Here is a 325220-nt window from a genome sequence, read left to right on the forward strand (position 1 = left end):
CTGGCCAGTGCCTCGGCGAATGTCAGTATCGAGATCGTCGACGACGTCCCAAGTGCTAATCCCGACAGCCGTGGCCTGACCGAGAACGGCAGCCCGTCCAGCGTCGGCGGCAATGTGCTGGACAACGACGTCGGTGGTGCCGACCAACCGAAGGCCTTCACCAGCTGGAATGGCGTGGTTGGCGCAACGCCGGGGGATAACGGCAGCCTGCTGGTCAATACGCCCTACGGCCTGGTGACTCTCAATGCTGACGGTAGTTACAGCTTCGCGCTGGCCAATGGTTCGGCGGCGGTGGAAGGTCTCGACCAGGGCGAGCAGGTCACCCTGCAGTACGCCTATTCCATGCGCGATGCCGACAACGATCCGAGCAGTTCGACGCTGACCATCACCATCACCGGCAGCAACGATATCCCCACGGTCGATGTCAGCACGCCCAACGCTGGCGGCGACCTGGCCAAGGTCTATGAGAAAGGCCTGCCGGATGGCTCCAGCGCCGGGGACGGCAGCACGGTCACCACGGGCAGCTTCTCCGTCGCCGACTCCGACGGGCTGGCCAACCTGAGGACCCTCAGCGTTGGCAGCCTGACGGTGGACCTCACCACCAGCAGCTTCGCCAGCCTGGTCGGGCAGAGCTTCACCACGGCTCACGGCACGGTGCAGATCGCGGGTTACAGCAATGGCGTCTACAGCTTCAGCTACACGCTGACTGAAGCGACCACCGATGCCGCCGGTCCGGAGACGGACGGCTTCCTTGTTAATGTGGGCGATGGCCTGGCCAGTGCCTCAGCGAATGTCAGCATCGAGATCGTCGACGACCTACCCGCCGCCAACCCCGACAGCCGTGGCGTGACCGAGAACGGCAGCCCGTCCAGTGTCAGCGGCAATGTGCTGGATAACGACGTCGGTGGTGCCGACCAGCCGAAGACCTTCACCAGTTGGAATGGTGTGGCCGGTGCCACGCCGGGGGATAACGGCAGTTTGCTGGTGAACACGCCCTACGGCGTCGTCACCCTGCATGCAGACGGTAGCTACAGCTTCGCGCTGGCCAATGGCTCGGCGGCGGTGGAAGGCCTGGACCAGGGCGAGCAGGTCACCCTGCAATACGCCTATTCCATGCGCGATGCCGACAACGACCCCAGCAATTCGACGCTGACCATCACCATCACCGGCAGCAACGATATCCCTACGGTCAATGTCAGCACGCCCAATGCTGGCGGCGATCTGGCCAAGGTCTACGAGAAGGGCCTACCGGAAGGTTCCAGTGCCGGCGATGGCAGCACGGTCACTACCGGCAGCTTCACCGTCGCCGACTCCGATGGGCTGTCCAATCTGAAGACCTTGAGTGTCGGTAGCCTCAGCGTCGACCTCACCACCAGCAGCTTTGCCAGCCTGGTTGGGCAGAGCTTCAGCACCGCTCATGGCACGGTGCAGATCACTGGCTACAGCAACGGCACTTATAACTTCAGCTACACGCTCACTGAAGCGACCACCGATGCTGCCGGTCCGGAAACGGACGGCTTCCTCATTAACGTGGGCGACGGGCTGGCCAACGCTTCGGCCAGCGTGGCCATCGAAATTGTCGACGATGTGCCGAAGGCCAAGGCTGACAGTGCCTCGCTCAGCGAGGGCGGCAGCGTCAACGGCAATGTGGTCAGTGGCGCCGGATCGGGTTCGGTGGCCGATGTGTTCGGTGCAGATGGACGTCCGTCGCCGACCACCGGTGTAGTGGGTGTGCGCGCAGGTGGTGACACCACGACTGCTGCTTCCGGCAGTGTCGGCGATCCCATCAACACTGGCCTGGGCACCTTGGTGCTGCATGCCGACGGAAGTTACACGTACACCAGCCACGCCAACTCGGTGGGCCAGGCGGGTGCAGTGGATACTTTCACCTACACCATCGTCGATGCCGACGGCGACCTCAGCACCACGACGCTGACCATCAATGTGTCCAACTACACAGTGACGGGGAGTGTGCAGGCCGGTTCGGATCAGGACGTGCGCGAAGCAGCCCTGAGCTTCGGTAGTGCACCGTCGAGTAACGACGAGTTCGCCAGCGGCACCCTGGTGGGTAGCGGTGGCAACGGGCCGTACAGCTTCAGCCTGGGTGTCGGGGCGGGCAATGGCCAATATGGCCAACTGGTGGTCAGCAGCACAGGCGCCTACACCTACACACTGGTTTCCGCACCCAAGGTCAATCCGGGTGATAACGGCAACAACCTGCAGTTCACCGAGACCTTCACGTTCACGGTGACCGACGCCAACGGCAACACCGGCACCGGCATCCTGACCGTCAACATCATCGATGATGTGCCGGACATCAGCGTGAAGGGGCTGGGTGCCCTGGGCGTGCAGGTGGACGAGACCAACCTGAGCCTCGATGCCAGCACCAGTTTCGCCGGCGCTTTCGCGACGGTGTTCGGTGCCGACGGTGCGGCCGTCAGTAACGCCATCACCTACAGCCTGAACGTGAAGTCTGCCGGAGTGGACAGCGGCCTGCGGGACACCGCGACCGGCAATAGCATCCTGCTGTCCAAGGTCGGTTCGGACATCGTCGGGCTGGTCAGCGGCGGGGGACAGGTCGCCTTCCGCCTGAGCGTCGCTGCCGATGGCACGGTGACCCTCGACCAGCAGCGGGCAATTGTGCATTCGCCTGACAGCGGCCCAGACCAGGTGGCGGGCCTGTCCAGTGCCGACCTGATCACCTTGAGCGCCACCATTACCGATGGCGATGGAGACAAGGACAGCGCGACCCTCGATCTGGGCAGCGCGATCAGCTTCCGTGACGACGCACCGACGGTGACCAGCAATGCCGTGGTGCAACTGGACGACGACGCCCTTCCCGGCGGCATTGCCAATGGCACTGGCGACGACCCGGACTCGGCGAATACCACGGGCAGCGTCGGGTTTGTCTTCGGTGCCGACGGTGCCGGTGATGTCCAGTGGCAGGGCACGGGCGCTCCCGTTGGCTTCAGCTACGTGATATCCGGCACCACGTTGCTGATCAAGCAGGGCACCACCACCGTCATCGAGGTGACCCTGAACAGCACCACCGGTGCCTACGGCGTGACCCAGCTCGCGCCGATCCAGCATGCGCTGGGCGGTGAGGAGAATGACCAGCTGTTCAGCCTGACCTACAAGGTCACCGACAAGGATGGCGACTCCACCAACGGCACCCTGGATATCAAGGTCGACGACGATACGCCGAGCGGGAAGAACGATAGCGCCGACGTAGCCGAAGGCAGCGGCCAGGACTTCAACGTGGTGTTCGTGCTGGACTTCAGCGGCAGTATCGATGACACCGAGCTGGACACCATGCTGGATGCGGTGCGCAATGCCGGACAGACGCTGTTCAGCACCACCGATGGCGATGTGCGCATCCAACTGGTGGCGTTCTCCGGGACCGCCGCGTCCTACCCGGTGGTGACTGATGTCACTGCGTTCATCAATCTGGTCAACAGCCTGAATCCGGCGGAAGGCGGCGAGCGCCCGTTCTCCGGCAACACCGACTTCACCGCGGCCATCCAGCAGACCATGGCGGTCTTCACGCCTTTGTCGAGCTGGAGCAACCAGGTCTTCTTCATCAGTGATGGCAATCCGAACGAGCAGACCGGACCGGGCGACACATCCCTGACGTCGGCCGTGGCGACCCAGTGGAACAACTTCGTCGATAACAACGGCATCAACGTCACCACCATCGGCGTAGGCAACGGCATCAATACGCCGCGACTGCAGGATGTGGACGTCGATGGTTCCGGCTCGCCCATCATGGTGGCCGCCTTCGAGGACCTGGTCGAAACCCTGGCCAGCCAGATCGTGGGTGGCGTGGTATCCGGCAACGTCCTGCTGGGCAGCGACAACGCCGTGGGTGGCGGTGACGATGATGCCTTCGGTGCTGACGGTGCGGGCCGCGTCCAATCCATCCAGATCGGCACCACCACCTATACGTGGAATGGCGCCAGCACGATCACTCTGAGCACCGGTGGCAGTCTTTCCGGCAGCCAGTTGAGTGCGATCACCACACTTGGTGGCGGCAAGTTGAGTTTTGATTTCACCACGGGTGCGTGGACCTATGTCGCGCCGAAGAATGTGGCCGCCGACACCAGCGAGAGCTTTACCTACAGCATCATCGACAAGGACGGCGACCCGTCTAGCGCCTCGTTGACGGTGCGGATCGAAGACACCTCGCCAGTGATCGGACGGGTGGACGAGGATGAGCTGCCTGGCGGAATCACCGACGGTGACGCCCAGACCACTGTGGTGACCGGCAATCTCGGTGAGCTGCTGGTCGGTACACCGGTCGGAGCGCAATTCAGTGTGGCCGCCACGCCGCAGGCGATGCCCGTGCTGACTTCGGATGGCGTAACCATCACCTATGCACGCGTGGGCGACACCCTGGTGGCCAAGGCTGGCACCGAAACGGTGTTCACCCTGCAGGTAGCCAGCAATGGCGTTTACACCTTCACCCTGCTGGGCGCGCTCGACCATCCCAATGGTGCAGGAGGTGACGATCAGATCCTCACCCTCAACCTGACGGGGGCGCTGCAGGCCAGCAATGCCAGCGGCAGCCTGCCTTTGGCGGGCGACCTCCTGATCCAGGTGGAAGACGACATCCCGGCCATCCTGCAGACCTCGAACCTGGTGTTCTCCAATGGCGACAGTGTTGCCGGCGCGTCGGGTGTATTCGTCTACAGCACCGGCGGCGACACCCGTGGCAGCGGACCCTTCTCGGCATCCGACTCGGACTTCACCGCCATCGGCCTGACCGGCACCGTGGGCGGCGTGGCGATTTCCTCGACGGCGGTGACCTGGGTGTCCGAATCGGCCACCAGCGCAATCTTCGACATCACCTTCAACTACGCGCCCAACTCGGCGAGTCCCGGGACGCTGGAACCGGCCAACGGCACCCTGACTTTTGACAAGGTCAACGGCACCTACAGTGTCGCGCTGGATGAGCCGATCCAGGGCTTCACCATCTTCAAGACCAGCACCTCGATCAGCATCTCGGGCTACGAGGTCAACAGCACGCTTCCGGATTCGACCCAGCCGATGGTCGCGGTGGTGGAGCTGGATAACGACTTCTTCGTGCAGTACACCAGTTATGCCGAGCCTGGCGGCGGCACGAATGAAAACAACCTGCGTGCCGGGATATCCACCACCTCCACCTTCACCGATGGCGAACTCTTCAATCAGGCCACCTCGTGGGTCAGTGTGAGTAACGCGGCCAATGGTGTGGGCGGGGACACAATGGGCAAGGGTGAAGTCCTGGACCTCAACTTCTACACCAGCAATCCGAAAGGCAATCTGGGTGTAGAACCCAGCGCCCGTGCCGAAGGCATGTTCCTCAAGTTCGATGGGGTGAACGGAGAAGACCTGGTCGTGGTGCTGAAGCTGGTCGGTGCCGGTGGCGCGAAGACCACCCGCGCGCTGGTGGTGAGCAGCACTGACATCATGACCGCCAACAGCGTGGCGCTGGCGGCCTATGGCATCACGCTGGACAACAACGACGGTGCCATCGTCATCGAGAAGAACGACTTCAACGCCCCGGGCGAGAACTGGCAGATCTACGGTGCGCAGATTCTAACCAGCGTCGAAAGCATCGCTTCCTCCTCGGCCATCAACTTCAACTCCACCATTGGCAGCGGTGGCGCCTCGGATGTGAGCGACCGGGTGTCGTTCACCTCGTCAGCCACCGACAACGACGTGCTCAAAGTTTCCGACGTGGGCTTCATCACGGGAGAGACCAGTACGCTGGACGCAAGCCTGAACTTCCAGGTCGGCGTACGCGACGCCGATGGCGACACCTCGTCGACCCAGGTACTGCAGGTGAACCTCGAATCCAGCACCACCTTCGTCGGCACCGCCAGCGATGACGTGATCCAGGGCACGAGCGGCAATGACCACCTGACAGGGCTGGCGGGGAACGACGTGCTGGTGGGAGGGGCTGGCAATGACATCCTCGATGGCGGCCTGGGCAGCGACACGGCGTCGTACTCCAACGCGGCTTCCAGTGTCGCGGTGAACCTCGCGCTGGTTGGCCAGCAGAACACCGGCGGCGGCGGGCTGGACACGCTGATCGATGTCGAAAACCTGCTTGGTTCGCACTTCAACGACGTGCTTGCCGGGAACAGCGGCAACAACGTGTTGGCGGGGAACGGCGGCAATGACCAACTGACCGGCGGCGACGGGGCGGACACCTTCAAGTGGCTGCCTGGTGAAAGCGGCATCACCACCATCACCGATTTCACTCCGGGTGTGGACAAGCTGGACCTGTCGCAACTGCTGACCGGCGAGCACAGCAATGTGGGCAGCCTGGACGATTACCTGACCATGGCCTTCGGCGCCAACACCACCATTACGGTGGACAGCAACGCCGCTGCCACGGGTGGGGACGGCCAGACCGTCGTGCTGCAAGGCGTGAACCTGATGGCGGCGTACGGGGCGCCGGACACCGCGTCGGTGATCACGCACATGCTCGATGATGGCTCGCTGAAAGTGGACGCCTGATTGCAAGCGAGGGCCCGCCTTCGGGCGGGCCCGAATCTGGATTGAAGCGGGGGAGGGACCTATGGTTTTCGTCCAGCGCGATGAAAAGGGCAGGGTGCTGCGGGTGGAGCACGAACCCTTCGACAATATGACCCAGAGCATGCCGGCCAACGATCCGGAAGTGCAGAGCTGGTTCGCAAGCCGCAGCCTGCATGATCACCTCTTGTCCTTGCAGCACTCCGACCTGGAACTGGTGCGGGTGGTCGAGGACCTGGTGCAGGTGCTGGTGAAGCGCGGCGTGATGAACTACACCGACCTGCCCGAAGCAGCGCGTCGCAAGCTCCAGCAGCGTGCATACGCGCGTTCTCAGGTGGTGGATCTGGGCGGATTGGTGCCGGACGATTCGCAATTGCCGTATTGAGGGACGGCTCCACATACCCGGGTCGATCTATTCGCATCGTCGGGCGTGTCATTCCCTCGTATTTGATCAACTCAACATGAGCGAATTGGTTGAAGTTTGCCTTGATAAAATTAAGTATTTCTTCAATTTGGACTTTAGTTCCATAAACGATTCCTGAGTATTCGAACAGGAATTGATGGTCTTGCCGAAAGTCATTTTCGACTGATAATAATTCTCTTTTTCTTTGGCGGATATATTTATTATTTGCGACCCGCTTCTACTAGCAGAAAGCCATTTATCGCTATATTTTCTGCGGTCATCCAATCCTGCTCATTCAGCTGATGGCGCACTGCTATATGTGCTCATGAGTTACTGGTTGGACGCCTGATTTTCCAGCTGTGGGGTCCCGAGGCCGCTTGTTTGGGCCAGGGACCCCTGGAACCGCGAGGTGAGAAGTGTCGCGACCGATACAAAAAGGCTTCACGCTCATAGAAGTGATGATAACGGTCGTTATTGTCGCGATTCTTGCAAGTATTGCGCTGCCTAGTTACACGCAGTATGTCATTCGAGGTAAACGGTCGGCGGCACAGTCGCAGATGATGGATATTGCCAACAGGCAACAGCAATTCCTCGTTGCCAACCGGGCATACGCCAGCAAGGCCGTTCTCGAAGCAAGCGGGTATGCACTCCCTTCTGATGTTTCCCCAAACTACAGCTACACCATTGATCTCGGTACCGGGACTGTTCCGTCGTTCACCATTCAGTTCACCGCGATCGGTTCGCAAACCAGCGATGGCAACCTCTCACTGACTAGCGAGGGCGTCAAAAGCCCTTCCGGGAAGTGGTAATCATGGCTTCGGGAAACGCGTTCAAGCGAAGTGCAGGCTTCAGCCTCATCGAAGTCCTGGTGACCCTCGTCATTCTCGCCATTGGGCTACTGGGCATCGCCGCCCTCCAGTCGCGGTTGCATCTTTCCGAGGCTGAGGCATATCAGCGGGCCCAGGCACTCATCCTGCTTCAGGACATGGAAAGCCGGCTTGCAGCCAACCGCAACGCCGCGGGGGGCTATGTCACCGGCGCGTCCAGTCCACTCGGTGTGGGCATGACCTGTCCGACATCCACGTCCACACGCCAGCAGATCGATTCCTCGGAGTGGTGCCAGGCACTGCAGGGCGCGGCGGAAGTCAGCGGTACTTCGAAGGTCGGTGGCCTGATCGGTGGTCGCGGTTGCGTCGAGAGCATCGGTAGCGGGCAGTATCTGATCACGGTCGCCTGGCAGGGGTTGTCCCCGCTGTCGACCCCTCCCTCGTCCGTGGGTTGTGGCAGGAACAGCTACAACGGTGCGTCCGGCTCCAACTGTACCAGCGACCTGTGCCGCCGCACGGTAACTGCTGTAGTCAGGGTGGCTAACCTATGACCTGCCTGAATTCCCGCAAGGCCGCGCGTGGTTTCGGCCTGATCGAGTTGATGATCGCAATGTTGCTGGGCCTGCTGGTCACTGGCTCGGTGTTGACGCTGTATCTGAACATCTCCCGTTCCAATGACGAAATGGCCAAGGCAAACGAGCAGATCGAGAACGGCCGTTTTGCCATGCAGGTCCTCCAGGAGGACATCAGTCATGCCGGTTTCTGGGATGGCTTCGTGCCCGGGTTCGACGATCTGACCTATGCCGATTCGCCGTCGGACGTTCCAGCCAGCTTCCCGGACCCCTGCACGGCATTCGATAGCTGGACCGCCTCCGACAAGGAAGCCGTCCTGGGAATGCCGGTACAACTCCTCAGCAGCGTCCCCAGTGGCTGCACCACGATTATTCAGAATCGGCTCGCTGGTACTGACATCCTGGTAGTACGGCACGCCGACACCTGTGTCGCCGGGGCGACGGGGTGTGATGTTTTCCAAGAGGGGCGCGTATATGTCCAGGCGTCTGCTTGCAACACCGAAGGTGGCTTGGCGATGGGCGACTCAGCCGCCGAGCTGTCTCTGCATAAACGCAACTGCACGACCATTGCAGACCGTCGCCGTCTGATTTCCCACATCTATTACATTCGCGATTTTGCAGTGACAGCAGGGGACGGCATTCCCACGCTTGTGCGGTCGGAGCTTGACCTTGCAGGCGGTGCAGTCAGTCAGCAGCCGCCCCTTCCTCTAGTAGAGGGGGTGGAAGGCATGAAGGTCGTGTTCAAGGTGGACAGTCGGAGCGACACCGGCGCCGCAGTGAACTTCGCCCAGGCCATTGACTGGCAGGACGACGACCGCAAGGACTCGCCTACCAATCGTGGCGATGGTTCGCCTGATGAAACCTGCCCTGGGGTATCGGCGTGCACCCTCGCGCAAACCATAAATACGGTTGCGGTAGAGCTTTCGCTGCTGGTGCGTAGCATCCAGCCGTCCCCCGGCTACAGCTCCGACAAGTCATTCGCGTTGGCGGGAAGCACCTTGGGTCCATACACGGACAGCTACAAGCGCCATGTCTATGGCACCACCGTCCGCCTGGTGAACGTATCCGGAAGGAGGGAAACGCCGTGAATAGGAGCCTGCAAATGATGCGGCAGCGCGGTGCGACCCTCATCGTGGGTCTGGTCATGTTGCTTCTGCTTACGCTGATGGTCTCCGGGGCTTTCGTCCAGAGCATTTCCAGCCACAAGGCCGTTGGCAACATGCAGGTCCGTGACGAGGCGGTGATGGCTGCCAACGTAGCCATCGAGCAGGTGATCGGTTCCGCCTTCACCACAGCCCCGACCGCAGAGGAGATCAATGTCGATCTCAACAATGACGGTAATCGCGATTACGTCGTGTCGATGCTCGCACCGGTCTGCCAAAGGGCCACTCTTGCCACGGCGGCCGCCCCGAGCAGCCTGAGTCTGGGAGCCATGTCCAACTCGACCTGGAACACGGTCTGGGGGCTGGACGCCACCGTCAATGATCCTGCCAGCGGCGCCAGGGCCCGTGTGCGTAGCGGCGTTCGGGTCCTGCTGACCGATGCCCAGAAGAATGCCGTTTGTCCCTGATGCCCCCTTTCGAGGCTGAATCGACATGAAGAAGTACTTCAATCTGGCCCTGATGGGGCTGCTGTTGGCACAGGGAGTGGCCAAGGCGGATGACGTGGATTTGTTCGTGGGCACGCCGGCAAGCGCGACGGAAGCGCCCAATGTCCTGATCGTTCTCGACAACAGGGCGGAGTGGAACACTGCCTTTAACAATGAGATGGCGGCCTTGTCGTCTGTAATTTCTGCCTTGCCGGCGAACAAGTTCCGGGTCGGCCTGATGATGTACACAGAGACCGGGAATGGAAACTCCAATGTCGATGGAGGCTATGTCAGGGCAGCAATTCGGTTGCTAACGGATAGCACCAAGCCAACATATCAGGCCTTGGTGAACTCTCTGGATGTTGGAAACGACAAGTCCAACGGAGGGAAGATTTCTCTCGCATTTGAAGAAGCTTATCTGTATTTCTCGGCCGGCAGACCTTATGCCGGCAATTTCAAGAATAAGTCCGACTACACCGGCAGTACTTTTGGCAGTACTCAGTCCAAGGACGTTTATGCCTTGGCGGGTAATGCCCTGGCAACGCGGGACGCGGCCACTTATACATCACCGATCGTGACGGGATGTGCCAAGAACTACGTCATCTACATCAGCAATGGTGCTGCTCAGGATGATCACAATTCTATTGATCAGTCCACCGAGGCGCTGGCGGCTTTGGGGGGGCGCACCACTGAGATCCCTATTACCCCCAGCGGTTCTCAGAACAATATGGCTGACGAATGGGCGCGCTTCATGAAGAAGAGCAGCCTGGGGATCACCACCTACACGGTGGATATCAACAAGAAGACCACCGGCCAGGGGCCTGGTTGGACGGCGCTGCTCAAGAGTGCAGCCAACGTCAGCAGCGGCAAGTACTTCGACGTCACATCCACCGGCTCTCAAATTGCCGACGCACTCAATGCGATCTTCTCGGAGATCCAGGCGGTGAACAGCGTATTCGCCTCGGTAAGCCTGCCGGTGAGCGTGAACACCCAGGGCACCTATCTGAACCAGGTGTATGTGGGTATGTTCAGGCCCGACCAGGACGGATTCCCCCGCTGGGCCGGCAACCTCAAGCAATACAAGCTTGGCGTGATCGCCAATGAATTGAAGTTGCAGGACGCCGACAGCAAGAGCGCCATCAACGCCTCCACGGGCTTCATCACCGAGTGCGCGCGCAGTTTCTGGACGCCCAATACGACCGTAGGCGAAACCTACTGGACGTTCCGGCCCCAGGGTGCATGCCTGCTGGTGCCGGGCTCCGACGTGTCCGACTATCCGGATGGCAACATCGTCGAGAAGGGTGCGCAGGCCTACATGCTGCGCAATACCACGAGCCGCACGATCAAGACCTGCGATCCGACCTTCTCTTCCTGCACCGCGCTGACGGATTTTGCGACGGCCAACACCGCCATCAGTAACTCGCTGCTTGGCGCGGCGGATGCAACCGAACGCACCAACCTGATCAATTGGGCGACAGGCACCGACAACATGGACGAGGATGGCGATACCGTCTTCACCGAGAAACGTCCGTCCATGCATGGAGACGTCGTGCATTCGCGGCCGGTTGCGATCAACTACGGCACTGACGTTGCCCCCCAGGTCGTGGTCTTCTATGGCGGCAACGATGGGCTGCTGCGAGCCATCAACGGTAACCGTACTACCAGCATCGGGTTGAGCGCGGCTGGCCAAGAGATCTGGTCCTTCATGGCGCCGGAGTTCTACGCCAACATCAAGCGCATCCGCGACAACACGGTCACTCTCAAGTTTCCCGGTCACACCACCGGAAGCCCGACTCCCCAACCCAAGCCTTATGGTTTTGACGGCACTGTCGCTGCCTACGTGGGAACTTCCAGCAAGTGGCTGTACGCAACCATGCGGCGCGGCGGACGGGCGCTCTACGCCTTTGACGTGAGCAACGCTTCCAGTCCTGTACTGAAGTGGAAGAAGGGCTGCCCGAACAATCTGGTGGCGGGGACAACTGCCAATGACACGGGTTGCACGTCAGATTTCTCAGGTATCGGCCAGACCTGGTCAGCGCCGAAGATCTTCAAGGCTGCCGGCTATGGTTCCGGTAACTCGCCTTTGCTGATCATGGGTGGAGGTTATGACCCCTGCGAGGATTCGGACCCCCACAGCTGCACCTCGTCCACCAAGGGCAATCACGTCTACGTGCTCGATGCGGACTCTGGCACGCTGCTGCGCAAGCTGGATACCGACCGCGCTGTAGTCGGTGATGTGACGGTGATTCCAGACCAGGTCACGGGGCTGGCCAAATATGCTTACCTGGCCGACCTGGGGGGCAGCGTCTATCGCATCGACATCGGCACCGAGAACACCTCCAACTGGGATATCACCAAGATCGCCTCGCTGGGCTGCAACACCGCTAACGCCAGTTGTACGAGCAATCGCAAGTTCGTGTTTGGCCCGGATGTGGTCCTTCACAATGACGAGTACATCCTGCTGCTCGGCTCCGGCGACCGGGAGAAGCCGCTAACCACTTTCACCTCGGCCAGTGCGGTGTCAAACCACTTCTTCATGCTGAAGGACCGCCCCGAGGATGAGGACTGGCTGGATGCTGAGAGCGACACGTGCGGCGACGATGTGATCTGCAGGGATTCGCTGTTCGCCATCACCACCAGCAGCACACCGACGGACACCCAATTGGCCGGCAAGAAAGGCTGGTACCTCGCGCTCGGCTCCACCGAGCAGGTAGTAACGTCGGCAATTACCGTGTTCGGCATCGTGACGTTCAGTACCCACATGCCCGCTGTGCCGGTTTCCGGGCAGTGCTCCAACCTCGGCGTCGCGCGGGTCTACAACATCAGCTACCTCAATGCGGAAGGGTTGGATGGCGATCGCTATGAGGTCATTTCGGGTGGCGGCCTGCCGCCATCTCCCGTGGCGGGGATGGTGACCCTCGATGACGGTTCCACGGTTCCCTTTGTGATTGGCGCCAACCCGGACTCGCCCCTGGAAGGCAGTCCACCGATTCCGCCCACCTCCACCATCCAACCGAAGGCACGGGTCTATTGGAATATCGAACAATGATCCTGTCTTTGTATAAGCGCCGACCTGGTCCTGCCTCGGGCAGCCAAGTCGGCTTCACCCTGATCGAGTTGCTGGTGACCCTGACAATCCTGGCCATTCTTGCCGCTGCTTCGGCACCGTCTTTCTCGGATTTCATAGAGCGGAGCAGAATCCGGTCGTATGCTGACGACCTTGCGAGCGCATTCCGAATCGCCCGTGGCGAGGCCATCAAACGCAACGATGTGGTCAAGGTGTGTGCGTCGAGCAATGGAACCAGCTGTGGCTCGACCGACGGTTGGGAGCAGGGGTGGATCGTTCTGGCGGGAAGTACCGTAATTCAACGCCGATCGGCCATTTCCAGCGGCTACCGGATCGCCGCGTCAGCCGCTAGCCTGGATTTCAAACCCAGCGCAGTGGGAGCCACCGTAACGGCACTTACCGTTTGCAGGGGCAATCCTGATGGCGCTCAGGAGCGGGTGGTAAGCATCAATGCGACAGGACGTGTGCGGGTCACCAAGACCTACACCGGCGCATGCCCTGATTGACCCCGCCCACCAATTAACTTCTCGACACATGGGCCGCTCGTGGCCCTTTGCTTTTGTAGGAGCGAGCTTGCTCGCGAACAGCCCGAGCGGGAGCGTTCGCGAGCAGAGCTCGCTCCTACAGATGCACCGAGTTCAGCCTGCTGCAGCGATCAGCCGGCGCCAGCTCACTCATGCCACGGCGCCGGTGCTCCGATCAGTCGGCCCATGGCGCCCAGGATTCCCAGTTCCCGCAACACGTCCAGTTCGCCCTGGGTTTCCACCATCTCTGCGATCAGGGGCAAGTCGATACTGTTGGTGGCGCGGAACAGCGCTTCGATGAACAGGCGCTTGTCGTTTTCCAAGTCGATGGCGCGGATGTAGGTGCCGTCGATCTTCAGGTAGGCGAGGCCCAGGTGGGCGAGGTTGCCGATCAGGCTGAAGCGTCCACCGAAATGCTGCAGGCCGACGCTGTAGCCGGTTTCGCGGATCGCATGGCAGACCTGGCCGAGTTCGCTGGCCGGTGGCAGGTGGCGTTCGTCCAGTTCCAGGGTGAGCAGCGACGCCTGTTGCGGATGCGCCTTGAGCTGGGCGAGCAGGCGTTCGCGGTGTTCTCCTAGTTGCAGGCTGGCGGCGGACAGGCTCAGGGCGATGGGCGACGGCGTTTGCTGCAGGTGCGCCAGGCAGTGCTCCAGCATCGCCAGGTCGAAGCGGGCGGCCCAGCCGAGGCGTTCTATCCACGGCAGGAAGCGACCTGCGGGCACTGCTTCGCCCTGAGGGTCGAGCAGGCGCGCCAGTACCTTGTGGTGCAGGGTTTCCGCGGTGTTGGCGCAGAGGCCTACCGGCTGGAAGTACAGGCGCAGCTTGCCCTTGTTCAGCGCCTCGTCGATCCATGCCCGCCAGTCGTGAAGGCTTTGCCCCGGAGCCGCGTCGAAATCATCCAGGCGCACCCAGGGGCGTTCCGTGCTCTGCGCTGCCTGGGCCAGGGCCTGATCGGCGCGGCCCATGACCCGCTGGATGTCTTCCCCTGGCCGGTACGCGGCGATGCCGAGCAGGGCGACTGGGCTGCGGTCGCTGGCGCCGATGGCGTGCAGGTTTTCCAGCTGCGAGGCAAGGGTCGCGGCCAATTGCTCGGTGTCTTCCCCGTTGAGGCCGGGTGAAAGCAGTGAGAACTCGCCGCCCCGGCTGCGTGAGGCCAGCCAGTCGGGATTGCCGCGTTGTTGCACGAGTTTGTCGAGAATTTCACCAACATCGCGGATCAAGGCGTCGGTGCGCTGGCCTCCAAGGCGCTGGTTGAGCCCGCCCAGGTCGTTGACCCGCAACAGCAACAGATAACCGGCAGCATTCTGGTCGTTGGGGACCAGTTGGTTGGCCAGGCGGATATCGAACTGGCGACGGTTGGCCAGCCCCGTGAGGCTGTCCTGATAGGCTTCCTCGCGCAGACGTTCGCTGCGCGCGGCTTCTTCCGCGAAGAGGTTGCGCAGCTTGTCCACCATCTGGTTCATCGCCAGCACCACGCGACGCAGTTCGGGCGTACGCGGCACCTTGGGCAGGGCGAGGAACTCGCGTCGGCTGATGGCTTCGGCCTGCTGCACCATATTGTCCAACGGTCGCAGCTGAGTGCGCAGCAGCCAGGCGCCGGCCAGAGCGCTGACCACGCCACAGAGCAGCAGCCAGGCCAGGCTGCCGATGGCGCTGTCCCAGAGTTTGGCCAGGGCGAACTGCGGGTGGCTCAGGACTTCAACCCGCGCCGCCTGTTGCCAGCCACGCATGATCAGCGCGTCACCGCCCTGCGGTCGGAGGTTGACCAGATGGGCGAACCATCCGGGCACCTGGTCGCTGGTGGTGGTGGTGCGACGCTCGGCAATCACGCCGCCATCGGGGATGCGCACCACGCGAATGCTGGCGAAGTAGCCACTGTCGAAAATCGAACTGACCATCAGCTCGATCATTGCCGGATCGTCCACATGGGGCGTCATCGACAGGCCGAGTGCAGTGGCGGCGTCCTGGGCATGGGAGCGCAACTGGCTGAGCAGCTGTTCGCGGGAGCTTTCCACGCCCGCGAGGAAACTGCCGGCGAAGGCCAGCGCCAGCAGCAGGCAGATGGCCAGGAACAGTTGCTTGAGTAACGACATGGGCTAACCCTCTCCTATGGCGAAGCCTTCGGCTCTCATTTTTTTCAGCAGGTCCTGCCAGCGCGACAGTTTCTTGGTATCGCCGGCACGCTTGGCACCGGTGTAGAGGCCTTCGGCATTGAAGGCATAGACCGGCAGCAGGTCGGTGCGCTGGGAGGCCGGGCGTATCTCGCCGATCAGGTTGTCCAGTACCAGGGGATCGGCGGTGGGGGTCTTGTAGTAGGTGAGCACCATATGCGCCTGGTTCTGGCGCAGTGCCTTGACGTAGGTGATGCGCAGCTTTTCGGCCGGAATGCCGAGGCGACGCAAGGTGAAGTACTTGGCGATGGAGTAGTCCTCGCAATCGCCAGCGCCCTTGACCAGCGCTTCGACGGGGGTGGCCCAGTAGTCGTTCTCGCGCCAGGTGCGGATGTCATCGGTGAAACGGAACTGGCGGTTGAAGAAGCGGTTCACGGCTGTGAGCTTATCGGCTTCGGGCAAATCGACGCTGGCCTGGATCAGCTCGCTCCAGGCGACGATGCGTGCCTTCGCCGGGCCCAGGTCGCCATAGCGTTTGGTGGCGTTCTGCAGGATCAGCTCGAAGTCCCAGTTGGCCAGCACGCTGGTCAGGCAGAGCAGCAGGCCGGCGAGCAGGCAGCCGCCTTGCCATGCCAGCCACGAGGGTTGCCGCAGTCCGATTGCCGCCCAGCGTTGCCGCATCAGCCGTCTCTCCGCCCAGGATGCTCAGAGCATAGGCGGGAATCGATGATTTGCCGGGGGTGGTGTCAGTGGCTGCGCAGGGTTTTCTGGCGAAGGATGTAGACGCTCACCAGAACGGCGCTGGTGAGCATGAAGCCGCGAGCCCAGGGCATCGGCACAAGGAAGCAGGAGAGGGTGATGCTGGCCCACATCAGGACCAGCGCGTAGACCTTGCCCTTGAGGGGAATGCCGTGGCCTTCCAGGTAGTCGCGTATCCAGGGGCCGAGTTTCGGGTGTTCCACCAGCCAGAGGTAGAACCGCCGCGAACTGCGCACGAAGCAGGCCGCGGCGAGCAGCAGGAAAGGCGTGGTGGGCAGTACCGGCAGGAAGATGCCGATCACGCCCAGGACGACGCTGAGCCAGCCGATGATCAGGAGGATCATGCGCAGCGCCGGGTGGCGCTGCTGCTGGATATCGCTGTGCGCCATCCGCGCCGCCTTAGTGGTGACGGGGCTTGAGCAGGGCAGGTTTTTCTTCCGGGGCGTTGCAGAGCAGGAAGAGAGCGGTCAGCAGTTCGGGGATCTGCTCGATCATCTCGTCCACCAGGTCGCGGTCCTTGGCGATGTCGGCGAACTCGGGCTGTTCGTCGAACAGGCCGGAACCCACCATGATCGGCAGCAGCAATTCGCTGACTTCTTCCTCGGCGCTTTCGAACCAGGTTTCCTCGCGCAGGAACACGCCTTCCATGAAGCCGATGCACCAGCCACGCAGGTCGGAATCGTCCGGGTCCTCGCCCAGGTCCAGGTCGCAGGGCATCTCGGGGTCTTCATCGCTGGCCAACTGGCGGGCGATGTGGGCCTGGAGGGCCAGCAGGGTGGATTCGATCTCTTCGCGCTCGGCTTCGCTGCGGTAGTGCGGCGGCTCGGCGAACAGGGCGTCGATCCACTCGCGCTCGGGCACCTGGTCCGGGCAGATCGACAGGGCGGTCAGGTAGCCATGGGTGGCCACATAGTCCAGAGCCTCCTCGTGCAGGTCATCGGCGTCGAGAAAGGCTTGCAGGCGGGACAGTTGCTCAGCGAAGGACATCGTGGGACTACCTTGAGGAATAAACGACGCTGAATTCTAGTCTAGTGAGCGGTTGGCGGCAAAAGGCGAGGGCGATGGGCGTGGCCATCTTGCCGGCGCGGCTGACGTATAATGCGCGGCTTGCTCCGGAGACCCCCATGCTCGATCAGGCACTGCGCATCCTCAAAGACGTATTCGGCTACGACGCTTTTCGCGGCAATCAGGCTGCGATCATCGAACGTGTGGCCTCCGGGGGCGATGCCCTGGTGCTGATGCCGACCGGTGGCGGCAAGTCGCTCTGCTTCCAGGTGCCGGCGCTGCTGCGCGACGGATTGACCGTGGTGGTGTCGCCGCTGATCGCGTTGATGGAGGACCAGGTCGCCACCCTGGACGAGTTGGGCGTGCCGGCCGTGGCGCTGAACTCCATGCTGTCGGCCGAGGCCCAGCGGGATATCGCCGAGCGCATCCGCCGTGGCGAGATCAAGCTGCTCTACCTCGCCCCCGAACGCCTGGTGCAACCGCGCATGCTGGCGTTCCTGCAGCGCCTGGAGATCGGCCTGTTCGCCATCGACGAAGCGCACTGCGTATCCCAGTGGGGGCATGATTTCCGTCCGGAATACCTGCAACTGGGCCAGTTGGCCGAACTCTTCCCCAATGTTCCGCGCATGGCGCTGACCGCCACGGCCGACATGCGTACCCGCGAGGAAATGGTCCAGCGTCTGCACCTGCAGAATGCCGAGCGTTTCCTCTCCAGCTTCGACCGGCCGAACATCTTCTACCGCATCGTCGCCAAGGATCAGCCACGCAAGCAATTGCTGGGATTCCTCGCTGAACGTCGTGGCGATGCCGGGATCGTCTACTGCATGTCGCGCAAGAAGGTGGAGGAAGTGGCGTCCTTCCTTTCCGAGCAGGGCTTCCCGGCGCTGCCTTATCACGCGGGGCTGTCCAACGATCTGCGCGCCCACCACCAGAAGCGCTTCCTTAATGAGGAAGGGCTGATCATGGTGGCGACCATCGCTTTCGGTATGGGCATCGACAAACCCAACGTGCGGTTCGTCGCCCATCTGGACCTGCCCAAGTCCCTCGAAGCCTATTACCAGGAAACCGGCCGCGCCGGCCGCGATGGCCTGCCTGCGGATGCCTGGATGGCCTACGGCCTGCAGGACGTGCTGCTGCTCAAGCAGATGCTGAGCAACTCCGAGGGGGACGAACGTCACAAGCGCATCGAGCAGCACAAGCTGGATGCCATGTTGTCCCTGTGCGAGGAAACCCGCTGCCGCCGCCAGGCGCTGCTGACCTACTTCGACGAGGTGCTGCCGCAACCTTGCGGCCACTGCGACATCTGCACCGACGGCGTACAGACCTGGGACGCTACTGAACCGGCACGCATGGCCCTTTCGGCCATTCACCGCAGTGGCCAGCGCTATGGCGTCGGCCACCTGGTGGACCTGTTGCTGGGGCGTGACAACGAGAAGGTGCGTTCCTCCGGCCATCAGCACCTGTCCGTATTCGGCATGGGGAAGAACCTCTCCGAAAATGAATGGCGCACCCTTTACCGCCAGCTGGTCGCCCGCGGCCTGGCGGACGTGGACCTCGAAGGCTTCGGTGGCTTGCGCCTGACCGAGGCGTGCCGCCCGCTGCTGCGGGGTGAGGTGCAGCTGGAACTGCGTCGCGACCTGTCGACCAAGGCGCCGAAGCCGGCTGCCAGTGCCGCCAGTCAGTTGGTGCGCGGCGAAGAACGCGAGCAGTGGGAAGCCCTGCGCGCGCTGCGCCGCAAGCTGGCGGAAGAACACAGCGTGCCGCCCTATGTCATCTTCCCCGACGCGACCCTGCTGGAAATGCTCCGCAGCAAGCCGCGCAGCCTGTCCGACATGGCGCAGGTCAGCGGCGTAGGCGCACGCAAGCTGGAGCGATATGGCGACGCCTTCCTCGAGGTGCTGAATGGCGCTGCCGAAGCCCCGCGTGCGGTCACCGATCTGCGTCACGAACTGGTGAGCCTGGCGCGTGCGGGGATGACCCCGGCGCAAATCGCTCGTCAACTCAATTGCAGCGAAAAGAACGTCTACAGCCTGCTGGCAGAGACCATCGGCAACCAGCAGTTGAGCCTGGAGCAGGCACTGGACCTGCCGGAAGACCTGCTGGGCGAGATCCAGGACGCCTTCCTGGACGGCGAGGGGGAGCTGCCGCCGGTTTCCGACGTGGCCCAGGTGTTTGCCGGCCGAGTGCCCGACGGCGTGCTGCATTGCGTACGGGCTGCCCTGCAGGCTGAATTCGAGAGCTGAGACGCGCGAACGCGGCGAACTGTGGGGTAGTGGCGGGCGCCGAAAAACTGGCGGTGCAAAACGACGAACTTGTGACGCAATGCACGACCGGCTAATGTGCGTCAGAGGCCTCCGACAGAAGAGGTAGTTGTGTCCTACAGCAACACTGCCTGGCTAAACGACGTTCGCCCCAATCCCTATGCCGATCAGCTCGAGCTGGGGTTTCGGCATCTGCGATTCACGCGCTCGTTGGAGCGCGAGTACCGCGATTACTTCCTCGAAGAGAATTTCGATCTCAAACGCATCGCCCTCAGCGTCGGCCTGCTGATCTGGCTGGCGTTCGCCGTGCTCGATTTCTATCTGATCAGCAGCGAGGAACGTTGGTGGATGTTGGCGGTGCGGCTGGGCGTGCTGGGATTGCTGCTGGTGTGCGGCGTCCTCATGCTCCAGCGGCGGCAGCGCCACCTCTTGGCCCCCCTCAGCCTGGTCTGCATCGGCGCCCTCGGCATAGGTGCGGCGGCAGTGGTGGCCATCGCCCATCGCAGCGATCCGTCGTTCCCTTATGAAGGCTTGTTGCTGGTGTGCATGGCAGCCTATTTCCTTGTGGGGCTGCGGCTCGTGGAGGCGCTGGGCGTTTCCCTGGTGATGGTGCTGGCCTATGTCGGGCTGGAGCTCTGGGCCGGGCTGCCCTGGCCGCGACTGGTGAACAACCTGCTGTTCCTGCTGTTCGGCAATCTGGCGGGTGCGGTCGGTTGTTACCTGCTGGAGTTCAAGTCGCGCGAGCATTTCCTAATCAGCCGCCTGATGCGCGTGCTGGCCGACCACGACAGCCTCACCGGCCTGTACAACCGCCGCAGCTTCAATCGCCAGTTGGAGCGGTTGTGGCGGCAGGCTCAGCGGGAGCAGCACGGTTTGGCCCTGTTGCTCTGCGACGTCGATCATTTCAAGGCCTACAACGACCGCTACGGCCACCAGGCCGGTGACCAGGTGCTGCAACAGGTGGCGCGCGTCCTCGAAGACACCGCGCGTCGCCCGCTCGACATGGCGGTGCGCTTGGGGGGCGAGGAGTTCGCAGTGTTGCTCTATGACATTGGCGAGCAGGAAGCGCGTCGCTGCGCCGAGAAGCTGCGCGCAGCCCTGGAAGGCCAGTCCATCCGTCATGAGGCCTCACCTACCGCGCCGGTGCTGACCATGTCCATCGGCGTCGCCTGCATCCATCCGTTACCGGGCATGCCATTGGGCAAGCTCTACGAACTCTACGAGCATGCGGATCGCGCCCTATACGAGGGCAAGGCTTTTGGCCGCAATCGGGTGGTGGCCTGAGTTCTGACGAGACTTTTCGTGCAGAACTCAATTCGTCGCTTCGGATGGCGCGCGCCGTGACTGTCCGGCGCGGCGGCCGGTGCTAGCATCGCCGCTCCTCCCGCTTCGAGCGATCCGCATGGACAAGCTGATCCAGGCCGACGGCCAGCCACGCTACGGCATCTTTCCCGCTGCACCGGACCTCATCAACTACCGCGATTTCGACTTCCGCTCGCCCATGGGGCGTCGTCTGGGGGCTCTGACGAAGTGGCGGCGCTTTCACCAATTCCAGTACTTCGGCTTGCTCAGTGACGAACTGATCGGTGGCTGCGCCTTGGCCAACCTGAGCCTGGTTGGGGTCGGCTTCGTTTATCTCTTCCATCCGGCCAGCGGCCGCATGATCGAGCGCCAGTTCAAGCTGCCGCTGGGCTTCGGGACCACGTTTTCCCAAACGCCGGATGAAGGTGTTTGCGAACTGCGTCAGGGCCGCAACCTGCTGCGCCTGGAGAATCGCGCGGATCTGGCACAGAAGCGCCTGCTGGTGGAGCTGGACGACGGCACCCGCATCGACGCCTGGTTCACTGAACGAGAGCCGGCCTTCCAGCCCATGTGCATCTGCACGCCGACGGCCGTGAATGGTTGGGTCTACGCGCAGAAGGTGGCGGGGGTCGCCTGCCAGGGCCAGGTGAGCAGCGCTCTGGGCAACTTCGATCTGGCGCAGATCGGCGCCTTCGCTCATCACGACTGGTCGGCGGGCTACATGCGCCCGGAAACCAACTGGAATTGGGCCTGCCTGTCCGGGCTGGCTGATGGGCTGCGGGTCGGCCTGAACCTGTCCTGCGGGGTGAACGAGACGAGCTTCACCGAGAACTGCTTCTGGCTGGACGGGGAATTGCTCAAGGTTGATACCATGCGCTTCACCTTCGATCGCGACCAGCCGCTGAGGACCTGGGCCATCGCGTCTCACGATGGTCAGGTCGAGCTCACTTTCGAGGGCGAAGGGCTGCACGAGGAGCGGCTGAACCTTGGTTTCATTGCAAGCAATTTCAAGCAAGTATTCGGGCGCTTTAGCGGCACGCTGCGTCCGGCGGGGCGTGCGCCAGTCCGGATCGAAAAAATGTGGGGATTCGTCGAGGACCAGTATGTGAAGTGGTAGGGGGAGGGGGCTTGCTCGCGGCTTTCGGCTATGGTTAGCTGGCTAATTATTAGTATAAGAAGTCCGAGTCAATTCGATGTCCTACCCCGATCAACACCGTTTCGCCATGCAACTCGCGCAGATGTCCCGCGCATGGCGCGCTGAACTCGACCGCCGCCTGGCCGGCATGGGCCTGTCCCAGGCGCGCTGGCTGGTGCTGCTGCACCTCTCCCGTTTCGATGAATCCCCGACCCAGCGCGAGCTGGCCAAGAGCGTCGGCGTCGAAGGCCCGACCCTGGCTCGCCTGCTGGACAGCCTGGAAGCGCAGGGCCTGATCCAGCGCATGGCCGTCGTCGAAGACCGGCGCGCGAAGAAGATCGCCCTGTGCCCTCCGGCCCGCCCCCTGATCGAGAAGATCGAAGCCATCTCCAGTCAATTGCGCCAGGAACTCTTCGACGGCATCGAAGATGAAGAGTTGCGCCATTGCCAACAGGTTCACGCAAGGATTCTGGCGAACCTGGACCGCCTCTGATGGGGCAGGACCTGGAAGCGCTGCACGAGCGCTTCGGCGCTCGCTATCCGCAATGGCTGCTGGGCCTGCTGATGCTCGGCAGCATGGCGATGATCCTCGCTTCCACCAGCATCAATGTCGCACTGCCGGCGATCATGTCCGACTTCGACATCGGCCGGCCGCTGGCGCAATGGCTCTCAACCGGGTTCCTTGCCGCGATGACGGCGGGCTTGCTGCTGGCCGCCTGGTGCCAGTCCAGGCTGGGGGCGCGGCGCACTGTGCAGCTCGGGCTTGGTCTGTTCAGCCTGGCTTCCTTGCTGGCGCTGGTAGCGGACGCGGCCTGGCAGCTGATTGCCCTGCGCATCGTCATGGGCGCTTGCGCCGGCATCATCCAGCCGTTGGCGATGGTGCTGATCTTCCGTGTCTATTCCGAAGGCGGCCGTGGCCTGGCGCTGGGTATCTATGGGCTGGGCATCATGGTGGCGCCGACCCTCGGGCCCACCATCGGCGGCTATCTGATCGATCACTTCGGCTGGGAGGCGGTGTTCTGGCTTCCCTTGCCGCTCTGCCTGCTGGCACTGCTGGGGGCCCAGTGGTTGATGCCCAGCGTACGCGACCGCAATACACCCGGCGTGGACCTCCGCGCCTTCGCCCTGCTGAGTGTTGCGCTCTTCGCCCTGCTGGGTGCCTTGGCCGAGGCACAGCGCTTCGGTTGGATGGCGCCCAGCGCCTGGATACCCGGGCTGCTGGGCATGGGCTGCGCCGTGCTCTTCCTGCGGCGTAGCCGCGCCTGCGAGCGGCCATTGCTGCCGTTGCAGCTGTGGCGTCATCCCGCGTTTCGTAAGGCAAGCTGGGTCGCTCTGGTGCTTGGGCTGGGGCTGTACGGCTCCACGTACCTGATTCCACTTTTCCTGCAGACGGTGGAAGGGTACAGCGCCGGCCAGGCAGGTCTTCTGCTGTTGCCAACCGGCGTGGTGCTGGGGCTGGCCTCTTTTCTCGGCGGCTGGGCCAGCGACCGCCTCTCGGCTGCTTCCATGCTGGTGTTCGGCCTGCTGGTATTCGCAGTCTCGTCAGCAGCGCTGGGGTTGGCTGGCCAGGGAGCTTCTTTCCTGGCGCTGTGCGGATGGGCCTGCGTGGGGCGGTTGGGGCTCGGGTTGCTCCTGCCCGCCATGAGCACGGGAGCCTTGGATGTCCTGAGTGCCGAGGAACTGGCCCTGGGGGCCGGGGCGATCACCTTCGTGCGCCAGTTGGGTGGCGCCTTTGGGGTCAACCTGCTGACCTTCTTCCTGGAGTGGCGCCATGCGGCAGAAGGGGGGAACGCAGCGGCTGAAGCACTCGCGTTCGAACAGAGCTTCTGGCTGGTTGCGCTGCTCTTCCTGATGGCGGTGGCACCCGCCTGGGGCGTGCGCTCTGCAAGGTCTTGAACGTGCAAATCGCACGACGAAAATTTTGTCAAGACCCTGGTTAATTTTTTCCTATAGTGGAGTAAGCTACAGAACAGCTTTGTGGCCAGCTGCCATTATGCTGGATGAAGGTGCAGGACGCCCGTCAGATCAGGTGTTGCGTGGGATGGATAAGGAGCGGCATCCCGCTATCATTGTGGTTTTGAGGTCAACGAATTTTCGCGTCACTTCGAGGATGCCCGGGCGGGACATCAGAGGTGCGACTCGCGAATACGCGTGACCGGGGAGGACGTATGGCGAGGGTTCACAAGCTCCTGCTGACACTTGCTTCAGGCTCTGCACTTTATTCAGGCCTGGTGCCAGCTCTGGGGCTAGGCGAAATCACCTTGCACTCCGCCCTGAACCAGCCACTGGATGCCGAAATCGAGCTACTCGAAGTCGGCGACCTCAACGACAGTGAGATCAAGGTCAGGCTGGCTTCGTCCGATGACTTCGACCGTGCCGGTGTCGACCGCTTTATCTTTCTCAACGACCTTCGCTTCAGCCCCGTGATCCGTGGCTCGGGCAGCCGCATTCGCGTGCTTTCCAACCAGCCCGTCCGTGAGCCTTATCTGAATTTCATCGTCGAAGTGGCTCGCCCCAATGGCAAGCTGCTGCGCGAATATACCCTGCTGCTGGATCCGCCCGGTTCGGCTTACACCGCAAGCACCGCACCGGTCGAACCGCTGCGTGAGGCGATTGTCGCAACCACCCCCGCCGCACCGGTACAACCCAGGCCGGCACCTGCCGCTACCCAGGGCAAGCACTACCAGGTCGCACGGGGTGACAGCCTCTGGGCAATCGCCAAGCGCTTGAGCGCAGGCAGTGGCATGACCCAGCAGCAGATGCTGGATGGTATCTATGCCCTTAATCCACAAGCGTTCCCAGATGGCGACCTGAATCGTCTGCATGCCGGACAAACCCTGCTGCTGCCCGATAGCGCCGTGCAGAACAGCGCTCCCGTCGCTGTGGCGCCTGTCGCTGCACCGACTGAGAGCCAGGTGGCAGCACCCGTGATCACCGCGCCGTCGGGGCCGACTCTCGACGAACTGACCCAGGCACAGCAGCGAGTGGATTCCAGCCTCGCGCAGGGTGAGGCCGAACGTGCAGAACTGCGCCAGCACATCGCCGAGCTCCAGGCGAAGCTGGACGCCATGCAAGAGCAATTGAGCGGCAGCGACCAGCAGATGACCTCGCTGCAGCAGCAAGTCCAGCAGATCGCCACTCCTCCAGTGGCAAGCGAGGCACCGAAAGCCCAGCCAGCGCCCGCACCAGCAATCATTCCTGCCGCCCAGGCAGCCGAGCAGAGTTCGCTCGCTCCCGTCCAGGCGGGCAGCTCCGGTATCAGCCCGGTCTGGTGGGCGATCATGGTTTCCGGTCTGGTGCTGTTGTTCCTCCTGGATTGGGTGCTGCTGCGTCGTTCCCGTCGCGAGGCTCAGGAGCAGGAACTGGAAGAAGCCCAAACGACCGGCAAGGCCAAGGTGGCCTTCCAGCATCGTCGCGAGGAAGTGCAGCCGGTTGCCCCGGCAATGCCGAAGCCCGCGCCGGTCGCGCCCGTCGCTGTGTCGCCGGTCGTTGTTGCACTACCCGTCGCCAAGCTCAATTCCGATGCATTGGAAGGCGCCAATATCTACATCGCTTACGGCCGCTGGCGCGAAGCCCTGGCTGTTTTGCGTCCGGCTGTTGCGCAGGAGCCGCAGCGTCTGGAGCTGCGTTATCGCCTGCTGGAAGTGCTGGGCGAGCTGCGTGACACGGTGGCCTTCACCCTTGAAGAAGCCGCGCTGCGCGACCTGCATGCCGACGAAGGCCGTCTGGCCGCCATCTGTGCCCGTTATACGGATCTGGGTTCGGTGGCTCCGAGCGAGCCGGTGTTCGTACTGGACGACGCGGCTTCGGCTCTCGCCAAGGCCAGCAATGAGCCTGTCGAAGGCGTGCAATCCGACTTCGATGGCTACCCGCTGGATGCCGACTGGGAACAGGTCAGCCCGTTCAAGACCGCCGAGCCCAAGCGCAAGGCCACTGTGGTCCAGGCCTTCGCGACTGTGGAAGACGACCTGGGCTTCCCGACCAATCTCCAGGAGCTTCCGGAAGTCTTCGAGATGACCCTCGACGCCGACACCCTGAGCCCCTTCGGCGAGTTGCCGGAACTGGCCCAGGCCGAAAGCCTGGACGAACTCACCGCCGAGTTCGTCGATCCCATGGTCACCCTGGAAGAACTGGACATGCTGGATGCCCGCCAGGAAAACCTCACCAAGCTGAACATGGCGCTCGCCTACATCAAGCAAGGCAATATCGAGGCGGCCTGCAGCATCCTCAACGAGGTCATCAGCGAAGGCGACGATCAGCAGAAACAGGAAGCGCGTGACCTCCTGGCGAAGATCGCCTGAAGCGTCTCAAACCCAATGAAAAAGCCCGGACCTGGTCCGGGCTTTTTCATTTGAGGTCGCACCGCAAAAGCGTGTAGGAGCGAGCTTGCTCGCGAACAGCCCCGTGCAAAGCCTTCGCGAGCAAGCTCGTTCCTACAATGTCCGTGACGGCGCAGGTTGTGCCAGCCCCATCATTCGCTTGGCCACCAGCACCAGCCAGCAAGCGAGGATAAAGGGTGCGGTCATGGCTGGCAGGCCGAGGGCGGCGAAACCGGGCTGCAGTGCAACACCCAGCAGGATGCCGGCCAGCGCACACCAGGGGCGACGCAGATCCTTGCCCAGTGCCAGGGCGATCAGGGCGCCGTTGAGGCTGAACAGTCCGGCCAGCACCGCTTGCATCGGCATTCCCTGGAGGAGTGCCAGGGCCAGGGCGGTGCCAGAGCCGAGCAGGGCCCAGACGCCCACGCGCCATCCGGCGAGGAACAGGGCAACGAGTACCAGGGCACCGGCGATTGGCTGATCGAGGAAAATCACCTGGCCGATGCCCCGCACGATCGTCAGCGGCGTATCGACCCAGCCGAATTGCAGGGTGGTGGCAGCAACTGGGGTAGGCGTCAGTTCCAGCGGACCTCCCAGGGCCAGCAACAGCCAGCCGAGGCCAACGAAGGGCGAGGTATAGGCGGGCAGCCAGTTGTGCTGGCGAACTGCCTTGAGCAGGGGATTGAGCACCAGGCTGGATAACCCGCTGGCGCAGAGAATCAGCAGCGCCAGGTAGAGCGAAGGTTCGAAGCGCGCACTCAGCAGAAGGCCGAGCAACACCCCGTTGTAGCCGTAGAGTCCGGCTTCGATGTCTGCCGGGGCATAGCGGCGGCGTACGGCGGTGAGCCAGGAGGCGGCTCCGCCGAGCAGGGCTCCGCCCAGCAGGTTGGGAGCGCCCACCGCGATGGCGAGCAGGATCAGCGCGCCGCACGCGGGATGGCGCTGGAGGAATATCTGGCTGAAACCGTTCAACTGGGCAGAAGCCCAGCTACGGACTTCGGGTCGTAGGGGCAGTCGGTACATGGCAGCTTGCAAAAAAAGTAGGCGCCCGGGTAAGCGGGCGCCGATTAACTGGCATTAGCCAGATGGGATTTCTGTTATCGCCCCGGCATCAAGGCCGGGGCGGGGCGCGCGGGTTCTCTTCGGAAATCGTCGCACCGGGTGTTTCACATTAATTCAGGGTCTCGATCCGCAGGCTGTTGGTGCTGCCCGGCTGGCCGAATGGTACGCCGGCAGTGATTACCACGGTATCGCCACGCGTGGCCATGCCCTGGGCCTGGGCGATCTCCAGAGCGGTACTGGTGACTTCCTCGACCTTGTGCAGGCGTTCGTTGACGACCGAGTAGATACCCCAGGCCACGGTCAGGCGACGTGCGGTATGCAGATTCGGCGTCAGGCTGAGGATCGGCGCCTTCGGCCGCTCGCGGGACGCGCGCAGGCTGGAGCTGCCGGACTCGGTGTAGTTCACCAGTGCGACTACCGGCAGGATGCTGCTGATGCGGCGGATTGCGCAGCTGATGGCGTCTGACGCGGTGGCCTCGGCCTGCGGACGACTGACGTCGAGCTGGCTCTGGAAGTCCGGGCCGTTTTCCACCTGGCGAATGATCTTGCTCATCATCTGCACGGTTTCCAGCGGGTAGTCGCCGGAAGCGGTTTCAGCGGACAGCATCACGGCGTCGGTACCCTCGGCCACGGCGTTAGCAACGTCGGTCACCTCGGCGCGGGTCGGGGCAGGGGAGAAGCGCATGGATTCCAGCATCTGCGTGGCCACCACGACCGGACGGCCCAGTTGGCGGCAAGTGCGGATGATGTCCTTCTGGATGCGCGGCACATTCTCCGCCGGCACTTCGACGCCCAGGTCGCCACGGGCAACCATGATGGCGTCGCAGAGACGGGCGATTTCTTCCAGGTGCACCACGGCCGAGGGCTTCTCGATCTTGGCCATGAGGAAGGCGCGGCCCTTGATCAGCTCGCGGGCTTCGACGATATCTTCCGGACGCTGCACGAAGGACAGCGCGACCCAATCCACACCCAGATCCAGGCCGAAGTCCAGATCGCGGCGGTCCTTGGCGGTCAGCGGCGACAGCTGAAGGACGGCTTCCGGCACGTTGACGCCTTTGCGGTCGGACAGCTCGCCACCGGCAATCACCTTGGTTTCCACAGCGTCTGCGTGCTTGGCGGTTACCTGCAGACGCAGGCGACCGTCGTCCAGCAGCAGGTTCATACCGGGTTCCAGGGCCTCAATGATTTCCGGGTGGGGCAGGTTGACCCGACGCGCGTCGCCAGGGGTGCTATCCAGGTCCAGGCGGAAGGCCTGGCCGCGCTCGAGGTTGACCTTGCCGTCAGCGAAGCGACCGACGCGTAGTTTCGGGCCTTGCAGGTCCATCAGGATGCCGATGGGATAGTTCAGCTGGCGCTCGACTTCACGTACCCACTGATAGCGCTGGGCGTGGTCGGCGTGCTCGCCGTGGCTGAAGTTCAGGCGGAACAGGTTGACGCCGGCTTCCACCAGTTGGCGGATGTCGTCGATGCCTTTGATCGCCGGACCGAGGGTGGCGAGGATTTTTACTTTCTTGTCAGGCGTCATTTTCAGGGCTCTCGAGAATCAGGATGGCGCGGAAGTCGTTCACGTTGGTACGGGTCGGCTCGGTGACGATGAGATCTCCGAGGGCGGCGAAATACCCGTATCCGTTGTTGTTGTCCAGTTCGTCGTTCGCGGACAGGCCTTGCTTGGTTGCACGGATGTAGCTGCATGGGGTCATGAGGGCGCCGGCGTTGTCTTCGGATCCGTCGATGCCATCGGTGTCGCCAGCCAGTGCGTAGACGCCCGGAAGTCCTTTCAGGGCAGCGGTCAGGCTCAGCAGGAACTCGGCATTGCGCCCGCCACGGCCATTGCCGCGCACGGTCACGGTGGTCTCGCCGCCGGAGAGGATCACGCATGGCGGCTTGATCGGCTGGCCATGCAGCACGACCTGGCGGGCGATGCCGGCATGGACCTTGGCGACCTCGCGGGATTCACCTTCCAGGTCGCCGAGGATCAGCGGAGTGAGGCCGGCGGCGCGGACTTTCTCGGCGGCGGCGTCAAGGGATTGCTGGGGTGTGGCGATCAACTGGAAGTGGCTGCGGGACAGGCAAGGATCACCCGGTTTGACGGTTTCCGAACGTGGGTCCTGCAGCCAGGCGCGCACGTGGGCCGGTACCTCGATTTCGTAGCGGGCGAGGATCGCGAGGGCTTCTGCCGACGTCGTCGGGTCGGCAACGGTGGGGCCGGAGGCGATCACGGTGGCCTCGTCACCCGGTACGTCGGAGATCGCGTAGGTGTAGACGGTCGCCGGCCAGCAGGCCTTGGCCAGGCGGCCGCCCTTGATCGCCGAGAGGTGCTTGCGCACGCAATTCATTTCGGCGATGGAGGCGCCGGACTTCAGCAGCGCCTTGTTGATCGCCTGCTTGTCCTTGAGGGTCAGGCCCTCGGCGGGCAGGGCGAGTAGCGAGGAACCACCGCCGGAAAGCAGGAAGATCACCCGATCGGATTCATTGAGGTTACTCACCAGCTTGAGCACGCGCTGGGCAGTTTCCAGGCCTGCAGCGTCAGGTACCGGGTGGGCCGCCTCGACCACTTCGATCTTGTTGCAGTTGGCACCATGGCCGTAGCGGGTCACCACGAGGCCTGAGATTTCGCCATGCCATTCGCGCTCGATCACTTCGGCCATGGCGGCGGCTGCCTTGCCGGCGCCGATGACGATGACGCGGCCGGAGCGATCAGCGGGCAGGTGGTCGGCCAGGACCTGGCGCGGGTGGGCGGCGGCGATGGCGGTGGCGAACAGGTCGCGCAGGAAGGCTTTGGGATCGAGGGACATGGCAGGCTCCAGATGAGCGGATTCTTGTTGTAAGGCGGTGTGCCGGCGAAGTGGGTCGCTGGGCGTGTCTGGCCGATTTCAGTCCCGAACTGCCGCACGCAGAAGCTCGGGACTGGAATCGACCTTCCTGGTCGTTGGCGCCGTGTCACCGCGGACCAGGAGGGTCGAAAGGGATCGTAGGACGGGTAGAGCGGGCGCTGGCCATCGCGGGAGCTGCCGGATCGATGGGCAGCGCTGGCGCTCAACCCGTCCTACGAAACATCACTCCTCGCGAATCGAGAAGTTGGCCATGTGCTCCAGGCCCTTGATCAGGGCGGAGTGGTCCCAATTGCTGCCGCCGATGGCCGCGCAGGTGCTGAACACTTGCTGGGCATTGGCGGTGTTCGGCAGGTTCAGGCCCAGTTCGCGGGCGCCGGACAGTGCCAGGTTCAGGTCCTTCTGGTGCAGGCTGATACGGAAGCCCGGATCGAAGGTGCCCTTGATCATGCGATCGCCGTGGACTTCCAGGATCTTGGAGCCTGCGAAGCCGCCCATCAGCGCTTCACGTACCTTGGCCGGATCGGCGCCGTTCTTGGCAGCGAACAGCAGCGCTTCGGCGACGGCCTGGATGTTCAGGGCAACGATGATCTGGTTGGCTACCTTGGCGGTCTGGCCGTCACCGTTTGCACCCACGCGGGTGATGTTCTTGCCCATGGCCTGGAACAGCGGCAGGGCACGTTCGAAGGCGTTCGGGCAGCCACCGACCATGATGCTCAGGGTCGCAGCCTTGGCACCTACTTCACCACCGGATACCGGGGCGTCCAGGTAGGCAGCGCCGGTCGCCTTGATCTTCTCGGCGAAGACCTTGGTGGCGGTGGGGGAGATGGAGCTCATGTCGATCACGACTTTGCCGGCACCAACGCCTTCGGCAATGCCGTCCTTGCGGAACAGGACGTCGTCGACCTGGGGGGTGTCCGGAACCATGACGATGATGAACTCGGCTTCCTGGGCAACCTCTTTCGGGTTGGCCAGAGCGACGCCGTTCTCGCCCAGCAGGTCGGCCGGAGCCTTGTCGAAGTGTTCGGAGAAGAACAGGGTGTGGCCGGCTTTCTGCAGGTTCTGAGCCATGGGCTTGCCCATGATGCCGGTGCCGATGAATCCGATCTTGGCCATGTTGAATACCTCGTTCTTAGATGGCGTTATGGGTTTTCAGCCAGCCCAGGCCGGCAGCGGTGGTGGTTGCCGGCTTGTATTCACAGCCGATCCAGCCCTGGTAGCCGATACGGTCCAGGTGCGCGAAGAGGAAGCGGTAGTTGATCTCGCCAGTGCCCGGCTCGTTGCGGCCCGGGTTGTCGGCAAGCTGCACATGGTTGATCGCGGCGAGGTTGGACTCGACGGTGCGCGCCAGGTCTCCTTCCATGATTTGCATGTGGTAGATGTCGTACTGCAGGAACAGGTTGGCGCTGCCCACTTTTTCGCGGATGGCCAGGGCCTGCTTGGTGTTGTTCAGGTAGAAGCCGGGGATGTCGCGGGTGTTGATGGCTTCCATCACCAGCTTGATGCCGGCGGCCTGGAGCTTCTCGGCGGCGAACTTGAGGTTCTCCACGAAGGTGCTCTCGATGGTCGCGCAGTCGTAGCCTTGCGGGCGGATGCCAGCCAGGCAGTTGATCTGGGTATTGCCCAGCACCTTGGCGTAGGCGATGGCCTTGTCCACACCCGCACGGAACTCTTCCACGCGGTCGGGGTGGCAGGCGATGCCACGCTCGCCCTTGCCCCAATCACCGGCCGGCAGGTTGAACAGCACCTGTTCCAGTTTGTTGGCGTCCAGGCGTGCGCGGATTTCCTCTACGGGGAAGTCGTAGGGGAAGAGGTATTCGACTCCGCTGAAGCCGGCTTCGGCGGCAGCGGCGAAACGATCCAGGAAGTCCACTTCGGTGAACAGCATGGACAGGTTGGCGGCAAAACGGGGCATGAATGTCTCCTTCTGATTCCCTTCTCCCGCGAGCGGGAGAAGGGAGGTGAAAGCCCCTCTCCCACCACGAATAGGAGAGGGGAAGACGGCAATCAATCCAGCAGCGAGATGGCGGTCGGAGCGTCGGCGCCAGACTGGGCCAGTTCCTCGAACTCGTTGATGGCGTTGATCTCGGTACCCATGGAGATGTTGGTGACACGCTCCAGGATGACCTCGACCACAACCGGTACGCGGAACTCTTCCATCAGCTGCTTGGCTTTGGCGAAGGCGGCCTGCAGGTCGTTGGCGTCATGCACGCGGATCGCCTTGCAGCCCAGGCCCTCGACCACCGCGACGTGGTCCACGCCGTAGCCGTTGAGTTCCGGTGCGTTGACGTTCTCGAAGGACAGCTGCACGCAGAAGTCGATTTCGAAGCCGCGCTGTGCCTGACGGATCAGACCCAGGTAGGAGTTGTTCACCAGTACGTGGATGTAGGGCAGGTTGAACTGCGCGCCCACGGCCAGCTCTTCGATCATGAACTGGAAGTCATAGTCGCCGGACAGTGCCACGACCGGACGGGTCGGGTCGGCCTTGACCACGCCGAGCGCTGCCGGAACGGTCCAGCCCAGCGGGCCCGCCTGGCCACAGTTGATCCAGTGGCGCGGCTTGTAGACGTGCAGGAACTGCGCGCCGGCGATCTGCGACAGACCGATGGTGCTGACGTAGCAGGTGTCCTTGCCGAAGAACTCGTTCATCTCTTCGTATACGCGCTGCGGCTTGACCGGCACGTTGTCGAAGTGGGTCTTGCGCTGCATGGTGCGCTTGCGCTCGCGGCAGGATTCGACCCAGGCGCTGCGGTCCTTCAGCTTGCCAGCGGCTTTCCACTCGCGGGCGACTTCCAGGAATGCGTCCAGCGCGGAACCGGCGTCGGAAACGATGCCCAGGTCCGGGGTGAAAACGCGGCCGATCTGGGTGGGTTCAATGTCCACGTGGATGAAGCGGCGGCCTTGGGTGTAGACGTCGACGGAACCCGTGTGCCGGTTGGCCCAGCGGTTACCGATACCGAACACCAGGTCGGACTCCAGCACGGTGGCGTTGCCGTAGCGGTGCGAGGTCTGCAGACCGCACATGCCAGCCATCAGCGGATGGTCATCGGGGATGGTGCCCCAGCCCATCAGGGTCGGGATGACCGGTACGCCGGTCAGTTCAGCGAACTCCACCAGTTTGGCGGAGGCGTCGGCGTTGATGATGCCGCCACCAGCGACGAGCAGCGGGCGCTCGGCGTCGTTCAGCATGGCCAGGGCCTTCTCGGCCTGGATGCGGCTGGCGGACGGCTTCACTACCTGCAGCGGCTGGTAGGCGTCGATGTCGAACTCGATCTCGGCCATCTGCACGTCGAACGGCAGGTCGATCAGCACGGGGCCCGGACGGCCGCTGCGCATTTCATAGAAGGCCTTCTGGAAGGCGTAGGGCACCTGGCCCGGCTCCAGAACGGTGGTTGCCCACTTGGTGACGGGCTTGACGATGCTGGTGATATCGACGGCCTGGAAGTCTTCCTTGTGCAGGCGGGCACGCGGAGCCTGGCCGGTGATGCAAAGGATCGGGATGGAGTCGGCGGATGCCGAGTACAGACCGGTGACCATGTCGGTGCCGGCGGGGCCGGAGGTGCCGATGCAGACGCCGATGTTGCCTGCGTTGGTGCGGGTGTAACCCTCAGCCATGTGCGAGGCGCCTTCGACGTGACGGGCCAGTACATGGTCAATGCCGCCGATCTTGTTCAGGGCTGCGTACAGCGGGTTGATGGCGGCGCCGGGGATGCCGAACGCGGTGTCGATGCCTTCGCGACGCATCACCAGGACGGCAGCCTCGATTGCTCTCATTTTGGCCATGTTTTGTGCCTCTTTCTTGTGAAAATTGTATACAAGCTACGTGGCTGGATTCTATTCATCGTCTGACTGAAGGGTCAAGGCCATTTGTGAGGCTAAAGGTCGCAGGGCGTCGACTCTTTTAAAACGCCTGTTTCATGGGGCTCTCCAGCGGTAGTCAGAACGCTGACGGAAATACTGTATACAAAAAATAATGTGATTGTATCTATCTGTTGATTTTTTTGTGTTCGGTGGGATAGTGAGCTACAGCTTTCGGATGCGTCGCAGGACGGGCTGGAAAATGCCCGCGTGGATACAGGAGTGCGCCAACCCTGGCCCGGACGACGCCGCACAAGGTTCAACCACTCACGAGGAACGCTTGAAAATGACCACCCTGACCCTGGAAACCGCTGTGAGCATTTCCAATCACGCCCTGACCGTTGGTCGGGAGCTGCGCACTGCGCCGCTGACGATCGCCGTGCTGGACGCCGGCGGCCACCTGATCACCCTGCAGCGCCAGGACGGCGCCAGCATGCTTCGTCCGCAGATCGCCATCGGCAAAGCTTGGGGCGCGGTGGCGCTGGGCAAGGGTTCGCGCCTGATCGCCGCGGACGCGCAACAGCGTCCGGCGTTCATCGGTGCGGTGAACAATCTGGCTGACGGCAACCTGGTCCCGGCACCGGGCGGTGTGCTGATTCGTGATGGTGAGGGCGTCGTGATCGGCGCCATTGGCATCAGCGGCGATACGTCCGATATCGACGAGCAGTGCGCGGTCAGTGCGGTGGAAGCGGCCGGTCTGAAGGCGGACGCTGGCGCGGCCTGATCGTTGATGGGGGCTGCTGCGCAGCCCTCAGCGAATGAATTCGCCCCCACAGGGAGTGCATCTCTGTGGGGGCGAAGTCTTTAGGGGGGGCAAAAAAACGCGACTATGGCTAGAAGGGGCTGCTCTTCTGTAGGGGCGAATTCATTGGCAATGTCTGCGTTAGCTGTTGCCAGCATTCAGCAGTCGGTCCAGGCGCCTTGTAGGAGCTAGCTTGCTAGCGAAAAGGAGCCATTCGCTGGCAAGCCAGCTCCTACGGGCAATGCAGCTACTTGCAATCGCCAGGCAGCCCGAAGGGGTGCCTAGGAGTGTCGGCAGGCGGTTATGGTGGGAGCGAATTCATTCGCGAAAGCAACCCGCAGGGTTGCCATCGTCGGTGCGAAGTCTCAGGCGCTCTTCGCCGAAACCTTTTCTTCCACTTCGCAGCCCTTGATCACCAGGCGGATGATGGTTTCCGCGGCGGCGTCGTAGTCGGCCTCGCTGAGGCTGGACTTGCCGGTGACGGTGGAAATCTGCCAGTCGAAATCAGCGTAGGTCTGGGTTGCGGCCCAGATGCTGAAGAGTAGGTGGTGGGGGTCGACCTTGGCCATCAGTCCCTGATCGATCCAGCCCTGGATGCAGTCGATGTTGTGCTTTGCCTGCAGGTTGAGGTGCTCGGTCTGTTCCTGGGAGAGGTGCGGGGCGCCGTGCATGATTTCGCTGGCGAACACCTTGGAGGCGTAGGGCAGGTCGCGGGAGATGCGTATCTTCGAGCGGATATAGGCCGTGAGCACTTCGTGGGGGTGGCCGGCCTGGTTGAAGGGCGCGGATGCCTGCAGGAGCGGCTCGACAATGCTCTCGAGAACTTCGCGGTAGAGGTTCTCTTTCGACTTGAAGTAGTAGTAGACGTTGGGCTTGGGCAGGCCGGCCTTGGCCGCGATGTCGCTCGTCTTGGTGGCGGCGAACCCTTTGTCGGCGAATTCCTCGCTGGCCGCGCGCAGGATGAGGTCTCTGTTGCGCTCGCGAATGCTACTCACATCGGCTCCTTTATTGGCTCGCCGAAGCGCCTGGAAGGCCGGCCGGCGAGAGGTCGGGCATGGTATCACCGGCATCAAATGACCCTCAAGCGAGCCACTGGATGAATTTCCTGTATACAAAATGTGTTGATTCTGTTTCCATTCGGCATCCGTCCATGTCATCGGTGCCCTGTCCGGTGCGTGTTGCGGCAGACGTCACCCATGCAAGACAACCACTTGCTCGACCCCTTCGGGCGTCGAATTTCCTATCTGCGCCTCTCGGTCACTGACCGTTGCGACTTCCGGTGCACCTACTGCATGAGCGAGGACATGGTCTTCGCTCCCCGGGCGCAGATCCTCAGCCTCGAAGAGCTCTATGCCGTTGCCGATGCCTTTATCGACCTCGGTGTGAAGCGTATCCGTATCACCGGCGGTGAGCCGCTGGTACGCAAGGGGTTGACCTCCCTGCTGGCACGACTCGGCGCCCGTGAGGAACTGGAAGACCTGGCCATCACCAGCAATGGTTCGCAGCTCGCGCACATGGCCACCGATCTTCGTCGCAGTGGCGTCACCCGCCTGAACATCAGTCTCGATTCCCTACAGCGCGAGCGCTTTGCCGCATTCACTCGTCGCGATCGCCTCGACCAGGTGCTGGCCGGAATCGACGCGGCGCGTGCTGCGGGCTTTCGTCGGATCAAGCTGAACACCGTGGTGCAGAAAGGCCGCAACGATGACGAGGTACAGGACCTCGTTGCCTTTGCGGTCGAGCGCGGACTGGATATCAGCTTCATCGAGGAGATGCCCCTTGGCAGCATCTCCAGCCACGAGCGCAAGGTCACTCTGTGCACCTCGGAAGAAGTGCGCGAGCGTGTTGGCCAGCGCTTCCAGCTGCTGCCCAGCAGCTATCGAACCGGTGGCCCATCGCGTTATTACCAGGTGATCGGCACTGAAACCCAGGTCGGTTTCATCTCTCCCCATAGCCGCAACTTCTGCGGCGACTGCAATCGTGTGCGCGTCACCGCCGAAGGCAAGCTGGTGCTTTGCCTCGGCCATGAAGGCGCACTGGACCTCAAGGCGCTGATCCGTCGACATCCCGGAGACAGGGAGAGGCTGCGCGCCGCGCTGATCGATGCACTCAGGCTCAAGCCCGAGAAACACCATTTCGAAGCGGATTCCCAGGTCCAGGTAGTTCGCTTCATGAGCATGACCGGCGGCTGATCGAGCTCCTTGGGTTAGCCCTGGCTGCGTTACGTCATCTCGCCGTAGGAGACCTACTGTCTTCGATGACGCGCCTTGCCATGGCGTCCCCAAGGACCCCGACGCCATTTTGATACTCAAAACAAGAGCGCCCTCGAGGCGAAGGAGAAGACACGTGGCCAAGACGCTATTGGTGAAGAACGCCGACCTGCTGGTGACCATGGATGGCCAGCGCCGGGAGATCCGGCAGGGAGGGATGTTCATCGAGGACAACCGCATCGTGCAGGTCGGGCCGAGCAGCGAACTGCCGCAGACCGCCGACGAAGTGCTGGATATGAAGGGCAAGATCGTCATTCCCGGCCTGGTCAACACCCATCACCACATGTATCAGAGCCTGACCCGCGTGGTGCCGGCCGCCCAGGACGGCGAGCTGTTCAACTGGCTGACCAACCTCTATCCGATCTGGGCGCGTTTGACCCCTGAAATGATCGGCGTTTCGACCCAGACCGCCATGGCCGAGCTGATTCTCTCCGGCTGCACCACCTCCAGCGACCACCTCTACATCTATCCCAACGGCTGCAAGCTGGATGACAGCATCCACGCCGCCGGTGAGATCGGCATGCGCTTCCACGCCGCTCGCGGCAGCATGAGCGTCGGCCGCAGCCAGGGCGGTCTGCCGCCGGACTCCGTGGTGGAGAAGGAAGCGGACATCCTCAAGGAGTCGCAGCGCCTGATCGAGGACTACCACGATGCGTCCCATGGCTCGATGCTGCGGGTCGTCGTGGCACCGTGCTCGCCGTTCTCCGTCAGTCGCGATCTGATGCGTGAAGCCGCCGTGCTTGCGCGCAACTACGGCGTCTCGCTGCACACCCACCTGGCCGAGAACGTCAACGACATCGCCTACAGCCGCGAGAAGTTCGGCATGACGCCGGCGGAGTACGCCGAGGACCTGGGCTGGGTCGGTCACGACGTCTGGCATGCCCACTGTGTGCAACTGGACGAGCACGGCATCGAGCTGTTCGCCCGCACCGGTACCGGTGTTGCCCACTGCCCCTGCTCGAACATGCGCCTCGCCTCCGGCATCGCCCCGGTGCGCCGCATGCGCGACGCCGGTGTGCCGGTGGGCCTGGGCGTGGACGGCTCCGCCTCCAACGACGGCGCCAGCATGATCGGTGAAGTGCGCCAGGCGCTGCTGCTGCAGCGAGTCGGTTTCGGGCCGGATGCCATGACCGCTCGCGAAGCCCTGGAGATCGCCACCCTGGGCGGCGCGAAGGTGCTCAACCGGAATGACATCGGTGCCCTGGCGCCGGGCATGGCGGCCGACTTCGTCTCCTTCGACCTCAATCACATCGCCTATGCCGGCGCGCTCCACGACCCGCTGGCGGCGTTGGTGTTCTGCACCCCGACCCACGTGTCCACCAGTGTGATCAACGGCAAGGTGGTCGTACGCGATGGCCAGGTGGTGACCGTGGACCTCCCGCGCGTGCTGGAGCGCCACAACGAGCTGGCACGTCAACTGGTGCTCGGCGAGTAACTCGTAACCGGGAGCGGGTCGTCCCGCTCCTGTCTTTCCCGTGCAATGGAAAACAAGGAGGAGGTCATGAAACCTCGGGTTTTCGGCTGGCTGGCTGCTGGCCTTTTGTCCGCGAATGGCGCCCTGGCGCAGACCTATGTGATTGGGGTTGAGCAGCAATCCTTCCAGCCCCATTACTGGATGAGCGATCAGGGTGAGTACCGGGGCTTTGCCCGCGACCTGCTGGATCTGTTCGCGCGCGATGCCGGGCTGGATATCCAGTACCAGGCGCTGCCGGTCCACCAACTCACCAAGCATCTGCTCAACGGCAGCATCGATTTCAAGTATCCCGACAACGCCAACTGGGCGGGCGACCTGAAAGGTGGCAAGAACATCCGCTACAGCCTGCCGGTGGTGGAGTACGTGGACGGTGTGCTGGTAGCGCCCAAGCGTCAGGGGCAGGGCGTGGACCAATTGGCCAGGCTGGCGGTGGTGGACGGCTGGACGCCCTGGACCTACCAGGACCGCATCGATGCGGGTCATACCCAGGTTGTGCGCAGTGACGACCTTGGGCAGATGATCAAGCAGGCCATGAAGCAGGAGGCTGACGGCGCCTATTACAACGTGGTGGTTGCCTCTTACTACCTGGACAACATCCGTGCGCGACCAGGGGCCCTGGTGTTCGACCCGAAGCTGCCCCACACCCGCGGCACCTTCAACCTTTCCAGCCTCAAGTACCCCGAACTGATCGCTCGCTTCGATCGCTTTCTCGCCGAGCACCGCCAGGAAGTGGATGCACTCAAGGCCCGCTATCAGGTGGAAGCCAATCTGGATTCCGAATACCTCGGGATGGAGCAGTGGAAAGTCGATTTCCTGAAGCGCCAGAAGGAAAAGACCAATCCCTGAACCGTTCCGGTACGCAAGCGCCGTTCCAGAGGCGTTCCATGGACCTGGAGCGAATCAGGCTCGAAATGTTGTACACAATTCTGAAAGAAACTGTTGTTTGAGATGTTCACAGAGTGTATATAATTCGGAAAACCTGACCGCCAGATCAGCTTTTCTGATGAAGCAACTGCATGAGGGGGCTCACGCCACCCTGTAAGCCCACGACCGACAAAAACAATAGGCAGGCTTTACCCATGAGTTCATTCGATATCTCCGAGGTTCGTGACGACCTCAGGCACGGCGCCCACCGCCGGCCGCAGGCGAGGCGATACCGCTTCGCAGGTCCCCATCCGTTGCTTGCTCATCTGTCCGCCACCAGCGCCCTGGCACCTGTGTTCGGCTGCCTGCACTGCCGCCCGGACCAGCCGGACAGAAATGCCGACGTAGAAGAATGCTTCCTCCTGTCCTCGACCACCGAGGCCAGGCAGTACTCCCTGGACGTAGCCGAACAGCGCAACGCTGAAGACAGCCCGTCCGGCATCGCCCGCCAACACCGCCTCGGCCTGACCGGCTGACGCACGGCGCGCGCAACTCCCTCCAATCCCGAACCTGCCTGCAGCCTGCCCGGAAACCGGGGCGGGCTCCGGGTGGGTGCGGGGCGGAAAAACTGAAAACCCACTACAACAAGGGAAAAAACCATGAATGCCAAGTATCTGCCGCACTGCCTTGCCCTCTCGACCGGCCTGCTCGGGGGCGGCCAGGCCATCGCCGGTGACCTGCTGTTCTGGCAGAACAACAGCCTGACCTACCTCTATGGCCAGAACTTCAAGGTCAATCCGGAAATCCAGCAAACCGTCACCTTCGAGCATGCGGATGGCTGGAAGTACGGCGATAACTTCTTCTTCGTGGACAAGATTTTCTACAACGGCGAGAAGGACGCGCAGGTGGGCGACAACACCTACTACGGTGAATTCCAACCGCGCCTTTCCCTCGGCAAGATCTTCGACCAGAAGATCCAGTTCGGCCCTGTGACCGACGTGCTGCTCGCCATGACCTACGAGTTTGGCGAAGGCGACGTCGAGTCCTACCTGATCGGCCCGGGCTTCGACCTCGCCATTCCTGGCTTCGATTTCTTCCAGGTCAACTTCTACAACCGCACCACCGATGGCAGCCGTCCCGGCGACAATGTCTGGCAGATCACTCCGGTGTGGAGCTACACCATTCCGGTGGGCAACTCCGACATCCTGATCGACGGTTTCATGGACTGGGTCGTGGACAACGACGAGAACAGCCGTGGCACCTACCACGCCAACCTGCACTTCAACCCGCAGGTGAAGTACGACCTGGGCAAGGCCATGGGATGGGGCGAGAAGCAGCTGTATGTCGGTGTCGAGTACGACTACTGGAAGGACAAGTACGGTATCGACAGCGAGAGCTTCCTGGGTGACGTGATCCTCGATGGCACCGACCAGAACACCGCCAGCCTGCTGGTCAAAGTGCATTTCTGATCCATCGGGAAAAAAGACCGGGGGAGGCGCGATGCGCCATCCCCACGGTTGAAAGGGGAGGAGAGCCAATCCATGGCACAAGCCTTTCGCTGCAATGTGGGAGCGAATTCATTCGCGATGCGGGCTTGCGGATTTCCCGGTGTACCAGACCGGGCGCCGCTGCACGGCCACTCGCGAATCAATTCGCCCTCACGGCGACTGGCCTCCCTCCGGGTCGCAAAGGGGATTGAACGCCTTACGGCAAGACTCGGTTCAGAAGGTGAATTCCAGGTTCACCGTCGGTGTCGAGGTGCGGCTGCCACGCCCGCCATCGACGCCGAACTTGTTGTGCCAATACTCGTAGCCGACGCCCAGCCACAGGTTCGGCTTGCGCTTGGCGCCCGGCATCGCGGCGACCATCAGCGAAGTGCGCATCAGGGTTTCCGGGGCGGTGTCCTTGTCGAAGTAGTCTTCGCCCTTCTCGCCGACGTAGTTGACGAACCCCTGGAACTTGGCGTCGTGGGCACCGAGCTGGAATGGCTTGAGCCAGGTCAGGTTGACCATGTAGGTGGCGTCGAACGTGTGGTCAGGATGCTTGGCGCTGGGGATGCCCGAGTGGTTCTTCTCGCGGTAGTACATCAGGCTCAGGTCGAGTACGGCGGCGCCGTTGAACTTGAGCGTGGGGCCGAACACGATCGCGCGCTTCTTGGCCGAGGCCAGGTTGTTGTTGCGATTGGCATCGAAGCCGAAGGTGAAGGCGTAGTCCTTGATCAGGCCGGTGCCCAGTGGCTGGTCGAACACCCGCGAGGCGAACAGCTGGTGACGGTAGACCGCATAGACCTCGCTGCCGCCGTGGTCGGTGCCCTTGCGCGGGTCGCGGCTGTCGGAGAGGAACACGTCCAGGTTGAAGAAGTTGCTGCCGTACTTGTAGCCATCCGCATGGGTGAAGCTGTAGGTGCGTTTGGCGAACTTGTTCGGGTTGTTGGGGTTGGTGTACTGCTGGCCGTAGCGGAAGCCAACACTGTTGTTCACCCATTCGAAGATCTTGCCGTCCTCGGCGGCGAATCCGGTCTGGCCAGTGGCCAACAAGGCGGCGCCAAGCGCCAGGCTGGTGTAACGACGCATTCGGGTACTCCTTCTTTTTGTTGTTGAGCAGAAAGCGGAAATGACCTGTCCTTGACGGCCGTGCGCGAAGGCAGCCGTCTCCGGGGTTGGGGTTAAAAGAGCCCGCCGGGTAGGCAGGCTTTGGAATTCCGGCCGGACCTCATGGGTACCGGCCGGATGGGAGCAAATTCAGTGCGCGGCGCAGTGCCGGCTGCGTTCCTTTTCACCCAGGATGTTGAACAGCAGGTTCAGGGTGAGGGCGCTGACAGTGGCCATGGCAATGCCGCTGTGGGTGATGGGTTCCATCCAGTGAGGAAGCTGGGCGAAGAGTTCGGGGCGAACCACCGGTGCCATGCCCATCCCCATGCTCACGGCGACGAGCAACTGGTTGCGCCGGTCGCTGATGTCGGCCTCGTGGAGAATCTTGATGCCGGTGGCGGCCACCATGCCGAACATCGCCAGGCCTGCGCCACCCAGTACCGCAGGCGGGATCGAGGCCACCAGGAAGGCGGCTTTCGGCAACAGGCTGAGGCCGATCAGGAAGGCCCCGGCGGCGACCGTCACGTAACGGCTGCGGACGCCCGTCATCTGCACCAAGCCAATGTTCTGGGCGAAGGATGAGTGGGTGAAGGTGTTGAAGAAGCCCGCCAGGAAGGACGCGCCGGCGTCACACATCAGGCCACGGCGCAGGGCGTTGGGGCAGACCTCGCGTCCGGTGATCTTGCCCAGGGCCAGGAACATGCCGGTGGACTCGACGAAGATGATCACCACCACCAGGCACATCGACAGCACCGAAGCCAGCTCGAACTTCGGCATGCCGAAATGCATCGGCTCCACCAGCTGGAACCAGGGCGTCTCTTCGAGGCCATTCAGGTCGACCATCCCGCTGGCACCGGCCAGGGCGTAGCCCAGGGCCATGCCGATCAGCACCGAGACGTTGACCCAGAAGCCTTTGAGGAAACGGTTCACCAACAGAATCGTGCCCAGTACCAACCCGGCGATGGAAAGGTACTCCAGGGCGCCGAAATGGGTTGCCGCGTTACCGCCGCCGGCCCAGTTGACCGCTACCGGAAAGAGCGTGAGGCCGATGGAGGTGATCACGGTGCCCGTTACCAGCGGCGGGAAGAAGCGCACGATGCGCGACATGAAGGGGGCGAGCAGCAGGCCGAAGAAGCCAGCGGCGATGGTCGCGCCGAAAATCCCCTGGATACCGACGCCAGGCATTCCGGCCATTACCGCCATGCTGCCGACGGCAGCGAAGCTGGCACCCATCATCACCGGCATGCGGATACCGACCGGACCGATGCCGATGGACTGAACGATGGTGGCGATACCGGCGACCAGCAGGTCGGCGTTGATCAGGAAGGCGATTTCTTCACGGGAGAGACCGGCGGCCTGGCCGACGATCAGGGGTACGGCAACGGCGCCACCGTACATAAGCAGGACATGCTGGAAACCGACAAGCAGCAATTGCATCAGGGGCAGGCGCTGGTCAGCGGGCGAAAGGGCGATTTCTCGCTCTGTCGGAGTGGTCATGCAACACCTCGGGCGCTTTTGTTCTTGTAAGTCGCTTGGCAATGCCGCACCTCGTGGGAGCGGCTTGCCGGGTATTCATGTTGCTGGCCGGGAGGGTGACTCCTGGCCGGGGTCGTGCTGGTACTGCGAGGAATAAAAAAAGCCTGCCTGGGGGCAGGCTTGAAAGCGGGTGATGCTTGGTGTCACCACCCGCCGTGGTCGTGCACGAGGTCCCGGGTTTTCAGGAGCCTCGCCGATGCTCAGTTGGTCTTGGCGCCCTGGGCGATCCAGCTGCCGATCAGGTCACGCTCTTCCTGGGTCATCTGGGTGATGTTGCCCAGCGGCATGATCTGGCTGGCGACAGCCTGGGCCTGGATCTTCGGTGCGAGCATCTGGATCTGTTGCGGGGTGTCGAGCATCACGCCGCCCGGCGCCGAGGTGAACATCGGGCTGGTGGGCTTGGCGGAATGGCAGACAGCGCAGCGTTCCTTGATCACGCTGTGGACCTTGTCGAAGTTACCGCCTGCGGCACTGGCCTGGGCCGGCGCTGCAGCAGGTTGCGCCGGAGCGGCAGCCTGCGGCTTGCTTTCGCTGGAGCCGGTTGCCGGGGCAGCGGCGCTGCTGGTGGCGGGGGTGGCCTGCTCCTGGTGGGCGGGCTCCACGGCCAGGCTGGGTTCGGCGGCCTTGTAGTTCGGCGCGGTGACGAAGGCCAGGCAGATCATGCCCAGGGCGCCGGCCGGCAGGGTCCAGGCGAACTTGTTGCTGTCGTGGCGGGTGTTGAAGTAGTGACGCACCAGTACTGCGATCACCGCGATCCCGGCCAGGATCAGCCAGTTGTACTGGCTGCCGTAGGTGCTCGGGAAGTGGTTGCTGATCATGATGAACAGCACCGGCAGGGTGAAGTAGTTGTTGTGGCGCGAACGCAGCAGGCCCTTGGCCGGCAGGACCGGGTCCGGGGTGCGGTTTTCTTCGATGGCCTTAACCAGGGCACGCTGGGCCGGCATGATGATGCGGAACACGTTGCCCACCATGATGGTGCCGATCAGGGCGCCGACATGGATGTAGGAACCACGGCCGCTGAACACATGGGTGAAGCCCCAGGAAGCGCCGATCACCAGCAGGAACAGGACCAGGCCGAGCAGGGCAGGGGTCTTGCCCAGCGGCGAGTCGCAGAGGAAGTCATAGATGAACCAGCCTGCGATCAGCGAGCCGATGCCGATGGCGACGGCGGCAGCCGGAGCGATGTCCACGCCGGGTGCGATCAGGTACAGGGTCGGGTTCATGTAGAACACCACGGTCAGCAGGGCGACGCCCGACAACCAGGTGAAATAGGCTTCCCATTTGAACCAGTGCAGGTTGTCCGGCATTTTCGGCGGAGCGAGCTTGTATTTCTCCAGGTGGTAGATGCCACCACCGTGGATGGCCCAGAGGTCACCCGACAGACCGTCGCGCGGGTTGGCGCGGTTCAGGTTGTTCTCCAGCCAGACGAAATAGAAGGATGCGCCGATCCAGGCGATACCGGTGATCATGTGAACCCAGCGAATGCTCAGGTTCAGCCATTCGGTCAGATGTGCTTCCACAGTGTTTACCTCTTTTCCCGCTGACCAGCACGCCGATCGTTGGGCTTCTCTTATTAGTGGTGGGGGTCGAGGAGGAGCTGCTCGTCCTCAGTGAAGAAATGCTCATCGCAGTTGTTGCCAGAACCGCTGCGATCAACCACCAGGAAGTCATCCCGCTTTTCGATCGTCAGCACCGGGTGGTGCCAAACGCCGCGATGGTAATTAACGCCCTGCCTGCCATTGGAGAGGAAGGCACGGACCAAACCCGGTACAGGTACATCGCCAAGTGGCGCGACCACGACCAGAAAGGAGTTGCCGAGCAGCGGGATGAAGGCCTGGCTGCCCTGCGGATGTCGTTCCAGCATGCGGATGCGCAGCGGCATCTCAAGGGATTCGGCGCTGAAGATGCTGATGATCGCCTTGTCGTCCGGCTGGGCGGTTTCGACCGTCGCCAGCTTGTGATAACGGCGGGTGGAGCCGTTGTTGATCATGAAGTACTCACTACCGTCGGTTTCGATCACATCTCCGAACGGGGCGAAGGCTTCTTTGGTCAGGGGCTCGATCTTCAGGGTTCGCATGGCTGTTCTACTTGTTCGTTGCTGGTTCCCATCCCCCGAGAGGGCGGGGCCGGTAGGGGAGGTGGAATTTCCATCCTCCCCCCTGGCTCTCCTCTGTGGCGGAGAGCCGATGGGCGGGCCGTGGCCCACCCGGTCCTGAATAGGGGCGGTGCGACTGCGGCTTACATTTGCTGCAGGCGGAACAGCGCGATCTTGTTGATCTCGGCCAGCGCCCTGGAAAACTCGGCTTCGGGAGAGTTGTGAATCCGCTCTTCGAAGGCCGCCAGGATCTGGTGCCGGTTGCTGCCTTTCACCGCCATGATGAAAGGAAACCCGAACTTGGCCTTGTAGGCGTCGTTCAGCTCGGTGAAGCGCGCGAACTCTTCAGCCGTGCATTCGTGGATACCGGCACCGGCCTGTTCGCTGGTGCTGGCTTCGGTCAGCTCGCCACGGACGGCTGCCTTGCCGGCCAGGTCCGGGTGAGCATTGATCAGTGCCAGCTGGGCTTCATGGCTGGCGCTGAGCAACAGGTCGGCCATGCGCTGGTGCAGGCCATCGATCTCGTCGACGCGGTCGTCCTGGCCCAGGTCGAACGCCTTCTCGGCAACCCAGGGCGAGTGCTCGTAAATGTCGGCGAACGCCGTGACGAAGGCTTCGCGGGACAGGGTGGACGGAGTCAGGGTCTGGAAGCGGCTCATTTGGCTTGCTCTTTGAAAGGGTGGGTGGCGTGCCAGTGGCGGGCGATGTCGGCGCGGCGGGCGAACCAGACCTTCTCGTGGCCATTCACGTAGTCGATGAAGCGCGCCAGGGAAGCGAGACGCGCAGGGCGGCCCAGCAGGCGGCAGTGCATGCCGATGGACAGCATCTTCGGCGCGCCGGCGGCGCCTTCGGCGTAGAGCACGTCGAAGGCGTCCTTGAGGTATTCGAAGAAGTCATCGCCCTTGTTGAAACCCTGCACCTGGGTGAAGCGCATGTCGTTGGTGTCGAGGGTGTAGGGAATGACCAGGTGCGGTTTTTCCGCGGTGCTCGCGGCGTCCCAGTAGGGCAGGTCGTCGTCGTAGGTGTCGGAGTCATAGAGGAAACCGCCTTCCTCCATCACCAGGCGACGGGTGTTCGGGCCGGTGCGGCCGGTGTACCAGCCTACCGGGCGCTCGCCGGTCAGTTCGGTGAGGATGCGGATGGCCTCGAGCAGGTGTTCGCGCTCCTGGGCCTCGTCCATGTACTGGTAATCGATCCAGCGGTAGCCGTGGCTGCAGATTTCGTGGCCGGCGTCGACCATGGCGCGGATCACATCCGGGTGACGCTGGGCGGCCATGGCGACGGCGAAGATGGTCAGCGGGATGTCGTGCTTCTTGAACAGGTTCAGCAGGCGCCAGACGCCGACGCGGCTACCGTATTCGTAGAGGGATTCCATGCTCATGTTGCGCACGCCCTGCAGCGGCTGGGCGGCCACCATCTCGGACAGGAAGGCCTCGGACTCCTTGTCGCCGTGCAGCACATTGCGCTCGCCGCCTTCCTCGTAGTTGAGGACGAAGGACAGGGCGATGCGGGCTTCGCCTGGCCAGTGCGGATGGGGTGGGTTATTGCCGTAACCGATCAGGTCGCGTGGGTACTCAGCGCTCACTGCAGTCTTCCTTCTCGTCTGTTGGATCGATCAGCGACAGCCCGGGAAAGTGGTGCGCGACCGTGGATGGGGTGATTGTATACAAACTGTCATGCGTTTTGTAAATCAAAAATTCGCTAAATTCGTCGGCTAGGGTGGCGGTTATAAACCTGCCCATTTGGTCAGGTATAAACGGGACAAGGCCCGGTGCACGCCGGGTACGTTGAAATTCGCTGTTGGCGCGGATTGGGCAGGGTTGATCCGTATTGATGTGGTGATTGTGTACAATTTTTTGTGTTTATGTCTTACATTCGACTGGTCGCGTGTTATTCTGCGCTCCGTACCTGGGGCCTTGGCCCCTGACCACGCACCTATATGAACAAGCAGAGGAGGTGTGGCGTTCCGATCGCGGCCAGTGCAACGGCCCGGTGGACGCCCAGCGAGCAATGGGACGTTTGACCACGCATGTACTGGATGCCGCCCACGGCTGCCCTGGCCGTGACATCAAGATCGAGCTCTACCGCGTCGAGAGCGCAGGCCTGGAGCTGGTTGCCACTACCGTTACCAACGATGACGGCCGCTGCGATGCGCCCGTGCTGCAGGGTGCCGATTACCAGAGCGGCGTCTACCAGATCCATTTCCACGCCGGCGACTATTACCGCGCCCGTGGCGTAAAACTGGCCGAGCCGGCCTTCCTTGATGTGGTGGTGCTGCGCTTCGGCATTTCAGCCGAACAGGACCACTACCACGTGCCGCTGCTGATCTCCCCTTACAGCTACTCCACCTACCGCGGTAGCTAGTCCACGATTCTCGTTACCCTCGACTCACTGGAGTCTTTATGGCCCGTTCACACTGCGGGCCTTTTTTATGCCTGCAAGAAAGTGCGGCGTAAAAAAAAAGCCCGGCGCAAGGTCGGGCTTAAGCGCATCACGGGGAGATGCGCAAGGGAGCATGGGGAACCGATAGGACCAGAGCTGTATGTCAGCCTCGAAAGGCTGTGCAGGTGCATGGGTGAATGTCGGATCAGGGAAGAGTCTAGGCGGCAATTTTCTGGGCGGCGGTCGGTGGTCGGAAATCCTTTCGGGCTGTCGCTGCCAGGCATCTGGCGGATTGGCGTCGCGCACTGAAAGCCGCACTCCAGCCCTGTTTCCGGACTCTCGATTGCCTTCCAGCGGCGCACTCGGCTTGCGCAGATCGCGCTAGGACGGTTCGCGAGCAGAGCTCGCTCCTACGGGAGGTATCGGGGGTGTAGTGAGCAGGGCGGTTGGTTCGTGGTCACGCTTTCTTCACATAAATGAAAAGGCCCTGGCGCAGCGCGACAGGGCCTGGTGAAGAGGGTGCTTGTGATTACAGGAAGATGAACTTGGCCACGAAGATGGCGCACAGTGCGTACAGGCTTACCGACACATCCTTGTACTTGCCGGTGAAGGCCTTCATTACCACGTAGGTCACGAAGCCCAGGGCGATGCCGTCGGCGACCGAGAAGGTCAGCGGCATCATGATCACGGTAACGATGGCCGGGATGGTTTCGGTGTGTTCCTTCCAGTCGATGTGGGCCATGCCGCCCATCATCAGCATCGCAACATAGATCAGGGCGCCAGCGGTGGCGTAGGCGGGGATCATGCCGGCCAGGGGAGCGAAGAACATGGCGGCGATGAACAGGATGCCCACAGTCACGGCGGTCAGACCGGTGCGGCCGCCAGCGGCTACACCCGCGGCACTTTCAACATAGCTGGTGACCGGCGGTACGCCGAGCACGCCACCGAACACGCTGGAGGCGCTGTCAGCCTTCATGGCGCGGGACAGGTTCTCGATGCGACCGTCTTCCTGCACCAGGTTGGCACGCTGGGCAACGCCCATCAGGGTGCCGGCGGTGTCGAACATGTGCACGAAGAGGAAGGCGAGGATCACGCTCACCATGGTCACGTTGAACGCGCCTGTGATGTCCATGGCCATGAAGGTCGGGGCCAGGCTCGGGGGCATGGAGAACACGCCGCCGAACTTGACGATGCCCAGGCCAACACCGATCAGGGTCACGGTGAGGATGCTGATCAGGATGCCGCCGAAGATGCGGCGGTATTCCAGTACCGCGATCATCAGGAAGCAGATGGCGGCCAGCAGCGGACCGGGGGAGGTTAGGTCACCGATGTGCACCAGGGTGGCCGGATGGGCGACGACGATTCCAGCGGTCTTCAGGCCGATCAGCCCGAGGAACAGGCCGACACCTGCGCCCATGGCGAACCGCAGGCTGCTCGGAATGCTGTTCAGCAACCACTCACGAATGCGCGAGAAGGTCAGGATCATGAACAGCACGCCGGAGAGGAACACCGCGCCAAGCGCGATCTGCCAGCTGTAGCCCATGGTGTTGACCACGGTGTAGGTGAAGAAGGCGTTCAGGCCCATGCCCGGGGCGAGACCCACCGGCCAGTTGGCGTAGAGGCCCATGAGGAGGCAGCCGAAGGCTGCGGCAAGGCAGGTGGCAACGAAGGCTGCGCCATGATCGATCCCGGCATCGGCCATGATGTTCGGGTTGACGAAAATGATGTAGGCCATGGTGATGAAGGTGGTCAGGCCTGCAGCCAGTTCAGTCTTCACGGTGGTGCCGTGCAGGCTGAGCTTGAAGAGACGTTCAAGCAGGCCCTTGGCGGGCGGTGTAGCGACGTACGTTCCTTGTTCTTGTTGTTTGATGCTTTCCACAGCGTGGTACTCCTCATCTCTTTTGTTTTGTTCACCCAGAGCCTGGAGTTGGCTCCGGACTGACTGAGGCGGATGGCGTGAGTGGTGCACTTCCTCCAATACTTGACCGCAGGGTCAGGAAGTCACGGCGCGATTATGCCTTTGTATACAAAAAAAACAAATAATGTTTTCAATGTTCGAAAAAACGCACCAATCTCTAAAAGCTGACTGATGGGTTAGGTTTTGCTGCGACAATTTGCAACCTAACGAACTATGAAATTCGTTTAAAAACAATTAGTTAGTGAAATTTGTGCTTTGGAGGGGAAATGGAGGGGAGGCAGTCGAAAGCACGGAATGGCACTCGGACAGGCGCGCTTATGACAAAAAAATGTAGGGAAATACGCTGATTTGTCGCTTCAGTCGTTGCTCGATGAGCCATTCGAGAACGGCTGTAAAAACCTGTGCAACCGGTCAGGAATGGGCTTCGAGCTGCGGCGAAACTGTTCAAGGTCGGATGATTGTGTACAATATCCTTCGCTTTTTCCCTGATTTCCCTCGCTGATCCACCCGTTCAGCCCGGCGGAAAGGGGCAAAAAGGGCCCTGGAAGACCGCCGACCCCCTTTGACGCGAGCCCCCATGAACGAACAGTTGCAGCCACTCAAGAAGCAGCCGCGCACAGCCAAAAGCACCCGCAGCGGCACTCAGGACGACGTCGTCTACGCACATATTTTCGATGCCATTCTCGAGCAGCGCCTCGCACCCGGTACCAAGCTGAGCGAAGAAGCCCTGGGCGAGATCTTCGGTGTCAGCCGCACGATCATTCGCCGTGCCCTGTCGCGACTTGCCCACGAAGGTGTGGTGCTGTTGCGGCCGAATCGTGGCGCCGTGGTGGCCAGCCCCAGCGTCGAGGAAGCCCGCCAGATCTTCTATGCCCGCCGTCTGGTGGAACGTGCCATCACCGAGCTCGCGGTCGAGCACGCCACCGCTGAGCAATTGCAGGAACTGCGGCAGATGGTCCTCGAGGAGCAAGCTTGCTTCTCCCGTGGTGATCGTGGCGCCGGCATTCGTCTTTCCGGCGAGTTTCACCTGAAGCTGGCCGAGGCGGCGAAGAACGCTCCGCTGGTGAGCTTCCAGCGCAGCCTCGTGTCGCAGACCTCGCTCATCATTGCCCAGTACGAGAGCGGTAGCCGCTCCCACTGTTCCTTCGATGAACACAATCGCCTGATCGACGCTATCGAGTCCCGCGATGCAGAACGCGCCGTGATGTTGATGATGCATCACATGGACCACATCGACGACAAGCTGAACCTGGACGAAAGCGGTGCCTCGGACGACCTGCACGCGGTGTTCTCGCACCTGCTGCAGACCAAGAAGAAGCCTGGCCGCGGTACGCCTCGCAGCGCCTGATACGAGCCGGCAAACAAAGCCCCGCGAATGCGGGGCTTTTGTTTTCCGTGGGGGCGAATTCATTCGCTAAACAGGCCGAAGGCCTGCCCATTGGCACAACCTATCCAGGGGACCGCTGCGCGGTCCTTAGCGAATGAATTCGCCCCCACATTGCGTAGGATGGGGCGGGCGGCGTTCCGCGAGCTTGCGATACCCATCAAATGGCTTCCGCATGGGTATCGCTCCGCTCAACCCATCCTACGGGCTGCATTGCCCGTAGGAGCTGGCTTGCTAGCGAATGGCCCTTTTTCGCTAGCAAGCTAGCTCCTACAAGGTTCCTGGACCCACAGGAAGAAAAGCCCCGCCGAAGCGGGGCTTTTTGTTTCCGCGTTCGATCAACCGCGCATATGCACGCTGCGACCGGCGGCAAAGGTCTCTTTCACGGTGCGGTCGTCGCCGAGGATGGTCAGGGCGAACAGGCGTTCCGGTAGGCTCGTGGCCTGCTGCATGCGGTAGTCCAGCAGCGGGGTGGCCTTGTAGTCCAGGACCACGAAGTCCGCGTCCTTGCCGGCCTGGAAGTTGCCGATCTTGTCGTCCAGGTAGAGCGAGCGGGCGCCGCCCAGGGTGGCCAGGTACAGGGACTTGAACGGATCGAGCTTCTTGCCCTGCAATTGCATCACCTTGTACGCCTCGTTCAGCGATTGCAGCTGGGAGAAGCTGGTGCCTGCGCCCACGTCGGTGCCCAGCCCCACGCGCACGCCGTGCTCTTCCAGCTTCTGCAGGTCGAACAGACCGCTGCCGAGGAACAGGTTGGAGGTGGGGCAGAAGGCTACGGCCGAACCGGTTTCCGCCAGGCGCTTGCACTCGTCGTCGCACAGGTGAACGCCGTGGGCGAATACCGAGCGCTCGCCGATCAGCTTGTAGTGGTCATAGACGTCCAGGTAGCCCTTGCGCTCGGGGAACAGCTCCTTGACCCATTCGATTTCCTTGCGGTTTTCGGACAGGTGGGTGTGCATGTACAGGCCCGGGTACTCGGCATACAGCTTGCCGGCCAGCTCCAGTTGCTCGGGGGTGCTGGTGGGGGCGAAGCGCGGGGTCACCGCATAGTGCAGGCGACCTTTGCCGTGCCAGCGCTCGATCAGCTCCTTGCTGTCTGCATAGCCGGACTCGGCCGTGTCGGTCAGGTAGTCCGGGGCATTGCGGTCCATCAGCACCTTGCCGGCGATCATCCGCAGGTCGAGTGACTGGGCAGCTTCGAAGAAGGCGTCCACTGACTCCTTGTGCACGGTGCCGAACACCAGGGCGGTGGTGGTGCCGTTGCGCAGCAGTTCCTTGATGAAGATGCCCGCGACGTCAGCAGCGTGGGCCTTGTCGGCGAACTGCTTCTCGGTGGGGAAGGTGTAAGTGTTGAGCCAGTCCAGCAATTGCTCGCCGTAGGAGGCGATCATGCCGGTCTGGGGGAAGTGGATATGGGTGTCGATGAAACCGGGCGTGATCAGGGCATCGCGGTACTCGTGCACCTCGACGCCGGCGTCCAGGCCCGGTAGTAGGGCTTTGGCGTCGCCCAGGGCCTTGATGCGGCCGTCTTCCACCACCAGCAGGCCGTCCTCGAAATACTGATAGGACTGCTCGACGCCCACCAGGGCGGGGTCGGCGATGCTGTGCAGGATGGCGGAGCGGTAGGCGGTTACGTGGCTGGTCATGTCAGTCTCGTTCGTTAGCGTTGCGATTCTTGCGTCCCGCGAGGGGAGAGGCCGGAGTGGGGAGCTCCCTGTCACGCGGCTCTCCCCACCCGGCACTACACGTCACCTTCCCCCTGGGGGAAGGAATAATTCAGGCCTGTTCCCGGCGCGAGGCGGGGACCAGCTTGGCGACGGTTTCGCCTTTCTTCACTTCGGCGCCGAAGTTGGCGTTATAGGTGGCGACGACTTCACCGGCGATCGATATGGCGATCTCCACCGGCAGCTTGCCTTTGACCTCCTGGATGCCCATCGGGCAGCGCATGCGTTGCATGGTTTCGGCAGCGAAACCGCGATCACGCAGGCGATGCTCGAACTTGACGCGCTTGGTCTTCGAACCGATCAGGCCGAAGTAGGCGAAGTCGTTACGCTTGAGGATTTCGGCGGTCAGTTCCAGGTCCAGCTGGTGGTTATGGGTCATGACGATGAAGTAGCTGCCCTTGGGCATCTCGGCGATCTCGTCGACCACCTCTTCGTTGACCACTTTCTCCACGCCAGCCGGAATGTGTTCGGGGAACTCGTTTTCCCGCGAGTCGATCCAGCGCACCTTGCAGGGCAGGCTGGCGAGCAGCGGGACCAGCGCACGGCCGACGTGGCCGGCGCCGAATACGGCGATATGTGCCTGGGGCTGGCCCATGGGTTCGAACAGCAGGACGGTGGCACCGCCGCAGCACTGGCCGAGGCTGGCGCCCAGGCTGAAACGCTCCAGGCGCGTGTCCTGGTTGCGATTCTCGAGCATCTCGCGGGCGATCTCCATGGCCTTGAACTCGAGATGACCGCCACCGATGGTCTCGAAGATCCGCTCGGCGGTGACGACCATCTTCGAACCGGCGTTGCGCGGGGTCGAGCCACGCTCTTCGATGATGGTCACCAGCACGCAGGGTTCACCACGGTGCTGAAGGTCGGCGAGGGCGCTGATCCAGCTCATTTGCTCAGTCTCCAGCTACGCAGTGGCCTGGTGGTCCGCGACAGTCTCCAGTCGTCCATTGCAGCCTGCTGAAAAGCTACCTGCGTTGCCGATGCATCGTTAGGGTCAGACTCAAAATGCTCATTTACAGCTCGTAAACTCCGCTTTTTCGTCTGCCCCTGCCTCGCCTCGGCTTCCTCGCCAACGCTTTTCAACAAGCTGCAGGTACGGATGGGGGCCGGCAGTGTTTCCAGCAGTACGGCATCGCCGTCCTGCTGCTTGGTCTTCGTTTGATCGGTGGATGTTGTCATTGTTCTGCACCGTTTTTTTTCTATGTAGGAGCCAGCTTGCTGGCGAATCGCCTTCGCCAGCAAGCTGGCTCCTACGGGTTACGCAGGCTCGGTCTCCGCCTGGGCGGGGGCCTGGGCCAGCTGTTGCAGTTTGCGCATCTGTTCGACGCCCCAGAGCACGCGCTCAGGGGTGGCCGGCGCGTCGATGTTCGGCTGTACCTTGTAGTCCCCCAGGCTCGCCACGGCGTCCTTGATGGCGCACCAGACGGCAATGCCGAGCATGAAGGGCGGCTCGCCCACGGCCTTGGAATGGAATACCGTTTGCTCGGGGTTCTTGCGGTTCTCTACCAGCTTCACCCGCAGGTCGATCGGCATGTCGGCGATGGCCGGGATCTTGTAGCTCGCCGGGCCGCTGGTCATCAGCTTGCCTTTGGCGTTCCACACCAGCTCTTCCATGGTCAACCAGCCCATGCCCTGGACGAAGGCGCCTTCCACCTGGCCGATGTCGATGGCCGGGTTCAGCGAGGCACCCACGTCATGCAGGATGTCGGTGCGCAGCATCTTGTACTCGCCGGTCAGGGTGTCGACGATGACTTCGGCACAGGCCATGCCATAGGCGAAGTAATAGAAGGGACGGCCGGAGGCCTTATCGCGGTCGTAGAAGATCTTCGGCGTGCGATAGAAGCCGGTGCTGGAGAGCGAGATCTGGTTGAAGTAGGCGAGCTGGATCATTTCCTCGAAGGAGAGGAAGTGGTCGCGCACGCGTACCTGGTTGTTCTTGAACTCCACGTCCTCGGTGGTCACCTTGAAGTAATTGGCGAGGAACTCCACCAGGCGGCCCTTGATGGTTTCGGCTGCGTTCTGCGCGGCCTTGCCATTCAGGTCGGTACCGCTGGAAGCGGCGGTCGGCGAGGTGTTGGGCACCTTGTCGGTATTGGTCGCGGTGATCTGGATGCGCGAAATATCCACCTGGAAGACTTCGGCCACCACCTGGGCGACCTTGGTATTCAGGCCCTGGCCCATCTCGGTGCCACCGTGGTTCAGGTGGATGCTGCCGTCGGTGTAGATGTGCACCAGCGCGCCGGCCTGGTTGAGGAAGGTGGCGGTGAAGCTGATGCCGAATTTCACCGGCGTCATTGCCAGGCCTTTCTTCAACACGGGGCTCTTGGCGTTGAACTCGCGAATTTCCTCGCGGCGCTTGGCGTACTCGCTGCTGGCCTCCAACTCCTCGGTCATCTCGACGAGCATGTTGTGCTCGACGGTCTGGTAGTAGTGGGTGACGTTGCGCTCGTCCTTGCCGTAGTAGTTCAGCTTGCGGACTTCCAGCGGGTCCTTGCCCAGATGGCGGGAGATCGCGTCCATGATCTCTTCGATCGCGACCATCCCCTGCGGGCCGCCGAAACCGCGGTAGGCAGTGTTCGAGGCGGTGTTGGTCTTGCAGCGGTGACCGTTGATGGTGGCATTTTCGAGGAAGTAGGCGTTGTCCGAGTGGAACATCGCGCGGTCGACGATGGAGCCGGAGAGGTCAGGCGAATAGCCGCAGTTGCCCGCCAGTTCCAGCTGGATGCCGCTGAGCAGGCCATTGTCATCGAAGCCCACGTCGTACTCAACGTAGAAGGGGTGACGCTTGCCGGTGATGCTCATGTCTTCCATGCGCGGCAGGCGCATCTTGGTCGGGCGACCGGTCAGGTGCGCGATGACCGCGCACAGGCAGGCCGGGCCGGCAGCCTGGGTTTCCTTGCCGCCGAAGCCGCCACCCATGCGACGCATGTCGATGACGATCTTGTTCATCGGCACGCCCAGCACCTCGGCCACCAGTTTCTGCACTTCGGTGGCGTTCTGGGTGGAGGTGTAGACGATCATGCCGCCGTCTTCGGTGGGCATGACGGAGGAAATCTGGGTTTCCAGGTAGAAGTGCTCCTGGCCACCGATGTGCAGGGTGCCCTGGATGCGGTTCTTCGCGCTGGCCAGCGCGGTAGTGGAATCACCGCGCTTGTGCTGGTGGCTGTCCAGTACGAAATGCTTCTTGCGCAGGGCGTCGACCACATCCAGTACCGGCTCGAGATCCTCGTATTCGACGATCGCGGCCATGGCGGCCTTGCGGGCGGTTTCCAGGCTGTCGGCGCCTACGGCCAGGACCACCTGACCGACGTACTCGACCTTGCCGTCCGCCAGCAGCGGGTCACCGGCAACCACCGGGCCGATGTCCAGCTGGCCGGGAACGTCCTCGGCAGTGATGGCGATCGTCACGCCCGGGAACTGGTAGCAGGGGCTGGTATCGATGCGGGTGATGCGCGCATGGGCGCGATCGCTCATGCGGGCATAGACATGCAGCTGGTTCGGGAACTCCAGGCGGTCGTCCACGTACACCGCTTCACCCGAGACGTGCTTGGGCGCGCTCTCGTGCTTGACGCTGCGGCCCACGCCGGTGGTGATATCGGCTCGGAACAGTTCCGCCAGTTCTTCCTGGGTCTTGTGGTGGAAGTGATTAGACATACGCGGTCACCCGGGTTTCGACTTCTGGGGATTGCAGCTCGAGGAAGAACTTGCGCAGCAGGTTCTGGGCGGTCAGCAGGCGGTATTCTTTGCTGGCGCGGAAGTCCGAGAGCGGGGTGAAGTCCTTGGCCAGTGCTTCGCAGGCGCGTTCGACGGTGCCCGGGTACCAGGCCGCGCCGATCAGGGCCTGCTCACAGGCGCTGGCGCGCTTGGGAATGCCGGCCATGCCGCCGAAGGCGACGCGGGCCTTGCGCACGACACCGTTCTCGATGACCAGGTTGAAGGCTGCGCAGACCGCGGAAATGTCATCGTCCAGGCGCTTGGAAACCTTGTAGGCACGGAACGCCTGGTTGTTGCGGGCACGGGGCACGCGCACTTTCTCGATGAACTCGGATTCCTGGCGGGCAGTGACCTTGTAATCGAGGAAGTACTCGTCCAGCGGCAGGATGCGGGTCTGGTTGCCCTTGCGCAGGACGATCTCAGCACCCAGGGCGATCAGCAGCGGCGGGGCGTCACCGATGGGCGAGGCGTTGCCGATGTTGCCGCCCAGGGTGCCCTGGTTGCGAATCTGCAAGGAGGCGAAGCGGTGCAGCAGCTCGCCGAAGTCCGGGTACTCGCGGGAGAGGGTTTCGTAGCAGTCGGACAGCGGGGTAGCGGCGCCGATCTCGATGAAGTTGCCGTTTTCCTCGATGCGCTTCATGGATTCGATGTGGCCGACATAGATCATCACCGGCAGTTCACGGTGGAACTGGGTGACTTCCAGGGCCAGGTCGGTGCCGCCGGCCAGCAGGCGGGCCTGCGGGTTGGAAACATAGAAGTCGGCCAGGTCGGCGACAGTCAGCGGAACCAGGCAACGCTTGTCGCCGCTGTTCAGTTCAGCGGTATCGCGCGGGGCGATGGACTTCAGCTGGGCGACGGTCTGGGCCTCGGCGGCATCGAACTGATCGGGCTGCTTCTGGCAGCAGGCCTGTTCGGCGGCGTCGATGATCGGGCGATAGCCGGTGCAGCGGCACAGGTTGCCGGCGAGGGCTTCCATGGTCTGGGCCTTGTCGAAGCCATCGCTGTTCTTCTGCAGGGCGAACAGCGACATCACGAAGCCAGGCGTGCAGAAGCCGCACTGGGAGCCGTGGCAATCCACCATCGCCTGCTGCACGGAGTGCAGTTGGCCGCGGTGCTTGAGGTCTTCGACGGTAATGAGTTGCTTGCCGTGCAGCGAGGACACGAAGGTCAGGCAGGAGTTGAGCGTGCGGTAACGGACGCGATCACCGTCAAGCTCGCCGACAACCACGGTGCAGGCGCCACAGTCGCCCGAGGCGCAGCCTTCTTTGGTACCGGGTTTGCCGACATGCTCACGCAGGTAATTGAGCACCGTGACATTGGGATCCAGGGCATGCTCGGTGCGCAGCTCCCGGTTGAGTAAAAACTGGATCAAGGACGACCTCCAGGCACTTTATTGTTTTTACGAGGGCTCGTATGACGGCAAATTTAGAGAGGTCTGACTTTTGGGTCAATAAATATTTGACTCGTAAGTCAGGAAATCTTCATCTGTTTCGGTTATTAGCACGTTGCGTCCGCTCTGCCTCAAGGCTCACGCGCATTTCGTACCACCTGTCCTAAGTGTAGGTAAGGGAGGGAGGGGTGCCGGGGCAAGTCGTTCAGGGGCGTTCGATGCCTTGTGGTAGACTGCGCGCCTGCCCGCGTCCTGCGGCAGAGTCGGAAATTTCCCCCTTTCGCTCTTGCACCCACTGCCCGTACCCGTAGTACTGTCAGCGCCGGAGCTTTGGCGCGGGAAAGCTCCGGCGCAGCGCACCATGCCCCCAGTTCAAAGGAAAACCATGACGTTCAAGGCACCGGACAGCCTCTCCGAGCAGATTGCCCAGCACCTGGCCGAGCGCATCATTCGCGGCGAGCTGAAAGAGCGTGAGCGCATCCAGGAACAGAAAGTCACCCTGGCCATGAATGTCAGCCGGGGGTCGGTACGCGAAGCGCTGTTGATCCTGGAGCGTCGTCATCTGATCACCATCCTGCCGCGCCGTGGCGCCCAGGTGTCCGAGTTGACCCAGCAACACGTGCGCAGCCTCTATACGCTGGTGATGGAGCTGTACATCCTCCTGGGCTACGCGGTTGCCGAACATTGGCGCCGCGAGGAAGACCTGGCGCCCTTCCGCGTGATCCAGCAACGCCTTGTCGAAGCGCGCGAGCGGGAAGACATCCTCGCGTTCGTCGATTCCAGCTTCGCCATCATGCAGGCGGCTTATCCCTTCGCCGACAACCCGTACCTGCAACAGACCCTGGACAACCTTCAACCGGCCATCGCCCGCACCTATTACATGGCGCTGGAGCGCCGTCGCGGCCAGATGGAGAACCTCGGTGCGGTGTTCGACGACCTGCTGCTGGCGGTGATCGCCCGCGACCAGGCAAAGATCCGCGAAGTGCTGCTGGACTACGGCAAGCAGAACTGCGAGCTGGTGCTCGCGGCCCTGGCCGAACGTTGAGCGGAGCACGTCGATGCGGCTGAAGTGCATCAAGCTGGCCGGGTTCAAGTCCTTCGTGGACCCGACTACCGTCAGCTTCCCCAGCAACATGGCCGCTGTGGTGGGGCCTAACGGTTGCGGCAAGTCGAACATTATCGACGCCGTTCGCTGGGTAATGGGTGAGAGTTCGGCGAAGAACCTGCGTGGCGAGTCGATGACCGACGTCATCTTCAATGGCTCCAATACCCGCAAACCGGTCGCCCAGGCCAGCATCGAGCTGATCTTCGACAACTCCGACAACACCCTGGTAGGCGAATACGCCGCATTTGCCGAGATCTCCATTCGCCGCCGCGTGAGCCGCGACGGTCAGAACACCTACTTCCTCAACGGCACCAAGTGCCGTCGCCGGGACATCACCGATATTTTCCTCGGCACCGGCCTGGGCCCGCGCAGCTACTCGATCATCGAGCAGGGGATGATTTCCAAGCTGATCGAGGCCAAGCCCGAGGACCTGCGCAACTTCATCGAAGAAGCCGCCGGCATCTCCAAGTACAAGGAGCGCCGTCGCGAGACCGAAAGCCGAATCCGCCGTACGCAGGAAAACCTCGCGCGCCTGACTGACCTGCGCGAGGAACTGGAGCGTCAGCTGGAACGCTTGCACCGGCAGGCCCAGTCCGCCGAGAAATACCAGGAATACAAGGCCGAAGAGCGCCAGCTCAAGGCACAGCTCGCCGCCCTGAAATGGCGGGCGCTGAATGAGCAGGTCGGTCAGCGCGAAGCGGTGATCGGCAACCAGGAGGTCAGCTTCGAAGCCCTGGTGGCCGAGCAGCGCAATGCCGACGCCAGCATCGAGCGCCTGCGTGACGGGCACCATGAGCTGTCCGAACGCTTCAACCTGGTGCAGGGGCGCTTCTATTCAGTAGGGGGCGATATTGCCCGTGTGGAGCAGAGCATCCAGCACGGCCAGCAGCGTCTGCGCCAATTGCAGGACGACCTGCGTGAGGCCGAGCGCGCTCGCCAGGAGACCGAATCCCATCTGGGCCACGACCGCACGCTGCTCGCCACCTTGGGCGAAGAGCTGGACATGCTGGGGCCCGAGCAGGAAATGAGTGCTGCGGCTGCCGAAGAGGCTGCCGCCCAGCTTGAAGAGTCCGAAACCGGCATGCATGCCTGGCAGGAGCAGTGGGATGGCTTCAACCAGCGCAGTGCGGAGCCGCGACGCCAGGCGGAGGTCCAGCAGTCGCGTATCCAGCAGCTGGATCAGAGTCTGGAGCGTCTGCTGGAGCGCGAACGTCGCCTGAAGGACGAAGCGACGCAACTGGCTGCCGACCCGGAAGATGCTGCAATCCAGGAAATGCTCGAAGAGCTGGCGGTCGGCGAAATGCGCCTCGAAGAGCTCCAGGCTGCCGAACAGGGCCTGGCGGAGCGCCTGGACGAACTGCGCGAAGAATTGCAGCGGGCCACCCAGGCCCAACAGCAGGCCCAGGGGGAACTGCAGCGCCTGAATGGCCGCATCGCCTCGCTGGAAGCCCTTCAGCAAGCCGCGCTCAACCCGGGCAAGGGTGCCGCTGAATGGCTGCGTGAGCAGAACCTGGCAGAACGCCCGCGACTGGCTGAAGGTCTGCGGGTGGAGCAGGGCTGGGAGCTGGCGGTGGAAACCGTCCTCGGCGCCGATCTCCAGGCTGTGCTGCTGGATGATTTCAATGGCCTCGACCTTTCCGGTTTCAGCCAGGGCGAGCTGCGCCTGGCCAGCGCCGGCAGGGGCGGTGGGCGAGCGCCGGGCAGCCTGCTGGACAAAGTCGAAGCGCCGATGGACCTGGCGCCCTGGCTGGGCAAGGTCCTGCCGGTGGAAACCCTTGAACAGGCATTGACCCGCCGCAGCAGCCTGGCAGAGGGCGAAAGCCTGATCAGCCGGGATGGCTACTGGGTCGGTCGCAACTTCCTTCGGGTACGACGGGCCAGCGAGGCGGAGAGCGGATTGCTGGCACGTGGCCAGGAGCTGGAACGCCTGCATGCCGAGCGCGAGGAGCGCGAAGCTGCCCTGGAACATCTGGAAGAACGCCTGCAGCAGCTTCGCGACGGCCAGCGCCAGCAGGAAGAGTCCCGCGAGCAGCAGCGCCGCTTGTTGCAGGATGAGTCCCGCAGCCTGGGCGAGCTCAAGGCAAGACTGTCCGCCCAGCAGGCGAAGGTGGAGCAACTGGCACTGCGTCGTCGCCGGCTGGAGGAGGAGCTTCGCGAGCTGGGCGAGCAGCGCGCCCTGGAGCACGAGCAGTTGGGCGCGGCCCGCTTGACCTTGCAGGACGCGCTGGACGCCATGGCCAGCGACACCGAACAACGGGAAAAATTGCTGGCCGAGCGCGATGGCCTGCGCGAACGCCTGGACCGAATCCGCCAGGAAGCTCGCCAGCACAAGGATCACGCGCACCAGTTGGCCGTGCGTGTCGGCTCGCTCACGGCGCAGCACGATTCCACGCGTCAGGCCCTCGAACGCCTGAGCCTGCAGTTCGAGCGCCTCAATGAGCGTCGTGAGCAACTCAGCCTCAACCTGGAGGAGGGCGCCGCACCGCTGGAGGAGTTGCGCCTGAAGTTGGAAGAGCTGCTGGAGAAGCGGCTGGGTGTCGAAGAAGAGCTGAAACTGGCCCGGCTCGCCCTGGAAGATGCCGATCGTGAACTCCGTGACGCCGAGAAGCGGCGCACCCAGGCCGAGCAGCAATCGCAGCTGCTGCGTGGCCAGCTGGAACAGCAGCGTCTGGAGTGGCAGGCACTGACGGTCCGTCGCAAGACCTTGCAGGACCAGCTCCATGAGGACGGCTACGATCTGCACGGCGTACTTGCGACGCTGACCGCCGAAGCCAGCGAATCCGCTTGGGAAGAGGAGCTTGAACGCCTTGCCGCGCGAATCCAGCGCCTCGGCCCGATCAACCTCGCCGCCATCGACGAATATCAGCAGCAATCAGAGCGCAAGCGCTACTTGGACGCCCAGAACGACGACCTGGTGGAAGCCCTGGAAACGCTGGAAAACGTCATTCGCAAGATCGACAAGGAAACCCGCAACCGCTTCAAGGAAACCTTCGACCAGATCAACGCCGGCCTCCAGGCGCTGTTCCCGAAGGTGTTCGGCGGCGGTCATGCCTACCTGGAACTGACGGGCGAGGACCTGCTGGATACCGGTGTGGCGATCATGGCGCGCCCGCCGGGCAAAAAGAACAGCACCATCCACCTGCTTTCCGGTGGCGAAAAGGCACTGACCGCGCTGGCGCTGGTATTTGCCATCTTCCAGCTCAACCCCGCGCCGTTCTGCATGTTGGACGAGGTGGATGCGCCGCTCGACGACGCCAACGTCGGCCGATATGCGCGTCTAGTGAAGGAAATGTCCGAGAAAGTGCAATTCATCTATATCACTCACAACAAGATCGCCATGGAAATGGCCGATCAGTTGATGGGTGTGACCATGCACGAGCCCGGCTGCTCGCGCCTGGTGGCGGTGGATGTGGAAGAGGCGATGTCGATGGTCGAGGCCTGATCGTCGGCCGAATTCGAACCCTTGACGGGGCGGAGGATCAAATTCGCGTTGGCAGGGTTGTAAGCCGCTATCAGAGGTTTCTCTGCTGGGCTTGTCGTGCTAGCTTTATGCCCAATTTTGTCGCACGTGGAAAACGCCATTCAGAACATGGAGTTGGGCGCCACGTTTCAGGGGACGGGATGTCCTTTCTTCACCATTGTCTGTTTGCATTTTCACTAGGGGACACAGGACTACATGGATATCGGTCTGCGCGAGTGGCTGATTGTCATTGGCATCATCGTAATCGCCGGCATTCTGTTCGATGGCTGGCGCCGCATGAGTGGCGGCAAGGGGAAACTCAAGTTCAAGCTGGATCGCAGCTTCTCCAACGCCCCGGATGATGATGAGGATCCGAACCTGCTTGGCCCGTCGCGGGTCAAGGACCGCTCGCACCAGGAGCCGTCACTGGACGAGGAAGACCTGCCATCGCTCAGCGCTCGCGAAGCCGGCAAACGCCGCGGCGAGCCGCAGCAGGGCGACCTGAACCTCGACGAGCCGGTGCCGACCCTGCTCAACCCCGTCGACGAAGGCAAGAAGAACGGCAAGGTCCACCCGCAGGTACAGGCGCAGGAAGTTCCGGTCGAGGAAGTCCTGGTCATCAACGTCGTCGCCCGCGACGAAGCCGGCTTCAAGGGCCCGGCCCTGCTGCAGAACATTCTGGAAAGCGGCCTGCGCTTCGGCTCCATGGACATCTTCCATCGCCACGAAAGCATGGCTGGCAACGGCGAGGTGCTGTTCTCCATGGCCAACGGCGTCAAGCCCGGCACCTTTGACCTGGATGACATCGACCACTTCAGCACCCGCGCCGTGAGCTTCTTCCTCGGCCTGCCGGGGCCGCGCCATCCGAAGCAGGCCTTCGACGTGATGGTTGCTGCCGCACGCAAACTGTCCCAGGAGCTGAATGGCGAGCTGAAAGATGACCAGCGCAGTGTGATGACTGCGCAAACCATCGAGCATTACCGCCAGCGCATCGTCGAATTCGAGCGCAAGCACCTGACCCATAAGCGCTGATCCGGCGCGCAGTCAACGAAAGAGCAGCCCCGGCTGCTCTTTTTGTTTCAAGAGAAAGAGCCTGAACCATGACCGATGCCCAAACCGCCGCCGAACGCATCCTCGCGCTGCGCGCCGAGCTGGATGCGCACAACTATCGCTATTACGTGCTGGACGAGCCTAGCGTGCCCGATGCCGAGTACGACCGTCTGTTCCGCGAACTGCAGGCCCTGGAGGCTGAGCACCCCGAGCTGGTGACACCGGATTCCCCGACCCAGCGGGTCAGCGGCGCGGCCCTGTCGGCCTTCGGCGCTGTGCGCCACGAGGTGCCCATGCTCAGCCTGGGCAACGCCTTCGAAGAACAGGACTTGAAGGACTTCGATCGCCGCGTGCGTGAAGGGCTGGGGGAACTCCTGCCGGGAGGCGACCTGTTCGGTGATGGCCCGCAAGTGGAATACACCTGCGAGCCCAAGCTGGATGGCCTGGCGGTGAGCCTGTTGTACGAGAACGGCGTGCTGGTGCGTGGCGCGACCCGCGGTGATGGCACCACGGGCGAAGACATCAGCAGCAATGTGCGCACGATCCGCAACGTGCCGCTGAAACTGCAAGGCGAAGGCTGGCCGGCCGTGCTGGAAGTGCGTGGCGAGGTGTTCATGTCCAAGGCCGGATTCGATGCGCTCAACGCGCGCAACCTCGAACTGGGCGCCAAGACCTTCGCCAACCCGCGCAATGCTGCGGCGGGCAGCTTGCGCCAGTTGGACTCGAAGATCACCGCGAGTCGCCCGCTAGAGTTCTGCTCCTATGGTTTCGGTCGCGTCGAAGGCGAGCTGCCGGACAATCAGTACGCCATTCTCCAGGCGCTCAAGAGCTGGGGCCTGCCCATCAGTCGCGAGCTGAAGCTGGTGAAAGGCGCCCAGGGTTGCCTGGATTACTACCGCGACATCGGCGAGCGCCGTGACGGCCTCGCCTATGAGATCGACGGTGTGGTCTACAAGCTCAACAACCTGGCCTGGCAACGCGAATTGGGTTTCCGCGCGCGTGAGCCGCGCTGGGCACTGGCCCACAAGTTCCCGGCGCGGGAAGAGCTCACCGAGCTGCTGGGTGTGGAGTTCCAGGTGGGCCGTACCGGCGCGGTCACGCCGGTCGCACGCCTGAAGCCGGTGCAGGTGGCCGGCGTCACCGTTTCCAACGCCACCCTGCACAACATGGATGAGGTCGAGCGGCTGGGCCTGATGATCGGCGACACCGTTGTCATCCGTCGCGCGGGCGACGTGATCCCGCAAGTGATGCAGGTCGTGTTGGAGCGCCGCCCGGCCGATGCGCGCCCGGTACACATCCCTGAGCAATGCCCGGTGTGTGGTTCGGCTGTGGAACGTACCCAACTGGTCAAGCGCGGCAAGGGCAAGGAAACCACCAGTGAAGGCTCCGTGTATCGCTGCGTCGGTCGTCTGGCCTGTGGCGCCCAGTTGAAGCAGGCGATCATCCACTTCGCCTCGCGCCGGGCCCTGGACATCGAAGGGCTTGGCGACAAGATCGTCGAGCAACTGGTGGACGTCGGCCTGGTCGCTTCGCCGGCTGATCTCTACACCCTCAAGTACGAACAGGTGGTGGAGCTGGAAGGCTTTGCCGACCTGTCCACCCGAAACCTGTTAGGAGCCATTGCCGACAGCCGCAAGCCGGCGCTGGCGCGCTTCATCTATGCACTGGGCATCCCGGATGTGGGTGAGGAAACCGCCAAGTTGCTGGCCCGCGCCCTGGGCTCCCTGGCGCGCATCCAGCAGGCTCTGCCGGACGTGCTGACCTACCTGCCAGACGTGGGGCTGGAAGTTGCCCACGAAATCCACGCGTTCTTCTCTGATGAGCACAACCAGAAGGTGATCAGCAGCTTGCTGGAGCGTGGCGTCGAACTGCAGGAAGAGAGCGGCCTCAGCCCGGAGTTCGCCGCTTGTGCCACTTTTGCCGGCTTCATCGACAAGCTGAACGTGTCCGGCATTGCCAGCACGGGTGCGAAGAACCTGGCGGAGAAGGCCGGCAATCTGGAGGGCCTGATCGCCCTCAGCCGCGACTGGTTGGACCTGAGTGTGATGAAGGGCCTGAACGAAAAGGCCAAGCAGGCCCTGCGTGAGTTCTTTGCCGTGGACGACAACGTCCTTCGTGCCCAGGCAATCGAAGCCCAGTTGCGTGATTTCGGCATGCATTGGGAGAGCGAGAGGAAGGCGGTTGAAGGTCTGCCGCTTGCCGGGCAAACCTGGGTGCTCACTGGCACCCTGGAAGTCATGAGCCGGGATGTGGCCAAGGAAAAGCTCGAGGCGCTGGGCGCCAAGGTCGCGGGCTCCGTGTCGGCACGTACCCATTGCGTGGTGGCCGGTCCCGGTGCCGGCTCCAAGTTGGCCAAGGCCAACGAGCTGGGAGTCCGGGTACTGGATGAACAGCAGTTCCTGGCCGAGTTGGCCCAGTTGGGCTGACGGTCAGGCGCTGAACCCCAGCGTTGCGCCATCGAGTTCTGCAGGTGTGGCGGCGTGAGCCGTCGCCATCGCCGCGTGGCAGCTCTGGCGATATTCGCTGGGGCTGCAGCCAGCCAGCTGCTTGAAGGCCCGGGCGAAGTAGGACGGGTCCTTGAAGCCCGCTTCGTAGCCGATGCTGGTTACCGGCATCTGGCTGTTCTCCAGCAAGTGTTTGGCGAAGTCCATGCGCTTGCCGAGGATGTACTCCATGAAACCCACGCCGTTGACCTCCTTGAACAGACGGCTGAACCGGAAGGGCGTCATGCCGCATTGCTGGGCCAGTTCCTTCTGGTCGACGCTGTCGCGGAAGTGTTGCTCGATGTAGGGCATCACCTTGCTCAGTGCCTTGTGCTTCTGGTGGCTGCTGGTCAGGCGAATGCTGTCGGGAAGCGGGGGGTTGCGTTCCAGCAGCGGTTTGCGACCCAGGCTGGTGACCGAACGACGAAGTTCGCAGAGTTGTTGCAGGCTGTCGAGGTAGCGAATCTGCTCCTCTGCCGTCAGTGGCAACACTACGAACTCCCAGACCCGCGCCCGCATCGCCCAGATCGCCAGCTCTTCCGAGTGCTGGACAGTGAACATGCTAATGGGGATGGACGGATAGGCGCGCTTGGTTTCCAGGAGCAGGTTGAGCCCATTCACATCGGGGCGGTCGAAGTGCACGCAGATCATGTCGATCTGGCGCACCTGCTCCTTGCCCGGTGCGTTTCGGCCGCTGGCCAACCGGCACTGGCACCCTCCGCTGAATTGTTCCATGAGCTTGCCCGTCGACCTGTCGCGAGTCAGGTCGAGCCAGAGCAGAACTGGTTCTACGCCGGAGTTTGACTGCATCTTCTAACCCTGCGCCCATTTATTGTGCTTCCCCGAGGTGCAGTATTGTCAGTGTGCCATCACGCCCAAAGAACCAATCCCTATAAGTCCGCGCAAACTCCAACAACACCGTTCTACCCAAAAGTGGGTGCCCCAATTTTCGCGGCTTCCACGCCCTCCTTACCGTTCGTCACCCGACCAGTCACCCGGCTGCAAGCCGCGCCCTTGCTGGGCTTGAGCGCTTTTAACCTCGCTCTGAAGAAACCTGCAAGAAAGTCCTAGCTATCCGCAAAAAACTCCTAACTCCCCACTTTTGGGGGTGACTAGGGTGGACTCAGGCGGGGCGAAGTGCCGCCTGAAACTGCGGATAGAACCTGAATGAGGTGGGCGATATGACGTTTGAAGCGATCAGAACTTCAGTGATGAAGTTCGTGGAGGACGAGGACGGCCTGACCATCGTGGAGTATGCGGTGGCCGGTGGGCTGATCACCCTGGGTGTAGTTGGGGCGTTCATCACCCTGGGCGGTCACGTGAAAACCATCATCGACGCGCTGGCGGCCGAATTGGGAACCGCAGCTGCGAATGCTCCGCCCGCTGGTGGTGGTGGTGGTGGTGGTGGTGGCGGCGGTACTACCCCATAACCGGCCTGATGGATGCGCACCCATGCTGGCAGAGAAACTGTTCGTCGTGGTCCTGCTGCTAGGGCTGATGGGATATGCGGTGGTGAGCGACCTTCGTCACCATCGCATCCCTAACCGCCTGGTGCTCCTGGGGCTGCTGCTGGGGTTGGCCGACCAGGCCTATTTCAGCGGATTGGCAGGGTTCGGCAGTGGAATGGCGGGAGCCCTGTGCAGCTTCGCCATCTTCATTCCGATCTATGCGCTGGGTGGCATGGCGGCGGGCGACGTGAAGCTGATGGCCATGGTCGGTGCTTTCTGCAGTCCTGGCGGCGCTGTCTGGGCTGCGCTTCTCAGCCTGATCGCAGGAGGTTTTTGCGGAATCCTGCTGGTGGTTTTACGCGGGCAACTGAAGCAAACGCTGGTGCGCTACTGGCTGATGCTGAAGGTGAGGACCTACCTGGTCCCCGGTGCGGACGATGTTGCGGGACGACCCTTTCCCTACGCCATCGCGATCTTTCTAGGAACCTTGACCAGCCTGTTCTGGCTGCCGGTCAGCCAATAGCCCGGGAGATGAGCCATGTATGCGGTCAGCGACAGCGATGCCTATCCCTGTGAGCGCGAAGCGGTACAGCGCCTGGCGCCGCAACCGCGCAATATTCGGGAGACCGGCCTCGCGGACAGTTTCCTCGGCGATCTCGTCTGCAAACACCTGCATGATGCCGGCGTGCTGGACCTGCCCCGGCTGGTGGAACGCCTGGCACTGACCGGTGCGGTGCTGGAAGAAGTCCTCGCCTTCCTGCGCAAGGACGGACGTATAGAGGTACTGGGCCAGGCCGGCGGCCAGGCCCTGCGCTATGGCCTGACCGAACGCGGCCGCAATGCCGCCCGCGACGCCCTGGCGCGCAGCGGCTATATAGGCGCTGCGCCCTTTCCGGTAAGCACTTACCGCTCGCTGCTGAAAGTGCAGACCATCCACCACGGCCGCATCACCGCTCGCGATATGCGCAGCGCCTTCCACGGCGTAGTGCTTGCCGACAGCATGTTGGACCAGCTCGGCGTGGCGATGAATTCCGGCCGGGCCATCATGATCTACGGACCAGCGGGCACCGGTAAGACCTATATCAGCAGCCGCCTGATCCGCCTTTTCGCCGAGGCCATCTGGGTGCCTTACGCCATCGCCATCAATGAGGCGGTGGTGGAAATCTACGACCCCCAGGTGCACCAGTCCCTAGAGGACAGTGCACAACCCAACAAGCTGCTGCTGGATGAAGGCATCGACCGCCGATTGCTCTGCTGCAAACGGCCGATTCTGATCACCGGGGGCGAGCTGAGCATGGAACAGCTGGATATCCGCTACGACGCCTTCAGCCGGCTCTACCATGCCCCCCTGCAGTTGAAGGCCAGCAATGGCCTGTTCATCATCGACGACATGGGCCGCCAGCGCATGGCGCCGGCAGATCTGCTGAACCGCTGGATCGTACCCATGGAAGAGAAGCGCGACTTCCTCAACCTGGGCGGCGGGCGCCACTGCGAGCTGCCCTTCGACCTGATCCTGGTGTTCTCCACAAACCTCAATCCCTTGGAATTGGCGGACGAAGCCTTCCTCCGGCGGATTGGCTACAAGCTGCATTTCAACTACCTGGAGCCGGAGGAGTACGGGCGCATCTGGCGGCAGGAAACCGAAAAATTGGGTATTCCCTTCGATCCCATCCTGTTGCGCTACGTGCTCCAGGGGCTCTATGAGGCCCAGGGCATGCCGCTGGTGCCCTGCCACCCGCGCGACCTGCTGGGTATGGCGCTGGACCGCCAGCGTTACCTCGACGGCTCCGGCCCGCTGTCGCCGCAGGATCTGGAATGGGCCTGGCACAACTATTTCGTCCAGCTCGATTTCCTTGGCTGAGGAGAGACCGACATGAGCGTACGTACCCTTACCCTGGTTGCCCTGTCCCTGATCCTGGGCCTTTGCGCTGCCTGGATGGCCAACAACTGGCTGAGCGCCAAGCTCAATGCCAGTCCGGACGACAATCTTCAATCGGTGGTCGTGGCGACAGTGGAGATCCCCTTCGGGCAGATGGTCGAGGCCCGGCAGGTCACGGTAGTGCGCATGCCCAAGGGCACGGTGCCGGACGATGCCTTCGATACCCCCGACAAGGTGATCGGCAAGATCGCCACCTTTTCCATGCTCCGCGGCGACATCCTGCGCAGCGCGCGGGTGGCTGAACACCTGGGTGGCAGCACCCTGGCCTCGCTGATCGAATCCGACAAGCGCGCGATCTCGGTGCGGGTCGACGATGTGGTGGGCGTGGGCGGCTTCCTGCTGCCGGGCAATCGCGTCGACGTGCTGGCGACCCGGAAGAACGGCGGCAATGGTGGTGCCGAGTCCAGGACCATCCTCCAGGACCTGCGAGTGCTGGCCGTCGACCAGACCGCCAGCACCGACAAGACCCAGCCGGTGGTGGTGCGGGCGGTCACCCTGGAGATGACCCCGAAGGAAGCGGAGGTCCTGGTCAAGGCCATGAGCGAAGGGCGCCTGCAACTGGCCTTGCGCAACCCGCTGGACGACCAGAAGAAGCAACCGGTCGTGGCGAGTGCAGCGAAGGCGGACAAGCCTGCGCCGGCGCCAGCCCCCGTGGTGCCAAGACCCATAGTGCGTCGCAGCGATGGTGGCTACGGCGTGATCATCATTCGTGGCACTGAAGTGAAAGTCGCGAAGGCTCAGCTCTAGGTCGGACCTTTCGCCCGACGGCGCGATGATGGCCAGGTCAGTGACCAGTCACACGAGGAGAGGGTTATGCAAAGCATTCGGAAAGTTGGAACCCTGGCGCTGCTCCTGCTGGCCTGGACGATGCAGCCGGCTCCCCTGGATGCCGCGCAACCCCCGGTGATGGCTGCGCCCATGCCGACTGCCAGTACCGGCCGGATACAGGTACCGATCTACAAGGCCCGCATTCTCACGACCCGGGCCCCCGTCAAGCGCATTTCGGTGGGCAATCCGGAGGTGGCCGACTTGCTGATGACCAGCCCGACCCAGCTCTACCTGCTCGGGCGGTCTCTCGGCAGCACCAACGTAATGCTGTGGGACAACAGCAACCGCCTGATCGACAGTCTCGATCTGGATGTGGTGCATGACCTTGGCGGCCTCAAGGAAAAGCTGCACCAGCTGATGCCGAACGAACGCATCGAGGTGTTCAGTTCCCAGGGATCCCTGGTGCTACGTGGCCAGGTCAGCAGCGCTGCGGTCATGGACACTGCGGTGAAGGTTGCCAAAAGCTATACCGCGCAGTCCGCCAGTGTGGTCCAGGGGGAGGGTGATCGGGTGACTGCAGCACCGACCCAGTCGCTGGAAGTGATCAATCTGCTCAGCGTTGGCGGCACCCAGCAGGTGATGCTGGAGGTCAAGGTGGCGGAGATGCAGCGCAACCTGTTCAAGAGCATCGATGTGCGCTTCAACGCCCTGGACTTCGGCTCCTCCAGCCGCTGGTCCACCGGTGGCTTCAACAATGGCCAGGGGCTGGGGTTCGACGCGGATGGCAACATCGACCCGACCACCCTGATCGGTTCCGGCAAGGGCTTCCTCGCCCAGTTCCTCTCGGACGAATTCCTCTTTAACGTGGTGCTGGAAGCGGCCAAGGACAATGGCTCGGCCAAGGTGCTGGCCGAGCCCACCCTGACCACTCTGAGCGGCCAGCAGGCCGAGTTCATTTCCGGCGGCGAGTTCCCGGTACCCATCACCGAGGACGATGGCATCACGATCGAGTTCAAGGAGTTCGGGGTCGGGGTGAAGTTCCTACCGGTGGTACTGGATGAAGGGCGTATCAACCTGAATCTCAATGTCTCGGTGAGCGAACTGTCCAACGCCAATGCCCTGACCCTGGACACCGGGCTGGAGAGCATCCTCGGCGAGGGCGTGACCCAGGTGATTCCCTCGCTGACCAAACGCAGCGCCCAGTCCACAGTCGAGTTGGGCAACGGCCAGACCATCGCCATCGCCGGCCTGATCAGCGAGAACACCCGCGATTTCGTCAGTCGCTTCCCGGGCCTGGGAGACATTCCCGTGCTGGGGCACCTGTTCCGAAGCCAGCAGTTCCTCAATGGTGAAACCGAACTGGTGATCCTGGTCACGCCGCACCTCGCCAAGCCTATCGATGCCAAGACTGTGCGCCTGCCCACCGAGAAGTTCGTCGAGCCCAGCGACCTGGATTTCTATCTGCTGGGCAAGACCAAGGGGCGCGAGCCGGGACGCGTGGTTCCCGTCAGCCTTGGCGTCAGCGAAGGCCGGTTTGGCCACGATCTCAAGTAACCGGAGGCACGACCATGAAACTGATCATCCCTTTTTGCCTGATGGCAGCGTCCTGCGGTTGCGTCATGTCCTATGAGGAGGGGCGGGTGGGGTCCGTGGGCTACACCGTGTACCAGACCCACTACCAGCAGATCGCCGACAAGGAGCGGGCGGCCAATCCGGGCACCGAGGTGTCGTCGGTTGGACGCGATGGCCCGCTGACCGAGAAGGCCATCGAGACCTATCGCGGAGCTACCGGCAACGCCAAGCAGGTGGGCCAGCCCATCCAGATCAATATTGGCGATTGAGGGCGTGACCATGAACCGCCAGGCAATCAAATCCTTCACGGCAATGCCGAAACACCAGCGAGGCTCGGTCCTGGTGATGGTGGCGGCGGCGTTGCTGGCCATGCTGATCATGGCTGCGCTCGCGCTCGATGGCGGCCATATGCTGGTGAACAAGGCGCGGCTGCAGAATGCCGTGGATGCGGCTGCCTTGAGCGCAGCGAAACAGCTCAGCGAGGTGCCGGCTAACACTGGCCTGGCTCAGGAGGCCGCGTACAGGACCTTTGACCTCAACGCCGCTGCCGAGGGCAACGAAGAGTTGCTGGATGCGATGGGGGAGGGGGGTGCCGAGGGATTCATAACTGTCGCTTTCTCGCACGAGGTCGATTTCCCTTCGACAGGCGCGGGGGAGCCGCGCTTTGTCCGGGTGACAGTGGAGAACTTCACCTTGACCCGCTTCTTCTGGGGAGTTCCGGGAATCTTCGATGACAACCCCGACAACCCCGACAAGTCAGTCGCGGCCGTCGCCACGGCCGGCCCCTCGGCTACCCAGCCCTGCAAGATCGAGCCTTTGCTGGTGTGCGGCAATCCGGACGATTCCGCCTACGATCCCGACAACGGCCTGTTCTGGGGTTATCGGAGGGGTGATGTCACGGTGCTGAAGTCGGCCGCCCAGAACGACTCCGCCATCGGCCCCGGTAACTTCCAGTTGCTGGACTTCGGCAGTGGCGGGAAAACCGTTGAAGAGGGGCTGGCGGGAGGCATCGAGGACTGCAACGTAGTAGGCGAAACCGCCACGACCGAGACGGGCAACAAGGTCGGCCCGGTGTCCAAGGGCCTGAACACCCGCTTCGGGGATGGCTCCACCGACCAGTATCCTGCGGACTATGTGACTCAGCATAGCGAGTGGCTTTCCCTCGAAAACGAGGTGGTCATGTTCAATGGCAGTCCGGTCCAGTCCAGCAACGGTGTGCTGACGGCAGGTGGCACCGCGCTGTTCGACTACAGCGATTACCAGCAGGCATACCGCGAGGCCAACTGCCCCGGGGAGAATTGCAGCCTTTCGGATGGTCAGCCAGATCGCCGGATCCTCAATATCGTCATTGGGGACTGCACCGGTAAGGAAGCCGGGGAACTCAACGGCAAGAGTGATATTCCGGTGCTGGGGTTCGCCTGCTACTTCACCCTGCAGCCGGTACGTCAGGGCGGGCAGGGCGGCCAGACCCAGACGGTGCAAACAAAGGCGGCTAGTAGCAGCGACACTGGCAAAGGCGGCGGCGGCGGCGGCGGCGGCGGCGGTGGTGGTGGTGGTGGTGGTGGTGGCGGCAGTGGCGGTGGTGGTGGCAATGGATCGGGCCAGACCGCGCAGATCTTTGGTCAGTTCGTGGATGAGTGCAATGGTGACAGCGTGCCAAGTTCCTCGCCCTGGGATGACAGCGGGCCGCAGATCATCCAGCTCTACAAGACCTACATCAATGAAGGCGATCCGAGCAGCGATTCGTAAGGAGCTCCGTCATGGGACGTCGTCAGTTCAAAGGCTCCGGAGTGCAACGTGGTGTGGCCATGGTCGAGTTCGCCATTACCTTGCCATTGCTGTTGTTGCTCTTGCTGGTCATCGGCGAGTTCGGTCGCATGCTGTACCAGTACAACAGCCTGCTGCAGGCGGGCCGGGATGCAGGGCGCTACATAGCGAGCAAGGCCTGGAACCGGACCCTTGGCACCATCGACCTGACCAGCGATCCGCAACTGCTTATCCGAACGAAGAACATTGCGCGCTATGGCGTGCCGGTGGCGCAGTACGGGAAGGCGGTCGTGCCTGGCGCGGCTGATATGACGGTGGATGTGACCGTAGTGCCGGGTACCACCGACCACGTGCAGGTGAGCATCAGCTACACCTTCCAGCCGGTGATCGGCGAGGCCATTCCGGCACTCTTCGGGAGTGCCATCCCCCTGGGCATTGGGCTCAGGTCCACCGTCGTCATGAGGGCGCTCTGATGAACATGAAGCGCATGCGGGGCGTTTACGTGGTGGAGTTCGCGATCATTGGCCTGTGCATGTTCGTGCTGCTGTTCGGCGTACTGGAACTGGGCCGTCTGTATTTCACTGTAAATGCATTGAACGAGGTAGTTCGACGTGGCGCGCGACTGGCTGCTGTCTGCACCGTTTCCAACGCGGATATCCGCCAGCGGGCCATCTTCACTGCGGCGGGATCGGCAGAGAGCAGTGAAAGCCCGATCATCCGAGGACTGGAAAGCACGGACCTGATCGTGACCTACCTAGATGAGGACGGCGATACGGTCAGCGCGCCGGAAACCACGGATTTTTCCGATGTTCGTTATGTGCAGGTCAGCATCACCGGTTTCAGCTTCAGGCTGTTGATTCCCGGATTTGGCGAGGGCTTCACGCTGCCGGAGTTCAGGGCCACCTTGCCCCGCGAGAGCCTTGGCTACGATGGCGCTACGGAGGAACCCACGGAATGTTGAAGGCAAATGAATCACCCAGAGCCTCCGGAGTGCCCGACAAGCATGGGCAGCGTCTTCTGATCAGCAGTCGTGACGCCGAAGCGTTGCGCCAACTACAGGGCTCCTGCCAGCGGGTGCCGGGTCTGCTGGTCAATACCCGCCTGGTCACCAATGGGCACACTGATCCCCTGTACGGGTTGGAACAACCGCCGGATTTTTTACTCCTGCGGGTCAGCCACCTCTGGCGCGAAGAGCTTGCTGCGCTGTTGCAGCGCCCGGCCCAGGAACGTCCGCCGCTGCTGGTCTGCGGGCCCCTGAACCACCAGGAAGGCATGCGCCTGGCCATGCAGGCGGGCGCCCGGGATTTCCTGCCGGAACCGGTTTCCGATGATGAACTACGTATCGCGCTGACGCGCATGCTGACGGAGTCGCATGCGGGCGCCTCCGGCAGCGGCAAGCTGGTTGCCGTGATGAATGCCAAGGGCGGGTCGGGCGCGACCCTGCTTGCCTGCAACCTGGCACAGCAACTCAGCAGCCAGGGTGGCAGCACGCTGCTCCTGGATCTCGACCTGCAGTTCGGCAGCGTCGCGCACTATCTGGATGTGCACCCCTCCCACAGTCATCTCGAAGTCATGCAGGAGATCGACGGGCTCGACAGCGTGGCGCTGCGAGGCTACTGCAGCCACTTCAGCACCGACCTGCATGTTCTTGGAGGACGCTCCAGCGAACTGTGCCTGGCCCAGGACGTGCGTCTGGAACAACTCGAGGCCCTGCTGCGGTTGGCGCGCAGCACCTATGACTGGGTGGTGGTGGACCTGCCCCGGCAGATCGACCACCTCACCGGGATCACGCTGGAGCAGGCCGACCGGGTGTATGTCGTCGTCCAGCAAAGCCTGAGCCATCTCAAGGATGCCACGCGGCTGGTGCGCATCCTGCGCGACGACCTCGGCGTGCAGGGCAATCGCCTGCACGTGGTGGTCAATCGCTACAACAAGGCTTCGCCGGTGACCCTCAAGGACATCGCCGAGGCCCTGCGTTGCGTGGATCTGCAGAAACTGCCCAACGACTACGCCGTCGTCACTGAAAGCCAGAACACCGGTATACCCCTGGCTCTCCATGCGCCGCGAGCCCAGTTGACCCAGGCAATGCGTGAACTGAGTCAGGACCTGCTCGGCACGGAATGTGCCCGGCAAAGCCTGCTGAAACGTACCTTCGGCCGATTCTTCAGGGGGTAGATCATGCTTAGCGAATTCCGCAACCGGCTGCGCCAGCCGGCCGCCAAGAAGGCTAGCGCCAATTACCCGGAGGCGGGAGACGACGCGGTCGATTCCGGTCTGATGGCCTGGGAAGTCTGTGTGCCGGATACCCCCTACGAGACCCGGACCCATCTCAATCCGGTGGAGGCCGAGTGTCGGGAGCGAACCTACCAGCAATTGCTCAAGGTAATGGATCTGTCACTGCTGGACACCCTCGAAGCGGCTGAAGCGTCCAGGCAGATCCGTGATATCTGCCTGCGCCTGCTGGATGAGCACTCGGCACCCGTCAGTACGGGCGTCCGCCAACTGATCATCAAGCAGATCACCGACGAAGTACTGGGGTTGGGGCCACTGGAGCCGCTGCTCGCCGACCACAGCGTGTCCGACATCCTGGTCAATGGCCATGCCTCGGTCTACGTCGAGCGTCACGGCAAGCTGCAACGTACCGATGTGCGCTTTCGCGACGACCAGCATCTGCTGAACATCATCGATCGCATCGTCTCCAGCCTCGGCCGGCGCATCGATGAATCTTCGCCGCTGGTGGACGCGCGGCTGAAAGACGGCTCGCGGGTCAATGCGATCATCCCGCCGCTGGCCATCGATGGCCCCAGCCTGTCCATTCGCCGTTTCGCCGTAGATCTGCTCAGTTCAGAAAGCCTGGTCCAGATGGGCACCTTGACCCCGGCCATTGCGCTGGTGCTCAAGGCGATCGTGCGCGGACGCCTGAACGTACTGGTCTCCGGTGGCACTGGCACCGGTAAGACAACCATGCTCAATGTGTTGTCCAGCTTCATTCCGCACAACGAGCGCATCGTCACCATCGAAGACTCGGCCGAACTGCAATTGCAGCAACCCCATGTGGTGCGCCTGGAAACCCGACCGGCGAATATCGAAGGGCGCGGTGAGGTGAACCAGCGCGAACTGGTGCGCAACAGCCTGCGCATGCGCCCGGACCGCATTGTCATTGGCGAGGTGCGTGGCACCGAGGCCCTAGACATGCTGACGGCGATGAACACTGGCCACGACGGCTCGCTCACCACCATTCACGCCAACACCCCGCGCGATGCCCTCGGCAGGATCGAGAACATGGTGTCCATGACCGGTGCCACCTTCCCGATCAAGGCGCTGCGCCAGCAGATCGCCTCGGCCATCGACGTGGTGATCCAGCTGGAGCGTCAGGAAGACGGCAAACGGCGTTTGGTGAGCGTTCAGGAAATCAATGGCATGGAGGGCGACATCATCACCATGACCGAGATATTCGGTTTCGACCGGCGCGGTATCGGCGAACACGGTGAAGTCATGGGCGAGTTCCGCCCCAGCGGAATGGTGCCGTCCTTCAGGGATGTACTGGCCAAGCGCGGTATCGAGCTGCCGCTGAGCCTGTTCCGCCCCGAATGGATGGAGGGCTAGCGATCATGGGTCAGATTCCCTCCGAGTTTTTCCTGGCGTTCCTCGGCATGGTGTTCGTCGCCGTGTTCCTCCTCAGCCAGGGGCTGGTGGTTCCTGCGTTTGGCGAAGCGAGCAAGGTACGCAAGCGCATCCGTGCGCGACTCGACGTGCTGGAGCATGCCAGCAACCTGCCGAACATGCAGACGGTGCTGCGACAGAAATACCTCAAGCGCCTTTCGCCCCTGGAGGCCAGCCTGGAACAGCTCCCGCTGATGGAGCGACTGGCGCAGATGATCGAGCAGGCTGGACATGAATATCGTGCCTACCGGGTGCTCTGGCTCTGCCTGATCCTTGCAGTGGCCGTCGGTTTCGGAGTCTGGGTGCTGTTCCAGCTGTGGTGGCTGGTGTTGATCCTGGCTGCCCTGGTGTTCTGGTTGCCGATCCTGAAGATCGCCCGCGACCGGAATGCGCGTTTCGCAGCCTTCGAGGAAGGGCTTCCGGATGCGCTGGACGCCATGTGTCGTGCTTTGCGCGCAGGTCATCCGTTCGCCGAGACCCTCCGCCTTGTGGCGGAGGAGCACAAGGGACCGGTGGCCTTCGAATTCGGCATGACGTTCGCTGATATCAACTTCGGCAACGATGTGCGCCGAGCCATGCTCGGCCTGTTGGAGCGTATGCCGAGCATGACGGTGATGATGCTGGTGACTTCCGTGCTGATCCAGCGAGAGTCAGGGGGCAACCTGACCGAAGTGCTGGAACGCCTCAGCAGCCTGATACGTGGGCGTTTCAAGTTCCAGCGCAAGGTCAGGACGCTGTCGGCCGAGGGGCGCATGTCGGCCTGGGTGCTGGTCGCCATACCCTTCGTGCTGTGCGCCGCGATGATGCTGACCAGCCCGCAGTACATGCCGATGCTGATCAAGGAACCAATTGGGCAGAGGCTCGCCATGGCAGCTTTCGTGGCCATGATCCTGGGAATTTTCTGGATTCGCCGGATCATCCGCATCCAGGTCTGAGTCGCGCCAGCGTGGAGGAGTGAGTCATGGACTATCTGCTTGGACTGATCAACGGCGCAGTGGGTGACGAGCAGATCGCGCGTCTGATCTTTCTTTCCGCCGTCGCCTTGAGTGCGATTCTTGCTGTGATCACCCTCGGCCTCGTGGCATTCGGCCTGCAGAGCCCGGTGCAGCGGCGCCTGGCGCTGATCAAACGTGGCTACGGCGCTTCCGCTCCGGGGGAGCGCCCGGTGGGAAATCTCCAGTTGCTGCTGGAGCGGGTGGGGCAGCGCCTTACTCCCGACGAGGAGCGCAAGGCGTCCGAAACCCGGATGCTGCTGATGCATGCGGGCTATCGCTCGGCATCGACAGTACAAGTCTACTGGGCCGTTCGCCTGCTGCTGCCGTTGCTGCTGCTGGCCATGGTCGTGCTCGCACTGCCTCTCATGCCGAAGTTGACGATGACCTTGGGCCTGTTGTTGGCAGGCACGGCTGCGGGATTGGGGTGGGTGGCGCCGGCGATCTACGTCGATAAGCGCAAGGAGGCGCGCATGGGGCGCCTGCGCGCGGCATTCCCCGACGCATTGGACCTGATGGTCGTCTGCGTCGAGTCCGGCTTGGCGCTGCCCCAGGCCATCGAGCGAGTGGCCGAGGAAATGGCTGTGAGCCAGTCCGAACTGGCGGAAGAGTTGGCACTGGTGAACGCCGAGGTGCGTGCCGGCATCCCCGTCGGCCAGGCCCTGAAGAATCTGGCCGATCGTACCGGGCTGGAGGATCTGCGCGGCCTGGTGAGCCTGTTGTCACAAAGCATCCGCTTCGGTACCAGCGTCGCCGACACCCTGCGCATCTACGCCGAAGAGTTTCGCGACCGGCGTACCCAGGCAGCCGAGGAGCGGGCCGCCAAAATCGGGACCAAACTGGTCTTCCCGCTAATCTTCTGCCTATGGCCAAGCTTCTTCCTGGTGGCCATCGGCCCCGCAATCATTGGGGTTCTCAAAGCGTTCGGGAAGCTATGACATGAACAGAGCCAGTCTGCTGATGGCCATGATGGCCGTGTTGTCGGGATGTCAGAACATGGGACCTGAGAGGGCCGGCGGGATCCAGTCCGTCTATCGGGGCGACAACTCCGTGCTTTACCAGGTGCAGAGCCAGGTGGACTCACCGGACCAGGCCATGTTGATGGCGGCCCGCTCCTACCAGGCCGGCGACCTGGATCAGGCACTGTTCCAGTACCTTCGCGCCATCGAACTGGACCCGAAGCGCTATGAGGCTTTGGTCTGGGTTGGCCGTATCCACCGAGAACGAGGCAATACCCAACTGGCCGAGATGGCCTTCACGGATGTCTTGAACAGCGACCCGAACAACCGGGATGCATTGGGCGAAATGGGGCTGTTGAGCCTTGGCCTCCGCGATCATCAGAAGGCCGAGGAATTCCTGCTTCGGGCGGTAGGGGAAGACCAGCGCCGGTTGGGTAGCTCGCCCACGGTAAGCTTCACCGATGCCGCCAAGCTCAAGGTCGACAGCAAGTCCCCGGTGCGTGTGTACAACGGCCTGGGGGTGCTGGCCGATCTGCGCGAGGATTTCGCCGTGGCGGAAGGTTTCTACCGCCTGGCCATGCGCATCGAGCCGCGCTCACCCATGGTGCAGAACAGTCTTGGCTACTCCTATTACCTGGCCGGGCATTGGGATCAGGCCGAGCGGGCTTACAAGCAAGGCATCAGTTACGAGCCGGCCTACCATCCGTTATGGCGCAACTATGGCCTGTTGCTGGCGCGGGCGGGGCGTTACGAGGAAGCGATATCGGCCTTCGAGCAAGTGGAGAAGCGTGCCGAGGCGAGCAACGACGTTGGCTATATCTGTCTGGTCGAGGGCAAGCTGGATGAAGCGGAGCAGTTCTTCCGCAGTGCGATCGATCAATCGCCGGCGCACTACGAAACGGCTTGGGACAATCTCAACAGGGTCCAGCAGGTTCGACGCCTGCGCGGGATGAGTGGCGGCACATCGGTAGGGGAGCCGGTGGCAGTGATTCCGGGAGCGGAGGTGCGTCCGGTCGCGTTGCCATAGACCGGAAAAAGATGGAAAGGGGCAGGCCTTGGGCCTGCCCCTTTTGCATTACTTGTTGACCGCGTCGGTCAGGGCCTTGGCCGGAACGAACTTGACCACTTTCTTCGCGGCGATCTCGATGGTCTTGCCGGTCTGCGGGTTGCGGCCGGTACGGGCAGGACGGTCGCCTACCTTCAGCTTGCCGATCCCCGGCAGGGTGATCTCATCGCTGTTCTCCAGGGAATCGCTGACGATCTCGCTGAGCTGGTCCAGCATGGCGCGTACGGCGGCCTTGGTGGTGTCGGTGGCTTCTGCGATGTCAGAGATCAGCTGGTCTTTGGTGAGTGCCATGGTGTTGCTCCATTCAATAAGTGTCTGGCTTGTGGCCTTGCCGGTCGCGCCGGCCCTGATGAGACCAGCGGAGCGACTGGAAGTGCGGCATGGGGTGTAGATGCGAACCGCGACCGCTGGGGAAGCTAGCACAAAAGAATTGCCGAGCCTGTGCGTAAACCCCGTCTTTGCGTCGATTTGACGCAACCTGTCGTCGGTCATGGCAGCCGACGACAGGACGTCACCGGATGTCCAGAGCCGGCGTCTACGCATCTCGAAGTCCGCAGCATCGCGTGTGGGCCCTGAATTCCCTTGAACGACTACGCTTGGCCTAGAGATGCCAAGCGCTAAGGAGAGCCGCCATGCTACGTGCCTTCGCCGATCTGGGTTTCCGTTGGAAAGTCGCTTTGCCGATCCTGGTGCTGGCGCTGCTCATGGTGCTGGTGGGCGGCCTCGGTATGCAGGGGATCGGCCAGGCTGCCGACTCCAGCAAGCAACTGACCAACCGTTACCTGCCTGCCATCAGCCTGCTGCTCAACGCCGACCGTGACCTCTACCAGGCTTTCATCGCCGAGCGCAGCCTGCTGGATGAAGCCGCCGGCGAGCACGTACAGGCACTCAAGGCAGCCCATGCAGAAAATCTGCAACAGGCTTACGACCGGGTGCACAAGTACGCAGCGATGGACGGGGACGCCGAGGCCCAGCAACTGGTGGCCCAGTTCGACCGGGGTTTTGTCCAGTGGAAAGCGACCTCGCTGCAGGTGGTGAACCTGTCGACCCAGGACCCGGCTGCGGCCAGCGCCCTCAGTTTCGGTGACAGCGAGCGCCAGTTCGAGGCCATGCGCGATGCCATCGACAAGCTTGGCGAACTGGAAGACAACGCCGCCAATGCCGAAGGGCAGGCGGCCATCGCGCTGGGGGATGCCCGTACCTGGCAGCAGGGGCTGGCTATCGCCATCGGCCTGGCCCTGTGCGTGGTGCTGGTCATCGGCTTCCCGCTATTGGTGACCCGGCCGTTGCACAACCTGTTGGAGCGCATTGAGCAGATCGCCGACGGCGACGGCGACCTGCGGGTGCGCCTGGATGTGTCGTCGAGGGACGAACTTGGCAAGCTCAGTCATGCCTTCAATCGCTTCCTCGACAAGCTTCAACCGCTGATCCGTGAGGTGAGCCGGGTAACCGGGGAAGTCGCCGATTCCGCGCGCAGCCTTGCCGGGCTCGCGGCGGCCAACGACCGCCTGATCAGCAGCGAGCATGCTGCCGTGGATCAGGTCAGCACCGCCGCCACCGAAATGAGCGCGGCTGTCCACGAAGTGGCACGCAATGCCCAGAACGCAGCGGACGCGGCGCGATTCGCCGAGGAGCAGTCCCGGGAAGGGGCGCAAGTGGTTGGGGCGACTGTCGCCGTCATTCGTCAGTTGGCCGTGGAGGTGGAAAACGCCTCTACCACCATCGGCACCCTGGAGCAGGAAACCGCCAACATCGGTGCCGTACTCGCGGTGATCAAGGGCATCGCCGACCAGACCAATCTGCTCGCACTGAACGCCGCCATCGAAGCCGCGCGGGCCGGCGAGCAGGGCAGGGGATTTGCCGTGGTCGCGGACGAGGTACGCGCCCTGGCGGCCCGGACCCAGGATTCCACCAAGGACATCCAGCTGATGATCGAGCGACTGCAGGCTGGCGTGCAGGAAGCGGTCAAGGCCATGCGCACGGGCAGCCTGAAAGCGCGGGACAGCGTGGAGCGCGCGGCGGGTGTCGACCAGGCCCTGACCGACACGGGCGACTCGGTGCAGCGAATCAACGACATGGCGGCGCAGATCGCCACTGCCTGCGAAGAACAGAGCAGCGTCACCGAGGAAATCGCGCGCAATATCAGCGATATCCGCGATCTCTCCAACGAGGCGGCGCAGACGTCGGAACAGAGCACCCAGGCCAGTCAGCACCTTTCCCAGCTTTCCAGCGGCTTGGCCCAACTGGTGGGGCGCTTCCGGGTCTGATTCGCAAGTGCTTGTAAGGAAACCGGTTTTACCGGTTGTAAGTTGGCGAAGAGCCGGTACAATGGCGCGGCTCGCCGATCTGGCGAGCTGCGTGATGGTGGCCCTGCCGGTCCCCCCGCAACGATCAGCCGTGAACCCGGTCAGGCCCGGAAGGGAGCAGCCGCAGCGGTGAAATCGTGTGCCGGGGTGTGGCTGGTGGGGTCACCTCCAATTCCTAAGTCTTTAATTCTAAAAGACTTTCCTCGTCGAAAAATCCAAGAGTGGAACAGTGTAGTGGTACACCTGATTGGTGCGCCGCGCGAAGCATCGTGCCCGTTCGCCCTACATTCGGTTTAATCACCCGGCTTTTATCCCCCTCCGGCGGACATCTGACGTAGTGCCGTTCCTCATGACAGCATCGGCGTCTGTCGAATACCCGGCTGACCTAAACTCATGTATGGCCTGCTCGAATGGGGGCGGTCGATATGAGCATTTCAAGAACGTTCGTGGCGCTACTTGCGGTTTTGCTTTACTCGGGAGCGACATACGGCTTGGGCTGCAACCACACATTCGATCTTGAAATGAGGACTCGCATGTGTGCCTTGGAGCTTGAGAACGAGTGGAGGGCAAAACTGAAGCCCGACGATTCGTGTGCGAGGCTGATGGCTGAAGCCAGAAAGTTTGTCTCCAACTTTGAAAGAGGGGAAATACAGGTCAATGAGGGTTGTACGGCAGAGGCGTTGATAAAGGCCGCGGATGACGCGACTGCGACGATCGCCAAGGCCCGAGAAAAGGGCTGGACAACGCTTGAGGACTATTTGAATTACTAGGGGCGGGAATCATTTTTCAGTGGCGCATCCTCACTGGTAGCGCGCCAGAATCTCATCGATCTCCCCTGATTCTTTCATCTGCACCAGCGTGCGCAGGATGCGTTGCGCCGGAACTGCGGGGTCGTTTCGGATCAGGCAGCCCACGGGTTCTTCTTCCAGGATGCCGACGCTCACCAACTGGTCCGTGTCTGGAAGGTCTCGATTGAACCAGCCCAGGGCCAACTCGTTGCTTACTGCGTACTTGTAGCGGCCGGCCAGCAGCTTCTGCAGGACCAGTTCCTGGTTGCGTGCTTCGTCGCGCAGCAGTGAGCCGCGATCGAACAGGGGTTGCAGGCGTGGATAGGTGTAGCCCAGCACGGTGCCGACACTTTCGCCCGAGATGGCGTCGGGGCTGGTTACGCGTTCACTTCCCTGGCGCGAGACGATCAAGTCGCGCTGATAAAGGAGGGGCACGCTCCAGAGGAAATCGGTGCTGTTGGTGATCCACTTCGGGCTGACGTAGCAGCGTACGTCGATCTCTCCCTGTTTCACGGCCAGCTCCACGCGGTTGCGCGGGAGGACCTGGATCTGTGCGGGGATGTCGAGGTGTTGCGCCAGGCGATTGATCAGGTCGTGAAGGATGCCGCCGATCAGTTGGTTGTTCTTGAATTCGGCCAGCGGCATGGCCCAGCTATCCACCGCCGAGAAGCGCAGGGCGGCTGGCGCAGCGTTGCCGAGGGAGCTCCAGCAGAGCAGGAGGGCGAGGACAAATGAGCGCATCAGGCTCCCTCGTCTGGGTGGGCGGTGGCCAACAATGCCTGTTGTCGGGCGGATTGAACAGGCTGCCGTTCGCATCGGATGCAATTTGCGCATCGCTCCGCTAGCATTAGCTCCTTCTGCTCTCCAGACGCGATGGTTTTCAATGAGTTATCAGGTCCTTGCACGCAAATGGCGTCCGCGCTCGTTCCGCGAAATGGTCGGCCAGACCCATGTGCTGAAGGCTTTGATCAACGCCCTGGACAACCAGCGCCTGCACCACGCGTACCTGTTTACCGGTACTCGCGGCGTTGGCAAGACCACCATCGCGCGCATCCTGGCCAAATGCCTGAACTGCGAGACCGGTATCAGTTCCACCCCCTGCGGCCAGTGCTCGGTGTGCCGGGAGATCGATGAGGGGCGTTTCGTCGACCTGATCGAAGTGGACGCCGCCAGCCGCACGAAGGTGGAAGACACCCGCGAACTGCTCGATAACGTGCAGTACGCGCCGAGCCGCGGTCGTTACAAGGTCTACCTGATCGACGAAGTGCACATGCTCTCCACGCACTCGTTCAACGCGCTGCTGAAGACCCTTGAAGAGCCGCCACCCCACGTCAAGTTCCTGCTGGCCACCACGGATCCGCAGAAGCTGCCCGTCACCATTCTTTCGCGCTGCCTGCAGTTCTCCCTGAAGAACATGCCGCCGGAGCGTGTGGTCGAGCACCTGACCCACGTACTCGGGGCTGAAAACGTGCCCTTCGAGGCCGATGCGCTCTGGTTGCTGGGCCGTGCCGCCGATGGCTCGATGCGTGATGCCATGAGCCTCACCGACCAGGCCATCGCCTTCGGGGAAGGCAAGGTGCTGGCCGCCGATGTACGCGCCATGCTTGGCACCCTCGATCATGGCCAGGTCTATGGCGTGCTCCACGCGCTGCTGCAGGGCGACGCCCGCGCGCTGCTGGAGGCCGTACGCCACTTGGCCGAGCAGGGGCCGGACTGGAACGGCGTGCTCTCCGAAATGCTCAATGTGTTGCACCGCGTGGCGATTGCCCAGGTGCTGCCGGACGCCGTCGACAACGGCCAGGGTGACCGCGATCGCGTATTGGCGCTGGCACAGGCCCTGCCGGGCGAAGATGTCCAGTTCTACTATCAGATGGGTCTGATCGGTCGACGCGATCTGCCGTTGGCCCCGGACCCCCGCAGCGGCTTCGAGATGGTGCTGCTGCGCATGTTGGCGTTCCGCCCGGCAGATGCCGATGGTGCACCGCGGGTCCAGCTAAAGGACCCGGGGATCAGCCAGGCCACGGTTGATCCCCAGAAGAACCCAGTGGCCGGAGCCGCCTCGTCGGCTTCGGTTGCCATTGCTGCGCCGCAACCTGCTCCGGTACAGGTGCCCACCCCGGTGGTTGCGCCTGCTCCCGTAGTCAGCCAGCCTGTCGCGGCTCCGGCTCCGGTCGTTGAAGCGCCTGCGCCCATTCCGGTGGCCGAAGTGCCAGCAGTGGTCGCAGCCGAGGAAGTCGCCGCTCCCGTACCTGTGGTCGAGCCCACTCCCGAGGCGGTTGCAGAGCCGGTGGTGGAAGTACCTGTTGCCGTGGTCGAAACCCCCGCCGAGGTCGTCGACCTGCCTTGGGATGAGCCTTCGGTCCCGGTTGCCGCTGCCCCCGTAGTTGAACTCCCGGCTGCGTCCGAACCGGAGTCTGTGGTTGCGTCCGCGCCGGTTGTTGAGACGCCCGTGGTCCAGTCAGCGGCCGAGCCGCAGGTTGCCGAATCCACTGACGAATCCGACGACGAGCCGCCGCCCGGCGATTACGACGACTATTGCGAAGCCGATGCCGACAGCATCGCCTATATGGATGACATCGGACCGGCCGAAGAGCCCGCCGCTGTGGCCGAGGTCCTGCCTGCCGCGCAGCCTGCCACGGGGCTGGCTGCCGAGTGGCTGGACCTGTTCCCGCGCCTTGGGCTCTCGGGCATGACCGGCAACATCGGCGCCAACTGCACGCTGGTGGCGGTGGAGGACGATGTCTGGCGCCTGCACCTGGACCCGGCACAGAGCGCGCTGTTCAACGCGAACCAGCAGCGCCGTCTGAACGATGCGCTGAACCAGTACCACGGCCGATCTCTGAAACTCGAAGTTGAAGTGCGTCGTCCTGAGCAGGAAACCCCGGCGCAGGCTGCCGCACGTAAGCGCGCCGCTCGTCAGCGGCAGGCCGAAGAGGCCATTGCCAGCGATCCGCTGGTGCTGAAAATGATCGAACTGTTCGGCGCCCAGGTGCGCGCCGACACCATTGAACCCCTTGACCGCTGAGGACAATCATCATGATGAAGGGTGGCATGGCAGGCCTGATGAAACAGGCCCAACAGATGCAGGAAAAGATGCAGAAGATGCAGGAAGAGCTGGCCAATGCCGAGGTGACCGGCCAGTCCGGCGCCGGCCTGGTGAGCGTGGTGATGACCGGTCGTCATGACGTCAAACGCGTCTCCCTGGATGACAGTCTGATGCAGGAAGACAAGGAAATCCTGGAAGACCTGATCGCGGCTGCGGTGAACGACGCCGTGCGCAAGATCGAGCAGAACAACCAGGAGAAAATGGCCGGCATGACGGCCGGGATGCAGCTGCCCCCCGGCTTCAAAATGCCCTTCTGAGTGAGTGACGCCCAGCCGGCACGCATTACTGTGTTGCGCGCGGCCCCGGGCATCCTCATTTACAGACGTAAACTCCGGTGCCCGTGGCCGCTCGCGCCTTGTACTGCATACCGTCTGGTCGCCCCAGTCGATGCTGTCGAGAGGCACTGGAGTCAATCCAATCCATCCGCACTTTGAGACGCCCATGAGCTTCAGCCCGCTGATCCGCCAATTGATCGATGCTCTGCGCATTCTGCCCGGTGTGGGCCAGAAGACTGCGCAACGCATGGCGCTGCAGATGCTGGAGCGTGATCGCAGTGGCGGCCTGCGCCTGGCGCAGGCGCTGACGGCGGCCATGGAGGGCGTTGGACATTGCACGCAATGTCGCACCTTGAGCGAGGAAGCGCTCTGCCCGCAGTGTGCTGATCCGCGTCGCGACGATTCCCTGCTTTGCGTGGTGGAAGGTCCGCTGGATGTATTCGCTGTGGAGCAGACTGGCTATCGCGGTCGCTTTTTCGTGCTCAAGGGGCATTTGTCACCCCTGGATGGCCTGGGGCCGGAGGCCATTGGCATCCCGGAACTGCTGGCGCGAATCGAAGCTGGCCAGTTCGCCGAGGTGATCCTTGCCACCAACCCCACGGTGGAGGGCGAAGCCACCGCCCATTACATCGCCCAGCTGCTGGCGCCCAAATCCATCACGGTTTCCCGTATCGCCCATGGCGTGCCGCTGGGTGGCGAGCTGGAGCTGGTAGATGGCGGCACCCTGGCTCACGCGCTCGCAGGGCGCCGTCCTATCGGGCTTTGAGGAAAGGGTGCGCGGCTGATACGGCCGCGTCGATGGCACAAGTCTCGCCTTGAAAACCAAGCAAGCGCTCGGTAAGTTCGTTCGATCTTACCGGGGAGTCTTGCCATGTCTGCCTACCAGGAATACTTCGACGAATCCCATCAGTTGATCCGGGATTCGATACGCCGCTTCGTCGAGCGGGAAATCCTGCCCCATATCGCCGAGTGGGAAGAGGCCGAGGAGTTTCCCCGTGAGCTCTACCTCAAGGCGGGCGCTGCCGGCATCCTCGGCATCGGTTATCCGGAATCGTTTGGCGGCAGCCACGAAGGCGACGTGTTCGCCAAGGTGGCGGCCAGCGAAGAGTTGATGCGTTGTGGCTCCGGCGGACTGGTGGCTGGGCTGGGCTCCCTGGATATCGGCCTGCCGCCGGTCATCAAATGGGGGCGTGCCGAGCTGCGCGAGCGCGTCGTGCCGCAGGTCCTGGCCGGCGAGAAGATCATGGCGCTGGCAGTCACCGAGCCGTCCGGCGGCTCCGATGTGGCCAATCTCAAGACCCGAGCCGTGCGCGATGGCGATTTCTATCGCGTCTCCGGGAGCAAGACCTTCATCACCAGCGGTGTGCGAGCCGACTACTACACGGTGGCGGTTCGCACCGGCGGAGAAGGTTTCGGCGGTGTGAGCCTGTTGCTGGTGGAAAAGGACACGCCGGGTTTCACCGTCGGCCGCAAGCTGAAAAAGATGGGCTGGTGGGCATCCGATACGGCCGAGCTGTTCTTCGATGATTGCCGGGTGCCGGTGGCGAATCTGATCGGCATGGAAAACATGGGCTTCGCCTGCATCATGGCCAACTTCCAGAGCGAGCGCCTGGCGCTGGCCATCATGGCCAACATGACCGCGCAGCTGGCCCTGGAGGAGTCGCTGAACTGGTCCCGCGAGCGTGAAGCCTTCGGCAAGCCCATCGGACGTTTCCAGGTGCTTCGTCACCGGATGGCGGAAATGGCTACGCAGCTGGAGGTGTCCCGTGAATTCACGTATCGCCAAGCGGCGAAGATGGCGGCGGGCAAGAGCGTGATCAAGGAGATCTCCATGGCGAAGAACTTCGCCACCGACATCGCCGACCGCCTCACCTATGACGCCGTGCAGATCCTCGGTGGCATGGGCTACATGCGCGAGAGTCTGGTGGAGCGGCTGTATCGTGACAACCGCATCCTCTCCATAGGTGGCGGTACGCGGGAGATCATGAACGAGATCATCGCCAAGCAAATGGGTCTCTGAATCGGGCCGGAACTTCCGAACGGGAGTTCCGGTTTTCTTTGACTGATATATATTGCGGTCGACATTCAATCTATTCATGTGATCCAGGAGACCCGAGATGAGCGATCTGTCCCGCGAAGAGAAACTTCAAGTCTGGCTGGCCGCAGAGGCCGAAATCCGTGCCCGTCTGAAGCCCGGCACCATGAGCATTGCGGAGGTGGCGACGCTCAGCCCTCTGGAGTTCTTTGATGGCATCGGCCGTGGCGACCTGCCGGCACCGCCCATTGGCGAGTTGATGGGCTTTGTCCCTATCGAATGGTCGAAGGAGCGTTTCGTCTTCCAGGGTGTGCCGCAGATGCAGCACTACAACCCGATCGGGTCGGTCCATGGGGGATATGCAGCCACGCTGCTGGATTCGTGCATGGGTTGCGCCATCCACGCCAATCTGGAGAAAGGGCAGGGCTATACCACCACCGACCTGCGCATCAGCTACATTCGCGCCCTGACCACCAAGACTGGCCCAGTGCGGGCTGAGGGACGGATCATCCATGTCGGCCGCTCCACCGCGCTGGCGGAAGGGCGCATCTACGATGTGGATGGCAAGCTCTACGCGACCGGCTCCACCACCTGCCTGATCCTGGGTGGCAAATGAAATAGCTGTGGGGGCGATTTCAATCGCCAAGGGCAGCGCAGCTGCCCCGCTGTAGGTTGCGGGGCCGGTCTGCGACCCATTTGGCGAATGAATTCGCCCCTACAGACAATCTTTCTGGGCACTGATCTCCGGGCAAAAAGAAGGGGGCACGCTTGTGGCGTGCCCCCTTTTGCCATCAGTGAATGACAGCCAACCGTTGAAGAGAGATGGGCGAAGTCGCCCGGTAAGGCGGTCCGCCTGGAGGCCAGGCCTCCGGTGTAGCGACCGTCGCTCGCCTTGTGGGCGAACGACGGGTGAAGCGATGTCGCGTGTCAGCCGATGGTCATCAGGCTGGCGTTGCCGCCAGCGGCGGCGGTGTTGACGCTGATGGCGCGCTCGATCAGCAGGCGCTCCAGCGGGACCGAAGTCTCGCCGCGGGACAGGCCCTGGACGCCGATGATCGGCCCCTTGCGCGAAGCAACCTGCTTGCAAACTGCGCCCAACTGGTCGGAGTCGCCGTGGTGCAGAACCGCATCGAACTCCACTTCGGCCTGGTTCCAGTCGGCTACCAGTTGGATACGAGCCTGCACAGCCTTCGGCAGAGCGCCGCGCAGCTTGCTGGTCAGATCGCTGGTGGCCCAGAGCGCGCTGCTGCCAACGGCCAGTGTGGCGGCCAGCTGGGTCAGCAGGTCGGCTTCATCGTCAGCCAGGCAAAGCACGGCCTCGCGCGGCAGCAGCACATAGGTGTTGCGCTCGCCGGTCGGGCCGGGGAGCACGCGGCTCAGGCCGCTCTGGGACTGCTCGGCGAAGCTGTCGCAGGCATTGGCGAGGCCATCCTTGCCGTTCTTGGCGGCCCAGGCCTTCAGGGCTTCCAGGGGCTTGCCCTGGCTTTCCTGCAGAGACTTGCGCTGCTGCGAATCGGCGACGTTCTGGCCATCCAGGCGCTGGAAGGTGCGGCTCACGCCATCGGCCGGGCGGGTGGCGAGCAGGCGGTACATGTACAGCGGACCGCCGGCTTTCGGGCCGGTGCCGGACAGGCCTTCACCACCGAACGGCTGCACACCGACTACGGCGCCAACCATGTTGCGGTTGACGTAGAGGTTGCCGGCGTGGGCCTTGTCCACCACCTTGGCGATGGTTTCGTCGATGCGGGTGTGGACGCCGAGGGTCAGGCCGTAGCCGGTGGCGTTGATCTGATCGAGCAGCGCGTCCATGTCCTCGCGCTTGTAGCGCAGCAGGTGCAGGACCGGGCCGAAGATTTCGCGTTCCAGGTCGGCGAGGCTGTCCAGTTCGATCAGGGTCGGCATCACGAAGGTGCCGCGCTGCATTACATCACCCTCGGTGCGGGCGATCTGGAATACGCTGCGACCTTTGCTGCGCATGGCCTGGATGTGCTTGTCGATATTGGCCTTGGCTTCGGCGTCGATGACCGGGCCGATATCCACATTCAGGTGCTCGGGGTTGCCGATGCGGCACTCGGCCATGGCGCCCTTGAGCATTTCCACCACGCGGTCAGCCACGTCTTCCTGTACGCAGAGTACGCGCAGGGCGGAGCAGCGCTGGCCGGCGCTGTCGAAGGCGGAGGCGATCACGTCGGTCACCACCTGCTCGGCGAGGGCGGAGGAGTCCACGATCATCGCGTTCTGGCCGCCGGTTTCGGCGATCAGCGGAATCGGGCGACCCTGAGCGTCCAGGCGACCGGCAACGTTGCGGGCGAGGATGCCGGCGACTTCAGTGGAGCCGGTGAACATCACGCCTTTCACGCGCTCGTCACCCACCAGGGCGGCGCCCACGGTGTGGCCGAGGCCCGGCAGTAGCTGTACCACGCCTTCCGGAATACCGGCCTGGAGCATGATGCGTACGGCCTGGGCGGCGATCAGCGGGGTCTGTTCGGCGGGCTTGGCCAGCACGGTATTGCCCGCGGCGAGCGCGGCGGCTACCTGGCCGGCGAAGATCGCCAGGGGGAAGTTCCACGGGCTGATGCACACCACCGGGCCCAGTGGGCGGTGGGTGTCATTGGCGAAGTCGTGACGGGCCTGGGCGGCGTAGTAGCGCAGGAAGTCGACGGCTTCGCGCACCTCGGCGATGGCGTTGGCGAAGGTCTTGCCAGCTTCACGGGCGAGGAGGCCCATCAGCGGCTGCATCTCGGCTTCCATCAGGTCGGCGGCACGATCCAGGGCGGCAGCGCGCTCGACCGGCGGAGTGGACTGCCAGATCGGTGCGGCGGTGATGGAGGCCAGCACGGCACTGCCGACGTCAGCGGTCGTGGCGTTCTGCACGTGGCCCACCACATCGCGGTGATCCGCCGGGTTCAGCACGGGCTCGGCGGCGCCTTCGCTGGTCGGGCAGCCGAGCATGGGCTGGGCGCGCCAGTTGGCGTGGCCGGAGCTCAGCAGGGCGCTGGACAGCGAGGCCAGGCGGTGTTCGTTGGCCATGTCGATGCCGCTGGAGTTGACGCGGGCTTCGCCGTACAGGGCCTTGGGTTGCGGAATGCGCGGATGTGGCAGGCCCAGGGCGCCTTCGACGCTGGCCATGGATTCGGCGCTGGTCACCGGGTCTTCCACCAGGTCCTTGATGGAGATGCTGTGGTCGGCGATGCGGTTGACGAAGCTGGTGTTGGCGCCGTTTTCCAGCAGGCGGCGGACCAGGTAGGCCAGCAGCGTTTCATGGGTGCCGACCGGTGCGTAGATACGGCACGGGCGGTTCAGCTTGCCGTCGGCGACCTTGCCCACCACTTGCTCGTACAGGGGTTCGCCCATGCCGTGCAGGCACTGGAACTCGTACTGGCCCGGGTAATAGTTCTGGCCGGCGATCTGGTAGATGGCCGACAGCGTGTGGGCGTTGTGGGTGGCGAACTGCGGGTAGATCGCGTCCGGAACGCCCAGCAGCTTGCGAGCGCAAGCGATGTAGGAAATGTCGGTGTAGACCTTGCGGCTGTAGACCGGGAAGCCTTCCAGGCCGTCGACCTGGGCGCGCTTGATCTCGCTGTCCCAGTAGGCGCCTTTCACCAGGCGGATCATCAGGCGGTGCTGGCTGCGGCGCGCGAGGTCGATCACGTAGTCGATCACGTACGGGCAGCGCTTCTGGTAGGCCTGGATGACGAAGCCAACGCCGTTCCAGCCCTTCAGGGACGGCTCGAAGCAGAGGCGCTCGAGCATGTCGAGGGAGATTTCCAGACGGTCGGCTTCTTCGGCGTCGATGTTCAGGCCGATGTCGTACTGCTTGGCCAGCAGGGTCAGGGACAGCAGGCGCGGGTAAAGCTCGCCCATCATGCGCTCGTACTGGGCGCGGCTGTAGCGCGGGTGCAGGGCCGACAGCTTGATGGAGATGCCTGGGCCTTCATAGATGCCGCGTCCGTGGGAGGCCTTGCCGATGGCATGGATGGCCTGCTCGTAGGACGCGTAGTAGCGCTGGGCGTCTTCTTCGGTCAGCGCGGCTTCGCCGAGCATGTCGTAGGAGTAGCGGAAGCCCTTGGCTTCGAAGTTGGTGGCGTTGGCCAGCGCTTCGGCGATGGTTTCGCCGGTGACGAATTGCTCGCCCATCAGGCGCATCGCCATGTCCACGCCTTTGCGGATCACGGGCTCGCCGCTCTTGCCGATGATGCGGTTCAGCGAGGACGACAGGCCGGCTTCATTGTGGGTGGACACCAGCTTGCCGGTGATCAGCAGGCCCCAGGAGGCGGCGTTGACGAACATCGACGGGCTCTGGCCCAGGTGCTGCTGCCAGTTGCCGGTGCTGATCTTGTCGCGGATCAGGGCGTCACGGGTGCCCTTGTCCGGGATACGCAGCAGGGCTTCGGCCAGGCACATCAGTGCCACGCCTTCCTGGGAGGACAGGGAGAACTCCTGCAGCAGGCCCTGGACGATGCCGGCGCGGCCACCAGCGCTCTTCTGGTTACGCAGCTTCTCGGCGATGCCGTAGGCCAGCTTGTAGGCGGCGTCGGACATCTCGGCGGGCAGGCGCGCCTGCTCCAGAAGCATCGGCACGGCTTCCTGTTCGGGGCGGCGGTAGGCGGCAGTAATGGCCGCACGCAGCACGGATTGCGGCAGGATGCTTTCGGCGAATTCGAGGAATGGCTGGTGAGCGGCCTCGGGGAGGGCTTCGAGCGCGTCGTGGTCACCTTCGGCCAGGCGCTGGGCGATGCCCTGGAGTTCCGGCAGGGTCATGCCGCTTTCCAGTGCCTCGAGGTAGCTGAAGATCGCTTGCTTGATCAGCCAATGCGGGGTGCGCTCGATCCTGCGCGCAGCTTCCTTGAGACGGTCGCGGGTCGCTTCGTCCAGTTTCACGCCAAGGGTGGTGCTCGTAGCCATTTCTTGTCCTCTTCTCAGCCGTGGTCGACGGCATTAGCGGCGCAAAGAGTAGCGATGTCCTACAAGGGGTGCAACCGGGTGCAACCAAAGGTCGTGAGGCTGGCAGCATTCTCCGGATGAAAGGTCGCATCCAGGCTCGAAAAAGTTGCACCTGAAAAGTGGAGAGGCACAGCAATCCCGGGATTCAGCGGCCCATGAGCGACGGAGAAGAGGGAGGTGCAACCCAGGTGCAGCCGGTTTCGACCCCACCTGGAAAGCATAGGCCGCCCTCGGTGGATGCCGAGGGCGGCGACGGATGGCGGGGGCGTCAGGGCTTGGCCGCTTGTGCAGCCTCTACCTGGGCGAGGAGGGTGGTGCGGGCGCTTTCGAGGATGCGGTCTGATAGTTCCTCGCTGGCTACGCTGCGGGCCAGGGTCAGTGCACCCACCAGGGTGGAAAGCATGGTCAGGGCCTGCTCGGAGCTGCCGACTTCCTTCTCCACCAGTACCAGCAGATTGTTCAGCACGCTGTCGGTGATGGGACTCGCATTACCGCGCTGGCCCAGTTCCGCCGCCATGGTGGGCAGCGGGCAACCTTGTTCGGGATGGGCACGGTGCTGCGGGGAAAGGTAGCGCTCGAAGAAGGTCCTCAGCGGCTGGTCCTTGGCGAAGGCCTTGACCCACTGGGCGTTGGCGTCGTTCGCCGCTGCCTGCAGGGCTTCTTCCACCAGGGCGTCCTTGGACTTGAAGTGTGCATAAAAGCCGCCATGGGTCAGGCCGAGGGCCTTCATCAGCGGTTGCAGCCCAGTGGCGTCGATGCCTTCGGCACGGAAACGGCGGGACGCTTCGGTGACGATGCGCTTGTGGGTTTCGGCTTTGTGATCTTCGGGGTAGCGCATGTCGGTCGCCTCGTTCGCAAAGTTGATATGGCGATTGTAATTCATATCCCCTTTTGTGCGAGGCGCAATCGACCGGCGCGCACGAGGGCGCCGTGGGATGTCCAGTTCGCGGGTACAGGTGGTGATTGGTCAGCCCGAAACCAGGGCTTGCTCGGTTTTCACCGCATTGATGAAGGCCTGCATGGCGGAGGACTTGATGCGGTGCCGTCGGGTGATCAGGCCGAACGGCGGCAGACGCGGCTCGAAAGCGATGGGGAGGACCGCCAGCAGGTGACGGCCGGGGTAATCCTCCACCACCGAGCGCGGGGTGACACCGATCATGTCGGTCTGCTGCAGCAGTGAAAGGAGCGTCATGATGGAGGTGGTTTCCACAATGCTGCTAGGAATGTCCACCCGTGCATTGTGGAAAGCCTGATTGACGATGGCGCGCATCGGGCTGGGGTGCTGCTGCAGCACCCAGGTCATGCCTTGCAGCTCGGTCCAGGTCAGGTTCCCGGCGGTGGCAACGGGGTTCTGTGCGCCGGCGATCACGCAGAGTTCTTCCTCGCCCAGGCTGTCGAACAGCAGGTCGTCGGCGCGGGCACCGGTGGGAATACGGCCGAGTACCACGTCCAGTTGATCCTGCTGCAGCGCCTGTACCAGCACGTCGCTGGTGTCCACCTGGATACTCATGGAGAGTCGCGGGTGGCTCTTCTTCAGGGTCGCAATGGTGCGGGTCAGCAAGCCCGAGGCCAGCGCGGGAATGGCGCCCACCGTGACCCGGCCGAGATTGCCTGACTCCAGCGCTGCCAGCTCTTCGCGCATGCCGGAGAGTTCGGCGAACACCATGCGCGCGTAATAGATCACCGTCTCGCCAAAGGGCGTGGCGCGCATGCCGCGGGGCAGGCGCTCGAACAGTTCCACCCCGAGCAGGCCTTCGGCCTCATGCAGCATCTTGGTGGCGGCCGGCTGGGTCATGCCGATCTCCTCGGCGGCGCGGCGCAACGAGCCGAATTCCTGCAGGGCCAGCATCAGGCGCAATTGCCGCAGGCGCAGGCGGCTGTGGATAAGAGCGGCTTCGGGGATGCGTGACATGGACGGGGCTCGGCAGTCAGGGAGCGGCAAGCCTGACAAGAATTGCCAGGCATTGCCAAGGGGCGGAAGGAAGTGGGGCACAGGACAGAAGCCTTGTAGGAGCTAGCTTGCTAGCGAAAAGGGGCTATTCGCTGGCAAGCCAGCTCCTACGGATTGCAAGGCTCCATTCAGATTGCGTTTTCCTTCCGCGCTTTCGCGTTGCGGAGACTGCATAGCGCCTTGGCGCCTCGCGCCAGCAGCGGCCAGAACAGCATCAGCAGCGCGGCCGTGGTCAGGCTGCCCACCAGCGGGTTGGACCAGAAGATCGACAGCTCGCCGTTGGAGAACAGCATCGACTGGCGGAACGCATCTTCGGCCTTGTCCCCCAATACGGCGGCCAGGACCAGCGGGGCGATCGGGTAGCCGAGTTTCTTGAACAGGTAGCCCAGCGCGCCAAAGAACAGCATCAGTCCCACGTCGAACATCGAGTTGTGTACCGAGTAGGCGCCGATGGCGCAGACCATCACGATGATCGGGGCGATGATCGAGAAGGGGATGCGCAGGATCGACGCGAACAGCGGCACGGTGGCCAGCACCACGATCAGGCTGACGACGTTGCCCAGGTACATGCTGGCGATCAGCCCCCAGACGAAGTCGTGCTGCTCGACGAACAGCGTCGGCCCCGGATGCAGGCCCCAGATCATCAGGCCGCCGAGCATCACCGCCGCCGTGGCCGAGCCGGGGATGCCCAGGGTCAGCATCGGCAGCAGGGCGCTGGTGCCGGCGGAATGGTCGGCGGTCTCCGGGGCGATGACCCCTTCAATCTCGCCCTTGCCGAAGTTCTCGCGATTCTTCGAGAAGCGCCGCGCCAGGCTGTAGCTCATGAAGGATGCCGCGGTGGGGCCGCCGGGGGTGATGCCCATCCAGCAACCCACCAGCGCGCTGCGCAGCCAGCTCAGCCAGTAGCGTGGCAGCTTCGCCCAGGTGCGGAAGATCACCATCGGCGTGATGCGCGCACGCTCGCCGCGGAACACCAGCCCTTCTTCGACCGTGCAGAGGATCTCGCCGATGCCGAACAGGCCTATCACCGCGACTTCGAAGCTGATGCCCGAGAGCAGCCAGTTTTGGTCGAAGGTCAGGCGCAGGTCACCGGACACCGTGTCCATGCCGACGGCGGCCATGGCGAAACCGATCATCATCGCCACCACCGTCTTCAAGGGCGGGTTCTTGCTCATGCCGATGAAGGTGCAGAACGCCAGCAGGTAGACCGCGAAGAATTCCGGCGAGCTGAAGCGCATGGCGAAATCGGCGATGCGGGTGGAGAGGAAGGTCAACAGCAGCACGCCGACCAGCGCGCCCAGCAGGGCCGAGGTGAAGGCGGCGGTCAGGGCTTCGGCGGCCTTGCCCTGGCGGGCCATCGGGTAGCCGTCGAAGGTGGTTGCCACCGATGACGGCTCGCCAGGGATGTTGAACAGGATCGAGGTGATCGAGCCACCGAACAGCGCGCCCCAATACATGCAGGAGAGCAGGATGATGGCCGACACCGGCTCCATGGTGAAGGTCAGTGGCAGCAGCAGCGCGACGCCATTGGGTGCGCCCAGGCCCGGCAGGACGCCGACGAGGATTCCCAGCAGCACCCCGATCACCATCAGGCCGATATGGCCGGGGGTGAGGATCAGGTTCATGCCGTGCATGAGTGATTCGAGTTCGCTCATTTCAACAGCCCTCCCAACATGGCCAGGGGACCGGCTTGCAGCGGCACCTTGAACCAGAGCGCGAAGATCAGGTAGCTGGCCAGTGCCGCGCCGCAGGAAACGGCGCAAATGCTGAGCCAGCCATAGGGCTTGCCGCGCTGGCGGTCACGCCACATGAACCAGGCGATGAACAGGGCCGAAGCCAGGTACATACCGGTGAAGGGCATGGCGGCCACGTACAGCGCGATGGGCACGAACACCGCCAGTACCTGGCGGAATGCCCCTCGGCTGACGAAGGCCTCGCCCAATGCGCGCCAATGCAGCGCTGTCAGCAGTAGGTTGGCGAGGCTGGCGACGGTCAGCAGCAGACCTATATAGAAGGGGAAGTAGCCCGGTTCCGGGCCGGCATCGCCCCAACCGATACCGCTTGCGTAGCTTCCGTGCATCACCACGCCGCCCAGGGCGGCCGTGAACAGCGCGAGACCGGATTCCACCCAGCGGGTGCCGATCAGCGTGGTCGAGTCATGCTTCGAGGACATCTTTTTACCCCACTGACGGGCGCCGCGCGGGGCGGCGCCCGTGCTGGATCACTTGCGCAGCCAGCCGGCCTGCTGGAAGACCGGGGTTACCCGGGCGGTGTCCTTTTCGATGTAGGCGGTCAGTTCGTCGCCAGCGAGGAAGGTCGGCACTAGCGCGTTGCGCTCCACGTACGCCTTGAACTCCGGGGTCTGGCTGACCTTGCGCAGCAGCTCGACATAGAACGCGCGCTGCTCGGGGGTGACGTCGCCGGCCATGAACACCGTGCGCGGGAAGCGGTACTGGTCGACGCCCAGGCCCTGTTCTTTGCAGGTCGGTACATCGGCCCAGCTCTGCTCACCCGCGACCTTCTCGGTGTAGGCCATGCGTTGCTGACTGAACACGCAGAGCGGCTGGATCTGGTTGCCGCGCCACTGGCTCAGGCTTTCGGCCGGATTGTTGACGTTGGAGGAGATGTGCTTGCCGGCGAGTTGCGTGGCCGCCTCGCTGCCGCTCTTGAAGGGGATATAGGTGAGTTTGCTGCCTGTGGTCTGGTTGAGCAGCAGGGTCAGGGTCTGGTCCACATCCTTGGACTGGCTGCCGCCCATGCGCAGCTTTGCCGGGTCGGCCTTGACCTGCTCGTAGTAGCCCTTGGCGTCTTTCCAGGGAGCGCCCTGATAGGTCCAGAGGATGAAATCGTCCTCGGCCAGGGCGGCAACTGGAGTAAGGTCGGTCCATTGGTAACCGAGCTTGGCGACCAGTGGCAGCAGGTAGACGTTGTTGGTCCCGATCACCAGGCGCTCGGCATCCCCCTTGGACAGCTTCATGTCCAGGAACGCCTCGGCACCGTTGCCGCCGCCTTTGTTCAGCACCACGGTGTTCACGTCCATCAGCTTGTGCTGGCTGATGATCGACTGGATCAGCCGACCGAGTTGGTCGGTACCGCCACCGGGGCCGCCAGCGACGATGATCTCGACATTTTTCTCGGGTTGCCAGGCATCGGCGAGGGCGGGGAGGGCGCTGGCGCAGAGCAGGGTGCATCCGGCGAGCAGGCGAGCGATTTGACGAACGGGAGCGGTTCGCATGGTGGACCTCTTCTTGTGCTTGTTATGGGTGGGCCGAGTGTGTGAAGCGGGTGCTATTCCGTCTACTCAATAAATCGCATACAGCGATAGCCTGGAGTTATCGCTGCTGACGCGACTGCTCCAGGCTGGCATATCAGGCTTTCGCCAACCCTTCGCCCGTACAGAATCGGAGACCGATATCCCCAGGGAATACGTCTATGAGGAAGTTTGATTAGACGGTTATTGCTCGCGGTTGGAATAGTTCACCCAAGCCGGCAGCGCCCAGGGCGAGTCGGGAAACCTGACAAGAACGATAAATACGAGGTCAGAGCCATGGCTCATTCGAGCGCCGTACACCGCCTGCACCCTTCACCTGCCTCCACGGATGATGCCGCCCGCCCCACCCGCGTTCGCTGGCGCATATTCGCGATCATCTTCGCCCTCACCGTGATCAACCTGATCGATCGGGTTTCCCTGTCCATCGCCATGCCCACCATCGGCAAGGAATTCGGCCTATCGCCCAGCATGCAGGGGCTGATCCTCAGTAGCTTCTTCTGGGCCTACGCGCTGCTGCAGATTCCCGGCGGCTGGTTGATCGACCGATATGGTCCGCGCCGGGTGATCGGCTGGTCGACCGGGCTCTGGGGTCTGTTCCAGACCCTGGCCGCGTTTGCCAGTGGCGGGCTGTCGCTGCTCTTCGCGCGCGTCGCCCTGGGGGCCGCCGAAGCGCCTTTGTTCCCCTCCGGCGGCAAGCTCAATTCCCTCTGGCTGGCGCCCAGCGAACGCAGTCGGGGCGCGGTCCTGATGGATTGCGGCGGCCCGCTGGGCGTTGCCCTCGGCGGCCTGATCATCGCCTACCTGATTGCCGTGCTCGGCTCCTGGCGCATCGCCTTCTTCGTTGCCGGCATCGCCACCCTGGGCATGGCCTGGCTGGCCTGGCGCTACCTGCGCGACGATCCCGAGTTGCATCCCGACGTCAACGCCGAAGAACTCGCCCGTATTAATGCCGGCCGCTCCACTTCCGCAGCCCAGGCCGCCCGTGAACAGGTGAAGGGCCTTGGCATCGCCGCCCGCTCCCTCACCGGCATGCTCCTGGGGCGTGCCAGTTGGGCCATGGTGTTCTTCGGCCTGCTGACCTGGGGACCCAGCTATCTGGCCCAGGCGCGTGGTTTCGATATCAAGGGCATCGGCGCTGCCACCTTCATCATCTTCCTCTGCGGCGCGGCCGGTTCGCTGTGCGGCGGTTTCCTCTGCGACACCCTGATCCGCAAGGGCGTGCGCCGGGGGCTGGCGGCGAAGGGGCTGCTGACGGTTTCCGGACTTGTCGCGCTGGGTGCCTTCATGCTCCTGCCCACCCTGCACGATGCGTACGCGGCTGTGGCGCTGCTCTGCCTCACCGCCTTCTTCCTGATGTGGGGCAGCCTCTACTGGAGCTTCCCCGCATTGCTGGCGGCCCCCGCGCGGGTCGGTCTGATCGGCGGCGTGATGAACCTCGCCGGCAGCCTCGGCGGCATTTTCGTACCGATTGTGGTGGGCGTGATCCTTCAGTACTTCGGCGGCTATGCCGGCGTGCTCGGATTCTTCGCTGCCTGCTCGGCGCTGTTCGTCGCCGGCACGCTGCTGATCGGCCTGGACAACAACGAGGTGAACCATGGCTGAGGCGCAGCTTTACGACGGGCCCATCACCGATGCCCATCATCACTTCTGGGACCCGCAGCTGAACGACCACCCCTGGCTGGCGGCAGATGCGAATATCCCGTTCCGATACGGCGACTACAGCGCCATCAAGCGTCGCTATTTCCCGGAGGACTACCTGGCCGACGCCGGTGAGCACCGGGTGGTGGCCACCGTCTACGTCGAAACCGAGTGGGACCCGACGGACCCTGTCGGCGAAACGCGCTTCATCCACCAGGTCGCCGCGCGTTACGGAGCGCCCAATGCGGTCGTCGCCCAGGCCTGGCTGGATGCGCCTGATGTTGCCGAAGTGCTGGCCGCCCAGGCCACCTTTGAGCGCGTGCGCAGCGTCCGCCATAAACCGGGCGGGCCGGCGCACCCGGATGAGGTGGGACAGTCGCGCAGCCTGATGAGCGACGAACGCTGGCGCCGTGGGTTTGCCGAGCTTTCCCGTCTTGGCCTGCATTTCGACCTGCAGACACCCTGGTGGAACCTTCATGAGGCTGAAGCACTTGCGCGGGACTTTCCCGAGACGCTGCTGATCCTCAACCACACCGGCTTGCCGTCCGATCGCAGCGAACAGGGCCTTGCCGCCTGGCATCACGCCATGTCGCGGTTCGCTGAGCTGCCCAACGTGGTGGTGAAGATTTCCGGCATCGGCCAGGCCGACAAACGCTGGTGCGTCGAGGACAACACCTGGATCGTGCGGGAAACCATCGCCATGTTCGGCGCCGAGCGGGCGATGTTCGCCAGCAACTTCCCGGTGGATGGACTCTGCGGGTCCTTCGACGACATCTACGGCGGTTTCAAACGCATCGTCGCCGACCTGCCCCTCGCCGTGCAGGAGCAACTCTTCTGCGGCAACGCGCAATGCATCTACCGAACCCATCCCTCGGCGTTCCGCCTGCCGCAGGGCACTTCTGATATGAGGACAACCGCATGAGCAACGCCCGCCTTCCCCGCATCGCCATGGTCCTGGGCGACCCCGCCGGCATCGGGCCGGAGCTGATCGCCCGGCTGCTGGCCGAGCCCGAGGTACGCCGGCAGGCCCATGTGCTGCTGATCGCCGATGAGACGGAAATGGGCAAGGGGATGCAGATCGCCGGGCGCGAATTTCCCTATCGCTCGGTCGCCTCTCTGGATCAACTGGATTTTACCGACGACGTACCGCTGTTCTACGACTATCGCGGTCAGGCCGAGGGGCCGTTTCCGCGTAGCGAAGCCAGCGTCGTGGGTGGCCGTTACAGCCTCGATACCCTGGAAGTGGCCTTGCGCCTGACTGCCGACAAGGTCACCGACGCCATACTCTTCGGTCCGCTGAACAAGACGTCCCTGCACATGGCCGGCATGGCCCACAGCGACGAGCTGCACTGGTTCGCCGAGTACCTCGACTTCCAGGGGCCGTTCTGCGAGTTCAACGTGCTGGACAACCTCTGGACTTCGCGGGTGACTTCCCACGTCGCCCTGGCCGATGTGCCCGGACTGATCAGGCACGACCGGGTAGTGGAGGCCATTCGCCTGATCGACACCGCCCTCAAGCGCAGCGGGCTGGAAAAGCCGCGCATCGGCGTCTGCGGCCTCAACCCGCACAACGGCGACAACGGCAGCTTCGGCCGCGAAGAGCTGGACATCATCGGCCCGGCGGTGCGCACGGCGCGGGAGCAGGGGATCGATGCGGACGGGCCTTACCCGGCAGACACCATCTTCCTCAAGGTACAGGGCGATACGCGGGCGTTCGACGCGGTGGTGACCATGTACCACGACCAGGGACAGATCGCGATCAAGCTCATGGGCTTCTCTCGCGGCGTGACGGTCCAGGGCGGCCTGCCCATCCCCATCACCACACCGGCCCACGGCACCGCCTTCGACATTGCGGGGCAGGGCAGGGCCAACGTCGGTGCCACGCGCCAGGCCTTCGAGATCGCCTGCCGCATGGGTCGCAACCGGGGCTGATAGCCTTCATCGCCACAGACCTACGTCAATCGCTCTCCCACCAAAGACCGTGCTGCCCCCAGGGCGGCGCGGCGTTCTCGTTTACCGCGCGAATCTCGCGGCGGCCTGATCGATAACCCCGCGAATCTCGCGGCGGCCTGATCGATAACCCCGAAATAGCTCAGCCATGAAGATGTATTGCCTGTGGTTATCACTGAATGAACACAAGTGATTATTCGCGGCCCTTCGCGCTGGCTAGAGTCGGCCTCAACGAAAGCACCTCGCGACTCGTTGCAATGCCTACAAGAAGCCCGCCCTGTCTCCTCGCAAGGCGATTACCGGCAAAAGAAGGACCTCACAATGACAATCACGACCTCCCTGCCCGGGGCACTTGCCTCCGCCATTTCCAGAAGCCGCCTGCGGCTGCTGCCATTCCTCATCCTGATGTACGTACTGGCCTTCATCGACCGGGCCAACGTGGGTTATGCGCGCACCTTCCTGCAGGCCGATACCGGCCTCAGCGATGCCGCCTTCGCCTTCGGCGCGAGCATCTTCTTCATCGGTTACGCCTGCTTCGAAGTGCCGAGCAACCTGATGCTTCACCGCCTCGGCGCGCGCGTCTGGCTGTGCCGGATCATGGTCACCTGGGGCCTCGTCTCGGCCGCCATGATGTTCGCTGACAGCGCCACTGCCTTCTACGTGCTGCGCTTCATGCTGGGCGTGGCGGAAGCCGGCTTCTTCCCCGGCATCATCCTGTACCTCACCTACTGGTTCCCGGCGCAGAGCCGTGGCCAGGCGTTGGGAATGTTCTACTTCGGCCTGCCGCTGGCGCTGGTGCTGGGTGGGCCGCTGTCGGGCTGGCTGCTGGAGTTCCACGGCATCTTCGGCATGACCAACTGGCAATGGTTGTTCGTGGTCGAGGGCCTGATGGCGTCGGTGGTGGGGATAGCCGCCTACTTCTACCTGGTGGACCGCCCCCGTGATGCCCGCTGGCTGAGTGCGGAGGAGAAGTCCGCGCTGGAGGACAAGCTGGCCGAGGAGGATGCCCAGAAGCGCGGCCACAGCCCCCATGGCTTCCTCAGCGCGCTGCGCAATGGCCAGGTGCTGAAGTTCTGCCTGGTCTACTTCACCGTACAGATGAGCGTGTACGGCGTGGTCTTCTACCTCCCCACCCGCATCGCCGGCTTCCTCGACGGCCAGGTAGGCCTCAGTGTCGGGCTGCTGACCGCCATTCCCTGGGCCTGCGCGCTGGTGGTGACCCGCCTGGTCACCCGCCATGCCGACCGCACCGGGCAACACCGCAACCTTGCCGCCCTGATGCTGGCGATGGCGGCCGCAGGTATCGCCGCATCGGCGCTCAGCCCGAACCTGACCTTCGCGGTGATCGCCTTCTGCTTCGCCGCCTCCGGATTCGTTTCGGTTCAGCCGTTGTTCTGGACGATTCCCACCAGCTACCTGAGCGGTGCGGCGGCGGCCAGCGGCATCGCCCTGATCAACTCCCTGGGCAACCTCGGCGGCTTCGTCGCGCCGAATCTCAAGACCCTGATGGAAACCCTCTTTGGTGACCCCCGCGCGGGCATGTTCGCCCTCGCGGTGGTCGCTGTGATCGGCGCCCTGCTGATCCTCCGCCTGAACACCCGGAAAACCGCTACCGAGCAGGCCCTGGAGCCTGCCCGCGCGAACTGACTGCAGCCATAGGAGCCATGCACATGAAGATCAAATCCGTCCGTACCCGTGTTTTCGAATGGAAGGGCAAGGTGGTGCCGCCGCAGGCGCACTTCTGCACCAACGCCACCGACATCCTCTATGAGCGTGGCGATGCCATGGGCTCGTTCCGCTTCCATGGCTGGCTGGTGGTGGAGATCGAAACCGACACCGGCATCGTGGGGATCGGCAACTGCGCCCTGGCACCGCGGGTGGCGAAGGAAATCATCGACCTCTACCTGGCGCCCATCGCCATCGGCGAAGACCCCTTCGACTACGAATACATCTGGCAGAAGATGTACCGCCGCAGTCACGCCTGGGGCCGCAAGGGCATCGGCATGGCCGCTATCTCGGCGGTGGACCTGGCGATCTGGGACATCATGGGCAAGGCGGTGAACAAGCCGGTATTCAAGCTGCTGGGCGGGCGCACCAAGGAAAAGATCTGGACCTACGCCTCCAAGCTCTACGCCAACGACAACCTCGACCTGTTCCTGGAAGAGGCCCAGGGCTACCTGAACCAGGGTTTCACCGCGCTGAAGATGCGCTTCGGCTACGGCCCCAAGGACGGCCCTGCGGGCATGCGCAAGAACATCGAGCAGGTGCGTGCGCTGCGTGAACTGGCGGGCCCGGATGTGGACATCATGCTCGAGTGCTACATGGGCTGGACCCTGGAATACGCCCGCCGCATGCTGCCGAAACTGGCCGAGTTCGAACCGCGCTGGCTGGAAGAGCCGGTGATTGCCGACGACATCGAAGGCTACGTGGAGCTGAAGAAGATGGGGATCATGCCCATCTCCGGTGGCGAGCACGAGTTCACTTCCTACGGCTTCAAGGACCTGCTGGAGCGCCGCGCAGTGGACGTGATCCAGTACGACACCAACCGTGTCGGTGGCATCACTGCGGCCCGCAAGATCAACGCCATGGCCGAAGCCTGGTCGGTACCGGTGATCCCCCACGCCGGGCAGATGCACAACTACCACCTGACCATGGCCAGCACCGCCTCGCCCATGGCCGAGTTCTTCCCGGTATTCGACGTCGAGGTGGGTAACGAACTCTTCTACTACGTGTTCAAGGGCGAGCCGCAGCCCGTGAACGGCTACATCCAGCTGGACGACAACCTGCCGGGACTGGGTCTGGAGATTTCCGAGGAGTACCTGAAGGACTTCAACATCATCGAGTAACGGGCACTCCAGCCCACAGGGCAGCCCGGGCCAGGTGTGTCGGCGGCCCGAGCACCCGATTGGCCCCGGCGTATGCCGGGGCTTCTTTTTTCAGGCCGACGCCAGCGAGGAATGAGGCGCTGGGGCTGTGGGGGCGAATTCATTCGCTATGGGCAGCGCAGCTGCCCCAACGCCCCAAAGGCAGGCCTGCGGCCCGCATTGCGAATGAATTCGCTCCCACAGAGAGCTGGCCGAAGTTGGCTCTTACCGCACGCCGGCCGGCTCTTGAGTCATGCAGGCTTAGCCGATATCTTGAGTCGCCTAATCATTAGTCTGCTACCAAGCCCTTCCCCGGCAGACGATCCGGACCCCTGATGAGCTCCCAAAGTCCCCTGTCGCAACGCATCGACCAGCCGCTGAAAGGTATCGTGCTGGTCTGCCTGGCAACTTTCCTGTTTTCCAGCCACGACGCGATTTCCAAGTACCTGTCGGCCTTCTACCCCATCGTGATGGTGGTCTGGGTGCGCTACCTGGTGCACACGCTGCTGATGGCGGGCTTCCTGCTGCCGCGTGAAGGGACCCGCATACTCCGCACCAAGCGGCCGATGCTGCAGATCGCACGCGCGCTCTGCCTGATCGGGGTGAGCCTGCTGTTCACGACCGGCCTGCGCTATATCCCGCTGGCCGAGGCGACCTCGGTAATCTTCCTCGCGCCGCTATTGGTCACCATGCTTTCGGTCCCTTTGCTGCGCGAGCGCGTCTCCCGCGCGCAATGGGGGGCGGTGTTGGTGGGCTTCGCCGGGGTGCTTCTGATCGTGCGCCCGGGCGGTTCGCTGTTCACCCCGGCCGTTCTGTTTCCGTTGGCTGCGGCCGTGTGCTTTGCCTTCTACCAATTGCTGACGCGCATCCTCACGCGCACCGACAGTTCGGCCACCAGCAACTTCATCACCGGCCTGACCAACACCCTGATCATGAGTGCCCTGGTGCCGTTCTTCTGGCATCTGCCGGACAACCTCGGCCACAGTCTGCTGATGCTGGCGCTGGGGACCTGCGGCATGGGCGGGCACATGCTGCTGACCCAGGCGTTCCGCCACGCGTCGCCGCCGCTGCTGGCGCCCTTCGGTTATGGGCAGATCGTCTTCGCCGGCCTGCTCGGGTTGCTGCTGTTCAACCACGCGCCGGATCAGGTCGGCCTGCTCGGCATCGCCATCATCGTGGGCAGCGGCCTGTTCACGGCGTATGCGCAGAAGCGTTAGGCACTTTCTGCCTGACGCGAGTCAACGTAGTCCTTCAGCCACCGCAGTACCTGCACCGGCTCCCAGCGGGCGGGGTCGAACAGGGCATAGGCCTGGCCCTGGTACCCCACTACATCCAGTTGCCGGTGATAGCCGGCACGCTGGAACAGGGCCTCGATCTCGGCCAGGCAGGTATTGAAGTGCAGGCGGCCGAAGGGCGTCTTGCCATCGGTCACCAGGCCTTCCAGACGTAGTTCTTCCACCGCTTCGCGGATTTCTTCCGGGGCCATGCGGCTCACGGTGTACTTCAACTGGCGCACATCCAGCATCGGGTCTTCCTCGGATTCAGTGCAGCCGCCGGCTGGCGGACAAAGGCTGCACCCGGCCACGGGGCGGGAAGGGCAGCGGCAGCTGATAGGGCAGCGGAACATTTTGTGGAACAGGTTGCTCGGGTATCGGCAAGCGGATCGGGGCTGATACAGGCATAGGACTTTTCCTGAATTACTGTATATTTATACAGATATCAGTTGCCGCCGTCTGATGGCAACCAAACCAAAGGAAAAATCTGTTGTCAGTCATTTCCCCTGACGCAGTACCCCGAGAACAAGAAAACTGATGATTCGCTCTATCCTGCTGTTTTGCCTGCTGTTTTCCGCCACCACCGAAGCCGCCGCACCGCGCACCTTCAACGAAGCGAAGAAGGTCGCCTGGAAGCTCTACGCCACCCACCCGGTGGAGTTCTATTGCGGCTGCCGTTACCAGGGCAATCGCGTGGACCTGAAAAGCTGTGGCTACGTGCCGAGGAAGACACCGCAGCGAGCCCAGCGCATTGAATGGGAGCACATCGTGCCGGCCTGGGTGATCGGCCATCAGCGGCAGTGCTGGCAGCAGGGCGGGCGCAAGAACTGCGCGGAGAACGATCCGACCTACCAGCGCGCCGAGGCCGACCTGCATAACCTGGTGCCGAGCATCGGCGAGGTGAACGGCGATCGCAGCAACTACAGCTTCGCCTGGCTGCCGCAGAAGCCGAGCCAATACGGCGCTTGCCCGATGGTGGTGGACTTCAAGGCACGCAAGGCGATGCCGCGCCAGCAGATCCGCGGGATGATCGCGCGTACCTATTTCTACATGAGCGACCGCTACGGCCTGCGCATCTCCAGCCAGGACCGCAAGCTCTACAACGCCTGGAACCGCCAGTACCCGGTGGAGGCCTGGGAGCGCAACCGCAACCAGCGCGTGGCCTGTGTGATGGGTTACGGCAATCCGTTCGTGGGGAAGGTGGATATGGGTGTTTGCCGGCGGTAGTGGCATTCAGTGTTGCGAGTGGCTGCATTGCCCGTAGGAACTGGCTTGGCAGCGAATGGCTCCTTTTCGCTAGCAAGCTAGCTCCTACAAGGCTCTGGGAATGAATTCGCCCCCTACAAGGAATCGATGGCCCACCAGTTGGGTAATAGGCGCTGTACCTCCGGCCGCGCAAAGCGGTCGTCGATCAGGTGCACCACGCCCCGGTCGTCGGTCGTGCGGATGACCCGGCCGGCCGCCTGCACCACTTTCTGCAAGCCGGGATAGAGGTAGGCGTAGTCGTAGCCGGCGCCGAACTGCGCGGCCATGCGCTGCTTCAACTGCTCGTTGATGGGGTTCAGTTGTGGCAGGCCAAGGGTGGCGACGAAGGCGCCGATCAGTCGCTCGCCGGGTAGGTCGATGCCTTCACCGAATGCGCCGCCGAGCACGGCGAAGCCGATGCCCTGACCACCTGCTTCGAAGCGCTGGATGAATGCCTGGCGCTCGGCTTCATCCATCTGCCGTGCCTGCAGCCAGACGGGCACGTGCGGATGCTCGCGGGCGAACAAGCTGGCGACCTGCTGCAGGTAGTCATAGCTGCTGAAGAAGGCCAGGTAGTTGCCGGGACGTTCCGCAAACTGTCGGGCCATCAACCGTGCGATGGGAGTGAGCGATGCGTTGCGGTGCTGGTAACGCGTGGAGACGTCGGTGGCTATCCGGACCTGGAGTTGTTCGGCGCTGAAAGGGGAGTCCACTTCCAGCCAGGGTGTATTGGCGGCCAGTCCCAGCAGGTCGCTGTAGTAGCGGCGCGGGTTGAGGGTGGCCGAGAACAGCACGGTGGAATGGCTGGCGGCGAATCGGGGGCCGATAAAGGGGGCGGGCACCAGATTGCGCAGGCACAGGCGTGAGAGGCTGCTTCCACTTTTGCCGACGCGCTTGCTGAGGTCGAACAACGAATGGCTGTCGAACTGCTCGGCCATACGACCGAATTGCATGGTTTCGAAGTAGAACTCCTGCAGGGCGGCATCCATGGCGGTGGGATTGTCGGTGAGGTAGTCGGTAATCGCGGTTACCGCCCCCTGGAGGGCATTGAGCAGTTTGGTCGGAGGTGCGTCATAGGCTCGGTAGTCCTCGGCCTGCTCCTTGTTCAATTCGCTCCAGGCGCGGCCGACCCGTTCCAGGGACTTCTTCAGCGCGGCCGGTGCGTTCTTGCGCAGCGCCTTGAGGCTGAGTTGGTCGAGCTCGGCCGAATACATCTTGCGCGCCCGTTCCACCAGGTTGTGGGCTTCGTCCACCAGCACCGCAACGCGCCACTGGTTGACGTTGGTCAGCCCGTGGAGCAGGGCGCTAGCGTCGAAGTAGTAGTTGTAATCGCCTACCACCACATCGCTCCAGCGGGCCATCTCCTGGGCCAGGTAGTAGGGGCAGACCTGATGGGCGAGAGCGATTTCACGAATGGTTTCGCGGTCCAGCCAGCAGCGTTCCGTGGCGGCCTTGCGGGCGGCCGGCAGACGGTCGTAGAAGCCACGGGCGAGGGGACAGGATTCGCCATGACAGGCGTTTTCCGGGTGCTCGCAGGCCTTGTCGTGAGCGACCAGTTCGAGCACCCGCAGGGGCGCGGTATCTATTTGCTGCAGGGCGTCGAGGGCCAGTTGGCGGCCGGGTGTTTTCGCGGCGAGGAAGAAGACCTTGTCCAGCGCCTGGCGCGGAGCTGCCTTGAGCAGGGGGAACAGGGTACCGAGCGTCTTGCCGATGCCGGTGGGCGCCTGAGCCATCAGGCAACAGCCGGTGCTGACCGCCTTGTACACGGCCTCGGCAAGCTGGCGCTGGCCCTTTCGGAACGCGGCATGGGGAAAGGTGAGGGTTTCAAGTGCGGCGTTGCGCGCCGCTGTGTGGGCGAGCTCCTGTTCGGCCCAGGCAATGAAGCGTTGGCACTGGGTTTCGAAAAACAGGCGCAGGTCTTCGGCCTTGTGGCGCTCGGTGAGTAGCGTTTCTTTCTGACTGCCGATGTCGAAATAGACCAGCGCCAATTCGATTTCTGCCAGCGACTGCTGCTGGCAGAGCAGCCAGCCGTAGATCTTCACCTGGGCCCAGTGCAGATGTCGGTGGTTCTCCGGCATGCGCTGGAGATCACCGCGATAGGTCTTCACTTCCTCCAGACGGTTCAGTGCCGGGTCATAACCGTCGGCGCGACCGCGCACACGCAGTGGGCCGAACTCGCCAACCAGCGCGACTTCTGTCTGGTAGCCCTCGCCCCGACGGCTGGCCACCAGCGCGTGGCCCGCGATGCCTTCCTGGGCGGTGGGCGCCGGGGTGAAGCGCAGGTCGAGGTCGCCCGTCTTGGCGGTGAACTCGCAGAGCGCGCGCACGGCGACGCTGTAGTTCATCAGGCGTCCGCCCATTGCACGTAGCAGACTTCCACGGGAATCCCGTGTTGGGCGCAGAACTCCAGCCAGCGCAGCTGGTTGTCCTGCAGTCGGTCACCGGGCCCCTTCACCTCGATCAGGCGGTAGCGGCGTTCGGCCGGCCAGAACTGGATCAGGTCCGGCAGGCCGGCGCGGTTGGACTTGATGTCGGCAAGGATGCGCTGGAAACAGGCCTTGAGCTGCGCGGCAGGGAGGCAGGCCAGAGCCTGGTCGAGCAGGGCTTCGTCCAGGTTGCCCCAGTAGACGAAGGGCGACAGCAGCCCCTGTTTGGCCGCGAAGGTCCGGCGAATGCTGGCCTGGTATTCCCCGTTGTCCAGCTGTGCCAGGCAGGCATCGAACAGCTCTGCCCGGCGTGCATGGAAATCAGGGCTGAGCAGGTCCGACGGCCCATTGTGGAACGGGTGGAAGAAGGCACCGGGTAGCGCGGCGAAGATGGCGTCCCAGCACAGCAAGCCGAACAGCGAGTTGAGCAGGGTGTTCTCCACGTAGTGCACGGGCGCGTCGTCTTCGTGGAAATGCAGCAGCACGGCATGCTCCACCGATAGCGGTTCCGGGGGGTGCGGCAGCAGCAGGTCGATACGCTGCACAGTGGTGCTGCCGGCTGGCGGCTCCTTGGGCAGGCCGAGTTTGCGTCGCAGGCGCGGCAGGATGCGGGTCAGGTGTTGCTGCTCTTCCTCGCTCTCGGGCGCTGCGTTGGCGAGTTGGGCAAGACCGAAGGCATCGTCATGGGCCTCCAGGCGTTCGAACACACGGATGCGTCGCACCCGCGCTCCTGGGTAGTCGCAGAGGCTGTACAGGCCAAGCGCCGCTTCCAGCAGCTCGCAGCGCTCGCAATGTTGGCCGATCTGGAACAACAGCTTGCGTCGACGCGCATCCAGCCAGGGGTTGGCGTGGGTTTCGAGTGGAAGTTCGGGCAGCAGTTGTTCGAGTGCCTCACCCGCCTCGAAGCGCTCCCTCCAACGGTGAAGGCGCAGGTAGTAGTCGAGATCGGCACGCTCGCGGAAACCCCTTGCGGAGGCATCGATCTCCACCTTTTCGTACTGGTAGATGCCGAGGTCGGCGAGGACGAATTCGGACCAGTCCTGATAGAGGTTGCCGAAGAACATCAGTCGCAGGCGGTCGCAGATGTCCATCAGACCCAGGGCATAGACGCAATCGCTGCTGGTCGGAAACCAGTCCGCGAAGGTGCGGCGCCCATCGTGTTCGGCAAGCAGGTTCTCCAGGCGCTCCGCCTTGCGTCCCGGAGCCTTGCCGAAGCAGGTATCCACCTCGCCCAGCGTGAGCAGGCCGAAGAGTTGAGCCAGGTCCAGCTCCGCTGCTGCATCCACCCAGCCGAGTGCCAGCAGCGGAAGGGCCGCCTCGCAGGTATCGCCGATTTCCACGTAGTTCAGCTTGCTCGCTCGAAACAGCATGCCTTTGCGCATCACCATGCGAACCAGGAGCGCCTGGGAGGCGCGAGGCAGGAGGCGGAAATCTTCGATGAACGCCACTTCCTCGCCGTCCAGCAGGTCGTGATAACGCTCGCTGATCCAGTCCAGCAGGGTGTGGAAGTTGTGCAGGTAATAGAAGGGATCGTCGAGTGCGGCAGGCATGGCGGGGGACGGCAGACCGGTCTTTTACTGTGGATATATACAGATATCAGGCGCGGCGGGGGCGCGGCAAATGCATTTCGATCAGTGGGGCTGCGGGCGGCGCGACGCTATTTATTTTGTCGCGCCTGAATCTAAAAAACCTATATCCAAAGCCTTCTGGCGCGCGGCGCACAGCGCTTTTCGCGCTGGTAGCTTTTTCCTAGCCAGCGACTACAAAAATCATAATTTCGCGAATTCCTCGCTCTGAACAGAATGCGGCCAACACCCCTTACCGATAGCCGCATCAGCAAAACAAGAATGATCAGAGTCAGAGGAGGCAAGCGATGACCGACCTGAACCAGACCGCGTTTCAGAACTACGCGGAGAAGGCAGTTGAAACAATAGAGATCGATACGCTGGTTGTGGGTGCTGGCCAGGCCGGCGTGGCCATGAGTGAGCACCTGACCAAGCTCGGCGTACCGCACCTGGTGCTGGAGCGCAATCGCATTGCCGAAGCCTGGCGTACAGGACGCTGGGACTCGCTGGTGGCCAACGGGCCGGCCTGGCATGACCGTTTCCCGGGGCTGGAGTTTGATCTCGATCCCGACGCCTTTGCTTCCAAGGAGCAGGTGGCGGCCTATTTCGAAGCCTACGCCAAGCAGTTCGATGCCCCCATCCGCACCGGCGTGGAAGTGAAGTCCGTGGTGCGCAATGCCGATCGTCCGGGATTCACCGTCGAAACTTCCGAAGGTGTGATCCAGGCCAATCGTGTGGTCGCCGCTACCGGACCGTTCCAGCGCCCGATCATCCCACCGATTGCGCCCAGCAACGCAAGTGTCAAGCAGATTCACTCCGCCCAGTACCGCAATCCGCAGCAACTTCCGGAAGGCGGTGTGCTGGTGGTAGGGGCCGGCTCGTCCGGGGTGCAGATTGCCGATGAGCTGCAGCGCGCCGGCAAGCAGGTCTACCTGTCGGTCGGTCCGCACGATCGTCCGCCGCGCGCCTACCGCAATCGCGACTTCTGCTGGTGGCTTGGTGTACTCGGTCTGTGGGATGCGGAAGCCGCCCAGCCGGGCAAGGAGCATGTGACCATTGCTGTGAGCGGTGCTCGTGGTGGTCATACCGTCGACTTCCGGGCACTGGCCCATCAAGGTGTGACGCTCGTCGGCCTCACCAAGTCGTTCGAAGGCGATGCGGTGACCTTCCAGGCGGACCTTGCGGAAAACATCGCTCGCGGCGACGAGAACTATCTGTCGCTGCTGGATGCCGCGGACGCCTACATCGAGCGCAACGGCCTCGATCTGCCGGAGGAGCCCGAAGCCCGCGCGACCTATCCGGACCCGGAATGCGTGAGCAACCCGATACTCGAACTGGACCTGGCAAAGGCCGGTGTTACCTCGATCATCTGGGCGACTGGCTACGCGGTCGATTACAGCTGGCTGAAGGTCAACGCCTTCGACGCCAAGGGCAAGCCGCAGCACCAGCGCGGTGTGTCGGCTGAGCCGGGCGTCTATTTCCTTGGTCTGCCGTGGCTGTCCCGCCGGGGCTCCACCTTTATCTGGGGTGTCTGGCACGACGCCAAGCACATCGCCGACCACATCGCCACCCAGCACAAGTACCTCGCCTACCGCGATGCCTCGCAGCGCCGGGCGAAAGACTGAGAGGCAGCGTTTCCATGCAGGCGACTGCTGTCATTCGTGTGCTCAAACAATCAGATTTCAGGAAGTGATTTCGATGCCTACCCATACTCGCATCCGCATGTTCAACACCAAGGACACCTATCCGAACCAGTCGCTGGATAATGACCTGTGCCAGGCCGTGCGTGCTGGCAATACCGTCTATGTGCGCGGCCAGGTCGGGACCGATTTCGAGGGACGGCTGGTCGGCCTCGGCGATCCCCGCGCCCAAACCGAACAGGCCATGAAGAACGTCAAGCAACTGCTGGAAGAGGCGGGCAGCGACCTGTCCCACATCGTCAAGACCACCACTTACCTGATCGACCCCCGCTACCGTGAGCCGGTCTACCAGGAAGTGGGCAAGTGGCTCAAAGGCGTGTTCCCGATCTCCACCGGGCTGGTGGTTTCCGCCCTGGGCCAGCCGCAGTGGCTGATGGAGATCGATGTGATCGCGGTGATTCCGGACGACTGGCAGTCGGCACAGGCATAAGGAGCAGGAGCATGACGTTCTCTATCATTGGCCGCTGCCCGGAGACTGGGCAGCTCGGCATCGCCATCAGCTCTTCGAGCATCGCGGTCGGCGCCCGTTGCCCGTGGGTGCGGGCGGGGGTTGGTGCGGTGGCGACCCAGAACGTCACCCTGCCGGCCCTGGGTCCGCAGATTCTTGACCTGCTCGACGGTCAACAGCTGGAGCCCGTGGCAGCCCTGGATCGGGCCCTCAGCACCAACGGCTGGAGCCAGTATCGCCAGGTCACAGTGATCGATAGCCACGGCCGCACCGCGCTGTTCAGTGGCAGCGAGGCGTTGGGCGTGCACAACGCGGTTGCTGGCGAGCAGTGCGTCGCAGCAGGGAACCTGTTGTCTGGAACCCATGTCATCGAAGCCATGGTGAAGGCATTCGAGGCAGCTCCCGGGCTTCTTGCCGAGCGCCTGCTGGCAGCCATGCACGCCGCGATGGCGGCAGGTGGCGAAGCGGGTCCGGTTCACTCGGCAGCACTCAAGGTGATGGGTGACCTCACCTGGCCGCTCGTCGACCTGCGGGTCGATTGGGCGGAGGAGGACCCGATCGGTCAGTTGGACGCGCTCTGGCAGGCCTATCGGCCGCAGATGCAGGATTACGTCACCCGTGCGCTGAACCCTACGGCGGCCCCCAGTTACGGGGTGCCGGGCGATGAGTGAGGTCTCCAGTCGCGATCTGCTTGAGCGGCTGGTCGGTTTCGCTACCGTCAGTCGGGACTCCAACCTGGAGCTGATCGCGTTCATCCGGGATTACCTCTCCGGTCTCGGGGTCGAGAGTGAGCTGTTCTACAACCCCGAACGCACCAAGGCCAACCTGTTCGCCACCATCGGTCCTCGCGACCGGGGTGGCGTCGTGCTGTCTGGCCACACCGACGTGGTGCCCGTGGACGGGCAGGCCTGGACGGTCGAACCATTCAGGCTGACCGAAAGGGAAGGGCGGCTTTACGGCCGCGGCACAGCGGATATGAAAGGTTTCATTGCCTCCGTCCTGGCGGCTGTCCCGATCTTTCTGGAGCGGCCACTCACCCTGCCGGTGCATCTGGCCTTCTCCTATGACGAGGAGGTTGGCTGCCTGGGAGTGCGTCCCATGCTGGCGGAGCTGGAAAAACGGCCGCACAAGCCGCGCCTGTGCCTGATCGGCGAACCCACGGAGTTGAAGCCGGTGCTGGGCCACAAGGGGAAGCTGGCCATGCGCTGTGAAGTCCAGGGCGCCGCCTGTCATTCCGCCTACGCGCCTTATGGCGTGAACGCCATCGAGTACGCGGCACGATTGATCGGAAAGCTGGGCGAGATCGGTGCGGAACTGGCACGGCCGGAACTTCACGATGAACGCTTCGACCCACCTTTCTCCACCGTGCAGACCGGCACCATCAAGGGCGGCCGTGCGCTGAACATCGTTCCGGCGGAATGCGAGTTCGACTTCGAGGTGCGCGCGCTGCCGGGTTTCGATGCTCAGCAGGTGGCGGATGAACTGCTCGCCTTCGCCGAGGACGAATTGGTGCCCCGGATGCGCAGGGTGCAGGCGGATACTGGCATCAGCCTCAAGCCGTTGAGCGCCTATCCGGGACTGGTCACTCCGCCCGACGGTGAAGCGGCTCGCCTGCTGGCGCTCCTCTCTGGTTCGACGGAGTTCGGCACCGTGGCCTTCGGCACCGAGGGTGGGTTGTTCGATCAGGCGGGCATTCCCACGGTCGTTTGCGGCCCGGGCAGCATGGATCAGGGGCATAAGCCGGACGAGTTCGTCAGTCTTGAACAGCTGTTGGAGTGCGACGTCATGCTGCGCCGTCTGGCGCTTTATCTACAGGGCGAAGAGCGTCTGCTGTAGACTGCCGCACCCCTTTAGGTATGGCTGGGGTGTGTGATTGACGGGCGTCAACCCCATTGCTACCATTCCAGCCCTTATGTTGGCTCGATTCCTCCGTCCGGAGGTTGAAAAAGCCAATGTCAACCCTGAGTTTTGCGCAGCTTCCGGTTTCCGCTGGGAGTTGCGCCACCGGGACGGTGTGGGATACCAGCTTCGATCCCCATCGCCTCTATTGATGACTTGACCGCATTGGCTGGAGTGCGGAATAGGGCCTTTCCTGGCCTTTGACTACAGGTATGAACATGAGCGAAAGCTTTGCAGAACTTTTTGAAGAAAGCCTGAAATCCCTCGACATGCAGCCGGGTGCAATCATCACCGGCATCGTGGTCGACATCGATGGTGACTGGGTCACCGTCCATGCTGGCCTGAAATCCGAGGGCGTCATCCCGGTCGAGCAGTTCTATAACGAACAAGGCGAACTGACCATCAAGGTGGGTGACGAGGTCCACGTTGCGCTTGACGCGGTGGAAGACGGCTTCGGTGAAACCAAGCTGTCCCGCGAAAAAGCCAAGCGCGCCGAGTCCTGGCTGGTTCTGGAAGCCGCCTTCAACGCCGAAGAAGTGGTCAAGGGCGTTATCAATGGCAAGGTCAAGGGCGGTTTCACCGTCGACGTCAGCGGCATCCGCGCGTTCCTGCCGGGCTCCCTGGTCGACGTGCGTCCCGTACGCGACACCACCCACCTGGAAGGCAAGGAACTCGAGTTCAAGGTCATCAAGCTGGATCAGAAGCGCAACAACGTTGTCGTTTCCCGTCGCAGCGTCCTGGAAGCCGAGAACAGCGCCGAGCGCGAAGCTCTGCTGGAATCCCTGCAGGAAGGCCAGCAAGTCAAAGGTATCGTCAAGAACCTCACCGACTACGGTGCGTTCGTTGACCTGGGCGGCGTAGACGGCCTGCTGCACATCACCGACATGGCTTGGAAGCGCATCAAGCATCCGTCCGAGATCGTCAACGTTGGTGACGAGATCGACGTGAAGGTCCTGAAGTTCGACCGCGAGCGCAACCGCGTTTCCCTGGGCCTGAAGCAACTGGGCGAAGACCCATGGGTTGCCATCAAGGCTCGTTACCCGGAAGGCACTCGCGTGACCGCCCGTGTAACCAACCTCACCGACTACGGCTGCTTCGCCGAGCTGGAAGAGGGCGTGGAAGGCCTGGTACACGTTTCCGAAATGGACTGGACCAACAAGAACATCCACCCGTCGAAAGTCGTTCAGGTTGGCGACGAAGTGGAAGTTCAGGTTCTGGACATCGACGAAGAGCGTCGTCGTATCTCCCTGGGCATCAAGCAGTGCAAATCCAACCCGTGGGAAGATTTCTCCAGCCGCTTCAACAAGGGCGACAAGATCTCCGGCACCATCAAGTCGATCACCGATTTCGGTATCTTCATCGGCCTGGAAGGTGGTATCGACGGTCTGGTTCACCTGTCCGACATCTCCTGGAACGAAGTTGGCGAAGAAGCCGTACGCCGCTTCAAGAAGGGCGACGAGCTGGAAACCGTCATCCTCTCCGTTGATCCGGAGCGTGAGCGCATCTCCCTGGGCATCAAGCAACTGGAAGACGATCCGTTCTCCAGCTACGCCTCCATGCACGAGAAAGGCAGCATCGTTCGCGGCACCGTGAAAGAAATTGACGCCAAGGGCGCTGTAATCAGCCTCGGCGGCGAGATCGAAGGTGTTCTGAAGGCTTCCGAAATCAGCCGTGACCGCGTTGAAGACGCTCGCAACGTGCTGAAGGAAGGCGAAGAAGTCGAAGCCAAGATCATCAGCATCGACCGTAAGAGCCGTGTAATCAGCCTCTCCATCAAGTCCAAGGACGTTGATGACGAGAAGGACGCCATGAAGGAACTGCGCAAGCAGGAAGTCGAGTCCACCGGCCCGACCACCATTGGTGACCTGATCCGTGCTCAGATGGAGAACCAGGGCTAATCACCCTGCTCCATCAGCAAGAAGGGCGGCCTAGGCCGCCCTTTTTGTTGCCCGCGATTTACCGCTCCGCGTTAGAGCTGTTCAAACCCCTTCCAGCGTGCTAAAAACTCATAGAGCTGATCTAGCCGCTTGAATTAGAAGGGAAAACCATGACCAAGTCGGAGTTGATCGAACGAATCGTTACCCACCAGGGGCAGCTGTCGTCCAAGGACGTAGAGCTCGCCATCAAGACCATGCTTGAACAGATGTCCCAGGCGCTGGCTACGGGGGATCGGATCGAGATTCGTGGGTTTGGTAGCTTCTCACTTCACTTCCGCGCGCCGCGTGTGGGGCGCAATCCGAAGACAGGGGAGTCAGTCAAGTTGGACGGTAAGTTCGTGCCGCATTTCAAGCCAGGCAAGGAGTTGCGAGATCGGGTGAATGAGGTTTGACAGAATTTATTCTGTATAACTTTCGCCTGCATGGAACGAATCCGTCTCGATGATGTCTATCGTCAGTTGAGCTCTAAGGATGCAATTTAAGGAAAGAGAGCTAAGGGTTGAGTGCTCTCTTTTTAAGTTGATATAACGCCAGTGTTCATCGTCGGTCTTCGAAGATGATTCTTGATTTTTTAGATAATAATGAATTTTAATTCTTTTGTTTGGAAATTTGCGCTCTACTTTCCGGTCAAGGTTATTCCTGCATTGACTGGTATTTTTTTTATATTGTATTTTTATGCAAGTCTTCCTGCTGAAAGTTATGTTGCATACTCGATTTGCGTCGCAAGCTCTTTGATTTCTGCGCAGTTATTTGCAGGCTGGGTCGGCACTTCTTATATATATTATGCTTCGAATGAGAAGGGTTCGTCTCTTTTGACTAGCTGTATTTTTGTGTCACTTCTACTTGCGCCTGTTGTGTCGAGTATTTCTGGATTTGTTTCGTCTTCCTTTATAAAGGAAGATTATGTTTTTCTGTGTGTATGGATGCTCTGCTTTTTTCAGGTTATTTTCTTCTTTCTATCAGCTGCCTTTCAGGCGAAATATTCCGTCTCCACGCAACTAAAATCAGTAGGATTTCAAGTTGTTGGCCAGCTATTGTCGGTCTATCTGCTTTTCAATATTTACGCAGCCGACTTCAGGTTGGCATTAATAGGGCTTGGCATAGGTTACGCTGGTGCGGTCGGCTATTTGTTTTGGGCAGCGCGGCTCTCGTTCGGCGTTCGCTATGAGGTTGTAGGCTCAGCTCTGAAGAGTGATTTTCGAAAAATATTCAAGTACGGCTATGCGTTAATGCCTTGGATGTTGGGAGCGCTAATATTAACTAATATTGATCGTTTTTCGATTGGGTATTATGAGATTGCGAATGGGTCGGCGTACTTATCATTGAAAGACTTATTCGTCGGTGCTGGCGGGTTAATCAGTATGCCGCTCTTGATGGTTGTCCATTCGTTCATTATCGACAAATTCAGACAAGGCTCATTTGGCGGGAAAATAATCGATGGCTGTTTAGCCTATTTGATTCTGTTCTTCTCTATATGCTGGTGTGTTCTTCAGTTCTTAGGGTTCGAGATTTTCGAGCGCTTTACAGGAAAGGTGCTTCTGGTTCCTCATTATATGCTGTTCATGGCATTCCTCTGCGTGTTCCTGAACTGTGCTTCCGTTTACTTGCAAAAGAGACTAGAAGTACATTGCCGGCTACGAAGACTCGCCATTTTTTCGTTGGCTTCTGCTGTAGTTGGAGGCTTACTGGTGTTTCTGGGGGGGCGCTACTGGGGCTTGTTGGGAGTCGCGATTGGTTCGCTTATTGCGCATATCATATATTTTGTTCTGGTGTTGAGCACGACCATTAAGAAGCTGGATTTGATGCGCTTCCTTTGGGTTCCATTATTGATGTCACTATTTGCTTTCCTCTCCGCTTACATGATTGACAAAGCGTTGCGTACAGGTGTCTTCGCAGAGTGGTGGGTGATAAAGGCTGTCTGGACGATTCTGTTTACTCCTGTCGTCTTTCTTGCTTTTTGGAAAGGGATTCAATGGAAGGCGGTTGCTAGCGAGTTTACTTCGAGATAATGAGTTGTGCTCGAAATTTATGGATCGAAATTTTATTGATTCTTGACAAGCAGGGGATGGCTTGTGGTCTATCGCGATAAGTTCAGAAACTGGGTTTCGGGTAACATAGCTCCCATACTATTTCTATTGTCATATTTTATAACCATCGTGGTAGGTAATATATTCTATTGCCTACCAGTTAGTCGGGGTTATTTAGAGAGACTGCCGTTTTCAGCGAAGATTATTGGCTTTGAGACCTTGTTTGGTGTTGGCTACTGGGCGTTGTTACTTTCACCATTTTTTGTTACGCCTATCGTAATCTTGCTAGTAAAATCAAGAATTTCTGGGCTGGCTTCGAGAGTTCCGAAAATTATTCCCGAATTTTCTAGGCTGGATTTCTTGATTGTTAACCTGGTCTGTTTAGGTTTCGTATTTGTATCCCTCTCAACTGCCGATGCATTTTCTCTTTTCACTAGCGGGCATGATGCAGTCTCGTCGGTGGAGGCAAGGTTCGAAATTAGGGGAAGGTTGGGGTTCTTTCCTCTTGTCGTAATAATGTCGATTCTCCATTATCTTTCAGTATATGCTTTCATTAAGTTTGTGACGGGGCGTTCTTTGTTTTGGGCTGTAATGAGCCTATTGAATGCAATGCTAATGACGCTTGTTCTTGTTCTTCTCAATATGAAGTGGCCTGTATTGATTTATTATGGGGGCCTAGTAATTTCCGTATTTATTTATACCGAAAGGTGGCCGTACATCAAGGCGGTCGCTGGTGGGGTCGGGCTGATTGGTGTCTACTTGCTTGTATCTGCGTTCGTCTTCCGTCTGGCCCCAACGCCTACGGTTGTTGTGCCCGCACCAGTTGCGCCTGCAGCAGTAGAGTCCCACGATGTTGCGCCTCAGCCAAAGCTTGAGACACCTGTGATTACTGAGCAGCGCGATAAAGTGAACGTTTCCGGAACCGTTGATGCTGCTGCTTCGAATGCCCCTATGTTACTCTTCGCCGCGCTGAACCGAATGGCAATTGCTTACCCATATTATTATGAGATCTTCACGAAAGAAGGGGCAGTTTGCGGGGGAGTTCTGGACCAGCTACAGGTTGGAAAGGCATGCCGACCAAGCACGTTTGTCTACGAGAGGATTTTCGGCCGCGATGGATTTGAAGGGAGAGGCACTTCACCGGCACCTGTGCATGTTTCTGGTTATGCCTTGGGTGGCTGGATGGTTGCCATGTTTGCGCTACTTTGCGCTTCAATTATTTTAGGACTTTTTGCCAGTCTTCCTCTGGACGCAAATGCTGCGGTGGGAGCTTTAGGTATCACCGGCGCGATTGCAGGCTACCATTTCTCGCAGTTGCCTGGTGAAGGTCCCCTGATCTACGACCATGGAGTGGTATGGGTGGTACTTCTATTGGCTCTCTATGCGCTATACAGGGTCGCCGTCAAGCGGCTTTCCATAAAGATATGCAATTAGTCACGGTGGCCTAAAACATGGAGGATAAGGTTATCCTGCTCGGCTTCTATGTGGGGGACGAGTATTTTGAGAAATACTCGAAATCTGACGCGCTTCCACAAGTCGCAGCGTTCAAGTTAGAAGGCCGATTTGTAGATGCAATTTGCCAAACTGGTGCATCCGTAGAAGCAGTTTCAACCGTTGCAATTTCAACTTTCCCGCGCAATAAGCACATTTATTGCCCAAGATCCCGTTGGCGGCGAGGCGACGTAACTGGTCTCGTCATGCCAATGATCAACTTCCCGGCAATAAAATTCCTGACTCGCTTCTTGAGTGGTGTTTGTGGCTTGCTAAGCAAGGGCAAGGCTAGGCTGATATGCGTTTACTCTGCTCACTCGCCGAATCTGATGGCAGCCTATGTCTATTCGATTATCTGGAGGAGGCCATATTTCGTTTATGTGGCTGATCTTCCAAGTTTCATGGACATGGGTTTGAAGCGATCCAGCTTTCTCCGGCTTCTGAAGCGTTTCGACGGTCAATTGATAGACTTTCTGCTATCGCGTTCCGCTGGCGTTTTTGTTGCCAGCGAATACATGGTCAAAGATAGTAAGAAGTGGCGTGACAAACCCTATCTGGTGCTCGAAGGTATAGCTAGCTCCGAGAGTGCTGATAAGCAAAATTTATCTGGAAAGAAAAGAAATATTATTTTTTACGCCGGTGGTGTGAATAGGGCATATGGCATTCTGGAACTTGTTGAAGGATTTCTGAAGTCAGGTATTGATTACGAACTTTGGATATGTGGGCGTGGTGATTTGGAAGACTATCTCAAAGATACGTCGAATAAATACTCTTCCGTCAAGTATCTAGGCTTCATTCCTCCTGTGCAGGTTGCAGAAATTCAGCAGGAGGCTTCGCTGCTTGTGCTAACACGGGATCCAGCTGAGGCGTATACGCGCTACTCTTTTCCTTCGAAATTGCTTGAGTATATGGTGAGCGGTGCTCCCATATTGACGACCAAATTGTCGGGAATTCCTGATGAATATTTTCCCCATTTGAATGTGATTTCTGAGTTTTCTGTAGAAGGCGTTTGTGATTCATTCAGGGAGTTCTCTGCTTCGGACACAAGGTCACTACAAGATAAGGCTGCTGTTGCGCGAGATTGGGTCTTGCAAAACAAGAATAGTGCCGCCGTTGGGGGCAAGATTGTAGAGTTTATGGAGTTGAATAAATGATCAGTTTCTCTGGAAAAAAACTTCTCATTACTGGTGGTACTGGTTCGTTTGGAAATGCTGTTCTCAAAAGATTCTTGAAGACTGATATTGCGGAGATTCGCATCTTCAGTCGTGATGAGAAAAAGCAAGATGACATGCGAAAAAATTATGGTAGCGAGAAATTAAAGTTCTACATAGGTGATGTAAGGGATTTCCAGAGCGTGCTCAATGCCACTCGCGATGTCGATTACATTTTTCATGCGGCAGCGTTAAAGCAAGTACCTTCTTGTGAATTTCATCCAATGGAGGCTGTCAAAACAAACGTTATTGGCACAGATAACGTGCTTGAGGCAGCCATTCAGAATGATGTGAAGCGCGTCGTATGTCTGAGCACCGATAAGGCTGTTTATCCGATCAACGCCATGGGAATCTCCAAGGCGATGATGGAGAAAGTGATGGTAGCGAAATCGCGAAACGTGGATGACAGCAAGACAGTGATCTGCGGTACTCGCTACGGCAATGTAATGGCTTCGCGTGGCTCGGTTATACCGTTGTTTGTTGATCAGATCAGGGCTGGCAAAGCGTTGACCATTACTGATCCGAGCATGACTCGCTTCATGATGACGCTGGCAGATGCGGTGGATTTGGTGCTTTACGCCTTTGAGCATGGCAATAACGGTGATCTTTTCGTGCAGAAGGCTCCTGCTGCTACCGTGGAAGTATTGGCAAAGGCACTTACCGCGCTGCATGGTGAACCCGACTATCCAATCCAGGTAATCGGAACTCGTCATGGCGAAAAGCTGTATGAGGCCCTATTAAGTCGCGAAGAAATAGCTTGTGCGGAAGATATGGGCGATTACTTCCGTGTTCCGCCAGATCTCCGAGATCTGAACTATGAGAAGTTTGTTGAAAGGGGTGAAGAGCGAATCTCCAGAAGCGAAGATTACAACTCGCATAATACTGAGCGCCTGGATGTGGAAGGCATGCAGCGCCTGCTGCTCAAACTGGACTTTATTCGCGCGATCCAGCGTGGTGAATTAGCTACGCCTGAGGAGTGACAAATGAGAGTTTTGGTGACTGGCTCTGAGGGCTTTGTCGGGAAGAACCTGCTGGCCCACTTGGGAGAGCGTAAGGACGTGGAGGTTCTGCGATACTCTCGGAAGAATAGTATTGCGGAGTTGCCGAGTTTGTTGGCTCAGGCGGATTTTGTCTTTCATCTTGCTGGAGTCAATCGACCACTTTCGGTTGACGAGTTTAAGTCTGGCAATACCGATCTGACAAAAGCTCTTTGTGACTCGATTGCTGAGCTTGGCAAGCCCATACCTGTGCTTTTTTCTTCTTCAATACAGGCGGAGTTGCCGAATCCTTACGGCAGTAGCAAGCTTCAGGCCGAAGACGAAATCAAGGCTCTGGCGAAGCGTAGTGGCTCTCCCGTCTATCTGTTCCGACTGCCAAACGTATTCGGAAAATGGGCCAGGCCGAACTACAATTCTGCCGTTGCAACATTTTGCCATAATATCGCTCGCAATATCCCCATTCAAATCAATGATGCCGCCGCGAAAGTACGTCTTGTATACATTGATGATGTCATGGCTCGTTTTGTAGATGTCATGGATGGGCGAGTGAATGAAGAGTCGTTCGTCACAGTTGAGCCTGAGTATCACGCAACAGTCGGCGAAATTGCCTCTCTGATTCAGTCATTCCGCAATAGCCGTAATACGTTGATAAGCGAACCTGTCGGGACCGGCTTTGTTCGTGCTCTGTACTCGACTTATGTGAGTTACCTGCCGCCGGAAAGTTTCACTTATGAGGTGCCCAAACACGCTGACTCGCGTGGTGTGTTTGTCGAAATGCTAAAGACTCATGATTCGGGGCAATTCTCTTATTTTACTGCGCATCCCGGTGTTACTAGAGGGGGGCACTATCATCACTCCAAAACGGAGAAGTTTCTTGTCATAAAGGGGACGGCCTGCTTCCGTTTTCGTCATATTCATTCCGGCGAATTTTATGAGCTTACTACCTCGGGTGACGTGCCAGAGATAGTGGAGACCGTCCCGGGTTGGACCCACGATATAACTAACGTTGGTAGTGAAGAAATGTTAGTGATGCTATGGGCTAACGAAGTTTTTGATAGAGACCGACCGGATACCTACTCGAATCCATTGGACTGATAAACCAATCGGCCCTTGGGTTCTTGCGTCGGATCGAGAAGATAATTCTAGAATATTGGTTTCAGGGTGTGATATGGAAGTAAGAAAGTTGAAAGTGATGACGGTTGTTGGGACTCGCCCTGAGATTATCAGGCTCTCTCGAGTCATAGCGGCGCTGGACAGCTATTGCGATCATGTCCTAGTTCACACCGGTCAGAATTATGACTACGAACTAAATGAAATTTTCTTCCAGGACCTTGGTATCCGTAAGCCGGATTACTTTCTCAGTGCGGCCGGAGCTAGCGGTGCCGAGACGATTGGAAATGTTATTATCTCCGTTGATCGGGTGTTGAGCGAGGTAAATCCTGAAGCGCTACTGGTTCTGGGTGATACTAATAGCTGCATGGCTGTAATTCCCGCCAAGCGCCGCAAGATTCCAACGTTCCACATGGAAGCCGGAAATCGCTGCTTTGACATGCGGGTGCCTGAAGAGATTAATCGCCGCATTGTTGATCACACTGCGGATATCAACTTGACGTATAGTACCATCGCCAGAGACTACCTCTTGCGTGAAGGGCTCCCGCCTGAAATGGTCATCAAAACGGGAAGTCCGATGTTTGAGGTTCTGAATCATTATAGGGCGGGGATTGATTCATCTGATGTCCTGGATCGTCTTGGGGTTGAGGCTGGAAAGTTCTTCGTCGTGAGTGCTCATCGCGAAGAGAACGTAGATTCGGATAAGAACTTCCTTAAGCTCGTCAATGTGCTTAATTCGGTAGCGGAAAACTACGACTTACCGGTAATTGTCTCTACTCACCCGCGAACAATGAAGAGGGTTGAGGCAGTAGGAGCCAAATTCCACTCGAATATTCGATTGCTCAAGCCGCTTGGATTCAAGGACTACAACAAGCTGCAGCTCACTGCCAAGGCTGTGCTCTCGGATAGCGGTACGATCAATGAAGAAGCATCAATTCTTAATTTCCCTGCGTTGAATATCCGTGAGGCTCATGAGCGTCCCGAAGGAATGGAAGAAGCTGCTGCAATGATGGTCGGCTTGGAGGTCGATCGTGTGATGCAAGGGCTCAAGATTCTGGAGTCTCAGTCCAGTGGCGAAACTAGAGACTTGCGATTGGTCGCGGATTACAGCATGCCGAATGTTTCGGAAAAGGTTGTACGTATAATTCACAGCTATCGTGATTATGTTATGCGGACTGTCTGGAAAAAATATTGATTCGGGTCGAACCATGAGTGACAAACCCCTCAGGATTCTAGTGGTAACGCAATATTTTTGGCCAGAGAATATGCGTATAAATAACCTCGTTGAAGGGTTTGTCGCTCGAGGTCATGAAGTAACGGTATTGACTGGAGTCCCTAATTATCCCGAAGGATCGATTTTTCCGGGGTATCAGAGTGAACCTGGTGCGTATTCGGAGTACGCCGGTGCTCGAATTATAAGGGTTCCGATGCTTGCTCGCGGGAAAAGAAGCCTAACTTTAGCGCTTAATTATATTTCTTTCTTTGTGAGTGCGTCTGTTTTTGGTGTTTTCAAACTGCGCCAGCATAAATTCGACTCGGTCTTTGTGTATGCCGTTTCTCCGATCATGGCCGCCATTCCGGCATTAATTATCGGGCGGATAAAGAAGGCTCCTGTATTCATATGGGTTCTGGATCTTTGGCCGGAAACGCTCAGTGCTGTCGGCGTCGTCAAGAACGAGAAGCTCCTGGCAGTGGTGGGAAAACTCGTATCTTGGATCTACAATCGCGCCGACTATCTGTTGTTGCAGTCAAAATCATTTAGTGAAAATGTAAGAAGGTACTGCACAAAGAGCATTCGGTCGGATCGTGTAGTGTACTTCCCAAGTTGGGCCGAGGATGAGTTTAGTGGGGCTTCAGATCTGCAGTCCGACATTCTGGAGCCAGATGCGACTGTCTTTACGATCGTATTTGCCGGGAACCTCGGAGAGGCTCAGGACTTTCCCGCTATTCTTGAGGCAGCAGAATCTCTGGCAAAGGAACTCCCTGTTCGCTGGGCGATTGCCGGGGATGGGAGGGTATCGGCTTGGCTCAAGGAGCAAATAGCTTCGCGCGGTCTTTCCAACGTACTGTTACTTGGCAGGCACCCACTGGAGAAAATGCCGCCGCTTTTCGCTAGGGCTGATGCGCTTCTGGTTTCCCTGAGGACTAACGAAGTATTCGAAAAAACCATTCCCGGAAAAGTCCAAGCATATCTGGCTTCCAATAAGCCCGTGATCGCGATGATCGACGGTGAGGCTGCTAGAGTGGTCCGAGAGTCCGGCGCGGGTATGGCTTGTCGATCTGGGGATGCGGCAGCACTGGCCGAAATCGTGCGAGCGATGGCGACGCTGTCTCCCGAAGAACGCAGCGCAATGGGAGCTTCTGGCAGACGCTTCTACTTGGAGAATTTTGCAAAATCGACACTGTTCGATCGTCTGGAAGCGCTATTTCGAAACTCCAGTTTACGCAGGAGCGTAAGTAATGAATAGGATTCTCTTGACTGGCGCTTCCGGCTTCGTGGGGCATGCAACAGCGGAGAGGCTGGGCTCATACGAATCCGTGGACCTGAGACTGGCGACGCGCGGCCCACTCAGTTCGTCGCCGCGTTCTGCCACTTGCATTCGCTTTTCAACACTTGACGGAAATACGGATTGGGGCGCAGCCCTGCAAGATGTGAATGTTGTCGTTCATGCTGCGGCTCGCGTGCACATGATGAATGATGATGCAGTTGACCCCCTGCGGGAGTTTAGAAAAGTCAACTTTGAGGGAACTCTAAATCTCGCTCGGCAAGCGGCAAACAAGGGTGTGCGTCGCTTTATTTTTATTAGCTCGATCAAGGTTAATGGCGAGTCGACATCGACCAGTGTGCCTTTTCTTGCCGACGGTGCGCCACTGGCTGCCGACCCATATGGAATCTCCAAGATGGAAGCTGAGCAGGGGCTGCGGGTTTTGGCCATTGAGACCGGAATGGAGGTGGTCATCATCAGACCAACCCTCGTTTACGGCCCAGGAGTGAAAGCTAATTTTCTGAACATGATGCGATGGCTTCACAGAGGGGTGCCGCTTCCTTTAGGGGCAATAAACAATCGGCGCAGTCTGGTCGCATTAGATAATCTGGTGGATCTGATCCTTACCTGCATTGATCATCCTCGGGCTGGAAATCAGACCTTCCTCGTCAGTGATGATGAGGACCTTTCAACTACCCAGTTGCTACGAAGAATGGGGTCTGCGCTTGGTACGCCTGCTCGATTGATTCCGATGCCAAGTTGGATGTTAGAGTTTGGCGCAACATTGATTGGAAAGCGGGACTATTACCAGAGGCTGTGTAGTTCGCTGCAGGTTGATATTACAAAGACTAAGGCCCTGTTGGGCTGGACTCCTCCTGTTAGTGTCGATGAAGCCCTATATAAAACTGCCAAACATTATCTGGACCAGAGCACTAAATGATTACCTGGTGGGTGTTTCCTATTGTTTTTGGCTGCTCACTTGTGTTGACAGCCGGGCTGCGCCACTACGCCTTGACTCGTAGTCTAATGGACATCCCGAATGCGCGCAGCTCTCATACGATTCCCACCCCACGTGGGGGTGGAGTGGCCATAGTGCTCAGCATGATGCTCACTCTGCCCATGTTGTCTTTTGGTGGGTTGCTGGACTCTGCGTTGTTGTGGGCGTTGATTGGCTCTGGCACTTGGATCGCATTAGTGGGTTTCCTCGATGACCATGGTCATATCCCTGCCCGATGGAGATTGTTTGCGCACTTCATTGGTGCTAGCTGGGCCCTTTATTGCCTGGGTGGTTTACCTGCGTTGCCCGTGTTCGGCTTTAGCGTGGATATGGGGTGGGTTGGTAATGCACTGGCACTCGTTTATCTAGTTTGGCTGCTCAATCTGTACAATTTCATGGATGGCATCGACGGTATTGCAAGTGTAGAGGCGATATCGGTATGTCTAGGGGGTGTAACGATTTACGCCCTTCTTGGTGAATTTTCGGAGATGAGTGTTCCCCTTCTGCTTGCCTTCGGTGTCGCTGGCTTCTTGTTCTGGAATTTTCCACCCGCGAAGATATTCATGGGAGACGCTGGAAGCGGGTTCCTCGGAATTATGTTGGGCGTGCTTTCCATCTATGCAGGCTGGATTGATTCGCAGTTGCTCTGGAGTTGGGTCATCTTACTGGGTGTTTTCGTTGTGGACTCCACCTGGACTCTGCTGCGACGCCTTATCCGGGGTGAACGAGTGTACGAGGCCCACAGGAGCCACGCCTATCAGTACGCCGCCCGACGGTTCGCGCGGCATTTGCCTGTTACTTTGGCAGTAGGCGTGATTAACCTGTTCTGGTTGACGCCGATGGCAATCGTTGTTGGTCTGGGGTATTTAGATGGTGCGTTGGGGATGCTTGTAGCCTACGCTCCGCTCGTGGGCCTGGCCGTTCGCTTCAAGGCTGGCGAGAAGGAGGTACACTCAGCGGGCTGAAGCAGTCCCTGGGTGTGGAGGTTCCCTTTTGCGTCTTGCGAACTCTTTGAATGCAAGTCGCGGCACTACATTGGGGTTACTGCTGCTGTATTGAGGCGGACCCAGCCGTAGTGACTCAAGATAAGGATTTTTGACAAATGTTGCGCGAATGGTTGTTGCGTCTGCCTCGTCGTCAAAAGCGCTTGTTGCAGCTCATAACGGATGTGCTGCTTGTGTGGGCAGCACTCTGGCTCGCTTTCATTGTGCGTTTGGGTACTGATGAACTTGTCCATCCTTTCGGTGGGCATGCTTGGCTATTCGTCTGCGCGCCGTTTCTTTCTATCCCAGCATTCATTCGATTTGGGATGTACAGAGCGGTCATGCGATATTTTGGAAATGATGCTCTTATTGCCATTGTTAAGGCAGTGACAATATCTACTTTATTGCTTGCGCTTGCCATCTACTGGTACCGGGATGCACCCGAGGTTATACCAAGGTCACTCGTATTCAATTATTGGTGGCTGAGCCTTGTGATGATTGGGGGGTTGCGTCTGGTAATGCGCCAATACTTCATGGGGGACTGGTTTTCGGCCACTCGTCAAGTTCCGTTCATTAACGCGGATGTTGGCGTTCCGAAGGTCGCGATATATGGGGCGGGCGCGGCGGGGAATCAACTGGTGGCGGCACTCCGACTGGGGCGAGCAATGCGGCCTGTAGCTTTCATTGACGACGATGACAGTATAGCGACCCGTGTAATTGCAGGCCTCCAAGTCTACAAGCCGAAGCATATTCAGCAGATGATCGAAGAGACTGGAGCTCAAGAGGTTCTATTAGCAGTTCCATCAGCTACCCGTGCTCGCCGACGCGAAGTGCTTTCATATCTTGAGGCATTTCCGTTGCATGTGCGTAGTGTGCCCGGCTTTATGGATCTTGCTAGCGGGCGGGTCAAGGTCGACGACATTCAGGAAGTCGATATAGCCGACTTGCTCGGACGTGACGCTGTTCCGCCACGAAAAGAGCTCTTCGAGCATTGCATCTTCGGACAAGTTGTCATGGTCACTGGCGCCGGCGGATCTATCGGCGCTGAATTGTGTCGGCAAATCGTCGGGTGCTCACCAAGAATATTGTTACTCTTCGAGCATAGTGAGTTCAATCTTTACAATATTCAGCTCGAACTCGAGCAGCGAATTCGTCGAGAGTCACTGAGCATTCAACTTGTACCTATTCTCGGATCAGTGCGCAATCAGTTACGGCTGCTCGATGTTATGCGCACGTGGGGAGTGGACACGCTGTACCACGCTGCAGCCTACAAACACGTCCCAATGGTCGAACATAACATTGCGGAAGGCGTACTGAATAACGTACTTGGTACGCTATATGCTGCGCAGGCTGCGGTTCAATCGGGAGTAAATAATTTCGTTCTTATTTCCACGGACAAAGCTGTACGGCCCACGAACGTGATGGGTAGCACCAAGCGTCTTTCCGAAATGGTTCTCCAGGCGCTCAGTCGTGAGTCGGCGCCGGTGCTTTTTGGTGACAGTGGCGCTGTTCATCGGGTCAACAAGACCCGCTTCACCATGGTCCGCTTCGGTAATGTCCTGGGCTCCTCCGGTTCGGTAATTCCCCTGTTCCGTGAGCAGATCAAGCGTGGTGGCCCGGTTACCGTTACGCATCCCAATATCACGCGTTATTTCATGACCATTCCGGAAGCTGCGCAGTTGGTGATCCAGGCGGGCTCGATGGGGCAGGGCGGGGATGTCTTCGTGCTGGATATGGGGCAGCCCGTAAAGATTGCTGAACTTGCGGAGAAGATGGTCCATCTATCCGGCTTGACCGTCCGCTCCGATAGGAGCCCCAGTGGTGATATCGCGATCGAGTTCACTGGTTTGCGGCCAGGCGAGAAGCTTTACGAGGAGTTGCTCATTGGAGACAACGTCAGTCCCACCGATCACCCGATGATCATGCGGGCCAACGAAGAGCATCTTCCCTGGGATGCCTTCAAGCGCGTTCTTGCTGAGCTCTTCGCTGCTGTTGAGGCTGACGACTACGTCCGTGTGCGCCAACTCCTACGCGAGACCGTCAACGGTTACACCCCTGAAGAGGAAATTGTTGACTGGATCCATCAGCAGCGACGAATTGAGCCTTCTAACTCCAGGCATTAGTTTGTGTCGGGCGGTTTCTGGATGTACCGCCCTTCCCCTTACTGATGACAAGGAGTGTTCACGATGTTTCGTGTGCGTATCGCCTCGCTGTTTCTCGTTCTCTGTTCCCTCTGTCTTGGCTATAGCCATGTCGCTGTGGCAGCTAAGGCTGCGCCTGCGGTGGTGGTTGATAGCTCTGCAAGCCAGGCGGGCAAGCTGAATATCAATACCGCGGACGAGTTGGCGCTGCAGGATCATATGATTGGTATCGGCGCAGCGAAGGCCAAGGCAATCGTGCAGTATCGCGAGGAGAACGGTCCCTTCTCCTCGGTAGACGACCTGCTGGAGGTCAAGGGAATTGGTGTTAAGACTCTGGAGAAGAGTCGTGACAGGTTGACCGTCGAGTAGCGTACGAGCAAATCAAGAGCCGGCCTTCGAGGCCGGCTTTTTGTTGGCTGTGCTTGCTGCTAGAGAATCGCGGCGTTGCAATTTGGATTTGAAGCGAAAGCCAAACGCTGATTCAGTGCGCTCAAAGGAGGGGAGCGAAGGGGCGAACAGCTTGGCTCTAGATGGTTTTTGCCGCCTAAAAGAAAAAGCCCCCGGCATGTGCCGAGGGCTTTTAATTTGGCTCCGCGACCTGGACTCGAACCAGGGACCCAATGATTAACAGTCATTTGCTCTACCGACTGAGCTATCGCGGATCGGATGCGCGTATCTTACTGATTAGAAAGGAGAAGTCAAGCATTTGCTTGAGCTTCTCCTTTTCCACGTCAGAGTACCTGGGTAATCGCGCGGGTGATGCTTTCCAGGTTGCTGTTGTTCAGCGCGGCAACGCAGATGCGGCCGGTGCTGACGGCATAGATGCCGAACTCGTTTTTCAGGCGTTCAACTTGCTCGGCGGTCAGGCCGGAGTAGGAGAACATGCCGCGCTGGCGAGCCACGAAGCTGAAGTCGCGCTTGGCACCCTGGGCAGCGAGTTGCTCGACCATGGCCAGGCGCATGCTGTGGATGCGGGTGCGCATTTCGCCCAGCTCGCCTTCCCACATGGCGCGCAGTTCCGGGCTGTTGAGCACGGAGGCAACTACGGTGGCGCCATGGGTGGGCGGGTTGGAGTAGTTGGTGCGGATCACGCGCTTGACTTGCGACAGGACGCGGCCAGCTTCTTCCTTCGAGTTGGTTACCACGGACAGGGCACCGACGCGCTCGCCGTACAGCGAGAAGGACTTGGAGAAGGAGCTGGAGACGAAGAACTGCAGGCCGGATTCGGCGAACAGGCGTACTGCGAACGCGTCCTCATCGATGCCGGCACCGAAGCCCTGGTAGGCGATGTCGAGGAAGGGTACATGCTCGCGTTCGCGCAGGACTTCCAGGACGGCTTTCCAGTCTTCCAGTTCAAGGTCCACGCCGGTCGGGTTGTGGCAGCAGGCGTGCAGTACCACGACGGAGCGAGCGGGCAGGGCTTTGAGGTCTTCCAGCAAGCCGGCACGATTCACGCCATTGGTGGCCGCATCGTAGTAGCGGTAGTTCTGCACCGGGAAACCGGCGGCTTCGAACAGGGCGCGGTGGTTTTCCCAGCTCGGGTCGCTGATGGCGACAACGGCATTGGGCAGCAGGCGCTTGAGGAAATCGGCGCCGGTTTTCAGCGCGCCGGTACCGCCCACGGCCTGGGTGGTGACAACGCGGCCTTGGGCCAGCAGTTCGGAATCAGCGCCAAACAGCAGCTTTTGCACGGCCTGGTCGTAAGACGCGATACCCTCGATTGGCAGATAGCCGCGCGGGGCGTGCGCTTCGATGCGGGCCTTTTCCGCTTCAGCTACAGCGCGCAGGAGCGGGATACGGCCTTGCTCGTTGTAGTAGACGCCCACGCCCAGGTTGATCTTGTCGGCACGGGTATCGGCGTTGAACGCTTCGTTGAGACCCAGGATAGGATCACGCGGAGCCATTTCGACGGCAGAAAACAGACTCATGATGCGGCAGCTCGGAGGAGGAAGATGAGGATGGGATGCAACCCCGAACGATGTGCGCTAGGGGTTGCGCAATCGGGCCGGTATTATAGCGGCCCAGACAGTTTGCGGCGACATCGCGCGCAAGCTTTCCGCCAGGTATGACGCCCGTTCTGCCCAGGTGTCACATCCAATGTCGAGGTCAGCATGTCGGAGTTCCAGCTTGTAACCCGTTTCAAGCCCGCCGGCGACCAGCCGGAGGCCATTCGCCAGATGGTGGAAGGGCTTGAAGCCGGCCTTTCGCACCAGACGCTGCTGGGGGTTACCGGGTCGGGGAAAACCTTCAGCATCGCCAATGTCATTTCCCAGGTGCAGCGTCCGACGCTGGTGCTGGCGCCCAACAAGACTTTGGCGGCGCAGTTGTATGGCGAATTCCGCGCCTTCTTCCCGAACAACTCCGTCGAGTACTTCGTTTCCTACTACGACTATTACCAGCCGGAAGCCTACGTTCCGTCCTCCGACACCTATATCGAGAAAGATGCCTCGATCAACGACCATATCGAGCAGATGCGCCTGTCCGCGACCAAGGCGTTGCTGGAGCGGCCAGACGCCATCATCGTCGCCACCGTTTCTTCCATTTACGGCCTGGGTGATCCGGCGTCCTACCTGAAGATGGTGCTGCACATCGACCGCGGCGACCGTCTCGACCAACGGACCTTGCTGCGCCGCCTGGCAGAGTTGCAATACACCCGCAATGACATGGACTTTGCCCGTGCAACCTTCCGTGTTCGCGGCGATGTCATCGATGTTTTCCCGGCGGAATCCGACCTGGAGGCGATCCGTGTCGAACTGTTCGACGATGAGGTGGAAAGCCTTGCGGCGTTCGATCCTCTGACCGGCGAGGTAATCCGCAAGCTGCCGCGCTTCACCTTCTATCCGAAAAGCCACTACGTGACGCCGCGCGAGGTGCTTCTCGAAGCAGTGGACCAGATCAAGGAAGAGCTCAAGGAGCGCCTCGAGCAGTTGCGCTCAGCCAACAAGCTGGTGGAGGCGCAACGGCTGGAGCAGCGTACCCGCTTCGATCTGGAAATGATTCTCGAGCTGGGCTATTGCAACGGCATCGAGAACTACTCCCGCTATCTCTCCGGTCGTGCTCCGGGTGAGGCGCCGCCGACGCTCTATGACTACCTGCCTGCGAATTCGCTGCTGGTGATCGACGAATCCCACGTCACGGTTCCCCAGGTGGGGGCGATGTTCAAGGGCGACCGTTCGCGCAAGGAAACGCTGGTGGAGTACGGTTTCCGCCTGCCATCGGCGCTGGACAACCGCCCGCTGCGCTTCGATGAGTGGGAGGCGATCAGTCCGCAGACCATTTTCGTGTCTGCCACCCCGGGCCCCTACGAGGGTGAACATGCCGGCCGGGTGGTCGAGCAGGTGGTGCGACCGACGGGCCTGGTGGACCCGCAGGTGGAAGTACGTCCAGCCACTACCCAGGTGGACGACCTGCTTTCCGAGATTCGCAAGCGTGTAGCAGTCGAAGAGCGGGTGCTGGTCACCACGCTAACCAAGCGCATGGCGGAGGACCTCACCGACTACCTGGCTGACCATGACGTCAAGGTGCGTTACCTGCACTCGGATATCGATACCGTGGAAAGGGTGGAAATCATTCGCGACCTGCGTGTCGGCGCTTTCGACGTGTTGGTGGGGATCAACCTGCTGCGCGAAGGCCTGGATATGCCGGAGGTTTCGCTGGTGGCCATCCTGGATGCCGACAAGGAAGGTTTCCTGCGGTCCGAGCGTTCGCTCATCCAGACCATCGGTCGTGCGGCGCGCAACCTGAATGGCAGGGCGATCCTTTATGCGGACAAGGTCACTGGTTCCATGCAGCGGGCGTTGGACGAGACCGATCGGCGTCGGAGCAAGCAAGTTGCCTTCAATGAAGCCCATGGCATCGTGCCTAAGGGCGTGAAGAAGGACATTCAAGACATCCTCGAGGGGGCGACCGTACCGGGCTCGCGCAGTAACAAGCGCAAGGCCATGGCCAAGGCGGCCGAGGAGAGCGCCCGCTATGAGGCGGAACTGCGTTCGCCGAGCGAGATCACCAAGCGCATTCGCCAGATGGAGGAGAAGATGTTCCAACTGGCTCGCGATCTTGAGTTCGAGGCTGCGGCGCAACTGCGCGACGAAATCCAGAAGCTACGAGAACGTTTGCTCCAGCTCTGAATGAAGGAGGGCGCCATCCGACGCGCCCTTGCTCTTTTTCGTCAGCGTCTACCGAAGATGATCAACACAACGCCTGCCAGCGTCGCCAAGCACGCAAGTAGCGCAGCGGCTTCCAATCGCTCTCCGAGGATCACGAAGCCGAGCAGAAGGGCCACTACCGGATTGACGAAGGCGAAGGTCGAAACCAGGCTTGGTTTCACTTCCCTCAGCAGCCAGAAGTAAGCGGGATAAACCCCCAGGCTGACCGGCACCACCAGATAGGCCATCCAGAGCCAGGCATCCAGGCTCACGCTGGACAGGTCCACTCCGCTCCAGTCCCCACGCCACAGACCGAAGATCGCGAGAATCAGCGTGCCGGTCAGCATCTGCAGGCTCAGCCCCATCCAGCTGGAGCGGAAGGGCGCGCGCTGGCGCAGCATCCACGCGCCGACCGCCCAGAGGAGTGTGGCCATTACGACTAGTCCGCCTGCGAACCATTGATCGAAGCCGGCGTCCCCGCCCAGGCCCTTGCCCATCAGCATCACAATGCCGCCGCTGGCAAGCGCCAGGCCGCACAGGACCCAGAGCGGCGGGCGACGGTCGAGCAGCCACTCCAGCGCGACGCTCCAGAGGGGCAGGGTGGTATAGAGCATCGCCAGCATGCCGGTGGGCAGGAACTGGTTGGCGTAGATCAGCGCCCCCTGGCCAACAGCAATCAACAAGATCCCCCCGACCAGTGCGCTGCCGAAGTCGCTGCGTTGAACCTGCGCCTTGCCGGTCGCCAGCACCCAGCCAAGGGCCAGGGTGCCTGCGAACAGGAAGCGCAAGGTGGCGATGACAAAGGGCGGCAGTTCACGCAGGAGGAAGTGGTTGGCCAGGTAAGTGGTGCCCCAGCCGACGTAAATCATGGCGAAGGCACCGATCAGAAGAAGGGTGCGGCGGGTTGAAGCGTGGGAAGACATGTACAGCCTGAATCGAAGCGCGCCGGATGCCCGGCGCGGGATTAGTGGGCGGCGGCGCTGGCGCCACCGGTAGCGCCGACGGGGAGGGCGCGGGTGAGCAGCACGGCGAGCATACTGACGCCAAGGGCGATGCCGATGAAATGGAAGGCGTCATTGTAGGCCATGATGCTGGCCTGCTGGTGTGCGATTTCGCTGAGCTTGCCGAGGGCTGCTTGCTCGCTGCCGAGCTTCTCCGTCAGCAGTGCCAGGCGCTCGGCGACCTGCGGATTGCTCGGCACCAGGGACTCGCGCAGGTAGTCGAAGTAGACCTTGGCGCGGGCGTCCAGCAGGGTGGCGAGCAGGGCGATGCCGATGGCGCCACCCAGGTTTCGCAGGATGTTGAACAGGCTGGAAGCCGAGCCGGCGTCCTGTGGCTGGATGTAGGCGGTGGCGATCAGCGACACGGTTACCATCACCAGAGGCTGGCCGAGGGCGCGAATGATCTGGATCTGGTTGAACTGTGGCCCCGCGAAGTCCGGATTGAGTACGCCGGAGGCGAAGCTGGCGTAACCAAACAGTCCAAACCCCAGGGCGCAGAGGAACTTCGGCGGAATGACTTTCATCAACTTGGGGACGAGCGGAATCAGGAACAGCTGCGGGACGCCCATCCACATGATCACTTCGCCGATCTGCAGCGCGTTGTAACCCTGGATCTGCGCCAGATACAGCGGCAACACATAAATCGAACCGTACAGACCCATGCCTAGACCGACACTGGAAATGCTCGACAGGCCAAAGTTGCGGTTTTTCAGGATGCCGAGGTTGATCAGCGGATTGGGGCGCGAGACCTGGAGGATGACGAAAAGCACCAGGCTCACCAGCGCAATGCTGCCCAGGCCGACGATCAGGTCAGACTCCAGCCAGTCCTTGCGGTGGCCTTCTTCGAGAAACACCTGCAGGCAACCGAGGCCGACCCCGAGGGTCACGATGCCGGCATAGTCGGTGCGCTTCAGCAGCTCCCAGTGCGGTGCCTTCTTTTCCAGGCCATAGAGCAGGCCGGCAATCATCAGCAGGCCCGGTGGCACGTTGATATAGAAGATGTATTCCCAGCCGAAGTTTTCCGTCAGCCAGCCACCCAGGGTTGGGCCGATGGAGGGGGCGAAGGTGGCGGTGATGGCGAACAGCGCCATGCCCTTGGCGCGGTGGTGCTCCGGCAGCTTGATCAGCGTAAGGGTGAACGCCAGCGGAATCAGTGCGCCGCCTGTGAAGCCCTGCAGGGCGCGGAAGGCAATCATGCTTTCCAGGCTCCAGGCCAGTGAGCAGAGCAGCGATGAAATCAGGAAGCCTACGGACACCCAGACCGCGAGGCGTCGTGCCGAGAGCAACTGCACCAGCCAAGCGGTGAGCGGAATCATGATGATTTCCGCTACCAGGTAGGAGGTGGAAATCCATGAGCCTTCTTCGAGGGTGGCAGAGAGCGCGCCCTGAATGTCCTTGAGCGAGGAGTTGGTGATCTGGATGTCCAGCACTGCCATGAAGGCGCCAAGCATGGCGCTCATCACGGCTATCCAATCACGTCGACTCGGTTCGCCAGTGGGGCGAACCAGTGCATCACCCGCCATGGTTCTCGGCCTTCAGGCGCACCTTGACCAGAACGGACATGCCAGGCCGGATACGACCTTTGAGCGGGTTATCGGACGCGAAAGTCAGCTTCACCGGAATGCGTTGGACCACCTTGGTGAAGTTGCCTGTGGCGTTATCCGGGGGGAGCAGGCTGAACTGGGCGCCTGAGGCCGCGAAGAGGCTGTCCACGCGGGCTTCGATGGGGGTGTCGGGGAAGCTGTCGAAGATCAGTTCTGCGGCCTGGCCCGGCAGCATGCGCTCGATCTGGGTTTCCTTGAAGTTCGCCTGGACCCAGATGTCTTCGTCCGGCACCAGCGACATCAAGTGCGCGCCCACCTGGACGTACTGGCCATTGCGCGCGGCGCGCTGGCCGACGCGACCGTCGATGGGCGAACGGATTTCGGTACGGCTGAGATTCAGCTCGGCCTGGGCGACCTCGGCACGTGCGGTGGCGATCTGCGCTTCCAGGCGCTTGATCTCGGCGTTCAGCGCATCCACTTGCTGGCGTTGGGCCTTGAGGTCGGCCTCTGCCTTGGCGACCTGCGAACGAGCGACGCGGGAGTCGGCGGACAGGGTGGTGACGCGCTCCTCGGAGACGTAGCCGGGCTTGCGCAGGGTTTGTGCACGGGACAGGTCGATCTGCGTGCGGCCCAGGGTCGCCTGGGTGGCGGCCACATCCGCCTGGCTCGCGGCGATCAGGCTGGACTGCTGAACGAGCTTGCTCTGCGCCTGGGCCAGCTCGGCTTCGCGCGTATCGAGCTGGGCCCGCGCCCGCTCCAGGGCGAGCTTGAAGTCGTCGGCGTCGAGACGCACCAGAACATCGCCTTTCTTCACCTGCTGGTTGTCGCTGACCAGCACTTCATCGATGCGGGCACCCAACTGGCTGGAGACGCGAGTGATTTCACCCTGCACGTAAGCGTTGTCGGTGGATTCGACGAATCGGCCGATCAGCAGCCAGTGGGCGAAGAGGCCGGCGGCGACCAGCGCCACCAGGGCGATGAAGGTGAACAGGCGGCGTTGCAGTTTGGCAGGCATGGGAAAACGTGGCTCGAAGTCTTTGCAGAATGTTGCGAATCTAGCAGTGTTCCGTGCTCGCCAATAGCCGGTACAATTCAGAAACTTTGTTGCTTATAAGGAACAATAATGGGGCTGGATGATGCGCTTATCTTCACTCGCGTAGTCGAGTGCCACAGCTTCACCCAGGCTGCGCAAAGCCTGGGCATGCAGAAATCCACCGTCAGTCGCCGCATTGCGCTCCTGGAAGAGCGTCTCGGGGTGCGCCTGCTCAATCGCACGACCCGCAAGCTGCGGCTGACCGAAGTAGGGCTGGCGTATTACGAAAGATGCCGGCAGATCATGCTGGACTTCGCCGAAGCCGAGCAGGCGGTCATGCAATTGCAGCAGGAGCCCTCTGGCCTGCTGCGCGTGACGGCGCCCATTGAATTCGGCCAGTTGTTCCTCGGCAAGGTGCTGGGCAGCTTCATGCGCCAGTACCCGCAGATCACGGCTGAAGTTGAAATCACCTCGCGCAATGTCGATCCGCTGGAAGAGGGCGTGGACATCGCGATCATGATTGGCCAGCCGCAGGACTCGACCCTGATCGCTCGCAAGTTGTTCGAGAGCGGTCGGCGGCTTTGCGCGAGCCCGGCATACCTCGCTGCCCACGGCACGCCGCGGACGGTGGAGGCCCTCGCTGGCCATCGTGCCGTCCTGCTGCCCCAGGATTCCCAGCGCTACTGGATGTTGCAAGGCGAAAGCGTGCCCTGCCAGCGCGTCCTCTATTGCAACAACATCACGTTCGCGCGGGAGGCGGTGCTGGCGGGGGCGGGCATCGCGGCATTGCCGCTGATGTTCACCGAATCCGCCGTACAGCGCGGGGAGTTGATCGAGTTGCTGCCCGAGGCGCGACTGCCCAGTGGCGAGATTTATGCCGTCTATCCGTCGCGGCGCTTCCAGGCGATGAAGGTCAAGGCGTTTCTCGACTTCCTGATGCGCAGCCTACCGGTGCAAGAAGGACACTTGCTGGAGCCGATGGCGGCCAGCCTGATAAGATCGCGCCTTTGATCCACCTTGAGTTTCGAGACCATTCCATGACCACCGTCCGTACCCGTATCGCGCCGTCGCCCACCGGCGACCCGCACGTGGGCACCGCCTACATCGCCCTGTTCAACCTGTGTTTCGCGCGCCAGCACGGCGGTCAGTTCATCCTGCGCATCGAAGACACCGATCAGTTGCGCTCCACCCGCGAGTCCGAGCAGCAGATCTATGACGCTCTGCGCTGGCTCGGTATTGAGTGGGATGAAGGTCCGGACGTTGGCGGCCCGCATGGTCCGTATCGCCAGAGCGAACGCGGCGAGATTTACAAGAAGTACTCCCAGGAACTTGTGGACAAGGGCCACGCCTTCCCGTGCTTCTGCACCGCCGAGCGCCTGGACAAACTGCGCGCCGAGCAGACCGAGCGTAAGGAAACACCGCGCTACGACGGCCACTGCATGCATCTTTCCAAAGATGAGGCAGGCAAGCGCATCGCAGCCGGTGAGCCCCATGTCGTGCGCATGAAGGTGCCGAGCGAAGGCGTCTGCGTGGTTCCGGACATGCTCCGTGGTGATGTCGAAATCCCGTGGGATCGCATGGATATGCAGGTCCTGATGAAGACCGACGGCCTGCCGACCTACTTCCTCGCCAACGTCGTGGATGACCACCTGATGGGCATCACCCATGTCCTGCGTGGTGAAGAATGGCTGCCTTCGGCACCCAAGCTGATCAAGCTCTACGAGTACTTCGGTTGGGAGCAGCCCAAGCTCTGTTACATGCCGCTGCTGCGCAATCCGGACAAGAGCAAGCTCTCCAAGCGCAAGAACCCTACCTCCATCACCTTCTACGAGCGCATGGGCTTCCTGCCTGAAGCAATGCTCAACTACCTGGGGCGCATGGGCTGGTCGATGCCGGACGAGCGCGAGAAGTTCTCCCTGGCGGAGATGGTCGAGCACTTCGATCTGTCGCGTATTTCGCTGGGCGGTCCGATCTTCGATCTGGAAAAGCTCTCCTGGCTGAACGGCCAGTGGATCCGGGAACTGCCGGTGGAGCGTTTCGCCGCCGAGATCCAGAAGTGGGCGCTCAACCCCGAGTACCTCATGCGCATCGCGCCGCACGTGCAGGGCAGGGTGGAGACGTTCAGCCAGATTGCGCCATTGGCCGGTTTCTTCTTCTCCGGCGCGGTGCCGCTGGATGCCAAGCTGTTCGAGCACAAGAAGCTGAGCCCGGACCAGGTGCGCCAGGTCATGCAACTGGTGCTGTGGAAGCTGGAATCCTTGCGTCAGTGGGAAAAGGATCGCATCACCGGCTGCATTCAGGCTGTTGCCGAGAGCCTGGAGCTCAAGCTGCGAGATGTGATGCCGCTGATGTTCCCGGCCATCACCGGGCAGGCCAGTTCGGTTTCGGTGCTGGATGCCATGGAAATCCTGGGGGCTGATCTCAGTCGCTTCCGTCTGCGTCAGGCCATCGAGCTTCTCGGCGGCGTGTCGAAGAAAGAATCCAAGGAGTGGGAGAAGCTGCTCGCGGCCATCGCCTGATGGCCCTTCGGTCGGTCCGGGGAAAGTCCTGTGCCGACCGAGCTCGGGTAAGTGTTTGTTCTTCCAGATAAAAAAGTTCGGTTTGTAGAAAAAATATTGTTGACAGCAGGAGGGGGCGCCCCTAATATGCGCCCCGTCCTCGCGACGGGGCTATAGCTCAGCTGGGAGAGCGCTTGCATGGCATGCAAGAGGTCGACGGTTCGATCCCGTCTAGCTCCACCACTCTTTCAAGAGTGGGTCGCGAAAAGGCATGAAGGTTTCGTCCCCTTCGTCTAGTGGCCTAGGACACCGCCCTTTCACGGCGGTAACAGGGGTTCGAGTCCCCTAGGGGACGCCATTTTCCAGCAGCATCGGCCATGCCGGTGCAGCCGAAGTAATTCGGGGCTATAGCTCAGCTGGGAGAGCGCTTGCATGGCATGCAAGAGGTCGACGGTTCGATCCCGTCTAGCTCCACCAAATACGATGCGCCACGCATCACAAGGGCCAGCTTGAGAGCTGGCCCTGTTGTCAGAAGGTTTTGTCCCCTTCGTCTAGTGGCCTAGGACACCGCCCTTTCACGGCGGTAACAGGGGTTCGAGTCCCCTAGGGGACGCCACTTTCCAGCAGCATCGGCCATGCCGGTGCAGCCGAAGTAATTCGGGGCTATAGCTCAGCTGGGAGAGCGCTTGCATGGCATGCAAGAGGTCGACGGTTCGATCCCGTCTAGCTCCACCAAACTCGATGCGCCACGCATCACAAGGGCCAGCCTAAGCGCTGGCCCTGTTGTCAGAAGGTTTTGTCCCCTTCGTCTAGTGGCCTAGGACACCGCCCTTTCACGGCGGTAACAGGGGTTCGAGTCCCCTAGGGGACGCCACTTTTCATTTCCCGCTTTGCGGGCTTTTCAAGGGTCATTCCAGTTTGGGATGGCCCTTTTGTTTTTCTAGCCCTCTTTCCGTGCCGACGAATGGCTTCTCAGCCAGCTTGCCATTTTGTATTACACAAATAATATTATGACTGTAATTCGAAAGGAGGCTGACATGAGCGAGAAAAAAGCCCAAACCCGAGAGCGCATCCTTCAGGCGGCTGCCTCGGCCATGTTGCAGCATGGTCCGCAAGAGCCGGGCGTCGCAGATGTGATGGGGGCCGCCGGGCTGACGGTGGGCGGTTTCTACGCTCATTTCGCCAGCAAGGATGCCCTGATGCTGGAGGTGTTCAAGCAACTGCTGCGAAAGCGTCGGGATCTCGTGGCGTTGATTGACCAGGGACTCCCTGGTGCTGAGCGGCGTGCGCTCGCTGCGGGTTTCTACCTGTCACGCAAACACCGGGATGCCACTCGCTCCGGTTGCCCGCTACCCAGTTCCCTGGGTGCGATGGCGCAACTGCCGGGAGCGTACCGGGAGCTGTTGGCGGAACACCTCGAAGTGCTCAGTGCCAGGATGTGCGACAGCCCCGAAGAGGTCGATAAGGCACTTGCCGACATCGCGCTGATGGTGGGTGGCCTGGCGCTGGCGCGGGCCTTGGGCGAGGGTGATCTGTCTGATCGAGTATTGCGTGCCGCCAAGTCGGCGGTCATTTAAGGAGCCAGATGATGAATAACCTGAGCCTCATTCGCGGCGTGAACGCCACTCTGGGTCGTCTGGCGCCGCAGGCTGTTGCCCGGCGCACGCGCCGCCAATTCATGACGCCCCGCAACCGGGCGCCGCGGGAATGGGAGATGCAACTGCTTGGCAGCTCCGAGCGGATCACCCTGCGCTTTGGCCTATCCGCGCTGCGCTGGGGGAGCGGTCCCACCGTCTTGCTGATGCATGGTTGGGAAGGGCGCCCCACCCAGTTCGCCAGCCTGATCGAAGCACTGGTGGCGGCCGGCTATGGTGTGGTGGCGCTGGATGGTCCCGCCCATGGGCGCTCGCCCGGGCACGAAGCGAATGTGGTGCTTTTCGCCCGGGCGTTGCTGGAAGCTGCGGGAGAGTTGCCGCCGCTGCATGCGGTGATTGGTCACTCCATGGGTGCTGCAAGTGTCCTGTTGGCCAGCCAGATGGGGTTGCGAGCCAAGGCCCTGGTGAGCATCTCGGGCCCCAGCCGAATTCTTGGACCGCTGCGTAGCTTCGCCCGAATGATGGGGCTGCCGGCAAAAGCGCGAGCACATTTCGTCAACCAGGTGGAGCGGCACGCGGGCATACCCGTTGCCCATCTCGACGTGGAGCGCTATCAGCTGGAAATACCCGGATTGGTCGTGCATGCCGAGGACGACCTGCTGGTGCCGGTCGCCGATAGCCAGGTCATTCATGATGCGTGGTTCGACAGCCAGTTGCTGAGACTGGAGCAGGGTGGCCACCAGCGTCTGCTCGCCGATAGTCGAGTGATCCAGGCCGTGCTCACCCTGCTGGAACAGGTTCAGGAGGTCCGCATCGCGACAGAAGCTCTGCGTTGAGGCTGGCAGGTGACCTGCCGACAGTGCTCTACTTCCAACGTTCAACGGCTCATTGTCGCTTGCGACAATGAGCCGGGGATCTTGCAATGTGGAGAACTGACATGAGCCTGACGATGGATGTGGTGCTGCAGCGGGCGCGACCGGTTCTGCCCGTGCTGGTGATCGAGGATACTGGGCTGGCGCTGGACCTCGCCGGGGCACTGAGTGCTGGTGGCGTCGAAGTGCTGGAGGTCACCTTGCGTACGCCACGGGCGCTGGATGCGCTGGCGGCAATCCGCAAGGAGTTTCCGGACCTGCTGGTGGGCGCTGGCACCTTGATCCACACCGAACAATTCCTCGAGGCGCGCGATGCCGGGGCGCATTTTGCCGTCAGCCCCGGATGTACCGAGCGTCTCGCAGCGGCCGCCGAGGATTCCGGCCTGCCGTACCTGCCTGGTGTGATGACGCCCTCCGAAGTGCTGCTGGCGCTGGAGTACGGCTATCGCTCGCTCAAACTGTTCCCGGCCAACGGAAATGGCAGCGTGAAGATGCTGAAAAGCCTCAAGGGGCCGTTCACTGGCATCCGTTTCTGCCCTACCGGCGGCGTTACCCCCGACAACCTGCCCAGTTTCCTGCGCCTGCCCAATGTGGCCTGCGTGGGTGGCACCTGGATCGCGCCTTCGAGCCTGATCCGTGCCCGCGCCTGGGACCAGATCACTCAACTCGCCACCGAGGCCCGCGAACTGGCCAGCAACCTGGAGCAGCATCCATGAACTGGGACATGCCCAATCCCTTCGTCATCGATATCAAGGTAGGTGCTGACGACATCGACGGCCTGGGTCATGCCAACAACGCCGTATACGTCAGCTGGCTGGAACGTTGTGCCTGGCGGCATTCCCAGAACCTGGGGCTGGACCTGGCCGAATACCGCCGGCTGGACCGCGCCATGGCAGTGCTGCGACATGAGATCGACTACCTTGCCGCAGCTTACGAGGGCCAGGAGCTGCAGATGGCAACGTGGATCGTGGAGTCGGATCAGCGCCTCAAGATGGATCGGCGCTTCCAGCTGGTGCGACCGGAAGATGGCGCCACCCTGTTGCGGGCGAAAACCACCTTCGTCTGCATCGAGCTCTCCTCCGGCAGGCCGAAGCGTATGCCGACGGAGTTCGTCGAAGGGTATGGCCAGGCGCTGCAGCCGCCGTTTCCGCTGGAGCTCTGAGGCTCACCCCTCTACCGGCGCGAGGAACACCTCGTGCTGGTCCTGGACGATACGAAAGTGACGGACTTCGCCGGGCTGGAAGACGGCCGACTGCGGGTCGCCGGCAAACAGCCCGGCACAGTAGCCGGAACCGCTCTGCGCCACTCTCAGCGCGACCTCGCCCGCGGGTACCGGAATACTGACCGACTGGCCGGGCGCTATCTTCGCCACGAGTTCGTTCTGCACGTAGAGGTCGATGTCGCAGGCGTTCGGGGTGTTCTCATCGCGGCTGACCAGAAGTTCGCCAATGGCGTCCGGTACCGGTTGTCGCGGCGACGCCAGGATCGCCTCGCTGGCGGCGAAAACCACCGTGGAAGCCAGCGTGAGTGCGGCAAGGACGGGTACGAGCGAATTCATCGTGGCGTTTCTCCTGCGCTGAATCGGAGAAATTTCGACCACCAGTCCCGCCGGATGCTCCCCGGGATATTCGCCGTCCGTCATGCTGCGTAAACTACGCGCCTTTTTCCTGTGAGCCTGTCATCCATGCAAATCGCCCTGGCCCCGATGGAAGGGCTGGTCGACGAAATCCTTCGCGATGTGCTGACCCGTGTCGGTGGCATCGACTGGTGCGTGACCGAATTCATCCGGGTTTGCGACCGCCTGTTGGCGGCCAGCACCTTCGAGAAGTTGGGCCCCGAACTGGCCGATGGCGCCCGCACACGTGCCGGTACGCCCATGCGCGTGCAATTGCTGGGTTCCGACCCGGTTTGCCTGGCGGAAAACGCAGCCTTTGCCTGCGAGCTCGGCGCGCCGGTGATCGACCTCAACTTCGGCTGCCCGGCCAAGACGGTGAACAAGTCGCGCGGCGGCGCTGTGCTGCTCAAGGAGCCCGAACTGCTCCATGCGATCCTGTGCGAGGTGCGCCGCGCCGTGCCGGCGGACATTCCGGTGACTGCGAAGATGCGCCTCGGTTTTGACAGCCCCGATGTTGCCCTGGATTGCGCGCGAGCGCTGGCCGACGGCGGTGCCCAGCAGATCGTGGTGCATGCACGGACCAAGGTCGAAGGCTACAAGCCGCCGGCGCACTGGGAGTGGGTGGCGCGGGTGCAGGATGCGGTCAAGGTGCCGGTGTTCGCCAACGGCGAGGTCTGGACCCTGGCTGATTGGCGCCGCTGCCGCGAAGTGAGTGGCGTGGAAGACATCATGCTGGGTCGTGGCCTTGTGTCGCGACCGGACCTGGCGCGGCAGATCGCTGCGGCGCGGGCTGGCGAGCCGGTGGTGGACATGACCTGGGCGGAGTTGCAGCCGATGCTTCAGGATTTCTGGCGCCAGGCCCGGCGCAAGCTCGCTCCGCGCTATGCGCCAGGGCGCCTGAAGCAGTGGCTGGGCATGCTCACTCGCAGCTATCCCGAAGCGGTCGCGCTATTCGCCGAGGTGCGCCGGGAGAATGACTGCGCCCGGATCGACGCCTTGCTTGGCGTCCCGGACCTGCAACGGGAATGGACAGAAGCCGTCTGCGCCTAGCGGCCGCCAGAGACATCGAGGAAGCTGCCGCTGGTATAGGACGCTTCCTCGCTGGCCAGCCATAGAATCGCTGCAGCCACTTCCTCCGCTTCGCCACCTCTGCCCATGGGCACCGACTGGCGCACCCGCTCGACCCGGTCCGGTTCGCCGCCGCTGGCGTGGATTTCGGTACGTATCACGCCAGGGCGCACCGCATTGACGCGAATCCCTTCCGCCGCCAGCTCCTTGGCCAGTCCCAGGGTCATGCTGTCGACGGCCCCCTTGGCCGCTGCGTAGTCGATGTACTCATTGGGCGCACCGATGCGCGCGGCAATGGATGACAGGTTGACGATGGCGCCGCCCTGGCCGCCATGCCGCGTCGACATGCGCTTGATGGCTTCCCGCGCGCAGAGGAAGCTGCCCACCACATTGGCCCGCAGTACCCGCTCGAACCGAGCCGCGTCCATGTCCTCCAGGCGCATCTGGCGCTCCAGCATGCCGGCGTTGTTGACCAGCACATCCAGCCGCCCGAATTCCTGATCCAGGCGTTCGAACATGTCCACCACCTGGGATTCATCACCGACATCCGCGCGCAGGAGGAGGGCGCGACCGCCGGTGGATTCGATTTCACGCGCCAGGGTTTCGGCTGCTTCCTGCTGCTGTCGGTAGTTGATGCCCAGGGCATAACCGCGTTGTGCCGCGAGGCGGGCCGTGGCGGCACCGATGCCACGACTCGCGCCCGTGATCAGCATGACTTTCTGCATGGGATTTCCTTAGGGGCTTGAAATGTTTTCGAGCGTCCATATCTAGGTTACTGCGGGATGCCGAAGTCGGGTCCCGCACTCGAAATACTTGCTGATTATTCAGGAGATCTACATGAGCACTGCATTTTCCCTCGCCCCTCTGTTCCGCCATTCCGTGGGCTTCGACCGCTTCAATGACCTGTTCGAATCCGCCCTGCGCAATGAAGGCGGCAGCACCTATCCGCCCTACAACGTCGAGAAGCACGGTGACGACCAGTACCGTATCGTCATTGCCGTGGCCGGCTTCCAGGAAGAAGACCTGGAACTCCAGGTGGAGCGCGGTGTGCTGACTGTCGGTGGCGGCAAGCGCGAGAAGAGCGACGAGTCCGTCACCTATCTACATCACGGCATCGCCCAGCGCGCTTTCAAGCTGTCCTTCCGCCTGGCCGACCACATCGAAGTCAAGGCTGCTGCCCTGCAGAACGGCCTGCTGAACGTCGACCTGGTTCGCATAGTGCCGGAAGAGGCCAAGGCCAAGCGCATCCCGATCAACGGGCACCGTGCAGTGCTGGAGAACTGATCTCCTGGCTTCCCCCCGAAAAAGAGAGGGCGCCTACGGGCGCCCTTTTTTGTGCCGGCTTCAGACGGGTGAAGGTCGTTGCTGGCTGTGCTCCAACAGGGCGCGGAACGCCGCCAGTGGCACCGGTTTGCTGTACAGATAACCCTGGTACAGGTTGCAGCCCTGTTGCTCGAGGAAGGCCAACTGCTCGTCGCGCTCCACGCCCTCGGCGATGATTTCCAGCCCCAGGCTGCGCGTCATGGCGACGATGGCACGAATGATCTCCGCATCGTTGGGGTCCTGGGTGGCGTCGCGAACGAAGGACTGGTCGATCTTCAGCGCGTCGACCGGTAACCGTTTCAGGTAGGTCAGCGAAGAGTAACCGGTGCCGAAGTCGTCCATGGCGAAGCTGGCGCCCAGTTTCTTCAGGCGGCGCATTTTGCCGATGGTGTCCTCGATCTTCTGGATGACGATGCCTTCGGTGACCTCCAGTTTCAGCAACTGGGCGGGGAGCTGGCTCCGATGCAGGGCGCGTTCCACACGCTCGACGAAGTCGCTCTGGCGGAACTGCCGGGGGCTGATGTTCACGCAGAGGCCGAAATCCCTGGCGTTGACCAGGCCCTCGGCGAGCAGCTGTTCGCAGGCGTTGCACGCCTCGTCCAACACCCAGGCACCGACGTCGAGGATCAGGCCGCTTTCTTCCAGCACCTGGATGAAATGACCGGGGGGGCTGTGGCCTCAGGGGCGGATGCTGCCAGCGGAGCAGGGCCTCGGCGCCGACTATTTAGTGCGCTACAGCTGAATAAAAGTTTCGATTTGGAGTAAGTCAAGTTCTGTAAATGGGGATTTACCGGTAATTTATTCCTACTGATAATTGAAATGCTTGCGGCGGTAATTAAAAACTATCTAACCCATAGGTAAATAAAATGTCTCATAAGTTTTTAAATCCCGAAAAAATCCATAACCCAGTGCCTTTTGGCTATAGTCATGTTATAGCCATTTCACCCAATGATTATGATTTCGTCCTTATTTCTGGACAGTGGGCATCGAATACCGATGGAACAGTACCCAACATCGAATTCCCTCAACAGGTTAAAAGATCCTTTGACAATCTGAAGTCCGCCTTGGAGTCTGCAGGACATGACTTCGCCTCGGTCATTCAAATCAGAACCTATATCGTTGATATCAACGAAGAAAAAACCGCGGAGTTGGCGGCTGTGGTAAAAAGAACCTGGGGTGAAAATCCACCAACCCATACTCTTGTTGGAGTAAGCGGACTGGCTATGGGAACCATGCACTTCGAAATTGAAGCCGTCTCGGCCAAGCCCAGGAAGTCGCAATAATCCTATCCGGCACCGTTGATAGCGGTAAATGATAGTTCCCATCTCTGCTTTCTAAATATCATCGAGGACCGCTTACAACCAACAACGCGCAAGTAAAAAGGGCGGTCGGCCAAGGGCCGCTCTTTCTTTGCCTATCAACGGCCCGCAACTTAACGATTACGGAAACATCGCGTTGCCACCTTCAGTACTTCACTTTAAAGGTGGGTGATTCCTCGGCCCGCTGGCCCCGACGGTCGTACAAAAAGCGGGAAATTGGCTTGCCCACAACCATAGAATCTCCCACCGGCCCTGGCCTGGCTCAATTATGTCATTCACGCCATTAAAACAGCCCTAGCTGCCGATCGATCAATGCGCTGAAATCATCCTGCACGACCGGCAGAATGGCATCGGCCACCGGCTGCAATTGCCGGGTCAGGTAGTGATCGCCGACATCGCCCTGTACCGCGCCAAGGATTCGGGGCGTAACGCCATCCAGATGACGCTGCGCCGGATCCTCCCAGATGCCCAGTTCCAGGGAGCTATGGCCGATGGTTTCATCCTGGCTCCAGCCGAACTGGCGCTCGAAGCCGACGTTCACTTCCATGAAGCAACCACTGGCGCGGTCGGTGATCACCACCGCATCGGGCGTGCTGCGGAAAGCCTTGGCGAACTTCTCCTCGCTGCTGCATAGGGCGTTCTCGGCGCGCTTGCGTGCGGTGGTGTCGAGGAAGGTACTGATCGCGAACGGCTGATCTTCCAGTTCGATGTACTGGCTAGAGAGCACGCCGTCCAGAATGCCTCCGTTGCGCGTGCGCAGTTTCACTTCCTGGGAGATCGGCGCGCCACTGTTGCGCGCATTACGCAGCAGCCACTCGCGCTGCTCGAGGTCTACCCAGATGCTCAACTCCAGGGTGGTGCGGCCGATGGTTTCTGACACCGGCCAGCCCAGTACGTGCTCGAAGTCCTGGTTGGCCTCGACTATCAGGCTGTCGGTGAGGCGGACCAGCAGCACGACGTCCGGGCTCAGGTGGAACAGGCTGGAGTAACGCTGCCGGGAGGTGGCCAGGCCCTGGGCGCGCTGCTGTTGCTGGGTGACGTCGCGGATCACGCCGATCATGCGGCGTCGGCCGTCAGTCGTGGGCTGCAGGCTGCCGCTGATCTCCAGCCAATGCAGCGTGCCATCGGGCCCGCGGATGCGGTGCCGCATGGCGCGTTCGGATTGGCGGCCGTCGAGCACTTCGCGGAACAGGCGCAGTACTTCGACGCGATCGTCCTCGGGGATCAGCTGGATGTAATTCACTGGGTGGCGCAGCGGACGGTGAGGGTCCAGGCCTGGGTGCCGCGGGACCAGTTGACCTGGCCGGAATCGATGTCCCAGGACCAGGCCCCAACCGGGCGCCGTTCGGCGCGGCCCCTTTCCGTCGATAGAGCAGATATTCGGGCCGGTGAAAGGCGGAAGTTTGCAGCTGCCTTCCCGGCCCTTTTCTTATGTGATGCGGCTCAACTTATCCTTTGCCCTCACAGATACGCAAGGTCGTCGCGTTGCGCATCCAGCAGCGCCATGAAGGCCTTGGCGGCGTTGGACAGGGTGCGCTCGGTATGCAGGATGTAGCCGAGCTGGCGCGACAGCTGGATGTCCTGCAGGGGCAGGCGTACCACCGAGTCGTCGAGCATGGTGCGCGGCAGCACGCTCCAGGCGATGCCGATGGAAACCATCATCTTGATGGTCTCCATGTAGTTGGTGCTCATGGCGATGTTCGGCATCAGGCCCTCGGCCTCGAACATGCGGCGGACGATGTGGTGGGTGAAGGTGTTGCCGCCCGGGAATACCGCCGGATGCCGCGCCACGTCGGGAAGGAAGATGGTCTTGTCGCGGGCCAGGGGATGTTCTGGCGCAGCGACGAAATCCAGCGGGTCGTTCCAGACCGGCACCGCCTGCACGGGCAGCGCGGTTTCCGGTGCGAGGGTGATCACCGCCAGTTCCACGCGGCCGTGGAGGATTTCCTCATAGGCCACTTCCGAATCGAGGAACTGGATGTCCAGGGCCACTTGAGGGTAGGCGCGGGTAAAGGCGCGTAGCAGTGGCGGCAGGCGGTGCAGGCCGATGTGGTGGCTGGTGGCCAGGGTCAGGCGGCCGCTGATATCACCGGACAGGTTGCTCAGCGCACGGCGGGTGTCATCCAGCACATTGAGGATCTGGTAGGCGCGCGGGAGCAGGGCGCGCCCGGCTTCGGTCAAGCTTACTTCGCGACCCAGACGGTCGAACAGGCGCACACTGAGCTGCTGTTCCAGCGAGGCGATGCGCTTGCTCACCGCAGGCTGGGTCAGGTGCAGGCGTTCCCCGGCTTCGGAGAAGCTGCCGGTCTCGGCGATGGCGATGAAAGCATTGAGGCTGGCCAAATCCATATCTGGGCTCCACGGGTTGTGCCGCTAGGATCTGCATTCCTTAGTGGAATGCTTTAAATAAAAAATATGAATTTGAGTTATTGGATGCAAGCCCCTACGATCGTCCCCACAAGCAAAAGGGGCTTTTGACCCCTGCGCACAGAAACAAGCTGATGAGGACCTGACGATGGCCGGCAAGACGCTCTACGACAAGCTCTGGGATGCTCACGAGGTGAAGCGCCGCGACGATGGTTCGTCGCTGATCTACATCGACCGTCACATCCTTCACGAAGTGACCTCGCCGCAGGCCTTCGAAGGGCTGCGTCTGGCGAGTCGCAAGCCCTGGCGCATCGACGCCAACATCGCCACTCCGGACCACAACGTGCCGACCACCCGCGCCGAGCGCCAGGGCGGCCTCGAAGCCATCGCCGATGAAGTGTCGCGCATCCAGGTCAAGACCCTGGATGAGAACTGCGATGACTTCGGCATCCTCGAGTTCAAGATGAACGACGTGCGCCAGGGCATCGTCCACGTGGTCGGCCCGGAGCAGGGCGCCACCCTGCCGGGGATGACCGTGGTCTGCGGCGATTCCCACACCTCCACCCACGGCGCCTTCGGTGCGCTGGCCCACGGCATCGGCACCTCCGAGGTCGAGCATGTGCTGGCTACCCAGTGCCTGGTGGCGAAGAAGATGAAGAACATGCAGGTGCGCGTGGAGGGCAAGCTGCCCGCCGGCGTCACCGCGAAGGACATCGTGCTGGCCGTTATCGGCAAGATCGGCACCGCTGGCGGCAATGGCCATGCCCTGGAATTCGCTGGCAGCGCCATCCGTGACCTGTCCGTCGAAGGCCGCATGACCATTTGCAACATGTCCATCGAAGCCGGTGCCCGTGTCGGCTTGGTGGCGGTGGACGAAAAGACCATCGCCTACGTCGAAGGTCGCCCCTTCGCGCCGAAGGGCGCTGACTGGGACAAGGCCGTGGCCGCCTGGCGCGACCTGGTGTCCGATTCCGACGCGCACTTCGATACCGTGGTCGAACTGCGTGCCGAAGACATCAAGCCGCAGGTGAGCTGGGGTACTTCGCCGGAGATGGTGCTGCCGGTCGACCAGCGCGTGCCGGACCCGGCCGCTGAAGCCGATCCGGTCAAGCGCGGTTCCATCGAGCGCGCGCTGAAGTACATGGGCCTCGCCGCCAACCAGGCGATCACCGATATCCAGCTGGACCGTGTCTTCATCGGTTCCTGCACCAACTCGCGTATCGAAGACCTGCGCGCAGCCGCAGAAGTCGCCAAGGGTCGCAAAGTCGCCGCCACCGTCAAGCAGGCGCTGGTGGTGCCGGGCTCCGGCCTGGTGAAGCAACAGGCCGAAAAGGAAGGCCTGGACAAGATCTTCCTCGAGGCGGGCTTCGAATGGCGCGAGCCGGGCTGCTCCATGTGCCTGGCAATGAACCCGGACCGCCTGGAGAGTGGCGAGCATTGCGCCTCCACCTCCAACCGCAACTTCGAGGGTCGTCAGGGCGCGGGTGGTCGTACCCACCTGGTCAGCCCGGCCATGGCCGCCGCCGCTGCGGTAACCGGCCGTTTTGTCGATGTTCGCGAGCTGCTCAAGTAAGGAAGGAGAGTCGAGATGAAAGCCTTTACCCAACACACCGGTCTCGTCGCTCCGCTGGATCGCGCCAACGTCGACACCGATCAGATCATTCCCAAGCAGTTCCTCAAGTCGATCAAACGCACCGGCTTTGGCCCGAACCTGTTCGACGAATGGCGCTACCTGGATGTGGGGCAGCCCAACCAGGACAACTCCAAGCGTCCGGTGAACAAGGACTTCGTGCTGAACTTCCCGCGCTTCCAGGGCGCCAGCGTGCTGCTCGCCCGCGAAAACTTCGGTTGCGGCTCCTCCCGCGAGCACGCCCCGTGGGCACTTGAAGAGTACGGCTTCCGCGCGATCATCGCGCCGAGCTACGCCGACATCTTCTTCAACAACAGCTTCAAGAACGGCTTGCTGCCGATCATCCTGAAAGACGAAGAAGTCGACGAGCTCTTCCAGCAGTGCGAGGCCACCGAGGGCTACCAGCTCACCGTTGACCTCGCCGCGCAGACCGTCACCCGTCCGGATGGCAAGCAGTACAGCTTCGAGGTGGATGCGTTCCGCAAGCACTGCCTGCTCAACGGTCTGGACGACATCGGCCTGACCCTGCAGGACGCCGAAGCGATCAAGACCTTCGAAGGCAAACACCGCCAGGACAACCCCTGGCTGTTCCGCGACGCCTGATATCCAGGAGCACGAAGTGAACGACAAGGCCCATGAGCAGGTAGTCCAGAGTCAGTTCGGTGAACAGGCCGCTGCCTACCTGAGCAGTGCTGTGCATGCCCATGGCGCCGAGTTCGCCCTGCTGCAGGCTGAAGTGGGCGGACGCCGCGATGCGCGTGTGCTCGACCTCGGCTGCGGTGCTGGTCATGTGGCCTTTAATGTGGCGCCGTTGGTCGGTGAAGTCGTTGCGTACGATCTCTCCGTGCAGATGCTTGACGTAGTGGCGAGTGCCGCTGCGCAGCGTGGACACGGCAATGTCGTCACGCAGCAAGGGGTGGCTGAAGCGCTGCCGTTTGCCGATGCCAGCTTCGATTTCGTCTTCAGCCGATATTCGGCGCACCACTGGAGCGACCTGGGCGTAGCCCTGCGTGAAGTGCGGCGGGTGCTGAAGCCGGGCGGCGTGGCAGCCTTCATCGACGTCGCTTCGCCGGGTCGCCCATTGTTGGACACCCACCTGCAGGCCGTGGAAGTGCTGCGCGACACCAGCCACGTACGCAACTACTCGCCCGCCGAGTGGCTGCGCCAGGTGGCCGAGGCCGGTCTGGCTACCCGAAGCCATGCCCGCCAGCGCCTGCGCCTGGAGTACAGGTCCTGGGTCGAGCGCATGCGCACGCCGATGGTGTTTCGCGAGGCGATCCTGGCCTTGCAGAACGCAGTGGGCGATGAGGTTCGCGAGTATTTCGAGATTGCCGCGGACGGCTCCTTCAGTACCGATGTCCTGGTGCTCTGGGCCGAACGCTAGAACGAATTGCATGGCGCGGAGTGCGCCTAACGAGAGGAAAGCATGAGCAAGCAGATTCTGATTCTCCCCGGCGACGGTATCGGCCCGGAGATCATGGCCGAAGCGGTCAAGGTGCTGGAGCTGGCTAACGACAAGTTCCAGCTCGGTTTCGAACTGACTGAAGACGTCATCGGTGGTGCCGCCATCGACAAGCACGGCGTGCCGCTGGCCGACGAAACCCTGGAACGTGCACGCAAGGCTGATGCTGTCCTGCTGGGCGCCGTGGGCGGTCCGAAATGGGACAAGATCGAGCGCGACATCCGTCCGGAGCGCGGGCTGCTGAAGATCCGTTCGCAACTGGGCCTGTTCGGCAACCTGCGTCCGGCCATCCTCTATCCGCAACTGGCCGACGCTTCCAGCCTCAAGCCGGAAGTGGTCGCGGGCCTCGACATCCTGATCGTCCGCGAACTGACCGGCGGCATCTACTTCGGCCAGCCTCGCGAACAGCGCGTGCTGGAGAACGGCGAGCGCCAGGCCTACGACACCCTGCCTTACAGCGAAAGCGAAATTCGCCGCATCGCGCGTGTCGGCTTCGACATGGCCCGCGTGCGCAACAAGAAACTGTGCTCGGTGGACAAGGCCAACGTCCTGGCCTCCAGCCAGCTGTGGCGCGAAGTGGTGGAAGAGGTGGCCAAGGACTATCCGGACATCGAACTCAGCCACATGTACGTCGACAACGCTGCCATGCAACTGGTGCGTGCACCCAAGCAGTTCGACGTGATGGTGACCGACAACATGTTCGGCGACATCCTGTCGGATGAGGCTTCCATGCTCACTGGTTCCATCGGCATGCTGCCTTCCGCCTCGCTGGATTCGAACAACAAGGGCATGTACGAACCCTGCCACGGCTCGGCACCGGACATCGCCGGCCAGGGCATCGCCAACCCATTGGCGACCATACTTTCCGTATCGATGATGCTCCGCTACAGCTTCAACCAGACCGCTGCTGCCGACGCCATCGAGAAGGCCGTCAGCCTGGTGCTGGATCAGGGCCTGCGGACGGGCGATATCTACTCCGCCGGTGCGACCAAGGTCGGTACCCGCGAAATGGGCGATGCTGTGGTCGCAGCACTGCGGAATCTGTAATCTGTCGGGCCCGCTGGAAAACCAGCGGCCCACTTTTTCACGAAAGGTGTAGTTGTCATGAAGCGTGTAGGTCTGATCGGTTGGCGCGGCATGGTGGGTTCCGTGCTCATGCAGCGAATGCTGGAAGAGCGGGATTTCGACCTGATCGAGCCGGTGTTCTTCACTACTTCCAATGTTGGTGGCCAGGGCCCCGCGGTCGGCAAGGACGTTGCCCCGCTGAAGGACGCCTACAGCATCGACGAGCTGAAGACCCTCGATGTGATCCTGACCTGCCAGGGTGGCGACTACACCAACGAGGTTTTCCCCAAGCTGCGCGAAGCCGGTTGGCAGGGCTACTGGATCGACGCCGCCTCCAGCCTGCGTATGCAGGATGACGCGGTGATCGTGCTCGATCCGGTGAACCGTCGGGTCATCGACCAGCAACTGGACGCCGGCACCAAGAACTACATCGGCGGCAACTGCACCGTCAGCCTGATGCTGATGGCTCTGGGCGGCCTGTTCGAAGCCGGCCTGGTCGAGTGGATGAGTGCCATGACCTATCAGGCGGCCTCCGGCGCAGGCGCGCAGAACATGCGCGAACTGATCAAGCAGATGGGCGCGACCCATGCTGCGGTGGCCGATGATCTTGCCAACCCGGCCAGTGCCATCCTCGACATCGATCGCAAAGTGGCTGAAGCCATGCGCGGCGAAGATTTCCCCACCGAGAACTTCGGTGTGCCCCTGTCCGGCAGCCTGATCCCCTGGATCGACAAGGAACTGCCCAACGGCCAGAGCCGCGAAGAGTGGAAAGGCCAGGCCGAGACCAACAAGATCCTCGGTCGCTTCAAGAGCCCGATCCCGGTGGATGGCATCTGCGTGCGCATCGGCGCCATGCGCTGCCACAGCCAGGCGCTGACCATCAAGCTGAACAAGGATGTGCCGATCGCCGACATCGAGGGCATGATCAGCCAGCACAATCCCTGGGTGAAACTGGTGCCGAACCAGCGCGAAATCAGCATGCGCGAACTCACTCCGACTGCCGTGACCGGTACCTTGACTGTCCCGGTCGGCCGTCTGCGCAAGCTCAACATGGGTTCGCAGTACCTGGGCGCCTTCACCGTGGGCGACCAGCTCCTCTGGGGCGCTGCCGAACCGCTGCGCCGTATGCTGCGCATCCTGCTGGAGCGTTGATGGATCGCAGGGTGTCGATGAGGCTCGTCGGCACTCTCTGACCCTCGATTGCCTGCGTGCGGGGTGGCGGTTAAAGTGCCGCTCCTCGCATCGCCAGAAGTATCCCTCCATGAGCCAGTCCCTCGATATCGCCGTGATCGGCGCCACCGGCACCGTTGGCGAAACCCTCGTCCAGCTCCTCGAAGAGCGTGAATTTCCGGTCGGCAACCTTTATCTGCTCGCCAGTGGCGAATCCGCCGGCACATCGCTGCCTTTCAAAGGACGTAACCTGCGGGTGCGGGATGTAGCCGAGTTCGATTTTGCCCAGGTGCGTCTGGCCTTCTTTGCGGCTGGTGAAGCGGTGACCCGCAGCTTTGCCGCTCGCGCGACGTCGGCAGGGTGCTCGCTGATCGACCTGTCCGGTGCGCTGGACCCGAATACCGCTCCAGCCCTGGTTCCGGAAAGCAACCCGCAGCTGCTCGAAACGCTCCCGGCTCCCTATCAATTGACCAGCCCCAGTGCCTCGTCGGTGGCGCTGGCCTGCGTGCTGGCGCCGCTCAAGGGCCTGCTCAAGCCGCAGCGCGTCAGTGTGATGGCCAGCCTTGCAGTGTCCTGCCGTGGTCGAGAGGGCGTTGCCGAGCTGGCGCGCCAGACTGCCGAGCTGCTCAACGCGCGGCCTCTGGAACCACGCTTCTTCGATCGGCAGATCGCCTTCAATGTCCTGGCGCAGGCCGGTGTCCCGGATGCCGAAGGGCATGCCGTCCTGGAGCGCCGCCTGGCGGGCGAGATCAAGCAGTTGCTCGGTGAGCCGGCTCTGCGTGTGTCCGCCACCTGCGCCCTGGCTCCGGTCTTCTTTGGTGACAGCCTGGCGGTTTCGGTTGTGGCTGAGCAGCCGGTGGATGTTGCCAGGGTACGCGAGCAGCTCGGAACAGCGCCGGGCGTCGAGTTTGTGGAAGAAGAGGGCGATTATCCGACCGCTGTCGGCGACGCCGTAGGGCAGGATTCGGTATATGTAGGCCGGGTTCGGGGCGGGTTGGATGACCCGTGCGAACTCAATTTGTGGATTGCTTCAGATAATGCAAGAAAAGGCGCTGCGCTCAATGCTGTGCAGTCGGCCGAGTTGTTGATAAAACACTATCTGTCAAAGATACTTACCTGAAAATTTGTAGAACTATTCTAGCTTGACAATACTGGCTTGGCCTTATCGTTGATGGGGAGCCGCCGTTTCAGGCGTGCGCAGGCAGCGACTTAAGACCCTCCTCTCGCCCCGCGAGAAAAAAGATAAAACAAGGGAATCACTCTATGGTTCGGGTTCGCAAACTTGTGCTGGCAATCGCGGCTGCATCCGCGCTGACTTCGGGCGTGGCCAACGCCCTGGGACTCGGGGAAGTCACCCTGCGTTCTTCCTTGAACCAGCCACTGGATGCGGAGATCGAGCTGCGCGAAGTGCGTGACTTGGCGTCTGCCGAGGTCAAGCCGAACCTGGCATCGGCCGAGGAATTCTCCAAGGCCGGCGTCGACCGCCAGTATTTCCTGCAGGACCTCAAGTTCACCCCGGTGATCAAGCCCAACGGCCGCAGCGTTATCCGGGTGACTTCCACCAAGCCGGTCCGCGAACCCTATCTGAACTTCCTGGTCGAGGTGCTCTGGCCCAATGGTCGCCTGCTGCGTGAGTACACGCTGCTTCTCGATCCGCCGCTCTATTCGCCGCAGGCTGCCGCCGCTGCCGCGCCGAAAGTTCCGGTCGCTGCCCCCGCGCCAGCACCGCGTCCCGCAGTAGCGCCGTCTGCCGCGCCTGTTCGCAGCGCCCCGGCGACCTCCGCTGCTGCACCGCGCCCCAGTGCTCCGGCACCTGCTCCCGCTCCCTCCCAGGCGGCTGCCCCCAAGGCGCCGACTGACCAATACCGCACCACCTCCCGCGACACCCTCTGGGAGATCGCTGAGCGCAGCCGCGCCAGTGGCTCGGTGCACCAGGCCATGCTGGCCATCCAGGATTTGAACCCGGACGCTTTCGTTGATGGCAACATCAATCGCCTGAAGAGCGGCCAGGTGTTGCGCCTGCCCGATGAAAAGCAGATCGCCAGCCGTTCCCAGGCCGAGGCCATTTCCCAGGTGCAGGCCCAGAACACCGCCTGGCGCGAAGGTCGCAGCCTGGCAGGGGAGGGCAAGCGTCAGCTCGACGCCACCAAGCGCAGCAACGCAGGTGAAGCCCCTGAGAAAGTTGAGACCGAGGACAATTTGCGCCTGGTTTCCGCTGCGAGCGGTAAGGCTTCCAGTGGCAGCGACAAGGGTGCCAACGGCGAAAGCAAGGCGCTCAGCGACAAACTGGCTGTAACCCAGGAAAGCCTGGATTCGACCCGTCGCGAAAATGATGAGCTGAAGAGCCGCATGACCGACCTGCAGAGTCAGATGGACAAGCTGCAGCGTCTGATCCAGCTCAAGGACGACCAGCTCGCGAAGCTGCAGTCCAACATGGCCAATCAAGGCAATCAGGCTCCCGCTGTTCCTGCCACCGCTGCAGCGCCCGCCGCAGCTCCCGCAGCTCCCGCAGCGCCGGCCCAGCCTGCCGCTACGCCTGCCCAGCCCGCTACCGTTACGCCGGCGGCGCCTGAAGTGCCGACAGCTGCAGCGCCGACCCCGGCACCGGCTCAACCTGCCGCCCCGGAAGCCGCAGTCCCGGCCGAGCCGGTTGCAGCCGCGCCAGCGCAGCCTGTTGCTCCTGACCAGCCAGCAACTCCTGCCCAGCCTGCAGCGCCGGCCGCTGCCCAGGAGCCGAAGCCGGCAGAGCCCGCCAAGCCGGCAGCTCCAGTCAAACCCGTGCAGACCGCCCCGGCCGCGCCTGTGGTCGAGCCGCCGCAGTCCAGCATCATCGACGACGTGCTGGCCAACCCCATGCTGCTCCTCCTGGCCGGTGGCAGCGCGCTTGTCGCTCTGTTGGTCCTGCTGATGGTGCTGTCGCGTCGCAATGCCCTGAAAGAGGCCGAGCTGCAGAACAGCCTTGCCGCGCAGGATGACGAGAACAGCTTCGACGTCGACCTAGACCTGAAGGACGACAGCTTCGCCGGCCTCGATAGTCCGGAACTGGATACGACCGTTGCCGATGTGCCGGACGCCGCGCCTGCCAAGGCTGACGAGCGTGTCACCGCACAGACCGGCGATGTGCTCAGCGAGGCCGACATCTATATCGCCTACGGTCGCTTCAACCAGGCTGCCGAGCTGTTGCAGAACGCCATCAACGACGAGCCGCATCGCAGCGATCTTCGCCTCAAGCTGATGGAGGTCTACGCCGAACTGGGTGATCGCGAAGGTTTCGCGCGTCAGGAAAGCGAGCTCCGTGAGATTGGCGGTGCAGGTGGCGAAATCGACCAACTGAAAGGCAAGTACCCGGCCATGGCCGTTGCTGCCGTGGCAGCCAGTGCGGTTGCGGGTCTGGCTGCGGCGGACGATCTCGACAGCTTCAGTCTCGATGACCTGACCCTCGACGATGTTCCGGCAAGCACGCCGGCAAACAGCGGGTCAGACCTGGATGATGCATTCGACCTGAGCCTGGATGATCTGGGGTCCGATCTCGATCTGGAGCTTGCCGACGAAGAACCGGCTGCCATCCAGCCTGTTGCGGCTCCGGTGGACGAACTGGGCCTGGACGATCTGGAGCTCGACCTCCCGATTGCTTCTCCGGCCAACGCCGAAAATGACCTGGACTTCGACCTGGACATCGGCGGCAGCGACGAGCTGCTGACTGGTGACGAAAGCCTGGAACTCAGCGATGATCTCGCTGATTTCAGCCTCGACCTGGAGCCGACCACCCAGTCGGCGACGGTGGAAGAGGACGATTTCCTGCTGAGCCTGGACAGCGACCTCGATGCGCCGCTGACCGTCGACGCCCCCGCTCCGGTAGCGGAAAAGGCAAGCGAAGCCCTTCTCGATCTGCCGGCCGATTTCGACCTCTCGCTTCCCGGCGAGCCGATTGCAGAGCCGCTGGCAGACAACGACAGCTTTGCCGCGCAGCTGGACGAGGTGACTGCCGAGCTGGATCAGCTCTCCGACAGCCTGCAGCAAGCGCCGGAGCCTGAGCCGGTTGCCGTGCTGGAAGACGAGGCGGCAGACCTCGGCCTGGGACTGGGCGAGGAAGACGACTTCGATTTCCTCTCCGGTACCGACGAAACCGCGACCAAACTGGATTTGGCTCGTGCCTATATCGACATGGGTGACACTGAAGGTGCTCGCGACATCCTCGACGAGGTGATGTCCGAGGGTAGTGACACCCAGCAACAGGAAGCGCGCGAACTGATCGCACGACTCAGCTGATAGATGACAGATGTAGTACCCGCAGCGGCAGCCACTTCGGCTGCCGCTGGCATTTACAGAATTGCTCTTGGCGTCGAATACAAGGGCTCGCGATATCGCGGCTTCCAGCGCCAGATCGATGGCGTTCCGTCCATCCAGGGCGCGCTGGAGAAAGCCCTTTGCCGGGTGGCGGGTGGTGCGCCCGTGACACTTTCCTGCGCCGGACGCACCGATGCCATGGTGCACGCCAGTGGCCAGGTCGTGCACTTCGATACGCCCGTTTCGCGGTCGCCGCTGTCTTGGGTGATGGGGGCTAATGCGAACCTGCCGCCGGATATCAGCGTTACCTGGGCCAGGGAGATGCCGAAGCACTTCGATGCCCGCTTCAGCGCCATGGCGCGGCGCTATCGCTATGTGATCTATAACGACGAAATTCGTCCGGCGCACATGGCAGAAGAAGTGACCTGGAACCACCGACCCCTGGATGCCGAGCGCATGCGTGAGGCCGCGCGTTGTCTGGTGGGAACCCACGATTTCAGTGCGTTTCGCGCGAGACAGTGCCAGGCGAAGTCGCCGATCAAGACCGTGCATCACCTGGAGCTGATCGAACTCGGTCGCATGATCGTGCTCGATATACGCGCCAATGCGTTCCTTCACCACATGGTGCGCAATATTGCCGGTGTGCTGATGACCATCGGTGCCGGCGAACAACCGGTGGAGTGGGCAAGGCAGGTGCTGGAAGGGCGGATTCGTCGGGAGGGTGGCGTGACCGCGCATCCCTACGGGCTCTATCTGGTGCGTGTCGAATATCCCGAAGAGTTCGAGCTTCCCCAGCGCTACCTCGGGCCGCACTTTCTTTCCGGGTTGCCGGATTGCGCGGGCTGACGCTGCGCCGGGCCTTTGCTAACATCCGTGGTCTTTAGCCTTCAGGTGCCTGCATCTTGTCAGCCGTTCGCATCAAAATCTGCGGTATTACCCGAATCGAGGATGCCCTGGCCGCAGTCGCTGCCGGGGCGGATGCCATAGGTTTTGTGTTCTACGCGAAGAGCCCGCGCGCGGTGACTCCGGCCCAGGCGGGCGCCATCATCGCTGCGTTGCCTCCATTCGTGACCACCGTCGGGCTCTTCGTCGACATGCCGCGCGCTGAGCTGACGCAACTGCTCGAAGTGGTTCCCCTCGACCTGCTGCAGTTCCACGGTGATGAAAGCCCGGCGGATTGCGGCGGCTACGGCCGTCCTTACATCAAGGCGCTACGGGTCAAGCCGGGTGACGACGTTGCGGCCGCAATCGCGTGCTATCCCGAGGCGTCGGGTGTGCTGCTCGACACCTATGTCGCGGGCACCCCGGGTGGCACCGGCGAAGCCTTCGACTGGAGCCTGGTGCCCCGGAATGCAGCAAAACCGGTGATTCTCGCCGGTGGTCTGACCCCCGAGAACGTTGGCGATGCGGTGCGCCAGGTTCGACCGTACGCCGTGGATGTGAGTGGGGGTGTCGAGGCGAGCAAGGGCATCAAGGACGCCGCGAAAATTCAAGCCTTCATCCAACAGGCACGCGCCTGACATGCAGATTGCGGAAAATTTCGTGTACTCCCGTGCTGGCGCGTCTCCTGCATATGTGACGGACAGCGCGTCGCTGCCGTCCATAACCGAGTTGCCCAGTCAGGCGCAGCCTGGCGGGTCGCGCGGCAAGGCTGCGTCGATCGGGCCGGTTTTTTACGAAGGTGGTGGCGAGGCCATCACCAGGGTGATCCCCGGATGCGTGCTGAGTGCCGGGGTCGCAACCATGAATTCGCTCAAGAACATGCGCCGGGCTTTGAACCGCTAGCGCGTGTTCGGGCCTGAAAGCTGTGGAGAACTAGAGCATGAGCAACTGGCTGGTAGACAAGCTGATCCCTTCGATCATGCGTTCCGAGGTGAAGAAGAGCTCCGTTCCGGAAGGCCTCTGGCACAAGTGCCCGTCCTGCGAGGCGGTGCTGTACAAGCCCGAGCTGGAAAAGACGCTGGACGTCTGCCCTAAGTGCAACCACCACATGCGCATCGGCGCGCGCACCCGCCTGGACATCTTCCTGGACGCAGAAGGTCGCGAAGAGATCGGTGCCGACCTGGAGCCGGTGGATCGCCTGAAGTTCCGCGACAGCAAGAAGTACAAGGACCGCCTGGTCTCCGCGCAGAAAGATACCGGCGAGAAGGATGCGCTGATCGCCATGAGCGGCACGCTGCACAAGATGCCGATCGTGGCTTGTGCGTTCGAATTCTCCTTCATGGGCGGCTCCATGGGCGCCATCGTGGGTGAGCGCTTCGTCCGCGCTGCCAACGTGGCCCTGGAAAAACGTTGCCCGCTGGTCTGCTTCTCCGCCTCCGGTGGTGCGCGTATGCAGGAAGCCCTGATTTCCCTGATGCAGATGGCCAAGACTTCCGCAGTCCTGGCTCGCCTGCGTGAAGAGGGCATCCCGTTCATTTCCGTGCTGACCGACCCGGTCTACGGTGGCGTTTCGGCCAGTCTGGCGATGCTCGGCGACGTGATCGTCGGTGAGCCGCGCGCCCTGATCGGCTTTGCCGGCCCGCGCGTGATCGAGCAGACCGTTCGCGAGAAACTGCCGGAAGGCTTCCAGCGCAGCGAGTTCCTGCTGGAGCACGGCGCCATCGACATGATCATCCCCCGCGCAGAACTGCGAGAGCGCCTTGGTCGGCTGCTGGCGCAGATGCTGCGTCTACCTTCCCCGGCTATCGCATGACCCAGAGAACCCTTGCCGACTGGCTTTCCTACCTTGAACAGCTCCACCCCACGGCCATCGACATGGGGCTGGAGCGTAGCCGCGAAGTTGCCGACCGGCTGGGTCTGACCCGGCCGGCACCAAAGGTGATTACGGTCACTGGCACCAACGGCAAGGGTTCCACTTGTGCTTTCCTGGCCGCGCTGTTGCGCGCCCAGGGGCTCAAGGTCGGCGTGTACAGCTCGCCGCACCTGCTGCGTTACAACGAGCGCGTCCAGTTGAATGGCCAGGAGGCTACCGATCAGGCGCTCTGCAATGCCTTCGCCGCTGTGGAGGCGGCACGTGGCGAAATCTCCCTGACCTACTTCGAAATGGGCACCCTGGCGGCCTTCTGGTTGTTCCAGCACGCAGGCCTTGATGCTGTGGTGCTCGAAGTTGGCCTGGGCGGTCGCCTGGATGCCGTGAACCTGGTGGATTCCGACCTCGCCCTGGTGACCAGCATTGGCCTGGATCACGCGGACTGGCTCGGCGACACCCGGGAAAGCGTGGCGTTCGAGAAAGCAGGCATCTTCCGCGCAGGGAAGCCAGCCCTCTGTGGCGACCTGAACCCGCCTCAACCTCTGTTGGACCAGGCGGGTGCGCTTGCCGCACCGCTGTTCCTGCGTGGCCGGGAGTACGATCTGGCGCAGGGCGACGGTAGCTGGCACTGGCGCGGCACTTGCGCGTCCGGGCAGGTGCTTGAGCTGCATGACCTGGCTCTGCTCGACCTCCCCATGGAAAACGCCGCCCTGGCGCTCCAGGCCTATGCGCTGCTGGACATGCCCTGGCAGCCGGAAGTGATCCAGGCTGCGCTGATCGGTACCCGGGTCGCCGGGCGCCTGGATCTCCGCAGCCTCGAATGGCGCGGCAAGAAGGTTTCGCTCCTGCTGGATGTCGGTCACAACCCCCATGCTGCCGAGTACCTGGCGGCGCGCCTCGCGGCCCGTCCGGTCGCTGGCAAGCGTCTGGCCGTTTTCGGCCTGCTTTCCGATAAGGATCTTCCCGGCGTTCTCGGCCCGCTAAGCGGGCAACTGGCCCATTGGGCCGTGGCGCCGTTGCCTACCCCGCGTAGCCGTCCTGCGGCGGAATTGCAGGCGGCATTGACGAACCTTCACGCAAGCGTCAGTGTCCACGAAAATATCGCCGCAGCGCTCGAAGCGCAGTGTGAGCGGGCGGCACCGGACGACGAAATTCTGGTGTTCGGTTCGTTCTACAGTGTGGCTGAGGCGCTGAGCTGGCTGGAAAACCAAGCAGCGGGGGAGTAGGGGAAATGGCTGTAATGGACAAGGGACTCAAGCAACGTATCGTCGGCGCTTTGGTGCTGGTGGCGCTGGCGGTGATTTTCCTGCCCATGTTGTTCAGTCGCGAGGACGAACTGCGTCAGGTGGTGGTGGAAGCTCCGCCCATGCCCAAGGCGCCGGAGATGCCTCCGGTGGCACTCGAGCAGGTCCAGGTGCCGGAGCCGCAGGCCCTGCCTCAGGAGCCCGTGCCGCCGCTGGAGCCTGCCGAAGGCGCGCTGGCGGCCAATGTTCCGCCGGCCGAGGACGCTGCTCCGGCAGCGCCCGCTCAACCTGCGGCTCCCGCTGTTCCGGTTCCCGCGCAACCGCAACCGCAGCAAACACAGCCACAACCGGCGGCACAGGCCAAGGCGCCTGCGCCTACTCCGGCTGCTCCGGTTGCAGCGACCAAGGCCGAAGAGAAGCGCCTGGACGTCAACGGCCTGCCAGTCAGCTGGTCGATCCAGTTGGCCAGCCTGTCCAGTCGCTCCAGTGCCGAGAACCTGCAGAAGAACCTGCGCACCCAGGGCTATAACGCCTACATCCGCAGCGTAGAAGGCATGAACCGGGTGTTCGTCGGCCCGGTGATCGAACGGGCCGAGGCCAATCGCCTGCGTGACCAACTGTCCCGTCAGCAGAAGCTGAATGGCTTCATCGTCCGTTTCCAGCCGGAGAAGACCTGATAGACCCGGTTAATCGAGCCCTTTCTGTTTCGCGGGTTACCGGAGTGAAAGGGCTCTGCTAAAATGCAGCGCCTTTTCCGTTTGTGGGCCGCACCGTGGCATTCACCTGGGTCGATTGGACGATAATCGCCATCATCGCCGTTTCCAGCCTGGTCAGTCTGAGCCGGGGCTTCGTCAAGGAAGCTCTCTCGCTCCTGACCTGGATAGTCGCAGGCGTAGTTGCCTGGACCTTCGGCGGCGCCCTGTCACTGCATCTCACTGAATTCATCGAAATGCCTTCGGCGCGCATCATCGCCGCATGCGCCATTCTCTTCGTCGCCACCTTGCTGGTGGGCGCCTTGATCAATTTCCTGATCGGCGAGCTGGTCAGGGTTACCGGTATGGACGGCACCGACCGCGTACTGGGCATGGCCTTTGGCGCCGCCCGTGGCGCGCTGCTGGTGGTGCTGCTGGTCGGCCTGCTCAGCCTGGCGCCGGTGCAACAGGATCCCTGGTGGCAGCAATCCACGCTGTTGCCGCATTTTCTAATGGTCGCCGACTGGTCGAAGAACCTTATTCTGGGCTTTACCAGTCAGTGGCTCGCGAGCGGCATCAGCTCACCCAGCTGATGCGTCGCACCGGAAGCATGCCTGCCCATACCCAAACGGCCTGGGCGGATACTTGATTAGCTTGAACTACTAGCAGGGGTTGCGTCACATGTGTGGCATCGTCGGTATCGTCGGTAAGTCGAACGTCAATCAGGCGCTGTATGACGCGCTTACCGTGCTTCAGCATCGCGGCCAGGACGCTGCCGGTATTGTGACCAGCCATGATGGCCGGCTCTTCCTGCGCAAGGACAACGGCCTCGTCCGTGACGTCTTCCAGCAGCGCCATATGCAGCGCCTGGTGGGCAGCATCGGCATCGGTCACGTGCGCTATCCCACCGCAGGCTCCTCCAGCTCCGCCGAGGCCCAGCCGTTCTACGTCAACTCGCCTTACGGCATCACCCTGGCGCACAACGGCAACCTGACCAACGTCGAGCAGCTGGCCAAGGAAATCTACGAGTCCGACCTGCGTCACGTGAACACCAACTCCGATTCGGAAGTGCTGCTCAACGTGTTCGCTCACGAACTGGCCCACCGCGGCAAGCTGCAGCCCACCGAGGAAGACGTGTTCGCCGCGGTTTCCGGCGTGCACGCGCGTTGCAAGGGTGGCTACGCCGTGGTGGCGATGATCACCGGCTACGGCATCGTCGGCTTCCGTGATCCCCATGCGATTCGCCCGATCGTCTTCGGCCAGCGTCACACCGACGAAGGCGTCGAATACATGATCGCCTCCGAGAGCGTCGCCCTCGACGTGCTGGGCTTCACCCTGATCCGTGACCTGGCTCCGGGCGAAGCGGTGTACATCACCGAAGAAGGCAAGCTGTTCACCCGTCAGTGCGCGGCCAAGCCGCAGTACTCCCCTTGCATCTTCGAGCACGTCTACCTGGCCCGCCCGGATTCCATCATGGACGGCATCTCCGTCTACAAGGCGCGCCTGCGCATGGGCGAGAAGCTGGCCGAGAAGATCCAGCGCGAGCGTCCTGAGCATGACATCGACGTCGTGATCCCGATTCCGGATACCAGCCGTACCGCCGCCCTGGAACTGGCTAACCACCTGGGCGTGAAATTCCGCGAAGGCTTCGTGAAGAACCGCTACATCGGCCGTACCTTCATCATGCCCGGCCAGGCTGCGCGCAAGAAATCCGTGCGCCAGAAGCTGAATGCCATCGAACTGGAGTTCCGCGGCAAGAACGTGATGTTGGTGGACGACTCCATCGTTCGCGGCACCACCTGCAAGCAAATCATCCAGATGGCTCGCGAAGCGGGCGCCAAGAACGTCTACTTCTGTTCCGCGGCTCCGGCAGTGCGTTATCCGAACGTGTACGGCATCGACATGCCCAGCGCCCACGAACTGATCGCCCACAACCGCACCACCGAGGAAGTGGCCGAACTCATTGGTGCCGATTGGCTGGTCTATCAGGACCTGCCGGACCTGATCGATGCAGTGGGCGGCGGCAAGGTGAAGATCGATCACTTCGATTGCGCAGTGTTCGATGGCCAGTACATCACCGGCGACGTCGACGAGCAGTACCTGAACAAGATCGAGCAGGCACGTAACGATGCCAGCAAGGTCAAGGCCCACGCGGTCAGCGCCATCATCGATCTGTACAACAACTGAGTCGCGCGTCTGGCGGCAAGTCGTAAGTCTGTAGCCCGGATCCTGTCCGGGCTTCGTTTCTGAAGAGGTAGGGATATGACGCAGGAATGGGAAGCCGGAAGGCTGGACAGTGACCTGGAAGGCGCCGCCTTCGAAACCCTGGCCGTGCGCGCTGGCCAGCGCCGCTCGCCGGAAGGTGAGCATGGCGAGGCCATGTTCCTGACGTCCAGTTACGTGTTCCGCACTGCCGCCGACGCCGCCGCGCGGTTCGCCGGTGAGGTACCGGGCAACGTCTATTCGCGCTACACCAACCCGACCGTGCGGACCTTCGAAGAGCGCATTGCCGCCCTCGAAGGCGCCGAGCAGGCCGTCGCGACCGCTTCCGGTATGTCGGCGATCCTCGCTATTGCCATGAGCCTGTGCAGCAGTGGCGACCATGTACTGGTTTCCCGTAGCGTGTTCGGTTCCACCATCAGCCTGTTCGAGAAGTACCTCAAACGCTTCGGTATCGAGGTCGACTACCCCGCGCTGTCCGACCTGGACGGCTGGAAGTCGGCAATCAAGCCGAACACCAAGCTGCTGTTCGTCGAGTCGCCGTCTAACCCGCTGGCCGAGCTGGTGGACATCCCCGCCCTGGCCGATATCGCCCACGCCGGCGGCGCCTTGTTGGTGGTGGACAACTGCTTCTGCACCCCGGCCTTGCAGCAGCCGCTCAAGCTGGGCGCCGACATCGTCATGCACTCGGCCACCAAGTACATCGATGGTCAGGGCCGAACCATGGGTGGCGTGGTCGCCGGTCGCGCCGAGCATATGAAGGAAGTGGTGGGGTTCCTGCGCACTGCGGGCCCGACCCTGAGCCCCTTCAATGCCTGGGTGATGATGAAAGGCCTGGAAACCCTGCGCGTGCGCATGCAGGCCCATTGCGCCAGTGCCCTCGAAATCGCCCGCTGGCTGGAGCAGCAGCCTGGTGTCGAACGCGTTTACTACTCGGGGCTTGAAAGCCATCCGCAGCACGAGTTGGCCAAGCGCCAGCAGAAGGGCTTCGGCGCGGTGGTCAGCTTCGAGGTGAAGGGCGGCAAGGAAGCGGCCTGGCGTTTCATCGATGCCACCCGGATGATCTCCATCACCACCAACCTGGGCGACACCAAGACCACCATCGCCCACCCGGCCACGACATCCCACGGACGCCTTTCGCCGCAGGAGCGGGCTAACGCCGGTATCAGTGACAGCTTGGTCCGCCTGGCTATAGGTCTGGAGGATGTGGGTGACCTCAAGGCCGATCTGGAGCGCGGGCTCACCGCTGTTTGATCGACTGGGCCCAGAAACCGATCCTGCCGAATAACGGCTGATAGGAAAGCGGGCAGGAAAGAAGAGGGCGGCCCCACCTGGAAGGTGGGGCCGCCCTTTTTTGTGCCCGGTTACCGGGAAGAAGGCTTGTGCCGGAAATGAATCACGAGGCGTTGGGCCTTACGGCTTGCGCAGATCGATGGAGGGGGACTGCTGGCCGTCGAACAGCTCCACGGGCTTGCTCGGCAGGATGGCCGGGCGACCTTCCTTGTCGTGCTCGCCGACGATACGGATGTCGTTGTACTTCTTCCCGGACAGGGCCGCGAGGCCGGCACGGTCGCGTACGACGGTCGGGCGCAGGAACACCATCAGATTGCGCTTCACGTGGGTGTCACGGGTGGAGCGGAACAGCCGGCCGAGGATGGGGATGTCGCCCAGCAGCGGCACCTTGGAGTCGGTCTGGGTGATGTCGTCCTGGATGAGGCCGCCCAGCACGATAACCTGGCCATCCTCCGCAAGAATGGTGCTCTTGATCGAGCGCTTGTTGGTGATCAGGTCCACCGCCTGCGCGGTCAAGGTCGCGGAGGGCGCGATGGAGGAAATTTCCTGCTCGATCTCCAGGCGCAGGGTGGCGCCTTCGTTGATGTGCGGGGTCACCTTGAGAGTCACGCCGATGTCCTGGCGCTCGATGGTGGTGAAGGGGTTGTTGGCGCCTGAGGCGTCCGTGGTGAAGGTGCCGGTCTGGAAGGGCACGTTCTGGCCCACGAGAATTTCCGCCTTCTGGTTGTCGAGCGTCAGCAGACTGGGCGTCGACAGCAGGTTGCTCCTGCTGTTGGCAGACAGGGCGGTGATGAGGGCGGCGAAGTTTTCCGTGCCGATGCCGATGATGGCGCCATCCGGCAGCGTGTCGGGGATTTCATCGTCGCGGATGGCGTTGAGCACCGTGCCCACCGAGAGCCCGGTATTGCCGAAGTTCACGCCACCCAGGCCGCCGGTATTGCCGCGCGCATCCACCGCCCACTGCACGCCCAGCGCGTCGGTGATGTCGCCGGAAATCTCGACGATGGCCGCTTCGACCATCACCTGGGCGCGGGGTACGTCGAGTTGGCGGACGATATCTTCCATGGCGGTTACCACGTCTGGCTCGGCCAGCATGACCAGGGCGTTCAGGCTCTCGTCGGCGCGGATCAGGATGTTCTGCGGCTTGCCGCCTGTCGCGGCGCCGCCCGCTTCACCGCCGCCACCTTCCTCGCTCTTCAGCCCTTCGGAAATTTCGCCGAGGGTTTCCGCGAGCGCCTTGGCGTCGTTGTGGCGTAGACGGATCACCCGCGTATTGGCCGAACGCGAAGTGGGGGTGTCGAGGGACTGCGCCAGCGCGGCCAGCTTCGCCCGGGCTGACGGTGGGCCGAGGATGATCAGGCGGTTGGTGCGGGCATCGGCGATCACCTGGGTGCCCGACGTACCCTTGGACTGACCGCGGTTGAGGGATGCATTGAGCACTTCGGCGGCGTCCATCACCCAGGCGTAGCGGAGGTTGAGCACCGTGTAGTCGCGGTCGCCTTTCTGGTCGAGCTGGCGCATCAGGTCTTCGATGCGCGCGATGTTGGCCGCGCGGTCGCTGATGATCAGGGCATTGGCCGAGGTGACGGCTGCCAGATGTCCGTACTGAGGGACCAGCGGTCGAATCAGTGGGATGAGTTCCGTCACCGGCGTGTGCTGTACCTGGATCACGCGAGTCTCCAGGCTTTCGGCGCCGGCACGGCTGCTGCCGGCCTCTGCTTTGGCTTCGGCATTGGGGATGATGCGTGCCTGGTCGCCCTGGGTGACCACGGTGAAGCCGTGGGTTGCCATGACCGAAAGGAACAGCTGGTACACCTCATTGAGCCCAAGCGGCGCCTTCGACACCACGCTGACCTGACCTTTCACGCGCGGGTCGACGATGAAGGTCTCACCGGTGATGTCGGCGATCTGGTCGATGAACTCGCGTATATCGGCATCCTTGAGGTTGATGGTCCAGCCGTCCTGCTGCTGTTGCTGCGCATTGCCGGTCGCGGCGCCCGGCTGGGCGGCGAGCAGGGGCAGGGGTGCGGTCAGCATCCCGGCAGCAATCAGGGCGAGCGTGAGGCGCGAGAAGGTCAGGGTCATCGTGTCATTCGCTTTCCTGGGGCTGTTCGGCGGAAGGTTCGGAGACGGTGTTTTCCGGGTCTTCCATCTGTTGGCGCAGCTTTTCCATGCGCTCGCGCAATTCCGCGGCGTTGTCTTCCTGCAGGCCATTGAGTTCGTCGATCACTGCGGCTGACGGCTCGTCAGGAACGCCGCCGACAGGGGTGAAGCGTGAACGCGGCTCCGGGAAGCTGAGACTTTCCAGGCGGCCGTTGCGTTCGATTTCGACGCGATTGCGATACACCGCGTGTACTTTCACACCGCTGGTGATCTCGTCACCGGCGGTGAAGCGGCGCGGCTTGCCGCCTTCGTACTGGATGATGGCAATGGATTTGCCTGGTCCGGCGTTCACGAAGCTGCCGAGCAAGGTCAGACGCAGATTGGTAGAGGGGGGCGGGCCGCTGGGCTGGACCTTCGGCGCCGGTCCGAAGAGGGGCTCCAGGTTCTGTAGGGGCTGGCTGGTGGCGAGGGGCGTTCCCTGCTGTTCGGGTGCTTGGGCTGGAGCATCCACCAGGCGCAACCACTCCCGGGTCTGCCAGGCAAAGCTGGCGCCCATGGCCAGCACCAGCAGGGCACCGACAAGTGCTGGCGCGTGGCGTTGCAGCCAGTGCACGGAATCCGAAGCTCGCAAGTGGGTCCAACTCCTAATGCTGCGTTCTTTTTCTGATTATGTTTGTGGCAGAACTGTGTTGATCATAGCAGCGACTTTGCCGGCCATGTTCGGCCATTCGGGTGATGTTGCGATGCGGTCGCTGTGCTAAAGATATATGTGAATTTTTACGGCTTTAGGTGGTTTTGTTCACAAGCATCATAAGAATCGGACAGCGGCTCTGCACAATCGTCAGCTTGCCCTGCAATACTTCCTTCTGGACCCTCCTGAAATAGGCGCCCACGGATGAATTCTCCACTCGTTGAAGCCCCCCTGCGACGGCTGCCCTTTGGATTCGCCAAGCGGCATGGCGTGTTGTTGCTCGATGGCGTGGAGCCCTGCCTGGCACACCGCCCGGGGGTCGAGCTGGTCGCGCTGGCTGAGGCGCGTCGCTTCGCCGGGCGCAGTCTGCCGTTGAAGCCGCTCACTGGCGAGGCCTTTGAACAGGCTCTGGCACAGACTTATCAGCATGACTCCTCTGCTGCCATGCAACTGGCCGAAGACCTCGGTGGAAGCCTCGATCTCGCCGCGCTGGCCGAGCAGATTCCGGAAACCGAGGACCTGCTGGAGCAGGAAGACGACGCGCCGATCATCCGCCTGATCAACGCCATCCTCGGCGAAGCGATCAAGGAAAACGCCTCGGACATCCACCTGGAAACCTTCGAGAAACGCCTGGTCGTGCGCTTCCGCGTCGACGGTATCCTTCGTGAAGTGCTGGAACCCAAGCGCGAGCTGGCGGCACTGCTGGTATCGCGGATCAAAGTCATGGCGCGCCTGGACATCGCCGAAAAACGCATCCCCCAGGACGGCCGTATTTCCCTGCGGGTGGCTGGGCGCGAAGTCGATATCCGCGTCTCCACACTGCCGTCGGCCAATGGCGAGCGCGTGGTGTTGCGTCTGCTGGACAAGCAGGCCGGTCGCCTCACGCTGCAGCACCTGGGCATGAGCGATCGCGATCGCCATCAGCTGGAAGACACCGTGCGCCGCCCCCACGGCATCCTGCTGGTCACTGGCCCCACCGGTTCGGGCAAGACGACCACCCTCTATGCCAGCCTGGTCACGCTCAACGACCGCACCCGCAACATTCTCACCGTCGAAGACCCGATCGAGTACCACATCGAGGGTATCGGCCAGACCCAGGTCAATCCCAAGGTGGACATGACCTTCGCCCGTGGCCTGCGCGCCATCCTGCGCCAGGACCCGGACGTGGTGATGGTGGGCGAGATCCGCGACCAGGAGACGGCCGAGATTGCCGTGCAGGCGTCGCTCACCGGCCACCTGGTGCTGTCCACCCTCCACACCAACAGCGCGATCGGTGCCATCACCCGTCTGGTGGACATGGGCGTCGAGCCCTTCCTGCTGTCATCGTCCCTGTTGGGTGTCCTGGCGCAGCGCCTGGTGCGGGTGCTGTGCCCGCATTGCAAGGAGGCCTATCAGGCCGACGCCGCCGAATGCCAGTTGCTGGGCGTTGACCCGGACAGCGCGCCGACCCTGCATCGTGCCCGTGGTTGCACGGAGTGCCACCAGCAGGGGTATCGCGGACGTACCGGTATCTACGAGCTGGTGGTGTTCGATGATCACATGCGCAGCCTGATCCACAGCGTCGCCTCGGAGCAGGAGATGATCCGCCACGCGCGCCTGTCCAGTCCGAGCATCCGCGAAGACGGGCGGCGCAAGGTCCTGCTCGGGGTCACCACGGTGGAAGAAGTACTGCGGGTCACCCAGGAAGAATAAATGGCCGCTTTCGAATACCTCGCGCTCGACGCCAAGGGCCGCCAGCAGAAGGGCGTGCTCGAAGCTGACAGCGCCCGCCAGGTGCGCCAGCTGCTGCGCGAGCGCCAGTTGGCGCCGCTGGAAGTGCGTGCGACCCGCGTTCGCGAGCAGGCCGAGCGAGGCCGCTTCAGCCTGTCGCGTGGTCTTTCCGCACGTGACCTCGCCCTGGTGACGCGCCAGCTCGCGACCCTGGTGCAGGCGGCGCTGCCCATCGAAGAAGCCTTGCGGGCGGCGGCCGCGCAGTCGAGCAGCTCGCGCATCCAGTCGATGTTGCTGGCGGTTCGCGCGCGGGTGCTGGAGGGCCACAGCCTGGCCAGCAGCCTGCGGGAGTTCCCCTCGGCCTTCCCTGATCTTTATCGCGCCACCGTGGCGGCGGGTGAGCATGCCGGTCACCTGGGACCCGTGCTGGAGCAACTGGCCGACTACACCGAGCAACGCCAGCAGTCGCGGCAGAAAATCCAGCTGGCGCTGCTCTATCCGGTGATCCTCATGTGTGCGTCGCTGGCCATCGTCGCCTTCCTGCTGGGCTTCGTGGTGCCGGACGTGGTCAAGGTATTCATCGATTCTGGACAGACCTTGCCGTTGCTCACGCGCGGGCTCATCGCCCTGAGCGATCTGGTCAAACACTGGGGCTGGCTGATGCTGCTGGTGCTGATCGCTGGCCTCGTCGGTGCCCGCTGGGCCCTGCGCGATCCCGATATCCGACAGCGCTGGCATGCGCTGATGCTGCGTATCCCGCTCGTGGGGCGACTGGTGCGCGCCACCGATACGGCGCGCTTCGCGTCCACCCTGGCGATCCTGACCCGCAGCGGTGTACCGCTGGTCGAGGCTCTTGGCATCGGCGCCGAAGTGATCGCCAATCGCGTGATCCGCGCCCATGTCGTGGTGGCGGCGCAGAAGGTTCGTGAAGGTGGCAGCCTGACCCGCGCGCTGGAAGGCAGCGGCCAGTTCCCGCCGATGATGCTGCACATGATTGCCAGTGGCGAACGTTCCGGCGAACTCGACCAGATGCTCGCCCGCACTGCGCGCAACCAGGAAAACGACCTGGCCGCTAGCATCGCCCTGCTGGTCGGCCTTTTCGAACCGTTCATGCTGGTGGTGATGGGGGCCGTGGTGCTGATGATCGTGCTCGCCATCCTCCTGCCTATCCTTTCTCTCAACCAACTCGTGGGGTAATCGCGTGAATCTGCGCCGTAGTCAGTCGGGCTTTACGCTCATCGAAATCATGGTGGTGGTGGTCATCCTCGGCATCCTTGCCGCGCTGGTGGTCCCGCAAGTGATGAACCGTCCCGACCAGGCCAAGGTCACCGTGGCCAAGGGCGATATCAAGGCCATTGGTGCCGCCCTGGACATGTACAAGCTGGACAACTTCGCCTACCCCAGCACCCAGCAAGGCCTCGAGGCCCTGGTGAGCCGGCCCTCCGGCAACCCGCCGCCGAAGAACTGGAACAAGGACGGCTACCTGAAGAAGCTGCCCATCGACCCATGGGGCAACCCCTATCAGTACCTCTCGCCTGGCAGCAAGGGCACCTATGATCTCTATTCCCTGGGGGCTGATGGCAAGGAAGGCGGTAGCGACAACGACGCCGATATCGCCAACTGGGACAACTGATGAGAGGCGGGCGGCAGGGTGGCGCTGGCCGGATGTCCGGCGCCTTGGCGTCCGCGGGTTTCACCCTGATCGAAGTGCTGGTGGTGATGGTGGTCATCGCCTGTCTCGCCGGGCTGGCGGTCATCAGCGCCGGCGTCGCCGGCCCAACCCGTGAACTCAACAATGAAGCGGAGCGGCTGGCGGGTCTGATCGGCGTGCTCGCCGACGAGGCGGTACTGGACAATCGCGAGTACGGCCTGCGGCTCGAGCGCGGCAGTTACCAGGTCTACTACTACGACGAATCCAGTTCGCGCTGGCAGCCCATGTCCGATGGCGCCCGGCAATTGCCGGAGTGGGCCGAACTGACCTTCGAACTGGACGGCGAGCCCCTGGCGCTGCCCGCACCGGTCAAGAAGGACGACAAGGAAACCAAGGACATCCGTCCGGTACCGCAATTGATCATCCTCTCCAGTGGCGAACTCAGTCCGTTCCGCCTGGAGTTGGCCGAGCGCCGCAAGGATGGGCGGCGCCTGCAGCTTTCCAGCGACGGCTTTCGCCTGCCTCGTGTGGAGAGCCTGACCGGCAAAGGACGCGCTGGATGAGGAACAGCCGCGCCTTCACCCTGATCGAGGTGCTGGTGGCCCTGGCCATCTTCGCGGTGGTCGCCGCCAGTGTGCTCACCGCCAGCGCCCGCAGCCTGCAGATCGCTTCGCGCCTGGAAGACAAGGCCCTGGCGATGTGGATTGCCGATAACCGCCTGACGGAACTGCAATTGCGCCAGACGCCGCCCGGCAATGGCCGCGACCAGGGTGAGCTGGACTATGGCGGGAGGCGCTGGGAGTGGTTGAGCCAGGTCGAGGGCACCAGCGACCCGGCGCTGCGACGGGTCACGCTGTGGGTCGCGCCCAAGCCCGTGCGAGGAATCGGCGGCAAGCTGGAGGACCGCGCGGCCGTGCGCCTGGTGGGCTTCCTCGGGAGCACGCCATGAAGCGCGCGGCGGGCTTCACGCTGCTGGAGCTGTTGATCGCCATCGCCATTTTCGCGCTGCTGGCCATCGGCACCTGGCGCATGCTCGGCGCGGTCCTCGACAGCGACGAGGCGACCCGCGTGCAGGAGCAGCAACTGCGCGAGCTGGTGCGGGGCATTTCTGCCTTCGAGCGCGACGTCCGCCAGGTGATTTCTCGTCCGATCCGCGATGCCTATGGCGAATCACGGGCTGCGCTGCTGGGCGAGCAATCCGGCGACAGCGACAGCCTGGAGTTCACCCGCAGCGGCTGGCGCAATCCCACTGGCACGCAGCGCTCGCGTCTGCAGCGGGTGCGCTGGCAGCTTTCCGGTGAGCGTCTGGAGCGGCGTTATTGGACGGTCCTGGATCAGGCGCAGGACAGCCTGCCCCGTGTGCAGAACGCTCTGGATGGCGTGACCTCCATGAAGCTGCGCTACATGGACGACAGTGGTGACTGGCAGGACAGCTGGCCGCCCGCCGGCCTGTCGGACGACGAGCGTCTGGATCGCCTGCCATTGGCCCTGGAGCTCACCTTGCAACATCGTCGCTATGGTGAGCTGCGCCGGGTACTGCGGCTGGTGGAAACCCCGCCGCGGCAGGTGCCCCAGGCCGGTGGTGGAGAACAGGATGGCGAACAGCAGAGTCCGCAGGGCGAGCAGGGCAACCAGCCGCAAGACGGCCAGGAGCAGACGCAATGAAACGCCAGTCGGGTGTTGCGCTGCTGACGGTGCTGCTGGTGGTGGCTGTGGTCACCGTCGTCTGCGCCGGCCTGATCGCCCGCACCCAGCTTTCCATCCGATCCAGCGGCAATGAACTGCATACCCGCCAGGTAGCCCAGTACGCCCTTGGCGGCGAGGCATTGGCCGAAGCGATCCTGCTACGCGACCTGCGCCAAGGCGATCCGCGTACACCGGTGGATCACCTCGGCGAGGCCTGGGCCCGTCCCCTGAGCACGTTCCAGCTGGACGATGGCGGTTCGCTCAGTGTGCGTATCGAGGACCCGAGCGGGCGCTTCAACCTCAACGGCCTGGTGCGTGATGGCCAGCTCAACGAACAGGGCATTCGCCAGTTCCGCCGCCTTCTGCTGCGCCTGGGCATCGAAGCGCCCTATACCGAACGGCTGGTGGACTGGCTCGACCGTGACGAGGAGCCGTTCGGGCCGAATGGCGCGGAAGATAACCAGTACCTGCTGTTGCAGCCGCCTTACCGCGCGGCCAACCACGCCATGAGCGATGTGTCCGAGTTGCGCCTAGTGTTAGGCATGACGGAGCTGGACTACCGCAAGCTGCTGCCTTTCGTGACCGTGCTGCCGTCCGATTCCACCCTCAACGTCAACACGGCCAGTGCCCTCGTGCTGTCCACCTTGGCCGACAACCTCGACGCCGACAGTGGCGGGCTGCTGATGGCCGCGCGAGGCGCCACCGGCTTCCGCAGCCTGGATGCCTTCCTCGGCCAGCCGGCTCTCGCCGGGATGGGGCTGGAGGCGCAGGGGTTGGCGGTGGGCAGTCAGTATTTCCAGGTGATCAGCGAGGTGCGTCTCGCCGGTCGCCGCCAGGTTCTGGTCAGTACCCTGCAGCGCGGCAGTGACGGCAAGGTACGGATTCTTTCTCGTGATCTCGGGCAGGGCGGTTTGCCGCCGGCGCCCGTCAAGGAGCCGCAGTCATGACACAGGCTTGCATCTTCCTCCCGGTGGCCGCGTGCACGCAGCTGGATGCCGAACTGGAGGTGCTGCTCTGGCAAGGAGGCACGGGTCGTCGCCTGCCATTCGCCAGGGCGTTGGAAGAGGTGGCGCCGCCCTGGCGCCTGATCCTGCCAGTGGAGGCCGTGACCTGCTGCGCGGTCCGCCTGCCCACGCAGAAGGGCCGCTGGTTGCGCCAGGCATTGCCGTTCGCGGTGGAGGAAATGCTCGCCGAGGATGTCGAGAGCTTCCACCTGGGGCTCGGTGGTGCCTTGGCCGATGGTCGGCACCGGGTGTTTGCGGTGCGCCGCAGTTGGCTGGCGGGATGGCTCGATCTGGCCGGCAAGCTCGGGCCGATTCCCGCGTCCATCCAGATAGACGCCGACCTCTTGCCGGAACAGGGCACCCAGTTGCTCTGGCTCGATCAGCGTTGGTTGCTGGGGGGCGAGGGCAGTACCCGACTCGGCTTCGAGGAGCAGGACTGGCCGCACTTGCGGGATGTCTGTCCGGCACCGCGCAGCGGGCGCGCTCCCGTCGAGCGCCAGGCCCTCGACGGCGTGGATGACTGGCGCGATGAAGGGGATGCCTATGGCTGGCTGGCGGAGCAGAAGGGCAGCGATCTGGCGCAGGGCGAGTTCACCCTGAAGGAAGAGCGGCAGCGCTGGTCGCGCTGGAAGCCGCTGCTGGGGTTGGTCGGCCTGTGGCTGGTGCTGCAATGGGGCTTCAACCTGGTCCAGGCCTGGCAGCTGCAGCGCCAGGGCGATACCTACGCCGATGCCAACGAGGCGCTCTATCGCGAGCTGTTTCCCCAGGACACCAAGCTGGTGAACCTGCGGGCGCAGTTCGATCAACATCTGGCCGAAGCCTCCGGTGCAGGGCAGAGCCGCCTGCTCGCATTGCTTGGCAAGGCGGCCGGGGCCTTGATCGCCGAAGGTGCCCAGGTTCGGGTGCAGCAACTGGATTTCAGTGAAATACGGGGTGATCTTGCGCTGCAGGTCCAGGCGCCGGGGTTCGATGCCCTGGAGCGCCTGCGCGAGCGTCTGATCGGAAGCGGGCTGTCCGTGCAGATGGGCTCGGCCAGTCGTGACGAAAGCGGCGTCAGCGCGCGCCTGGTGATAGGGGGATGAAGATGCTCGATGCAATCAAGACGCCGCTCCGCACGCAGTGGCAGGCTTCCTCCCTGGCCCCGCGCTGGCGCGCCTTGCCGGCCCGGGATCGCACGGCATTGCTGTGGCTGGGGATATTCCTCGGCCTGGTCCTGCTTTACCTGCTGCTCTGGTTGCCGGCCGAACGCCGACTGGCCAGCAATCGCGAGTACTTCGAAGCCCAGCGCGGAATGCACGCTTATCTGCAGCTTCATGCGCCTGAAGCGCGAGCGGTACAGAGCCAGCCGCAAATCAAGGTGGACCCGGAGCGACTGCAAGGGCTGGTAACCACCACTGCCGCCGAGCAGGGACTGGCCGTCGAGCGAATCGACAGCGATGCGCCAGGGGCGGTGCAGGTGAACCTTCAGCCAGCAGCTTTCCCTAGCCTGTTGCGCTGGATGGGTGTCCTGGAGGGGCAGGGCGTTCGCATCGAAGAGGCCGGGCTGGATCGCACCGAAGATGGCCGGGTGACGGCGCGGTTATCGCTGAAGGCCGGGAGCTGATCCTGCGCCGCTCTGGTGCGACCGCCCTGTGCTGGTGCGCATCGGAGTGGCGGCAAACGGGGCGGAAAACGCTGTCCGAAGAAAAAATCCATACAGGGTGTTGACTTAGCGAAGCCCTCTGCGTAAATTGCGCGCCTCGCAAGGCCAATGGGTGATTAGCTCAGCCGGGAGAGCATCTGCCTTACAAGCAGAGGGTCGGCGGTTCGATCCCGTCATCACCCACCAATCCTTGTGAATTTCGGACGAAAGTCCGGCCGACGCGCAGCGGTAGTTCAGTCGGTTAGAATACCGGCCTGTCACGCCGGGGGTCGCGGGTTCGAGTCCCGTCCGCTGCGCCATATTTCCCATGTTCGAGTTGCTCGGGCATGAGGCAGAAAGGTCCACTGGGCCAGTCTGCCAGACGATGCAAAGGTTTCACTGGACGCAAGTCCAACCGACACGCAGCGGTAGTTCAGTCGGTTAGAATACCGGCCTGTCACGCCGGGGGTCGCGGGTTCGAGTCCCGTCCGCTGCGCCATATAGAGAAGCCCTCAGGTAGCGATACCTGAGGGCTTTTTCTTTGCCTGTTCGTTTTATCTGCCCCCATGAACATCCCGCCGGCCTTTTCTGGCTCCCATGGCAAAGGCGGGGGTAATTTTCCGGTCACCTGCGCTCGTTATCTTATTGGCATGGACTTTGTTTCCTGAATCACATCGCCACAGGAGGAGCAGCCAATGGACGATTACCAGGAAGAGATTCTCGACTTTCACGCAGAGGAGCAGGACTCGGTCGAACCGGCCGACGACGCCACCGAAATGTGATCAGCCTGCCTGGCGCTGGGCGCGGCGGAATTCGCCCGGCGTACTGCCGCTCCAGCGCTTGAAGGCGCGCTGGAAGGCTTCGGCCGAGGCGAACCCCAGCAGGTAAGCGATTTCGCCGAAGGCCAGTTCCGTGTCGCGGATATAGGCCATGGCCAGGTCGCGGCGCGTTTCGTTGAGGATGGCGCGGAACTGGGTGCCTTCTTCGGCCAGCTTGCGGCGCAGGGTCCAGCTCGGCATTTGCAGGCGTGCCGCCACTTCTTCGAGATCCGGCTCGCGCCCGTGCAGGAGCGGCCCGAGCAACTGGGTTATACGCTCGCGCAGGCTGCGGGTGCGTGTCAGCTGCTGCAATTCCCGCTCACAGATGTCCAGCAATTGCCGCCAAGTGCTGGGGCAGTGTTCGCTGCCGCGCAGCGCCAGCGTGTCCTGTGACAGTCGCAGCTGGTTGGCGCCGGCCTCGAACTCCACAGGGCAGCCGAAATGCTCGGCGTAGCGCTCGGCGTAATCCGGTGCCGGAAACTCGATCTCCACTTTCTCGACGCGGATGCCCGTGCCTGCCAGTTGGCTCAGGTGGCTCTGCCAGCCCGCCAGCACCGAATCCACGACGAAGCGGTTGTAGGCGTTGTAGGGGCTGATGGAATAGAAGCGCAGCCAGGCGCCCTTGGCGTCCTCGTGGAAGCTCGACTGGCCGCGATAGTTGCTGGCATAGAGCAACTCGAAGCGGGCCAGTGCGCGGGCTGCCTCGCGCAGGTTCGGTGCCTGTTCGGCGCAGACACCCGCGAGCCCGAGCTGGCTCAAGCGGCTGAGCCGGCCCATGGCGAGGCCCAGTGCGGGATTGCCGCTGAGCTGGATGGCGGCGTGGCCGAGGCGCATGAAGCGCGGGATGGACAAGCGGCCGTGGGGTTCGGCGAAGCGCGTGGCGTCCAGGCCGAAGCGTTCCAGCAGTTCGGTCGCGTTGTGACCGGCCTGTTCCAGTGCCGCTGCCAGGCTGAGTACGGAGCTCACGGAGAGATCGCCCAGCTTGACCCGCTGCGTTTTCATCGGGCGCTCATCCAGGCATTCAGCAGGTGGCTGCCCGGCGTCTCGTTGGCTTGCGGGTCCCTGGCCGGCGTCAGCTCGCTGCCTGCGGGCGCATTGTGCAGGGGCCAGAGACGGCCGCGCAGGAAAAGTGCCTCGCTGGCGCTGGTCTCGCCGTCGCTCAGCGTCACCAGGTTCTGCGGATAACCCTGGCTCCAGCTGCGCGCGATGGTCACTTCGCCGCTGGCGGTCTGCAGCTTCTGGCGGGATTCGCTTCTGGCGCTCTGTGGCCAGGGCTGGCTGAAGGGTTCGCCGAGCAGCATGCCGTCCGGCGAGAAGGCCAGCGCCAGGTTGTAGAGCGCGCCGTGACCGCTACGCAGCTTGCCATCCTTGAAGTACGGAGAGGGCAGGAGGATGGAGCCCGCGAGGATGGTGACCTTGTATTCGCTGGCCAGGCGGCTGAACAGCTTCTGGTAGTCCCGCGCCATGCGCCGGGCCTTGGCGCGCAGCAGCGCTTCTTCAAGGTCCTGTCCCTGGAGGAACAGGCGCCCCAGCAAGGTCGGATGACTGAGGGTGAGCAACCGGCCGCCCTCGGCGAAGCTCCGTGCCTGGTAGAGGTTGTGCTTTTCATCCCGCAGCAACAGCCAGGTGCCGATGTGGTCGGGCAGGGCGACGACGGTTTTCTCGTTCAGCAGGCCCTGGTCGCGGGCCCGGTCGAGGGCTGCGGAGAGTTTCATGCGCAGGAGGTCCGGGTCGCGGTAGTCGCTGGGGTACAGCGCCGGGCGGATCGCCAACAGGTTGCCGCTCGCACCGGCGGTGCCCACGTCGCTGGTGAGGTTGGCGCGCAGGTCTGACAGATAGTGGGCGCGCGGCCGTTCGCCGGTCCATACCGCATAGGCGGTCAGGCAGCTCACCAGGACGGCGGCGATCAGGGGCATCAGCAATTTGCGCATGGAATTTCCGGGCCGGGGAATGCCGATCAGGGTAGGGGACGCACCGCCGCTTGCCAAGGGTGGCTGTCAGTTTGGATCAGTAACTTGTCAGTTCTGATCATTGAGTGGGCAATCCCGGCTCTTTATCTTCTGCCCCATAACCGACCCCGGCCCGCTGAAGCCGAGGCATTCCGTGAATAGCACCGCCTGTTGTGGAGGAACCATGACCGCCACCCATTACCCGCACCTGCTCGCCCCGCTCGACCTGGGCTTCACCACCCTGCGCAACCGCACCCTGATGGGCTCGATGCACACCGGCCTGGAAGAGAAACCCCATGGCTTCGAGCGCATGGCGGCCTATTTCGCCGAGCGCGCCCGTGGTGGCGTCGGCCTGATGGTCACCGGCGGCATCGGCCCGAACGCGGAAGGTGGCGTCTATGCCGGCGCGGCCAAGCTGACCACCGTGGAAGAGGCCGAGAAGCACAAGATCGTCACCCGCGCGGTGCATGAGGCGGGTGGCAAGATCTGCATGCAGATCCTCCACGCTGGCCGTTACGCCTATAACCCCAAGCAGGTAGCGCCGTCGGCCATCCAGGCACCAATCAACCCCTTCAAGCCGAACGAGCTGGATGAAGAGGGGATCGAGAAGCAGATCCAGGACTTCGTCACCTGCTCGGTGCTGGCCCAGCAGGCCGAGTACGACGGCGTCGAGATCATGGGTTCCGAGGGTTACTTCATCAACCAGTTCCTCGCCGCCCACACCAACCAGCGGACCGACCGCTGGGGTGGCAGCTACGAGAACCGCATGCGCCTGGCGGTCGAGATCGTCCGCCGCGTTCGTGAAGCCGTGGGCCCGAACTTCATCATCATCTTCCGCCTGTCCATGCTCGACCTGGTGGAAGGCGGCAGCACTTGGGACGAGATCGTCACCCTGGCCAAGGCCATCGAGGCCGCCGGCGCGACCATCATCAATACCGGTATCGGCTGGCACGAAGCGCGTATCCCGACCATCGCCACCAAGGTGCCGCGCGCAGCCTTCACCAAGGTCACCGCCAAGCTCAAGGGCGAGGTGACGATCCCGCTGATCACCACCAACCGCATCAACACGCCGGAAGTGGCCGAACAGGTTCTGGCTGAGGGCGACGCCGACATGGTGTCCATGGCCCGTCCGTTCCTCGCCGACCCGGACTTCGTCAACAAGGCCGCCGAAGGCCGCGCCGACGAGATCAACACCTGCATCGGCTGCAACCAGGCCTGCCTGGACCACACCTTCGGCGGCAAGCTGACCAGCTGTCTGGTGAACCCGCGTGCCTGCCACGAGACCGAGCTGAACTACATTCCGGTGGCCCAGGCCAAGAAGATCGCTGTAGTCGGCGCCGGCCCCGCCGGCCTCTCCGCCGCCACGGTTGCCGCCGAGCGTGGCCACAGCGTGACCCTGTTCGACGCGGCCGGCGAGATCGGTGGCCAGTTCAACGTGGCCAAGCGCGTGCCGGGCAAGGAAGAGTTCTTTGAAACCCTGCGCTACTTCAAGCGCAAGCTGGAAACCACCGGCGTCGACCTGCGCCTGAATACCCGTGTCTCGGCCGAGGACCTGGCCAAGGGCGGCTACGACGAGATCATCCTCGCCACCGGTATCAGCCCGCGCACTCCGGAAATCCCCGGCATCGAGCATTCGAAGGTGATCAGCTACCTGGACGCCATCCTCGAGCGCAAGCCGGTCGGCCAGAAGGTTGCCGTGATCGGCGCCGGTGGTATCGGCTTCGACGTTTCCGAGTTCATCACCCATCAGGGTGAGTCCACCAGCCTCGACCGCACCGCCTTCTGGAAGGAGTGGGGCATCGACGGCGCCCTGGAAGCTCGCGGTGGTATCGCCGGCATCAAGGCCCAGCCCCATGCACCGGCGCGCCAGGTCTTCCTGCTACAGCGCAAGAAGTCCAAGGTGGGCGACGGCCTCGGCAAGACCACCGGCTGGATTCATCGCACCGGTCTGAAAAACAAGCAGGTGCAGATGCTCAACTCAGTCGAATACCTCAAGGTGGACGACGCCGGCCTGCACATCCGCGTGGCCGAGGGTGAGCCGCAGGTATTGCCGGTGGACACCGTGATCGTCTGCGCCGGCCAGGACCCGCTGCGTGAACTGCAGGATGGTCTGGTCGCCGCCGGCCAGAGCGTGCACCTGATCGGTGGCGCCGACGTGGCTGCCGAACTGGATGCCAAGCGCGCCATCAATCAAGGCTCGCGCCTCGCCGCAGAGCTCTGAGTCACGCCTCCGCCCCCAACCGCCCGGCTTATCGCCGGGCGGTTTTGTTTCAAGCTCCAACCACGTCACACTTTTGCCTTGCCGCCGGTCCGACGGGTCCCTGCGACTGGGCTCTGCCAACCCAGTCACATTGCCCGATGCCTAATATCCCCTAGACTTTTCTAAAGTCCGGATTAGTGTGTGCGAACGAAAACCGGACGACCCCGTCAACGCCCGCCGTGAGTCACCGCGCAGAGCCAGAGGTAGAGCGATGAGCATGCTGAAGAAGCCGCAACTGGTGGAAGCCGTCGTGTTCTTCAACGACCGCGGCATCTGCAAGCAGATGCTTCACTCGGAGTTCGAAGCCATCCTCGACGGCGTGGTCGGTCTTCCGGAATTCTCCGACCGCCAGATGCAACTGGCCTACCTGATGGTCAACCCGCGCCTGCAAGTCCGGGCGGTGGTGTTCTTCTACCTCGATTTCGACGAAGACGGTCGCGCCGATACCGGCTGGAACCTGCCCTTGCGGCAACTGGCCGAGCGCGCAGGACGTGGCCCCGACCTCGGTGCCGGTCCCATTCGCCTGGCGTGCCGCAGCCAGTGCCCGGTGTCCTGGCAGCAGATGCATCTCTGGGACCCTAGCCTCAATTCCGATCGCAACGATCTCGCCCTGCTGCGTGACGCCATCAAGGGCAACAGCCTCGGCCTGCTGGTGGAGGAGGAATTGCCCAAGGTCCTGGATGCCGAGAAGCTCCAGGTGGCACCGGAAGACAGCTGGTACGCGCCGCCGGAAATCACCAAGGAGATGGCCGAACAACTGGCGGAGAAGATGGAAAAGGAGCATCGCCTGAAGACGGCCCAACTGGTCCGCCAGCAGCGTCTGCGCCTCAGCTCCCTCAGTCAGCAGAACGAAGAAGCCATTGCGCGGATGCGCCATGCCGCCGACCAGAGCAGCTCGGCCCTGCAGGATCAGATTCGCACCTTGCAACACGCCCTGCGCCAGCAGGAAGAGGTCAACGCCGGCCTGCAGGCCAAGCTCGACGGCGAGCTGGAGCGCTTCCAGGCCAGCCGTGAGGAAATGAACGTGCAATTGCGTGCGCTGGAGCGCCATGGCCGCACCGAGGCGGACATCCTTCGCGCGCAGTTCGAAGGCGAGTTGCAGGCGCGGGTCGCCGCGGCCGTGACCGAATACCGCGAGCAACTGGCCATTCGCGATGTCGAACTGGCCTATCGCGACCAGCTCGACGCCCAACTGCAGGCCGAGGTCAATCGTTTGCGTCAGGAATGCGATGCGCTTGAAGGCCAGTCAGGGCAACTGATGCTGGAACGTCTGGCCCAACTGGGCGTGGTATTCGTGGTCTACCATCCGGGCGCTGGCCACCTGACCATCCCGCTGACGGACATCGCCCGCTACCAGGACAATCCGCAGGCCTACGCCGCAGCCAAGTGCTTCGTATCCGAAAACCAGTACCGCCAGTGGCTGGCCCATTACCAGCAGCCCACCTGCGAAGCCAGCCTGCCCAACGGCGATCGTTGCAGCATGCCCATCGACCGCATCGAGGCGCCCAGCCGCTTCGTTGCCGGTGAGTCCAACTGCTGCCCCCGGCACCGCGCGGGAGGGCGACTGCGGACCGCTGGTTGAGCGATTCCGCACGCGCGCCTGCTTTATCCTTGCGCCCTTGAACGGACGCCGACGGACCTGACCTTTGCCCCTGACCCTGCCTGACTGGAACCCCCACGCCACGCTAGAGCCCTTGTGCCTGCCCTGGTTGACCGCGGCCGGGCTGCAACTGGCCGTGCTGCGCCTGGATGCACTCGACCCGCTGGTATCCGGCAACAAGTGGTTCAAGCTGGCCCCTTACGTGGCAACGGCCGCGCGTGATGGCGCTGAAGGTGTGATCAGCCTGGGCGGCGCGCACTCCAATCATCTCCATGCCCTGGCAGCGGCAGGCGCCCGGTTCGGGTTTCCCACGGTTGGCCTGTTGCGTGGAGAGCCCCAGGACACGCCCACCGTGCGCGACCTCCAGCAATTCGGTATGGACTTGCACTGGCTGGGTTACGGCGGCTACCGGGCACGCCACCAGCCGGGCTTCTGGGACTCGTGGCTGGAGCGTTACCCGGACTATCAGCCGGTGCCCGAGGGTGGTGGTGGCCTGATGGGCGCCCGGGGCTGCACCGGGCTGGTGGCGATGATCCGCCAGCAGCTGGCCGCCCTGGGGTGGGACGACTACCACAGCCTCTGGACCGCCGCGGGAACCGGCACGACCCTCGCGGGATTGGTGCTGGGCGAAGCGGGCGCCCATCCGGTGGTCGGCGCCCTGGCAGTACCGCCTGACCACGGTGTGGCCGACCAGGTGAGCGCCATCCTTGCCGAGGCCGGACGCGCCGACCGTGGCTACCGCCTGATCGACGCCAGCCGGGGTGGCTTTGCACGGGTGGACGCAGTGCTCGCGCGCTTCCTGCTGGACAGTGAAAGGGACGGCGGACTGGAGCTGGAACCTCTTTATACGGCCAAGGCACTGCTGGCGATTCACGACGAAGCACAGGCTGGCCGAATTCCCAGCGGCAGCCGCCTGGTGCTGCTCCATACGGGCGGCCTGCAAGGTCGTCGGGCCCTGCATTTCGATCTGTTGCGACTGGCCGGCTACACTGACCGGGCAGTGGAAGGACAAGGATGACTCCATGAGCGAACCCCTGAATCCCCAGCAGCTGCGTAGCCTGGTCCCGCTCAATGCGCTGAGCGACCAGCAATGGCGCGAGTTGCGTCCGCAACTGATTCCGCAACCCCTGCTCGCGGGCCAGTTGCTGTTCCGGCAGGGCGATCAGGCCCGCGTCACTTGGTACCTGCTGTCCGGCGAACTGCTCCTGCGCGATGCCGAGGGTGCGGAGACGCGCCTGGAAGCCGGCAGCGAAGCCAGTTGCCACCCCATTTCCCCCACCTTGCCGCGTTTGCATGAAGCGCTGGCCTTGCGTGACTGCTCCTTGCTGGCCATCGACAGCGCTACCCTGGCGCGCCAGCTGACGTGGAGCTCGACCCATCTGGACCTGTTGCTGGACCTCAGTCCTGCTGGGGAAGGCGAATGGTTGGAAACCCTGCTTGCCAGCCCGTTGCTGGCCAGGGTTCCGCCGGCCAATGTGCGCAGCATGCTGGAGCGTCTGCGGCGGGTGGAGCTGCCAGCGGGCAGCCGGGTGATGGGCGAGGGGGAGGAGGGCGATTGTTGCTACTTCCTGCAGTCCGGGCGGGCTGAAGTCATCCGTGGCGAAGGCGGTGAGCGGCAGCTGCTGGCCGAGCTGGACGTGGGTGCGTGCTTCGGTGAGGAGGCCCTGCTGGGGGATTGCCCGCGCAACGCCAGTGTCACCCTGCTGGAGGACAGCGTCCTGCAGCAGCTGGACCGGGCGGACTTCCTCGAGCTCCTGAAGGCGCCGGTGGTGGATGAGGTCGGCCTCGGTGAGGCCGTGCGCCTGCTGGGTGGCGGCGGCCAATGGCTGGATGTGCGCCTGCAGGAAGAGTATGAGCGCGCCCATGCTCCCAAGGCGTTGAATATGCCCCTGCACCTGCTGCGCCTGAAGGCGCGATTGCTGGATGGCGGCGCGACTTACCTGTGCTATTGCGACAGCGGCAAACGCAGCGCCAGCGCGGTGTTCACGCTTTCCCAGCTGGGCATTCGCGCCTACGCCCTGCGCGACGGCCTGGATGCCCTGCCTGCGGTGCAGCGCGATGCCTTGATCAGCGAGACCGGCGCCGGTTACCTGGCCCGCTCGGGCGGTCGTGTCGAACGCAGCCGTTGATCGATAGTTAGTGCAAATTTCCGGCCCCATAACTGGGGTATCCAAACTCGCCAGGCTAGTTGCGCAAAGACACTTCCTGGTGCGAGAAAGTTGTCACTGACCTTTTGCGGTCGCATCTCTTCGAAACTCCGATGGAAGTTCGAAATATTCATTCCGCACCCACTTCCGGGTCACCAAAGTCGGTTTAACTTTCCGACTATCGACTTGATACTGTTGCGCCGCTCCGCCCCCTAAACAACGCTGAGGACGCGGATCCACCGTTCCCCAGGAACGAGCTGCCTCCGCAGGTGCGGCGCCATTGCCTGAGTCGTCACGGTGTTTTCCGGCCGAGGCTTGGGCACTGCAATCCCGATTGTTGTCGCCGCGTTTCCCATTACTCGTTTGCACTTGGGCAACTTCCCGAGGATGCCTCCTCGTGGCCAGCTCCCAGGCATTTCTACGGCTGAAACTTCACCAGCATAGAAGGGCAATGTCATGCGCATAACAGCCACAACAGTCGCAGTTTCGCTGATCCTGGGCGTTGGATTGCAGCCGGTCCGGGCAGCGCTATATGCGGTGGACCAGAACGCCCCCACCCAAGCCAACGGCTTCTTCGCCGCCTGGTACCAGGACACCCATGGACGCGCCCTGGACCTCTGCCTGTCCAAGGCGCAAAGCTCCCGGGTGCCGGGCAACTACATGTGTACGCTGCTGCCCAGCCCCGGCGTGTTCGATGACACCCGGCCGATCAACTTCCCCAGTAACTTCCCCGATGAAGCCTTCTGGTTCACGGGGGAGGCCAGCGCTACCGATGCCGCCAGGGGCGTCGACCTGCTCTACGTCTCGGCGGTGGAGGCGGCCTTCAATGGCGAGGTGCCGGCGAACAACGACCAGGTCAGCTTTGCCCGTATCCGCATCCGTGTGACGGTGCCTTCCGCCGGCACCTACACCGTGACCCATCCCTACGGTGTCGAGGTGTTCCAGGTGGATGCACCCGGCACCCGCGCGATCAACATGACCCGTGATATCGGCATCGGCGCACCGGGCGACTTCAAGGGAGCGCTCAAAGGCGATGTCGGCCCATTCTTGCGCAGCGTCAACGGGCCCTACCAGGAGGCCAATCCGGACTCCGGTCTGGTGGAAACCTTCATTGGCGATCCCAACCTGGCCGAGGCGGTTACCGGTAGCCCCTTCGGTACCAACTTCGTCCGCATCGAAGGGCCGGGCGGCCTGAGACTCGAAACACAGTTGTTCTCGGTCTCCGGCAAGCTCTCCAGCGTCCAGCTGCCGACACCCCTGCAGGTTTCCCGCAGCACCTATTCGCGGGGTGAGAACGGGGCGGGGCAGGCACAGCAGGATGTCTTCGTCCAGGCACCGCCGCCCGGTGCCACCGCCAGTTTCACCGATGCCGGCGGCACCGCTGGGGCGATGCAAGGCACTGCCCTGGGCGCCTGGTTCGGTCAGTCGCCGCGTGATCCGGGCGGTGCCGGCAGCGTGAGCATCACCGCCGACAACTCGGCCGGGGTACCGGGCAGCCTGCCCACCAGCAAGAGCAGTGCACTGGTGGACGTGGTGAGCATCAGTCGCGCCGAGTACAGCCTGGCCAGCAACACCCTGACGGTCGAGGCCGTTTCCAGCGACCGCACCGGCCAGCCGGGACTGACGGTCGAGGGCATCGGTGGGCTGGTGAGCGGTCGCCTGCAGCAGGTCGTCACGCCCATTCCGCCCGCGCGGGTCACGGTGGTGTCCGCCAGCGGCGGACGCGACACCGAAGACGTGCGAATCCTTCCTTGAGCGCCAATCCCTGATTGCTATGGAGACTGTCATGCAAAAGTGGCCAGTAGTTCTTGCGATGGTTGTGGGGTTTGGCGCCACCGGTGCCCAGGCCCAGCTCGCGGCTGTCGACCCCGGTCCCTACACGGCGGCGACCGGCGGCTTTCCCCTCTGGTACCAGGACCGCGCGAATTCGGACGCGGCGAAGCTGAAGCTCGAGTTGTGCCTGTCCAAGGCACTGAGTTCGCGGGCCCCGGGCAGCTACATGTGTACCCTGTTGCCCAGCCCCGGCGTCTTCGACGACACCAAGCCGATCGCCTTCCCCGGGAACTTTCCGGATGAAAGCTTCTGGATGCTTGCGGAAGCCGAGATCGAAGATTCCGGTAATGGCATCGAAATGGAGGCCTATGTCGCCGGCATCGAGGCAGCCTTTGCCAGCGAGGTGCCGCGTCAGGGCGACCAGCAGAGCTTTGCGCGCATCCGCATCCGGGTGACCGTGCCGGTGGCCGGTGCCTACCGGGTCATCCACCCCTACGGCGTGGAGACCTTCAACGTCACCGCACCCGGTCGCCGCGCCATCAACATGACCCGTGACATCGGCATCGGCGCACCGGGTGATTTCCGTGGGGCCCTGGCCGGCAACGTCGGGCCCTACCTGATCAGCCGCAATGGTCCGTACCGGGAAACCGATCCACAGACCGGGCTGGTGGAAACCTTCATTGGCGACCCCAGTCTCACCGAGCAGGTCACCGGCAGCCCCTTCGGCACCAACTACGTGCGCATCGAAGGGCCCGGCGGGCGGGTGGCGCAGACCAGCCTGTTCAGCCTGTCGGGCAAGGTCCTGAGCAGCCGCGCGGGTACGTCGCTGGAAGTTTCCCGCGCCAGCTACACCCGCAGTGCCGGCCGTACCTGGATTTCGGTGTTCGGCAATTCCACGGCAGGCGCCAGCCTGTGCTTCCGTGAGTCCATCGACCTGGTTGGCGACCCGCCGTCGCCTTGCCAGTTCCAGATGGCCGGCAGCGGCAGCGGCACCTTCTTCGGCCAGGACACCAATCCCGTGAGCCTGCCGCCGCACGTGGTGGTGACGGCCACCGACAGCAGCGGCCTCACCGCGCCGACCACACTGAGCCAGCCACTGACGGACCAGGTGGAGATCAGCAGTGCACGTTATTCGTCGGTGGATCGCACGCTGATCATCGAAGCGCGCTCCAGTGACGAAGTACAGGTGCCAGTACTGGCCGCCGAGGGCTTCGGTGTCCTGACGCGGATCTCCGGCAGCCAGCAGCGCCTGTTGGCAGGGGAGGTCGGGCAGCCGCCCGCCTATGTCACGGTGAAATCCGCCGCGGGTGGCATTGATACGGAGCCGGTCCTGGTCGTCGGTGCGCCTGGCGGTCCGGCCAACCAGCCGCCGGTAGCGGTCGCCGATTCCGCCGGTACCGCTCTGGGCACGCCAGTCAGCATCAATGTGCTGGCCAACGACAGCGATCCGGATGGCAACGTACCCCTGTCCATCGCCAACCTGGCCCAGCCGGCATCCGGCACTGGCAGCGTCAGTGCGAATGGCTCCGTGGTGACCTATACGCCGCCCGTCGGCCTCAATGGTCCGTTGACCGCCAGCTTCAGCTATCAGGTTCGGGACAGCCTGGGCGCGCTTTCCGCCCCAGCGACCGTGACCGTGAATGTGGCTGGCGATCAGCCGCCGGTGGCGGGCAGCGATTCGGCCAGCACTACCGCGCCGAACCCGGTCACCATCAATGTGCTGGCCAACGACAGCGATCCGGAAGGCAGTGCGCTGACCGTCACCAGCCTTACCCAGCCGGCGACCGGGCAGGGCAGCGTCACCAGCAATGGAACGGGCGTCACCTACACGCCACCGGCCACCCTGGCCAGTCCGCTCAACACCAGCTTCACGTATCGCGCACAGGATAGTCTCGGCAATCTCTCGGGCGTGGCGACCGTCAGCGTGCTGGTGGCGCCGGTGCAGGTCCCGGCGGAAACCCTCGGTATCAGCTCGGCAACGGTGCGCGCTACCGGTGGGCTCGGCGGTCTGGTTTCGGGCGTCCTCGGCATCCTGCTGCCATCGGCACGTCGCTATGACTGGGATGTCAGCGGCACCACCTCCCGTGCTGCTGGCAACAGCATCCGCGTGGAAGTGACCAGCAGCAGCGGCGTGACCGTACTGGGCACCGTGACTCCGGCGGCCAACGGCACCTGGCGGGTGACGGTGAGCAATTCGAGCATCGCCCCCAGCAATAGCCCCAGCACCACCGCGCGCTCCGCCTTCGGCACTGTGCGGACCAGCCCGGTGAGCGTGCAGTAACCGGGAACAGCGAGCGCCCGCAGGCCGTCAGGTCTGCGGGCGTTCTGCTTTGTGGGCGCTACGAAAGCGGATTACAGCGGTGCGAGTGGCCAGCGATCACTGACCAGGAAGGCACGCTCGGCTTCCTTCCAGCGACCATCGCCATCCGCTGCCAGGCGTACCAGCAGGCGCGCCGGGCTATCCGACTGGAGCTGTTCGCGCCACTCCGCGAAGCGCTCCGTCGTCCAGCACTCGCTGGCTTCGCTGATCGCCGGGGACAGCCAGGATTGCCGGGGCAGGGGCTGCCAGGGGCCCTCGGCCTGGCCAAGGAAGTCCTCGAGGTCGTTGTGACGCAGCCAGTGCCCGCGCAAGTGGCCCGGATTGGCGCCTTGCGGCGCGGTGCAGTTGCCCGGCCAGGGGTAGAAGAAGTAGCCGCCCAGCCAGAGTTCGGCACTGGCCGGCTGGGCATTCAACTGGTCGAGCACCTGACGGCTTTCCGGGCTCGACGACAGCGGCAACTGGTGCTGGCTGAGGTGCTCCAGCTTGAGGTCGAGGCGGTCGTGACTGCCCGGCCCGAGCCATTCCGATGGATTGCCGCCATCGCCATGGCGCGGTCCGAGGTAGAGCTTGATCGCCAACTCGAGGTGATGCACGCCCTCGTCGTCACGTAGCAGCAGGTCGAGTTCGCCCAGGGTCTGGCCGGCGATGCGGATCGGCAGGTTGGCGGCCAGCAGGGTCACATCCGGCGCCTTCGCCAAGGCGAACTGCCACAGGCGTTCGTAATAGAGGCCGAGGCGCCGGCTGGCGGCCTGGGCCAGCCACTGGTCGAGGGGCTCGGGCTGGCGGTCCAGTGCGCGGAGCCAGTCGGCGAGGCTTTCAGGGCGGCTCGCCCAGCCACTGGCACTGAGGGGATGGCGCTGGCGCCAGGGCGTTTGCGCCAGCAGTGGCGGGGACACGAGGACCCACGCCAGGTCGCGCACGGCGGGGTGGCTTAGCTGGCGGGGCAGGTCGGTCAGCGATTCGAAGGCGTGCATGTTGCGAGCATAGCCGACGGCGGTTTGCCGCTGTCCGCTGCTATCCCCCATAATTTCGCCATTCCTCACCCCGCCAATGCCGCCCTGGAGCCCCATGGAGCAATTCCGCAATATCGGCATCATCGGTCGCCTGGGCAGTTCCCATGTGCTCGACACCATTCGCCGGCTGAAAAAATTCCTGCTGGACCGCCATCTCCACGTCATCCTCGAAGACACCATCGCCGAAGTGCTGCCGGGCCATGGCCTGCAGACGTCGTCACGGAAGATCCTCGGTGAGGTCTGCGACCTGGTGATCGTCGTCGGCGGCGACGGCAGCATGCTCGGTGCCGCCCGCGCCCTCGCGCGCCACAACGTGCCGGTGCTGGGGATCAACCGGGGCAGCCTGGGCTTCCTGACCGACATACGTCCCGATGAGCTGGAAGTGAAGGTGGCCGAAGTGCTCGACGGCCGCTACAGCGTCGAGACGCGCTTCCTGCTGGAGGCCGAGGTGCGCCGCCATGGCGAGGCCATTGGCCAGGGCGACGCGCTGAACGATGTGGTGCTGCACCCCGGCAAGTCGACGCGGATGATCGAGTTCGAGCTGCATATCGACGGCCAGTTCGTCTGCAGCCAGAAGGCCGACGGCCTGATCATCGCGACGCCGACCGGCTCCACCGCCTACGCGCTGTCCGCGGGTGGCCCGATCATGCATCCCAAGCTCGACGCCATCGTCGTCGTGCCCATGTACCCGCATACCCTGTCCAGCCGCCCCATCGTGGTGGACAGCACCAGCGAGCTGAAAATCGTCGTATCGCCCAACCTGCAGATCTATCCGCTGGTGTCCTGCGACGGGCAGAACCACTTCACCTGCGCGCCCGGCGACACCATTACCGTCGCCAAGAAGCCGCAGAAACTGCGCCTGATCCACCCGCTGGATCACAACTACTACGAGGTCTGCCGGACCAAGCTGGGCTGGGGCAGCCGACTGGGTGGAGGCGACTGATGAGCCTCGATCCCGGACGTGGCTACGATCTGATCGGTGACGTCCACGGTTGCGCGCATACCCTGGAGCGCCTGCTCGACCGACTCGGCTATCGCAAGCAGGGTGGTGTCTGGCGGCACCCGCAGCGCATGGCGCTGTTCCTCGGCGACATCATCGACCGCGGCCCGCGCATCCGCGAGGCGCTGCACACGGTCCACGCCATGGTGGAAGCCGGGCAGGCCCTGTGCATCATGGGTAACCATGAGTACAACGCGCTTGGCTGGAGCACGCCCGCGTCGCCCGGTAGCGGCCGTCACTTCGTCCGTGAGCACACGCCGCGCCATACCCGGCTGATCAAGGAAACCCTGGAGCAGTTCGAAGGCCATCCGGCGGACTGGCACGACTTCCTCGGCTGGTTCTATGAGCTGCCGCTGTTCCTGGACGGTGGCCATTTCCGCATGGTCCATGCGTGCTGGGACGGTGAGCTGATCGCGGCCCTGCGCGAGATGCATCCGGACGGGCGAATCAACGAAGCCTTCATCAAGGCCGCGGCCGACCCCACCAGCTTTGCCAGTCGCGTGTTCGACCGCCTGCTGCGCGGCACCGACCTACCGCTGCCCGGCGGCATGACGCTGACCGGCAGCGACGGCTTCACCCGTTCGGTGTTCCGCACCAAATTCTGGGCCGAAGACCCGCAAACCTATGGCGACGTGGTGTTCCAACCTGATGCGCTGCCCGAACAGGTGGCCAGCCAGCCGTTGTCCAAGGCGCACAAGTCGCGCTTGCTCAGCTACGGCCCGCAGGAGCCCATGCTGTTCGTCGGACACTACTGGCGGCGCGGCCGGCCGGCGCCGATTCGCGGCAACCTGGCCTGCCTGGATTACAGCGCGGTGATGTACGGCAAGCTGGTGGCCTATCGGCTCGACCAGGAAAGCCGGCTGGATCCGGACAAGTTCGTCTGGGTTGAAGTGGAGCGCCCCGAGGAACCCCAATGAGTGCGATTGAAGTCCTGCGTCTACCCCTGAATGTGGATCTTTCCGGTTTCATCGCCTTGCTGCAGCGGCTGGAAGTGCCTTACCGCGTCAGCGAGGAGTCCGGCGAGCAAGTCCTCTGGGTACCGGGCCAGCAACTGGCGGAGCAGGTGCGCGGGCTCTATGCGCGCTTTCCCGACGGCGACCCGCACTTCCAGCTTCAGCAGGAAAGGCCGCAGGAGGCGCCGCGCGCCGGTTTCGTCGCCGAGCTCCTGGCCCGCCCCATTACCAGCCTGGTGCTGCTGGTCACCCTGGTGGTCGCCGCGCTCACCAACCTGGGCGACAACTTCTCGGTCATCCGCTGGCTGAGCTTCCAGGACTTCGAGATCCAGGGCGACTACATCTACTTCTCCTCCCTGGACGAAGGCCTGGCTGCTGGGCAGTGGTGGCGACTGGTGACGCCGATGCTGATCCACTTCGGCATCCTGCACCTGGCGATGAACGGCATGTGGTTCTGGGAGCTGGGACGCCGCATCGAGTCGCGCCAGGGCGGTCCGGTGCTGCTGGTGCTGACCCTGGGCTTCAGTCTCGTGTCGGATTACACACAGTATTTCGTCAGCGGCGCATCGCTGTTCGGTGGGCTATCCGGCGTGCTGTACGGCCTGCTTGGCCACTGCTGGGTGTTCCAGCGCCTGGCGCCCTGTCCAGCCTACCGGCTGCCGCCGGGGGTGATGGTGATGATGCTGATCTGGCTGCTGGTGTGCCTGTCCGGCCTGATCACTGCCCTGGGGTTCGGTGCCATCGCCAACGGCGCCCACGTGGGTGGCCTGGTCGCCGGTTGCGCCACCGGGCTGCTTGGCGGTGCATTGGCGCGCCTGCGCCGGTAGAATGCGCGCTCCGTCCCACTCCCAGGACCCGAATCACCCATGTCGTCTTTTGCCCATCTGATCAGCAACATCACCCAGGATGTCTACGAAAGCCTCAAGCTGGCCGTTGAGATCGGCAAGTGGCCGGACGGCCGCAAGCTGACCCAGGAACAGAAGGAGCTGTCGCTGCAGGCGGTAATTGCCTGGGAGCTGAAGAATCTGCCGGAAGAAGAACGTACCGGCTACATGGGCCCGCAGGAGTGCAGCTCCAAGTCCGATCCCATCCCCAACCTTCTGTTCAAGTCGAATTCGGTTCACTGATGCTGGAACTAGGACGCGGCGCACTCAGCAAGATGTCGGTGCGCCTTGAAGCACCGGTGCAATACGGCTTCCGTCTCGACGAGGCGGATATCGCGGTGAATCCCCTGATCGGCAAGCAATTGCGCCTGGAATTCCTCGGTGCCATTCATTGCACCCACTGCGGACGCAAGACGAAGAAGAGCTTCAGCCAGGGCTACTGCTATCCCTGCTTCACCAAGCTGGCACAGTGCGACAGCTGCATCGTCAGCCCGGAAAAGTGCCACTTCGAGGCGGGCACCTGCCGCGAGCCGGAGTGGGGCGAGCGCTTCTGCATGACCGACCACGTGGTCTACCTGGCCAACTCCTCGGGCATCAAGGTGGGCATCACCCGCGCCAGCCAGGTGCCGACCCGCTGGATCGACCAGGGCGCCAGTCAGGCATTGCCGATCCTGCGCGTGGCCACCCGCCAGCAATCAGGCTTCGTCGAAGACCTGCTGCGCAGCAAGGTGGCCGACCGCACCAACTGGCGCGCGATGCTCAAGGGCGAGGCACCGCCGCTGGACCTGGCGGCTGTTCGCGACGAGCTCCTCGATCAGCTCGCCGACGGTGTTCGTGCCCTGCAGGACCGCTTCGGCCTGCAGGCCATCCAGCCGGTAACGGATATCCAGCCCATCGAGATCAGCTATCCCGTGGATGCCTATCCGACCAAGGTCGTCAGCTTCGATCTGGACAAGACGCCAGTGGTGGAGGGTACGCTGCGGGGCATCAAGGGCCAGTACCTGATCCTCGATACCGGCGTGATCAACCTGCGCAAGTACACGGCCTACCAGTTGGCCATCAGCGCAGCGTAGGTTCCGGCATAAGGTCGGCAGGGGAATAGTCCATACTCCGACCTTGACCCCTTTCATCATGCGCGGCCCAGGGTTTCGGGGCCGCCCCGTAATCGAAGAGACGACCATGCGCACCGAGCAACCGAAAGTCATCTACCTCAAGGACTATCAGGCCCCGGATTACCTGATCGACGAGACCAACCTGACCTTCGAGCTGTACGAGGATCACACCCTCGTCCACGCCCAGCTGGTGATGCGCCGCAACCCCGAGCGCGCGGCCGAGGGCCTGCCACCGCTGGTGCTGGACGGCCAGCAGCTGGAGTTGCTGTCGCTCTCCATGGACGACCGCGAACTGGGCGCCGCCGATTACCAGGTGGACGACAGCCATCTGACCCTGCAGCCGGTGGCCGCGAGCTTCACCCTCGACAGCACCGTGCGCATCCATCCGGAAACCAACACGGCCCTGGAAGGCCTGTACAAGTCCGGCAAGATGTTCTGCACCCAGTGCGAGGCCGAAGGCTTCCGCAAGATCACCTACTACCTGGACCGCCCGGACGTGATGAGCACGTTCACCACCACGGTCAGCGCCGAGCAGCATCGCTATCCGGTGCTGCTGTCCAACGGCAATCCAGTGGCCAGCGGGGCGGAGGAGGGCGGTCGTCACTGGTCGACCTGGGAAGACCCGTTCAAGAAACCGGCTTATCTGTTCGCCCTGGTGGCGGGCGATCTCTGGTGCGTGGAAGACGTCTTCAACACCATGAGCAAGCGCGACGTGACCCTGCGCATCTACGTCGAGCCGGAGAACATCGACAAGGTGCAGCACGCCATGGACAGCTTGAAGAAGTCCATGCGCTGGGACGAAGAGGTGTATGGCCGCGAGTACGACCTGGACATCTTCATGATCGTCGCGGTCAACGACTTCAACATGGGCGCCATGGAGAACAAGGGGCTCAACATCTTCAACTCCAGCTGCGTGCTGGCCAAGGCGGAGACCGCTACCGACGCTGCGCACCAGCGCGTCGAGGCCGTAGTTGCACACGAATACTTCCACAACTGGTCGGGCAACCGCGTGACCTGCCGCGACTGGTTCCAGCTGTCGCTGAAAGAAGGCTTCACCGTATTCCGTGATGCCGAGTTCTCCGCCGACATGAACTCGCGCACCGTCAAACGCATCGAAGACGTCGCCTTCCTACGTACCAACCAGTTCGCCGAGGACGCCGGCCCCATGGCCCATCCGGTGCGTCCGGATTCCTTCATCGAGATTTCCAACTTCTACACCCTGACCGTCTACGAGAAGGGCTCGGAAGTGGTGCGCATGATCCACACGCTCATGGGCGCCGAAGGTTTCCGCAAGGGCACCGACCTCTACTTCGAACGCCACGACGGCCAGGCCGTGACCTGTGACGACTTCGTCAAGGCGATGGAAGACGCCAACAGCGTCGACCTTTCCCAGTTCAAGCGCTGGTACAGCCAGTCCGGCACGCCGCGCCTGCAGGTGGAAGACAGCTACGATGCAGCGGCGAAGACCTACAGCCTGACCTTCCGCCAGAGCTGCCCGGCCACTCCGGGCCAGAAGGACAAGCAACCCTTCGTCATTCCCGTGGAACTGGGGCTGCTGGATGCCGCCGGCAACGACCTGCCGCTGCGTCTCGCGGGCGAAGCCAAGGCGCTGGGCGGCAATCGCGTGCTGTCGGTCACCGAGGCCGAACAGACCTTCACCTTCGTCGACATCGCCGAGCGTCCGCTGCCGTCGCTGCTGCGTGGTTTCTCCGCACCGGTGAAGCTCGCCTTCCCCTACGACCGTGATCAGTTGATGTTCCTCATGCAGCACGACTCCGACGGCTTCAACCGTTGGGAGGCCGGCCAGCAACTGTCGGTGCAGGTATTGCAGGAGCTGATCGGCCAGCATCAGCGCGGCGAGAAGCTGGTGCTGGACCCGCGCCTGATCACCGCCTTCCGCACCCTGCTGGAGGACGAGTCGCTCGATCAGGCAATGGTCGCGGAAATGCTGTCCCTGCCGAGCGAGGCCTATCTCACCGAAATCAGCGAAGTGGCCGACGTGGATGCCATCCACGCCGCACGCGAATTCGTCCGCCAGTCCATCGGCGAAGGCCTGTTCCAGCCGCTGCTGGCCCGCTTCCAGGCCAACCGTGGGTCGTCTCGCGAAACCGGCTACGTGGCCGAGGCGGCGCATATCGCTCGACGCACCCTCCAGAACATCGCGCTTTCCTACCTGATGCAGAGCGGCAAGCCGGAAGTGCTGGAGGCCTGCCAGGAGCAGTTCAGCGACTGCGACAACATGACCGAGCGCCTGTCGGCCCTGGCCGTGCTGGTCAATTCGGGCTTCGAGAAGGAAAAGGCAGAGGCCCTCGAGCGCTTCGCCGAGTACTTCAAGGAAGATCCGCTGGTGATGGACCAGTGGTTCAGCGTGCAAGCCGGCTGCGGCCTGCCGGGCGGCCTGGAGCGGGTCAAGGCACTGATGGATCACCCGGCCTTCACCCTGAAGAACCCGAACAAGGTGCGTGCCCTGATCGGTGCCTTCGCCAACCAGAACCTGGTGAACTTCCATCGCGCCGATGGTGCCGGCTACCGCTTCCTCGCCGACCATGTGATCACGCTGAATGCCCTTAACCCGCAGATCGCTTCCCGCCAACTGGCGCCGCTCACCCGCTGGCGCAAGTACGACGCTGGTCGCCAGCAGCTGATGAGAGCTGAACTGGAGCGCATCCTCGCCTCCGGCGAACTCTCCAGCGACGTCTTCGAAGTGGTCAGCAAGAGCCTCGCCTGACGCACCTCTGACAGCCCGTGTAATCGGGCTGTCATCCCTCCGAAATCTCTCTTTCAAGAAGTGTTACCGGTTAGTTCCGGTAACACTTTTTTGTTACTCAAAGAAATGAATCGGCGCCTTGTTATGCGCAAGCAGTCTTAAAAGCCCACAAAAGGCTTGACCAGACAGCTTTTGGTATGAACGTACATGCCCTTCAAGTGTGATCTTGAGTGACAAATCGAGCCAGATCGTCCGACAAGATCGGACAGAAAAATCGGAATTGATCAGTGGATGATCAGTCACTTGTTTGACAAAAATTTGTCGTGAAGCTCGCGGAACTTTTCTGACGCTCATTTGCGAATTGGCACCATGGTTGCAACGCCGCTGGAGATTTGGCCCCGTTTCGGTGCAATTCGAAGCGGGGTGCGCTCTGCGCTGGGGATTTCCTGCCGAAGCCAAACAAGGCCGCCAAGCGGCTGGACAAACAAGCCCGCCTGACGGGCTGCCAATAACAAAGTGATCAGTCCACGGAGTAAGACTCGATGGAGCTCAAGTCCCGCAAGCCCACGTTGCGTTTCGCGCCGGCCAAGGCAGGTTTCGCCTTTGCCGGTATCCTGCCGATCCTGGTAGCCGCCCAGGCCCAGGCGGTGGAATTCAGCTTCGCCAACGACGAAATTTCCGGTTCCCTGGATACCACTGTTTCCTACGGCCAGCTGTGGCGCGTACAGGGCCAGGACAAGACCAACAACGACATCAACACCAACGACGGTAACCGCAACTTCGATACCGGCCTGGTCTCCGAGGTCTACAAGATCACTTCCGACCTGGAAGCGACCTACAAGAACTACGGCATGTTCGTTCGTGGCACCGCTTTCTATGACACCCAGATCATGGACAAGCGCAACGACTACCTGGACAACAACAACCCGGTCCAGCCGAGCCAGAACTTCCCGAAGGACGACAGCTTCACTTACGAAACCCGCCACAAGGCCGGTCGTGATGCGCAGATCCTCGACGCCTACCTCTATGGCAACTGGGACGTGGCCGACATGCCGGTCACCGGCCGCGTCGGCAAGCAGGTGTTCAACTGGGGTGAGGGCATCTTCTACCGCGGTGGCGTGAACACCACCAACCCGGTCGACGCCGCCAAGTTCCGCCTGCCGGGCTCCGAGCTGAAGGAAGTACTGGTACCGGTCGAGGCGCTGAGCTTCAACGTCGGCCTGACCGAAAACCTGTCGATGGAAACCTTCTACCAGTGGAACTGGAAAGAATCGGCCATCGACCCGGTTGGCACCTATTACTCCGAGACCGACCTGTTCGCTGATGGCGGTAATACCGCGTACTCCACCCAGCCTGCGCTGCAACCGCTCGCCCCCCTCTATGGTGGCCTGAGCGCTGCAGGTATCGGTGGCCTTCAGGGCGGCCGCAACGTAGACGCGAATGGCGTGATCAAGGTGGCCTCGATCGGTCCGGACATCAACGCCAAGAACGACGGCCAGTTCGGTGTGGCTCTCCGCTATATCGCTGAAGAACTGAACTCCACCGAGTTCGGCTTCTACTTCGTCAACTACCACGCCAAAGAGCCGACCATCGCGGCAAACCTGGGTGATTATGCGGGTCTGAACCTTGCCCAGATCGCTGGCGCCGCTTCTACCGCGATCGCTCCGCAGGTTCAGCAGGCAGTTGCAGCCCAGGCGGGTATCTCGGTCGCTCAATTGCGCGCAGTGCTGGCCAACCCGGCGCTGAACCCGGCCCTGGCGCGTGCTTATTCCAACGCGCTGACTACCGCTGCTACTACCGCAGCCGGCGGCCTGGCGACTATGGATGTGGCGAACGCCGTGCAAGCACAGCGTGAATACGCCGAAGACATCCGCATGTACGGCTTCAGCTTCAACACCACCGTGGGCGACGCTTCGGTGTTTGGTGAACTGGCCTACCGCCCGAACCTGCCGATCGGCATCGCCACCACCAACGACCTGCTGGGCGACCTGCTGCTCCAGGCGCCGCAACTGGCGTCGGGCCGCACCGTCAACATCGGCGGTCAGGACGTGCAACTGGGTGACTCGATCCACAACTCCGAACGCGTAGAAGCCTTCAATACCTCCCTGGGCACCATCTACAACTTCGGTCCGTCGCTGTCCTTCGACTCGCTGATCGGCGTGGCGGAGCTGGCTTCCGAGCACCTGCGCGGCAGCGACCTGCAGTACACCGCGTTCAACGGCCAGAAGCGCTACTACTCCGGCCGTGGCAACAACTCCTACGTCTCCGGCGGCGAGCGTGACGATCAGGTCAACAAGAACGCCTACGGCTACACCCTGCTGGTGTCCGGTACCTGGAACGACGTCTATGCCGGCGTGAACATCTCCCCCTACGTCGTCTACAAGGACGACTTCGAGGGCAACTCCTACCAGACCGGCAGCTTCATCGAAGGCCGCAAGGCTTACACCCTGGGCGTCAAGGCAACCTACCTGAACAGTCTGGAAGCCGAACTCCAGTACACCGAGTTCTACGGCGGCGGCCAGAACAACTCGGTACGTGACCGCGACAACATCGGCGTCAACGTCAAGTACTCGTTCTAATCCCAACAAGAACAATACGGGCGCCCCGGGGCGCCCGATACAGACTCATCACGGAGAACCCCCATGCTGAAAAAGCTTTCGCTGATTAGCGCCGCGGTCGCCCTGGCGCTCTCCGCCAGCAGCGCCCTGGCCTCGGTTTCGGCCCAGGACGCCACCAAACTCGGCGCCAGCCTGACCCCCTTCGGTGCCGAGAAGGCCGGCAACGCTGCCGGCACCATCCCGGCCTGGACCGGTGGTATCACCCAGGCTCCGGCTGGCTACAAGTCCGGCCAGCACCACCCGGACCCGTTCCCGGAAGACAAACCGCTGTTCACCATCACCAAGGCGAACCTGGACCAGTACAAGGCCAACCTGACTCCAGGTCAGATCGCCCTGTTCAACGCCTACCCGAACAGCTTCCAGATGCCGGTGTACCAGACCCGCCGCTCCGGCTCTGCGCCGCAGTGGGTGTATGACAACACCGTCAAGAACGCCACCACCGCCAAACTGCTGGACGGCGGCAACGGCTTCTCCGATGCCTATGGCGGCATCCCGTTCCCGATCCCGCAGAATGGCGTCGAGGCCCTCTGGAACCACATCACCCGTTATCGCGGCTCCTACATCGTGCGCCGCGCTTCGGAAGTGGCCGTGCAGCGCAATGGCGACTACTCCCTGGTGACCTCGCAGCAGGAAGCCCGGTTCAAGTACTACAACCCGCAAGGTACTTACGCCGACCTGAACAACATCCTGTTCTACTACCTGTCCTTCACCAAGAGCCCGGCTCGCCTGGCGGGTGGTGCCACCCTGGTCCATGAAACCCTCGACCAGGTGAAGGAACCGCGTCAGGCCTGGGGCTACAACGCCGGCCAGCGTCGCGTTCGCCGCGCACCGAACCTCGCCTACGACACTCCGATCGCCGCTGCCGACGGCCTGCGCACCGCCGACGACACCGACATGTTCAACGGCGCTCCGGACCGTTACGACTGGAAGCTGGTGGGCAAGAAGGAAATCTACATCCCGTACAACAACTACAAGGTTTCCAGCCCTGAGGTTAAGTACAAGGACCTGCTGCAGCCCGGCCACCTGAACCCGGCCTTTACCCGTAACGAACTGCACCGCGTGTGGGTCGTGGAAGGCACCCTGAAGTCGGGCGCCCGCCACATCTACTCCAAGCGCACCCTGTTCCTCGACGAGGACAGCTGGCAAGCCGCTGTGGTCGACCAGTACGACGGCCGTGGTGAACTGTGGCGCGTATCGGTGGCGTACCTGAAGAACTACTACGACCTGCCGACCACCTGGTCCGCACTCGACGTGTTCCACGACCTGCAGGCCCGTCGCTACCACGTGCAGAACCTGGACAACGAAGAGCCGACCACCATCGACTTTACCCAGGCCACTCCGGACGATGGCTACTTCAAGCCGTCCGCCCTGCGTCGCCGCGGTACTCGTTGATCGCTTGAAGCTCCACAAAAAGGGCCGCTACGTGTAGCGGCCTTTTTCTTTTGGGGAACGGGAATGCCGTGTTACAGAGCGCCACCAGCGCTTAACAAAACATAACGTCCCGCTGATTGTGCACGCTTTCCAAAGCTGGCTAGGATTAGGGCGCTGCCTGCCCTGGGCAGCATCCACCTATAACAAAAAGGGGAAAGGTGTATGAGTGAGCCCGTCATGCGGCGCACCCCGTCAGGCCTTGCCGTGGAAAATCTCCACAAGCCGACGTTCCGCTTTCATTCGCCGCTGGCCAAAGCGCTCTCGCTGTTCAGTGTGCTCTCTGTCCTTGCTGTAGCCGCTGCGCCCGTCTCCGTATCCGCGCTGGCCGCTGATGCGCCCGTCCTCTCCATTGAATCGCCCAAGGCCGTGAGCAGCCTCCTGCTCGACGTTGCCCATGCCGGCAAACGCCTGGTGGCCGTTGGCGACCGTGGCCACATTCTCTATTCCGACGACAACGGGAAGTCCTGGTCCCAGGCCAAAGTGCCTACCCGCCAGATGCTCACTGCTGTCTATTTTGTCGATGACAAGCAAGGCTGGGCCGTCGGCCACGACGCACAGATCCTTGCCAGCCAGGATGGCGGCGCGACCTGGACCCTCCAGTTCGAAGACCTGCAGCGCGAAGCGCCGCTGCTGGACGTCTGGTTCAAGGACGCGAGCACCGGCTTTGCCGTGGGCTCCTACGGCGCCCTGCTGACCACCCGCGACGGTGGCAAGAACTGGGAAGACGTCAGCGACCGCCTCGACAACGAAGACCAGTACCACCTCAACGCCATCGCCGCCGTGAAAGATTCCGGCCTGTTTGTGGTGGGCGAGGCGGGCAGCATGTTCCGTTCCGCCGACTGGGGTGAAACCTGGGAGCGCCTCGAAGGCCCGTACGAGGGCTCGCTGTTCGGCGCACTCGGCACTGCCGAGCCGGGCGTGGTCGTCGCCTACGGCCTGCGCGGCCACCTGTTCCGTTCCACCGACTTCGGCAACACCTGGGAGACCATCCCGCTGAAAGCCGGCAACGGTGAACTGGAGTTCGGCCTGTCCGGCGGGGCACTGCTGCCCGATGGCAGCCTGGTGGTGGTCGGTCATGGCGGCAGCGTGCTGAAGAGCATCGACAGCGGTCGCACCTTCGCCGTGGTGAACCGCAGCGATCGTATGTCGCTGGCCAGCGTCATCGCCGACGAGAAAGGCAACCTGATCCTGGTGGGACAGGGCGGTGTACGCGTAGCGTCCCCGACCGGCGCCGAGCTGGGCCAACTATAAGAAAGGCGGAGAGTTTCGATGAGTACCCATCACCAGGACAAGGCGACCTTTCTGGAGCGCCTGATCTTCAACAACCGGCCGGCGGTGATCGTCATCTGCCTGCTGGTGAGCATCTTCCTCTTCTGGCAGGCCATGCACGTACGGCCGTCCACCAGCTTCGAGAAGATGATCCCGCTGCATCATCCGTACATCCAGAAGATGCTGGAACACCGCAATGACCTGGCCAACCTCGGCAACACCGTGCGTATCTCGGTGGAAGCGGTCAACGGCGACATCTTCAGCAAGGAGTACATGGAAACCCTGCGTCAGATCCATGACGAGGTCTTCTACATTCCCGGTGTGGATCGTTCCGGCCTGAAGTCGCTGTGGAGTCCGAGCGTACGCTGGACTGAAGTGACAGAGGAGGGCTTCGCCGGTGGTGAGGTCATTCCGCAGACCTACGACGGCTCGGAAGCCAGCCTGGAAGAGCTGCGCAACAACGTACTCAAGTCCGGCCAGATCGGGCGCCTGGTGGCCAACAACTTCAAGTCCAGCATCGTCGACGTGCCGCTGCTCGAGTCCTATCCGGACCCGAACGACCAGGGCAAGTTGATGAAGCTCGACTACCGCCAGTTCTCCCATGAGCTGGAAGAGAAGATCCGTGACAAGTACCAGGCCCAGAACCCCAACGTGAAGGTCCACGTGGTTGGCTTCGCCAAGAAGGTGGGTGACCTGATCGACGGCCTGATCATGGTGGTGATGTTCTTCGGCATCGCCTTCTTCATCACCCTCGTTCTGCTGTACTGGTTCACCTGGTGCATCCGCAGCACCATCGCCGTGCTCTCCACCACCCTGGTGGCGGTGATCTGGCAGCTGGGCCTGATGCACTCCGTGGGCTTCGGACTCGACCCGTACTCGATGCTGGTGCCCTTCCTGATCTTCGCCATCGGTATTTCCCACGGCGTGCAGAAGATCAACGGTATCGCCCTGCAATCCAGTGACGCCGATAACGCCCTGACCGCAGCACGGCGCACGTTCCGCCAGCTGTTCCTGCCGGGCATGATCGCCATCCTCGCCGACGCCGTGGGCTTCATCACCCTGCTGATCATCGACATCGGCGTGATCCGCGAGCTGGCCATCGGCGCCTCCATCGGTGTGGCGGTGATCGTCTTCACCAACCTGATCCTGCTGCCGGTTGCGATCTCTTACGTTGGCATCAGCAAGAAGGCCATCGAGCGCAGCAAGAAGGACGCGGTGCGCGACCATCCGTTCTGGCGCCTGCTGTCCAACTTCGCTCACCCGGTCGTGGCACCGATCTCCGTGGTCATCGCCCTGATCGCCTTCGGTGGCGGCCTGTGGTACGGCCAGAACCTGAAGATCGGCGACCTGGACCAGGGTGCACCGGAACTGCGTCCGGACTCGCGCTACAACCAGGACAACAACTTCATCATCAACAACTACTCCACCAGCTCCGACGTACTGGTAGTCATGGTCAAGACCGGCCCCGAAGGCTGCTCCACCCATGAGACCCTGGCGCCGGTGGACGAGCTGATGTGGAAGATGGAGAACACTCCGGGCGTGCAGTCTGCCATCTCCATGGTCACCGTCTCCAAGCAGGTGATCAAAGGGATGAACGAAGGCAACCTGAAGTGGGAAACCCTGTCCCGCAACCAGGACGTGCTGAACAACTCCATCAGCCGTGCTGAAGGCCTGTACAACTCCGACTGCTCGCTGGCCCCGGTGCTGGTGTTCCTCAACGACCACAAGGCCGAGACGCTGACCCGTGCCGTGACCGCCGTAGAGGAATTCGCCAAGGACCACAACAAGGATGGCCTGCAGTTCCTCCTCGCAGCGGGTAACGCCGGTATCGAAGCGGCCACCAACGAGGTGATCGCCCAGGCCGAGCTGACCATCCTGATCCTGGTGTACATCTGCGTTGCCGTGATGTGCCTGATCACCTTCCGCTCCATCGCCGCCACCCTGTGCATCGTGCTGCCGCTGATCCTCACCTCGGTGCTGGGCAACGCGCTGATGGCCTGGCTGGGTATCGGCGTGAAAGTCGCGACCCTGCCGGTGATCGCACTGGGCGTGGGTATCGGTGTCGACTACGGCATCTACATCTACAGCCGCCTGGAAAGCTTCCTGCGTGCCGGCCTGCCGCTGCAAGAAGCCTACTACCAGACCCTGAAGTCCACCGGCAAGGCGGTGCTCTTCACCGGCCTCTGCCTGGCGATCGGTGTTGCCACCTGGATCTTCTCGGCCATCAAGTTCCAGGCCGACATGGGTCTGATGCTCACCTTCATGCTCCTCTGGAACATGTTCGGTGCCCTGTGGCTGCTGCCGGCCCTGGCGCGCTTCCTGATCAAGCCCGAGAAACTGGCGGGCAAGGTCGGTGGTTCGCTGCTGGCCCACTGATCCGAATCAGCTGGATGAAAAACCGCGGCCCAGGCCGCGGTTTTTTTATGGGCGCCCGTTCATGGTCGAACCCCCACGTTGGGCCTCGCTCCGCTCGGACCAACCTACGGCAGGCCTGCGGCCTGCTTGGCGAATGAATTCGCCTCCACAAGAGAGCACCGATGCTGATTGGTAGGAGCGAGCTTGCTCGCGAACAGCTTCGGCACGATCCTTCGCGAGCAAGCTCGCTCCTACAGAAAGGCCGTCTGTGCATGCGGTAGGTTGTGGCAGAGCGCAGCGAAGCCCAACGATCCAGGTCGAATCCCCGCGTTGGGCCTCGCTCTGCTCGGACCAACCTACGGCCTGCTTAGCGAATGAATTCGCCTCCACAAGCGAGCACCGATGCTGACTGGTAGGAGCGAGCTTGCTCGCGAACAGCTTCGGCACGATCCTTCGCGAGCAAGCTCGCTCCTACAGAAAGGCCGTCTGTGCATGCGGTAGGTTGTGGCAGAGCGCAGCGAAGCCCAACGATCCAGATCGAGGATTCTCCCGGACTTCATCCAGGATGCTGACTGGTAGGAGCGAGCTTGCTCGCGAACAGCCCGGGCACGATCCTTCGCGAGCAAGCTCGCTCCTACAGTTAAAAGTAAGCGAGGCTGCGACTGTGCTGGCTCTCAGCGCGGATACAACGGCGGCAGCTGGCTTGGCTCGCCTGTGGTTTGCTGTTCCACCACGAGGGCGGGGAGGGCGCGGATGGCTTTCCAGAGGTCTTCGCCCTGCCAGTGCAGGCCGGCTTCGCTGTACAGCGCGCCGTTGAGTCCGTCCATGGCATCGGACAGCGGCACGAAGCGGGCGGCCATGTCAGCGAGGGTTTCCGGGTGCTGGCGAGCCCAGTTGTCCAGGGCCTGGCGCGTCGCGTGGGGATCGTTGGACTGGCAGGCCCGGCGCAGTTCATCCAGCAGGGTGCGGGGACTCGGACCAGTCTGGATGGTGGGCAGGATTGCGGGTTGGCGACGCGCGCGCCACCAGAGGCCGAAGCCCAGCAGGGTCGTGCAGGCGAGCAGCGCGGTGGCGAGCTGCCAGGGCCAGAGACGCGCCTGGCCAATGGCGTTGCCGACCTGTGTGCCCACGGACAACGCTGGCGCTGATTCGAGTTCCGGGTTGCTGGCGACTTCCAGGGTGCGCGCCGGAATTTCGCTGCGCTCCAGGCGATTGTCACGGGTGTTCCACCAGGTCACCGTCACCGCCGGCAGTTCCAGGCGGCCACTGGTGGTGGGCACCAGGGCTTCGCGCTCTTCGCGGCTGCCAAGGAGTCCCCGGTCGTCGGTCTTGTTGCCCAGCTGTGGCTGGTCGGGATAGCGGCGCAAGCCTTTCGCCTGTGTCGCCGGCAGCGGCGGGATCTGCGCGCTGGAGAGGCCTTCCACGTTCAGCATCAGGCTGCGGGTCAGCGAGTCACCGGTTTGCACGCTTGCGGGATCGGGGCTCCAGGACTCGGCCAGGGTCAGGTTGCGCGCGGGCAGCCAGGGGGCATCGGCCGGGTACTCGGCGGGCTTTGGCATGACAGTCAGGGGAATGCGCGGCGAGTTCACCCGGGTCAGCTTGCCCGGGCGAGGGCCGAAGGGCTGATAGCCGGTATCGCTACCCGGATCGACCAGGGTCGCGCTGAACACCTGCGGGGGAATGTTCAGGACGCCACTCTTCTGCGGGAAGACCGCGTAGCGCACTTCGATCACGCCATGGCGAACGCCATTGATCTCTTTCTCGTAGGTGCGCGGATCGCCCAGTTGCTCGACGCGGGCGTCGTCCATCTGCAGCGGGCTGAGGCTGCTGTCGTCGTAGAGCGACACAGAATGGTAGATGCGCAGGGTGAGGATGGCCTGCGCCTGTACGTAGACGCTTTCCTGGTCGAGGCTGGCGTCGATGAAGACCGGGGCCAGGTTGCTGCCGCCGGACGTGTCGCTTTTCTCGGCCTTCTGGACGTTAAGGGTGATGGGCGCGCTGTGAACGTCGCCCAGCTTCAGCGCCGGGATGGTGACGAAGCCGGCCTGCTTCGGCTGCAGGGTGATGATCCAGCGGGTGGCGCGGTCGTTCTTGCCGTTGAAGGTGCCGAGCTGGTTGATCTGGCGCGTGGCGAGCACATCGAAGGTGTCGTTCAGCGGTGTCAGATCGGGCTTGCCGAACAGGGTCGGGTCGGAGGACTCGAGGGTCAGCTCGACGGTTTCACCTTCGCTCAGCCGCGTGCGGTCGACGGACGCGGTGAAGCCGGCGGCTTGCGCTGCCAGTGCCGTCAGGCTGAGGAGTAGGGTGCATAGCAGGCGCGTCATCACTGTTCTTCCTGGCGCTGTTGCTGTTCGTACCAGAACTTGCGGCGCAGCAGCTCGGCCGGATCGTCCGGAATCTGCCGCAGCCATTGTTCAAGGGCCTGGCGACGCTCGTCCCCCAGGGGTTCGTTACTGGCGGACTGGCTTTGCGTAGCGTCCTGGGAGGTGGCTTGCTCGGCGGTGCCGCCCTGGCCCGGTCGCGTCGATCCAGCTGCCTGGGCTTCGTTGCCAGCCTGTTGCGCAGCGTTCTGCTCGGGGTTCTGTTCGCCTGCCTGTTGCGCAGCCTTTGCCTCGCTGCTCTGGCCAGCCTGCTTTTCAGCGTTCTGCGATGCCTGGTCGCCAGCTTCGCGCTCGGCCTCGCGCTGGCGCAGCAGGTCTTCCACCAGTGCCTTGTTCTTCGTTGCTGGAACGAGGTCCGGCTGGCGTTGCAAGGCCGAATCATAGGCGTCTATCGCCGCTTCCAGTTCGCCGGCCCAGGCCAGGGCATTGCCGCGATTGTAGTGGTCGGCCGCCGTATCGCCCTGGGCGAAACGCGCCGCGGCCTCCGTGTAATCGCCAGCCTGATAGAGGGCCACGCCCTGCCAGCGCGCATCGCTGAAGCGCCTGGCTGCTTCCTCGGGTTGCTGAGCCTCCAGCAGACGGTGGCCTTGCTGGTCAGGGCGCAGCCAGAGGTCTTCGAAATCCATGGCCAGGCTCGGCTGCGGAAGTACCAGCAGCAGCGGCAGGCAGAACAGCCAGCCACGGCGACCGGCGCAGGCGGCGATGAGCAGCAGGGGCAGCAACAACCAGTGACCCTGATCGGCCCAGGCCGCGAGACGGGCGATCTCGCCACTCTCGCGCAGGCTCCTGGGGCCATCGAGCAGCTCCAGGTTGCGCAGGTCGCCTTCGTCCAGGCGGACTTCGGCGTAGCGACCGCCCAGGCTCGCGGCGAACCGGCGCAGTTGGGAGCCGTCGAGTTTGGGCAGCAGGATGGCGCCCTGTTCGTCCTTGAGGAAGCCACCGTCTTCCTGGGCGATGGGGGCGCCAGCCGCGGTGCCGATGCCCAGGATGACCAGGCGCTCGGCGCGTGATCCGAGGGCCTTGCGGATTCCGGTTTGCTCTTCTTCGTCGAGGCCGCTGGTAATCAACAGCAGCCGTCCCTGACCCAGCGCGCCCTGTTCCAGCAGTTTCAGCGCCTTGGCGACGGCCAGGTCGGCACGATGCCCTTGCTGCGGCATGATCGAGGGCTTCAGGGATTCGATCAGGTTGAGGCTGGTCATCAGGTCGTCGGAGAGCGGGACCAGGCTGTGGGCACTGCCGGCATAGACGACGATCGCCGTCTGCGCGTCGCGGCGCGCGTCCAGCAGGTCACGCAATTTGCGTTTGGCCTGTTCGAGGCGGCTGGGCGCGATGTCGCCGGCGAGCATCGATGGTGTCAGCTCCAGCATCACGACCAGCGGGTCGGCGCGCTTCTGCGTGCTCTGTTCCATCTGTTGCCAGGTGGGGCCGAGCAGGGCCAGCAGGCACAGCAGCCAGGCCAGACCGAGGGCGAGCCAGGGCAGCCGGTTGTTGCGCTGGCTGCCGCCGCTGAGCAGCCAGGGCTGGAAAGCACGCGGCAGCAGTTGCTCCCAGCGGCCGCTGCGCCGTTCGCGGTGCCAGAGCTGCCAGAGCAGCCAGCCCATCGGTGGTAGCAGAAGCAGCCATGCGGGGCGCAGCCAGTGGGGCCAGAGCTCCATCATGGGCGCCTCCCCAGCCAGTGCGGGCGTTGTTGCAGGGCATGGGGCCAGAGCACGTGGCAGACCAGCAGGATGCTCAGCAGCAGCGCGCCGGCCAGGGGCCAGCTGTACAGGGAAAACGCCGGGCGGGCCTGGCTGGCGCGCTGGGTCACCGGTTCCAGGCGGTCGAGGCTTTCCTCGATTTCCTCCAGCTCTTTGCTGTTACGTGCGCGGAAGTATGCGCCGCCGGTCTGTTCGGCGATGGCGGTGAGGGTCGGCTCGTCGAGGTCCATGCTCGGATTGAGGCCGAGGATGCCGAGTACGTCACTCTGCTCCGGATCGGCGCCGATGCCGATGGTGTAGATCTTCACCTTCTCTTCGGCCGCCAGGCGCGCGGCGGTCAGCGGGTCGATCTCGCCGCCGGTGTTGGCGCCATCGGTGATCAATACCAGCACGCGGCTGTCGGCCGGACGCTGGCGCAGGCGTTTCACCGCCAGGCCGATGGCGTCGCCGATGGCGGTGTTCTTGCCGGCGATGCCGATCAGGGCCTCGTCGAGCCAGGTGTGCACGGTTTGGCGGTCGAACGTCAGGGGGGCCTGCAGGTACGCCTTGCTGCCGAACAGGATGAGGCCGATGCGATCGCCACGACGGCCGTCGATGAACTCGCCCATGAGGTGTTTCACCAGGGTGAGTCGGCTCACGGTTTCCTCTTCCCATTGCATGTCGGCGTAGTCCATGGACCCGGACACGTCCACCGCCAGTAGCAGGTCCCTGCCGCTGGTGGGTAGCGGTTGTGGCTCGCCGACCCATTCCGGACGCGCGGCGGCGCAGAGCAGCAACAGCCAGAGCAGGGCGAAGGGGGCTTGTTGACGCCAGGCGGGTAGGTTGGCCCGGGCGCGCCGGCCCACCAGGCCTTCGAGGTCGGCGAGGAAACTCACCTTCAACGCCGCTTCACCGCTGTCCGCCGGCGGCAATAGCAGGCGCAACACCCAGGGCAGCGGGGCAAGGAGAAACATCCAGGGCCAGGCGAACTCAAACATGCTTGCGGATCCAGGTCTCGACGGACTGGTAAAGGCCGGCAATGGCCTTGTCGTCCAGTTTGCACTGCGGGCGGTAGGCACCTTCGACCAGCAACATCCAGCGTGTCAGGCCGGCGGCTGGGCAGCGGTTGTCGAGGTAGGCCAGCCAGGCGCGGCCGCTCAGGGTATGACTCTGGTCTCCGGGATAGTGCATGCGGCAAAGACGTTTGAGCAGGCCGTTGAGCTCCTGCAGCCAGGGTCCGGCGGGTGCGCCGTCGTAGGGCTTGGGCAGACGCGCCAGTTCCTCCAGGGCGGCCTGGCGAAGCGGGTCCAGTGGCTGTTCGACGTCCACGATGGACGACTGTGTCCTGCGTTGCCACCAGCGCCACAAGAGCCATCCCAGCAGGGCGAGCAGGGGCGGCAGACACCACCAGCCGGGTGCGGGCGGCCACCAGGGAATGGGGGCTGGTGCGATCAGGGGTTCGAGACCGTCGAGCGGGTTCATCGTGCGCCACCCCGATGCATCAGGTAGTCGCGCAGTTGTTCGATCATGTCTTCCTGGGTGGACAGCGGCAGCAACAGAACCCCCAGCCGCTGGGCCAGGCGCTCCCAGCGTGCGGCTCGGGCATCGCCCATTTCGCGATAGGCCTGGCGCAGGTCGCTGGCGTGGGTGTCCAGTTCCAGCTGGGCGCCGTGCTCGGCGAAACGCAGCAGGCCGGCGGCCGGCAGCGCATGGTCCAGCGGATCGGAAACCGGCATCAGGATCAGGTCGGTGTGACGCGAGAGGAGGCTGATCTGTTGCTCGGCGGTGTCGGAGAGGGTGCGCTCGTCGCAGAGGATCACGACGAGACTGCCCGGACGCAGTACCTCGCGGGCGCGGCGCAGGGCCAGGCTGAAACCTTCGCGCTGGGCACCGCTCGGGCTGCCGAGGGCCTGGTTGGCGCGGGCCAGACGGTTCAGCAGTTGCAGGAGGCTCTGCTTGCTGCGTCGGGGCTTGATCTCGTGGTGGTCGTGGTCGCTGAACACCAGCCCGCCGACCCGATCATTGTGGGCCAGGGCAGCCCAGCCAATGAGGCTGGCGGCCTGCGCGGCGAGCACCGACTTGAATACCAGTCCAGTGCCGAAGAATAGCCGTTGGCTCTGCTCGACCATGATGAATACCGGCCGCTCGCGCTCTTCGTGGAACAGTTTGGTGTGCGGCTCCTGGGTGCGCGCGGTGACGCGCCAGTCGATGGTGCGCACGTCGTCGCCGGCCTGGTAGATACGCACCTGGTCGAAGTCCACGCCGCGGCCACGCAGCTTGGAGTGGTGCAGGCCGATCAAAGGGCTGCGCCGGGCGGGGCTGGAGAACAGCTGCACTTCGCGGACCCGGTGGCGCATGTCGATCAGCTCGGCCAGGTCCACGTGCACGCCCTCTGCACTGGCAGCGGGTGGTGCAGAGCCAGGTGTCGCCGGACGGCGCTTCCTGGCCCGGAACTTCCAGACCACCGCTTTCAGGCGCATCAGGCTACCGCTACCACATCCAGGATGCGCTGGATTACCCGGTCCTGGTCGATACCGGCAGCTTCTGCTTCGAACGAGAGAATAATGCGATGACGCAGCACGTCGAAGAGCACCGCCTGGATGTCTTCCGGGCTGACGAAGTCGCGGCCTGCCATCCAGGCATGGGCTCGAGCGCAACGGTCAAGGGCGATGGAGCCTCGCGGGCTGGCGCCCCAGGCCAGCCAATCGGCCAGTTCGCTGTCGAACTTGGCCGGGGTGCGGGTGGCCATGACCAGGTGTACCAGGTACTCCTCCACCGCGTCGGCCATGTAGAGCCCGAGGATTTCCTTGCGCGCGGCGAAGATCGCCTGCTGGCTGACCTGATGCTCGGCACGTGTCTCGCCGTGCAGCGCTTCGCCGCGGGCCTGCTGGAGGATCTTGCGTTCCACCGAGGCGTCCGGGAAGCCGATGCGCACGTGCATCAGGAAGCGGTCGAGCTGGGCTTCCGGAAGGGGATAGGTGCCTTCCTGTTCGATCGGGTTCTGGGTCGCCATCACCAGGAACAGCGGAGGCAGCGCGTAGGTGGAGCGGCCGATGGACACCTGGCGCTCAGCCATGGCTTCCAGCAGGGCCGACTGCACCTTGGCCGGTGCGCGGTTGATTTCGTCGGCCAGCACCAGGTTGTGGAAGATCGGCCCCTGCTGGAACACGAAGCTTCCATTCTCCGGACGGTAGATCTCGGTGCCGGTGATGTCCGCCGGCAACAGGTCCGGGGTGAACTGGATGCGATGGAACTCCGCTTCCACGCCATCCGCTAGGTCCTTGATCGCCTTGGTCTTGGCGAGGCCGGGCGCGCCTTCCACCAGCAGGTGGCCGTCGGCGAGCAGGGCGATCAGCAAGCGGTCGATGAGCTTTTCCTGGCCGAGGATCTGGGTGGAAAGGAAGTTTCGCAGGGCGACTAGCGCTTCACGGTGTTCCATCGATGGACTCGTTGAGCTGGGGAAAAGAGAGCTGTAGGCCCTCCGTTGTTGATGCATAACTTTAATCCAGACCAGGGGAGGCGGCCTAGAAGAGCCTGAATTCAGGCGTTGGTTCCGTGACGGGGATGGATATTTGCCATCGCTGGCAGTTCATCGCGAGTAACGCTTGGAGAGGACTTGTACGTTGGTATAGGCGGACGCTGATTGAACGAATATGTCGCAGCACCGTAAGCGCGCTGCATTGCTCCCTCGTTAAGCTTTCGCGGCAATGGTGACCGCCGGGTCGCAGTTGTTTCCCGGCGCTTGCCCGGAGCAGGGTCGCACTGCCCGGATCGACCTGTGGCCCTTTCTCCGCCTTTTAAGCGTTCTACGCTTAACCCCAACAAAACGAGCCTAGCGGAGCACAACCATGGCGTTCTTCACGGCGGCCAGCAAAGCCGACTTCCAGCATCAACTGCAAGCGGCCTTGGCGCAGCACGTCAGCGAACAGGCATTGCCACAAGTTTCCCTGTTCGCCGATCAATTCTTCGGCATCATCGCGCTCGACGAGCTGACCCAGCGCCGAATGTCCGACCTGGCCGGCTGCACCCTCTCGTCCTGGCGCCTGCTGGAACGCTTCGACCCCGCCAGCCCTGAAGTGCGGGTGTTCAACCCCGACTACGAGAAGCACGGCTGGCAGTCCACCCACACCGCCGTGGAAGTGCTGCACCCCGACATCCCCTTCCTGGTGGATTCGGTGCGCATGGAGCTGAACCGTCGGGGCTACAGCATTCATACCCTGCAGAACAACGTGCTCAGCGTGCGCCGCAACGCCAAGGGCGAACTGCAGGAAGTCCTGCCCAAGGGCACCCAGGGCAAGGATGTGCACCAGGAAGCGCTGATGTACCTGGAGATCGACCGTTGCGCCAACAACGGTGCCATGAAGACCCTGGAGAAAGCCCTGCTGGAAGTGCTGGGTGAAGTCCGTGTGACCGTGGCCGACTTCAAGCCGATGAAGGCCAAGGCCCAGGAGCTGCTGGCCTGGCTGGACAAGGCCAAGCTGAAGGTCGATGGCGAAGAGCTGAAGGAAGTGAAGGTGTTCATGGACTGGATCCTGGACGACCACTTCACCTTCCTCGGCTATGAAGAATTCACCGTGGCCGACGACAAGAACGGCGGCCACCTGGTGTACGACGAGAAATCCCTGCTGGGGGTTTCCAAGCTGCGCCGTGCGGGCCTGAAGAAGGACGACGTGCACATCGAGGCCGAGGCCCTGGAGTACCTCCGCGAGCCCAATCTGCTGTCCTTCGCCAAGGCAGCCGAGCCAAGCCGTGTGCACCGTCCGGCCTACCCGGACTTCGTTTCCATCCGTGAGCTGGACGCCAAGGGCAAGGTGATCAAGGAGTGCCGCTTCATGGGCCTCTACACCTCCGCCGTGTATGCCGAAAGCGTCGAGCACATCCCTTACATCCGTCGCAAGGTGGCGGAAATCCAGCGCCGTTCCGGTTTCGATGCCAAGGCGCACCTGGGCAAGGAACTGGCCCAGGTTCTGGAAGTCCTGCCGCGTGACGACCTGTTCCAGACCCCGGTGGCTGATCTCTTCAGCACCGCCATGTCCATCGTGCAGATGCAGGAACGCAACAAGATTCGCCTGTTCCTGCGTCGTGATCCGTACGGACGTTTCGCCTATGCGCTCGCCTACGTGCCGCGCGATGTGTACTCCACCGAAACCCGCCTGAAGATCCAGCAGATCCTGATGGATCGCCTGCAGGCCACCGACTGCGAGTTCTGGACCTTCTTCTCCGAGTCCGTGTTGGCGCGCGTGCAGTTCATCCTGCGCCTGGACCCGAAGATCAAGCTGAACGTCGATATCGCGTTGCTGGAGAAAGAAGTCATCCAGGCTTGCCGCTCCTGGAAGGACGACTACGCCAGCCTGGTCAACGAAAGCTTCGGCGAAGGGCAGGGCACCCGTGTCCTGGCGGACTTCCCGAAAGGCTTCCCGGCCGGCTATCGCGAGCGCTTCGCCCCGCACTCGGCGGTGGTGGACATGCAGCACCTGCACAGCCTGTCCGACGAGCGCCCGCTGGTGATGAGCTTCTACCAGCCGCTGGCCCAGGGTGAGCAGCAGCTGCACTGCAAGCTCTACCACGCCGACACCCCGCTGGCGCTGTCCGACGTCCTGCCGATCCTGGAGAACCTCGGCCTGCGCGTACTGGGCGAGTTCCCCTATCGCCTGGCGCGCCAGGACGGTCGCCAGTACTGGATTCACGACTTCGCCTTCACCAGCGCCCTGGGCAATGAAGTGGACCTGCAGGAACTGAACGACACCCTGCAGGACGCCTTCGTCCATATCGTTGGCGGCCATGCCGAGAACGATGCCTTCAACCGCCTGGTGCTGACCGCCGCCATGCCGTGGCGCGATGTGGCCCTGCTGCGTGCCTATGCGCGCTACCTGAAGCAGATTCGCCTGGGCTTCGACCTCTCCTACATCGCCAGCACCCTGCTGAACCACGCCAACATCGCCAAGGAGCTGGTGCGCCTGTTCAAGACCCGCTTCTACCTGGCGCGCAAGCTGGCGACGGACGACCTGGAAGACAAGCAACAGAAGCTGGAGCAGGCCATCCTCGGTGAGCTGGACAACGTGGCGGTGCTCAACGAAGACCGCATCCTGCGTCGCTACCTGGACCTGATCAAGGCGACCCTGCGCACCAACTTCTACCAGCCCGACGCATCCGGCCAGAACAAGTCGTACTTCAGCTTCAAGCTGAGTCCGCGCCTGATTCCGGAAATCCCGCGTCCGGTGCCCAAGTTCGAAATCTTCGTCTACTGCCCGCGCGTCGAGGGCGTGCACCTGCGCTTCGGCGACGTGGCCCGCGGCGGCCTGCGCTGGTCCGATCGCGAGGAAGACTTCCGTACCGAAGTGCTGGGCCTGGTGAAGGCGCAGCAGGTGAAGAACGCGGTCATCGTGCCCATGGGTGCCAAGGGCGGCTTCATTCCGCGTCGCCTGCCGGTGGGCGGCACTCGTGACGACATCCAGAACGAGGCCATCGCCTGCTACCGCATCTTCATCTCCGGTCTGCTGGACGTGACCGACAACCTGAAGGAAGGCAAGGTGGTGCCGCCGGCCAACGTGGTGCGCCACGACGCCGACGACCCCTATCTGGTGGTCGCCGCCGACAAGGGCACCGCGACCTTCTCCGACATCGCCAACGGCATTGCCCAGGATTACGGCTTCTGGCTGGGTGACGCCTTCGCCTCCGGCGGTTCGGCTGGTTACGACCACAAGGGCATGGGCATCACCGCCAAGGGCGGCTGGGTGTCGGTGCAGCGTCACTTCCGCGAACGCGGCATCGACGTGCAGAAGGATCACGTCACCGTGATCGGCATCGGCGACATGGCAGGTGACGTGTTCGGCAACGGCCTGCTGCTGTCGGACAAGCTGCAGCTGGTTGCCGCCTTCAACCACATGCACATCTTCATCGACCCGAACCCGGATTCGGCGTCCAGCTTCATCGAGCGCAAGCGCATGTTCGACCTGCCGCGCTCCTCCTGGGCCGACTACGATGCCAAGCTGATCTCCGAGGGCGGCGGCATCTTCCTACGCGCCGCCAAGAGCATCGCCATCAGCCCGCAGATGCAGCAACGCTTCGAGATCGAGGCCGACAAGCTGACCCCGACCGAGCTGCTCAACGCTCTGCTGAAGGCGCCGGTGGACCTGCTCTGGAACGGCGGCATCGGCACCTACGTCAAGGCCAGCAGCGAAAGCCACGCCGATGTGGGCGACAAGGCCAACGACGCTCTGCGTGTGGATGGTCGTGAGCTGCGTGCCAAAGTGGTGGGCGAGGGCGGCAACCTCGGCATGACCCAACTGGGTCGTGTCGAGTACGGCCTCAACGGTGGCGCCAGCAACACTGACTTCATCGACAACGCCGGCGGTGTGGACTGCTCGGACCATGAGGTCAACATCAAGATCCTGCTCAACGAGATCGTGGCCAACGGCGACATGACCGGCAAACAGCGCAACAAGCTGCTGGCCGAGATGACCGATGACGTGGGCAACCTGGTGCTGGGCAACAACTACAAGCAGACCCAGGCGCTCTCACTGGCGCAGCGCCGCGCTCGCGAGAAGATCGGCGAGTACAAGCGCCTGATGAACGCCCTGGAAGCGGCCGGCAAGCTGGACCGTGGCCTGGAGTTCCTGCCCGCAGACGAGGAGCTGAACGAGCGCATTGCCAATGGCCAGGGCCTGACCCGCCCCGAGCTGGCGGTGCTGATCTCCTACAGCAAGATCGACCTCAAGGAGTCGCTGCTCAAATCCCTGGTGCCGGATGACGACTACCTGGCCCAGGAAATGGAAACCGCCTTCCCGGCACGTTTGGCCGAGACCTTCGGCGAGTCCATGCGTCGTCACCGCCTGAAGCGCGAAATCATCAGCACCCAGATCGCCAACGACCTGGTCAACCACATGGGCATCACCTTCGTGCAACGTCTGAAGGAGTCCACAGGCATGAGCGCGGCCAACGTGGCTGGCGCCTACGTGGTGGTGCGTGACGTGTTCCGCCTGCCGCACTGGTGGAAGCAGATCGAGGCGCTGGACTACAAGGTGCCGGCCGAACTGCAGCTGACCCTGATGGATGAGCTGATGCGCCTCGGCCGCCGCGCTACCCGCTGGTTCCTGCGCAGCCGTCGTGAAGACCAGAACGCCGCGCGCGACGTCAACCACTTCGCCCCGCGTGTGGAGGCCCTGGCCGGTCGTCTGGACGAACTGCTCGAAGGCCCATCCCGCGAGCAGTGGCTTGCTCGCTTCCAGTCCTACGTGGAAGCCGGCGCGCCGGAGGACCTGGCTCGTGTCGTGGCGGGTACCAGCCACCTCTACACGCTGCTGCCGATCATCGAGGCATCGGATGTCACCGGCAAAGACACTGCCGAAGTGGCCACTGCCTACTTCGCGGTGGGCGGCGCACTGGACCTATCCTGGTACCTGCAGCAGATCACCAGCCTGCCGGTGGAGAACAACTGGCAAGCGCTGGCGCGGGAAGCTTTCCGTGACGACCTGGACTGGCAGCAGCGTGCGATCACCATCTCCGTCCTGCAGATGAACGAAGGTCCTGCGGACATCGAGGAGCGCGTGGCGCTGTGGCTGGACCAGCATCGCGCCCTGGTGGAGCGCTGGAAGGCCATGCTGATCGAACTGCGCGCCGCCACAGCGACCGACTACGCCATGTACGCGGTGGCCAACCGCGAACTCATGGACCTGGCCCAGAGCGGCCAGCACGGCATCTGCATTCCGTGATGCCTGTGGCTTCGTAAAGGTTTTGTGCTCTCAGCCCCGCTTCGGCGGGGCTTTTTTTCGTCCGACGGATTTCGCTGTGGGGGATCTCAATCGCGAGTAGGGCTCATGGCCGAACGTGTAGGAGCGAGCTTGCTCGCGAACAGCCCGGGCGGGATCTTTTCGCGAGCAAGCTCGCTCCTACAGAAGATCCGACTTCAACCTGACTATCGGAGTCGGGATTCGGGTTCAGTCCCCTGAAATGGCCTCAAGCGTTCGAGGAAGGTCGTAGCTTTGCCTGAACTTTTCCTCTCTTGCCCTGGCCCTTAGGAAACAGAGGAGGAGAAATCATGATTGCACCCATAGAGCTGCATGCAACCGTCCTTTGCCACCAGGCCGACAGGATTCTGTTCGTGCGGAAGGAGGCACCGGAATGGTCCTTGCCCGGCGGCAAGATCGAAGTGAACGAGCTGCCGGTCGAGGCCGCGCGGCGCGAGCTGAGGGAGGAAACGACGTTGCCCTTCGAGAATGCCCAGTTCCTCGGGCGGCATGTGTTCGAGGCGGAAGACCACCACTTCTATCGGATGGCTGTGCCCGAATCCCTTGAGCCTCACCCCGACGGCGAGATCGTCGAATGCCGCTGGTTCACTCTGGACGAGCTGGGAAGCGTGTCGGTGAAACCGACCAACATGGCGCTGCTCCGGCTGCATGGCGAAAAGATCCAGTAAGGCCGGGACCTGAACGAGGGCGAACTGAGGGAAGAGTCGCTTTCGGTGGGGGAGTGTGTCCGGCCCTCAGGCCAGTGCCCGCAGGTACTTCACGACATCGGCCGCGCCAGCCAGCCGCAGGCCTTCGCCGAGGGCGGTGGCGTCGGCGTGCTTCTTGGGCAGCAGGATGAACTCCGGCGCACCCGCATGGCGGAGAATGGTCAGGCGGGAATAGGGAATGCCGCCATCCAGCAGCAGGCCCATGAAGGAGGGGTCGCTCCAGGCCTGCACGGGCATGGCGAGGACATGGTAGCGATCATCCAGCAGTTCGAGGCCGCCAGCGTCGATGCGGTAGTCGGTGATCTCGGCGGGGAGGGTGGCTTCCAGCTCTCGCAAGCGGGCGTACGCGATCGACGCGGCAAACGCTTCCGCATGCTGGTCGCCGTTCCAGAACACGCGTTTTCCGCACCAATTGGCCCGGAACAGGCTGATGGGCGAACCGGCGAGGAAGCGCGGCAACGGCAGGCTGATGGCCTTGATGAAGTCCTTGTAGCTGATGATCCGCACTTTGCGGCTGGGCAGGCCGGTCAGGTAGTCCTCGAAGCTGGCGATGGTCGCCGGCTCGTTTTCCTGGCCGCAGAAGCCATCGACATGGCGCAGGTCGAAGCTGGAGAGGTGCTGCTCACTGCGCTTGATCACGCCGACCAGCACTGCATGGGCTTCGGCCTTGTCATCCTGGACGGGGCCGGACAACGCGCTGCGCGGTAGCTCCACCAGACGGTGCAGGGGCGGCCCTGCCTGCCACCAGATGGTTTGCTGGGGACAGGGCAGTTGCTGGAATGGCAGATGCAGTTGACTGGCGCGCTCGAACACGCGGCGCGGAGCCTTGCCAAGGCCAAAACGCTGGGCGATTGCAGCCAGGCGGGCGCTCAATGGGGGGGGTGGCTGCATCTGACTCATGGCCTGAAAACTCCTCGGTCACGGCAGGCAGTGTGGCAGAGGCTTGCCGGCCGCGCGAACCGGGTGTCGGACAATTCCGCTTGGCGGGGAATCAGGACGAACGGACGGTGTGGCAGAATCCTGCTCTTCATTGTCGAGGACGCCTCCATGCCCAGCGTGATGCTGGATATTTCCCTGACTGCGGACGAATTCCGTGCAGTCTATCAAGGTCGGGCCAACCGTGTGCTGCTGCGCAGTCGCGATGGCCGGAAGGTCAGCCTGCCGGCCCATCATCTGCGCCCGCATCTGGGTCACACCGGGGTTTGCGGCACCTTCGAGCTGGAATTCTCGGCCGATGGCAAGCTCCTGAGCCTGCGTCGCCTCGCCTGAAGGGGGCAGCGCAGCTATAATCGCCGGCCCATATCGCCGATCGATGCCCGACCGACCATGTACAAACTGGCCCGCGAGCTGCTCTTTTCCCTGTCCCCGGAAACCTCCCACGAACTCTCCATCGACCTGATCGGAGCCGGTGGCCGTCTCGGCCTCAACCGTCTGCTGACCAAGGCACCGGCGAGCCTGCCGGTGAAGGTGATGGGGCTGGAGTTCCCCAACCCGGTAGGCCTCGCCGCTGGCCTGGACAAGAACGGTGACGCCATCGACGGCTTTGGCCAGCTCGGTTTCGGCTTCGTCGAGATCGGCACCGTGACGCCGCGTCCGCAGCCGGGCAATCCCAAGCCGCGCCTGTTCCGCCTGCCCCAGGCCGAAGCCATCATCAACCGCATGGGCTTCAACAACCTGGGCGTCGACCATCTGCTGGCACGGGTACGTGCCTCCCGCTATGACGGCGTTCTGGGCATCAACATCGGCAAGAATTTCGACACCCCTGTAGAGCGCGCGGTCGACGACTACCTGATCTGCCTGGACAAGGTCTACGACCACGCCAACTACGTGACGGTCAACGTCAGCTCGCCGAACACCCCCGGACTGCGGAGCCTGCAGTTCGGTGACTCGCTGAAGCAGTTGCTGGAGGCCCTGCGCACCCGCCAGGAGGCCCTGGCCGCCCAGTACGGCAAGCATGTGCCGCTGGCTATCAAGATCGCCCCGGACATGAGCGACGAGGAAACCGCGATGGTTGCCAAGGCGCTGCTGGAGTCCGGCATGGATGCGGTGATCGCCACCAACACCACTCTCGGTCGCGAAGGTGTCGAAGGGCTGCCCTACGGCGACGAGGCGGGTGGGCTGTCCGGCGCGCCGGTGCGCGACAAGAGCACCCAGACGGTGAAAGTGCTGGCGGGTGAACTGGGTGGTCGCCTGCCGATCATTGCTGTGGGTGGCATTACCGAAGGGCGTCACGCGGCGGAGAAGATCGCCGCCGGTGCGAGCCTGGTACAGATTTACTCGGGCTTCATCTACAAGGGACCGGCCCTGATTCGCGAGGCGGTGGATGCCATCGCCGGCCTGCCACGAAACTGAGCACAAATAAAAAGGGCTCCCGCTTGGGAGCCCCTGGGCTTGCGCCCGCCGCCCGGATGGGGCGTGCTTGGTGAAGTCGGTGTGATCCTGTGTCAGCCGACGGCGTGGAGTTCGTTCAGTCGATGAATGCCGGCAGCGCCGGTGAGGCCATCCCAGTTATCGCCACGGCCTTCGCGCCAACCATTGATCCAGGCTTGCCGTGTGGTGGGATGGGTGAAAGGACAAAGATCGCGGGATTTGCCGTTGATGCCGTGCTGATAGCCGCGCAAAAATGCTCGTTCCATCGGATCACGCTTAAGTCTTCTCATAGGGTGTAGCCCTCATTTGTTGACTGTTATGTCCATTGGTTCCAATGCGGAACCGCAGCAGAAAAATGTTCTGCCTTCGAAGACGCGTTGCCGGCGTGACGCGCCTTCATCCCACTGCCATTGCGGCGGCGGGTTAAGCTGAGTTCTAACCAATGCCCTCTGGCCTGTGAATGATCGTTTTGTCATAAGGACGTAACTTGTAGGTGGCAACCGCCATAAGCTGACGGAAACGTTTTTTGCCACTTTTCGGTCTAAGCCCCGTGGCTTCGGGGCTGGCCAGAGCAGTGATGTCGTAGTGCTATTTGGTTTGGCGCGCGAAACAAACGATTTTTCATTCCGACGAAGGGCCGTTCCGCGACCTTTGGTCACACATTTTCTTACCGCACAGATCAGGTTCTGTGCCGCTGATCGCCTGCAAGGGCCCTGGATTCCACAATGTCGGATCGCTACGAACTTTTCCTCACCTGCCCGAAGAGCCTGGAAGGCTTGCTTGTCGAAGAGGCTACTCAACTCGGCCTGCAGGAAGTACGCGAGCAGGTTGCTGCGGTGCGCGGCCAGGCTGACCTGGAAACTGCCTATCGCCTGTGCCTCTGGTCGCGTCTGGCCAACCGGGTGCTGTTGGTGCTCAAGCGCTTCCCGGTGCAGAACGCCGAAGACCTCTATCAGGGCGTACTGGCGGTGGACTGGCACGATCACCTGATGCCCAGCGGCAGCCTGGCGGTGGAATTCAGCGGCCACGGTTCGGGCATCGACAACACCCACTTCGGCGCGCTCAAGGTCAAGGACGCGGTGGTGGACAAGCTGCGTGGCGCCGATGGCGTACGCCCCTCCGTGGACAAGGTGAACCCGGACCTGCGCATCCACCTGCGCCTGGAGAAGGGCGAGGCCATCCTGTCGATCGACCTGGCCGGGCACAGCCTGCACCAGCGCGGCTATCGCCTGCAGCAGGGGGCCGCGCCGCTCAAGGAAAACCTGGCGGCAGCCATTCTGATTCGTTCCGGCTGGCCGCGGATTGCCGCTGAAGGCGGGGCCCTGGCCGACCCCATGTGCGGTGTCGGTACGTTCCTCGTTGAAGCCGCGATGATAGCGGCCGACATTGCCCCCAACCTCAAGCGTGAACGCTGGGGATTCTCCAACTGGCTGGGCCATGTCCCGGCGCTGTGGAAGAAGCTTCACGAAGAGGCTCGCGAACGCGCCGACGCCGGCCTGGCCAAACCGCCGCTGTGGATTCGCGGCTATGAGGCGGACCCGCGCCTGATCCAGCCCGGCCGCAACAACATCGAGCGCGCGGGCCTCGGCAACTGGGTGAAGATCTACCAGGGCGAGTTGGCCACCTTCGAGCCGCGCCCGGACCAGAACCAGAAGGGCCTGGTCGTCAGCAACCCGCCTTACGGCGAGCGCCTCGGCGACGAAGCCAGCCTGCTCTATCTCTACCAGAACCTCGGTGAACGCCTGCGTCAGGCCTGCCTGGGCTGGGAAGCGGCAGTGTTCACCGGTGCACCCGAGCTGGGCAAACGCATGGGTATCCGTAGCCACAAGCAATACGCTTTCTGGAACGGCGCCCTGGCGTGCAAGCTTCTGCTGCTCAAGGTGCTGCCGGAACAGTTCGTGACCGGCGAGCGTCGTTCAACCGGGGAGGGCGAACATAACGCCCCGCGCGCAGAGCCGGCGCGCCTCTCCGAAGGCGGCCAGATGTTCGCCAATCGCTTGCAGAAAAACGTCAAGCTACTGGGCAAGTGGGCGCGCAAGGAGGGCATCCAGTGTTATCGCCTGTATGACGCGGACATGCCTGAGTACGCCTTGGCGGTCGACCTCTATGGCGATTGGGTGCACGTGCAGGAGTATGCGCCGCCGCGTTCCATCGATCCGGAAAAGGCCCAGGCGCGCCTGCTCGATGCACTGGCGGCGATTCCCCAGGCGCTGGATATCGACCCGTCTCGCGTGGTGGTCAAGCGGCGTGAGCGCCAGAGCGGTACTCGCCAGTACGAGCGCCAGGGCAGCGAAGGGCGCTTCATGGAAGTGAGCGAAGGTGGCGTGAAGCTGCTGGTGAATCTCACCGACTACCTGGACACCGGCCTGTTCCTCGACCATCGCCCGATGCGCCTGCGCATCCAGCGCGAGGCCGCCGGCAAGCGCTTCCTCAATCTCTTCTGCTACACCGCCACGGCGAGCGTCCATGCAGCCAAGGGCGGCGCGCGCAGCACCACCAGCGTGGACCTGTCGAAAACCTACCTGGACTGGGCGCGGCGCAACCTGTCGTTGAACGGCTTCTCCGACAAGCACAAGTTGCAGCAGGGCGACGTGATGGCCTGGCTGGCAGAGGATCGCGGCGAGTACGACATGATCTTCATCGACCCGCCGACCTTCTCCAACTCCAAGCGCATGGAAGGGGTGTTCGACGTCCAACGTGACCATGTCCAGTTGCTGGACCTGGCCATGGCGCGCCTGGCGCCGGGCGGCGTGTTGTACTTCTCCAACAACTTCCGCAAGTTCCAACTGGATGAGGGCCTGGTGTCCCGTTATGCGGTCAGCGAGATCAGCGCCGAAACCCTGGACCCTGACTTCGCCCGAAATGCGAAGATCCACCGCGCCTGGCGCCTGACCACGCGCTGATTCAGGCTGGGCCGCCAGGCGGAGTACCGGACACGGACTTCCACCTTGAGCGGCCCTCGCCACCGCGTCGTTCCCGCCTGCAACGCCCCACCCAAATCCCCCCGCAAAGCCTCTCTCATTGTTTCCAGCCAGCTCCGGCCGTCCGGCGTTTACCGTGGACGGTCGGCTGCCTGCGTTCGCGCCTAGGCAAAGTGCCACTACCTAGCTATGTTCATCCTCACAGGGACGGTATTTCCACACCCAGATTCGAGAAGTAAGCATGCAGTCGCTTGCGACGGAAAAACTGAACCTGTCGGCTTTGCTGTCCGGCCGCCCCCTGGTGTGGCTGGTTTGCCTGTTGGCCATCTTCGGCGGTGCGGCGCTCACCCTCCTGCTCAGCAAGGCGGTGCGCAGCGCCGAAGAGGCGCAATTGCGTGAGCGCTTCAGTCTCGCCGCCACCGAACGCATCAGTCGCATCCAGGAGCGCCTGGACGGTCAGCTCAAGGAGCTGGATGCCGTCCAGCGATTCTTCGGCAATTCCCATGAAGTCACCCTCAGCGAATTCCAGGGTTTCGTCGGCCCACTGCTGGGCGACACGCTCGTGTACTCCTGGGTGCCGCGCGTGACGGGGAGCGAGCGCGAGCAATTCGAATCCCGGGGGCGCGAGGAAGGCATGGCCGGTTTTGCCATACGTGACCTGAAGGGGGACGGCCTGGTACCCAGCCCCCCACGCAATGAATACTTCCCCGTCTACTACAGCGTGACGTCGCGCATCGACCAGGTGCCGCTGGGGATGGACCTGAACTCCAGCCCCCAGCGGCGAGCCGCCATTGCCAAGGCGCGGAAGACTCACGGCGTGACCGTCACCGAGCGGGTAAGGGTGATGGGGGCCGTGGAGCGTGAAAGCAGCGGCGTGGTCATGCTGGCGCCCGTGTATGACGACAACCTGCCGAAGGATTCAGGGCTGCGCGGTTTCGTCGTGTCGGTGCTCAGCCTCAATCTGGAAATGGAAGCTGCCATCGCACCGGACAACCTGGCGAACCTGGCGATGCGGGTCAGTGACGTCAGCGAGGATGGCCATGAACAGCTGATCTACCAGAGCGCCGAGGTACCGGAGAGCGACCTGCGCCTTCGCCGCGTGGTGCCATTCGGCGACCGCCAGTATCTGTTGGAAGTGGTGCCGAGCGCGGCCTTCCTGGAGGGGCCGCCGCTGTCCACGGCCAAGCTGGTTGCAATCAGCGGCCTGGCTTTCACTTTTTTGCTGGCGGGCTACCTGCTGCTGATGGTCAACCAACGGCAAAACGCTCTGGCGCTGGTGGCACAGCGCACGATGGAGTTGCGCGAACGGGAGATCGAGCTGCAGTTGAGCGAAGAGCGCTGGAGCTTTGCCCTCGATGGTGCCGGGCACGGCGTCTGGGATTGGGAGCCGCAGAGTGGGCGAGTATTCCTCTCACGCGGCTGGAAGAGCATGCTCGGTTACACTGAGGAGGACGTGGGCGACAGCCTGGAGGCGCGAGCTCGCCTGATCCATCCCCAGGACCAGCCGCAGGCGCGCGCCGAACTGGAACGTCACTTGCGCGGCGCCAGCACGGTTTATCAGAGCCAGCATCGGATGCTGCACAAGGACGGTCGCTGGCTCTGGGTACTGGACCGCGGCAGGGTGGTCGATCGGGACGCCATGGGCATGCCCTTGCGCATGATCGGCACCCAGACCGACATCAGTTCCAGCAAGGCGGTGGAACTGCAGCTGGCCATGGCTCACGGGCAGTTGCGCAGCCTGCTGAATGCCGCGACCCAGGTCGCCATCATCAGTACCGACCTGCGTGGCGCCATCCTGCAGTTCAATGTCGGTGCCGAGCGCATGTTCGGCTACCGCGCGCTGGAAATGATCGGCCGCCACCCGGTGGCGCTGCACGTCGAGGGCGAAGTGGAAGCGCGCTGCCGCGAGTTGGGGCAACAACTTGGCAAGCTGATTCCCGACTATCAGGCCTACGTGGAAGAGGTGACTGCCGGCGATCGTTACGACGAGCGCGAATGGACATTCCGGCGCCGCGATGGCAGCCAGTTGACCTGCAGCCTGATACTCACCGGCGTGCGCGACGAACGCGATGTGCTGGTGGGCTATCTGGGCGTGGCAATCGACGTCACCGAACGCAAGCATGTGCAACAGGCGCTGGAGGCGCGCGACCGCCTGCTGGAGAAACTCAGCGCACGGGTGCCCGGTGTGCTCTATCAGTTCCGCATGGAGCCGGACGAGCAATTCAGCTTTCCCTACACCAGCGCGGGAATCCTCGAAGTCTTCGAAGTCGAATCGGAGAAGGTGCGTGACGATGCCACGTGGCTGCTGGAGCGCATCCATCCTGACGACGTCGAGCGGGTCCAGACCTCCATCCGGCGGTCTGCGGAAGCGCTGGCGCCCTGGCGCGAGGACTTCCGCGTGCTTTTGCCGCGCCAGGGTTTGCGCTGGCTGCGGGGGGAGTCGGTCCCGGAGCGTGGCGAGGATGGTGCGTTTCTCTGGCACGGTTACATCACCGATATCACCGGTCTCAAGCTGGTGGAGCAGGAGTTGCGCGCGCTCTCGGTCACCGATGCCCTGACCGGCGTCTACAACCGGCGCTACTTCCAGGAGCGGCTGGACCTGGAAATCGCCCGCGCCGAACGCCGCGAAGGACCGCTGGCGCTGGTGATGCTCGACGTCGACCACTTCAAGCAGATCAATGATTGCCATGGGCACGAGGCCGGTGACCGGGTACTCAAGACGCTGTGCCAGCGGGTAGGCGAGCGCCTGCGGCGCATTGACGTGCTCTGTCGGCTGGGTGGCGAGGAGTTCGTCGTGCTCTGCCCGGATACCAACGTCGACCAGGCATTCCAGGTGGCCCAGGCGCTGTGGCAAGCGCTGTCGCGTGAGCACGTGGCGGGAGTAGGGTCGGTAACGGCCAGCTTCGGCTGCGCCGGCTGGCGCGAAGGGGAGAGTGCGGATGACCTGCTACGGCGAGTCGATGCTGCGGTCTACGCGGCCAAGCAGGCGGGGCGTAATCGAATCCAGATAGCCGACTGACGCGATGGCCGCCCGCGCGGGGCGGCCATGCGGGGGTTCAGTTGGCGCCAGCGACGCTCTTCGGCTGGCGATAGAGGTCCACCAGTACCTGATCGAGGATCGCCGAGGCACCCCAGGGGCGCGAGTCATTGAGAATGGCCACCACTGCCCAGGTGTTGCCATTGCTGTCGCGGCTGAAACCGGCGATGGCGCGCACGGTGTTCAGCGTACCCGTCTTGATGTGGGCTTCACCTTCCAGGGCGGTGCGGCGCAGGCGCTTGCGCATGGTGCCGTCCATCGCCACCAGTGGCAGCGAAGAGATGAATTCGGCGGCGTAGGGGCTCTGCCAGGCGGCCTGGAGGATGGTGGCCATTTCACGGGCGCTGACCCGCTCCTGGCGCGACAGGCCTGAGCCGTTCTCCATCACCAGGTGCGGCGCGGTGATGCCTTTCTTCGCCAGCCAGTTGCGGATCACCCGCTGCGCGGCCTTGGCATCGTCGCCATCGGCGTCGGTGCGATAGCGCGCGCCGATGCTGAGGAACACCTGCTGGGCCATGGTGTTGTTGCTGTACTTGTTGATGTCGCGAATGACTTCAACGAGGTCCGGCGAGAAGGAGCGTGCCAGCAGCTTGGCATTCTTGGGTACGTCGCCTTGGCGGTCCTTGCCGTTGATGCTGCCGCCCAGTTCCTTCCAGAACGCGCGCACGGCGCCAGCGGCATAGCCCGGGTGGTCGAGCAGGGACATGTAGGTCTGGGCGCTGCAACCTTCCGGCAGCTTGCCGCTGGCGATCAATGTGGTGCCGTCGAACTGGGTCACCGGGTTGTAGCGCACGTCGGGCCAGGAGGGGCACTTGGTCGCCTTGGTTACCTGCAGCTTGTTCTCGATGCGGATATTCTCGAGCGGCGGCTCCATGGCCAGGTTGGCCTTGCCACTCTCGGCACGGGCGATCAGGCGTACTGCCTTGAGGTTCACCAGCAGCGAGTCAGGGCCGACCAGGAAGGGTTTGTTGTCGTCGCCGCCGTCATCGTTGAAGGAGGGCAGTTGCGGGTGGTTGAAGTAGCTGCGATCCAGCACCAGGTCGCCGGTGACCTGGCGCACGCCGTTGGCGCGCAGGTCGCGCATCATCAGCCAGAGCTTCTCCATGTTCAGCTTGGGATCGCCGCCACCCTTGAGATAGAGGTTGCCGTTGAGCACGCCGTCCTTCAGCGTTCCGTCGGTGAAGAATTCGGTCTTCCACTGATAGGTCGGACCGAGCAGCTCCAGGGCGGCATAGGTGGTGATCAGCTTCATGGTGGATGCCGGGTTCACCGACACATCGGCATTCACCAGCGTCTGCGCACCCGGGCCGGTGAGCGGCAGGGTCACCAGGGACAGCGAGTTGGCGGAGATCTTGTTGGCGCTCAGCGCCTTTTGCACCTTGGCAGGCAGGTTGGTGTTCACCTGTGCGGCTGAAGCGGGCAGGGCACAGGGCAGGATCAGGGCGGCAAAGGCAAGGGTACGAATGGATTTCAACATCAAAGATTGCCCTCCTGGCGAGGGCGGGTAACGAAAATGAATGACATGGTGACAGTTCCCATGAGGGTTCGGGAAATCGGCGCATTATGCCGTAAGCCTGTCCCGACTGGGCGAGTTCGCCGCTCATTTCGTCCGGCAGTGCAACCTGACGCGCGCTGCGGACGGGCAAGTTGCGACGGAAGCTGCTAGAGTGCCGCCCGTCATTTATGCCGAGGAACTGCCTTATGGCCACCAATCGCTCCCGCCGCCTGCGCAAGAAGCTTTGCGTCGATGAATTCCAGGTTTTGCTAATTAGCAAAAAATAATCAGGATTTTGTCAAAAACGTCTCACCCCTTCCGCCCAGAATCCCTGCTGCTCCCCTCGCAATTATCCGCCCGCCTTTCGCCGCTGACGCCCCCGGGGTATGTCACGGAAGTCCAGTCTCAGCCATTCCCTCGTGAACGCCTGACGCGCGCTTTTCAAACGCAAGGCAAACCCCACGTGTGGGTCGCCAGTCATTCTTTGATCGAGTCTGTCCCAGGCTTCATTTCAGCAGTTCGCTACTTACGTTCGCGGTCTCCTGTGGGCTGACGTGCGCCCCAAGGCAGACATATTGCGTAGCCGCTCACTGAGTAACACGAGGGGCTGATACAAACGAAAAGGCCACCCTTTCGGATGGCCTAATGCTCGCAGATGCTCTGGTTTCAAACAGCCGGATTAATCGGCTTCTCTGGGTACCAGGCGTCCTGCAATGGGCTGACCTCAATCTTGGTCAGTTCGCTACGGCCTTTCAGCCAGGCTTCAACAGCCGCGCGTTGCTCCTCACTCACCGAGCCACGCTTAGCCAGGCAGACCAAGCCGAACTCTTCGCCGCCTACGTAGTCCAGGCCGTTAGCGGCCATGGCATCGTCCAGGAAGGCGTTCAGGAAGGCATCGATGGCTTCATCCGAAAGGTCTTGCTTGAAATCCAGATTGAGCTCAAACCCCAATTCCTGAAACTCGTCAACACAGAGCTTCTTGCGCAGACGGCGGGAACGGTTAGTAGCCATGAAAAAATCCTCTAGGTAAATTTGGCGCGCAGTCTATCAGCTAAGGAGTTGGAATGCCTGGGAGATGCGTCTCGAGGGCCTGTCCTAGGATCAGTAGGCCGCAACATAACTGGCGAATTGACTCTGCGTGGGCTGGGTGTAGTGTGCGCTTGCAGGATCCCGGACTAACGTGCCCGATCGGACATAGCGCTTACCTGACCCCGACTCTGTTCACGAGGCCACGGCCCGTCTCAGGGTGGGTGCATTGTCCGTCGAGGCTAAAAGTCTCCTTGCCTGTCAAAAGCGTGACTCTTAGTGACTGTCATGTCCGTTGCGAAAGCCATCTCAGCGCGAATTAAGTTCATGCGGAAGGGTAAACCCTTTTCCCGCACGGTTTTCGCGCAGCTTGGCTCTCGCGCATCGGTTGACAAGGCACTCTCCAGGCTGGTGCAGTCAGGCCGGCTAGAACGCGTTGTTCGCGGCGTCTACATGCGTCCGAAGTTCAACCAGTACGTCGGCAAGAACGTCCGCCCCAGCCCAACTACCGTGATGCGCGTCATCGCGAAGTCGAACGGTGAAACGATCCAGATTCACGGTGCTGAGGCAGTCCGTAGGCTCGGTCTCAGCACCCAGATGCAGATGCTGCCGACGTTCTACACCAGTGGCTCGACTCGAGAACTCAAAATTGGCAATGCGGTCGTTCGCCTTCAGCATGTCTCCAGGGACCGCTTGCAGCATGCTGGAACGAACGTGGGACTGGCGCTTACCGCTCTCCACTATGTCGGGAAGGAGGGGCTGTCCACCCAGGTGGCTTCGACAGTCGTCAACGCGCTGAGCAGTGAAGAACTGTCGAAACTCCGAGCGTGCATTATGCCGGAATGGATGCGGATGGCATTAAGCCTTGCGACTCAGAAAGTCGAGTAGGTTTTTTCAGTCTCACAGCACTATGTCTGCTGGTGAGATGCGAAGTCGGGGGGCGTGGTCGCTAAGCCGCAGACAGGGGCTACTTGTCCGACCTGCGCCCGCTGCAGCCCGCTGCGCTAGGAGAAGTTCAAGGAGAGCCGGGTAGGGCAGCGACTTGCTAGCGGTCTAACTCAGTAGCCTGCAGAACCTGGCGGGCTTGGGTTTCCTCAGAACCGGGCTTCTCCGTAACCCCGAGATACTCATCATCGACCGCCCGTTGGAAAACGGAATGTTTTCTGCCGGCGAGTAGGGCCCGGATGCGAGGTCTTATCTCCGCAGAACTGGCGATTGGATCTAATGCGTTCTGGTTAATGTGCATTGACATTTGCCCTACTCGATCACCTGACGCCCACATGGAAACGTTTGTGTTCTGTGAAGGCCTATCTTGACTGGATCGCGGTTTCGGGATTGCGCCAAGGCCCGGAGTTTCGTGCGGTGGGCCGTTGGGGCAACCTGGCAGAGCACGGACTGCATCTCGTGCATCCTCCGTCGCGCGATGGTGCACAGTGGCTTGGAGGGAGAGCGCTTCAGCCGTCATTCATTGCGCCGTGGCTTTGCCACCTGAGCCAGTCGTAACCAGTGGAGCGCCAAGGCTCTGATGAGTTACGTCGGCTGGCGCTATGCCAAGGCTGCCTTGCGCTATGTTGAGTCGGAGAGGCCGCTTGGCGAGCTGCGCCGCTCGTAGTGACCGGACCTGGCCCCCATGCACGGCCTCACCAGCGCATCGGCATAGGAGGCAGGGAGCTTAGGCTTGGCTAACTGGGACCGGGCCTCTGCATGGCTCGGTGAGGAGCGTCTACCATGACTGAGATTTTTGCTGTGCGGTATGCCGAGACGCTGGTACGCGCCACGCAGATCTTCGGCAGTCGAGAGAAGGCTGAGCGCTGGATGGTGACGCCGGCGCAGGGGCTCGAGCGGCGTCGTCCGATCGACATGCTCGCGAGTGCAGAGGATCTGGAAGTGCTCGAGACTTTTCTCGGGCGCATCGAGTATGGGGTCTATCACTGACCCTATGTTTTAGGGCCGCCGTTAACGACCGGGCGTGACTGCCAGCCAGCCCCTTCGCTAACCGACTTCGAGGGTTTCGGCATGCGTGAACGATCTGTCCCGTTGTCACCGAGGGCATTAACTCGCCAGGACATCGATCGCGCTCTGCTTGATGCGGTGATTGCGCTGGTACGGGAGGCGGGGTGCCTGATCGCTGCTGAGCTGGTTCGACCCGGTGGTCCGAGAGGCGCTGGGGACAAGGCCGAAGTTGATGGCGAGGTCGAGGTCATGTTGCGCCAGGGACTGACGAAGCTGCTCCCCTGCGATTTTGTCGGTGAGGAAACCGGTGTGCAGCTGACGGGGCATCACTACTGCTGGGTTGTGGATCCCAATGATGGCACCCGCGACTTCCTGCAAGGGCATCTGGGCTCGGCGATTTCCGTAGGATTGCTGCGAGAGTGTGTACCGGTGCTGGGAGTCGTCTATGCGCCGATGACGGAACGCGGGGCGGACTGTATTGCTTGGGCTGAGGGGATGCCACACTTGCTCCGTAATGGCGCGTTGATCGTGCCGAATGTCGCGAAAGGCGGACTGGCGGAAGGTGCCCAAGTCTTCGTCAGCCTCACCGCGCGTGCCCGGCCCATCGAGAATGCCGAGCTGTGTGCGCCCGCCACCTACCATCCGATGCCAAGCATTGCCTATCGGCTTGCCCGGGTGGCGGTGGGGGATGGGATCGCTGCAGTCTCCTTGTACGCGGTGTCGCCCCACGATGTGGTGGCGGGTCACGCGTTGCTGCGGGCAGGTGGCGGTGGCCTCTGGAACGAACGGGGACAGGCCTTGGGTTACGCGACAGCGGCGACATTCAATCAGCCAGTTGGGTATTGCTTCGGCGGTGGGGAAATAGCCTGTCAGGAATTGGTGAGGCGCCCGTGGCAGGTTGTTCTCGCAAACAGAGCATAGGTGTGTGGCGAGCCTAGAAGAGGGCCGTCTCCCTAGACTATGTAAAAACCACTGCTGAGTTCTGCTGCGGGTGCGGAGCACCGTCAGGGGAGCACGTCATCCCACCGAGCAACGCTCCTGCAGGAGTATCGTGTGCCAGATAAACGAAAGCGTACATGTACCTTGGTAGGAGGTTCTCGATGAAGATCGCCGCTCTGGAACAGGCCGAATCGGTCAGTGATGTCCTGTGCGACGTTTGTGGCGATAGCACGCGTCTTGAAGGGGCTGGATTGCAATTTGGCACGCTTCGCGCCAGTTGGGGCTGTGGCTCGGCCCATGAAGGCGAACGCTATGAAGTCCATCTGTGCGAAACCTGTTTTTTTAGGACGCTTTCAGGTCTCAGACGTGACCGCATGGTGAACTTCATGTTCAGTGAGGAGGATCAAGACCTCAGCAATTTTGGGCGCGTTGCTCGTGATGATCTGTTCAATGGCGGCAGCAACTCGGCCAGCTGATCTCCCTGTTGGGACAGCATCCCAAGTCTAGCCGGCATTTCCCCTAGAATTGCTAGATCAACACCAGCGGGGGCGGCGTATGAAACGCTTTATCCAGGGAGAGCATCGATGCCAAAGCACTGGGCGTTTAGCTGGCCCGACTGCCTGAAAACTTGCTACGGCAGCAGCTTGCTCACGTCATCAGTGGCATTGGCTGAAGGCCGGACATTGCCGACCTTAAGCTGGGTGGTCTCACTGGACCCAAGATTTTACTGCTGCGGCACCATATTCGGCCTTCCAAGCGTTCAGCACTTTGTTGTTGCCGCCTTTCGTCTCGACGACTTCATTGGTGTGCGGATTCTTGTAAACCTTGACGGTGCGCTCGCGCCGCTGGCCTTTTTGAGCAAGCAGCGGAGTGCGCGTGCGACCTGGATCAAGGATATTCATTACGGCCTTTAGCCCAAGGCCATATTCATCCAGCAGCGCTTTGAGTTTGGATTCAAACTCAATTTCGCGCTTGAGCTCCGTATCGTTCCTCAGGCTGTCCAGCGCAGCGAGTTGTTCTGCCAGCTGTGCTTCCAGGCGTTTAAATTCAGCCAGTTTGCTCATTGCGTTCTCCTTAGCGTGATGCAATTACACACCGCAGTTGACCGATTGGTCTGTCCCGGTCTTAGTGAATGGACCATTAAGCTTTTCCTCTGCATAGCGTTCTTCTCCGCCCCCTCTCGCATTTTTGACGGCGAGGGCATCCGGCCTCGGTGCATACATCCTTCGAAGTTTCCGGTGCATACATCCTTCGAAGTTTTCTTAGGCCTGTTCTTTGCGAAACTCCCGAATGATTCGCAGGAATTCGCCAAGCGTCGGAGAGTCGTCTTCCTGCCGATAGATGCATCCCAGGTCGAACCGGGCATTTTCCGGCAGGCCACTCAGAGGTCTGTAGGTCAGACCTGGCAGTTTGAGCACCTCCGTAGACTCCGATACAAGACTCGCCCCTAGGCCTCGGGCAGCCAAGGCAACCGCGGTTATGGTGTCACCCACCTCCTGAGCAATCTGTGGTTCGAAGCCTGCTTGGTGGCAGAGGCTAAGTACCTTATCCAGGAAGCTGGGGCGACTTCCCGTGGGGAAGAGGATCAACGGATGCTCGGCGAGGCTCCGGAAAGGCACCGTGGTTTCTCGAGCCAGAGGGTGACCTTCATTGATTGCGAGCAGGAGTGATTCAGATGAGACGGTCTCGCAGGAAAGATCTGGCAATGGCGATAGCATCCGACTGAAGCCAATGCTGATCCGCTTCTGGCGCAATGCTTCGACCTGCTCATGCTTACTCATGCTGTGCAGTACCAGCTTGACGTCTGGGTTGCTTTCGCGAAAGCGCTCCAGCAGCCGTGGGATGGTATCCAGGATTCCCGAACCGAAAATGCCTATATCTAAACGACCGAGCTTGCCTTGACCGGCACGTTGAGTCCGTTCGGTCGCTTGCTCGACCAGCGCGCGAATGTTGCGTGCCTCTTCCAATAGGAGTTCCCCGGCAGGAGTCAATTCCATACCTCTAGGGGTGCGATTGAACAGCTGCACGCCGATTTCTGCTTCGAGTTGCTGGATCTGTCTGGTCAGCGGTGGCTGGGAAATGTGCAGTCGAGCTGCCGCACGGCCAATGTTCTGCTCCTCGGCCACGGCGATGAAGTAACGGAGATGTCGGAAATCCATGGGCGCTCCCGCTGATGATGGGCCTTTGCGCTATCTCGATACCTTTTAGGTAATGCTCGGCCGTTTTTATAGTATTGGACGGATTGGCATGCGGCCAATAGTTTTGAGTCAAAGGCTGCAGGAGGACGCTCTGGTAGCCGCTGGATCTACATAGTAAGCACATTGAACGAAGGACATTAGTCTGTGATCAGTGTTGCCAAGTGTCGATAGGATGAACCTGCACAGTATACGAAAGTGGTGTCTCAGTTAAGTTAATCGCTGTTTTTGAGTCGTAAATTTGTGAGGTGGGCTGGGATAGGTCCGTAGGTCTGTTGAAGTAGATCAACCTCCTCGTGAAATTTTCCCTAATTAATTTTTATTGGGATGCGGGTAGGTTGTCGTTCAAGAATATTTGGTCAGTTCTAGGTTTTTGTGCGGTCTCAGCGGTTCCGTCTTGCTAGTGCCAAATTTCTGTTTCTCCTAAGTTGTAATAAATGATTTGGTCAATCTGTTCTCGGATGCCTGGCGGGAGGGGATGACTTTATTCAAAAAAAGATGTTGGTGCTGATCTCTTTTGCCGGCGTGAAGAAGAGGGCGCTCTGGTTGAAGCTGAAAGTGTCGCAAAAAGCTGAGGTTATGGCCTGAAGGCCGCTCAGCTACCCATGATTCAAAATAAAAACAATGAGGGTTGAAATGAAGAGCAATAAAGCAGTTCGGCCATTCAAGGTCGCGGTTCTTGCTGCCGCAATTGGCGCAGTTTTTCCCGGATCGAGTGCTCTGGCAATGGAGATCGATACTGGGGATTCGGACTGGAAAGTGCGCTGGGACAATACGCTGAAGTACAGTGTTGCCTACCGCCTGCAGAGTCAGGATTCCGAACTGACTGAATCGCCAACCCTTGGCGGTCTTTACCCGGATGTCCAAAGCCAAGGTGATCGTAACTTTGACCGCGGCTTGGTCTCAAATCGTCTAGATGTGCTTTCCGAACTGGATATCAGTCATAACAACATTGGTGCTCGCGTTAGCGGTGCAGCCTGGTATGACGATATCTACAACAAGAACACTGACAGCGATACCCAACGTCATTTCCTTGATGACACCGAAGAGCTGCACGGTCGAGACGCCGAGTTGCTTGATGCTTTCGTGTACATGCGCTCTGCTGTTGGTGATGGGCAGGCCACGGTCCGTCTCGGTCAACACAGTCTCATCTATGGTGAGAGTTTGTTCTTCGGGGGCAATGGTATAGCCAACGCGCAAGGCCCAATCGACGTGGTCAAGCTTCTGAGCGTACCGGGCACCCAGTTCAAGGAAATTCTGCGACCGGTCAATCAAATCTCCGGCCAGTATCAGATCAATCCCCAGCTATCCATCGGCGCCTACTACCAGTTTGAGTGGGAGCGCTCGACGATTCCGGGTGCCGGGAGCTACCTGAGTTTCTTCGACCTCTTGGGTCATGGTGCAGGCACTGTTCAGTCGCTGACTGGGCCTACTCGGAATGGTGGCGATATACACGCTAAGGACTCGGGGCAGGGTGGATTCCAGATCCGGTTCAGTCCAGAAGGTTCGGACGTCGAGTACGGCTTCTATGCCGCCCAATATCACGACAAGACGCCGAGCAACATCTACGCCAATCTGGCTGCCGTTATCCCGACTCCGGTAGGTCCGGCCCCTTTCTTTGACTCCTATAACCAGGTCTTCGCTGAGAACATCAAGACTGCTGGGGTAAGCGCTTCTACCTCCGTGGGGTCGTTCAACTTCGCAGGTGAAGCTTCTATCCGCTGGGACGCGCCACTGGTTAGTGGGCTACAGGCAGTGACGCCGGGAGTGACTGCGGATAACGACGAGAATGGCCTGTTCGCACGCGGTAAAACTGCTCACATCAACCTCTCGACCATCTACTCGCTCGATCCGTCCTCTTTGTGGGACGGCGGCACCTTGCTTGCAGAGCTGGCTTGGAACCGCACTCTCAGCGTGACGGAGAACCGCGCGGCTCTTGATCCCAACAGTAGTCGGGACGCTACAGCGTTTCGCGTCCTCTTCGAGCCTGCTTACTTCCAGTTCTTTGATGGCCTGGATTTGAGCGTGCCGATGGGCCTGGGCATTGGTCTGGATGGCCAGTCCTCGGCTGTTAGCCAGGCCGGTTTCGGCACTCGCCACGGCGGGGACTGGAGCATCGGCCTGAAAGCCAACTACATGCAGTCCATTGAGTTCGGTGTGAACTACGTGAACTTCTTTGGCAAGAAAGATCCGCTATTCGATGAAAACGCTGTGTTCACCTACGGCCAGAGTTTGGCCGACCGTGACTTTATCTCTGCCTACGTGAAAAAGACCTTCTGAGGCCGATCATGAACAACAAGATCCTGAAGATTTCTCTCTTGGCCTGCGCGCTTTTCAGCGCACAGATGACCCAGGCGGCTATATCAGCGGATGAGGCTGGCAAACTGAAAACGACGCTGACTCCGCTTGGTGCGGAGCGTGCAGGCAATGCCGACAACAGCATCCCAGCATGGGATGGTGGTTACACAAAAGCTCCAGCCGACTACAAGCAAGGCGACAAACGCACGGACCCCTTTGCCTCCGAAAAACCGGTGCTGAGCATCACGGCCGCGAATGCGGACCAGTATGCGGATCAACTGGCCGAGGGCACCAAAGTCATGCTGAAGAAATATCCAGACTACCGTCTGGATATCTATCCGAGCCATCGCACCGTTGCGGCCCCGCAATGGGTGTATGACAACACCTTCAGCAACGCAACCCGTGCTCAAGTTGATGAGAAGACCGAGAACGTAACTGGCGCTTTCGGTGGTATTCCTTTCCCCATTCCGAAGAACGGTGCCGAGGTCATGTGGAACCACCGACTGTCTTGGAATGGTGGTGACTCATTCAATAGCTACATCAGCAGTTGGCTTATGACAGCCGGTGGCAAGAAGGTATTGGCCACCACTACTCCTTATTATTTCCAATATCCCTACTATTTCCAGGAAAGCAGTCTGGAAAAGTTCGATGGAAACTATTATCAGGGCAAGATCATTACTGAGCGGCCGTCCTCGAAGAACGGCGAAGGTTTGATGATCTTCTACAACACCAATCAAGACGCACGTGCCAGTTGGCAGTATCTGGTCGGTCAGCGTCGCGTGCGCCGACTGCCTAACGTGGCCTACGATACGCCAAACTTCGTAGTGTCTGGCGTCAGCTTCTTCGACGAAGCGTTCATGATGTTCGGCCCGTCCAATAAACATGACCTGAAGATCGTCGGCAAGAAAGAGATGTTCGTGCCCTATAACTCTAATAAGTCTCAGTTGGTTTCGAGTGACGAGTTGATGAGCCCGAACTTCCTCAATCCTGATCATGTGCGTTGGGAGAAACACCGCATGTGGGTGGTTGAGGCGACGCTTAAAGCTGGCCAGCGCCACGTGGTTCCACGTCGCACTTACTACATTGATGAGGACTCCTGGCAAATCATCCTGGTCGACGGTTATGACGCGCAGGGTAAACTCATCCGCCAGCAATGGTCTCTTCCTTACTTGGCTCCGGATCTCCCCGCATTGACCACTCAGTTTGCGTGGGGGCTCTACAACATCGAAACCGGCGCCTACGTTTATGGCATGTCGTCCAACGACTCCAAGTTCCATTACAAACGCACGGATCGACTCCCGCCATCCGCTTTCACTCCGGATGCAATGGCCAGCGAAAGCTCTCGTTGATTCTCGCTAATGGGGCCGGGGCGACATACGTCGCTCCAGGCCTGCTTATGAATGTTTTTTGCTGTTGGAGTGAATATGGCTAACCGGATTCTCTCGTCCATGCAGTTCAGGCTGAGGATTCTCATGGTCGCCACAGTAGTGATGCAGGCCGCCATGCAGACCATGCCTGTTGTCGCTGCTGAACCCCTGCGTGTGCTCAAGGAATCGTCAACCATCAGTGCCAAAGCACAGAGATCGGTTCTGCTTTCAATTACTCATGCTGGTAATCGATTGGTAGCGGTAGGTGAGCGCGGAATCATCCTGCTCTCCGACGACGCCGGGCAGAACTGGCGACAAGCTTCATCGCCGGTGAGCGTAACTTTGACCGCAGTCCAGTTTGTCAACGCGGATCAAGGATGGGCCGTCGGGCATCTTGGCATTGTGTTGCACAGTGCGGACGGCGGAGAAACCTGGACCCGGCAACTGGACGGCATTCGTGCTGCCGAGTTGATGATGGAACAGGCCAAGCAGAGTGGTAACGGCCAGGCGATCAAGAATGCCGAGTGGCTGGTCGCTGACGGCCCTGACAAACCTTTCTTGGACCTGGCGTTCATCGACCAATCCACCGGCTTTATCACCGGCGCCTATGGGTTGATCTTCATGACCCGTGATGGTGGGAAGACCTGGCTGCCATGGGCGCAGCACCTCTCCAACGACTCAAGCCTGCACCTCAATGGCATTACAGCCAACGGGAAGAACATCTTCATTGTCGGAGAACGCGGGCTTTTGCTGCGCTCTTTAGACGGAGGGGAAACATTCGCGACGATGGAATCTCCCTATGAGGGGAGTTTCTTCGGAGCCCTGTCAACCGGCGCCGGCGATGTCCTGATCTACGGACTGCGTGGCAACGCCTACCTCTCCCGTAACAACGGGGAAAGTTGGCAGAAGGTGAGTATTAAAACTGACGCAGCTATCTCCTCGGCCGCGCAGAGGCGCGACGGCAGCTTGCTGCTTGCCAGCCAGGCGGGCGAGGTGTTCACCAATAGGGGAGGGGGCGCCAGTTTTGAAACGCTGCCGTGGCGCGGCGCAGGTTCTGTTTCTGACATTACCGAAACGCCGGCGGGCGAACTGTCAGCCGTGGGATTGCATGGTTTGGAGCGGGCCCCGCTCGACCAAGGGGCCGCCGCCGAGTGAGGCGGCATCGTCTCCGCCATACACGGTCATTCACTTCGTCAGATTAGGGGCATCCCGTGACCATTGATATCGCTGCACAAAATAAAGACATAGTGGCGTCCCTTGAGGACTTTGACACCAAGTCAGGCGGCCTCGTTGAGCGAGCCATTTTCAATCATCGACTGCTGGTGATCCTGCTGTGCGCGCTGGCAACTGCTCTCTTGGCGTACCAGGCATTGGGTATCCGGCTGAATGCCAGCTTCGAAAAGGCCATTCCGACCAACCATCCCTATGTGGTCAATTTCCTGGAGAACCGCAAGGACCTGAGTGGGATTGGCAACTCTATTCGAGTCGCGATCTCCACAAAGAAAGACAGCATCTTCGACAAGACCTATCTCGATACGTTGGCCAAGATCAACGACGAAATCTATCTGCTGCCGGGCGTCGAGAAGCCCTACATGAAGTCGCTGTGGACGCCTAGCACTCGTTGGCTGGCGGTGACCGAAGACGGGCTTGACGGCGATACTGTTATTCCTGCGACTTACGATGGTTCGCCCGAGAGTCTGGAACAGATCCGTCAGAACGTAGCGCGGTCGGGGGAAATCGGTCAGTTGGTGGCTGGCAACTTCAAGTCCAGCGTGATCTATGTACCGCTCTTGGACATCAATCCGGAAACCGGAAAGCCCCTTGATTACGGCCAGTTCTCTCGGCAGCTAGAGGAGATCCGCGCAAAATATCAGACCGACGATATCCAGATTCACATCACCGGGTTCACCAAGATTCTTGGTGACCTGATCGAAGGTCTTACGCAGGTGATGATGTTCTTCGTCGTCGCTGTGGCCATCACCATCGTTATCCTTTACTGGTACACCCGCTGCGTGCGCAGCACGCTGATTGTCGTGTCGTGCTCATTGATTGCGGTGCTGTGGCAGTTGGGGCTGCTCACCATCCTAGGCTATGAACTGGATCCTTACTCGATTCTGGTGCCGTTCCTGGTGTTCGCCATTGGCATGAGCCATGGCGCGCAGAAAATGAATGGCATCATGCAGGATATTGGCCGCGGCCTACATCGCATCATCGCAGCGCGCTACACCTTCCGCCGGTTGTTTGCCGCGGGTCTTACCGCATTGCTTTGTGATGCCGTTGGATTTGCAGTGCTCATCGTCATCCAGATTCAGGTAATTCAGGATCTGGCCATTACCGCAAGCATCGGTGTCGCGGTCCTTATTTTCACCAACCTCATCCTGCTGCCAGTGCTGCTCAGCTACATCGGAGTGAGCAAGAAGGCTGCCGCACGCAGCCTTGCGGCCGAGAGCGAGGAACTGACTTCGAAGAGCAAGCATCCGGTCTGGGCTTTCCTGGATCTGTTCACTCGTCGGTCCTGGGCTACTCCAGTGTGCATACTGGGTTTCTGTTTGGCGGTATTCGGCTTCGTCGTCAGTCTCAATCTGAAAGTGGGGGACTTGGACCCGGGTGCACCGGAGCTTCGTTCCGATTCACGCTACAACCGTGATGCAGCGTTCATGACCCAAAATTATGCTGCCAGTACGGACATCTTTGTGGTGATGATCAAGACGGGCGAGGACCAATGCACTCATTACTCGACACTGTCCGCTGTCGATGCACTGGCCTGGAAACTGGAGCAGCTCCCGGGCGTTGAGTCCACCAACTCCATGGCATCGTTCAGCAAGATTGCCACCTCCGGCTACAACGAAGGCAGCTACAAATGGTACGAACTGATTCCCAATGACAGCGCTTTGGGGACGGTTCAGGGGCGTGCGTCTCGTGAGCTCTTCAACCAGGACTGCTCGCTGTTGTCGCTGTACGTCTACCTGACCGACCACAAGGCGGACACCTTGACTCGGGTCGTAGATGCCACTGAGTCCTTCATCGCTGAAAACGATCTCGGCAATGCGAAGTTCATGCTGGCGGCTGGGAGCGCGGGTATCGAGGCCGCAACCAATATCGTCGTGAAAAAGGCGATGCGAGAAATGCTCTTCTGGGTCTATGGGGCAGTGATCATTCTTTGCTGGGTGACCTTCCGCTCTTGGCGTGCGGTACTAACCGCGGTGCTGCCTTTGGTACTCACCTCGATTCTATGTGAGGCGCTTATGGTTGGCCTTGGCATGGGGGTGAAGGTTGCGACGCTTCCAGTGATCGCACTGGGCGTAGGGATCGGGATCGACTATGCCCTGTATGTACTGAGCGTAACCCTGACAAGGCTGCGTGCTGGGGACTCGCTTTCACTGGCCTATTACCGATCCCTGCTGTTCACCGGGAAGGTGGTGATGCTCACAGGTGTCACACTCGCGGCTGCAGTGGCAACTTGGGTCTTCTCGCCCATCAAGTTCCAGGCAGACATGGGCATATTGCTGGCTTTCATGTTCGTGGTGAACATGCTTGGAGCCTTGATTCTGTTGCCAGCCTTAGCTCATTTCCTACTCCCCAGGAAGCTCTTCGATAAAGCGCCTGACGAGGTCAGCAAGGCAAGGAGCTAAACGTTTCCCGCAGCGCGAGTGAGGTGGATGGACGCGCGCTGCGGGCTTTTCAAACCGCGTCATCCTCTCGTTCTGACGACACGTCGCCCACAATAAAAAACAAGAAAGGCCCGCCTGACATGGATCGCACCAATACTCTGCCCCCTCCAAAACGGGGTGGTATTCACCCTATGCGGATTTGCATTGCTGTTCTTCTGATTCTCATCGTGCCTGCCATTGCATGCGCGCAGGCGAATACGCAGGCCCTGTACCAAAAGGTCCGTTCGTCGTCACTGCTAATCGCCACCCATGCCCTGATCTACTACGGGGCCGAAAATCGTTTGAGCGATCCGCGTAGTCTTGATGCCTATCAGAAGAGCTACCAGGACCTACAACAATTGGTGGAGGCGTTGGGTTATCCGCAATCGCTGCAGCGCCCCGTCGCGGAGATGAGCGCGCTCCTTCCCCAACTGGAATCTGGAGCCACGGATCATTCGGTCAGCTATCCGGACCTTCTCATAGGCCTGATGGATGCAGATGCCGAGATGAAGAAAGCTGTTGCCAGTGCTTATGCAGACGCGAGCCCCGAGCTCTCCCAAGCTCGCTTGATGCTGCGGGAGTTGAGCGAGCGCATTGGCGATTTGTTGATCTCTAATCAGGCTCGCATCACGCGAGTGGTCGGTGAGTACTCGGTGGCCTATGAGGCTCAAGATGCCGAGGCCAAGGACCAGCGAATCAATGAACTGTTCGAGGCGCTGAAAGTGCAGCTGCCTGAGCATGCCAAGGTTCTGACTGACCAGCATCGTGTGTTCCGTTTCGCCCGTGGTCATCTGCTCGGTAACAACTACAAGGCGGTGTCCGGGAGCGCGGCGTTTTACCTAGGATCGGTCATCGCAAAGCTCGATGAGTTGGCCGGACAAACCGCTCCTTGAGTTGCCATAGCATCGACATTTCTCCCGGCTAATGGATGCTGAAGTCCGCCAGAAAGACGCGGCCTTTCAGCCGATCCCTAGAAGCAAAATACCGCTGCCTTGCCGTATCCACAGGTCAGTCGACTGCCGCTTGGCGTACAACAATCACGGCAACAGGAGACGTCTAGTGAATAGCGTGTTGTACCCTGCCATCAACCTGATGAACCGCATGAGCTTCGGCATGAAGTTCAGTCTGATCAGTGTGCTGTTCTTCCTGCCCATGCTGGTCACCAACTATCTACTGGTGCGCGAGTCCTATGACGCTTTCGTCGATACGCGTACCGAGCTGCAGAGCCTGGCGCTGCTCAAGCAGGGCCAGCAGCTGCGCCAACAGCTGGAGCGTCTCAGCGACCTCTACGAGATCAATGCTGTGCTCGCCGAGTCAGATCACGCGCCGACGATCATCGCCTTGATCACTCCATTGGAGAAGGGCATCGCTGAGACCTTGGGCGCGCTCGAACCCCCTAGCAGCGATGCTCAGGAAACCGAGGAGTTCAATGACCAGCGTGAGGTAATCAAGACCACTCTGGACGCGGTAGCAGCAGAATCATCCCTGCGCAGCAAGGCCAGCTTGGTGACCAAGGCGCTGGATAACTCCGAGTTGTTCATCAAGCTCATTGCCAGTGAGTCCGGACTCAGTCAGGACGGTGATCTGAGCGTACGCCAGATCAGCGAGCTATTAACCAGCACAAGCCAGCCGGTAACGCGTGCCATCAGCAAGGGGCGTGCCCTCGGCTCCTACTCCCTGGGCCAGGGCATCCTCGGCGCTTCCGACATCACCAAGCTCGACGATCTGCTACTGGAGCTAGAAAAGCTGCATGCTGAATATGGTTTCAAGCTGCAGGGCGTACTCGAGGGCAATGTCCAGGCCAAAAGCGCCCTGGGCGGAGTTGCCGAAGCCAGCCACCGTAGCTTGACCGATATCGCCAAGGTGCTTGAGGGGCAGTTGCTTACTGCTGACAGCCTGAATACTCCCTGGATGGGCTTCTACGACGAGACCAGCGCTGCCATCGACAAGACCTATGCGCTGAACGATGGCGTGCTTGGTTTCCTAGAGCAGGAGCTGAGCCACCGCCTGGAGCAGAAGCGTCTGCAGATGATCCTACTCGTAGTTGCCCTGATGGTGCTGTTCCTGTCCATCGTTTACCTCTACGGCGGCTTTTACGTTTCCACTCTCGCCACGCTCAAGGGGTTTGCTGTGACTCTCGGCCAGGTCGCTGGCGGCGACATGACGGTGCAGGTTAACGTGCAAAGCAGCGACGAGCTGGGCGAGCTGGGCGCGGTGTTCAATAGCACCGTGGCGAAGATCCGCGACCTGATCGAGTTGGTCGGCCAGACCGTCATTGAGGTAGAGCGCCAGGCCGACCGCGTCGAACTGGTGTCCGGTGAGAGCAGCCAGGCAGTGAGTGCCCAACGCGGGCAGATCGAGCAGGTGGCCACCGCAATGAACGAGATGTCCGCCACCGCTCAGGAGGTGGCGCGCAGCGCCGCCGCGGCAGTGGGTAGCGCACAGAGCGTCAACGAGGAGACCGTGAGCGGCCGTGCCATGGTCAGGTCGCAGGTCGACAGTATCCAGCGTCTGGCCAGTGAGATCGACCAGTCGGTGGGTGTGATCAACCAACTGGCCGCCGACAGCGCCTCGATCAGCCAGGTGCTGGACGTGATCAAGGAGATCGCTGGGCAGACCAATCTGCTGGCGCTCAACGCTGCCATCGAGGCAGCGCGGGCCGGCGAGCAGGGCCGTGGTTTCGCCGTCGTGGCCGATGAAGTGCGTAACCTGGCTAAGCGCACCCATCAGTCCACCGAGGAGATTGAGCAGATGATCGTCCGTCTGCAGGGTGGTGTGGGCGCTACCGTGATCGCCATGAACGGCAGCCATCAAATGGTCGAAAGCACGGTCAGCCAGTCGAGTCAGGTGCAGCAAGCGCTGGATAACATACTCAGCGCGGTTGGCGTGATCGTTGATCAGAACCAGCAGATCGCCGCCGCCGTAGAGCAGCAGACCGCCGTGGCTCACGATATCGACATGAACATCGTCGAGATCAATCAGGCCGGCGAACTTACTGCTGAAGGTGCCATGCAGACTGAGCAGGCTAGCCGCTATCTATCTGGTCAGGTGGCGCGGCTGAAGGAGCTTATAAGCGCATTTCGTGTCTGATCTGATCGGCGGGCATCGTTTTATATCGCCCGAATGCCACTGAACCATTAGCCGTGACCGAGGGGTAGCGCAGTGACCTTTCGGCGACCGGTCTCGATCAGTGTCTCTTGCGTAGCTTCGCGCAGCCTAGCTAGAGCGAGGCAGATGATCGAGCATCAACCAGCGGAGCGTTCTTCAGCCGACCAGGCCTATGGACGTTCCGCGCAAGCTCGCGCTCATCCGGCGATAGTCTGCTCGATCTCCTTAATGAGGCGACAGCCGGCTGATTCATCCAACGCCTGAGGGGCTCCGGTCAAAGGCACTTCCTTTCCCGTATTGGCCTGCAAATGCTTTGTGCTATCCGAAGATTCGACAGCGAGGCTAAGTGAGCAGAGTTCTTAGCCAAGTCTCGGATCTAACTCGGAAACTTTCCGCACATCTATCACTGGATGGCCCTCAGAGTTAATAGGCCACTGCTCTTATCTTCGTATGAACATGCAGAGATTCCGATACCTTTTTGGTATGAGGCGGCGGGAAATAAGGTATTGGAGATATCGAGCATCGCTGGATATCGTACTTCTAAGCGGCCCATAGATTGGTGCTGAGTTATAGACCATACCACATAGACGTACGGCCCGTAGGTTCTGCGGCTTTCTTTAGTTATTGGCAAAAAATAAGAGAAATTTTATGACTAAGCATACAAAGACATTCGGTCCCAGCCCTGTAATTCCTGTCGATGAACGGTCTGTCACTAGTCATATGGTGCATTTCGTATCCTATGCTTCCAATCCTATTCTTGCTGGCTTGCAGCCGCTTGAATACACCGGATGGAGAGATGAATCTCTTTCTTGGCATGACTCTAGTTACATTCACGCAAATCTCAATCCCTCCCCGACTTACCGCTTCTGGGGGCCGGACTCTATTGAGTTTCTCAAGAAATACTGCGGGAATTCTTTTGAAAAGTTCCCAGTTGGATTCGCTAAGCACGGCATTATGCTGGACGAGCAAGGGCGGATCATGGTCGATGGTTTGCTGGTTCGCCGCGAAGAGGATTACATCACTTACTGGATGAATCCTTGGTTGCAATATTGCGTAGAAAATAGCGACCTTGACGTCCAGGGTGAGGATGTTACCGGCAAAGTGTTCATGTTCCAGTTGGGTGGTCCGACCTGCTTGCAGGTACTAGATGCAGCTAGTGGTGAGAACTTGCACGACATCAAATTCATTCACCATCGAATGAGTAAGATTGCAGGTCGAGATGTAATGATCCTGCGCGTCGGTATGGCTGGCTCCCTGGCTTATGAGGTTCATGGGAATGTAGAGGATGCCATTCCTGTTTATGAACAGATTCTCAAGGCTGGCGTAAAGTACGGTTTGAAGCGATTGGGTACCCCCGCTTACAATATGACCCATTGGGAGAATGGATTCCCACAAGCCTATCTCGATTTCCCCCTTCCTTGGTTTGAGCACAAAGAATTTGCTGCATGGCTCCGTGAGCGCGAAATTGGGTTCCTCTGCGATCCCGAAATTGTTAAAGATTCTTTGTCTGGCAGCGTCGGTCAAGATTTCGCAGCTCGTTACCGAAACCCGATTGAGTTGGGTTGGGGTAAGACCATTAATATGGATCATGAGTTTGTTGGAAAGAAGGCTATTGAAGAGCTAAAGGCAAAGTCATCGCGCCAGATGGTAACTCTTGAGTGGAATAAAGAGGATATCCTTGATATCCACCGCTCGCAATTGGCCGATCCAGTCCCTTATAAAGATATTTCTAGTCCCGAAGATCTGGCATTTGGCGGTATCTATCCAGCCGATTGGGTTTTGAATGATAAGGGCGAGCAAGTAGGTGTCAGTAGCGGTCGGATGGTGTCCTGGTTCTATCGGGAAATGATTTCGCTCTGCTCCATTGATGAAGAGTACCTGAGCGAAGGCACCGAGGTCTGGGTTCTCTGGGGGGAGCCCGGTACTCGGCAGAAGAAAGTGCGCGCTAAAGTAGCTCGGTATCCCTACTTCAATGAATGCCGGAACCAGAAGGTAGATACCAGCCTGATCCCCGTTGGTACGATGGATTGATAGAGATACTCTGGTTCTAGGTCGAGTTGAATTCTAGGGTCAGAAGATCTTTATATGAAATCCAAGACGGTGGCATTTATGCCACCGTTTTTCCAGCTGCGGGTTGTATTTCATTCCAATTATGTCTGCTTGCATATTGGAAGCTGTGGGGGGAGTTCTTCATGAATCCGACGCCCTATGAAATTTGCGTGCCTCAAGTAGTACTAAATGACTTGAAGCAACGGCTAATTGGCACTAGATGGATAGATGCGATTGAGGAGTCGCAATGGTTATATGGTGCCGATATTGATGTTGTTAGAGAGTATATAAGCTACTGGCGTGACGATTTTGATTGGCGTAAGCAAGAAGCTATTCTGAATAGCTGGAATCACTATACGTCAGAGATCGATGGTGTTGAGGTGCACTTCATACACCACAAAAGCCAATTTCCTAATGCTGTTCCTTTGCTGCTGCTGCATGGTTGGCCGAGTAGTTTTGTACAGCTCCTCCAACTGGCACAGCAAATCATTAATACAAATAGCGAAAGCCTCTCTTTCGATATTGTGATTCCATCGTTGCCAGGGTATGGCTTCTCAGGAAAGCCGGCAGTAAGTGGATATGGAACCAGGCGCGCAGCTCGTGCTTTGAATCTGTTGATGACTAGCGTTCTTGGTTATCAACGATATGGGGTTCGCGGGGGGGACATAGGGAAGCTGATTACAGACTGGTTGTGCAGTGATTATGCAGAGAGAGTAATAGGCGCGCATCTGGCAGAAATTATCATGCCTGGACCGTGTGAAGTGCCAGCTAATGCGTCGGAAGCAGAGGCGGAATATATCAAGAAAAATAACTTGGTATGGCAAGAAGAGATGTCCTACTGCCTCCAGCATATGACAAAGCCTCAAACTCTTGCTTATGGGCTTAATGACTCGCCAGTGGGTTTGCTGGCATGGATTCTAGAGAAATTTCAACGTTGGGCCGGAGTGGATGGGGATTTGTCTAGGCGATTTACCAAAGATGAGCTCCTGACCAATATCACTCTCTACTGGGTCACGCAGACGATAGCTTCATCTATACGAATCTATTACGAATTCTGTAGGGAAGACTATTCCAGTCAGGATTGTAGAGCTGTCCCAGTCGCTTTCTATCATGGCTCCAAAGATATGTTTCCGAATGCACCGCGAGAGTGGGCTGACCGGTTTTATAACGTTGTCAGTTATTCCGTATGCGAATCTGGTGGACATTTCCTGGAGTGGGAGGAGCCGGTCTTGGTGGCTGAGGATTTGCGTGAATTCTTCTCCGGTTTGCGGAGTTCAGCTTTTTCTTTTGGCTCTTGAATGTAATCGCAGCTATGTGTGGGTAGGATGGCTGTGGTTCTGATAAAACATAAAATTTAGGTGATTGCATGACTTATAAATCTCAAGAATCAACTTTTATATTGAATGTTAGTTGCAAGGCCGGGACAGGAATTTTGGCGGCAATTTCTACATTCCTTGCAGACAGAGGTTGCTATATTTGTGCGGTTGAACAGTTTGATGATGAAACAACTGAAAAGTTCTTCATGCGCGCCGTGTTCAGGATGGAAAGCCAAGATATTTCCATTGGCCAGATGCGCGAAGAATTTGTTGAGGTTTCTGAAAAATATGGCATGACATGGCGGTTCTATGATGCCGTTGAGCCTGTTAAAACGGTAATCATGGTTTCGAAGTTTGATCACTGCCTGAATGATCTGCTCTATCGCTACAAAAAAGGTGAGCTTAACTTGGAGATTGTTGCCGTCATCTCCAATCATCAAGATCTGCGAGGTATGGTTGAGCGCGAAGGTATTCGATTTGTTCATCTGCCTGTTGATAAGGATAATAAACCTGCTCAAGAAGCTCGCTTGCTCGACATCGTTAGCGAAACTGATGCTGAGTTGGTAATTCTTGCGCGTTACATGCAAATTCTTTCCGACAATCTAAGTCGCGAATTGTCAGGTAAGTGCATTAATATTCACCACTCGTTCCTGCCTGGATTCAAAGGTGCCCGCCCATACCATCAGGCTTTCGAGCGCGGAGTTAAGCTAATTGGCGCAACTGCTCATTATGTGACTTCCGATCTGGACGAGGGTCCAATTATCGAGCAAGTCGTGGCTCGAGTTGATCATAACTATAAGCCTGAGCAACTGGCACGTGTGGGTCGAGAGAACGAGTGTTATGCATTGGCTTCGGCGGTCAAGTGGCATATCGAGCGCCGTGTCTTCTTGGACGACAATAAAACTGTTATTTTCCTTGGCAGTTAAGTTTTGAGGCGCAAATGAAAGTCATTGATGGCAAGCTGTTTGCCGATAAATTATGCGCTTCACTCCAGGTTGAGATTGCGGCGCTAAAAGTATCGACTGGGCTCTATCCAAGCATTGCAGTTGTATTGGTAGGAGATGATCCTGCGAGTCATGTTTATGTGCGTAATAAAGTGAGGCGCTGTGAAGAGGTTGGCATCCGCTCCCTAGAATACCGATTGCCTGTTACTACTGGACAGGCTGAGCTACTGGAGTTGATTGATAGCCTCAATAAGGACAGAGACGTTCATGGTGTTCTGGTTCAGTTGCCACTTCCTCGTCAAATTGATGAAGAAGCGGTGATTGCAGCGATCGATCCAGCCAAGGATGTCGATGGCTTCCATATTGAGAACGTAGGTGCACTCTCTGTCGGCAAGGAGGGGATGATACCATGCACTCCTCTCGGGTCTTTGATGCTACTTGAGGACACCCTTGGGTCGCTGGATGGTTTACGTGCAGTAATTGTAGGGCGTTCTAATATCGTCGGAAAACCGATGGCTAGCCTGCTGCTGAAAAAAAATTGCACAGTTACCATCGCTCATTCAAAGTCCAAAGACTTGGCAGAGGTTTGCCGTCAGGCGGATATTTTAGTTGCTGCCGTTGGTCGCCCGAAGTTGATCAAGGCTGACTGGGTGAAACCGGGAGCTACGGTCATTGATGTCGGTATAAATCGCATCGAAGAGGGTGGTAAAAGCTTGTTGTGCGGTGATGTTGACTATGACGGCGTGGCAGAAGTTGCGGGTGCGCTTACACCGGTTCCTGGTGGGGTTGGCCCGATGACAATTGCTTGCCTTATGTATAACACGCTTACCGCAGCAAAGAGACTTGCCAAGCCTCTTGGTGATTGATCTATATAATGACGGATGAATTGCATACCGTTTATTTAGGTCTTGGATCTAACGTCCTGCCATGGGAGTCTCTCTCTGCAGGATTGGACCGTCTTGAGGGGGTTTTTAATATTCTCGAGAGTTCATCAGTCTATTTTAGCGAGGCTGTAGGATTCGACGGTCCTCCTTTTTTGAATATGGTGGTCAAAGTCTTGACGGAGTTATCTCTCGCTCAAGTCGTTTCGAGTGTCCGTGCTATAGAAAGTGACTTTGGTCGTGCTAATAATGATCTTCTTAAGTGCTCTCGGCGCCTTGATATTGATATTTTGCTATTTGATGACTTGTGTGGATTATTCGGTCATGTGCATTTGCCTCGTCCGGGGATGGTTGAGAGCGCATATGTTTTGGCTCCAATGGCGGAACTGAGTCCTAATCTGGTGCATCAAGGCTCATCAAAGACGTATGAGGATTTGTGGCTGCTATATGGGCATGATTTGCCATTAATACAGAAAGTGAATTTTGAGTGGAATGGTAAAAGAATTTCCTGTGATAAATCTTACCTGTAAACACATTGCTGCTCGCCCATTTTTGACTTGGTAAGATGTTAGTGTTACTCCCTCGGTCATTCCAGTTCGCCACGAATAATCATCGTCCGGCCTCAAGCTCGATTTGCCTAGCGCCGGTAGCCAATGGCTTTAGCAAGTGGTGAAAGGAGGCGCTGCGAAGGGTTGCGAACGGCCAAAAGCAGCCATAGAGCACCTACGAAGCTAGAAGCATTTAGACTTGACTAGCCTCAAACTCCTCAAGCAGGTACAGGGCAGCTGCTCCGGCAAGATTCACACAGAAACCCGCCTCGCTAACTGTTGGGGGTGTGCTGCTTGAGGCTGCGCCATGAGCGTCACCAAGTCTATTCCTCATTTCGCCTATGCCCCAGATGATCGAATTAAGCCCTTCGATAGTTTTCTCAACGGGCTGTCCTTTAACAACAATCCCAAGGGCGTCAATCGCTCTGCTAAATAGCTCTCTGTTATTTTCAGTGGGTTTTCCTCCGCGCTCCTCAATAATCCATTTAAGTGTTGTTTCAAGAAGGCTTCTTGCCGCCGTAATCGCTCCGCTTGGGTCTGTCACGCGGCGATGCAGAGCTTTTTCCCACTTATCTCGTATATTGTAGCTTGGAATCCGAATTAAGAGGTCGGTCAAAACGTCGTCAGCGGGTGTTGGTTGGCCGGAAAGCTCATTTAAATGGCATTCGCCTTCAAATGTAAGTCCGCCATCAACTAGAATAAGGCTGTAAGACATATGACCGGACATGGAGTCTATTTGCGGAATAATTCTCGATATATACCCTTGTTTGTGAGCATAAATAACCGCTTTCGCAATGGCTTGGAATTTATCTGGGTCGCCACTTGCATCTTTTTGGGGGGAGAATGATGTCGCTCCGGACTTCACCTTTCGCAAAACTTCGTGTAGCAGCAAATTCATGGTCGTCGCCCCTGTATCTCTTGTGGTTTTTAGCTCGATCAATCTGTGTGGCTGCTTCGCAATCTCTGTCGGCAGCCGACTGATTGAAGTACGACTGTGGCCGTGAACTCGCATGCTTAATGGCTAGCGAGAGGATCGCTACGTTTCTCCAATGCAGACAGTGACAGCTAAATCTATAGGGTCAGTGTTCACTACTCTGTAAGCCACAATCGAAGCTACAGACCCAGGCTTTTCTTGAGAAGGTCACCGAAAATTGGCCAAATTACAGGCTGAACAGCCGTCCATGCTGGCCCGCAGACTTTTTCAAGTAATCTCTTAGCTTCTTTTCCGTTACCTTCGCTCGCCTCCGCTATGGCGGAAACTAAAATTTCGCGCTGCTCTATTGAAACCACTTCCCCCTGTTTCTCCAGTATCGCAACCAATCTCACTAGAATGTCACTATCCGTACCGGAAACGGAGTCCATCCTTTGCACTACGCTACCGCCTGTGGCGAGTTGTAAATTGGAAAATTGGCCGCCAGAAATGTGTACATTGTTTATGATTCGCTGAACCTTGCTTGGGCGATTAGTTGACTGCCTAGCAGTCTTGTATCCTAGTTCTGTGAGGCCTGCGTATTCTCGCTTGCTATAGCCGCCAATAATAATGAGCCTATCACCAGGCTCATTCTTGTATGCCTCATAAGGCCCGGTATTAATTAGATTCTTTTTTTCAAGATCTGAAAGGGCAATATCGAAATCAACTTGTGTGATATCGTCCCCTGCACAAATAGCCTTGGCGAGATCAGATACTTTAGGGCCTTCATATCCGGAGTTCAGGTGATCAGCATTCAGGTTTCGATCTGAAAAATCTGCTAGAAGCGTGCCAAGAATTTGTTTTTCAGCTTCATCTAAACGTACGGTCATACTAATTCCTTGTAAATAAAAAACTTAATCTTGAGTTATTCAAATAATTGACACTCTTGACAGCCTATCATCTTTTGTCGCTGACCAGCATGGCTGGCCAGAGGATAAATTGTTCACGTTGAGCAATGCGCGTCAGAGGTTGGAGATATGGACTATCGATCTTCAGGACCAGCCACCATTACAATGCTGCTGAGGGGGGCTCGCTGGAACGAGCTTCGACTCTGATCAGAAACTCAAGGATGGAGGCAACCCAGCATGTATCTGGCCGAACTGAATATCTGTAATTTCAGGAAGCTAAGGGATGTCCAGCTGCGCTTTCAGTCCGGCCTGAACGTCCTGGTTGGGGCTAACAACGTAGGCAAGAGCGCTGTAGTCGACGCACTACGGGCATTGCTGGTCGGGTATGAAGAGTCCTATCCGCGCTTCGGAATCGAAGACCGCCATCGTCCTCCGCGGGAAGAGCCAACTGGAGACATCGAGTTCCACTATGTCTTTCGAGGGCTAGGACCCGACGACGAAGCCGACTTTTTGGCCGCACTCAAACTCGGCGCCGTCGGTCAAGTGGAGGCGCACTTTCATGTCCGTTATTCAGATGCGGACCAAGGGGGGCGCTTTAGGGTGCGCCGCTGGTGTGGCGATCATCAGGAGGTGTCGCTGACGGCGGACATGATCGAGAACCTACGTGGGGTCTATTTGCAGCCCCTACGTGATGCAACACAAGGGCTTCGCCCCGGCCGAAACAGTCAGCTTTCGCGCTTGCTTCATTTGCTCACCGATGGAGCAGGTCGCGAGGGCATCAATGACGCGTTGCAGCGTTTGGATAACGAGCTTCGGGAGCATGCTCCTATCCGGAGTACGCAGACTGCAATTACTGATCGTCATAACGCGATGCTTGGAGAGCAGCTACGTCAAGCCCTCACTGTGGGACTGAGTGCCTCCGACTTTCAACGCCTTTCCACACGATTGACACTCTCTGTAGATGACTTCGAGCTTGAGCAGAACGGCCTGGGCTTCAACAACTTGATTTTCATGGCTGTGGTACTCAGTGAGCTGGCTCGTAACTCTGACGCGGCATACCGCGGCCTAATCGTGGAGGAGCCGGAAGCGCACCTACATCCTCAACTGCAGGCAGTGCTGTTGAGATATCTGGCGAGCTTGCAGGAGGTGGATGGAGAACAGCCTGTTCAACTCTTCGTGACGAGCCATTCACCCAACTTCGCCAGCAATGCAAATCTCGATTGCCTCGTTTGCTTGGTGGAGTCGGCGGGACGAGTCGAGACGTTCTTTCCGCGCGAAGTAAGGTTTGAGAGGGGCAAGCGGGAAAAGCTGGAGCGATATCTCGATGTCACTCGTGCGGAGCTGTTCTTTGCACGGCGGGTCATTTTTGTTGAAGGGGCAGCAGAGATGATGCTCGTCGATGCTTTGGCCACCGCGGCTGGCTTCGACTTACATGGGCATGGAGTGAGCCTCATCAGCGTCGAGGGACTCAATTTCGATTCCTTCCTTCCACTGTTTGGCGAGAACGCACTAAAGATTCCTGTCGCGTTGATCACTGACGCTGACCCATCAGGGGTCGTGGTTCCCGGTCAACCGGCCCAGCCCTTGTATCCTGCCTTGGGGGCTGATGTTCAGGTTTCTGACAACACGGCCAATATGCTTGAGCTTGAGGACAGATACGTCCAAGTTTTCCATGGCGTTAAAACGCTGGAGTACGACTTGGCTCTGCATCCGAACAATCGCGCAGCCATGTTGGTTGCCTTGGCTGAAATCCATCCTCAGATTGCTCAAGACCTTGAGGTGGTCGTTAATTTGGCCCCTGACGATGCAGCTAAGGCAAAAGCACTGTTCTGTGGAATGTTTGAACGTCCATCTACCCAGAAGAACGTGCAGAAGGGCCGCTTTGGTCAATCCCTGGCCTATGTAATCGGAGAGGGAGCCGCCTGTGAGGTCCCACCTTACATCCTCGATGCGATCGTTCATGTGTGCCAGGTACCGGACGCAGGAGCGGAGGCAGAATGATTGAGCCATCCCCCGAACAGCAGCTCGTCATCGATGCTCCCCTGGTACCCCTAGCCGTTACGGCATGTGCGGGAAGTGGCAAGACGGCTACTGCCATTCAGCGTCTAGTTGAGATGCGCCGACGCCTTGGTGGAGCGAGGGGACGCATAGCACTGCTGTCATTCTCTAATGTGGCCGTGGAGACATTTCGGCAGGGTTACCAGGAACTTTCGCAAACACTGCCGAATAGCTCCGGTCGAAGCAGGGTTGATATCGATACGCTGGATAGCTTCATGACGACCCACGTCATGAAGGCCCATGGTCACCGCACTATGGGAGCAAACCAGACAGCTTTTCTAGTAACCGGCGGAGAGCCTTTCCTGGCTGGGTTCAATTGCCCAACGCGGGATCACCCGATACCTGTAAGCGACATCAAGGTTCGATTTAGCGCTGGTCAGCCGCTCTTCTACTACACGGTACATGGTAACGAGATGCCGCTTAACCAGCTGGATGCTAGTCGAGTGGTTGCTAGATTGGGACGCGTGGGGGGCTATACGCACGATCTGGGACGCTATTGGTGCTACCGCGTCCTAAGTGAGCAGCCTGTGGTGCTTAGAGCTTTGGCTCGACGCTACCCTCATATCATCGTCGATGAGGCCCAGGATATTGGAGTCCTGCATCAAGAGCTTTTGGAGCTTCTGATTGGTGCTGGCGTGCAGGTGTCGCTGATTGGTGATCCAAATCAGGCTATCTATGAGTTCGCTGATGCCGACGGTCATTTTTTGCGGAACTACCACGAGCGGGAAAGAGTTGTTCCTTACAACCTGACTCGCAACTATCGCTCCGTGCCCTCGATCCTGAGTGTTGCAAATTACCTTTCGGGAAGGGCGGATGATCCTGATCGTGCTGACGAACCCCCACCTCTCGGAGCCTACTTCATTGGCTATAACGAGCAGGCGCTTCCACCTCTGTTGGATGCTTTCCATGCAGAACTGAGGCGGCAAGCAATCAACCCTGATAGATCGGCTGTCGTATGTCGTGCGGCTGCAATGGCCTCCAGGCTGTCGGGAGAAAGAGATCCTGAAGGACGGGGAGTAGTGAAGCTGTTTGCCGAAGCCGCGGTACTTCGAGATCAGAACTCCGACTTCCTGGGGGCATTCAGAATGGTCGCTCGAGGCATTGTCAGTCTCTTGAATGGCCCACCCCCAGGGCTTCTCAATAGGCTGAGTGGCGTCACTCATGATCGTGATTTGCGCGAGCTGCGACGTCGGCTGTGGTTGTTCACTAGAGATGCTGCTCAGGGTTTGCCGGCTTCAAGTCTGCCTGCCTCAGGCCAATGGCTTCCCCTGCTGCAGGGGCGAGTTGCTCAGCTGCTTCGTGACATTCAGCGTGATTTTGAGTTGATCGCACTGGATGGGCTGACACGCCGGCTAACGCGCGCCTCGCTGCCTGCTGGGCCACTTAGTGTGGGGCTTGAGGTGGCGGTTGAGCAGGAGCCCAAGGCCCGCGTGAGAACCGTTCACCAAGTTAAGGGTGAAAGTATTGATGCCGTCTTATATGTGGCCAATCGGGCCAACATCGAAGCCATGCTGGCAGGAATGAATACTGAGGTAGGCCGTATTGGCTATGTTGCGGTGACTCGCGCCCGCGATCTGCTTTGGTTGGCGGTTCCTGCGACCGCCTTGGTTGCCTTGAGACCTCAGCTGGAGCGGGCCGGCTTTCTCGAAGCTGGTCAGGCTCTTGCTGGGTAATCGTCCGCTCTTGGCCGGTAGCTACCTGTCATGAAGGGCAGCAATCGGCAGTCGAACGCAGTCGGTAGCGAATGGCAGCTAGCGGTTGAATCCACAGTTGGTTGTGGACACCAGTACGTCACGGGAGCGTTCCTGGCTCCTGGCTCCCAATGAGGAACCAGGTCATGAGGCGCGGAGGTGTCCAGCAGGTCGGATACCGCTTTGAATCGCTTCGATTCGCGCGTCGATCAGTGGAGTGAGCAAGGCATAGAGTTCGGTAGGCCGGAGAGTGGATCGTTGTTTGCCCAGCAGTTCAATGGACAGTCGCCCCAGGGCCGTGCGAAGAGGCATGTCCGCATCCTTGAGAAGGCGATCATGCAGGTACTGCAGTTGGATGCGAAGCTCCAGCGGGCAGTGTTCCTGGGCTGCCGCCCGTATCGAAAGGCCGCGCAGTCGGCCGAGCTCTTCGACTTGCCAGCACCGCTCGGCGACCTCCGGTGTGAGTGCCAGCAGGTGGCAGCGTTGCAAGTCCAGGTGCTGGATGTGGGCGAGTAATTGCTCCAGCAGACGGCAATGTCCGTCGAAGTCCTCCGGCGTGAGCAGCAGGCGTTGCCAGGCTCGGTAGTTTCCAGCATCGGTCCAGGCCCGCCAGGAACGTTCCAGTTCGGCTTCAAGCTTCCGGCGGTGGTGCACGGCGTCAGCACTGGTCTGAGCACCTAGCGCACGATGGCGCTGGACGCCCTGCATGAGTACCAGGCCCAACTGCAACATATCGCGCAATTCTTCTTGCTGGCGGAACTGCCGGCGTCGATCGGCCAGCCACAGGACAACGCAGGACGCGGCCAGGGCGGCCAGTACGGCCAGTGCGGGCAGGCTCTCTATGATCATGGCGTTGCGTCGCCTGTGAGTCGGGTGAGGTAGCGGGTGAGGTCATGCAGCTCATGGGTCTGCCGGCTTTGCACCTGAAGGCTGGTGCTGATCTGCTGGAGCTGTTCGCCGAGGTCCTGGTTCGCCTGGTGATGTTCGACCAGCGCCTGTTGCATGCCGTCGAAACGCTGCAGGTTTTCCTGGCTTTTGCGGGCCAGCCGGTCAAGGCTCTCGGCGAGGCTATTGCTCTGGCCGCTGCCACGCTCCAGCAGCTCGCGATGGTGTTCGACTTCCTTGCTTACCTGGTTCACGGCCCCGGCGATGGATGTGGCGGCGGCGATGATGTCGCGCGTGGTCCTGTCGGTAGCGGTCGCCATCTGCCGGACTTCGTCTGCCACCACCGCGAAACCACGCCCTTGCTCGCCAGCACGGGCAGCCTCGATCGAGGCGTTCAGGGCCAGTAGCTGGGTTTGCTTCGCCAGGTCCTGGATGCCTTGCACCGACTGTTCGACGAGCGCGGTACTTTGCAGCAATTGCGTCACCGCTCGGGCGGTGTCGCCCAGGCTGCTGCGGATGTCAGCCATCCCGGTCCCCAGTTCCCGCGCCGCCCGGCAGCCGTCCTCGCCCTGGGCATGGGCGGCCGCAAAATCCGAGCGGGCGCTGCTGGCCATTTCGTCCACGCTGGCCAGGCTGCGTTCAATCTGTTCGCTCGCGGCTGCGATCATGTTCACTCGCTGGCTTTGCTCGCCGCCCTGGACATTGGCCTTCTGCGCCAACTGCTCCAGTGCCTGGCTGGCGAAGCGCACCTCACTGTTCAGGCGATCATTGCCGCGCAGACGTTCACTGCACTCGACCAGCAGGGTGGCTTGATCGTTGGCGGATTGGGTACGGAGCAGGCGTGCCAGTTCGTCGAACCAGAAGGCCTCGCTGTAGCGCTGGCGCAATTGGTGCAGATGTAGGGAAATGCCCAGGTAGAGTGTTCCCAGAACAAGCCCAAATGCCATTGTCGGCTGACCTGCATGCGCGCAGGCCGCCGCGCCAAGCGCGGTACCGATGGGGACCCATGCACCATGCTGAATGCTGGCGACGAGGGCGATACCTGGCTCGAATGGCGGATAGGTTGTCCATTGCCGAGGCGTTCGCTGGAGGTCCTGAACGAGTCTGGTCGCTCCTTCGATTCCAGTTACACGGGAGTCAGCGAGATTGCTCATGGTTGGATTCCCACGTGAAGTGAAGACTGTCCGTTGTTCATGGTTGTGCTGCGTCCTCGCGAGACGTCCAGCAGGATCGGTGTGGGGGCAAGACGCCCGCACACCGATGTACCCAGCCGTTACGGTCAGTAGGTGTATTGCACCTGCACCCAGAGCTTGTCGGTATCGACCGTGCGGGCTCGATCATCCGAGTCGTAGCTGGCGTACTTGAGCAGTCCGACCAGACCTTTCACGCCTGGTATCGGATGGGCGTAGGACAGGTCGATCTCGCTGCCGTAGCTGTCGCTGCCCTGCTCGGTGTCGAAGTCGTGGTACCAGGCTTGCAGGCTGCCGCCGGCCAATGGCGCGGTGAACCCCAGGTAGGCGTCCTCGATGCCGTCAGCCGGCGTGGTGAGGAACTGGTCGGCCCAGCCCTGGAAGATGTGCTTGGTTGCCAGCGGCGTCTGGAACGCTCGGTTGCCGGGGCCGCTGTCGCCGCCCAGTACCTCGTAGCCGCCCTTGAGCTGTACGCCGTTGAAGACATACCCCAGCTCCGCCAGGTAGTACTCACTGTCCAGGTCCAGCGGGTTGTCGGCGTAGTCCTGCTGGCGTGCGTACTCCAGCGCATAGCTGAAACCGGCCAGCGCACCGTTCAGGCGCAGGCCGCTGGTCCGGCTGGACAGGCTGCCCAGTGGGGAGGTCGCAGTGGTCGCAATGTTGTCCAGGCCGAGCAGGTAGCTGTAGGCGGTCACTGCGAGTTCCGGCCGCACCAGGTACTGGGCATTGAACAGGTGACTGTGGCCTTCGATGTTGGCGGGGTTGGTACGGTTATCGAAGCGGCCGTTTTCCGGGCCGAAAATGGTGTTGATGTTGTCCAGGTAGCTGTAGGTCAGGGTCAGGCCATCAAGGGGCTTGAGCTGGGCCAGTGCAGCGTCGTAGGTCTGCTCGTTCTGCCGCCAGGCCGAGCCGCCGACAAAGCGTTGGTTGTCCAGGTTGATGCGTTGGCGGCCCAGCACGGCGCTGCCGAAGGCCTGGTCATAGCGCAGCAGGGCCTGGTTGACTTCGGTGCCGTCGGGGTCGACCACCATGGCGTAGTTGGTCTGGCCGTTGCGGGTGCTGTTGTAGGCGGCATCGCCGAGGCGGCTGACGTTGTCCACTTCCACTAGGCCCGAGAGGCCGTACCACTTGCCGGTCTGGAAGCCGACGCGGGTGCGCAGGGTCTGGGCATTGGCGTCGCGCAAGTTGTTGTTCTGGTCGACGTTCTCAAAGCGGTAGCGGGCATCGAGGATGGCTTTGCCCCCAGTGAACAGGTTGCTAACGTCCTCTGTGGCCAGGGCGGCGTGACTGGTGCCGGCAACGGCCAGCGACAGCAGAGCGGGTTTCAGCATGTGCATAGCGGACTTCCTAGGTCTGAAAAGCGCAAAAAAAACGTCACGGTGTCCGCGCTCCGGGTGGAGAGGGGATTCCGCGACGTCGTTGTCGGTTGAGTGGCAGACACGCCGTTGTGCTGACCGGGGAAGGTCTTAGCAGGCACTGTGCCAGTTTGTTCAACTACTTGATTTACATGATGTTTGTTTAGCGACAAGAACATTTGGCGATTACGTCATGCACCTGCGCGGGCAAGGTTGCATTGGCGGGGTGCGAAGCCGGGTACGGGGGCCCCTGCATGGGGCATGCGGGCAAGTCAAAACGCGAAAGCCCGGCACGGGGCCGGGCTTTCGCGAAGGGCAGGGCGGATACCTAGGCGGCGGGGCGCTGCTGACGTTGGTAGAGGAACTCCAGCACTGCGGTGCGGTACTCGTGGTAGCGGGCATCGTTGGCCAGGGCCAGGCGGTCGCGTGGGCGCGCCAGCTCGACCTGGACGATATCGCCGACGGTGGCCGCCGGGCCGTTGGTCATCATCATGATGCGGTCGGAGAGCAATACGGCCTCGTCCACGTCATGGGTGACCATCACCACGGTACTGTGGGTCTCGCCGACGATGCGCAGCAACTCGTCCTGCAGGTGCGCGCGGGTGAGGGCGTCCAGGGCGCCGAAGGGCTCGTCCATCAGCAACACCTTGGGTTCCATCGCCAGCGCACGGGCGATGCCCACGCGCTGCTTCATGCCGCCGGAGATTTCATTGGGGTGCTTGTGCGCCGCATGATCCAGGCCGACCATCTGCAACGCCGCGGCGGTACGTTCCTTGAGGCGGGCCTTGCTTTCACGGGCGCCGAAGACCCGCTCTACGGCGAGATGGACGTTGCCGAAGCAGGTCATCCAGGGCAGCAGGCTGTGGTTCTGGAACACCACGGCGCGCTCAGGGCCAGGGCCGTCGATTTCCCGGCCATTGCAGATCAGCCCGCCGTCGCTGGCATCCAGCAGGCCAGCGATCAGGTTGAGGACGGTGGACTTGCCGCAGCCGGAGTGGCCGATCAGCGAGACGAACTCGCCACGGGCGATGCAGAGGTTGACGTCGCTGAGGGCCTGGAAACGACCCTTGCGCGTATCGAAGTGTTTGCTGACGCCGGTCAGCTCGACGAACTTGTCCATCAGGGTTCTCCTGCTCTTGGTAGGAGCGAGCTTGCTCGCGAATGCGGTTCGCGAGCAGAGCTCGCTCCTACAGGAATGGTCAGTTGTTGTAATCGAAGCGCTTGGCCAGCCACAGCAGGCTCTGTTCCAGGGCCAGGCCCACCAGGCCGACGATGATGATGGCGATGAGGATGTGCTCGACGTTGAGGTTGTTCCATTCGTCCCACACCCAGAAGCCCAGGCCGGTGCCGCCGGTGAGCATTTCCGCCGCCACGATCACCAGCCAGGCGACACCGATGGCCAGACGGATGCCAGTCATCAGGTGAGGCAATACGGCCGGGAACAGGATGCGGGTGAGGACCTTGAACTCGGAGAGCTTCAGCACCCTCGCCACGTTGAGGTAGTCCTGCGGCACGCTGGCCACCCCGGCGGCGGTGTTGAGGATGATCGGCCAGATCGAGCTGATGAAGATCACCCAGATCGACGCGGGGCCAGCGGCCTCGAACACCAGCAGGCCGATGGGCAGCCAGGCCAACGGCGACACCGGGCGCAGCAAGCTGATGATGGGAGAGAGCATCCCGGCCAGGAAGGTGAAGCGGCCGATGGCGAAGCCCAGGGGTATGCCCACCAGCGCCGCCATACCGAAGCCCAGGCCGACGCGGCCCAGCGAGTGCAGGATGTTCCAGCCGATGCCCATGTCGTTGGGGCCGTTGTCGTAGAAGGGATCGGCAAAGAGTTCCAGCGCCGAATGCCAGGTCGACAGTGGCCCCGGCAACCCTTCGCTGCGCGCCGCCACCAGGGCCCAGAGGCCAATGAACAGCAGCAGGCCGAGCAGTGGTGGGACCAGCGCCCTCGCCAGGTTGCTGAATAGCTCCGCGCCTGGTCTGGCCAAGCGTGGATGCGAGCTGGGTGCGGCCTTGGCCGGCAGTGGCAGCGGAGGATTTACCGGAGCGTTCATCGTTACCTCCCGGGTCAGGCTTTGATGGCGAAGGACTGGGCGTAGGCGGCAGGGTTCGAGCCGTCCCACAACTTGCCGTCCATCAGGGTGCTGCCGCGCATCTGGCTGGCCGGAACCGGCAGGCCGAGGGCGCTGGCCGCCTCACTGAACAGCTTGGTCTGGTTGACCTGGGCGGCGACGGCGGCGTAGTCCGGATCCTGTTTGATCAGGCCCCAGCGCTTGAACTGGGTCATGAACCACATGCCGTCGGAGAGCCAGGGGAAGTTCACGTTGCAGTCCTTGCAGAAGGCCATGGCGTGCTTGTCTTCCCATTTGTTGCCCAGACCGTCCTCGTAGTGGCCGAGGAAGCGCTGTTCGATGACGTCCACCGGGGCGTTGACGTAGGCCTTGCCGGCGATGAGTTTGGCGGTGGCCTTCTTGTTCTCGTCGCTGGCCTCGATGAAGCGGCTGGCGTCGAGCAGGGCCATCACCAGGGCGCGTGCGGTATTGGGGTTCTGCTCGACGAAGTCGCGCGAGCAGCCCAGCACCTTCTCCGGATGGTCCGCCCAGATCTGCTGGGTGGTGGTGGCGGTGAAGCCGATCTTGTCGAAGATCGCCCGCGCGCCCCAGGGCTCGCCGACGCAGAAGCCGTCCATGTTGCCGACGCGCATGTTGGCGACCATCTGCGGCGGCGGCACGGTGATGGTTTTCACATCGGTCAGCGGGTTGATGCCGTGGCTGGCCAGCCAGTAGTAGAGCCACATGGCGTGGGTTCCGGTGGGGAAGGTCTGGGCGAAGGTCAGCGGGTTGCCGCCTTTCTTGATATGGGCGGCGAGCTGCTCGCCATTGGTCACGCCGGCTTCCTTCAGCTGGCGAGAGAGGGTGATGGCTTGGCCGTTCTGGTTCAGCCCCATGAGTACGGCCATGTTCTTCTGCGGACCGGCCACGCCGAGCTGGGAGCTGTACATCATGCCGTAGAGCACGTGGGAGGCATCCAGCTCGCCGGTGTTCAGCTTGTCGCGCACGCCCGCCCAGGAAGCTTCCTTGCTGGGTGTGATGGACAGGCCGTACTTGGCAGCGAAGCCCTGGGTGGCGGCCACGACCACCGAGGCGCAATCGGTGAGGGGAATGAAGCCGACCTTCAGAGCGGCCTTTTCCGGTGCATCCGAGCCGGCGGCCCAGGCCGCGCTGCGCAAGAAACCGGGGGCGGAGAGGCCGAGGGCGGTCACGCCACCGACCGTGCCGGCAATGGCGATCGATTGCTTGAGGAAGTTACGGCGACTGCTGTTCACCGGGTCTTTGGAATCACGTTCGCTCATGGTGTTGTCCTGAATGGAGGGCAAAACAAAAACGGCGTACGCCAGAGCTCCTAATAGGGGAAGGAACTCTGACGGACGCCGTTGTCCGTGATCCGCGGCCCACCGCCGTTGGCGCGCTACGCAAGAATCTGCAGGTGAGATTGCAAACGCCTTGCCAGCTTGGCCTGCAGCCCGAAGCCATGGTCTTGGCAGGTTACTTTCGGTCGTTATTGTCTTTTAAATCAGTAGCTTGGCTATTGCGGTAATGCTTCGGGCTAGCTGGCGGCAATGAGCCATGTTCGTGCGGCGCCGATGCGGCCTGAACGGTTTTGGTTCGCTTGGAGCAGGAGAGGGCAGCGAGGGGCGGATGCCAGGAACGGGGTGCAGTATTCGGGGCAACGGAGGACAGCACCACAGTGCGCCTGCGTACTGTGTGTGGCTAGAGATTGTTGCGAGCGTTGGCCCTGTCCATGGGGAGCGAACAAGTTCGCCTCCTCATGGACTTGACCGATTTCTGGTTGACGCTCAGACGCCAAGCATCTCGTGCGTGGCGATGATCTGCTCGGCTACCTGGATCAATCGTTGTTGGCGTCCCATGGCCTGGCGACGCATCAAGGTGTAGGCGGCCTCTTCGTCACAGCTTTTCATCTTCATCAGCAGGCCCTTGGCCAACTCGATGCGTTTGCGTTCGGCCAATTGGCTGTCTCGCTCCAGCAGTTGGGCGCGCAGGGCCTGATCACTCTCGAAGCGCGCCATGGCCACGTCCAGGATTGGTCTCAATCGCTCAGTGTGAATGCCTTCGATCACGTAGGCGCTGACACCGGCCCGGATCGCCTGGCGCATCAGCTCGGGATCGTGATCGTCGGTGAACATGACGATGGGGTGGGGCCGGTCGCGGCTGACCATCACCACCTGTTCCATCATGTCGCGGCCGGCGGACTCGGTGTCGATCAGTACGACATCGGGGCGCGCCGCTTCGATGCGCTCGGGCAGGTTGATGCTCAGGCTGGTTTCGTCCATGACCTCGAAACCGGCCTCCACCAGGGCATTACGCAGACGGCCGACTTTCTTCGGGGTGTCATCGATCAGGAGAATGCGGAGCATGCAGTGGTCAACTCTAGGCGTCAGAGGGCAGCGGCCGCAGTGGCGGCGCTGTGGGCGTGAATAGCGAAGCTGCGGGCGTAGCCGGCCGGGTCGGTGCCGTCCCAGATCTGGCCGTCGAACAGCCTGGAGCTGCGCATGGGGTGCGCGGGGACCGCTATGCCCAGCGCTTCGGCCGCTTCGCGGTAGAGTGCTAGCTGGTGGACTCGACGGGCCACGCCGAGGTAATCCGGGTCGTCCCTGAGCAGCCCCCAGCGACGGAACTGGGTCATGAACCACATGCCATCGGACAGCCAGGGCATAGACGCCTCTCCGCCGGCAAAGAAGCGCAGTGGGTGAGCATCGCGCCAGGCGTAGCCGAGGCCGTCCTCGTAGTCGCCGAGAAAACGCGGTTCGATGGCCGACAGTGGTGCATCGAGGTACTCGACACCGCTGATTAGCCGGGCAGTGCTGCGCTTGTTCTCGTCGCTGGCGTCGATGAAGCGGCTGGCCTCGAGCACCGCCATGGTTAGGGCGCGGGCGGTGTTGGGGTACTGCTCCACGAAGGCGCGCGTGCAGGCGAGCACCTTTTCCGGGTGGTCGGGCCAGATCATCTGGCTGGTGGCCAGGGTGAAGCCCTGTTTCTCATCCACCGCTAATGCGCCCCAGGGGCCGCCAGCACAGAAACCGTCGATGTGCCCGGTCTTGAGGTGCTGGACCATCTGCGCGGGCGGAAGCACGACTGTGTTCACATCTTCCAGCGGGTGGATACCCTGGGCCGCCAACCAGTAGTGCAGCCACATGGCATGGGTGCCGGTGGGAAAGGTCTGGGCGAAGGTCAGTTTCGCACCGTGCTGACGCACCCGGGCGGCGAGAGTGTCGGCTCGGGTCACACCTGCCTGACGCAGTGGTTCGGAGAGATTGATCGCCTGGCCGTTCTGACACAGCCCCATGAGGATCGCCATTTCGGTGGGCGAGCCACCCAGTCCCAGGTGGGTGCCGTAGACCTGGCCATAGAGCGAGTGCGCGGCGTCCAGCTCGCTGCTCAATAATCTGTCACGTAAGCCAGCCCAGGAGGTCTGCCGCTTCAGCTCCAGGGTCAGCCCGTAGGGCTGGGCGAAACCCTGGGTGGCCGCGACGATCAGCGAGGCGGAGTCGGAAAGGGCCATGAAGCCCAGGTTCACTGTGCGCTTTTCCGGGGCATCGCTGCCCGCGACCCAGGCGAGGTTGTCGTTACGGGTGCAACTCTTGTCGGTCATGTTGTTTGTCCCACCACTGAACGAAAAAGGCGCCGTCCCAGTCGCCATGGGATTGGTGACCGGGTACGACGCCATCGTCTATGAACTGTCTCCGCCGTTGGAGGGAGTTCGGAGTGCTGGTGTCAGCAAGTGATGTGCCATCGTTCAGTAATGAAACTGAACGGAGGGCAGGGAAGAGGGCGCTGCTGGAGCTTCGATTAGTAGACGACCTCAACTTGGCTGTTATCTGCCATTCGGTATCGGCTGCTGCATAACCCAGCCCCTCGCTTATTAATGAATCAATCCACGCTCTCTGGCGGCACGTACCGCCAGTTTTCGCTTTCGTACTCCAAGCTTTTCAAAGATGCGCTGCCAGTACCATTTAACAGTGTTCTCCGTCAGCCCCAACGCTTGAGCTACTTCCTTGGCGGCGAGGTTTTGGGCCGTTAGACGAATGATCGCCAATTCGCGTTCGGACAGGAGCTCGGCGCTGGCATCGGTGGATACCAGCTCAGTTACTCGGGGTACTTCAGGGCGTTGGCCGAAGGCCGCAAGCAGTTTGTCTAGATAGCTGGTCCATGCCAGAGGGATATCAGCTGCTGTTGATTGTTTCAGCTGAAGCAGTAGCCCACACAGCTCTTCGCCCTCGTCGACAAAGATGCGCACAAATAGTCCTTCGGAGCGGCTTAAAGCTTCGATCAATGTGCGGCGCGCAGCTAGGTTGTCGCCAGAGCGAGACAGCAGACGTGTCAGCAATACGGACACGCGTACAAAGGACCGATTGTACTGGCGCTCCTGCAACAGATTTGCCCAGCGTCGTAGTACGCGTATGGCATTGGCATATTGGCCGTTCTCAAGGCTAACGCGGGCGAATGCCATTGCGAAACTCTCTCGGCTGCTGTCTGCCCCTTTCTCAGGGGATAAGGATTTGAGAGCAGTGAAATCCGGGCTGCGTTCAAGCAATCGCTCGGCCTGCACCAACTGACCCTGTTCAACGTAAAGTTGCACTTGGGCCGCCAGCACCCGGGCGCGCAAACGCGGCAGCTGGAATCGCATGGCAAATTGATGGGCTGCGTCGAGTTGCTCGTGCGCCACGGTGTAACCCGCATCTAGCCTTGTCAGAAGCGCGCCGGTAATCACTCGGGAAATGATGGAGTCGACGATGCCGAAGTCCAAGCTACTGATGGAAATCTCGGTCAACAGCCTGCGGGCTTCGTCTAGGCGATCCGTTTCATACCAAAGCTGAACCAATGGAGCTGCAGCCATGGACGCGAGTGAAGAGTCCCGTCCCTGGATACGGATTGCCGTTGCGTGAGCGGACAGGAGCAGACGCTCCGCGGTGGCAACCTGGCCGCGCGATGCAAAGACGCAGCCGGCGACAACGTCCAGGAAGACTGTTCCATAGCCGGCCCCTACGTTGAGGAATAGCCGACGTAGCTCGTCCACCTCCAGCTCGGAAACGAGACTCTGATAGCTATCACGCCGGCACATTATCAAGGCAACTTTTGCCGAGGCGAGCATGAAACTATCGCTGTGCTGATAGGCCTGCAGCCAATTTGTGATGGCGCGTTCGGCTGGGCGTAACTGGTCGGTAAAGGTTTGCAGCATGCAGTCGCGATGCTCCAGGGTTACACGGAGCAGCTCCTGCTCCCTGGCGGCGCTGCTGCCCTCAACAACATCTGGGTCAAGAAGTTGTTGGGTCTCGAAGAGCAGGCGGCGAGCCTCGAAAAATCGCCAGCGAATGATGTTGTCCCATACCAGCTCAAGCTGTAGCCGAGGAAGGCGTTGCATCACGTTGGCATCGAGCTGATCGGCCAGCGCCTGTAGCGTGGTGGTTTGTCCGCTGCTGAAGAGCGCTGGGCTTATACGGTCCAGTAACGTGCCGGCCCATTCCTGTTCGTCCAGGATGAACGCATGCTCGATGGCTTCAAGCTCCCGCCCGTGTCCAGCCAGCCATTGACCGGCACGACGATGGTACTGCTGCGCCGAGCGCGGAGATCGGTCCATCAGAATACGGCGCAGCAGGTCGGCGAACAGATGGTGATAACGGTACCAGTTGCGCTCCCGATCCAGCCCGAGAAGGAATAGGTGCTTCACCTCTATCTGATCGATCAAGTCCCTTGCGTTGCTCACTCCGAGTACCTCGTTTGCGAGCTCGGCGTTGAACGATTTGAGTAGCGAGGTCGCAAGGAGAAATTGCTCGATCTCTTGAGATTGCTTGGCAAGTACCTCTTCCACCAGGAAGGCGGCAATGTCTCTATCTGCGCCGGAGAACCGCTGGAGAAAAGTATCGACATCTACTCCAGACTCCAAGGCAATCGAGGCCATGCGTAGGCTTGCCGGCCAGCCTTCTGTTTTCCCCAGTAAGGTAATCAGCTGCGTTTCGGACAATTCCGGTATATGGAATCCGGCCATGAACTGGCGGGCTTCTTTCTCGGAAAATGAAATCGCTGCGCTATCGATCTCATGCAATTGACCGAGGGCGCGTAGCCGGGAAAGAGGCAGCCGCGGTAACTCGCGCGAGGAAATCACCAGATGCAGGTTATGCACTGGGCTGGTAAGAAGCAGGCTGATCAACTCCAGCACTCGAGTGTCGGTGATCAGATGGAAGTCATCCAGGAACAGATACACGCGGTCTGGCAACTGCATGACACGTTCGAGAATCTCTGCTGCCAGGTAGGGAGTGCTGGGGCCGGATCCTAGGCCATGGTGCGAGCCGGAGGCATTGATTGCACTGTGGCCATCAAGCGCTGATAGGAGCAGGGACGAGAAGCGCACTACGTCGTTATCGTAGCTGTCGAGGCCCAGCCAGGTGGCTTGCAGGTGCCGTTGCTGCAGGCGACGGAGCAGCGCGGCCATAAGACTGCTTTTGCCATATCCTGCCGGCGCGCAGATCAGTAGCAGCGACTTGTCGAGACTTCGTTCAATCCGATCCAGCAAGTCCTCTCGCTCAATCAGCCCGCCGGCCTGCGTTGGCGGTGCGAATTTTGTTGGCAGAATCGGCCATGAGGCTGGGCCGTTCATCGACTGTTCACCGGGCATGATCAAACTGAACGCTGCTCAGGCTCCAGCGTTGAGTGGAATACCCATCACGGAAACCCTTGTTGTTAGAAACTGCCGAAATCGGCAGCGAGTGCGTCGTTTATCACATAGCCGTCTGTGATGCTCAAGGCCCTTGAGCGTGCGGCCCCGGAAGGACGAACGATGGCAATGCCCGAAAGGGAGGGTGGGGGCGTTGCTGCTGGGATGAGAATACCGGCCAATGCACAGTGGAGTGCCCAGCCGGTAGTCCCTTAGCTATTCGAGTCAGGTATCAACCGGTGAAGTCTTTGCCGAAGATGTTCCGAGCGATCACCCACTTCTGTACCTCGTTGGTGCCTTCGTAGATCTCCGCGATCTTGCTGTCGCGATACACCTCTTCAACATGATAGTGCGACCCATCGAAGGCCAGCTCCTTGGTGAAACCGTAGCCGCCGAAAATCTGAACACCTTCGCGGGCGAATTCGCTGGCCAGGTTGGTCCCGTACCATTTGGCCATGGCTGCTTCAGGCTCGGGGAACTGCTCCCCCCCATCCATTCGCAATGCGGCTTTGAGGTACAGGTTGCGTGCGTTTTCGATTTCGGTAGCTCGTTCGGCCAGGCGGAATTGCCAGTGCTGGAACTGGGCCAAAGCCTTGCCGAAGGCTCGTCTTTTCTGCAGGCGGGCAACGCTATGGTCGAAAACGCTCTGCGCCATGCCTACACCACTGGCGGCGATGCCAATGCGTCCGTAAGTCAGTACTTGCAGCGCGATCTTCAGTCCGTCGCCACGCTTGCCCACAACGTTGTCTAGCGGGACTCGGACCTTGTCGAACCGTATATCGGCGGTCAGTTGCCCATGGTTTCCGAGTTTTTTGTCAGGCGCACCGACAGTGACGCCTGGTAGGTCGAGGTCGACAACCACTTCGGTCATTCGCTCACCATCGCGGCACAGCAGCACGACGAAGCTAGCTACTGGCGAGTTCGTGATCCAGCGCTTGTGCCCATTGATCTCAATGTGGTCGTCGTGGAAGGTCGCATGGGTCACCAGGGCCTCTACCGACAGGTCAGTGCTAGCCTCCGGTTCGCTGGTGGCAAAGCTGCCGATCTTTCGACCTTCCAGTAGCGGCGTCAGGTAACGCTTTTGGAGTGCGGGGTTGGCCCATTCGAGAGCGTGGCCGGCGAGGATGCAGTGCACATCGTAGATCGCCGCGACGCTATTGCTGAAATAGCTCAGCTCCTCGATAACGACCGCGGTTGCTGCTGCTGGACATGCCAGGCCGCGCCCACCGACTTCAGCGGAGAAGGGAATTCGAAAAAGGCCGGCATCTGCCATTGTCTCGAAGAGGTCGAAAGGGAAAGCCTCGACAGCTTCTTCACGGTGGCCGATTTGCCAGGCAACAGGTGCCACATGCTTTTCGCAGAACGCACGCACTTCTGCCCGAATCGCAAGTACCTCCTCTGGGCTCATCAGGTCGTGGTACAGACGTGGTTCCTGGCGAGGTGGATGAATCTCGTTTGTCATTGTCATTTCTGGCAATTCTCGTGTTGGTCGGGATGGGAGGTGCACTTTGTCCGGATATCCGCCCTGGTCGGGCCTGAACACACTCAACACGCACCCAGGGCGATGAGCGCAGCCCGGGCGCAGGCTTCGTCTTCGGATTCACTACCACCGGAAACAGCGACAGCACCTATCAATTGACCGTCGATACGTATCGGCAGACCACCTCTCACCAAGGTCAGGTCGCGGTGCGATAGCAGACCATCACGTACGCGTTGGCCGGAGGCTTCCAGGACTTGTTCGAGCTCAGCTGCTGTGATGCCGCAGCCTGCTACGCTGCGCGCTTTTTTGATGGCCATTTCATGGGAAATCAGAAACGCCCCTGGCATCCTGGCGAAGCCGGTAAGCGCGCCTTGGGAGTCGACAACGGCGACCACTACCTTTATCGCCAGTAGTTCCGCGTGGTGGATCGCGGCCTCTATGGCCTGTAGCGCAGCTCGATGGGTGATGAGGGGGTGAGAGATGTACAGGGGATCAGTGGACTTCGGATTGACGACCATCGTTGACTCCGAGACCGAACGAATTCGGTCCTGCTTTTGTTGCGCTCGGGGCGATGTGCGCCAGCGGAGCTAGCCAGGGGCTCGGTGCCTGTAAACATGCAAGGCTCAATTCCCCTGGGCATTGATGAAACTGGCTGATCGGCACTCCGCCCACCGGCCACACTGAAAAAAAAGGGCGTCTCGGTTTTTCACGCTCGATAAGGTAGACGCCCGTGAAAGGAGCACTGCTGGTTTTCTCTCCGAGACCTTGTTGGCGGTTGCGGAGAGGCAACAATCAGGTCACCACAGTGAGAAAAGTTTCGTGAAGCTTGCGCTGCACGTAGTCGAGACCGCCGCCATCACCGATACCGTCGAAAGTCCAAGTCAGCGGTGGATGGTCCGGATAGGGCTGGCGATCTTCCTTGAAAGTCTCGAAGCGATTGCCGGACGGATCCCATGCATAAATGGTCCTGCCACGAGTCACGCCATGTCGGGTTGGTCCGATGTCCACAGGCACGTTGTTCATCGCCATGATGTCGCCGGCGCGCAATACCTGTTCCCAGCTTTCCATCAGGAAAGACACATGGTGGAGCTTCCCTGGCTCCTCGTAATGACCGAAGGCGATGTCATGGGATTTGATCGAGCAGCTGAGGAACCCAATGATGTTGGTCTCGCCATCTGGGCCAAGTACGCGCTCGACCAGCGTGAACCCGAGCACATCGATGAACAGCTTGAGCGTCTCTGGTACGTTCGGTCCGTACAGCAGCAGATGGTCCATCCGCAGTGGTGAGATGCCGTGAGTAGCCGTAGGGTCCCACGGAGTCGGATTGACCTCACCGCACCCGTTGCCGACGAAAGTCTTCTCGGCATACAACTCGACTTCGTGACCACTGGGGGTGGTGAAGCGTACGCGTTCACCGGTCTCTAGCAGGTCGCCGGCGGCGATGCGATGCGTGTCTACCCCGTAGGCCTGCAGCTTGCCTTCAAGGTCATTCAGGGTAGCGACATTCAGCACCTTGAAGCCGACGAAATCCATACCTGCGCGATCGGCCTCACGCAGTATCACGCTGTGATGATCAAACTCGTCGCGGCATTTGAGATAGATGCGACCCTGGGAATCCCGCCCGGTCTCTAGCATGCCGAGAACATCGCGGTAGTGGTGTACGCCCGCCTCAAGGTCCATGACACGTAGTTGAACGTGCCCGGGGCGCAGAACGCCTGTCATTGCCATGTTTCGCTCCTGATTGTGTTTGTTCTAGAGAGGGCTGGCTGTTGCCCCCGGGCGTGGGCCCGTCTTCTGGCCTAGCTGTTCGACCCGACGGTGGCTAAACACGTCTGGGTCATGTACCGGAGGTACCACTTACAGAGGTCATGGAGCGCGGCGATGCTGCTCCAGTCTGTATGTCGGCTAGCTCCATTTGGCAGTCAGTAGATACCCTAACTACCGTTGTAAATACCGTCTAATACCTTGTTTTCGTCTGCCTCATACCTATTTGGTATGTCTATGGCTCGCCCTCTTTAGTCGCCCCAAGGGGCTGCTCTTGGCGGTTTTCCTTGTGCCGTGGCCTTGTCCGCATGCGGCACAGCGTGTTCAAAGATCGAGATACAACGTGTCTGACATTGCGCGGGATACACAGATGATGATGTGCTTGTTCGCCGCGCGTTCGGCAGCTGAGAGCACGTTGTCACGGTGCTCGGGAATACCATCCAGCAGGCCCGTCTTGCATGTGGCGCACAGGCCCTCGCGGCACGAATAAGGCACGCCTTCACCACATGCCTCGAGCTCTTCGAGAATGCTGCGTCCGGCTGGTACTTCGAGAGATTTCCCCGAGCGCAATACAACGGTGAATGGCTTGTCCCCGGTGGTATCGATCTCCGTTGCCGTAAACCACTCGAAGTGCAGGGTTGCTGGGTCGCGTCCGGTCGCCGAGGCCTCGACCGATTTCATAAGTGGGTCAGGGCCGCAGCAGTAGATGTGGGCTGTTGGGCTGATGCCGACCAGCGCCTGTGATGGATTGAAGAAGTCTTGCTGTTCGTCATCAAAATGCAGGTGGCAGCGCTCCGGTGCCAGCGACATGAGGTCTTCATAGAACGCCATGCGCTGGCGATTCCTCGCGCAGTAGAACAGCTGCCATTTCTTGCCCAGGCGAATACAGGTATGGATCATCGCCATGATTGGCGTAATACCAATACCGCCAGCAATGAAGACAAACTCGTCTGCCTCTTCCTTGAAGGGGAAGTTGTTTCGAGGCGCGCTGGTCTGCAGCGTTACACCAACGCGGATCGACTGGTGGATCAGGCGGGAGCCGCCGCGGCTGTCTTTGGCCAAACCTACGCCAATGCAGTAGCGATCCCGCTCAGTTGGATCATTGCAGAGTGAGTAGTGGCGAATCAGGTTGCCCGGCAGATAGACCTCAAGGTGCGAACCAGCCTCGAAGGGGGGCAGATCCTTGCCAGCGGGATTACGTAGTTCCAGGAGCATGACGTCACGTGCTTCGCAGCGTACGTCGGTGACTTTCAGGGAGATTTTTTCGCTCATTTCGGCAGCCTTTCCATAAGGTGTCGTCGCGGGCACAGCGCTCGCGGCCACGGACGTCAGAGGGACGATGCAATAAGTGCTTCTTCTTGCATGCGTTCTTCTCTGATCAGCTTGTCCAGCACCCAGAGCATTTTGCCGGGGCCAGCATCGGCTGCGATGTCGAAGGTCTTGAAGTCAGGCTTTTCCTGCATGCGAATGCGCTGGCCTTCGAGCATCACCTTGTCTTCAAAGAAGGCGGCGTCGATGCCTTCCTTGAGTAGATCGGCTAGCCCCGGGCGTTCGGTAGCCTTGCTCACACCCCAGGAGAAGTAGTAATCCACCGAGTCTGCGTCACGAGGCGTAATGGCTTGGCAGCTCCAGGAGTCCAGTACCAACTCGCCATCGGACTCGCCTTCAGTGGCGGTGCCTGCAGTAAATACGCGGAAGTGCAGGATCCAGTTGCAGGGGACGGTCTGAGTGATGTCGAAGTGCGCATCGCATGTGAATCCCGGCGGGAACAGGTGAGCGACGAACTTTGGAACCGGTACGTTACGTACCCAGTAGTCGGTCTTGATCCCGCGAGGCAGGATCTTGTGCTCGGGTCTGGCAAGAGCCTGTGCCCAACCCATGGCAATGGTGTTGTCGTGCGTGAATGAGCTATGCGACAGGTCCGCCAGGTTGGCGTTCTCCATGCGATAGTCCGCATCAACCTGGATGTAGCTCGGGCGTACTATGTAGTCCGGGTTGCCTGGGCCGACGGAACTGCAGATCAATGCGGGATCAGCCTTTTCCGGGTCACCCATCCATACCCAGATCCAGTTGTCCTTCTCCACTACAGGGAAGGCTCGCACGCAGGCGCGTTCGGGGATGTTGTCCTGGCCGGGGATTTCGTTGCACTTGCCATCGGCGCCGAACTTGATGCCGTGGTACATGCACCGCAGGTCGTCACCTTCTTTGGCGCCCATCGAAAGGGCCGCCTGGCGATGTGGGCAGCGGTCTTCGAGAGCAACGACATCGCCATTTAGCTTGCGGTACAGAACGACGCGCTCTCCGGCGATTTTCCGGGCGACGATGGAAGTCTTCCCTTGCGATATCTGGTAATCCCAGCCTGCGCAGTACCAGCAGTTTTTGAGAAACATGGCTATCTCCTACCAGGGCGCTGTAGAGCAGCGTTGTTTTTGTTTGGTCTGGCTTGTGGTGTCGTAAGAGCACCTGTGGCCAAGGTAGCGAGCGTGGGAATGGTGACGCACCAACCTTTTGGGATGGTGGGGCGAGGCATCGTGGCGTGGGGAGTGGGGCAGCATGCGGGGGGCAGTAACCAGCCCGAGGCGTTACCTCAGGCCGGTTTACACGATTCAGCGTTAGAGCAGAAAGCCCATTGCCAAACGATTGAAGCGTTCGCCAATCAGGCGGTAGCCATCTGCATTCGGGTGCAGGCCGTCTACCAGTAGCGCGTTATCGGCAGTGCCGAACAGGTCCAATCCATTGATGTAGTGCAGTTGCTGGTCGTTCTGGCTGCGATGAGATTCGACTACGCCTTCCAGGACCTGGCGAATCTCCTCCAGAGTCATGCCTCCGTTCTCGCCAGCTGCTTCGCGGGACGGCGATGCGATGGGAGATACGAGAACGATTGGGAGTTCGGGCTTCGCGTCCCGAATCAAGACCAGCATGGAATGGGTGGAGTCTGCCAGGGTGCGCGGATTCATGGCGCCGCCGTCCCAGATATTGATACCTAGTTCCAAGACCAGGGCATTGATGTCCTGCTTGGCGATGGTCCGAGCTGCCAGGCTGCTGATCAGGCAGGAGCCCGCCCAGCCCATGTTGAGCATGCTGACATCGGCGAGGGCCGAGGCGACTGCCGGCCAACTGCCGGTGCCGCTATCAGCTTCCATGCCATGGGTAATTGAGCTGCCATGGAACAGTACCTGTGGGCGGACGTCAGGCGCTGCGCTCCAGCTTGCGCCGGCATCCACCTCAAGCGATTGGATGATTTGCACGGTGGATTGTGGGAACCAGATTTCCACGGTTTTCTCGCCTGCGGGCAGATGCTCAACACTCAGCACGGCGTGCGGATCACCCTGCGGGGCCTGGCCTGGAGTGAGAAACGCACCACCTGCAGCTGCCGCTTGCGCAAACACCTCGTTGTTAACGCGAACCTCGAAGTTGCGTTTCCACTGTTCCGGTTCGCTCAAGTAAGCCTGGGTCTGCAAGGTCCTCAGTCGCACGTTGCGGCTATTGGTGTTAAGGCGAAGGCGCACGCCCGATGTCATCGCTGCGGTAAAGCCGTTGAGCGGGTCGAGCATGAAGCCAGTAGCCGGATCGAAGCGAACTGGCTGCAACCCTGCCTCATGCTCGATGCAGCCGAGCTGACCTGTCAGCAGGGACTTGAGGTCGGTAAGGGGGACGTGTTGCATGGTGCGCACCTCTGGTTGTGGATCCGTTTTGTCGGACAAAGGCGCAGTCTATGAAGCTCGACTGAATGGCAGTAGTGTAAAAAAAGCCACTTTATATGCGGAAACAGACGGTATGCCTGTCGCGGCGATTTTCCTATACGACAACTGCTACGCCTCCAGCGTGGGCGGCTTTGCCGATGTGTTGCAAGTCGCCAACGCGCATCTTGCCGCTCAGAACTCAGCGCAGCGTTACACCTGGTCATTCCTCGCGCCGAAGGCTGGTGGTATCACGACGAGTAACGGATTACCGCTCCAGGCTCGGCAGCCTGAGCCGGGTGAACACTTCGATATTGTCTACATTCCTGCCTGTCACTATCTGGGCTATCACTCCTTCAGGCAATTCCTTGATCAACAGTCGCTGCATTGCGAATGGCTCTGCCGGCAGTGGGAGGTGGGGGCTGAGCTCATTGCCACCTGCACTGGAACATTCGTCCTGGCCAATACCGGACTGCTTGATGGTCGCGTCGCAACAACCACCTGGTGGCTGGAGGAGCAGTTCCGCGCCTGGTTTCCCGCCGTGGATCTCCAGATGGCGCCGATACTGACTCAGTCGGACCGACTGTTCTGCGCCGGAGCACTGTCCTCCTATCACTTGCAGTCGATCCAGACCATTGAGCGCCATTCAGGTGCAGCACTGGCAGCGCAGTGCGCCAAGAGCTTGCTGATCGATGTCAGCCAGACGCTTCAAACGCCATACCTTCCGTTGTTGGCGCATCGTTCGCACAGCGATGCCGTGGTGCAGCAGGCGCAGGATTATCTCGAGCGCCACCTCGCCGACCCCATTCGCCTGACAGATCTTGCGAAGCGTCTGGCGGTAAGCGAGCGCACGCTGATTCGTAGATTCCATCTGGCGCTTGAGCAGACTCCTCTGGCCTACCTACAGAGCTTGCGCATCGAGGCAGCGCGAACCATGTTGGAGACCGGTAATCAGCGCATCGAGAGCATTGCGCAGGCAGTCGGGTATCTGGACAGCAGCTCGTTCGTCAGGCTGTTTCGCGAGCGCATTGGACTCACCCCGGCAGCCTATCGGCGGAAATTCAGGCTGGGCGGTTAAATTGCTCGCTTGTCGGAACTCGCATAGTTGGAGTCATTTTTGCCACTGTGCGAGCAATATGCACGCCCTTACTCTGGCGCCCTGCCAAGTGAGGTGCCTCCATGAATGTCTTGATCGTGCATGCCCATCCGGAGCCTGCCTCCTTTACCTCAGCGCTCTTCCAGGCCGCAGTCGAGCATTTCCGCAACCTCGGAGCAGCGGTCGAGGTTTCTGACCTTTACGCGATGGGGTTCGATCCTGTTGCCAGCGGTGCGGACTTTAACGAGCGCGCCAATCCGGACTACCTGGTGTACGCCCTGGAGCAACGCAACGGAGTCAAGAGCGAAACCCTTCGTGATGATATCCAGAGGGAAATCGACAAGATCAAGCATTGCGACTTGTTGGTTCTCTGCTTCCCCGTCTATTGGTATGCGATGCCAGCCATCCTCAAAGGTTGGATCGACAGGGTGTTTGTCTCCGGGGTGTTCTACGGTGGTCGACGCATCTTCGACCTAGGGGGTATGCGCGGAAAGCGTGCGTTGGTTTGCGCGACCCTCGGAGGGCGCGAGGGCATGTTCTCCGCTGAAGGCATACACGACGACCTGCATGCTCTGTTTCGGCCTCTGCTGAAAGGGACACTGGGCTATACCGGCTTCGAAGTGTTCGATCCATTCTTTGCCTATCACGTGCCCTATCTGGATGACGCCGCGCGCGGAGAAATTCTCTCCCAGTGGTGCGAGCTTCTGGCTGAAATCGATCAGCGACCGGTGATGCCGATGCCCTTCACCGACGAATACGACACGAATTTTGAACGGCGTGTTCGCTAGCGCGAGCGAGCCCGAAACCCTCCCTACTATTTGCTCAGCAGGAGTTCCCATGAGTTCCCAGGATGTCTTCGTCATCGAAGCGGCACGTACAGCTATTGGTACCTTCGGTGGCGCCCTCAAGGATGTGGAGCTGGCCGACTTGGCTACCACACCCATCAAAGGAGTGATCGAGCGTTCCGGGATTGATCCGGCAGCTATTGGTCATGTCGTTATGGGAAACGTCATCCCTACGGTGCCGCGCGACGCCTACCTGTCCCGAGTTGCTGCGATGAATGCAGGAATTCCTAAGGACGCTTCGGCCTTCAACGTCAACCGTCTGTGTGGCTCGGGCCTGCAGGCCATTGTCTCTGCCGCACAGGCCGTGATGCTGGGGGATGTGCAGTTGGCCATTGGCGCTGGCGCAGAAGCCATGAGCCGGGGGCCATACATGATGCCGGCGGCCAGATGGGGCGGTCGAATGGGCAATATGCAGGCCCTGGACTACGTGCTCGGTGTTCTGCATGACCCCTTCCACAGTGTTCATATGGGCATCACTGCGGAGAACGTTGCTGCACACAGCGGTATCAGTCGCGAGACTCAGGATGAGTTCGCGGTGGAAGAACAGCGCCGTGCTTCGCTGGCCATCATGGAGGGGCGATTTGTAAGCCAGATCATCCCGGTTGAACTGCGCACTCGCAAAGGTGTGGAGCTTTTCAGCGTGGATGAACACCCGCGTGAATCCACTGCGGAGCAACTGGCGAAAATGAAAGCCGCGTTCAAGTCTGACGGCACCGTCACCGCCGGTAATGCGTCGGGGCTCAATGACGGCGCTGCGGCATTGCTGTTGGCTAGTGCTCAAGCTGTCGGCGATCAGGGGCTTAAGCCGCTGGCTCGCATCGTTGCGTACGCTCACGCCGGTGTGGAGCCCGAACTTATGGGGCTCGGGCCTGTTCCGGCAACACGCCTAGCGCTCAAGCGTGCTGGCCTCGCTATCGATGATCTGGATGTGATCGAAGCCAACGTGGCCTTTGCGGCGCAGGCCTGTGCGGTGATGAAGGAGCTGCAGATGGACCCCGCCAAGGTAAATCCCAACGGTTCTGGAATCGCTCTTGGTCATCCCATAGGGGCGACCGGGGCGATTATCGCCACGAAGTTGATTCATGAATTGCACCGTACTCAGGGGCGCTATGGCTTGGCGACCATGTGTATCGGGGGAGGTCAGGGCATCGCGGTGATTTTCGAGCGCGTCTGACCTCTCGGGTATCGGGCAGGGGGGCGATACCGCTCGATACCTGACGCAGCGTTTCTCCTCATTATTGGCCGTCTAGATTCTCCGCTGTTCGAGCTTTGAGAGAAGTTTCTTGGAGTGAAGGGCGGCCAGTACTCAACTAAGTGTGAACCGTCGCGGAGAACTGCGCTCCGCGATGTCTTCGGGAGTCGCGTGGCGAGGAGCCCAGGACAATCGACTCCGCTGCGGTCCTTTTCGCGATATACGCGCAGCAACTCTGACCCATTTCTATTGCTGCTTTAAGGCGCCTTGCCGCAAGGTTGTTCGCTGTCCAAAGAGATACCCGATTGGTATTGGCGAGGAACGAATAAAGTATTAGTCGGTATCGAATCCGCTCCCTAGACTCAGTAAACAGTCTGGTTCGCCCTTCCGGCGGACCACCTAAGGACAAGAGTGCGGAGCGATCATGCGCAATATCGATAACTTCATCGCGGGCGAATTCGTCGCCGCTGCCAGCGGCAAACGCTTCGACAAGCGTTCGCCGGTAGACAACCGTGTGATCGCTTCGATTTCCGAAGCGGGCCGTGCGGAAGTGGATAGCGCCGTAAAGTCTGCACGCAGTGCCTTGCATGGCGAATGGGGTGGCCTGACCACCGAGCAGCGTGTCGACATGCTGCATGCCGTGGCTAACGAGATCACCCGCCGCTTCGATGACTTTGTCGAAGCTGAAATGGCCGACACCGGGCAGCCGGCACATGTCATGCGGCATGCCTTCATTCCTCGTGGCGCGGCCAACTTCAAGGTTTTCGCCGATGTAATCAAGAATGTCGCCAGTGAGTCTTTCCGGATGGATACCCCGGATGGTCGCGGCGCGCTCAACTACTCCATGCGTGTGCCGAAGGGCGTAATTGGAGTGATTTGCCCATGGAACGCGCCCTTCCTGCTGATGACCTGGAAGGTCGGCCCGGCGCTGGCATGCGGTAATACCGTACTGGTCAAGCCTTCCGAAGAATCTCCGCTCACAGCAACTCTTCTCGGTGAAGTGATGAACACCGTAGGCATCCCCAAGGGGGTGTACAACGTATTGCACGGTTTCGGTCCGGATTCCGCGGGCGAGTTCATTACTCAGCATCCTGGCATCGACGCCATCACCTTTACCGGTGAAACGCGCACAGGCACAGCAATCATGAAGGCCGCTGCCGAAGGCATGCGAGATGTGTCATTCGAGTTGGGTGGGAAGAACGCAGGAATCGTATTCGCCGATGCCGATTTCGATGCGGCAGTGGATGGGATTTTCCGTTCGTCCTTCCTCAATTCCGGACAGGTCTGCCTGGGTACCGAGCGCGTTTACGTCGAACGTCCGATTTTTGAGCGCTTCGTTCAGGCACTGAAGGTTAAGGCAGAGGGCGTGAAATACGGTCGGCCTGAAGATCACGCCACGACCTATGGTCCGTTGATCAGCCAGGAGCACCGCAGCAAGGTGCTTTCCTACTACCGCAAGGCGGTGGAGGAGGGGGCCACGGTGGTAACTGGCGGTGGTGTGCCTGATATGCCCGGTGAGTTGGCCGAGGGCTCGTGGGTTCAGCCCACTATCTGGACGGGGCTGCCGGACAACGCTGCGGTAGTGCGCGAGGAGATCTTCGGCCCCTGCTGCCACATTCGCCCGTTCGACAGTGAGAACGAGGTGGTGTCGCTGGCCAATGACAATGAATACGGCCTGTCTACCACCATCTGGACGAGCGACCTATCCCGCGCCCATCGCATGGCTGCGCGTATCGATGTAGGGATTACCTGGATCAATAGCTGGTTCCTCCGCGATCTGCGCACTGCGTTCGGCGGTTCCAAGCAGTCGGGAATCGGTCGCGAAGGTGGCGTTCACTCCCTGGAGTTTTACACCGAGACACGCAACGTGTGCGTGAAGCTGTAAATCGCCTTTTAGGGCGCCGCTTCATGCGGCGTCCGACTTCCGCCGTCCTGTGAGAAAACCATGAACGACAACAAGATCGAGCAATACGGCGACGAGCTCTACGAAGCGTTCGTCTCTCGTCGCACAGTTCCCCCGTTACTGCAGCGTGAGCCCGAGATAACCATCGAGGATGCTTACCGCATTCAGCAGCGTTACGTTGCGCGTCGACTTGCCGCCGGCGAGACCGTGGTGGGTAAGAAAATCGGCGTCACCAGCAAGCCTGTTCAGGACTTCCTCGGGGTTTTTCAACCGGACTTCGGCATTCTCACCTCCGGCATGGTGTACCAGGAGGGTGATGAGATTGACCTTGGTACCCTCATCCAACCGAAGGCCGAGGCCGAACTCGCTTTCGTTCTTAAGCATGACCTGGTTGGGCCGGGGATCACCGCAATGGATGTGATCCGGGCAACTGATTACGTAGTGCCGTGCTTCGAGATTGTCGATTCGCGCATCACGGATTGGCAGATCAAGATCCAGGACACCGTCGCGGACAACGCTTCCTGTGGCGTGTATGTGCTGGGGAATGACAGAGGTGATCCGCGAGAGCTCGACCTGACATTGGCCGGCATGGTGCTGGAGAAGAACGGCGAGCTGTTCTCCACCGGCGTTGGTGCTGCCGTGCAAGGGTCTCCAGCCAATGCGGTCGCCTGGTTGGCCAACACCTTGGGAGAGCTGGGGATTCCGTTCAAAGCGGGAGAGGTGATTCTTTCGGGCTCGCAATCTGCCCTGGTACCCATCGCCGACGGTGACGAACTGGTATGTACCGTGGGTGGTCTTGGCAGCTGCAGGGCGAAGTTTACCGGGAGGAGTGCAGTATGAGCGCACAACTGACACTGTCCCGCGAGGACATCGTGCGTCTTTGTGAGCGTGTCGAGGGGGCTCAGACGCACGCCTATTCGATTCGCAAATTGACCGATGAATACCCCCAGATGTCGATTGCTGACGGCTACGCCGTGCAGTTGGAGTTGCTGCGCCGCTTCAAGGCGAAGGGGCATCGTCTCGTCGGCTGGAAGGCAGGACTGACCTCCAGGGCCAAGATGCAGCAGATGGGCGTTAACGTGCCCTCCATCGGTTTTCTGACCGACCGCATGGCGCGTCCGGAGAACTCGCAGATCAAGACCTCCGACTTGGTCCATCCCCGTGTGGAGTGCGAGGTTGCCTTTGTCCTCAAGGAAGGACTTGAAGGCCCGAATTGCACTGTCGCCGATGTGCTGGCCGCCACCGACTATGTGTTGCCTGCAGTGGAAATCATTGATTCACGCTTCTCCGGCTTCAAATTCGATCTTCCCAGCGTGATCGCTGACAACGGTTCCTCCGCCCGATTTGTCGGCGGCGGTCGTGCCCGCAAGGTCGATGAACTGGACCTGCGCACACTGGGCGTGGTGATGGAGAAGAACGGCGAAATCGTCGGCATGGGAGCGAGTGCAGCAGTGCTCGGGCATCCGGCAGAGGCTGTGGCGATGCTGGTCAACATTCTTTCCGAACTGGGAGAGACGCTGCCAGCCGGCAGCTTTGTGATGAGTGGTGGAATCACCGAAGCCGTCGCAGTGAAACCCGGCGACAACGTCATTGCACGCTTCCAGGAACTGGGCAGCGTTTCCATGCGTTTTATCGAGTAAGGCCTCCAGGAGAAGTCATGCCCATTATCGAAATGCACCTCGTCGAGGGGCGCACCGCCGAGCAGAAAAGCCGCGTCGCTGCAGCTGTGACCAAGGCTGTTAGCGAGAGCCTTCCATGCAACCCGGACACGGTCCGGATCCTGATTACCGAACACCGCCACGACGAGTTCTATGTCGCTGGTTTGAACAAGATGCAGCGCGATGCGCTGCAGGGGCAGGCGAAATGAAGAAGATCCGTTGTGCGTTGATCGGCTCGGGCAACATCGGTACCGATTTGATCTACAAGATCATGCGCAGCCCGGTGCTTGAGCCGGTCTGGATGGTAGGTATCGACCCGGAGTCAGAAGGTCTTAAACGAGCTCGAGACATGGGCTTGAAGACGACCTCGGAAGGTGTCGACGGTCTGCTGCCCCACGTTCTGGAGGACAATATCCAGATCGCCTTCGACGCTACCAGTGCCTATGTGCACGCCGAGAACAGCCGCAAGCTCAATGCGCTGGGTGTTCTGATGATCGACCTGACGCCGGCTGCTATCGGTCCGCTGTGCGTGCCCCCGGTGAACCTGAGCGAGCACACCCAGAAACAGGTAGCGAACGTCAACATGATTTCGTGTGCCGGCCAGGCAACCATTCCCATCGTCAATGCCGTTTCACGTATCCAAAGCGTGGGTTATGCGGAGATCGTCGCTAGCCTGTCGTCCAAGTCCGTAGGGCCAGGTACCCGCGCGAATCTGGATGAGTTCACCTACACGACCTCCAGCGCTATCGAGGCAGTCGGTGGTGCGCGCAAGGGTAAGGCCCTGGCCATCATCAACCCGGCTGAGCCGCCGTTGATCATGCGCAACACGATCTACTGCCTGACCGACGATGAGCCTGACCAAGAGCGCGTGACCGCGTCGATTCTGCAGATGATCGGCGAGGTGCAGAAGTATGTTCCGGGCTACCGGCTGGTCAATGGCCCGCTCTTCGATGGCAACAAGGTCTCAGTGTTCCTCGAGGTTGCAGGGCTTGGTGACTACCTGCCGACTTACGCTGGAAACCTCGACATCATGACCGCGGCCGCGACGCGCACAGCGGAAATGTTCGCCGAAGAAATCCTTGCCGGAAAGCTCCAGTTGCCCACTGTGGAGGTCGCATAATGAGTCAGCCCATCAGCCTCAAAGGCCGCAAGGTCATTCTCCACGACATGTGCCTGCGTGACGGCATGCACGCCAAGCGCGAGCAGATCAGCGTCGATCAGATGATCAAGGTTGCCACTGCAATGGATGACTCCGGCATTCCGTACATCCAGGTGACCCACGGCGGCGGTCTCGGTGGGAACTCGCTGCAGCATGGCTTCGCCCTGCACAGCAATGAGGAATACATCAGCGCTGTCGCATCTCGGATGACCCAGGCGAAAGTCTCGGTACTGCTGATCCCAGGTCTCGGCACGATGAAGGAACTCGAGTCCGCCTACGATTGCGGCGCACGCAGCGTTCACGTGGCCACTCATTGCACCGAGGCAGACACCTCTCCGCAACACATCGCCTTCGCTCGAAAGCTGGGAATGGACACTACCGGATTCCTGATGATGGCCCACCTCAACGATCCTGCAGGCATCGCCCAGCAGGGGAAATTGATGGAGTCCTATGGGGCGCAGACCGTTTACGTCACTGACTCGGCCGGATACATGCTGCCGGAGGACGTCAAGGCACGGGTCGAGGCTCTTCGTGATGTGCTCAATCCCGAAACCGAGATCGGGTTCCACGGGCACCACAACCTGGGCATGGGCGTCGCGAATTCCATTGCAGCCATTGAAGCTGGCGCCACCCGGATCGACGGTTCGGTAGCTGGGCTGGGAGCGGGGGCTGGCAACACTCCTCTTGAGGTATTCGCCGCTGTTTGCGAGCGCATGGGCATCGACACCGGCGTGGACCTGTTCAAGCTGATGGATGTGGCCGAGGACATCATCGTTCCCATGATGGATCACCTGGTGCGTGTTGATCGCGAGTCTCTGACGCTGGGTTACGCCGGCGTGTATTCGACCTTCCTGCTGCATGCGAAACGAGCGGCAGAACGCTTCGGCGTTTCGGCGCGCGACATTCTGGTTGAGCTTGGCCGCAAGAAGATGATCGGTGGTCAGGAAGACATGATCCTCGATACTGCGATGACGATGGCCAAGGAGCGTGGCTTGCTCAAGAGCGCCTGATGCGTCCGCCGAGCAGAAGTATCTGCTCGGCGTTTTCTCGAGTAGCGGAGTGCTCATGAATTCGACCAATGAAGTCGCGGTAATCGTCGGCGCCACAGGTGCTTTCGGACAAGCCATCGTCTCAAGGCTATGTGCCAGTGGCCTCGATATCATCGCCGTGGCTCGCAGCAGCGAAAGCCTCAATTCGCTAGCGGATCGATATTCACAGGTCAGACCTTGTGAAGCTGATATCGGAGACGACAGTGCAATCGAAGTCATTCGAACTTCCCTGAACTGCCCCGTCCGCATGGTCGTCCATGGACCTGGCGTAGCAGTTGCTGGAGGGGTGCTGGATGCCTCGGTAAGCGCGTTGAACTCCGCAGTTAACATCAAGGTTGGCGGCATGTTGCGCCTGGTGCGAGCAGTAGACGACTTTCTGCAACCAGGTTCACGCCTGGTCGCCATTGGTGGGCACTATGGCTTCGAGCCTAGTGCCTATGCGGCGGCGGCAGGAGTCGCCAATGCAGCCCTTGCCAATCTCAACCGGCAGCTCAGTCTGGCTTACGGCCCGCGTGGCATTACCTCCCATCTGGTTGCCCCGGGTCCCGCGGATACCGAGCGACTGCATCGTGTCGCGGCAGACCGTGCGGCGCAGCGAGGCGTGAGTGTTGATGCTGTGCTGGAGGAAATACGTGCGGAATCGTCCCTTGGTGCTTTGACCACGCCCGAGCAGGTGGCCTGGGCTATCAGCATGCTGCTGGCTCCTGAAGCTACTGCAATGTCGGGATCTGCCGTGATGCTTGACTCCGGTCGCCGACGAGGACTGCCCTAGTTTCCTTCTCCACATCGGTTGCGCCGCCTGGCATCGATAACAACAAGGAGAACAGTCATGCCCATCGTGAATTTCCATCTACTAGCCGGCGAAAGTACCGGCGAACAATGCGAGCTCTTGCTCGTTGAAGCCTCGCAGCTCTACGCGAAGGTTCTGCAATCTCCCATCGAACGTGTACGTGCATTCATCACATGGCACGACTCGCGCCATTTCGCCGCGGCGGGGTCTTTATGCGCGGCAACTGGTATGCACGCACCATTCTTTGACTTCTTCGTTCTCGATGGCCGCTCCGTCGAGCAGCGCCATCAGTTGGCGGAAGGCTTCACTGAGTTGTTGGTCAAGCATCTGGCGGTACGACGCGATGTTGTGCGGGGTCGATGCCAACGTATTGCCCCCGAGGATTGGTCGATTGCAGGTGTTCCGGCAAGTCTGCAGAGGGCTGATGAATTGGCAGTTCGCGCGGCCGGAGAGCCTGCTCATGGGCCATGAGGTTTTGATCGTGGATACGGGAGACCGCTTCTCCTGCACCGATCGGGAAAGCGTTCTTAGTGGAATGACGCGCCTGGGACGCAAGGGGATTCCCGCGGGTTGTCGTGGTGGTGGCTGCGGGGTGTGTAAGGTCCGAGTCATTCAAGGTCAGTACCAGGCTCGACAGATGAGCCGACAACATGTCAGCGCGGAGGAACAGCTCGATGGAGTTGCCCTGGCGTGTTGCATCGTGGCGGAGAGCGATCTACGCCTCACCGTCGTGGGGAAAATCAGAAAAGCAGTGGTTCGCGTGCGTGAGCGAGAGACCACTTTTCCAACTGTTACCGGAGCACGGACTACGGGGTGAGCCTACGGGACCACAAACGAAGGGATCACAAACGACGTTGAGCGCGCGAAGCAGGTCGAGCGAATTTATCGATTCTCTACCAGCTTCTGACCCTTCGCAGGCTTGCCGGCACCAAAGCTATAGCCAGGCAAATGGCCAGGTGGCTACTCAAGTGGGACTTGGATCATGAATGAGAAAGTGAAATGCGCGGTGATCGGCTCCAGCAGCATTGGAATGGACCTGGTCCACAGGTTGCGGCTTAGCCCCCTGCTGGACCCCGTCTGGTTGATAGGGACGGATCCTCAATCCCAGTACCTTTCTGAAGCTAAAGGCTTGGGGCTCAAGGTCACCCATCAAGGCGTGCGTGGTTTTCTGCCTCACGTCGTCGAAGATGGTGTGCAGATCGCATTCAACGCTGCCCAAGGTGCTGGGCATGATGAGGCCTCTCGTAGCCTCAATGCCTTGGGAGTGACCACAGTTGGTTTGGCATCCACCGGCGATGGGGTGCATTGTATTCCTGCATTGAATCTTCCGAAGTTGATCGCGAACGGTCTGCAGCACCTTCAATTGGCCACCGCCACCAGCCAGGCAGCTGTTCCCATCGTCAATGCGATCTCCCTGGTACAGGATGTGGATTACGCGGAGGTCGTTATAAACGTCACTCCAGCATCCATGACATGCGAAAGCACTGAGACACTTGCTAACGCAACCGTCGGGGCCTTGATTCGTGTCGGGGGGGCCAAACACGGGAAGGTGCACGCGATAGTCAAACCCAATCTGGGATCTAGCGCTGTCATCAGCTGCATCGTCGAAAGCGAACCGAGGCGAGACGATATTGTTGAATCGGTACAACGCATGATTGGAAAGGTGCGGCGATATGTGCCGGGGTACCGTCTGATCAGTGGCCCATATTTCGAAGGAAACCTGATTACTTTTGGTGTTTCAAGCAGTGAGGGGGGGAATACTTTGCCCGTCGGTTTCGCAGACGAAGAGATCATGGTGAGCTCGGCAGTCCATTCTGCAGAGGCACTCGTGGACAGGATCAAGTCGATTGGCCGCGTGTCCTCCGATTTTGACGTTCTGCCCACATAGCCGAACCTCTTCGGAGCTTGGTGCATTCGCCCGTCACGCTTAATTCAGTGTTCGCCCTGCGTTCTAGCGTAGTGGGTGTTCTTGCCGCCCAGATTGATCACGATATGCTTCAGCGAGCTGTCGGTTTGTGGTGGCGGCGCTACGCAAAAAAGAAGCCGAACAACGTATGCTTCAGAAACGATGGGTATACGAAAAAACTAAATTATCTTGGCCATGGCTATTGCGAATCGGCACTGGGGCATTGGGTAGGGAACGATTGGTAGTGGTTGCTGTGAATGCATGAGAGTACGCGAGGTCGATGGAGCCGTATCCCAGGTCATACGAAATACCTGCCGATGCATGTCGGGTAGGTGTTACCGGTAAGCTTGCAAATAGTAGGTTGCTAGGGGCAGCTTCTGTTGCCTGCCTATACCCTAATCGTAGGGTCCAGTTGTTGATTCGATAGCTAGTTCCCAGCCCGACAATGGTCTGATTATGATAGTTCTGCGGAAATTTCAGATTGAGGTCACCACCACTATCGCTGTTGAAGGCGACGTTAATGTCTTTCATTACGTCTTTCCAGAACACGCGAGAAACGTCGACGGCGATTAACCACCTGTCGTTCACTTCGTGTGCGACTCCTAGGCTCAATGATGCCGGCATCTGGAAGTCTTTAATCTTGATCTTTCCAGGGAGAGAAATTTTCCCTACGACACTATCGATCGCAGTGACCGTCGCGTCGCCTTCCAAGTCGCCCATTTCGCTGGCGAAGTTATAAGCAAGTCCGACATTAGTGGACGTGGTAGCTCTCCACAGCACGCCAATACGCCCACCGTATCCCCACGCGTCGGCGCCGCTGGCAATGGGTTCCGCTCGGCTGAAGCTAATATGAGCACCATCAAGCGCTGGCAATGCACCTAAAACTGGTAATAATGAACCGCTAACGCGACCGTCTCCGATGAGGGCGCCAACTTGGTTCCTCGCAAACATCATGTTCAAGTTCATGCCCATCCACATGGCATCCAGACTGGCGCCTACAGTCAACTCATCGGTTACATCGAAGCTGAAAGCGAATGGAATATTGAGGACGAGCAGTCGACTACTACTATCTAGCCCTGTGGGCTGACTATTTCCATCGTCTGAAAGGAAACTATCATTGCCATACTCGGTACCGACTCCGCCTTGAGCAAAGGTACCGATACCAAGCGCCCAGCGTTCTCCGCGATAGGTGTATGCAATCTGCGGCGCATAATAAGGTCCACGATTCTTTGACTTATTTTTGCTTTCGGCAGTTTCACCAGAATCGAGATTGCGAGTGCTGATATCCGGTTGAAGCAGGTCGACGCCAATGCTCAATCGGCTGCCTTCCTCGCCCAAGGAGAGAGTGGCTGGGTTGCTCATCATGCCTGCTGTTCCGATATCAAACGCCATGGCTGTCCCTCCCATGGATCGGGAAATGGGTCCGAAGCCCTCAAGGCGCATCACATCAGTTGCATTTGCTGTATGGAATATGGCGATCATTGGCAGGCATTGTGCAAAACGAAGAGCTGCCTTGGCGTTCATTAGACTGTTCTCGCTTGATCGTTATCGTTCTATTCGGCGAGCACCAGCGGTAAATGGCGGAATGGCCAAGGTACGTACCCTGCCGCTGATTACTCTACATAGTTGGTAGATACCCTTCCCAGTCTAGTGCGTGATGGTACCTGGGGAGGCTTTGCGACGCCGGGCGAGAACCTTCGCTGTGCCTGTTCGCCCGTTGGGGGCGCTCGCAGCCGGCGCGCAAGGACCATAACGGCATCGCCTGGACCGGTGGCTGGAGGCGGCGTTGAATCGCCCAAGCGATGACGGCCCCGGGTAGAGATCGAGTACGACTGTCAGATAAATCCAGCCTTGGGACTACGCTTACAGAGCTACCACTCCGGGCGAAGGCGATGACGCAGACATCGAAACACCGACACGCTGTGAAGCGCTCCGCCTTGAAGATAACGGGCGATAAGCTGACTGAGTTGGAGCGCCTATATCGCGTTCTGAGGACCCTCAGCGCTGGTAACCGTATGCTTTTGCGCTCGAGTGATGAGCTGCAGCTTCTGAAAGGAATGTGTGACGTAGTGGTAACGCAAGGCGGATATCGCTACGCCAGTGTCTGGTACGCCAGCAATGACGAAGGCCAGCCGCTCGTTAACCAGGCTTACTCCCTTGGTCTCCCACACGAGAAAAACGAAGTAGAGTTCTTTGAATCGCTACGGTTGTCATGGGCTTTCCCTGAGCAAGGAGGGGCCACAGCGATCGCTGTGCTGACTGGCACTCCTTGCATTGGTCGCAATCTGTTGAGCGATCCTGACCATAGGGCATGGAGGGAGGACGCGATTCGGCTTGGATATGGTTCGCTCACTTCTTTTCCCATTCGTGTCGATTCAACAGTGATTGGGGCCTTGAGCATCGCTGCTACTGAGCCTGATGCGTTCAACGATTCCGAAGTGGCTCTGCTGGGGGAGTTGGCGGAGGACCTTGCTTACGGCGTAGAGCATATCCGCGAGAGGGCTCGTAGACGTGAAGCTGAAGAGATAATTCAGCGCATGGCATTCTACGACCCTCTGACAGAACTACCCAATCGGCAACTTTTGTTTAAAAGGGCGCGGGCGCTAATTGATGGCCTTGAGGGGAGGTATCAATCTTTTGTTTTGCTAATTATAAAGGTGATTCAACTTAATGAGGTCAATGAAACGTTTGGGTTTCAGCAGGGTGATAAGGTGCTTGTGGGGGCGGCGCGGCATTTATGTGAAACGTTAGGAATGTCTGGTGATGTGTTTAAGGCGGGAGACGCCGAGTTTGCTGTTATTTTGCCTTCTGCGGATTTAGAAGTTGCCACTCGGCAATCTCAGCGAGTGGTTTCCTTGTTTAAGGATCAAGGCGGAATTCCGGAGCATGAACAGTATGCTAGTTTTTCTATAGGTATCGCGGTATATCCAGGGCATGGTTCTGATCCAGAATTGCTGATCAGGCGCGCCCGCTCTGCTATGAGTGAAGCTAGACGCACTGGGCGAGATTATGCAGTTTTCTCGAGCAAACTTGATGAAGGATGCAGTCGCCGGCTAGGGCTGACAGCGAAGCTCAGAGATTCTATTAACAAGGGGCAGTTGTTGCTTTATTGTCAACCCAAGCTTAGGCTGAAAAACTCAACGCTTTGCGGGGCAGAGGCTCTTGTTCGGTGGCGATGTCAAGAAGGGGAAATGATTCCCCCAAGTGAATTCGTGCCGCTTGCGGAATTTTCTGGTTTAATCACTCCGCTTACACATTGGGTGCTTGAAACTGCATTTAGACAGCGCTTTGCTTGGCGCGAAGTAGGTATAGACCTTCCACTTTCCGTTAATTTGTCCGCTCAGGATCTATGTGATCCACATTTGGTCGGAAAAATTGAGGGCCTGATGGCTACGTGGGGAGGGGAGGGGAGTTGGATTAAGTTTGAAGTAACTGAAAGTGGGATGATGAAAGACCCGCTGTTGGCGCTCGAGGCTATTAATAAAGTTAAGTCGATGGGTGTTGGTTTTTCTATTGATGATTTTGGGGTTGGTTATTCTAGCCTGAGTTACCTGAGGAATCTTCCGGTTGATGAAATCAAGATTGATCAGTCTTTTGTCAGGAGCATCTTGAGTGAGCCTGAGGTCGCGGCTATTGTTGGGTCTACGATTGAGATGGCTCATCACCTGAACCTAGAAGTGGTCGCGGAGGGGGTGGAAAATGAGGCGGAAAAAGACTACTTGACGATGCTGGGGTGTGATGTGATTCAAGGCTACTTTGTAAGTGCGCCGATGCCTATTGATGAGTTCAAGGATTGGTTGGTGTCTTCAGTTTGGAAAATAGAAAAGTAAATGCCATCACGTCAGGGCACACGCCTCTTATACGAAACCCGGTGCGATACATTCCTAGGCGGCGATAGGGCCGGCTAATCCATCTTTAGTCAGTGTCCACTCAGGCTGAAACGACCATTTCAGAGATTTAGTGCATTAGCCAGTAACTCTTTGGGACTATCCCCGCTTTTACCGCTGAACCTGGCCCATGCCTGGCTCGCCTTAGGTGGCACATTTTTTTGTCAGTAAGTTGGCCTTCGTCGGTTGAGTCCGTCCGGCAGTTCACTCACCAGTCATTCCCTGACTCCGGGAGGAAATCATTGTAGATTTCCTTCATCAACTGCCTGAGCCAGCGATTCGCTTCGTCGTGATGAAAGCGCGGGTGCCAGTACTGGCAGATGGGGAATGGTGCTAGATCAACCGGTGGTTTCAATCGTCTAACCCAACCGTACTCATCGAAGATGCGGCCGATCTCTCCAGGTACGGTTGCAATCAGCTCCGGATCATTTCTGATCAGCATGGGAATGACCAGATAGTGGGGAGTCAGCAGGAACACCTCACGTTTGATTCCGTGTTCGTCTAACGCCCTATCGTAGTGAGTGGTCTTGCCGCCCAGATTGATCACGATGTGCTTCATGCGCGTGAACTGCTCAAGGCTGATCGAGTCCCCGACCTGGCTGTTCTCTCTGCTGACAATCGTCACGAACTTGTGGACGAACAGATTTTGCTGAAACAACTCATCGTTGACCGCGAGCTGCGAGCCCATCGCCAGGTCGGCCTCGCCTGACTCCAAGGTGGCAGCAATGTCTTCGGGGCGGACTTGCAGGGTCTGGATGGTGCAGTGGGGGGCCCTGCGCTTGAACTCCTGGATCATCCTGGGCAGAAACACCAGTTCGCCCATATCGGTCATGCAGAACTTGAACGTGCGGACTGCTGTGCTTGGATCGAAGCGTGTCTGGGTGAGCAGCGAATCTTGCACTGTGCTGATGATCCCGAGGATCGACACAGCCAGCTGTTCGGCTTTGGGCGTCGGCTTCATGCCGTCGCCGACTTTCACGAACAACGGATCGCTAAAGAAGTCCCGCAATCGCTTGAGCGCATGACTGACCGCACTCTGCGAGAGATCCAGGCTATCGGCGGCCCGAGTGACACTGCCTTCGCGAAGCAGGGCATCGAAAACAGTCAGCAGATTGAGGTCGAGCTTCTTTTCATTATGAATGCTGTGCATAGAGGTGATCGTTGTCGTGATTATGGTGCAGTAGGATATTTCAATAGGATCGATTCTTGAAACACCGCATGGGAATCGGCGGCGCCGATTCCCGCAGTAGATAACAAGAACAAGAGTCATCCTATGAACCCCAAAACGTGCAGCGCATTCGCGCTATCAGCTCTGTGCAGCCAAAGCCTCCTCGCCGCCGGCCTGATCGATGACAGCCAGGCCACATTAACTGCCCGAAACTATTACCTCGAACGTGACTACCAAGGCTCCCGGGATCCAGACAAGGCTGAGGAGTGGGCGCAGGGATTCATTCTCAGATTCAAGTCGGGACTCACCCACGGTGACCAGGGACTGGGCCTGGACGCGTTGGGTATGGCCGGTTTCAAACTCGACTCCTCACCTTCCAGGACCGGTACCGACTTGCTACCGGTATCGACCAGTGACCGTCGTGCTGCTGATGAGTACTCCAAGCTCGGATTGACGGCGAAGGCCAAGTACTCCCGCACCGAACTGAAGGCAGGCAGTCTGGATGACGTGTTCATCCCCTTCGTCTATGCCAGCCAATCGAGGTTGTTCCCACAGACCTTCAGGGGGGCGTCGGTGGTCTCGAACGAGTTCGACGACCTGACGCTGCGAGGTACCTGGTTCGATCAGACCACCAAGCGCAACTCCACTGATTTCGAATCGCTATCCCTGGCGGCGCCAAACCAGCGTTTCAACGGTGGTGCGCAGAGTAACCAGGCCACCTTCCTAGCAGCCGAATATCACCCGCAGAACCGTTATCTGGCACGGGCCTATCACGGTGACGTCAAGGATCTCTATCGCATGGAGTACCTGGACTTCAAACGCAGTTGGCCCATCGGCAACGACACCTTCACCGCCGACTTGCGGGGATTTTATGGCACCGAAGATGGCAGCGCCCGGGCGGGAGAGGTCGACTACAAGAACATGACGGCGACTTTCAGCTACCAGACTGGCGCCCACCTGTTCAACCTCGGCTATCAGCACGCCACTGGCGACACCGCCATGCCTTATCTCTCAGGCACCGAGATTCTTGTGCTGAGCGAGTTCCTGATGAGCTCCGATTTCGTCGGCGCCAACGAGAAGGCCTGGCAGGCCAAGTATGTCTACGACTTCGCCGCATCCGGCATTCCCGGCCTGAAGACCACCCTGCGCTACATGCGTGGCCATGACATCAACTTGCCCGAGCGCCTTGGCGGCAATGGGCTCACAGAAAGCGAGAAGCACGCTGAGCTCTCCTACGTCGTCCAGTCCGGTCTGCTTGCCGGCCTGTACCTGAGGGCGAGGTATTCCGTGTACCGCAATGATTTTGCGGATGCCGCTTCGATGCGTGATGAGAACCACCTCCGGCTGAACATCGATTACAGCTGGAAGCTGTGGTGAGCCCTCCAACAACAACTACAAAGGTAACAAATATGTCGGTCAAAGACCCACGTGACCATATCAAGCATGGTCACATGAGCGGATTCAGAATCAGCCTTGTCATCTTCTGCGTCGTCCTGGCGGCTCTCGACGGTTTCGACGTTCTGGTCATGGCCTTCGTGGCTCCCACGCTATCGGCGAGTTGGGGGCTGAACGGATCGATGCTAGGCGCGCTGTTCAGTGCCGGGATGATTGGAACCGCGATTGGCGCGTTCTTCCTGGCGCCCCTGGGCGATCGGATCGGACGGCGCCCTATCGCATTGGGATGTCTCATGCTTCTGGCAGTGTCGATGCTGATGTCGGCTGCCACGCGCAATTTCAGCGAGATGTTTGCCGCCCGGCTGTTCACCGGAATTGGTGTCGGTGCCATGTTGGCAACCATCAACATCGTGATAACCGAATACGCCAATGATCGTCGTCGCAGTCTGTGCAATGCAGGGATGTCGGTAGGCGTTCCGCTCGGGGCGACCCTGGGTGGCCTGGTGTCGGTGCTGCTGATCAACCATTACGGTTGGCAGGCGCCCTTCGTGTTTGGCGGTGTGGCGGCTATCGTCCTGCTGCCTTTCGCCTGGTGGCTGTTCCCTGAGTCTCTGGACTTTCTCATCGAGAAACGTCCTACCCGCGCGCTGGATCGGGTCAATCGAATACTGCCGCGCCTTGGTCTGCAGGAACTGTCAGCACTGCCTGCTGCACGTGATCCGAACATCACTGATGGTCGCCTCAAGGACTTGCTGAGCGCGTCGCTGAAGGGACCGTTCGTTGCCAGTTGCATCATGTACTTCTGCATCATGATGACGTTCTACTTCGTTTCCAGCTGGACACCGAAGATCCTCACCGACGCGGGGTTGAGCGTTACAGGGGGGATCTCCGGTGCAATGCTGCTCAGCTTCGGCGGCATGCTCGGCTGCATGAGCTTCGGCCTGCTAGCGGCGAAAGTCGGGGCTCATCGACTCACTGCCATCACCATGGTCGCCCTGTTCGCCATGATGCTGCTGTTCAGCAACATGGGTTACCACCCGACTCTGTTGGTGGTGGTCGCTGTGACTCTCGGCTTCTTCCTCTACTCGGCGGTCACCACTCTCTACGTGGTGGTACCGGTGGCATTCCCGGCAACCCTGCGCGGTAGTGGCACGGGTATCGCCATGGGAGTAGGGCGCTTGGGGGCAGTGTTTGGCCCCTACCTGGCGGGCGTCCTGATCGACATGGGATGGAGCCGCGAACAGTACTTCCTCGTGTTGGCCCTGCCTGTGCTGCTGGCGGCGATTCTGCTACGTGCGCTGCGCTCTCCGCAGATGAGAGGGGACGCTGAGTCGGTCACTTCATAGTTATGCATATGGCTCATGCGATTAATCGATGCCATTCGTGGCTTTCATTTTGTCGCGTTTTTATAGTGGCCCGCACTTCAGCGCCACGGCGCTGAAGCCCACTTCAATAAAAACGATGATTGGAGACCGCCGTGTCCAACCCCAAATTCATTCTGCTGTTGTCGTGCCGCAATACCGCCGGAATCGTGAAGGATGTTTCCAGCTACCTCTTTGAGCAGGGATGCAACATCCTCGATGCGCAGCAATTCGATGATCTGGATACTCAGCAGTTCTTCATGCGGGTGGTGTTCGACGCGATAGACAGCGCGACGCAACTGGTACTCGAGGACATCAAGGCTGGATTCGCCGATGTTGCCCATCGGTACGGCATGGAGTGGTCGCTGCGTCCGCAGGACCAGCGCAAGCGCGTAATGCTGCTCGTGTCCGGCTATGACCATTGCCTGCGCGACCTGCTTTACCGCAGCCGAATCGGCGAGCTGCCGATGGAGATATCGGCCGTTGTCGCCAACCATCCCCAGGAGCGATACGCCGCGGTTGATCTGCAGGGCATAGCGTTTCACTACCTGCCAGTGACCCGGGATAACAAGTCCCAGCAGGAAGAGAAACTGCTTGCCTTGATCGAGTCCACCAGGACCGACCTAGTTGTGCTCGCTCGCTACATGCAGATCCTCTCCGATGACCTCTCGCGCAAGCTGGATGGGCGCTGCATCAACATCCATCACAGCTTCCTGCCGGGATTCAAGGGCGCGCGTCCCTATCACCAGGCCCATGAGCGTGGCGTGAAGCTGATTGGCGCGACCTCGCACTTCGTCACCGCCGACCTGGACGAGGGCCCGATCATCGAGCAAGACGTCGAGCGCATTTCCCACCGCGATAGCGCGGAAGATCTCGTACGTAAGGGGCGTGACATCGAACGACGCGTCCTGGCCAGGGCAGTGCGCGCCTATCTGGAAGACCGCGTCATTCCGAACGGTCGCAAAACCATCGTGTTCGAAGGCTGACGCCTGGCCACGCATAACAACAATTCGTTGAAGTAACCGAGGTAAAGACATGCTCCCCAAGAATTTCAGAAAGACTCCAGAGGGCTATTTCACGTCCCGTTGGGGGCAGCCTGAGTACACGGACTGGCTCGACGAGAGCATGTCCTGGAAGGACCACTGCTACATCGGTGATTGGTCGTTCCTTTGGCAGCGGCGTTACCGTGGACCGGACGTGTTGAAGCTTTTCTCCGATACCTCCATCAACAGCTTCGCCAAGTTCGACATCATGCAGTCCAAGCATGTCACCCACTGCAATCGTGATGGCAAGGTGATCCATGAGGGTATCCTCAGCCGCTGGGGGGAGGATGACTTCATGCTCTTCGGTCGCGGCGGCTTCCTCATGGACTTCCACCTACGCAAGGGTGATTACAACGTCAGCTCGGAGGTTGTCGAAGGGTTCAAATTCCAGGTTGCTGGGCCCAAGGCTGCCGCATTGATCGAGAAGCTGACAGGCGTGGCCCTGGCGGACATCAAGTTCATGCACTCGCAAGTGGTGAAGATTGCCGGGCATGAGGTCTACGCGCTGCGACAGGGCATGTCCGGGGAGCCTGGTGTGGAGCTGCAAGGTCCTGCCGAACATGCTGCCGAGGTGTATGAGGCAGTGGTGCGAGCCGGCGAAGCGTTCGGGATTCGCAAGCTGGGTGGTCGAGCTGCCTTCATCAACCACCTGGAAGCCTGTTTCCCCACTATCGTGACCGACTACCTGCCGGCGATCTTCAGCGAGGACATGGCTGAGTATCGCGCCGAATTCGAAGCGTCTCTGCCGGCGTTCGCCTCGACCTTCAACGTTGCCGGCAGCTTCGAGGCTGATGATGTCAGCGCCTGGTACCGCAGCCCTGTCGAGCTCGGTTGGGGGCGCAACATCAAGTTCGATCACGACTTCATCGGCCGCGAGGCCCTGGAAAAGGAAGTGGCCAACCCACGCCGGGTGATTCGCACCCTGGTGTGGAATCCCGATGATGTGCTCAAGGTATTCGCATCCCTGTTCCAGAAGGGCGAGCACTACGCCTTCATGGAGATGCCCCGGGATCAGCGCGGTTTCATGTATGCCGACAAGGTGCTGGTGAACGGCCGTGAGGTCGGCGTTTCCACCTCTCGTGGCTACAGCTACTTCTTCCGCGAGATGCTCTCGCTGTGCACCCTGGACATCGCCCAGGCAGAAGTAGGTACTGAAGTCACGGTTATCTGGGGCAATCCGGGCGAGCCGCAACTGCCCATCCGCGCCACTGTCCAGCCCGCACCGTACAAAACCGACAACCGCCGCAGCTGAGTCGGCAAGGCCCTGGGTCTCAGGGCCTGCTTCATCTGTAAGACCCGGAGAAACAATGTCCGCATTCCTGATCGACGGAAAAGCCGAAGCCCGGCAACTGCGTGAACGTCTTGTACAGGACGTGAGCGCATTCGCTACTCGACACGGCCGCGCGCCCGGCCTGGCAGTCATTCTCGTGGGGGCCGATCCCGCCAGCGAGGTGTATGTACGCAACAAGGTGCTGCAAACGGAAGAGGTAGGTATGCACTCGTTCGAGTACCGCATGCCCGCCGACACCACGGAGGAGCGTCTACTCGCAAAGATCGACACCCTCAATCTTGATGACCGCGTTGACGGCATCCTGGTGCAGCTGCCCCTGCCAGCGGGCATCGATGTCACCCGGGTCATCGAGCGCATTGACCCGGCGAAGGATGTCGATGGATTCACCATCACCAATGCGGGTCGCCTGGCAACGGGGCTGGATGCTCTGGTGCCCTGCACGCCGACGGGGGTGATGTTCCTGCTGAGGAATGTGCATCGCACTTTAGTTGGCCTGAATGCGCTGGTGATTGGCGCATCCAATATCGTTGGCAAGCCCATGGCACGGCTGCTGCTGCAGGAACGCTGCACCGTGACCATCGCTCACAGCAAGACTGTAGATCTTGAGGCAAGGTGTCGGCAGGCCGACATTCTGGTCGTGGCAACCGGCGTTCCCCAGATGATTCCCGGCGATTGGGTAAAGCCCGGGGCTACGGTTATCGATGTCGGTATCAGCCGCATCAAGCAGGCGAACGGAACTACCAGGCTGGTGGGCGACGTTCACTTCGAAAGCGCAGTTGAGCGAGCCGGAGCGATTACACCTGTGCCAGGTGGCGTTGGGCCGATGACGATCGCTTGCTTGCTGGCCAATACGCTAAGTGCAGCACAGCGGCGTGTGGAAGTTCAGAGCTAGCTTTAATGGAACTGCTAAAGGTGCAGCCCATGGTAGGGCTGCATCTTCCAGATCGTGAAATGACCGGCAAGATAGCAATGCCAAGCACCCTCATTTTTCTTGGCCTGGGCAGCAATCACCGGCGCGAGCGTAACCTCAGTGACGGACTGCGATTGCTGGCGAGGAGGCTGCGCGATATCAGGTGCTCCGATATCTATGAAAGCACTGCCGTTGGAGCGTCATACGCCGCGCCATTCCTGAATCTAGTGGTTTCGGCCGTGACGACACTTGAGTTGCAGGAGCTGGTGCGTTGGCTGAAGAGCGTAGAGGCAAGTTGCGGACGAACCGCTGAGCAGATAGGCCTTGATATAGATTTGCTGACCTATGGCGACCTGGTTGGCCGATTCGAGTGTATCGAATTGCCTCATCCAGATATCTCTCGTCATGCCTTTGTCTTGCGCCCGCTTGCGGAGCTTGCTCCCTACCATATACATCCCAGGTTTGGACTCAGCTTTTCGGAGCTGTGGGACGACAGGCAGCCCGGTCCGTCGCTGAATTGGCACTGTGCTCAATGGCAAACCGCTGCGCGGTAAGGGGCGGCGTCACTCCGCCAGGGCAAGCTCATTGTGACCTTAGAGGGAGTGCTAACAACGCCTCGGGAGCCGCCAACTGTCGATCATTAGCCCACCAAAGCGTGGAGAGTGTCTAGGAAAGCCGGGGCGATTCGGGTTCTAAGCGGTTCAGCACAAGCGGTCTTCACTCGGACGCCTCACCATACCGGCCGTGGTGGCCAGGTGGCCGAGTCGCTGTCTTCAGCAGCAGTTAGCGGGAGTCCAAGGAAGCCGGTATGCACGAAGGAATAGTCCCCCAGTAAACATGTTCAGAGTGTCCTTGTTGGGAATTGGTAGACAGTAGGCGGGACGTAAATGAGAGTTTTAGCTTAGGTTAGCCGTCATTGACGAGGATCTGAGCTCGCAGGCATTCAAGATGTGTGCGAACCAGGAGACGGTGGGCACCTGACCCAGTTCATGCGGCGCCAGCCAGACTGAGGCGTCGTTTTCCCAGTTAAGCGTGAGCGTTCGAGTCAGGCTGTGGAAGTGAAAGGCGTAAACACGCCAAGTGCGACCATCTTGACCCGGCAAATTCAATACGCTGCTGCTAAGCAGTTTCAAGTGATGCTTTGAAATTCCCGCCTCTTCTTCCACTTCGACCAGGGCCTGAGAAAGCGGATCGCGATCGTGGTCGAGAAACCCGGTAATGCAATTCCAGCGCCCGACATCACCTGTTACCAGATTGCTGCGACGCAGCAGAGCTAGCTCCCCCTTATGGGAAAGAACCGCCGCAACAATCTCGCAGACACTTCCGGAAAATCGTTGAACAGCTGATTCGCGTTGACTTCCCATGGTGTGCTCCATTAGTCAGCACAAGCGGTGGTGCGGGGGAATGGCGTAGTCGTAATGATTAGCCGTAAATCGACGCCAGTCAACTATGGTGTTGATTTTTTCTGTCGCTCTCTGATTTCTCAATTTTCAACCTGTCTATGGCACGTTTGTTGTTGACATCTGAGGTGGGGGCTCCAGCCGAATGGCTGGAGCCTTTGGGACGCCTAGCGTACAGCGATCAGGCCACCATCCACCGGGAACATCTGACCGGTCATGAAGTGGGACGCGTCGCTGGCGAGGAACACCATTACCGGTGCCAGATCCTTGTCGGCATCGCCGAATTTTCCGCCCAGCGGTATGTCGGTCTTGGTGGCGGCATCATGGGCAGCTAGATCTTCCGCTGACAGTGCATTGCGGAAATCGATATACATGGGGGTGACCATATAAGGCAGAACGGCGTTGATGCGGATGCCGTCAGGACCCCATTGGCGGGCGACATTGCGTGTCCAGGTGTGAACCGCCGCCTTGGTGGCAGAATAGAGGGCATTGTTAATTTCGCCCGTCAGTCCCGATTCTGATCCGAAGTTGATGATGTTGCCGATACCTTGCCCCTTCATAAGGCGATAGGCAACGGCATTGGTGTTGATGGTTCCTAGTACATTAACGCGGAAAAGCATGTCGAACAGTTCTTCCGCTATGGCGTCCGGCGGGGAATGGCGTTGCACCCCAGCCACATTGACCATGACATCTAGGCCGCCCATATCCTCAACAGCTGCAGCAAAGACCTTTTCCACCTCTGTGCGGTCGGCAATGTTGCAGTGGTAGTAGCGGCTGATGCATCCGGGATGGGCCCTGATGGCTTCGGAAACAACCTGTTGTCCTAGCGAGTCGTTCATATCCATTGAGGCCACTGTTGCGCCGGCGGCAATGTAGGCCCGCACCACAGACGCACCAATACCTTGTGCGCCGCCGGTTACGATAATTCTTTTACCTTCTAGCGGTTTCATGTTGCCTTCCTGTTCTCTGTCTTGTCGATCGAAGGGCTGATTGCCTAAGCCTAGGGTTGTATACGGCGTTGTGCCGTCCCGCTGATCTAGCGGAATTCGTGCTGCCACGTACTACGCGGTACCGGTGCTTTCAAGAATGGGGCTATCGGATTGGATCAGTCAACCAAGGTGTTGATTTTTTGTTTGAATAGTCAACATTGACGTTGACTTGTCGGTCTCGGTGGTGCAACCATGATTTGAGCGTTACCGCAAGTCGGGCGAGCGCTTGGGCATTGCTTCTTCCGATCAACTAAGGTTCCGCTGCCATATGTCACCTACGAATATTCAGTCAGGCAACGAGTCGGCCATTTTAGAGATGGTTGGTCCTATTGCCGTCATCACGCTCAACCGTCCCGGCTCATTCAATGCAATTGATATAGAAATGGCGGTATGTCTGGAACAGCTGGCTTTGACTGTTGAGCGGAGCGATAGCGTCCGGGTGCTGGTCATTCGTGGGGCGGGTAAGGCGTTCTGTGCCGGCGGTGACGTCAATCTGTTCCTCTCCCATCTCGACGATTTGGCGCCGCCGATCGGTAAATTACTGGAACATTTCAACCGCTTTCTCTCGGTCTTGCGACGCATGGACAAGTTGGTGCTGACCAGTGTGCATGGCGCGGTGGCCGGTGCTGGATTTTCCATGGCCTTCATGGGGGACTTCTGTATTGCTGCGGCAAATACCCGTTTTCGTCCTGCCTATGCGCAGATCGGGGTTTCACCTGACGGTGGCGGTACGATCGGTGTTGTGCAGGCGCTAGGGGCGCGGCGCGCCCTGCAGATATTTCTGGACGAGACGGAGTTGAGCGCTGACGAGGCCAGCCAACTCGGTTTGTTGTCCAGGGTGGTCGAGCCGGCCGAACTGGAAGGCAAAACCCATGAGTACGCCGAGCGTCTGGCTGAACTGAGTCCGATAGCTGCGTCCCGTACAAAGCGTCTGGTCTGGCAATCAGCCTCAGTTCCGTTGGAGCAGCAGCTTGAGGCCGAGGCACAATCCATCATCGCCTGCATGGCTACCAGCGAGTTTAGAGAGCTGCTGAAAGGCTTGCGGCGTCGCTGAGGCTGGGTTGATGTGCTCGCTCTTCGGAGGGGGAAAGGTGTAAAGTTAAAATCAACTCAAGTGTTGATAAGTGGTGAATGATGTGCAAGAGTGCCTCCAAGATCAACAAAGACAAGAAGGAGGGGACATGTCGAGATTGCAGGGTAAGGTGGCTATCGTCACTGGCGGCGCTCGGGGCATTGGCAAATGCATTGTCGAGACCTTTGTTGCCGAAGGTGCGAAGGTGGTGGTCGGTGACATCAATGACCAGGCTGCCGACCTCGAATCACAGCTTGGCGCTGAGTGGGTTGCGTTCAAACGCACGGACGTGACCAGCGATGTCGAGATTGAGGCGTTGGTGGCCTATGCGGTTGAACGCTTTGGACGCCTGGACATCATGGTCAACAACGCCGGTGCCCTCGGCGATCAAACCAAGCTGATCGAGCTTGATGCGGACGGTTTTACCAAAACGGTAACTTTGCTGCTTCGCTCTGCGGCACTTGGTCACAAGTATGCTGCGCGTCAGATGATTGCCCAGGGGCAGGGCGGTAGTATCGTTTCAATTTCCAGTATTGCCGGTATCGAAGCCGGCTGGTCATCGGTTTCCTACGATGCAGCTAAGGCCGCAGTACTGCACCTGGCGCGTTCAGCCTCTTATGAACTGGCGCCCAAGCAAATCAGATCCAACGTGGTCGCGCCCGGTCTAATTCTCACACCAATCATTGGTACCGCTTGCGATGTGGCACCTGAGCATTACGCGGCGTTCACTGAAAGTCTTGAGGAGCCCTACGGCAAGCTGATTCCTCTGGGCCGGGCCGGCAAGCCGAAGGATATTGCTGAAGCGGTACTGTTCTTTGCCTCCGATGCTTCTGCGCATGTCACCGGCCAGTCCATTGCCGTTGACGGAGGTTTAACCTCCATGACCGGCTTTGACATCGGCGGAGTTGTGGCGCAGGCGGTTGAGAGTTTCAACGCGCGGATCGGTAATACCGAGAGCGGAAAGGTCGGCTGGCTACCGAACAGGAATGGCTGAATATAGGGGCAAAGCGAACTTCCGTTAATTACCCTGAAGTTCGCGCTTCCGGTTTAGTTTGTGGCAACGCTCCATTTTGGGCCACTGGCAGATAATGTCAGTCAGGCCCTTCTTTTTTAAGGTATAGGGGCGGCACTGTCGCCAAGGTCGCTACCAATTTACTGATTAGGATGGCTACACATGACACAGCGTCAGGTATTTGTGGTGGGGGCTGCACGCACCGCAATTGGCAGTTTTGGTGGTTCCCTGAAGGATCTTCCGCTTTCCACTCTGGCTACCGTAGCGGTACAGGCGGCAATTGAGCGTGCCGGCATCGAGCCGGGACAGGTCGGGCACGTGGTCATGGGGAATGTGATTCCCACCGAGCCCAGGGATGCCTACCTGAGTCGAGTCGCTGCCATCGATGCCGGTGTGCCGCAGGAAACTCCCGCGTTTAACGTCAATCGTCTGTGCGGCTCCGGTCTGCAGGCCATCGTATCCGCCGCGCAGTCGATTCTGCTAGGCGACACGGATATTGCTATCGGTGCTGGAGCGGAAAGTATGAGCCGCGGCCCTTTCATGATCGGCAATCTGCGCTGGGGCGCGCGGCTCGGCAATGCTGAAGCCATCGACTATATGAACGGCATTCTGCATGACCCCTGGAAGCGCATTCACATGGGGGGCACCGCCGAGAATGTGGCTGCCCGTTATGGCATTGACCGTACTTCGCAGGATGAACTCGCGGTTGAAAGTCAGCGCCGCGCTGCCCGTGCAATTTCCAAGGGCTATTTCGACGAGCAGATTGTGCCGGTCGAACTCAAGACTCGCAAAGGCACCAGTTACTTCAGCCGCGACGAAAATGTCCGCGCCGACGTGACAATCGAGCAACTCTCAGCAATGAAGCCGATTTTTGTCAAAGAAAATGGCACGGTTACCGCCGGAAATGCCTCCAGTCTGAACGACGGTGCCGCAGCATTAGTACTCATGGAGGGCAAGGCAGCAGAGACGTTGGGCCTGACTCCCCTAGCCCGCCTAGTTGGCTACGCCCATGCCGGCGTCGATCCAGATTACATGGGGATAGGCCCGGTGCCGGCGGTTCGTCAGGTGCTTGAGAAAACCGGCATCAAGCTCGACCAGATTAGTGTGATTGAGGCTAACGAAGCCTTTGCCGCCCAGGCCTGTGCGGTAATCAAGGAGTTGGGGTTGAATCCAGAGATCGTGAACCCCAATGGTTCGGGTATCTCTCTCGGGCACCCGGTCGGTGCTACCGGTGGAATCATTTCCATCAAGGCCATTTATGAGCTGCAACGTACCGGTGGGCGTTATGCCCTGGTCACCATGTGTATCGGCGGCGGGCAGGGTATTGCCGCCATATTTGAGCGTGTGTAATAGACAGCATTTTTTAGAGGTTGGACGACAGCTATGCAGATCAACAAGGTTGGTGTTGTCGGAGCCGGTACCATGGGTAACGGTATTGCTCAGGTTTGTGCCATTGCGGGACTGAGTGTGGTCATGCTGGACATTGATCAGCGGTCACTGGAGCGAGGTCTCCATACTGTGTCTGGTAGCCTTGAGCGACTGGTGCGCAAGGAAAAGCTGTCGCCGACCGATTGCGAATCTGCCCTGCAGCGTATCAAGAGCACTACCGATTACGCCGATCTCGCTGATGTGGATCTGGTGATTGAAGCTGCCTCCGAGGTGGAGAAAGTCAAGCTGGCCATCATCCAGACCCTGGACAAAACGGTACGTAAAGACGCGATTATTGCCAGCAATACGTCATCCATGTCCATCACCAAACTGGCGGCGGCAAGTAGCGTGCCGAACCGCTTCATAGGCATGCACTTTTTCAACCCAGTGCCGGTTATGCTGCTGGTCGAATTGATTCGTGGGCTGCAGACCGATGATGCCACCCACCAGGCAGCCGAGAAGTTTGTAGAAAATATCAGGAAGACTGCCATCTCGGTAAAGAACAGCGCGGGCTTTGCCGTGAATCGGATTCTGGTACCGATGATCAATGAGGCGGTATTCGTTTTGCAGGAAGGGATCGCCAGTGCTAGCGCGATCGATGAGGGCATGCGCCTGGGCTGCAACCATGTCATCGGGCCGCTGGCGCTGGCAGACCTGATTGGCCTGGATACCCTGCTGTCGGTGATGGAAGTGTTTTACAGCAGCTTCAATGACTCCAAATACCGTCCTGCACCGCTATTGCGTGAGATGGTCGAAGCCGGCTACTTGGGGCGCAAGAGCGGCCAAGGCTTTTACAGTTATTGAGGTTATTCAAGCAAGCTGTGAAGAGGACTTCTCATTACTGGTGAAATATGCCAACCCAGTTGCCCGATGAAGCTGATGACCTTCGCCGGCGCCGAGTACTCCGGCAAGCGTAACCAGATTGCAAGGAGTTGTTCCTGATCGAGTTAGATCAGGTGGTGCTGTGGAAGGGCTTGGAGGCCCTGATCGAGCCGCATGACCCGAAGGGGGGGGAGGGCCGTACGGTCTATCCGTTGGTGGCGTTGCTGCGTGTGCATCTCATGCACAACTGGTTTGGCTACAAGGATCCGGCGATGGAGATCTCCTTGTGCAAGACTACCCTCCTGCGCTAGTTCGCCGGCCTGAGCCTGGAGGGTATCCCCAATGAAACTAACATCCTCACTTCCGGCGTCTCCTGGAGATGCATGAGTCGGCGATTGGGATTCTGGCCGTGATTAACGGCTGCCTGTGGGGATCTTGGCCTGTCCCTGCCCCAGGGCAGTATCGTCGATGCCTCACTGATCCATGCTCTGAACTCGACCAAGAACCAAGGCTGCAAGTGTGACCCGGAAATGTATCAGGCCAAGAAGGGAAACTATTCTACTTCGAGCTAATGCCCACGTTGGCTCCCACGAAGAGTCGGGATTGGTACACCGCGTGGTGGACACTGCGGCCGTTATCGTGGATATCACCCAGGGCGGAAAACTGCTGCACGGCGAGGCAAGCGTGGCGTGCGCTGACGTCGGTTATGCCGGAGTCGAAAAACGTTCTGAATAAGAAAGTCGCCAGGTCATCGGGCAGATCACGGCTCGGCGCAGTTCCTACTAGAACTTTGGCAATCGCAGTGCTTTTACAAGGATCTCGGCAAGATCGAGCAAGCCAATGCGCAGGTACGGGCGAAAATGGAGCATCCTTTTCGGGTGATCAAGCGGTAGTTTGGCTACACCAAGGTTCACTTCCGGGCTCGGCCAAAAAATGCGGCGCAGCTGGTCACCTTGTTCGCCCTATCAGAACCTATGGATGGCCCGCCGAGAATTGCTGGTAGGGGCAGCCAGGTGGCAGCATCTATTTCTTTACGCATACGTTGATAATCGTTAGCATTGTTTGAAAAGTGATCAACAATTGGATCACTAAATTTGACTTAAGGAAGAACCTACAGTATGGCCAATTCCTCACCTCCGAGTAGCAATATATCCCGGCGTCGTAAGTCTGCTTTGAATGACGGGGGAGCCAAGTACAAGGCCAAGAGAGATGAGTTGATCCGCCTTGCAGCCGAGCTTTTCAAGGAGCATGGTTATCAGACAACGACCCTTAACGACATCGCCAATTATGCTGGAATGGATCGGGCCAGCGTCTATTATTACGTCGGAAACAAGGAAGAATTTCTCCGCGATGCAGTCAAGGGGGGAGTTGAGCAGAATGCCAAGAATATCGAAAAGTTGCTCAGCCGTGAGGATCTAGGCACCGGGGAAAAGCTCAGGCAACTAGTACAATTGCTGATGCAGTCATACAGTGATAGCTATCCTTACATGTACGTCTATATTCAGGAGGAGATGCACAAGATTGCCGACGCCAAAACCCCTTGGGCGCAGGAAATGCTTGAAAAAACCAAGGGCTTCGAGCATGCGGTGCTGGTTCTGATAAAGCAGGGCGTGGCTGAGGGCAACTTCCGAGATGATATCCCCGCTAGCCTAGCAGCCAACACTATCTTCGGAATGTTGAACTGGACATATCGCTGGTACACCCCCAGGAGTAAGTTTTCAGCCAAGGAGGTGGCAGATGCATTTTGCAATATATTCTTTACTGGAATGCAGAAAAACTGACCTGACATCAGCTTCAAAAATCGGGCTCTAGAAATAGTTCGGTTATGATGCCGGGAAGCTCTTCAGTGCATGATTTGCCGTTGTCAGTATCCCGATCTACTGTTCTGTGTTTGTGGCGGTTAGGGAAGGTATTTCATGGACATCTTCCGGAGCGCAATCGGTCAACATGCTGTCGGCAGGTGGGAGCAGTCTTTATCCGGCCTGCTATGTAGGCCGAGAAGCCCTGCCGATCTTGATGGAATCCGCTGACGAGGTCCTTATCTGAAGTGCGAACTGCAGGCAGTACCCTTGGCTCATACTCCCAACCAGGATTCCGCGCCACGACTGCCATCATCTGTTTACCGCCAGCGTTCCCTGTGAGGACTGGTGCTGTGATGAGTTGGGTTGGTCTACTGGGCGATGCGCTGATTAGTTCGGACCGGTAGGGCGATCCTGTGGCTAGTATCGTCCACACGGTTCGGGCCAGCTTGTTAGCCAGCACTGCGACCACCACGTTGTAGGGTCGCTTGGCCGTTAAACGCTCAATCCATGCGGATATTGGCCTTTGGCGATGATTGAGCGCGATGGGGGTATGGCCAACTTCGTGGCAGGGGAAATTTCTTCGCTCTTGAAGTAGCCCCGGTCGGTGACCACCGGCAGCACTTCCATGCCCATGGCCTCCTGGGCTTGCTTGGCCATCGCACTCATTTGATTGTGGTCAATGCCGGTGTTGCGACTTCGTGTGTCACGATCAGATGAGTGCGGAGAACCGCGCGAGCTGGATGGCCTGCCGGACAGAAGTCGGTCCGGCAGACTTAGGTCGCTGTCTGTCAATACCGCGAATTACCATTGTGTGTCTGGAATATTCACTACAATACCGTCTAGTTCAGAGGTCATGAAGATCTGGCAGCAGAGCCTGCTGTTCGGCTTTACTTCCGCCGCCGCGCAATCCAACATTCCACTTTCGCGGTCGGTGGGAGCCGGTACTTTGTCCATGAAAGTGTTGTCGACATACACATGGCATGTTGCGCAGCTGGCACTTCCGCCGCAATCACCGACAATATCATAGATGCCATTTGAGACTGCCGCGTGCATAAGGCTAACTCCGTCGGCGACGTCCAGCTCGCGACGCGTTCCATCATGCGACACATACACTACCTTAGACATTTGTATATCCTCATATTTAATTGGGCAAAGGCGGCGATTAATTGATGGTGCCTTTAGATACTATTTAAACCGGCTTTGGCTGCCGCGATTATTTCTTTCAACGGCACACTTTCGTCATCCAGTAGGCTTGGTTCAACAGGCAGTCGGTCCGTTATGATTTGTTTTGCTAGGTTGAACTCAACCGGGCGGTTCACAGTGTCGACCGCCAGGACTCGGTCGCCCAGCAGGTAGAAAACTGTGAAGTCGGGCTGTTCCAAAGAGCCACGGACAATGATCCGATCGTATCCTTCAGATAGCCCGACCATTTTCAGTCCGACTTCATACTGGTCGGACCAGAACCAAGGAGCAGCTTCGCTGCGTGGTGGCTTACCGCAGACGATAGCGGCAACTTTCCGCGCTTGCTCCAATGCATTCGGCACCGACTCGATACGTACCCAGCGGCCATAGATCCGGCTGTGAAACCGGGCGCAGTCGCCGATCGCCATGATCGCAGGATCAGAGGTCTGCATCTGCTCGTTGACCACGATACCGTTATCTACCAGCAGTCCGGCCGCACTGGCCAGTTCACAGTTCGGGATCAAACCAATCCCGGCAACTACCATATCTGCGGGCAGTCGCGTGCCGTCCTTACACAGTACGGCAGTCACTTTCTGCTGATCGGCTGACATCTCGAATCCACACACTTGCATGCCGGTTCGTATGTCAACGCCAGCATCACGGTGCAGGCGTTCGTAAAAGGCTGATACCGGTGGAGCAGTAACTCGCGCGAGAACACGGTCTGTCGTGTCGAGCAGCGTGACCTGCATGTTCGCTTTGACGGCGGTTGCAGCCACTTCAAGTCCGACATAGCCGCCGCCAATCACCACCAGTCGATTGCCTCGAGTCAACTGTTGGCGGATACACTCGGCATCCTCAAGTGTGCGTAGATATCGTAAGTTAGCCGCCTTGCCGACAGCGCCACTGGCTACCGGTAGCAGCCTCGGACGTCCGCCGGTCGCCAACACCAACAAGTCGTAGGGCAGTACCTGGCCATCCGACAGGCTGACGTGCCGTAGGTCGCGGTTTATTGCCGTTACCTGAGTGCTGCTGAGCAATTGGATGTTCTGCGCCGCGTAGGTATTCGGGGCTCTCAGGTACAGGCTTTCCGGTGTAGCTGTGCCAGCTAGATAGGCTTTGGACAAAGGCGGGAGATGATGGGGAACAGCTGCTGCTTCCCCCACTAGCCAGATATTGCCTTCCCAGCCGTTGGCGCGCAGCCCAAAAGCAACCTCAACCCCTGCGTGGCCGGCACCGACGATGACCAGATTTTTGTTTGCGTTCACTGCACGCACCCCACGCTTTTAAACTGCATTAGTGGTCGCCGGATCCCAGACGAGCGGGAGTGCATGCACGCCGCTGACAATGCCACTCTGGTGGCGTACTTGGGCGTCCGGGGCAATGGAGAAGTCAGGGATCCTTGCGAGCCATTCCCGGAGGGTGGTGACGATTTCGCGGCGGGCTAGATGCTGGCCAAGGCACAGATGACTGCCGTGACCAAAGGTCGTATGCGATACCTTCTGGCGGCTGAAGTCGACGTGCATCGGGCAGGCGTTTTCACGCTCATCCAGGCCCGACAGCAGTTGCGGCAGGAGGATCTGATCGCCCTTCTTCAGCAGTACACCATGGAACTCGAGGTCGGATTTGAGAATGCGGCCATCAGCAACCAGCGAAAAGCGGCGGAGTAGTTCCTCGGTGGCAGCCGGAATGCGCTCTGGATGCTCGATCAGCTCTTTGCGGTGCTCTGGACTTTTGGCCAGAAACTCCATGCTGAAGCTGAGGAAGTTGACGACGGTATCCAAGCCACCAACCAGCAGCAGACCACACATTCTCTTCGCTTCGTCGCTGGTGATTGGGCGCCCGTTGACTTGGCCATTGGCGATTACGCTTATCGCGTCGGTACCAGGCTTCAGTTTGCGCTCCGCAATGATTGGCATCAGATACTCATAGAGCCCGTCTCTGGCCTCCACAAAAGTCATGCTGCCATCCGGGCGGGTCATTTGATCCGAGAGGTATTTCAGATGCGGAATGTCTTCGTCTGGCAGCCCCGCGAGCCGCATGAAGATTCGAATCGGGAACGGCTCAGCAAAATCTTCAGTAAAGTTGCAGTGACCTTGAAGGCGGATGTCGTCGATCAGTGAGCAGGCCAGCTCCCTGATATGGTCCTCTAATTTATCCACTGCAGGCATGCCTACGACTCCGCTGGCTAGGGCGCGAAAATGGCGCTGCTCCGGCGGATCCATTGAAGTGGGAATGAAGTCATAAGCCTCGCCAGCTTCGCGGGGAATGAACGGGCACTCGCTGGAAAAATGTGCATGGTCTTCGAAGGCTTCGCGTATCAATTTTCCCCGGGTGGCAATCCAGTGCCCGCCATTGCATCGAGTCCATATCAGATCGGGTACATTGGGGCCCTGCAGTGTCGCCCAGGCTTTTTGCACACCTTCCGAAATGTTAGGCGGGTTGTACATGTCGAAGTCAAAAACCAAGTGCTCAGGTACGTGGGGCGGCAGGGGCGCAAGATTGGCAATGCTCTGTTTGGCTTCAGTACTCATTTTTGTTCTCCTGAAATAATGGGGCGGTTAGAGCGTTGGATCGATCACGGGCTTGATCAGTGCACCTGTCTTGACCAGCTCAAGCGCCTTGTTGGCATCATTGATGGAAAAACGCTGCGTGATTAGGTCGGCCAGCGGGAAACGGTCCTGCAGTCGCGCCGCAAGCTGCATGGCCTGGTAGTAATGCTTGGGTTTGGGGAAGGTCGCTCCGGCAATCGTCATGTTCCTGATGGTCAGATCGCGGGGAGCGATGGGCTGAGTGCCAATCGCGCCCCACAGGCCGAGAATGACGTAGCGGCCGTGGTTGCCGGTCAGGTTCACGCCTTCAGGGAAGGCCGGTAAGGCGCCGGCGGCTTCCACTACCAGGCTGGCGCCTCGCTTGCCGAACCGTTCGGCGACGATGCGTAGCCGGTCTTCTGGGGTGGTGTCCTTGAGCGAGATGGTCTCAGTCGCGCCTAAGCTGCGTGCCATTTCCAGGCGAACTGGGGAATGGTCGATGGCAATGATTTCCTTCGCACCAGATGCCGCAGCAACCAACACAGCAGCGAGTCCGACCGGTCCGGCACCCTGAACAACTACAGTATCGTCCAGGCCCACGGGGCCGCAGCGGTCATAGCCGCGCAGCACGGTTGGTAAGGCGCAGCCGAGTGCGGCCAATGCTTCCGGTTGGGCGTGATCGGGCAGACGATAGAAGGCCATGCCGCTGGGTAGGCAGGCAAAGTCTGCATAACTACCCCAGTTGGGCTTGTCCGCATGCTCAAAAAAGGTTGAGTTGTCGCAGGGGGTTTCATCCAGAACGGTGCAGGTATGGCAGCGATGGCACAGAGCGATTGGGGCCCAATACACCATGTCACCCTGCTTAACCGGGACTCCTGCATAGTCCGTGGTGACGCCGGCCCCGAGTTTTTCGATGCGCCCCACACCCTCGTGGCCGAGAATGATCGGGAAGGGCATGGTGCCCGCCTCTCCGGAAACGATGTGCACATCGCTGCCGCACACGCCACCAAGGACGACGCGTACTAGGGCTCCGCCTGGTGCAGGATCAAAAACCGGGACGTTCCAGGTCTCGACCTGATTTTGTTCGACCATCACGGCTGCTCTTGCATATTGCATTCTTACACCTCGTTTTTGTTGTGCTTTGGGGCTGGGCCAGCGAAGCCTTCCCGCTGTGCTCAATTGGTCAGGTTGAGCTGTATATCGGTGATATACTGAATATATGGACGATTGCGTTGATGGTCAACATGCGCGGTGAAAAATATTCAACACGCGTGTTGAGTGGCGGTTTTGACTTGTGAGTCATGCTGGTATTGTGCGGACCGGCTTCCCGCCGGGGCGTTTAGTAGCCGTGTGGCTTGGGTCGCCCTGAATCGAACACGGCAGTGAGGACTTACATTGAAAGCAGCCCAGCCTCTGGAAAAAAAAAAGGTCGTATCGACCCCAGCAATGGCGATATCAAGCAGGACTTGCTGCGTGCAGCCGTGCACCTGTTAAGTACCAAGGGACGCGAGGGTGCAACCATGCGGGCGATCTGCGCGGAGGTAGGCGTAACGCCGCCAACGTTGTATCACCACTACGGTGATCTACATGGACTGCACAAGGCTGCGATTGACGTGACCTACCTGCAGGTTGCCAAGGCCTATCACGACGGTATCGACGAGAAGGGGCCGCTCAAGGGGATACGCGATGGATGGGCAACGTTCCTGCAGTTTGCCTACTCAGAGCCGAATATGTGTCGCATTGTGATCCAGCAGATCATGGCGGGAGAGCCTCCGAGCCTGGTCGCTGATACCCTGCGAGGTGTCGCTGACGACCTATCCCATTTCCATACGCAGGGGCAGTTGAAGTATTCACCCAGGGATACGGCGCAGCTGCTGTGGATGGGCGCATTGGGCGCACTGACCTACGCGGTCAGCCTGGAAGGGGCTGGGGGGGCGCAAGATTTGGCCTTGCAGAAGGCCAAGCTCGATATCACTCTGGCGGCACTCTTCAATATCGAAGATGAATAGGTAGGCCTATTCCCGACATGTGGTGTGTCCAGGAGCTAGTGGACAGGTAGTTGAGAGCTAATGCTCGCAGAGCGCCGCTCAAACTCCATCAGACTGAGATAGCCCCGCGTCGAGTGGCGGCGACGGTGATTGTGTCGTAGAGCAGATCGGGCTTTGCCTCCTGGTAGCTGGCATAGCGCATCAAGTATTCCCCTCGACTTTCAGCGAGCGGAAGAAACGCGCTCCCACCGAGTGTCCGGGCAGTTCCCCGAATGTGAATGGCTGGCACGATTTGATGTCGTCTAGGCAAAGCCAAGTAGTCGTAGGCGCAGTATTGGCTGCCGCTGCCGAATGCAGCAGCACCTCCGCCCGTCCCTGGCGTCGTGCAAGGGCTATCTCCAGCGCAGTGCGTACGGGGCTGATGCATACGGTGAAGCATCGCCCAATCGACGACTACACGCGAATACAGATCGAGCACCAACGCCAGATATAGCCTCCTTGGGCTGTCCGCTCGTAGGTCATGTTCGAGATCCAATGCCGGTTGGCGCGATCCGAAGCGAACTGGCGTCCAAGTGATTCGGGGCAATCGGCGGGTAGTGGCGACCGCGGGCTAGAATCTCGTAGCCCGGAATCCAATACACGCTGGCCAACTCGATCGCCACTGTGGTGTCCCCGAGCTGGGCCAACTAGGTACACATCAGCAGTGAAGGCTTGATAGTTTGTACCGATACTTCGGTGAGTTCAGTGGGGTTTCCGACCACATGAAACCGCGAGCCAAGATCAGTACCGGTTGCGCAATCATGAATGACCGCCAGGTAGCGCGTTGATATGAGCTATATCACGTGCCCCGGCCACACCGAAAATTCCGGAGGGGGCTCGGATCAGATCTCCTTCCTAAGCGGGATCACGAAACGCTCCACCACTCGCGGGTCTGCAGCTTCCTCTGGGACAAGTATTTTGATGGGGACTCAGCCTCCCAGAAAGCAGACGACCGCGGTCCTGCGGAGTCACCGTAGTGGGCGTGCTACTAATCCAATGGGCCACGGACTGCCGGGAAGGTGGTTTTTTAACACTTCGCGCACCATGGTGGCCTGGGCCAATTGCTGGTGCAGGCGGAGAAGTTCAGCGCGCTCAACACGATGCTTGCCGTTGCCAAGGAAGGCATCGCCACCTTGCTGTTCGTAGTGGCTCTTCCATTTGTCTAGCAGGCTTTCAGCAATACCCAATGCCTGGGGTACATGACGATGCGACATCTCGCAAAGTACGTGGTCTATCGCCTCGCGTTTGAAGGAGTTGGGAAAACGTCGTCTGATCTGGGGCATGAGCATGCCGTGTGGTGGGCATTACTCACCTTAACTCAGTGCCCACTTAGCCCGGGATGATTCAGTCTGCGAGTTTCCCTAACTACCTATGCGAAGCGTCAATAGCCGCTGCGAAAGGCATAAGCATAGCTTCCTTGTCTTCTGCCGTTTGGCCGTAAAAATCAACGTGATTACACATGGCTGCGCCTACCTTCAACATCAAGTACGGATAGTCCCTAAGCCTCCACCGAGCTGTTCAGGAAGTCGAACAAGGCATCGTTGAACGCGTCGTTGCTGTCGCCGGCGACCATATGTTCGGCTCCGGCCACATTAGCCAGCCGTGCGTGCGGAATCAGCGCAAGAAGCTGATTTACCCCCTTTTCACTGACCAGCCGGCTGGCGCCGCCACGGATAAGAAGCGTAGGTATGTCCACCCTTGATGCAGCAGCTTCTAGACGCTCGGGGCGCCGGGAGCGTTGGTTGTTTGGGGCGGTGAATGCTGGATCGTAGTGCCAGCGGTAGCGGCCGTCGGCGCCCAGGCGCAGGTTACGCTGGAGTCCTCCAAAGTCGGTCGGCCGCTGCCGATGGGGAAGGTAGGCTGCAACCGCATCGGCTGCTTCTTGCAGGCTAGTGAAGCCATTCGGAGCGGCCTGCATGAACCGGAGGATTTCCGCTGCTCCTTCGGCCTCGATCCGCGGCACCACGTCCACCAGCACCAGGCCATGGGCAGGCTGACGGGCCTCGCCGATGGCGAGTAGGGAAGTCAGCCCACCAAGCGAGGCTCCGACCAGCACCGGTGGTCGGCGCAGGGTCTCCATAACCTCGTGCAAGTCAGCAACGAAGACATCCAGGCTGTAGTCCTGGTCGTGCGACCAGCCACTGTCACCATGGCCGCGCAAGTCCAACGACACGGTGTGAAAGCCGCGATCGACCATGCGCTGCGCCGTGTTTTTCCACGAGTGACGAGTCTGTCCGCCGCCGTGCAGTAGCACGATGGGTTGACGATCGGGGTCGCCGCCGACATCGGCCGCCAGGCTGATGCCCGCGGCGCCCTTGAATAGCATCTTGCGCATTTTTCGTCTCAACGCTTGTAATCAACCGAAGGTCGGGCAGCTCACTGACGGAGGTGGCGTGGGCAATCAGCTGGCCACCCATCGACCTAGTCACGTGGCTACGACCCTTCGCCGCGCTCGAGTCGGTACCCCGCGAGGGGCTGTTGACGTCTCGAGCTTGGCAAAGAAAATCTCAGCACGGCTGCTGTGAAAGTATCTTCGTTCAGCAATAACGGGCGACTTACTGAGCCAGCATCCCCGCGTCAATCAGGTGTTCACTGCCTGTGATGTAGGAGGACTCGTCCGATGCAAGGAACAGCACCAGGTTGGAGACCTCTTGGGCGGCGGCGATACGGCCCAACGGAATCATGCTCAGTGCATCTCCACCGTTCTCATCGGTTGCCTCCACCATCATCGGCGTCTGAATGAAGCCAGGGTGTACCGAGTTAACGCGGATGTTTTTCGGGCCGTATTCAATTGCTGTCGCTTTGGTCATGCCACGTACCGCGAACTTGCTGGCCACATAGGCCAGGTTTGGGAAGCCATAGTTTGCGGCCATGCCGGCAATCGACGAAATGTTCACAATCGAACCGATGCCTGCCTTGAGCATGGACGGCAGAACGGCCCGCATACCCAGAAACACCGAGAGCTGGTTGACGCTGCAAACCTTCAGGTAATCCGCTTCGCCGAGGGCCAGGGTGTTGGCTACCGGGCCGAGTATGCCGGCATTGTTGACCAGCACAGTGGGGGGGCCAAACGCGGATTCGGCCTCGGCCATCACCTCTGCCCAGGAGTTGACGCAGGTGACGTCGTGCTTCAAGAACAACGCGTTACTGCCAAGCTCCTTAGCCAGTGCCTGGCCGGCTTGTTCTGACAGATCGGTCAACACCACCTTGGCACCTTCCGCAACGAAGCATCTGGCATGGGACTCGCCCATGCCCCTAGCGGCCCCGGTAATCAACGCCACTTTGCCTGCTAGTCGACTCACGATGTTGCCCTCTTGTTGTTATGTGTTGGGCAGGGCGGCCGCGCCCCGCCAAGCTGGTGTGATCTACTCGGCGATGAAGGTTTCGTACATGTGCAGAGTGTCACTGTATTCCCGGATATTGGTGATGCGCTTACCATCCACCTCGAAAAGGAAGTGATAGGTGTTCTTGAACACCCGTCCGTTTTTCAGCTCCGAGCAAGACTCTGCCTCCACTGCGACACGCTTGCCTTCGGCAGTCATGCTGCCGGAGGTGATCGGCAAAGCGCCATGCTTGTAAACGTTGACGACGCCAGCCAGCAGTTCTCCCATCTGAAGTTTGCTGTAGCTGCCAGAAATGCCGGGTACGTTGCCGGATATCCACCAAATACAGTCATCGTCCAGGCAGCTGACGATTCCGGCCACATCACCGGTGGAGAAAACACTCAAGAAATGGCGCACCACTTCCTTGTTGCGTTCAAGTGGGTTGTTGGCTGTGTTCACCCTGGACTCCTGTGACTTAGATTGTCGGATCCGAACGTTGTCAGCGCGTCTCGCGAAGCCCGGCTTATCCCATCATCTGTTCCATGGCCATCAGTAGCATTCTTGCTTCCTTAAAGTCAACAAATGTGTTGATATTTGATCGGTAAATGAATCACTGTATGACCTACCGGAACGTGTCCGTTGAATCCAGTTCGAGTCGACTTAACCCCTGGCTCATGGCCAGGATCGCGATAACAACATCAAGGGCAGAGTAATGACCAAAGACATGCAGGTTCTGCTGGACAAGCAGGCGATCTATGAAGTGCTGATCCGTTATTGCCGCGGTGCGGATCGCTGCGACGAGGAGTTGATCCGTTCTGTCTACCATGACGACGCCTACGATGATCATGGTTACTGGCGGGGGACTGGCAGTGACTTTGCTCGTTTTTTACCCGCACGCCTAACCTCCGCTAACGTGGCGACTACACACTCGATCACCAATGTACTGATTGAGGTTGATGGAGACACGGCTCGATCGGAGTCGCAGGTCATGGCGACTCTTGTGCGAATCGGTAGTCCACGGATGGCCGATGTAATGGGGGCCCGTTATCTGGACCGTCTCTCCCGGCGCAATGGCGAATGGAAGATTGATGAGCGCACGGTGGTGTTGGATTGGCACAAGGTTGAAGCCTGGGTCGAAGCGGAGGCACCGATTCCTCTCGATGGATTTACGCGCGGTGATCGCTTCCCGGTTGATCCGGTATACAGGCTTATGGCGACAGAGCCCCCTCGCTGAGTGGGGTGGATCTAGTTACTTGGTTCGGTGGTCGGCGTGATGACCAGTTTGCCAATCAGATTGCGGGACAGCGCCATTTTGAGGGCATCCGGTGTCCTTTCTAGCGGATAGGTCCGCGAAATAAGCGGCCTCAGACTTCCCGCTCTGTAAAGCTCCGACAGGTGCCTGAAGCTGGCGTGGTGTTGCGCCGGATCGAGTTGTACGGCGGGCCACCAGAAGATGCCGGCGACCTGAATGTTCTTCAGCAGCAGTAGGTTGGCCGGTATCTGCGGAATCTGTCCGCTGGCGAAGCCGACAATCAATAGCCTGCCACCGTGGCTCATGCAGCGTGACATGCTATTGAAGGCTTCGCCGCCCACCGTATCCATGCACATATCCGCCCCTCGGCCGTCGGTCAGCTCTAGTACCCGCTTCTTCAGGTCTTCGTTGCTGTAATCGATTAGGTGGTCGGCGCCGTGTGCCTTCGCAGCTTCCAGCTTGTGTGTGGAGCTGGCAACAGCAATGACTGTTGCACCGAGCGCCTTGGCAATTTCAATACTGGCAAGGCCCACGCCGCCCGCGGCGCCGAGCACAACGAGAGTCTCATTTGCCTGAATCCGGCCGCGGCGAACCAGAGCGTAGTAACTGGTGCCGTATGCGGAATAAAAGCCTGATGCGGTTACACAATCCATGCCCTCCGGCACCTTGACCACCAGTTCGGCACGGGCCACGGCCTCTTCGGCGAATCCGCCGTAGCCATCTCGGGTCAGAGCCATGACGCGGTCACCAGGGTGTAATGCATTGACATTGGCGCCGACCTCAATTACCTCGCCTGCGATCTCAAAGCCTGGGGCAAAGGGCATCGGCGGTTTGGCTTGATACTTTCCCTGGATGATCAGATTGTCTGGGAAATTGACTGCTGCCCCATAGACCCTGATGCGAATGTCGTCAGTTCCGATGGCCGGGCTGTCCATTTCGCCTTGAGTCAGCGCCTCTGCAGGGCCGTATTCGCTGCAAATAATTGCCCGCATCTGAGTACTCCTGGTGTTGATCGTGGGCGCCGAATCTGGGCCGGCAAGACTGTTCAGTCAACTGTAATGTTGATTTGGTTGCCGCGGATCTGCAACCAGAGATTGGAAATGATTTGTCCCGATGACGCTTGCTGGGGGGGCCGCGGAAGGTTACCCGGAAATCGAGTCGGGGAGGGTCGATGATAGAGCAAATCAACTGTTGTGTTGACTAATTTCGACAAAGGCCGCACGATGGTTCAAAACAAGAAAGAGGGTATTCATATGTCAGATATCGAACGCAGGCTTAAAGCGCTGGAAGACCGCGCCGAGCTGCAGGATTTGGCCGTCCGCTACTTCGTTGCCACAGACGATGATGACTTCGCTACCTTGGAGGCGCTCTTTGCGCCTGGAGCAGAATTCCATGCCGGTGGGTTCGCCGGCGGTACTGATCGGGCCGCGATCATGGTTTTCCTGCGAAGTGCCAGAGCGAACATGGGCATCACCATCCACACGCCTCACTATAGCTTGATCACTTTCACCGGTGATGACACCGCAACGGGAGTGGTTGGCGCGCATCTCGAAATTGCCATGGCTGGCCAAAGCCTGTTTGGGGCCGTGCGCTATTACGACAAATACCAACGTCTGCACGGCAAATGGCATTTTTCGAAAAGGGAAATGCTGGCAGTACATATGGGGCCTTGGGAGCAGGTCGCGACCTCACTCACCGCAGACTTGCGGGTCCGGTGGCCGGGTGGCAAGCCGCAGGCTGCCGATCTGCCGGCGCGCCGGGAAAACCTGTAGCTAAGGGGAATCCCATCAAACGGCCATTAAGGGTGCAGCTATGCAGTTAGACAAGATTGAAGACATTATCGAAGACATCCGCCTCGGTAAAATGGTCGTATTGATTGACGATGAGGATCGCGAAAACGAGGGCGACCTCGTCATGGCCGCTCAGCATGTGAAGGCTGAGCACATCAACTTCATGGCTCGCTTTGCTCGCGGCCTGATTTGCATGCCAATGAGCAAGTCCCAGGCCGAGCGCTTGGGGCTGAGGCTGATGGTCGAACACAACGGGTCAGGTTTCGGCACCAAGTTCACCGCCTCGATTGAGGCGGCAAAGGGGGTGAGTACCGGGATCTCCGCCGCAGATCGGGCTTTGACGGTACAGGCCGCAGCGGCACACTCTGCCAGGGCGGAGGACATTGTCCAACCGGGGCATATTTTCCCACTGATCGCCGAGCCGGGTGGTGTGTTGGTTCGAGCTGGGCATACAGAAGCTTCCTGCGATCTCGCCAGACTGGCCGGTCTTAATGAAACCGGGGTGATCTGTGAAGTGATGAACGAAGACGGCTCAATGGCGCGCCTGCCTGAATTGATCGAATTTGCCAAGGAGCATGGGCTCAGGATCGGCACCATTGCCGACCTAATCCATTATCGGGCTGTCAATGAAGCGACCATTGAGCGGCTGTATAAACAGTCAGTGATGACCGATCATGGTCAATTCATGATGCATGCCTATCGCGACTGTATTAACGGAGATATCCACCTGGCTCTGACCCAGGGCGAACTGGATGGCTCGGCTACGCTAGTTCGCGTGCAGCAGTCGGTTTGCCTCCGTGATTTGCTCGGCATTCAGATTCCTGGCAGTAGTGGCTGGAATATCCAGCGCTGCCTTGCGCGAATTTCGGCGGAGAAAAAGGGCGTGTTGGTACTTCTTGCAGGCGCAGAATCTTCCTCAGACATGAAGCACAAGATAGATGCCCTGAGCAGCATGTCCAAAGTGCCTAGAGCATCGGCAGATGGTGATCCTCTGATGATTGGTGTTGGGTCGCAGATACTCCGTGATCTCGGCTTAGGGGATATGCGGCTTATGGCGTCGCCGGCAAAGTATCACGGGATCTCTGGGTTCAACTTGCAGGTCTCGGAGTACGTCGTCTACCGCTGATTCTTCGCGTATGTTCTGGGTGCCCGGACACAAACAATTAACATTTAACCCGAGTTGGTGTACGTGTGTCGTGCTGTGCAAGAAGTTGTGCGTTGGTCATGTCTGAACAGATCGAGAGCAGGATATGAGTTTGAAATATGCGGTATCCACGCATCTGCCAACGCCCTTTGCGACCTTTGATATTCATGGGTTTGAAGACCTCGAGACCGGCAAGGAGCATGTTGCCCTTACACTGGGCGATGTCCGTTCAGGTGAGCCTGTCCTGTGCCGGGTGCACTCCGAGTGTCTGACCGGGGATGCACTGTTCAGTCAGCGCTGCGATTGTGGATCGCAGTTAAATATCGCGCTGAAACTGATTGCCGAGGAAGGGCGAGGCATTTTGCTCTATCTGCGCCAAGAGGGGCGAGGCATTGGTTTGATCAACAAGCTCCGGGCCTACGAACTCCAGGATCAGGGGGCAGACACTGTCGAGGCTAATGAGCAACTGGGATTCGGAGCGGACATGCGCAATTATCTGATTGGTGCACAGATGCTCGGTCATTTTGGCATTGAGTTTGTGCGCCTGATGACGAACAACCCGCGGAAGGTGGAGGCCCTGAGGCGTGACGGCATCAGCATTGTTGAGAGGGTCAAGTTGCAGTCAGTACTGACGCCCTGCAATGCACATTACCTGCAAACCAAGGCAACCAAGTTGGGGCATATGCTCTCCCATCTCAAATTGATGTGATCTCGCATCCTATTTTCAACGGTTGACCCATGCGCGCCTGCGGCTCACGCCGACTGGAAGTGGGCGCCATGCCGCTTCGGATCCGCCGCGTCGGCACGAGAGTTTTTGATTTAAATCAATGAGTTATTGATTCATGGCTGGCGGTTCAGCTTGCCGCTCATTGCTCCGTCCAGCGTATCAACATATGTGTTGACAAATGGGTCGGAGCTGATTAGTTTTGATAACACAACGAACAGGAGGGGACGCAATGAAGTTTCATTTGATGCAAACAGGTGTAATCGGTCGTCGTTATGAGCTGGAAGCGGGTATGGCTGGGCAGCGTCCTGAGTTGTATCAGCGCTTTCTATCCGAAGTGCGTGATTACGTTCGTCTGGCGGATGAGCTTGGTTATGCAGGCTATTGCCAGCCTGAGCACCACCTGCAGATCGAAGGTTTTGAGATCAACAACCATCCCGGCATGTTCAGTCTCTATGTGGGCCTGCATTCCAAGCGGATGAAGGCCGGCATCATGGGGTACACCCTGCCGACCCATAACCCGGTGCGTATCGCCGAAGAAATCGCCACCCTTGACCACATGCTCCAAGGGCGCCTGATGGTTGGTTTCACCCGTGGCTACCATGCGCGCTGGGTCGACTCCTATGCTGCGCGTCCGGGTGTCAGCGCCACTACGCCGGACAACGCCAAGGCCCGCGACGAGCAAGATGCGCTGAACCGCGAAGTCTTCGAGGAGTCGCTGCAGGTCATCAAGAAGGCCTGGGCCAATGACGTGTTTAGCCACAAGGGCAAACACTGGGAGTTCCCGCCAAATGGCGGCTCTGCCGGTCACCCGGCCTATGCCAGCATGGGCAAGGGCATGGATGCAGATGGCATCGTGCGCCAGATCGGCATTGCGCCGAAGTGCTACCAGAGTCCCCACCCGAAAATTTACGGCGGCTTTGCCGGCAGCATGCGCACCGTCGACATGTGGGCCCGGGAAGGCGGCAAGCCAATCGTGCTGGCTTCCGACCTGGACTTTTGCGATGCCCTGTGGACCCGCTATGCCGATACCGCACGCCAGCACGAGCGGGAGGTTGCCCGTGAGGATGTTGCTGCCTGGGGCGGTTTCCTGATGCTGACCGATGACAAGGACAAGGCCAAGCAGTTGATGGCCGAGCATAAGTGGTTCTGGGACAAGTGGTTCATTCCGTTCGGCCAGAAAATGCCGAACGTGCTGATCGGCTCGGCTGACGAGATCGCCGATCAGATCGGCCGCGCCCACGACCGCCTGGGCTTCAACGAGCTGTTCCTGATGTTCGGTCAGGGTCACCTGGACCCGGAGCAGAACAACGAGGAACTGGAAAAGTTTGCCAGCCTGGTGGCTCCTCGCTTCGCGACCAAGGATGCCGAAGGCACG

Annotated in this window: 266 protein-coding genes, 10 tRNA genes, 1 other RNA gene and 8 pseudogenes; 191 read left to right on the forward strand and 94 right to left on the reverse strand. The window is 60.8% G+C overall.

Annotation, left to right across the window (positions count from 1 at the left end; all coding sequences use genetic code 11):
- The 8 genes from DM872_RS01320 to DM872_RS01355 all read left to right on the forward strand — a co-directional run.
- Nucleotides 1–6504 (forward strand): DUF5801 repeats-in-toxin domain-containing protein (locus tag DM872_RS01320; RefSeq protein ID WP_179057762.1); only part of this gene is annotated, 6504 nt, incomplete at its 5' end.
- A 61-nt stretch (nt 6505–6565) separates the two neighbouring features.
- Nucleotides 6566–6904 (forward strand): tryptophan synthase subunit beta, encoded by a 339-nt coding sequence (locus tag DM872_RS01325; protein WP_179057763.1) that lies wholly within the window; start codon nt 6566–6568, stop codon nt 6902–6904.
- Between the two features lie 434 nt (nt 6905–7338).
- Nucleotides 7339–7731, forward strand: a complete 393-nt coding sequence (locus DM872_RS01330; RefSeq protein WP_179057764.1) for a type IV pilin protein — start codon at nt 7339–7341, stop codon at nt 7729–7731.
- 2 nt (nt 7732–7733) lie between these two features.
- Complete coding sequence (gene pilV, locus DM872_RS01335; protein WP_179057765.1) at nt 7734–8300, forward strand: type IV pilus modification protein PilV; 567 nt, start codon at nt 7734–7736, stop codon at nt 8298–8300.
- Complete coding sequence (locus DM872_RS01340; RefSeq protein ID WP_179057766.1) at nt 8297–9409, forward strand: PilW family protein; 1113 nt, start codon at nt 8297–8299, stop codon at nt 9407–9409. The genes pilV and DM872_RS01340 overlap by 4 nt, the downstream gene beginning before the upstream one ends.
- Nucleotides 9406–9891 (forward strand): hypothetical protein, encoded by a 486-nt coding sequence (locus DM872_RS01345; RefSeq protein WP_373273670.1) that lies wholly within the window; start codon nt 9406–9408, stop codon nt 9889–9891. Before DM872_RS01340 ends, DM872_RS01345 begins: the two co-directional genes overlap by 4 nt.
- Nucleotides 9892–9916: 25 nt before the next feature.
- Complete coding sequence (locus DM872_RS01350) at nt 9917–12958, forward strand: pilus assembly protein (RefSeq protein ID WP_179057767.1); 3042 nt, start codon at nt 9917–9919, stop codon at nt 12956–12958.
- Nucleotides 12955–13482 carry a GspH/FimT family pseudopilin gene (locus DM872_RS01355; protein ID WP_179057768.1) on the forward strand — a complete coding sequence of 176 codons (528 nt, stop codon included), beginning with the start codon at nt 12955–12957 and terminating at the stop codon, nt 13480–13482. The genes DM872_RS01350 and DM872_RS01355 overlap by 4 nt, the downstream gene beginning before the upstream one ends.
- 164 nt (nt 13483–13646) lie before the next feature.
- Here the strand turns inward: DM872_RS01355 and lapD are convergent, their stop codons facing one another.
- The 4 genes from lapD to DM872_RS01375 form a co-directional block, all read right to left on the reverse strand.
- Entirely contained in the window at nt 13647–15593 is a 1947-nt protein-coding gene (lapD, locus tag DM872_RS01360; RefSeq protein WP_179057769.1) for a cyclic di-GMP receptor LapD, read from the reverse strand.
- A gap of 3 nt (nt 15594–15596) precedes the next feature.
- Nucleotides 15597–16292, reverse strand: coding sequence for a cysteine protease LapG (gene lapG / locus DM872_RS01365; protein WP_179057770.1), 696 nt, complete (start codon nt 16290–16292; stop codon nt 15597–15599).
- A gap of 65 nt (nt 16293–16357) precedes the next feature.
- The gene (locus DM872_RS01370) at nt 16358–16759 is read right to left on the reverse strand and encodes a YbaN family protein (RefSeq protein WP_179057771.1); all 402 of its coding nucleotides are present in this window, start codon (nt 16757–16759) and stop codon (nt 16358–16360) included.
- Between the two features lie 10 nt (nt 16760–16769).
- A complete protein-coding gene (locus DM872_RS01375) occupies nt 16770–17357 on the reverse strand; it encodes a UPF0149 family protein (protein WP_179057772.1) in 588 nt (195 codons plus the stop codon).
- A 137-nt stretch (nt 17358–17494) separates the two neighbouring features.
- Here DM872_RS01375 and recQ point away from each other — a divergent pair, with 137 nt between their 5' ends.
- The 6 genes from recQ to DM872_RS01405 all read left to right on the forward strand — a co-directional run bounded on the left by recQ (nt 17495) and on the right by DM872_RS01405 (nt 26374).
- On the forward strand, nt 17495–19618 hold the full coding sequence (recQ, locus tag DM872_RS01380; protein WP_179057773.1) for a DNA helicase RecQ: 2124 nt from the start codon (nt 17495–17497) through the stop codon (nt 19616–19618).
- A gap of 129 nt (nt 19619–19747) precedes the next feature.
- Nucleotides 19748–20920 carry a GGDEF domain-containing protein gene (locus DM872_RS01385; protein WP_179057774.1) on the forward strand — a complete coding sequence of 391 codons (1173 nt, stop codon included), beginning with the start codon at nt 19748–19750 and terminating at the stop codon, nt 20918–20920.
- Between the two features lie 118 nt (nt 20921–21038).
- The gene (locus tag DM872_RS01390) at nt 21039–22055 is read left to right on the forward strand and encodes a DUF2804 domain-containing protein (RefSeq protein ID WP_179057775.1); all 1017 of its coding nucleotides are present in this window, start codon (nt 21039–21041) and stop codon (nt 22053–22055) included.
- A gap of 76 nt (nt 22056–22131) precedes the next feature.
- A complete protein-coding gene (locus DM872_RS01395; RefSeq protein ID WP_179057776.1) occupies nt 22132–22566 on the forward strand; it encodes a MarR family transcriptional regulator in 435 nt (144 codons plus the stop codon).
- A complete protein-coding gene (locus DM872_RS01400; RefSeq protein ID WP_179057777.1) occupies nt 22566–23969 on the forward strand; it encodes a DHA2 family efflux MFS transporter permease subunit in 1404 nt (467 codons plus the stop codon). The genes DM872_RS01395 and DM872_RS01400 overlap by 1 nt, the downstream gene beginning before the upstream one ends.
- A 272-nt stretch (nt 23970–24241) precedes the next feature.
- Nucleotides 24242–26374 (forward strand): FimV/HubP family polar landmark protein, encoded by a 2133-nt coding sequence (locus DM872_RS01405; protein WP_179057778.1) that lies wholly within the window; start codon nt 24242–24244, stop codon nt 26372–26374.
- 132 nt (nt 26375–26506) lie between these two features.
- On the opposite strand, the gene DM872_RS01410 is transcribed toward DM872_RS01405, so the two are convergent.
- The 6 genes from DM872_RS01410 to gcl form a co-directional block, all read right to left on the reverse strand.
- Nucleotides 26507–27415, reverse strand: coding sequence for an urea transporter (locus tag DM872_RS01410; RefSeq protein WP_179057779.1), 909 nt, complete (start codon nt 27413–27415; stop codon nt 26507–26509).
- A 148-nt stretch (nt 27416–27563) separates the two neighbouring features.
- Nucleotides 27564–28979, reverse strand: coding sequence for a pyruvate kinase (gene pyk, locus DM872_RS01415; protein WP_179057780.1), 1416 nt, complete (start codon nt 28977–28979; stop codon nt 27564–27566).
- Nucleotides 28969–30249 (reverse strand): glycerate kinase type-2 family protein, encoded by a 1281-nt coding sequence (locus tag DM872_RS01420; protein WP_179057781.1) that lies wholly within the window; start codon nt 30247–30249, stop codon nt 28969–28971. The genes pyk and DM872_RS01420 overlap by 11 nt, the downstream gene beginning before the upstream one ends.
- Before the next feature lie 261 nt (nt 30250–30510).
- Nucleotides 30511–31401: a 2-hydroxy-3-oxopropionate reductase gene (locus tag DM872_RS01425; RefSeq protein WP_179057782.1), complete on the reverse strand. Its 891-nt coding sequence runs from the start codon at nt 31399–31401 to the stop codon at nt 30511–30513.
- A gap of 16 nt (nt 31402–31417) precedes the next feature.
- A complete protein-coding gene (gene hyi / locus DM872_RS01430) occupies nt 31418–32200 on the reverse strand; it encodes a hydroxypyruvate isomerase (RefSeq protein WP_179057783.1) in 783 nt (260 codons plus the stop codon).
- Nucleotides 32201–32292: 92 nt separating this feature from the next.
- Entirely contained in the window at nt 32293–34068 is a 1776-nt protein-coding gene (gcl, locus tag DM872_RS01435; RefSeq protein ID WP_179057784.1) for a glyoxylate carboligase, read from the reverse strand.
- Between the two features lie 361 nt (nt 34069–34429).
- On the opposite strand from gcl, the gene DM872_RS01440 reads away from it, so the two are divergent.
- A complete protein-coding gene (locus tag DM872_RS01440) occupies nt 34430–34867 on the forward strand; it encodes a GlcG/HbpS family heme-binding protein (protein WP_179057785.1) in 438 nt (145 codons plus the stop codon).
- A 383-nt stretch (nt 34868–35250) separates the two neighbouring features.
- On the opposite strand, the gene DM872_RS01445 is transcribed toward DM872_RS01440, so the two are convergent.
- The gene (locus DM872_RS01445; protein ID WP_179057786.1) at nt 35251–35880 is read right to left on the reverse strand and encodes a TetR/AcrR family transcriptional regulator; all 630 of its coding nucleotides are present in this window, start codon (nt 35878–35880) and stop codon (nt 35251–35253) included.
- A gap of 201 nt (nt 35881–36081) precedes the next feature.
- Between DM872_RS01445 and moaA the strand changes: the two genes are divergently transcribed.
- From moaA to DM872_RS01470, 5 genes are all read left to right on the forward strand, one after another.
- A complete protein-coding gene (gene moaA / locus DM872_RS01450) occupies nt 36082–37077 on the forward strand; it encodes a GTP 3',8-cyclase MoaA (protein WP_179057787.1) in 996 nt (331 codons plus the stop codon).
- A gap of 154 nt (nt 37078–37231) precedes the next feature.
- The gene (locus tag DM872_RS01455) at nt 37232–38590 is read left to right on the forward strand and encodes an 8-oxoguanine deaminase (protein ID WP_179057788.1); all 1359 of its coding nucleotides are present in this window, start codon (nt 37232–37234) and stop codon (nt 38588–38590) included.
- A 66-nt stretch (nt 38591–38656) separates the two neighbouring features.
- The gene (locus tag DM872_RS01460; protein WP_179057789.1) at nt 38657–39475 is read left to right on the forward strand and encodes a substrate-binding periplasmic protein; all 819 of its coding nucleotides are present in this window, start codon (nt 38657–38659) and stop codon (nt 39473–39475) included.
- A 233-nt stretch (nt 39476–39708) separates the two neighbouring features.
- The gene (locus DM872_RS01465; RefSeq protein WP_179057790.1) at nt 39709–40029 is read left to right on the forward strand and encodes a hypothetical protein; all 321 of its coding nucleotides are present in this window, start codon (nt 39709–39711) and stop codon (nt 40027–40029) included.
- A 123-nt stretch (nt 40030–40152) separates the two neighbouring features.
- A complete protein-coding gene (locus DM872_RS01470; RefSeq protein WP_179057791.1) occupies nt 40153–40962 on the forward strand; it encodes an outer membrane protein OmpK in 810 nt (269 codons plus the stop codon).
- Between the two features lie 252 nt (nt 40963–41214).
- On the opposite strand, the gene DM872_RS01475 is transcribed toward DM872_RS01470, so the two are convergent.
- From DM872_RS01475 to puuE, 6 genes are all read right to left on the reverse strand, one after another.
- The gene (locus tag DM872_RS01475; protein ID WP_179057792.1) at nt 41215–42066 is read right to left on the reverse strand and encodes a nucleoside-binding protein; all 852 of its coding nucleotides are present in this window, start codon (nt 42064–42066) and stop codon (nt 41215–41217) included.
- Nucleotides 42067–42234: 168 nt separating this feature from the next.
- The gene (locus DM872_RS01480) at nt 42235–43581 is read right to left on the reverse strand and encodes a nucleobase:cation symporter-2 family protein (RefSeq protein WP_179057793.1); all 1347 of its coding nucleotides are present in this window, start codon (nt 43579–43581) and stop codon (nt 42235–42237) included.
- Nucleotides 43582–43820: 239 nt separating this feature from the next.
- Nucleotides 43821–45140, reverse strand: a complete 1320-nt coding sequence (locus tag DM872_RS01485) for a urate hydroxylase PuuD (protein ID WP_179057794.1) — start codon at nt 45138–45140, stop codon at nt 43821–43823.
- A gap of 53 nt (nt 45141–45193) precedes the next feature.
- Nucleotides 45194–45697 carry an ureidoglycolate lyase gene (locus tag DM872_RS01490; RefSeq protein ID WP_077521645.1) on the reverse strand — a complete coding sequence of 168 codons (504 nt, stop codon included), beginning with the start codon at nt 45695–45697 and terminating at the stop codon, nt 45194–45196.
- 161 nt (nt 45698–45858) lie between these two features.
- Nucleotides 45859–46374: a 2-oxo-4-hydroxy-4-carboxy-5-ureidoimidazoline decarboxylase gene (gene uraD, locus DM872_RS01495; RefSeq protein WP_179057795.1), complete on the reverse strand. Its 516-nt coding sequence runs from the start codon at nt 46372–46374 to the stop codon at nt 45859–45861.
- A complete protein-coding gene (gene puuE, locus DM872_RS01500) occupies nt 46371–47300 on the reverse strand; it encodes an allantoinase PuuE (protein ID WP_179057796.1) in 930 nt (309 codons plus the stop codon). Before puuE ends, uraD begins: the two co-directional genes overlap by 4 nt.
- 425 nt (nt 47301–47725) lie before the next feature.
- On the opposite strand from puuE, the gene uraH reads away from it, so the two are divergent.
- The gene (gene uraH / locus DM872_RS01505; RefSeq protein ID WP_179057999.1) at nt 47726–48079 is read left to right on the forward strand and encodes a hydroxyisourate hydrolase; all 354 of its coding nucleotides are present in this window, start codon (nt 47726–47728) and stop codon (nt 48077–48079) included.
- Nucleotides 48080–48626: 547 nt separating this feature from the next.
- On the opposite strand, the gene DM872_RS01510 is transcribed toward uraH, so the two are convergent.
- The gene (locus DM872_RS01510) at nt 48627–49976 is read right to left on the reverse strand and encodes an NCS2 family permease (RefSeq protein WP_077521651.1); all 1350 of its coding nucleotides are present in this window, start codon (nt 49974–49976) and stop codon (nt 48627–48629) included.
- Between the two features lie 616 nt (nt 49977–50592).
- On the opposite strand from DM872_RS01510, the gene DM872_RS01515 reads away from it, so the two are divergent.
- Nucleotides 50593–51363 carry a GntR family transcriptional regulator gene (locus DM872_RS01515; protein ID WP_179057797.1) on the forward strand — a complete coding sequence of 257 codons (771 nt, stop codon included), beginning with the start codon at nt 50593–50595 and terminating at the stop codon, nt 51361–51363.
- Nucleotides 51364–51737: 374 nt separating this feature from the next.
- Here the strand turns inward: DM872_RS01515 and guaD are convergent, their stop codons facing one another.
- The 5 genes from guaD to xdhA form a co-directional block, all read right to left on the reverse strand.
- Nucleotides 51738–53045, reverse strand: a complete 1308-nt coding sequence (guaD, locus tag DM872_RS01520; RefSeq protein ID WP_179057798.1) for a guanine deaminase — start codon at nt 53043–53045, stop codon at nt 51738–51740.
- 130 nt (nt 53046–53175) lie between these two features.
- A complete protein-coding gene (gene xdhC, locus DM872_RS01525; protein ID WP_179057799.1) occupies nt 53176–54009 on the reverse strand; it encodes a xanthine dehydrogenase accessory protein XdhC in 834 nt (277 codons plus the stop codon).
- On the reverse strand, nt 54006–54362 hold the full coding sequence (locus tag DM872_RS01530) for a hypothetical protein (RefSeq protein WP_179057800.1): 357 nt from the start codon (nt 54360–54362) through the stop codon (nt 54006–54008). Before DM872_RS01530 ends, xdhC begins: the two co-directional genes overlap by 4 nt.
- 15 nt (nt 54363–54377) lie before the next feature.
- Nucleotides 54378–56774 carry a xanthine dehydrogenase molybdopterin binding subunit gene (gene xdhB / locus DM872_RS01535; protein WP_179057801.1) on the reverse strand — a complete coding sequence of 799 codons (2397 nt, stop codon included), beginning with the start codon at nt 56772–56774 and terminating at the stop codon, nt 54378–54380.
- Nucleotides 56767–58206: a xanthine dehydrogenase small subunit gene (gene xdhA, locus DM872_RS01540; protein WP_153917078.1), complete on the reverse strand. Its 1440-nt coding sequence runs from the start codon at nt 58204–58206 to the stop codon at nt 56767–56769. The genes xdhB and xdhA overlap by 8 nt, the downstream gene beginning before the upstream one ends.
- Nucleotides 58207–58609: 403 nt before the next feature.
- On the opposite strand from xdhA, the gene DM872_RS01545 reads away from it, so the two are divergent.
- From DM872_RS01545 to ligA, 4 genes are all read left to right on the forward strand, one after another.
- Nucleotides 58610–59269 (forward strand): GntR family transcriptional regulator, encoded by a 660-nt coding sequence (locus DM872_RS01545; RefSeq protein WP_179057802.1) that lies wholly within the window; start codon nt 58610–58612, stop codon nt 59267–59269.
- Nucleotides 59270–59282: 13 nt separating this feature from the next.
- Nucleotides 59283–62771 (forward strand): chromosome segregation protein SMC, encoded by a 3489-nt coding sequence (gene smc / locus DM872_RS01550; protein ID WP_179057803.1) that lies wholly within the window; start codon nt 59283–59285, stop codon nt 62769–62771.
- A 234-nt stretch (nt 62772–63005) separates the two neighbouring features.
- Nucleotides 63006–63821, forward strand: coding sequence for a cell division protein ZipA (gene zipA, locus DM872_RS01555; protein ID WP_077520958.1), 816 nt, complete (start codon nt 63006–63008; stop codon nt 63819–63821).
- 68 nt (nt 63822–63889) lie between these two features.
- Nucleotides 63890–66265, forward strand: coding sequence for an NAD-dependent DNA ligase LigA (gene ligA, locus DM872_RS01560; RefSeq protein ID WP_179057804.1), 2376 nt, complete (start codon nt 63890–63892; stop codon nt 66263–66265).
- A gap of 3 nt (nt 66266–66268) precedes the next feature.
- Here ligA and DM872_RS01565 read toward each other — a convergent pair whose 3' ends face one another.
- Nucleotides 66269–67132 carry a helix-turn-helix transcriptional regulator gene (locus DM872_RS01565; RefSeq protein ID WP_179057805.1) on the reverse strand — a complete coding sequence of 288 codons (864 nt, stop codon included), beginning with the start codon at nt 67130–67132 and terminating at the stop codon, nt 66269–66271.
- A 371-nt stretch (nt 67133–67503) separates the two neighbouring features.
- Between DM872_RS01565 and DM872_RS01570 the strand changes: the two genes are divergently transcribed.
- From DM872_RS01570 to DM872_RS01635, 14 genes are all read left to right on the forward strand, one after another.
- Nucleotides 67504–67752: a Flp family type IVb pilin gene (locus tag DM872_RS01570; protein ID WP_256873266.1), complete on the forward strand. Its 249-nt coding sequence runs from the start codon at nt 67504–67506 to the stop codon at nt 67750–67752.
- Nucleotides 67753–67774: 22 nt separating this feature from the next.
- Nucleotides 67775–68293: an A24 family peptidase gene (locus DM872_RS01575; RefSeq protein WP_179058000.1), complete on the forward strand. Its 519-nt coding sequence runs from the start codon at nt 67775–67777 to the stop codon at nt 68291–68293.
- 15 nt (nt 68294–68308) lie between these two features.
- Entirely contained in the window at nt 68309–69631 is a 1323-nt protein-coding gene (locus DM872_RS01580) for an AAA family ATPase (RefSeq protein ID WP_179057806.1), read from the forward strand.
- A 12-nt stretch (nt 69632–69643) separates the two neighbouring features.
- Nucleotides 69644–70456 (forward strand): Flp pilus assembly protein CpaB, encoded by an 813-nt coding sequence (gene cpaB / locus DM872_RS01585; RefSeq protein WP_179057807.1) that lies wholly within the window; start codon nt 69644–69646, stop codon nt 70454–70456.
- 66 nt (nt 70457–70522) lie between these two features.
- Entirely contained in the window at nt 70523–72031 is a 1509-nt protein-coding gene (locus tag DM872_RS01590) for a type II and III secretion system protein family protein (protein ID WP_179057808.1), read from the forward strand.
- A gap of 14 nt (nt 72032–72045) precedes the next feature.
- A complete protein-coding gene (locus DM872_RS01595) occupies nt 72046–72318 on the forward strand; it encodes a hypothetical protein (protein ID WP_179057809.1) in 273 nt (90 codons plus the stop codon).
- Between the two features lie 10 nt (nt 72319–72328).
- Nucleotides 72329–73798 carry a TadE/TadG family type IV pilus assembly protein gene (locus tag DM872_RS01600; protein ID WP_179057810.1) on the forward strand — a complete coding sequence of 490 codons (1470 nt, stop codon included), beginning with the start codon at nt 72329–72331 and terminating at the stop codon, nt 73796–73798.
- 11 nt (nt 73799–73809) lie between these two features.
- The gene (locus DM872_RS01605; RefSeq protein WP_179057811.1) at nt 73810–74289 is read left to right on the forward strand and encodes a TadE family protein; all 480 of its coding nucleotides are present in this window, start codon (nt 73810–73812) and stop codon (nt 74287–74289) included.
- Nucleotides 74289–74777, forward strand: coding sequence for a TadE/TadG family type IV pilus assembly protein (locus tag DM872_RS01610; RefSeq protein WP_179057812.1), 489 nt, complete (start codon nt 74289–74291; stop codon nt 74775–74777). The genes DM872_RS01605 and DM872_RS01610 overlap by 1 nt, the downstream gene beginning before the upstream one ends.
- A complete protein-coding gene (locus DM872_RS01615; RefSeq protein ID WP_179057813.1) occupies nt 74771–75991 on the forward strand; it encodes an AAA family ATPase in 1221 nt (406 codons plus the stop codon). Before DM872_RS01610 ends, DM872_RS01615 begins: the two co-directional genes overlap by 7 nt.
- A gap of 3 nt (nt 75992–75994) precedes the next feature.
- The gene (locus DM872_RS01620; RefSeq protein WP_179057814.1) at nt 75995–77422 is read left to right on the forward strand and encodes a CpaF family protein; all 1428 of its coding nucleotides are present in this window, start codon (nt 75995–75997) and stop codon (nt 77420–77422) included.
- A 5-nt stretch (nt 77423–77427) separates the two neighbouring features.
- Nucleotides 77428–78414: a type II secretion system F family protein gene (locus DM872_RS01625; protein ID WP_179057815.1), complete on the forward strand. Its 987-nt coding sequence runs from the start codon at nt 77428–77430 to the stop codon at nt 78412–78414.
- 26 nt (nt 78415–78440) lie between these two features.
- A complete protein-coding gene (locus DM872_RS01630; RefSeq protein WP_179057816.1) occupies nt 78441–79409 on the forward strand; it encodes a type II secretion system F family protein in 969 nt (322 codons plus the stop codon).
- A gap of 1 nt (nt 79410) precedes the next feature.
- On the forward strand, nt 79411–80457 hold the full coding sequence (locus tag DM872_RS01635; RefSeq protein WP_179057817.1) for a tetratricopeptide repeat protein: 1047 nt from the start codon (nt 79411–79413) through the stop codon (nt 80455–80457).
- Nucleotides 80458–80505: 48 nt separating this feature from the next.
- On the opposite strand, the gene DM872_RS30380 is transcribed toward DM872_RS01635, so the two are convergent.
- Nucleotides 80506–81039 carry an HU family DNA-binding protein gene (locus tag DM872_RS30380; RefSeq protein ID WP_306296682.1) on the reverse strand — a complete coding sequence of 178 codons (534 nt, stop codon included), beginning with the start codon at nt 81037–81039 and terminating at the stop codon, nt 80506–80508.
- Between the two features lie 89 nt (nt 81040–81128).
- On the opposite strand from DM872_RS30380, the pseudogene DM872_RS30800 reads away from it, so the two are divergent.
- From DM872_RS30800 to DM872_RS01655, 4 genes and pseudogenes are all read left to right on the forward strand, one after another.
- Nucleotides 81129–81905, forward strand: a pseudogene (locus DM872_RS30800) (MCP four helix bundle domain-containing protein); the annotation flags it as partial.
- A gap of 123 nt (nt 81906–82028) precedes the next feature.
- Entirely contained in the window at nt 82029–82763 is a 735-nt protein-coding gene (locus tag DM872_RS30805; protein ID WP_373273673.1) for a methyl-accepting chemotaxis protein, read from the forward strand.
- A 104-nt stretch (nt 82764–82867) separates the two neighbouring features.
- Nucleotides 82868–82964, forward strand: an RNA gene (gene ffs, locus DM872_RS01650) — signal recognition particle sRNA small type.
- 263 nt (nt 82965–83227) lie between these two features.
- Entirely contained in the window at nt 83228–83572 is a 345-nt protein-coding gene (locus DM872_RS01655) for a hypothetical protein (RefSeq protein ID WP_179057819.1), read from the forward strand.
- 30 nt (nt 83573–83602) lie between these two features.
- Here the strand turns inward: DM872_RS01655 and DM872_RS01660 are convergent, their stop codons facing one another.
- Entirely contained in the window at nt 83603–84331 is a 729-nt protein-coding gene (locus tag DM872_RS01660) for a substrate-binding periplasmic protein (protein ID WP_179057820.1), read from the reverse strand.
- 142 nt (nt 84332–84473) lie between these two features.
- Between DM872_RS01660 and dnaX the strand changes: the two genes are divergently transcribed.
- The 5 genes from dnaX (at nt 84474) to DM872_RS01685 (ending at nt 89622) form a co-directional block, all read left to right on the forward strand.
- Nucleotides 84474–86615: a DNA polymerase III subunit gamma/tau gene (gene dnaX / locus DM872_RS01665; RefSeq protein WP_179057821.1), complete on the forward strand. Its 2142-nt coding sequence runs from the start codon at nt 84474–84476 to the stop codon at nt 86613–86615.
- Between the two features lie 11 nt (nt 86616–86626).
- Nucleotides 86627–86953, forward strand: a complete 327-nt coding sequence (locus DM872_RS01670) for a YbaB/EbfC family nucleoid-associated protein (RefSeq protein WP_009619439.1) — start codon at nt 86627–86629, stop codon at nt 86951–86953.
- 184 nt (nt 86954–87137) lie between these two features.
- Complete coding sequence (gene recR, locus DM872_RS01675) at nt 87138–87737, forward strand: recombination mediator RecR (protein ID WP_179057822.1); 600 nt, start codon at nt 87138–87140, stop codon at nt 87735–87737.
- Between the two features lie 105 nt (nt 87738–87842).
- A complete protein-coding gene (locus tag DM872_RS01680) occupies nt 87843–88991 on the forward strand; it encodes an acyl-CoA dehydrogenase family protein (RefSeq protein ID WP_179057823.1) in 1149 nt (382 codons plus the stop codon).
- 97 nt (nt 88992–89088) lie between these two features.
- On the forward strand, nt 89089–89622 hold the full coding sequence (locus DM872_RS01685; RefSeq protein ID WP_179057824.1) for a PaaI family thioesterase: 534 nt from the start codon (nt 89089–89091) through the stop codon (nt 89620–89622).
- A gap of 311 nt (nt 89623–89933) precedes the next feature.
- On the opposite strand, the gene putA is transcribed toward DM872_RS01685, so the two are convergent.
- From putA to DM872_RS01715, 6 genes are all read right to left on the reverse strand, one after another.
- Nucleotides 89934–93911 (reverse strand): trifunctional transcriptional regulator/proline dehydrogenase/L-glutamate gamma-semialdehyde dehydrogenase, encoded by a 3978-nt coding sequence (putA, locus tag DM872_RS01690; RefSeq protein ID WP_179057825.1) that lies wholly within the window; start codon nt 93909–93911, stop codon nt 89934–89936.
- Between the two features lie 307 nt (nt 93912–94218).
- Nucleotides 94219–94788, reverse strand: a complete 570-nt coding sequence (locus DM872_RS01695; RefSeq protein ID WP_179057826.1) for a TetR/AcrR family transcriptional regulator — start codon at nt 94786–94788, stop codon at nt 94219–94221.
- Nucleotides 94789–94917: 129 nt separating this feature from the next.
- Complete coding sequence (locus DM872_RS01700; protein ID WP_179057827.1) at nt 94918–95862, reverse strand: LysR family transcriptional regulator; 945 nt, start codon at nt 95860–95862, stop codon at nt 94918–94920.
- 167 nt (nt 95863–96029) lie between these two features.
- Complete coding sequence (locus DM872_RS01705; RefSeq protein ID WP_179057828.1) at nt 96030–97556, reverse strand: tripartite tricarboxylate transporter permease; 1527 nt, start codon at nt 97554–97556, stop codon at nt 96030–96032.
- Nucleotides 97553–98074, reverse strand: coding sequence for a tripartite tricarboxylate transporter TctB family protein (locus DM872_RS01710; RefSeq protein WP_179057829.1), 522 nt, complete (start codon nt 98072–98074; stop codon nt 97553–97555). The genes DM872_RS01705 and DM872_RS01710 overlap by 4 nt, the downstream gene beginning before the upstream one ends.
- A gap of 48 nt (nt 98075–98122) precedes the next feature.
- On the reverse strand, nt 98123–99136 hold the full coding sequence (locus DM872_RS01715; RefSeq protein ID WP_179057830.1) for a Bug family tripartite tricarboxylate transporter substrate binding protein: 1014 nt from the start codon (nt 99134–99136) through the stop codon (nt 98123–98125).
- Between the two features lie 312 nt (nt 99137–99448).
- On the opposite strand from DM872_RS01715, the gene DM872_RS01720 reads away from it, so the two are divergent.
- The 6 genes from DM872_RS01720 (at nt 99449) to DM872_RS01745 (ending at nt 106841) form a co-directional block, all read left to right on the forward strand.
- Complete coding sequence (locus DM872_RS01720; protein WP_179057831.1) at nt 99449–100774, forward strand: MFS transporter; 1326 nt, start codon at nt 99449–99451, stop codon at nt 100772–100774.
- A complete protein-coding gene (locus tag DM872_RS01725) occupies nt 100767–101732 on the forward strand; it encodes an amidohydrolase family protein (RefSeq protein ID WP_179057832.1) in 966 nt (321 codons plus the stop codon). Before DM872_RS01720 ends, DM872_RS01725 begins: the two co-directional genes overlap by 8 nt.
- On the forward strand, nt 101729–102742 hold the full coding sequence (locus DM872_RS01730) for a 4-hydroxythreonine-4-phosphate dehydrogenase PdxA (RefSeq protein ID WP_179057833.1): 1014 nt from the start codon (nt 101729–101731) through the stop codon (nt 102740–102742). Before DM872_RS01725 ends, DM872_RS01730 begins: the two co-directional genes overlap by 4 nt.
- Before the next feature lie 339 nt (nt 102743–103081).
- On the forward strand, nt 103082–104407 hold the full coding sequence (locus DM872_RS01735) for an MFS transporter (RefSeq protein ID WP_179057834.1): 1326 nt from the start codon (nt 103082–103084) through the stop codon (nt 104405–104407).
- Between the two features lie 23 nt (nt 104408–104430).
- A complete protein-coding gene (locus tag DM872_RS01740) occupies nt 104431–105606 on the forward strand; it encodes an L-lyxonate dehydratase (protein WP_179057835.1) in 1176 nt (391 codons plus the stop codon).
- A 353-nt stretch (nt 105607–105959) separates the two neighbouring features.
- Nucleotides 105960–106841, forward strand: coding sequence for a DMT family transporter (locus tag DM872_RS01745; RefSeq protein WP_179057836.1), 882 nt, complete (start codon nt 105960–105962; stop codon nt 106839–106841).
- Here DM872_RS01745 and DM872_RS01750 read toward each other — a convergent pair.
- Nucleotides 106838–107149 carry a transcriptional regulator gene (locus tag DM872_RS01750; RefSeq protein WP_179057837.1) on the reverse strand — a complete coding sequence of 104 codons (312 nt, stop codon included), beginning with the start codon at nt 107147–107149 and terminating at the stop codon, nt 106838–106840. The genes DM872_RS01745 and DM872_RS01750 overlap by 4 nt on opposite strands.
- A 286-nt stretch (nt 107150–107435) precedes the next feature.
- On the opposite strand from DM872_RS01750, the gene DM872_RS01755 reads away from it, so the two are divergent.
- On the forward strand, nt 107436–108125 hold the full coding sequence (locus DM872_RS01755) for an endonuclease (RefSeq protein ID WP_373273671.1): 690 nt from the start codon (nt 107436–107438) through the stop codon (nt 108123–108125).
- A gap of 113 nt (nt 108126–108238) precedes the next feature.
- Here the strand turns inward: DM872_RS01755 and DM872_RS01760 are convergent, their stop codons facing one another.
- Both DM872_RS01760 and DM872_RS01765 read right to left on the reverse strand, forming a co-directional pair.
- Nucleotides 108239–110488 (reverse strand): ATP-dependent DNA helicase, encoded by a 2250-nt coding sequence (locus DM872_RS01760; protein WP_179057838.1) that lies wholly within the window; start codon nt 110486–110488, stop codon nt 108239–108241.
- Nucleotides 110488–112119: a VRR-NUC domain-containing protein gene (locus tag DM872_RS01765; protein ID WP_179057839.1), complete on the reverse strand. Its 1632-nt coding sequence runs from the start codon at nt 112117–112119 to the stop codon at nt 110488–110490. Before DM872_RS01765 ends, DM872_RS01760 begins: the two co-directional genes overlap by 1 nt.
- A gap of 70 nt (nt 112120–112189) precedes the next feature.
- Here DM872_RS01765 and DM872_RS01770 point away from each other — a divergent pair, with 70 nt between their 5' ends.
- The 18 genes from DM872_RS01770 (at nt 112190) to DM872_RS01855 (ending at nt 131931) form a co-directional block, all read left to right on the forward strand.
- Complete coding sequence (locus DM872_RS01770) at nt 112190–112366, forward strand: hypothetical protein (RefSeq protein ID WP_179057840.1); 177 nt, start codon at nt 112190–112192, stop codon at nt 112364–112366.
- A 76-nt stretch (nt 112367–112442) separates the two neighbouring features.
- Nucleotides 112443–113759: a flavin-containing monooxygenase gene (locus DM872_RS01775; protein ID WP_179057841.1), complete on the forward strand. Its 1317-nt coding sequence runs from the start codon at nt 112443–112445 to the stop codon at nt 113757–113759.
- Nucleotides 113760–113832: 73 nt separating this feature from the next.
- Nucleotides 113833–114264: a RidA family protein gene (locus tag DM872_RS01780; RefSeq protein WP_077525271.1), complete on the forward strand. Its 432-nt coding sequence runs from the start codon at nt 113833–113835 to the stop codon at nt 114262–114264.
- An 11-nt stretch (nt 114265–114275) separates the two neighbouring features.
- Nucleotides 114276–114953 carry a DUF1028 domain-containing protein gene (locus tag DM872_RS01785; RefSeq protein ID WP_179057842.1) on the forward strand — a complete coding sequence of 226 codons (678 nt, stop codon included), beginning with the start codon at nt 114276–114278 and terminating at the stop codon, nt 114951–114953.
- On the forward strand, nt 114946–116118 hold the full coding sequence (gene argE / locus DM872_RS01790) for an acetylornithine deacetylase (RefSeq protein ID WP_179057843.1): 1173 nt from the start codon (nt 114946–114948) through the stop codon (nt 116116–116118). The genes DM872_RS01785 and argE overlap by 8 nt, the downstream gene beginning before the upstream one ends.
- A gap of 281 nt (nt 116119–116399) precedes the next feature.
- Nucleotides 116400–118079, forward strand: coding sequence for a 30S ribosomal protein S1 (gene rpsA, locus DM872_RS01795; protein WP_179057844.1), 1680 nt, complete (start codon nt 116400–116402; stop codon nt 118077–118079).
- A gap of 149 nt (nt 118080–118228) precedes the next feature.
- Nucleotides 118229–118510: an integration host factor subunit beta gene (gene ihfB / locus DM872_RS01800; protein ID WP_179057845.1), complete on the forward strand. Its 282-nt coding sequence runs from the start codon at nt 118229–118231 to the stop codon at nt 118508–118510.
- A gap of 189 nt (nt 118511–118699) precedes the next feature.
- Entirely contained in the window at nt 118700–120127 is a 1428-nt protein-coding gene (locus DM872_RS01805) for a sugar transporter (RefSeq protein WP_179057846.1), read from the forward strand.
- 63 nt (nt 120128–120190) lie between these two features.
- Nucleotides 120191–121579, forward strand: a complete 1389-nt coding sequence (locus DM872_RS01810) for a hypothetical protein (RefSeq protein ID WP_179057847.1) — start codon at nt 120191–120193, stop codon at nt 121577–121579.
- Nucleotides 121580–121596: 17 nt separating this feature from the next.
- Entirely contained in the window at nt 121597–122790 is a 1194-nt protein-coding gene (locus DM872_RS01815; RefSeq protein ID WP_179057848.1) for a glycosyltransferase, read from the forward strand.
- Nucleotides 122787–123827 (forward strand): polysaccharide biosynthesis protein, encoded by a 1041-nt coding sequence (locus DM872_RS01820; RefSeq protein WP_179057849.1) that lies wholly within the window; start codon nt 122787–122789, stop codon nt 123825–123827. The genes DM872_RS01815 and DM872_RS01820 overlap by 4 nt, the downstream gene beginning before the upstream one ends.
- A 3-nt stretch (nt 123828–123830) precedes the next feature.
- Nucleotides 123831–124940: a UDP-2-acetamido-2,6-beta-L-arabino-hexul-4-ose reductase gene (gene wbjC / locus DM872_RS01825; RefSeq protein WP_179057850.1), complete on the forward strand. Its 1110-nt coding sequence runs from the start codon at nt 123831–123833 to the stop codon at nt 124938–124940.
- Nucleotides 124941–125013: 73 nt separating this feature from the next.
- On the forward strand, nt 125014–126150 hold the full coding sequence (gene wecB, locus DM872_RS01830; protein ID WP_179057851.1) for a non-hydrolyzing UDP-N-acetylglucosamine 2-epimerase: 1137 nt from the start codon (nt 125014–125016) through the stop codon (nt 126148–126150).
- Between the two features lie 13 nt (nt 126151–126163).
- The gene (locus tag DM872_RS01835) at nt 126164–127423 is read left to right on the forward strand and encodes a glycosyltransferase family 4 protein (protein ID WP_179057852.1); all 1260 of its coding nucleotides are present in this window, start codon (nt 126164–126166) and stop codon (nt 127421–127423) included.
- Nucleotides 127416–128381 (forward strand): UDP-glucose 4-epimerase family protein, encoded by a 966-nt coding sequence (locus DM872_RS01840; RefSeq protein WP_179057853.1) that lies wholly within the window; start codon nt 127416–127418, stop codon nt 128379–128381. Before DM872_RS01835 ends, DM872_RS01840 begins: the two co-directional genes overlap by 8 nt.
- Nucleotides 128378–129403, forward strand: a complete 1026-nt coding sequence (locus DM872_RS01845; RefSeq protein ID WP_179057854.1) for an MraY family glycosyltransferase — start codon at nt 128378–128380, stop codon at nt 129401–129403. The genes DM872_RS01840 and DM872_RS01845 overlap by 4 nt, the downstream gene beginning before the upstream one ends.
- Nucleotides 129404–129540: 137 nt before the next feature.
- Nucleotides 129541–131544 carry a polysaccharide biosynthesis protein gene (locus DM872_RS01850; protein ID WP_179057855.1) on the forward strand — a complete coding sequence of 668 codons (2004 nt, stop codon included), beginning with the start codon at nt 129541–129543 and terminating at the stop codon, nt 131542–131544.
- A 63-nt stretch (nt 131545–131607) separates the two neighbouring features.
- Entirely contained in the window at nt 131608–131931 is a 324-nt protein-coding gene (locus tag DM872_RS01855; RefSeq protein ID WP_179057856.1) for a ComEA family DNA-binding protein, read from the forward strand.
- Between the two features lie 217 nt (nt 131932–132148).
- On the opposite strand, the gene DM872_RS01860 is transcribed toward DM872_RS01855, so the two are convergent.
- Nucleotides 132149–132224, reverse strand: a tRNA-Asn gene (locus DM872_RS01860).
- A gap of 69 nt (nt 132225–132293) precedes the next feature.
- Nucleotides 132294–133490 carry an amino acid aminotransferase gene (locus tag DM872_RS01865; protein ID WP_077525276.1) on the reverse strand — a complete coding sequence of 399 codons (1197 nt, stop codon included), beginning with the start codon at nt 133488–133490 and terminating at the stop codon, nt 132294–132296.
- A 183-nt stretch (nt 133491–133673) separates the two neighbouring features.
- On the opposite strand from DM872_RS01865, the gene uvrB reads away from it, so the two are divergent.
- Nucleotides 133674–135689: an excinuclease ABC subunit UvrB gene (gene uvrB / locus DM872_RS01870; protein WP_179057857.1), complete on the forward strand. Its 2016-nt coding sequence runs from the start codon at nt 133674–133676 to the stop codon at nt 135687–135689.
- Between the two features lie 41 nt (nt 135690–135730).
- Here uvrB and DM872_RS01875 read toward each other — a convergent pair whose 3' ends face one another.
- The 3 genes from DM872_RS01875 to DM872_RS01885 form a co-directional block, all read right to left on the reverse strand.
- Nucleotides 135731–136576, reverse strand: coding sequence for an EamA family transporter (locus tag DM872_RS01875; RefSeq protein WP_256873268.1), 846 nt, complete (start codon nt 136574–136576; stop codon nt 135731–135733).
- Nucleotides 136577–136671: 95 nt separating this feature from the next.
- Nucleotides 136672–138171: an MDR family MFS transporter gene (locus DM872_RS01880; protein ID WP_179058002.1), complete on the reverse strand. Its 1500-nt coding sequence runs from the start codon at nt 138169–138171 to the stop codon at nt 136672–136674.
- Nucleotides 138172–138220: 49 nt separating this feature from the next.
- Nucleotides 138221–139267: an HlyD family secretion protein gene (locus DM872_RS01885; protein WP_179057859.1), complete on the reverse strand. Its 1047-nt coding sequence runs from the start codon at nt 139265–139267 to the stop codon at nt 138221–138223.
- Nucleotides 139268–139375: 108 nt separating this feature from the next.
- Here DM872_RS01885 and DM872_RS01890 point away from each other — a divergent pair, with 108 nt between their 5' ends.
- The 12 genes from DM872_RS01890 to DM872_RS01945 all read left to right on the forward strand — a co-directional run bounded on the left by DM872_RS01890 (nt 139376) and on the right by DM872_RS01945 (nt 145412).
- Complete coding sequence (locus DM872_RS01890; protein ID WP_179057860.1) at nt 139376–140296, forward strand: LysR family transcriptional regulator; 921 nt, start codon at nt 139376–139378, stop codon at nt 140294–140296.
- 26 nt (nt 140297–140322) lie between these two features.
- Nucleotides 140323–141804 (forward strand): glutamate--tRNA ligase, encoded by a 1482-nt coding sequence (gene gltX / locus DM872_RS01895; RefSeq protein ID WP_179057861.1) that lies wholly within the window; start codon nt 140323–140325, stop codon nt 141802–141804.
- A gap of 146 nt (nt 141805–141950) precedes the next feature.
- Nucleotides 141951–142026 (forward strand) — tRNA-Ala (locus DM872_RS01900).
- A gap of 39 nt (nt 142027–142065) precedes the next feature.
- Nucleotides 142066–142141 (forward strand) — tRNA-Glu (locus DM872_RS01905).
- A gap of 43 nt (nt 142142–142184) precedes the next feature.
- A tRNA-Ala gene (locus DM872_RS01910) sits at nt 142185–142260 on the forward strand.
- Between the two features lie 63 nt (nt 142261–142323).
- Nucleotides 142324–142399: transfer RNA gene (locus tag DM872_RS01915), tRNA-Glu, on the forward strand.
- A gap of 43 nt (nt 142400–142442) precedes the next feature.
- Nucleotides 142443–142518: transfer RNA gene (locus tag DM872_RS01920), tRNA-Ala, on the forward strand.
- A 63-nt stretch (nt 142519–142581) separates the two neighbouring features.
- A tRNA-Glu gene (locus DM872_RS01925) sits at nt 142582–142657 on the forward strand.
- A 163-nt stretch (nt 142658–142820) separates the two neighbouring features.
- Complete coding sequence (locus tag DM872_RS01930) at nt 142821–143360, forward strand: TetR/AcrR family transcriptional regulator (protein ID WP_179057862.1); 540 nt, start codon at nt 142821–142823, stop codon at nt 143358–143360.
- 11 nt (nt 143361–143371) lie between these two features.
- Complete coding sequence (locus tag DM872_RS01935) at nt 143372–144214, forward strand: alpha/beta hydrolase (protein WP_179057863.1); 843 nt, start codon at nt 143372–143374, stop codon at nt 144212–144214.
- Between the two features lie 101 nt (nt 144215–144315).
- A complete protein-coding gene (locus DM872_RS01940; RefSeq protein ID WP_077525284.1) occupies nt 144316–144966 on the forward strand; it encodes a bifunctional 4-hydroxy-2-oxoglutarate aldolase/2-dehydro-3-deoxy-phosphogluconate aldolase in 651 nt (216 codons plus the stop codon).
- A complete protein-coding gene (locus DM872_RS01945; protein WP_179057864.1) occupies nt 144963–145412 on the forward strand; it encodes an acyl-CoA thioesterase in 450 nt (149 codons plus the stop codon). Before DM872_RS01940 ends, DM872_RS01945 begins: the two co-directional genes overlap by 4 nt.
- A gap of 3 nt (nt 145413–145415) precedes the next feature.
- On the opposite strand, the gene DM872_RS01950 is transcribed toward DM872_RS01945, so the two are convergent.
- Nucleotides 145416–145808 carry a hypothetical protein gene (locus DM872_RS01950; RefSeq protein ID WP_179057865.1) on the reverse strand — a complete coding sequence of 131 codons (393 nt, stop codon included), beginning with the start codon at nt 145806–145808 and terminating at the stop codon, nt 145416–145418.
- A gap of 126 nt (nt 145809–145934) precedes the next feature.
- On the opposite strand from DM872_RS01950, the gene DM872_RS01955 reads away from it, so the two are divergent.
- Nucleotides 145935–146915: a tRNA dihydrouridine synthase gene (locus tag DM872_RS01955; RefSeq protein ID WP_179057866.1), complete on the forward strand. Its 981-nt coding sequence runs from the start codon at nt 145935–145937 to the stop codon at nt 146913–146915.
- On the opposite strand, the gene DM872_RS01960 is transcribed toward DM872_RS01955, so the two are convergent.
- Complete coding sequence (locus tag DM872_RS01960; RefSeq protein WP_179057867.1) at nt 146912–147658, reverse strand: SDR family oxidoreductase; 747 nt, start codon at nt 147656–147658, stop codon at nt 146912–146914. The two genes, DM872_RS01955 and DM872_RS01960, sit on opposite strands and share 4 nt — an antisense overlap.
- A gap of 112 nt (nt 147659–147770) precedes the next feature.
- Between DM872_RS01960 and DM872_RS01965 the strand changes: the two genes are divergently transcribed.
- Complete coding sequence (locus DM872_RS01965; RefSeq protein WP_179057868.1) at nt 147771–148217, forward strand: Hsp20 family protein; 447 nt, start codon at nt 147771–147773, stop codon at nt 148215–148217.
- Nucleotides 148218–148277: 60 nt separating this feature from the next.
- Here the strand turns inward: DM872_RS01965 and DM872_RS01970 are convergent.
- A pseudogene (locus tag DM872_RS01970) lies at nt 148278–148980 on the reverse strand (putative bifunctional diguanylate cyclase/phosphodiesterase); the annotation flags it as partial.
- 142 nt (nt 148981–149122) lie between these two features.
- On the opposite strand from DM872_RS01970, the gene DM872_RS01975 reads away from it, so the two are divergent.
- On the forward strand, nt 149123–149539 hold the full coding sequence (locus tag DM872_RS01975) for a RidA family protein (protein WP_179057869.1): 417 nt from the start codon (nt 149123–149125) through the stop codon (nt 149537–149539).
- A gap of 532 nt (nt 149540–150071) precedes the next feature.
- On the opposite strand, the pseudogene DM872_RS01980 reads toward DM872_RS01975, so the two are convergent.
- Nucleotides 150072–150818: pseudogene (locus DM872_RS01980) on the reverse strand (PAS domain-containing protein); the annotation flags it as partial.
- 218 nt (nt 150819–151036) lie between these two features.
- Entirely contained in the window at nt 151037–151924 is an 888-nt protein-coding gene (locus DM872_RS01985; RefSeq protein ID WP_077525439.1) for a LysR family transcriptional regulator, read from the reverse strand.
- Between the two features lie 166 nt (nt 151925–152090).
- Between DM872_RS01985 and leuC the strand changes: the two genes are divergently transcribed.
- The 16 genes from leuC (at nt 152091) to DM872_RS02065 (ending at nt 169718) form a co-directional block, all read left to right on the forward strand.
- On the forward strand, nt 152091–153515 hold the full coding sequence (leuC, locus tag DM872_RS01990; RefSeq protein WP_179057870.1) for a 3-isopropylmalate dehydratase large subunit: 1425 nt from the start codon (nt 152091–152093) through the stop codon (nt 153513–153515).
- Between the two features lie 15 nt (nt 153516–153530).
- On the forward strand, nt 153531–154175 hold the full coding sequence (gene leuD, locus DM872_RS01995; RefSeq protein WP_179057871.1) for a 3-isopropylmalate dehydratase small subunit: 645 nt from the start codon (nt 153531–153533) through the stop codon (nt 154173–154175).
- A gap of 16 nt (nt 154176–154191) precedes the next feature.
- Complete coding sequence (locus tag DM872_RS02000) at nt 154192–154956, forward strand: class I SAM-dependent methyltransferase (protein ID WP_179057872.1); 765 nt, start codon at nt 154192–154194, stop codon at nt 154954–154956.
- 42 nt (nt 154957–154998) lie between these two features.
- Nucleotides 154999–156081: a 3-isopropylmalate dehydrogenase gene (gene leuB, locus DM872_RS02005; protein WP_179057873.1), complete on the forward strand. Its 1083-nt coding sequence runs from the start codon at nt 154999–155001 to the stop codon at nt 156079–156081.
- Nucleotides 156082–156138: 57 nt separating this feature from the next.
- Nucleotides 156139–157251 carry an aspartate-semialdehyde dehydrogenase gene (gene asd, locus DM872_RS02010; protein ID WP_179057874.1) on the forward strand — a complete coding sequence of 371 codons (1113 nt, stop codon included), beginning with the start codon at nt 156139–156141 and terminating at the stop codon, nt 157249–157251.
- Between the two features lie 109 nt (nt 157252–157360).
- Entirely contained in the window at nt 157361–158389 is a 1029-nt protein-coding gene (locus tag DM872_RS02015; RefSeq protein WP_179057875.1) for an aspartate-semialdehyde dehydrogenase, read from the forward strand.
- A gap of 143 nt (nt 158390–158532) precedes the next feature.
- Entirely contained in the window at nt 158533–161538 is a 3006-nt protein-coding gene (locus tag DM872_RS02020; protein WP_179057876.1) for a FimV family protein, read from the forward strand.
- A gap of 3 nt (nt 161539–161541) precedes the next feature.
- A complete protein-coding gene (truA, locus tag DM872_RS02025; RefSeq protein WP_179057877.1) occupies nt 161542–162402 on the forward strand; it encodes a tRNA pseudouridine(38-40) synthase TruA in 861 nt (286 codons plus the stop codon).
- Nucleotides 162403–162458: 56 nt separating this feature from the next.
- Nucleotides 162459–163076: a phosphoribosylanthranilate isomerase gene (locus DM872_RS02030; protein ID WP_179057878.1), complete on the forward strand. Its 618-nt coding sequence runs from the start codon at nt 162459–162461 to the stop codon at nt 163074–163076.
- A 1-nt stretch (nt 163077) separates the two neighbouring features.
- Nucleotides 163078–163341: a hypothetical protein gene (locus DM872_RS02035; protein ID WP_179057879.1), complete on the forward strand. Its 264-nt coding sequence runs from the start codon at nt 163078–163080 to the stop codon at nt 163339–163341.
- A gap of 37 nt (nt 163342–163378) precedes the next feature.
- Complete coding sequence (gene accD / locus DM872_RS02040) at nt 163379–164251, forward strand: acetyl-CoA carboxylase, carboxyltransferase subunit beta (RefSeq protein WP_179057880.1); 873 nt, start codon at nt 163379–163381, stop codon at nt 164249–164251.
- Nucleotides 164248–165534 (forward strand): bifunctional tetrahydrofolate synthase/dihydrofolate synthase, encoded by a 1287-nt coding sequence (gene folC / locus DM872_RS02045; protein WP_179057881.1) that lies wholly within the window; start codon nt 164248–164250, stop codon nt 165532–165534. Before accD ends, folC begins: the two co-directional genes overlap by 4 nt.
- A 5-nt stretch (nt 165535–165539) precedes the next feature.
- Nucleotides 165540–166229, forward strand: coding sequence for an SPOR domain-containing protein (locus tag DM872_RS02050; protein ID WP_179057882.1), 690 nt, complete (start codon nt 165540–165542; stop codon nt 166227–166229).
- 95 nt (nt 166230–166324) lie between these two features.
- A complete protein-coding gene (locus tag DM872_RS02055) occupies nt 166325–166837 on the forward strand; it encodes a CvpA family protein (RefSeq protein WP_028631332.1) in 513 nt (170 codons plus the stop codon).
- An 88-nt stretch (nt 166838–166925) separates the two neighbouring features.
- Nucleotides 166926–168431 carry an amidophosphoribosyltransferase gene (gene purF / locus DM872_RS02060; protein WP_179057883.1) on the forward strand — a complete coding sequence of 502 codons (1506 nt, stop codon included), beginning with the start codon at nt 166926–166928 and terminating at the stop codon, nt 168429–168431.
- A gap of 75 nt (nt 168432–168506) precedes the next feature.
- Complete coding sequence (locus DM872_RS02065; RefSeq protein WP_179057884.1) at nt 168507–169718, forward strand: O-succinylhomoserine sulfhydrylase; 1212 nt, start codon at nt 168507–168509, stop codon at nt 169716–169718.
- Nucleotides 169719–169877: 159 nt separating this feature from the next.
- Here DM872_RS02065 and gspD read toward each other — a convergent pair whose 3' ends face one another.
- Nucleotides 169878–171842 (reverse strand): type II secretion system secretin GspD, encoded by a 1965-nt coding sequence (gspD, locus tag DM872_RS02070; RefSeq protein WP_179057885.1) that lies wholly within the window; start codon nt 171840–171842, stop codon nt 169878–169880.
- Nucleotides 171843–171846: 4 nt separating this feature from the next.
- Nucleotides 171847–172491 (reverse strand): type II secretion system protein N, encoded by a 645-nt coding sequence (locus DM872_RS02075; RefSeq protein WP_179057886.1) that lies wholly within the window; start codon nt 172489–172491, stop codon nt 171847–171849.
- A gap of 264 nt (nt 172492–172755) precedes the next feature.
- Here DM872_RS02075 and gspE point away from each other — a divergent pair, with 264 nt between their 5' ends.
- The 12 genes from gspE (at nt 172756) to DM872_RS02135 (ending at nt 180722) form a co-directional block, all read left to right on the forward strand.
- Entirely contained in the window at nt 172756–174243 is a 1488-nt protein-coding gene (gene gspE / locus DM872_RS02080) for a type II secretion system ATPase GspE (protein ID WP_179057887.1), read from the forward strand.
- On the forward strand, nt 174244–175458 hold the full coding sequence (gene xcpS / locus DM872_RS02085; RefSeq protein ID WP_179057888.1) for a GspF family T2SS innner membrane protein variant XcpS: 1215 nt from the start codon (nt 174244–174246) through the stop codon (nt 175456–175458). It begins immediately after the preceding gene.
- Between the two features lie 49 nt (nt 175459–175507).
- A complete protein-coding gene (gene gspG / locus DM872_RS02090; protein WP_373273674.1) occupies nt 175508–175894 on the forward strand; it encodes a type II secretion system major pseudopilin GspG in 387 nt (128 codons plus the stop codon).
- Between the two features lie 32 nt (nt 175895–175926).
- Nucleotides 175927–176475 (forward strand): type II secretion system minor pseudopilin GspH, encoded by a 549-nt coding sequence (gspH, locus tag DM872_RS02095; RefSeq protein ID WP_179057890.1) that lies wholly within the window; start codon nt 175927–175929, stop codon nt 176473–176475.
- Nucleotides 176472–176861, forward strand: a complete 390-nt coding sequence (gspI, locus tag DM872_RS02100; RefSeq protein WP_179057891.1) for a type II secretion system minor pseudopilin GspI — start codon at nt 176472–176474, stop codon at nt 176859–176861. Before gspH ends, gspI begins: the two co-directional genes overlap by 4 nt.
- On the forward strand, nt 176858–177577 hold the full coding sequence (gene gspJ / locus DM872_RS02105) for a type II secretion system minor pseudopilin GspJ (protein ID WP_179057892.1): 720 nt from the start codon (nt 176858–176860) through the stop codon (nt 177575–177577). Before gspI ends, gspJ begins: the two co-directional genes overlap by 4 nt.
- Complete coding sequence (gspK, locus tag DM872_RS02110; RefSeq protein ID WP_077525415.1) at nt 177574–178545, forward strand: type II secretion system minor pseudopilin GspK; 972 nt, start codon at nt 177574–177576, stop codon at nt 178543–178545. Before gspJ ends, gspK begins: the two co-directional genes overlap by 4 nt.
- On the forward strand, nt 178542–179684 hold the full coding sequence (gene gspL / locus DM872_RS02115; RefSeq protein ID WP_179057893.1) for a type II secretion system protein GspL: 1143 nt from the start codon (nt 178542–178544) through the stop codon (nt 179682–179684). The genes gspK and gspL overlap by 4 nt, the downstream gene beginning before the upstream one ends.
- Nucleotides 179685–179686: 2 nt before the next feature.
- Nucleotides 179687–180205 carry a type II secretion system protein M gene (locus DM872_RS02120; protein ID WP_179057894.1) on the forward strand — a complete coding sequence of 173 codons (519 nt, stop codon included), beginning with the start codon at nt 179687–179689 and terminating at the stop codon, nt 180203–180205.
- Between the two features lie 149 nt (nt 180206–180354).
- Nucleotides 180355–180430 (forward strand) — tRNA-Val (locus tag DM872_RS02125).
- A gap of 36 nt (nt 180431–180466) precedes the next feature.
- Nucleotides 180467–180543: transfer RNA gene (locus DM872_RS02130), tRNA-Asp, on the forward strand.
- A 102-nt stretch (nt 180544–180645) separates the two neighbouring features.
- Nucleotides 180646–180722 (forward strand) — tRNA-Asp (locus DM872_RS02135).
- 283 nt (nt 180723–181005) lie between these two features.
- Here the strand turns inward: DM872_RS02135 and DM872_RS02140 are convergent.
- Nucleotides 181006–182043, reverse strand: coding sequence for an AraC family transcriptional regulator (locus DM872_RS02140; RefSeq protein ID WP_179057895.1), 1038 nt, complete (start codon nt 182041–182043; stop codon nt 181006–181008).
- Entirely contained in the window at nt 182040–182972 is a 933-nt protein-coding gene (locus DM872_RS02145) for a hydrolase (RefSeq protein WP_179057896.1), read from the reverse strand. The genes DM872_RS02140 and DM872_RS02145 overlap by 4 nt, the downstream gene beginning before the upstream one ends.
- A 202-nt stretch (nt 182973–183174) precedes the next feature.
- Here DM872_RS02145 and DM872_RS02150 point away from each other — a divergent pair, with 202 nt between their 5' ends.
- From DM872_RS02150 to DM872_RS02175, 6 genes are all read left to right on the forward strand, one after another.
- Nucleotides 183175–185211: an NADPH-dependent 2,4-dienoyl-CoA reductase gene (locus DM872_RS02150; protein WP_179057897.1), complete on the forward strand. Its 2037-nt coding sequence runs from the start codon at nt 183175–183177 to the stop codon at nt 185209–185211.
- Nucleotides 185212–185461: 250 nt separating this feature from the next.
- Nucleotides 185462–186832, forward strand: a complete 1371-nt coding sequence (locus DM872_RS02155; protein WP_179057898.1) for a chromosome partitioning protein ParA — start codon at nt 185462–185464, stop codon at nt 186830–186832.
- Between the two features lie 70 nt (nt 186833–186902).
- Nucleotides 186903–187868: a 1-aminocyclopropane-1-carboxylate deaminase/D-cysteine desulfhydrase gene (locus DM872_RS02160; RefSeq protein ID WP_179058003.1), complete on the forward strand. Its 966-nt coding sequence runs from the start codon at nt 186903–186905 to the stop codon at nt 187866–187868.
- A gap of 4 nt (nt 187869–187872) precedes the next feature.
- Nucleotides 187873–188979 (forward strand): cyclic nucleotide-binding domain-containing protein, encoded by a 1107-nt coding sequence (locus DM872_RS02165; RefSeq protein ID WP_179057899.1) that lies wholly within the window; start codon nt 187873–187875, stop codon nt 188977–188979.
- A gap of 474 nt (nt 188980–189453) precedes the next feature.
- Nucleotides 189454–190752, forward strand: coding sequence for a hypothetical protein (locus DM872_RS02170; RefSeq protein ID WP_179057900.1), 1299 nt, complete (start codon nt 189454–189456; stop codon nt 190750–190752).
- Between the two features lie 31 nt (nt 190753–190783).
- Complete coding sequence (locus DM872_RS02175) at nt 190784–193051, forward strand: Ig-like domain-containing protein (RefSeq protein ID WP_179057901.1); 2268 nt, start codon at nt 190784–190786, stop codon at nt 193049–193051.
- 71 nt (nt 193052–193122) lie between these two features.
- Here the strand turns inward: DM872_RS02175 and DM872_RS02180 are convergent, their stop codons facing one another.
- Nucleotides 193123–194064 (reverse strand): DUF1853 family protein, encoded by a 942-nt coding sequence (locus tag DM872_RS02180; protein ID WP_179057902.1) that lies wholly within the window; start codon nt 194062–194064, stop codon nt 193123–193125.
- A 94-nt stretch (nt 194065–194158) separates the two neighbouring features.
- Here DM872_RS02180 and DM872_RS02185 point away from each other — a divergent pair, with 94 nt between their 5' ends.
- From DM872_RS02185 to DM872_RS02230, 10 genes are all read left to right on the forward strand, one after another.
- On the forward strand, nt 194159–195046 hold the full coding sequence (locus tag DM872_RS02185) for an NAD(+) kinase (RefSeq protein ID WP_044875010.1): 888 nt from the start codon (nt 194159–194161) through the stop codon (nt 195044–195046).
- On the forward strand, nt 195046–196020 hold the full coding sequence (locus DM872_RS02190; protein ID WP_179057903.1) for a metallophosphoesterase: 975 nt from the start codon (nt 195046–195048) through the stop codon (nt 196018–196020). Before DM872_RS02185 ends, DM872_RS02190 begins: the two co-directional genes overlap by 1 nt.
- Nucleotides 196017–196883 (forward strand): rhomboid family intramembrane serine protease, encoded by an 867-nt coding sequence (locus DM872_RS02195; RefSeq protein ID WP_179057904.1) that lies wholly within the window; start codon nt 196017–196019, stop codon nt 196881–196883. Before DM872_RS02190 ends, DM872_RS02195 begins: the two co-directional genes overlap by 4 nt.
- Before the next feature lie 39 nt (nt 196884–196922).
- Nucleotides 196923–197183, forward strand: a complete 261-nt coding sequence (locus DM872_RS02200) for a YeaC family protein (protein ID WP_077525404.1) — start codon at nt 196923–196925, stop codon at nt 197181–197183.
- Complete coding sequence (locus tag DM872_RS02205; protein ID WP_179057905.1) at nt 197183–198013, forward strand: DUF2797 domain-containing protein; 831 nt, start codon at nt 197183–197185, stop codon at nt 198011–198013. Before DM872_RS02200 ends, DM872_RS02205 begins: the two co-directional genes overlap by 1 nt.
- Before the next feature lie 106 nt (nt 198014–198119).
- The gene (gene pepN / locus DM872_RS02210) at nt 198120–200780 is read left to right on the forward strand and encodes an aminopeptidase N (protein ID WP_179057906.1); all 2661 of its coding nucleotides are present in this window, start codon (nt 198120–198122) and stop codon (nt 200778–200780) included.
- Between the two features lie 521 nt (nt 200781–201301).
- Nucleotides 201302–203338 carry a DUF1302 domain-containing protein gene (locus DM872_RS02215; protein ID WP_179057907.1) on the forward strand — a complete coding sequence of 679 codons (2037 nt, stop codon included), beginning with the start codon at nt 201302–201304 and terminating at the stop codon, nt 203336–203338.
- Between the two features lie 63 nt (nt 203339–203401).
- The gene (locus DM872_RS02220) at nt 203402–204769 is read left to right on the forward strand and encodes a DUF1329 domain-containing protein (RefSeq protein ID WP_179057908.1); all 1368 of its coding nucleotides are present in this window, start codon (nt 203402–203404) and stop codon (nt 204767–204769) included.
- Nucleotides 204770–204970: 201 nt separating this feature from the next.
- Entirely contained in the window at nt 204971–206059 is a 1089-nt protein-coding gene (locus tag DM872_RS02225) for a WD40/YVTN/BNR-like repeat-containing protein (protein ID WP_373273672.1), read from the forward strand.
- Nucleotides 206060–206077: 18 nt separating this feature from the next.
- Nucleotides 206078–208453, forward strand: coding sequence for an efflux RND transporter permease subunit (locus DM872_RS02230; protein WP_179057909.1), 2376 nt, complete (start codon nt 206078–206080; stop codon nt 208451–208453).
- 653 nt (nt 208454–209106) lie between these two features.
- Here the strand turns inward: DM872_RS02230 and DM872_RS02235 are convergent.
- From DM872_RS02235 to DM872_RS02260, 6 genes are all read right to left on the reverse strand, one after another.
- Entirely contained in the window at nt 209107–210756 is a 1650-nt protein-coding gene (locus tag DM872_RS02235) for a BatD family protein (RefSeq protein WP_179057910.1), read from the reverse strand.
- Nucleotides 210756–212471, reverse strand: coding sequence for a VWA domain-containing protein (locus DM872_RS02240; protein ID WP_179057911.1), 1716 nt, complete (start codon nt 212469–212471; stop codon nt 210756–210758). Before DM872_RS02240 ends, DM872_RS02235 begins: the two co-directional genes overlap by 1 nt.
- On the reverse strand, nt 212468–213487 hold the full coding sequence (locus DM872_RS02245; RefSeq protein WP_179057912.1) for a vWA domain-containing protein: 1020 nt from the start codon (nt 213485–213487) through the stop codon (nt 212468–212470). Before DM872_RS02245 ends, DM872_RS02240 begins: the two co-directional genes overlap by 4 nt.
- A complete protein-coding gene (locus DM872_RS02250; RefSeq protein ID WP_179057913.1) occupies nt 213480–213971 on the reverse strand; it encodes a DUF4381 domain-containing protein in 492 nt (163 codons plus the stop codon). Before DM872_RS02250 ends, DM872_RS02245 begins: the two co-directional genes overlap by 8 nt.
- Nucleotides 213968–214846 carry a DUF58 domain-containing protein gene (locus DM872_RS02255; RefSeq protein WP_179058005.1) on the reverse strand — a complete coding sequence of 293 codons (879 nt, stop codon included), beginning with the start codon at nt 214844–214846 and terminating at the stop codon, nt 213968–213970. Before DM872_RS02255 ends, DM872_RS02250 begins: the two co-directional genes overlap by 4 nt.
- Before the next feature lie 122 nt (nt 214847–214968).
- Nucleotides 214969–215928, reverse strand: a complete 960-nt coding sequence (locus DM872_RS02260; RefSeq protein ID WP_077525393.1) for an AAA family ATPase — start codon at nt 215926–215928, stop codon at nt 214969–214971.
- 409 nt (nt 215929–216337) lie between these two features.
- Here DM872_RS02260 and DM872_RS02265 point away from each other — a divergent pair, with 409 nt between their 5' ends.
- Both DM872_RS02265 and DM872_RS02270 read left to right on the forward strand, forming a co-directional pair.
- Entirely contained in the window at nt 216338–221200 is a 4863-nt protein-coding gene (locus DM872_RS02265; protein WP_179057914.1) for an NAD-glutamate dehydrogenase, read from the forward strand.
- A gap of 326 nt (nt 221201–221526) precedes the next feature.
- Nucleotides 221527–221904, forward strand: coding sequence for an NUDIX domain-containing protein (locus tag DM872_RS02270; RefSeq protein ID WP_179057915.1), 378 nt, complete (start codon nt 221527–221529; stop codon nt 221902–221904).
- 66 nt (nt 221905–221970) lie between these two features.
- Here the strand turns inward: DM872_RS02270 and DM872_RS02275 are convergent, their stop codons facing one another.
- Nucleotides 221971–222843: a DUF6685 family protein gene (locus DM872_RS02275; RefSeq protein ID WP_179057916.1), complete on the reverse strand. Its 873-nt coding sequence runs from the start codon at nt 222841–222843 to the stop codon at nt 221971–221973.
- 147 nt (nt 222844–222990) lie between these two features.
- Here DM872_RS02275 and DM872_RS02280 point away from each other — a divergent pair, with 147 nt between their 5' ends.
- Nucleotides 222991–223212: a DUF2835 domain-containing protein gene (locus DM872_RS02280; protein ID WP_179057917.1), complete on the forward strand. Its 222-nt coding sequence runs from the start codon at nt 222991–222993 to the stop codon at nt 223210–223212.
- A 57-nt stretch (nt 223213–223269) separates the two neighbouring features.
- Nucleotides 223270–224295, forward strand: a complete 1026-nt coding sequence (locus DM872_RS02285) for a quinone-dependent dihydroorotate dehydrogenase (protein WP_179057918.1) — start codon at nt 223270–223272, stop codon at nt 224293–224295.
- A 92-nt stretch (nt 224296–224387) separates the two neighbouring features.
- Here the strand turns inward: DM872_RS02285 and rmf are convergent, their stop codons facing one another.
- Nucleotides 224388–224603 carry a ribosome modulation factor gene (gene rmf / locus DM872_RS02290; RefSeq protein ID WP_120651711.1) on the reverse strand — a complete coding sequence of 72 codons (216 nt, stop codon included), beginning with the start codon at nt 224601–224603 and terminating at the stop codon, nt 224388–224390.
- Between the two features lie 435 nt (nt 224604–225038).
- Here rmf and rlmKL point away from each other — a divergent pair, with 435 nt between their 5' ends.
- Both rlmKL and DM872_RS02300 read left to right on the forward strand, forming a co-directional pair.
- A complete protein-coding gene (gene rlmKL, locus DM872_RS02295; RefSeq protein WP_179057919.1) occupies nt 225039–227216 on the forward strand; it encodes a bifunctional 23S rRNA (guanine(2069)-N(7))-methyltransferase RlmK/23S rRNA (guanine(2445)-N(2))-methyltransferase RlmL in 2178 nt (725 codons plus the stop codon).
- A 259-nt stretch (nt 227217–227475) separates the two neighbouring features.
- Nucleotides 227476–230253 (forward strand): sensor domain-containing diguanylate cyclase, encoded by a 2778-nt coding sequence (locus DM872_RS02300; protein ID WP_179057920.1) that lies wholly within the window; start codon nt 227476–227478, stop codon nt 230251–230253.
- 37 nt (nt 230254–230290) lie between these two features.
- Here DM872_RS02300 and dacB read toward each other — a convergent pair whose 3' ends face one another.
- Entirely contained in the window at nt 230291–231748 is a 1458-nt protein-coding gene (gene dacB, locus DM872_RS02305) for a D-alanyl-D-alanine carboxypeptidase/D-alanyl-D-alanine endopeptidase (protein ID WP_179057921.1), read from the reverse strand.
- 224 nt (nt 231749–231972) lie between these two features.
- Here dacB and DM872_RS02310 point away from each other — a divergent pair.
- Nucleotides 231973–232035, forward strand: a pseudogene (locus DM872_RS02310) (hypothetical protein); the annotation flags it as partial.
- A 397-nt stretch (nt 232036–232432) separates the two neighbouring features.
- On the opposite strand, the gene DM872_RS02315 reads toward DM872_RS02310, so the two are convergent.
- A complete protein-coding gene (locus tag DM872_RS02315) occupies nt 232433–232777 on the reverse strand; it encodes a YggL family protein (protein WP_179057922.1) in 345 nt (114 codons plus the stop codon).
- 303 nt (nt 232778–233080) lie between these two features.
- On the opposite strand from DM872_RS02315, the gene DM872_RS02320 reads away from it, so the two are divergent.
- The 4 genes from DM872_RS02320 to DM872_RS02335 all read left to right on the forward strand — a co-directional run bounded on the left by DM872_RS02320 (nt 233081) and on the right by DM872_RS02335 (nt 236160).
- Nucleotides 233081–233680: a DUF6088 family protein gene (locus DM872_RS02320; RefSeq protein WP_179057923.1), complete on the forward strand. Its 600-nt coding sequence runs from the start codon at nt 233081–233083 to the stop codon at nt 233678–233680.
- An 840-nt stretch (nt 233681–234520) separates the two neighbouring features.
- Nucleotides 234521–234727 (forward strand): antitoxin Xre/MbcA/ParS toxin-binding domain-containing protein, encoded by a 207-nt coding sequence (locus DM872_RS02325; RefSeq protein ID WP_179057924.1) that lies wholly within the window; start codon nt 234521–234523, stop codon nt 234725–234727.
- A gap of 81 nt (nt 234728–234808) precedes the next feature.
- Nucleotides 234809–235666 carry an inositol monophosphatase family protein gene (locus DM872_RS02330; RefSeq protein WP_179057925.1) on the forward strand — a complete coding sequence of 286 codons (858 nt, stop codon included), beginning with the start codon at nt 234809–234811 and terminating at the stop codon, nt 235664–235666.
- A gap of 179 nt (nt 235667–235845) precedes the next feature.
- On the forward strand, nt 235846–236160 hold the full coding sequence (locus DM872_RS02335; RefSeq protein WP_179057926.1) for a hypothetical protein: 315 nt from the start codon (nt 235846–235848) through the stop codon (nt 236158–236160).
- Nucleotides 236161–236391: 231 nt separating this feature from the next.
- Here DM872_RS02335 and DM872_RS02340 read toward each other — a convergent pair whose 3' ends face one another.
- Together DM872_RS02340 and DM872_RS02345 are read right to left on the reverse strand one after the other, a co-directional pair.
- On the reverse strand, nt 236392–236748 hold the full coding sequence (locus DM872_RS02340; RefSeq protein ID WP_179057927.1) for a histone-like nucleoid-structuring protein, MvaT/MvaU family: 357 nt from the start codon (nt 236746–236748) through the stop codon (nt 236392–236394).
- Between the two features lie 198 nt (nt 236749–236946).
- The gene (locus DM872_RS02345; RefSeq protein WP_179057928.1) at nt 236947–237843 is read right to left on the reverse strand and encodes a LysR family transcriptional regulator; all 897 of its coding nucleotides are present in this window, start codon (nt 237841–237843) and stop codon (nt 236947–236949) included.
- Between the two features lie 672 nt (nt 237844–238515).
- On the opposite strand from DM872_RS02345, the gene DM872_RS02350 reads away from it, so the two are divergent.
- From DM872_RS02350 to folK (DM872_RS02400), 12 genes and pseudogenes are all read left to right on the forward strand, one after another.
- Nucleotides 238516–240159 carry a DUF1302 domain-containing protein gene (locus tag DM872_RS02350; RefSeq protein ID WP_348530032.1) on the forward strand — a complete coding sequence of 548 codons (1644 nt, stop codon included), beginning with the start codon at nt 238516–238518 and terminating at the stop codon, nt 240157–240159.
- An 8-nt stretch (nt 240160–240167) separates the two neighbouring features.
- A complete protein-coding gene (locus DM872_RS02355) occupies nt 240168–241526 on the forward strand; it encodes a DUF1329 domain-containing protein (protein ID WP_179057929.1) in 1359 nt (452 codons plus the stop codon).
- 75 nt (nt 241527–241601) lie between these two features.
- Nucleotides 241602–242699, forward strand: coding sequence for a WD40/YVTN/BNR-like repeat-containing protein (locus DM872_RS02360; protein ID WP_256873270.1), 1098 nt, complete (start codon nt 241602–241604; stop codon nt 242697–242699).
- Between the two features lie 56 nt (nt 242700–242755).
- Nucleotides 242756–245176 (forward strand): efflux RND transporter permease subunit, encoded by a 2421-nt coding sequence (locus DM872_RS02365; RefSeq protein WP_280359978.1) that lies wholly within the window; start codon nt 242756–242758, stop codon nt 245174–245176.
- Nucleotides 245177–245295: 119 nt separating this feature from the next.
- On the forward strand, nt 245296–246087 hold the full coding sequence (locus tag DM872_RS02370) for a hypothetical protein (RefSeq protein WP_179057930.1): 792 nt from the start codon (nt 245296–245298) through the stop codon (nt 246085–246087).
- Between the two features lie 1159 nt (nt 246088–247246).
- Nucleotides 247247–247429: pseudogene (locus tag DM872_RS30810) on the forward strand (HAMP domain-containing protein); the annotation flags it as partial.
- A 150-nt stretch (nt 247430–247579) separates the two neighbouring features.
- A complete protein-coding gene (locus DM872_RS30815) occupies nt 247580–248284 on the forward strand; it encodes a methyl-accepting chemotaxis protein (RefSeq protein ID WP_444860444.1) in 705 nt (234 codons plus the stop codon).
- Nucleotides 248285–248950: 666 nt separating this feature from the next.
- Nucleotides 248951–250333 carry an aminomethyl transferase family protein gene (locus DM872_RS02380; protein ID WP_179057932.1) on the forward strand — a complete coding sequence of 461 codons (1383 nt, stop codon included), beginning with the start codon at nt 248951–248953 and terminating at the stop codon, nt 250331–250333.
- Nucleotides 250334–250494: 161 nt separating this feature from the next.
- Nucleotides 250495–251649 carry an epoxide hydrolase family protein gene (locus DM872_RS02385; protein ID WP_179057933.1) on the forward strand — a complete coding sequence of 385 codons (1155 nt, stop codon included), beginning with the start codon at nt 250495–250497 and terminating at the stop codon, nt 251647–251649.
- Between the two features lie 68 nt (nt 251650–251717).
- Complete coding sequence (gene purU / locus DM872_RS02390) at nt 251718–252593, forward strand: formyltetrahydrofolate deformylase (protein ID WP_179057934.1); 876 nt, start codon at nt 251718–251720, stop codon at nt 252591–252593.
- Nucleotides 252594–252607: 14 nt separating this feature from the next.
- Nucleotides 252608–253477: a bifunctional methylenetetrahydrofolate dehydrogenase/methenyltetrahydrofolate cyclohydrolase FolD gene (folD, locus tag DM872_RS02395; protein ID WP_179057935.1), complete on the forward strand. Its 870-nt coding sequence runs from the start codon at nt 252608–252610 to the stop codon at nt 253475–253477.
- Nucleotides 253478–253485: 8 nt separating this feature from the next.
- Nucleotides 253486–254022: a 2-amino-4-hydroxy-6-hydroxymethyldihydropteridine diphosphokinase gene (folK, locus tag DM872_RS02400; protein WP_179057936.1), complete on the forward strand. Its 537-nt coding sequence runs from the start codon at nt 253486–253488 to the stop codon at nt 254020–254022.
- A 211-nt stretch (nt 254023–254233) separates the two neighbouring features.
- On the opposite strand, the gene DM872_RS02405 is transcribed toward folK (DM872_RS02400), so the two are convergent.
- Both DM872_RS02405 and DM872_RS02410 read right to left on the reverse strand, forming a co-directional pair.
- A complete protein-coding gene (locus DM872_RS02405; RefSeq protein ID WP_179057937.1) occupies nt 254234–254938 on the reverse strand; it encodes an abortive infection family protein in 705 nt (234 codons plus the stop codon).
- Nucleotides 254939–255153: 215 nt separating this feature from the next.
- Nucleotides 255154–255840, reverse strand: coding sequence for a hypothetical protein (locus DM872_RS02410; protein ID WP_179057938.1), 687 nt, complete (start codon nt 255838–255840; stop codon nt 255154–255156).
- Between the two features lie 255 nt (nt 255841–256095).
- Here DM872_RS02410 and DM872_RS02415 point away from each other — a divergent pair, with 255 nt between their 5' ends.
- Together DM872_RS02415 and DM872_RS02420 are read left to right on the forward strand one after the other, a co-directional pair.
- The gene (locus DM872_RS02415; RefSeq protein ID WP_179057939.1) at nt 256096–257859 is read left to right on the forward strand and encodes an ATP-dependent nuclease; all 1764 of its coding nucleotides are present in this window, start codon (nt 256096–256098) and stop codon (nt 257857–257859) included.
- Nucleotides 257856–259589, forward strand: a complete 1734-nt coding sequence (locus tag DM872_RS02420; RefSeq protein ID WP_179057940.1) for a UvrD-helicase domain-containing protein — start codon at nt 257856–257858, stop codon at nt 259587–259589. Before DM872_RS02415 ends, DM872_RS02420 begins: the two co-directional genes overlap by 4 nt.
- Before the next feature lie 162 nt (nt 259590–259751).
- On the opposite strand, the gene DM872_RS02425 is transcribed toward DM872_RS02420, so the two are convergent.
- The 15 genes from DM872_RS02425 to DM872_RS02495 form a co-directional block, all read right to left on the reverse strand.
- Nucleotides 259752–260456 (reverse strand): hypothetical protein, encoded by a 705-nt coding sequence (locus DM872_RS02425; RefSeq protein WP_256873271.1) that lies wholly within the window; start codon nt 260454–260456, stop codon nt 259752–259754.
- Nucleotides 260453–261646 (reverse strand): methyl-accepting chemotaxis protein, encoded by a 1194-nt coding sequence (locus tag DM872_RS30680; protein WP_179057941.1) that lies wholly within the window; start codon nt 261644–261646, stop codon nt 260453–260455. Before DM872_RS30680 ends, DM872_RS02425 begins: the two co-directional genes overlap by 4 nt.
- Nucleotides 261647–261771: 125 nt before the next feature.
- Nucleotides 261772–263019 (reverse strand): alginate export family protein, encoded by a 1248-nt coding sequence (locus DM872_RS02435; protein WP_179057942.1) that lies wholly within the window; start codon nt 263017–263019, stop codon nt 261772–261774.
- Nucleotides 263020–263365: 346 nt separating this feature from the next.
- Entirely contained in the window at nt 263366–264157 is a 792-nt protein-coding gene (locus DM872_RS02440; RefSeq protein ID WP_179057943.1) for an ABC transporter ATP-binding protein, read from the reverse strand.
- 79 nt (nt 264158–264236) lie between these two features.
- Complete coding sequence (ntrB, locus tag DM872_RS02445) at nt 264237–265094, reverse strand: nitrate ABC transporter permease (RefSeq protein WP_179057944.1); 858 nt, start codon at nt 265092–265094, stop codon at nt 264237–264239.
- A gap of 14 nt (nt 265095–265108) precedes the next feature.
- Nucleotides 265109–266392, reverse strand: a complete 1284-nt coding sequence (locus DM872_RS02450) for a CmpA/NrtA family ABC transporter substrate-binding protein (RefSeq protein WP_179057945.1) — start codon at nt 266390–266392, stop codon at nt 265109–265111.
- A 504-nt stretch (nt 266393–266896) separates the two neighbouring features.
- Complete coding sequence (locus DM872_RS02455) at nt 266897–267475, reverse strand: ANTAR domain-containing response regulator (protein ID WP_179057946.1); 579 nt, start codon at nt 267473–267475, stop codon at nt 266897–266899.
- Between the two features lie 20 nt (nt 267476–267495).
- Entirely contained in the window at nt 267496–268710 is a 1215-nt protein-coding gene (locus DM872_RS02460; protein ID WP_179057947.1) for a CmpA/NrtA family ABC transporter substrate-binding protein, read from the reverse strand.
- A 270-nt stretch (nt 268711–268980) separates the two neighbouring features.
- The gene (locus DM872_RS02465) at nt 268981–271713 is read right to left on the reverse strand and encodes a LuxR C-terminal-related transcriptional regulator (RefSeq protein WP_179057948.1); all 2733 of its coding nucleotides are present in this window, start codon (nt 271711–271713) and stop codon (nt 268981–268983) included.
- Between the two features lie 289 nt (nt 271714–272002).
- Nucleotides 272003–273232, reverse strand: a complete 1230-nt coding sequence (locus tag DM872_RS02470) for an acyl-CoA dehydrogenase family protein (RefSeq protein WP_179057949.1) — start codon at nt 273230–273232, stop codon at nt 272003–272005.
- An 83-nt stretch (nt 273233–273315) separates the two neighbouring features.
- Nucleotides 273316–273768, reverse strand: coding sequence for a GlcG/HbpS family heme-binding protein (locus DM872_RS02475; protein ID WP_179057950.1), 453 nt, complete (start codon nt 273766–273768; stop codon nt 273316–273318).
- 274 nt (nt 273769–274042) lie between these two features.
- The gene (locus DM872_RS02480) at nt 274043–274978 is read right to left on the reverse strand and encodes a catechol 2,3-dioxygenase (RefSeq protein WP_179057951.1); all 936 of its coding nucleotides are present in this window, start codon (nt 274976–274978) and stop codon (nt 274043–274045) included.
- Nucleotides 274979–275338: 360 nt separating this feature from the next.
- Nucleotides 275339–276286, reverse strand: coding sequence for a PDR/VanB family oxidoreductase (locus DM872_RS02485; protein ID WP_179057952.1), 948 nt, complete (start codon nt 276284–276286; stop codon nt 275339–275341).
- Nucleotides 276287–276342: 56 nt separating this feature from the next.
- On the reverse strand, nt 276343–277404 hold the full coding sequence (locus DM872_RS02490; protein WP_179057953.1) for an aromatic ring-hydroxylating dioxygenase subunit alpha: 1062 nt from the start codon (nt 277402–277404) through the stop codon (nt 276343–276345).
- Nucleotides 277405–277626: 222 nt separating this feature from the next.
- Nucleotides 277627–278718, reverse strand: a complete 1092-nt coding sequence (locus tag DM872_RS02495; protein WP_179057954.1) for an SGNH/GDSL hydrolase family protein — start codon at nt 278716–278718, stop codon at nt 277627–277629.
- 73 nt (nt 278719–278791) lie between these two features.
- Between DM872_RS02495 and DM872_RS02500 the strand changes: the two genes are divergently transcribed.
- The 13 genes from DM872_RS02500 (at nt 278792) to DM872_RS02560 (ending at nt 290274) form a co-directional block, all read left to right on the forward strand.
- Nucleotides 278792–279772, forward strand: coding sequence for a GlxA family transcriptional regulator (locus DM872_RS02500; protein ID WP_179057955.1), 981 nt, complete (start codon nt 278792–278794; stop codon nt 279770–279772).
- A gap of 101 nt (nt 279773–279873) precedes the next feature.
- Nucleotides 279874–280578, forward strand: a complete 705-nt coding sequence (locus DM872_RS02505; RefSeq protein ID WP_179057956.1) for an NAD(P)H-dependent oxidoreductase — start codon at nt 279874–279876, stop codon at nt 280576–280578.
- 49 nt (nt 280579–280627) lie between these two features.
- A complete protein-coding gene (locus DM872_RS02510) occupies nt 280628–281809 on the forward strand; it encodes an acetyl-CoA C-acyltransferase family protein (RefSeq protein ID WP_179057957.1) in 1182 nt (393 codons plus the stop codon).
- 442 nt (nt 281810–282251) lie between these two features.
- On the forward strand, nt 282252–283712 hold the full coding sequence (locus tag DM872_RS02515) for a 2-hydroxymuconic semialdehyde dehydrogenase (RefSeq protein ID WP_179057958.1): 1461 nt from the start codon (nt 282252–282254) through the stop codon (nt 283710–283712).
- Between the two features lie 60 nt (nt 283713–283772).
- The gene (dmpE, locus tag DM872_RS02520; RefSeq protein WP_179057959.1) at nt 283773–284570 is read left to right on the forward strand and encodes a 2-oxopent-4-enoate hydratase; all 798 of its coding nucleotides are present in this window, start codon (nt 283773–283775) and stop codon (nt 284568–284570) included.
- Nucleotides 284567–285370 (forward strand): 2-oxo-3-hexenedioate decarboxylase, encoded by an 804-nt coding sequence (gene dmpH / locus DM872_RS02525; RefSeq protein ID WP_179057960.1) that lies wholly within the window; start codon nt 284567–284569, stop codon nt 285368–285370. Before dmpE ends, dmpH begins: the two co-directional genes overlap by 4 nt.
- Nucleotides 285371–285387: 17 nt before the next feature.
- Entirely contained in the window at nt 285388–285597 is a 210-nt protein-coding gene (locus DM872_RS02530; protein ID WP_179057961.1) for a tautomerase family protein, read from the forward strand.
- On the forward strand, nt 285594–286508 hold the full coding sequence (locus DM872_RS02535) for an acetaldehyde dehydrogenase (acetylating) (RefSeq protein ID WP_179057962.1): 915 nt from the start codon (nt 285594–285596) through the stop codon (nt 286506–286508). The genes DM872_RS02530 and DM872_RS02535 overlap by 4 nt, the downstream gene beginning before the upstream one ends.
- Nucleotides 286505–287557, forward strand: coding sequence for a 4-hydroxy-2-oxovalerate aldolase (gene dmpG, locus DM872_RS02540; RefSeq protein ID WP_179058010.1), 1053 nt, complete (start codon nt 286505–286507; stop codon nt 287555–287557). The genes DM872_RS02535 and dmpG overlap by 4 nt, the downstream gene beginning before the upstream one ends.
- A 55-nt stretch (nt 287558–287612) precedes the next feature.
- A complete protein-coding gene (locus DM872_RS02545) occupies nt 287613–288368 on the forward strand; it encodes an SDR family NAD(P)-dependent oxidoreductase (protein WP_179057963.1) in 756 nt (251 codons plus the stop codon).
- A gap of 57 nt (nt 288369–288425) precedes the next feature.
- Entirely contained in the window at nt 288426–288857 is a 432-nt protein-coding gene (locus DM872_RS02550; RefSeq protein WP_179057964.1) for a tautomerase family protein, read from the forward strand.
- Complete coding sequence (locus DM872_RS02555) at nt 288847–289203, forward strand: 2Fe-2S iron-sulfur cluster-binding protein (protein ID WP_179057965.1); 357 nt, start codon at nt 288847–288849, stop codon at nt 289201–289203. The genes DM872_RS02550 and DM872_RS02555 overlap by 11 nt, the downstream gene beginning before the upstream one ends.
- Nucleotides 289204–289368: 165 nt before the next feature.
- Entirely contained in the window at nt 289369–290274 is a 906-nt protein-coding gene (locus tag DM872_RS02560; protein WP_179057966.1) for an acetaldehyde dehydrogenase (acetylating), read from the forward strand.
- 171 nt (nt 290275–290445) lie between these two features.
- Here DM872_RS02560 and styE read toward each other — a convergent pair whose 3' ends face one another.
- Nucleotides 290446–291816 (reverse strand): styrene transporter StyE, encoded by a 1371-nt coding sequence (styE, locus tag DM872_RS02565; protein WP_179057967.1) that lies wholly within the window; start codon nt 291814–291816, stop codon nt 290446–290448.
- 491 nt (nt 291817–292307) lie between these two features.
- On the opposite strand from styE, the gene DM872_RS02570 reads away from it, so the two are divergent.
- Entirely contained in the window at nt 292308–294122 is a 1815-nt protein-coding gene (locus tag DM872_RS02570) for a bifunctional diguanylate cyclase/phosphodiesterase (protein WP_218648994.1), read from the forward strand.
- A gap of 265 nt (nt 294123–294387) precedes the next feature.
- On the opposite strand, the gene DM872_RS02575 is transcribed toward DM872_RS02570, so the two are convergent.
- A complete protein-coding gene (locus tag DM872_RS02575) occupies nt 294388–295329 on the reverse strand; it encodes a LysR family transcriptional regulator (RefSeq protein ID WP_179057969.1) in 942 nt (313 codons plus the stop codon).
- A gap of 123 nt (nt 295330–295452) precedes the next feature.
- Between DM872_RS02575 and DM872_RS02580 the strand changes: the two genes are divergently transcribed.
- The 6 genes from DM872_RS02580 to folK (DM872_RS02605) all read left to right on the forward strand — a co-directional run bounded on the left by DM872_RS02580 (nt 295453) and on the right by folK (DM872_RS02605) (nt 301901).
- On the forward strand, nt 295453–296724 hold the full coding sequence (locus DM872_RS02580; protein WP_179057970.1) for an OprD family outer membrane porin: 1272 nt from the start codon (nt 295453–295455) through the stop codon (nt 296722–296724).
- Nucleotides 296725–296756: 32 nt separating this feature from the next.
- The gene (locus DM872_RS02585) at nt 296757–298088 is read left to right on the forward strand and encodes an MFS transporter (RefSeq protein ID WP_179057971.1); all 1332 of its coding nucleotides are present in this window, start codon (nt 296757–296759) and stop codon (nt 298086–298088) included.
- Between the two features lie 131 nt (nt 298089–298219).
- Entirely contained in the window at nt 298220–299089 is an 870-nt protein-coding gene (gene purU / locus DM872_RS02590; RefSeq protein WP_179057972.1) for a formyltetrahydrofolate deformylase, read from the forward strand.
- A 49-nt stretch (nt 299090–299138) separates the two neighbouring features.
- Nucleotides 299139–300398 (forward strand): aminomethyl transferase family protein, encoded by a 1260-nt coding sequence (locus tag DM872_RS02595; protein ID WP_179057973.1) that lies wholly within the window; start codon nt 299139–299141, stop codon nt 300396–300398.
- Nucleotides 300399–300453: 55 nt separating this feature from the next.
- Complete coding sequence (gene folD, locus DM872_RS02600; protein WP_179057974.1) at nt 300454–301329, forward strand: bifunctional methylenetetrahydrofolate dehydrogenase/methenyltetrahydrofolate cyclohydrolase FolD; 876 nt, start codon at nt 300454–300456, stop codon at nt 301327–301329.
- A gap of 5 nt (nt 301330–301334) precedes the next feature.
- Complete coding sequence (gene folK / locus DM872_RS02605) at nt 301335–301901, forward strand: 2-amino-4-hydroxy-6-hydroxymethyldihydropteridine diphosphokinase (protein WP_179057975.1); 567 nt, start codon at nt 301335–301337, stop codon at nt 301899–301901.
- Nucleotides 301902–302243: 342 nt separating this feature from the next.
- On the opposite strand, the gene DM872_RS02610 is transcribed toward folK (DM872_RS02605), so the two are convergent.
- Together DM872_RS02610 and DM872_RS02615 are read right to left on the reverse strand one after the other, a co-directional pair.
- Complete coding sequence (locus tag DM872_RS02610; protein ID WP_179057976.1) at nt 302244–302711, reverse strand: NUDIX domain-containing protein; 468 nt, start codon at nt 302709–302711, stop codon at nt 302244–302246.
- A 203-nt stretch (nt 302712–302914) separates the two neighbouring features.
- The gene (locus DM872_RS02615) at nt 302915–303697 is read right to left on the reverse strand and encodes an SDR family NAD(P)-dependent oxidoreductase (RefSeq protein ID WP_179057977.1); all 783 of its coding nucleotides are present in this window, start codon (nt 303695–303697) and stop codon (nt 302915–302917) included.
- A gap of 307 nt (nt 303698–304004) precedes the next feature.
- Here DM872_RS02615 and DM872_RS02620 point away from each other — a divergent pair, with 307 nt between their 5' ends.
- From DM872_RS02620 to DM872_RS02645, 6 genes and pseudogenes are all read left to right on the forward strand, one after another.
- On the forward strand, nt 304005–304790 hold the full coding sequence (locus DM872_RS02620; protein ID WP_179057978.1) for an enoyl-CoA hydratase/isomerase family protein: 786 nt from the start codon (nt 304005–304007) through the stop codon (nt 304788–304790).
- Nucleotides 304791–304917: 127 nt separating this feature from the next.
- Entirely contained in the window at nt 304918–305802 is an 885-nt protein-coding gene (locus DM872_RS02625; RefSeq protein WP_179057979.1) for an SDR family NAD(P)-dependent oxidoreductase, read from the forward strand.
- Between the two features lie 180 nt (nt 305803–305982).
- Entirely contained in the window at nt 305983–307170 is a 1188-nt protein-coding gene (locus DM872_RS02630; protein ID WP_179057980.1) for an acetyl-CoA C-acyltransferase family protein, read from the forward strand.
- Between the two features lie 33 nt (nt 307171–307203).
- Nucleotides 307204–308052: a 3-hydroxybutyryl-CoA dehydrogenase gene (locus DM872_RS02635; protein ID WP_179057981.1), complete on the forward strand. Its 849-nt coding sequence runs from the start codon at nt 307204–307206 to the stop codon at nt 308050–308052.
- Nucleotides 308053–308118: 66 nt separating this feature from the next.
- A pseudogene (locus DM872_RS02640) lies at nt 308119–309126 on the forward strand (IS5 family transposase).
- Nucleotides 309127–309188: 62 nt separating this feature from the next.
- Nucleotides 309189–309851 (forward strand): TetR/AcrR family transcriptional regulator, encoded by a 663-nt coding sequence (locus DM872_RS02645; RefSeq protein WP_179057982.1) that lies wholly within the window; start codon nt 309189–309191, stop codon nt 309849–309851.
- 391 nt (nt 309852–310242) lie between these two features.
- On the opposite strand, the pseudogene DM872_RS30390 reads toward DM872_RS02645, so the two are convergent.
- The 6 genes and pseudogenes from DM872_RS30390 to camD form a co-directional block, all read right to left on the reverse strand.
- A pseudogene (locus tag DM872_RS30390) lies at nt 310243–310386 on the reverse strand (IS110 family transposase); the annotation flags it as partial.
- A gap of 33 nt (nt 310387–310419) precedes the next feature.
- Nucleotides 310420–310588 (reverse strand): annotated as a pseudogene (locus DM872_RS30395) (IS5/IS1182 family transposase); the annotation flags it as partial.
- 85 nt (nt 310589–310673) lie between these two features.
- A complete protein-coding gene (locus DM872_RS02655) occupies nt 310674–310997 on the reverse strand; it encodes a 2Fe-2S iron-sulfur cluster-binding protein (RefSeq protein WP_179057984.1) in 324 nt (107 codons plus the stop codon).
- A 53-nt stretch (nt 310998–311050) separates the two neighbouring features.
- Nucleotides 311051–312319: an NAD(P)/FAD-dependent oxidoreductase gene (locus tag DM872_RS02660; RefSeq protein WP_179057985.1), complete on the reverse strand. Its 1269-nt coding sequence runs from the start codon at nt 312317–312319 to the stop codon at nt 311051–311053.
- Between the two features lie 18 nt (nt 312320–312337).
- On the reverse strand, nt 312338–313585 hold the full coding sequence (locus DM872_RS02665) for a cytochrome P450 (protein WP_179057986.1): 1248 nt from the start codon (nt 313583–313585) through the stop codon (nt 312338–312340).
- A 27-nt stretch (nt 313586–313612) separates the two neighbouring features.
- Nucleotides 313613–314698, reverse strand: a complete 1086-nt coding sequence (gene camD, locus DM872_RS02670) for a 5-exo-hydroxycamphor dehydrogenase (protein WP_179057987.1) — start codon at nt 314696–314698, stop codon at nt 313613–313615.
- A 266-nt stretch (nt 314699–314964) separates the two neighbouring features.
- On the opposite strand from camD, the gene DM872_RS02675 reads away from it, so the two are divergent.
- Nucleotides 314965–315591 (forward strand): TetR/AcrR family transcriptional regulator, encoded by a 627-nt coding sequence (locus tag DM872_RS02675; RefSeq protein ID WP_179057988.1) that lies wholly within the window; start codon nt 314965–314967, stop codon nt 315589–315591.
- A 986-nt stretch (nt 315592–316577) separates the two neighbouring features.
- Here the strand turns inward: DM872_RS02675 and DM872_RS02680 are convergent.
- The 4 genes from DM872_RS02680 to DM872_RS02695 form a co-directional block, all read right to left on the reverse strand.
- Nucleotides 316578–316892, reverse strand: coding sequence for a transposase (locus DM872_RS02680; RefSeq protein WP_179057989.1), 315 nt, complete (start codon nt 316890–316892; stop codon nt 316578–316580).
- Between the two features lie 215 nt (nt 316893–317107).
- Entirely contained in the window at nt 317108–317944 is an 837-nt protein-coding gene (locus DM872_RS02685) for an alpha/beta fold hydrolase (RefSeq protein WP_179057990.1), read from the reverse strand.
- Nucleotides 317945–318164: 220 nt separating this feature from the next.
- Nucleotides 318165–318911, reverse strand: coding sequence for an SDR family NAD(P)-dependent oxidoreductase (locus DM872_RS02690; protein ID WP_179057991.1), 747 nt, complete (start codon nt 318909–318911; stop codon nt 318165–318167).
- Between the two features lie 63 nt (nt 318912–318974).
- On the reverse strand, nt 318975–319391 hold the full coding sequence (locus DM872_RS02695; protein ID WP_179057992.1) for a nuclear transport factor 2 family protein: 417 nt from the start codon (nt 319389–319391) through the stop codon (nt 318975–318977).
- 253 nt (nt 319392–319644) lie between these two features.
- On the opposite strand from DM872_RS02695, the gene DM872_RS02700 reads away from it, so the two are divergent.
- Complete coding sequence (locus tag DM872_RS02700) at nt 319645–320166, forward strand: nuclear transport factor 2 family protein (protein WP_179057993.1); 522 nt, start codon at nt 319645–319647, stop codon at nt 320164–320166.
- Between the two features lie 11 nt (nt 320167–320177).
- On the opposite strand, the gene DM872_RS02705 is transcribed toward DM872_RS02700, so the two are convergent.
- Complete coding sequence (locus tag DM872_RS02705) at nt 320178–321176, reverse strand: NADPH:quinone oxidoreductase family protein (protein ID WP_179057994.1); 999 nt, start codon at nt 321174–321176, stop codon at nt 320178–320180.
- Nucleotides 321177–321377: 201 nt separating this feature from the next.
- On the opposite strand from DM872_RS02705, the gene DM872_RS02710 reads away from it, so the two are divergent.
- The 4 genes from DM872_RS02710 to DM872_RS02725 all read left to right on the forward strand — a co-directional run.
- Complete coding sequence (locus DM872_RS02710; protein WP_218648998.1) at nt 321378–321956, forward strand: nuclear transport factor 2 family protein; 579 nt, start codon at nt 321378–321380, stop codon at nt 321954–321956.
- Nucleotides 321957–321996: 40 nt separating this feature from the next.
- Complete coding sequence (ribBA, locus tag DM872_RS02715) at nt 321997–323100, forward strand: bifunctional 3,4-dihydroxy-2-butanone-4-phosphate synthase/GTP cyclohydrolase II (RefSeq protein WP_179057995.1); 1104 nt, start codon at nt 321997–321999, stop codon at nt 323098–323100.
- Between the two features lie 124 nt (nt 323101–323224).
- Nucleotides 323225–323827, forward strand: coding sequence for a GTP cyclohydrolase II (gene ribA / locus DM872_RS02720; RefSeq protein ID WP_179057996.1), 603 nt, complete (start codon nt 323225–323227; stop codon nt 323825–323827).
- 247 nt (nt 323828–324074) lie between these two features.
- A partial coding sequence (locus tag DM872_RS02725; protein WP_179057997.1) for an LLM class flavin-dependent oxidoreductase occupies nt 324075–325220 on the forward strand: 1146 nt, incomplete at its 3' end.

Source organism: Pseudomonas taiwanensis (assembly GCF_013393345.1).
Classification (GTDB): Bacteria; Pseudomonadota; Gammaproteobacteria; order Pseudomonadales; family Pseudomonadaceae; genus Metapseudomonas; species Metapseudomonas resinovorans_C.

What these genes read in the sequence shown, in the direction of transcription:
- DM872_RS01325 (WP_179057763.1), top strand. Translation starts at nt 6,566, where the DNA reads ATGGTTTTCGTCCAGCGCGATGAAAAGGGCAGGGTGCTGCGGGTGGAG.
- pilV (WP_179057765.1), top strand. Translation starts at nt 7,734, where the DNA reads ATGGCTTCGGGAAACGCGTTCAAGCGAAGTGCAGGCTTCAGCCTCATC.
- DM872_RS01340 (WP_179057766.1), top strand. Translation starts at nt 8,297, where the DNA reads ATGACCTGCCTGAATTCCCGCAAGGCCGCGCGTGGTTTCGGCCTGATC.
- DM872_RS01350 (WP_179057767.1), top strand. Translation starts at nt 9,917, where the DNA reads ATGAAGAAGTACTTCAATCTGGCCCTGATGGGGCTGCTGTTGGCACAG.
- DM872_RS01355 (WP_179057768.1), top strand. Translation starts at nt 12,955, where the DNA reads ATGATCCTGTCTTTGTATAAGCGCCGACCTGGTCCTGCCTCGGGCAGC.
- lapD (WP_179057769.1), bottom strand. Translation starts at nt 15,593, where the DNA reads ATGTCGTTACTCAAGCAACTGTTCCTGGCCATCTGCCTGCTGCTGGCG.
- lapG (WP_179057770.1), bottom strand. Translation starts at nt 16,292, where the DNA reads ATGCGGCAACGCTGGGCGGCAATCGGACTGCGGCAACCCTCGTGGCTG.
- DM872_RS01370 (WP_179057771.1), bottom strand. Translation starts at nt 16,759, where the DNA reads ATGGCGCACAGCGATATCCAGCAGCAGCGCCACCCGGCGCTGCGCATG.
- DM872_RS01375 (WP_179057772.1), bottom strand. Translation starts at nt 17,357, where the DNA reads ATGTCCTTCGCTGAGCAACTGTCCCGCCTGCAAGCCTTTCTCGACGCC.
- recQ (WP_179057773.1), top strand. Translation starts at nt 17,495, where the DNA reads ATGCTCGATCAGGCACTGCGCATCCTCAAAGACGTATTCGGCTACGAC.
- DM872_RS01390 (WP_179057775.1), top strand. Translation starts at nt 21,039, where the DNA reads ATGGACAAGCTGATCCAGGCCGACGGCCAGCCACGCTACGGCATCTTT.
- DM872_RS01395 (WP_179057776.1), top strand. Translation starts at nt 22,132, where the DNA reads ATGTCCTACCCCGATCAACACCGTTTCGCCATGCAACTCGCGCAGATG.
- DM872_RS01400 (WP_179057777.1), top strand. Translation starts at nt 22,566, where the DNA reads ATGGGGCAGGACCTGGAAGCGCTGCACGAGCGCTTCGGCGCTCGCTAT.
- DM872_RS01405 (WP_179057778.1), top strand. Translation starts at nt 24,242, where the DNA reads ATGGCGAGGGTTCACAAGCTCCTGCTGACACTTGCTTCAGGCTCTGCA.
- DM872_RS01410 (WP_179057779.1), bottom strand. Translation starts at nt 27,415, where the DNA reads ATGTACCGACTGCCCCTACGACCCGAAGTCCGTAGCTGGGCTTCTGCC.
- pyk (WP_179057780.1), bottom strand. Translation starts at nt 28,979, where the DNA reads ATGACGCCTGACAAGAAAGTAAAAATCCTCGCCACCCTCGGTCCGGCG.
- DM872_RS01420 (WP_179057781.1), bottom strand. Translation starts at nt 30,249, where the DNA reads ATGTCCCTCGATCCCAAAGCCTTCCTGCGCGACCTGTTCGCCACCGCC.
- DM872_RS01425 (WP_179057782.1), bottom strand. Translation starts at nt 31,401, where the DNA reads ATGGCCAAGATCGGATTCATCGGCACCGGCATCATGGGCAAGCCCATG.
- hyi (WP_179057783.1), bottom strand. Translation starts at nt 32,200, where the DNA reads ATGCCCCGTTTTGCCGCCAACCTGTCCATGCTGTTCACCGAAGTGGAC.
- gcl (WP_179057784.1), bottom strand. Translation starts at nt 34,068, where the DNA reads ATGGCCAAAATGAGAGCAATCGAGGCTGCCGTCCTGGTGATGCGTCGC.
- DM872_RS01440 (WP_179057785.1), top strand. Translation starts at nt 34,430, where the DNA reads ATGACCACCCTGACCCTGGAAACCGCTGTGAGCATTTCCAATCACGCC.
- moaA (WP_179057787.1), top strand. Translation starts at nt 36,082, where the DNA reads ATGCAAGACAACCACTTGCTCGACCCCTTCGGGCGTCGAATTTCCTAT.
- DM872_RS01460 (WP_179057789.1), top strand. Translation starts at nt 38,657, where the DNA reads ATGAAACCTCGGGTTTTCGGCTGGCTGGCTGCTGGCCTTTTGTCCGCG.
- DM872_RS01465 (WP_179057790.1), top strand. Translation starts at nt 39,709, where the DNA reads ATGAGTTCATTCGATATCTCCGAGGTTCGTGACGACCTCAGGCACGGC.
- DM872_RS01470 (WP_179057791.1), top strand. Translation starts at nt 40,153, where the DNA reads ATGAATGCCAAGTATCTGCCGCACTGCCTTGCCCTCTCGACCGGCCTG.
- DM872_RS01475 (WP_179057792.1), bottom strand. Translation starts at nt 42,066, where the DNA reads ATGCGTCGTTACACCAGCCTGGCGCTTGGCGCCGCCTTGTTGGCCACT.
- DM872_RS01480 (WP_179057793.1), bottom strand. Translation starts at nt 43,581, where the DNA reads ATGACCACTCCGACAGAGCGAGAAATCGCCCTTTCGCCCGCTGACCAG.
- DM872_RS01490 (WP_077521645.1), bottom strand. Translation starts at nt 45,697, where the DNA reads ATGCGAACCCTGAAGATCGAGCCCCTGACCAAAGAAGCCTTCGCCCCG.
- uraD (WP_179057795.1), bottom strand. Translation starts at nt 46,374, where the DNA reads ATGAGCCGCTTCCAGACCCTGACTCCGTCCACCCTGTCCCGCGAAGCC.
- uraH (WP_179057999.1), top strand. Translation starts at nt 47,726, where the DNA reads ATGGGACGTTTGACCACGCATGTACTGGATGCCGCCCACGGCTGCCCT.
- DM872_RS01515 (WP_179057797.1), top strand. Translation starts at nt 50,593, where the DNA reads ATGAACGAACAGTTGCAGCCACTCAAGAAGCAGCCGCGCACAGCCAAA.
- guaD (WP_179057798.1), bottom strand. Translation starts at nt 53,045, where the DNA reads ATGACCAGCCACGTAACCGCCTACCGCTCCGCCATCCTGCACAGCATC.
- xdhC (WP_179057799.1), bottom strand. Translation starts at nt 54,009, where the DNA reads ATGAGCTGGATCAGCGCCCTCGCCGACCTTCAGCACCGTGGTGAACCC.
- xdhB (WP_179057801.1), bottom strand. Translation starts at nt 56,774, where the DNA reads ATGTCTAATCACTTCCACCACAAGACCCAGGAAGAACTGGCGGAACTG.
- DM872_RS01545 (WP_179057802.1), top strand. Translation starts at nt 58,610, where the DNA reads ATGACGTTCAAGGCACCGGACAGCCTCTCCGAGCAGATTGCCCAGCAC.
- smc (WP_179057803.1), top strand. Translation starts at nt 59,283, where the DNA reads ATGCGGCTGAAGTGCATCAAGCTGGCCGGGTTCAAGTCCTTCGTGGAC.
- zipA (WP_077520958.1), top strand. Translation starts at nt 63,006, where the DNA reads ATGGATATCGGTCTGCGCGAGTGGCTGATTGTCATTGGCATCATCGTA.
- ligA (WP_179057804.1), top strand. Translation starts at nt 63,890, where the DNA reads ATGACCGATGCCCAAACCGCCGCCGAACGCATCCTCGCGCTGCGCGCC.
- DM872_RS01565 (WP_179057805.1), bottom strand. Translation starts at nt 67,132, where the DNA reads ATGCAGTCAAACTCCGGCGTAGAACCAGTTCTGCTCTGGCTCGACCTG.
- DM872_RS01570 (WP_256873266.1), top strand. Translation starts at nt 67,504, where the DNA reads ATGACGTTTGAAGCGATCAGAACTTCAGTGATGAAGTTCGTGGAGGAC.
- DM872_RS01575 (WP_179058000.1), top strand. Translation starts at nt 67,775, where the DNA reads ATGCTGGCAGAGAAACTGTTCGTCGTGGTCCTGCTGCTAGGGCTGATG.
- DM872_RS01580 (WP_179057806.1), top strand. Translation starts at nt 68,309, where the DNA reads ATGTATGCGGTCAGCGACAGCGATGCCTATCCCTGTGAGCGCGAAGCG.
- cpaB (WP_179057807.1), top strand. Translation starts at nt 69,644, where the DNA reads ATGAGCGTACGTACCCTTACCCTGGTTGCCCTGTCCCTGATCCTGGGC.
- DM872_RS01590 (WP_179057808.1), top strand. Translation starts at nt 70,523, where the DNA reads ATGCAAAGCATTCGGAAAGTTGGAACCCTGGCGCTGCTCCTGCTGGCC.
- DM872_RS01595 (WP_179057809.1), top strand. Translation starts at nt 72,046, where the DNA reads ATGAAACTGATCATCCCTTTTTGCCTGATGGCAGCGTCCTGCGGTTGC.
- DM872_RS01600 (WP_179057810.1), top strand. Translation starts at nt 72,329, where the DNA reads ATGAACCGCCAGGCAATCAAATCCTTCACGGCAATGCCGAAACACCAG.
- DM872_RS01605 (WP_179057811.1), top strand. Translation starts at nt 73,810, where the DNA reads ATGGGACGTCGTCAGTTCAAAGGCTCCGGAGTGCAACGTGGTGTGGCC.
- DM872_RS01610 (WP_179057812.1), top strand. Translation starts at nt 74,289, where the DNA reads ATGAACATGAAGCGCATGCGGGGCGTTTACGTGGTGGAGTTCGCGATC.
- DM872_RS01615 (WP_179057813.1), top strand. Translation starts at nt 74,771, where the DNA reads ATGTTGAAGGCAAATGAATCACCCAGAGCCTCCGGAGTGCCCGACAAG.
- DM872_RS01620 (WP_179057814.1), top strand. Translation starts at nt 75,995, where the DNA reads ATGCTTAGCGAATTCCGCAACCGGCTGCGCCAGCCGGCCGCCAAGAAG.
- DM872_RS01625 (WP_179057815.1), top strand. Translation starts at nt 77,428, where the DNA reads ATGGGTCAGATTCCCTCCGAGTTTTTCCTGGCGTTCCTCGGCATGGTG.
- DM872_RS01630 (WP_179057816.1), top strand. Translation starts at nt 78,441, where the DNA reads ATGGACTATCTGCTTGGACTGATCAACGGCGCAGTGGGTGACGAGCAG.
- DM872_RS01635 (WP_179057817.1), top strand. Translation starts at nt 79,411, where the DNA reads ATGAACAGAGCCAGTCTGCTGATGGCCATGATGGCCGTGTTGTCGGGA.
- DM872_RS30380 (WP_306296682.1), bottom strand. Translation starts at nt 81,039, where the DNA reads ATGCGTAGACGCCGGCTCTGGACATCCGGTGACGTCCTGTCGTCGGCT.
- DM872_RS01655 (WP_179057819.1), top strand. Translation starts at nt 83,228, where the DNA reads ATGAGCATTTCAAGAACGTTCGTGGCGCTACTTGCGGTTTTGCTTTAC.
- DM872_RS01660 (WP_179057820.1), bottom strand. Translation starts at nt 84,331, where the DNA reads ATGCGCTCATTTGTCCTCGCCCTCCTGCTCTGCTGGAGCTCCCTCGGC.
- dnaX (WP_179057821.1), top strand. Translation starts at nt 84,474, where the DNA reads ATGAGTTATCAGGTCCTTGCACGCAAATGGCGTCCGCGCTCGTTCCGC.
- DM872_RS01670 (WP_009619439.1), top strand. Translation starts at nt 86,627, where the DNA reads ATGATGAAGGGTGGCATGGCAGGCCTGATGAAACAGGCCCAACAGATG.
- recR (WP_179057822.1), top strand. Translation starts at nt 87,138, where the DNA reads ATGAGCTTCAGCCCGCTGATCCGCCAATTGATCGATGCTCTGCGCATT.
- DM872_RS01680 (WP_179057823.1), top strand. Translation starts at nt 87,843, where the DNA reads ATGTCTGCCTACCAGGAATACTTCGACGAATCCCATCAGTTGATCCGG.
- DM872_RS01685 (WP_179057824.1), top strand. Translation starts at nt 89,089, where the DNA reads ATGAGCGATCTGTCCCGCGAAGAGAAACTTCAAGTCTGGCTGGCCGCA.
- putA (WP_179057825.1), bottom strand. Translation starts at nt 93,911, where the DNA reads ATGGCTACGAGCACCACCCTTGGCGTGAAACTGGACGAAGCGACCCGC.
- DM872_RS01695 (WP_179057826.1), bottom strand. Translation starts at nt 94,788, where the DNA reads ATGCGCTACCCCGAAGATCACAAAGCCGAAACCCACAAGCGCATCGTC.
- DM872_RS01700 (WP_179057827.1), bottom strand. Translation starts at nt 95,862, where the DNA reads ATGTCACGCATCCCCGAAGCCGCTCTTATCCACAGCCGCCTGCGCCTG.
- DM872_RS01705 (WP_179057828.1), bottom strand. Translation starts at nt 97,556, where the DNA reads ATGAGCGAACTCGAATCACTCATGCACGGCATGAACCTGATCCTCACC.
- DM872_RS01710 (WP_179057829.1), bottom strand. Translation starts at nt 98,074, where the DNA reads ATGTCCTCGAAGCATGACTCGACCACGCTGATCGGCACCCGCTGGGTG.
- DM872_RS01715 (WP_179057830.1), bottom strand. Translation starts at nt 99,136, where the DNA reads ATGCGAACCGCTCCCGTTCGTCAAATCGCTCGCCTGCTCGCCGGATGC.
- DM872_RS01720 (WP_179057831.1), top strand. Translation starts at nt 99,449, where the DNA reads ATGGCTCATTCGAGCGCCGTACACCGCCTGCACCCTTCACCTGCCTCC.
- DM872_RS01725 (WP_179057832.1), top strand. Translation starts at nt 100,767, where the DNA reads ATGGCTGAGGCGCAGCTTTACGACGGGCCCATCACCGATGCCCATCAT.
- DM872_RS01730 (WP_179057833.1), top strand. Translation starts at nt 101,729, where the DNA reads ATGAGCAACGCCCGCCTTCCCCGCATCGCCATGGTCCTGGGCGACCCC.
- DM872_RS01735 (WP_179057834.1), top strand. Translation starts at nt 103,082, where the DNA reads ATGACAATCACGACCTCCCTGCCCGGGGCACTTGCCTCCGCCATTTCC.
- DM872_RS01740 (WP_179057835.1), top strand. Translation starts at nt 104,431, where the DNA reads ATGAAGATCAAATCCGTCCGTACCCGTGTTTTCGAATGGAAGGGCAAG.
- DM872_RS01745 (WP_179057836.1), top strand. Translation starts at nt 105,960, where the DNA reads ATGAGCTCCCAAAGTCCCCTGTCGCAACGCATCGACCAGCCGCTGAAA.
- DM872_RS01750 (WP_179057837.1), bottom strand. Translation starts at nt 107,149, where the DNA reads ATGCTGGATGTGCGCCAGTTGAAGTACACCGTGAGCCGCATGGCCCCG.
- DM872_RS01755 (WP_373273671.1), top strand. Translation starts at nt 107,436, where the DNA reads ATGATTCGCTCTATCCTGCTGTTTTGCCTGCTGTTTTCCGCCACCACC.
- DM872_RS01760 (WP_179057838.1), bottom strand. Translation starts at nt 110,488, where the DNA reads ATGAACTACAGCGTCGCCGTGCGCGCGCTCTGCGAGTTCACCGCCAAG.
- DM872_RS01765 (WP_179057839.1), bottom strand. Translation starts at nt 112,119, where the DNA reads ATGCCTGCCGCACTCGACGATCCCTTCTATTACCTGCACAACTTCCAC.
- DM872_RS01770 (WP_179057840.1), top strand. Translation starts at nt 112,190, where the DNA reads ATGCATTTCGATCAGTGGGGCTGCGGGCGGCGCGACGCTATTTATTTT.
- DM872_RS01775 (WP_179057841.1), top strand. Translation starts at nt 112,443, where the DNA reads ATGACCGACCTGAACCAGACCGCGTTTCAGAACTACGCGGAGAAGGCA.
- DM872_RS01780 (WP_077525271.1), top strand. Translation starts at nt 113,833, where the DNA reads ATGCCTACCCATACTCGCATCCGCATGTTCAACACCAAGGACACCTAT.
- DM872_RS01785 (WP_179057842.1), top strand. Translation starts at nt 114,276, where the DNA reads ATGACGTTCTCTATCATTGGCCGCTGCCCGGAGACTGGGCAGCTCGGC.
- argE (WP_179057843.1), top strand. Translation starts at nt 114,946, where the DNA reads ATGAGTGAGGTCTCCAGTCGCGATCTGCTTGAGCGGCTGGTCGGTTTC.
- rpsA (WP_179057844.1), top strand. Translation starts at nt 116,400, where the DNA reads ATGAGCGAAAGCTTTGCAGAACTTTTTGAAGAAAGCCTGAAATCCCTC.
- ihfB (WP_179057845.1), top strand. Translation starts at nt 118,229, where the DNA reads ATGACCAAGTCGGAGTTGATCGAACGAATCGTTACCCACCAGGGGCAG.
- DM872_RS01805 (WP_179057846.1), top strand. Translation starts at nt 118,700, where the DNA reads ATGAATTTTAATTCTTTTGTTTGGAAATTTGCGCTCTACTTTCCGGTC.
- DM872_RS01815 (WP_179057848.1), top strand. Translation starts at nt 121,597, where the DNA reads ATGGAGGATAAGGTTATCCTGCTCGGCTTCTATGTGGGGGACGAGTAT.
- DM872_RS01820 (WP_179057849.1), top strand. Translation starts at nt 122,787, where the DNA reads ATGATCAGTTTCTCTGGAAAAAAACTTCTCATTACTGGTGGTACTGGT.
- wbjC (WP_179057850.1), top strand. Translation starts at nt 123,831, where the DNA reads ATGAGAGTTTTGGTGACTGGCTCTGAGGGCTTTGTCGGGAAGAACCTG.
- wecB (WP_179057851.1), top strand. Translation starts at nt 125,014, where the DNA reads ATGGAAGTAAGAAAGTTGAAAGTGATGACGGTTGTTGGGACTCGCCCT.
- DM872_RS01835 (WP_179057852.1), top strand. Translation starts at nt 126,164, where the DNA reads ATGAGTGACAAACCCCTCAGGATTCTAGTGGTAACGCAATATTTTTGG.
- DM872_RS01840 (WP_179057853.1), top strand. Translation starts at nt 127,416, where the DNA reads ATGAATAGGATTCTCTTGACTGGCGCTTCCGGCTTCGTGGGGCATGCA.
- DM872_RS01845 (WP_179057854.1), top strand. Translation starts at nt 128,378, where the DNA reads ATGATTACCTGGTGGGTGTTTCCTATTGTTTTTGGCTGCTCACTTGTG.
- DM872_RS01850 (WP_179057855.1), top strand. Translation starts at nt 129,541, where the DNA reads ATGTTGCGCGAATGGTTGTTGCGTCTGCCTCGTCGTCAAAAGCGCTTG.
- DM872_RS01855 (WP_179057856.1), top strand. Translation starts at nt 131,608, where the DNA reads ATGTTTCGTGTGCGTATCGCCTCGCTGTTTCTCGTTCTCTGTTCCCTC.
- DM872_RS01865 (WP_077525276.1), bottom strand. Translation starts at nt 133,490, where the DNA reads ATGAGTCTGTTTTCTGCCGTCGAAATGGCTCCGCGTGATCCTATCCTG.
- uvrB (WP_179057857.1), top strand. Translation starts at nt 133,674, where the DNA reads ATGTCGGAGTTCCAGCTTGTAACCCGTTTCAAGCCCGCCGGCGACCAG.
- DM872_RS01875 (WP_256873268.1), bottom strand. Translation starts at nt 136,576, where the DNA reads ATGATTTACGTCGGCTGGGGCACCACTTACCTGGCCAACCACTTCCTC.
- DM872_RS01885 (WP_179057859.1), bottom strand. Translation starts at nt 139,267, where the DNA reads ATGCCTGCCAAACTGCAACGCCGCCTGTTCACCTTCATCGCCCTGGTG.
- DM872_RS01890 (WP_179057860.1), top strand. Translation starts at nt 139,376, where the DNA reads ATGGGGCTGGATGATGCGCTTATCTTCACTCGCGTAGTCGAGTGCCAC.
- gltX (WP_179057861.1), top strand. Translation starts at nt 140,323, where the DNA reads ATGACCACCGTCCGTACCCGTATCGCGCCGTCGCCCACCGGCGACCCG.
- DM872_RS01930 (WP_179057862.1), top strand. Translation starts at nt 142,821, where the DNA reads ATGAGCGAGAAAAAAGCCCAAACCCGAGAGCGCATCCTTCAGGCGGCT.
- DM872_RS01935 (WP_179057863.1), top strand. Translation starts at nt 143,372, where the DNA reads ATGAATAACCTGAGCCTCATTCGCGGCGTGAACGCCACTCTGGGTCGT.
- DM872_RS01940 (WP_077525284.1), top strand. Translation starts at nt 144,316, where the DNA reads ATGAGCCTGACGATGGATGTGGTGCTGCAGCGGGCGCGACCGGTTCTG.
- DM872_RS01945 (WP_179057864.1), top strand. Translation starts at nt 144,963, where the DNA reads ATGAACTGGGACATGCCCAATCCCTTCGTCATCGATATCAAGGTAGGT.
- DM872_RS01950 (WP_179057865.1), bottom strand. Translation starts at nt 145,808, where the DNA reads ATGAATTCGCTCGTACCCGTCCTTGCCGCACTCACGCTGGCTTCCACG.
- DM872_RS01955 (WP_179057866.1), top strand. Translation starts at nt 145,935, where the DNA reads ATGCAAATCGCCCTGGCCCCGATGGAAGGGCTGGTCGACGAAATCCTT.
- DM872_RS01960 (WP_179057867.1), bottom strand. Translation starts at nt 147,658, where the DNA reads ATGCAGAAAGTCATGCTGATCACGGGCGCGAGTCGTGGCATCGGTGCC.
- DM872_RS01965 (WP_179057868.1), top strand. Translation starts at nt 147,771, where the DNA reads ATGAGCACTGCATTTTCCCTCGCCCCTCTGTTCCGCCATTCCGTGGGC.
- DM872_RS01975 (WP_179057869.1), top strand. Translation starts at nt 149,123, where the DNA reads ATGTCTCATAAGTTTTTAAATCCCGAAAAAATCCATAACCCAGTGCCT.
- DM872_RS01985 (WP_077525439.1), bottom strand. Translation starts at nt 151,924, where the DNA reads ATGGATTTGGCCAGCCTCAATGCTTTCATCGCCATCGCCGAGACCGGC.
- leuC (WP_179057870.1), top strand. Translation starts at nt 152,091, where the DNA reads ATGGCCGGCAAGACGCTCTACGACAAGCTCTGGGATGCTCACGAGGTG.
- leuD (WP_179057871.1), top strand. Translation starts at nt 153,531, where the DNA reads ATGAAAGCCTTTACCCAACACACCGGTCTCGTCGCTCCGCTGGATCGC.
- leuB (WP_179057873.1), top strand. Translation starts at nt 154,999, where the DNA reads ATGAGCAAGCAGATTCTGATTCTCCCCGGCGACGGTATCGGCCCGGAG.
- asd (WP_179057874.1), top strand. Translation starts at nt 156,139, where the DNA reads ATGAAGCGTGTAGGTCTGATCGGTTGGCGCGGCATGGTGGGTTCCGTG.
- DM872_RS02015 (WP_179057875.1), top strand. Translation starts at nt 157,361, where the DNA reads ATGAGCCAGTCCCTCGATATCGCCGTGATCGGCGCCACCGGCACCGTT.
- DM872_RS02020 (WP_179057876.1), top strand. Translation starts at nt 158,533, where the DNA reads ATGGTTCGGGTTCGCAAACTTGTGCTGGCAATCGCGGCTGCATCCGCG.
- truA (WP_179057877.1), top strand. Translation starts at nt 161,542, where the DNA reads ATGACAGATGTAGTACCCGCAGCGGCAGCCACTTCGGCTGCCGCTGGC.
- DM872_RS02035 (WP_179057879.1), top strand. Translation starts at nt 163,078, where the DNA reads ATGCAGATTGCGGAAAATTTCGTGTACTCCCGTGCTGGCGCGTCTCCT.
- accD (WP_179057880.1), top strand. Translation starts at nt 163,379, where the DNA reads ATGAGCAACTGGCTGGTAGACAAGCTGATCCCTTCGATCATGCGTTCC.
- folC (WP_179057881.1), top strand. Translation starts at nt 164,248, where the DNA reads ATGACCCAGAGAACCCTTGCCGACTGGCTTTCCTACCTTGAACAGCTC.
- DM872_RS02050 (WP_179057882.1), top strand. Translation starts at nt 165,540, where the DNA reads ATGGCTGTAATGGACAAGGGACTCAAGCAACGTATCGTCGGCGCTTTG.
- purF (WP_179057883.1), top strand. Translation starts at nt 166,926, where the DNA reads ATGTGTGGCATCGTCGGTATCGTCGGTAAGTCGAACGTCAATCAGGCG.
- DM872_RS02065 (WP_179057884.1), top strand. Translation starts at nt 168,507, where the DNA reads ATGACGCAGGAATGGGAAGCCGGAAGGCTGGACAGTGACCTGGAAGGC.
- gspD (WP_179057885.1), bottom strand. Translation starts at nt 171,842, where the DNA reads ATGACCCTGACCTTCTCGCGCCTCACGCTCGCCCTGATTGCTGCCGGG.
- gspE (WP_179057887.1), top strand. Translation starts at nt 172,756, where the DNA reads ATGAATTCTCCACTCGTTGAAGCCCCCCTGCGACGGCTGCCCTTTGGA.
- xcpS (WP_179057888.1), top strand. Translation starts at nt 174,244, where the DNA reads ATGGCCGCTTTCGAATACCTCGCGCTCGACGCCAAGGGCCGCCAGCAG.
- gspG (WP_373273674.1), top strand. Translation starts at nt 175,508, where the DNA reads ATGGTGGTGGTGGTCATCCTCGGCATCCTTGCCGCGCTGGTGGTCCCG.
- gspH (WP_179057890.1), top strand. Translation starts at nt 175,927, where the DNA reads ATGTCCGGCGCCTTGGCGTCCGCGGGTTTCACCCTGATCGAAGTGCTG.
- gspI (WP_179057891.1), top strand. Translation starts at nt 176,472, where the DNA reads ATGAGGAACAGCCGCGCCTTCACCCTGATCGAGGTGCTGGTGGCCCTG.
- gspJ (WP_179057892.1), top strand. Translation starts at nt 176,858, where the DNA reads ATGAAGCGCGCGGCGGGCTTCACGCTGCTGGAGCTGTTGATCGCCATC.
- gspK (WP_077525415.1), top strand. Translation starts at nt 177,574, where the DNA reads ATGAAACGCCAGTCGGGTGTTGCGCTGCTGACGGTGCTGCTGGTGGTG.
- gspL (WP_179057893.1), top strand. Translation starts at nt 178,542, where the DNA reads ATGACACAGGCTTGCATCTTCCTCCCGGTGGCCGCGTGCACGCAGCTG.
- DM872_RS02120 (WP_179057894.1), top strand. Translation starts at nt 179,687, where the DNA reads ATGCTCGATGCAATCAAGACGCCGCTCCGCACGCAGTGGCAGGCTTCC.
- DM872_RS02140 (WP_179057895.1), bottom strand. Translation starts at nt 182,043, where the DNA reads ATGAAAACGCAGCGGGTCAAGCTGGGCGATCTCTCCGTGAGCTCCGTA.
- DM872_RS02145 (WP_179057896.1), bottom strand. Translation starts at nt 182,972, where the DNA reads ATGCGCAAATTGCTGATGCCCCTGATCGCCGCCGTCCTGGTGAGCTGC.
- DM872_RS02150 (WP_179057897.1), top strand. Translation starts at nt 183,175, where the DNA reads ATGACCGCCACCCATTACCCGCACCTGCTCGCCCCGCTCGACCTGGGC.
- DM872_RS02155 (WP_179057898.1), top strand. Translation starts at nt 185,462, where the DNA reads ATGAGCATGCTGAAGAAGCCGCAACTGGTGGAAGCCGTCGTGTTCTTC.
- DM872_RS02165 (WP_179057899.1), top strand. Translation starts at nt 187,873, where the DNA reads ATGAGCGAACCCCTGAATCCCCAGCAGCTGCGTAGCCTGGTCCCGCTC.
- DM872_RS02170 (WP_179057900.1), top strand. Translation starts at nt 189,454, where the DNA reads ATGCGCATAACAGCCACAACAGTCGCAGTTTCGCTGATCCTGGGCGTT.
- DM872_RS02175 (WP_179057901.1), top strand. Translation starts at nt 190,784, where the DNA reads ATGCAAAAGTGGCCAGTAGTTCTTGCGATGGTTGTGGGGTTTGGCGCC.
- DM872_RS02180 (WP_179057902.1), bottom strand. Translation starts at nt 194,064, where the DNA reads ATGCACGCCTTCGAATCGCTGACCGACCTGCCCCGCCAGCTAAGCCAC.
- DM872_RS02185 (WP_044875010.1), top strand. Translation starts at nt 194,159, where the DNA reads ATGGAGCAATTCCGCAATATCGGCATCATCGGTCGCCTGGGCAGTTCC.
- DM872_RS02190 (WP_179057903.1), top strand. Translation starts at nt 195,046, where the DNA reads ATGAGCCTCGATCCCGGACGTGGCTACGATCTGATCGGTGACGTCCAC.
- DM872_RS02195 (WP_179057904.1), top strand. Translation starts at nt 196,017, where the DNA reads ATGAGTGCGATTGAAGTCCTGCGTCTACCCCTGAATGTGGATCTTTCC.
- DM872_RS02200 (WP_077525404.1), top strand. Translation starts at nt 196,923, where the DNA reads ATGTCGTCTTTTGCCCATCTGATCAGCAACATCACCCAGGATGTCTAC.
- DM872_RS02205 (WP_179057905.1), top strand. Translation starts at nt 197,183, where the DNA reads ATGCTGGAACTAGGACGCGGCGCACTCAGCAAGATGTCGGTGCGCCTT.
- pepN (WP_179057906.1), top strand. Translation starts at nt 198,120, where the DNA reads ATGCGCACCGAGCAACCGAAAGTCATCTACCTCAAGGACTATCAGGCC.
- DM872_RS02215 (WP_179057907.1), top strand. Translation starts at nt 201,302, where the DNA reads ATGGAGCTCAAGTCCCGCAAGCCCACGTTGCGTTTCGCGCCGGCCAAG.
- DM872_RS02220 (WP_179057908.1), top strand. Translation starts at nt 203,402, where the DNA reads ATGCTGAAAAAGCTTTCGCTGATTAGCGCCGCGGTCGCCCTGGCGCTC.
- DM872_RS02225 (WP_373273672.1), top strand. Translation starts at nt 204,971, where the DNA reads ATGAGTGAGCCCGTCATGCGGCGCACCCCGTCAGGCCTTGCCGTGGAA.
- DM872_RS02230 (WP_179057909.1), top strand. Translation starts at nt 206,078, where the DNA reads ATGAGTACCCATCACCAGGACAAGGCGACCTTTCTGGAGCGCCTGATC.
- DM872_RS02235 (WP_179057910.1), bottom strand. Translation starts at nt 210,756, where the DNA reads ATGACGCGCCTGCTATGCACCCTACTCCTCAGCCTGACGGCACTGGCA.
- DM872_RS02240 (WP_179057911.1), bottom strand. Translation starts at nt 212,471, where the DNA reads ATGATGGAGCTCTGGCCCCACTGGCTGCGCCCCGCATGGCTGCTTCTG.
- DM872_RS02245 (WP_179057912.1), bottom strand. Translation starts at nt 213,487, where the DNA reads ATGTTTGAGTTCGCCTGGCCCTGGATGTTTCTCCTTGCCCCGCTGCCC.
- DM872_RS02250 (WP_179057913.1), bottom strand. Translation starts at nt 213,971, where the DNA reads ATGAACCCGCTCGACGGTCTCGAACCCCTGATCGCACCAGCCCCCATT.
- DM872_RS02255 (WP_179058005.1), bottom strand. Translation starts at nt 214,846, where the DNA reads ATGCGCCACCGGGTCCGCGAAGTGCAGCTGTTCTCCAGCCCCGCCCGG.
- DM872_RS02260 (WP_077525393.1), bottom strand. Translation starts at nt 215,928, where the DNA reads ATGGAACACCGTGAAGCGCTAGTCGCCCTGCGAAACTTCCTTTCCACC.
- DM872_RS02265 (WP_179057914.1), top strand. Translation starts at nt 216,338, where the DNA reads ATGGCGTTCTTCACGGCGGCCAGCAAAGCCGACTTCCAGCATCAACTG.
- DM872_RS02270 (WP_179057915.1), top strand. Translation starts at nt 221,527, where the DNA reads ATGATTGCACCCATAGAGCTGCATGCAACCGTCCTTTGCCACCAGGCC.
- DM872_RS02275 (WP_179057916.1), bottom strand. Translation starts at nt 222,843, where the DNA reads ATGAGTCAGATGCAGCCACCCCCCCCATTGAGCGCCCGCCTGGCTGCA.
- DM872_RS02280 (WP_179057917.1), top strand. Translation starts at nt 222,991, where the DNA reads ATGCCCAGCGTGATGCTGGATATTTCCCTGACTGCGGACGAATTCCGT.
- DM872_RS02285 (WP_179057918.1), top strand. Translation starts at nt 223,270, where the DNA reads ATGTACAAACTGGCCCGCGAGCTGCTCTTTTCCCTGTCCCCGGAAACC.
- rmf (WP_120651711.1), bottom strand. Translation starts at nt 224,603, where the DNA reads ATGAGAAGACTTAAGCGTGATCCGATGGAACGAGCATTTTTGCGCGGC.
- rlmKL (WP_179057919.1), top strand. Translation starts at nt 225,039, where the DNA reads ATGTCGGATCGCTACGAACTTTTCCTCACCTGCCCGAAGAGCCTGGAA.
- DM872_RS02300 (WP_179057920.1), top strand. Translation starts at nt 227,476, where the DNA reads ATGCAGTCGCTTGCGACGGAAAAACTGAACCTGTCGGCTTTGCTGTCC.
- dacB (WP_179057921.1), bottom strand. Translation starts at nt 231,748, where the DNA reads ATGTTGAAATCCATTCGTACCCTTGCCTTTGCCGCCCTGATCCTGCCC.
- DM872_RS02315 (WP_179057922.1), bottom strand. Translation starts at nt 232,777, where the DNA reads ATGGCTACTAACCGTTCCCGCCGTCTGCGCAAGAAGCTCTGTGTTGAC.
- DM872_RS02320 (WP_179057923.1), top strand. Translation starts at nt 233,081, where the DNA reads ATGTCCGTTGCGAAAGCCATCTCAGCGCGAATTAAGTTCATGCGGAAG.
- DM872_RS02325 (WP_179057924.1), top strand. Translation starts at nt 234,521, where the DNA reads ATGACTGAGATTTTTGCTGTGCGGTATGCCGAGACGCTGGTACGCGCC.
- DM872_RS02330 (WP_179057925.1), top strand. Translation starts at nt 234,809, where the DNA reads ATGCGTGAACGATCTGTCCCGTTGTCACCGAGGGCATTAACTCGCCAG.
- DM872_RS02335 (WP_179057926.1), top strand. Translation starts at nt 235,846, where the DNA reads ATGAAGATCGCCGCTCTGGAACAGGCCGAATCGGTCAGTGATGTCCTG.
- DM872_RS02340 (WP_179057927.1), bottom strand. Translation starts at nt 236,748, where the DNA reads ATGAGCAAACTGGCTGAATTTAAACGCCTGGAAGCACAGCTGGCAGAA.
- DM872_RS02345 (WP_179057928.1), bottom strand. Translation starts at nt 237,843, where the DNA reads ATGGATTTCCGACATCTCCGTTACTTCATCGCCGTGGCCGAGGAGCAG.
- DM872_RS02350 (WP_348530032.1), top strand. Translation starts at nt 238,516, where the DNA reads ATGAAGAGCAATAAAGCAGTTCGGCCATTCAAGGTCGCGGTTCTTGCT.
- DM872_RS02355 (WP_179057929.1), top strand. Translation starts at nt 240,168, where the DNA reads ATGAACAACAAGATCCTGAAGATTTCTCTCTTGGCCTGCGCGCTTTTC.
- DM872_RS02360 (WP_256873270.1), top strand. Translation starts at nt 241,602, where the DNA reads ATGGCTAACCGGATTCTCTCGTCCATGCAGTTCAGGCTGAGGATTCTC.
- DM872_RS02370 (WP_179057930.1), top strand. Translation starts at nt 245,296, where the DNA reads ATGGATCGCACCAATACTCTGCCCCCTCCAAAACGGGGTGGTATTCAC.
- DM872_RS30815 (WP_444860444.1), top strand. Translation starts at nt 247,580, where the DNA reads ATGTCCGCCACCGCTCAGGAGGTGGCGCGCAGCGCCGCCGCGGCAGTG.
- DM872_RS02380 (WP_179057932.1), top strand. Translation starts at nt 248,951, where the DNA reads ATGACTAAGCATACAAAGACATTCGGTCCCAGCCCTGTAATTCCTGTC.
- DM872_RS02385 (WP_179057933.1), top strand. Translation starts at nt 250,495, where the DNA reads ATGAATCCGACGCCCTATGAAATTTGCGTGCCTCAAGTAGTACTAAAT.
- purU (WP_179057934.1), top strand. Translation starts at nt 251,718, where the DNA reads ATGACTTATAAATCTCAAGAATCAACTTTTATATTGAATGTTAGTTGC.
- folD (WP_179057935.1), top strand. Translation starts at nt 252,608, where the DNA reads ATGAAAGTCATTGATGGCAAGCTGTTTGCCGATAAATTATGCGCTTCA.
- folK (WP_179057936.1), top strand. Translation starts at nt 253,486, where the DNA reads ATGACGGATGAATTGCATACCGTTTATTTAGGTCTTGGATCTAACGTC.
- DM872_RS02405 (WP_179057937.1), bottom strand. Translation starts at nt 254,938, where the DNA reads ATGAATTTGCTGCTACACGAAGTTTTGCGAAAGGTGAAGTCCGGAGCG.
- DM872_RS02410 (WP_179057938.1), bottom strand. Translation starts at nt 255,840, where the DNA reads ATGACCGTACGTTTAGATGAAGCTGAAAAACAAATTCTTGGCACGCTT.
- DM872_RS02415 (WP_179057939.1), top strand. Translation starts at nt 256,096, where the DNA reads ATGTATCTGGCCGAACTGAATATCTGTAATTTCAGGAAGCTAAGGGAT.
- DM872_RS02420 (WP_179057940.1), top strand. Translation starts at nt 257,856, where the DNA reads ATGATTGAGCCATCCCCCGAACAGCAGCTCGTCATCGATGCTCCCCTG.
- DM872_RS02425 (WP_256873271.1), bottom strand. Translation starts at nt 260,456, where the DNA reads ATGATCATAGAGAGCCTGCCCGCACTGGCCGTACTGGCCGCCCTGGCC.
- DM872_RS30680 (WP_179057941.1), bottom strand. Translation starts at nt 261,646, where the DNA reads ATGAGCAATCTCGCTGACTCCCGTGTAACTGGAATCGAAGGAGCGACC.
- DM872_RS02435 (WP_179057942.1), bottom strand. Translation starts at nt 263,019, where the DNA reads ATGCACATGCTGAAACCCGCTCTGCTGTCGCTGGCCGTTGCCGGCACC.
- DM872_RS02440 (WP_179057943.1), bottom strand. Translation starts at nt 264,157, where the DNA reads ATGGACAAGTTCGTCGAGCTGACCGGCGTCAGCAAACACTTCGATACG.
- ntrB (WP_179057944.1), bottom strand. Translation starts at nt 265,094, where the DNA reads ATGAACGCTCCGGTAAATCCTCCGCTGCCACTGCCGGCCAAGGCCGCA.
- DM872_RS02450 (WP_179057945.1), bottom strand. Translation starts at nt 266,392, where the DNA reads ATGAGCGAACGTGATTCCAAAGACCCGGTGAACAGCAGTCGCCGTAAC.
- DM872_RS02455 (WP_179057946.1), bottom strand. Translation starts at nt 267,475, where the DNA reads ATGCTCCGCATTCTCCTGATCGATGACACCCCGAAGAAAGTCGGCCGT.
- DM872_RS02460 (WP_179057947.1), bottom strand. Translation starts at nt 268,710, where the DNA reads ATGACCGACAAGAGTTGCACCCGTAACGACAACCTCGCCTGGGTCGCG.
- DM872_RS02465 (WP_179057948.1), bottom strand. Translation starts at nt 271,713, where the DNA reads ATGAACGGCCCAGCCTCATGGCCGATTCTGCCAACAAAATTCGCACCG.
- DM872_RS02470 (WP_179057949.1), bottom strand. Translation starts at nt 273,232, where the DNA reads ATGACAAACGAGATTCATCCACCTCGCCAGGAACCACGTCTGTACCAC.
- DM872_RS02475 (WP_179057950.1), bottom strand. Translation starts at nt 273,768, where the DNA reads ATGGTCGTCAATCCGAAGTCCACTGATCCCCTGTACATCTCTCACCCC.
- DM872_RS02480 (WP_179057951.1), bottom strand. Translation starts at nt 274,978, where the DNA reads ATGGCAATGACAGGCGTTCTGCGCCCCGGGCACGTTCAACTACGTGTC.
- DM872_RS02485 (WP_179057952.1), bottom strand. Translation starts at nt 276,286, where the DNA reads ATGAGCGAAAAAATCTCCCTGAAAGTCACCGACGTACGCTGCGAAGCA.
- DM872_RS02490 (WP_179057953.1), bottom strand. Translation starts at nt 277,404, where the DNA reads ATGTTTCTCAAAAACTGCTGGTACTGCGCAGGCTGGGATTACCAGATA.
- DM872_RS02500 (WP_179057955.1), top strand. Translation starts at nt 278,792, where the DNA reads ATGCCTGTCGCGGCGATTTTCCTATACGACAACTGCTACGCCTCCAGC.
- DM872_RS02505 (WP_179057956.1), top strand. Translation starts at nt 279,874, where the DNA reads ATGAATGTCTTGATCGTGCATGCCCATCCGGAGCCTGCCTCCTTTACC.
- DM872_RS02510 (WP_179057957.1), top strand. Translation starts at nt 280,628, where the DNA reads ATGAGTTCCCAGGATGTCTTCGTCATCGAAGCGGCACGTACAGCTATT.
- DM872_RS02515 (WP_179057958.1), top strand. Translation starts at nt 282,252, where the DNA reads ATGCGCAATATCGATAACTTCATCGCGGGCGAATTCGTCGCCGCTGCC.
- dmpE (WP_179057959.1), top strand. Translation starts at nt 283,773, where the DNA reads ATGAACGACAACAAGATCGAGCAATACGGCGACGAGCTCTACGAAGCG.
- dmpH (WP_179057960.1), top strand. Translation starts at nt 284,567, where the DNA reads ATGAGCGCACAACTGACACTGTCCCGCGAGGACATCGTGCGTCTTTGT.
- DM872_RS02530 (WP_179057961.1), top strand. Translation starts at nt 285,388, where the DNA reads ATGCCCATTATCGAAATGCACCTCGTCGAGGGGCGCACCGCCGAGCAG.
- DM872_RS02535 (WP_179057962.1), top strand. Translation starts at nt 285,594, where the DNA reads ATGAAGAAGATCCGTTGTGCGTTGATCGGCTCGGGCAACATCGGTACC.
- DM872_RS02545 (WP_179057963.1), top strand. Translation starts at nt 287,613, where the DNA reads ATGAATTCGACCAATGAAGTCGCGGTAATCGTCGGCGCCACAGGTGCT.
- DM872_RS02550 (WP_179057964.1), top strand. Translation starts at nt 288,426, where the DNA reads ATGCCCATCGTGAATTTCCATCTACTAGCCGGCGAAAGTACCGGCGAA.
- DM872_RS02555 (WP_179057965.1), top strand. Translation starts at nt 288,847, where the DNA reads ATGGGCCATGAGGTTTTGATCGTGGATACGGGAGACCGCTTCTCCTGC.
- DM872_RS02560 (WP_179057966.1), top strand. Translation starts at nt 289,369, where the DNA reads ATGAATGAGAAAGTGAAATGCGCGGTGATCGGCTCCAGCAGCATTGGA.
- styE (WP_179057967.1), bottom strand. Translation starts at nt 291,816, where the DNA reads ATGAACGCCAAGGCAGCTCTTCGTTTTGCACAATGCCTGCCAATGATC.
- DM872_RS02570 (WP_218648994.1), top strand. Translation starts at nt 292,308, where the DNA reads ATGCTTTTGCGCTCGAGTGATGAGCTGCAGCTTCTGAAAGGAATGTGT.
- DM872_RS02575 (WP_179057969.1), bottom strand. Translation starts at nt 295,329, where the DNA reads ATGCACAGCATTCATAATGAAAAGAAGCTCGACCTCAATCTGCTGACT.
- DM872_RS02580 (WP_179057970.1), top strand. Translation starts at nt 295,453, where the DNA reads ATGAACCCCAAAACGTGCAGCGCATTCGCGCTATCAGCTCTGTGCAGC.
- DM872_RS02585 (WP_179057971.1), top strand. Translation starts at nt 296,757, where the DNA reads ATGTCGGTCAAAGACCCACGTGACCATATCAAGCATGGTCACATGAGC.
- DM872_RS02595 (WP_179057973.1), top strand. Translation starts at nt 299,139, where the DNA reads ATGCTCCCCAAGAATTTCAGAAAGACTCCAGAGGGCTATTTCACGTCC.
- folD (WP_179057974.1), top strand. Translation starts at nt 300,454, where the DNA reads ATGTCCGCATTCCTGATCGACGGAAAAGCCGAAGCCCGGCAACTGCGT.
- folK (WP_179057975.1), top strand. Translation starts at nt 301,335, where the DNA reads ATGGAACTGCTAAAGGTGCAGCCCATGGTAGGGCTGCATCTTCCAGAT.
- DM872_RS02610 (WP_179057976.1), bottom strand. Translation starts at nt 302,711, where the DNA reads ATGGGAAGTCAACGCGAATCAGCTGTTCAACGATTTTCCGGAAGTGTC.
- DM872_RS02615 (WP_179057977.1), bottom strand. Translation starts at nt 303,697, where the DNA reads ATGAAACCGCTAGAAGGTAAAAGAATTATCGTAACCGGCGGCGCACAA.
- DM872_RS02620 (WP_179057978.1), top strand. Translation starts at nt 304,005, where the DNA reads ATGTCACCTACGAATATTCAGTCAGGCAACGAGTCGGCCATTTTAGAG.
- DM872_RS02625 (WP_179057979.1), top strand. Translation starts at nt 304,918, where the DNA reads ATGTCGAGATTGCAGGGTAAGGTGGCTATCGTCACTGGCGGCGCTCGG.
- DM872_RS02630 (WP_179057980.1), top strand. Translation starts at nt 305,983, where the DNA reads ATGACACAGCGTCAGGTATTTGTGGTGGGGGCTGCACGCACCGCAATT.
- DM872_RS02635 (WP_179057981.1), top strand. Translation starts at nt 307,204, where the DNA reads ATGCAGATCAACAAGGTTGGTGTTGTCGGAGCCGGTACCATGGGTAAC.
- DM872_RS02645 (WP_179057982.1), top strand. Translation starts at nt 309,189, where the DNA reads ATGGCCAATTCCTCACCTCCGAGTAGCAATATATCCCGGCGTCGTAAG.
- DM872_RS02655 (WP_179057984.1), bottom strand. Translation starts at nt 310,997, where the DNA reads ATGTCTAAGGTAGTGTATGTGTCGCATGATGGAACGCGTCGCGAGCTG.
- DM872_RS02665 (WP_179057986.1), bottom strand. Translation starts at nt 313,585, where the DNA reads ATGAGTACTGAAGCCAAACAGAGCATTGCCAATCTTGCGCCCCTGCCG.
- camD (WP_179057987.1), bottom strand. Translation starts at nt 314,698, where the DNA reads ATGCAATATGCAAGAGCAGCCGTGATGGTCGAACAAAATCAGGTCGAG.
- DM872_RS02680 (WP_179057989.1), bottom strand. Translation starts at nt 316,892, where the DNA reads ATGCCCCAGATCAGACGACGTTTTCCCAACTCCTTCAAACGCGAGGCG.
- DM872_RS02685 (WP_179057990.1), bottom strand. Translation starts at nt 317,944, where the DNA reads ATGCGCAAGATGCTATTCAAGGGCGCCGCGGGCATCAGCCTGGCGGCC.
- DM872_RS02700 (WP_179057993.1), top strand. Translation starts at nt 319,645, where the DNA reads ATGACCAAAGACATGCAGGTTCTGCTGGACAAGCAGGCGATCTATGAA.
- DM872_RS02705 (WP_179057994.1), bottom strand. Translation starts at nt 321,176, where the DNA reads ATGCGGGCAATTATTTGCAGCGAATACGGCCCTGCAGAGGCGCTGACT.
- ribBA (WP_179057995.1), top strand. Translation starts at nt 321,997, where the DNA reads ATGCAGTTAGACAAGATTGAAGACATTATCGAAGACATCCGCCTCGGT.
- ribA (WP_179057996.1), top strand. Translation starts at nt 323,225, where the DNA reads ATGAGTTTGAAATATGCGGTATCCACGCATCTGCCAACGCCCTTTGCG.